Here is a 443,070-nt window from a genome sequence, read left to right on the forward strand (position 1 = left end):
GCGAGCGCGAGATCGAGGCGTTCAAGGCCGAGGAATACTGGTCGATCATCGCCAATTTCGAGCAGGACGGCACGCCGTTCACCGCGCGGCTGGTGACGCTCGACGGCAAGAAGCTCGACAAGATGACGCTGGGCGACGAAGGCTCCGCCATGGCCGCCAAGCAGGCGGTCGAAGACGGGCGCTTCACGGTCGAGGGGATCGAGACCAAGCCGGTCAAGCGCAACCCCGCGCCGCCGTTCACCACCTCGACCTTGCAGCAGGAGGCCGCGCGCAAGCTCGGCTTCTCGGCCAGCCACACGATGCGGTGTGCGCAGTCGCTCTATGAAGCGGGTGCGATTACCTACATGCGTACCGACGGCGTGCAGATGGACCAGAGCGCCATCGACGCTTGCCGCGATGCGATCACCGATCGCTACTCTGCCGAGTATCGCCCGGAAAAACCGCGCTATTACAAGACCAAGGCGAAGAATGCTCAGGAAGCGCACGAAGCCATCCGGCCGACCGACTTCCGCAAGGACAAGGCAGGATCGGGCGACGAGGCGCGGCTTTACGACCTGATCTTCAAGCGCGCGCTGGCGAGCCAGATGGCGACCGCGCAGCTCGAACGGACCACGGTCACGCTGACCGAGGGCAGCGGGCAGCACTCCTTGCGCGCGACCGGCCAGGTGGTGAAGTTCCCCGGCTTCCTCGCGGTCTACCAGGAAAGCTTCGACGACAAGGACGACGATGACGGCGGCCTGCTGCCGCACATGCGCGAAGGCGATGCCCCGGCGCGCAAGTCGGTCGAGGCGAACCAGCACTTCACCCAGCCGCCGCCGCGCTATTCCGAAGCCTCGCTGGTCAAGCAGCTGGAGGAGCTGGGCATCGGGCGCCCGTCGACCTACGCATCGACCATCCAGACGCTGCGCGACCGCGAATATGTGCGGATCGAGAAGAACCGCTTCTTCGCCGAGGAATCGGGCCGTCTGCTGACCGCCTTCCTCGAACGCTTCTTCCCCACCTACGTCGCCTACGACTTCACCGCGGGGATGGAGGAAGAGCTGGACGACGTCTCCGGCGGGCGCGCCGAGTGGAAGGCGATCCTCGAGGCGTTCTGGAAGGACTTCAAGCCGAAGTCGGACGAGGTGATGGAGCAGAAGCCGTCGGACATCACGGCGGTGCTCGACACCTTCCTGTCCGACTACCTCTTCCCCGAACGCGCCGACGGCAAGGACCCGCGCTTCTGCCCGCTGTGCGACCAGGAAGGGCGCGCCGGTGGCCGCCTGCACCTGCGCGGCGGGCGCTACGGCGCGTTCGTGGCGTGCGAGAACTACCCCGAGTGCAAGTTCACCCGCCGCTTCGCGCAGCCGGGTTCGGACGCCGACGAGGTGGCCGAGGATGCGGTGCTGGGCAACGACCCGGAAACCGGCCTGCCGGTCGAGCGCAAGACGGGCCGCTTCGGGCCGTATCTGCAGCTGGGCGAGGGCAAGGAAGCCAAGCGCGCGAGCATTCCCAAGGATGTGCCCGAGCTGGACCTCGAGATGGCGCTCAAGCTGCTCAGCCTGCCGCGCATCGTGGGTCAGCATCCGGAGACGGGCAATGATATCGAAGCAAGTATAGGACGTTACGGCCCGTACCTGCGGCACGATGGCAAGTACGCCAAGCTGACCAGCACGGCCGACGTGTTCGACACCGGCATGAACGCCGCGGTCACGCTCCTCGCCGAAGCGGCGCAGAAGGGCGGCCGCGGGCGCGCCAAGGCGGAGCCGATCAAGGTGCTCGGCAAGCACCCGACCTCCGAGGCCGAGATGAAGGTGATGCCCGGCCGCTACGGCCCCTACGTCACCGACGGCACGACCAATGCGACCATCCCCAAGGATGTGAAGCCTGAGGATGTGACCGAGGAGCAGGCGATCGAACTGATCAACGCCCGCGCCGCTAAGGGACCGGCCAAGAAGAAGAAAAAGGCGCCTGCCAAGAAGAAGGCCCCGGCCAAGAAGGCGGCTGCCAAAAAGCCTGCCGCGAAGAAGGCTCCCGCCAAGAAAGCCGCCGCCAAGAAGGCGGACGACTGATGGCGAAGGACAAGTTCGAGCGGCACAAGCAGCCCTGGACAGGTGACGAGGCGGGCCAGCTGAAGACGCTCGCCTCCAAGGGCCAGGGCCTCAAGCAGATCGCCAAGGCGCTGAACCGCAGCGAGGAATCGACCAAGGATTTCGCGAAGAAGAACAAGATCGCGATTGCGAAGAAGCGGTAGGACGGGCCCCTCCGACCCGATGCCTGGCGGCATCGGCCCACCTCCCCATTTGGCTTCGCAAAATGGGGAGGATCGTCCTAATCTGATCCTCCCCGCTTTGCCGCAGGCCAAGTGGGGAGGTGGCAGCCCGTCAGGGCTGACGGAGGGGAAACATGCCGCGTTCGAGAAACTCCGGAAATGTCGCAAGGGCGCGCCAACTCCGCCAGCACATGTCGCTACCCGAAGTGCTTCTGTGGCAGGAATTGCGCAAGCAGTCGGAGGTCAAGTTCCGCCGCCAGCACCCTCTCGGGCCTTACGTACTCGATTTCTACTGTGCCGCCGCAAAACTGTGCATCGAGATCGACGGGATCGCGCACGATATGGGAAACAGTGCGGAACGCGATGCGAGCCGGGACGAATGGTTGCGCGAGAAGGGTGTCACGGTGCTGCGGATCGCGGCCACCGAGGTCCTGCGATCTCCGCACGAAGTTGCGGAAGCCGTCATGCGCTCCTGCCTTCGCTAGCCCCTCCGAGCCGCTGCCTCACGGCACCGGCCCACCTCCCCATTTGCACTGCGTGAAAACGGGGAGGATCATGCAACAGCGCCTCCCCGTTTTGCGAAGCCATATGGGGAGGTGGCAGCCGCGCGAGCGGCTGACGGAGGGGTTCTTGTTCCCCCTACTGCACAACCGGCACATCCTCGATCGTCGCCAGTGCCTCACCGCCGCAGGTGATGATGATCTCGCGGATCTGCGGGTAGGGGGTCGGGCCGTCGAAGCGTACGGGGGTGGGGGTGATGACCTGCGTCACCATGCCGTCGGGCTTCTTGGCATCCAGCTGGAAGCGCCAGCCGGGCGGCTGCATGCGGTCTGCGGGGCCTGCCACCAGCTTCACCGAATAGCCGGGCGTAGGCATGTCGACTTCGCCGGTGATGTGCAGCGTCGGGCGCGCGCCGGGTCCGGGCATTGTGTCGATCCATGCCTTGAAGTCGCGCGCCTTGTAGGCGGGGCAGCCCGTAGCCGGGGGCGTATCGCCCGGCTCGGCGGGGTAGGGCGCACAGGCAGACAGCGAGAGGGTGGCGGCAGCAACGCCGGTGAGGCTGAGAAGAGTACGCAAGGTCAGATCTCCAACAACTGGATTGCAGCACAGGCGGTCTCTTCCGGTCCATCCGGTCGAGACGTCATGGCTTTCATACCGATGTGACGGAGACGAGAGCTGAATGCCTTTGTTCCACGCGGGCAAGGCGCGGGCGAAGCATCACTTGGTCCAGTCGAGCCCGATTTCCTCGAACATTTCCTTGTCTTCGGCCCAGTTTTCGGTCGCCTTGACGTGCAGGAAGAGGTGGACCTTGCGGCCCAGTAGCTCGCTCAGCTCCTCGCGCGCGGCCTGACCGATCGACTTGATCTTGCTGCCACCCTTGCCGAGCACGATCATCCGCTGGTTGTCGCGCGCGACGATGATCTGCTGGTGGATCTCGACGCTGCCATCCTTGCGTTCGACATATTTCTCGGGCCGCACCATGGAGTCGTAGGGCAGTTCCTCGTGCAGCTGGCGATAGAGCTGCTCGCGGGTGATTTCCGTGGCGAGCAGGCGTTCGGAGGCGTCGGAGACCTGGTCTTCCGGGTACATCCACTCGCCCTCGGGCATCTCTGCGGCGAGCGCGTCCTTCAGCTCGACCACACCGTCGCCGGTCAGCGCGGAGATGAAATAGATCTCCGCGAAGTCGACCTTGGTCGAAAGCTCCTGCGCCAGCGCCAGCAGGGGCTCCTTCTTGGCGATGTCGACCTTGTTGAGGACGAGGATCTTCTTCTCGGGCCGCTGGGCAAGCTGTTCGATCAGCGGCTCCAGCTCGTGCCGGCGCTGCTTGATCGGGTCGACCAGCAGCAGCACTGCATCGGCGCTTTCCGCGCCTTCCCACGCCGCGTTGACCATCGCGCGATCCAGCCGCCGCTTGGGCGCGAAGATGCCGGGCGTGTCGACCAGGATCATCTGCGTGTTGGCGTCGTCGTTCTCGTGCAATGCGATGCCGAGCATCCGCGCGCGGGTGGTCTGCGCCTTGGCGCTGACGATCGCGACCTTCTGGCCGACCAGCGCGTTGACCAGCGTGGACTTGCCGGCGTTCGGAGCGCCCAGCACCGCAACGACGCCGCATTTGGTAGATGTATCAGTCATAGAACCTTTTCTGCTCCCCCTTGAGGGGAGGTCGGGTGGAGGTGGGTCCATACTTCGCAGGGTGGTACATCCACCCTAGCCATTCTCCTGCATAGGCAGGGGAGTCGAAGCGGTCAGCCATACTGCTCCATAAACGCTTTTGCCGCCGCCGTCTCGGCTTCCTGCTTGCTGTTGGCGGTGGCTTGTGCATCGCCGACATTCTTCACCGAGACGCGCACGGTAAAGCGCGCCGCGTGATCGGGGCCGGAGCGGTCGATCAGCGCGTATTCGGGCGGCTTGCGGCGGTTGCCCGCGGCCCATTCCTGCAGCGCGGACTTGGGATGCTTGGCCCGGCCGGCATCGCCTTCGACCGCCTCGTTCCAAAGCTTGCGGACCAGCGCCCGCGCGCTTTCAAAGCCATCCTCGCGCAGTTGCGCGCCGAGCAGCGATTCCATCACATCGCCGAGGATATTGCTGCTTTGCGCTCCGCCATCCTCGCGCGCCTGCCGGCCCAGCCGCAGGTGGTCGGGCACGCCGATGCTGCGGGCGACCTTGGCGCAGGCACCCTTGCTGACGAGCGCGTTCAGCCGCTGCGCCAGCGTGCCTTCGCTGGCGCTGTTCTGGTTTTCGAACAGCCATTCGGCGATCGCGAGGCCGAGCACGCGGTCGCCGAGAAACTCCAGGCGCTGGTAATCGCGCCCTTCGCCCAGGCTGCCGTGGGTCAGCGCCTCGGTCCACAGGGCCTCGTCGCGCGCGGCAAAGCCGTTCGCGACCAGCCATGCCTTCGTCTCTTTCCAGTCAGTCATTCGGCCTCAACGCTCATAGGGCTTGCGCGGTCCTGTTGCTTCGCAGGCTGGAGAACCAGCTGCCCGGATCGGCCCACCGCGCGCTGCCATCGGTCGACCAGAGCACCGCGCCGGGCTGGCCGATCAGCAGATCCTGCCTCACGAAACCGACACCCCCGCCGGGCAGGGCGGGGAAGCGGCTGTCCATCGAATTGTCGCGGTTGTCGCCCAGCAGGAACAGCGATCCTTCGGGTACGGTGCGCGGGCCCCAGTTGTCCTGCGGGGTGGGGCCGAAATCGAGTACCTCGTAGCTGACGCCCGACGGCAGATATTCGCGGTTGCGGCGATAGCGGCAGTCTGCGCCGCCGGCAGGCCTCGCCTCCTCGCGTCCGCCCCAGCCACATGGCGCATCGGGGCTGACCGGGATGATCGCATCATCGGTCGCCGACTGGCTCAGGAGCTGGCCGTTGAGGACGACGTAGCCATTGCGCAGCTCCACCTCGTCGCCCGGCAGGCCGATCACCCGCTTCACGTAATCGCTGCCGTCGACCGGATGCTTGAAGATCACCACATCGCCGCGCTGCGGCTGATGCGCGAACCAGCGCCCGGGGATCAGCGGCAGGTCGAAGGGCAGCGAGTTGCTCGAATAGCCGTAGGGCCATTTCTTCGCCGCGATCGTGTCGCCCGGCAGCAGGCCGGGCATCATGCTTTCGCTGGGAATCGTGAACAGGGAAAAGGCGAAGGTGCGCAGGGCCAGGGCCAGGATGACCGCCAGCAGCACGAATTGCAGCAGGTTGACCATGCCGCCGCCCGCCGCCCGATTGCGCCCGCGCGCATCGTCCGCATCCCGGCGCGGCTCGCCTGCTTCGCCCTTTTCATCCATCGGCGCAGCACCTAGTCCCGGTTGACAGGCAGGCAACAGGATTTTGAGCACATGAGCGATAGCAGGACAGCAGCGTGGCAGCAGATCGAAGCTTTGCCGCAGGAAACTCTGGGCGATCTGTTCGCCGGTGACGATGCGCGGGTCGATCGCCTGTCCGGCCGGATCGGCTGGGGCGAGGGCGAGGACGCGGCGGGCATCCGTTTCGACTGGTCCAAGACGCACCTGACCGACGATCTGCTCGCCGGGTTCGAGGCGCTGGCCGAGGCGAGCGATTTCACCGCCAAGCGCGCCGCGCTGTTCGCGGGCGATACGATCAACGTCACCGAAGGCCGCGCCGCCGAACATACCGCACAGCGCGGCTTCGGCAGCGAGGCGAGCGTGGAGGAAGCGCAGGCGCTGCTCGCGCGCATGCAGATGCTGGTCGAGGCGATCCGCGAGGGCGCGCTGGGCCAGATCAAACACCTGATCCATATCGGCATCGGCGGCTCCGCGCTCGGCCCAGCGCTGGCGATCAATGCGCTGACCCGCGACCTGTCCTACGTCGATTGCCACGTGGTCTCGAATATCGACGGGGTCGCGCTGGAGGCGGCGTTCGAGGCGTGCGACCCGGCGACCACGCTGATCGCGGTCGCGTCCAAGACCTTCACCACGATCGAGACGATGACCAATGCCGACAGCGCGCTTACCTGGCTGCGCGAGAACGGCGTCGCCGATCCACACGGGCGGGTGGTCGCACTGACCGCCAATCCGGAGCGGGCGGTGGAGTGGGGCGTCGACGAAACGCGCGTCCTGCCGTTCATGGAATCTGTCGGCGGGCGCTACTCGCTATGGTCGAGCATCGGCTTCCCCGTCGCGCTGGCCGCGGGGCTGGACGAGTTTGCCGCGATGCTGGACGGCGCGGCGGCGGTCGATGAGCATTTCGCGAATACCGACGGGCGCGACAACCTGTGCCTGCGTGCGGCGTTCGCGGACCAGTACTATGCCCGCGTGCGCGGCTGCCAGACCCGCGCGGTGTTCGCCTATGACGAGCGGCTGGCGCTCTTCCCCAGCTATCTCCAGCAGCTGGAGATGGAGAGCAACGGCAAGCGCGTGACCTCGCAAGGCGAGCCCGTCGGCGGCCCGACTGCGCCGATCACATGGGGCGGGGTGGGGACCGACGCGCAGCACGCGGTGTTCCAGCTGCTGCATCAGGGCACGCACATGGTCCCGGTCGATTTTATCGCCAGCATCGCGCCGGGAGACGCGCTCAACCCCGCGCATCACCGCATCCTGCTGACCAACTGCTTCGCGCAGGGCGCGGCGCTGATGGCGGGCGGCAACATGAGCGCCGACGGCAAGGACCCCGCGCGCGAATTCCCCGGCAACCGCCCCAGCGCCACGATCCTGTGCGACGATCTCGACGCGGCGACGCTCGGCGCCCTCATCGCCTTCCACGAACACCGCACTTTTGCGAATGCCGTTCTGATGGGCATCAACCCCTTCGACCAGTTCGGCGTCGAGCTGGGCAAGAAGATGGCCAAGGATATCGACGGCGGCGCGGCGGAGTTCGATGCGAGCACCAAGGCGCTGCTGGAGGCGAGCGGGTTGGGGTGAGGCAAGTTGCCAGCTGAACAAATCAGCTTATGTAAGTTCCATGCCTAGTGCTCCGGACTTTCCGCTGGACCTCCGAGAGATGATGCACGACTGCATTCTCGAGATCTTCTGGCCGAAGAAAAAAATTGCCGAGTTTTTGGTAGGGGCAGGATGCCCTAAAGCGTATCTGCCTTCATTGCTAGAATCCAGTCGTCATGAAGTCGTTGTTCATGCATTCTCGCGGTTAGGTGCACGCGATGACCGGGGTTATTCGGTTTTTCAGACGCTCTTAGATCGGCTTGTAAATTGGTCCTACTTTGATCCTTATTGGTTCAAGACAATGGGAAAGCTCGATGAGACATCTGCGCGGCAGAAACTGCACGATCTCAAGGAAAGTGTAGCGAACAGAAATGCTGCAACGACGCAGCAGCGGTCTCGCGCGATGGCTTCGCGGAAGTCGGTGGACAAATCGGCAAGCCTCAAAAACCTCAAGAAGGCGTTCGTTGAGATCTATGGTGAAGGAATGACAGCGCAAGCACGCGGTCATTTGTTTGAGAAGTTTTTGAAGCTGATATTCGACGTAAATGAAATTCCGATGGGAGAGCCGTTCCGGATAGTAGGGGAGCAAATTGACGGATCATTCAAATTTGAGGGGGAGAACTACATCGTCGAAGCGAAGTGGCAGGACCCAGTTTCAAGTACCAGTCAGCTTTATACGTTTGCGCACAAGGTTGATGGAAAGATGCATGGTCGCGGTGTGTTCATATCGGTTAATGCATTCTCCAACGAAGCAATTGAGGCGATTGTTCGCGGAAAACACATTCAGACTATCTTGGTAGACGGCGAGGACCTCTCGTTCATTCTTGAGGGTCAGGTCTCGTTGACTGAGCTCATCGATTATAAGGTCAGAGCCGCGCAGACTCGCGGAGACGTTTACGTGTGCGCGGTGCGTCGCGAGAGCAAGATCTAAGGCGCTGCGTCGTCTCGTTCCTCATTCAGTTTGGGACTTTTCTGGCCCTGCAAACTTTCAATCACACGCGCTGCGCCAAAGATAGCGCGATTGCCACGCACCCCGCGCGGGCGTAGCGTCATGCCCATGACCTTCCCGATCATCTTCGCCGTCGTCTGGGCGCTGATCCTTGCTGGCGGCGGTGGGCTGCTGACCACGATCGGCGAGTGGTATCACAACCTCGAAAAGCCCAGCTGGCAGCCGCCCGACTGGCTGTTCGGCCCGGCGTGGACGATCATCCTCGCGCTGGCCGCATGGGCCTTTGTGCTCGGCTGGAACGGCGCACCCGAGGGGGATCGCCCGCTGCTGATCGGCCTCTACCTTGCCAACGGGCTGTTCCATTTCCTCTGGTCGCCGCTGTTCTTCACCGCCAAGCGGCCCGACTGGGCGCTGATCGAAGTGCCGTTCCTGTGGCTCTCCGTCCTCGCGCTGACCATTTTCCTGCGCGAATGGTCGGTCGCGGCGAGCTGGATGATCGTGCCCTATCTGGTGTGGGTCAGCTTCGCGGCGATCCTCAACTGGAAGATCGTGAAGCTGAACGGGCCGTTCGGGCGCAAGGCCGCCGCCTAGGCGCCTTCTTCCGCGTCCGCCGCCTCCACCAGCCGCAATGTGGCGAAATCCTGCGGCCGGTTGTCCGCCAGCCACTCCATCATGCCTTCGCGGATATCGCAGCGAAGGTCGAACAAAGTGGGCGAGTTCTTCGCGCTCATCAGCAGGCGCACTTCCTTGGAATCGCGCGTGGTGTCGGTGACCTGCACCACCTTCACGCGGCCGTCCCAGCGCTCGTTCGCTTCGACCTGCCGGAAGAACTCCTCGCGGATCGGGCCGATCTTGGCTTTGGGGTCGAGATGGAGGAACACCGTGCCCAGCAGGTTGGCGGTCTGCTTGGTCCAGTTCTGGAAGGGTTTTTCGAGGAAATAGCTGGTCGGCACCACCAGCCGCCGCTCGTCCCAGATCTTCACCACGACGTAGGTCGTGCGGATATCCTCGATCCAGCCCCATTCGCCTTCGAGCACCACGGCATCGTCAATATTGATCGGCTCGGTCAGCGCCATCTGTACGCCCGCGATCAGCGATTTGAGCGCAGGCTGCGCAGCGGCGCCCACGGCGAGGCCCGCGAGCCCGGCAGAGGCCACCAGCGTCACCCCGATATCGCGCACGCCGGGGATCGCCAGCAGCATCAGGCCCACGGTGACGAACACGATGATGAAGGTCGCGATACGGTTGAACATCGTCAGCTTGGTGCGCTTGCGGCGGGCCTTGAGGTTATCCGCGACCGAAATATCGGCCTTCAGCTTCGCCGCCTCGACCAGCGCGCGCACGATCGCCAGCACCATCCAGCCGACCACGGCGGGCAGCACGAAGGTGGCGATGTCGGCCCACACCTCGCGCAATTCCGGCACGTAGCGCGCCGCGCCCATCAGCGCGAGGACCACGATGGCGAGACGGGTGGGGCGGTAAAGGTGCCGCACCACGATATCGTCGCTCGACTGGTCGGTCCGGCGCGCGATCCGGCGCAGCACGAAAAACAGCAGGGCGTGCAGGCCCAGTGCTGCGGCCACCGCAATGCCCGCGGCGAGCGCCGCGTGGAGCGGATCGGCAAGCAGACCGGCGCTTTGCTCTACCGTGTTCTCGATGCTGTCGGTGATGGATCCGATGGCTCCCGCCTCCCTCGATGCGTCTCGACCCTTCAACGCGGTGCCAGCGCGAGCGTTTCGCGCGGGCAACGTCTTCGATTGACTTTTTTGCCGCGATGCACCATCTGCCGCAAGACCGAAGCGCAACTGCCAGCGTGAAGCGTCCGCCGCGCGATGCGAGCGGCCCCGGCAGCGCCTCGATTATTTCCAGACTTCCCTTTTCACGCGGGCGGTTACAACCCCTGCGATCGCGCGCGGACTCCGTTTGTATCGGGTGTGCGGCGCGAAACGCATTTAATGCGAGTCACATACCTCACATGACCAAGTTCACCGACCTCGGGCTGTCGCAGCCCGTTCTCCAGGCCCTCGACATGAAGGGCTATACCGAGCCCACGCCGATCCAGGCGCAGGCCATTCCCCCCGTTCTCGAAGGCCGCGACCTGCTCGGCATTGCGCAGACCGGCACCGGCAAGACCGCCGCGTTCATGCTGCCCAGCATCGATCGTCTGCGCGAGGCCGAGAATCAGACCCCGTTCAAGTCGTGCCGCATGCTGGTGCTCGCGCCGACGCGCGAACTGGCCGGGCAGATCGCCCAGAGCGCCAAGGATTACGGCGCGCTCGCGGGCCTCAAGGTGCAGTCGATCGTCGGCGGCACCTCGGTCAACAAGGACCGTAACAAGCTGCACCGCGGGACCGACATCCTCGTCGCGACGCCGGGCCGCCTGCTCGACCTGATCGACCAGCGCGCCTTCACGCTCGACAAGGTCGAGATCCTGGTGCTCGACGAAGCGGACCAGATGCTGGACCTCGGCTTCATCCACGCGCTGCGCAAGATCAACGAACTGACGCCGAAGGACCGCCAGACGCTGTTCTTCAGCGCGACCATGCCCAAGGCGATCAAGGATCTGGTCAGCCAGTATTGCCGCAACCCGGCGCAGGTTTCGGTCACGCCCGAAAGCACCACGGCGGAGCGGATCGAGCAGTTCCTGTTCATGGTCCAGCAGGACGAGAAGCAGAGTCTGCTCGAACTGATCCTGTCGGGTCGCCATGAAATCCCCGGCAAGCTGGAGCGTGTCCTCGTCTTCGCGCGGACCAAGCATGGCTGCGACCGTGTGGTGAAGAAGCTGGCGCAGGTCGGCATCCCCGCCAACGCGATCCACGGCAACAAGAGCCAGCCGCAGCGTGAACGTGCGCTCGACGAGTTCAAGCGGGCGAAGACCCCGGTGCTGGTGGCGACCGATGTCGCCGCGCGCGGGATCGACATCCCCGGCGTCAGCCACGTCATCAACTACGAACTGCCCAACGTGCCCGAGCAATATGTGCACCGCATCGGGCGGACCGCGCGTGCGGGAGCCGACGGCATCGCCATCGCCTTCTGCGCCGAGGATGAGCGGCAGTACCTGAAGGATATCCGCAAGACGACCGATGCCGAGTTCGAGCGTCTGCCGCTGCCGGACAATTTCCGCGCGGTTGTGGAAGGCGTCGGCCCGACCAAGCCTGCGCCCAAGCAGCAGCGCGGCCAGCGCGTGAAGCCCCGTCCGATCGGCGACGGTGCGCGCAAGCCCAAGGCCAAGCATCCCGCGCGCAAGGGCAAGCCACAGGGCGCCGGTCAGGGCCGTGGCGGCCCGGGTGGCGGCCAGCGTCGCCGCAACAACCGCTCAGGCGGTCAGCGTTCGGGCGGGCAGGGCTAAAAGCGCGACGCTTGCACGCGCCGCAAGGCAGGCTGATACACTGCTTGGATGACCTCAGTGAATTCGACCAATAAATCGCTTCCCCCCGACGCGCAGCCGATCGAGCGCGTGCAGCAGAACATGCTCGCACGCGGGGAGCGGTGGTTGCTCAACCGGCTGTGCGCGCGCATGCCCCGGTGGGTGACGCCCGACATGCTGACCTTCGCCGGGATGGCCGGCGCGCTGGCGATCTTTGCCGGCTATGCCGCCAGCAATCTTGGCGATGGGTGGCTGTGGCTGTCCATCGCCGGATACGTGGTCCACTGGTTCGGCGACTCGCTCGACGGGAGTCTGGCGCGCTTTCGCGGGATCGAGCGGCCACGTTACGGCTATTTCCTCGACCATAGCTGCGATGGGCTGGCGACCACGCTGGTCGTGCTGGGGCTGGGCGCCTCTGGCTATGTCCAGCTCGAGGTCGCGCTGGTGGCACTGGCGGGGTATTTGCTGATGTCGATCCACGCGTTTCTCTCGGTCAGGGTGATGGGCGAACTGCGCCTGTCCTATCTCAAGGCCGGGCCGACCGAGCTGCGGCTGATCCTGATCGGGCTGACGCTTGCCATGATCGTGCTGGGGCCGACCCCGCTGATCGGCGTGTTCACGGGGTTCGACATGTTCGTGGGGGCAGTCGGCGTGCTGCTGATCGGCCTGTTTGCGGCACAGACCGCCTCCACCGCGCGCAAGCTGGCGCTCGAAGAACCGCCGGTTCGATACCCCCGATAGGCAAACGCAGGACGCTGCCGGTTGGCAATCGCCATCCGCAGGGCCATATCCCGCGCTCTTGCAAGCAGGAGCGCACATGCCCGACACCCAATATGATTACGACCTCTTCACCATCGGCGCAGGCTCCGGCGGGGTCCGCGCATCGCGGGTCAGCGCGGCGCATGGCGCCAAGGTCGCGGTGGCCGAAGAGCACCGGGTCGGCGGCACCTGCGTGATCCGGGGCTGCGTGCCCAAGAAAATGCTCGTCTACGGCGCGCATTTTGCCGAGGATCTGGAAGACTGCCAGCGCTTTGGCTGGGACATCGGCGAGCGCAAGTTCGACTGGAAAACCTTGCGCGACAACGTGCTGGAGGACGTCACCCGGATCGAGGGGGCTTATACCAACACGCTTGAAAGCCATGACGTGGAGATCTTCAAGGAACGCGCCGAAATCACCGGCCCGCACGAGATTACTCTGGCGAGCGGGCGGAAGGTCACCGCAAAGCACATCCTGATCGCCACCGGCGCACGGCCCCGGATGCCCGAATGCGAGGGCGCGGAACACGCGATCTCGTCCAACGAGGCGTTCCATCTCGACGAGCTGCCCAAGAAGATCATCATCGCCGGCGGCGGCTATATCGCCAACGAGTTCGCGGGCATTTTCAACGAGTTCGGCTGCGATGTTCACATCGTCAACCGCGGCGACCGGCTGCTGCGCAGCTATGACGAAGCGGTGCGTGACCGTCTGTTGCAGATCAGCACGATGAAGGGGATCAAGTTCCGCTTCAACACGCACTTCGAATATATCAAGCCGTGCGATGAAGGCGGCTATTTCGTGAAGCTGTCCGATTGCGACGAGGAAAAGGCGGATCTGGTGATGTTCGCCGTTGGCCGCATTCCCAACACAGAAGGGCTTGGGCTGGAAAACGCCGGGGTCGAGCTGGGCGAGGGCGGCGAGATCAAGGTCGACCGGTTCAGCAAGACCAATGTCGACCACATCTACGCCGTAGGCGACGTGACCGACCGTGTGCAGCTGACCCCGGTCGCGATCCGCGAGGGGCAGGCCTTTGCCGATACCGTGTTCGGCGGCGGAGAGCCCGTCGCGGTCGACCATTCCTGCGTCCCCAGCGCGGTGTTCAGCCACCCGCCCATCGCCGCCGTCGGGATGACCGAGGGTGAGGCGAAGAACCAGCTGGGCAGCGTGAAGGTCTACCTGTCGGACTTCCGCCCGATGAAGAACGTGCTCGCGGGCCGGAACGAGCGCAGCCTGATGAAGATGGTCTGCGACGGCGATTCCGGCCGGATCGTCGGCATCCACATGATCGCGCCCGAAGCGCCCGAAATGATGCAGGCCGCCGCGATCGCGGTGAAGGCCGGCCTGACCAAGGCGGACTTCGATTCGACCGTCGCCATCCACCCGACCATGGCCGAAGAACTGGTCCTTATGCGCTGATCCGGCCCGCAAGTCCGCTTCCTTCATCGAACTGTCTGTTTCGACAGGGAAGCGGCCTTGCGGGGCCGCCCAGCTTGACGCTGCGTCACCTCCATGCCTAACCGCTTGGGCAAAGCGGATTACAGGGAGCGCACGCGCGTATGTCAGCCAATATTGCCGAAATGGAAAAGCGCCGTGAGGCCGCCCGCATGGGCGGGGGTCAGAAGCGGATCGATGCACAGCATGCCAAGGGCAAGCTGACCGCGCGCGAGCGCTTGGACGTGCTGCTGGACGAGGGGAGCTTCGAGGAGCTCGACACCTACGTGGTCCACGACTGCACCGATTTCGGCATGGAAGACCAGCAGATCATGGGCGACGGCGTCGTCACCGGGTCGGGCACGATCAATGGGCGGCTGGTCTACGTCTTCAGCCAGGATTTCACCGTCTTCGGTGGGTCGTTGTCGAAGCGCCATGCGGAGAAGATCTGCAAGGTGATGGACACCGCGATGAAGGTCGGCGCGCCGGTGATCGGCCTCAACGATTCGGGCGGCGCGCGTATTCAGGAAGGCGTGGCCAGCCTCGGCGGCTATGCCGAGGTGTTCCAGCGCAACGTGCTCGCCAGCGGCGTCATCCCGCAGATCAGCGTCATCATGGGGCCGTGCGCGGGCGGCGCGGTTTACAGCCCCGCGATGACCGACTTCATCTTCATGGTGAAGGACAGCTCCTACATGTTCGTCACCGGGCCCGAGGTGGTGAAGACCGTCACCAACGAAGTCGTCACGCAGGAAGAGCTGGGCGGGGCGGTGACGCACACCACCAAGACATCTGTGGCCGACGACGCGTTCGAGAACGACATCGAAACGCTGATGGCCACGCGCCGCTTCTTCGACTTCCTCCCGCTGTCGAACCGCGAGCCGGTGCCCGAAATGCCGAGCAACGACCCGTGGGACCGGCGCGAGGACAGCCTCGACACGCTGATCCCCGACAATGCCAACCAGCCCTACGACATGCACGAGGTGATTTCGAAGACGCTCGACGATGGCGACTTCTTCGAGATCCAGCCCAAGCATGCGGGCAACATCATCTGCGGCTTCGGACGCGTGGAGGGCCGCACCGTGGGCGTCGTCGCCAACCAGCCGATGGTGCTGGCGGGCGTGCTCGACATCAATTCCTCCAAGAAAGCCGCGCGCTTCGTGCGCTTCTGCGATGCGTTCGACATTCCGATCGTGACTTTCGTCGACGTGCCCGGCTTCCTCCCCGGCACCAGCCAGGAACTGGGCGGCATCATCAAGCACGGCGCCAAGCTGCTGTTCGCCTATGCCGAGGCGACCGTGCCCAAGATCACCGTCATCACCCGCAAGGCCTATGGCGGCGCGTACGACGTGATGGCGTCCAAACACCTGCGCGGCGACCTCAACTACGCGTGGCCGACTGCCGAGATCGCGGTGATGGGCGCCAAGGGCGCGGTGGAGATCATCTTCCGCCAGGACCGCGACGATCCCGAAAAGATCGCCGAGAAGACCAAGGAATACGAAGACCGCTTCGCCAACCCCTTCGTCGCCGCCTCACGCGGTTATATCGACGAGGTCATCTACCCGCACTCGACGCGGCGACGGATCGCGCTGGGACTGCGCAAGCTGCGCGGGAAGGAGCTGAGCAACCCGTGGAAGAAGCACGATAATATCCCGCTGTGATGGAGCGTTCAGAACTTCTTGCGCTGGCGAACAAACTTGACGCTGATGATTCTGAGGAAGCTGCTGATTTCCTCCTCAAGCACTTCGTCTCGGATCGTGGCGAAATCCATATCGAGGGCGACGATGACGGCCTCAAACATTTGGTTTCACAAATTTTGCGCCTGCTGGCTCGCGATCACTTTGACGGGATTCATCAGGATTTTGATATCGGCGCACCTTCGGACGAGGGGTCTTGTCGGATGACCATTCTGCGCAAGGAAGCAGGCGATTGAAAGTCGGCCGTCTCAAGCGTCATTACGAGGCGACGTGGTTTGAGATTTTGTGTCACCCTGAACTTGTTTCAGGGTCCAGCCGCGGGAACGCGCGGGCATTGCAGGAGGAAGACTGGATGCTGAAACAAGTTCAGCATGACGAATTGACAGGAGCAGACGCATGAAACTCGGCCGTCTCAATCATATCGGCGTCGCGACGCCTTCGATCGCGGACTCCATTGCCTATTACCGCGACACGATGGGCGCGGTGCGGATCAACGAGCCGTTCGACCTGCCCGAACAGGGCGTGAAGGTCTGCTTCGTCGATACGCCCGACGCCGCGGGGGAGGTCGGCAAGGGCACGCAGATCGAGCTGATCGAGCCGTTCGACGAGGCGAGCCCGATCAACGGCTTCCTCGCCAAGAACCCCGCCGGCGGCCAGCACCATGTCTGCTACGAGGTGGAAGACATCGAGGCTGCGCGCGAGTGGTTCGAGGGGAAGGGCAAGCGCATCCTCGGCCCCACGCGCATCGGCGCGCACGGCACGCCGATTTTCTTCCTCCACCCCAAGGACATGATGGGCCAGCTGACCGAGATCATGGAGACGCCCAAGGAGGGCGCGCACTGGTCGAACTGACCCGATAGCCCTCTCCCCATGTGGGGAGAGGGTTGGGAGAGGGGAGGTCGACGCGTCGAACGCTGTACGCCCCTCTCCAAGCGTCGCCAGGCCGCTTCGCGACCGGGCTTTGCTATCCTCTCCCCGCACGGGGAGAGGGATAAGGAGAGGATGCCGATGCTTTTCTACGACAGCGCCATGCCCGCACCCAATCCGCGCCGCGTGCGCATTTTTGCAGCGGAGAAGGGCATCGAGCTACCCTCCAGGCAGGTCTCGATCCCGCAGCGCGAGCAGAAAGCGCCCGATTTTCTCGCGAAGAACCCGCGCGGGCAGACGCCGATCCTCGAGCTCGACGATGGCACCGTGATCGCCGAAAGCGTCGCGATCATGCGCTATCTCGAAGGGCTGCATCCAGAACCGCCGCTGTTCGGCACGACCCCGCTGGGAAGCGCGCAGGTCGAGATGTGGAGCCGCCGGGTCGAGATGAACCTGATGACCGCAGTGGGCGCGGTGTGGGTCCACACGCATCGCTTCACCGCCGCGCTGCCCGGCCGGAACGAGGCGTGGGGCGAGGCCAACCGGCCCCGCGTCGCCGACGCGTTCCGTTTCTTCGACCAGTCGCTCGCAGGGCGGGACTTCCTCGCCACGGATGGTTACACCGTGGCCGACATACTGCTGCTGACCACCGCCGATTTCGCAGATTTCATAGGTTGTGGAATGCCGCAGGATTGCGAAAACCTGCGCGACTGGCACCAGCGTGTGTCCGCCCGACCAAGTGCACAAGCCTGAGTGGAATTATGACCGACAAGACCCCGACCCCCACGGCAACCTACGCTGACTGGCACGCCAAGGCCGACAAGGAAGTGAAGGGCCGCGACCTGACCTGGCACACGCTGGAAGGCTTCGATGTGAAGCCGCTCTACACGGCGGAAGATACGCAGGGCATCGATCCCGGCCTGCCCGGTTTCGAGCCCTTCACGCGCGGGCCCTATGCCAGCATGTACACCGGCCGTCCGTGGACCATCCGCCAGTATGCGGGCTTCTCCACCGCCGAGGAATCGAACGCCTTCTACCGCCGCAACCTCGCCGCCGGGCAGAAGGGACTGAGCGTTGCGTTCGATCTCGCCACGCACCGGGGCTATGACAGCGACCACCCGCGCGTGGTCGGCGATGTCGGCAAAGCGGGCGTCGCGATCGACACCGTGGCGGACATGCAGATCCTGTTCGACCAGATCCCGCTCGACACGATGAGCGTGTCGATGACGATGAACGGCGCGGTGATCCCCGTGCTGGCGTTTTACATCGTTGCGGCGGAGCGCTCGGGCGTGTCGCAGGACAAGCTTTCCGGGACCATCCAGAACGACATCCTCAAGGAGTTCATGGTCCGCAACACCTATATCTACCCGCCCGAGCCGAGCATGCGGATCGTGAGCGACATCATCGCCTACACCTCCGACCATATGCCGCGCTTCAACAGCATCTCGATTTCGGGCTATCACATGCACGAAGCTGGCGCGACGGCGGTGCAGGAGCTCGCTTTCACCATCGCCGACGGCAAGGAATACGCCCAGCGGGCGATGGATACCGGGCTCGATATCGACGCCTTCGCTCCGCGCCTTTCGTTCTTCTGGGGCATCGGGATGAACTTCTTCATGGAGATCGCCAAGATGCGCGCGGCGCGTGCATTGTGGCACGACGTGATGGAAGGGCTGGGCGCGAAGGACCCCAAGTCCAAGATGCTGCGCACGCACTGCCAGACCTCGGGCGTGTCTCTGCAGGAGCAGGACCCGTACAACAACGTCATCCGCACCACGATCGAGGCGATGGCGGCGGTGCTGGGCGGCACGCAGTCGCTCCACACCAACGCGCTCGATGAAGCCATCGCGCTGCCGACCGACTTCTCCGCCCGCATCGCGCGCAACACGCAGCTGGTGCTGGAGGAAGAGACCGGCATCACCAACGTCGCCGATCCGCTGGGCGGTTCGTATTATGTCGAGGCGCTGACCGCCAAGCTGGTCGAAGAAGCGAAGAAGATCATCGACGAGGTCGACGCGGCGGGCGGGATGACCAAGTTCGTCGCCACGGGTGAACCCAAGCGGCGGATCGAACAGGCGGCTGCGGAAAAGCAGACCAATGTCGACCGCGGCGAGACGGTGATCGTCGGCGTCAACAAGTACCGGCGCGACAAGGAAGACGAGATCGAGACGCTCGATATCGACAACCACAAGGTCCGCCAGTCGCAGATCGCGCGGCTGGAGAAGGTTCGCTCACAGCGCGACGAAATGGCCTGCCAGGCCGCGCTCGATGCGCTCGCACGCGGCGCGGGCCAGAAGGAAGGCAACCTGCTGGCACTCGCGGTGGAGGCCGCGCGTCACGACGCGACGCTGGGCGAGATTTCCAGCGCGATGGAAGACGTCTTCGGCCGCTACGACACCAAGCCGACCCCGGTGAAGGGCGTCTATTCCAAGGCCTATGCTGCGGATAACCGCTACCAGCAGGTCGTCCAGGGTGTCGACGCGGTCGAGCAGCGGCTGGGCCGCAAGCCCAAGATCATGATCGCCAAGATGGGCCAGGACGGCCACGATCGCGGCGCCAACGTGATCGCGAGTGCCTTCGCCGACATGGGTTTCGACGTGGTCAGCGGTCCGCTGTTCCAGACCCCGCAGGAAACGCTCGAAATGGCGCTGGCCGAGGGTGTCGACGCGATCGGCGCGTCTTCGCTCGCGGCGGGCCACAAGACGCTGATCCCTGAGCTGATCCGGCTGCTCAAGGACGCGGGCCGCGCCGATATCAAAGTGACCGCCGGTGGGGTGATCCCGCAGAGCGACTATCAGTTCCTGCGCGATGCAGGCGTGCAAGGCATCTACGGCCCCGGCTCCAACGTGGTCGAATGCGCGGCGGATATGCTGCGCCTCCTCGGCCACAACATGCCCCCGCCCGATGACGAGCTGGACGAGGCGGCGGAGTGATCTTCGCCTCCCTCGTCACCCCGGACTTGATCCGGGGTCCCGCTTCTCCTTCATTGCATTTGCAAGGGAAGCGGGACCCCCGCCTGCGCGGGGGTGACGAAGTAGAGGAGGTTGCTGAATGAACAGGCTCATCGCTCTCGGATTGGCGTTCTTCATCGCTGTAAATCTTCTGATCACGCTCGCGTACGGGCTGCTTTGGCCGTACCTCTACGACTTGAACATCATCTCTTGGGATAGCCATGCACGCTTCTGGTTCGAGCTCATTTTTCACGGTGCCGTTGCGGCCATAATCGGACTTCCATTCTGCATTTGGTTCGCTCGTCGGATTTCGAAATCTGCAAGTGCTGCGTGCGATCGTTGAGACCAACTCGCCCCCACTCGACCCGCCAAGCCTCACAATAGCGCTCCCCTCAGCACCTACCCACACCGACCAAACGGAACTCTCTCGATGACCGATCTCCACCCGGAAACCCTTGCCGTCCACGCCGGGTGCGAGCCCGATCCGACCACGAACGCACGGATCACGCCGATCTACCAGACGGCGAGCTATGTGTTCGACAGCCCGGATCACGCGGCCAACCTGTTCTCGCTCTCCGAATTCGGGAACATCTATTCGCGGATCATGAACCCCACCAACGACGCGCTGGAGAAGAAAGTCGCGGCGCTGGAAGGCGGCGTCGGCGCGCTGGGCGTCGCGTCTGGCCATGCCGCGCAGCTGATCGCGTTCCACACACTGATGGAGCCGGGGTGCAATATCGTCGCGGCGAGGAAGCTGTATGGCGGATCGCTCAACCAGATGGGCGAGGCGTTTCTCAAGTTCGGTTGGGAAACCCGCTTCGTCGATGCCGACGACCCCGAGAACATCCGCGCCGCGATGGACGACAAGACGCGCTGCGTCTTCATCGAAAGCCTCGCCAATCCGGGCGGCGTGGTCAGCGATATTTCCGCGATTGCGGACGTCGCCCACGCGGGCGGTGTGCCGCTGATCGTGGACAACACCATGGCGACGCCTGCGCTGTGCAGGCCGTTCGATTTCGGTGCGGACATCGTCACCCACTCGACCACCAAGTTCCTCAACGGGCATGGCAATGCGGTCGGCGGCGTGATCGTCGACAGCGGCAAGTTCGACTGGAAGGCGCAAGGCGACAAGTTCGCCGCGCTCACCCGGCCCAACGGATCGTACCACGGTGCGGTGCTGGTCGACGCGCTGGAGCCGGTCGGCCCGATCGCCTTCATCATCGCCTGCCGCGTGCTGGGCCTGCGCGATCTCGGCCCCGCGCTCGCGCCGATGAACGCCTTCCTCGCGCTGACCGGCATGGAAACGCTGCACCTGCGGATGGACCGGCATTGCGACAACGCGCTGGAGCTGGCCGAATGGCTCAAGGGGCACGAGAAGGTCGCGTGGGTTTCCTACGCCGGGCTGCGGGACAGCGACTATCACAGCCTCGCCAACAAGTATCTCGGCGGGCGCGGAGGCGCGGTGTTCACCTTCGGGCTGAAGGGCGGTTACGAGGCGGGCCGGGCGCTGGTTTCCAACGTGAAGCTGTTGAGCCACCTCGCCAATATCGGCGACACCCGCTCGCTGATCATCCACCCCGCCTCGACCACGCACAGCCAGCTGGGCGAAACCGAGCTTATCGCGGCGGGCGCGGGGCCGGACGTGGTCCGCGTGTCGGTCGGGATCGAGAATATCGAGGATATCAAGGCCGACCTCGACCAGGCGCTGGCCGCTGCGGGCTGAGGGCGGGATGTCAGCCGATTGCATCCATTGCGGCCACCCGCGGGGCACGCACCACGCCGGCGGCGACGGCGACCTCGCCTGCGCGGTGAAGGGCTGCGACTGCATCGGCTATGTGGCGAAGGGCAAGGGAAGGGAGTGATTTCTCTTTTTCCGTCACCCCGGACTTGATCCGGGGTCCCGCTTCTTCTTTTGTAAGACTCGGAAAAAAGCGGGACCCCCGCCTGCGCGGGGGTGACGAAACGAGTTCACTCCAGATTCGAGGTATCGAAGTGACCAGGACCCGCACCCACTCGACCTGCGAGGCCGCACAATGAGCGCCCCCCAAAGCGGTGCGAGCTTCCTGCCGATCGCCGCGATGATGTTCGCCGCAGGGCTGGGCATTCCCGTCTTCGCGTCTCTCAATGCCGGGCTGAACCAGCAGCTCGGCAGCCCTATTGCCGCAACCGCAGTCACCTTCGGCATCGGTCTGGTCATCTCGACGACCGTGCTCGCCTTCGTCGGCTTCCCGAGCGCGTCGGACTTCACGCTCGACAGGCCGTGGCTCTATGGCGCCTCGGTCTTCATGTTGTTCTATGCGACCGCGATTGCGTTCTCCGCGCCCAGGATCGGGCTGGGCAACGCGATCTTCTTCGTTCTAACCGGCCAGCTCATCGCGGCTGCGACCATCGACCATTTCGGCCTGCTCGGCGCGATCCAGAGCTCGTTGACGCCCAAGCGCATACTGGGCATCGCCGTGATGGCCGTGGGCCTCTACCTTGCCAGGAAACCCGTATGACCGACATCCGCACCGACTGGACCCGCGAGGAAATCGCAGGGCTGTTCGACCTTCCCTTCACCGAACTGCTGTTTCAGGCGGCGAGCGTTCACCGCGAGAACCATCCGCCCGAACAGGTCCAGCTGTGCACGCTGCTCAGCATCAAAACCGGCGGGTGTCCGGAGGATTGCGGTTATTGCTCGCAGTCGGTGAAGGCCGACAGCGGCGTCGAGGCGACCAAGCTGATGGATGTGCGCGCCGTGCTGCAAACCGCGGCGCAGGCGAAGGATGCTGGCAGCCAGCGGTTCTGCATGGGCGCCGCGTGGCGCAACCCCAAGGACCGCGACATGCCCGCGATTATCGAGATCGTGAAGGGCGTGCGCGAAATGGGGCTGGAGACCTGCATGACGCTGGGCATGCTGACGCCGAAACAGGCGGACATGCTGAAAGAGGCGGGGCTCGACTACTACAATCACAATGTCGACACCGGGCCCGAATATTACGAGCGCGTGATCTCTACCCGTAACTATCAGGACCGGCTCGACACGCTGCAGAACGTGCGCGATGCGGGGATCAACGTGTGCAGTGGCGGGATCGTCGGAATGGGCGAGACGCGCGAGGATCGCGTTGGCTTCGTCCACACGCTCGCCACGCTGGAGAAGCATCCCGAGAGCGTGCCGGTCAATGCGCTGGTGCCGGTCAAGGGCACGGTGTTGGGCGACATGCTGGCCGATACTCCTCTGGCCAAGATCGACGATATCGAATTCGTCCGCACCGTCGCGGTGGCGCGGATCACCATGCCGATGAGCATGGTGCGGCTCTCCGCGGGCCGCGAAAGCATGAGCGAGGCCACGCAGGCGCTGTGCTTCCTCGCGGGCGCGAACTCGATCTTCACCGGCGACAAGCTGCTGACCGCGCCCAATGCGGGCGACGACAGCGACGGCGCGCTGTTCGCCAAGCTGGGGCTGACCCCGCTGATGCAGGAGGAGCCCGCGCGCGCCTGCAAGGTGGCGGAGCCTGCGGAATGAAGATGCTGCTCGCCCTCGCTGCCCTGCTGCTCCCCGGGGGGCTGCTGGCGCAACAGCCGGTCCCCCAAGATGCGGTACCGATCACCATCGGAACGACCTATTACCTCGATTATGCCGAGGGCGATGAGCGGAGGATCAACATCTATGTGCCCAGCGGATATGCGGAGAGCGCGGATGCTTATCCGGTGCTCTACCTGATCGACGGCGGGCTGGATCAGGATTTCCTCCACGTCGTCGGCACGACCGCGCTCAATGCGCTGTGGGGCCGTTCGCAGCCGGTCATCGTGGTCGGTATCCAGACCGACGATCGCCGCGCCGAGCTGATCGGTGACAAGGGAAACGCCGAAGAGCGAAAGCTCTTTCCCACAGCAGGTGACGCGGCGACGTTTCGCGCCTTTATCCGGAACAAGGTGAAGCCGCTGGTCGAAGCCAACTATCGCACCAGCGGCGAAGATGCGGTGATGGGCGAATCGCTCGCGGGACTGTTCATTGCCGAGACCTGGCTGATCGAGCCGGGTCTGTTCGACAAATATGCCGCGATCGACCCGAGCCTGTGGTGGCATGACGTCGCGCTCGGCAAATCGGCGGCGGCTGTGGTGAAGGACGGGCGCCGGCGGGGGCCGATCCTGCTGAGCTTTTCCAATGAAGGCCCGATGACCGAGAAGGGCACGCGGCTGGTGGCAGAGGCCGCTGGCGACAAGGCATGTCTGCTGCCCCGCGACGATCTGACCCACGCGACCGCCTATCACGTGCTGACCCCGCAGGCGCTCCAGTTCCTCTTTCCCACCGGAGCGGAGTTCGATGCGGAGTGGGGCTTCACCGTGGACTGCGCGGGCTAGGCCTTGTCGCTCGGCTTCTCCGTCGACGAGCTGCTGCCCCGTGCGCGCGGCGGCGGGCAGCTCAAGATGGGGCTGGTGAAGCTGGGCGGGAACGATTGGCTCCAGCCCGATCCAGACCTGGCTGCGCGTGCGGAAGGTTTTGCGCAATTCCCCGAGGGCATCCAGCTGACGCCCGAGGGCGAAGCGGCGGGGCGCGAGCTTGCCACGGGGTTGGGCGTGTCGGGCGGGCTCGCCGAGGCGGCCCACGCGCATCACGAGGATATGTGCCTGCTCACCCGCCGCGAAGACGAGGAGCATTATCGCCTGGTCGGGGCGGCAGTCGCGTGGCCATCTGATTGGACGCCTGCCGACAAGATGGGGCTGCCGTTGCGTGCGCTCCACGCACCGATTCAGGGGTACGAGGAACAGCTCGCCAGCGGGGTCGACCGTTTCATGGAGAAGCTGCGGCCCGGCCCGATCTATGGCCGCGCCAACTGGTTTATCGCCGCAACGCCAGACATGCGCTGGGTTGCCGAGCCGCCGGAACGGGCCTTCGCGCATGTGACGCAGGACAACGCCGGCACCACGCTGTTCGTGCGCTCAGAACGCCAGACGCTGCGCCGCCTGCCGCGCACGGGCGCGATCCTGTTCACGATCGGAATCTACGTCTCGCCCTTGGGTGCGCTCTCGCCCGCGAACATCCACCGTCTGGCCAACGGGCTGACAACCTTGCTCAATGGTGAGGTGGAGCGCAGGGGAGTGGGGGCTTACGCTAGGGCACTTATCGGCTATGCGAAGGCACGAGAAGAGGAGAGGGACCCATGATCCTGACCGCATTGCTGCTGATCCAGGCGAGCGCGCAAGCCGCGCAGCCGCAGGTCGATTGCGAAAACGCGATGACGCAGATGGACATGAACATCTGCGCAGGGCGGGAGTATCAGGCCGCCGACCGCGAGCTCAACGCGGTGTGGAAGAAAGCGTCGCAGCGCGCCAAGTCGGTCGACAAGGATGTCGGCGGCGGCACCCAGCATCGCGAGCTGCTGGCTGCGCAACGCGCGTGGCTGACCTTTCGCGACGCACAATGTTCGTTCGAGGCGAACCAGTATCGCGGCGGTTCGATCATGCCGCTGATCCGGTCGACCTGCCTCACCGCGCTGACCGAGGCGCGCACCAAGCAACTACGTGAATATCTGGAGTTTCCGGGCTAGTGTTTTCCAAGATCCTGATTGCCAACCGCGGTGAGATTGCCTGCCGCGTCATCCAGACGTGCAAGCGGATGGGGATCGCCACCGTGGCGGTCTATTCCGATGCCGATGCGCGCGCGCCCTTCGTGAAGATGGCGGATGAGGCGGTGCATATCGGTGCCGCTCCCGCAGCCGAAAGCTACCTGCTGGCGGACAAGATCATCGAGGCGTGCAAGCAGACCGGGGCCGAAGCGGTCCATCCGGGCTATGGCTTCCTGTCCGAACGCGCGAGCTTCGTCGAAGCGCTCGACAAGGAAGGCATCGTCTTCATCGGCCCGCCGGCCAAGGCGATCGCCGCGATGGGCGACAAGATCGAATCGAAGAAGCTGGCCAAGGAAGCGGGCGTCAACACCGTGCCCGGCTCCAAGGACGCGATCGACACCACCGAGGAAGCGCTCAAGATCTCGAACGAGATCGGCTATCCGGTGATGATGAAGGCGTCGGCAGGCGGCGGCGGCAAGGGCATGCGGCTCGCGTGGAACGACAAGGATGTCGAGGAAGGCTTCGAGGCAACCAAGCGCGAAGGCCTCAACTCGTTTGGCGACGACCGCGTCTTCATCGAGAAGTTCATCGAAGACCCGCGCCATATCGAAATCCAGATCCTCGCCGACAGGCAGGGCAACACGCTCTACCTCAACGAGCGTGAGTGCAGCATCCAGCGCCGCCACCAAAAGGTGGTCGAGGAAGCGCCGTCGCCCTTCGTGACGCCCGAAATGCGTAAAGCAATGGGCGAGCAGGCGGTCGCGCTGTCGCAGGCGGTCGGGTACTTCTCCGCCGGGACTGTCGAGCTGATCGTCAGCGGCGCGGACAAGACGGGGGAGAGCTTCTACTTCCTCGAAATGAACACCCGCCTGCAGGTGGAACACCCGGTGACCGAGGCGATCACCGGCGTCGATCTGGTCGAATGGATGATCCGCGTCGCAGCGGGCGAAGAACTTCCCTTCAAGCAGGACGACATCGGGATCGACGGCTGGTCGATCGAAACGCGCGTCTATGCCGAAGACCCCTATCGCAACTTCCTGCCGAGCATCGGGCGGCTGGTCCGCTACGAACCGCCGGTCCCGGGCTGGACGGGTGCAAGCGGCCCCGCCGGGCGGCGCGGGCACGAGATGGGCGGCGGCGGCATCCGCGTGGATGACGGCGTGTTCGAAGGCGGCGAAGTCTCGATCTTCTACGACCCGATGATCGCCAAGCTGATCACCTGGGGCCCGACCCGCGATGCCGCGGCGGACCTGCAGGTCGAAGCTCTCGACGCCTTCCGCGTCGAAGGGCCGGGCCACAATATCGATTTCCTGAGCGCAATCATGCAGCACCCGCGCTTCCGCTCGGGCGAGCTGACCACCGGCTTCATCGCCGAGGAATATCCCGAAGGCTTCCAGGGCGCAGCGGTGGACGAGCCGAGGCTGAAGCTGGTCGCGGCGCTGATCGCCGGGGCGCAATGCTCGGTCATGGCGCACGAAGGGCAGATCTCTGGCCGCCTCGATGGTGCGCCCAAGGTGCCCTCAGACTGGGTCGTCAAGATCGACGGGCGCACATTCGAGGTCGTTCTGGGCGAAGGCGGAGCCACGGTCGATGGCGAGTGGATCACCGGCACGACCGACTGGCAGCCGGGCATGGTCCTCGCCGCCGCCAACGGCAATGGCGAGAACCTCGCGATCCAGCTGCGGCGGGAAACCAGCGCGATCTGGGCGCTGACGACGCGTGGGCGTACGCACAAGGGCCTTGCGGTCCCCGCACGGCTCGCCCCGCTGCTCGATCACATGATCGAGAAGGAGCCGCCTGATCTTTCCAAGATGCTCATCTGCCCGATGCCGGGCCTGCTGGTGAAACTGCACGTGGCAGAGGGTGACGAGGTCCAGCCGGGCCAGCCGCTCGCCACGGTCGAGGCGATGAAGATGGAAAACATCCTGCGCGCCGAAAAGGAAGGCACGATCTCCAGCATCAACGCCGCCGAGGGTGACAGCCTCGCGGTCGACGAGGTGATCCTGGAGCTGGAATAGTGCACCTCTCGCACGAACCCGATGCTCCTGCGGGTGAGCAGATTGCGTTCGACGACTTCCTCAAGGTCGACATTCGAGTCGGCACGGTGGTCGCGGCGCATGAGTTTCCCGAGGCGCGCAAGCCTGCCTACCGGCTGGAGATCGACTTCGGGCCGGCGATCGGCGTGAAGAAGACCAGCGCGCAGATCACCGCGAACTACGCGCGCGAGGAACTCGTCGGGCGGCAGGTCGCGGCGGTGGTCAACTTCCCGCCGCGCCAGATCGGGCCGGTCATGTCCGAAGTGCTGACGCTGGGCTTTGCGGACGAGGCGGGCGAGGTCGTGCTGTTCTCGCCCGACAAGGCAGTGCCCGACGGTTCGCGGCTGTTTTAGGCGGCTTCCATGCCGTGCGCCTCAATGCGCCTGTAGCTGCTCGTCCATGAACGCGGCCACGTCCGCCAGCTCTACATCGCGCGCGACATAGGCCTCGCCGAGGGCGCGCAGCAGGATGAAGGGGACGGTGCCGCCGCCAGCCTTCTTGTCGTGGCGCATGTGATCGGCCAGCACTGTGCCGTCGCAGTCGAGCCCCAGCGCGGAAATCTCGGTGGGCAGGCCTGCACGGGCCAGCGCTTCGGTCACACTTTCCGCGTCTGCCAGCGAGATCAGATCGCGGCGGGCGGAGAATCGCGCTGCCAGCACCATGCCGAGCGCCACCGCCTCGCCATGCAGAAGCCTGTCGCCGAAGCCCGTCTCCGCTTCCAGCGCGTGGCCGAAGGTGTGACCGAGGTTCAGGAGCGCGCGGGCGTCCTTCGTCTCGCGCTCGTCCTCCGCGACGATCCGGGCCTTCATGCCGACGCAATGCGCGATTACCGGCTCCAGCACGGCATTGTCGCAGGCGAGGATCGCTGCGCTGTCCTGATCGACCCGCGCGAAGAACTCGGCATCTCCCAACAGCCCGTATTTGAACACTTCCGCCAGCCCCGCGCGCATTTCTCGCTGGGGGAGGGTGGCGAGGCAGGCGGTGTCGGCGAGCACCAGCGAGGGCTGGTGGAACGCGCCGATCAGGTTCTTGCCTGCGCTCGCATTGATCGCGGTCTTGCCGCCGACGCTCGAATCGACCTGCGCCAGCAGCGTGGTCGGCAGCTGGACGAAGCCACAGCCGCGTTTCAGGATCGCGCAGGCGAAGCCGACCAGATCGCCGACCACTCCGCCGCCCAATGCGAAGACATGATCGGACCGGGTGACGCCGCGCGCCAGCAGCCAGTCGGTCAGCCGCTCTAGCTCAGCCCAGCTTTTCGAGCCTTCGCCGGGCGAGACCTCGTACCAGTCGATCGCGTGGCCATTCGTGGCGAGCGACTGTGTCAGCCTGTCGCCGTGCAACCGACGGGCATTGGCGTCGGCAACGACCGGCACCTTGCGGCCTGACCATGGCGCGATGAACTCGCGGGCCTGAACGATCGCGTCGTCGAGCAGTCCTGCGCCAACCCGTACCTCGTAGCTGCGCCCGGCGAGCGCGACGTTTACGACAGCCACTTCTCAAGCTCCTCGATAATCGTCCACGCGGTGCGGGTGTGGGGGCCTTGCTGGCCCTCGACGCGAATCTGCGCTTGCGCATAATGCGGCGCGCGTTCGGCCAGCAAGCGTTTGAGGATCGCCTCGGGATCGCCGTCGCGCAGCAGCGGGCGCGTGTTGCGGCGTCCGGTCCGCTCGACCAGCGTGGCGATGTCGCAATCGATCCACACCGCGACCGCCTTTTCCAGCACCAGCGCGCGCGTTTCCGCATTGACGAAAGCCCCGCCGCCGGTCGCGATCACGCCGTGCCCTTCCTCGATCAGACGGGCGATCACCCGGCGCTCTCCATCGCGGAAATATTCTTCGCCGAATTCGCTGAAGATCTCTGCGATGGAAAGCCGGGCGGCATCCTCGATCGCGTCGTCCGCGTCGACGAAATTGCATTCCAGCAGGGTGGCCAGCCGCCGGCCCACGGTCGATTTGCCCGCGCCCATCAAACCCACCAGGGTGATCGGCCGGTCGAGGCGTTCCTTGAGCGCGCGGATCCGCGCCCGGTCGGCATGGGAAGGCACTCGGTCCATTGCCCGGTGGCGTAGAGATGGGCTAGGGCGATGGCAACAAAGGGTATCGGACGCGTGCAGATAGACATTTCGCAGACCGCACGGCGGCGTATCGGCGTGGGTGCGCTGGCGATCATCGCAATTCTCGCCTGGGCGTGGTGGGATGGCGGGGAAGAGCCGATGCGGCCGATCACGCAAACCATAGAACTGCCGGGGACCGCCCAATGATGCTGCAACGCAAGGCTGCCTTGCTGGCTGGCGCGGGTCTGCTCGTGCTGGCGGCACCGATCGCACTGGTCGCGGCCAATCCGGCAGCGGTGGTTCCACCCGCCGCGCCCGCTTCGGCACCCAGCGCGGCACCCGCACCGGCCGAAACCGCTACGCCTGCGGGGGAGCCAGCGGGTGAGGTAGCGGCGCAGACCGAAGAGCAATCTTCGAGCAGCTCGAGCAGCAACCGTCTGCCCACGCTGGAAGAGCTCGAAGCGATGGACACGGACGAGCTGGACGAGCTGTTCGGCCTCAAGCCCACCTACGATATCCCGAATGCACAGCGCCGCGCGACCACCCGCGTTGGCATTCTGGCCGAGGACGAGGGCGGTCTGCCCGCGACCTCGCTTGCGCGGCAGCCGCAATCGATCGTCCGCGCCGCGCTGACCGGTACGCAGGGGCGGCTCGTCTCGCGCTGGGGCCATATTGCGCTGCGCCGTGCGCTCGCCAGCCGTCTGGCAGCGCCCGAGGGCATGAGCGGAGTCGAATTCGCAGGGCTTCGCGCCCAGCTGCTCAACCGGATGGGCGAGTTCGGTGCGGCCCGCGCGATCGCGCAGGATGTCGATGTCGATGTGTGGAACGCGCGCCTCTCCAACGCCGCGATCGACGCCTATATCGCGACCGGCGACATCGTGGGAGCATGCCCGCTGACCATGCTGCGCGCCGGGTATCGCGACGATGTCGAGTGGCAGATGCTGCGCTCGATCTGCAGCGCCTATGCCGGCGAAGCTGCGCGGTCGCGCAACAATCTGCTGCAGCTGCGCGACCGCCAGAGCGGCGAGGATGGCAACGTCATCGACGTGCTGCTGGCGCAGCGCTTCGCCGGTGCGGCAGGGTTGGGCAACAGCGCGGTCACGATCGAATGGGACGATGTCGATGAGCTGACCCCGTGGCGCTACGGCCTCGCCGCGGCGCTGGGGATCGAGATTCCCGATCGTCTGATCGACGATGCCGGACCCTATTACCAGCGCGTCTCCGCCTCGCTCCCCGCATTGCCGCTGTCGCAGCGGGTCGAGGGTGTCCGGCGCGCCGCGCGCGAGGGCATCTTCTCCTCCGCCGCGATGATCGATGTCTATGCGCAGGGCTATGCCGCCAGTCGCGAGGAGGGGCCGCTGGGCACCGATGCGGCGCTGCTGCGTGCGGCCTATGTCGACCCCGATCCGGCCGCGCGGGTGACCGCGATCCGCACCCTGTGGGGCGATGCGGAGACGATTCCCTACGACCGGCAGGTGCTGACCGCCTATGCCGCCGCACGCATCCCGGCGAACGATGGTTTCGCCGCCGACGCCGGGCCGCTGATCGCCTCGATGCTCACCGCCGGGCTCGATCGCGATGCCGCGCGCTGGCGCGAGATCGTCGATGAAGGCGATGCGGGCTGGGGGCTGCTCGCGGTCGGCCTGCCGGGCAATAGCGGGCAGGTTTCCAGCGGGGCGATCGATTCCTATCGCGACAATGATCAGACCACGGGCACGCGGCGCACGCGGATGCTGGTTGCCGGGCTCGCCGGGCTGGGCCGGATTTCGGACGGCACCCGCAATGCGTGGAACCGCGATCTGGACCTGGAGCTGGGCCGCGAAACCCGCTGGAGCGCGCTGATCGACCGCGCGGGCGAGGTGCGCAATGCTGCGCTGGTCACCATGCTGATGGGCGTGGGGATGCAGGGCGACGACTGGAGCCGGATGACCCCGCGCCACCTCTATCACATCGTCTCCGCATTGCGCCGCAGCGGGATGGAAGCCGAAGCGCGGATGATCGCGGCGGAGGCGCTTGCGCGCACCTGACATGGGCGCGCGGGCGATAGAGGATTTCCTTGCCGCACTGGCGGTCGATCGCGGCGCGGCGGCCAATACGCTGGCCGCCTATCGCCGCGATCTGGAAGGCGCGGCGGAGATCGTCGGCCCGCTGGAGGATGCCACCCGCACCGACCTTGCCAGACTGGGCGCGGCCTGGGCCGATCTCGCGCCCGCGACCGTAGCGCGCAAAGCCTCCGCGCTGCGCCAGTTCTTCGGCTTTCTGGAAGACGAGGGGCTGCGCAGCGACAACCCTTCCGCCGCACTGCCGAGCCCGACGAAACGCCGCTCGCTCCCCAAAATCCTCGACCATGCGCAGGTCGAGGCGCTGTTCGCGCAGGCCGAGCGTGAGGCGGAGGAGGGCGATCCCGCCCCGCTGCGCCTGCTGGCGATGATCGAACTGCTCTATGGATCGGGCCTGCGCGCGAGCGAGCTGGTCACCCTGCCGCTCTCCGCCGTGCCGCGCGATGCGCCTTTCCTGACGATCACCGGCAAGGGGGGCAAGGAACGGCTGGTGCCGCTGGGCACGCGGGCACGCGCGGTGCTGTCACGCTGGTTGGCGGTGCGCCCCGAAGGATCGCCATGGCTGTTCCCCTCGCGCGGCAAGCACCTCACCCGCATCCGCCTGTATCAATTGCTCAAGGCGCTTGCCGAGCGGTCGGGAATCGATCCCGCGAAGATCAGCCCGCACGTGCTGCGCCATGCCTTTGCCACCCACCTGCTCGAAGGCGGGGCGGATTTGCGCGCCTTGCAAACGCTATTGGGCCATGCGGACATCGCGACCACGCAGATTTATACCCATGTCGAATCCGCCCGGCTGGTCGCGCTGGTGAACGAAAGGCACCCGCTTGCCGATCAAGGGCGCTTGCGCGGCGGGCGACAGGGGGATAGCAGCCGCGAATGCTGACTTTTCTGGATTTCGAGAAGCCTGTGGCCCAGCTGCAGGCGCAGATCGCCGAACTTCGTGCCGCCAATCTGGGCGCCGACGGGGGCGATCAGATCGACATGGGTGACGAGCTTGCCAAGCTCGAGGCGAAGAGCGCGGACATGCTCAAGGGGCTCTACGCCTCGCTCAGCCCGTGGCAGAAGACGCAGGTCGCTCGCCACCCGCAGCGCCCGCATTTCCGCGACTATGTGGAGCATGCCTTCACCGATTTCATGCCGCTGGGCGGGGATCGCTATTTCGGTGAGGATCACGCGATCATCGGCGGCTTCGCGACTCTGCGCGGTCGGCAGGTGATGCTGATCGGGCACGAGAAGGGCCATGACACGCAGAGCCGGATCAAGCACAATTTCGGGATGGGCAAGCCGGAAGGCTATCGCAAGGCGATCCGCCTGATGGATCTGGCCGGACGATTCGGCCTGCCGGTGGTCACGCTGGTCGATACTTCGGGCGCGTTCCCGGGGATCGAGGCGGAAGAACGCGGCCAGGCCGAAGCGATCGCCCGTTCGACCGAGGCGTGCTTGGCTCTGCCGGTGCCGATGGTCGCGACGATCGTGGGCGAGGGCGGTTCGGGCGGTGCTGTGGCGCTGGCCAGTGCCGAACGGGTGCTGATGTTCGAACACGCTATCTATTCCGTGATCTCGCCCGAAGGCTGCGCCTCGATCCTTTGGCGCACCGCCGAAAAGGCGGCCGACGCTGCCGAGGCAATGAAGGTCACCGCGCAGGATCTGAAGGAACTGGGCGTGATCGACCGGATCGTGCCCGAACCGGTCGGCGGCGCGCATCGCGACCCCAAGGCCGCGATCCGCAATCTTGCCGACACGATCGACGACGAGCTGACGACGCTCGCACGGCAGGATGTGACCTATCTGCAGGAACGGCGCGCGGACCGCTTCCTCGCCATCGGTACCTGAAGCGGTGGCATCCGGTTGGCCTGCCAGCCGACCGGGAACCGTGCGGCAACCCTGAAAGTTGAGGCAGTTAACTCGCGTGAGCGCACCCAGCGCACGCGCGACATGCCACCGACAGGGGAGAGAATACCGCATGATCCGCCGCAAGACGCTCGCACTCGTTTCGCCCATTGCCATAGCGTTCGGCCTGTCCGGCTGCGCGGGCGTGGGCGGGGGTAACATTCCTGCCGCCAACACCCCGATCACGCAGAGCGAGGCGCAGCAGGGGCGTGAATATCATACGCAGATCCTGCAGGAATTCGGCGGAGCGATGCAGGGCAACACCGCCAATTACGTGCGCGGCGTGGGCCAGCGGATCGCGGTGGAATCAGGTCTGGCGCGCACGCCGGATGCCTTCACCGTCACCCTGCTCAACAGTTCGGTCAACAATGCCTTCGCGACCACCGGCGGCTATGTCTACACCACCCGCCAGCTGGTCACGCTGATGAACAACGAGGCGGAACTGGCGGGCGTGATGGGGCACGAGGTCGGCCACGTCGCCGCGCGTCACGCGCAGCGCCGCCAGCAGACGCAGCAGCAGAACACGCTGCTCGGCGCGGCGGGTGCGATCCTCTCGGGCATCCTGCTCGGCGACAGCCAGCTTGGCTCCACGCTGGGTCGTGCGGCCTTGCAGGGTTCGCAGCTGCTGACGCTCAGCTTCTCGCGCTCGCAGGAGGAGGAGGCGGACCAGCTCGGCGTGCGCTACCTCTCTCAGGCGGGCTATGATCCGCTGGCGATGAGCACCGTGCTCGAAAGCCTTGCCCGCCAGTCCGCGCTCGATGCGCAGTTGCAGGGGCGCGACAATGCCAACCTGCCCGAATGGGCCTCGACCCACCCGGACCCTGCGTCGCGCGTGCGCGATGCGGCGACGATGGCGGCGGGCCTGCCGGGCACCACGCTCAACCGCGATGTCTTTCTGCGCAATATCGACGGGCTGACCTATGGCGACGATCCGGCGCAGGGCGTGGTCGAAGGGCGCGAGTTCATCCATCCCGATCTGCGCTTCGCCTTCACCGCGCCGCAGGGCTTCTATCTGGTCAACGGGTCGGACTCGGTCTCGATCAACGGCCAGTCGGGCCAGGCGGAACTGCGGGTCGCGCAGTCGAGTGGCAGCCTGACGCAGTTCGTCAGCCGCGCATTCCAGTCGCTCGCCGGGCAGGGCCAGTCGATCAGTCCGCAGATTCAGACCACCACGGTCAACGGGCTGCCCGCAGCCTACGGGATCGCGCGCGCCAATTCGGGCGGCAACCAGCTGGATGTGATGGTGTTCGCCTACGATATGGGCGGCGGCCAGACCTACTACTACCAGGCGATCGCGCCGGCGGGCCGGTCGGGCGTGTTCACCCCGATGTTCGAATCCTTCCGCCGCATCAGCACGGCAGAGGCGAACCAGGTGGTCCCGCGGGTGATCGACGTGGTCACCGTGCAGCGGGGCGACACGGTTGCCTCGCTCTCGCGCCGGATGGCCTACAGCACCGGGCAGGAGGCGCGCTTCCGGGTGCTGAACGCGCTGGACAGCAATGAAGGCCTTCAGGCCGGGCAGCAGGTCAAGCTGGTGGTCCGCGGGCGCTGAACGCGTCCGTGCCCGACATCCGCAGCGCACGAAAGAAAACGGCGGGGATCGCTCCCCGCCGTTTCCTTTATCCGTTCGCTTTCGCGAGAGAGCTTAGTTGGCCTTCGGCGCCATGTCGGTCGACACGGTCGTGAAGGTGTTGCTCAGCTGGTTGCCGAGGCTGCCCATCGCGGTGATCGCGGCGACGGCGATAAGAGCTGCGATAAGGCCATACTCGATGGCGGTCGCGCCCTGGTCGTCATTCATCAGTTCACGGAAGAATTTCATGATCGGTCTCCTGTTATCGTCTTCGTTACCCGGCTCTGCCCACGTCCCCTTGGAAAGAGCAGGTGCCGGTCTAGGGATCATTCGTTGAAAAAGAGCTAAGAGCGCGCCGGCTAGCTGTCGCTGCGGGCGATCGCGTCGGCGGAGGTCGTGCGCACCGTGTCCCACGTGCCGATGACCCCGTCGGAAAAGGTGCCGATCGCGCCGACCATCGCGAGGAACACGAGGGCGAGGATCAGGCCGTATTCCACTGCGGTTGCGCCACGTTCGTCGCGGGTCAGCCGGTACCAGAAGCGGTTCATTGTGCAGCCCCCACGAATATGTGCCTTCGGGCACAGCCTCTGCTCGCATTGAGCCGAGAATAGGCGCATTCATGGCGCACCAGGGTTAAGGCACCGTAAAGCAGAGCACCAAGGTGGCAAATATTCCGACATACCTGCCCGTAGTGGCTGGCGCGATCGGGGCGCAGGACGGCCGGTGGCTGATGCACCGGCGGCCCGAGGACAAGGCGCATGGCGGCCTGTGGGAATTTCCCGGCGGCAAGATAGAGGCGGGCGAGGGCGCCCGTGCGGCGCTGGTGCGCGAGATTGCCGAGGAGTGCGGGCTGGAGGTCGATCCGGCGCAGATGGTCGAGGCGGGCTTTGCCGCGCAGGACCCTGCGCAGTGCGACGGTGGCCGCCCGATCCTCCTGCTGCTGTTCCGTTGTCCTGCGTGGACGGGGGAGGCCACCTCGCGTGAAGGAGGGCAGTGGCGCTGGTGTACGCGCGACGAGATCGAGGGGCTCGCGATGCCGCCTCTGGACCGGGTTCTTGCCGCGCAATTGTTCGTCTGACCCGCCCTGTGGGAAAACATTCCGGATTTTCGTCACAAAACCATTGCCAAGCCGGTCTGCCCTGCTATGTGCGGCGCCTCACGGGCGCCCGTAGCTCAGCTGGATAGAGCACCAGACTACGAATCTGGGGGTCAGAGGTTCGAATCCTTTCGGGCGCGCCATTAAAAAGGCCCAGTTCCTTCACCGGAACTGGGCCTTTTTTGATTGGTGCCGATTGAAGCTGCGCTGCGCGAGATGGCACCGTTAGCCACTGCGCAGGGTGCACCGGCAGCCGCGCTCCTGCGGCAAGCTTTCAGGAATGTTCTGCAAGAGCGTGCGGGCCCGCCCTCTAACGAGCCTCAGCTCCGTTTGGCGCCGTCCAGCGGCACGGAGGTCACGGGATAGCCGCAACCCTCTGGGATGCACAGGCTGCGACCTTCCGGCCGCTCTTCGACCCATGGGACGATCGTGGGGAGCGGCGTCGTCTGCGCGTGGTCCCTGGCCTGATCGAAATCGTCGAACTGCGCCAGCCGCTCAAGGTTGCGGCGGGTGGGAAAGATGAGGTCGATCTCGCCGCGATCGGCACCCGCCAGCGCATCGTGCGCGCTGGTCCAGAACAGGCGCGTGTTCTCCTGCGCATCGACCGCGATATCGACCGCGCCGGTGCCCAGATCGGCGATGTAGAAGCGCGTGTCGAAAATGCGGGGCAGGCGCTCGTTTTTCGGAAACCAGCGCGCGAAGGGGACGAGATCGTCGAGCGCGATGCTCCAGCCCATGCGCTCCAACACGGGAAGGAGGCTTTTCTCCTGCAGCAGGATCGCGCGCGCCTCGGCAGCGGATTGCGCGTCGATCGCGCCGCGCAGGCCCAGCGCAAGGCCGGTTTCCTCCAGTGTCTCGCGGATCGCGGCGATCTGGTGCGCGGCTTCATCAAGGTCGACGTAGCCGGCCTGACGCGCGAGGTTGTAATCGCTCGGGTCCACGCGGCCACCGGGAAACACCGCCATGCCGCCCGCAAAGGCGAGCGAGCGGGAGCGGACCTGCATCAGGATCTGCGGCGCGCCGCCATCGGGCGCATGGCGGAAGATCACCACGGTCGCGGCGGGGATGCCATCGCGGGGGGCATCTTGGTCTACGCTGCCAGCCATGATCCGTTGCCTAACCTGCTGTCGGGATTTCTTACAATGCCCCTGGTGGTCCCAAATGCGTTAACCACCGCATACCGCAGACAGGCTGCATCGGGGGGAACTGGCACGGGAGGTGCATAGCAATATGCGTCCCTGTACTTCGTACAAGAGGCGGGGCCGGTGGTCTCCCGGCCCCGCCTCCCCGAAGTTTTCCATATGGTGCGCCGACAGGCGCGGCCCGCCCAAAAGCAGGTCATGCCGGCTCAATCGGCCGTCTTCACGCCCTTGTCGGTGAACATCTGCTGGAGCTCGCCGGCCTCGAACATCTCGGTCATGATGTCGCTGCCGCCCACGAACTCGCCCTTTACGTAGAGCTGGGGGATGGTCGGCCAGTCGGAATACGCCTTGATCCCCTGGCGGATTTCCATGTCCTGCAGCACGTCGACGCTTTCGTAAGTCACGCCGCAATGGTCGAGGATGTGGACCGCACGGCTGGAAAAGCCGCATTGGGGGAAAAGGGGCGTGCCCTTCATGAAAAGGACGACCTCGTTTTCGCCGACGATGCCGGAGATGCGTTCCTTGGTGTCTGTCATTTCAAATGTACCGCTATTGCTTGACCTGTCGGTGGTCACTTGGGAGGCTCGGTGGTCAGTTGCAAGGCGTGGAGCACGCCGCCCATCTTCCCGTCGAGCGCCTCGTACACCAGCTTGTGCTGCTGAACGCGGCTTTTCCCCGCGAATTGGGGCGCGACGACCTTGGCTGCCCAATGGTCGTTATCCCCGGCAAGGTCGCGCATCTCGACCTCGGCACCGGGCAGCGCGTCCTTGATCATCGCTTCGATTTCGTCGGCTGACATCGGCATGATGCTTACGTCCCGCTGATCAGCTGGCGGCGTGCCTCGACTTCGCACTCGGCGAGCTTGGCGCGCACCGCGGCCTCGTCGACATCGCAGCTGGCTGCGGTGAGATCGCCGAGAACCTTGCGGATCACGTCTTCCTCCCCCGCTTCCTCGAAATCGGCCTGAACGACCGCCTTCTTGTAGCTGTCGGCCTCTTCTGCAGTCAGATTCATAAGGTCGGCGGCCCATTCGCCGAGCAGGCGGTTGCGCCGCGCGGCGACCTTGAATGCGGTCTCCTCGTCGAACGCGTACTTGGCTTCCTCGCCGCGTTCCCGATCCTTGAAGCTGGTCATGTGTGTCGTTGCCTGTTGATAAGCGCCCCGCATCGGGGCTGAAGGTATTGTGTGGCAGATAGTCGCGGGCGGCCGAAGCCGCAAGCGAGCTGCTATGTGTCCATTACCACCACCAGCTTGCCGATGGCCTGCCGGTTTTCGAGCTTTTCGATCGCACGGGCCGCATCGTCGAGGCTGAAGGTCTCGCTCACCTGCGGGGCGATCTTGCCGTCCTTCCACATCTCGAAGAGCTCGGCGATGTTCTGCGCGTTGCGCTGCGGTTCGCGCGCAGCGAAAGCACCCCAGAAGACGCCCCGAATGTCGCAGCTCTTGAGCAGGGTGAGGTTGAGCGGCATTTTCGCGATGCCCGCAGGGAAGCCGATCACCAGGAAGCGGCCTTCCCACGCGATGGAGCGCAGCGCGGGTTCGGAATAGTCGCCGCCGACGATATCGACCACGATGTCCGCGCCGCTGGCGCCGACCGCTTCCTTGAACGCTACAGCCAGCGCCTTGGACTGGTCCTTGTCGAACGGGGCGCGCGGATAGACCACGGTCTCGTCGGCGCCTGCATCCTTGGCGACCTTGGCTTTCTCGTCGCTTGAAACCGCCGCGACCACGCGCGCGCCATAGGCCTTGGCCAGCTCGATCGAAGCAAGGCCGACGCCGCCTGCCGCGCCGAGCACCAGCACGGTATCGCCCGGCTTGATGTCGCCGCGATCCTTGAGCGCGTGGATCATTGTGCCGTAGGTCATCAGCAGTGCGGAGGCTTCGACCAGGTCGACCCCTTCGGGCACCTTGAACAGCTTGGCGGCGTCGATCGCGACCTGTTCGCGCAGGCCGCCGCTGCCGATCCCCGCGAGCACGCGGTCGCCGACCTGCCAGCCGTCGACGCCTTCGCCAACCGCCGCGATCGTGCCGGAAATCTCGCCGCCGGGCGAATAGGGGCGCTCCGGCTTGAACTGGTACATGTCGCGGATCATCAGCGTGTCGGGGAAATTGATCGCGCACGCGGCAATATCGACCAGCACCTCGCCCTTGCCGGGCTGGACTGCATCGATCTGTTCCACGACGAGCGTTTCGGGCCCGCCCACTTCCTTGGTAAGCACGGCTTTCATCGGGTCTCTCCTCCCAGTTTCTGGCAAATTGCGTTGGATCAGTCTGTCTGCGGATCTTCGCCCGAGGGGATCGGCGGCAGCTGCTTGGGTTCTGCCTCTCCATCGCCCGATTTGCGGCGCTTGCCCGCGTAAAGCAGGGCGGCGGCGATGGCGGCGGATCCGATGGCGGCACCGGTCGCGATGGCGACGCCGGTCAGGCTCTTGTTGCTCTTGCTCATGCCTGTCCTAGTGCATGGGCCGCCAAATCGTTGCAAGCCGCACGGGGGCGGGGCGGAAAAAATCCTGCCGAAAGTGCGCGTCGGTCATGGTAATGTAAGACCTTAAGGGCTAACTTACAGTCATGTCAGCAAAGCCATATGCTCATCCTATCGATATCCAGCCCGCCGATATCGACTTCATGGGGCACGTGAACAACGCGCGCTACCTCGGCTGGGTGCAGGACGCCGTGCTGGCGCACTGGCGCAAATTCGCGCCTGCGGAGGCCGTGGCGGAACGTGCGTGGGTCGCGCTCAAGCACGAGATTACCTATCGCAAGCCCGCCTTCCTCGAAGACGACGTGATCGCGCGCACCGTGCTGGAAAGCACGCGCGGCGCCCGCGCATTCTACCACACCGTGATCGAACGCGGCGGCGAAGTGCTGGCCGAGGTCAAGTCCAGCTGGTGCTGCATCGACGCCAAGAGCCTGCGCCCCGCACGCATCGGCGAAGAGATCGCCCGCCACTTTTTCCCAGCTCAGGAATAGGTTGTAGCCGGGGGGAGCATGATGCGGTTCGTTTTCGCGGCTGTGCTTCTTTTCGCAGCGACACTCTCACCGCTTGCCGCTCAAGAGCCCGCGATGCCGGGCGTTTCGGATGCCGAACGCGCGGCGCTGCAAGGCGCTCTTACTCGCGGGCTCACGCTGTACCAGTATGATCAGGCGGCGTGGCACACGACCGACGCGATGCTGGAAGACGTGCCCGAAGATCGGCTCCGCACGATCGGCGGGTGGATCGTCGAGCCGGTCGGGGGCGATCTGCGCGTCATCTATTGGCGACAGGACGCGGATGCGTTCTTCCCGGTCTATTCGGCCGATTATTCCGCAGATGGCGTGTCTGCGCGCACGCTTCACCCCGACGATGCGCCTGCACTCGGCCCGGCGCAGTCCGCGCTTGTGAAGGCGCGCCAGATTGCATTGCCCACGGGCGTCGCCCGGTGCAGCGCCAAGCCTTTCAACTCGGTGGTGATGCCCACCGGGAAGGGTGACGGCAGCGTCTATGTCTACTGGCTGACCCCGCAGGAAACGCTCTCCGCCATGCCGCTGGGTGGCCATTACCGCTACGAGGTTCGCGGCGGTGAAGTGGTGGACCAGCGCGCATTCTCGAAAAGCTGCATCGATCTGCCGACGGCGCAGGGCGGCGCTGACGGGAAGACGCCCGCAGCTGTGGGGATCGTCCACATTCTCGACCCCGTGCCGACCGAGATTCACGTGTTTTCAGTGTTCGCTGGCGGTCTGCCGATCTTCGTGAGCACGATCGAACCCAAGCGCACCTGGGCGGTGGAAGTCAGCGGCGGACAGCCGCGCGCTCGGTTGATCGATCCGGAGGAGTGAGCCTCGCGCTCGCATTTCGATAAATGCTGGACTACATCGGTCCCATGCAGGTGCTGATCCCCATCGCAATCGTCATCGCGACCATCGCCTTCATGGAATGGGTCGCGTGGGCGAGCCACAAGTACATCATGCATGGCTGGGGCTGGGGCTGGCATCGCGACCATCACGAGCCGCATGATAACCGCTTCGAGAAGAACGATCTTTATGGCGTGGTCGGCGCTGCGATGAGCATTTCGATGTTCATGCTCGGCTCTCCGCTGGTTGCAGGCGATTATGCCTGGCCGCCCGCGACGTGGATCGGGCTCGGCATCCTTGGCTACGGGATCATCTACACGCTGGTCCACGACGGGCTCGTCCACCAGCGGTACTTCAAATACGTGCCCAAGCGCGGCTACGCCAAGCGGCTGGTGCAGGCGCACAAGCTGCACCACGCGACAATCGGCAAGGAGGGCGGGGTGAGCTTCGGCTTCGTCTGGCCGCAGGACCCGGCCAAGCTGAAGGCGGAACTCAAACGCCAGCGTGAAGCGGGCGAGGCCGTGGTGCGCGAGAGCGCTGGGGCTTAGGGATGCTGGCTTTTGTTCTTTCGCTCGCCCTCGCATTCGGAACTGCGGGGACTGACGGTCAGGAGGCTGAATCGCCCCCGTCCCTCGATTGTAGCTATGGTGGGTTCGAACGCGAGTTCGGTGGGACGCAGTGGACCGTTTTTGGGTGCAGCGACCGCAAAACCATCGTCATTTTCACGTCGAAGGGTAATCCGGCCGGACCGTTCTATTTTATCCGCTATCCCAAGGACGACACTTTTGGCCTGGCGGGCGAGGGTAATGGCGACAGGGCATATACCAGCGCGGCGTTCGAGCAGCTCAAAGCGATGAGCAATGCCGATTGGTCTGAGCTTCTGGCCGAACTCAACTCAGCCCCGAAGGTCGAAAGATAAAGCGTGCCGGTGGTGCGTGAGAGCGCCGGAGCCTAAGCCTTCACGCACAGCTGCGCGCTTGCCCCGCCCGCGCAGGAAACCTATTCAGCCGCCTTAGGCCTGCGACTTTCGCCCGACTCATTCCCCCGAGGCCCGTTGCCCCAAGCACAGTCCCTTCGCGATCACTCGCTGTTCGAGCCCTTGCGCAGCGAGCGCGGGCGGCGGGTGGTCGGGCTTATCGCCGCGCTGCTGATCGAGGCGATCCTGCTGATCGTCCTGCTTACCCTGAACATTCACGACGAGCCGGATGCGGCGCCGGGCAGCCTCACCGTGGTCGACCTGAAGGCGCAGGACGATTCCCCGGATGAGAGCGAGCAGGCCGAGCAGGAGCCGAGCGAGAGCGCCCCGCAGTTCGAGCAGCGCGCCGAGCCTTCGGATCCGCAAATCGAGCGCCCGGAGGCGGTGCAGCCCGATGTCGTGCCGACGACCCAGCCGGTGCCGCAGCCCGTCATTCCAACGCCGTTCCAATTGCCTTCCCGCCAGGCCCCCCCGCGCCCGGCGCAGCCCGCTGCGCCCAAGCAGGTGTATGGGCCGGTCGACTCCGGCTCGCGGTCGGGCGGCTCGGATTCCGAAGTGGTCGGCACCGCGCCCGATGGGCAACCGCTCTACGCAGCGCGCTGGTATCGCGAGCCGGACGATAGCGAGCTGGCGGGCTATCTCTCCACCGCATCCGGCCCGGGCTGGGGTCTGATCGCGTGCAAGACCGCACCCGAATTTCGCGTGATCGACTGCGTACCGCTCAGCGAATATCCGCAAGGATCGATGATCAACCGCGCCGTCCTGGCCGCCGCATGGCAGTTCCGGGTGCGCCCGCCACGGCGCGGCGGCAAGTCGCTGGTCGGCAGCTGGGTGCGTATCCGGATCGACTATACCGATCGGCGCTGAGCCGGCGCGCTAGCCTTCCGCCAGCGGGTCGAGCGGCTCTTCCGGCGGCGGCTCGGGGGCAACCGGCACATTCGATTCGATGAAGCTGAGCGCGGTCTGGTCCGCACCTTCACCGCTGCGGGTGATCCCTACGCCCAGCACCTTGCCCGGCCGCGTCGGGTCGCGGCCTTCCAGCATGATGGTCGCGCTTTCCTCGCCGCCCCTTTGCGAGACTTCGCTCCAGCCGAGCCGTTCTAGTTCGCTTTCGTAGAACTCGGCGATTTCCTGCTGGCTCGCGTCGGAGGCAATAGTGACGGTCAGCCCCTGCTGGAAACTGTTGAGGACGCGCGCGTCGGGGAACAGCCTTAAGCCGAAGGGCAATTGCTGCGCGGTTTCGGCGGCGGACCCCTCGCCCGAACCGCCGCCGGGGGAGGGGGAGTAGCCATCCTGCCCCGAGCCGCACGCGGTTAGCGCGAGGGCCCCGGCAATGGCGAACAGCATGCGGGTCATTGCGCGGCGATCCTTTGTGCGTGTTCCTGCACCAGCGCGATCATGTTGGGCACGCCTTGCGTCCGGTTGCTGGAGAGCTGGTTCTTGAGATCGAAGGGTTCGAGCGCGGCGGTCACGTCCATCTGCGCAACTTCGACGGCCGGGCGGTCCTGCACGGCGGCGATCACCAGCGCGACGATGCCCTTGGTGATCGCGGCGTTGCTGTCCGCCAGAAAATGCAGCTTGTCGCCTTCCCCGGTGGGATAGACCCATACCGCCGCCGAACAGCCCCGCACCAGCGTGGCGTCGGTCTTGAGCGCGTCGGGCATCTCTTCCAGATCGCGGCCCAGCTCGATCAGCAGACGATAGCGTTCGTCCCCTTCGAGAAATTCGTATTCTTCGCGGATGTCGTCGAGGCTGCGCATGGGGGCGATGTAGCAGCAAAGATTGGCCCCTCAAGGGGAGAGGGCGTTCTAGCCCGAAATCCCGCCTGGCCGGGTGAGCGCGTAGTAGATCACGTAGAACCAGCTGAGAAAGCCGTGGATGATCGCCCATACGATCGACTTGTGGAGCGACCACGAGATTGCGACCGCGATCGCGCTGCCGAGGCCGATGCCGGCCTGTGCGGCCTGGCTTTTCGCGCCGCTCACAGGTCCATACCGTTCGCGATGGCTTCCAGCTTGCGGATGCGTTCGCGCAGGTCGGCGAGCGCGATGCGGCCCGCGCCGCGCGTCTCCTCGCCCGCGCCGTGTCCGGCGGCGATCGCGTCCAGCTCGCGGCGCTTGAGCGCCAGCCAGCCTTCCCATGCCCGCAGCAGCGCGGCAGCGACCAGCCCGAGGCCGAGAAGCGAGGTGGCGGCAATGACGAGTGTCGGCTCCATAACTTCAATCCTCCTGTCGTGCTCTCGTTGGGGCGCCCGGTAAAATCAGGGGCGGCGTCAGTCCTGGTTGTCGCGCAGCGCGTCGATCTCGGCGGAAATCCGCTCCCGCTCGCGCGCGGTGCTGGTGTTCTTGTCGTAGGCAATGCGTTCGAGCACCGCGATCCGCTCCTTCAGCGCGGAAATCTCGCGCTGGGCCTCCTCGTCGGCCTGCGGCGACGGGTCGGGCCGGTGGGTGATCGACTGGTTGCCCATCATGTCCTCCGTAATGCCGTTCTGCGCATTGCTGCGCGATCGAAGGACACTGGCGACCGCACCGATCAGCACGATCAAAACGACGGCGCTCCAGAAACTCATCAGTTGGTCTCCTGCTTCTCGCGCAGCGTCTCGATCTCGTGGGTCAGGTGATAGCCGCTGTCGGTCACGATCCGCTCGACATTGCCGAGCCGGTCCTTGATCGATCCCAGTTCGGCGCGCAGCTGGGCGTTTTCCTGCGTCAGCAGCTTCACGCGCTCTTCGCTGTCCTTGGGATAGACCGCCTTGCCCCAGCTGTTTTCGAGCGGGTAGCCGTGCTTGATCCGCATCCAGGTGGTGAGAACCCAGCCCGCGACACCGGCGAGGCCGACGATCGCGATGACTTCCGAAGTCATTTCAAAAGGCATCACACGCGCTCCTTCTTGCCGGTGTTCAGCGGTACGCCGCTGCTGTCGTCGTGGCGCAGGGCCTCGATCTCGTCGGACAGCGAATAGCCGCGGTCGGTCACGATGCGTTCGAGCACCTTGAGGCGGTCCTCGTGCGCATTGAGCCGCTCGACCAGCTTGGCGTTTTCGTCGCGCAGTCCGTCCAGTTCGGCGGACCTGTCCGCGCGGGAGGTCTTGCCGCCCCATTCGTCTTCCAGATCGTAGCCGTGCTTGGCGCGGATCCAGTTGTTGATCAGCCAACCACCGGTGGTCAGCGCGATGATGGCGACGATCATGCCCGGGCCGCTGAGGAAATCACCCATCACGCACGCTCCCGCGAACCGGAGGTCAGCGGCACGCCGCTGTCGCGATCCTCGACCGAGCGGCTGTCACGCAGGGCTTCGATCTGGGTGGCGACGTCGTAGCCGCGATCGGTCACGATCCGTTCGAGCACCTGGACCCGGTCTTCGAGCCGCTGGATCTGGGTGGCGTATTGCGCGGCCTTTTCGGCGCTGGCGCTGGCAGTCGTCTCGATCTGCATCTCGGCCAGCTTCTGCTGGTGCTTGGTCCAGATCGCGACGATTGGGATCGAGAGGGCAATGATCGGGATCAAGAGGGCTAGCATGCCTTCCATCGGTATTTCTCCCCTAAGTCGTTTCGCGTCAGCGCAGGCGCTCGATCTCGGCGTCGAGGCGCGGGTTGGAGCTCACATAGTGCTCCTCCACATTCGCCAGGCGACGGTCGATCTCGCGCAGCTTGCCGCGGATTTCGCGGGCCGTGCGCTTCGGATTGGCGCGCACGCCCTGCCAGTATTTCTGCTCCTGCCGGTCGGCGGTGTAGAACTGCTCGGGCTTGTGGTTCAGCAGCAGGCCCATGATGAGGTAGGCGGGCAGGGTGACCGGGGCGGCACCGGCGATGGTCGAAACCGCCCAGGCGAGCCGCCACCACAGCGCATCGATCCCGGTATAGTCGGCGAGCCCTGCGCAGACGCCCATCAGCTTGGCGTTCTGCTTGTCCTTGTAGAGCGTGGTGCGGGACGTGTTCATGCGCGGGTCTCCCTGTGTTCGGCGCGCTTGCGGGCGAGCAGCGCTTCCAGTTCGTCGAGTTCCTCGTTGTCGGCCTGGTTGTCGGCGATCAGGCGGGCGGGCTTGAAGTCGGCGTGGTCGTGGGCGACCAGTCGCTCGACCGTGTCCATCCGGTCGTCGAGCCGCTTGGTGAGCGCGTAGAGCTCTTCCAGCAGGGCCTCGTCATCGGTGGTGATGCCGCCTCCGGCGGTCTTCCACTTGGTGATGTAGTGAAGGATCAGCCACGGCAGGCCGACCATGATCGCGACCACAGCGAATGGAATTAGAATTTCGTCCATGGCTCAATTCCCCTTCGTCGCGTCGTCGGTTCCCTTGCCGAGCGCGCGTTTCATTTCTTCCAGTTCCTCGTCGACCTTGTCCGATCCTGCGAGGGCGGCGATTTCGTCGGACAGCGACAGCTTGCCGCTCTCGCTTTCCATCTTGAGCTGGTCGGCGCGGCCTTCCGCGTAATCGACCCGGCGTTCGAGCGCGTCGAAGCGGGTCAGCGCCTCGTCGACCCGCTCGGTCGTCATCAGGCTGCGCAGCTTGACGCGGTTCTCCGCGCTTTCGAGCCGGGCGGCGATCTGCGTCTGGCGGCTGCGCGCTTCGCGCAGGCGGCTCTGCAGCTTGTGAATGTCTTCCTCGTAGGCGCGCAGCGAGTCGTCGAGGACGCTGATTTCCGCCTTGAGCTGCTCGCTCATGTCGGCGGCCTTCTTCTTCTCGACCAGCGCGGCGCGGGCCAGGTCTTCGCGATCCTTGCTCAGCGCCAGCTGCGCCTTCTCGCCCCAGTCGGCCTGCAGCTTGTCCAGCTTGACCGTGTGGCGGTGCATTTCCTTCTGGTCGGCGATCGTGCGCGCGGCACTGGCGCGCACTTCGACCAGGGTTTCCTCCATTTCGAGGATGATCATCCGGATCATCTTCGACGGATCGTCTGCCTTATCCAGCATTTCGTTGAAATTGGCCGCGATGATGTCGCGGGTGCGGCTGAAGATGCCCATGAAGGGTGCTCCGTATGAGATGAAGGTGTTGAGCTTCTCGTTGACCTTGTCCGGGTTTGTCCAGTCGGCAGCGCGTTCGGCGCTCGACCGGCCGCTCTGCGTGGGGGTCGGGCTGCGGCGCAGCTGCTCCACCTCGGTGTCGAGGCGCGAGAGGCGGCGGTCGCGGCCGGGGGGATCGGTATGGTCGGTCATGCGATTTCCACCACCTGTACCATATACCCGCTGCCTACGTGCGGCGCATCGTTGGACTGCGGATTCAGCAGGACGAGCGCCCCGATGCCGAGGATGGTGACCAGCACGGCCTTGCCGATGTGGCGCTGCGATTGGGTCTGGTCGGGCATGTCAGTGGCCTCCTGCCGGGCTGGTTTCGATCTGTTGCCCTATACTTTGCAACCGGCGTGCCAAGTTTGGAAAAGCGCGGTTTTCCGCCGATCTCGCAAAATTCGACGAACAGCATGTTGGGAATAATTGCCAAGGCTTGGGCTGTGGCACTATATTGCGGCGTATGGAGCGGGAGAACCAGTTCGTCGGGCAATCGCTCGCCTTCCTCGATGCGGTCGAGCGGACCAGCCGCGCGGCCGCGCTGCAGCGCCCGGTGCTGGTCATCGGCGAACGCGGCACGGGCAAGGAACTGATTGCCGAGCGTCTTCACCGCCTGTCCCCGCGCTGGGGCGAGCCGCTGATTACCATGAACTGCGCCGCGCTGCCTGAAACGCTGATCGAGGCCGAGCTGTTCGGCCACGAAGCGGGCGCCTTCACCGGCGCGACCCGCGCGCGCGAGGGCCGGTTCGAGGAGGCCGACGGCGGCACACTGTTCCTCGACGAACTCGCGACGCTTTCCATGGCCGCGCAGGAGCGGCTGCTGCGCGCGGTCGAATATGGTGAGGTCACCCGGATCGGCTCCAGCCGCCCGATCAGGGTCGACTGCCGGATCGTCGCCGCAACCAACGAGGATCTGCCCGCAAAAGCCGAGCGGGGCGAGTTTCGCGCCGACCTGCTCGATCGCCTCAGCTTCGAGGTCATCACCCTGCCACCGCTCCGCGCGCGCGAGGGCGATGTGCTGGTGCTGGCCGACTATTTCGGGCGGCGCATGGCGGCCGAGCTGGGATGGGACGCGTGGCCGGGCTATGCCGAACATGTCCAGACAGAGCTGGAGGAATATGCCTGGCCCGGCAATGTGCGCGAACTGCGCAACGTGGTCGAACGCGCGATCTATCGCTGGGACGATCCCGAACGGCCGGTCGCGCATATCGTGTACGATCCGTTCGAGAGCCCGTGGAAGCCTGCCGCCACGCCCGCACCCGCCCGCCGCGAGGATGGTGCCGCGGCCGCGCCGCAACCCGTGCAGCGCCTCGATTTCGACGACATTGCGGACCTGCGCGCCGCGGTCGACAGCCACGAACGCGCGATCGTGGAGCATGCGCTGGGCAAGCATCGCTGGAACCAGCGGCAGACCGCCAAGGCGCTGGGCCTCAGCTACGATCAGTTGCGCCATTGCATCAAGAAGCACGGGTTGATGGAAGAGGGCGGCTGATAGTTGCTCTGCGCCCACTGGCGGATTGCCGACAGGCTCGCTAAGGGCCGCCTGCAAGACAGTGGTTCGAACCTCCCGCGATTCTCCGAGTCGCCCGCCATAGGCCGGGGCTCGAAATCGCAGACCAGCTTGCGAAAGGTGCCCCCCCGTGGCCTTCAAGGAAATCCCCCTCGCCCTGACCTTCGACGACGTGCTGCTGCGCCCCGCCGCGAGCGAGGTGCTGCCCAGCATGGCCGACACCCGCACGCAGCTGACGCGCGAGATCGCGCTCAACATCCCGGTCATCTCCTCCGCGATGGACACCGTAACCGAGGCGGACATGGCGATCGCGATGGCGCAGCTGGGCGGGATGGGCGTGCTCCACCGCAATCTCGATATCGAGGAACAGGTCGCTGCGGTGCGCGCGGTCAAGCGGTTCGAAAGCGGGATGGTGGTCAACCCGATCACGATCCATCCCGACGCGACCCTGGGCGAAGCGCAGACGATCATGAGCGCCAACCGGATCAGCGGCATCCCGGTGACCGATCGCGGCGGCAAGCTGGTCGGCATCCTGACCAACCGCGACGTGCGCTTCGCGGAAAACCCCGCGCAGCCGATCCGCGAACTGATGACGACCGACAACCTCGCCACCGTGCCGCTGGGCACCGGACAGGAAGAGGCGCGGCGCACGCTGCACCAGCGGCGGATCGAGAAGCTGATCGTGGTCGACGACGAATATCGCTGCATCGGCCTGATCACGGTCAAGGACATCGAAAAGGCGGTAACCTATCCCAACGCGACCAAGGACGCGGCGGGCCGCCTGCGTGTCGCGGCGGCGACCACCACCGGCGACAAGGGTTTCGAGCGGTCGCAGGCGCTGGTCGATGCGGAAGTCGACGTCATCATCATCGACACCGCGCACGGCCATAACCGCGACGTGCTGAAGGCGGTGGAACGGGCCAAGACGCTGAGCAATTCGGTCCAGGTCATCGCCGGAAACGTTGCCACTGCCGAGGCGACGCGCGCGCTGATCGATGCGGGCGCGGATGCGGTGAAGGTCGGCATCGGGCCGGGTTCGATCTGCACCACGCGCGTCGTCGCGGGCGTGGGCGTGCCGCAGCTGACCGCGATCATGGATGCCGCCGAGGAAGCGGAGAAATCGGGCATTCCGGTGATCGGCGACGGCGGCCTGCGCACCAGCGGCGATGCGGCCAAGGCGCTTGCGGCGGGGGCGAGCTGCGTAATGGTCGGCTCGATGCTGGCGGGCACCGAAGAGGCGCCGGGCGAAACCTTCATCTACCAGGGTCGCAGCTTCAAGAGCTATCGCGGCATGGGCTCGGTCAGCGCGATGGCGCGCGGCAGTGCCGACCGCTATTTCCAGCAGGACGTCTCCGCGATGAAGCTGGTGCCCGAAGGGATCGAGGGGCAGGTGCCGTTCAAGGGCCCGGTCAGCGCGGTGATTCACCAGCTGGTCGGCGGGATCAAGGCGGCGATGGGCTATACCGGCAGCCGCACGATCGAGGAGCTGCGCAAGGGTGCCCAGTTCGTCCAGATCACCAATGCCGGCCTGACCGAAAGCCATGTCCACGACGTCGCGATCACCCGCGAGGCACCGAACTACCCGACGCGATAAGGGGCGATGGCCATCGAAAAGCATGTCGCCGACGCCTTTCGCCTCGACGAGGAAGGCTGGGCGCGTCATGCCAATCCCTGGAGCGCGTGGTCGCGCTTCGCGACCGGGATACCGATGCCCATCGTCGCGATCTGGAGCCGGGAGTGGATCGGTTGGTGGGCCGTGCTCGCCTTTGTAGCCGTAGCGCTTTGGCTGTGGCTCAATCCGCGCCTTTTCCCACCAGTCGATGACGATCGCGGCTGGATGTCGCGCGGCGTTTTCGGAGAGCGCGCCCTGGTCGAGCATCGTGACCTGGCGAATGATCTCATTTCGATCCGGCGCGCCAATGGCTTCAATATCGTCGCGGGCCTCGGTCTAATCCCGATGGCCTACGGTCTGTGGACGCTCGACCCGGTCGCCACCATCGCAGGTGCGAGCATCAGCGTGGCTGGGAAGATGTTCTTCATCGGAGAGATGGTGCGATTGTACGATCGGCTGAAGGTCGCGCACCCCGAACTGGCCTATCGGGGCTGGGAGCGATCCTAATCCCGTTTTTGGCGAGGCAAGTTGCGCTTTCCTAAAGACACTCAAGCGTGCCATGGACGGCGCATGAGCCTGGTCCATCCCTTCGCCCGCCACACCGTCTTTTCACCTTTCTCCGGGCAGCCAGATATTTCTCCTCTGGACACTGTGTCAGGTGTGTCAGGGCAACGGGAAACCGGGCGATGACGCCCGCTGCACGCGTAAAAGCGGCAATCGACATCCTCGACAAGGTGATCGACGCGGCGAAGGGGCAGGGCGCTCCGGCCGATCGCATCGTCGCCGACTGGGCCAAGGCCAACCGTTATGCCGGATCGAAGGACCGCCGCGCTGTGCGCGAGCTGGTCTATGACGCGATCCGCCATTGCGGCCCGGTGCCCGAAAGCGGGCGCGCAGCGATGCTCGCGCTGGCGAATCGGGACATGGCGATCTCCGCACTGTTCGACGGGTCGCAATATGGCCCCGCAGCGATCCAGCCCGAGGAGCCTGTGGCCAAGAGCGGGTTCGCACCTGCCTGGCTGGCCAAGCGCCTCTCCGCCTCGGATGTGAAAGGCGCGGAAGGGGCCGCGCTGATGGGCCGGGCCCCGCTGGACGTGCGGGTCAATACGCTCAAGGCGGATCGCGCGTCGATCGACCTGCCCGAGCCGGGCGAGCCGCTCGTCGCGCCGCACGCGCTCAGGTTCGAGGCTGGCACGCAGATCGAGCAGTGGCCCGCCTACCGCGAAGGGCGGATCGAGGTGCAGGACCATGGCAGCCAGATCGCCTGCCTCGCGGCAGAGCCGCGCGCGGGCGAGACGGTGATCGATCTGTGCGCAGGCGCGGGCGGCAAGACGCTGGCGCTCGCCGCGGCGATGGAGAACCGCGGGCGGCTGATCGCGTCGGACACGGACAAGCGCCGCCTCTCGCAGCTAGGCCCCCGGGCCGAACGTGCCGGGGCGACCAATGTGGAACAGCGCCTGCTCGATCCGGGCAGGGAGATGGAGGCGCTGGGCGATCTGGCGGGGCAGGCCGACTGCGTGCTGATCGACGCGCCATGCTCTGGAACCGGCACCTGGCGGCGCAAGCCCGAGGCCAAGTGGCGGCTGACGCCCGACCGGCTGGCGCGCTTCTCCGCGACGCAGGACGCGCTGCTGGCGCTGGGGGCAAAGCTGGTGAAGCCGGGCGGGCGGCTGGTGTTCATCACCTGCTCGCTGCTCGACGAAGAGGGTGCGGATCGATTCGCGCACTTTCTGGATAGCCACGATGGCTGGCGTGCGGACCTCCCGCCGCTGCCTCTGGGGAGGCCGCGCGGGGGCGAGAATGCGCAGGGAATCCGCCTGTCCCCGTTCCACGACGGCACGGACGGATTTTTCGTCGCAAGGGGCCGTTTGCCGTGATAGCGTGCGGTTCTATGGACGAACCGTCGCCCACTTTTCCGGCATCCCTGAAGGAGACCGCCATGCGTTTCGCACCCGCCGCCGCCGCCCTTTCGCTGCTGGTCGCGGTGACCGCGAGTGTCGGCTCGGCCAAAGAGGCTCAGGTCGATCCGCGTGCGGGCATGCTGATCGCTCAGGCGCAGACCGCGCTGGAAGACGGCCAGCCGCAGCGCGCGGTCGATCTGCTGGAGGCGGCCTTCGCGGTCGATCCGCAATACACCCCAATCCTGCTCTCGCTGGCCGAGGCCGCGCGCCGTGAAGGGCTGCAGGGCAAGGCCATCCGCTATTACCGCGAAGCGCTGACCCGCGATCCGGGCAACTACGCCGCGATCGCGGGCGAGGGTGCGGCGATGGTGGAAAAGGGCGCGATCGAGCGGGCGCAGCGCAATCTCGCGCAGCTCGAATCGCTGTGCGGCGGCAGCTGCCCCGAAACCCGCGCGCTCGCCACCGCGATTGCGCAGGGCCCGCGCAACAGCAAGGTGCTGACTGCCGAAGCGGTGATGCCCGATGCGGTGGTGACGCAGAACCTCGCCAAGCCGGACGGCGGCGCGCGGTAGGCTGTTGTAGGGCTCGGACTTCCCGACCCGCCAAGGCGGAGCGGGAAGAGCCTTCAGATCAGATCGGCGAACTCGGTCACGATGGCGCGGTAGACGCGTTTCTTGAAGGGCACGATCAGGTCGGGCAGCGTGGATGCAGGAACCCAGCGGAACTCGCAGAATTCCGGGGTTTCGTGCGCTTCCAGATCGACGTCGTCGTCGGTCCCTTCGAACCGGGCGAGGAACCAGTGCTGCTCCTGCCCGCGATAGAGGCCGCCCCACAGCTTGCCGATCAGCTCGTCCGGCAGGTCGTAACGCAGCGGTTCGCGGGTCTGGCCGATGATCGCGATCTTCTCCGCGATGACGCCAGTCTCTTCCCACAGCTCGCGCAATGCGGCTTCGCGCAGGTCTTCACCCTCGTCGACGCCGCCTTGCGGCATCTGCCAGAAGTCGCCTTCCTTGGTGTCGATCCGCCGGCCGACGAACGCCTCGCCCGCCGAATTGACCAGCATCACCCCCACGCAGGGGCGATAGCCGAGTTCGCTGGTGTCGCGGTCCTGGATCATGGTCATTTGCGTCGTTCCAATGCTGCACCTACCGCGTCGATAAAGGCCTCCACGTCGGCCTGGCCGCTGGGGATTGCCTTCCTCATGGTGAAGAATCCGTGGATGATACCGGGAAACTCCAGATAGGTAACTTCGGTCCCATCTTTCACTATAGACGCTGCATAGCGGCGACCGGAATCGCGCAGCGGATCGAGGCCGGCGGTGCACAGCACGGTTGCCGGGGCGCCGCTGCAGTCGCCCAGCATCGGCAGGTTGCGCGGGCTGCCGAGATCGGCGGCGTAGCACTTGGTGAACCAGGCCATGGTCGCGCCGGTGAGGAAGTAACCGTCGTTGAACTCGCGGAAGCTGTCGTGCTTGCCCGCCTCGTCCGCGACCGGATAGATCGGCGCCTGGACCAGCACGGGCACATCCGCAGGCTTGTCGCGCAGCGCGTTGGTGGTGACGATCGTCAGATTGCCGCCCGCACTGTCGCCGGTGATGACCAGCCCGGTGATCTCGCGGTCGAGCTCTTCGGGCGAAGCGGCCAGCCAGCGCGCCGCGGCCTCGCAGTCGTCGGGCGCGGCGGGGAAGGGGTGTTCGGGCGCCAGCCGATAATCCACCGAGAGCACCGGCAGGTCGAGCCGTGCGGCAAATTCGGTGCACAGCGCGTGGTAGACCTCCAGATCGCCGATCACAAAGCCGCCGCCGTGCAGGAACAGCACCGCCGGACCTGCCTCGCGCGACTCGCGAACATCGTAGAACCGGCAGGGGATATCGCCTGCCGGCCCAGGGACCTTGACGTCCTTCACCACCGCCATCTCGCGCGGCGGGGCTTCACCGATCTGCGCCATCATGCGCATCCCCTCGCGCCCGTCGACCGGGCCCGCTTCCTCTACCGGGGGGCGGTTCATCGCCTTTAGCATGTCGAGCAGGCCGCGCACATCGGCGCGTACGAAGGGTTCGGTCGCAGCGTTGGGGGCGGGGGCGTCTGCCATTGCGATGTCGTTCCTCAAATCTGACCCAGTAAACGGGCGTGGCTGGATAGGCCCTGTGTGCGCAGCCTGTCCACCGATCAGCATCAGGGCGACTAGAAAAACTTGATTGCTCGCGGACGGACGGCCACGTAGGCGGCGGTTCAAGGTGCGGGCCTAAACGCACCACGAAGACCGAAGGATTTTGTACCGATGGCGACTCAGGCGCCTGCTGCCTCCACCGACAGTTCACCCACCCCCGACGCGATCGTTGTGCGCTTCGCCGGCGATTCCGGCGACGGCATGCAGCTGACGGGGGGGCAATTCACGCTCAGCACCGCGCTGGCGGGGAACGACCTTGCGACCTTCCCGGACTTCCCGGCGGAGATCCGCGCGCCTCAGGGCACGCTGTTCGGGGTTTCGGCCTTCCAGATCAATTTCGGATCGAGGGCGATCAACACCGCGGGCGACGCGCCCGATGTGCTGGTGGCGATGAACCCGGCGGCGCTGAAGGTGAACTTGCCCGCGCTCAAGCCCGGCGGGCTGGTGATCGTCGACACGGGCGAGTTCACCAAGCGCAACCTCGACAAGGCGAAGTACGACGCGAGCCCGCTCGACGACGATACGCTCGCGCCGTTCGACGTGCTTGCTTTCGACATTTCCGCGCGCACGCTGGAAGCCGTGGAGCCCTTCGGTCTCGGCAAGAAGGACGGGCTGCGCTGCAAGAACATGTGGACGCTGGGCCTTGCGCTGTGGATGTTCGACCGTCCGCGCGAGCCGCTGCATGACTGGCTGAACAGGAAGTTCGCCAAGGCGCCCGACATTGCCGCGGCCAATATCGCCGCGCTCGACGCAGGCCATGCCTATGGCGAGACGGCGGAGCTTTCCGCGCCGCTCAAGCAGGTCCACCTGCCGCCCGCGCCTTCGGAGCCGGGGCTTTATCGCACGATTACCGGCGCGGAAGCGGTCTCGCTCGGCCTCGTGGCCGGCGCACAGCTGGCCGAGCTGCCGATGTTCTTCGGTGGTTACCCGATCACGCCCGCCTCGGCGATCCTGCACCACCTCGCGCGGCTCAAGGAATACGGCGTCACCACCTTCCAGGCGGAAGACGAGATCGCCGCCGTGTGCGCCGCCATCGGTGCAAGCTATGCGGGCCAGTTGGGCGTGACCTCGTCCTCCGGCCCGGGCATCGCGCTCAAGACCGAGGCTTTGGGCCTGGGCATCATGACCGAGCTGCCGCTTGTTGTGGTCAATTCGCAGCGCGGCGGCCCGTCCACCGGCCTGCCGACCAAGACCGAGCAGAGCGACCTCTATCAGGCGGTTTATGGCCGCAACGGCGATGCGCCGATGCCGGTGATCGCCGCGCGCAGCCCCGGCGATGCGTTCGAGGTCGCGATCGAAGCCTGCCGACTGGCGGTCAAATACATGACGCCGGTGATGCTGCTGACCGATGGCTACATCGCCAATGCAGCCGAGCCCTGGAAGGTGCCCGACCCGTCGAGCTTCGAGCCTTTCCCCGCCAAATTCCTGACCGAACCGCGTGGCGAGGTGCTGGAGCCGTACAAGCGCAACGAAAACGGATCGCGCCCGTGGATCAAGCCCGGCACCCCGCACATGATGCACCGCATCGGCGGGATCGAGAAAGACGCCACCACCGGCAACATCTCCTACGATCCGGCCAACCACCAGCTGATGACCGACACGCGGCGCGACAAGATCGCGAACATCCCCGTGCCCGATCAGGAAGTGGCTTTCGGTGAGACGACCGGCAAGCTGGCGGTGGTCGGCTGGGGATCGACCTACGGCCCGATCAAGCAGGCGGTCCGCCGCAGCATCGACAAGGGCTGCTCGGTCTCGCACATCCACATCCGCCACATCTGGCCGCTGCCCAAGAACCTCGGCGAACTGCTGAGCGGGTTCGACCGCGTGCTGGTGCCCGAGATGAACACCGGCCAGCTCAAGACGGTGCTGCGCGACCAGTTGCTCGTCGATGCCGAAAGCCTGACCAAGACCAGCGGCCAGCCGTTCCAGATCGCCGAGCTCGAAGAGGCGATCTGCGCCTACTTCGATGGCGTCAAAGGAAACGAGGGCGGCGAAGTGCAGGCCAACGAACAGCAGCTGCCGAGCCCCGTGGAGAGCGAATAATGAACGCACCCGTTAAAATCGAAACCACGCTCAAGGACTGGGAAACCGACCAGGAGGTCCGCTGGTGCCCCGGTTGCGGGGATTATGCGATCCTCAAGGCCGTGCAGCGCACGCTGCCGCAGCTTGGCAGCGATCCGGCGAACACCGTGTTCATCTCCGGCATCGGCTGTTCCAGCCGCTTCCCATATTACATCGAGAGCTACGGCTTCCACACGATCCACGGGCGCGCACCGGCGGTGGCGACGGGCGTGAAACTCGCCAATCCGGACCTCGATGTATGGCTGGTGACCGGCGACGGCGATGGCCTGAGCATCGGCGGCAACCACATGATGCATGTGCTCCGCCGCAACGTGAACATGCAGATCATGCTGTTCAACAACGAGATTTATGGCCTGACGAAGGGCCAGTACTCGCCCACCAGCCGCGAGGGCACGCGCACGCCGACCAGCCCGATCGGCTCGGTCGACCACCCCGCCAATCCATGCGCCTTCGCGCTTGGCAGCGGCGCGCGCTTCGTCGGGCGCGGGATCGACGTGTCGAAGAACCTACCCGATGTCCTCAATGCAGCGCACGCGCACCAAGGCGCGGCCTTCGTCGAGATCTTCCAGAATTGCATCGTCTACAACAAGGACGTCTTCGATGCCTTCGCCGCGCCCAAGGGTGCAGAAGGCCAGCAGCTCTGGCTGGCCGATGGTGAGCCGATGCTGTTCGACAAGGGCGAGAAGGGCCTCGCGTTCGATGCCGAGAACCTTCACTTCACCGTGGTCGATGTCGTCGATGGCGACTGGCAGGCCGCGGGCGTGCGGGTTCATAACGTGAAGAACCGCGTGATGGCGCACTTGCTTGCGGAGCTGCCCTTCGGTGAATTCCCCATGCCGCTGGGCGTGCTCTATGATGACCCCGCGCCGACCTACGAAAGTGCGGTGATTGCAGAGCGTGAAGCTTCGGTGAGCGGAAAGGAAGCCAACCTCGCCAAGCTGCTCAGCGGCGGCCAGACCTGGACGGTCGACGGGACCGCCGCCGACCCGGTCTAGCGGTGACCCAGCGGATCGAGCCCGTGCGCTGCCGCGCTGTCGGCGGCGCGCTTGGCGGGCTCGTATAGCAGCGCTGCGGCGGTGAAGGCCCACGCCGCGCCGCCGCTCCACCCGGCGACCACATCGCTCGGGAAGTGCACGCCCAGCATCACGCGGCTCCACGCGATCATCGCGGAGATCACTATCGCACTGCCGATCAGCGTGTAGCGCACCGAGTGCCTGCCGCTGAACGAGGCGAAGGCCAGCGCCATGCCGATATAGATCATCGCCGAGGTAAAGCTGTGCCCGCTCGGGAAGCTGTAGCCTGCCGCCTCGGTCAGATGCGGGACGAGGGTAGGGCGCTCCCGCCCGACGAGCGTCTTCATGAGTGCGTTGAGGCCCCAGCCAAGCACCACGGTCAGTGTGAACAGCATCGCCTCGCGCCGCATTCGCAGGAACAGCAGGGCGATCGCCGCTGCTCCCGCCGCGAGGGTTGAGAGGAGGAGCCCGCCCAGCGCGGTGATGTCACGCACCGCCTCTTGCAGCATGTTGCCGCCCAGCGGCTGGAGATCGACGCCCGCGCGGTAGAGCATCAGCCCCGAATGGTCGAAGCCGGCGGTACGGCCCTGTGTGACCAGCCAGATCATCAAGCCCCAGATCGCCCACAGCACGCCTGCGGCAATCAGTGCCTTGCTGCGGTTGATCGTGAAGCCACGCTCGGGAAGCGCAACGGTCTCGGCGGGGAGAGTCGCTTGGGGCTCGTGTCCGTGGCCGATGTGGCTGTGATCCATGCAAGCAGGAACAGCCTGTCTGGTGCGAGGTTCCTCTCGCATGGTGTCTCCTCAAATCGTCTGGCTGCGGCGCGACCTGCGGCTGGCAGACAATCCCGCGCTCTACGCAGCGGCCCAGGCCGGGCCGATCATCCCGGTCTTCGTGCTCGACGACGAGCGGACGGGGGATCGGAAATATGGCGGTGCCTCGCGCTGGTGGTTGCACCATTCGCTGGAGACTCTGGCGAAGAGTTTCGGACGGCACAATGCCGCGCTGATCCTGCGGCGCGGCGACCGCGTGAACATTCTCGCAGACCTGGCGGCGAAGACCGGGGCGAGTGCGATCCATGCCAACCGCCATTACGAACCGTGGTGGCGCAAGGCGCAGGGCGATCTGAAGAAGGCGTTGCCCGACGGGTGCGAGTTGGAGCTGCATGACGGTAATTACCTGATGCCGCCGGGCACTGCGACGACCGGCTCCGGCACGCCCTACAAGATCTACACTCCGTTCTCCCGCGCGCTGCGCGACCTTATGCCGCCGCGCGACGAACTGCCTGCGCCCGAGACGATCTCGCAGCCGGGCGAGCTGCCGCCGAGCGACGATCTGGCGGATTGGGGCCTGCTCCCAACCAATCCCGACTGGGCCACGCAGATGGCGCAATTCTGGTCGATCGGCGAAGACGCCGCGCACGAACGGCTCGATTGGTGGGCGGACCATGTCGGCGAGTATGACGAAGGCCGTAACCTGCCATCGGTCGATCAGACCAGCCAGATGTCGCCGCACCTGCACTGGGGCGAAATTTCTCCGGTTCAAATCTGGCATCGATTGAAGGACAAGCGCAGCGACGGCTGGCGGACCTACGAGAGCGAGCTGATCTGGCGCGATTACGCGCAGAACATCCTGTGCCAGTTCCCGCGTTACCCCGAAGAAAGCTATCGCGACGCGATCGACGACGCCAAACTCTGGCGTAATCCTAATCGCGGGCATGTGATTCAGGAAGAGCTGGAAGCCTGGCAACACGGCCGCACCGGCTACCCCATCGTCGATGCCGGGATGCGTCAGCTGTGGGCGATCGGCTGGATGCACAACCGCGTGCGGATGATCGCGGCCAGCTTCCTCATCAAGCATCTGCTGATCGACTGGCGGCACGGCGAGCGCTGGTTCTGGGACACGCTGGTCGATGCCGACTACGCCAGCAACGGCGTGAACTGGCAGTGGGTCGCAGGCACCGGTGTGGACAGCAACATGTTCCCCCGGATCATGGCCCCGCTGAGCCAGAGCGAGAAGTTCGATGCGGCTGGCTATATCCGCGAATGGGTGCCCGAACTGGCGGACCTGCCCGACAGCGAAATCCACGATCCCTCGGATAAATGCCGCCCCAGCGACTACCCGGCAAAGATCATCGGCCACAAGGAGGCGCGCGAACGGGCGCTGGAAGCCTATCGCGCGATGAAGGACGATTGATGGCGCGCGCATGACGGGTTGTCGCCCACGGGGCTGCGGGGCATAAGCGCCCCTGCATGGGGGTAAGCGAAAACCAGCGCGGAGGCGATTTGCTCGCCGCATCGCAACGCTTCGAACGGAAGCCGGGCATCTTCGCCCGCCTGCTCGCCCCCGGATTTCACAAGCTGCTCGACAAGATGGACGAAGGCATCGCGCGTGGCGCGGTGCTGGGGCGCTTGCCCGATGGCAGCACGCGGCTGCTCGGCGGTCGTGCTCCGGGTTTCGAGGCGGAGGTGACGATCCACAACTGGCGCGCGCTGGTCCGGGTCGCGACCGGCGGTTCGGTGGGCTGGTATCAGGCCTGGGAGGCGGGCGAATGGTCGAGCCCCGATCCGGTCCCGCTGTTCGCGCTGTTCATGCAGAACGCGGCTACGCTGGGCGATACGGCCCGCGCCAAGGGCGGGTGGAAGCGCGCGCTGCGGACCGCGCATGGCAAGCAGCGTAACACCCGCAAAGGGTCGGAGAAGAACATCTCCGCGCACTACGACCTCGGCAATGATTTCTACGCAGCGTGGCTGGGTGAGACGATGACCTATTCCGCCGCGCTGTTCGATGAAGGCGGCGCGCCGCAGACGCTTAATAGGGCGCAGCGGACGAAGATCGACGCGATCCTCGACCGCGTGGCGCTCAAGCCTGGCGACACCCTGCTTGAAATCGGCTGCGGCTGGGGCACGCTGGCGCGCGCGGCGGCGGATCGCGGGGCGAAGGTCGATGCGATCAGCCTGTCGGAAGAGCAGCTTGCCTGGGCACGGCGGCAAAGCGTCGGCGATGCGCGCTTCCTGTATCAGGATTACCGCGACACCAACGGCCAGTACGACGCCATCGCCAGCGTCGAGATGGTCGAGGCGCTGGGCCGCGAATACTGGCCGACCTTCATGGATTGCGTTGCGCGGAACCTGAAGCCGGGCGGGCGGGCCGCGATCCAGTTCATCGCGATCGACGATGCGCTGTTCGATTCCTACGCCGCCAGCGCGGACTTCATACAGGCCTATATCTTCCCCGGCGGCCTGCTGATCCGCGCGTCCGAATTCCGCGCCCTCGGCGAAGAACGCGGCCTGCGCTGGACGGACGAGAAGCGCTTCGGCATCGACTATGCCGAAACGCTGCGGCTCTGGCGCGAGGCGTTCGATCGGGCGGCGGCGGACTCGATCCTGCCCGAAGGCTTCGATGATCGCTTCCGCGCTCTGTGGCGCTATTACCTGATGTATTGCGAAGGCGGTTTCCGCGGTGGCGGGATCGATGTGTACCAGGTGACCCTGGTTAAGGAGAGATGAGATGACCAAGTACCTCGCGCTGATTGCGGCGCTCGCCCTCCCGCTCGCCGGATGTGCGACCGCTCCGGTGGATACCGCGCGCGGCGTCACTGCGAGCATGCCCACGGAACCGCTGCCGTTGGTGGGGTCGGAGGTGCTGTTCTGGGACGATGCAACGCGCTCGGCCCGCTTCCGCTCGATGGAGACCTTCTTCCCCGGTCAGGAGGTCGCTCCGCCCGAAACGCCGCGGGCGCTTCCGCAGGGTGAGGCACTGCCCGCGAAAACGCAGGCCGCGATCCGCGCCTATATGTCCAGCCAGAACGCAGCCGGGGTGATGGTGCTGCAGGACGGCAAGGTCCGCTTCGTCGACTACGGCCTCGGCTTCGGTCCCGACGATCGCTGGACCAGCTTCTCGGTTGCGAAGAGCTTTACCTCGACCCTGCTGGGCGCGGCGCTGAAGGACGGTTTCATCGCCAGCCTGAACGATCCCGTGTCGCAGTACATTCCCGGGCTGAAGGGCAGCGCCTACGACGATGTGACGGTCGAACAGCTCGCCACGATGACGTCCGGCGTGAAGTGGAACGAGGATTACACCGATCCCAATTCCGACGTGGCGAAGATGTACAACGTCACGCCCGAGCCGGGTCAGGACCAGGTGGTCGAATACATGAAGACCCTACCGAGAGAGGCGCCTGCGGGCGAGAAGTGGGTCTACAAGACGGGCGAGACCAACCTGATCGGCGTGCTGGTGGAAAACGCGGTGGGCGAGACGCTGGCCGAATATGCCAAGCGCAAGATCGTCGATCCGGCCGGCTTTGCACACCCGCTGTTCTGGCAGACCGATCTTTCGGGCCGCAGCGTGGGCGGGTGCTGCCTGTCGGCCGCGCTCAGCGATTATGCGCGGATGGGCCAGTTCGCGCTGGAAGGCGGGGATGGCGTGGTGCCCGATGGCTGGTTCGCGGCAGCGGGATCGCCCCAAGTCGATTTCGGCAACGGCTTTGGATATGGCTACCAGTGGTGGACCTATCCCGGCGGCAATTTCGGCGCGCAGGGCATTTTCGGCCAGTCGATCACGATCCTGCCCGCCAGCCGGGTGGTGATCGCAATCGTGTCCAACTGGCCTGCCGCGTCCCGCAAGGATCTCTCCGCCGAACGTCTTGAGCTGCTGGCGACGATCGGGTCTGGGCTCTAGCGCATCAGAACAGGCAGGATCGGGTCACTCCGCCCCCTTTCGGGGCCCGCCAGACGGACAGCAGATCGTCGAGTACTTCGGCGGCGAGCATGTTTTCGAAGGCGGCCCCCGCAATCGAATGGTTCCACCAGACGACCCGCGCTTCGATCGACTGGAGGCCGGGAAGCGTCAGCCAGCAGGCCTGCTCAGGATGCAGTCGTCCGATCGATGATGCGCTGAAGCCTGCGATCGACAGATCGTGGACTACCGTGCGGAAAGTGCCGCCCCCGCTGACCCGCAATTGTGCCGGTATGGCAAGTTTCGTGCGCGGCGCGCAGCGATCTTCCTGCACCGCGTCGGCATAGCCGTGCTTCAACGCAACCATCTCGATTCACCCGTCCTAGTATTTTTCCCTAGACGGGTTTCGCGCAGACCTGCTTGCGCGAATATGATGAGGGTTGGCTAAACCGTCTTAACCAATTCTTTCCCGGTGACCGGTCTCGAAATCACCTTCGAAAAGCTCCGCGATCCGGCTGGCCACTTCCTCGGGCGGCTTGACCGTTTGCGGGTCTTCGCCGGGATAGGCCTTTTCGCGCATGGCGGTGCGGGTGGCACCCGGATCGACCAGTGCGACGCGGATCGCGCCAGTATTGGCGACTTCCTGGCCGTAGCATTCCAGCAGGTTGTCGAACGCGGCCTTGGTCGATCCGTAGGCAGACCAGTAGGCGCGCGGGGTTGCGCCCACGCTGCTGGTCAGGCCGATCACGCGCCCGGCGTCGGCGCGCCTGAGCATCGGGTGCAGCCCGGCGAGCAGTGCTTGCGTGGCGAGCAGGTTCACCGTGATCGCATTGTTGAACTGCTTCGGCTCGATCTGCGTCACCGGAGTCAGCGTGGGCAGATAGGCCGCGCTGATCACCAGCATGTCGAGCGCATCCCAGCGGCTGGAGATCGCCTGGGCGAGTCGCGCAACGCCGTCGTTCTCGGTCAGATCGACGGGCGCGATCGTCGCGGTCCCGCCGTCATTGTGGATCGCATCCTCGACCCGTTCCAGCGCGGCATCATCGCGCGCGGTGAGGATGACGTGCGCGCCTTTAGCGGCGAGCGCTTGTGCGGTGGCCGCGCCGATTCCGCGCGATGCCCCGGTGACGAGCGCAACGCGCCCTTCGAACGGCTTGTTCTCTGCCATGTCAGGCGACCTTGTTGGCTGGCTTGTTTTCAGGGAAGGAAAGCTGCGCCGCGCCCTGCTGGTTGCGCGTAAAGTCGGTCAGCCGGGTGGGGTAATCGCCCGTGAAGCAGGCATCGCAGAACTGCGGGCACGCCTTGTCGCGCGATTCGCGCCCGACGGCGCGGTAAAGGCCGTCGATCGAGATAAACGCGAGGCTGTCCGCCTTGATGAACTCGCGCATCGGCTCAAGCTCCATCCGTGCGGCGAGCAGCTTGCTGCGCTCGGGCGTGTCGACCCCGTAATAGCAGCTGTGCGCGGTTGGCGGGCTGGCGACGCGGAAGTGCACTTCCGTCGCGCCGGCATCGCGCATCATCTCGACGATCTTCATACTGGTCGTGCCGCGGACGATCGAATCGTCGATCAGCACGATCCGCTTGCCTTCCACGAGGCCGCGGTTGGCATTGTGCTTGCGCCGCACGCCGGAATGACGCGCGCCATCGGACGGCTGGATGAAGGTTCGCCCGACATAGTGGCTACGGATGATCCCGAGTTCGAACGGCAGGCCCGATTGCTGGGCGTAACCGATCGCGGCGGGCACGCCCGAATCGGGCACCGGCACCACCAGGTCCGCTTCGCAGGGGGCTTCAATGGCCAGTTCCGAGCCGATCGCCTTGCGCGCTTCGTAGACCGAGCGCCCGGCGAAGATCGAATCGGGGCGGCTGAAATAGACGTGCTCGAAAATGCACGGGCGGGGCGGGTTGTCGCCGAAGGGCCGATGCGAGCGGATCGAACCGTCGAAATCGACCTCGATCAGTTCGCCGGGCTCGACCTCGCGCTCGAACTTCGCGCCGACCACGTCGAACGCCACGGTCTCACTGGCGAACACCACCGCATCGCCCATCCGGCCCATTTGCAGCGGGCGGATGCCCAGCGGGTCGCGGCACGCCGCCATTCCGCGCGGGGTCGCGACGATCAGCGCATAGGCGCCTTCCACCAGCCGCAGCGCGTCGGTCAGCTTGTCGAGCATGGTGGGGTAACGGCTGGTCGCGACGAGGTGGATGATCACCTCGGTATCGCTGGTCGACTGGAAGATCGCGCCCTTGCCGACCAGTTCCTCGCGCAGCGTCGCCGCGTTGGAGATGTTGCCATTATGCGCGATGGCGAAGCCGCCGCTCGCCAGATCGGCGTAGAGCGGCTGGACATTGCGCAGGCCTGCACCGCCGGTGGTCGAATAGCGCACGTGGCCTACGGCCATGAAACCGGGCAGTTCGGCAATCGATTCCGCGCTCGAGAAGTTCTCCGCCACATGGCCGAGCCCGCGCCGGGTGTAGAAGTGCGTGCCGTCGAAACTGCTGATCCCGGCGGCCTCCTGACCGCGGTGCTGCAGGGCGTGGAGGCCCAGTGCGGTGGTTGTCGCAGCCTCGCTGCCGGCATTGATCGCGCCGAACACCCCGCATTCTTCATGCAGGCTGTCGCCGTTTTCGTCGTGGAAGGGGTGTTGCAGGTCCATGGGTGGGGGCGCCCGATTGCCTCGATAGGTCGCCCGCTCCATTGGCGATGTGACGGATGAATTACAAGGCTTGTGGGGTCGGTTTGCCTCCGGAGCCGCAGTCCGAAGTCGTGCCCACGTTCATCCCCGTGCACAAAGCCGCGCCGTTTTCATTGCGCAGAAAGGCGCGGCCCCCTAACGCCCGGGGCCGGGATTACAAAAACGGACTGCTCCTTGTTTCTCAACCCATTCGAATGGACCATCGCCAAGCGTTACCTCTGGCCCGGCAAGGGCGAGGGGTTCATCAAGCTGGTCGCCGGGATTTCGATCGGCGTCGTCATGCTGTCGGTCGCGATGCTGGTCATCGTGATGAGCGTGATGAACGGTTTTCGGGCCGAACTGCTCGACAAGATCGTGGGCCTCAACGGCCATGCGATCGTGCAGGCCTATGGCGGGCGGCTGGACGACTGGAAGAGTGTGCTGGCCGATATTCGCGAGAGCGACGGCGTGGTCAGCGCCTCTCCGCTGATCGAACAGCCGCTGCTGGTGACCTTCGATGGCCGGGTCGAGGCGGTGCTGGTGCGTGGCAACACGCAGGAAGATATCGACGCGCTGCAGGACAAGACGCTGATGGGCAGCATGGCCGCGATCAAGCCGGGCGCGGACAAGGTCGCGATCGGATCGCGGCTGGCGGAGAATATCGGTGCCCGCGTGGGTGACGTGATCACGGTGATCAATCCGGCCGGGCGCTCCACCCCCTTCGGCACCGTGCCACGACAGGTCGGCTACGAGGTCGGCGCGATCTTCGAGGTGGGGCTGTACGATTACGACGGTGCCTTCGTCATCATGCCGATACCGCAGGCGCAGACCCTGCTGCTGACTGGCGACACGATCGGGATGATCGAGGTGACGACGAGGGATGCCGACAAGGTGGCCCAGATCATGGGCCCGATCGAACAGCGGCTGCAGGGTATCGCGATCGTGCGCACCTGGCAGCAGATCAACAGCTCGATCTTCGAAGCTTTGCAGGTGGAGCGGGTGGCGATGTTCTTCGCGCTCAGCTTCATGGTGCTGGTTGCGGCGTTCAACATCCTCTCCAGCCTCGTGATGCTGGTGCGGGCGAAAACCCGCGATATCGCGATCATGCGGACCATGGGGGCGAGCAGGCAGTCGATCCTGAAGATCTTCGTCACCACCGGCTTTACCGTGGGCGCGATCGGCACCGCGGCGGGCCTTGCACTCGGCGCGCTGGTGCTGATTTTCCGCCAGCCGATCGTCCACGGGATCGAACTCGCCACCGGGCAGCAATTGTGGGACCCCTCGATCCGCTTCCTGACCACGCTGCCTGCCCGGACCGACCCGTGGGAGGTGTTCGGCATCGTGTCGCTGGCACTGGTGCTCAGCTTCCTTGCGACGCTCTATCCCGCGTTCAAGGCGGCAAACACGGACCCCGTGCAGGTGCTGCGCTATGAGTAATGCCGATATGCAACCGGTGGTCGAACTGCGCCGCGTCACCCGCAGTTTCGAACAGGGCGGGGTGCGGATCGACGTGCTGCGCGGGGTCGACCTGAAGGTCATGCCGGGTGAAATCGTCGCGCTGCTGGGCCCCTCGGGCTCGGGCAAGTCGACCATGCTGCAGGCGGTCGGCCTGCTGGAAGGCGGCTTCGGCGGCACGATCGTGATCGCGGGCCAGGCGGCGGAGAAGTCGGACAGCCAGCAGCGCACCGCGCTGCGCCGCGAGCATCTGGGCTTCGTCTACCAGTTCCATCACCTGCTGCCCGATTTCAACGCGGTCGAGAACGTGGTGCTGCCCCAGCTCGTCGGCGGTGTCCCGCGCGCGGAGGCAGAGAAGCGGGCGAAGGATCTGCTCAGCGCGCTTGGTTTGGCCGAGCGGCTGGAGCACCGGCCCAGCCAGCTTTCGGGTGGCGAGCAGCAGCGCGTTGCAGTCGCCCGCGCTCTCGCCAACCAGCCCAAGCTGGTGCTGGCGGACGAGCCGACCGGCAATCTGGACGAGGCGACCTCGGAAAAGGTGCTCGCCCAGTTCCTCGAACTGGTTCGCGGGCAGGGCAGCGCCGCGCTGGTCGCCACGCATAACGAGCGGCTCGCAGCGAAGATGGACCGCGTGGTCCGTCTGCATGACGGCGTGCTCGAATAGGATCGATCCGGACCCGCGGGGCCACCTCTGCGTTGATCGGAACAACAAGGAGACAGGAATAATGAGCGATCACCCCACGACCTATAATGCAGAAGCCGCCGAGGGCGGCGTCGCATGGGACGACCGGGCGGAAATTCACCGGAAAGACGACGGGCAGGGCCTGCTCGATGCGGCGAAGGGGCTGCACGACGGCAGCTTTCTGGAAATGGTCAGGCTGATGATGGCGATGGAGCCGGAAAAGCGGCGCGCGCACGTGATCCAGAAGCTGGGCGACCGCATGTATGATGCGGGCGAAGTCGAAGCGATAGCCGCCCGGGGCGACTACCCCGGCTAACCGCCCATCCGACGCTCGCCATCGTGGCGGGCGTCGCAACCGGCGACAGGGGAGACGCACCGATGCTTGAATCGATCAACGACTGGATTCTCGCGCAGGGCGCGCAGTACAACGTCAATCCGTACATCTTCGTCGCGATCTATGTCGGCGCGATCCCCTTTTTCCTCGCTTCCATCGCGTGGCTCGTAAAGCGCGCGCGGGCTGGGCGCTCGACCGTGTTGCCGACGATGCTGGCGGGGTTCTTCTTCGTTTCCGCCTATCTCTATCTCGCCATTTTCGGGCAGGATATTCCGCTGTGGGTGTGGATCTTCCTTGCCGCGCTGATCGCCTACGGCACCTGGTCGCAGGTGCGCGAAACGCGCCGCAAGATCGCGGCGGCGAAGGCGGAAGCCGGCGCTCCCCCGGCGGTCTGAAACCGTCCACCGCTTTTCCCCGTCGGCATGCGCGTGCTCGCTTGAATGGGCGATGCGCGTCGTTAGCTTAGCCCGATGGCCTTCGCTCCCTTCGTCCCCCTTCGCGTGCTCTCCGCCTTCTCCATGCTCGAAGGCGCGATCGAGCCCAAGGCGATCGCCAAGCTGGCGACCGAGCGCGGCTTTCCCGCGATCGCGATGTGCGATCGCAATGGCCTCTATGGCAGCGTGCCCTTTGCGCAGGCATGTATCGAGAACGGTGTGCAGCCGATCGTCGGCGCGCTGCTGGGTGTGGCGCGTCCTGACAGCGACCAGATCGATCACCTGCCGCTTTACGTGCAGGACGATGCCGGGTGGCTCAACCTGTGCAGGCTGGTCAGCGCGGCGCATCTTGAACGTCCACTGGAACAGGTGCCGCACGTGCCGCTGGCGGCGCTGGAAGGGTACACCGACGGGCTGATCGCGCTGACCGGGGCGAGCGAGGGGGCGGTTACCCGGCTGCTGGCGCAAGGGCAGAGCGATCATGCCGCGCGCTATCTCGACCGGCTGGAGGCGCTGTTTCCGCAGCGGCTCTATATCGAGCTGGCACGGCGCGGCGAGCCGACCGAGGTGGCGGCGGAAGAGGCGCTGCTCGATCTTGCCTATGCGCGCGATTTGCCGCTGGTCGCGACCAATCCCGCCAATTTCGCGGAGCCCCATTTCTACAAGGCGCATGACGCGATGCTGTGCATCGCCAACAGTCGCAAATTGTGGGAGGAGGATCGCCCGCGCTCGGCCAAGGCGGCCTACGTCAAATCCGCGCCGATGATGCAGGAGCTTTTTCTGGACCTGCCCGAAGCGCTCGCCAATACGCTCACCATCGCGCAGCGGTGCGCCTTCGCCCCGCCGCAGCGGGCGCCGATCCTGCCCAGCCTAGCAGGCGATCTGGAAGGCGAGGCGAAGATGCTGGCCGAGGACGCGCGCCGCGGCCTCGATGCACGCCTGGCGATCTATGAAGACCTCTCCGACGAGGAGCGGCAGACCTATTACGAGCGGCTCGATTACGAAGTCGGGATCATCCACAACATGGGCTTCCCCGGCTACTTCCTGATCGTTGCCGACTTCATCAAGTGGGCGAAGGACCACAACATCCCCGTGGGTCCGGGGCGTGGGTCGGGTGCGGGCAGCCTGGTCGCATGGTCGCTGACCATCACCGATCTCGATCCGATCCGGCTGGGCTTGCTGTTCGAACGCTTCCTCAACCCGGAACGCGTGTCGATGCCCGACTTCGATATCGACTTCTGCGAAACGCGGCGCGGCGAGGTGATCCGCTACGTTCAGGAGAAATACGGGGCGGACAAGGTCGCCCAGATCATCACCTTCGGCAAGATGAAGGCGCGCGCGGTGCTGCGCGATTGCGGGCGCATCCTCGATATGAGCTACGGCCAGGTCGACCGGCTGTGTAAGATGGTGCCCAACCACCCGACCGACCCGTGGAGCCTGCCCCGCGCGCTTAACGGCGCGGCAGAGTTCAAGGGCGAGTACGACAACGACAACGAAGTGCGCACGCTGGTCGATCTGGCGATGCAGCTGGAAGGCCTGCCGCGCAATTCCTCCACCCACGCCGCCGGTGTCGTGATCGGGGACCGCCCACTGGCCGAACTGGTGCCACTGTACCGCGATCCCCGGTCGGACATGCCGGTGACCCAGTTCGACATGAAGGTGGTCGAGGGGGCGGGGCTGGTGAAGTTCGACTTCCTCGGCCTCAAGACCCTGTCGGTGCTGCAAAAGGCGGTCGATCTGCTGAAGCGGCGCGGGATCGAGTGCGATCTGGGCACTGTCTCGTGGGACGATCAGGCGGTTTACGACCTGATGCAGCGCGGCGACACGGTGGGCGTGTTCCAGCTGGAATCGGAAGGCATGCGCCGTACGCTGACCGCGGTGAAGCCGACCAAGTTCGAGGATATCATCGCGCTCGTCTCGCTCTATCGGCCCGGCCCGATGGACAACATCCCGCTGTTCGGCAAGCGCAAGGCGGGGGTCGAGCCGATCGAGTACCCGCACGCGAAGCTCGAAGGCATCCTGAAAGAGACCTACGGAATCTTCGTCTATCAGGAACAGGTGATGCAGGCCGCGCAGATCCTCGCGGGCTATTCGCTCGGCGATGCCGACCTTCTGCGCCGCGCGATGGGCAAGAAGAACCAGGCCGAGATGGACAAGCAGCGCCAGCGGTTCATCGACGGGTGCAAGAAGGTCTCCGACATCGAGGCGAACGAAGCCTCCGCCCTGTTCGACTTGATCGACAAGTTCGCAGGCTACGGCTTCAACAAGTCGCACGCCGCCGCCTACGCGCTGCTCGCTTACCAGACTGCTTGGCTCAAGGCGCATTACCCCGAGGAATTCTACGCTGCGGCGATGTGCTTCGACATGGATCAGTCGGAGAAGCTGGCGGTGTTCGTCGACGATGCGCGGCGCAACGGGATCGAGGTGGCTGCGCCCGACCTCAACCGCTCCGAAGCCGAATTCTCGGTCGAACGGACCGATGATGGCTACGCCGTGCGCTATGGGCTCGCGGGCTTGCGCAATGTCGGCGAGAAGGCGATGGACGCGATCGTGGCCGAGCGTGAGGCGCATGGCTGGTTCGAGAGCCTCGACGATTTCTTCTCCCGCCTGCCCAAGGGGGCGATGAACTCGCGCCAGCTGGAGGCGCTGATCGCGGCGGGGGCATTCGATCATCTGGAACCCAATCGCGGCCGGCTGACCGCCAATGTCGACCTGCTGCTGGCGGTTGCCGATGCCGCGATCCGCGAGCGGTCGAGCGGTCAGGAAGGGCTCTTCGGCAACGAGGACAGCGCCAACCAGGGCCTGCGCATGAAGGACGCGGAAGACTGGTCCCGTGCCGAGCGCATGACCAAGGAACGCGAGACTTTCGGCTTCTACTTCTCCGCCCACCCGATCGAGCAGTTCCGCGACGTTGCCAGCGCCAATGGCGCGCGCAGCTATTCCTCGCTGATGACCGGCGGGCCTGCGGGCGAAGCGCGTGGCCGAGCGATGATCGCAGCGATGGTCGAAGGCGCGAAGCGCGGGCAGACGCGGCGGGGCAAGGACTTCATCCGCGCCGATTTCTCCGATTCCACCGGCCAGTTCAGCGCGGCCTGCTTCGAGGAAGGTCTGGTGCCGCAGTTCACCAAGTGGGCCCAGGAAAGTACCTGCGTGCTGCTGACCGTCGAACTCGACAGCCCTTCGCCCGACGAGCCGCCGCGCATGACAATCCGCGGTGCCCGCCCGCTGGCCGAGGTCGCGGGCGGCCAGCGGATGCTGCTGACGCTGGAGGTGTCGAGTGAGGCGGCGCTGGGTGAACTGGCGCTCGCGCTCCAGCCCGGGCCGCCGGGGCATGGCGAGGTGCAGGTCGCGCTCGACCTCGGTCAGGGGGAGCGTCCGGTGATGCGGCTGGGGCACGATTACAAGGTCGACGGCAAGCTCGCCGATGCGCTGGAGCGGATCGAGGGTATCTCGAACATCGCACTCGTCCCCAAGACCGGCCCGAAACTGCACCGCGCAGCCTGATTTTTCCGCTCGCGCTCTTGCGGGCGGACGCTCCCTTGCGCATTCTGCGCGGCGAAGAAGCATTTAGGGAGAGACCATGCTCGGAGCGATGCAAGACTGGGACCTGCTGGTCACCAAGGTGATCGACCACGCCGCGCGCGAAGCGCCGAACCGCGAGATCGTGACCCACTGGGCGGACGGCAGCGAAACCCGCACCGACTGGGCCGGTATCCGCCGCGACGCGATGAAGATGGCGCAGGCGCTCGAAGCGCTCGGCATCAAGAAGGGTGACCGCGTCGCCAGCCTCGCGATGAACCATGCGCGCCACCTGGTCAGCTGGTATGGCGTTGCGGGGATGGGCGGCGTGCTGCACACCATCAATCCGCGCCTGTTCGAGGATCAGCTGGAATACATCGCAAACCACGCGGAAGATCGCGTGCTGATCTACGATGCGGCGTTCCAGCCGATCGTCGACAAGATGCGCTCCAAGTGGACCAGTATCGAGCATTATATCTGCTACGATCCGCCCGAAGGCTCCGACGCGCTCGGTTTCGAGGAGTGGATCGCTCCGCAGGACGGCGACTACCAGTGGGCGGCGATCGACGAACGCGATCCGTGCATGCTGTGCTACACCAGCGGGACCACCGGCAATCCCAAGGGCGTGCTGTACGAGCATCGTTCCACCGTGCTGCACGCGATCGCCGCGATCCAGCCGGCCGCGTTCTGCTTCGATGCCTCCTCGGTCATGCTGCCGGTGGTGCCGATGTTCCATGCGGCGAGCTGGGGCCTGCCGTTTGCGGGCGCGATGGCGGGGATCAAGTTCGTCTTCTCCGCAGTGAACGAGCCGGCGGTGCTGTGCGACCTGATGGAGCGCGAGAACGTGACCGACAGCGCGGGCGTGCCGACCGTGTGGCTCGCAACCTTCCAGTACTGCGATGCCAACGACAGGCCGCTGCCCAAGCTTCGCGCCGCGACCATCGGCGGATCGGCTGCGCCCAAGTTCATGATCCGGCGCCTGATGGAGGCGGGAATCCGCGTCCAGCACGCCTGGGGCATGACCGAGACCTCTCCGCTGGGCACGGTTGGCGGGCCGACCTTTGACTGGGATCAGCTCACCCTCGACCAGAAGGTCGACAAGGCGGCGATGCAGGGCCGCCCCGTCTTCGGCGTGGAACTGCGCACGGTCGATCTGGAGGACCGTACCAAGGTCCTGCCGCGCGATGGCGAAGCCTCGGGCGCGTTGCAAATCCGGGGCCCGTGGGTCATCCGCCGCTACTTCAAGGCGGACGAGGACGCGCTGACGCCGGACGGCTGGTTCGACACCGGCGACGTCGCAATCCTGCACCCCGATGGTACGATGCAGATCACCGACCGGACCAAGGACGTGATCAAGTCGGGTGGCGAGTGGATCAGCTCGGTCGAGCTGGAGAACGCCGCCGCCGGTCACCCGGCGATTGCCGAAGCCGCCGCGATCGGCATGTTCCATCCCAAGTGGGACGAGCGCCCGGTGCTGTTCTGCATTCGCAAGGAAGGCCAGCAGGTCACGGGTGAAGAGCTGATCGACTTCCTCAAGGATCACGTCGCCAAGTGGTGGCTGCCCGATGCGGTCGAGTTCGTCGACGACATCCCGCACACCGCCACGGGCAAGATCAGCAAGAAGGACCTGCGCGACCGCTTCGCCGACTACCAGCTGCCCGAAGCGAAGGCCGCGACCGCGCCGGAACCCGGAGCGGCTGAGCCCGCAATGGCCGATGCCAGCCCGAGCCCGGCAACCGAGGTGCAGAACGGCGATGTGCCAGACGGTGGCGATAGCCAGAAGCGCGGCATTTTCTCGCGCATGCTGGGCAAGGACTAGGCGCGCATGTCGATCAGGACCGGATTCGCGATCATGATCGGGCTCGGCCTCGCGATGGTCGCGTTTCTGGTGCTGGCGCTGGCGCTGCGAGCCGCGCGCGGGGAGGAGTTCCTCACCGCGCAGGCGATGACGCTGATCGGCGTCGGCTGCCTGCTGGTGGTCGCGCGGCCATCATGGGCGATCGCCAAGCGGATCGTTCCCGACAAGGAGTAGCGCGTGACCCCCTATATCGACCCGAGCCGAGAGACCTTCGAGGCGTTCAAGGCGCTTCCGCGCGACACGCCGATCCAGATGCTCAACCTGCTGCTCTATCGCGACCAGGCGCAATATCCCGAGGCGCACGAGCATGCGGGCAAGGGGTGGAGCGGGCGCCGCGCTTACGAGGAATACGGCCGCACCAGCGGGCCGATCTTCGCCCGCGTGGGCGGCTCCATCGTATGGCGCGGCACCTTCGAGACGATGGTCACCGGCCCCGCCGAGCGGCACTGGCACGACGGCTTCGTCGCGCACTACCCCAATGCGGGCGCCTTTTTCGAGATGATCAAGGATCCGGACTATCAGCAAGCCGTGGTCAACCGCACCGCCGCGCTGCTCGACAGCCGGTTGATGCGGTTCGCCCCCGGCGAAGGTGGCGATACCTTCGGTTGAGGGCCTGACACACCTGACACACAGTCCAGAGTTTGAAACTCACTCGATCAGCGAAACGTCACTGATCGAGTGATGCGATTTGTTGGCGCGGGCCGCGTGTCGACAATGGCATAGATCTGCCCGCCTTCTAGCCCCGCGCGCGCATGTAGGACAGCGCCTGTGCACCGCCGGGGGCGCCCGAAGTCCCCGCAGCGGCGTGATCTCACTCGCCGTAGACGTAGTCCGGAAGTTTCGCCGCGCTCAGCGAGAAGAGCGCGAGCTGCCGCTTGTAGTTCGCCATCGTGATCCCGCCGTCGGCGATGATGTACATGCGCAGGCTGATCTGACCGTCCGGGTCGAGATAGGCCCGGCCGAAGTTCTGGCGATAATTATATTCGTTGATCGCCTCGCGGACCTTCGCGGGCGTGGCGTCGTCCGGCGTTTCGTAGGTCACGAGGATTGAGGTGCCGAGGCAATTGCGCGAGGTTTCCTGATCCTCACACGCCATCAGCAGCGCATCCGCCATCAGGCCATTGTCGAAAGTGACCGAGATATTGGGCTTTCCGGATTGCTCTTCGGTCTCGGCATCGATGCCCGAGAGTGCCGAGAGCAGCGCGCTGCGCGTGAACTGCGTCATCGGCCGTTCTGCCTGTGCATTCGCGGCTGAAACCAGCCCGCACGCCAGAACCGCGCCCATTATCACCGTCTTCATCTCACCTGTCCCCCTCGCTAATCGCGCCAATCAGGAGCGAAAGACTAGCTGCGGTACGAACCGGCGCAAGACGGAATCTTGCGGTTGAGACGGCGGATGGCGCAACTGACGGGCCATCCTCTTCCCCTAGAGCAGCCGCAACTGCCCGCCGGTGGTGGGCGCGCGGAAGCGTGAGCAGTCGAGCGCGAACTTCGCCTTGCCGTCGCCTATCCCGGCCCGCTTGCAGGCGACGCGGAAGCGGGCGCGGAAGAGGTCGGCCCACACGCCTTGGGGCTTGAGCCTGCTGAAGAAATCCGGGTCGTTGTCGCGCCCGTTGCGGATCGATCGGACGATTCCCATCACCTTGTCCTTGCGGTCCGGAAAATGCGTTTCCAGCCATTCGCGGAACAGCGGTGCCACTTCATGCGGCAGGCGCAGCGGGATCCATCCGGCGGAGGTCACGCCCAATTCCGCCGCGCGCGCGACGATGCCTTCCATCGCGTCATCGGTGATCGCGGGGATGACCGGCGCGATCGAGCAATGGGTGGGCACCCCGGCCTGCGTCAATGTGCCCAGCGCCGCGAGCCGTTTGGTGGGGGAGGGCGCGCGCGGTTCGACCAGCCGCGACAGGCTCGGGTCGAGTGAGGTGACAGAAATCGCCACCGCGATCAGGTCTTTACGGGCCATCTCTTCGAGGATGTCGAGGTCGGCCAGCACCCGGTCGGACTTGGTGGTGATGGTCACCGGATGGCGCGCGTCGAGGCACACTTCCAGCATCGCCCGGGTGATGCGGTACCGGCCTTCGATCGGCTGGTAGGGATCGGTGTTGGTTCCCATCGCGATCGGGCGCGGCTGGTAGCCCGGCTTGGCCAGAGTTTCGGCAAGCAGCTTCGCCGCGTCGGGCTTGGCGAACAGCTTGCTCTCGAAATCGAGGCCGGGCGACAGGTCTAGATAGGCATGGGTCGGCCGCGCGAAGCAGTAGATGCAGCCATGCTCGCACCCCCGGTAGGCATTCACCGAACGGTCGAAGCCGATGTCGGGCGACTGGTTGAAGGAGAGGATCGAGCGCGGATGCTCGATCGTCACCTCGGTGCGCAGTTTCGGGGCAGGGCCGTCGATTGCCTCTGCCACATCGCGCCAGTCGCCATCCGCCTCGCGCGTGGCGAGGCCGAAGCGGGTGGATACGTCGCCGCTCTGTGCTCCTCTGCCTTTGACCTGTTCCATATGTTGGAACATACAGAGAACATAGGAGCGAGTCGATCCGGATTTTCAGCCGTGTCCGCAATCGCCGGGGCGATCCTCACCTCTCAGGCTTTCGCGCGAGTGGGTTCAATGTCCCGAAGTCTGGTGGAAATGAGACCTTAGAACCTAGGTACAGCTCGGCTCTGCAAAGGTGACGCTAGTAGTCCACCCTCTGGCGTTCGCATTGAAAGTGGCGTCCATCACAGCCTTATATGTCACGCTCATTCGGGCCCGAAAGATGAGCGTTCGCTTACCGTCGAGCACATTATCCGAAACCAACGTCCAAGCTTCATATCCGGTTTGAAGGTCACCTACGAAGGCCGAATATTCGTCCTCGTCGGCGCTTGCATTCACGGTCAGCAGAACGTCCTGCGCGGGTGCTTCACAATTGACGGGTGGCGGGGGTAGCGCATCCATTGGTAATCTCCCGAAGTCTGCAGTCTGTGACAGGAACTTCTATCATTTAACTTGCGACCGCAATGGGGTCGTTACCGGAATGACGTCTCTGGGGGTGGCGAACAAGGAATCCGACTTTCTAAATACTCGCAATATCTCATCTTCGCGGCCACGTCAGCCCAGCGCCACCTGCAGCACCGCCGCGCCCAGCCATAGCGCGAGCAGGATGACCGATTCCCAGCCGATCCCGCCGGGCCCCTGCTTCTCGCGCCGCAGCAGGCCGAGCAGCAGTACGCCGGTCATCAGGCAGACTAGCGCCATCCAGAACAGCGCGCGCTCTCCGATCGCGTGGTAGATCGAGCCGTCGCGGTAAGCGATGTCGCTGGCGGAGACGAACAGCGCGTCGAACATGTTGCCGCCGATGATCCCGCCGATCGCGAGCTGCAGCGCGCCGCGCCGCACGGCTGCGATAGTGGTCACCAGTTCGGGCAGCGAGGTGACGATCGCGGTGCCCAGCGCACCGACGACGCCTTGCGAAATGCCCAGCTCGCCGCTCAGCGCGAGGCCGCTTTCGCCGACCACCCAGCCGCATGCGCCAACGATCAGCACCAGTCCGGCGAACAGGCTCGCGAGCAGCGGGGTGGAGCGCGGGTCGTTCTCGATATCGTCGGCTTCGACGCGCAGGCCCGGCGTTTCCTTGGGCTGCCACATCGGCTCCTGCCGGATCGAATGCGCGTTGTGCAGGCCGATCAGATAGACCGCAATCATGATCGGGCTGACCGGGTGGACGCCGAAAAACGCGATCTGCGGCGCGGCATAGGCCATGATCGGCATGACCGAGAGGATGATGAGCACGGTCGCCTGGCCCAAGTTCACCGTGCTTGCGCCCGCGTGCTCCAGATTGACGTGGCGATAGAAGATGTCCGCCAGCGCTAGGAACATCGTCTGCGCGGCGATCCCGCCCATGGCGTTGGACACCGCAAGCTCGGGTGCGCCGCTGGCGGCGGTAGTGATCGAGGTGACGATGCCCGAAATGCTCGTGCCAGCGCCCAGCAGGACCGCGCCGATCAGCGCTTCGCCGAGGCCGGTGCGGTCGGCCAGCACGTCCGCGATGGCGGCCATCTTGCTGCCGAAATACGCGATCAGCAGCGCGCTCGCGACGAACAGCGCAGCTAGCCAGGGCAGGGGGAGGGACTGGATGTCGGGCATGGGGCTCGCTGGAAGAGCGGCCCCGCGCCCCTATCGTTCCAGCGTTATCGTTCGAGCAGGCGCGGCATCAGCTCGACGAAGTTGCAGGGCCGGTGGCGGCTGTCGAGCTGGTCCTTGAGGATCTTGTCCCACCCGTCCTTCACCGCGCCGTTCGAGCCGGGCAGCGCGAAGACGAAGGTATCGCCCGCCAGCACGGCGCAGGCTCGGCTCTGGATCGTGGAGGTGCCGATGCTCTGGTAGCTGATCCAGCGGAACAGCTCGCCGAAACCGGGGATGCCCTTGTCCTTCACCCTGTCGAGCGCTTCGGGGGTGACATCGCGCCCGGTCAGCCCGGTGCCGCCGGTGGTGATCACCGCGTCGACATCCTTGCTCGCGATGAAGCGGCGCAGCACGTCGTAGATTTCGGCGGCATCGTCGGGGCAGATGGTCCGTTCGACGAGGGTGTGCCCGGCCTCGCGTACCCGTGCCTCCAGCAGGTCGCCCGAGGTGTCGGTCGACGGATCGCGCGTGTCCGATACGGTGACCAGCGCGATCCCGATCGGCTGGAAGGTGCGGGTTTCTTCGATAGGCATTAGCGGCGGGTAAACCGCTGGGTCGGCGGGCCTGCCTCGGGGAAACCGGGCCAGCGGTTCATCGCCAGCGCCTGCCTGCTGGGCGAGGGCGCGGCGGCCTGCCGCTCGTACATCCAGTAGTTGCGGGTGACGATCGCGACATAGCCGCGCGTTTCCCAATAGGGGATCGACTCCATGTAGAGCAGCGGGTCGCCCTGGTCGTTCACCTCGGTATTCCAGCGGCCCACCGGCGTCAGCCCCGCGTTATAGGCAGCCATGATCTTTGGCAGCTTGCCCTGCGTCGCGGGATGATCGCGCAGCATCTGCAGGTGCCGCTGGCCGAAGGCGAGGTTGACGCTCGGCTGGTTGAGCGAGCGGGGATTGCCGCTGACGCCTAGCGCGCCGGCATGGTCCTGCGCGGCGGCGGGCATGATCTGCATCAGGCCGCGGGCACCTGCGGGGCTGACCACCGCCGCGCGGAAGTTCGATTCCTGTAGGGCGTGCGCATAGGCGAGTGCGGGGTCGACCTGCCATCCGGTCACCGGCTCCCACCGCGCGACGGGGAAACGCAGCGCCGGGTCGGGCGTGCCGCCACGCGGGGCGTTGTGCGCCATCCACAGCTGGGTCGAGGGCAGGCCAAGCTCGCGTGCGAGGCGCGAGAGTGCGGTAAACTCGGACGGATCGCCGATCCGCGCCTGGTGCCGCAGGACTTCGTCGGCCAGCTCGTCATGCCCCAGCTCGGCCAGAGCGACTGCGACGCGGACGTTCTCCTCGCGGCTCAGCTGCTGCCAGTCGGCGGGGCTGAGGTCGGGCGTTTCGCCTGCACGCGGCAGGTGCTGGCCCAGCTGCTCGCGCGCGAGCATGCCATACAGCGTCTCGTCCATCATCGCCGCGCCGCGCAGCTTTTCCGCCGCCTTTTCCGGCTGGCGGCAACGAATGTACGACCGGCTCGCCCAGTAATAGGCGGCCGCCGAGAGTTCGGGGTTGATCGCGCTCGCCGCCGCGCGGTCGAACCCGTCGGCGGCGGTCGTGCAGTCGCCCATCCGCCAGGCGGAGATGCCGACCACCCAGTCGCCTTCGGGCACCCACGGTCCGCTGCCATCGCGCACCGTGCGCGCCATCGCGAGCGCGGCGGCATCGTTGTTCTCGATGTAATAGCTCCACGCGACGCGGCGGCGCCATTCGGCCCGCGCTTCGCTGCTGAGCCCGGCATCCACCCCGTCGAGCAGCAGGCGCGCGCCATCGGGATCGTCGTTGCTGATCTTGTCGAGGATCGCCGCCTTGATGTCGCCCGGCATGGTGCCGTCATTGGTGTCGCGCGGCAGGATCCGCTTGCTGGCATAGCCTTGCGGGAGGAAGCTCTGTTCGGGCGGCAGGTAGGGCGCGCTCATCAATCCGCGCTTGGAGGCGAGATCGGTAATCTGCTGCGCCTGCGGCAGACGGCTGCCCTTGGCGAGCCATTCCTGCAGCGCGGGCAGTTCGATCCGCGGGCTGTTCGCGTCGAGATAGTACTCGGCCTGCGCAATCAGCTTGAGCGGTTCGTCGCCCCGCTGCGCGAGCAGGCTTTCGACCTCGCTCCAGTTGCCATTATCCAGCGCGGCGAACACGCGGGTGTAGAACTGCCGGTCGGCTTCGCTGAGCACCTGCGGGATGTTCGGATTGGCCGCGCGTTCGCGGAAATACTCCGCCGCGCTCTGCGACTGGGCCATCGCGGGCGTGGCCACGGGCAGCACGGCCAGCGTGGCGGCGAGGGGGAGGAGAATGCGTTTCATCGTCGGTTGTCTCATTGGGCGGGGTCGCTCCGGTTGAGCCATCGGGTCCATGTCTGTGCGCGCTTTGCCGGGCTGCGGAGCAGGCTCGCGAAATCCGGCATCGCGAAGACAGGCGCTTTACCACCGCCGTGCGAAATTGTGGTTAACGCTTTGTCTTCCTGCGCCATCTCGTGCGCAAGAAGCGACCAGACGCGTTCGCCCAGCACGATCACCTGCGCCGGGCGCACCAGCGCGACATGGTGCTGCGCCAGCTTGCCATAGCCTGCGCGCCCGACCGCATCCCATTCGGGCCGCAGGGTGTGGCGCGGCAGCACGCTGGCGAAATAGGCCGCATCGCTCGCAAACCCCATCGCGCGCAGCATGTTCGCGGCGAGGATGGCGGCAGGCTCGCCCAGCAGGTCCTCGCCCGCAGGCTGGTCGATCAGCAGCATGACCTGCGCCTGCGCCGGGCCGCGCGGGGCCACGCGGGGGTAGGAGCCGGGCGGGTCGAGCGCATCGCTCTCCATCCACCACGCGCGGAATGCGTCGAGATCGTCGGGCCACTGCGCCGGATCGCCGGGATGCGCAGCGCCGCCGCTGCCGCTGGCGATGAAGCGGCTCAGCGCCGTGCGGTTGGGCGGCGGCGGGGGAGGGGGCGGCGGCGCGGAGGGCGCATCCGTCGCCCGATCGCTCTGAGTAGTCTGCGCATCGCCCTTGCCGTCGGCCTCTTTCAACCATCCGGAGGGCGCATCCTCGACATGCTCCAACACCCCGGCATCGGCCCACCAGTCGAGGCTGGCGGCGAATGCTTCGCGCAAATTTTCGGGGTGGAAGGAATGGTCGGCCATTTCGCACAGGGTCTTGACCTGTGGCGCGCAGGCAATCAAGCCGGAAGCAACGCTAATTCGGCCCGAAAAGAGCTTCGAGGATATTATGATCGAACGTGAATCCATGCCGTGCGATGTGCTGGTGGTCGGCGGAGGCCCCGCCGGGCTCGCCGCAGCCATCCGCCTGAAGCAGATCAATGAAGAGCTTGAAGTCGTCGTCCTCGAAAAAGGGTCGGAGATCGGCGCGCATATTCTTTCGGGCGTGGTTCACGACCCGAAGGCGCTGAACGAGCTGTTCCCCGACTGGAAGGACATGGACTGTCCGATCGGCGAAGTCCCGGTGACCGACAACTGGCACTGGGTGCTGCGCAAGAACGGCAAGTTCCCCATGCCGCACCTCTTCATGCCCCCGCTGATGAGCAACAAGGGCAACTACACCGGCAGCCTCGCCAACCTGACCCGCTGGCTGGGCGAGCAGGCCGAAGGGCTCGGCGTGATGGTTTTCCCCGGATTCCCGGCCGCCGAAGTGATCTACGGCGACGACGGTGCGGTCGCGGGCGTCATCACGCAGGACATGGGCATCGCGGCGGATGGTTCGCAAAAGCCCGATTTCCAGCCGGGCATGGAAATCCACGCCAAGTACACCCTGTTCGCAGAGGGTGCGCGCGGCAGCCTGACCAAGCAGCTCAAGGCGAAATTCGACCTCGAGAAGGACTGCCAGCCGCAGACCTATGGCTTGGGCATCAAGGAATTGTGGGAAATCGACCCCAAGAAGCACGTGCCGGGCCGGGTGATCCACACGCAGGGCTGGCCGCTCGACAATGATAGCTGGGGCGGCGGCTTCCTCTACCACATCGGCGACAACCAGGTCGCGCTCGGCTTCGTGACCGCGCTCGATTACGCCAACCCGTATCTCTCGCCCTATCAGGAATTCCAGCGCTGGAAGCACCACCCCGACATCCTCGACATTATCGAGGGCGGGAAGCGCGTCGCCTATGGCGCGCGAGTAATCAACGAAGGCGGCTGGCAGAGCGTGCCGCAGCTGGCGTTCCCGGGCGGGGCGCTGATCGGGTGTTCGGCCGGCTTCGTCAACGTGCCCCGGATCAAGGGCAGCCACACCGCGATGAAGAGCGGGATGCTGGCCGCCGAAAGCGTCGCCGCGGCGATCGCTGCGGGCAAGGAACACACCCAGCTCGACGACTACGAAGAGAACCTGCGCGAAAGCTGGATCGCAACCGAGTTGAAGAAGGTGAAGAACGCGCAGCCCGCGATTGCCAAGCTGGGCGGCGATTTCGGCACCGTGCTGGCAGGCATCGACATGTGGATGCGCACGCTCAAGATCGGGCTGCCGTTCACGCTGAAGCACACGCCCGACTACACGCACACCAAGCGCGCCGACCTGTTCGACCCGATCATCTATCCCAAGCCCGATGGCGTGATCAGCTTCGACAAGCTGACCAGCGTTGCCTACAGCTTCACCAATCATGCCGAAGACCAGCCGACCCACCTCAAGGTGAAGGACATGGAGCTGCAGAAGGTGAGCGAGCTGGGCGAATATGCCGGTCTCTCGCAGCGGTACTGCCCCGCAGGCGTCTACGAATGGGTCGAGGACGAGGACACGGGTGAGATGACCTACGTCATCAACGGCCAGAACTGCGTCCACTGCAAGACCTGCGACATCAAGGACCCGAACCAGAACATCGTCTGGACCGTGCCCGAAGGCGGGGGCGGGCCGAATTATCCGAATATGTAGCGGAGCATTCCTCCCCATTCTGGGGAGGGGCTAGACTGCGAGACGTGAGGCTCGCCCGCTCCGACAGATTCTCCTCGTCACCCCGGGCTTGACCCGGGGTGGTGCTTGCTTTCTCGCACTTTGCCACAAGAAGCACTGGCCCGGATCAAGTCCGGGCCGACGATTGTTTGAGGGCCTGTGAAAGAAACCGCCTACGCCAAGCTCAACCTTGCGCTGCATGTCCGTGCACGGCGCGAGGATGGCTATCACGAGCTCGAAACGCTGTTCGCCTTCTGCGAACACGGCGATGTGCTGAGCGCTGAGCCTACGGAGCGCGACACTGTGCGCACCCTCGGCGAGTTCGGCGGCAATGTCGGCGATCCGGGCGACAACCTCGTCGCGCGCGCTTTGGCCGCGCTGCCGCATCCCGGTGGCCTTGCGATCACCCTCGAAAAGAACCTGCCCGTCGCGGCGGGGCTGGGCGGAGGCTCGGCGGATGCTGGCGCGGTGTTCCGGCTGGTCGAGAAGGCGCACGGCCTGCCGGGCGACTGGCAGACCCGCGCGCTGAAGCTCGGCGCGGATGTTCCCGCCTGCGTGCGCTCCGAAATGGCGGTCGGGCGCGGGGTGGGGGAGGAGCTTGCGCCGCTTGAGAACGATCTTGCGGGCACGCCCGTGCTGCTGGTCAATCCGCGCATCGCGCTCTCCACCGGGCCGGTGTTCGCGGCGTGGGACGGGTTCGATCGCGGTCCGCTGCCTCAGGGCAGTGCCCGCGACATCGCGCTGCAGGGGCGCAACGATCTGGAAGCGCCCGCGATATCGATCTGCCCCGCGATCGACCAGGTGCTGCGCGCGCTGGGCGCGACCTCGCCGCTGCTGGCGCGCATGTCCGGCTCGGGCGCGACCTGCTTTGCGCTGTACGAGGATACCGAGCTGCGCGATGCCGCAGAGCGCGTGATCGCCCTGCGCCAGCCGGGGTGGTGGAGAATGGCGAGCGTTCTTAGATAGGCGCGCATGAACGATACGCAGACCCCCTTCATCCGCATCGGTACTCCCCAGCGCGGCGGCATCATCGCCGTCGCCGACCATGCGGGCGATGCCGTGCCCGACGAGATCGAGCTGGGCATCCCGGCAGAGCTGATGGAGCAGCATATCGCGGTCGATATCGGCACTGCGGGTATTGCCGAGCGGCTGGCGCGCAAGCACGGCATCGCGGCGCAGATCGCGCAGGTCAGCCGGCTGGTGATCGACCTGCACCGTAACGAGGGCGACGATGCGCTGGTCGTCACCAGCAGCGACGGTCACACCATCCCCGGCAATATCGGCGCGGATATCGAGCGGCGCACCGCGCTCTATCACCGGCCCTATCACGAAGCCTTCGCGCAGATGGTCGCCGAGGCGCAGCCATCGCTGATCCTCGCGATTCACAGCTTCACCCCGGTGATGGGCTCGACCGGGGAGCAGCGCCCGTGGGATGTCGGCCTGCTGTACAATCAGGACGATTCCGCCGCGCGGATCGCGATCGACGCGTTTGCCGCGATGGGCTTCACCGTGGGCGATAACGAGCCCTATTCGGGCAAGCAGCTCAATGCGACGATGGACCGCCATGCCGAGGCAAACGGCATCCCCTACCTGACCATCGAGGTCCGGCAGGATCTTATCGGGCGCAAGAGCCACCAGGCGGTGTGGGCGGACCGGATCGCGCAGGTCGCGCAGGAAGTGCTCGCCGCGCTCGCCAGCCGGACGGCAGAGTAAACGCATTGCTTACCAATTGCGGGTAGGAATGGCGCTTCTCCGGGTCGCAGGAGACGATCGAAAGGTGAAGCGGATGCGGATCGCTGGTGCACTCGCCGTCGTCGGCCTGGCCTTCGCGGCAGTTGCCTGTGGTGGTGACGGGGCTGCGGTAGCCAACCCGGGTGACGATGGTACCGGCACGACCGATCCCACGCCTTCACCGAGCTCTTCCACCCGCACCACCATCGCCTGCGCCCCCAATGGCGCGCAGAGCTTCGATGCGACCTGTTCGGTCGAGCGGATCGAGGTGGAGGGTAAAATCCTGCTCACCGTGTTCCATCCCGACGGCGGATTTCGCCGGTTCGAGCAATTGCCCGACGGTTCCGGCCTCGCGGCGGTTGCAGGAGCGGACGCGGTGACGCAAACGCTGTCGGGTGACATCCTCGAAATATCCCTCGCCGGAAACCGATACCGTTTCCCCGCCACCACTAGGTGAGCATGACGCGCACCGACGCGCGCAAATCCTGACGACCGACCAGATGCGCGCTGCCGAGGCGGCGCTGTTCGATACGGGGGTGGAGGAATGGGCGCTGATGAGCCAGGCGGGCCACGGCGCAGCGCAATGGATCGCGCGGCTTGCGGCCGGCGGACCTGTCACCGTGCTGTGCGGGCCGGGCCATAATGGCGGGGACGGCTATGTTGCGGCGGCTGCGCTCAAGGCGCGCGGGCTGACGGTGAGGGTGGTCGCGCCGATTTCTCCCCAGACCGATCTTGCCCGCCATGCCGCGAGCACGTTCGAAGGCGAGGTTCTGTCCGACGGCGAGGGATTGAAGGGGACGGTGTTCGTCGATGCGATGTTCGGCATCGGCCTGTCGCGCCCGCTCTCTCACGAGCATCGCGCGCTGATCCGCGATCTGCACGCCTCGCATGAGCGCGCGGTCGCGCTCGATGTGCCCAGCGGGGTGGATTGCGACACTGGCGATGTGGTCGGCGGAGAGGGCGATGATGTGCCCCACTATGCGCTGACGCTGGCGTTCGGCGCGTGGAAGCCCGCGCATTTCAGCGGCCCCGCACTGGCGACAATCGGCGCGGCGCGACTGGTCGATATCGGCGTGCCCGATCGCGACGGGGAGATGCGCCTGTCTCTGCCCGAGCGAATCGCGCCGCCCGCGTTCGACGCGCACAAATACACCCGCGGCCTGGTCGCGGTGGTCGGCGGAGCGATGGCGGGCGCCAGCCTGATGGCGTCGCGTGCCGCCGCGCTGGCGGGCGCTGGCTACGTCAAATGGCTGAGCGAGCATGACCATCCCGGCCACCCGCCCGATCTGGTGAAGGACAATGCTCCGCTGGCCGACATGCTGGGGGACGAGAGGATCGGGGCCGTACTGATCGGGCCGGGGCTGGGGCGCGACGATACCGCGCGCGAGCGGCTTGAGGCGGCGGTGCGCAGCGGCCATCCGCTGGTGCTCGACGCCGATGCGCTGGTCCTGCTGACGCCCGAGATACTTGCCGCGGAGACCGATGCGCCGATCCTGCTGACCCCGCACGAGGGAGAACTGTCCCGCCTGTGCGATGCCTTCGACGTCGCGGGCGATACCAAGCGGGAGCGTGCGCTCGCGCTCTCGCAGGCGAGCGGCTGTGCCGTACTCGCCAAGGGCGCCGACACGTTGCTGGCATCGGGCGCAGACGTGCGCTTCTTCCCGCCCGCTTCGCGCTGGCTGTCGGTCGCGGGCAGCGGCGATGTGCTCGCCGGAATCTGCACCGCGCGCCTCGCCGCCACCGGAGATGCAATGCAGGCCGCGTGCGAGGCGGTCCACCTGCATGGCCGCGCGGCGCGCCATGCGGGCGCGGGCTTCACCGCCACGATGCTCGCCGAAGCCGTCCATCCCGCGCTGGAGGATATGCTGTGAGCGAAGCCGTGGAACAGATCATCCGCATCGCCGCCAAGGGCGACGGCGTGACCGCGAGCGGTCGCCACGTGAAGGGCGCAGTGCCCGGCGACATGGTGGGCGCCGACGGGATCGTCGAGCGTGGCCCCCACCATATCGACCCGCCATGCCGCCACTTCCCGCGTTGCGGCGGGTGCGAATTGCAGCAGGCGGACGAGGCGGCGCTCGCCGAGTTCGTCAGCCAGCGGGTCGCGTTTGCGGCCGAATCGCAGGAGCTGGTGCCGGACACTCTCATCGCGCCGCATCTCTCGCCGCCGCGCAGTCGCAGGCGCGCGACATTGCATGCGCGGCGTGCGGGCAAGAAAGTGGTGATCGGCTTTCGCGAGCGTGGATCGCACCAGATCGTCGACATGGTCGAATGCCACATCCTCGCGCCCGCATTGTTTGCGCTGGTCGATCCGCTGCGCGCTCTGCTCGCCCATTGGCCGGGCAAGCTGGCGGTCGATATTTCGCTGACGCTGGCGGATCAGGGCGTGACGGCGGAGATCCGGGGCATTTCGCCCGAAAATCTCGCCCAGACCGAAGCGCTGTCCGATTTCGCCCGCGAGCAGGGCCTCGCGCGCCTGTCGATCGACGACGGCTACGGTCCTGAGCCCATGTGGGAGCCCGAGCCGGTTACGGTCACGCTGGGCTGCGTGCCGGTCTCCCTGCCACACGGCGCGTTTCTCCAGCCGACCGCCGATGGCGAGGCCGCGCTGCTGACTGCCGCGAAGGAATGGTGCGGCGATGCCGCGACCATCGCAGACCTGTTTTCGGGGCTGGGCACCTTCGCCTTCGCGCTGGCCGGCCCGGCCAAGGTGCTGGCGGCGGAGGCAGACCGTGCGGCGCATCTCGCCTGTCAGGCGGCGGCACGCGCGTCGGGCAAACCGGTCCATTCGCTGCACCGCGACCTGTTCCGCGATCCGCTCACCGCTGACGAAATCTCCCGCTTCGACTGCGTGCTGCTCGACCCGCCGCGTGCCGGCGCGCGCAATCAGGCGGACATGATTGCTCAGAGCAGCGTGGGGCGCGTGGTCTATATCAGCTGCAATCCGCAAAGCTGGGCGCGCGATGCGCGGCGGCTGGCGGATGGCGGCTTTCGCCTCGCAGAGCTGCGCCCGGTGGGCCAGTTCCGCTGGTCGACACATGTCGAACTGGCGAGCCTGTTCGTGCGGGATTAGAGACAGCGCTGCCCGTCTTCTCCCCTCCCCGGCGGGGAGGGGTTGGGGGAGGGGGTGCCCAGCCATCGGCCGTGGTACAGCCCCACCAAGCCTCCCCCTCAGGGGGGAGGAGAAATCAGGGCTAGCCCCGCAGCATGTCCACGATCTTCGTGTCGAGCCATTCGCGCGCGCGCGGCTCCACGAAGGCATGGCTCGCGCCTTCGCAGCGCGCCACGCGGACATCGTCCTTGTCCCAGATCCCGTCGAACACCTGTGCGGTGCGGTCTGCACTGGCGAGCAGGATGCTCACCGGCCCGTCGAACGTCTCCAGTCCCTTGCGCATCCGGCCTGCCAGATCGCTCGCCGCAGGGGCGGGGCGCGCGGCGCGGATCAGCCCGCCCGCCAGCTTGCGCAGGTTCACGCCGCCGCGCAGCAGGCGCGCGACTTCGGACGGATCGCCCAGCTTTTGCAGATAGCGCGCGCGGATCGCCTGCGGGGGCGGGGTATCGTCGTCCTCGTCCTCGATCGTCCAGGGATTGCTCAGCACCAGCGCATCGCAGCCCGCGCCGCCCGCCAGCATCAGCGCGCTCGCCGCATCGCAATTGCCATAGGCCACGATCCGCTTCACCTGTGGAGCGATCGCGCGAAACGCCTCGATCGCGGCGCGAATATCGGGTTCGGACTGGGTGAAGCCCAGGTTCTCGCCCTCGCTGTCGCCCACCCCGCGCCGGTCGTACCGGAACACGGGGAAGCCGCGCTTGGCGATGGTCTGCGCCAGCCGCGCCTGCCCGCGAAACGCGCCGCTGCGCAGCTCGTTGCCGCCGCTCACCAGCAGCAGGCCGGTGGTCAGCGGCGCGGTGTCGAGCGTGCCGGCGAGGGTCGATCCCTCGCAATTGAAGGTCAGGTGCAGGCGGCGGCTCATCGCACGTCCCTCATGGCGACCGAGATCGTCGCGGCGAGCGCGTCGGCCTGTGCCGCATCGAAGTCGGGTTCGGCGCGCAGCCACAGGGGCCGTCCGCCGAGCGTTTCGTGGTCGATCATGGTGACGCCGTCGCCGCGCGCAGGCACTTCGGCGCTCTCCAGCGTAGCGAACAGCGCGGGGCCGATCGACCATCCGGCGAGTTGGACGCCTTCGCTGCGGCCCGTCGCCTCGATCTCCTCGCGCGTTTCGGGCGCGCCGGCCTCTTTGGTCGAGATGATCCGCGCGCGAACCATCGCGCGCAGGATCTTCGGGCCGTCCTGCGGGGCATAATCCCACCCGGGCAATCCGGCAGGCCGCAGCAATGCGCCGCCGCGCACGCTCAGCACATGAGTCGCGCCGAAATGCTCCGCCGCTGCGGCTGCGCCTGCGCGCCAGCCTTCCAGCGTCTGCTGCGCGAGCAGCGCGCGGCTTTCGTTGCAGCCGGGCAGGTCGGGCAGCACGCTGTCGATGCCCGCATCGTCGAGCCGGCGCATGATCTCCACGATCTGCCGGCGCAGCTTGTTCGCTTCCTCGAACAGCGGCGGGATGACCAGCAGCCGGGCCTCGCGCGCGCGATTGAACACGAGCGCGGCTTCACTGCGCGTCTCACCGTCAGCGGCAGGACACGGCCATTCGACGAACTGGAATGGGGTGGTCACGCCAGCAGCATGTCAGTTGCTGGCGGTCTTGGCCTCGGCAAGGGCGAGCAGCCCGCCATAGGTTTCCAGATGGTCGCCATCGACCTCGTCATCCTCGATGATGATGTCGAAGCGGTCTTCCATCTCGGTCAGCAGGTCGGCGACCGCCTGGCTGTCGAGTTCGGGCAGATGGCCGAACAGGCCGCTATCGGGCGTCAGTTCGGCGGCGCGTTCGTCCGACAGGCCGAGTACGTCGCGCAGGATTGCGCGCAGGGTCTCGTCGATCTTGCTGCGGGCGGGCCCGGTCGGGTCCGCAGGCGCTGAAGTCTGGGCGGTCATAGATACCGTTAAGCTGCCGTAAAAGTCGCGGTTGCCTAGCGGGGGGTGTTGCCTCTTGCAAGGATCGCGCGCGCTGCGCGTTTTGCGAGCGGGGCCCAAGCGGCGGGCTGCGCCGGGTCCAGCGCATCGAGCAGGAAGCGCGGACGCACCTGTTCCATCCAGTCCGCCTTGTAGGAATCGGAGCCTGTGCCGAAGTCCACCAGCGTGACATTATTACGGTCGATCACATGTTCGAACAGCGCGGCCGACAGCGTGGTGCCGGGCGAAATCGGCTTGGCGCTTTCGAGATGGGCGAGCTTGTGGATGTAGGCGATACCGTTCTCCACGGTCCAGAACTGCGCCGCCACGGCCACGCCATCGGCGCGCGCAACACCCAGCCTGATGCGCCCCGCCGCGCCTTCGTTCTGCGCGAAACGGCGCAGCAGATCGGGTTCGTCCTCGCTCGGCTTCCAGCTCTCGGCGTAGATTTTTTCGTAATCGGACCAGAGGTTTGCATCGAAATGCTCGACGATTTCGACCTCGACCTTCTTAGCCTTGCGCTTGAGCGTAGTGCGCAGGCGACCGGGGCGGCTCGCCCAGTATTCGGTGAAGCTGCGGCCCGCGACCGGGAGCACATGGTTCTCGTCACACTGGGTCAGCGAGACCAGCCAGCCGACCTTGCGGAATGCGGTGGCGAGGCGGGTGGCGGAGCCGTCTTCGTCGGGCAACGGCCAGAGCGTCACGCGCGGCGCCTCGCGCTTCAGATCGCGTGCCAGTGCCTCCAGCATCGCATCGCCTGCCTCCCCGGTGGGCACCACCGGTCGCCAGGTGAAGGCGTACCAGTTGCGCAGCGCTTCGATACGTCCGTCGGTGCGGTTGAGCGCGATGGTTGCGTGGCTGCCGCCCGTCTCGACCCGCTTGAAAAAGGCTTGCGGGCGCGAATCGGCGAGCAGGGCGTACCACTCGGGCCGCTCGAACGGAGAGGGGCAGGCGCACCCACAGGCTTGCTGCGGTGTCGCTTGCACAATGGTAACCTCCTTGTGATAGCCACCTGTTTCCGCGTTCACGAGGCGTTGTACTCCTATCTCCATGACCCAGCCCGATCCGACCCCTTTCCCGATCGACCATGTTATCGAACACGGCGGTGATGCGGACCCGGCGCTGGCTCTGCGCGACGGCACCCTTAGCTATGCGGACTTAAGAACCCGTGTCGGTCGGTTGGCGGGTTGGCTGAAATCGCAGATTCCGGAAACGGGCGCGCGGATCGCGAGCTGGTCCGCCAAGGGCGAGCTGACCTGCCTGCTGCCGCTGGCCGCGCCGCGTGCCGGGCTGGTCCACGTACCGATCAACCCGATGCTCAAGCGCGCGCAGGTGGCGCATATTCTGGCGGACAGCGGCGCTGCCATGCTGATCGGCACACCCGCGCGGCTTTCCACGCTGGAGCAGGGCGATCTGCCCGCGGGGTGCGCGCAGGTGGAGGAGAGCGCGGCGCTGGAGGCGGCGCAGGCCTGCGATCCGCTGCCCAAAACCGCCGCCGATCCGCAGACCATCGCCGCGATCCTCTATACCAGCGGGTCGACCGGCAAGCCCAAGGGCGTGGTGCTGAGCCATGCGAACCTGTGGCTGGGCGCGGTCAGCGTGGCGCATTACCTCAAGCTGCGCTGTGACGATGTGACGCTGGCGGTGCTGCCGCTGGCGTTCGACTACGGCCAGAACCAGCTGCTTTCGACGTGGCGCGCGGGTGGCTGTGTCGCTCCGCTCGACTACCTGATGCCGCGCGATGTGACCAAGGCGGTGGCGAAACATCGCGCCACAACGCTCGCCGCCGTGCCGCCGCTGTGGCGCCAGCTGGTCGAAGCGAAGTGGGAAGAGGGCGCTGGCAACAGCCTCAAACGCCTGACCAATTCCGGCGGCGCGCTGACGCCCGATCTGATCGAAGCGATGCGCGCGACCTGGCCCGCTGCCGATATCTACCCGATGTACGGCCTGACCGAGGCGTTCCGTTCCACCTTCCTCGATCCCGATCTGGTCGCGACGCACCCCACCTCGATGGGCAAGGCCGTACCCTTTGCCGAGGTGCTGGTGGTGAACGATGCGGGCGGCCCCGCCGCGCCGGGCGAAGAGGGCGAACTGGTCCATTGCGGGCCTTTGGTCGCACAAGGATATTGGCAGGACCCCGAGCGGACGGCGGAGCGATACAAGCCAGCCCCCGCGCATTCCGAATATGGCGGAATGGCCGTGTGGTCGGGCGACTATGTGAAGCGCGATGCGGATGGCCTGCTCTATTTCGTCGGGCGGCGCGACGCGATGATCAAGAGCGCGGGCAACCGGATCAGCCCGCAGGAGATAGAGGACGCAGCGCTCGCCACCGGGCTGGTCGCCGATGCGGTGGCGTTCGGCGTGGCCGATGCGAAGCTTGGCCAGGCGGTCCATCTGGTGGTGCGCGGTGCGGGCGAGGTCGATGCATTGAAAGCCGCGCTCAAACGCGATCTGCCCAGCTTCATGCAGCCCCACGCAATCGAATGGCGCGAGGACCTGCCGCTCAACCCCAATGGCAAGATCGACCGGCCCGCGCTGTTTCGTGAAGTCAGCGAAAGGCTCGCCGCATGAGCATCGAACGTCGCAGGCGCGATCCCAATGCGGCCAAGCCGCTCGGCCCGATTCCGCAGGGGTTCGAGCCGATCGACGGCGAACTGGCGATCAGCGGGCGCAAGGCGAGCGATCTCGTCGCCGAAGCGGGCGACACGCCGCTGTTCGTCTATTCGCGCGATATGCTCGACGCGCGCATGGCGGCCTTGCGCGCGGCCATGCCGGAAAGCCTCTCGATTCATTACGCGGTCAAAGCCAACCCGCACCCCGATGTGATCGCCCACATGGCCGGGCTGGTCGACGGGTTCGATCTCGCCTCGGGCGGAGAGCTGGCGATCCTGCAAGGCGTCGGGATCGACGGCGCGCACATCAGCTTTGCCGGGCCGGGCAAGCGCCCGCGCGAGATTCGCGCGGCGATCGCAGCGGGCGTGACGCTCAATTGCGAAAGCGAGACCGAGGCCGAGCGTGCGCTGGAGATAGGCCGGGAGCTGGGCATTGAGCCCAAGGTCGCGGTGCGGGTGAACCCCGATTTCGACATGCGCGGATCGGGCATGAAGATGGGCGGCGGGGCCAAGCAGTTCGGGCTGGATGCGCAGCGCGTTCCGGCGCTGATCCGCCATCTCATCGATGGCGGGGCGCAGTGGCGCGGCCTGCACATCTACACCGGCAGCCAGACGCTGGAGGCGGACGCGGTGATCGAGACGCAGGGCCATGTGCTCGACCTGGCAGCGCGGATCGCGCGCGAGGTGGGCCAACCGTGCCCCGCGCTCAATCTGGGCGGCGGTTTCGGCATCCCTTATTTTGCGGGCAACGAACCGCTCGATATTGCCGCGATCGGCGCGGCGCTGGGCGATCGTTTCGCCAACCTGCCCGACGAGCTGGCCGAGACCGAGATGGCGATCGAGCTGGGCCGCTATCTGGTTGGCGAGGCGGGGGTTTACCTCGCGCAGATCGTCGACCGGAAGGAAAGCCACGGCGAGATTTTCCTGATTACCGACGGCGGATTGCATCATCAGCTGGCCGCATCGGGCAATTTCGGGGCGGTGGTCCGGCGCAATTACCCGCTCGCCATCGCGACCAGGTTCGACGCGCCAACCGCAGAGATCGCGAATGTCGTCGGATGCCTGTGCACTCCGCTTGACCGGCTGGCCGACAAGGCAGAGCTGCCGCGTGCCGAGGTCGGCGATCTGATCGCGGTGTTCTGCGCCGGGGCCTATGGCGCGTCCGCGTCGCCGATGCATTTCCTCGGCCAAGGGCCCGCGCTGGAGATGCTGGTCTGAGGGCTGCGCCAGCGCGCGGCATTTACCTCTCGCCAACCCGCCGTCCCAGATCGGGATCGGGTGCGATCAGATCCCTTAGCTAACGGGATATTCACCCTTTTTCGCGAGGAACGATCCCAAATCGTCGGCCAATCGTGGTGGCGCGCTTCGCGGGTGCGCCGTCCGGCTGACACGAATGGAAGGATCGATCCCATGCGCACTCGCGCGATTGCCCGGCTAACAGCGCTCTTTCTGGGGCTTTTCGCCCTTTCCGCCTGCATGAGCGGCGGCGGCCTGCAGTTGCCCCCGGCAGCCTTCGTCGCCACGCAGGAAGGGCCGAGTCAGGAATATGTGATCGGCCCGCTGGACGAGCTTTCGATCAATGTCTGGCGCAATCCCGAACTCAGCGCGCAGAACATCCAGGTCCGCCCCGACGGGCGGATCTCGATCCCGCTGGTCACCGACATGCCCGCGGTGGGTAAGACCCCGGCGATGCTGCAGGAGGATATCCGCCTGCATCTGTCGCAGTTCATCGAACAGCCGATCGTCTCGGTCATCGTGAACAAGTTCGCAGGCACGTTCAGCCAGCAGGTGCGGATCATCGGGGCGACCGAAAAGCCCGCTTCGATCCCCTATCGCGCCAACATGACCGTGCTCGACGCGATGATCGCGGTCGGCGGCCTCAGCGAATTCGCGGCGGGCAACAAGGCCAAGCTGATCCGCTTCGATCCGCGCATCGGGCGCCAGCGCGAATATGCGCTGCGCCTGTCCGACCTGCTGCGGCGCGGCGACAGCAAGGCCAACGTCATGCTCGCGCCGGGTGACGTGATCATCATTCCCGAAAGCATGTTCTGAAGAGAGGCTGACGCGACGTGAACGATCTCTTCGACGAAGTGCGCGCGGCGCTTTATTCGGCCTGGAGCCGGAAATGGCTGGCGCTGGGCGTGGCCTGGGCGGTGTGCCTTGCAGGCTGGCTGTTCGTCGCCTCGATCCCGAACACGTATGAAAGCCACGCGAAGATCTTCGTCCAGCTGGACGATGTGCTGTCGAAACAGATCGGCATCGCTGGGAGCGACATGACCGATATTGCGCGGGTCAAGCAGCGTATCGCCAGTGCATCGACGCTGGGCGAAGTGATCAAATCGACGAAACTGGGCGAGACCGTCCGGACCCCGCGCGACATGGAGAATGCGATCGCCAGCCTCGCCCAGCGGGTGAAGGTGCGCAGCCAGGAAGACAACCTGTTCGAGATCACGGCGGACATGGGCCGCAGCGACTACACCGACGCGGAGAACGCCAAGCTGGCGCAGGATGTCGTGGTCAAGATGCTCGAGATCTTCCGCCAGGCCAATGTCGAGGGCACGCGCGGCGAGGTGAGCGACGCGGTCGCGCTGCTCGACCAGCAGCTGGACCAGCGCGCCAAGGAATTGGAAAAGGCCGAGGCGCGGCGGACCGAGTTCGAAGCGCAGCACCCCGAGCTGATCGGCGGATCGGCTGCGATCTCGACCAAGTTGCAGAGCGCGCGGGCGGAGATGCGCGGCGTGGAGGCCGATCTGGCAGCAGCGCAGAGCGCGCTCGCGGCGATCACCGGCCAGCTGGCGAGCACGCCGAAGACGATTTCGGGCGGCGGCGTGAATGGTGGCGGCAGCGCGCTGCAGCAGGCCGAAACGCAGGTCGCGCAGCTGCGCGCGCGCGGCCTCAAGAACGATCATCCCGACATGCAGACCGCGCTGCGCCAGTTGCAGTTGCTGCGCCAAATGGGCGGCGATGCGGCCACCGCGGGCGGGATGCCCAACCCGGCCTACAGCTCACTCGTCTCCATCCGGGCGGAGCGGCAAGCCAATGTGCAGGCGCTGCTGGCGCGCAAGGCCGCGTTGCAGGCCGACATCTCTATGACGATGGCCGACCAGGTCAGCGAGCCGGGCCTGGCTGCCGAAGCGCAGCGGATCGGGCGCGATTACGAAGTGCTGAAGAACAAGTACGACGAATTGCTGCAGGACCGCGAGGAGATGGAACTGCGCAGTCAGGTAGAGAGCGAGCGGAGCTCGTTCCGCTTCGACATCATTGATGCTCCCGGCATCTCGACCAAGCCCGCCGCACCCAACCGCCCGGTCCTGCTGGTCGCGGTGATGGTGCTGGGCGTGGGCGCGGGGCTGGGCAGTGCGATCCTGCTGACCCTGCTGCGCTCGACCTTCTCGACCGCCGACGGACTCAAGAAATCGCTCGGCCTGCCAGTGCTCGGGACGATCTCGAACATCGTGCCGCCCGAACGCAAGGCGGTCGAGGATCGCCGTATGCGGCTGTTCTACGCCGGATCGGGCGCGCTTGCGGGGCTGCTGGTGGTCCTGCTGGGGATCGAATTCATTCAAGTCGGTCAGGTGATCGCATGAGGACCCGCCGATGACCGAGCATAACCCCATCAAACCGCCCAAGCCCGACGGTGGTGAGGAAGAGAAGAGCTCGCTGCTGGAGCGCGCAAGTGGCGCGTTCGGCCTGAGCAATCTGGGCGCAGCCCCGATGCCGCGCAGCTTCGACGACGTGCCGATGAAGCGCGCGCGTCCGCTGCGCAAGACGGGTACGCCCGCACCCGCGCCTGCACCTAAGGCGACGCCCGCGCCCGCTCCCGCGCCGGTCGAGATGTCGGTCGAAGCGGCGCGTAAAGAGGCCAGCCTGCCGGTCCCGGCACAGCCCTCCGCACCGCCGCCTGCGGTGATTGATGGCACCGCCAACCCGATCGCGCTGGCGGGCGAGCGGGTCGAGGTCGACTTCGCATCGCTGCGCAAGGCCGGGTTTATCGATCCCGAGGGGCAGGCATCCGCGCTGGCGGAGGAATTCCGCATAGTGAAGCGCCAGATCCTCGACGCGGTCCGGCTGGCGGGCACCGCCGCCGCGCGCCGCATCTTGATCACCTCGCCGCACGAGAACGAGGGCAAGACCTTCTGCGCGGTCAATCTGGCGCTGTCGCTGGCGGCGGAGCGCGATCTCGAAGTGGTCCTGATCGATGCCGATCTGGCCAATCCTTCGGTCAAGCGGGTACTCGGCCTGCCTGAACGTGCCGGGCTGATGGACGTGCTCGCCAATGATCAGGCACGCGTCGAAAGCCACGTGCTGCAAACCGATATCGACGGATTGTGGGTGCTGCCCCCGGGCCGCCAGTCCAGCCACGCGAGCGAGGCGCTGTCTAGCCGCCGTACCGCCGAGGTGTTCGAACGGCTGACCGCGCAGGCGCCCAACCGGATCGTGCTGATCGACAGCCCGCCTGCGCTCGCCGCTTCGCCCGCCGCCGAAATCGCCAAGCATGTCGGCCAGACGATCCTGGTCGCGCGCGCGGACCGCACCGGCAAGACCGCGCTGGAAGATGCAGCGCAGCTGCTGTCGGCCTGCCCGGATATCAAGCTGGTGCTCAATGGCGCCAATTTCAGCCCAAGCGGTCGCCGTTTCGGGAGTTACTACGGATGAGGTATTCCCCCATGAACCGCATCTCCGCCGTGGCCGCACTGCTGTGCGCCGGCGCGATGCTGCCTGCCCCCGCGCTGGCGCAATATGGCTGGAGCGACGACGAAGTCACCAGCAGCGGCGGCGGAGAGTTGCAGCCCGCACCCGCCTATCCGGATGGCTATGCCGGCGATGTCGAGGCACAGGATGCCGATGGCGATCGCGGCAGTGCGCGCCCCAGCGGTGCGCCCGAACGTCAGCGTCTGCGGATCGACCCTTATATCGAAGCCAACCAGATCGTCACCCAGCGGATCAATCCGGACAGCGAGACGGCCGTTTATGGCGGGGTTGCCGCCGGGGTCGATGCGTCGGTGCAGGGACGCCGCGCGGGCGGCTCCGTCTCTCTGCGGTATGACCGGGTGATCAGCTATGGCGACGATCTGTCGGGCGATGTCTCGGACGGCGACAGCGTGACCGGCGTCGCACGCGGATACGTCGCGGCGGCACCGGGCATCACGCTGGAGGCGGGCGGGCTTGCCGCGCGCAGCCGCGTGGAAGGCGGCGGCGGCGCGGCGATCGCCAGCGGCCAGCCGATCGACCCGGACAGCGAATCGCGGGTCTATTCCGTCTATGCCGGGCCGAACGTGTCGACCAAGGTGGGCGTGGCCGACGTGTCGGCCAATTACCGCTTCGGTTACAACCGGGTGGAAGAGCCCGGAGTGGGCGTGGTCGATGCGACCGTCACCCCGATCGACGTTGCGCAGGAAAGCATCGTCCACTCCGCCAATGCCCGCGTCGGCGTCGCCCCGCGTACCGTGCTGCCGGTCGGCGTGGCGGTGGGCGGCGGCGCCTATCAGGAAGAGGTCTCCAATTCCGATCAGCGCGTGCGCGACTTCTATGGGCGTGGCGATGTCACCGTGCCGCTCGCGCCCGGTCTCGCCGCGGTTGGGGGGGTCGGCTACGAATATGTCCAGGTCGCCAACCGCGATGTCGTGCGCGATGCCAATGGCGATCCGGTGGTCGGCGAGGATGGCCGGTTCGAGACCGACACCAGCGGCCCGCGCAGGATCGCGTTCGAGACCGAAGGGCTGATCTGGGATGTCGGCGTGGTGTGGAAGCCTTCGCGCCGCACCCAGCTGGAGGCGCATTATGGCCGCCGCTACGACAGCGACACCTATTACGGTACGTTCAGCTGGCAGCCTTCGTCGCGCACTTCGGTGAGCGCGAATGTCTACAACACGATCAGCGGCTTCGGCGGTGCGATCACCAATTCGCTGGCCAATCTGCCGAGCGGCTTCGTTGCCACACGCAATCCGCTGACCGGCAATTTCACCGGCTGCGTCACCGGCAGCGGGGCGGACGGATCGGCCAACTGCCTTGGCGGGGCGCTGTCCTCCGTGCGCAGCGCGATCTTCCGCAACCGGGGCGTCAACCTGGGCTATTCGACCACGCAGGGCCGGATCACCACCGCGATGAGCATCGGCTACGACCGGCGGACCTATTTCGGCGCCGACGGCACGGTACTTGAGGCGGCGAACGATATCGTCGACCAGAGCTATTACGCCAATGTCAGCATCGGCGCGCCGCTCGGCCCGTTTGCCGCGTTCAGCGTGGCGGGCTACGCGAGTTACCTCGACGAGGGGACGAGCGAGCTGAACGATGCGCTTCTGCTGGGCGCATCGGCGGCCTACAGCCGCACGCTGTGGCGCAACCTGTCTGCGCGCGCTGCGGTCTCTGTCGATACGGTCGACAGCGATCTGCTCAACGAAACCAACGCGTCGGCCCTGCTGGGCCTGCGTTACGACTTCTAGTTACCCAGGGACCCGTACCGCATCATGTTCGACCAGTATTACGGTTTCTCCGGCCGACCATTTCAGCTCACGCCCGACCCGGCGTTCTATTTCGAGAGCATCACGCATCGGAAGGCGTTGAGCTATCTCGGCTACGGGATGGCGCAGGGCGAGGGATTCATCGTCATCACTGGGGAGATCGGGGCGGGCAAGTCGACGATGGTCGCCCACCTGATGAAGAAGGTCGATCCCGACCAGATGACCGTCGGTCAGGTCGTCACCAGCAATCTGGACGGGTCCGAGCTGGTTCATCTTGTCGCGCAAAGCTTCGGGCTGGATGTCGCCGGGCAGGACAAGGCCAGCGCGCTGGGTTCGATCGAGTCTTTCCTGCACGAGGAAGCGCGCGATGGCCGTCGCTGCCTGCTGATCGTCGACGAGGCGCAGAACCTCAGTTTTGAAGCGCTCGAAGAGCTGCGGATGATGTCCAACTTCCAGCTGGGCTCGCACCCGCTGCTGCAGCAGCTGCTGCTCGGCCAGCCGGAATTCAAGCAGACGCTGGCCCAGCACGACCGGCTGGAACAGCTGCGCCAGCGCGTGATCGCGGCACACCACCTGACCCCGATGGAGGTGCACGAGGTCGCGCCGTATATCGAGCACCGCCTGTCGCTGGTGAACTGGACGGGCTATCCTTCCTTCGACCCCAAGATTTTCGCGAAGATCCACGAGGCGAGCGGCGGGATTCCGCGCCGGGTCAACCAGATCGCTACGCGCCTGCTGCTGATGGGCGCGGTCGAGCAGCGCAGCCAGATCGACTGCGCGATGCTGGACCAGGTGGTCGAGGAGATGGCCCGCGACAACCGTCCGGACATTGGCGAAACCGGCCAGCGTCTTTTCGCCAATCCCGCGGCGGAGCTTTCCGCCCCGCCTCCTCCCCCGCCGCCGGCACAGCGGCCGCCCGAGCATTCGCCAGCGCCCGCTCCGACACCAGCACCGACACCGGCACCTTCGCCCACCGCTTCGACCGAGCGCCCCGAGCATGAAGACGAGAAGTCCGATCTGCGGGCGGCGATCGCCATGCTCTCGCGCGCGATCGAAGGATCGGCCAGCACCGAGGGCGATCTCGCCAAACGGGTCGAGGCACTGGAGGCCCGGCTCGAAGAGCAGGAGCAGAGCGTACACTACCTCCTCCAGCTGCTGATCGAATGGCTCGACAAGGACGGCAGAAAGGCCGCCTAGGATGGACCTCGCGCCTGCCCGGCATCCGCGGCCCGCGCCGGACCGGATCGTCAACGGCCTGTCGGTCGATGTCGAAGACTGGTTCCAGGTCGGCGCGTTCGAGAACACGATCGCGCGCGGCTACTGGGACGGCTGCGAGCTGCGCGTGGAGCGCAATGTCGAACGGGTCCTCGCGCTGTTCGATCGCGCGGGGGTCAAGGCGACGTTCTTCACGCTGGGGTGGGTTGCCGAGCGCGTGCCGCACGCGATCCGCGCGATTGCCGATGCCGGGCACGAGGTCGCCAGCCATGGTTACGACCACCAGCGGGTCTTCACCTTCTCCCGCGAGGAATTCGCGGAAGACCTGAAGAAGTCGCGCGCCATCCTTGAAGATACCAGCGGCACGAAAGTGACCGGCTATCGCGCGCCCAGTTTCTCGATCGATGCACGCAACCCTTGGGCGCATGAGGAACTGGCGGCACAGGGCTACATCTACTCCTCCAGCGTCGCGCCGATCGCGCACGACCACTACGGCTGGTGCGATGCGCCGCGCTTTGCCTTCCGCCCGGTTGCGGGGGCCGCGATGATCGAATTGCCGGTGACCACCGCGATGCTCGGCAAGCGGAGGCTGGCGGCAGGCGGGGGCGGGTTTTTCCGCACGCTGCCCTACGGCTTCTCCCGCTGGGCGATCGCGCAGGTCAACCGTGACGACGCGCGCCCGGCGGTGTTCTATTTCCACCCGTGGGAGGTCGATCCCGGCCAGCCGCGCGTGGCCGATGCCCCGCTGCGTTCGCGCTTGCGGCACTACACCAATCTTACCCGGATGGAGGCCAAGCTCGAACGGCTGCTGCGCGACTTCGCATGGGGCCGGGTGGACGAGGTCGTGCAACTGGAAAGCGCGCGGGAGGCTGCATGAACGCGCCCTTCGCCCCTGACGCTCGCGCAGCCGACACGGTCACCCGGGTCGATCTGCACAATGCCGAAGAAGTACGGCGGATTGCCGCTTTCGTGGAAGAGCAGCGCGGCAGTCCGTTCCATCTGCCTAGCTGGCTGAACGCAGTCGAGCGTGGCACGGGCCAGCAGGCCTGCGGTCTGCTGGCGGAGCGGGCGGGGCGGATCACCGGCTGGCTGCCGCTGACTATATTGCGTTCACCGCTGTTCGGCCGCGCGCTGATCTCTAGCGGCTTTGCGGTCGATGGCGGTATCCTCGCTATCGATCCGGGTAGCGAAGCCGCGCTTGCCCATGCGGTGGGCGAGCTGGCCGAACGGCTGTGCTGCGAAGAGGTCGAGCTGCGCGGCGGCACCGTGCCCAGCGGATGGGATGCGGTGACCGGCAAGCACTCGGGCTTCGTGTGCGATCTGGCGGAAGACGACGAAGCGCAATTGCTCGCGATCCCGCGCAAGCAGCGCGCCGAGGTCCGCAAGAGCCTTCAGGGCGAGCTGCACGTCACCGTGGGGTCGGACGAACCCGACCGCGCGGCGCATTACGCGTGCTACGCTGCCAGCGTTCACAATCTCGGCACCCCGGTTTTCCCGCGCAGGCTGTTCGACGCGGTGCTGGACGGGTTTGGCGAGAGCGCCGACATCCTGACCGTGTGGGACGGCGATGCGCCGCTCGCCAGCGTCCTGACGCTCTACCACCAGGGCATCGCCTATCCGTTCTGGGGCGGCGGCGTCTGGCGTGCACGCGCGACCCGCGCGAACGAGCGGATGTATTATGCGCTGATGTGTCACGCGCGCGGGGAGAAGGCCTGCACCCGGTTCGACTTTGGGCGTTCCAAGACCGGCAGCGGGCCGTGGAATTACAAGAAGAACTGGGGCTTTGCGCCCGAGCCGATCACCTATGCGCGGTGGAGCGCGCCGGGGGCAGCGCCGCGCGATGTCGACCCGACGAGCGAGGCCTATAGCCGCAAGATCGACCTGTGGAAGAAGCTGCCGCTGCCGGTCGCCAACGCGATCGGGCCGGTCATTGCAAGGGGGCTGGCATGACGGGCGAAACCCTGTTCCTGGCCCATCGCGTGCCGTTCCCGCCCGATCGGGGGGACAAGATCCGCTCCCACAACGTGCTGCGCGCGCTCGCCGCGCTCGGCCCCGTGCATGTCGGCACGTTCGACGATGGGTCGGGCTATGGCGACCAGTTCCTTTCCGGCATCGCGGGGAGCCATCATCTCGTCCCCCGGCGCAAGCACGACATGCTCGCCGCGGCAGAGGCGATGGCGAAGGGGCACCCGGTCAGCCTCTCCGCCTTTGCGAACGAGGGGCTGCGCCAGTGGGTGAAGCAGGTGCTGCATTACCGACCGATCGACGCGATCTACGTCTTTTCCGGGCAGATGGCGCAATATGTGCCGGTCCATTTCCCGGGCCGCACCGTGCTCGACCTGTGCGACGTCGATAGCGCCAAGTTCGAAGCCTATGGCGAGGCCGGACACGGCCCCAGGGCTTGGGTCCACGCGCGTGAAGCACGGCTGCTCGCGGCGGCGGAGGAGCGCTTCGCCCGCATGGCGGACACCACTCTGCTGATCAGCGAGAACGAGGCGAACCTGTTTCGCACCCGCGTCTCGAGCATGAACCACATCGATCTGAGGGTGATGCGCAACGGGATCGACGCGCAGTTCTTCGCGCCCGACGCGTGCCCGCCGCAACCCACGCTCTACGGACCGGGGCCGAACATCGTCTTTACCGGACAGATGGACTACGCGCCCAATGTCTCTGCGGTGGAGCGCATGGTGCAGCGCATTCTGCCGGGCATCCGCGACGTGCACCCCGGTGCAGAGTTCCACATCGTCGGCCGCGCGCCGACCCCGGCTGTGAAGGCGCTGGGCAAGCATACCGGGGTGACCGTGTGGGGTGAGGTCGCCGATGTGCGGCCATACCTTGCCGAAGCGGACATCGTCGCCGCGCCGCTGACCATCGCGCGCGGCATCCAGAACAAGGTGCTCGAAGCGATGGCGATGGCGAGGCCCGTGCTCGTCTCGCCCGAGGCGGCGACGGGGATCGAGGCCGAGGATGGCAGGCATTTCGCGGTCGCCGAGGGTGACCGAATGATGATCGGCCGCGCGCTCGCGCTGATCGATGATGCCGACAAGGCCCGCGGGATGGGCGCGGCGGCGCGCGAATTCGTGCTGAACGAGCAGAGCTGGCCAGCAATGCTCGCCGGGCTGCCACAGTTGCTGCGTCCGTCCGATGCGGACCCGGTGCGCGATGCCGCCTGAACTGATCCGCAACCCCAGACACTCGCCGATCGCCGCCACCCTGTCGCGCGTTCCCGCCGCTTGGGCGAAAGCGCTCGGCTGGCTGGCGCTGGTCTGGGCCGCGGCGTTGCTGCTGACCGGCGGCCAGTGGTTCGCAATGGCCCATCAGTGGCTGACCGTGTCCGCCTATCAGCACATCCTGTTCGTGCCGCCGATCATCGGCTGGCTGGTGTGGAACCGCCGCGCAGCGCTCGCGCAGATCGAACCGCGCGGCTGGTGGCCGGGCCTGTTCCTCATGCTGGTCGCGCTGGCGGTGTGGCTGGTCGGATCGCTGATCTCGCTCAATATCGTGGCGCAGGTGGGGGCGGTGATGCTGCTGCAGGCGGCGACGCTGACGCTGCTGGGCCCGCGTGCTGGCGCGGTGCTGCTGTTCCCGCTCGCCTTCGCGGTGTTCCTGGTACCGTTCGGGGAGGAAATCGTCCCGCCGTTGCAGATGCTCACCGCCGATATCGTCATCGCGCTGACCCACCTGAGCGGGATCGAGGCGCATATCGACGGTGTGTTCATCGATACGCCTGCGGGCCTGTTCGAGGTCGCGGCGGCCTGTGCGGGCGTGCAGTTCGTGGTCGCCATGATCACGCTGGGCGTGCTCGCCGCGAAGATCGGGATGGAGCGCTGGCCGCGCCGGATCGCGCTGATGGCGCTGTGCGTGGTGGTGCCGATCCTCGCCAATGGCGTGCGTGCCTGGGGCACCATCGCGATCGCGCAGGTGATCGGGGCAGAGCGCGCAGGCGGGGTCGATCACATCATCTACGGCTGGGTCTTCTTCGCCGTCGTCGTCGCGCTGGTGCTGGCGCTCGCGTGGCGCTGGTTCGACCGCGATCCCGATGCCGAGGCGCTCAGCGCCGCGCGGCTCGCGGAGCATCCGCTGGTTGCGAAGCTGGAGCGTCATTCGCTGTCCGCGACCACGCTCGCCCCGCTGCTGATCTCGGCCATCGTGCTGGTCGGCATGTGGAGTGCGCTCGCGACATCGAGTGCGGCGAACGTGCCCGCGCTGCGCGCGCCGCAAGTGCCGGGCTGGACGCAAGTGGCCGATCCCGCGACGCCCGAATGGCGTCCGGCGGGGAAGGCGGCGAGCGCGATCCTGCTGACCCGATATCGCGATCAGGAGGGGCGTTTCGTGGACCTCTACATCGCCGCCTATACCGGCGACGCCGATCCCACTGTGGGCGAAGAGGGCGCGGTGCCGCCTGAGACGCCGTGGCGCCATGTCGAGGCTGCGCCTGCGCTCGACGCCATGCGGGGCGATCGGCTGATGGCCTATGGCCGCGACCGGCGTGTGGCGTGGACCGGCTTCGTCACCAATGGAACCAGCCAGGCCAATCCGCTGCTGTTCCGCATCTCCACGCTGGGCGACCGGCTGCGCTTGCGGGCAGAGCCGCGCTGGATCGTGATCGTCTCCGCCCCCGAACCCGGCGCTGCTCCCGCGCTGCAGGCGTTCGTCAGCGCCGCCGGTGGCCCTGCCGCGCTGGTCCAGCGCAGCCAGACCCGCTAGGCCGCGTCGCATGTGCGGGATCGCCGGTCTGTTCGCGCGGGGAGCGCATGCCCAGATCGATCGCGATCTGCTGGTGCGGATGCGCGACCGGATGGTTCACCGCGGGCCGGACGGCGCGGGGCTGTGGTGCGATGACGGCATAGGGCTGGCGCACCGCCGCCTGTCGGTAATCGACGTCGCCGGATCGCCGCAGCCGATGCATTCGCCGGACGCACGCGCGACAATCGTGTTCAATGGCGAGATCTACAATTACCGCGCGCTGCGCAGCGAGCTGGCCGGGCTTGGCCATGCCTTCCGCACCGAAGGCGATACCGAGGTGATCCTCGCCGCGTGGCGGCAGTGGGGGCCGGATTGTCTCGCCCGTTTCGACGGCATGTTCGCCTTCGCGCTGTATGATCGCGAGCGCCGCCAGCTATTCCTTGCGCGCGACCGGTTCGGGGTGAAGCCGCTGTTCACTGCACTGCTGCCGGGCGGCACGTTTGCCTTTGCCTCGGAACTGAAGGGCCTGCTGGCGCATCCCGCGCTCGACCGGACGATCGATCCGCTGGCGATCGAGGATTACTTCGCGTGGGGCTACGTGCCCGATCATCGTTCAATGCTGGCAGGCGTCGATAAGCTGCCCGCCGGCCACTACCGCATCGTCGAACACGGCAAGCCACCGCATCCGCCGGTGTGCTGGTACGACATCAGTTTCGAACAGCGCGAGACGATGCCGGCGGTGGACGAGGCCGAGGCGCTGCGGGCGCAGCTCGGCACCGCGGTTGCATCGCGCATGGTCAGTGACGTGCCGATCGGCGCGTTCCTCTCCGGCGGGGTCGACAGTTCCGCCGTGGTCGCGTTGATGGCCGATCGCGCGAGCCATCCGGTCACCACCTGCTCGATCGGGTTCGACGTGGCGGATCTGGACGAGACGGCGCACGCACGGCTGATCGCCGAACAATTCGGCACCGCGCATCACGAACGGATCGTGGACCCGGCGATGTTCGACCGGATCGACGCGCTGGCGGCGATGTTCGACGAGCCCTTCGCCGATGCCTCCGCCTTGCCGACCGCCGCGGTCTGCGCGCTTGCACGCGAGCATGTGACCGTGGCGCTGTCGGGCGACGGCGCGGACGAGGCCTTTGCGGGCTATCGTCGCCACGTGTTCCATGCCGCCGAGGAGCGCGCGCGCGGTGCACTGCCGCTGCCGCTCAGACGCGCAGTGTTCGGCCCGCTCGCCGCGCTCTATCCCAAGGCGGACTGGGCTCCGCGCCCCTTGCGCGCCAAGACCACGCTGCAGTCGCTCGCCCTGTCGGGGGAGGAAGCGTACGCGCGTTCGCTCGGCGTGATGAGCCCCGAACTTCGCGGGCGGATCTTCTCGCCCGCGATGAAGCGCGATCTGGGCGGCTATCGTGCCGAACAACCGCTGATCGAGCTGATGCGCAATGCACCGGCGCGCAGCGGGCTCGACCGGGCGCAATATGCCGACCTCAAGTTCTGGCTGCCGGGCGACATCCTGACCAAGGTCGACCGGACCAGCATGGCGGTGAGCCTGGAAGCGCGTGAGCCGCTGCTGGACCATCATCTGGTCGAACTCGCCGCGCGCCTGCCCGAGACGCGGCGGGTTTCTGGAGGGCAGGGCAAGCTCGCGCTCAAGCAGGCGATGGAGGACACGCTGCCGCAGCAGATCCTGTACCGGCCCAAGCAGGGCTTCGTCCTGCCCATCGCGCAATGGTTCCGCAGCGAGCTGAAAGAGGCGGCGCGTGCGGCGGCGCGCAGCGAGCGGTTGCTCGACACCGGATGGTTCGACGCGGCTGCGCTTTCGCAGCTGGCGGAAGATCATATCGTGGGCCGACGCGATCATGCGCGCGAGCTTTGGCAATTGCTCATGCTCGAGAAAAGCGTGAGTCTTTTGAGCAACAATTAAACTCGGCCCATCACAAAAGTGATTCAAAATGGGCCAGTATGGTAAATAAAGCGTTGCCGGGGACTCCGGCCATCGGTTAGCACTTGCAGCACGGGTCGGATCGTCGCGTCCCGTACGGTGGCAAATCGGGGGTCTCTATGAATCGCGTGAGCACGAATTTCGAGAGACACATCATCCTCGATGAGGCGGGCGATCCGGTCCTCGCCGAAGATGCACCCCATATTCAGCCCGCGCTGTTTGCGCTGGAGGGGCTGCGGGTCGAATACGACGCCGATACCAAGGCCTTGTGGACCAATATGGTGCCTAAGGGCAGGGCCAGCTTCACCCCCGCCATGCTCGCCGATTTCGAACACTGGCAGGATCTGATCGAGGGCAGTTTCGGCCCCGACGACCTGCGTTTCCTGGTCCTTGGCAGCCACGCGCCGGGCGTATTCTGCTATGGCGGCGACCTCGAACTGTTTCGCCAGCTGATCATCGAGGGCGATCGCAAGTCGCTGGTCAGCTACGGGCACCGCTGCTGCCGCATCCTTGACCGCAATATCGCCGGGCTCGGCCTCCCGATCCTGACCATCGGCCTGGTCCAGGGTGCCGCACTGGGCGGCGGGCTGGAGGCCTTGCTGTCGTTCGATTTCATCATCGCGGAAGAAAGCGCGACCTTTGGCTTGCCGGAGATCATGTTCGGCCTGTTCCCCGGGATGGGCGCGCACGCGCTCCTCAGCCGGATGATTGGCACCGTCGCGGCGGAGCGGCTGATTACCTCTGGTCGGACGTACACCGCGACAGAGATGCACGCGATCGGGCTGGTGCACGAGGTGGTGCCGGACGGGGAGGGCGAGGCTGCGGTGCAACTCTTCATCACCAAGAACAGCCGCCGTCACGCAGGCCTGCTGGGCTCTCGCAAGGCGACCAAGCGGACCTGGAACCTGGCGCTGGCCGAACTCAACGAGATCACCGAACAGTGGGCCGACACCGCGCTCAAGCTCACCGAGCGCGACCTCAAGCTGATGGGCCGGCTCGTAGCACAACAGCGGCGCGCTGGGCGCACGCCCGTTCCCGCCTGATCTACAGCCGGGGCCGACCCGGCATCATTCGACCCCGTGGCCGCGCGCCATGTAGTCATCGCTCTGCATTTCGCGCAGGCGGCTGACGGTGCGTTCGAACTCGAAGCTGCCTTCGCCCGACGGATAGAGCGCTTCGGGATCGGCCGCAGCGGTCGCGAACAGCTTCACATTATGCTCGTACAGCGCGTCGATCAGCTTGGTGAAGCGGATCGCCTCGTTGCGGTTCTCCGGTGACAGAACCGGAATGCCGACCACGATCACCGTGTGGTAGGTTCGCGCGATGGTGAGGTAGTCCGCCGCGCCGCGGTTTTCGCCGCACAGCCGCTTGAAGCTGAACACCGCCACTCCCTTCAGGCTCTTGGGCACGTGCAGGCTGCGCCCGCCGCCAAGGTCCAGCTCGCCGCTGGGGACGTGCTCGGCATCGTCGGGGTCGAAATCGGTCAGCCGGAAGAACGCCTCGCGCACCTGCGCGGTCGCTGCATCGCCCAGCGGCGTGTGCCAGGTTTCGAGGCCAGCCAGCCGGTCGAGCCGGTAGTCGGTCGGCCCGTCGAGCGAGAGCGTATCCAGCTTGCGCTCGATCAGTTCGATGAAAGGAACGAACAGCGACCGGTTGAGCCCGTCCTTGTAGAGATCGTGCGGCGGGCGGTTGCTGGTGGTGACGATGGTGACGCCGTGATCCTCGATCAGCGGGGTGAACAGCCGCGCCATGATCGCCGCATCGGCGGTGTTGTTGACCACCATCTCGTCGAAGGCGAGGCAGCGGACATCCTCGGCAATCCGCGCGGCAACGCGGCGCACGGGGCCTTCCTGCTGCTTCTTGCGCTCCTCGCCGATCATCTTGTCGACTTCGAGCATAAAGGCGTGGAAATGGACCCGCCGCTTGCGCTCGATCGCGAGGCATTCGAAGAACAGGTCCATCAGCATCGACTTGCCGCGCCCGACGCCGCCCCACATGTAGAGCCCGCGAACCGGCTCGCTCCTGCGGCCGCGCAGCCGTGCGAGCAGGCCGGGGGCGGAGTGCTCCTCCAGCGCTTCCTGCACCTGCGCCAGCCGCTCCACCGCCGCGCGCTGATCCGCGTCTTCGCGCAGTTCGCCCGCCGCGAGCAGCTCTTCGTATCGCGCAACGACGTTGGTCATCTCAGAAGCTCACCGACGAGGGAGTTTGCGCAGGATTCCCGAGTAGGCGGCGACGGTATCGTCGTCCTGCACCACTTCGCCGCGCACGAAGGCGAGCTTGCCCGTCTCGCGGACCAGCTCGGTCACCGCATCCAGCGGGCGGGTCTTGTCGCCTGCGCCGACGAACTGCGTCGAAAGTTCCAGCGTCACCATTGGGCCATCGTGCCCGCGGCCCAGCGTCTGCGCACCGGAAAACAGCGCGACATCGATCAGGCCCAGCGTCACCGCGCCGTGGACCATGTCCTGGATATTGGTGTGCTTGTGCTCCGGAATCATCCGCAGCCGGGTATAGCGGCGATCGGCGACCTGCTCGTGGCGAACCTTCAGCGGCCCGAAGACCACGCCGTTATAGCGCGTCGCGTCCTTCAGGTTCCAGCTGAACCAGCCCTCTTCGCCGGGAATCGGGTGGTAATCGACCGGCGCGAATACCCGCTCCATTCAGATCGCGCGCTCGGCCATCATCTTCTTGGTTTCGGCGATCGCCTTGGCCGGGCTGAGGCCCTTGGGGCACACGTTCGCGCAGTTCATGATCGTGTGGCAGCGATACAGACGATACGGGTCTTCCAGCGCATCGAGCCGTTCGCCGGTCATCTCGTCGCGGCTGTCGGCGAGCCAGCGATAGGCCTGCAGCAGGATCGCCGGGCCGAGGAACTTGTCCGAATTCCACCAATAGGACGGGCATGCGGTCGAGCAGCACGCGCACAGGATGCACTCGTACAGCCCGTCGAGCTGCTCGCGCTGCTCGGGGCTCTGCAGCCGTTCCTCGCCGCTCGGCGTCGGGGTCACGGTCTGCAGCCAGGGACGGATCGAGGCGTATTGCGCGTAGAAGTGGGTGAAATCGGGCACCAGATCCTTCACCACTTCCATGTGCGGCAGCGGAGTGATGCGGATATCGCCCTTCAGATCCTCGATCGCGGTGGTGCAGGCGAGCGCGTTGGACCCGTTGATGTTCATCGCGCACGAACCGCAAATGCCTTCACGGCAGGAACGACGGAAGGTCAGCGTCGGGTCGATCTCGTTCTTGATCTTGAACAGCGCGTCGAGGACCATCGGACCGCACGCATCCAGATCGACCTCGAACCGGTCGTAATGCGGATTGCTGCCGCTGTCCGGGTTGTAGCGGTAGATCTTGAACTTCTTGACGCGGCCAGCCCCCTCGGCGGCGCGGTGCACCTCGCCCTTGTCACGGATCTTGGAATTCTTGGGGAGGGTGAAGGTGGCCATGGCAATGTCCTGAAATCTGCTTGCGTCTCACCTAGCGTTTGCAGCGCAAGGTGCAAGGGTCGTAAAGCGCACAAAAGTGTGCCCTGACACACCTGGCACACTGTCCAGGGAGTGAAAAAGCCGTTGGACCCGGGCGGGCGGGGAAAAATCGGGCGGGCATAGTGGAAAGGCTAGGGCACATGGAGCGAGTAGGACAGGCCATTGATCGCGCGATCATCTTCGGCGCAAGCGGGGGAATCGGCGCGGGTCTGGTTGCCGAACTGATCGCGCGCGGGGCCGACACCGTGTTCGCGGCATCGCGCACTAGGCCCGAAAACCTGCCCGACGGGGCGCAATGGGTGCGTTTCGATCTGGACGAGGAAGACACGATCGCGGCCGCCGCCGACACTGTCGGCGCGCCGGTTGATTGTGCGATCGTGGCGAGCGGGCTGCTGACCCTGCCCGACGGCACGGGGCCGGAGCGCAGTTACAAGCAGATTGATGCGGAGGCGATGGCGCGGGTGTTCCATCTCAACACGATCGGCCCCGCGCTGGTCGCGAAGCATTTCCTCCCGCTGCTGCCGCGCGATCGGCGCAGCATCTTTGCGGCACTTTCCGCGCGGGTCGGCTCGATTTCGGACAACCGTATCGGGGGTTGGCATTCCTACCGGGCGAGCAAGGCGGCGCTGAACATGCTGATCCGCAATTTCTCCATCGAGCTGGGGCGTACGCACAAACATGCGGTGTGCGTTGCGTTGCATCCCGGCACGGTGGACACGGTGCTGTCGGAGCCGTTTCAGGCCAATCTGCCCGAAGGCCAGCTGACCGCGTCCGGGCAGGCTGCGTGCAATCTGCTGGATGTGCTCGATGGGTTGGGGCCTGAGGACAGCGGCCAGCTTTTCGACTGGGCGGGCAAGCGGGTCGAGTTTTGAGGGACTGGGCTCCTCCCCCTTGAGGGGGAGGTTGGGGGGGGTGTACGGCGCTTGAGGTGAGGCCGCTCCAAGCCGCGAGGGCCGAACCCCCACCCCCAGCCCCTCCCCAGGGGGAGGGGAGTAAGGTGCGCTAAACCCCCGCGCGCATTGCGGTTTCGATGATCGCGGAGGCGAAGCCTTCCGGGTCGTCTTCCTGGATGAAGTGATGGCCCTTCAGCGTGCGGTGCAGCGGATTGCCCTTGGCACCGGGGACGCGCGAGCGGAATTTCGCATCGCCGCCGCGCGTGATCGGGTCCCTGTCGGCAAAGGCGCAGGTGAAGGGCTTGTCGAACCGGTCGAGCACCTCCCACGCGGCCCTCTGATCGGGCACCGCCTCGTTCTGACCCAGCGGGACGAGCGAGGGGAAGATGCGTGCGCCCGCCTTGCTGCCACGGGTGGGGAAGGGCGCATCATAGGCCGCGACCTCCGCCTTGCTGAGCGTGCGCGCTGTGGCTTTCTGAATGATTTTGCCGATCGGAAAGACCGGGCTGTAGCGGGAGAACCTGCGCCACTTGTCGAACGCAGGCTGTGCGGGTTCCCCTGCTGGCAGGCCGCCGTTCGAGAGCACGACGGCAGCGAACCTGTCGGGCATGTCCGCCACCAGCCGCAGCCCGACCAGCGAGCCCCAGTCCTGACAGGTGAGCACCATGTTCGAAAGCTCCAGCGCGTCGAGCCAGTCGCGCATCCACGCGACGTGCAGCGCGTAGGAATAGGCGCTCTTCTTTGTCAGCTTGTCCGATTTGCCGAAGCCGATCAGGTCGGGCGCGAGCACGCGATAGCCCGCCTCGACCACGGGGCCGATCATGTGGCGGTAGAGATAGCTCCAGCTCGGCTCGCCATGCATCATCAGGACGGGGGGCGCATCGCGCGGCCCCTCGTCCACATAATGCACGCGAAGGCCTTCGCTGAGCGTGTGGTAATTGGGCCGAAACGGGAAGTCCGGCAGGTTGGCGAAACGGCTGTCGGGCGTGCGGTAGGCAAGGCTCATCGATGTCGATCCCTGTGGTTATCCTACCGCACGCGTCCGATCATGCTGGACGCCGAAGGTGACTATCAGGCCCCGAAGGTCCGCTGCCACCAGCCACCGCGACGCGGCTTGTCGTCGTCGCCGTTGCCGTCATCTGAACCATCGGCGGACGCCGAGGGTGCCGGAGCGGGTGCGGGCGCAGGTGCAGGTGCCGGCGAGGGCGACTTTTCAGCCGCTTCCTGCGGGTCGGTCGGGGTGTCTTCCGGCCCGGCGACGACCGCGATATCCTCGGTCAGCTGCGCTTCGGTCTGCTTGCTAGCCGCGGGCTTGGCGGGCGTCTTGCGGGCGCGGGGCTTCCTTGCGGGAGCCTTCTTTTCGCCAGCATCGGCCTGTTCCTCGCCTTCGACTGGCTTCTTGGCGCGGCTGCGGCGCTTGGGTGCAGGCTTTTCTTCGGCCTGTTCCGCAGCCTTGCCGTCACCGGCAGCATCCTGCGAAGGCGTGTCCGCCTTCTTGGCACGGCTGCGACGCTTGGGTGCGGGCTTGTCTTCGGCACCATCCTTGGCGGCATCCGTGCCCGCTTCCTGACCATCGCTGGCCTCGGCCGTTTGCTCGGCATCGGCTTTCTTGGCGCGGCTGCGGCGCTTGGGCTTGGGCTTCTCGGCGGTCGCAGCATCGGCGGTGGCCGGTGCGTCGTCCGGTCCTGCGACGACCGCCATGTCTTCCACGACATGCTCGGGCACGTCCTGCTGAGCCTCGCCGGCGTCGTCCTGCTTCTTGCGCCGGCCACGACCACCGCGGCTGCGGCGCTTCTTCGGCTTGTCGTCACCGTCGTCGCTCGACGATTCGTCGGAGCCGTCGTCGCTCGCCCGTTCGTTGCCGGACCGGTCATCGTCGGACTGCCCGTCGCCGGAGCGGTCGTTCGAGCGGTCGTCGGCGTGCTCGCCATTCTCACCGTCGTTATCGCGACGCTTGTTGCGACCGCGACCGCCACGCCGACGCCGGCGCTTCTTCTTGGGACGGTCGTCGTCATTGTCGTTCTCATCGGAAGACCTGCCGTTCGAGCGACCCTGACCCTCGTCCTCTTCCTCGGTGTCGTCCGCCTCGTCCTCGAAGTCGTCCTCGGCTTCGTCGATCACGATCGGTTCGAACTTGGGCGCTTCGGTGGGACGGGGGCCGGAGCTGGCGACGCTCATCTTGGCGCCTTCGTCCTCGCCTTCAGGCACGATCTCGACCTTGACGCCATAGCGTTCTTCGATCTCGACCAAGTCGGCGCGCTTGGCGTTGAGCAGATAGACCGCGGCTTCTGTGCTGGCCGACAGCGTGATGACGGTGCCCTTGCCCTTGGCTGCCTCGTCCTCGATCAGGCGCAGCGCGGAGAGACCGGCGCTGGATGCGGTGCGGACCAGGCCGGTGCCGTCGCAGTGCGGGCATTCGCGGGTGGTCGCCTCGAGCACGCCGGTGCGCAGGCGCTGGCGGCTCATCTCCATAAGGCCGAAGCCGGAGATGCGGCCGACCTGAATCCGCGCGCGGTCGTTCTTGAGCGCGTCCTTCATCGCACGCTCGACCTTACGGATGTTGGAGTTGTGCTCCATGTCGATGAAGTCGATCACGACCAGACCGGCCATGTCGCGCAGACGCAGCTGGCGGGCGATTTCCTTCGCCGCTTCCAGGTTGGTTGCGGTCGCGGTCTGCTCGATCCCGTGCTCCTTGGTGGAGCGGCCCGAGTTGATGTCGATCGACACCAGCGCCTCGGTCGGGTTGATCACCAGATAGCCGCCCGATTTGAGCTGCACGACCGGTTCGTACATCGCGCGCAGCTGGTCTTCCGCGCCGTAGCGCTGGAACATCGGGACCGGGTCCGAATAGGCCTTCACCCGTCGGACGTGGCTGGGCATCAGCAATTTCATGAAGGCGCGGGCGGACTTGTAGCCTTCCTCACCCTCGACCACGACTTCCTCGATCTCGCGATTATAGATGTCGCGGATCGCGCGCTTGATCAGGTCGCTGTCCGAGTGGATCAGGCTGGGCGCGCTGGAGCCCAGCGTCCGCTCGCGAATCTCGTCCCACAACCGGGCGAGATAGTCGAAGTCGCGCTTGATCTCGGTCTTGGTACGGCTGAGGCCGGCGGTGCGCACGATCAGGCCCATCGTGCGCGGCAGGTTGAGATCGCCGACGACCTGCTTGAGACGCTTGCGGTCGGATGCGGAGGAAATCTTGCGGCTGATCCCGCCTCCGTGCGACGAGTTCGGCATCAGCACGGTGTAGCGGCCCGCGAGGCTGAGATAGGTGGTCAGCGCCGCACCCTTGTTGCCGCGCTCTTCCTTGACGACCTGGACCAGCAGCACCTGACGGCGCTGAATGACGTCCTGAATCTTGTAGCGGCGGCGCAGTGCCTGGCGGCGGGCGCGTGCCTCGTCGACTTCCTTGGCGCGGCTGCGCGGCTTGCCCTGGCCCTGACGGCGCGGACCGCCGCGACCGCGACGCCCGCGGCGGCGGTTGCCGCCCTCGGACGCATCGGCATCATCGCCGTTGCTGTCGTCGTCGTCCTCGTCCTCGTCATCATCGTCCGAGGAAAGCTGGCCTTCCTCGATCGTCGAGACCTTGTCCTTGTCCGAGGTGTCGATTTCCTCGAGCCCGTCTTCGGCGAGGTCTTCGGCCAGGGCTTCGGCGGATTCATCGTCTTCCGCGTCGTATTCGTCGCCCGGCATGTGCCCGGCTTCTTCTTCCTCGGCCCGCAGACGCTCTTCCTCTTCGGCGGCTTCCGCCTCTTCGGCGAGCAGGGCGTCGCGGTCTTCCTTGGGAATCTGGTAATAGTCGGGGTGAATCTCGCTGAAGGCGAGGAACCCGTGCCGGTTGCCGCCGAAATCGACGAACGCCGCCTGCAGCGAAGGTTCTACCCGCGTGACTTTCGCGAGGTAGATATTGCCCTTGATCTGCTTGTGTTCGGCCGACTCGAAGTCGAATTCTTCTATCCGGTTGCCTTTAAGTACGGCCACGCGGGTTTCTTCCGCGTGGCGCGCATCGATAAGCATGCGCTGTGCCATGGTGTTGTCTCCACGCGTCTCGCCTGCGTCAGCCTGGTGGGGCGGTCGCGGCAAGGCGCGCTATCTGTCGTGAAAAATCGCCGGCCTTCGCGGGCCAGGCGGGATGGGAATTCCGCCACCGCCCCGATCGGGGGCATGTGGGGAGCGTGTGTGTCTGCGACCAAGCGGACGGCTGCCATATGCTCGGCCCCGACCATGCGTCCGCCTGCCCGGCCTTGCGGCGTGGCGGGATCGAACGGGTGGGGAGTGCGCATTGGTCGCATCAACCTGTTAGTTTGCGGGGTCGACCACACGAGGTGTAATCCGTGTGGCCGGTCTGTCGTCCCGATCGCGAGTCCACCTGCGAGAGCGGACAAACCGCTGATCGAAAAGGGGCTCGCGCCTCGTGACTGGAAGTGGCTAGCATCGCGCGAGGGGCGCGGCAACTCTATTGCGCAAGCATGTGACGTCTATTGCGCAAGAGAGGCACCACATCTTACTAGGGACAGGGATGGGCCGCTTTTTTCAGATCCTCGCAATTTTCCTGCTGCCGGTGGTGATCGTCGGCGGGGTGTATGTGCTTGGGCTGACCATTCCGGTGCCGCATCTCGGGCGCGACTACGTGATCAGCTTGGTGCTGCCTGAGGCGGGCCAGCCGGTCGATCTTCCGACAATCTACGGCCCGCCCGACAATTCGCGCCCGCTGGTGGTGATCGACGCCGGTCACGGCGGAAAGGACCCGGGCACGGTTTCGGGCGACCGGTACGAGAAGGACGTCGTGCTGGAACTGGCGCTGGCGCTGAAGGATCGCCTGATCGAGGAAGGCGGCATCCGCGTGGCGCTGACGCGCGAGGACGATACCTTCCTCGTCCTGCAGGAACGGCCCGAGATTGCGCGGCGGCTCAATGCCGACCTGTTCATCTCGCTCCATGCAGACAGCGCGGGTGATTCCGAAAGTGCGTACGGTGCGAGCGTCTACACCCTGTCGCGCGAAGCATCGAGCGAGGCCGCGGCGCGGTTCGCCAATCGCGAGAACAATGCCGATCTGCTCAACGGCGTGGTGGTGAAGAACCAGAGCGATCCGGTGAACGACATCCTGGTCGAACTCTCGCAGCGCCGGGTGCAGGAAACCAGCCGCGAGTTCGGCGAGCTGATCGAGCGTGAGGGGAAGGGCAAACACCGCTTCCATTCGCAGACCCAGCGTTCCGCCGCACTCGCCGTGCTGCGCGCGCCCGATGTGCCCGCGGTGCTGTTCGAAGTCGGCTTCCTGACCAATCCGGACGATGCCGCACGGCTTTCGTCGGACGAGGGGCGCGAGGAATTCGCCGGTTTCCTCGCCCGCGCGATCCGCGTGTTCTTCGCCCGCCAGTCGGTCGGCTGAACGACCCCGTGCGAATGTTCACCATTGGTTATGGCGGTCTGCGCGAGGAGCGTGCTAAGGGCGCTGCCGCATCATGACCGAGCTATCAGTCGAACATATCCGTTACCGGATCCAGCGTGGATCGCAGGACGCCTTCGCCGAGTTCAAGCAGACCTGGCGGGATAACTGGGCGGTCCGCTGGATCGTCTATGGCACGATCGCCTTTCTGGCGCTGGTCGGCATTGCCTGGTTCCTGATCGGGCGCGACCTGCCCGATGCAAGCGCGCTGCAGGATTACGAGACGCCGCTACCCACCGTGGTGCGCGGTGCCGATGGCGAGATCGTGGGCAGCTATGCACGCGACCGGCGGGTGCAGCTCGATTACGTCGATTTCCCGCGTCCGCTGGTCAACGCGTTCCTCGCCGCCGAGGACGAGACCTTCTGGCGGCACAACGGGGTCGACATCACCGGCACGCTCAACGCGGTGCTCGACTATGCGCGCAAGGCCGGGACGGACGAGCGCGCGGTCGGCGGGTCGACCATCACCCAGCAGGTCGCCAAGAACGTGCTGCTGAGCGATGAGTATTCGATCACCCGCAAGCTGAAGGAGATGCTGGTCGCGCGGCGGATCGAACAGACGCTGACCAAGCAGGAAATCATCACCCTCTATCTCAACGAGATTCCGCTCGGCCGGCGCAGCTTCGGCGTGCAGGCGGCGGCGCGCGCCTATTTCGACAAGGATGTCGGCGATCTCGACCTGCACGAGATGGCGTTTCTCTCGATCCTGCCAAAAGCGCCCGAACGTTACGGTCGCTCGAAGTACGAAGAGCTTGCGATCACGCGCCGCAACTACGTGCTCGACAAGATGGCGGAGAACGGCTGGGCGAGCGAGGCCGATGTCGCCGCCGCCAAGGCCAAGCCGCTTGGGCTGACCTCCGGCGCGGCCTCGATCCGCAATGCCGATGCGGGCTATTTCATCGAAGAGGTCCGCCGCCAGCTGCTCGACCGGTTCGGCGAAACCGCGGATGATGGGCCCAACAGCGTTTACGCAGGCGGGCTGTGGGTGCGCACCTCGCTCGACATGGAATACCAGAAGGCCGCGCGCGACGCGCTGCGCAAGGGCATGCTGCGCTATCACGGCGGGCGCGGATGGAGCGGCCCGGTCGCCACGCTCGACCCCAGCAAGGGCGATCTGGGCAGCCAGCTCGCAAGCGCGAATATCGGGATCAATTACAAGGACTGGCGGGTCGCGGCCTTCACCGGATCTGGCCAGATCGTCTTCTCCAACGGCGAAACCGCCACGCTGGGCGGTGCGCCAGGCTCGCTCAAGGAAGGGGACGTGCTCGCGGTGCGCCCCTCGGGCAATGGCTGGCGGGTGGCGGTCATTCCCGATGCGTCGGGCGGAATCGTGGTCGAAGACCCGCAGACCGGCCGGATCATGGCGATGCAGGGCGGGTGGGACAGCCGCCTGGAAAGCTTCAACCGGGCAACCCAGGCCAATCGCCAGCCTGGCTCCACGGTCAAACCCTTCGTCTATGCCACCGGGCTGGACCACGGGATGACCCCGGCAACGCAGGTCGATAACAGCAGCTTCTGCGCCTACCAGGGTGCACAGCTTGGCCAGAAATGCGTTCGGGGCGGGCGCGCGGGGACCTATACCCTGCGCTACGGCCTCGAACAGTCGCAGAACGTGATGACCGCCAATATCGCCAACGAGGCGGGCATGCCCAATGTCATCAAAACCTACGAGCGGGTCGGCATCGGGTCTTACAAGCCCTACATCGCCTTCGCGCTGGGCGCGGGCGAGACGACGGTCGAGAAGATGACCAATGCCTTCTCCACGCTCGCCAACCACGGTCGCCTCAACGATCCGACCGTGATCGATTACGTGCAGGATCGCCGCGGCAAGGTGATCTGGCGCGCCGACAAGCGCGAGTGCGAAGGCTGCAACATGCCCGAATGGGATGGCTCGGCCATGCCCCGGCCCGGCCCGATGGGGCGGCAGGCGATGGATGCGCGCACCGCGTTCCAGATCACCCACATCCTCGAAGGGGTGATTACCCGCGGCACCGCCAAGGTGCTGCGCGGCACCGGCCTGCCGCTGTTCGGCAAGACCGGGACGACCACCGGCCCCAAGGACGTGTGGTTCATCGGCGGTACGCAGCAGCTGATGGTCGGCACCTATCTTGGCTTCGACCGGCCGCGCAACATGGGCGGTTATGCACAAGGCGGCACCATCGCCGCGCCGATCGTCAAGGATTTCATCGAGGAAACGCGCGAGCGGTGGAGCGCCAATCCGCCGGTTGCGCCTGCAGGCGTGCGGATGGTCCGGGTCGACCGGCGCACCGGCGGCCGGGTGTTCGATGCGCCCGCCAGCACCGAAGACAACGCTGCGGTGATCTGGGAGGCGTTCAAGCCCGATACCGAACCGCCGCGCTCGACCCGCGCGTCCGAAATCGCGGCCCAGCGGCAGGAGTTTCTCGATCTGATCCGCCGTGCCCGCCGGGCGAAGAACGAAGCCGCACTGGCGGCCGAGCGGGAGGAGCCGCCCGAAAGCTTCGTCGAGGAACAGGGCGGGATATACTAATCCCGCGCCTTGCCATGGGTGCGGCGCGTCCCTAGCGCTGCCTGCCCGTTTCTGTGGAGAAAATGCAATGCGTGCCGAAGGGCAGGCCCATATCGACCGGATCGAAGCTGCGCTGGCGCTGGTGCGTCAGTCGCTCGACTGGGAACGCGCGCTTCGCCGGCTCGACGAGCTGAACGCGCGCGTGCAGGACCCGAACCTGTGGAACGACCCGAAGGAAGCGCAGGCGATCAGCCGCGAGCAGAAGCTGCTCGAAAACGCGGTCAACACGGTGCGCGAAATCTCGCAGGAAATGTCCGACGCGATCGAATTCGTCGAGATGGGCGAGGCCGAGGGTGACGACGATGTCGTGACCGAAGGGCTCACCAGCCTCGAAAAGCTCGCTGCCCGTGCCGATGCCGACAAGGTCCAGGCACTGCTCTCGGGCGAGGCGGATGCGAACGACGCCTATCTCGAAGTGCACGCCGGGGCCGGCGGGACGGAGAGCCAGGACTGGGCCGAAATGCTGATGCGGATGTATGTCCGCTGGGCGGAAAAGCGCGGCTTCAAGGTCGAGACGGTCGAATATCAGTCGGGCGAGCAGGCCGGGATCAAGTCGGTCACGCTGCATATCAAGGGCGAGAACGCCTACGGCTACGCCAAGACAGAGAGCGGCGTGCACCGCCTCGTGCGGATCAGCCCTTACGATTCGAGCGCACGGCGGCACACCTCGTTCAGCTCGGTCTGGGTCTATCCGGTGATCGACGACGATATCGAGATCGAGATCAACGAGAGCGACCTCAAGATCGATACCTACCGCGCCTCGGGCGCGGGCGGGCAGCACGTCAACACGACCGACTCCGCCGTCCGCATCACCCACCAGCCGACTGGAATCGTCGTCGCCAGCCAGAACGACCGCAGCCAGCACAAGAACCGCGCAACCGCGATGAACATGCTCAAAGCGCGCCTGTTCGAACGCGAGATGGCGGAGCGTGAGGCAGCGGCATCGGGCGAATATGCCGAGAAGACCGAGATCGGCTGGGGCCACCAGATCCGCTCATACGTCCTCCAGCCGTACCAGCTGGTGAAGGACCTGCGCACGGGCGAAACCTCCACCGCGCCGGGCGACGTGCTCGACGGGGCGATCGACCCGTTCATCTCCGCCGCGCTGGCGCAGCGGGTGACGGGCGAAGCGGTCGATGTGGAAGACGTCGAATAGGGCAAAAGCCGCTTTGCCAAGCCCGGCATGCGCGGTTAAGTGCGGCCCGATGATGGCACGCACGGCATTTTCCCTGTTGGCTTGCACCGCGCTGGCGCTTGGCGCCTGCGGCTCTTCTACGGAAGATACGCAGCGGCCCGAGACCGCGCGCGCCTTCCCGCTGCCCGATCGCCCGGTTTCCAATCTGGGCGCGAATGCCTTTTCCGACGAGCAGACCCGCGACAGCCAGGGCGAGGCGCGCAAGGTCATGGACATGGCCTCGATCGAGCCAGGCATGACGGTGGCCGATATCGGCGCGGGCGAGGGCTATTACACGGTCCGCCTGGCAGAGCGCGTGGGCGAGCATGGCCGCGTGCTGGCGCAGGATATCGATCGCGGCGCGCTGGAGCGGCTGGGCCGCCGGGTCGAGCGCGAACGGCTCGACAATGTCTCGATCAAGGCCGGTGCACAGGACGACCCGCGCCTGCCCGAAGATAGCTTCAACCGCGTCTTCATGGTCCACATGTATCACGAGGTGGCAGAGCCCTACGCCTTCCTGTGGCGGCTGTGGCCCTCGCTGGAAGACGGCGGCAAGGTGATCGTGGTCGATATCGACCGCCCGACCGACCGCCACGGCATCCCTCCCGCCTTGCTCGCCTGCGAATTCGAACGGGTCGGCTACCGGCTCGACCGGATCGAGCAGGCACCCGAGCTTGCGGGATACTTTGCACAATTCTCCCGCGGCGCTACAAGGCCCGACCCAGACGAGATCGTGCCCTGTACCGGGCAGAAAAGCGCGTCCGATGCCGATAATGGCCAAGCCAACGGGTAAGGGCGCGCCCAGCTGATTAATTGGAAGTTTGATGGCATTTAAAGGACTGCGACCCATCCAGTACGGCGGTCGCGAGGTGTGGCCGCTGATCGAAGGCGGGAAGGGCGTTTCGGCGACCAATCACGCAAGCTCGGGCGCATGGGCGGCTGCGGGCGGCATCGGCACCGTGTCGGCTGTCAACGCGGATACCTATGACGAGGACGGCAACCCGATCCCGCAGGTCTACCCGCAGGCGACCCGCAAGGAACGGTTCGAACAGCTGGTCCGCTATGCCATCGATGGAGCGACCGAGCAGGTTAATCGTGCTTACGAGATCGCCGACGGCAAGGGTGCGATCAACATCAACGTGCTGTGGGAGCAGGGCGGCGCACAGCAGGTCTTGGAAGGCGTGCTGGACAATTGCGCCGACAAGATCACCGGCGTCACCTGCGGCGCAGGCATGCCCTACAAGCTGGCCGAGATCGCCGCGCGCTACAACGTGCACTACCTGCCGATCGTCAGCTCCGCACGCGCCTTCCGCGCGCTGTGGAAGCGCAGCTATTCCAAGGTGCCGGACCTGCTGGCGGCGGTGGTCTACGAAGACCCGTGGCTGGCGGGTGGGCACAACGGCCTGTCCAACGCCGAAGACCCGACCAAGCCGGAAGATCCCTATCCGCGCGTGAAGGCGCTGCGCGAGACGATGCGCAAAGAAGGCGTGTCGGAAGACACGGCCATCGTCATGGCGGGCGGCGTGTGGTTCCTGCGCGAGTGGGAAGAGTGGATCGACAACCCCGAGCTGGGCAAGATCGCCTTCCAGTTCGGCACGCGCCCGCTGCTGACCGAGGAAAGCCCGATCCCGCAGGTGTGGAAAGACATGCTGCGCACGATCGAGCCGGGCGATGTGCTGCTGCACAAGTTCAGCCCAACCGGCTTCTATTCCAGCGCGGTCAAGACGCCGTTCCTCTATGACCTCATGCACCGCTCCGAGCGGCAGATCCCGATCTTCAAGCGGGACGAGGAAGAGGGGACGATTCCGCTCTCCGATCACGGCAAGGCCAAGTATTTCTTCGTCCACCCCGGCGACCAGCGCAAGGCGCAGGCGTGGATGCACGAAGGCTTTACCGAGGCGTTGAAGACGCCGGACAACACGGTCGTGTTCGTGACCCCGCAAAGCGCCGAGCAGATCCGGGCCGACCAGCAGGGCTGCATGGGCTGCCTGTCGCACTGCCAGTTTTCGAGCTGGAAGGATCACGACGATCACACCACCGGCCGCCTCGCCGATCCGCGCAGCTTCTGCATCCAGAAGACGCTGCAGGATATCGCGCATGGCGGCGATCCGGACGAGAACCTCGCCTTCGCCGGCCACGCAGCGTACCGCTTCAAGCAGGACCCGTTCTATTCCAACAACTTCACCCCGACGGTGAAGCAGTTGGTGGAGCGTATTCTGACCGGAGACTGACGCCATGCCCCAGCCGAAAGATGCGATGCGAGAGGACCATCTGGCACCGCCTTTCGGCTATTGGCTGCGCGAACTGCCGAACCTGCCGAAAATCTGGTCGAGCCCGGTGCGCCGGGTGCGCCTGCCGGAGCATGTCCGGGCAGCGCCGCCTGAGGGTACGCGCCCTCCGGTCCTGGTCATCCCCGGGATCATGTCGAACGACGGCGCGACCTCGCTGATGCGGCGCACGCTCGATGCGGCGGGGTATGATGCCTATCCTGCGCGGATCAGCGCGATGATGACCGGTATCACCCAGGCCTTCTTCGACCGGGCCGAGGCGCGGCTTGACCAGATCTGGCGAGAGACCGGACAGAAGGTGGCGCTGATCGGTATCAGTCTGGGCGGCCTCTATGCCCGCGTGCTGGCGCAGCGCCATCCGCACAAGGTCGCGCTGGTGATGACGCTGGGCACGCCCTTCTCGGGCGACCGGCGGGCCAACAACGCGTGGCGGCTGTACGAGGCGCTCAACGACCACAAGGTCGACAATCCGCCGATTTCCGATGACCCCCGGCAGAAGCCGCCGGTGCGCACGATCGCAATCTGGTCGCCCCGCGACGGGATCATCGCGCCCGCCTGCTCGCGCGGGGCAGAGGGCGAGTGCGACCGCGCGATCGAAGTGCCCGAGCGGCATTTCGAGTTTTCCGCCAGCCGCGCCTCGATCGAACGCATTCTGGATGTGCTTGCCGAGGAAATGCCGGTGGGCGGCTAGTCGGCGAAGTACCAGCCGCGCTCGCCGTGGCTGGTGATGTCGAGCCCCTCGATCTCGCGCCTGCGCTTGACCCGCATGGGGATGAGGATGCCGATGCCCAGCGCGAGAATGCCGGTCATCACCGCGCTCCACACCGCGACCGCAGCTACCCCGATCGCCTGCGCGCCGAGCTGCGTGGCCGGGGTCATCCCCGCAGGATAGCCCGTGCCGCCCAGCGAATAGGAGACGAACAGGCCGAGCAGCAGCGTGCCGAGCATTCCGCCCATGCCGTGGACCGCAAACACGCTCAGCGTATCGTCGATGCCCCACTTTCGCACCTGCACCAGCGCGCCGTAGCACACGACCGGGGCGAGCGCGCCGAACAGGATCGCCGCGCCCGGTGCGATATAGCCAGCCGCGGGCGTGATCGTGGCGAGGCCCGCGACCGCGCCGGCCGCCCAGCCAATCGTGGTGCATTTGCCCAGCGCGATCCGCTCGATCAGCAGCCACACCAGCGCCGCGACACAGGCTGCGAGATGGGTGTTGATGATGGCGCTCGACGCATCGTCGGTCGCCGAGAGGGCGGAGCCGCCGGTGAAGCCGAACCAGCCGACCCACAGCAGGGCGGCACCGATCATGGTCAGCACGGGGGCGTGGGGCAGTATGGGCTTGTCCGCAAAACCTTCGCGCGGGCCGATCAGCACCGCCGCGACCAGTGCGGACACCCCCGCCGTGGTGTGGACCACCAGCCCACCGGCAAAATCCATCGTGCCGAAGGTGCTGGCGAGCCAGCCGCCGCCCCACACCCAGTGCGCGACCGGGGCGTAGACGACCAGGCTCCACGCGGCGCAGAACAGGACGACCCAGCCAAGGCGTGCACGCTCCGCCCACGCGCCGACCATCAGCGCGGCGGCGAAGACCGCGAACCCCATCTGGAACAGCACGAAGGCGCTTTCGGGCACGGTGGTGCCGTAGCGCACATTGGTCAGCTCGATCAGCATCCATGCGCGGCCATTGCCGAACCAGCCATTGCCGATATCGCCGAAGGCCAGCGTGTAGCCGGTGACCACCCACAGGACCGAAATCACCGCCGCGACAGCGCCGCATTGCAGCGCGACCGACAGTACGTTCTTTGCCCGCACCCGTCCGCCGTAGGACAGCGCGAGGCCGGGCAGCGTCATCAGCAGGACGAGCGCGGAGGAGGTGAGCATCCACGCGGTGTCGCCGGTATCGCTTTCCACCAGAGTGCCCGCGTCCTGTGCGAAGGCAGGGCTGGCGATCAGCATGGCCAGCAACATGGCGGAAACGAATCTGGTCATCGGGGTGGGGCCTCCAGCAAGTCCGCCCGCAATGCCGGCAAACGGCCACGGGCGCGAAAGCCTATAGCCCCGCTTTTGCGCATAACTGGTAAACCGGGGTTCACCTTATTTAGTGCGCGATCAGATCAGAGCGTCGAGTGCCTGATCGGGCGGACGGTGGCCATCGGCCCACATGCGGATATTGGCGATCACCTTGTGGCCCGAATCCTCGCGCCCCTCGCGGGTGGCGCTGCCGATATGGGGCAGGGTCATCACGTTGGGATGGCGGATCAGTCGCGCGTCGACCCGGGGTTCGTCCGGGTACACGTCAAGCCCGGCGCCCGCGAGCCGCCCGGCTTCCAGCGCCTCGATCAGCGCTTCCTGGTCGACCAGATCGCCGCGCGCGGTGTTGATCAGGCAGGCACCGTCCTTCATCCGCCCGATCGCCTGCCGGTCGATCATGTGGTGGCTCTGCGGGTTGGAAGGGCAGTGCAGGGTGAGGATGTCGGCCTGCGCGAGCAGTTCGTCCAGGCTCTCGACATAGGTTGCGCCGAACATCCGCTCGACCGCTTCGGGCTGCCGCTTGCGGTTGTGATAGACGATGTCGAGCCCGAAGGCCTTGGCGCGGTGGGCGACGGCCTGACCGATCCGGCCCATGCCGACGATGCCCAGCACCTTGCCCGCCAGCTTGCGACCCAGCATCGCGGTCGGTGCCCAGCCGCTCCACTCGCCGCTGCGGACCAGTGCAACGCCCTCGCGCATCCGGCGCGGCACGCCGATGATCAGCGCCATCGCAAGATCGGCGGTATCCTCGGTAAACACGCTCGGCGTGTTGGTGACGGTGATCTTGCGCTTGGCTGCGGCGGCCAGATCGAGATGATCCGTTCCTGCGCCGAAGCTGGCGATGAGCCGCATCCGGTCTCCGCCCGCCTCGAGCATTGCGGCATCGATCCGGTCGGTCACGGTGGGCACCAGCACGTCGCAATCGCGCATCGCCTCGATCAGCTGCTCGCGCGAAAGCGGCGTATCGCTCTCGTTGAAACGGCAGTCGAACAGCTGCGCCATGCGCTCCTGCACCGAAGGGACCAGTGCGCGGGTCACGATGACGCGGGGGGTGCCTTGAATGCGGCGGGCGGGATCTGCGGGTTTGCTGGCCATCGCCGCCGTGCTTGGCGTGTGGCGCAAACACGGTCAAGCGGTGGCACCATCCAGCTTGCCAGGATCACGGCGCTTGCGGTATCTCGTTCCCCCATGCCGAGACGCCCTTTCCTGCTCGCCACGGGGCTTGCCCTGACCATCGCCACGCTGACCGCGACGCCTGCCGGCGGGGCGAACCGCGACACGCCCTACTGGGCGACGATCGACGTGACCGAGGCGAATATGCGCGTCGGGCCGAGCGCGGAATACCGGATCGAGTGGGTCTACAAGCGCAAGGGCCTGCCGGTGAAGGTGGTGCGCGTGCGCGAGGGCTGGCGGCTGGTCGAGGACCCGGACGGCGACCAGGGCTGGATCGCGGCGCGGCTGCTCAGCCGTACGCGCGGCGCGATCGTTGTCGGCAAGGGCCTCGCCGAGATGCACGATTCGGATGCCGCCGGGTCCGCGATCAAGTGGAAGCTGGAGCCCGGCGTGGTTGGCCGGTTGGGCGACTGCGAGGAAAACTGGTGCGAATTCTCGGTCGGCGAACGCTCCGGCTTCGTCGAAGCGAATCGCCTGTGGGGCGCGGGCGAGCCCTAGGGCGCACCGGTCCCCTCATCCAACAAATCCCCTCATCCAAGCTGCGGTAGCGAGCAGTGCTCGCAACCTACGCTATCCTTCTCCCATGGGGAGAAGGATGCTGGAGCTTGTGAGCGAAGCGAACTAGCGAAGGCTGGATGAGGGGTAAGCCTCTCAAATCATCTCCACGGCAACCGCGGTGGCTTCGCCGCCGCCGATGCACAGCGAGGCGATGCCGCGCTTCTTGCCCTGCTGCTTGAGCGCGTTGAGCAGCGTCACGATGATCCGCGTGCCGCTCGCGCCGATCGGGTGACCCAGCGCGGTGCCGCCGCCGTTGACGTTGATCTTGTCGTGCGGGATGCCGATGTCGCGCATCGCGAACATCGCGACGCAGGCGAAGGCTTCGTTGACTTCCCACAAATCGACGTCTTCCGCGCTCCAGCCGGTCTGTTCGAGCAGCTTCTCGATCGCACCGATGGGCGCGACGGTGAACTTGCTCGGCTCCTGAGCGTGGGCCGCGAGGCCGACGATCTTCGCAACCGGCGTCTGGCCGTTTTCCTTGGCGACGCTCTCGCGCGACAGGACAACGGCGGCCGCACCGTCGGAGATGCTCGACGAGGTGGCAGCGGTGATCGTGCCGTCCTTGGCGAAGGCGGGACGCAGCTGCGGGATCTTGTCGGGCTTGCCCTTGCTGGGTGCCTCGTCATGCTCGACCGTGGTTTCCCCCTTGCGAGTCACGATCGTCACGGGGACGACTTCGCCATCAAAGGCACCGCTCTCGATCGCGGCATTGGCGCGGCGCAGCGATTCGATGGAATAATCGTCCATTTCCTCGCGGGTCAGCTGGTATTCGTTGGCGGTTTCCTGCGCGAAGGTGCCCATCGCGCGGCCTTCCTCGTAGGCATCTTCCAGCCCGTCGAGGAACATGTGGTCATAGGCGGTGTCATGGCCGAGCCGCGCACCGCTGCGATGCTTCTTGAGCAGGTAGGGCGCATTGGTCATGCTCTCCATGCCGCCCGCGACCACGTAGTTCACGGTGCCGCTGGCGAGCGCTTCGGAGCCCATGATGACGGTCTGCATGCCGGAGCCGCAGACCTTGTTCACGGTCGTCGCCTGCACCGATTTGGGCAGGCCCGCCTTGATCGACGCCTGGCGGGCAGGAGCCTGGCCGAGCCCGGCAGGAAGCACACAGCCCATGTAGGTCCGGTCGAACTTGTCCACCGGCACGCCCGAGCGGTCCACCGCCGCCTTCACCGCCGTCGCGCCGAGGTCGGTAGCAGTGGCATCGGCCAGTGCGCCCTGCATGCTGCCCATCGGAGTGCGCGCGTAGGAGAGGATGACGATCGGATCTGCTTCGGAAAACTGGGGCATTGGTAAGTACGTGCCTTTCTGTTGTCGCAACGCTTTGGCTCAATTCGCGTTCGATGTAATAGCACAGCCCAGAAACACAATCGGAGAGCCGAGACATGAGCGATACACCGCCCCAGACCCTTGAGCGCATTCTGGAATCCCAGCGCCGGGCCTTCACCGCGGCGCGGCCAGAGCCGCTCTCCATCCGGCGCGACCGGATCAAGCGGGCGATGTCGATTCTCTCGCAGCACGGCGAATCGCTGGCCGAGGCGATGAATGCGGACTTCGGCAGCCGCAGCTTCGAAGGCTCGATGATGACCGACATCGTCAGCACGATCGGCTTCGGCAAATACTGCCTCAAGAACATGGACCACTGGGCTGCGCCCGATAAGCGCTCGGTCCGCTTCCCGCTCGGCCTGATGGGCGCGAAGGCGGAGGTCCGCTACGAACCCAAGGGCGTGATCGGGATCATGAGCCCGTGGAACTTCCCCGTGAACCTGAGCTTCGGCCCGCTGATGCAGGTGCTCGCCGCGGGCAACCGCGCGATGATCAAGCCGAGCGAATTCACGCCCGCCACCAGCGACCGGATGCGCGAACTGGTCGCCGATGTTTTCGACGAGGATGAGGTAACCGTCATCACCGGCGGGCCGGACATGGCCCAGGCGTTCTCCTCGCTCCCCTTCGACCATCTGGTGTTCACCGGTTCGACCGCGACGGGCCGCAAGGTGATGGAAGCGGCGGCGAAGAACCTTGTCCCCGTCACGCTGGAGCTGGGGGGCAAGAGCCCGACGATCATCGGCAAGGGTGCCGACCTCACCCGCGCGGGCGAGCGGATCGCGCTGGGCAAGATGCTCAACGCCGGGCAAATCTGCCTCGCACCCGATTACCTGCTGGTGCCCGAGGATCAGGAGGAAGGCGTGGTCGCGGCGGTCCAGCTGGGCGTGCACCAGATGTATCCCACGCTGCTCGACAACGAGGATTACACCGCGATCATCTCCGACAAGCATTTCGAACGGCTCAAGGGCATCGTCGAGGATGCCAAGGCCAAGGGGGCCGAGGCGATCGAGGTGAACCCTGCGAACGAGAGCTTCTCCAGCGCCAACACCCGCAAGATGCCGCTGACGATCCTGCGCAATGTGACCGACGACATGAAGGCGATGCAGGAGGAGATCTTTGGCCCCGTCCTGCCGGTGAAGACCTACAAGGCGATCGACGAGGCGGTCGATTACATCAACGACCACGACCGTCCGCTGGGGCTCTATTACTTCGGCAGCAACGCGAAGGAGCAGGAGCACGTGCTCGACCGCACGATCTCGGGAGGAGTCACGGTCAACGACGTGATCTTCCACATTTCGGTCGAGGATATGCCGTTCGGCGGGGTCGGCCCGTCGGGCATCGGCAGCTATCACGGGCCCGAAGGCTTCCGCGAATTCAGCCACGCGCGCAGCACCTATCAGCAGCCCAAGATCGACATCGCCAAGCTTGCGGGGCTCAAGCCACCCTATGGCGATGCGGCGAAGAAGGCGATCGCGCGCGAGATGAAATAGGCGACGGACGGGCGTGCAGCCCGTCTGTTGCGGAAAAACCAACGTGAGTTGCGTCGCGGGCTCCCTTGCGCCCGCGCGGCGTGCGGCCTAGAGGCGGCAGCGACAAGCGGACTGATGGAAACTGCGCGTGATCGATCTCGGACAATATCTGCCTATCCTCCTGTTTCTCGGGGTGGCCTTGGCCATTTCCTGCGTCTTCGTGTTCCTGCCGATGGGCGTCTCGCGCCTGACCGGCACGCACAACCCGACCGCCGAGAAGCTGAGCGAGTACGAATGCGGGTTCCCCGCCTTCGAGGAGCCGCGCAGCCAGTTCGACGTGCGCTTCTACCTCGTCGCGATTTTGTTCATCATCTTCGATCTCGAGGCTGCGTTCCTGTTCCCCTGGGCGGTCAGCCTCGACTTCACCGGCTGGTCGGGCTGGACCACGATGATGATCTTCATCGGCGAACTGGCCATCGGCCTGATCTATGCATGGAAAGTGGGCGCGCTGGAGTGGGAGTGATCCTCCCCGGCGCCGCGCGCGATTGGAATTGAGATGAGCGAGAACCAGACCATCACCCCGGCGGGCCACAACCCGCAGATGCAGCCCGCGGCGCAGCCCGGCGAGGTGCGTCAGCCGGATTCGGACTATTTCAACGCGCTTCAGACCGAAGTGAACGACAAGGGCTTCCTCGTCACCTCGACCGAGGAACTGTTCCAGTGGGCGCGCACCGGCAGCCTGTGGTGGATGACCTTCGGCCTCGCGTGCTGCGCGGTCGAGATGATCCACGTCAACATGCCGCGCTATGACATGGAACGCTTCGGCGTCGCCCCGCGCGCTTCGCCGCGCCAGAGCGACGTGATGATCGTCGCGGGCACGCTGTGCAACAAGATGGCACCGGCGCTGCGCAAGGTTTACGACCAGATGTCGAACCCGAAATATGTCATCTCCATGGGCAGCTGTGCCAATGGCGGCGGCTACTATCATTATTCCTACAGCGTCGTGCGCGGCTGTGACCGGATCGTGCCCGTGGACATCTACGTGCCCGGGTGCCCCCCGACCGCCGAGGCGCTGCTCTATGGTGTGATGCAGTTGCAGCGTAAGATTCGCCGCAGCGGGACGGTGGAGCGCTAAGAATGGCGACGGTTCTGCATTCCGCACCCCGCTTCACCCTGATCGACGGGCTGAAGGATACGCTGTCCGGCGCGCTCGGCGAGATGCTCGTCGAAGCGAAGGAAGAGCATGGCGAGCTGCTGCTGAGCGTGCAGCGCGACCGGCTGGAAGACGCGCTGCGCCTGCTGCGCGACGATCATGGCTACCAGCAGCTGGTGGAGATTGCCGGGGTCGACTATCCCGGCCGGCCAGAGCGGTTCGAAGTGGTCTACATGCTGCTCAGCCTCACGAAGAACAGCCGCATCATGGTCAAGGTGACCGCCAGCGAAACGACTCCGGTGCCCACCGCGACGACGCTGTGGCCCAATGCCGGCTGGCTCGAGCGCGAGGTGTTCGACCTTTACGGCGTGGTGTTCGCGGGGAACATGGACCTGCGCCGCATCCTCACCGATTACGGCTTCGAAGGGCATCCCTTCCGCAAGGACTTCCCGCTGACCGGCTATGTCGAACTGCGCTATTCCGAAGAGGAACAGCGGGTGGTCTACGAACCGGTCGAGCTGGCGCAGGATCTTCGCCAGTTCGATTTCATGAGCCCGTGGGAAGGCGCTGATTACGTGCTGCCCGGCGACGAAAAGGCGCATACGCCGCCGGTCGACGAAGCGAAGACCACCGACAGCCCGAAGGACACGGGTGCGGGTGCGAAGACGGATGCAAAGGCCGACGAAAAGGTCAGCGCCGATGCACCGGCGGAAGAGAAAACCGGCGAGGACCGCACGCCTGCGCCCGAGCCGACCGAAGATCGCCCCGATCGCCCGGAACGCAAGGGCGATGCCAAGGATACCTCGGCGGCGACCGAGCCCAAGGACAAGGATTGAGCGAAGCGGGGCGGATCTCTCTGAGCGCCGCCCGCGTCGATGGAGCGATGGAGAACGCGACTATGAAGCGAGTGCTGATGGTTTCTGCCGCCGTTCTGCTGGCGGCCTGTTCGCAGGGCGATGGCGACGCCGAGAGCGGTGACGACTTCGCCGCGCGCGTCGGGGCAGGGCAGGGCGAAGCGACTCCTGCGCCCACCGGCACCGTCGCGCCGCCCGAAAGCACCATGGCGCGCGGCTCCGCCGTGCCCGAGGGCGCGGACCCGATGGGTCTCGAAAAGCTCGGCAATATCGCGCGCGTCGATCTCGGTCCGCGCGACGGCGGCTGCACCTTCTCGCTCAATGCGCAGGAACTGCTGCTCGCCGGGGCACCGGATGACGAGACGGTGAAGGGCAAGGGTGTGGTCCGGATCGGCGGCGAGCTGATCAACCTCACCGCCGAAAATGGCGGGCTGGGCGCGATCTACGCGGGGCCGACGATGACCGCCGATGGCGTGACCGTGAAGGTCGTGCCCGCAGCGGGGAATGATGCGATGCGGACCGCGGACCTCTACGTCGCGGCCGATGGCAAACAGCGCAAGTTCGCTGGCGGGCAATGGGCCTGCGGATAGGAATGGAATAATGGCACACGGGCTGACGATCGAAGAATCGCCGACCACCGGCGACGAGCAGATCACCAACTACACGATCAATTTCGGGCCTCAGCACCCTGCGGCGCACGGCGTGCTGCGCATGGTGATGGAGCTCGACGGCGAAATCGTGGAGCGGGTCGATCCGCATGTCGGCCTGCTGCATCGCGGCACCGAGAAGCTGATCGAGCACAAGACCTACCTGCAGGCGCTGCCCTATTTCGACCGGCTCGATTACTGTTCGCCGCTGTGCATGGAGCACAGCTACGTCCTCGCGATTGAGAAGCTGCTCAATCTCGACGTGCCGATCCGTGCGCAGTATCTGCGGGTGCTGTTCGCCGAGCTGACGCGCATGTCGAACCACTTCCTCAACATCGGCGCGCACGTGATGGACGTCGGCGCGATGACGCCGAACCTGTGGATTTTCGAACTGCGCGAAGATTGCATGAACTTCTTCGAGCGGGCTTCGGGCGCGCGCATGCACTCCGCATGGTTCCGCCCCGGCGGCGTCCACCAGGACGTGCCCGAGAAGCTGTTGGTCGATATCGGGGAATGGCTCGACAACCGGGTGCCCGAACTGTTCGGCGACGCGATGAGCCTCGTCATGGACAACCGCATCTTCAAGCAGCGCAACGTCGACATCGCCGTCGTCAGCCGCGAAGACGCGATCAAGTGGGGCTTCTCCGGGCCGATGCTGCGTGCGGCGGGCGTGCCGTGGGATCTGCGCAAGTCGCAGCCCTACGACGTCTATGACCGGATGGACTTCGAGGTGCCGGTGGGCACCAATTCGGACTGCTACGACCGTTTCATGGTCCGTGTGCAGGAAGTCTACCAGAGCATGAAGATCATCAAGCAGTGCCTGGCGGAAATGCCGAGCGGCCCGATCGCTTCGGACGACCGCAAGGTCTCCCCGCCCAAGCGCGGCGAGATGAAGCAGTCGATGGAAGCGCTGATCCACCACTTCAAGCTCTACACCGAAGGCTTCCATGTGCCGGCGGGCGAAGTCTACGTCGCGACCGAGAGCCCCAAGGGCGAATTCGGCGTGTACCTGGTCAGCGACGGGTCGAACAAACCCTACCGCTGCAAGATCCGTCCGACCGCGTTCTCGCACCTGCAGGCGATGGACATGATGACCAAGGGCCACATGCTGCCCGACGCAACCGCCATCCTCGGCGCGATCGACGTCGTGTTCGGGGAGTGCGACCGGTGAAGCCTTTGGCGGCCTCTGCTGCTATCCTGCTGACGGCCCTGAGCGCGACCCCGGCGCTGGCCGACGGGTTCGAGTTCGAGCTCGTTCCCGCAGATGCCACTCTGTATCTGGTCGAGAAGCGCTCGGGCTGCGTATGGCGCAAGGGTGCGAACGGCGACTGGCTGTTCGAAGGGCCTAATGCGGCAACCCGCCGTGCCCAGTGTGACATGATAATCGAGAAGGCGCCGCGAGTGGCGAACGAAAATGGCTAATCGGCAACCCGCACCCGACACCCCCGAACTGCGCGAGCGGTGGGGCAATTTCGCCTTCAACGCCGACTACGAGGCGAAGGCGCAGAAGGCGCTTGCCCGCTATCCCGAGGGGCGCAAGAAATCGGCGGTGATGCCGCTGCTCGACCTCGCCCAGCGGCAGGTCGGCGAGGAAACCGATACGCAAGGGTGGCTGCCGCTGCCGGTGATCGAGTATGTCGCGAACTATCTCGACATGCCGGTGATCCGCGTGCTCGAAGTCGCGACCTTCTACTTCATGTACAACATGACGCCCGTGGGTAAGTACCACGTGCAGGTGTGCGGTACGACGCCGTGCATGCTCCGTGGCTCGGACGACATCATCGCTGCGTGCAAGAAGCGCGGGATGAAGAAGGGCGAAGTGTCCGAGGATGGCCTGTGGACGCTCACCGAAGTCGAATGCATGGGCAATTGCGCAACCGCGCCGATGGTCCAGATCAACGACGACAATTACGAAGACCTGACGCCCGAGCGGCTCGACGCCGTGCTCGATGCGCTGGCCAAGGGCGAACAGCCCAAGACGGGTACGCAGGAGCCCGGTCGCCATACGTCCGAGCCCAGTGGTGGGCCGACCACGCTCAAGGAAATGGTCAGCGAAAACCACGATTATCGGGGTGAATGGTAGTGGGTATGACTGCCCGTAAAGGCTTCCCCGCCGTCGGGGTTCTGTTCCTCGTGCTCGCGCTGGTGATGTTCCTGAAGGGCGACGACTGGGTCGTGTGGCTGATTCTGGGTATCGTCTTCGGCGGGCTCGGCATTTTTAGCCGGGGCAAGAAGACCGACGGGGCGATCGATGGAAACTAATATCGTCACCATCATCGTCGCGCTGATCGCCATCGCCATCGCGTGGAAGGTATTGAGCGGCCTGTTCAAGACGCTCGCGCTGCTCGCGATCCTCGCCGTGGCAGCCTATGTTGTGTTTGGAGTTATGGCATGAGCCTGGCCGATAAGGACCGCATTTTCACCAACCTCTACGGGTTTCAGGACTGGGGCCTGAAGGCCGCGCAGGCGCGTGGAGACTGGGACGATACCAAGGCGCTGCTCGCCAAGGGGCAGGATTCGATCATCGATGATATGAAGGCCTCGGGCCTTCGCGGTCGTGGCGGCGCGGGCTTCCCCACCGGCATGAAGTGGTCCTTCATGCCCAAGGAAAGCAAGGACGGCCGGCCCAGCTTCCTCGTCATCAATGCCGACGAATCCGAACCCGGTTCGTGCAAGGACCGCGAGATCATGCGGCACGATCCGCACAAGCTGATCGAAGGCGCGCTGGTCGCGGGCTTCGCGATGCGCGCGCGCGCCGCCTACATCTACATTCGCGGCGAATATATCCGCGAGGCGGAAACGCTGCAAAAGGCGATCGACGAGGCGTACGACGCCGGTTTCATCGGCAAGAACGCCTGCGGCTCGGGTTACGACTACGACGTCTTCCTGCACCGCGGCGCGGGCGCATACATCTGCGGCGAAGAAACCGCGCTGATCGAAAGCCTCGAAGGCAAGAAGGGCCAGCCGCGCCTCAAGCCGCCGTTCCCGGCAGGTGCGGGCCTCTATGGCTGCCCGACCACGGTGAACAACGTCGAGAGCATCGCGGTCGTCCCCACGATCCTGCGGCGCGGCCCCTCGTGGTTCGCCAGCTTCGGGCGTGAGAAGAACGACGGCACCAAGCTGTTCCAGATCAGCGGGCATGTCGAAAAGCCCTGCGTGGTCGAGGAAGAGATGAGCATTCCCTTCCGCGAACTGATCGAGCGGCACTGCGGCGGCGTTCGCGGCGGGTGGGACAATCTGCTCGCGGTAATCCCGGGCGGCTCGTCCGTCCCGCTGGTCCCGGCCGAACAGATCATGGACGCCCCGATGGATTTCGACGGGCTGAAGGAACTGGGCTCCGGCCTCGGCACCGCCGCCGTCATCGTGATGGACAAGTCGACCGACATCGTCCGCGCGATCAGCCGGATCAGCTACTTCTACAAGCACGAGAGCTGCGGCCAGTGCACCCCCTGCCGCGAAGGCACCGGGTGGATGTGGCGCGTTATGAAGCGGCTCGAGACGGGTGACGCGGACATCGACGAGATCGATATGCTCCAGACCGTGACCAAGCAGGTCGAAGGCCACACCATCTGCGCGCTGGGCGATGCCGCCGCATGGCCGATCCAGGGCCTGATCCGTCACTTCCGCCCCGAGCTGGAGCGGCGCATCGCCGAACGCGGCGAGGCGATGGCGGAGGCGGCGGAGTGATCGCTCGCGCGCTCCTTCTTCTGGCTCTGGTTGCGGGGCTGGCAGCGCCGGCCCATGCGCGAGATAAAGAGCCCGAAGCTGACGCGCGCAAGGCGATGTCGGTCTATGTCGACTGTTTGCTGAACCGGTCGGGCTATAAGTTGCGCAAGGCGATAGATATCCCTGTGGGCGATCCTTCCCTCGCGGCGACCTTGGCAAAGCTCGCAACCTCGAGCTGTCTTGGCGACACTTCCGGCGATGTGGAATTGCGCATGCAGCCCCTGGTTCTTCGCGGCGCTGCGTTCGAGAGTTTGTATCGAAACAAGTTCGGCGATGCTCTCGAGATCGAAGACTTTTCGCAGCTTGCCCCACTCGAATATCCTGTTGCGACCCCAGAGACGCAGAATGTGGACGGCGATGCTGCGAGTTATTTGCTGATGATGGCGGTGGGCGACTGCCTGGTCAGAGCTGATGCGTCGGCCTCGCATAATCTGGTCATCTCGGAAATCGCCAGCGCAGGCGAAACCGATGCAATCCAATCACTGATGCCGATGCTGCCAGTGTGCATTCCGGCAGGCAGAACGCTCGAACTCAGCAGGTCGATGTTACGTGGGGCAATCGCGGAGCCACTCTATCGGCTCTCCGTCCAGCAATCGGAAACGGGCCTGTGATCGCTCGCATCGTCGCCCTGTTCACGCTCGCCGCCGCCATCGCGGTGTTCGCTACTGCGCCGCTCGAAGCGCAGCGGACGGGTACCCGGCTGGGCGGCAATGCGAAGAAATCCGACCCGGAGGCGGTCCTGCGGGTGGTTGCGCAGTGCGCTGCTGACCGCAAGCCCGCCTATGCCCTCGCGCTGCTCGACGCGTTGCCGGGCAGTGACGAGGAAAGCCGCCAGTTCAGGCGCGGTCTCGGCGATCTGAGCAATTGCATGGATTACGACCGTAATCTTGCGGTTGGTAGTGACATCATGACGGCGAGCGCGCTGGCGTTTCGCCTGATGCTGGTCGAACAGATGGTCGCCAACCGGCTCAAGTCGCCCGTCGATACGGCGGCGATCGGTGGCGGGGCTCCGTGGTTTCTCGCCCTGATACCCGAAGGCGAGAGCGAAGTTCAGGCCGACGCGCGCTACATGGTGCTGATGGAATTCGGCGATTGCGTTGTCTCGGCCGCGCCCTCGCAGAGCGTCGCGTTCATCTCCGCGACTCCGGGAACCGCGGGCGAGCAGACTGCGATCCAGGGCCTGGTCCCGTTCCTCGGTCCGTGCATCGCGAGTGGTGACGAAATCCAGCTCACGCCTGCAATGCTGCGCCGGGCGCTGAGCGAGCCGCTTTATCATCGCATGGCGCAGGCCGGGTAAGGGGGCAGGGATGTTCGCTATCAGACATTTTTCGTTATCGATGGCGGGGGCAGCCTGCGCGCTGGCTCTTGGTATCGCCGTGCCTGCGGCCGCGCAGCCGAGCGCGAAAGAGACCAGACAGGCGCATAATGTGCTGGTGGATTACAGCACCTGCGTGGCCGACGCCGAGCCAGAAATTACGCGGGCCTTCGTCCTCACCGATGGTGCCGATGCGGCGCGGGTGGACGGAGTAAAGCGGCTGTTCGATTCGCGCTGCATGGGCTTCAACCACGGCAAGCTGAAGATGGAGGATTTTCTCTTCCGCGGTGCGCTCGCCCAACGGCTTATCGAAAAGACGCTTGCTTCCGATGCGCTGGACAATGTCGCGGATCTCGAAGCGCTTAACGCGACTTACGCGGGTGAGGGCCCCGCCGCGCAGGGCCACACGCTGATGTATCGGATCGGTGAGTGCATTGCGCGGGCCGATGCTGCGGGTGCGCGCACGCTGTTTGCCACCCGGATGGGTAGCGACAAGGAGAAGGCCGCGATTCGTGCGCTTGCTCCTGTCATCAGCGGCTGCGTGCCTGCGGGGCAGGAGGTACAGATCGACCGGGCGCGGCTGCGGTTCGGCCTTGCCACAATGTATTACCGGCTTGCGGCTCGGCTGACCGGGCAGGGTGCCGAATGACCCTGCGCAGCGCCGCCATATCTGCCATTGCCCTGCTTGCTGTGAGCCTTTGCGGCAGCGCGCCTGCGCTTGCGCAGTTGAGCCCGAGTACCTCGGGTTTTTCGAGCGCGCCCACGTCGGCTAACGACGAGGAGTATTTCTACATGCTCCGCCAGCTCGGCCCGTGCCTGGCGAGCAACAAGCGGGATCGGTCGATCGCCTTCCTCGATGCGCCGATCGATTCGCCGCAAGAGGCCGCCGCGTTCGACGCGCTGTTCGGCGACACGACCAACCGCTGCATGCAGAACTTCGTCAGCGCGACGCTGGTGCGTGCATGGGTGCGCGGCGTGGTTGCCGAAGGGCTGTTCAAAGACGCGATGCGCGAGTGGCCGGTCGGCGCTGTGCCCGCCATGGAAGAACCGGAGAGCATCGCCTCTATACATGACTTCGCACGCTGCTATGTCGCGCAAGACTTCGCGGCGGCGCGCGGTCTGATCGAAGAGACCAGGCTTGGCGACAAGAGCGAACTGGCCCGCATGCGCGAGCTGGCACCGACCTTCGGCCCCTGCATGCCGCAAGGGTCGCAGATCGCGCTCAAGCCGATGAACATTCGCATGGCACTTGCCGAAGCGCTGTACCACGCAACCCGCAATCCGGGCGCGGCGCGCTTGCCGGGCCAATCGGACTAGGACTGAGACAGAATGCCTAAAGTCACCGTAGACGGACAGGAAATCGACGCACCGGAAGGTGCCACCGTGCTGCAGGCGTGCGAGCTTGCGGGCAAGGAAATCCCGCGCTTCTGCTATCACGAGCGGCTGAGCATCGCGGGCAATTGCCGCATGTGCCTGGTCGAAGTGAAGCCCGGGCCGCCCAAGCCGCAGGCAAGCTGTGCGCTGCCGGCCACCGAAGGGCAGGAAATCCGCACCGACACACCAATGGTGCGCGCGGCGCGCGAAGGGGTGATGGAGTTCCTCCTCATCAACCACCCGCTCGACTGCCCGATCTGCGATCAGGGCGGCGAGTGCGACCTGCAGGACCAGTCGGTCGCTTACGGTCGGGGCGGCTCGCGCTATCACGAGAACAAGCGTGCGGTGACCGAGAAGTACATGGGCCCGCTGATCAAGACGATCATGACCCGCTGCATCCACTGCACCCGCTGCGTGCGCTTCTCCGAAGAGATCGCGGGCGTGGACGAGATCGGCGCGCTCTATCGCGGCGAAGACATGCAGATCACGACCTATCTCGAACAGGCAGCCGCCCACGAGATGAGCGCCAACGTGATCGACCTGTGCCCGGTCGGCGCGCTTACCAGCCGCCCCTACGCGTACGAAGCGCGTCCGTGGGAGCTGAAGAAGACGCTCAGCATCGACGTGTCCGACGCGGTCGGCGCGAATATCCGGCTCGACAGCCGTGGGCGCGAGGTGATGCGCGCGCTCCCGCGGATCAACGACGACGTCAACGAAGAGTGGATTTCAGACAAGGCGCGCTATCAGGTCGACGGCCTGACGCGGCGCAGGCTCGACCAGGTGTGGGTGCGCGCGGTCGGCGGGCCGAACGCGGGCAAGCTGCAACGCGCGAGCTGGGAAGACGCTTTCGACGCGATCGTGAAGGCTGCGAAGCAGGGCGGGGATGGCTCCATCGCGGCGGTCGCGGGCGATCTGGTCGATTGCGAGACGATGTTTGCGGCCAAGCGCCTGCTGGCAGAGCTGGGCTCGGACAAGCTGGAAGGCCGCCAGACCGGTCTCGACTATGACTGCTCCAGCCTTGCCGGAATCGCGTTCAACTCGACGCTGGCGGGTATCGAGAGCGCCGATGCGATCCTGATCGTCGGCAGCCAGGTCCGCCACGAAGCGCCGCTGATCAATGTCCGCCTGCGCAAGGCGGCCAAGCGCGGCGCGAAGATCTTCCTGATCGGGCCCGAGTGGGACACGACCTTCGCCTGCGAATTCCTGGGCGAGGATGCGGGCCTGCTGCACGATCTGCCCGGCCACGTCGCTGATGCCTTCAAGGACGCGGCGCGGCCTGCGATCATCGTCGGCCCCGGCGGTCTCGCGGCCAATGCGCTGCACCCGGCACTGGTGCTTGCGGACGAGTGGAACCTGGTGCGTGACATCGACGGAGAGGCCTGGAACGGCTTCAACGTGATCCACACCGCGGCGGCCCGGATGGGCGCGGTGATGCTGGGCTACGCCCAGAAGGGCGGAATCAAGGATGTGGTCGACGCCGCGCCTGCGGTACTTCTCTCGCTCGGCGCGGACGCAGTCGACTACGGCGCATTCGAGAAGAGCCTGAAGGTCTATATCGGCCACCACGGCGATGCCGGCGCGCACGCGGCGGATATCATCCTGCCCGCGGCCAGCTATGCCGAGAAGGACGGGACCTACGTGAACACCGAAGGCCGCGTGCAGTTTGCCGAGAAGGCGGTGTTCGCCCCCGGCGATGCCCGTGAGGACTGGACGATCCTGCGCGCCCTTGCCGATGCCTTCGGCGTGAGCGTGGGCTTCGACAGCTTCGCGCAGCTGCAGTCGGCAATGATCGAAGCCGTGCCCGCGCTGGGCGAGGAAGGCATCGCGCCGCTGGGCAAGCTGCCCAAGGGCAAGAAGACGCCCAAGGCCAAGGGCGCGATCGCGTACCCGATCGCCGACTTCTACCTCACCAATCCCATCGCCCGCGCGAGCGAGACGATGCAGCGCTGCTCGGCCGAACTGGTCCACGGTGACGAGATTCTGGAGGCCGCGGAATGACCGAATTCTTCCAATCCCTCGGCATGAACTACGAATGGGCGTGGTTCGTCGCGACCATTGCAGGCATCCTGCTGATCGCGTTCCCGCTGATGCTGGCGGTCGCCTACGTCATTCTGATCGACCGCAAGGTCTGGGCAGCGATCAACCTGCGCAAGGGGCCCAACGTGGTCGGCCCGTTCGGCCTGCTGCAGAGCTTTGCCGACGGTCTGAAGGTGTTCCTGCAGGAAACCATCATCCCCAGCGCGGCGAACAAGGGCATCTTCATCATCGCGCCGATCATCACCTTCACGGTGGCGCTGGCGGCGTGGGCGGTGGTGCCGTTCGCCGATGGAGTGGTGCTGGCGGACATCAATGTCGGCCTGCTCTACATCCTCGCGATCAGTTCGCTGTCGGTTTACGGCGTGGTGATGGCCGGGTGGGCGAGTAACTCGAAATACCCGTTCTTCTCCGCGATGCGCGCCGCCGCGCAGATGATTTCGTACGAGGTCTCGATCGGCTTCATCCTCGTGTGCGTCGTGCTCTGGGCAGGTTCGTGGAACCTCACCGAGATCGTCGAGGCGCAGCGCGGCCACGGTTTCGGGATCGTCAACGGGTTCTATTTCAACCTGCTGCTGTTCCCGATGTGGGTGGTGTTCTTCATCAGCTCGCTCGCGGAAACGCAGCGCGTTCCGTTCGACCTGACCGAGGCGGAAAGCGAGCTGGTTGCCGGGTATCAGACCGAATATTCCAGCATGGCTTTCGCGCTCTACTGGCTGGGTGAATATGCCAACATCCTGCTGATGTGTGCGCTCAACACGCTGCTGTTCTTCGGCGGGTGGCTGCCGCCCGTCGACTGGGCGCCGCTATACTGGGTGCCCGGCATCATCTGGTTCCTGCTGAAGACGCTGTTCTTCTTCTTCATGTTCAGCTGGGTCATGGCGACCGTGCCGCGCTACCGCTACGACCAGCTGATGCGGCTTGGCTGGAAGATTTTCCTGCCGATGAGCCTGATCTTCGTTTTCGTCATCAGCGGCTACCTGATGGCCACCGGACATTTCGGAAACCCCGCATGAGTATCGCCCAGACCATCAAGGCCTTTACCCTCTACGAGTTCGTGAAGGCGCACGCGCTGACCCTGAAGTATCTCTTCAAGCCCAAGGTCACGATCAACTACCCGTACGAGAAGAACCCGATTTCTCCTCGTTTCCGGGGCGAGCATGCGCTGCGCCGCTATCCCAACGGGGAAGAGCGCTGCATCGCGTGCAAGCTGTGCGAGGCGGTGTGCCCGGCGCAGGCGATCACCATCGAGTCGGAGCCGCGCGCGGACGGTTCGCGCCGCACCACGCGCTACGACATCGACATGACCAAGTGCATCTATTGCGGTTTCTGCCAGGAAGCGTGCCCGGTGGATGCGATCGTCGAGGGTCCGAACTTCGAATATTCGACGGAAACCCGCGAAGAACTGCTTTACGACAAGGCCAAGCTGCTCGCCAATGGTGACAAATGGGAACGCGCCATCGCAGCCAACCTTGAAGCCGACGCGCCCTACCGCTAGGCGCGCCACAGACCACTCGCGGGGCACTTTTTCAAAGCCATGATCCAGGCCATAGCCTTCTACCTTTTCGCAACGATGGTGATCGCCAGTGGCGTGCTCACCATCATGAGCCGCAATCCGGTGCATTCCGTACTGTGGCTGATCCTGGCGTTCTTCAACGCGGCGGGCCTGATGGTCCTGCTGGGCGCGGAGTTCATCGCGATGCTGCTGGTCGTCGTTTACGTCGGTGCCGTGGCCGTGCTGTTCCTGTTCGTGGTGATGATGCTCGACGTCGACATGGCGGAGCTGCGCGCCGGGTTCATCAAGAATTTCCCGCTGGGAATCGCGATCGCGCTGGTCCTGCTGGCGGAGCTGGTGCTGGGCATCGGCGCGCTGGGGGCCGGGCCGCTGGAGCTGGGCACGGCGAGCGGCGCGAACGCGCCCAATCTGGCCAACAGCAATATCGAGAATATCGGCGCGCTGCTCTATTCGAAGTACATCTTCGTGTTCGAGGCCGCGGGCCTGATCCTGCTGGTGGCGATGATCGGCGCGATCGTGCTGACCCACCGCGACCTCAAGACCACGCGCGGCCACCAGAACATCACCAAGCAGGTTCGTCGCAACCCGAAGGAAGCAACCCAGATGAAGCAGCCGACCGTCGGCGAGGGGGTCGAGCTATGATCGGCATCCAGCATTACATCATCGTCAGCGCGATCCTGTTCGTGCTCGGCGTGCTTGGCATCTTCCTCAACCGCAAGAACGTGATCGTCATCCTGATGGCGATCGAGCTGATCCTGCTGGCGGTGAACATCAACCTCGTCGCGTTCAGCGCCTTCCTTGGCGACCTCACCGGTCAGATCTTCGCGATGTTCGTGCTGACCGTGGCCGCGGGCGAAGCGGCCATCGGGCTCGCGATCCTCGTCATCTTCTTCCGTGACCGTGGCACGATCGCGGTCGACGATGTGAACCGGATGAAGGGCTGAACCACCCGTGCAGTCTTCGATCCTCCTCATCGTTTTCCTGCCGCTGGCGGCTGCCATTGTTGCAGGACTATTCAGCGGCAGCATCGGCAAGGTTCCTGCCAAGCTGATCACCACCGGCGCGCTGTTCGCCTCGTGCGCGCTGAGCTGGCCAATTTTCCTGGCCTTCCTCGGCGGCAATGCCGAAGCGCAGGTCGTGCCGGTGCTCCAGTGGGTGCAGTCGGGCGATCTCTCGTTCGACTGGGCGCTGCGTGTCGACACGCTGACCGCGGTCATGCTGGTGGTCATCACCAGCGTCTCCGCGCTCGTCCACCTGTACTCGTGGGGGTACATGGACGAAGACCCCAGCCAGCAGCGCTTCTTCGCCTATCTCAGCCTGTTCACCTTCGCGATGCTGATGCTCGTGACGGCGGACAATCTGGTGCAGATGTTCTTCGGTTGGGAAGGCGTCGGCCTCGCATCCTACCTGCTGATCGGCTTCTGGTATAAGAAGCCCAGCGCCAACGCCGCCGCGATCAAGGCCTTCGTGGTAAACCGCGTGGGCGACCTTGGCTTCATGCTCGGCATTTTCGGCACCTTCCTGGTGTTCGGCACCGTCTCGATCCCCGCGATCCTCGAACAGGCTCCGGCGATGAGCGGCAGCTCGATCACCTTCATGGGCATGCGCCTGATGACGATGGACATCCTGTGCCTGCTGCTGTTCGTCGGCGCGATGGGCAAGTCCGCGCAGCTGGGCCTGCACACCTGGCTGCCCGACGCGATGGAAGGCCCGACCCCGGTTTCCGCGCTGATCCACGCCGCCACCATGGTGACCGCAGGCGTGTTCATGGTCTGTCGCCTGTCGCCGATGTTCGAGACCGCACCTGTGGCGCTGACCGTGGTGACCGTGATCGGCGGGGCGACCTGCCTGTTCGCGGCGACGATCGGCACCACGCAGTGGGACATCAAGCGGGTCATCGCCTATTCGACCTGTTCGCAGCTGGGCTACATGTTCTTCGCCGCGGGCGTGGGCGCGTATGGCGTGGCGATGTTCCACCTGTTCACGCACGCCTTCTTCAAGGCGCTGCTGTTCCTTGGCGCGGGCGCGGTGATCCACGCGATGCACCACGAGCAGGACATGCGTTACTACGGCGCGCTGCGTAAGCGCATCCCGATCACCTTCTGGGCGATGATGGCGGGCACGCTCGCGATCACCGGCGTCGGCATCATCGACGTGTTCGGCTTTGCAGGCTTTTACTCGAAGGACGCGATCCTCGAAGCGGCCTATGCGCGCGGCACGGGCGCAGCCAACTTCGCCTTCTGGGCGGGCGCGATCGCTGCGCTGCTGACCAGCTTCTATTCCTGGCGCCTGATGTTCCTGACCTTCTGGGGCAAGCCCCGCTGGGCCGATAGCGAGCATATCCAGCACGCGGTCCATCACGGGCATGACGAGCCGGAAGATCACAATCCTGCCGCGCAGGAAGATTCGGGCGAGGCCGTGGCGCACCACGTTCCCTCGACCGAGGAGAAGGACGGCACCGCCGGCTATCATCCGCACGAGGCACCGTGGGTCATGCTGATCCCGCTGGTGGTGCTGAGCCTTGGCGCAGTGTTCGCAGGCTTCGTGTTCTACGAACCCTTCGTGGATGCCGAAGGCTTCTGGCAGGGTTCCGTGTTCTTCAACGAGAACCTCGTCCACACGATGCACGGCGTGCCTCTGTGGGTGAAGCTGACCGCGACCATCGCGATGCTTCTGGGGCTCGCGATCGCCTGGCTGTCCTACATCCGCAATCCGAAGCTGCCGGAAGCGGCAGCCGAGCAGCTGGGCCCGATCTACCGCTTCTTCCTCAACAAGTGGTACTTCGACGAACTGTACAACTTCCTGTTCGTGAAGCCTGCCTTCTGGCTGGGCCGGGTGTTCTGGAAGGTGCTCGACATCGGAATCATCGACAGGTTCGGGCCTGATGGCGCGGCCTGGGTGGTCAGGCAGGGATCGGTTGGGGCCAAGCGCTTCCAGTCCGGCATGCTCAACACCTACGCCCTGATCATGCTGCTCGGCCTTGTCGCCGCTATTACCTGGGTGCTGCTGTAATGGAGGGCTTCCCAATCCTTTCGCTGATGCTGCTGGTGCCGCTGGTCGGTGCGGTGCTGTGCATGTTCGTCAATGCGTCGACCGCTCGCTGGGTCGCGCTGATCGCCACGCTGATCGATCTGGTGCTGGGCATTTCGCTCTGGCTCAATTTCGACATCGGCGGCGCGCAGTGGCAGTTTACCGAGCGCGCCAACCTGTTTGCAGGCTTTGAATATGCGCTCGGCATCGATGGCATCGCGCTGATGCTGATCATGCTCAGCGTGTTCCTGATGCCGATCTGCATCCTCGCCAGCTGGACCAGCGTGACCAAGCGCGTCGGCGAATACATGGCCGCGTTCCTGGTCATGGAACTGCTGATGATCGGCGTGTTCGCCGCGCAGGACATCCTGCTGTTCTACATCTTCTTCGAAGCCGGCCTGATCCCGATGTACCTGATCATCGGCATCTGGGGCGGCGACGACCGGATTTACGCCAGCTTCAAGTTCTTCCTCTACACGCTGCTCGGCTCGGTCGTGATGCTGATCGCGATGCTGTGGATGATCCAGGAAGCGGGCACCAGCTCGATCCCCGTGCTGCTGCAATACGACTTCCCGCCGGAAGCGCAGACCTGGCTCTGGCTCGCCTTCTTCGCCAGCTTCGCGGTGAAGATGCCGATGTGGCCGGTCCACACCTGGTTGCCCGCCGCGCACGTTCAGGCGCCGACCGCCGGTTCGGTCATCCTCGCGGGCGTGCTGCTGAAGCTGGGTGGCTACGGCTTCATCCGCTTCAGCCTGCCGATGTTCCCCGAGGCATCCGCACAGTTCGTGTGGCTGGTCTTCGGCCTCAGCATGATCGCGGTGGTGGTCACCAGCCTGATCGCGCTGGTCCAGCACGACATGAAGAAGCTGATCGCCTATTCGTCCGTCGCGCACATGGCGATTGTGACTGCGGGCCTGTTCGCGTTCAATTCGCAGGGCATCGAGGGCGCGATGGTGATGATGCTGTCGCACGGCCTCGTCTCAGGCGCGCTGTTCCTGTGCGTGGGCGTGATCTACGACCGCCTGCACACGCGTGAGATCGCCCGTTACGGCGGCCTTGCCACCAACATGCCGCGCTACGCGCTGTTCTTCCTCCTGTTCACGATGGCGAGCATCGGCCTGCCGGGGACCAGCGGCTTCGTCGCCGAATTCATCAGCCTTGCGGGTATCTACCAGATGTCCAGCACCACGACCTTCGTGCTGACCACGGGCATCATCCTTGGCGCGGGGTACATGCTGTATCTCTACCGCCGGGTGGTCTTCGGTGAGCAGAAGAATGCCGATGCCGCCGCGATGCCGGATATGAACGCACGCGAGTGGCTGATGCTGGCACCGGTTGCGGCGGCGGTTCTGTGGATGGGCGTCTATCCCGAAAGCTTCCTCGCCCCGATGCGCAGCGATATTGCCGCGATCGAGGCGCGTATCGCGCGTGCCACACCGGCAGGCGATGCGCAGCTGGAGGCAGGTGCGCCGCGCGATCATGCGGCCAATTACATGGCAGGCGAGCATGGCAGTGGCCACGGCGCCGAGGGTGAACACGGCGCTGCGGAAGAAGGCGGCTCTGAAGGGGCCGAACACTAATGGATTACGCGACTTCCTTTGGCCTGATCATTCCCGAACTGGTCCTGACCGGTTCCGGCCTGGTGCTCCTGATGATCGCCGCTTTCGGCGGTGAGAAGGCGAGCCGTCTGGTCTCGATTCTCGCTGCGGTGGCGCTGGGCGCTGCCGGCAGCCTGACCATCCCTGCGCTGGCAAACGGCGCTGGCGGCGATGCCTCGATGGCCTTCTATGGCCAGATCAGCGCCGACGCCTTCTCCGCCTTCGCCAAGCTGCTTGTCTATGCCGCCGCGATCGGTTGCCTGATGATTGCGCCCGGCTTCTTCGGCCAGCGGCGCGCGATGAAGCCCGAATATCCGGTGCTGGTGCTGTTCGCCACGCTGGGCATGAGCATCATGGTCTCCGCGACCGATCTGATGACGCTCTACATCGGGCTCGAGCTCAACAGCCTCGCGGCCTACGTGCTCGCCAGCTTCCTGCGCAACGATAGCCGTTCGGCAGAGGCAGGCCTCAAGTATTTCGTTCTCGGCGCGCTCGCCAGCGGGATCCTGCTCTACGGCATGAGCCTGACCTACGGCTTCACCGGCACGACCAGCTTTGCCGGCATTCGCGCCGCGCAGGAGGCCGGGCTTTCGACCGGTGCGCTGTTCGGGCTGATTTTCGTGCTTGCCGGTCTGGCGTTCAAGATTTCCGCCGTGCCGTTCCACATGTGGACGCCCGACGTTTATCAGGGCGCGCCGACCCCGGTGACGACCTTCTTTGCCACCGCGCCCAAGGTTGCCGCCGTTGCGCTGACCGCGCGGGTCGCGCTCGACGCGTTCGGTTCGCAGGCGGATGCCTGGCGGCAGATCGTGATCTTCGCCGCGCTCGCCTCGATCATCGTGGGCGCGCTCGGCGCGATTGGGCAGAACAATCTCAAGCGGCTGCTCGCCTATTCCTCGATCAACAATGTCGGCTTCATTCTGATCGGCCTCGCTGCGGCGACGGTCGAAGGGGCGAGCGCGATGCTGTTCTATCTGACGACGTACGTGGTGATGTCGCTCGGCAGCTTCGTCGCGGTGCTGATGCTGCGTAATGGCGAGGGTGAGAACCTGGAAACCTTCGAGGATATCGCCGGTCTTTCCAGCACGCGCCCGGGCGTTGCACTGTGTCTGCTGGCGCTGATGTTCAGCCTCGCAGGAATTCCCCCGCTGCTGGGCTTCTGGGCCAAGGTCGAGGTGTTCAACGCAGCGATCCAGGCCGGACTGGTCCCGCTGGCGGTGATCGGCATCGCGGCGAGCGTGATCGGTGCGTTCTATTACATCAAGTTCGTCAAGGTGATGTATTTCGAAGAGCCGGTGGGGCGCGCGACCAAGGGTGGCAGCGCGGCACACTGGGCGATCCTGATCATCTGCACCCTGCTGATCTCGCCGCTCGGCTTCCTGCTGACCCGCGGACTGCAGGCGATGACCGATACGGCGGCGGCGGGCCTGTTCCCGGGCGTCTGAGCCCGCGAGCACCCGGCGCGACGTTTTGATACGGACCGTACCCGAAACCGGCTCGACCAATGCCGACCTGCTCAGTGCGCTGCGTGCCGGCGAAGCCGTGCGCGAAGGGGACTGGCTGGTCGCCGACCGGCAGGTATCAGGGCGGGGCAGACAGGGCCGTGGCTGGCATGACGGCCACGGCAACTTCATGGGCTCCACGATCGTGCGCCTTTTACCCGGACAGCCGCCTGCACACACGCTGTCGCTGCTGGCCGGGGTTGCCCTGTTCGAAGCGGTTCAGGGCGTAGTCAACGCAGCCGACTGCACCTTGCGCCTCAAGTGGCCCAACGACGTGCTGATCGGAAATGCCAAGCTTTCGGGCATCCTGCTCGAAGCGCAGGGCGATGCGGTGGTCATCGGCATCGGCGTCAATCTGGTCGCCGCGCCCGATCTGCCCGACCGCGAGACGCGCGCCCTGACCGCGTTCGGCCCCGCACCTGATCGCGATGCCTTCGCCAGCAGCCTCGCTGCGCACTTCGCGACCGAGCTGGAGCGCTGGCGGACTTACGGCCTCGAACCGCTGTTACGCAGCTGGATCGCGGCAGGCACCCCGCGCGGTACGCAGGTGAGCGTGCATGAACCCGATGGCGGGCGCGTCCACGGCCTGTTTGACGGGCTTGAACCGGATGGTTCGATGCGACTGCGCTTGGAGGATGGGGCCTTGCGTGTCATTCACGCAGGCGATGTGATCTTGGCGGAAAGGTAGCCGATGCTTCTCGCGATCGATGTCGGAAACACCAACCTCGTCTTCGCGCTGTTCGACGGGGATGATTTACGCGCGCGTTGGCGCATCTCCACCGATGGGCGGCGCACGGGCGACGAATACGCAGTGTGGCTGTTCCAGCTGCTCGGCATCGAAGGTGTTGCCCGCGAAGAGATCACGCACATCATCTTCGGCTCGGTCGTCCCGCGTGCGGACCACAACCTGACCGTGCTGTGCGAGAAATATTTCGGCATCACCCCGATCATCGCCGGGCAGGGCGAGGCCGCATGGAACTTCGAGATCGACGTTGATCTGCCCAGTTCGCTGGGTGCAGACCGCGCGCTCAACTGCATCGCGGCCCATTCGCTGGTCGGCGGCGATCTGATCGTCGTCGATTTCGGCACCGCGACCAAGTTCGAAGCGGTCGATTTCAACGGCGCCTACAAGGGCGGGATCATCGCGCCGGGAATAAACCTGTCGCTCGACGCGCTGGTCGGCAAGACCGCCAAGCTGCCGCGGATCGCGATCCACGCTCCCGATACGGACAGTGTTATCGGCCGCAATACCGAGGATCAGATGCTGATCGGCGTGTTCTGGGGCTACGTCGCGATGATGGAAGGCCTGATCGCGCGGATGAAGAAAGAGATCGGCCGCCCGACCAAGGTGGTCGCCACCGGCGGCCTCTCGGTCTTGTTCGACGACCATACCGACATATTTGATGTCGTAGACACTGACCTGACGCTGCGCGGCCTGCACCTGCTGGCCCGGCGCACGGTCGATAAAGGATAGCATGAAAAAGAACTTCAAGCCGGAGAACGAACTCCTGTTTCTTGCGCTCGGTGGATCGGGCGAAATCGGGATGAACGTCAACCTCTATGGCTGCGACGGCAAGTGGCTGATGGTCGATCTGGGCATGACCTTCGGCGCCAATGAATACCCTGGCATCGAACTGGTTTTCGCGGATCTCGAATTTATCGAGGAGCGGACGAAAGACCTGCTCGGCATCGTCCTGACCCACGCGCACGAGGACCATATTGGCGCCGTCCCGTACTTCGCCGCCGACCTGGGCGTGCCGCTTTACGCGACGCCGTTCACCGCGGAACTGGTGCGGCGCAAGCTGAAGGAAGCCGATCTGGTCGACGAGGTGCGGCTGCACATCGTGCGCGAAGGCGACCAGGATATGCAGATCGGGCCTTTCGGCATCCGCTACCTCCCGCTCGCCCACTCGATCGCAGAGGGCAACGCGCTGCTGATCGACACCCCCTACGGCAAGGTCTTCCACACCGGTGACTGGAAGCTGGACGAAGACCCGATCATCGGCGAGCCGACCACCGAGGAAGAACTGCGCGCGATCGGCGAGGATGGCGTGCTGGCGCTGGTGTGCGACAGCACCAACGTGTTCAACCCGAACGAAAGCGGCTCCGAAGGCGCGGTCTACAAGGGCCTGCTGGAGGAAGTGCAGAACTGGCCCGACAGGCGCGTGGTGGTGACGACCTTTGCCTCCAACGTCGCGCGGCTGCACACGCTGGGCGAGATTGCGAAGGAAACCGGGCGCGAGCTCGTGATCGCCGGACGCTCGCTCGAACGCATTCTCGAGGTGTCGCAAGGCTGCGGCTACCTGACCGATTTCCCACAGCCGATCGACTGGGACACCGCGATGAACCTGCCGCGCGGCAAGGTCCTCATCGTGGCGACCGGCGGGCAGGGCGAGCCGCGCGCCGCCCTGGGCCGCATGGCCGACAAGAACCATCCGCTGGAGCTGGCTCGCGGCGATGTGGTGCTGTTTTCCAGCCGCCAGATCCCCGGCAACGAGATCGCAATCGGCAAGATCATGAACCAGCTGGCCGAACGCGGGATAGAGATGGTCACCGACCGGCAGAGCATGATCCACGTCTCCGGCCACCCCGGGCGGCCCGAACTGCAGGCGCTGTACGAATGGCTGCAGCCCGAAGTGCTGGTGCCGGTGCATGGTGAGATCCGTCACATGCAGGAACAGGCGCGGCTTGGCCTTGCCGAAGGCATTCCGCATGCGGTCTTCCAGAAGAATGGCGACATCGTGAGCCTCGCGCCGGGCGAGCCGGGCAAGATCGGCAGGGTGCCCACCGGGCGCCTGGTGCTCGATGGCGACCTGATCGTTCCCGCCGATGGCAGCGCGGTTACCGAACGGCGCAGGCTGTCGCGCGATGGCGTGCTGGTGGTGGTCGTGACGGGCCGCGACGATGTGACGATCCGCGCGCTGGGCCTGCCGCTGGACGAGGATTTCCCCGACTTCGTGGCCGAGGCGACCCGTGACGTGAAGGAGGCCTTGCGCCGCCTGCGCGGTCGCGACGCGAAGGATGCAGGTGCCCGTCAGGAGGCCGCGCGCCTTGCCGCGCGCCGCGCCGCCAACCGCTGGTCGGGCAAGCGCCCGCAGGTCCAGGTCGTCATTCCGGAGGCCTGAGGGAGGGCAACACGATGGGTTTCTGGTCGATCGTCGCGATCTATTTCCTGATGTGGATATTCGTCGCGTTCACGATGCTGCCCTTCGGGGTGCGCACGCACGAGGAGATGGGGCTGGACCTCGTTCCCGGACAGGCGGAAAGCGCGCCGGCCAATTTCCGTCCCGGTAGGCTTGCGCTACGCGCGTCGGTGATCGCCGCGGTGCTGACCGCCGTGTGGGTGCTCAACTGGGAGCATGGGTGGGTGACCCGCGACATGTTCGACTTCATGCTTCCGCCCAGCCAGCGGGGCGCATAACGCTATCGATGGGGGGCGGGGCGAACTGCCCCAGCAGCTTAGCTGGTCCGCAGCCGCTCCAGCGCCTGCGCCATCGCCACATAGAGCTTGCCCACTTCGGAGCCCAGCAGCGTCACCGCCAGCGCATTGCCGTCGCGGGTCGACAGCAGCGTGCGCAGCATGGCCTCGAAATCGTGGATGTAGCGGTTCACGTTGCTCCGGAAATCCGCATCCTCGTCATACAGCTCGGCGATTTCGCGCGCCTGCCGATTGTCGAGCAGGCGCACCGCGCGCCGGGTGAACACGCCGCGATCGCCGCGCAGATAGCTGGCCCAGGCGGTGTCGGAGACCTCGCCGGATAGCGACTTGGCGATGTCGATCGCGTTGGAATTGAGGCTTTCGGTAATCAGCGCCACGCGCCGCGCGAAGTCGTTGTCGACCTGCTCCTCGGCCCGCTCGCGCGCGACCGAGACGCGGGTTTCGAGATTGCCCGCCAGCTCGTTCACCAGCGCCAGCTGATCGCGCAGCTGGCGTGCGGCATCGCGTGCCGCATCGGCGGAGCGCCCTGTCGCTTCGCGCAGCTCGGCGAGCGCCTCGTCCGCCTGCGTGCGGACCGCATCGCCCACTGCACGGGCAGCCTCCTCGCCGATCCTGGTCCCGAGCTGCTCGCCTTCGCTCTCGGCATACTCCGCCAGCAGCGTGCGCGCCTTCTCGGCTGTCGTTTCGAGCTGGGAAACCGCCTCGGCGAGACGCTCGCTGGTGGCTTGTGCGACCACGCCGGTCTCTTCGTCGAGCGCCGCAAGCGTGGTGCGCAGCGCGGTAATGCCCTCGGCCATGTTTTCGCGCGTTTCGGCCAGCCGGTCGTCGATCCGGTCGGCGACGGAGAAGATCTCCTCCCCCTTCTCGCGGGTCTCGATCACGTAGGCTGACAGGCGCTCGCTCTTCTCGGCGCCTTCGTCGATTGTCCGGCGCAGCTTTTCGGAATTGTCGCGCAGCGCCTGCAAGCGCGCCTCGGCGGCTTCCATCGCGGTGGGCAGGACTTCGCGGCTGTGCTTGGCGCCCGCGTGGATCAGTTCGAGCAGGCGCACTCCGGCTTCGGTCACTTCGTCCAACGTGGTGCCGAGCGCGGCGAGCCCTTCGCGCCCGCTGCCGAGCCGCGTTTCGAGATCGTCCGTAGCCTCGAGCAGATTGTCTCGCGAGGATGCGGTGGTACTGGCGATCTCGGCCAGTCGCTCGCTCGCCTCGGCCAGCCGCTCGGCCGTGCTGTCGCCCGCTTCGGCAATTTCGCGGGCGATCTCGCCATGCTTTTCGCGGCGTTCCTCGACTGCAGTGTCGATCGCGGAGAGCCGATCTTCGAGCGAGGCAAGCGCCAGCCGCTCCATCTCTTCCAGCCGGGTGCGCCGGGCGTCGACCCAATCGACAAATTCGCGATCCCGCTCCTTCATCGACTCGTCGATCCGCACCGCCTCGTCATGCAGCGAGGCAAGCCGTGCCTGTGCCGATTCCATCGCATGCTCGTCGATCGACTGAACCTCGCCGATCGCGTCGGTCAGGCGTTCGCGAAGCTTGTCGATCCGGCCCTGAGCCGCCGCCAGCGCCTCCACTTCGCGACCGTCCAGATCCGCGCGGAAGCTCTCGCTGCGTTCGCGCAGCGCGGTGAAGCGCGCATCCGCCATTGCCTCGAGTTCGGCGACCCGGTCGCCCAGAGTGGTCAGCGTGCGATCGACTTGGGTGCGGAAATGTTCGACATGCCGCTCACCCGCCTCGCCGAATTCGTTGAGTTTGGTGAGGCCGGTTGTCAGGCCGTCGAGCGCGCCCTGCGCGCGCTCACCCGCCGAGCCGACGGCGTTGGCGGCATCGCGCGAGGCATTGGCGATCACCGGCAGATCGTCACGCAGGCGGGCCATGTTGGCCAGCGCGGTTTCGGAGACGCAGGCGATCCGCTCCACCTCTTCGCCGTTTTCGGCCACCAGCGCTTCGATCCGGTCGGCATTCTGCGACAGGCGCGAGGCGGCGACCCGGCCGTGCGATTCCAGTTCGCGGGTCTGCTGGGTCAGGAACTCGCGCGCCAGGCTCAGCTCGCGGTTGATCGCGGTCAGCCGGGTTTCGAGTTCCGCAATATCCACCGCAGCAGCACGGGCGGTCGCCCGGAAGCGCTTGCTCTGGCGGCCCATGCGCTGGCTCGCGGCGAACCATACGAAGGCGATCAGCAGGGCGGGGACGGACCAGGCGATGATCGCATCGGCCCACATGTTCGGGGCCATTCGGGTGAAACTGTCAGGCCCGCGCGCGATCACGAACAGCGCGGTCCACCCGGCCAGCGCGATCAGCGCAATGGCGGTGACCAGCGGGCTGGCGATACGTGGCATGCGCTCTGCGGGCGAATCCTCTTCGTCCACCAGCCAATCCTCGTCCGGAAAAGTGACCGGTTCGCGGAGAGGGCGCGCGGCATCCTCCGCCTTTGGCTCCGTCGTGTCCTTGCCGACTACTCTGATCGAAGAACCCCCACTCATGATCAGAGGCTTACCACGTTTCCGGGCCGGTTAAACCCCACGTTAACGCACCGCTCGCTACAATAATCCACATGGCTTTCGAGAATGCTGCCTTTACGGCCACGCTCACCGCTGCGGCGGGTGACGATCCTGCGCTGCTCAGCGAGCTGCGCGGCGCGTTTCGCGAAAGCCTGGCCCAGCAGATCGACCTGTTGCACCGTTCGCGGTGCGACGGGAACTGGCTGGTCGCGGCGCAGCGGATCAAGGGGCTGGCCGCCAGCTTCCACGCAGACGAGCTGATCGTGCTGGCTCAAAGCGCAATCGACGCCGCCCCGGGAGACCCGGTGGCGTTGCGCGGACTCGACGGTTTTCTCGCGGAATTCGATAGGGTTACGCCCGATTGATCCGGCGCCCTGCGGGGCGCGGGACGAATTGCGCAAAACCGCTGCATTTCCCCCCGAATCTTGCGCATTTCAGCCGTTCGGGGCCTGCATACGCGTGTCCGCTGTGCTAGACGCTGCGCATTGTGGCAAACGATCAGGGATAATCGCCCCTTAACGATAGGCGGCTAAGCAGGCAGCGTGACCGATAGCTCGATGAACAGCGTGCCGGATTCTATTCTGGACGACCACCCGGTCGACGCGGGCCTGCGTGCCGAGCTGGCGCGCGGCGACATGGCGCTGTCCACCCTCACGCCGGTCCTGACCCACTTCCTGAGCACCCACGACCGGTCCCTGTTCAGCGACTCGATCATCGCCCGTGTGCGCGGCATGATGCGCAGCGCCGCCTACCGCCTGCTGCGGGTCGAGGCGGAAGAGATCGGCGCGAACGACGTGTTCGGCTATGCCGAAAACCGGGCTGACGCGCTGGCTGAAGACCTCGCCACGCACGCCGCGTTTCTGAGCCATTGCCACGCGCTGTCGATCGAATGGCAGCTGGCCGACCGGCTGCGCGGGCGCAACGGGATCGATCCCGTACTCTCGCCGCTGCTGCAATCGCTGATCGCATCGGGCGATGGCGATCTGTCGGACGCGGCGATGGCCACGCTGGCCGCGCAGGCGCGCTTTATCGAGCAGCAGAAGCGCATGGAGATGCCGCTGGCCGAATTGCCGGAGGATCAGTTCGCCCACCTGATCGGCGTCTGGCGGCGCCAGCGCGAGGATGTGAGCGATGATCTGGCGAGCACGGTGGAAAGCCGCATCCGCCAGATGCGCAGCGAGAACGAGGCGCGACTTTCTTTGCTCGACCGCACTTTCCACGGGCTCGGCGCACGCAGCGACGTCGCGCTGTCACTGACCCATGCGGGTGCGGCGATGTTCCTGACCGCGCTGGGGCACAGGGCAGGGCAGGAGCGCGATATTGCGGTCGTCTCGACCAATGATCGCCAGCTTGTCCGCTTTGCGCTGTCTCTGCGCGCCGCGGGCCTCAGCCCGGCAGAAGCGCGGGCGCAATTGCGTTGCCTGCATCCCGACGCAACGCTGCCCGCCGCGGTCGATCAGTTGACGACCCAGGATGCGCGCGCGCTGCTATCCTCCTCGCCCTTCGGGCATGTCGAGTAAGCCCATGGATGAGAGTACAACCACCTATATCGCGCGTGCGCGCACGGATGCGACAGACCGCCTGATTGCGGCGGACGAGCCGCTTGCCTCGCTCCAGCGGCGGGCGGGGGGCGAGATCCCCGGCACGATCGCGATTCCGGAGCTGCGCGAACAGGTGCGCAAGGCGCGCCGCACGAACCTGCGGCTCGGGCGCACGATTCATGCGTTCGACGGGACCGACCGGATCAAGTCGTGGATGGAGATCGTGCCTGTCGAGGGAGACGATCAGTCGGAATCGGGCTGCTCGATCGGCATCGTCACCTGGCAGGCGAGCCCGCCGCCGGTTGAGCGTGACGACGAGGCTGCTGCGCGGCGCGATGCGATCGACGATGCGCTGGCGGAACTCCACGCGCGGCTCGACCCCGCGCAGAAGGTCCTGACCGTCCACACCGACGCCGAAGACCTGCAACCGCTGCTTCGGCGGATGAGCGAGAACCTCGGCCAGCCGTGGACCGATTTCGTCAATATCGCTGGCAGCCAGCACGCCCAGCCGCTGCACTGGCGGCTGCTCGATCAGTCACGCGTCTCGATCGATGGCAGCCCGCGCCAGTGGACTGCGCGGCTGATCCCGCTGGGTGAGCCGACCCCCGGATCGCAGGGCTTCGAGCTTTATCTGATCGCCAATCGCGCGTGGGTCACGCGGGCGCAGCGGCGCGACCGGCGGACCGAGGATGGCGCGTCGATCGGGCGCGATCTTACCCCGATCCTGCGCCAGCCGATCGCCCGCATCGTCGCCAACGCGGAGACGATCCGCGCGCGGCTCGCCGGGCCGCTAGGCGACGAATACAGCGAGTATGCGCGCGATATCGTCAACGCGGGGCAGCATCTGCTCTCGCTGGTTGACGATCTGACCGATCTCGAAGTGGTCGAGGCGGACGGTTTCCGCGCCGCGCCCGACCCGATCGATCTCGCCGATGTCGCGCGCCGCGCTGCCGGCATTCTGGCGGTTCGCGCGCAGGAGAAGCGAATCAAAATCAGCGCGCCACCTGCCGATGCGAGCCAGCCCGCCACTGCGGAGTTTCGCCGGGTACTACAGGTTCTGCTCAACCTTATCGGCAATGCGATCCGCTATTCGCCGGAAGGTTCGACCATCACGGTCACCCTCGGCTCCGATGAGAAGCGCGCGCGCGTATCGGTGATCGATCAGGGGCCGGGGCTCGACCAGCAGGCACAGCGCATAGTGTTCGACAAGTTCGAACGGCTCGGTCGCAGTGGCGGCGGCGGCTCGGGGCTTGGTCTCTACATTTCCAAGCGTCTGGCACAGGCGATGGGCGGCGATCTCACCATTACGAGCACTCCGGGCGAGGGTGCTACCTTCACGCTGTCGGTGCCCGGACGTAGCGAATAAAAAAAAGGCCGCGCAGATCGCGCGGCCTTTTCATTCAGGATACGCCTCAGCGCTTGTCGACGGGCACGTAATCACGCTGCGTCGGGCCGGTGTAGAGCTGGCGCGGACGGCCGATGACCTGCGCGGGGTCGGAGATCATCTCGTTCCACTGTGCGACCCAGCCGACCGTGCGAGCCAGCGCGAACAGCGCGGTGAACATGGTGGTCGGGAAGCCGATCGCCGAGAGGATGATGCCCGAGTAGAAATCGACGTTGGGGAACAGCTTCTTCTCGATGAAGTAGTCGTCGTTCAGCGCCATTTCTTCCAGCCGCAGCGCGGTTTCGAACACGGGATCGTCGACCTTGAGCGCTTCGAACACTTCGCGCACGGTCTTTTGCATCACGGTCGCACGCGGGTCGTAGTTCTTGTACACGCGGTGGCCGAAGCCCATCAGGCGGAACGGATCGTCCTTGTCCTTGGCCCGCTCGATATAGTGCGGGATGTTTTCCGGACGGCCGATCTCACGCAGCATGTTGAGCGCGGCTTCGTTGGCACCGCCATGCGCGGGGCCCCACAGGCACGCGATCCCGGCGGAGATGCACGCAAACGGGTTGGCGCCCGACGAACCGGCGAGCCGCACGGTGCTGGTCGAGGCATTCTGTTCGTGGTCGGCGTGGAGGATGAAGATCCGGTCCATCGCCTTTTCGACCTCGGGTATCACTTCGTAGGGCTCTGCCGGCACGCCGAAGGTCATGCGCAGGAAATTGCCCGTGTAGCTGAGCGAATTGTCCGGCTGCAGGAAGGGCTGGCCGATCGAATACTTGTACGCCATCGCCGCGATGGTCGGCATCTTGGCGATCAGGCGGTGGCTGGAAATCTTGCGATGTTCCGGGTCCGCGATGTCCGTGCTGTCGTGGTAGAAGGCCGACAGTGCGCCGACCACGCCGCACATGATCGCCATCGGGTGCGCGTCGCGGCGGAAGCCGCGATAAAACGTCATCAGCTGCTCGTGCAGCATGGTGTGACGGGTGATGGTGTAGGAGAACTCGTCCAGCTCGCTGGCCGAGGGCAGTTCGCCGTTCAGGAGCAGGTATGACACTTCCATGAAGCTGGAGTGCTCGGCCAGCTGGCCGATCGGATAGCCGCGGTGCAGCAGCACGCCTTCTTCGCCGTCGATGAAGGTCAGGGCGCTTTCACAGCTCGCGGTCGACTTGAAACCGGGATCGTAGGTGAAGCGGTTGGTCGATCCGTAGAACTTGCGGATGTCCACAACCTCGGGCCCGCACGTGCCTTGCAGCACGGGAAATTCCTGAGTGTCGCCGGCAATCTCCAGCTTGGCGGTAGTATCCGACATGTGGGTCTCCTTAGTCTTGAGTGGGGTTCGCCGAAACAGCCTGTGCGTCTATCCGCGCAAGCGACTCCTCCTTGCCGAGGAGGGCGAGAACATCGAAAATTCCAGGGCTCGTCGTGGTCCCGGTAAGGGCGGCACGAAGAGGTTGGGCGAGCTTTCCGAGGCCCACTTCCAGCCGCTCCGCAAGCGATTTGGTAGTGGCTTCCAGTGCCTCGATTGTCCAGTCGCTTTGCCCGGCGAGCTCGGCAGATACCTGCGCCAGCCGCGCCCGTGCCTCGTCGTCGAGCAGGCCCGCAGCCTTCTCGGTCATGGTGAGGGGACGCTTGGCGAACAGGAAGCGCGCATTCTCGGCTAGTTCGTGGGTGTCTTTCGCGCGGGTCTTGAGCACGGGCATGGCCCGGGTCAGCAGATCCTGGTCGATCTCTCCATCGACGCTGCCCGCCAGTTCGCCCGCGACGATCCCCGCCAGCCGCGCATCGGCGGCCTCGCGAATATAATGGCCGTTGAGGTTCTGCAGCTTCTTGATGTCGAAGCGTGCCGGGCTGCGGCCCACGCCGTCCAGATCGAACAGCTCGATCGCCTCGTCCTGCGTGACTTCCTCGCGGTCGCCATGGCCCCAGCCAAGCCGCAACAGGTAGTTGAACAGCGCTTCGGGCAGGATGCCCAGCTCGTCGCGATAGGCTTCCACGCCGACCGCACCGTGGCGCTTGGAAAGCTTGGCCCCGTCGCTGCCGTGGATCAGCGGGACATGGGCATAGGCCGGATCGTCCCACCCGCCTTCGATCGCGTTCATCGCGCGGTAGATGGGCAGCTGGCGGAAGGCGTTGTTGAGGTGATCGTCGCCGCGGATGACATGGGTCACGCCCATATCGTGGTCGTCCACCACCACCGCGAGCATGTAGGTCGGCGTACCGTCCGCGCGCAGCAGGATGTAGTCGTCGATCTCTTCGTTCCTGACGGTCACGCGGCCCTGAACCTGATCTTCGATCGCGGTCTCGCCGTCCTTGGCCACCTTGAGGCGGACCGTGAAGGGCTGGCCTTCCTGTTCGGGGCCAGGCTCGCGGTCGCGCCAGCGCCCATCATAACGCATCGGCTGCTTGTTCGCGCGCTGCTCGGCGCGCATCGCCTCGAGCTCCTCGGGCGTCGCGAAGCACTTGTAGGCGTGCCCGTTGGCGAGAAGGGTATTGGCGACTTCTGCGTGGCGCTGGGCCCGCTGCGACTGGAACACCGGCTCCTCGTCAAAGGAGAGGCCGAGCCAGTCGAGCCCTTCGATGATCTTGTCGATCGCGTCCTGCGTGGACCGCTTCGCGTCGGTATCTTCGATCCGCAACAGCGCCTTGCCGCCGTGGTGACGGGCGTAGAGCCAGTTGAACAACGCGGTGCGCGCGCCGCCGAGATGCAGGTAGCCGGTCGGAGATGGGGCGAAGCGTGTAATGATCGTACCGGTTTCGCTTGCCATCCTGGCGCGGTTCCTTTCCATTTCGGTTCATGACGACGCAGCCTTCGTCCACCGTTCCGTCTGACGACGCAACGAGCGGCAGCGACCTTCGATCCGATGGCGGAGCAGGTGCGGCCTATGGTGCAGCGCAGCGCAGGCTTTGGCAGGTGGTCGCGGTGATGTCCAGCCCGCTCGCAAGGGTCGCGCAGGGGCTCGATCGCAGCCTCGGCCATGCCGCGCTGGAGCGCGGCCCGTGGGTGATCGTCGCCGTGATCGCGGGGATCGCGGCGTGGTTCGTGTTGCCGGTGCCAGCGGCGTGGATTGCCGCGATCGGGGTGGCGCTGGGCATCGCGCTGGTCGGGGCGTGCTTGCTGCGGGTGGACCGCGTGCCCGATCTGGCGCTGGGGCGGGTGGCGTGGGGTCTGGCGGTCGCGTTCGGGATCGCTCTGATCTGGGCTCGCTCGACCAGCGTGGGTGAGCCAGCGATCGAGCATCCGCAGATTCTGACGATGCACGCCCGCATCCTCGAGCGGGAGGAGCAGCCCGCGCGAGAGCGTGTCCGTCTGGTGCTTGCAGCGCGCGACGAGCAGGGCGAGGCGGTCAAGCTGCGGATCAACGTGCCGCAGGAGCAGGCGAGCCCGGCGATGCAGCGCGGCGCGGTGATCGGTCTGACCGCGCGGCTGATGCCGCCCGCGCCTCCGCTGGTGCCGGGTGGATACGACTTCGCGCGCGCCGCGTGGTTCCAGGGGCTGGCGGCAACCGGATCGGCGGTCGGCCCGGTCGACGTGATCGCGCCACCATCGCCGGGCTGGGGCGGGATCGCGGCGGTCCAGCGTAACCTCTCCGCACACGTCCGCAGCCAGCTCGGCGGGTCGGCAGGTTCGATCGCGGCCGCCTTCGCCAGTGGCGACCGGGGCGCGATTGCCGAGGCGGACGAGGTGGCGATGCGCGATGCAGGGCTGACCCATCTGCTCTCGATCAGTGGGTTGCATGTGAGCGCGGTGGTCGCGGCGGCGTATTTCCTGGCGTTCAAGCTGCTGGCGCTGTGGCCGTGGCTGGCATTGCGCGTGCGCCTTCCGGTCGTCGCCGCAGCTCTCGGCGCGCTGGCGGGGATCGGGTACACGCTGCTGACCGGCGCGGAGGTGCCCACGGTGCGCAGCTGCGCGGCCGCGGTGCTGGTGCTGGTCGCGCTGGCGCTGGGGCGAGAGCCGCTGACCTTCCGTCTGCTCGCGGTCGCCGCTGGCTTTGTTCTGCTGCTGTGGCCCGAGAGTGTGGCGGGGCCCAGCTTCCAGATGAGCTTCGCCGCTGTGCTCGCGATCGTGGCGCTGCATAACAGCGCGCCGGTGCGCGCGTTCCTCGCCCCACAGGAGGAGGCGTGGTTCATGCGGCCGCTGCGCGGCGGGGCGATGCTGCTGGTGACGGGCTTGGTCATCGAGATCGCGCTGATGCCGATCGTGCTGTTCCACTTCCATCGGACGGGGATGTATGGCGCGCTGGCCAACATGGTCGGCATTCCGCTGGTCACCTTCGTGTCGATGCCGCTGATCGCGCTGGCGCTGTTGTTCGACCTTGTTGGCCTCGGCGCGCCGGTGTGGTGGCTGGCGGGGGCGTCGCTCGACATGCTGCTGGGCATTGCGCATCTCACCGCGAGCCAGCCGGGTGCGGTCAAGCTGGCACCGCATATGGGCGGTCTCGCGTTCGGCCTGTTCGTCGCCGGAGGTCTGTGGATCGCGCTGTGGAGCGGGGGAGGGCGTTTCTGGGGTTTCGTGCCGGTGCTGATCGCGACCATCCTGCTGCTCTCCACTTCGCGCCCCGACGTGCTGGTCTCGCGTGATGGCCGCGATGTCGCGATCATCGAGGACGGGCGGCTGATGAGCCTGCGTGAGAGCCAGTCCTCCTACGCCAGCGACACGCTGGCCGAGTTGGGCGCGCTCGACGGGCTGCCGCTGCCGCTCTCGCAATGGCCCGGTGCGCGGTGCAGCGCGGAGTTCTGCATCGCAACCATCGAGCGCGAGGGGCGGCGTTACCGCCTGCTGCTGGCGCGCGGGCGCGAGTATGTGACCGAGCGTGATCTGGCCGCGGCCTGCGCGCGGGTGGACATTGTGGTCGCCGACCGCTGGCTGCCCTACAGTTGCCGCCCGCGCTGGCTCAAGGCCGACCGGCGGATGCTCGAGCAGACTGGCGGGCTCGCGATCCGCCTGTCCTCACGCGAGGTCGAAACGGTCGCGCAGGGTCAGGGCGCGCATGGTTGGTGGCACGGGGCGGGCGGCGTCCCGCGCGAAGCGGAGCGCCGCACCGGCTCCGATCAGTGATAGCGGCGCAGCAGCCCCGCGAGCTTGCCCTGAACCTGCACGGCACGCGCGTCGTAGACCTGCGGTTCGTAGCTGGGATTGGCGGGATCGAGCCGGACCCGGCCGCCTTCACGCCACAGGTATTTGAGTGTCGCTTCCTCGTTCTCGACCAGCGCGACCACGATGTCGCCATCGCGCGCGGTGTCGGCGCGGCGGATCAGCGCATAGTCGCCGTCGAAGATGCCAGCTTCGATCATCGAGTCGCCGGAGACTTCCAGCGCGAAATGCTCGCCCGGGCCGAGCAGTGCGGCGGGCACCGGCAGGCTCTGGTGATCTTCCAGCGCTTCGATCGGGGCGCCGGCGGCGATCCGTCCGTGCAGCGGAATGTCGATCACGTCGTTTGCCGCCTCGGGCATCCGCGCAGGCACACTGGTCGTCCGCGCACCCAGATCGTTCGCCGCCTTGGGCGTCGATCCGGCGACTGCACTCTCGGGCATCTTGAGTACTTCGAGCGCGCGCGCACGGTTGGGCAGGCGGCGGATGAAGCCGCGTTCCTCGAGCGCGGAAATCAGCCGATGCACGCCCGACTTGCTCTTGAGGTCGAGCGCCTCCTTCATTTCCTCGAAAGAGGGCGAGATGCCGGTTTCTTCCAGACGTTCATGGATGAACCGGAGCAATTCATGCTGTTTCGCCGTCAACATCGGACTTCTTCTCCGCATTACTTGTTCGCGGCCTCATGCGAACGAATGCGGAACAACTAGGCAACCATCCGGAACAAGTCAAGCATATGTGCGGGTTTCCAACAGGAACGCCGGAACAAACGCCCCCGCTTCGGATGCTTCGGCACGCGCGGGCCGATCGATGAGTACTTGCGCCTGTGCGAGCGGGGTCAGCGCGGAGCTGTCCTGAAGCTCCGCCGCGACCAGCCCGTCTGGGGTCCACCGCGCACGCAGAAACTCGCGCCTGCCGCCGCCGGGGGGCAGATCGCGGGCGAGCAGCATGGGAATCGCGCGCGGCAGGCAGTCCTTCGCACCGGCCATGCGCAGCAGCGCAGGGACCATGAAGAGGAACCCGGTGACGAAGCTCGACACCGGATTGCCCGGCAGCCCCAGCACCACCGTACCGGCGCGTCGCGCGACCAGCAGCGGTTTGCCCGGCTTGATCGCGATCCGCCAGAAGTCGAGCGTGAAGCCCGCCGCTTCCAGCGCAGGCTTGACCAGGTCGTGCGGACCCACCGAAGCGCCGCCACTGATAACGACCAGCGCGGCGTCCTCGCTCGCTGCAAGGATTGCGCGCGTGATCTCCTCCGCATCGTCTGCGACCGGTCCGATCTGGCGGACCTGCGCTCCGGCCTCACGCGCCATCGCGGCCAGCATCGCGCCGTTGACCGCGGGCGTCTGGTGCGGCTCGCAGGCGGTCGGATCGCGGGCGAGTTCGTCGCCGCACTCGATCACCGCGACGCGGGGGGCATCATGCGTCACGACCTCGGCCAAACCGCCCGCCCGCGCCAGTGCGGTCTGCGCCGCGCCCATGCGTGTGCCCGCCTCTAGAAGCGTGTGGGACGCCTTGAAGTCGAGCCCGGCGCGACGGATGAAGCGAGCGGTCGGCGGCTCGGTCGCGGTGAGGCGCGTCCCGTCGACCTGCGCCTCCTCCTGCACCAGCACCGCATCCGCGCCGAGCGGCATCTGCGCGCCGGTCGAGATGCGGATCGCGTCTCCCTTGCCCAGCACCATGTCGTATGGCGCACCCGCGCGGCTCTCGCCCTTGAGCAGCCATGGGCCGTCGCCAGAGGTGGCATAGCCATCCATCGCCGAGAGGTCCGTCGGCGGCTGCGTGCGGCGCGCGATGACGGGCTCTGCCAGGAACAGGCGGGCGCTTTGGTCCACCGGGCAGGGGCTGGCAGGGGTTGGTGAGAGCAGGTCGAGCAGCCGGACCTGCGCCTCCTCCAGTTTCAGCGGTGCGCTCATGCCGCCGTTCCTCCAAGGGCCTCATCCGCGTGCCAGTCGCCAGACTTACCGCCGGTCTTGGCCAGCAGCCGGACCTGTTCGATCACCATGCCCTTATCCAGCGCCTTCGCCATGTCGTAGATCGTCAGCAGCGCGATGTTGCACGCGACCATCGCCTCCATCTCGACCCCGGTCTTGCCGGTGAGCGAGGCGGTGGCGGTGACGCGCACGGCGTCATCCTCGACCGCGCACTCCACGCTCACGCTGTCGAGCGCGAGCGGATGGCATAGCGGGATGAGGCTGGCGGTCTGCTTGGCGGCCATGATCCCGGCAATGCGCGCGGCGGCGAGCACATCGCCCTTGGGCACGGTGCCATCGCGGATCGCGGCCAGCGAGGCGGCATTCATCGCGATCCGGCCGGTGGCGGTGGCGGAACGGGCGGTTTCAGCCTTGGCGCCGACATCGACCATGCGGGCCGAGCCATGCTCGTCCAGATGCGTAAGGCCGCTCATCTCGTCGCTCCTGCAGAACGGCTGACACACCTGACACACTGTCTAAAGGCAAAAAAGCCGCCCGCCCGCATCACGCTGGACATCGATGGGAGAGCGTGCAGCAAGGGCAGGATGCGGGCCATGCGCCGATCATGCCACGCAAGACGCGTGTAGGACAGACTCAGCGTGTCAGCAGAGCGCGCGTTGCCGCCTCGACATCCGCCTGCCGCATCAGGCTTTCGCCAACCAGAAAGCCGTGCGCGCCCGCCGCCTCCAGCCGGGTGCAGTCGGCGGCGCTGCCGATGCCGCTTTCGGAGATCAGGAACGCGCCTTCGGGTGCGAGAGGGATCAGCGTCTCGGTGGTGGCGATGTCGGTCGTGAAGCTGCGCAGATCGCGGTTGTTGACCCCGATCAGGCGCGACTTCAGCTTGTGCGCGCGCTCCATTTCGGCAGCGTCGTGGACCTCGACCAGAACGTCCATGCCGAGTTCGTCCGCCGCAGCTTCGATCTCGGCCGCCTGCTGGTCGGTGAGCGCGGCGACGATGATCAGGATCGCGTCCGCTCCCATCGCGCGCGCTTCACCGCATTGCCACGGATCGACCATGAAATCCTTGCGCAGCGCGGGCAGGGCGACCGCTTCGCGGGCGGCGACGAGATAGTCGGCGTGGCCCTGGAAGTACTTGTCATCCGTGAGGACCGAGAGGCACGATGCGCCCGCAGCGGCATAGGCTTTGGCGTGTTCGGCGGGCTGAAAATCCTCCCGAATCAGGCCCTTGGACGGCGAAGCTTTCTTGATTTCTGCGATCAGCGCGCGGCCGCCATCCGCGTGGGTCTGGCGTAGTGCGGCTTCGAACCCGCGCGGCGGGGCCTGCGCCGCGATCCGGGCGATGAGTTCGCTGACTTCGGTTTGCGCCTGCCGCTCGGCAACTTCGTCGCGCTTGGTGGCGCAGATTTCTTCGAGTTTGTTCAACCGTCTAACCTCAATGTCCGTCCACCCTGAGCTTGTCGAAGGGTCGCACTTTTACTTTTCAGCCACACCAGAAGAAGGACGGTCCTTCGACAAGCTCAGGATGGGCGGTACTCGTCGAAACTCACTTCGCCATCGCAATCCAGCGCTCGAGCAGCCGCTGCGCCCCGCCGCTGTCGATCGCCTCTGCGGCGCGCGCGGCGCCTTCCTTCCAGTCCTCGGTCTCGCCCGCTGCGATCAGCGCGGCGGCGGAGTTGAACAGCACCGCGTCGCGATAGGGGCCGGGCGTGCCTTGCAGCAGTGCGCTCAGCGCCTTGGCGTTGTGCTTCGGATCGCCGCCCCGGATCGCTTCGACCGGCGCGTGTTCGAGGCCCGCGAGCCCCGCATCGACGCGGCGCATCGCGAATTCATTGCCGGTGACGTCCGCCATCTCGTTCCCGGCGGCGAGGCTCAGTTCGTCGAGCCCCTCGTCGCCCGAGACGATCAGCGTGCGCTCGGTGCCGAGGCGCGCGGCCGCCTCGCCATAGATCGAGACGTAGCCGGGGCGCGCGATACCGATCAGCTGGCGCTTGATGCCGACCGGGTTGGACAGCGGGCCCATCAGATTGAAGATCGTGCGGCGACCCAGTTCCTTGCGAATGGGCTGAATGCGCCGCATCGCGGGGTGGTGGTTCGGCGCGAAGAGGAAGCAGATGCCGATCTCGTTCAGCGTCTTCTCCGCCGTGCGCCCGGCGGCTTCCATATCTAGGCCGAGCACCTCCAGCGTGTCCGCCACGCCCGAGAGCGAGGAGATTGCCCGGTTGCCATGCCGCGCCACCGGCACCCCGCAGGCCGCGACCACGAGACCGACGGCGGTCGAGACGTTGAGCGTATGGTGCCCGTCACCGCCCGTGCCGCACACGTCGATCGCGTTGTCGGGCCCGTCGACCGGGATGTAGCGCGCGCGAAGAGCCCGCGCCGCGCCCGCGATTTCGTCGGCGGTTTCGCTGCGTTCGGTCATCGCGAGCAGGAAACGCGCGATCTCCTGATCGGTGGCTTCCCCGTCGAGGATCCAGCCGAAGACCTCCTCGGCCTCTGCCTCGTTCATGTGCGGGACGGCGAGCGGGAGCGACTTCATGCCGCCTGCCTTTCGCGCGCTTCGATACCGCAAAGCCGCAGGAAATTGGCGAGCAGGTCGTGCCCGTGCTGCGTGGCGATGCTCTCCGGGTGGAACTGTACGCCGTGGATCGGCAGCTCGGTGTGACGGAAACCCATCACACTGGTGCCGTCGAGCCCCGGCGTCTCGCTGGTCGCGTTGACTTGCAATGCCTCGGGAATGTCCTCGACCACCAGCGAGTGATAGCGGGTGGCGTTGAAGGGGCTGGGGAGGCCCGCGAACACGCCGCTGCCGTCATGCGTCACCGCGCTGGTCTTGCCGTGCATCAACCCGCCCTGAACCACGCGCCCGCCGAAATGCTGCCCGATCGCCTGATGGCCGAGGCACACGCCCAGCAGCGGCAGTTGTGCGTCGGCGCACGCGGCCACCGTATCCAGCGTGATCCCCGCCTCGTTGGGCGTGCGCGGGCCGGGCGAGAGCAAAATGCCCTTCGCCCCACCGGCCACCGCCTCGCGAGCGGTCAGCGCGTCGTTGCGCTCCACGCGCACTTCGGCACCCAGTTCCTGCAGGTAGTGGACCAGGTTGAAGGTGAAGCTGTCGTAATTGTCGATGACGAGGATCATGGCAGTCCCTTGCGCCGATAGAGCGCAGCAGATCAAGCCCTGCGCGTCGCGAGGCGGTCGATCGCCAGCACCGCGAGCGCTCCGGCAGCGTAGCAGGCGATGTCGACCGGATCGAACCCGCTCCCCAGCACGGTCGCGGCTACAGCATTGTCCTCCAGGCCGACCATGCCCAGAATTACGACCAGTTGGCCGAGTTCGATCACCAGCGCGATGCCGAAGGCGCTTGCCGCCGCGAGCAGCGGGCCGATGGGCAAAACCGCGCGTAGGGCGCAATGGACCAGCATCACTGCGAGGACATCGCCCAGATACGGGCGCACGAACCGATCCCTGACATAGAGCGCGATCAGCACTTCCACGACCAACAGGATCACCGCGGCCAATGCGTGGCCCGGCCGCCGGATGAGCATCAGCCCGCCAATTTGTCCGTCGCGCGCACCAAGCCGTCGATGATACCCGGCTCGCCTGCCGAATGGCCTGCATCGTGGACGATCCACAGCTCGGCTTCGGGCCAGGCCTTCTTCAGCTCCCATGCGGAGACGGGCGGGGTGCAGATGTCGTGGCGGCCCTGCACGATGATGCCGGGGATGTCCTTTATCTTGCCGACGTCGCGCAGCAGCTGGCCTTCTTCGAGGAAGAAGTTTTCGAGGAAGAAGCGCGCGCAGATACGGGCGAAGGGGACGGCCTTGGACGGATCGGCGAAGCTGCCCAGCAGCTCCTCGTTGGGCAGCAGCGTGGCGACATTGCCTTCCCACAGCGACCATTCCTTCGCGGCGGCGAGGCGCGTTTCCTCGTCGTCGCTGGTCAGGCGGGCGTGGTACGCTTTCACCAGATCGCCGCGCTCGTCCTCGGGGATCAGGCCGGTGAACTTGTCCCATTGTTCGGCCATGATCTCGCTCGCGCCGTAGGAGTAGAGCCAGTCTTTCTCCTTCTGGCGGCCGAGGAACACCCCGCGCAGCACGATCTCGCTGGTGCGTTCGGGATAGGTCTGCGCGTAGGCGAGCGAGAGCGTCGCGCCCCAGCTGCCGCCGAAGACCTGCCATTTCTCGTGCCCGCACATCTGGCGCAGCCGCTCGATATCCTCGACGATCCGCCAGGTGTCGTTGTTCTCGATCTCCGCAAACGGCAGCGACTTGCCGCAGCCGCGTTGGTCGAACAGCAGCACGTCGTACTTCTCCGGGTTCCACTGGCGGCGGTGCGCGGGCGACATGCCGCCGCCGGGGCCACCGTGGAGGAAGACTGCAGGCTTCGCGCCGGGCGTGCCGACCCGCTCGTAATAGAGCGAGTGCCCTTCGCCGACATCGAGCATGCCGGTCTCGTAAGGTTCGATTTCGGGATAGAGCGTGCGTTCGTATTCCATCATCATTCCTTGAATTCGACGACCACCAGCGGGCCCAGATCGGCGCGGGTATCCATCCGCCCGCGCGCAGGGTCCCACAGGCTCGATACCGTCCCGTCGAGATAGAGCGCGTTCGGCGTCTTCGCCACGTCGCGGAAGAAACGCGCGAACTGGCCGAAGCTCACCGGGCGGCTCGAAATCACGAAATGCGCCTTGCCGTCCTTGTCGATCCCAACGCCGTTGCGGATGCGCTTGGAGGGGCCGTCCGCCGAAATCTCGGGATGGACCTTGCCCTCGATCAGCAGCATCGGGCCGCTCTGCGTGCCGAAATCGGGGCGGTCGCCCACCGTGTGGTAGAAATCGTCCGTGGTGCGGATGCGCCAGGTGCTGCCGGTGCCGTAAAACACGCCGTTGGGCTTCAGGTGGAAATTGCCCGAACCCTCGTTGCGGTTGAGTTCCTGCAGCCGATCCTTGTTCTGGACGTAATAGCCGATCGGCTTGCCTTCACCGTCGTACATCCCCGCATTCATCGCGAAGGCGACGCGCGGTGCATCCTTGGGCCGCGAGACGGAATATTTGGCGAGGCTGCGGTAGGGCGGATTGCCGAGAACCATCGCCACGCGATGCTTTGCCGGATCGGCGACGCATTCGGTAAAGACGACATCCTCGAAGCGGACCGGCTGACACGCAGAATCCTCGGGCGCGGTGGTCTCGCTGGGTGTCGGCGTGGGCGTCGGGCTGGCCGAAGGCTTCGCCTCGGCCTGCTCGGCACGCGCGATTTCGACGCCCTTCTCGCCACTGATATCGGTGCGGATCACGGGATCGCCCGCAGCAGGCTGATCGCAGGCAGCCAGCGCAACCAGCGATAGGGCGATGAGGGGGACGCTGCGGCGCATCACTGGCCGAACCCCGCTTCGCCAGCCACCCGCACCGCTTCGCGCGCGGCGGCGAGCAGCGCGCCTGCCTTCGCCTCGCACTCGCGCTGTTCGGAGGCCGGATCGCTGTCCGCAACGATGCCCGCCCCGGCGGTGACGTGCAGCGTGCCGTCCTTTACCAGCCCGGTGCGCAGGACGATGCACGAATCGAAGCTGCCGTCGGGCGCGAAATAGCCGACGCCGCCCGCGTAGGGCCCGCGCTTCTCGTTCTCCAGCTCGGCGATGATCTCGCACGCGCGCAGCTTGGGCGCGCCGCTGACGGTGCCTGCGGGGAAGCCTGCGAACAGCGCATCTAGCGCGTCTTTCCCGGCGTCTAGGCGGCCCTGAACATTGCTGACGATATGCATGACGTGACTATAGCGCTCAACCATGAAGCTGTCCGTCACTTCGACACTACCCGGTGTGGAAACACGACCAGTGTCGTTGCGCCCGAGATCGAGCAGCATCAGATGCTCGGCGCGCTCCTTGGGATCGGCGAGCAGCTCGCGCTCCGCCGCGCGGTCCGCCTCGGGCGTCTTGCCGCGCGGGCGGGTGCCGGCGATCGGGCGGATGGTGATCTGCCCGTCTCTCAGCCTCACGAGAATTTCCGGGCTGGAGCCGACCATGCCGACCTCGGGCAGATCGAGCAGATAGAGGAAGGGCGAGGGGTTCACCCGCCGCAGCGCGCGATACAGCGCCATTGCGGAATGGGGGAAGGGGGTGGTGAAGCGCTGGGCGAGCACCACCTGGAAAATGTCTCCTGCAACGATGTAGTCCTGCGCGCGTGCGACCCGCGCGGCGTAATCATCCCCCGCGACGGTCGGGCGCAGGTCCATCGTCGCCGGATCGAGCGTGTCCGGCACGGCATCGCCGTGCGGAACAGGCTGCGACAGGCGCCGCAGCGCCTCCTCGATCCGTTCTTCCGCGGCGTCCAGCACATCAGCTGCCTCAGCATCCGAGGGCCAGACCGGCGCGATCACGAACACCTCGTCGGTCAGCGCGTCGAACACCAGCACCAGCCCGGGGCGGGTGAACACCATATCGGGCAGGCCCAGCGGATCGTCGCTGGCACGCGGCAGTTTCTCGACCAGTGCGAAGGTCTCGTACCCGAAATAGCCGACCAGCAGGGCGAGGGCGGGGGGCAGATCCTCCGGCGTGGGCATCGCGATCTCGCCCAGCAGGTGGCGCAGCGCGGCCAGCCCGTCGCCTTCGAACGGGACGAAGGCATCGCGGTTGCGCCGCCAGTCGCGATTGACCTCGGCGCTCTCGCCATCGGCGCGCAGCACCAGATCGGGATCGAGCCCGAGCATGGAGTAGCGCCCGCGAATCTCTCCCCCCTCGACCGATTCGAGCAGGAAGTCTCCGCGCCCGTCCTCCATCAGCGCGCATGCCGCGCCGACCGGGGTCAGCGTATCGGCGATGCGCCGCTGCCAGACGAGCGCGGGCAGGCCCTGTGTCAGCCGGTCATGTGCGGCATCACGATTACGCAGCATCTCGCGGCGACTAGTTGGCGGACTGGCCGGTGAGCTGGCGGCGTACGGTTTCGATCGCGTCCGCATTGCGCTCGATCCCCACTTCGGTGCGGATCGCCTTGCGCAGCTGATCGCCGTACTCGCGGCTCAGCAGCTGGCTGTAGCCGCGCCGTGCCTCACCCATCAGCGGATCGTCCTTGTCGATCTTGCCGGCGGTGATCTCTTCCAGCTGGACGAGGAAGAACCCGGCATTGCGCGGTGCCTCGAGCCGCTTGGCAGTGCCTGCGGACATCGCGAACATCAGCGAGATCGGCGGGTTGGGGCGCTGCATCTGCATCATTTGCTCGCGCGTCAGGCTGAGCGGCTGGGCCGGCGGCAGGCTGACCTTCTCGGCCCGCATGGCCTCGGCCAGCGAGTCTCCGCCGCGCACCCGCTTGAGGATCCGGTCGGACGCAGCCTTGGCCGCCTTGGCGCCTTCGGCCATCGCCCAGCGTGCGGAGACCGCATCGCGGATTTCCTTGAGCGGCGGGACCGCGGCAGGAGAGATGTCTGACGCTTCGTAGAGGACGAAAGTCTTGCCCGTCTCGACCTCGGCGATCTGCGGCTGGCCTTCGCGCATCTGGAACACGGTCTGGATCAGCGGCTGCACGATTTCGGGAGCGGCGTCGCCCGGCTGGCCCCCGAACACCTGACCATTGGCGAGCAGCGGGCGCGTGGTTTCGGTTTCGAGCTTGAGCGCATCGGCGATGTCGCTGAAGGATTCGCCGCTATTGACCCGCTCGTCGATCGTGCTCGCCAGTTCGGTCAGCGCGCGGCGCTGCTTTTCCGCGCGCAGCGCGTCGGCGATTTCGTCACGGGCCTGGGCGAGGGTGCGCGCCGCGATCGTCTCCACATCGTCGATCCGCACGACGTGATAGCCGAGCGGGCTGCGCGCGATCGCCGCGATCTTGCCCCGACCGGCGGAGAAGACCGCCTGCGCCACCGCGGAATTGGCCTGCTGGGCGTAATCCTCACGCGTGATCGGGCCAATCTGCTGCGTTTCCAGGCCGGCTTCCTCCGCAACCTGAGTCAGCGAAGCGCCTTCGGAGACGCGCTTGCGGAAGCTCTCGGCCGCCTGCTTGGTCGGCACGATCAGCTGGGTGAAGGTGCGGTTCTCGCTCGCGCGATAGAGGTCGGCATTGTCCTGGTAACGTTTCTTGATCTCGGCAGCGGTCGGCTCGATCGAGTCGGTCAGCTGCTCGGTCCCGAAGCGGGCATAGCGCACCTGCCGCCGCTCGGGCCGCATGAAGTCGGTGCGGTTTGCGTTGTAGAAAGCCTGCAGCTGCTTGGCGGTCGGGTCGTCCTTGGGGGCGAAGAGTTCGGCGGGGACCAGCGCGATCGAACCCTCGCGCTTCTCGCGCAGCTGGGTGGCGTAGCGCGCGACGATACTGTCGGGGAATTTCGCGCCGAACACGGCAGGCACCAGCACTTGCTGGGCGATCAGCCCGTCGGACAGGTCTTCGCGCACGATCTGGTCGGTCAGCCCCTGCTGCTGCAAAGCGGCGCGGTAGACATCGGCGCTGAAGCTGCCGTCGGGGCCGCGGAAGGCGGAGATCATGCGGATTTCGCTGTTGATCAGGTTTTCGCCCGCGCGCACGCCCAGCATCCTGCCGAATTCGGACACCGCGACCCGGTCCAGCAGGGTGTCCAGCACCTGCGTCAGCCCGCCATTCTCGACGAATTCTTCCATCGAGAGCGTCGGGTCGTCCTGCTGCACCTGGCGGAAGGCATTGTCGGTCGACTGGCGTAGTTCGGCGGTGGTCACGTCTTCATCGCCCACCACGGCGACATTATTTGTCCCCGAAAGACCGCCGAAAGAGCCCGAACTGCCGACATCGCCGGCGGCAAAGGCGATCGCGATCAGGACCAGAAAGCCGATCGTCAGACCGAGGCCGATCTTGGACTGGAAGAAGGACCGGAAGAAATTGATCATGGGTGCGGGGGCCTTACGGGTGGAAGCTGGCAGATTGCTGGTAAGCACCGGCGCTGTGTTGCGCTGGCGCATCGCGCGCAAGCCTTAATTCGGCGAAGAGCGTGCCGCAAGGCGAGCATGGTTTTGACCTTGGCGGCGTCCTTCGCTACCGAGCCGCGTCTGCGTAACGGGAGAAACCCGCTGCGCGACATTATTTCTTAGAAAAACAGCAGGAAACCTATCGGAATGGCGATCCGCCCTTTCATCGTTGGCAATTGGAAGATGCACGGCACGCGTGCGATGCTGTCCGAAGCGCGCGCGATCGACCGCGCAGCGCAGCGGCTGATGCAGGTCGAGATCGCTCTCGCACCGCCCTACACCCTGATTCATCCTGTCCGCCGCGAGGCCGAGCAGATCGGCGTCGGTGCGCAGGATTGTCACCCCGCCGATGGCGGCGCGCATACCGGCGATATTTCCGCCGCGATGGTCGCCGATGCGGGCGCGGGCTTCGTGATTCTGGGCCACAGCGAGCGGCGCCAGGGCCATGGCGAGAAAGATTCGCTGATCTGCGAGAAGGGCACCGCCGCGCTTGCCGCCGGGCTCAAGCTGATCCTGTGCTGCGGTGAGCCGATGGAGAAGCGCGAATCGGGCAAGGCGGTCGATTTCGTTCTCCGCCAGCTCAAGGCATCGCTCCCCGCCACGATCGAAGAAGCAGGGGAGCGGCTGACCATCGCCTACGAACCGATCTGGGCGATTGGCAGCGGCCGCGCCGCGAGCATCGACGAGATCGTCGAGATGCACACCGCGATCCGCGCCTTCCTGGTCAAGACCTTCGGCGAGGAAGAGGGCGCAGCGGTCCGCATCCTCTATGGAGGTTCGGTCAATGCCGAGAACGCGGCGGAGATCATCGCCGGGGACGAGGTTGGCGGTGCGCTGGTCGGCGGGGCGAGCCTGTCTGCCGAAAGCTTCATGAACATCGTGCTCGCGGTGCAGGAAGTTATCACCAACCGCGATTGAGCCGGGGCGGGGCGCAGGCATTGCTTGCCTAACGCGCGCCAAGATCCCATCTGGCACCAAGATATCAGCCGAAAGCAGCCATCATCATGTTTCTTTTCCTCACCGTTCTCCAGGCGATCATCGCAGCCGCGCTGGTCGGCGTGATCCTGATGCAGCGTTCCGAAGGCGGCGGCCTCGGGATCGGCGGCGGCGGTTCGCCTGGCGGCATGATGAGCGCACGTGGCGCAGCGGACTTCCTGACCCGCGCGACCCGCTGGCTGGCAGTCGTCTTCGTGGTCCTGTCGATCATCCTCGCTTCGCTCGCGGTGAACATGACCGGGACCGATTCGATCGAATCGACGCTCGACCGCAATGTTGCCCCTGCTGCGCCGGCCGATCCGCTGGCGCAGGGCGGTGCGACCGCACCGGCAACTGCACCCGCACAGCAGGGTGACGCGGCCGATCAGGGCGACGCGACCGACCCGCTCGCAGACGCAACCGAATAAATTTCCTCAAAAGGCGGTGATGGAGGCGGGCCGACGCGTTGCAACGGCTTGCCTTCGCACGCCCTTAACCCGTAAGGCCCACCTCCCATGGCGCGGTATATTTTCATCACCGGCGGCGTGGTTTCCTCGCTCGGCAAAGGTCTCATGGCGGCATCGCTCGGCGCGTTGCTGCAGGCGCGTGGCTACAAGGTCCGCATCCGCAAGTTCGACCCCTATCTGAACGTCGATCCGGGGACCATGAGCCCGTACCAGCACGGCGAGGTCTACGTCACCGACGACGGAGCGGAGACCGACCTCGATCTTGGTCACTACGAACGCTTCACCAATGTTTCCGCGCATCAGGCGGACAACATCACGAGCGGCCGGGTCTATCAGGACATCATCGCCAAGGAGCGCCGCGGCGACTTCCTGGGCGCGACGGTGCAGGTGATCCCGCACGTCACCGACGCGATCAAGGAATTCGCGCTGGCCGACCAGGGCGACCACGATTTCATCCTGTGCGAGATCGGCGGCACCGTGGGCGACATCGAATCGCTCCCTTTCATGGAGGCGATTCGCCAGCTGCGGAACGAGCTGGAGCCGATGCAGACGCTCAGCGTCCATGTGACGCTGGTGCCCTTCATCGCTGCGGCGGGCGAGCTGAAGACCAAGCCGACCCAGCATTCCGTGCGCGAACTCGCCGCACTGGGGATCAAGCCCGATATCCTGCTGTGCCGGTGCGAGCATTTCCTGCCTGAATCCGAGCGCCGCAAGATCGCCCAGTTCTGCAACGTGCGTGCCGAATCGGTGATCCCCGCGCTGGACGCGGCCTCGATTTACGCCGTGCCGCTGCAATATCACGAGGAAGGGCTGGACCGCGAAGTGCTGCGCGGGTTCGGCATTACCGACGCGCCGGAGCCCGATCTGGCCCCGTGGCGCGAAGTGACCGACCGCTATTTCCACCCCGAAGGCGAAGTGACGATCGGCGTGGTCGGCAAGTATGTCGGCCTCAAGGATGCGTACAAGTCGCTCAACGAAGCGCTGATCCATGGCGGCATGGCCAACAAGGTGCGGGTCAAGCTGCGCTGGATCGATGCGGAAATCTTCGAGCAGGACCCGTCCGACATCGCCGCCCAGCTGGAGCCGCTGCACGGCATTCTGGTGCCAGGCGGATTCGGCGAACGCGGCAGCGAGGGCAAGATCGCCAGCGTGCGCTTTGCGCGCGAACGCAAGGTGCCGTTCTTCGGCATCTGTCTCGGCATGCAGATGGCCTGCATCGAAAGCGCGCGCGCGGCCGGCGTGACCGCAGCCTCCTCCACCGAATTCGGCGAGACCACCGAACCGGTGGTCGGCATCATCACCGAATGGATGAGCAAGGAAGGCCTGCAGGAGCGCGAGGAGGGCGGCGATCTGGGCGGCACCATGCGGTTGGGTGCCTATGAGGCGAAGCTGCTTGAAGGCAGCCATGTGTCCAGGCTCTACGACGGTGCGACGACCATCTCCGAACGCCATCGCCACCGCTACGAGGTCAACGTCGCCTATCGCGATCGGCTGGAAGGTGACGGGCTGGTATTCTCGGGCATGTCGCCCGATGGACTGCTGCCCGAAATCGTCGAGCGGCCCGACCATCCGTGGTTCGTTGGCGTTCAGTTCCACCCGGAATTGAAGTCGCGACCCTTCGCGCCGCACCCGCTGTTCGCCGGTTTTGTGGCCGCTGCGCTGCGCCAGTCGCGTCTGGTTTAGCACTGCTGTAACTCAACTTGGATCGCCCCAAGTTAAAGTTAACATCTAACAGTCTTTATCTTTCAGAATTTATCCGTCATAGAAATCCAATGCGTTGTGGGGGCAACGTGAGGATTTTATGGGGGGGCCCATCTATCCAGCTTGTCCCGGGTTTGAACGTCTTCTGCGACCCGGACGGGCAGACTCGGTCAGGGCGGCCATGCCGCGGGGCGGTCCTTTAGGGGGCCGCCCCAAACCCCGCCTAAACTTATACAAATAAAGAAATAGCCCGCCGCTCCATTGGGTTGGAGCAGCGGGCGACTGGTTTGCGCGATAGCCTCTCAGGCTATCCGTGCCGCGTCAGGCGGCGTCCTTTTCCGACTTGTCGGAGCTGTCATCGACCAGGCTCAGCGACGACTTCTGGCCATTGATCGCGATCTTCTTCGGCTTCATCGCCTCGGGCACTTCGCGCAGCAGGTCGATCACCAGCAGGCCGTCGGCCAGATCGGCGCCGGAAACGCGCACGTGATCGGCCAGTTCGAAGCGCCGCTCGAACCCGCGGTTGGCGATGCCGACATGCAGCATCTCGCTATCCGCGCCGCGCGCCTCGTCCTGCTTGCGACCGGTGACGGTCAGCAGGTTCTGCTGCGCGGTGATGTCGATATCCTCGGGCTTGAACCCGGCGAGCGCCAGCGTGATGCGGAACTCGTCCTCGCCGCGCTTCTCGATGTTGAAGGGGGGGTAGTTGTCGCCAGAGTTGCGGACCGAGCTTTCGAGCAGGTCGAACAGATGGTCGAAGCCCACGGTGCTGCGGCGATAGGGGGTGAAATCGATACGTGCCATTGAAACAAATCCTCCATTGAGCGATTCTGTCAGTTACATGGTGTCCGGATCGACCCGTTGTGGCATCGCCGGACGCATCGAATGTAGGGAGCGCGCGAAGGCGTGCAAGAGCCCTCGAACACCGCACACGCAAGGAACACACCCGTGGCAGCAAACGTCGATATCTATACCAAGTTCGGATGCGGATACTGCTTCCGCGCCAAGTCCCTGCTCGAAAAGAAGGGCGTCGAGTTCAACGAATACGACATCACCATGGGTGGCCCCAAGCGCGACGAAATGCGCGAGCGCGCGCCCAATGCGACCACCGTGCCGCAGATCTTCATCGGCGATACGCATGTCGGCGGATCGGACGAGCTGCATGCGCTGGAGCGTGAAGGCAAGCTCGACGCGCTGCTCGAAGGCTGAGCGCACTCGTGAGCACAATCGCCGTCCTCCAGATGACCTCGGGCGTCGATCCCGCGGGCAATGTGGATACGCTGATCGCCGGGATGGCGCAGGCGCGCGAGGGCGGGGCGGACATGCTGTTCGCGCCCGAGATGGCGCTGCTGCTCGACCGGGATCGCAAGCGCGCGGGCGAGACGATGGCGGCGGATGGCTATTCTGCGCTGGTCGACCGGTTGCGCAATGCCGCGCGCGAGCATTCGATCTGGGCGACCTTTGGCCTGCCGGTCAGGCTGGAGGGTGGGATGCTCGCCAACCGCTCCCTGCTGATTGCGCCCACGGGCGAGATCGCGGGCCGGTACGACAAGTTGCACATGTTCGACGTCGATCTCGATAGCGGGGAGAGCTGGCGCGAATCCAACGCCTACCAGCCGGGCGAGGCGCTGTCGGTGACGGGCGAAACGCCTGCCGGGCGGCTCGGCCTGACGATCTGCTACGACATCCGCTTTCCCGCGCTGTTCGATGCGCTGGGCCGCGCAGGCTGCGATATGATCGCGATCCCCGCCGCCTTCACCGTGCCGACCGGCTCTGCCCACTGGCACACGCTGGTGCGCGCGCGGGCGATCGAAGCGAGTGCCTTCGTGGTTGCTGCGGCGCAGGTCGGCGAACACGCGGACGGGCGCCGGACGTATGGCCACAGCCTGGTGGTTGACCCGTGGGGCGAGGTGCTGCTCGATATGGGCGGCGAGGAAGCGGGTCTTGGCTTTGCCGAGATCGACCAGGGCCGCATCGCGAAGGCCCGCGCGCAGGTGCCCAGCCTTGCCAATCGCCGCGCTATTCCGGAATACCGCGCGTCATGATCGTGTTCGACCTTTCCTGCGACAATGGCCACCGCTTCGAAGGCTGGTTCCGCTCGTCCTCCGATTACGAGGATCAGGGCGCGCGGGGCCTGATTGCGTGCCCGCATTGCGGCAGCGGTGAGGTCGGCAAGGCGCCGATGGCCCCCGCCGTGCCCGCCAAGGGCAATGCCCGCAAGGTGGAGGTCGCGCGCACGTCCGAGGAGGCGACCGGGCAGGGCGGCGCACTGCCTCCCGCGCTGCAGGAAGCGATGCGCAAGCTGGCGAAGCTGCAGGCCGAGACGATCAAGGACAGCACCTATGTCGGCGATCGTTTCGTCGAGGAAACCCGCGCGATGCATTACGGCGAGAAGGACGCGGCGCTGATCCACGGTAAGGCCGATGCGCAAGAAGCGCGCGAGCTGCTGGAGGAGGGGATCTCCTTCGCCCCGCTGCTGATCCCTTTCACTCCCCCCGAGGACGCGAATTAGACGACCTTCCCAACCGCTTTGACAGCACCGGACCGTGCGCTAGGATTTCCGCCGGGTCGCTTTTTTGGGGGAATTGCATGAAAATCAGGATTTTGACGACGCTAGCTGCGGCGATCGGTACGGTCGCGACAAGCGCTCCGGTTCAGGCGGCAGAGTCGCCTTATCTCGGCGAAATCATCATGGTCGGATACACCTTCTACCCGTATGGCTGGGCCGAGGCTAACGGCCAGTTGCTGTCGATCAGCCAGAACACCGCGCTCTTCTCGCTCTACGGCACCACCTATGGCGGAGATGGGCGGACTACGTTCGCTCTGCCCGATCTGCGTGGCCGTGCGCCGATCCATGTCGGGGATCGCAACCGGCTGGGAGATCGCCGGGATGGCGGGCCGACAATGGCCGATCGCGCCGAAGGCCGGCTCGATGTTCCCGGCACGCAGACCCTGCGTTTCTGCGTGGCGTTGCAGGGCGTCTATCCTTCGCGGGGTTGACCGGGATTGCGGGCGCGCGAGGCGGCGGTTAAGGCTTCCCACCGGCGCGCCCGTAGCTCAGTCGGATAGAGCATCAGATTCCTAATCTGGGGGCCACAGGTTCGAATCCTGTCGGGCGCACCATTCCCGCTCGTTTCGAAGAAGCGGTAGGAAATGGTGCGTCGTGCCGGGAGGCGGGCTTCTGAGTCGAAGCGCCGCAGGCGCGAAGACGGGGCTCGCGAAGCGAGGCCCTATCCTGTCGGGCGTACCGACCGGCTCTGAAGTGTGCCGGGCACATCAAGGGTTAGTCGTGGAACCCATGCCGGGCCTTCTGGTTGAAGGGGCACGACAATCTGGAGAGCCCCTTTGAGCAGTGCCGACGCCATTTTCGACCGCCTGAAGCAGGATCACGACACGCATCGCTCGCTGCTCGACAAGCTGCTCGAAACGCACGGCGACAGCCCGGAGCGTGAGCGTCTGTTCCTGGAACTGACCAAAGAACTCAAGAGCCACGCCGCCGCCGAAGAGCAGGCGCTCTATTCGACCATGCTGCGCAAGCCTCCAACCACGGACGAGACGCGCCATTCGGTGGCAGAGCATCACGAGATCGACGAGATGCTCAACGATCTGGCCGCGACCGACATGTCCGAAGGAGCCTGGCTGCAGAAGTTCAAAGCGTTCGACCACGACTATCGCCACCATATCGACGAGGAAGAGGAAGATCACTTCCCCGACTTCAAGACCTACCTCGACAAGGCGGATGTAGAGCACATGGCGCAGGTCTTCGAACGCCGGAAGGCGGAAGAGAAGGACGAGGCCGAAGTCACGCCCGAAGCGCGCGAAGACGCCAAGGAATAGTGGGCCACGAGGGGGGCAGCGACGGGTCCAAAAGTGCCATCGCCGGTGGCACGGGCCCCGATGCGTCCGCAGAACCCGGCATCTGGCGCTATGCGATCGCCGAACGGCTGGCGGTGGTCATCGATGGCGAGGATTACTTCGCGCTGGTCCACACCGCGATGTACAACGCGCGCGACCAGATCGTGCTGATCGGATGGGATTTCGACACCCGAATCTCTCTCAGGCGCGGCGAGGAATGGGATAATGGCGAAGCCGCTCGTCCCGCGCGTCTGGGCGATTATCTCCCTTGGCTGGTCAGGGAGCACAAGGATCTCGACATCCGCATCCTCAAATGGGGGCTGTCGTGGGTCCAGTTCCTCAAACGCGGGCGGATGGCGTACGACATTGCGCGCATGTGGATGGTCGACGGGATCAGCTTCCGCTTCGACAGCCACCATCCGACCGGGTGCAGCCATCACCAGAAGATCGCCGTGTTCGACCGGCAGCTGGCGGTGTGCGGCGGGATCGACCTGACCTACGACCGGTGGGACACGCGTGAGCATCTGGAAGACGACCCCCGGCGGCTCAACTGGCCGGGCAGCACCCATGGTCCGTGGCACGACATCACGCTGATGATGGAAGGCCCGGTCGCCGGCGCCTTGCACGACCTGTGCAACACCCGCTGGCAGGTCGCGGGTGGCGATCCGCTGGCACGACCGGCCGATAATATCCGCTCTCCCTGGCCCAAGCCGCTCAAGGCCGGGTTCGAGGATGTCGAGGTCGGCCTCGCGCGCACGCGTGCCGAATGCGGCGACGTGACCGAAGTCAACGAGATCGAAACGCTGTTTCTCGCCCACATCGCGCGGGCCAAGCGGTTCATCTATATCGAGAACCAGTATTTCACCTCGCGCAAGATCGCCGAGGCGATCGCCTTGCGCCTGTCGGGCGAGAACCCGCCCGAAATCGTCATCATCCATCCCAAACACGCCGATGGCTGGGTCGAACAGCAGGCGATGGATCATGCGCGCGATCTGGTTGCCGAAGCGGTGGAGGCAGCGGATGGCGACGAGTTTTTCGAAATCTACGTGCCCTATACCGGCGAGACGCCGATCTACGTCCACGCCAAGCTGATGATCGTCGACGACGAGGTCGTGCGGATCGGGTCGGCCAATCTCAACAACCGGTCGATGGCGCTGGACAGCGAATGCGACGTGATTCTCGACGCCAACCGTCCGCACAACACCGGGCGCGGGCTGGAGGAGGAGATCCGCTCCATCCGCGTCTCGCTGCTGGCCGAACATTGCGGCGTGGCCGAGGATGTGATGGCGCAGGCGCTGGAGCGGCACGGCACGATGCAGGGCGCGATTCGCGAGCTGGGGCTGGAGGGATCGCGGCGGCTGGTGCCCTATCGCCCGCCGGAGAAGAACGGCGTGACCCGCTACCTCGCCGAATCGGCGATGCTGGACCCGGAACGTCCCGACGATCTGCTGCGACCATTTGCGCGCGGCGGACTTTTCCGCAAAGGCGGCCTGCTCGCGCGGTTGCGCGACAGGGTGAAGCGCAAGGTGAAGGGACGGTTGAAGAGATGAGCAGTCTGGTTGGGCCCGACGAGGACCGGGAAGACGGCAAGCCCGCAGTGCCCGAGGACGTTCAGGCGGCAATCCGCACGCTGATCGAATGGGCGGGCGACGATCCCTCGCGCGAGGGCCTGCTCGATACGCCCAAGCGCGTGGCGCGCGCGTGGAAGGAATATTGCGTCGGCTATACCGAAGATCCCGCAGTGCACCTGTCGCGCGTGTTCGAAGAGGTCGGCGGCTACAACGATATCGTGCTGCTGAAGGACATCCCGTTCCAGTCGCATTGCGAACACCACATGGCGCCGATCATCGGCGTCGCGCATATCGCCTATCTGCCGACGGATTTCGTGGTCGGCATCTCCAAGCTCGCGCGCGTACTTCACGGCTTCGCGCGGCGCTTGCAGGTGCAGGAGCGGCTGACCGCCGAAGTTGCCGAGTGCATCTGGAACAACCTCAAGCCCGAAGGCGTGGCGGTGGTGATCGAGGCGAGCCATGCCTGCATGACCGCGCGCGGCGTGCGCACCCCGGGGGTGACGATGGTGACCAGCCGGATGATGGGCGTGTTCCGCGACGATCACCGCAGCCGCGAGGAAGTGCTCAAGCTGATGGGGCACTAGGCCCCGGGGCCGCCGATCACGCGTCGCTAGGGCCGATGCCTTCGCTCAGGATCGTGGCGGCGGCCTGTGCCGCGTGTTCGGGCCTGTCCTCCTCGCCTTTGCTCCACACCGCGTAACGCAGGCCGAGGAACACGTTCATCCCCATGATCGCCCACGCGTGGGCTTCGTCCAGATCGCCGCGTAGCTGACCCGCCGCCGCGCCCGCGCGCAGACGGCCGAGAATGCGCTCTGCGGTCTTTTCGTAGTGCAGGCGGTAGCTTTCCGGATCGACGAATTCCGATTCGTCGATGATCCGGTAGATTTCCTTGTGCTCGCGCGCGAAGGCGAGGAACGCGGCCAGCGCGGCGCGCTCGGTCTCCAGTGCGTCCAGCTCCCGCTCGGCCAGGCTCTGCGCGGCGGCCTGGCGCACGCCTTCGCTCAGGTCGCGGACAAGATCGCGGAAGATCGCCTCCTTGCTGCCGAAATAGGTGTAGAAACTGCCCAGCGCGACACCCGCGCGCCGCGTGATCGAGGCGATCGACGCTTCGTGAAAGCCCCGCTCCCCAAACTCGATGGTCGCCGCATCCAGCAGCTTGCGCCGCGTGCGTCGGCCCCGCTCGGTGGCGGGCGGGGCAGGGGAAATGTCCGGATCGGTACGTGCCATGATGGCCAAAGCCTATGGAATGTCCACCGCCCTCACAAGACATAACTTGAAACATGGTTCAGGTTTCAATATGCATCCGGGAATAAGAAACAAAACGGAGAGGGAATTTGAGGATGCGTAGCGCCAAGAGTCATGCCTTGCGTGCCGGCCTGCTGGCCGGGACGGGTTTTGCAGCCTTCATCGCGGCGCCCGCCGTGGCGCAGGATGCGTCCGCCGAGGACGCGATGCCGTATTCGGAGGAGGCGCCCGCCGATCCCGATCTCAACGTCATCACCGTCACCGCCCGCCGCCGCGAAGAGCGGCTGATCGACGTGCCGATCTCGGTCACCTCGTTCAGCGGCGAGCAGCTGGAGGAGCGCGGGGCGGTCGATATTACCGATATCGCCAACTACACCCCCAACGTGACGCTTGAGGCGAGCCGGGCGACCAATTCGACGCTGTCGGCCTTCATCCGCGGGATCGGCCAGCAGGATCCGGTTTCCGGCTTCGAGCAGGGCGTGGGCATCTATCTCGACGACGTCTATCTCAACCGCCCGCAGGCCGCGGTGCTGGAAATCTACGATGTCGAGCGGATCGAAGTGCTTCGCGGGCCGCAGGGCACGCTTTATGGGCGGAACACGATCGGCGGCGCGGTCAAGTATGTCAGCCGTCGCCTGCCGCAGGACTTCTCGCTCAAGGCGAAGGCCAGCTACGGCAGCTATAATCTGGCGGAAGGCGTGGTCACCGCGTCCGCTCCGCTCAACGATCTGATCCGCGTCGGCGGTTCGGTCGCTCGGCTTTCGCGCGGGGGCTTCGGCGACAACCTGACGCTGGGCACCGAGAACTATAACAAGGACATCTGGGCCGGCCGCGCCAGCTTCGAAATGGGCGGCTATGGCGAACCGGTGTTCCTGCGCATTCAGGGCGACTACACCAAGGACAAGAGCAATCCGCGCGGCGGCCATCGCCTGATCCCGGGCCAGGTTTCCGGCGCGCCGGTGCTGGACGATGTGTTCGACACGCGCGGCGGGCTCGACGATCCCAAGCAGGAGGTCGAATCCTACGGCCTGTCGATGCAGGCGGAAATCGACATGGGGGCAGGGCTGACGCTGCGCTCCATCTCCGCATGGCGCAAGGACGACAGCAGCACGCCGATCGATTTCGACGCGCTGCCCGCGGTCGATCTGGACGTTCCCGGCCTCTATCTGAACGAACAGATCAGCCAGGAACTGCAGGTTCTGTACGATGATGGCGGCCCGCTGACCGGCCTGATCGGTGCCTATTATCTCGATGCGACGGCAGACACGCTGTTCGACGTGCGCATCTTCACCACGCTGGCCGGGCTGACCGCGTACACCCAGGCGGACGTCGATACCGAGACCTTCGCGATCTTCGGCGATTTCTCCTATGACCTGACCGACCAGCTCTCGCTGTCGGTCGGCGGTCGATACACCTGGGATAACCGGCAGGCGTCGATCCTGCGGCAGAACTATCTGGGCGGCGGATCGCCCGTGTTCGGCGGCGCAGGCGTGCCGTTCGGCGCACCGGGTACCGATTTCGACGGCGAGCGCGACTTCAAGAAGTTTACTCCGCGCGCCTCGATCAGCTTCAAGCCGACGCCTGACCACAATATCTACGCGAGCTACTCCAAGGGCTTCAAAGGCGGCGGTTTCGACCCGCGCGGGGTAGGGGCGAACGCCCCCGATCTAAACAATGACGGCGTCCGCTCCGACGACGAGATCACCGCGTTCCTCAGCTTCGCGCCGGAAGAAGTCGACAGCTACGAAGTCGGCTACAAAGGGAGTCTGCTGAACGGCATGATCAATGTCGCGATCGCCGGCTTCTATGCCGACTACAAGGACGTCCAGATCCCCGGATCGGTCGCGTGTACCGTGGCTGGCCTGCCCAGCTTCTGCGGGGTCGTGTCCAATGCGGGCAAGGCGACCTTCAAGGGGCTGGAATTCGAAGGATCGGCGCGGCTTGGCGCGGGCTTCGTGCTGTCCGGCTCGCTCGGCTATATCGACGCGCAGTATGATGAGTACATCACCAACATCAACAACACGCCGACCGACGTCGCCGATTTCCGCGAGGTGCAGAACACGCCTAAGTGGACCGGCAGCGCGACGCTGGCGTACAACGCCCCTGTGGGGACCGGCGATCTCTATGCCGGGGCAACCGTCAGCTACCGCAGCAAGACCTACCAGTTCGAGATTCCCAATCCCTATCTCGACCAGGATGGCTATGCGCTGCTGAGCGCGGACATCGTCTACACCCTGCCGGGCGACCGGATCACGATCGGGGTCCACGGGAAGAACCTGCTGGACAAGCGCTACAAGACCAGCGGCTACACCTTCGTCGCGACCAATGCGACGACCGGCGAGATCATCAATGGCGCGAACGGTTTCCCGATCCCCACGCTGGGGCCGGAAGGCACGCTGACCGCGTTCTACGGCAATCCGCGGGAGGTCTTTGCGACCATCGGCTTCAAGTTCTGATCCCACGCGCTGGGTGACACAAAAAAGGGGCGCGCCTTCACTGCGAAGGCGCGCCCCTCTCTGTTTCGGATATGCCGGAGCCTTAGAGCTGGCCGAGCATGTGCTCCGCGCTGGAGACGCTGAAGTCGCCCGGCTTTTCGACGTTGAGCTTGCGCACCTGGCCGTCGTCGACCAGCATCGAATAGCGCTGGCTGCGCTGGCCCATGCCGAAGCTCGACCCGTCCATCGTCAGGCCGACCGCTTCGGCGAAATCGCCATTGCCGTCCGCCAGCATGGTCACATCCTTGCTGCCATCGGCCTTCTGCCAGGCGCCCATCACGAACGCGTCATTGACCGAAATGCAGGCGATCTCGTCGACACCCTTTGCCTTCAGCTCGTCCGCCTTTTCGGCGAAGCCGGGCAGGTGCTTGGCCGAGCAGGTCGGGGTGAAGGCACCGGGCACAGCGAACAGCGCAACCTTGCGGCCGGCGAAGTAATCGCGGCTGTCGACCTTTTCGGGGCCGTTTTCGGTGACCTTGGTCAGGGTGACCTGCGGGATCGTGTCGCCTTCGGAAATCTTCATCATCTGTATCCTTCGCGGTGTGAGTCGTGGAGCGCTGTGTGGCGCGGTCGGAGGCTTCGGGCAATCCTGAAGGGATCGGCGCGCGCGCGACCGCGTTCATCAGACATACGACCTGGCAACGCATTCTTTCCCGTTTGCGCGCTTTTCGTCGCACGCAAAGAATTTTCGGGCGCATTCACCGGCGCACATCGCTTGCAGATATAAAGAAGTCTTTATATGGGCCGTATCAATCTGCGCGGCACCCCAACGCCCGCAACGGACCATTCCCCGGGTTCCCTGCGCCTTCAAGGGCGTATGCCCATCAAACCCAAAGGAGCTAGCATGGCTACCCCCGCAAATATCATCGCAGACATCGGTCTGGCAGACTATGGTCGCAAGGAAATCGCGATCGCCGAAACCGAAATGCCCGGCCTGATGGCGCTGCGCGAACAGTATGGCGACAGCAAGCCGCTGAAGGGCGCGAAGATCGCCGGTTCGCTGCACATGACGATCCAGACCGCGGTGCTGATCGAAACGCTCGTCGCGCTCGGCGCGGACGTGCGCTGGACCACCTGCAACATCTATTCGACGCAGGATCACGCCGCCGCCGCGATCGCCGACCAGGGCATCCCGGTGTTCGCCGTGAAGGGCGAAACGCTGGCCGAGTACTGGGACTATGTCGCCCACATCTTCGACTGGGGCGATGAACCCTGCAACATGATCCTCGACGATGGCGGCGATGCGACCATGTTCGCGCTGTGGGGCGCGCGGATCGAAGCGGGCGAGGAAATGCCCGCGCCGACCAACGAGGAAGAGCGCGAAATGCAGCGCGCGCTCAAGGCCTTCGTCGAGCGCAAGCCCGGCTACCTGACCAAGACGGTCGAGACCATTCGCGGCGTTTCGGAAGAAACCACCACCGGCGTCAACCGCCTCTACCAGCTGTCGAAGGCGGGCAAGCTGCCGTTCCCCGCGATCAACGTGAACGACTCCGTCACCAAGTCGAAGTTCGACAACAAGTACGGCTGCAAGGAATCGCTGGTCGACGGGATTCGTCGCGGCACCGACGTGATGATGGCCGGCAAGGTCGCCTGCGTCGCAGGCTACGGCGATGTCGGCAAGGGCTCGGCAGCCTCGCTTTCCGGCGCTGGCGCGCGCGTGATGGTCACCGAAATCGACCCGATCTGCGCACTGCAGGCGGCGATGGACGGCTATGAAGTCGTGACCATGGACGAGGCGACCAAGCGCGCCGACATCTTCGTCACCACCACCGGCAACAAGGACGTGATCACCGTCGATCACATGCGCGCCATGAAGGACATGGCGATCGTCGGGAACATCGGCCACTTCGATAACGAGATCCAGGTCGAAGGCCTGGCCAACATGAAGTGGACCGAGATCAAGCCGCAGGTCGACATGGTCGAATTCCCCGATGGCAAGCGCATCCTGCTGCTGTCGAAGGGCCGCCTCCTGAACCTCGGCAACGCGACCGGCCACCCCAGCTTCGTGATGAGCGCCAGCTTCACCAACCAGGTGCTCGCGCAGATCGAACTGTTCACCAAGGCGGGCGAATACGAGAACGCGGTCCACGTGCTGCCCAAGCACCTCGACGAAGAGGTCGCCGCGCTCCACCTCGCCAAGCTCAACGTGCAGCTTAGCGAACTGAGCAAGGAACAGGCCGACTACATCGGCGTGCCGCAGCAAGGGCCGTTCAAGCCCGAGCATTATCGCTACTAAGCCAGCGATTATCTCACGGGCGGGGAAACTCGCCCGTCTTGCAGGCCCGGCGTGGTTGCCAAGCGACCATTGCCGGGCCTAGCTGATTCTCATGGACCTAGGCTCAACCGCGCTGGCACTGCTCGGCCTGCTGCTCGCGGCGTGGACCGCTGCTGCGGCGTGGCTGATGATCGCCGCCGCCTCGCGTTCGCGCGGGGCCGAGGCCGCGCGCCGCAATGCCAAGCGGATGGCACGCCTGCTGGAAGAGGCACCCGCCGCGGCACTGGTCGTGCGCAGCGACGGGCGGCTGGAAGGCAGCGACCGGCTGGCCCACTGGCTCGGCTTCGATCAGCTGCCGCAGTTTATCAGCGAACTGGCCAAATATCCCGACCGCGGGCTCAGCCGCGAACAGCTCGACGAACTGACCCAGAAGGTCCGCCTCGCGCAGAAATCCGCCGCGCCGTTCCGGATGGCGGTGACGTTGCCCGGCTCCTCGCGCAGCCTCGCCCTGCGCGGCAGCCTCGCCGATCCGCAGGTCTCGCCCGCGGGCGCAGCGCTGATCTGGGTGTTCGATTTCAGCGAGAGCGAGCTGGAACTTGGGCGGATGCGCAAGGAAGCCGCGCGCGCGCGGTCCGATTTTGCCGCGCTGGTCGGCCTGATCGAGGCCGCGCCCACGCCGATGTGGTTCCGCAATGCCGATATGGAGCTGCAACTGGTCAACAAGGCCTATGTTGCGGCCGTGGGAGCCGATGACGCGCAAAGCGTGATCGACCAGCAGATCGAGCTGGTCGAGGCGGTCGACGGAGAGCCGCCTGCCGAGATCGCGCGGCAGGCGGCGCAAAGCGGCGCGCCGATCGAGCGGGTCGTCTCGGTCACCAATGTCGACGGGATGCGGCGGCGCTTTCGCGTGTCCGACCTGCCGCTGGCCGAGGAAGGGGTCGCGGGCTACGCGGTCGATATTCAGGAACAGGAAGATCTGGCCCGCGAACACCGCGCCTATCGCGAGGCGCAGCGCTCCATGCTCGATCGTCTTTCGGTCGGCGTGGCGCAGTTCGACGACCAGCGACGGCTCACCTTCGCCAACCAGCCGTTCCGCCGCCTGCTGGGCGTGCGCCCGGGTGCCAGCGGGCTGGGCACGCCGTTCGAACGCCTGCTCAGCGATGCGCGTGACGAAGGCCGCCTGCCCGAAGTGCGCGACTTTCCCAGCTGGCGCAAGGATCGCATGGCCTGGTTCGAGGCGGGCGATACGCAGGAGGAAGACTGGCCGCTGTCCGACGGTACGCACCTGCAGGTGGTCGGCCAGCCGATGCCCGACGGCGGGCTCGCCCTGATCCTCGAAGACCGGACCGAACAGCTGAGCCTGGCGGCCAACCGCGACACGCTGCTGCGCACGCGCACCGCCATGCTCGACAGCCTGTTCGAAGCGCTCGCGGTGTTCGCGCCCGACGGCCGCCTGCAATTGTGGAACCACAGCTTCCCCGAGACCTGGGGACTGGAACCCGATGCGCTGGACGAACACCCCTCGGTCGATGCGCTGCTCGGCCTGATCCAGCCCAATCTCGCCCGGCCCAAGCAGGCCAAGGGCGTGGGCGAGGTGATCCGCTCCGCCACGCTCGACCGCAAGGAGCGGGCCGGGCGGCTCCAGCTGGCCGACGGGCGGACGATCGAATTTGCCGGTATTCCGCTGCCCGATGGCAACGGCCTGCTGACCACGCTGGATGTGACCGCGAACGAACAGGCAGAGACCGCGCTGCGCGACCGCGCCGAAGCGCTGGAGCAGGCGGACAAGGTCAAGACCCGCTTCCTCGCCAACATGTCCTACGAATTCCGCACGCCGCTGACCTCGATCGGCGGCTTTGCCGAGCTGTTGCAGGCCGAGGTTGCCGGGCCGCTGAGCGATGGCGCGAAGGAATATGTCGCCGCGATCATCGAATCGGTCGCGCGGCTGACCGACCAGGTCGAAAACGTGCTCGACCTGTCGCAGAGCGAGGCGGGGCTGCTGCCCATCGCGCGGCGCGAATTGTCGCTGCTGGCCTTCGTCACCGGCGTGGCCCGGGCGCGCGAGGATGTGATCGAGGCGAAGTCGATCACGCTCGACCTGCGCGGCAGCCAGGCGCTCAAATTGCAGGCCGATCCGCGCCAGCTGGGCCGCGCGATCGGGCAATTGCTCGACAATGCGATCGAGGCGTCTGGCGAGAAGGGCCGCATTCTGGTCGATCTGGCGAAGCAGGATGGCGGGGTGCGGATCGTGATTTCGGATAATGGCCGCGGAATGGACGAGAACGAGCTGGCGCTGGCGCTCGACGGAATGCGCTCGGCGAGCGAGGGCGGGGCGGAGGCGACGCGCCGGCAGGGGCTCGGCCTTCCGCTCGCAAGGCAGCTGATCGAGGCGCATGGTGGACGCTTCGACATCCATTCCGAAAAGCGCATCGGCACCAGCGTTAGCCTGTGGTTGCCGCTGGCATGACGCGGACAATGATCGATTTGCCCGATCTCGCGGCGATGGAGGCGCTGGGCGCGCGGATTGCCGCCGCCATGCGCCCCGGCGACGTGATCGCGCTTTCCGGTCCGCTCGGCGCGGGCAAGACCACGCTCGCCCGTGCGATCCTGCGCGCGGCGGGGCACGCGGGCGAAGTCCCCTCGCCGACCTTCACCCTGATCGAGATGTACGAGGCGCTCCAGCCGCCGGTCGCGCATGCCGATTTCTACCGCCTCGAAGACCCTGCCGAAGTCGAGGAGCTGGGCCTCGACGATTATCGCGAGGGCGCGGTGCTGATCGCCGAATGGCCCAAACGCGCGGGCGGTTTCGCGCACGAGCCCGCCTGTCTGACCATCGACGTATCTTTCGCGGGGGCAAATGCGGGTGGCGGTCGCAAGGCGATTGTCGAAGGCGGGGCAGATTGGCTAGGACGCGCGCCATGACGACATTGCCTGACGGTATTCACGACTTCCTCGGCGCGGCAGGCTGGGCCGGGGCGCAGATCGCACCGCTGACCGGCGATGCCAGCTTCCGCCGCTATTTCCGGCTCCACCATGAAGGCAAGAGCGCGATGCTGATGCACGCGCCCCCGCCGGAGGAGCCGCGCGAGTTCCTGCATGTCGGGCGCTGGCTGCTCGACCAGCAGATCCGCGCGCCGCAGATATATGCCGAGGATCTCGATAATGGCTGGGTGCTGATCGAGGATTTCGGCGATGCGCGGATGCGCGACTGGCTGGACGAGAATCCGGCCGCCGAGGACGAGGCCTATTCCGCCGCGATCGACACGCTCGCCGATCTGCACCGCAAGCCCGCCGGGCCTTTCCCGCCCTATGACGAGGAAACCTACCTGCGCGAGGCGCAGCTGTTCACGCAGTGGTATTGCCCGGCGCTGGGGCTGGCTGTCGACAGCGACGGGTTCGACGCCGCCTGGCGCGAAGTGCTCGCCCCGCTGACCGCGAACCAGCAGCCCGGCGTGACCGTGCTGCGCGACTATCATGCGGAAAACATCATGCTGCTCGCACCCGATAGCGGGGCGGGCAGTCAGGGCGTGATCGATTTTCAGGACGCGCTGGTCGGCCACCCGGCCTATGACCTTGTCTCCCTGCTGCAGGATGCGCGGCGCGATGTGACGCCCGAACTGGAGTCGCGGATGCTCGCCCGCTATCGCGAATGTGCCGATTGCGGCGACGAGTTCGATGCCGATTACGCCCGGCTCGGCGCGCAGCGGAACACCAAGATCGTCGGCATCTTCGCGCGCCTCAACCAGCGTGACGGCAAGCCGCGCTACCTCGCCCTGATCCCGCGCGTGTGGGAGGCGCTGGAGCGCGATCTGGCGCACCCCGCGCTGGCTCCGGTGGCGCAGTGGTTCAAGGCCAATATCCCGGCCGATCTACGCGCGCGCAACGGAGCTCTTGAGGCATGAGCAGCCTTCTTGCGTCCGATACTGCGATGGTGATGGCGGCAGGGCTGGGCAAGCGGATGCGTCCGCTGACCGCGACCATGCCCAAGCCGATGGTCCGCGTCGCGGGCAAGCCGCTGATCGACCATACGCTGGACCGGCTGGCCGATGCGGGCGTCGCGCGGGCGGTGGTCAATGTCCATTACCTGGCCGACGCGCTGGAGGCCCACGTGGTCGAGCGCAAAAGCCCCAAGGTCACCATTTCTGACGAGCGGGACGCGCTGCTGGAAACCGGCGGCGGGATGATCAAGGCGCAGGGCTTGCTGCCCGATCCGTTCTTCTGCCTCAACTCGGACAACATCTGGCTCGACGGGCCGCGCAATGCCTTTGCCGACCTGTCGATGCTGTGGGATGCGGAGCGGATGGACGCGCTGGTGCTGGTGGTGCCGCACAAGCGCGCCGCCAATTTCGACGGCCCGGGCGATTTCCATCTCGATGCGGCGGGCAAGGTCTCGCGCCGCCAGCCGGGGCGCATCGCGCCCTTCATCTACACCGGTATCCAGCTGGTCTCCCACCGCCTGCTGCGCGATGCGCCCGAGGGCAAGTTCTCGACCAACATCCTGTGGAACCGGGCGATCGAGGAAGGGCGACTGTTCGGCCTGCCGTTCACCGGCGAGTGGTTCGAGGTCGGCACGCCGCAGGCGATCCGCCCGACCGAGGAGGCGCTGTCGCGTGGCTAACGCTGCGCGACCGCAAGTTTTTTCGATCGCAGCCCATCGCGGGTTTGCCGATGCGCTGGTGGCGGGTCTGGTCCCGCGATATTCAGAAGACGGCCTTGGCCTCGCCCGGCTGACCCTGCTGCTGCCCAGCGGGCGCGCGATCCGCACGGTCAGCGAAGCCTTCGTGCGCCATATGGGCGAGGAAGGCGGTGCCGGCCTGCTGCTGCCGCGGATGGTCACCATCGGCGACCTGTCGCTCGACGAAGCGCTTGGCCCGCTGCTCGATCCGCTGGGGGCCGACGAGATTCCGCCAGCCGTCGACCCGACCTTCCGCTGGCTGCGGCTCGCCGCGCTGCTGGCGGAGGACATTGGCAAGGGTGCTCCGAAAGGCCCGCCGCTGTTCCGGCAGGCGCGGATGATCGCCGAGACGATGGACCGTCTGCTGGTCGAAGAGATCGCGCCGGAAGATCTGCGGGGGGACCGGGTGCTCGATGTGGTCGGCTCGGTCGCCGGGCACTGGCAGGACAGTCTGCGGCGTTTTGCCAGGGTGCAGGCGCGCTGGCTCGTCGAATTGCAGGCGATGGGCCGCGTCGATTCTGCCACGCGGCGCAACCAGCTGTTCGCCCATGCCGCGAAAAGCTGGCGCGCCGAGCCGCCTGCCACGCCGATCGTCGCGGCAGGCGTAACCAGCGCCGCGCCCGCGCTCGCGCGGCTGCTGCGGGTGGTGAGCGAACTGCCGCAGGGCGCGGTGATCCTGCCCGATCTCGACCTCGCGCTGTCAGACGCGGCGTGGGACGAGCTGGGCCGTGTGGGCCAGTCCGACGATGCCGATGGCGAGCGGCTGGGCCGCCATGATGCGCCGACCCATCCGCAATATCACCTCAAGCTGCTGCTTGGCCGGATGGGCGTCAATCGCGGCGAGGTGCGGCAATGGCACCGGCGCGGGCTGACGGCCGCGAACCCCGACCGGACCCACGCGGTCAGCGCGCTGTTCCTGCCCCCGCAGGCAAGCAAGAGCTGGGTCGAGTTGCCTTCCGAAAAGCGCCGTCTGGCGGCGGTACAGCTGCTCGAAACGGGCAATCCGGAGGAGGAGGCGCAGGCCGTCGCGCTGGCGGTGCGCCGCAAGCTGGAGGAGCCGCAGAAGCGCGTGGCGGTGGTCACGCCCGACCGCTCGCTCGCCCGGCGGATCGTGCATCACCTGCGCCGGTGGGAAATTCAGGCCGACGATTCGGCGGGCGCACCGCTGTGCGATACCGCTGCTGGCCGCGCGTTGCTGCTGCTGGCGCAGGTGATTGCCGAAAGGGCTGCGCCGGTGCCGCTGGTCGCGTTTCTGGGCCATCCATTCGTCGGGGTCGCGGAGGCGGAGGATTCCGATCGTGCCCGCGCCGACTGGCTCGATGCGCTGCGTCGGTTCGAGGACCGGCTGCGCGGCCCGCGTCCCGCGCCCGGCTTGGCACCCCTGCGCGCCATCGCGGCGAAGGCCGATGCCGACGCGTGGTGGGGCACGGTCGCGGACAGGCTCGCCCCGCTGATGGAGCGGGAGGAAGACGCGCCGCTCGCCGAACTGCTCGGAACGTTGGCGCAGGTGCTGGAAGAATTCTGCGGCGAAGCGGTCTGGGGGCGCGAGGATGGCCGAGCGTTGGGCGGTTTCGTCGACGATCTGCGTCAGCAGGCGAGCGCGGCGGGCACCATGATCGACCCGCGCGACCTGCACGATGTGCTGACCGATGCGATGGAGCGGGTCGCGGTGCGCCCGGCCTATGGCGGGCATCCGCGCGTTGCGGTCTACGGCCTGCTCGAAAGCCGGATGGCGCGGGCCGACCTGATTATCTGCGCGGGCCTCAACGAGGGCACCTGGCCGGGCGGCGCCTCGCCCGATCCGCTGCTCGCCCCCCCGGTGCTGCGCGCGCTGGGCGTGCCCGGCGGTGAGTTCCGCATCGGGCTTGCCGCGCACGATCTGGCGGGTGCGCTGGGCGCGCCGCAGGTCTTGCTCACCCGCGCCGCGCGCGATGCCGACGGCCCAGCGATTCCATCGCGTTTCTTCCTGCGGATCAAGGCCTTGCTCGGCGATCTGGCGAAACGACATGAGGAAGACGAGCTGCCCGCGCTGGTCGATGCGTTGCGCGATGCCGATCCTGCGCCGCTCTATCCGGTGCCGCAGCCGCGTCCGCCTGCCGAAGTGCGTCGGGTGACGATCAGCGCGACCGCGCTCGATCGGCTGCGCTCGGACCCGTACCAGTTCTACGCCAATGCGATCCTGCGGCTGAAGGAGCGCGACCCGCTCGACGCGGAGCCCAGCCCCGCGTGGCAGGGCACGCTCGCCCACGCGATTCTGGAGGAATGGCACAAGGAGGGCGGGGCGCTGGTCGATCTGGCGACCAAGCATCTGGGCGCGATGGACGCGCACCCGCTGACCCGCGCTTTGTGGGAGCCGCGCCTGATGGCCGCGCTCGAATGGATCGAGAATGAGGTCGGCTCCGATCCCGATCGCCGGATCGTTGCGGTCGAGCAGAAGGGCCGCCACCTGTTCTCTGGCATCGAGATCACCGGCACCGCCGACCGGATCGACCGGCTGGCCGACGGCAGCTACGCCATCGTCGACTACAAGACCGGCGGCCCGCCATCGAAGAAAATGGTCGAGGAAGGTTTCGCACTCCAGCTCGGCACGCTGGGCCTGCTGGTGGAGGAGGGCGCCTATGCCGATCGGGGCATCGAAGGCGTGCCGACGCGGTTCGAATACTGGTCCCTTGGCCGCGATGCGAAGTCGGATACGGGATTTGGCTATGTCACCACGCCGCTGAAGATCGGCAATGCCCGCACAGGGATGGAGCCCGACGATTTCCTGCCCGAAACGCGGCGCTACCTTGCCGAGGCGCTCGACACCTGGATCCTCGGCGATGCGCCCTTCACCGCGCGGCCCAACCCCGATCTCAAGCTCTACGCCACCTACGACCAGCTGATGCGGCTGGAGGAATGGCTGGGCAGGGAGAGCGAGCCGGGGGCCACGCGATGAGCGACAAAATCCACACGCTCCTGCCGGAACAGGGCCACGCGGCGGATCCAAGCCATTCCGTGTGGCTTTCCGCCAGCGCGGGCACCGGCAAGACGCAGGTCCTTTCCGCGCGTGTGCTGCGCCTCCTGCTGCAGCCCGGCGTGGAGCCCGGATCGATCCTGTGCCTCACCTTCACCAAGGCGGGCGCGGCGGAGATGGCGACCCGCGTGAACGAGACGTTGGCCCGCTGGGTGCGGATGGAAGAAACCCTGCTGGCCAAGCATCTGCGCGCCATCGGGGCTAAGGTCGATCCGGCGACTTTGGCCCATGCCCGCACGCTTTTCACCCGCGTGCTCGATTGCCCCGGCGGCGGTCTGCGCATCGATACGATCCACGCTTTTGCGCAATACCTGCTCGCCGCGTTTCCCGAGGAGGCGGGGCTGGAGCCGGGCACGGTCGCGATGGACGATCGCACGCGCGGGTTGCTCGCGCGCGACGTGCTGACCGAGCTGGTCGCCAACGCGGACGAGGCGGATAACAGCGCACTCGCGATGCTCTCGCGCAGGCTCGGTCCCGACGGGGTCAAGCAATGGCTGATGGCCTGCGCCAAGGCGCGCGAGCTGTGGGAAGGTCCGCAAGGCTGGCAGAGCCCGATGCGGCCGCAGGTGCTCGCGATGCTCGGCCTGCCGAGCGATTTTTCCGAGGCCGATCTGGTGCGCGAATGCGCCGACGACCGCTTCGACTGCGGCTCTCTGCGCGCCTGCCTTGCGACCTTGCAGGACTGGAACACCAAGAGCGGGCGCGACGCGGCGGAGCCGATCTCCGCATGGCTTGCCGCCGATCCCGTTCAGCGCCTCGCCACGCTTGCCTGTTTCAATGGCAGCCTGCTGGTCGCAGACGGCTCCAAGCCAAAGAACCTGACCAATCTGGTGAAGCGCGACCCGACCTACGAGGGCAATGTCGCGGCAGTTCAGGCCAGCCTCGATGCGATCCGCGAGAAATTCGCGCTGCTCGCGCTGGCGGAATATCTCACCCCCGCGCTCGAACTGGGGCGGCGCTTCGCCTTGCGGTGGGACGAGGCGAAGCGGGTGCATGGCCTGGTCGATTTCGACGACCAGATCGCACGCGCGGCCACGCTGCTCGGCAATTCGGAGATGGCGCAGTGGATCGGCTACAAGCTCGACCGCAGTTTCGACCACATCCTGGTCGACGAGGCGCAGGATACCAATGACAGCCAGTGGGCGATCATCGACGCGCTGACGCAGGATTTCTTTGACGGGCTGGGCGCGGCAGGCGCGCGGTTGCGGACGATCTTCGTGGTTGGCGACTACAAGCAGGCGATCTTCGGCTTCCAGGGCACCGAACCGCGCCTGTTCGTGGACAAGCGCGAGCAATATGACGCGCGGATCAACAGCGCGATCGCCAATGCCGAAACGCTCGCCCATGAAACGCGCGAGGCTCCGCTGGTCCCGCTCGCGCCGCTCGCCCGGCTGGGGCTGGAACGCAATTTCCGATCGTCGCAGGTGATCCTCGATTTCGTCGATCGCGCGGTGGCGCATGTCGGCACGCACGCGATGGGGATGCCCGGTGAAGAGGTGCAGCATACCGGCGAAGATCGCCCCGGGCGGGTGACGCTGTGGGCACCGATCAGGGCCGAGGAAAGCGACGACCCCGAAGCGGTCGAGGAAGACGGCGCCGAAACCTGGCTGCCCGCGCCAGAGCGGCGGATGGCAGACCGGATCGCCGCGCAGGTGAAGCAGTGGCTCGAAGACGGACACCCGCTGACCAAGGGCGGGGCGCGCCGGGCGGGCCCGGGCGACATCATGATCCTGGTGCGCAAGCGCCGCGCGCTTGCCGGGCTGATCGTTGCGCGGCTCCACGCGGCGGGCGTGCCTGTGGCGGGCGTCGACCGGCTGCGGCTGGGCGCGCCGCTTGCGGTCAAGGATCTGCTCGCCGCGCTGCGCTTCGCCGCGCAGCCGAGGGACGACCTGATGCTCGCCAACCTGCTGGTCTCGCCGCTGGGTGGCTGGTCGCAGGACGACCTGCTGAAGCATGGCCTGCGCGACAAGAGCGTGGGGTTGTGGGACCATATCCGCCGCAGCGACGCGCCGCTGTGCATGGCGACCGCCGACCGGCTGCGCGCGCTACTGGCACGCGTCGATTACGAACATCCGCAAGCACTGCTCCACTGGCTGCTGACCGGCCCGTGGGACGGGCGGCGCAAGCTGGTCGCTCGGCTGGGGCGCGAGGCGAATGATCCGATCGACGAACTGGTCGGCGCGGCCTTCGCCTACTGTGCCGAACACACGCCCAGCCTGCAGGGCTTCCTCAACTGGTTCGATGCCTCGGACGAAGAGCTGAAACGCGAAGCGGCAGGCAGCGGCGATGCCGTGCGCGTGCTCACCGCACATGGCTCGAAGGGGTTGCAGGCGCCGATCGTGATCCTCGCCGATGCGACCGGCAATCCCGATCGCGGCCCTGCGCGCGCGGGCGAGCTGGCGACCGATGACGGGCGCTCCGTCCCGCTCCCCTCGCTGCCCAAGGAGGCGAAGGCGGGGCCGGTGGTCGCGGCCGAGGAAGCGAAGAAGGCGCGCGAGCGCGAGGAGCACTGGCGGCTGATGTACGTCGCGATGACCCGCGCCGAGGAAGCGCTCTATATCGGCGGCGCATTGCTGCCGAGCGACAAGGACGTGCCCGAGGCGAGCTGGTATGCGCAGGCCGCTGCGCTGTTCGACAGCGAAGGCGGGGCCGAGGGCGAGGGCGTCTCCGACCCGATCTGGGGCGAGCGGCACGATCTGGGCACGCTGGCCGATATTGCGCCGCCCGCCCGCGATGCGGCGAGCCGGGCCCAGCGCCCCGCGCTGCCCGACTGGGCCAGCCGCCCGCCCGCCGCCGAGCCGAGCCCGCCGCGCCCGCTCGCGCCATCCGCCGCCGGGGACGACCTCGCGCCCAACCCGCCGGGACTGGCGACGGGGGCCGAGGCGGCGCAGCGCGGTACGCTGATCCACCGCCTGCTCGAACGCCTGCCCGATATCGCGCCCGAGGACCGCGAAGCGCGGGGCTCCTCATGGCTCGCCGCACAGGCTGCCGATCTGCCGGAGGAGGCGCGCGCGGCGATGCTGGAGCAGGCGCTCGGCGTGCTCGACCATCCCGATTTTGCCGCGCTGTTCGCGCCGGGTGCGCTGGCCGAGATCTCGCTCGCCGCGACGGTCGAGGGGCAGGTGGTCACCGGCAAGCTCGACCGGCTGTGCGTGGGCGAGGAAGAGGTGCTGGTGGTCGATTACAAGACCACCCGCCGCCCGCCGGCTTCGCTGGAACAGGTGCCCGCCGCGACGCTGCGGCAGATGTCCGCCTACGCCCACGCGCTCTCCGCCATCTATCCCGGGCGGCGGATTTGCGCGGCGCTGCTGTACACCCAGACGCCGCAGCTGATCGTGATTCCGCACGCGGTTCTGGCCGCTCACAAGCCCGGCTTGGGGGACAAGCAGCTAAGTTTGCCCGGCTCCGCCTTTGCGTAATCGCTTCGCGTCCCTAGATATCGGGCCAAGAAACAGGAGACATCCCCCATGGCCACCAAAACCGTCACCGATGCCAGCTTCCAGTCCGACGTCCTGCAGAGCGACAAGCCCGTGCTGGTCGATTTCTGGGCCGAGTGGTGCGGCCCGTGCAAGATGATCGCGCCCGCGCTGGAAGAAATCAGCGACGAGCTGGCCGACCAAGTGACCATCGCCAAGATGGACATCATGGAAAACACCGACACGCCGGGCAAGCTGGGCGTGCAGGGCATCCCCTATCTGGTGTTGTACAAGAATGGCGAACGCGCCGCCGAACTGACCGGCGCGCGGCCCAAGAGCCAGCTCAAGGCGTGGCTCGAAGAACAGCTCTGATGTGTGCTCAGGCGGCGGGCGCGTAGCCTGCCGCCGACAGCCGGACGACCAGCTGGTCGAACAAGTCGCGGCTCGCCGCGCCGACCATCCCGCTGCGACCATCGTCGACCCGGTAGGGTGTTCCGTCGAGTCGTAGGCAGGTGCCGCCCGCTTCATTCAGGAACAGCGATCCTGCCGCGTGGTCCCACGGCAGCGTGCGCTCGTAGATCGCAACGTCGTGTTCGCCGAGCATGGTCAGCGGATATTGCTCGCACGCCGCGCCGGGCGCGTGGACCAGCGTGTAGTTGGGCACGATTTCCAGGTCGAAGCGCCGGCGCTGCTCGGGCGTCATGAATTTCTTCATCGCGGCAAGGCGCGGCGGATTTGCGCCGCTGGCTCGCGCTGTCACCGCCTCCCCGTCGATCATCGCGCCCTGGCCACGACGCGCCGCGCAGAACCGGTCGCGCTGCGGGTCGTAGATCCAGCCCCCTTGCGCAAAGCCTTCTTCGGCCAGCGCGACCATGATCCCGAAGTGGCCCGTGCCGCTGGCGAAATTGCTCGTCCCGTCGATCGGGTCGATGATCCAGCACGTGCCCGACAGGCGATCCATCACCGACGGGTCGGCGTGGACCGATTCCTCGCCGACGATGGCCGCTTCGGGGTGCAGTTTCGCCAGCCCCTCGGCAAGCGCGACCTCCGCCTCGCGATCGGCGATGGTGACGAGATCGTCGTCCGCCTTCTCGATGATTTCGGTCGCCTTGAGCGCCTGGTGGCGCGGCATGATGATCCGCTCCGCCACATCGCGCATCAGGGCCAGAATTTCGCGGTCGAGTACGCTCATGAGTTTCTCCTCAGGAGCGATAATCCGCGTTGATGTCGATGTATCCGTGGGTCAGGTCGCAGGTCCACACGCTCGCGCGGCCGTCGCCCATTCCCAGATCCACCGCGATGTCGATTTCCTGCCCTGCGAGATGCGCGGCGACGGGCGCTTCGTCGTAACCTTCCACCGGCTGCCCCTCGCGCGCGGCCCAGTGGCCGCCGAAGCCGATCGAGAGCGTGTCGCGATTGGCAGGCTCGCCCGCCTTGCCCACCGCCATGACCACGCGGCCCCAGTTGGCATCGCCGCCAGCGATCGCGGTCTTGACCAGCGGGGAGTTGGCGATGGCGAGGCCGATGGTCCGCGCGCTCTCGTCCGAGACTGCGCCGCTGACATGGACCGCGATGAACTTTTGCGCGCCTTCGCCGTCACGCACGACCAAATGTGCCAGCTCGCGGCAGACGTCGTGCAGCGCGGCCATGAAGGCATCCGCGCCGGGATCGTCAAAAGAGGTCAGCTGCGCATGGCCAGCCTTGCCGGTCGCGAAGGCGAGCACGGTGTCGCTGGTCGAGGTGTCGGAATCAACGGTGATGCAGGAGAATGTTTGCCGGTTCGCGGCGGAAAGGCACTCCTGCAGGAAGGCGGGCGAGACCGCCGCATCGGTGAAGATGTAGCCGAGCATGGTCGCCATGTCGGGCGCGATCATCCCGCTGCCCTTGACGATTCCCGCGATCTCGACCCGAGTATCCCCGATCATCGCGCTGGCGTGGGCGCCCTTGGCGAAGGTGTCGGTCGTGCCGATGGTGTTGGTCGCATCCTCCCAGCCGCACGGCTGGGCATCCAGCACCGCCTCCACGCCTGCACGTGCCTTGTCTTTGGGCAGCGGCACGCCGATCACGCCGGTCGAGGAGACGAACACCTCGTTGGTCGCACAGCCGAGGTGATCCGCCACCTGGCCCATGATCTGCTCCACCGCTTCGCGCCCACGATAGCCGGTGAAGGCGTTGGAATTGCCTGCGTTGACGATCAGTGCCCGCGCGCTGCCACCCTTGATCTGCTCGCGGCCCAGCTCGACTTCGCTCGAACAGCACACGTTCTTCGTGAAGACGCCGGCGACGCTGGTGCCCTCCGCCAGTTCGGCGAAGGTCAGGTCGCAACGGTCCCATTCCTTGTAGCGCGCCCGCGCGATGCGCAGCGTCACGCCGTCGATGGGCGGAATGGCAGGGAAGGGCAGGGCGAGCGGGGAGCGGGCGAGGTCCATAGTGGAACAGCGACTAGCGCGCGTCGATCTGCGCGACAATCGGTTGTGCGCTTGCGGCTGGACGTTGCGCACCACAGCGCTTATGTCTTGCGCCATGCTTCGGCTCCTCCTCACCTGTCTTGCCTTCCTGAGCGGCCTTGTTGCCGTCGGTACGCCGGCAAGCGCGATGTTCGCGGAAAGCTCCGTGGCCGGTTCGGCTGCCGAGGTCTGCAGCAGCGACAAGGAAGACGCACGGTGCGAATGCAGCACCGCGATTCGGGTGCGGCACTGGCGGATTGCGCTGGAGCGGGTCTGCCGTCCGCGCGATCCCGTGATCTTTGTCCCGACCGTACAGCTCGGCCCCGATCGCGCGCTGGAATAGCGCGCCAACCCCACATTTCGTTTCGCGTTCGCAGGACCGCCCGGCACTCGCAGTGTCAGGGCGCTGCACAGCATAATCCCATTATCGCAAGGCCCGTATTTCCATGTTCCAGTCCGTGATGAAGTCCGTCTTCGGCTCTTCCAACGATCGCTACGTCAAATCGCTTCACAAGATCGTCGCGCAGATCAACGCGCTCGAGCCCGATATGCAGGCGCTCTCCGATGACGAGCTGCGCGCGCAAACCGGCAAGCTGCGCGACCAGCTCGATGCGGGGGCCAAGCTCGACGACCTGCTGCCCGAAGCCTTTGCGACCGTGCGCGAAGCCTCGGTCCGCGTGTTCGGCATGCGCCACTTCGACGTGCAGATGATCGGCGGCATCGTGCTCCACCGCGGTGAGATCGCCGAGATGCGCACGGGTGAGGGCAAGACGCTGGTCGCCACGCTGGGGACCTATCTCAACGCGCTGGAAGGCAAGGGCGTCCACGTCGTCACCGTCAACGACTACCTCGCCCGCCGCGATGCCGAGTGGATGGGCCAGCTCTATCGCTGGCTTGGCCTGTCGGTTGGCGTGATCGTGCCCAATCTCAGCGAGATCGAGCGGCGCGAGGCCTACGAGGCCGACATTACCTACGGCACGAATAACGAATTCGGCTTCGACTACCTGCGCGACAACATGAAGCACGAGCGTAGCCAGATGGTGCAGCGCCCGTTCAACCACGCGATCATCGACGAGGTCGACTCGATCCTGATCGACGAAGCGCGCACCCCGCTGATCATCTCCGGCCCGACCGAGGACAAGACCGATCTCTACGTGACGATCGATCAGGTGATTAAGAACTTCGTCGCCGATCACAACGCGATCCCCGACAGCTCCAGCGAAGGCGTCGGCTTCTACGACACCGACGAGAAGAGCCGCACCGTTTCCCTGACCGAGGAAGGCGCGGAAGAGATCGAACAGCGCCTCGTCGCGTCGGGCCTGCTCGAAACCGACAATCTCTACGATGTCGAGAACACGCAGGTCGTCCACCACATGAACGAAGGCCTGCGCGCCAACCTTATGTTCAAGCTGGACGATCACTACATCGTGAAGGACGACAAGGTCGTCATCATCGACGAATTCACCGGCCGCATGATGGATGGCCGGCGCTGGTCTAACGGGTTGCACCAGGCGGTCGAGGCCAAGGAAGGCGTCAAGATCGAGCCCGAGAACCAGACAATGGCCTCGATCACTTTCCAGAACTTCTTCCGCATGTATCCCAAGCTTTCCGGCATGACCGGGACCGCGGCGACCGAAGCGGCCGAATTCTGGGACATCTACAAGATGAACGTGGTCGAGATCCCGACCAATGTCCCCGTCCAGCGGATCGACGAGGACGACGAGTTCTACAAGAACACGCTCGACAAGTTCCAGGCCATCGCCAAGGCGATCAAGGAGAAGTCGGATATCGGCCAGCCCGTGCTGGTCGGGACGGTCAGCATCGAGAAGTCCGAACTTCTCAGCCAGTTCCTCGACAAGGAAGGCGTCAAGCACGAGGTGCTCAACGCCCGCCAGCACGAGCGTGAGGCGCATATCGTCGCGCAGGCCGGCCGCCCGGGCGCGGTCACCATCGCGACCAACATGGCCGGCCGCGGGACCGACATCCAGCTGGGCGGCAACCTCGACTTCCTGATCGAAGACGAGGTCGGCGAGATGCCCGAAGGGCCGGAGCGCGACCGGGCGATCGAGAAGATCAAGGCGCAGGTGGCAGAGGACAAGGCCAAGGTGCTGGAGGCCGGTGGCCTCTTCGTGCTCGGCACCGAACGCCACGAAAGCCGCCGGATTGACAACCAGCTGCGCGGCCGCTCGGGCCGTCAGGGCGACCCGGGCCTGTCGCGCTTCTACCTGTGCCTTGAAGACGACCTCCTGCGCATCTTCGGGCCGGACACGCTGTTCTCCCGCATGATGAATTCCAACCTCAAGGATGGCGAGGCGATCGGGTCCAAGTGGCTCTCCAAGGCGATCGAGACCGCGCAGAAGAAGGTCGAGGCGCGCAACTACGACACCCGCAAGCAGGTCGTCGAATACGACGACGTGATGAACGACCAGCGCAAGGTCATCTACGAACAGCGCGCGGAAATCATGGATTCCGAAACCGTCGACGATGTCGTTCTCGACATGCGGCACGACACCATCTCCGCCATTGTGGCCGAAGCCTGCCCCCCGGGATCGTATCCCGAACAGTGGGACGTCGCGGGCCTGAAGGCGCGGGTCGAGGAAGTGCTCGGCCTGACGCCGCCGATCGACCAGTGGCTGGAAGAAGACGCGGTCGAGCCCGAACTGTTCGAGGAACGCCTGCGCGCCGAGACCGACGAGCTGATGGAGCGCAAGATCGCGCAGAACGATCCGCAGCTGTGGCGCCGGGTCGAAAAGAGCATCCTGCTCGAACGGCTCGACCACTTCTGGAAGGAACACCTCGCCACGCTCGACGCGCTGCGCCAGGTCGTGTTCCTGCGGGCATATGCGCAAAAGACGCCGATCAACGAATACAAGCAGGAAGCCTTCGGCCTGTTCGAGAAGATGCTCGACTCGCTGCGCGAAGACGTGACCAGCATCCTGCTCAAAAACGAGCTGCGGATCGCGCCGCCCCAGCGTGCGCTGCCCGACCTGCCCGATTTCCTGACCGGCCATATCGACCCGCTGACCGGGCTGGACGATTCCAACGATGGCGATGGTTCGGAAAGCCGCGCCGCGATGTTCGGCTCGCTCGCCGGTTCGACCCGCGCCAATGCCGGGCCGGGCGGTTCGGCGGAAAACCCGTGGGCGGGGCAGGATATCAGCCGCAACGCCCCGTGCCCGTGCGGTTCGGGTAACAAGTACAAGCATTGCCACGGCGCGGCCAAGGCTGTTGCGGGAGCCGCGGGATCGGCCTCGCCGCCCTCCTCGCCGCCTTCTGCGTAACCGCACTGCTCTATGCGTCGGTCGGCTTTGGCGGCGGATCGACGTATAGCGCTTTGCTGGCCCTGTCGGGGATGGATTACCGGCTGCTGCCGGTGGTCTCCCTGCTGTGCAACCTGGTGGTCGTCAGCGGCGGTACGCTGCGCTTTGCGCGTGCCGGGATCACCCCTTGGCGCGGCGCGCTGGGCCTCACCGCCATCGCCGCGCCCGCCGCATTGCTGGGCGGGCTGACCCCGATCAGGGAACAGGCCTTCATGGCGCTGCTGGGTGCCAGCCTGTGCCTTGCTGGAGCGCTGCTGCTCCTCCCCCAGACCAATGCACGGGCCGCACCGGAGGGGGAGCCTGCCCCGCGCCACGCCAAGCGCGCCATGCTGCTCGCCGCTGCACCGCTCGGCTATCTTGCCGGGCTGGTGGGGATCGGCGGCGGCATCTTCCTCGCCCCGCTGCTCCATCTGGTCCGCTGGAACGGCCCGCGCGCGATCGCGGCGACCGCCAGCCTGTTCATCCTCGTCAATTCGCTGTTCGGCCTCGTCGGCCAGCTGACCAAGAACGGCGCAGACATGCTGGGCGCGGCAGCGGGCACCGGCCTGCCGCTGATGATCGCGGTCGTGATCGGCGGCCAGATCGGCAGCCTGTTCGCGGTGCGCCTGTTCAAGCCGCAACTGATCCGCTGGCTGACCGCGGCGCTGACGATTGTGGTGGGGGTGCGGTTGCTCTTTTGAATGCAGTTTCGCACTTCGGCACCCGGCAATTTATTCGTCCATTATCAATCTATTGTTCACGTATTTGATCGACCGTCCCCTTGCACAGAGGGAGCTCCGGATGACGTTGATTGTGGGAAGTGGCGGAGAGTTTCCGCTCGAGGGTTGGAGAATCGAGTCGCGAAAAATCGGTCGCAGGCGCTATCAGGGCTCGACCACGGTGTGCCGGGTGGTCGATGTTACCTACCAGCAGAAAAGCCATACACACGGCTATATCTCGGGCGTCGCTGGTTTCTCTATCGACGGCTATGGCCTGACGGGTGGTGGCGGTGGCTTCGTTTCCACCGAGCACGAGAATGTCGCGACGGTCATCGTTCGCGATGGTGACGGGTTCGAACAGCAGATCGAACTTCCTGCGCGCGTGGCAGTCCGGCCTGAAACAATCGTTCGGCTGGATAGTATCAACGGTCGTCTGATTGGCGCTACGAACCTGAGCGGACGCGGCGGACTGGTGATGCTCGCCCAATGGGAAGACTTTTTCCCGCGATCGCGATTTCGGAAGACCTATCTGGCGCTCGCGCTTCTCGGTTGGTGGGTGTTGAACAACACCGGGTCCAGCCCCGCTTTGGTCGTGCTGGGAATTGGCCTGCTCATGCCAATCGCTCTCTGGGCTCTGCATGCGGTGCGAACGACGCAACACCGCAAGCAAATGGCCGACTATATGGGAGAGGTATGGAAACGCGGCTTGCGATAATCGCCGCTAACGCTCTCGGAGCAAAGAGCATGAATGCCTGTCAGCGGGCCGGTTCTGGCCTTCTGTCCAAGATGGCTCCCCGAGTTGGATTCGAACTCATGTTGCTGGATGAAGATGGGTGTTTTCGAGCCCCTTGATTCTCCGTCGTTTTGGCGGGGTGATGTGCTTGGGTGCGCATTGACGTTAACGGGCATCTAGCGCAAATTGTGGGAGCGATTGGCGAACAGGAGCCCCACCATGGCAATTCACAAGCTCAAGGCTTTCCAAGTCGAGAAGGCGAAGAAGGCAGGCCGCTACGGCGATGGTGGAGGGCTCTATCTGCTGGTGTCGCCTACTGGCGGCAAGTCGTGGGTTCTGCGGATCATGTGCCCGGACGATGCAAAGCCCGGCGCGAAGAAGCGCAGGGACATAGGGCTAGGGGGCTGGCCGGATTGCAGCCTGAGCGAAGCGCGGGAGAAAGCGCGGGAGCTGCGCAGGGCGGTGAAGGCGGGGCGCGATCCCCTTGCAGAGCGCGATCAGGACAAGATTGTTGTTCCCACCTTCAAGGCGGCGGCGATCCAGTGCCATGAGGCGAAGGCCCCCGGATGGTCGGAAAAGACGGGGGCCGCTTTCCTGTCGTCCCTTGCGCTCCATGTCTATCCGAAGATCGGCAGCCTGCGGGTCGACGCGATCAGTGAGCGGGACATTGCGGCGGCGCTGTCGCCTGTTTGGCATTCCAAGCCTGCAATCTCGCGGAAGCTGCGCCACCGGATCGGGCTTGTCCTTGACTACGCGAAGGCGAGCGGGTGGCGTTCCGAGGGTGCGCCGCGTCAAAGCTTGTCGGCCCTGCTGTCGCGCCAAGCGGAGGGCGGCAACTTCGCCTCTATGCCCTACGAGGAATTGCCCGCCTTCGTCGCCAAGATGGAAAGCCAGGGCGAAACCGTGGGTCGGTTGGCGCTGCTGTTCACAATCTACACGGCTGCACGCAATGGCGAAGTGAGGGAAGCCCTTTGGTCGCATATCGACCTAGAGGCCGGGGAGTGGCGGCGACCTGCCGAGCTGATGCGCAAGAATGGCGAGGCGCACACCATCACCCTGTCGCCGGAAGCGATGGCGGTCCTTGAACGGGCGAAGGCGTGGCGGACGGGCGAGGGGGATTGCCGAGTGTTCCCCGGCAAAGGTGGCAAGAAGTTGAGCGACATGACCCTAGCCAAGTATCTGGCTGGCGAGCCCTATGTGGTCCATGGGTTCCGCGCGACGTTCCGAACGTGGGCGGCGGAACGGATGCCCTCGATCCCGGATGCGGTCGCGGAGGCGGCGCTTGCCCACAAGATCCCTGACAAGGTCGTTCGCGCTTACCAGCGTGCCGCGTTCCTCGATATGCGGCGGACGCTGTTGGATGCGTGGGGCCGGTATGTGTCGGGGTCGTCCGGCGATGTGGTGCAGCTCCCGCTCAAGCTGAGGAATGCACTGCCGGGATGATTCGGCGGAACGGGGCGGGAACATAAAAAGCCCGGAACGCGAACCCTCACGCGCTAACCTGTGCAAAAACCACGCCGCGACGGGGGATCAGCCCGGTGCCGGACTTCCCCTCTCCCATTCGCAGCTGCTATGCAGTCATGCATAAGGAATATCATGGAGGACGATGGATGGCAACGGGTATTTTGGGGGCCGGTATGAAGACGCTCGAACAGGTGTGCGAAGACAACAATTGCAGCCGCGGATTTCTGTATCTCGAAAACAAGCGGGGCAGGCTGCGGTTCACGAAGCTTGGCCGTGCAACGCGGATCAAGGCCGAGGACGAACAGGCTTGGCGTGACAGCCTGCCGGTCGTCACCGGGGAAGCTGCTTAACGAGAAAGGCCGCCCCGTGGGAGGGAGCGGCCTTTGAATTTCGCTTGCGAGAGCGAGGCAGTCTTGGTCCGCCGAGGATAGCAACAACTAGAAAAATTGCAACCCGGCCCTGCCCGCTCTCCGTCACACGGAGACTGTAAGGCAATGTCCACAATTACCGAACGTCCGCGCCGCATTCTCACGGTGCGCGACCCTGCCGTTGAACTGCTGCTGTCGTCCTATCCGGGCGACCCGCCCGATGACACTGGCGAGCTACGAGCATTCAGCACCGGCTTAATCGCGTCGGTGCGGCGCTGGTCGAACGCGAAAGGCTATCGCCGCCGGTCCGGTAACGCCTTGGACCGCGCAAGCGCTGATGCCGCCTTGCGTGCCGCCCTGGCGCGGGAGTCCAGCCGATGAGCCGGGCCGACGATATGGAGCGTCTGCGGGCGCTGGCACTCGGCCTGCTGGTCAAAGGGGAGGGCATTAATCGGCGCTCAGGCTCCTTCTTGGGCCAGCTCGTGGGCGAGCCCTGCCCGCTCTCCGTCAAGCAATATGATTGGCTCGAAAAGATCGCGCAGCGCGCGGGGATGACCGACGAATTTGAAAGGGTGGGCGATGTCGCACAATAACGAGAACAAGCCGCATTATGGACAGGGAACGGCAGCGGGTCACAAAGGCAATAGCCCTGAGGCGCGCCAGAACAGCCGTGAGGCTGCGCAGGAAGTCACGGACACACTGCCGCGCCGCCACCAGCAGATGATGGACGCATGGACGCCCTACGGGGCTGCTGGTGCGATCCCGGAGGAAGTCGCCAAGGACTTGGGCTTGCCGGTCCATGTCGTCCGTCCTCGGGCTGGCGAGCTGGCTAAGCGCGGCCTGCTCCATCCGGTCGGTCGGCGGCTGGGCGGCATGGGCTGCAACGTCATGGCCTATAGCGTCGTGAAGCCTGCGCAGGCGACCGAACAGGTGGCCGCGTAAGGTGGCGGGCTCGGTTACTATCGAGCCGGACGGGGAGGGCTTCGCGGCGGCGCTGTCGCCGCCGATCCCCTCCCTACCTGAACGGCAATGGTTCGCCAATGCGCGGGAGGCTCGGGGCACGGCTGGCGGGCTTCGCCTCGTCCATGGGCTCACCAAGATCGACCGGACGGGGGGCTAGGGCATGGGCCTTTTTGCACAATGGCAACCCGCCTATGCCGAGGCGGGGATTGCTACCTTCCCGGTCGATGGGGAGGCCAAGAAACCCTCTGTCGGCAATCCCCTGAGGGGCGGTCGCCGCGCCTCCGCGCAATGGGCGCAAAAGTTTCCAGACGCGGACGCACTCGGCATTGCCTGCGGCAAACACAATCGCCTGACGGTCCTTGATGTGGACAGCACAAACGAAAATGTATTGGCCGATGCAATGGCGGTGGTGGGAAGATCCCCGGTGGTCGCGCGCACGGCTAGCGGCAAGTTTCACGCCTACTACCGACATAACGGCGAACGACGCTCGATCCGCAAGGATGCCTTGGCGCTTGGGATGTTAGGGCCGATTGATATTCTCGGCCAAGGTGGGTTCGCAATCGCGCCTCCATCCCGCAACGCGCTTGGCGATTACCAATTCCTAGAGGGCTCGCTGGCGGACTTGGGCAACCTGCCGGCCATGCGCGCCGCCAATAGCGATTGCGCCTCGGGCGAAGTCGCCCTGGCGGAAGCCAAGGTTAAGGGGGAGGGCGACCGCAATGTTCGCTTGTTCGATGCCTGTCGCCACGCAGCAGCGAATTGCGGTTCCCATGACTCGCTGTTGGGGTTCGCTCGCACGCTCAACGAGTCCGGGGAATGGTCGCCGCTCCCTGCCGCCGAAGTCGAACAGGTCGCGGCAAGCGTCTGGCGGATGCAGGTTGAAGGCCGCAACGGAGTGGCCGGGGGTAATTACATGATACTGCCACACTCGGCGTTGGCGATCCTCGAAACGAACGCGGATGCGCTCTATATTTACAACCAACTCAAGCGCCACCATTGGGGCCGGGATTTTTGCATCGCAAACTCGTGGGCCGATCAGCTCCCTTGCGGGCCATGGCCGGTTCGCCGCCTGCGAGCCGCGCGAAACTTTCTGCTACAAAGCGGCCTAGTCGAACAAATTCGCTACGCGAAGAAGGGACAGGCCGCGCTCTATCGGTTCGGGGGTTGCGCTTGATCGCCAAATTTCGCCGCCGGGAGAGCAGGGGGGGAGGGGTGTAAGTTTCTTATTGGTGAGCAAATATGCTCACCCAATGCCCTTTTGGAAATGAGACGTTATTAGAAAGGCTCAGCGACCTACGGTCTTTATCGTGCCGGTTAGCGCAGGTGCTTCTAGCCTCGCCGAACTAGGAAACCGCGTAGGCCGCCCGCAGAAAGCCGCTGAGCGTCCATCCGAGACCCAACTCCAAGGCGTAGGCTTTCACGTCCACGCCTGTTTCATCGGCCCGCACATGCAAATTTCCATTGGCCTTATCGAAGGACATCGCCAACGCGATATAGGCTTTCGGTGAATCCGGGTTCGCGCGAGCCATAGCCGCGAAATAGAGGCATTCTCCAACGAAATTATTGGCCATCCGCCGAACCATCTGGATAGTCGATAGCGCCTGTAGCGGTCGATCCCCCCCACCATTCAATTCCCCGTCCAGCCAGCTATCGTCGGCTGGAGAATTTGTTGGAAAAACGCTCTTAAGAGATCGGCAATATGCCTCGGAACTTTCGACCAACGCAAGGCGGCTGGTTCGGCTTTCGAAATTGTCGGAGCTTCTGCTTGCGCTGAGCATTGCTTGGGTTTCCGCGTTTGTGTCGATGGCTGCCGCCGCCGCTGTGCCACCGCCCAAGATTGGCGTGGTAAGAAGTGCAAGAAATAACAACCTGGCTTTCATGGTTTCCTCCTCGGTGTGGTGCGGTCTAGATTAGCATTGCTCGGAGATTCGAATGTTTGAAGCGCTAATTCTTGCCGTTGTGGTTTCTGCGGGCGAGACCTTCTCCTGCACACCCACTGCCGTTTGGGATGGCGACGGGCCTGTATGGTGCGAGGAAGGTCCGCGCCTTCGCCTTGCCGGAATCGCGGCGCGGGAAGCGGACGGCACCTGCAACAGCAACCAGCCCTGTCCCGACGCCAGCCATGAACAGGCGCGCGATACTCTGGCGGGGCTGATCGGCACGCCGGGCGGGTTCGGGCCGCATGGGCACAGGATCGTCACAGGTCCGACGATGCGTTGCAGATCCACGGGCGGCGCTGGCGGCAATCGCACGGGTGCTTGGTGCGTATCTCCGAAGTCGGGCGATGTGAGCTGCGCAATGGTGCGTTCGGGCACTGCGCTGCGCTGGGACCCCTACTGGGGCGAACACAAGTGCTAGGGGCGCTGCCTCGTGGTCAGGGGAGGGCTCCTGCGATGCGGAGCATCATCCGTGGCAAGAAAAATTCGAGCGCCGGAAAATGAGCGAAGACAAGAAGTGTGAGCAAGAAGAAACGGCGATATATCCGGATGGGCGAAACTTCTTCTACGATTCCCCAAGCACTTTTGACTCGCTTGGCGAATGGGAGGCGACCCTGCGGCGCTTGGAAGCTATGCCCCCAGGTCCAGTTAAAGACCGATTGATCGAAGAAGCCCGCCACCGGATCACTCGGGACGACGAAATCAAGGCGCTGTTCAAAAGGTCCGGCTCGGTCCTTGGATTGCGCCTGGAATTTGCGCTGCTGATAGCCCTTTCTCTTCTAGGCTTGGCCCTGTGGGCGTTTAGCTGGCTCTAGTCGCTGCGGTATCGGTGGGGCGGCTCATTCCTAATGTCCGCGAGAAGGGTGATTATGCGCTCGTTCTGAGCGTGAATGCGCTCGATGTGGCGGGCGATCATCCAAGGCATGATGAGGATGCTCCAAAGCGTCGCGCCAGCAAATAGCCTGTCATACCATGGCCAACTCATCATAATTTCTGTCACTGGATTTCTCCCACTATGCGTTGCCCTCAGAGGCCTTCTTTGCCGCCTCTTCCAGACTCGCTTCAATACGATCTGCGACGGCTCGAAGCATTGGGGCGAGCTGTTCAGCTGCAGCCAACTCCACCTCTTTGTAAGTTGCAGAGGCGTCGAAGCCTGTGACGACCACACCCCAGTTGAAATACTCGTGCGTTTGGATGCCATCGCGTTCAAACTGGCAAGCGATGTGATTTGAAACAGTGAAATGGGCAGGCTTTCCCGCTCTGCCCACTGTATTTATGGTAACATTGCCTTGGACCTCAGATTTGTCCGGCACATCATCTTCTTTTGAATGGAATGTGATTGAGCCGAGGCCAAAACCAATATCCTTGAGTTCCATGTCCGCCTCCTATTAGGTGCGGCCACGTTAAGCGCAAAGCGAACTTTCCTACAATGGCGCAGTTCACCTACCTTGCGCCATGCGTAAACCCACCCGATTCGAGCTTGAAGCGACGATGCTAGCGTTCATTGCACTGGCACCGCTCGGCTACTGGGTGGTGCGGACAGCCTTTAGCCTGGTTGGTTAGCCGAACCGCGCGTCTCCGCAATTCTCAGTCGTGGGTTCGTAAAAGACACAAAGGCCTTGCAAACCGTATGATCGCCGAAAAAGCCCCGTCGCGTCATTAGGACGGACGGGGCCAAGGTTGCGGGGGCTTTGGTTAGGCGGCGATGCGTTCGGCCTCCCGTTCTTCGATTAGGCGCAGCACCTGCTCGCGTCCCCCTCGGGTTTCCAGCTCCCAAAGCGATGCCTGAATCCCATCGCTGGCAGGGACGGGAGCGCATAGGGTCAACTCGCGCCCGGCTGGCCTGACCCATCCACCGCCGCAACGCTCGTAAAGGACAAGCCATTGCTCGGGGTCGAATGTGGGCGATGGCGCGTTGTCGTCCAGATCGCGAAGGCCGTTGAGAACCGACCCAATCAGATCCGCGCCGGGGATGCTGTCGGGATCGCGGAAAGCAATTTCTGCCAGCGCCCGAACGTCGGTGACGGTTCGGGGTTTGGTTGCGAATAGCTTGCGCTCTGCCTCGATCATCACGGAATAGCGGGCGTCCTCGGCCTGCTGGTCGTTGTCGAGCGGCGCGGAACACACTTCTGCGTAAGCTGCGTTGTAGGCTGCAAGAGCCTGCTCGAATGCGCTTTGCGGTGCGGTGGTCGTTGCGTTATCGTTCGTCATTAGTCGTGCCCTCTTGCTAGGGTTTCGATTAGGGCCGGGGCTGGTGTTGCTGCACCTCGCCTCGGTCCGTCAGGTAGTTAATCACCTAACGATTTCCGTTATGGCTATCTGTCATGGCTTTGTCAAACGATTTCCGTTATGGTAGCGGGAAAGCGTTAGGAGGCATTGCCATGTTGACCCCTGAATTGAACCGCGCCGCGCGTGGGCTTCTGGAAGTTTCGCAAGCTGAGCTGGCCGCATTGGCGGGCGTCGGTGAATCGACGGTGCGCAATTACGAGGCGGGCCGATCCGTGCCGGTCGACAACAACCTTGCGGCCATAGTGGCGGCGCTGGAAGCCAAGGGCGCAGTCTTTACGCCTGCGGGCGGGGTCGCCACGGTCGATAGCGTAGGGATTGGCCCTGCTCGATCTGCCTAGCGCGCCGGGTGTGTTGCCTGTATAGGTCAGGCCATGCCCGATCTTCTCCCCTCGTTCCTGATTGTTGCCGGGGTGCCGCCTAGCGCTGGCGTCCTGCTCGATCCTGCGAGCGTGCTTGTAGGTCTTGGTGCGCTGGTTGGCCTGTTCGCCGGGTTCGCATGGCACAAGGTCTGGCGCTCGATTGATACGAGCGGGGAGGCTGTGACCGGGCCGGACAAGCGCGGGCTGAAAGACGCGGCTTTCCTGTCGATGGGGGCCTTTACCCTCACTAGCGCGGGCTACCTGTTCGGGGTGTTCTTCGGGCGTATCTGAACCGCTGGCGCAATCGCCCTGGCTGAATTGATCTAGGGTTTTTGATAGCCTTTACGCGCGTAAGGGTTTTTTGACGCCTTTACGCGCGCGAGGGTTTTTCGATGCCTTTACGTGCGAGGGCGCGGGCTGGCCTAGTCCATAGGCCCTAGCGCCGGGCCGATGCGCTCGGGCCGCTTTCCACACCGCGAACAGCGCAACCGCTCTGCTAATCCGTTCAGCGTCCGGGGAAGGTCGAGCGCATGGGAGCGCAACAAGAGCGCTCGCGGCTCCAACATCACCACGCGACCGCAACCGCAATCAATGCGCAGCTTAGAGCCGTGCCGGGCAAGATCACTCAGGCTTGAAAGGCGCTTGCTGCTCATGATTCGGGGATCTCTAGCAGCGAACAAAGGGGGGTATAACCGAGAACAGAAGTTGACTTTAGCGTTATACTGTTGTATAACAGCGGCACACGTTGGAGGGACAGGTGCGCGGCATTCATTCGGACAATCTGGTTGCTTTCCGGGCTTCGGACACGCTGGTTTCGGCCCTGCGCTTGCAGGCGGAACAGTCGGGCGTCTCTGTCTCGGAATATCTGCGGTCCACGGTCCGCGAAAAGGTCGGCCTGTGATGGGCGGGCCTGCTTCCGAGCGAAGCTTGGGCGAGTTGCTGGGCGATGCGCTGGCTTCCGAGCGCCAGCCGTCCAATTCGCTCCATGATGCCGCGTTGGGCGATCCCGACGCCATGCTGGCGCTCTCGCTCGCGCAGGAACAGCGCGCCCGATCCGCCCCCGGCCTGCTGCAATTGATCCACATTGCGGAAGCGCTGATATTCGCTCGCCTCCATGCCTCCGCCGTGCCGACCGACGACGCGCTGGCGCGGGTGGTCGCCCTGTTCGGTGAATCGGCTGCGCTGTGTCGCACGTTTGGCGACATGGAAGCCGGGGACGAGCGCGAAGCGATGGGCCTTGCCCTGCTGTCTGCCTGTGCGGACGAGAGCGAGGCCATGGCGGATTTCCTGCAACTGGCGACCCCGCGCGTATCTGCGGGGGCCATCGTGAAGGCAAAGCACATTGCCCGCGACCACGCGGGGGGCCTGTCGTGATCCACCGGACCTTGGACGCTGCGCACCTGAACGCCGTAGCGAATGACCCGAACGTTCGCCCGACCCTTGGCGGTGAAGGCGAGATTGATCTAACCGGCCTGATTGCCGACCCCGCCAATCTGGCGCTGGTCGCGGATGGGGGCGGGTTCGTCCTGACGCCGTTGGCTCCGGGCCATCTTGAAGTGCATTCGATGTTCCGCCCGAAGGCCGACGCTATCGGGGCGATGCGCGAGGCAATGGATTGGGTGTTCACCCGGACCGATTGCGTCTCGATCTGGTCGAAGGTGCCGAAAGAGAACCGGGCGGCAAAGGGGTTTGCCCGCGCCGGGTCGCTCCGCGTGCTGTTCGAGCGCGAACACGAAACCTTGGGCGCTACCGAGTTCTGCGAGCTGCCGCTGATGCGCTGGGCGATGAACACGCCGGAGCTGGAAAGCCAGGGCGAGCGGTTCCACGCCTTGCTTGAGGCTGCGAAGCGTGAAGCAGGGTCGAGCCTGCCCGAACATCCTCACGATCCCGCGCACGAGCGGGCGGTGGGCGCGGCGCTTCTGATGTTTGAGCGAGGCCAGCCGGGCAAGGCTGCGTCCTTCTATTCGCTGTGGGCGCGGGCCGCTGGCTACCAGCCCATTCAACTGCTCTCGGTCGCCCCCGTCACGGTCGATGTAGGCGACGCGATCATTGGACTTGGACGGGACGGGATGGAGGTTTTGCAATGCCGGTAGGGGCTATTATTGGAACGGCGGTTGTCGGCGCTGGCACCTCGCTAGTTGCGTCGGGCAACAATTCGCGTGCGATCCGCGAGGGGACCGAACAGCAGACGCAATCGACGCGCGAGGCCATCGCGGCGCAGGAACGGGCAAGATCCGAAAACCTCGCATTGCAGACCCCGATTTATCAGGCGGGGATGCCGGCGATGTATGCGCGCAATGCCCTGCTCGGTCTTGGCGGCGCTCCCGCACAGGCGGCGCAGCCTGACGCTTACGCGCAGCCGACCGCCTACGGGCAACCCAATGCGCTAACGCGCATGTCATCGCACCAAATGTATGGTGTGGCCGATGGCGCGCCCGATCCTTACCGGGCACGCGCGGAATCGCGCCTGAGCTATTTCGGGACCGGCGGTGTCCTAGCGAACCCGCAAGCTACCGGTAGCTATACCTCGGGGGCTCCGTCCACCGCGACGGTCGCCACGCCTGCACAATCGCCCTCCGAGGCGCAGCGTTCGGCGTTCGATGCCTTCCGCAATTCGACCGGCTACCAGTTCCGCCTTGGGGAAGGGATGAACGCGCTTAACAGCGGTTACGCTGCGGCGGGCACGCTCCAGAGCGGCGCGGCGATGCGGGCGGCGCAGGAGTATGGCCAGAACCTCGCTAGCGCGGAGTTCGGCAATTACTGGAACATGCTGGGCGAACAGCAGAACCTAGCGCCGGGTGCCGCCAATGCCATGTCGGGCGTCAACACCACGTATGCCAACAACGCGGGCAATCTCGCCATGATGAACGGGAACGCGCAGGCCAATGCGGCGGTCGCCCGCGCGAACAACACCAATGCGATGATCGGCGGCGTTACCGGCTCGCTGGCCTACGGGGTCGGCGCGCTGGACCGCTTGGGTATGCTCTAGGGGGAAATGCGATGAACGCGCTTGCGGGACTTAACACCAACGCGCCTGCCGTCATGGGTCAGAACGTCGCTTCCAGCTTCGTGGCCGGGGGCGAGTTTGCCGACAATAGTCGGTTGCGCAAAGCCATGGCGACTATCGCGGTCAACCCGGACGATCCCGAGGCAATGCGGGTCGTCATGGAGTTGGACCCGGCGACGGGTGCCAAGCTTCAGGCTGCACAGCAGGAACGCCAGTTCGGACAGGCGGCGGTCGACTACGTGGAAGGGGGGCGCGCATCTGCCGCCCAGCCGCAACCGAACGTGCTAGCCGCCATGGCGATGCGGGATCCGCAACCGCGTGCGGTGCCTGCGCAGCGCAACGCCCTGATGCCTGTTGATCTGGCCCCGTCCTCCGGTGAAGGCTTCGCCCCCCTGTCCCCTCCCATGCCTGCCCGCCCTGCGGGGCCGACTGTCCGGGCCGATGCGGCGCGCGATACGAACGGCGACGGGGAAATTGACTTTGCCCCTCTAGGCGAAGTGCGGACCGCACAGGACGAGGCTTTCCTGCGGATGGTTCGGATTGATCCGAAACAGGCGTTCGCGATTGAGGGCGAGATGCGCGACCGGGCGGCGGATCGCCTCAAGTTCCAGCGGGACGCCTACGGCTATGCGGTCAGCCGGTTGGGTGGTGTGACGAACGACGCCGAATATGGCGAGGCGCTGGCGGACATTCAGGCGCGGATTGACCCGCTCGGGGTGTCTGTCTCGCAATTCCTGCCTGACCGCTTCCCCGGCCCGGATGCGCTGCGGCAAATCCGGCTGTCGGCTATCGAGGCGGAAGATCAAACCCGGCTGTTCATGCAGCAGGCGAATATAGACGCGGACAACGCGCGAGCCGACCGGAACACGGACAGTATGATTGATGTGCGCGAGGGTCGCCTTGCCGAATATCAGCGGGCCAACCGGGCGCGCGAGGGCAACCAGCGCCGGGGGCAAGACCTGTCGAGCCGGGATCGCAGGCGCGGGCAAGACATGCGCGGGAGCGGTCGCGGTGGCCGGTCGCGTGTGCCGGTCGTCAGCTCGCCGGACGAGGCGCGTTCGCTCCCTCCTGGCACTGAGTTCCGAGTGAAGGGCACCAACCGCATTCTGCGCACGCCGGGGGGCTAAGTCATGGCCGATCCGTGGGCGGAGTTCGAAGCCGTCAAGCCTGCCGATCCGTGGGCCGGTTTCGAGGAAGTGAAGCCGGACAGCAAGCCGCGCAAGAAGCGGCGGGACAAGCGCAGCGGTGGTGCGTTCGGTCCGCCGCCGATTGCCGAGGGCGACACGCTGCGCGCTCCGCAAGCGATTGATGGCGACACGGTGCGTGCTTCGCAGGGCGACGTTCGCCTTGTGGGGCTCGATGCGCCAGAGCTTGAACAGCCGGGTTGGGATAGGCAGATGCGCCCGGTGGCGCTTGGCGAGCAATCGCAGGCGTTCCTTGCCGATAGCCTTTCGGGTCAGGTGTCGGCGGGTCGGCAGTTCGCGCCTTCCTATGGTCGCGCGGTCTCGCCTGTGCTGGTCAATGGTGAGGACGTAGGCCCCTCGGTCCTGCGGGCGGGTCAGGCTTTCGCCGCGCCGGAATATCTTTCCGAAGATCCCGCGCGCCGGGGTGACTACGTGGATGCCGACCGGCTGGCGCGGATGAACCGGCAAGGCGTGCATGGGGTCTATACGCCTTCGCCTGCCGAGTTCCGGGCCAATCCCGATTACGTTCCGGATCGTCAGACGGTCGCGCAGTTCTTCGATACGCCTACGCCTCTGGCGGGCCTGCCTGCCGAGAAAGAAGCGCAGTATGTCGCGCTGCTCAAGGGCGCGCCTGCCGAGGATATTCTAGCCTTTGCCGAGGGCGAGGGCCTGACGATGGACGCGGACTATCTGCGCAAGTGGACCGCATGGCGTGACAAGGAAATTGCGGACGGGCGTGAGATTGACCCTTACGCGGTTTATGAGCGTGCGCCGCGCCCCCTGATTGATGGCGGTGGCGGCACGGCAGGCGCGGTCCTTCGCGGCTGGGGTTCGGGACTGTTCGCCAGTGGCTTGGACGAGGCGGTTGCGGTGGCGGACACGCTGGGCGGCACGCCGGGCCGGGAAAGCGTTTTCAACTCCGACAGGCGCTTTGCGGATATTTGGCTGAACAACCAGCAGCAGAATGCGGCAATGCTCGCCTATGACGAGCAAAACCACCCGATTGCAAACACAGGCGGGCAAGTCGCTGGCGGACTGACTGCCGGGTTCCTTCTGCCCTATTCGGGCGGTGCGCGAAGCGTGGGCCAGCTCGCCCTTGCTGGCGGCACTTACGGCGGCATTGACGGGTTCCTTGGAAGCGAGGGCACGGCAGCGCAACGGCTGCGCGGTGTGCCCTTGGGCGCGACCGTGGGGGCGATTGCCGACCCCGCCCTTGGCAAGCTGGTGGAAGCTGCAACGCCGGTCGTAAGCCGCACGGCGCGTTCGCTGCTCTCTCGGGGGCCGGGCGCTGGCGGGGAGCGTATGGGCGCGCCTGCCGCCTCTCAGGCTACCGCGCAGGCCGATGCAGCCACACAGGCGGGCACAGAGCCCGGTAGCATGGCGATGGCGGTCGAAGGGGGCGAAGCCCTGTCCGCGCCGCTCCCGCGTCCACAGGGCCTTTACACGCCCCGGACCCGAGCCGAGCTGCTGGCGTCTGCCGCCAATATCCAACCGCGCGATGTGCTGCCGATCCCGCGCAATTTCGTGGACGGGCCGGAGGAAGCCGCCGCGATTGACGCCGGGCGGTTCGTGGAAGCCAAGGCCCCGAACGAGCGAACCGCGCTCGATAGGCGGTCCGTCACCAACTGGCGGGGTGAGGCGGTCCCCAAGGTCGGGCCGCTCGATATGGTCGGCTTTCTCCGTGCGCAGGGCGGCTTGCGTGACGAGGGCGGCGACTTGGCCGCAATGGGCTTGGACAACAGCGCCCGGCGCGGTCTCGATTTCGTAGGCCAGGAATCCCGGTTCGGCCCGCTGGTCAGTGACGAGGGAATGACCCTCGACGACGCGGCGCTTTATGCGTGGGAGGCCGGTTATTTTCCTGAGCTTACCGAGCGCCCGGACATCAACACGTTTCTGGACGCCTTGGACGAAACGCACCGGGGCGGGGCCGGTCGCCGGTTCCTGCCGGAAGATCAGCCCGAGCTTGACGCCTTCAACGCATTGCAGGGCGAGCGTTACCAGCTCGAACAGCAGCGCTTTGACGAGGGCGGGCCGGTCTATCGCGACCGCGCGGCCTGGGCGGATGACACCGCCCCGTTTGCGCCGCCCGAAGCCTATGAGGAATGGCCTAGCGGCTCGACCGATCGCGTGGGGAATATCGACGTTTCCAAGCTCGACACGCCGCAGGACATTAGCCGTGCGCTGCGCCAAAGCCGGATGCGGGCGGGCGATTTCGACGCGGCAACGCGAGGCCGGATCACACAGGCGGAAACCGAACGCCTCGCCTCTGAATTGGGGATGACCCCGGACGCACTGCTTAAGCGGCGCAAGGGGCAAGCGTTCAATGCTGAGGAAGCGCTAGCGGCTCGCCAGATACTCGCGAAGTCGGGGAACGAGCTGGTCAACGCGGCGCGCAAGATCAGTCGCCTTGAAGATCCCGGCGACGAATTGCTGGCCGAGTTCCGCCAGAAGTGGGTGCGCCATGTGGCGATCCAAGAGCAAGTGGCCGGGATGACTGCCGAGGCCGGGCGTGCCCTGCAACAGTTCCGGCAATCCGCCAGTAGCGGCGCGGTGCGGGGCGATGTTCTCTCCGCGCTGGTGCGTGCCGGTGGCGGCAAGGGGGACTTGAAGGAAGCGGCGGACACGCTGCTTGATGCGGTCGACTTGGGCCAAGGCAAGTTCAACGCGCTTGCGGTGAAGGCGACCAAACCCAAATGGCGCGACAAGATCAGTGAGCTTTATATCAATATGCTCCTGAGCAATCCGCCGACGCACGCGGTCAACATGATTTCCAACACGCTGACCACGATTGCACAGGTGCCGGAATATGCGACCGCCTCTGCCATCGGCGGCGCGCGCCGGGCGCTCTTGGGCGAAAAAGCCGGGGAGCGCATTCTTGCCAGCGAAGTTGGAGCCCGCGCGTTCGGCCTGCTCCAAGGCACGCGGGAAGGCGCGAGCCTGTTTGCCAAGGCCCTGCGCTCTGGCGAGGCCGACGATTTCGTTACGAAGGTCGAGGGCGACGAATATAAGGCCATCTCGGGCATCAAGGGCGAGGTCGTCCGGGCGCCTACGCGGCTGCTCACTGCCGAGGATCAGCTATTCAAGGGCGTTGCCCGCCGGATGGAGATTAACGCGCAGGCCGTGCGGATCGCGCACCGGGAAGGCTTGAAGGGTGCCGAGCGGGAGGCGCGCATTGCGGAGCTGTCCGCCAATCCGACCGACGATATGCTCGACCGGGCCTTTGACTACGCGCGGTATCTCACTTTCCAGCAGAAGCTAGGCGAGTTCGGCCAGGGTGTGTCCAAGATCACCTCGAACAGCCTCGCGGCGAAGGTTATCGTTCCGTTTGTCCGCACGCCTATCAACCTGCTCAAGTTCGCAACCGAGCGTTCGCCAGCCGCTCCGCTCCTGCGCGAAGTGCGCAAGGACTTTGCCGCCGGGGGCGAGCGCCGGGACTTGGCCGTTGCCAAGATGATGCTGGGAACCGGGCTGGCAACCGCGATGTATGAGGCCGCGAAGGAGGGGCTTATCACTGGCGCGGCCCCGCCCGATGCGGGCAAGGCCCGGCTGCTCTACGCGGACGGCTGGCAACCCTACAGCGTCAAGGTTGGCGATACGTGGGTTAGCTACTCGCGGCTTGATCCGCTCTCGACCACGATAGGCGTTGCTGCGGATATGGCGACGCTGCCGGAGAATCTGAGCGATAGCCAGCAGGACGATAAGGCCACGATGCTGGTCGCCTCGATCATGGGGAACCTCGCCAGCAAAACGTGGCTGTCGGGCGTCTCGGCCTTCGTGGAGGGGCTGAGCGATCCGGGGCGCTATGCCGATAACTGGCTGCAACGCACGGCGGGCGCATTCGCCGTGCCTGCCGGTGTGGCGGGTGTGGCCCGGTCGATGGACCCGGTGTTGCGCAAGCGCGAAAGCGTGGGCGATGCGATCCAATCCCGCGTGCCCGGAATGAGTGACGGGCTGTTGCCTGCGCGCGATGTGTTCGGGGAGCCTATCGAGCTGGGGAATTGGGGGCCTGATTTCCTCTCGCCGTTCTGGTCCTCGCAGCAGAAGAATGACCCGGTAATTGCCGAGATGCTGCGCATTGGCAAAAGCGTGTCCGCGCCGGGCAAGCAATACACCGAGGACGGCGTGCGGGTTGATTACACGCCAGAGGAATATGACCGTTACCACGAGATTGCGGGGCGGCTGACCTATAACCGGCTGCTCGGGGTGATGGGTTCGGCGGGCTATGCGCGAATGAGTGACGACGAACGGCGCAAGGAAGCGAAGAAGGCAATCCGCAAGGCGCGCGAGGATGCCCGCGCCGTTCTCTCCGATCCTGACTATCCCTTGCCCGCGCGTGGCGACTTGTCGGGCGGTCCGGCTGGTCCTGCCGGAGCTGGCGATGAATGGTCAGGCTTTGAACAGGTCCGGGGGACGGCACGCCAGCGCCCGGACCCGCGCCAGCAAGCGGACGAATGGGCGGGCTTTGAGGAAGTGAAACAGCGCGACGTTATGGGGGGTCTGCAATCGGCCATCCCCGGCGTTCGGATCACCTCGGGTTTTCGGACGCCCGAATATCAAGCCGACATGCGCCGCCGTGGCTACAATCCCGCCGCGAACAGCCGCCACCTAGACGGGTCCGCGCTCGACCTGACGCCTCCGCCTGGGCGGTCGATGGGATGGCTTGCGCGTGAAGTTCGCCGGGTCGAGCCGGGGGCACGCATTCTGAACGAGGGCGACCACCTGCATGTGGTGTTCCCCGATTGGAACGGTGCGCCTGCGCTGGGAGGCATGGCGCAATGACGAAGCCGAAAGAAAACGGGCGAAAATCGGATGGCACCTTTGCCGAGGGTAACAGTCTTGGAGGCCGGACGCCGGGATCTCGCAACAAGACCACGCTTGCGGTCGAGGCGCTGCTACAGGGCGAGCATGAGGCGTTGACCCGCAAGGCGATTGATAGGGCGCTAGAGGGCGACACAACGGCCCTGCGCCTCTGCTTGGATCGTATCGCGCCAGTGCGGAAGGAAGCCCCGATTACGTTCGAGCTGCCGCCGATTGAAACGGCTGCGGACACGGTGGCCGCGTCGTCAGCGCTGCTCGCGTCGGTCGCGGCTGGTGATGTCGCCTTGGACGAAGCGGGCCGGGCCATGGCGCTGCTCACGGCGCATAAGCAGCTCGTGGAAACCTGCGATCTGGAAAGCCGGATTGCGGCATTGGAGGCGAAGGGATGACCGCACTTAGGCGAAGGCTCGACGCGCTGGAAAAGCCGACCCGGTTTGCAACGCTCGGGATGGTCCTCGATAGCTTGGACGGGGAACCCCTGCCCGATGGGCTGCCGGTTGACCCGGCATTGGTGGCGGCGCTCGATGTGCTGCCGTTCGATTAATTTGGAGGCGATATGACCGGGCGATTGGAGCGGCGGCTTGCCGATCTGGAAAACAAGGCCGGGGCCTTCGCGCCGTGGGTCTCGATCATCCAGCGGGCCGGTCAGACAGAAGATCAGGCGGTGGCCGCTTACGAGGCGGACCATGGGCCGGTCGGGGACAGCAACAAGATTCTGTGGGTCGTCGTCCGCAAGCCGGGGGCGGTTCATGCGTAGCCTGCAAGGGCGTCTCGCCAAGCTAGAGGAAGCTGGCGCGCCGGCCATGCTGCGCCCGTTGATCTTGGCAGGGCCGGGCACGGATATTGAAAGCGAGTTGTCCGCTTGGCACGCTCGCCATGGGCCATCTGATGCCGAGCCTATGATTATCGAGCTGGTGGGGGTGGAGCCCACCGCAAGGCGCGCGGCTTAGGTGTGCTAGGCTGATAATACAGCCGAGAGCAGCCGAGGCAGCAAGTCGACCAGTGCGATGATTGCGCCCGCAACGGCGAGTATCAGCAGGGCGACAAACTCGGCGCGGTATCGCATCGCCCCCATTTGCCAGAAAAGAGGGCGCATGTGGTAGGAAATGTGGGAGTGGCGGGCCGGATATGAGAGAAAGCCGCGCAATTCCAATTGCTTGGGCCTACTGAATGGCTCCCCGAGTTGGATTCGAACCAACGACCAAGTGATTAACAGTCACCTACTCTACCGCTGAGCTATCGGGGAGCAGCCTTGTCGGCAGGCCCGCGCCTATATGGGGGTGCTCAAATTAACGCAAGCCCCTGCTGCAAAATCATACGACGAATTGTTCGGCCACGATCCGGTCGTCCAGCGCGTGGCCCTTGTCGAACAGCAGGGTCAGCTCGGAATCGCGTGCGATTTCAACGTGAACCTCGGCCACGTCGCGCACTTCCTTCTGGTCCGCCACGGCCGCCACGGGGCGCTTGGACGGCTCGTTGATGCGGAAAGTCACCTTCGCACGGTCGGGCAGAATCGCACCGCGCCAGCGGCGGGGGCGGAATGCGCTGATCGGGGTGAGGGCGAGCAGCTGGGAATCGAGCGGCAGGATCGGCCCGTTGGCGGAGAGGTTGTAGGCGGTGGAGCCGGCGGGCGTCGCCACCAGCACGCCGTCGGCCACCAGTTCCTCGATCCGGGTCTTGCCGTCGACCAGAATCTCGATCTTCGCGGTCTGGCGCGTCTCGCGCAGCAGGGAGACTTCGTTGAGCGCGCATTCCACGCGGGTGTCGCCGTTCTGGTTGATCGCCTCCATCCGCAGGGGAGAAATGCCGACCGGGCGGCTGCGGTTGACCCGTTCGACCAGCGCGCCCTTGGGCCGGTGCTTGTTCATCAGGAAGCCCATCGTGCCGCGGTTCACGCCGTAAACCGGCAGGATGCGTCCGCTGTCGAGCATCTTGTGCAGGGTTTGCAGCATGAACCCGTCGCCGCCCAGCGCGACCACCGCCTCCGCCTCTTCCTGCGGCACCCAGTCGTGCGCATCGCGCAGCGCGGCGGCGGTGTCCTGCGCCAGCGCGGAGTTCGATATCGCGAGCGCGAGCCGCTCGTATGTCGGTTGGCCGGCCATCAAAACCCTCTCTCAAACCCGTTCGCCTGCCTATGGAGGCGATGCCTGCTTGGCAATGCAACCTGGCGATTGGTGGGACAAGCGCAGCTTGCAGGCTTCCCCAAAACGCGGGGCCTTGCGATAAGGCGCCGATGAGTCCGACGGAACATCCCGCGAGCGAGCGCCTCACAGGGCTTGTCGATACCGAAGAGGCGCGCGAGATCCTCGGCATGTGGCTCGCCGAGGGGGAGGCGCGGGTCCACGCGATGCTGCTGGTGCTGGGCCGGTTCGATAGCGTCAATCTGGCCCACGGGGCGCAGACGGGCGACTATGCCTTGGGCGAGGTCGGGCGGCGCATGGCGCATTTCGCGCAGGACGAGTTCGCGCGGGCATCATGGCTGGTCGCGCGGATCGACGGCGGCAAGTTCCTGCTCGCCACGCGCGACAAGTGTAGCCGGGAGCGGTGGCAGTTTTTGGCCGAGACGCTGGCCGACGGGGTTGCGCAGCCGATGGCGGGCAGCGCGCCGGGCATGCCGCAGCTATGGCCGCATATCGCGCTGATCCGCGCGCTGTCGGGCGATGATCCGACCACGGTTCTCTCCCGGCTCGGCGATGCGCAGATCACGCTGCGCGGGGAGTCCGGGCGCAGGATCGTGTGGATCGACCGCGATCTGGCCCCCGCCGGGTTCGATGTCGGCCAGATCGAGGCGGAGCTGAGGCGGTCGCTGGAGCGCGGGGCGATCTCGCTGCGCTTCCAGCCTCAATTCGCGCTCGCCGACGATGCGCTGATCGGGGCGGAGGCGCTGGTGCGGTGGGATCAGCCGCTGCTAGGCGATATCGGCGGCGAAGCGCTGCTGCGGATCGCCGCGCGCGCCGACCTGACCACGCAGCTGACCCGCAAGGTGATCGAGGCCGCGCTGGATGCGGTGCGGGACTGGCCCGAGGGGCTCAAATGCTCGATCAACATCACCGCCGCCGATCTGGCGGTGGTGCGCTTTCCCGATGACCTGTTGCGGATGGTGGAGGAGCGGGGCGTCGACCCCGCGCGGCTGACGCTGGAGATCACCGAGCAGGCGTTGCTGGGCGATCTGGACCTTGCGGCGCGCTCGCTTGGCCGTTTGCGCAAAGCGGGGATGCGGATCGCGCTCGACGATTTCGGCGCGGGGTTCTGCAATTTCGGATATCTCAAATACCTGCCGCTCGATTTCATCAAGCTCGACCGGATCATGCTCGATGGCGTGGCAGAAAGCGCGCGTGACCGCGCGGTGCTGCGCGCGGTGATCGCCATGGCGCGCGCGCTGGAGCTGGCGGTGATCGCTGAGGGGGTCGAGGACGAGACGCAGCGCGCAATTGCGCTGGAGGAAGGGTGCAGCGCGTACCAGGGCTTCCTGCGCGCGCGCCCGCTGCCGCACGAGGAGTTCCTCGCGCTGGCGAGCGGGCAAGCCTAGGCTGGCGCTTTCTCTTTCTTCCCGGCGCGTTTGGCGATCGCGCTGAGGCCCTTGGTCAGCTGGAACAGACCGTTGAGGCGGCTTTGCGGATCGCCCCAGGCGCGGTTGACGACCAGCTTCATGTCGGGCCGCAGCTTCACCGCCTCGGCCCGCTTGTCGACATAGGCGAGCAGGCCCACCGGATCGGGGAAATCGTCCTTGTGGAAGGTGACCAGCGTGCCGCGCGCGCCGACGTCGATCTTGGCGATATTCGCCTCGATCGCCTGATGCTTGATCTCGATCAGGCGGACGAGGTTCTGCGTCGCCGACGGAAGCTCGCCAAAGCGGTCGATCATCTCGGCCGCCAGCCCCTCGATCTCCGCCTTGTCGCTCGCCTGGTTGAGACGGCGATAGAGCGCCATGCGCACAGCCAGATCGGGTATGTATTCCTCGGGGATCATGATCGGCGCATCGACGGTGATCTGCGGGCTGAAATCCTCCGCGGGCTTCTCCAGCCCCATCTCACCCGCCTTGGCGGCGAGGATCGCGTCCTCCAGCATCGACTGGTAGAGTTCGAAGCCGACCTCGCGGATATGGCCCGACTGTTCGTCGCCCAGCAGGTTGCCCGCGCCGCGAATGTCGAGATCGTGGCTGGCGAGCTGGAAGCCCGCGCCCAACGAGTCGAGATCGCTCAGCACCTTGAGCCGCTTCTCCGCGACCTCCGACAGCGCCTCGTCCGCAGGAGTGGTGAGGTAGGCATAGGCGCGCAGCTTCGCGCGACCCACGCGCCCGCGCAGCTGGTAGAGCTGGGCAAGGCCGAAGCGGTCGGCGCGGTGGATGATGATCGTGTTGGCGCTCGAGATATCGAGCCCGCTTTCGACGATCGTGGTCGACAGCAGCACGTCGTATTTCTTCTCGTAGAACGCGCTCATCCGGTCCTCGACCTCGGACGCGCTCATCTGGCCGTGCGCGGGTACCACCTTCACCTCGGGCACATGCTCGTGCAGCCATTCAAGCAGCGGGTCCATGTCCGAAATGCGCGGCACCACGATGAAGCTCTGCCCTCCGCGATGATGTTCGCGCAGCAGCGCTTCGCGGATCACCATGTCGTCCCACTCGATCACGTAGGTCCGCACCGCGAGGCGGTCCACCGGCGGGGTCTGGATGGTGGAAAGCTCGCGCAGGCCGGTCATCGCCATCTGCAACGTGCGCGGGATCGGCGTGGCGGTGAGCGTGAGCATGTGCACGTCGGCGCGCAGTTGCTTCAGCTTCTCCTTGTGGGTCACGCCGAAACGCTGTTCCTCGTCGACGATCACGAGGCCCAGATCCTTGAACCTGGTCGACTTGGAAAGGATCGCGTGGGTCCCGACCACGATATCCATCGTGCCGTCGGCCAGCGCATCGCGCGTCTCGCTGCTTTCCTTGGCCGAGACGAGGCGGCTGAGCCGCCCGATCTTGAGCGGGAAGCCGGCGAACCGCTCGGAGAAATGCTGGAAATGCTGGCGCGCGAGCAGGGTGGTCGGTGCGACGACTGCGACCTGCTGGCCGCCCATCGCCGCGACGAAGGCCGCGCGCAGCGCAACCTCGGTCTTGCCGAAGCCGACATCGCCGCAGACGAGGCGGTCCATCGGCTTGCCGCTTTCCAGATCGCCCAGCACGTCGGCGATCGCGCGTTCCTGATCCTCGGTCTCTTCCCACGGGAAGCGGTCGACGAACTGGTTGTAGCTGGCGTGATCGGCCTCCAGCACGGGGGCCTTCTTCAGCGCGCGCTGCGCGGCGGTGCGCATCAGCTCGCTGGCGATCTCGCGGATGCGCTCGCGCAGCTGGGCGCGGCGTTTCTGCCATGCCTCGCCGCCCAATCGGTCGAGCATGACCGCATCCTCGCTGCTGCCGTAGCGGGAGAGGACTTCGAGGTTTTCGACCGGGATGTAGAGCTTGTCGCCACCCTTGTACTGCAGCATCACGCAGTCGTGCTTGGACTTGCCCACGGTAACCGGTTCGAGGCCGAGATATTTGCCGATGCCGTGCTCGGTGTGAACCACCAGATCGCCGCGCGACAGCGCCTGTAGCTCGCTGAGGAAGGCATCCGAATCGCGCCGTTTCTTGCGGCGGCGGACCAGCCGGTCGCCGAGCAGATCCTGCTCGGTCACCAGTTCGATATTCTCGCTCGCGAAGCCGCTGTCGAGCGGGAGGATCATCGCCGTGGGCGAACCCTTAGCGGATTTGCCCAGCGCATCCTGCCAGCTTTCGGCCAGCGCCAGCTCGGTGCCCGCTTCGCCCAGGATCGAGGCGATGCGCTGGCGGCTGCCCTTGGAATAGGCGGCCAGCAGCGGGCGCTTGCCTGCCTTGGCCAGCTTCTTGAAGTGTTCGGCCGCTGCCTCGTACACATTGTCGCCGCGCGCACGCTCGGGCGCGAAGTCGCGGGCAGAGCGGAAGCCGAAATCGATCACGCTGTCGCTCTCGGGCTCGTCGAACCCGGTCGCGCGGTGGACCGGGCGCTGATCAAGCACGGTGCCGATCTCGTCTTCGGTGAGATAAAGCGCCTGCGGGTCGAGCGGGCGATAGCTGCCCGCCTTCTGCCCCGCGGTTTCGGTGCGGGTGCGGCGGTATTCGGCGATGTCGCTCAGCCGCTCCTCGAACGCGGTCAGCGCGCCGACATCGATCACCACCGGATCGCTGGTGCCCAGATGATCGAACAGGGTCGCCAGCTTCTCCTCGAACAGAGGCAGCCAGTGCTCCATCCCGGCCTGCCGCCGCCCTTCGCTGACCGCTTCGTAGAGCGGGTCTTGCGTGGCATTCGCGCCAAACCGCTCGCGATAGCCTGCGCGAAAACGCTTGATCGTCGCGTCTTCGAGCAGGACTTCGGAGGCGGGCAGCAGGAGGAAGCTGTCGAGCGTGCCGGTGGTGCGCTGCGTGTTCGGGTCGAACAGGCGCAGGCTCTCCAGCTCGTCACCGAAGAAATCGAGCCGCAGGCCCTGTTCGAGTCCGGAGGGGAAGATGTCGAAGATCGACCCGCGCACAGCAAATTCGCCCGCGTCGATCACGGTGTCGGTGCGGCTGTAGCCCTGCTTCTGGAGCAGCTGGGTCAGGCTCTCGTGCCCGATATGCACGCCCGGCTTCAGCTCGCGCACGGCCTCGCGGATGCGGAACGGGGTGAGCATGCGCTGGACAACGGCGTTGGCGGTGGTCACCAGCAGCTGCGGCGCGCCTTTCTCCGCCTGCAGGCGATGCAGCGCGGAAAGCCGCTGGGTGCTGATCGACAGCGCTGGGCTGGCCCGGTCGTAGGGCAGGCAGTCCCACGCGCGGAACTCGATCACGCTGAGCTCGGGCGCGAAATAGCGCGCCGCATCCGCGACCGCGCGCATCGCGCTGTCGTCCGGCGCGACGAACACCGCGCGCTTGTCGGCCGCGCGGGCGAGATCGGCCATCACCAGCGGTTGGCTCCCCCGCGCAAGATTGGCGAAGGTGAGCGGTTGTCTGGCGGAGAGGATGCGGGAGAGGTCGGGCATTATGGCGTAATTCGATCCGTGCTGTGCGTGTTCCGCGCAAACGAAAATAGCCCCCTGCTCGCAAAGAGGAGGGGGGCCGGGGTTCGGGGTGGGACTAGCGGGCGGTGGCGCAATGCACCAGCCCGCATGGGCCAAATCCTAGCGGGGAATATCGACGTAATCGAGCTTCTGCATGACCGCGATCCGCTCCCCCTGCATTTCCGGCGGGATCGGCTGCGTCTTGAGCGCCCAGGCCATGATCTCGACGTCGTCGTAATCGAGCAGGGTTTCGAACCAGACGAGGTCTTCCTCGCTCCATTCGGCGTGATAGCGGTCGAAATAGCCGCCGATCATGTAGTCGGCTTCACGCGTGCCACGGTGCCAGGCGCGGAACTTGGCACGGGCGAGGCGGGATTCGAAGTTGGGGGAGGTCATGGGGCGGGAAGTAGATTTTCTGCGCATCGCTTTCAACTCGTCATTGCGAGGAGGGGCACCGCAGCTGAGCCAACGCGGCAATCCACAGCGGCACGCCCTAGATTGCTTCGCTCCGCTCGCAATGACGCGATAGCTGGGCCATATCGATGGTCCCATGCGGCCCGAAATCCTCAACCCCCTGTTTGCCGAGGTCGACACGCTGGACGGTGTCGGCCCCAAGCTGAAGAAGCCGCTGGAAAAGCTGCGCTGCACGCGCGTGCGCGACATCGCCTATCACTGGCCCGATCGCTTCGTGACCCGCCGCCCGGTCGAAACGCTCGACGAGGCGGGCGAGGGGGAGCAGATCATCATCGCGCTGACCGTGACTGAGCATCGCTCCGGTGCCTCGCGCCGCGCGCCCTATCGCGTGCTGGCGACCGACAGCGCGGGCAACGTCCTAGCGCTGACCTTCTTCGGACGCGCTTCCTACACGGCCAAGAAGCAGCTGCCCGTCGGCGAGAAGCGCCGCGTGGCGGGCAAGCTGGAGCGGTATGGCGACATGCTCCAGATGGTTCATCCCGACCATGTGATGAAGCTGGACGATGCAGGCCTCGGCCAGATGCGCGAGCCGGTCTACAGCCTAGCGGAAGGGCTGACCCAGCCGCGCATGGCGAGCCTCGCGGCGCAGGCGCTGGAGAAGCTGCCCGACCTGCCCGAATGGATCGAGCCCGGTATGCTCGCGCAGCAGAAATGGCCCGCCTGGGCCGACGCGCTGCGCAGCGTCCATGCGCGCGATGACGAGACCGCGAAGGACCGGCTCGCCTACGACGAGCTGCTCGCCAATGCGCTGGCCTTGCAGCTGGTGAAGGCTGACAACCGGCGCAAGCGTGGCCGTCCGCTGGCAGGCGACGGGAGCCTGCGCGACAAGCTCCAATTGCCGTTCCCGCTGACCGGCGCGCAGGAACGCTCGATCCGCGAGATCGAGGGCGACCTCGCGCAGGACGCGCCGATGCTGCGGCTGCTGCAAGGCGATGTCGGCGCGGGCAAGACCGTGGTGGCGCTGCACGCGATGCTGGTGGCGGTCGAGGCGGGCGCACAGGCGGCTCTGCTGGCGCCGACCGAAATCCTCGCGCGCCAGCATTTCGAGACGCTGCGCGAGATGGCGCGGCCCACCGGGGTCGAGGTCGCGCTGCTGACGGGGCGCGACAAGGGACGGGCGCGCGAGAGCATCCTGATGGGGCTGATGGATGGCAGCATCCAGATCGTGGTCGGCACGCACGCGATCTTCCAGGAGGCGGTGCAATATCGCGACCTCGGGCTGGTGGTGGTCGACGAGCAGCACCGCTTCGGCGTTTCGCAACGCCTCCAGATGACGGGCAAGGGCAAGCGCCCGCCGCACACGCTGTCGATGACCGCGACCCCGATCCCGCGCACGCTGACGCTGGCCAACTACGGCGAGATGGAGGTCAGCCGGCTCGACGAATTGCCGCCCGGCAGGCAGGCGATCGATACGCGCGTCGTCGGGATGGATCGTCTGCCCGAAGTGGTCGAAGCGGTCGGGCGGCATCTCGCGAGCGGCCAGCAGGCCTATTGGGTCTGCCCGATGGTCCGCGATGAAGAGGGCATGGAGAAGGCTGCCGCCGAGCAGCGCTACGCAGCGCTCAAGGCGCGCTTCGATGACGATGCCGTGGTGATGGTCCACGGCCAGCTCGACCCCGAGGTGAAGGACGCCGCGATGGCGCGCTTCGCCAGCGGGCAGGCGAAACTGCTGGTCGCGACCACGGTGATCGAGGTCGGCGTCGACGTGCCTGCCTCCACGCTGATCGTGATCGAGCAGGCGGAAAGCTTCGGCCTCGCCCAGCTGCACCAGCTGCGCGGGCGCGTAGGGCGGGGGAGCGAGAAGTCGACCTGCCTGCTGCTGCGCGGCAACCAGCTGTCCGAAACCGGCCAGCGCCGCCTCGCCCTGATGCGCGAGACGCAGGACGGCTTCCGCATTGCCGAGGAAGACCTGGAGCTGCGCGGCGGCGGCGAACTGCTCGGCACGCGGCAATCGGGCGACACGCCGTTCCGGATCGCCACGCTCGACCAGATGCAGCGCTTCCTCGACCCTGCCACCGCCGATGCGAAACTGCTGATGGACCGCGACGCCGGGCTGGAAGGCGAGCGGGGCGAGGCCGCGCGCATCCTGCTCTACCTGATGGAGCGCGACATGGGCGTGCGCACGCTGCGGGGTGGGTAAGGACAACTCCCCTCCCTTGGGGGAGGAGTTTAACTCGGCTCTGCCAACCGCTCCACCAGCGCCCGCGCCGCTGCGTCGACATCCTCCCACGTCGCCCCGAACTGCTCCTCGCCATCATGGTAAGGGTCCGCAATCGCCGCGCCCTCGCGCCCCGGCACGAGGTCCATCAGCAGAGAGACATGCGCGCGCGATCCCTCGGGCCGCAGCGCTTCGATATTGCGCAGGTTCTGGTGATCCATCGCGAAGATATGCGTGAAGCGGTGGAAGTCCTCGACCACCAGCTGGCGCCCCGCATAGCCCGAAATGTCGATCCCGTGCTTCGAGGCTTCCTCGACGCTGCGCGGATCGGGCGGGCTGCCGACGTGATAGTCCGCCGTGCCCGCGCTGTCGGCCTCGGCGTCCAGCCCGGCCTTGTCCGCAGCATCGCGAAACGCCGCTTCAGCCAACGGAGAGCGACAGATAGTGCCGAGGCAGACGAACAGAATGGCGGGTGTTCCCATGGTCCCGGCGTACTGGACGCAGCCGGGCCTGCGCAATAGAGATCACCCCTAACAAGGGGAGACACACATGAAGCATCTGTTCGCCGCAACCGCGCTCGCACTCACCATCGCCAGCCCGCTGACCGCCGGCCCGGTCGAGGATTACACCGTGCTGCGCGAAGAGGTGTGGCAGGACATGCTCGACGACAATCCCACGCTCGCCACCTCGGTGGGCGACCGGCGCGGGGACGGGCAGCTGGGCGACCTCAGCATGGCGGCCTATGATCGCAACGTCGCCGAAGACCGCGCCTTCCTCACCCGGCTCAACGCCATCGACGAAAGCGCTCTGCCCGAGGATCTGCGGGTCGACTACGCGATCCTCAAGAGCTCGCTCGAAGACGGGATCGAGGGCGCGCAGTTCGACCAGACCCGCTATGTCCTGTTCACCAATCGCGGCGGCTGGTTCAGCTGGATCGCCTCGCTGCCTTACAGCTCGCCGCTGTTCACCAAGGCCGATTACGAAAGCTACGTCGCGCGGCTCGAAGCCTATGGCGCGCAGAACGAAGCCGGGATCGCCCGCAGCCGCGAGGCGGTGGCGCGCGGGCTGACGCAGGCGTGCGGGCCTATGGAGGGCTTCGAGGACCAGATCACTGGGCAGATGGCGGACAGCCCCGAAGAATCGGGCTTTTGGCGCCCGTTCGAAAAACGCCCCTCGACCATTTCGGAAGCCGACTGGGCAGCCTTGCAGGCCCGCGCCCGCTCCGCGCTGACCGATGTGGTGTTCCCAGCCTACGAAGAGTTCCTGAGCTTCTACACCGAGGAATACGCGCCAAAATGCCGCACCGGCCTGCCCGGTGTCGCCGAAACCGCCAATGGCGATGACTACTACGCCTATCGCGTCCGCAGCTTCACCACGACCGACATGACGCCGGACCAGGTCCACCAGCTGGGCCTGTCCGAAGTCGCGCGCATCCGGGCCGAGATGGTTGAGGTTGCGAAGGAAGCAGGGTTCGACAGCCGCGAAGCCTTCATCGAGCACCTGCGCACCGACCCGCAATATTACATGACTGACGAGGACGAGTACCTGCGCTACGCCGCCGCGCTCGCCAAGCACATCGACGGCTGGCTGCCCAAGCTTTTCGGCACGCTGCCGCGCCTGCCCTATACCGTTCTTCCGATTCCCGCCGCGCAGGCACCGGGCAACACCACCGCCTATTACGAGCCAGGATCTGCGGAGACCGGGCAGGCGGGCATCTACCGCGTCAACCTGACCGAGCTCGACCAGCGCCCCTTGTGGGAACTGCCCGCGCTCGGCGTGCACGAGGCGGTGCCGGGGCACCATCTGCAGATCGCTTTACAGCAGGAGCTGGACCTCCACCCGCTGCGCCGCAACGGCACCTTCTTCACCGCCTTCGTCGAGGGGTGGGGCCTCTATTCCGAACGGCTCGGGATCGAGATGGGGCTGTACGATACCCCCGCCAAGCAGATGGGGCGGCTGAGCTACGAGATGTGGCGCGCCACCCGGCTGGTGGTCGACACGGGCATCCACTCGAAGGGCTGGACCAAGCAGCAGGCGGTCGATTTCATGACCGATAACACCGCGCTCTCGGCGGCGAATATCGACGCTGAGGTCAACCGCTACATCACCTGGCCCGGCCAGGCGCTGGCTTACAAGATCGGCGAACTGAAGATCCGCGAGTTGCGGACCCGTGCGGAAGAGGCACTGGGCGACCGGTTCGATCTGCGCGCGTTCCATGACGCAGTGCTGGAAAACGGCGCGGTCCCGCTGGATGTGCTGGAAGAGCATATCGACCGCTGGATCGCGGAGCAGGCTTCGTAGCGCACCCTAAAAGGTCCGCTTATCCTGAGCCTGTCGAAGGATCGTCTTTCTTTCTTCTGACAGCGCAGAAGAAGTACGGCCCTTCGACAAGCTCAGGGCGAGCGGGTTACGATGAAGGCGAAGCCTCGCCCGTCCGCCCAAGCACATCCCGCACGATCGCGTGGATGTTCACCACCGCGCCGATCCGCGCGCCGAGCAGTGCGGTCCCGCTGACCTTGCGCTGGACGAACAAAGTCTCGGCGGGCGGGATGTGCCAGATCGACTTGTCCTGCGCGATGGCGAAGCCTTCGTCACGCAGCGCGGGCACGAAGCCGCGGTCGCCGAAATCGAACGGCGCATCCTTCGCCATTTCGCCGAGGATGATGTCGATCATCCGGTCGATCGCCTCGCCGTGTTTCTCGACCACGGCGGGAGACATGAATTGCGCATCGATCGCCGCCTGCCGCACGCCCGCATGGTCGCGGTCGAGCCCGGCGCGCAGCAGGTTGCGATAGGATTGCTGCACTTGCGCGTCGACCTCGCGAGTCGCTCCGAAATCGAGCAGCACGATCTTCCGGTCGGCCTCGCGGTAGCGGTAGTTGGCGAAATTGGGGTCGGTCTGCATCAGGCCCCATTCGAACAGTTCGCGCGCGACCAGCTCGATCACTTCCGCGAACACGCTGTCGCGCACCTCCTGCGGCTGGTCGCCAAGCTGTTCGACCGGGCGGCCTTCCTCGTAACTCATCGCCAGAATGCGATCGCGGGTCAGCTCTTCGTCGAGCGTCGGCACCACGAAAGCCTCGTGCCCGGCGAGCAGTTCGCCATAGCGCTGCATCATCCGCCCTTCGCGGCGATAGTCCGCTTCCTCGTGCAGCTGTTCCTTCGCCGCAGCCAGCAGTGGGGCGATGTCGAGTTCCTTGGGTAGCAGGCCGGTCACGCGCAGCAGGGTCGCGACATTATCGACGTCCGAATCGATGCTCTGCGCAACGCCGGGATATTGCACCTTGATCGCCAATGTCCGCCCGTCGCGGGTCAGCGCGCGGTGCACCTGCCCGATGCTCGCGGCGGCCATCGGGCGCGGCTCGAAGCGGCGAAAGTTCTTGCGCCACTCGCTGCCCCATTCCTCCGCCAGCACCCGGTCGAGCTGGCGCGGGGGCATGAAGTCGGCATTGTCCCGCAGTTTGGCGAGGATTTCGGACAGCTCGGAGGGCAGGGCATCGCCCGCGTCCATCGAGAGCATCTGTCCCATCTTCATCGCCGCGCCGCGCAGGTGCGAAAGGCGTTCGGTCAGACGACCGATATTGCCGGGAGTGAGAACCAGATCGTTCATCCGCACCCGCTCGCCCGAGGCGACGCGGCGCGCACCTTCGGCCAGCATTCCGCCGGCGACACCGCCAGCGAGCCGGCCGAAGCCGCTCAGCCTTCCGATCCGGGACGAAGGGACCGCGCGATGGCGACCCTTCGCGTCATCCTCCCGCGCCATGGCCTTAGGCGTAGTTCACATAGAGCGAGTAGATCAGGCCGGGCACATAGAAGATCAGCGTCAGGATCAGGCTGATGAGGAATTGCGTGCCGAGACCATGCTTGAGCGCGACGCCCAGCGGCGGAAGCAGGATGGTGGCGATGAGGATGATGATGGGCATGTAAGAAACTCTCCTTTGCCTGATCAACCGCGCCTGAACCTGCCTGTTCCGCGCAAATGTGCAGAATGGCCGCCTTGCAAAAAGAGCGGGTTAGCTCACGACGCGGCGGCCGCGTCCGCCAGATCTTCCAGCCCGACCACGATGATCGTGCGGCCGCCGCCGAACTCTTCGCGCACCACGATCAGTCCCTGCCGCTCCATATGCTCCAGCAGGCGGCGGATGCGGCTGGGCGAGGATGTGCCGTAAACGCGCGCAAGCTCGTCCTCGTCGGGCGCGGATGCACCCCGCGCGACCGATACCGCCAGCGCAAGATAGGGGGCGAGCACGTCTTCGGGGACGGCTTGCGACAGCTCCTCGATCGTGTCGCGCAGCTTTTCCGGCAGCTCGTGCAGGCCTGCGGCGGCGAAGGCGAACAGGCGGCGGAATTCGAGCATGTCGACATGCGCGCTGGGCACGCCCTGCTGGCGGCAGCGCTGCGCGAAATTGCGGAACAGCGCGGCGGAAGACTGGAAGGTCGCGCCTTCCTCCGCCGCCAGTTCCACGATGACGCGGGTGAGGGCGGCTTCCTTGTCCTGCGGAGCGGCTGGTGCCTGATCTTCGGGCGAGGACTCATCACTCGCCGTGTGCTCGCCGGGGTCGCTGCGCTGCGCCTGCTCGGCGGCACGCGCGGTGATCGCCTGCTCCAGATCGGCGGCAGGTTTCGGCGGGGGAGGGGGCGGTGGCGCGGGCTTCGCGGCTTCCTCCGCCAGCTCGGAATGGAGCAGCGCCTCCAGATCCTCACCCGAGGCTTGGGGCAGCGGCATCAGACCCTCGGCGGCGTTCTTGCCGCCGGTGCGCACCTCGCCGATATGCACCGCGACCGGGCGGCGGCTGATCGCGGGGCCGAGGCCGAGGAAATGGCCGCGCTGAAGATCGCGGATCCGCTCCGCCTGCCGCCGGTCCATCCCCAGCAGATCGGCGGCGCGCTGCATATCGATGTCGAGGAAGGTGCGGCCCATCAGGAAGTTGGAGGCTTCCGCCGCGACGTTCTTGGCCAACTTGGCAAGGCGCTGGGTGGCGACGATTCCCGCCAGACCGCGCTTGCGCCCGCGGCACATCAGGTTGGTCATCGCCGACAGCGTCATCCGGCGCGTATCCTCGGCCAGCTCGCCCGCAGCGGCAGGGGCGAACATCTGCGCCTCGTCGACCACCACCAGCACGGGATACCAATGCTCGCGCGGGGCATCGAACAGCGCGGTGAGGAACAGCGCCGCGCAGCGGATCTGCTGTTCGACCTCCAGCTCGTCCAGCGCCAGCACGACCGAGACGCGATGCTGGCGCACGCGCCCGGCCAGCGCCTCGATCTCGCGCACCGAATGCGCCGCGCCATCGATCACGATATGGTCGAACGCATCGGCCAAGCTGGTAAAGTCGCCCTCAGGGTCGATTACCACCTGCTGGACGAGCCCGGCCGTCTGTTCGAGCAAGCGGCGCAGCAGGTGCGACTTGCCCGAACCCGAGTTGCCCTGGACGAGCAATCGCGTCGCAAGCAGCTCCTCCACGTCGACGCAAATGCCTTGCCCGGCCGAATCCGTGCCAATTTCGATCTGCGACTTCATGTGACCAGCGATAGGTCGGCGGAGGCGGCGCGCAAAGGCGCATCGGGCAGTTATCCCGTCCTGGCCTCTCTGGCCTGGCAGATTTCCCGGAACCCGGCTGCCATGAAGCGGGCCATGCGCTTTCTGACAGCATCGAAGTCGTCGGATTGGCACAGGCCGTCCGACAGCTTGTCTATCCGGCCGGTGCGGCCGAGGGTCAGCATCAGGCTGCCGGTGACGAAGTGGTAACCCCAGAACAGATCCTCATCCGAACAGTCCGGCAGCGCCTGCCGCAGAATTTCGATGAGCCGCATGATGACCTGGTCGAAATGAGCGTCCATCAGTTCCGCGCCCCAGACGGCCGTATTGCTCATCTGCGCACCCAGCATGCCGTAGTTCCGCCAGCCGTCGCCACCTGTCGCGAAGAGGTCCAGAACCGGGTCCAGAAACGCATGCAGGGCGCCTTCGACCGTCGGGTTGCCCCCGGCTTCCTTCTCGTAGGCATCGAGCGCGGCGAGCCGCCGTTCCACGGTGACCGGCGCGCGGCGCGCGATGACCGCATCGAACAGCTCTTTCTTGTCGCTGAAGTAATAGTGGAGGAGCGACTGGTGAACCCCCACTTTCTGCGCCACCTCCTTGAGGGTGACGCCATGCAGACCCGCCCGTGAAAACAGTTCCTCCGCGGCGTTGTATATCTGCTCCATCGTTTCGGCTCTTTGCTCGGCCTTCGCTTTGGGCCGGCTCTTGGAGCGCTTCTTCAAACCTTCGGTCATGCGTGTTCCTCGACCCTGGTCGCAGCCGGGGCGGTGCCCGGAAAAAAGGCAAGCTTAGCAGGGTCTTTCCAGCATTCCAGAGCACAGGCCGTCCGGTCCGGATGGTGCCCGGCGCACCGAAGCGGGCGGACTGGCCTGTCGCGAACGGCGCAGGTCCGTTCGCGACAGGAGCCTCGTGGCGTCAGAAGCTGCGGCTGACGCGAATGCCGTACTGGCGCGGCGCGCCCGCCAGGCGGCGTGCGCCATTGATCGCCGCGACATAGTGGTGATCGAGCAGGTTCGTCCCGAATGCGCTGATCGACCAGTCGCCTGCGACGAGGGTCAGCTGGGCGTTGAGAATGTCGCGCGCTTCGAGCCGGTCCCCCAGCGCCTCGTTCTGGAAGAGCGTGCCGAAGGTCGATGCGATGTGGGAGAAGTCCACACGCGGGGTCAGGCTGACGTCGGCCCCGATGGGGATCGCGTACTGCACGCCTGCGCTCAGCGTGAAGTCGGGTGCATAGGGTTGTTCGCGCCCGGTGAGATCGATGCAGCGTGCACTCGCGGGCCCGTCAACAGGATCGCAGGTGAGTGCCGCACCGGTCCCGAGCCGCGGGTCGATTGCGAAGAAGGTGCCGAGTTCGGAATTTGACAGGGCCGTCGCAAGATCGAACTCGAAGCCGGAGAAGTTGCCCTGTGCGGACAGTTCCACGCCATAAAGCTTCGACGTCCCGGCCACGTTGAAGATCGAGGAGATGCTGGGCGCATCGGGATCGACGATGCTGATCTGGAAGTTCTCGTATTCGGTGTAGTAACCGCCGATCTGGGTGCGCAGCCTCCCGCCGAAGAACGTGCCCTTGTAGCCGATTTCGTAATCGACGACGTCCTCCGCCTCGAATGCACGTGGCTGGAGACCCGCGAAGTTGGGGCCATTGAGGCCACCTTGCTTGGCACCCGTCGCGACAAACGCATAGACGAAGTTGTTGCGGTCGATCGTCCAGTTGAGCGCGAGCTTCCCGTTCAGCCGATCGTCCTCTGTCTTGTCGACCTGCGGCAAGGTGAGGATCGGATCGGGCAGCGGCGGGATGAACGCCATGGCAAGCGCATCATTGGCCGAAGTGGTGCGCGAAAGCCTTGCGCCCGCCTGGATTTCAAGACCATTGGCGAATTCGTAGGCGATCTGCCCGAAGCCGGCGAGGGCGGTCTTGGGGTTGGTGCCCTGGATGACCGTGTCGAACACCAGCGGCGCAAGCGAATTGGGGGTCGCGTCCTGAACGAAGCCGACATTCGCCGGAATGGTGATGCGGTCGTCCTGGTAATAGGCGCCGATCAGCCAGGTGAAGGCCTGGTTGTCGGGCGAGATCAGGTTGATTTCCTGCGACCAGATCTCCTCCGTGATATCGGCGCGGAAATTGATCGCCGGGGCGGCGGGAGTCCCTTCGGCCGCCGTGCCGTCGGCGTCGTTGGATATGGTGGTCGTACCGCGCTGGAACCCGGTGATGGAGCGCAGTTCCAGTCCGCTGTCGAACCGGTAATTCGCCCGCAGCACCACCCGGCCGAACTCGTCGCGTCCCGCGAGCGGCGCGTTGTTTGCCACGTCCAGCGGATCACCGGTTTCGGTTGCGCGGCCAGCCGGAAGGCCGCCATATTCGATGTTGTTGTAATCGGCCTTCAGCACCGCATTGAAGTTCGCCGAGGGCTCCCACAGGAAGCTGGCGCGGCCGCTGACATATTCCTGGTCGCCGGGGTTGCCGGTCCACGGGCCTGACACGTTGTAGAATGTGTCGCGGCTTTCGAAATTGCCCGCGAAGCGCATGGCGAAGGTGTCGCCCGCTGGGACGTTCAGGGCGCCCTGGAGCTTGACCTTGTCGTAGTTGCCATACTCGGCAAGGCCATAGCCGCCGAACGAGCCGATGATGGGATCCTGCTGCGTGACGAACACCGCACCGCCGGTCGCGTTGCTGCCCGCAAACGTGCCCTGCGGTCCGCGCAGAACCTCCACGCTGGCGATGTCGTAGAACGGTTCGCGCTGGAAATAGCCGGGGAAGGTCGCGACCCCGTCACGATAGGTGACGACGCCGACACCGATCGCGCTCGATTGCTCGGTCTTTCCGATGCCGCGGATGTTGAACGCGTTGCCCTGACCGGTGGTATTCACCGTCAGCGAAGGCGACGCGAACTGGAGTTGCTCCACGCTGTCGACCGACTTGCGGACCAGGTCTTCACCGGTAAGCACGGTGGCGGCGACCGGGACACGCTGAAGGCTCGTGTTACGCCGTTCGGCCGTGACCACGATCAGGTTGCCTTCCTGTGCCTCTGCGTCCGCAGCGTCGACCGGATCGGTCGTGCTGGCTTGCGCGGCGTCGGCGTCCGATTGCTGCGCGTGGGCAGTTCCGCCGGACATCGCGATCGCGACCGCCGAAGCCGACATCAAGAATAAGCGCATCAGAATTCCCCTCTCTCGTGATGGACACGCTCTCCGGCGTGCGCAGCGCCGGGGTTGGCACCAGATCGGGTCGCGAGTCAATATTCATTCACAATTGAATGAAGCTTGACTCGAAACGGGTCGGGCCGCACCATTCCGCACCATTGGATGGACCCGCAGGTCAAAAATTGCGGGCTATTTGGAAGGGGACTTGTCGATGGCAACCACGTTCAGCCGCCGGTCGATGCTTGCATCGTGTGCGGGCGCGGGATCGGTCTCGCTTGGGGCATGTTCGGGGATCGGCCGGATCGTGCCGGCGCGGGCAGCCACCGTTCCCTTGCCCGATGCTGCGGCGATCCGGCGCGACTATCAGGCGATGGTCGATTTCGGTCCGCGTTTGCCGGGCAATGCAAATCACAAACGGTATGTGGCTTCGATGGCGAGCGATTTCGCGAAAGCCGGACTGAACCTGCTCCAGAGCGAGGAATACCCATACACTTTCTGGAAGCCGGCGGACTTTGGCCTCAAGGTGGGGGGCGGCGACGCAATGCAGGCCGTGCCCGATATTGCCTATTATGTGCGGTCGGCCTCCACAGGGCCGGACGGTATCGAAGGTCAGCTCTATTACGCGGGCCACTTCGATTCCCCGACGATGGAGGCCGACCTCGCGGCGATCCCCGCGGGGGCGATCGTCGTGGTGGATGGTCGGCTTCCGCAGATGACGATCCGCAAGCTTGTAAACCTGCGCTACCTCCAGGAATCGAACGAGGATGCGGACGCCTATCTCGACCGGCCGTACAAGCGGCTGTGGTTGACTCCCGGCTTCAAGCTCGACCGGCTGCGAGAGGCCGGGGCGGCAGGCGTCATCATCATCATGGATGTCTCGTCCGACATGATCCGGAACAACTTCTCGCCCCACAGCCAGTCCTACAAACCGCCCTTGCCCGCCCTGTTTGTCGGCGCGGATACGGGTGAGCGCCTGCGCGCGCAGGCTCGGCAGGGTCAGCGCGCCAGGCTGACGCTCGATGCCGAATGGGTCGACGGTTACTGCCCTCAAATCACCGCCGTGCTTCCCGGTCGAAGCGATGAGGTCATCATCATCAACACCCACACCGATGGGCAGAACTTCATCGAAGAAAACGGCTGCGTCGCCATGCTGCAGCTTGCACGTCACTTCGCGAGCTTGCCGTGGGCCGAGCGGCTGACGCGTACAGTCGTTTTTGCGGCATGGCCGGGGCACATGACGGGCGAACTGCCGCAGTGCGAGGGATGGATGCGCGCGCACCCCGAACTTGTGAGACGGGCGGCCGCCGCATTCACGATCGAACACCTCGGGGCGCCAGAATGGGAAGATATTCCCGATGTCGGTTATGCGCCGACGGGGCGCAACGAATACATGAATTTCGCGACGACCGATGGTGTCCTGACGCAGGTCGTCCGCGAGGCACTGCAGAAATACGGCCTTGCGCAACATGGGATCGAAGTGGCTCCCGGCATCACGACGGGTGCCGCCTTACATGCCAGCGGTATTCCACACATGGGTTCGATCTGCGGCCCCAATTATCTGCTGGGCATCGCGCAGAACGGCCATATCGACAAGCTCGATGCGGAGCTGGCTGCCAGGCAGACGCGCATGATCGCGGAAATCATCAAGCGGGTCGATCGCATCCCGGCGCAAGACCTGCGGACGGGCGACAGCACTTTGGGAGCCGATCCGGTGGAAGGCCTGCCGACGGGCATGGCTTCTTCCAGGCCGGCATCTGCTGCCGATGCGTAATCTCATCTTACGGAGCGCACCAAATGAATGACGCCAGATCAAAGTCCCGGCCTAACGGGCACCGCATCCGGGCCATGTTGGTTGGCTTGCTGGCCACGATGGCGGCAGGCTGCAGTTCGACCGACAAGGCGGGGCCCCCACCACTCGATGTCTCGACCCGGGTGGAGACCGCAACCGGCCCGGTTGTCGGGTACGTTTCTGACCGGGGCGTGAAGACGTGGCTGGGGATACCCTATGCGCAGCCGCCGGTCGGCGATCTTCGTTGGCGGCCCACCCGTCCGGTTCACGCATGGAGCGAACCTCTCGCGTCCAACGAACATCCCGAATGGTGCACACAGGTCACGACCGCCCTCGACGAGCTGGAAGGCATCGACAAGGGCCAGATCCTCGGCAGCGAGGATTGTCTCTACCTGTCCATTTACGCCCCCGCCGATGCGACGCCGAACAGCGCGCTCCCGGTCATGTTCTGGATCCACGGTGGCAGCAACATGTGGGGCAGGGCGGAGCAATATGACCCGTCCGAACTTGCCCGGCGCGAGAATGTCGTGGTGGTCGTCGCGCAATATCGCGTGGGGCCGCTTGGATACTTCCAGCACCCTGCGCTCCGCGACAAGGCAGACGGTTTGGCTGCCGGTGCGGCCAACTTCGCGGTTCTGGACCTGATCGAGGCGCTGCGCTGGACCAGATCGAATGCGGGCGTCTTCGGCGGCGATTCCGACAATGTCACGATCTTCGGCGAGAGCGCCGGCGGGCAGAATGTCTACGCGCTGATCGTGTCACCGCTTTCGGAAGGGCTGTTCGACAAGGCCATCACGCAGAGCGGCATCCCGCAGAGCACGCCCATGCAATGGGCGATGGAAGGCCACGAGGGGGTCGAGAATCCGTATCCCGAAGCGGCGCAGAAGATCACCGGATCGCGCGAGCCGACGGCTCGCCAGCTGCGTTCGGTATCCGCCGAAGAGATCTGGCAGGCCTACCTTTCGGATGGCGAGCGTGAGGGGAGCCCGACCATGGTCGATGATGGCGTGACCATCCCTGCCGACGGCATTCGCGCGAGCCTCGCGCGGTCGCTGGTTGCGAGGGATATTCCCATCATCATGGGATCGAACCAGGAAGAGGCGAAATACCTGCTCGCCTTCGATCCGGAATACACCAAAAAGCGTCTCGGCTTCATCATCACGCCGCGCGACAGGGACCTTTACGATGCAGCGTCCGAATATCTGTCGGGCGCATGGCGCGCGACCACGATTAACGCGCCCGCGCGCGATGTCGTCCGGGCAGGCGCGGGCGAGGTCTATTCTTACCGGTTCGACTGGGATAGGCAGGGCAGCTACTGGTTTTCCGACGTGTCCTACCTGCTGGGCTCATCGCACATGGTCGAGATTCCCTTCGTCTTTGGGATGTTCGACAATTTCCTCGGCTCGCTGGGTGGCATGATGTTCCACTCCGATACCAGCGACGACCGGGCGGTGCTTTCGCGGGACATGATGCATTACTGGGGGAATTTCGCGCGTACCGGGGCCCCCGGTGACACGCCTGCTGCGTGGCCTGCGCTCACACCGGAAACCGCTCAGCGCACGATGATCTTCGATACGCCGGACGATGAAGGCACGCGGTTGGGTACGGACGCGACCTCGGTCGACCAGATCGTCGAGGCGGTGCGAACCGATCCGCGACTGGATGCGGATGGGCGCAGATGCAAGATCGCTGCCAGTCTCGGACATATCTTCGGGCCAGCGGAGCCGCGCTTCGCCGCGCTTGCCGATTCGGTCTGCGGAATGTCGCAGGATCGGTAAGCAGAGATATCGGGCGGGAGGGGCGCACCATGCGTCCTTCCCGGCCCGGCGCGCATAGTCAGGCCTACCTCGAGCTCGAGGCGCCATGACGTCTTGTCGATGATCGCTCGCGCTGACACCGGGATCGGTGTGCGTCCCACCCGCTATGCTGGGACGGCGTCGTCAAAGCGCGCTAGAATTGGTCGGGGAGAGAGGATTCGAACCTCCGGCCCCTGCCTCCCGAAGACAGTGCTCTACCAGGCTGAGCTACTCCCCGACCGATGCTTGCGGGGCGGACCCCGCGAGGCAGAGGCGGCCCTATAGGTGTGGATCGCCGGACACGCAAGCGGACATTGCAGACAAGTTTGTCCTATCGCTGATCGCCGAAAGGACTAGGCCGATCACCGTGACCGAATCGCACTACGAACAGCAGTATCTCGACCTGATGGCGCGCGTCTGGCGCGAGGGCGACGAGCGGGTGGACCGCACCGGTATCGGCACGCGCTCGGTATTCGGCGCACAGCTGCGGTGCAGCCTTGCGGATAATGCCGTGCCGCTGCTGACTACCAAGCGGGTCTACTGGAAAACCGCCGCGCGCGAGATGCTGTGGTTCCTGACGGGTGAGACCAATATCCGCCCGCTGGTGCTGCAGGGGGTGAAGATCTGGAACGAGTGGCCGCATGCGCGCTATGTGAAAGAGACGGGCGACGACCTGCCGCTCGACGAGTTCGTCCAGCGAATCGCGGATGACGAGAGCTTCGCCGCGCGCTGGGGCGATCTGGGCCCGGTCTATGGCAAGCAATGGGTCGACTGGCCGACCTACCGCTACCGCCCCGATGGCCTGTACGAGAAGGGCGAGGGGATCGATCAGGTCAGCCAGGTGATCGATTCGCTGCGCACCAATCCGGGCGGCCGCCGCCATATCATCGAAGGCTGGAACGTCGCCGAGCTGGACCGGATGGCGCTGCCGCCGTGCCACAAGACCTACCAGTTCCACGTCGGGGCGAATGGAACGCAGCTCAACTGCCTGCTCTATCAGCGCAGCTGCGATGTCGCGCTGGGCCTGCCGTTCAACCTGTTCGGCGCCGCGCTGCTGACGCGGATGATCGCTCAGCAGGCCGATCTGGAACCCGGCGAACTGGTGTGGATGGGCGGCGACACCCACCTCTACCTCAACCACGCGCACCTGATCGAGGAACAGCTCGAACGGGAACCGCGCGGGGCCCCGAGGCTTGAGATTACAAGGCGTCCGCCGGGCATCTTCGACTACGCAATCGAGGATTTCTCGGTCAGCGGCTACGATCCCCATCCGCCGATCAAGGCACCGGTGGCGGTCTGAGCGGTCGCGGGGGAAGGTCTGGGCGCTTGACCCTTCGGGCCTTGCGCAATATCCGGTCGCCGATGTGAAAGATTGCGTCTCGGCAAACGGAGGCGCGGGAGAGAGACGCATGGCCGATCGGCCCGAGCGAACCGACAACAAGCCGCAGCTTTCGCTGCATATTCCTGAGCCCAACTATCGTCCCGGGGCGGACGAGGTGGACTTTTCCGCCATCGAAATCCCCGAGGCTGGCGCCCAGCCACGCCCCGACGAGGCCTGCGACCCGACCGAAACCCATGGCCTGTGCACGGACCTGATCCGGGTGCTGGGCGAGGATAACCGGGCGCACGGTCCGTGGGACCCCAAGCTGGACCCCGATACTCTTCGCGAAATGCTGCACCACTTCTCGCTGGTGCGCGCATTCGACGAGCGCATGTTCCGCGGGCAGCGGCAGGGCAAGACCAGCTTCTACATGAAGTGCACCGGGGAGGAGGCGACCAGCATCTCCACCTCGATGGCGCTCCAGTCGGACGACATGGTGTTCCCCAGCTATCGCCAGCAGGGCGTGCTGATCGCACGCGGCTATCCGCTGCTCGAGATGATCAACCAGATCTATTCGAACAGCGGCGACAAGCTGAAGGGCCGCCAGCTGCCGATCATGTATTCGAGCCGCGAGCATAGCTTCTTCAGCATCTCCGGCAACCTCGCCACGCAGGTCCCACAGGCGGTGGGCTGGGCCATGGCGAGTGCGATCAAGCATGACACGCGCATCGCCGCGAGCTGGGTGGGCGAGGGGAGCACGGCGGAAGGCGACTTCCACGCCGCGTGCACCTTTGCCAGCGTGTACAACGCGCCGGTGATCCTCAACGTGATCAACAACCAGTGGGCGATTTCCAGCTTCTCCGGCTTTGCGGGCAGCGAGCGGGCGACCTTCGCCAGCCGCGCGATCGGCTACGGCCTCGCAGGGCTGAGGGTCGACGGCAATGATCCGCTCGCCTGCTATGCGGCGGAGCGCTGGGCGGCGAACCGCGCGCGCACCAATAGCGGGCCGACGCTGATCGAGTTCTTCACCTACCGCGCCGAAGGGCACTCCACCTCGGACGATCCCAGCGGCTACCGCAGCGCGCAGGAACGCGATGCCTGGCCGCTTGGCGATCCTGTGGTGCGGCTCAAGAACCACCTGATCGAACTGGGCGAGTGGGACGAGGACCGGCAGGCCGAGATGGACCTGAAGGCGGCCGAAAAGGTCAAGGCCGACACCAAGGAAGCCGAGAAGAACGGCATTCTGGGCCACGGCATGCACCAGCCCTTCCACACCATGTTCGAAGACGTGTTCGAGGAAGAGCCCTGGCACCTCAAGGAACAGAACGCGCAGTCGCAGGCAGAACGCGACAAGAAATATCCGGACGGGGTGCCGCACTGATGAGCGAGACGAAAGAAAAGCCCAAGCAGGGCCGCGACGCGACCGGAGACGATCGGCGTTTGAACATGATCGAGGCGATCAACGACGCGCTCGACGTGGCGATGGGCCGCGACGACAACGTGGTCGTGTTCGGCGAGGACGCCGGCTATTTCGGCGGGGTGTTCCGCTGCACCGCAGGGCTGCAGGAAAAATACGGCAAGACGCGCGCGTTCGACACGCCGATCTCCGAATGCGGGATCATCGCGACGGCGATCGGGATGGGGGCCTATGGCCTGCGTCCGGTCCCCGAGATCCAGTTCGCCGACTATATCTACCCCGGTTACGACCAGATCATCAGCGAGGCGGCGCGCTTGCGCTATCGCAGCGCGGGCGAATTCAGCGCGCCGATCACGATCCGCTCTCCCTTCGGTGGCGGCATCTTCGGCGGGCAGACGCACAGCCAGAGCCCCGAATCGCTGTTCACCCATGCATCGGGCATCAAGACGGTCATTCCGGCGACGCCCTATGACGCGAAGGGCCTGCTGATCGCCGCGATCGAGGACAACGACCCGGTCATCTTCTTCGAGCCCAAGCGGATCTACAACGGACCGTTCGACGGCTTCTTCGACCGTCCGGTGAAGAACTGGAAATCGCACCCCGATAGCGTGGTGCCCGAGGGGCATTATGCGATTCCGCTGGGCAAAGCGCGCCTCGTGACCGAGGGCGAGCAGCTGACCGTGCTGACCTATGGCACCATGGTCCACGTCGCCAAGGCGGTGATGGAGGAGAAGGGCGTCGAAGCCGACATCCTCGACCTGCGCACGCTGGTCCCCCTCGACATCGAGGCTGTGGAAAAGTCTGTGAAGAAGACGGGGAAATGCCTCATCATTCACGAGGCGACCCGCACCTCCGGCTTTGGTGCGGAGCTTTCCGCGCTGGTGCAGGAACGCTGCTTCTACCATCTCGAAGCCCCGATCGAACGCGTGACCGGCTTCGACACACCCTATCCCCACAGTCTCGAATGGGCCTACTTCCCCGGCCCGGTGCGCATCGGCGCGGCCCTCGACAAGCTTCTGAGCGAGTAACACCGACATGGCGAAATTCACCTTCAACCTGCCCGACATCGGCGAAGGCATCGCCGAGGCGGAGATCGTCGCCTGGCATGTGAGCATTGGCGACATGGTCGAGGAAGACCAGCAGATCGCCGACATGATGACCGACAAGGCGACCGTCGAAATGGAAAGCCCGGTCGCGGGCAAGATTATCGAAGTCGCGGGCGAGGTGGGCGACACCATCGCGATCGGATCGATGCTGGTCACCATCGAAGTCGAGGGCGAGATTCCGGACGATGTCGCGGAAGAAAACGCCGCTGCCGCCGATGCGGAGCCCGCTCCCGCGCCTGCTCCGGCCCCCGCGCCGAAGGACGACGAGGTCGAAGAGCGGATCGAGGTCGAGAACCCCGACGCCAGCGACGCGGACGACGCGCACGAAGCCGATCCCGAGTCTGCACCCAAGCAGCCGGTCGAAAAGAGCGCGCCCGCAGCAGCCGAAACCAAGGTCCTCGCCAGCCCGGCGGTGCGCAAGCGGGCCAAGGATCTTGGCATCGATCTCGCGCAGGTGAAACCGGCCGAGGATGGCCGCATCCGCCACGGCGATCTCGACCAGTTCCTCGCCTATTCGGGCGGCTATTCGCCCGCGACCGGCCCGCGTTCGGACGAGACCGTGAAGGTCATCGGGATGCGCCGCCGGATCGCCCAGAACATGAGCGCGTCGAAGCGCAACATCCCGCACTTCACCTATGTAGACGAGGTCGATGTGACCGACCTCGAAGCGATGCGCGCGCAGCTCAACGAAAATCGCGGAGATCGGCCCAAGCTGACCATCCTGCCGCTGCTGATCACCGCGATCTGTCAGTCGATTCCCGAATTCCCGATGATCAACGCCACCTATGATGACGAGGAAGGCGTGGTGACGCGCCACGGATCGGTCAACATGGGCATGGCCGCGCAGACCGATGCGGGGCTGATGGTGCCGGTGATCAAGGACGCGCAGAGCCAGAACCTGTGGCAGCTCGCGCGCGAGATCGGCCGTCTGGCCGAGGCTGCACGCACGGGCAAGGCCAAGTCGGACGAGATGCAGGGCGGCACGCTGACCGTCACCTCGCTCGGCCCCCTTGGCGGGATCGCGACGACGCCGGTTATCAACCGGCCCGAGGTTGCGATCATCGGCCCGAACAAGATCGTCGAGCGTCCGATGTTCGTGAAGGGCGCCGATGGTGTCGAGCGGGTCGAGAAGCGCCTGCTGATGAACATCTCCATCAGCTGCGATCACCGCGTGGTCGATGGCTGGGATGCGGCAAGCTTCATTCAGGCACTCAAGCGCCGGCTCGAAGCGCCCGCGACCATTCTCGCGAACTGATCAGCGGACCACCGCGCTGTAGGTAAACACGCCGCGTCCCCTCGCGGCGCGCGGGTTGGCGACATCCCAGCGCACATGGGTCACGTCCGCGGAGGTCGCCTTGCGTCCTTCGATACGCAAGGCCTCCAGCGTGCCCCAGGTGCGCCCTCCGTCGACCGATACCTGCGGCGCGTCGCCCCCGCTGGCGCGGAAGGCGAGGGTGCGGGGCACCCTGCTCGAAATGGTGAAGGGCCTGTCGTGCGGCGTGCTCCAAGCGAGCATCAGCACCACCGTGTCCCCACGCTCCAGCGTGTCGGCAGGGGCGAGAATGCGCTGCGTGCGTCCACCCTGCTGCTGAGAGCGCTCCACGAACACCTCGCGGTCGATCTCGACCAGCGATTGGGCAGAGGCGATGGTGGCGGCGCACAGAGACACGCACAGGGCCACACTTCCAGTCAGCAATCCGATACGCATGAAACGGCTCCCCATGCCGATTTTCAGGGCTTTGTGGGTGCTCGCAGGGAATGCTCAAAATGCGGTTAAAACGCTCCTAACCAAGTTTTCTCGACAGATGTGAAAAAGGGGTGCGCGAATCGATTGACACCCTGCGAATGCTGGCCTAATCGCGCCCCTCCCACGCAGCGGAGACACTCTCTCCCACGTGAATGCGCGGGTGTAGCTCAGTTGGTTAGAGCGCCGGCCTGTCACGCCGGAGGTCGCGGGTTCGAGTCCCGTCACTCGCGCCATTTCCTTTTCATGGAATGGTGCATCGCCCCCCGATTTCGGTCGGGGTCGGCTTGCGCCCATGCGCTCCATTGGGCACCTGACCGGCAATCGACCGTCAGGAGACCCGCCCATGATCACGCTGCACCACCTCGAATATTCGCAAAGCTTCCGCATCCTCTGGCTGCTGGAGGAAATCGGCGCGCCGTATGAACTGAAGGTCTACAAGCGCGACGCCGAAACGCGGCTTGCGCCGGCCGAGTACAAGGCGCTGTCCCCACTGGGCACCGCCCCGGTCATCACCGACGAGAACGGTCTGGTGCTGGCCGAGAGCAACGCGGTGATCGACTACATCCTCGATATGCATCCCGAGAGCCCACTGCGCCCTGCGCCGGGCGAGGCAGCCCGCGTGGATTACCTGTTCTGGTTCCACGCCGGGGTGGGCAGCCTGATGCCGATGCAGTTCTTCAACGGCCTGCTGACGATGATGAAGGCACGCAGCCCTGCGCTGGTCCGCTCGGTCATCGGCCTCGCGACCGACAAGGTCCGCGAAATGCTGGTCGCGCCGCGCCTGAAGGTGATCTTCGACAAGCTGGAGAGCGATCTGGGCCGCCACACCTGGCTGGCGGGCGACCGCCTGACCGCAGCGGATATCTCCATGTGCTACTCGATCGCCTCGGCCGACGCGCAGGGCAAGCTGGAAGGGCGGCCCAACTGCCAGCGCTGGATGAAGCAGATGCGCGAGACGCCATCCTTCCAGCGCGCGATGGAGAAGGACGGGCGCGAGACGTTCGTGTTCAGCTTCTAGGCGCTATTCCTGGTGGCGGGTGCAGTGAAAAGCGCTGCGCCCGCCCACCTTGGTCCTGACGATCTCGCCACCGCATCGCGGGCATTCGGCTCCTTCGTCGCGGGTGTGGATCAGCCAGTCGTCGGGCAACTTGCTATAGTCGGCCTGCGTGTCGACCACCGCGCGCAGGATGTCGCGCATCGCATCGTAGACGTCGCCTAGCTGGCTGTCGGAGAGATCGGTGCCCTTGCGCTCCGGATCGATTCCGGTGCGGTACAGGATCTCGTCCGACCACAGGTTGCCGACCCCCGCGAGCTTCTTCTGCTCGATCAGAGCGGATTTGATCGCGCCGCGCGAATCGCCGATCACCTGGGCAAAGGCGTCCCGCCCGATCTCAAGCGCATCCGGGCCGAAGCCGATCCGCTCGATCTCCGCCTCGGGGCTGTCGACCACGCGCACCCAGCCGAGCTTGCGCGGGCAGCGGAAGGCGAGGCGGCGCTCGCCTTCGAAGCGGATCAGGAACTTGGCGTAATCGGGCGGGCCATCCGCCTCGTCGAACGGGCGCAGCGATCCACTCATGCCGAGGTGGACGCAAATCCACGGGCCGCTTTCGCTGCCGGCGAAGATCAGCTTGCCGTGGCGATGGGTGCGGGTGAACTGATGGCCGACCAGCCGGGCGCGCTCGTTATCGCCGGGAAGTTCGATATAGCTGGTGTCATCGCCCGGCTCCGCCGCCTCGATCGTGCGATTGAGGCAGTCGCGCTCCACGCGCAGACGATTGGCTTCGGCTTCGGGCAGTTCCGGCATGAACGCAGAACGGCGTCCGCGCTCAGGCGGTTCCGGTCAGCTGCGCCGACCGCTTTCCATCCAGATCAGGAAGCGCTTGAGCGGGAGCAGCCAGATCAGCCCGAGCACGAGGTAGATCACGGTCTGGAAGACGACGTGCCAGCCGCCGATCAGGCCGGGCATGTAGCGCGCGATCAGCATCGCATAGACCGACAGGCCTGCAAGCAGGATCAGCATGCCCACCGGGATGCGCCAATTGGGTTCGTGGCTCATGCGGCCATCTCGTACACGCGTTGCGGGGTGACCACCATGTGCAGTTTCTCATCGTGCGGCTCCAGCGGCACGGAGTCGACCTTCTGCGCATCCCAGGCGAGCCCGATCCGCAGCGCATCGGGATGCTCGGCAATCCAGCGATCGTAATATCCGCCGCCCTGGCCGAGCCTGCCGCCATCCTCGTCGAAGGCGAGCAAGGGGACGAACACCACGTCGGGCACCAGCAGCGCGGCATCTTCGCCCGGTTGCATCAGATCGTGGGGGCCCGCCTCCAGATCGCTTTCACCCAGCGGGTCGGTATGCGCGGCGAACTGCATCGCCCCGTCTTCGCCCGAGAGGCGGGGGAGGGCGATCGCGTGGCCGTTCTCGATGAAATACTGCGCATAGCGCGCGGCAGGCGCTTCGGACCCTTGCGCGCGATACAGACCGATCGTCGCGCCTTCGGGAATGCGCGCCAGCACCGGCGCGGGCGGGCGCGAGAAGACCAGTGTGCGCACCGCCTCTGGCAGCTGGGCGGCGGACGCCTTGCGCGCGGCACGCATGTCCTTGCGAACCTGCGACTTGATCGTGGCGTGATCCATTAAATGCTTCGCTATTCTGACAATGACGAAAACGGGAATTGGTACTCGACCGATGGAGTGGCGGAACCACCATGGGTCGGTGCCTGGGAAATCCTCTGACGCAAAAGGTCAGGTGGGCGCCGTATACCCCGGTCCCACAGCCGAACTGGTGGACCAGGACAGGGACAGCTCCCTAGGATAAACTTATAGCCTCAGGGATGTTCTACGGCTCGTGCCGGGCAGTCCCGCCGACCCCTATCTAGGCGTTCGTGGGGCCACCCTCAAGCTTGTCTGCGCAGGATTCGAGCAGGCCTGCGAAACGCTCCAGCGCAGGCAGCAGTTCTTCCCCGGCCGAACGGAACGATCCTCCGGTCAGCGGCAGCTCCTGCATCTGCGCATCTTCCAGCCTGTGCTGCAGGTCGGTGCAGCGTTTCTCCAGCGTGGCGATCCGTTCCGCCTGAGCGCTGGCCTCCGCATTGCTGCGGCTCTCCGCCTCTTCGCGTGCCGCACGCAGATCGCGCTCGAGCCGCCCGCGCGCGTCGGTAGCCGATGACAGCGCGGTCTCCAGCAGGTCGCGTTCGCGCTCCACTTCGTCGAGCCGTTCGCGCAGCTGCGCCAGCTCCGGATCTTCGCCCGGCGACACGCCCGCCTTGTCGAACACTTCGTCCGCCGCCAGCAGGCAGGCGAACAGCAGGTTTTGCGAGAAGCGGGGGCTGCGCGGCTGATAATGCCCGTCGATCGCCTCCGCCAGCGCACGCACGCGCGCTTCGTCTCCCGGCCCGCAGGAGATCGGGAATTCGCGCCCGCCGATCGTGATTTCCACCGTACTCACGCGAATCGTCTCACTGTTCCAGTTCGCCGATTACCCGGTCCAGCCGGTCGAGCTCTGCGCGCACCTTGCTGCGCATCGCCTCGTGCCGGTCGGCCAGGTCCTGCGTGGGTTTGCTCCCACTCGCGGCGGCATCGGCTGCCGCGCCGATCCGCGCCAGCGCCCGCTCGATCCGCTGGATCGTCTGTTCGAGCCGTCGGTCCCTCATCCGCAAAGCTGTAATCGCCTGCGGCCATATCCCCAAGAGCGCGCTCGTATTTTTGGACAGTTTGCGCATCGCGGCAACGGCAGGCGCGCCCCAAGGCACAAGCGCAAGCGGGCAGGGGGCGGGCATCTCCGCCGCCGCCCGCCTTGACCTTCGCGCCCCGCGCGGCGAAGGCATCCCGGCAAACGAATCGCGGCCCGGACGCGCCGCGCAGGAGTAAACCCCGCATGAGTCTCGACCCCGCCCGCATGATCCCGATGGCCAACGCCATCCGGGCCCTTTCCATGGACGCGGTGCAGAAAGCCCAGAGCGGTCACCCCGGCATGCCGATGGGCATGGCCGACGTGGCGACCGTGTTGTGGTCCAACTACCTCAAATATGATTCGGCCGCGCCGCACTGGGCGGATCGCGACCGTTTTGTGCTGAGCGCGGGCCACGGATCGATGCTGATCTATTCGCTGCTCCACCTGTCGGGCTACGCGCATCCGACGATGGAGGAGATCGAGAATTTCCGCCAGCTGGGCAGCCCGACTGCGGGCCACCCCGAAAACTTCCTGCTGCCGGGCGTCGAATGCACCACCGGCCCGCTGGGCCAAGGCCTCGCGATGGCCGTCGGCATGGCGATGGCCGAGCGGCATCTGAATGCCGAATTCGGGGACGAACTGGTCGACCACCGCACCTGGGTGATCGCAGGCGATGGCTGCCTGATGGAAGGCATCAACCACGAGGCGATCGGCCTTGCCGGGCACCTCAACCTGAGCCGCCTGGTCGTGTTCTGGGACGACAACCAGATCACCATCGACGGCAGCACCGATCTTTCGACGAGCGAGAACGTGCGCGCCCGGTTCGAGGCGACCGGATGGTTCGTCAATTCGTGCGACGGGCACGACTATGCGGACATCGCCCGCGCGATCGACGAAGCGCTGGAAGCCAATCGGCCCGCACTGATCGCCTGCCGCACGATGATCGGTCGCGGCGCGCCCAACAAGCAGGGCACGGCGGCGACGCACGGCGCGCCGCTGGGCGCGGAAGAAGTTGCTGCGGCGCGCGAAGAGCTCAACTGGCAGTCCGAGCCGTTCCAGATCCCAGATCAGGTGCGCGAGGAATGGCGCTCCGCCGGATCGCGCGGCCACGAGATGCGCAGCGACTGGGGCACCCGGCTCGACAACAGCGAGCGCAAGGCGGAATTCGAACGCCGGATGGCGGGCGATCTGCCCGGCGGCTTCGACCTGAAGGAATTCATCAGCGGCCTGATCCGCGAACCGGCCAAGGTCGCGACGCGCAAGGCGAGCGAGAACGCGCTCGCGGTGATCAATTCCAAGCTGCCGGAGACCGTCGGCGGCTCCGCCGACTTGACCGGATCGAACAACACCAAGACCGCCGATCAGAACATCTTCTCGGCCGATGACCGCTCGGGTCGCTACGTCTATTACGGGATTCGCGAATTCGGCATGTCCGCCGCGATGAACGGCATGGCGCTGCACGGCGGCGTGATCCCCTATGGCGGCACCTTCCTGGTGTTCAGCGATTACTGCCGTCCCGCGATCCGCCTGTCTGCGCTGCAGCAGGCGCGGGTGATCTATGTGATGACGCATGATTCGATCGGGCTGGGCGAAGACGGACCGACCCACCAGCCGGTCGAGCATCTGCAATCGCTGCGGGTGATTCCCAACCTGCTGGTGATGCGCCCGGGCGACGCGGTCGAGACGGCGGAGTGCTGGGAGATCGCGCTCCAGCAGAAGAAGCGCCCGAGTGTGCTCGCGCTGTCGCGCCAGGGGCTGGCGCAGTTCCGGACCGAGGCAGCGGAAGAGAACCGCTCGGCGCGCGGTGCCTATCGCGTGAAGGATGCCGAGGCGGATCGCCGGGTGATCCTTATCGCGACGGGCTCGGAAGTCGGCCTCGCGCTTGAATGCGCGGCGGATCTCGAAAAGCGCGGCATCGGCGCGGACGTTGTTTCCATGCCCTGTTCCGAACTGTTCGACGAACAGAGCCCGGCCTATCGCGACAACATCCTGCCCAATGTCGGCCCCGAAGAGATCCTGCGGGTCAGCATCGAGGCGGGTACCACCTTTGGGTGGGAACGCTACACGATGGCGAACGGGTTGCGGATCGGCATCGACAGCTTCGGCACCTCGGCTCCGGCGGAGGATGCATTCGAGAAGTTCGGTTTCACCAGCGAGGCGATTATCCGCAAGGTCGTCGCCAAGCTCGAAGAGTAGATCAGGAGTACACGACATCATGGCGACCAAGGTTGCAATCAACGGTTTCGGGCGCATCGGGCGGCTTGTCGCGCGCGCGATTCTGGAGCGGACCGATCACGACCTCGAACTGGTGGCGATCAACGATCTGGCCGACGCGAGCGCGAACGCGCTGCTGTTCCAGTACGATTCGACCCATGGTCGCTTCCCCGGCTCGGTCGATGTCGACGGCAATGCGCTGGTCGTGAACGGCAAGAAGATCGCCGTCACCAGCGAGCGTGAGCCGGGCAAGCTGCCGCACGGCGAGATGGGCGTGGACATCGTGCTCGAATGCACCGGCTTCTTCCAGTCGGTCGACGCCGCCAAGCCGCACCTTGACGCCGGTGCCAAGCGCGTGCTGATCTCCGCCCCCGCCAAGGGCGACCTGAAGACCGTGGTCTTCGGCGTGAACCACGATGTGCTGACGAGCGACGACCATATCGTTTCCAACGCCAGCTGCACCACCAACTGCCTCGCGCCCGTCGCGAAGGTGCTGAACGACCTGGTGGGGATCGAACGTGGCTTCATGACCACGATCCACTCCTACACCAACGACCAGCGCATGCTCGACCAGATGCACTCCGACATGCGCCGTGCCCGCGGCGGTGCGCAGAACATGATCCCGACCACCACCGGCGCGGCGCGCGCGGTCGGCCTGGTGCTGCCCGAACTCAACGGCAAGCTCGACGGGTCGTCGGTCCGCGTGCCGACGCCCAACGTCTCGCTGATCGACCTGGTCTTTACGCCGGGCCGCGATACGAGTGCGGAAGAGCTGAACGACGCGCTCAAGGCGGCAGCCGAGGGCCCGATGAAGGGCGTGCTCGACTTCACCGCACAGCCGCTCGTCAGCAGCGACTTCAACCACCAGCCCGCCAGCTCGACGGTCGACAGCCTCGAGACCGCCGTGCTCGAAGGCAAGCTCGCCCGCGTGGTCAGCTGGTACGACAACGAGTGGGGCTTCTCCAACCGGATGATCGACACCGCCGGCGTGATGGCGAAGCTGATCTGACGACCTTTCCCCTCCCGCTCGCGGGAGGGGAGCAAGACTTGCGAGCATGCTCGCCAGTCGCAACGGGGTGGTCTCGCCCGAGCCCATTCCCACCACCAACCCCTCCCGCAGGCGGGAGGGGAGCAGGAGTGGCTGATGCCCGATTTCAAGACCCTCGACGATCTGCCCGAAGACCTGTCCGGCAAGGTCGCGCTGGTGCGCGTCGATCTCAACCTGCCGATGAAGGATGGCTCGGCGACCGATGTGACGCGGGTGGAGGCGGTCAAGCCGACCATCCTCGAGCTGTGCGATCGCGGCGCGAAGGTGCTGCTGCTCGCTCATTTCGGACGGCCCAAGGGGCAGCGCAATTCGACCATGAGCACCAGCTACGTCCAGGGCGATGTGGCCGATGTGCTGGGCAAGGAACTGATGTTCATTTCCGAGGTGGCAGGCCCGACGGTCGAACAATCGCTCGGCATCCTGCGCAACGGCGATATCGGCCTGCTCGAAAACACCCGCTTCTGGCCGGGTGAGGAAGCCAATGATCCCGAGTTTGCCAAGTCGATCGCCGCGCACGGCGATTTCTACGTAAGCGACGCGTTCTCCGCCGCGCACCGCGCGCATGCGAGCACCGAGGGCCTTGCCCACCTGCTGCCTGCTTTTGCTGGCCGTGCGATGGAGGCGGAACTCAAGGCGCTCGACGCGGCACTCGGCAACCCGGAAACGCCGGTCGCCGCGGTGGTGGGCGGAGCGAAGGTTTCGACCAAGCTCGACGTGCTCGAAAACCTCGTCGGCAAGGTCCAGCACCTGATCATCGGCGGGGGAATGGCCAACACCTTCCTCGCCGCGCGCGGAGCCGATGTCGGCAAGTCGCTGTGCGAGCACGATCTGGTCGACAAGGCCAACGCCATCATGGACGAGGCGGACCACGCGGGCTGCACCGTGCACCTGCCTTACGATGTGGTCGTCGCCACCGAATTCGCCGCCAACCCGCCGTCCGTGCGCACCAGCAACGTGCACGAGGTCGCGGCGGACGAGATGATCCTCGACATCGGCCCGCTGGCGACCGAGGCGCTCGCCGACGTGCTCAAGACCTGCAAGACGCTGGTGTGGAACGGCCCGCTGGGCGCGTTCGAGACCGAGCCGTTCGACCAGGCGACCGTTAGCCTGGCGCGCACCGCCGCCGCGCTGACCAAGGAAGGATCGCTGGTCTCCGTCGCGGGCGGGGGCGACACGGTCGCCGCGCTCAACGTCGCGGGCGTGGCCGACGATTTCTCCTATGTTTCGACCGCCGGGGGCGCGTTCCTCGAATGGATGGAAGGCAAGACGCTGCCGGGCGTCGCGGCACTGAAGGCTTCCCAATGAGCGAAAATCAGGGAGTGGGCGAGAGCGGCAACGGCCTCGTCGATGTGCACGAAGGTGAGTTCGCGGGCTGGCAGGTGTGGCAGTCCGACGCGTTCGAGCAGCGCGCCGGGCCGTTCTACGAGCGGCGGCAGGACGACGGCACCATGCTGACCGCGTTTCGCGCCGAGGCGCGTCACATGAATGGTGCGGGCTTCATGCATGGCGGCTGCCTGATGACCTTCGCCGACTCGGCGCTGTTCACGATCGCGCGCGACGCGATGGAAGGCAGCCACGGTGTGACGCTGACGCTGACCGGCGATTTCCTCGACCCGGCACGCGAAGGCCAGCTGATCGAGGCAACCGGCGAAGTCGTGCGCGCAGGCGGCAAGACGGTCTTCGTTGCGGGCATCGTGAAAGCGGACGGCAATCCCGTGCTGCGCTTCGACGGGATCATCCGCAAGGTGCGCGGAAGCCGCTGAGAGTCAGCCGCGATGTTCGGGGTTCGGGCTGTCGAACCTTAGCCCCTCGCTCCACAGCTCCTGGGAATTACCGTAAGCGGGCAGCCCGCCTGCGTCCTTCAGCATTCGCGCCATATGGAGCATGTTCCACGTCGCGAAGGTCGTGTTGCGGCGGGTGAAATCGTTGTCGAACCCGGCACGGCTGCCATCGTCCAGCTCATCGCCGTAGCTTGGGCCGGGCCCTGCCTCGCCGATCCATCCTGCGTCAGCCTGCGGCGGGATGGCGTAGCCGACATGGCTCATCGCATAGAGCACCCCTGAGGAGACGTGCTTGATCCCGTCCTCGTTGCCGGTGACGATGCATCCGCCGACCTTGCCGTAGAACACGTACTGGCCCTTGTCGTTGGTCTGCCCCGAATGGGCATAGAGCTTCTCGATCAGGCCTTGCGCGACGGAGCTTTTCTCGCCCAGCCAGATCGGGGTGCCGATCACCAGGATATCCGCCGCCTTCACCCGCGGCCATATCTGCGGCCACTCATCATGGTCCGCGCCGTGTTCGGTCATGTCGGGATAGACGCCCGGTGCAATAGCATGGTTGATCGCACGCATCCGGTCGACGGAGACGCCGACCTTGTCGAAGATTGTCGCAACCTGGTCGAGCAGTGTGTCCGTATGGCTCCGCTCGTCGCCGCGTTTCAGCGTGCAGTTGACGATCATCGCCTTCAGGTCGCTGAAGTCGGCGGTGTTTTCGGCGCAAAGCCGTTCCTGTGTCTGGTCGAGCATGGCAGTCCTTCCGAGTGCGGTTCTGTCGGGCGGGTATCGACACAGCGCACGGCTTGCGAGCTCGGTTCCGGCTGGCTAAGCGCCTTGCAACGCATACGAATGTGAGAAAGGCGAGCTCTCCCATGAATTTCGAACAGATGAAGGCGAAGATCGCGCAAGGCGATGGATTTATCGCGGCGCTGGATCAGTCGGGCGGCTCCACGCCCAAGGCGCTTGCCGGGTACGGCGTCGGCGAAGACGAATATTCGGGCGAAGACGAGATGTTCGCCAAGATCCACGAAATGCGCTGCCGCATCGTGGAAAGCCCCGCCTTCACAGGTGACAAGGTGGTCGGCGCGATTTTGTTCGAAAAGACCATGGAAGGCTGCAACCCGGACGGCATGCCGATCCCCGAACGGCTTGCGGGCAAGGGCATCGTGCCCTTCCTGAAGGTCGACAAGGGGATGCACGATACCGAAAACGGCGTGCAGCTGATGAAGGACATGCCCGAGCTGGCGCAGCAGTGCGCGCGGGCGAAGGAACTGGGTGTGTTCGGCACCAAGATGCGGTCCGTCGTGCACGAGGCGAACCAGCAGGGCATCGCCGATGCGGTGCGCCAGCAGATGGATTTCGGCCTTCAGATTCTGGACCACGGCCTGGTTCCTATCCTCGAACCCGAAGTCAGCCTGAAGTCGGAAACGCGCGGCACTGCCGAAGCGCACCTTCTCGCCGCGTTCCTCGATCAGCTGGAGCGGGTGCCCGAGGGGCATCAGGTCATGCTCAAGCTGACCATCCCGAGCGAGCCGAACCTGTACCTGCCGCTGGTCGAGCACCCCAAGGTGCTGCGCCTGGTCGCGCTATCGGGCGGTTACGAGCGGGACGAAGCCTGCCGCGAACTGGCCAAGAACCGCGGCCTGATTGCCAGCTTCAGCCGTGCGCTGCTGGAAGAGCTGCGCGCGCAGATGGACGACGAAAAGTTCAACGACGCGCTCGAAACCGCGATCGACGAGATCTACGCCGCGAGCGTGGCGGGCTGACAATCCTCCCCGAAACGGGGAGGGGGACCACGAAGTGGTGGAGGGGCACCGTCGAGGCTTCGTGCCGAAGACAGGTGCCCCTTAAGCTACCGCACTAGCCGCCCTCGAATGCGAAGCGGTACTCGGTCGATTTGACCTGCGAATCGGCCCGCTGCTCGGGCGTCACCGAAACCAGCGTTACGGTGACGCCGCGCACGGTGTGCGGCTCACCCAGCGTCAGCGGCTGCGTCTGACGCCAGCCGGGCCCGTCGATCCGCGTTTCCACCACCACCCGGCCGGCCTGAATGCACTGGACGCCGACGGGGCAGCGGCTGTCTTCGGTCACGCGCATCGGCGTCACCACAACCATGCGGCCCAGCTGAACCGGCTGCAACAGCGGCACCACGCTGCCCTGCTGCGCCACCTCGCGCGGCGAATCGACCACCGGTCCGGCGTTGGGGACCACCGCGCAGGCGGCGAGGGACAGGATCGCTCCGGGCAGGAGCGTGGCGAGCAGGAGGGGCTTTTTCATCATCTTCCCGGCTCTAGCGCGCAGCCCGCTTGCGAATAGCTGAATGGCTCTGCGGCAAGATCCGCTGCAAAAGATCGACTGGCGGCCTCGCGAGCGCTAGGTGCGGCGGTCATGAGCACCAGCAATCCCGCGATTCCGCACATTCCGACCCAGCTTTACCTGATCTCCCCGCTCGATGTCGGCGGCGATTTTCCCGAGCGGCTTGCCCGCGCGATCGACGCGGCGCCCGATCACGTCACCGCGTTCCAGTTCCGGGTGAAGGGCTTCGAAGGGTCGGCCGGCCAGCACGAGGCGGCGGCGCTGGCGGCACCCCTGCGCGAGATCTGTGCCGAGCGCGAGGTCGCCTTCATCGTCAACGACGACATTGCGCTAGCCAAGCGCCTCAAGGCCGATGGCGTCCACCTCGGGCAGGACGACGGCACGGTGGCAGAGGCGCGCGATGCGCTGGGGATGCAGGCGCAGATCGGCGTCACCTGCCACGCCAGTCGCCATCTGGCGATGGAAGCGGGCGAGGCGGGGGCGGATTACGTCGCCTTCGGTGCATTCTATCCCAGCACCACCAAGGACAAAGGCGATGCCGAGCGGCCCGAGCCCGAAATTCTCGAATGGTGGTCCCAGATATTCGAGCTTCCCAGCGTTGCGATCGGCGGGATCACGCCGGAGAACTGCGCGCCGCTGATCGCCGCGGGGGCGGATTTCCTGGCGGTATCGGGCGCGGTGTGGAACGGTGACGAGGTTGCCGCCGTTAAAGCCTTCGTAAAGGCGATAGAGGGGTAGCCGGATGATCGACGGGCTTAAATCTGCTAAACGCAAGGCCATGGGCACCGTCGATCGCATCGTCACCATCCTCGTCACCGCCACGATCACCTCGATGGTGTGGATCGTGGCGGGCGGCAGTCTGATCGAAATGTCCGGTGCGGACAGTCAAAGGGACAAGACGCGCCCGGGCGCTTCGGCGAGCGAGGCGGCCCGTGCGCTGACGCAGGAAACCGTGGCTGCCGACGGCGACAAGCAAACAGCATCCCAGGCCTCTACTGCCGAGCGCGCTCGCAACGTCGCTTCCAATGATCGCGCCACTGCAACCCGTCCGCAGATGCGACAATTGTCGCAGATGGTCATCCCCGTGCTCAACGTGAGGCCGGACGAGCTGTCCGACAGCTTCCTGGCAGAGCGTGATGGCGGAGAGCGGCTGCACGAGGCGATCGACATCATGGCGCCCAAGGGCACCACGGTGATCGCTGCTGCGCCGGGCACGATCGAGCGGATCTATCGCTCCGAAACCGGCGGCAATTCACTCTACGTGCGCTCGCCCGACCGCGAGACGATCTTTTACTACGCGCACCTCGATCAATATGCGCCGGGGCTGAAGGAGGGGCAGAAGGTTCGCCGGGGCCAGCGGCTCGGCACGGTGGGCACGACCGGCAATGCCGCGCCCGATGCGCCGCACCTGCACTTCGCGATCATGCGCACCACCGACGATTCGGAATGGTGGGAGCCGACCAACGCGATCAACCCGTATCCCTACCTCTCGCGCGTGGAGCGCTGAGCCGGGCCGCGATCAGCGGAGCGGGGAGGTCAGCACGCAGCGCATCGGGCCCAGTTCGCCCTTCTCGTCGCGTTCGCGCAAAATCCGCTGGCTCGAGCGTTCGAGCATCATTCCCTTGAGCGGACCGCGGGTGAAGGTGACCTGCGCGCCGCGCAGCAGGTAGACCCCGCGTTCCCCGCCCGCCTCGTAGCTGGAGGCGTTGAGAATCGTGAAATCGCGGCCCGGAATGCGGTGCCACGCAGCGCCGCCGGCATCGCCGGGAAGCGTGCATTCGTATTTGCCCAGTGGCAAGGTATCGATCGGCCCTGCCTGCGCCATCAGCGGCGTGGCAGCGAGCGCGAGCGCGGGAAGGGCGAGCGAGGAGGCGGCGCGAAGCGCGCGGGTGAAGCAAGAAGTCCTGTCCATGTGCGGCCATATAGCGTTGCTTGCCTTGCCTGACCATGAGCGCTCGGCTAAGGCGCGCGCTTTGCAGCTGCGGCGCTGGTTTCGGCCCCGATCGGCAGCCCCCGTTTCGCTAAACCCAAGGTATCCCCATGAAGATCAGCGGCGTCGACATTCGTCCCGGCAATATCATCGAATATGAAGGCGGCATCTGGAAGGTCGCCAAGATCCAGCACACCCAGCCCGGCAAGGGCGGTGCCTACATGCAGGTCGAGATGAAGAACCTGCAGGATGGCCGCAAGACCAACGTGCGCTTCCGCAGTGCCGACACGGTCGAGAAGGTCCGCCTCGACACCAAGGACTACCAGTTCCTGTACGAGGATGGCGACCAGCTGGTGTTCATGGACACCGATACCTACGAACAGATCAACCTGCCGAGCGACCTGCTCGGCGATGCGCGCCCGTTCCTTCAGGACGGGATGACGGTGACGCTTGAGCTGTGGGAAGAAAAGCCGATCTCGGTCGCGCTGCCCGAACAGGTCGAGGCCGAAATCGTCGAGGCCGACGCGGTGGTGAAGGGGCAGACCGCCTCGTCCAGCTACAAGCCCGCGATCCTCGACAATGGCGTGCGCATCATGGTTCCGCCGCATATCGAAAGCGGCACGCGGATCATCGTCGACGTGTATGAACAGACTTATGTCGGAAAGGCTGGCTGACCATGCCGTTCAGGAAGAGCATTCTCATCGCCGCGAGCCTTGGCCTCGTTGCCGCTCCCGTCGCGGCGCAGACCGCGCCCGAAGCGCCTGCTACGACCGCTGAGCAGGAACAGACCATGCAGCGTGCCGGGCTGATCTTCAGCCTGTTCGCAAACGCGGTGAAGGTGGACGAGATTCCGGAAGCGGAAAAGGACGCCCTGATCGGGTGCCTCTATTCCAACACGCTGGAAACCATCAGCCAGGCGACCGGCAAGGCGCTGGCCGAGAATCCGCAGGTCGATGCCAGCGATCCGACCAATGTCTATCTGGTCGCGGCAATCGTGTGCGGCGCGCGTGAAGCTGGCGCTCCGCCGGCCGACGCGTCGGCCGCAGATCCTGCCGAACCGGCAACGCGCTAGGACGGGCCGGACCAAGACATGGCAGCAATCACCGGCCTGATCCGCGTTATGGAACGCGCCGCGCGCCGCGCGGGCAACCGCCTGCGGCGCGACTTCGGCGAGATCGAGCACCTCCAGGTCAGCCGCAAGGGCCCGGCCGATTTCGTCAGCAAGGCGGACATGCGGGCCGAACGCTCGCTGTACGACGACCTGCTGCAGGCGCGCCCGGGCTGGGGCTTCCTGCTGGAGGAAGCGGGCGAGATCAAAGGCGAGGATGGCCAGCCGCGCTGGGTGATCGACCCGCTGGATGGCACCAGCAACTTCCTCCACGGCATTCCGCATTTCGCGATCTCGATCGCGGTGCAGGAGCGCAAGCTGGATGGATCGGGCTGGGGCGATGTGACCGCGGCAGTGATCTATCAGCCGATCACCGACGAGACATTCTGGGCGGAAAAGACGCGCGGCGCATGGCTGCACGACGGGCGCCTGCGGGTCTCCTCGCGCGCGCGCCTGAACGAGGCGCTGATCGCCACCGGCATGCCGTTCCAGGGCCACGGCAATATTGCCGAATGGACCCGGATCTACGGTGCGCTCGGCCCCGAAGTCGCCGGCATTCGCCGTTTCGGTGCCGCCTCGCTCGACCTCGCATGGGTTGCCGCAGGGCGCTTCGACGGGTTTTGGGAAAGCGACCTGCAACCGTGGGATACTGCCGCAGGCTGCCTGCTTGTGCGCGAGGCAGGCGGCTTCGTCACCGATTATCGCGGGCGCAGCCAGCCGGTCCATCACGAACAGGTGCTGGCGGGCAATGACGGGCTGCATTCCAAGATGCACAAGGTGGTCGCGAACGCCTTGCGTTAGGCTGCGGCCTCGCCTTATGGGTCAGCCAGACCCAGTGCCCCTGTGGTGGAATTGGTAGACGCGCTCGACTCAAAATCGAGTTCCTTACGGAGTGCCCGTTCGAGTCGGGCCAGGGGCACCACACCTTTGTCGCTCGCAATCATCGGTGCACGATCGCACCCGATATGCGCGTCACCGATTGCCTAGCAGGGCCTCGCCCCGCTATCGCTGGGTCCAGCAATGCTCGAAGCCCCTTCCTTTCACGCGATTGCCGCAATGGTGGTTACGATCGCGATGTTCATCGGCTTTGCGCGCAGCAGGCCGTCGACCGAGATCGTTTCGCTGATGACCATCGCGGTGATCGCGGTGTTCCTTTACTTCTTCCCGCTGCCCGACACGCGCCCGACCGACGGCCTCTCGCTCGCCTTCTCCGGCTTCGGCCATTACGCGCTGATCACGATCTGCGCGCTGATGATCATGGGCCGGGGGCTGGTGGTGACCGGCGCGCTGGAGCCTGCCGCGCATCTGCTTGAGCGGCTGTTCAAGTGGAACGTGCAGATCGGTCTGCTGGTCTCGCTGGTCGCGGCGATGGCCCTGTCGATGGCGGTCAATGATACGCCGGTGCTGGTCCTGCTGTTGCCGATCTTCGTCAGCCTCGCCGCGCGCGGCGCGATGCCGGCCTCCAAGACGCTGATCCCGCTCAACGCGGCGGTGCTGATCGGCGGGATGGCGACCACTATCGGCACCTCGACCAACATTCTGGTCGTATCGATCGCGAGCGATCTGGGTATGCCGGAGATGAGCGTGTTCCATTACACGCCGATCGTGCTGGTCGCCGCCGCGATTGCGCTCCCCTACCTCTGGCTGGTCATGCCCCGCCTGCTGAAGGACAACACGCAGGAAGACACGCGTCCGCGCCGCCATTTCCAGGCGCGACTGAGGGTGAGCGAAGACGGCCCGCTGACCGGAGAGCTGCTCTCGGACATCCTGCCGCGCCTGCCCGATACCGTGACCGTGCACGATCCGCCGATCGGAAGACTGCAACCGCAGCAGCGCCTGTTGATCTCCGGCCCGCAGGAAGCGGTGGAAGAGGCCATGCGCACGCTGCGCGGCGAGGCAGCGCCCGACTGGGTGCTGTCCAAGATCAAGCGCAAGGCCAGCGCGCAGAACGAGGATGTGATCGTCGTCGAACTGGCGGTGACCGCGGATTCGCGCCTGATCGGTCGCACGCTGCCCAGTTCGGGGGTCGCCGACCTGTATGGTGTCGCGGTGCTCGGCGTGCACCGTCCCGAACGCTGGACCGGTGTGACCGACGAGTTCAACGATTATTCCGCCGGCGACATGCGCTTTGCCGAGGGCGACGTGCTGATGGTGACCGGCCTGCGCGCCGATCTGGAAGAATTCGCCCGGGGCGACAGCCTTTTGATGCTGGAAGGGATGCGCGAACTGCCGCGCCGGTCCAAGGCGGTACTCTCGGCGGTGATCATGGGCGGGGCGGTGTTCACCGCCTCCATCGGACTGTTCCCGATCGCGATTTCCGCGCTGGCGGGTGCGATCCTGATGTTCCTGACCGGCTGCGTGAAGTTCGACCGGGTCGGGCGCGCGCTGTCGGCCAAGGTGATCGTGCTGGTCGCGGCGAGCATCGCGGTCGGCTCGATCGTCGAGGCGAGCGGGGCGGCCGCATGGCTGGGCATGGCGCTGTCGCTTGGCCTCTCCTCGCTGCCCCCGGCACTGGTGCTGGGCGCGATCATGCTGTTCGTGACCGTGCTGACCAATTTCGCCTCCAACGCGACGGCCGCCACGGTGGGCACCCCGATCGCCTTCAGCATCGCGACCGAGCTGGGCCTGCCGCCGGAACCGCTGGTGCTGGCGGTGCTGTTCGGCTGCAACCTGTGTTACGCGACCCCGATCGCCTATCAGACCAACATGCTGATCATGGGCGAGGGCTCCTACGAGTTCTCCGATTACATCCGCACCGGCGTACCGCTGGTGCTGCTGATGGTGACGACGCTCTCGGTCCTGCTGGTGCTGACCTATCGCCTCTAGCATTTCCTACCCCCTGCAAATCTGCGATGGATCGGTTATGACATTGCGTGCAGCCAGCCTTTCATCGACTGGATCGATCAAGGCGCGGCTAGATATCGAATGGAATTGAACGCCTGGACTGTGTGTCAGGTGTGTCAGGCAAATCGGGGCAAAGGGGAGTACAGGTATGCACAGGCAGGTTCGGATGACGCGCGCGGCACTGATGGCGGCGGGCGCGCTGCTGTGCTCCACCGCCGCCTTCGCGCAGGATGATGGCCTGCGTGCGGGCGTGCGGGAAGACATGCCCGAGTTGATGGAGCTGTACCGCCATCTCCACGCCAATCCCGAGCTCAGCTTCGAGGAAGACGAGACTGCGGCGAAGCTGGCCGCGCGGATGCGCGAGCTGGGCTTCGAGGTGACCGAGGGCGTCGGCAAGACCGGCGTGGTCGCGGTGATGGAGAACGGCGAGGGGCCGACCGTGCTGATCCGCGCGGACATGGACGGGCTGCCGGTGGTCGAACAGACCGGGCTGCCGTTTGCCTCCACCGTCAAGGCGACGCCCGCGACCGGCGTGGAAACCGGTGTGATGCACGCCTGCGGGCACGACACGCACATGACCGCGTGGATCGGCGCGGCGCAGCAGCTGGTCGATCATAAGGATGAATGGAGCGGCACGCTGGTGATGATCCTGCAACCCGCCGAAGAGGTGGGCGAGGGCGCGCTGGCAATGCTGGAAGACGGGCTGTTCACCCGCTTTCCCAAGCCCGACTACGCAATCGCTTTCCACGATGCCGCGCAGTTCCCCGCCGGGACGATCGGCTATTCGCCGGGCTATGCGCTGGCCAATGTCGATAGCGTCGACATCACGGTGAAGGGTGTCGGCGGGCACGGCGCCTATCCGCAATCGACCAGGGACCCGGTGGTGCTGGCGAGTTCCATCGTGATGAAGCTGCAAACGCTGGTCAGCCGCGAGCTGTCTCCGCTGGAGCCGGGCGTGGTTACGGTGGGCAGCTTCCGCGCCGGGTCGAAGCACAACATCATCTCGGACGAAGCGAAGCTGCAGCTGACCGTGCGCAGCTATACCGACGAGGCGCGCAAGTTGCTGCTCGACGGGATTGCGCGGATCGCGCGCGGTGAAGCGATTGCGGCGGGCATTGCGGAAGATCAGCTGCCGGTGGTGACCGTGGCCGATCCCTACACGCCCTCCACCTTTAACGATCCCGAATTCACCGAAACCGTGATGACGGGCTTCCGCACCCGCTTCGGCGAAGACCGGGTGATGCAGGTGCCCAGCGTGATGGGTGGCGAGGATTTCAGCCAGTACCGCCGGGCCGACCCCGATGGCGTCGAGTCGCTGATCTTCTGGATCGGCGGGGTGCCCGAGGACGAATGGCAGGCGGCGCAGAACGGGGAGGCGACGCTGCCGTCGCTCCACAGCCCGTTTTGGGCGCCCGATGCCGAGAAGGTGATCGAAACCGGGGCGGAGGCGCTGGCCGCCGCCGCGATCGACCTTATGCCCGCCAAGGGCGGCTGAGCGCTACAGGCTGTAGCGCTCGTCGATCGGGACGAAGCGGTTCTGCGCCTCGTCATAGACGTCGACCATGCCGGTCGCGATGTCGTAGACCCAGCCATGCAGCTCCAGCTCGCCCTGGGCGAGTCGCAGGGCGACGGTCGGGTGGGTGCGAAGGTGCTGCAGCTGCAGGACGACGTTCTGCTCCAGCAGCAGCCGCATCCGGTCCTTGTCGCTCTTCCCGTTGCCCAGCGCATCGGCAATGTCGACCGCGGCGCGGCTGTAGCCCAGCCATTCGCGGACATGGGGCAGGGTGTCGAGCGAGCTGGAATCGTCGTGCAGCTGCATCGCGCTCTTCATCGCGCCGCATTCGGTATGCCCGCACACGATGATGTGCGGCACTTCGAGCACCGCGCTGGCGAACTCGATGCTGGCGGTCATCCCGCCGGTCTGGTTGGTATGCGGGGGCACGATATTGCCCGCGTTGCGGCAGATGAACAGCTCACCCGGATCGGTTTGCGTCATCATCCCGGTCTCGATTCGCGAATCCGAGCAGGTGATGAACAGCGCCTCGGGCGACTGGCCCTGGCTCAGTTTCTCGAAGAAGTCCTTCCGCGCGGGGAAGACATCTCGCTGGAATTTCAGCACGCCGGGGGCGAAACGGGGAATGGCCACGCTATTCTCGATCTGCAGCTAGTAAAGTGCGCGGGGTCTAGCCGGTCATCGCTCGAATGCAAGCGGGCGCGCGAGGCCATGGTGACCTCGCGCGCCCGGATAGTGCCAGTGCGGCTGCCTATTCGGCGTCGGGAACGTAGGTCCCAAGCCGGTGGTGCAGCGCGTTGATCTTGGCCAGTTCCTCGCGGTCTTCCGTGGTCCGCGCATGGCTCGCCAGAGCGGCGCGCAGCAGGCGGAAGTCGGCGGTGGAAAGCAAAGCGCGAGCGCGGCCGGGTTCTTTGGGGGTTTCGTCGGTCATAAGTGCATCCGCTCCATCGGCAATTCGGGTGTCGCTGGGGCTGCAATGCCTCCCCAGCGACCCGGTGACAAGGCTTGGCAGCCTAGGCGGCGAACTGATTCATGGTGTTGTCCTTGCCGCCAGCCTTGAGGGCGGCTTCGCCGGCGAAGTATTCCTTGTGGTCGTCGCCGATGTCGGAGCCGGCCATGTTCTGGTGCTTCACGCAGGCGATCTGCTGGCGGATTTCCTCGCGTTGGACGTTCTTGACGTAGCCAAGCATCGCCTCTTCGCCGAAGTAGCGCTTGGCGAGGTTGTCCGTGCTCAGCGCGGCCGTGTGATAGGTCGGCAGCGTGATCAGGTGGTGGAAGATGCCGGCACGCTTCGCGCCATCGGCCTGGAAGCTCTGGATCTTCGCATCCGCCTCGATCGCCAGATCGGTGCCGTCGTAGTCCACGCTCATCAGCTTGGCGCGATCATAGGCGCTGACATCCTTGCCGTCCTTCTCCCACGCATCAAACACTTGCTGGCGGAAGTTGAGCGTCCAGTTGAAGCTGGGCGAGTTGTTGTAGACCAGCTTCGCATTGGGCACCGTCTCGCGAATCTTGTCGACCATTTCGGCGATCTGCTCGACATGCGGCTTCTCGGTTTCGATCCACAGCAGGTCGGCGCCGTGCTGAAGCGAGGTGATGCAGTCGAGCACGACCCGGTCCACTCCCGTGCCGGGGCGGAACTGGTACAGGTTGCTAGGCAGACGCTTGGGCGCCAGCAGCTTGCCGTCGCGGCTGATGAAGACCTGGCCGTTCTTGATGTCGGACGGGTCGACTTCGTCGCAATCGAGGAAGCTGTTGTACTGGTCGCCCAGATCGCCCGGCTCGGTCGAGTAGGCGATCTGCTTGGTCAGGCCCGCGCCCAGACTGTCGGTGCGCGCAACGATGATCCCGTCTTCGACGCCCAGTTCGAGGAAGGCGTATCGGATCGCGCGGATCTTCTGGAGGAAGTCCTCGTGCGGCACGGTGACCTTGCCGTCCTGGTGGCCGCACTGCTTTTCGTCCGACACCTGGTTTTCGATCTGCAAGGCGCAAGCACCGGCTTCGATCATCTGCTTGGCGAGCAAGTAGGTCGCCTCGGCGTTGCCGAAACCTGCGTCGATGTCGGCGATGATCGGAACAACGTGAGTTTCGTAGTTGTCGATCGCGTTCTCCAGCCGCTTGGCTTCGGTCTCGTTGCCGCTTTCACGCGCTGCGTCGAGGTCGCGGAACATGCCGCCCAGCTCGCGGGCGTCTGCCTGCTTGAGGAAGGTATAGATCTCCTCGATCAGCTCGGGAACGGCGGTCTTCTCGTGCATCGACTGGTCGGGCAGGGGGCCGAATTCGCTGCGCAGCGCGGCGACCATCCAGCCGGACAGGTAGAGGTAGCGGCGCTTGGTGCTGCCGAAGTGCTTCTTGATCGCGATCATCTGCTGCTGGCCGATGAAGCCGTGCCACGCGCCCAGCGACTGGGTGTAGTTCGCCGGATCGGCGTCGTAGGCATCCATGTCTTCGCGCATGATCTTCGCGGTGTATTTCGCGATGTCGAGCCCGGTGCGGAAGCGGTTCTGCAGGCGCATGCGCGCCGCGCTCTCGGCATCGATCGCGGCCCAAGCGTCTCCGCCCTGGCCGATGCGGGTCTTCAGGTGCTCGGTTTCGCTTGCGTAGTTCGACTTCGTCATGGGGGGCTCCGTAAAAAGCTGTGTTCGTGACGCAGCAGATACCCCTCAGTCGGCTTTCCAGACAGGGTTTGTTACAGACTATCTTGTCTCAACCGCCGTTTTTGCTAGTCATTAATTGTGTATCTGTAATTATCTTTACAAAGTTCGAGTAGGAGCGGCTCATGAGCGAACCATCCCTCTATGCCGGTGCCGCGCTGCGACGCCTGCGCCGTCGCGAAGGGCTGACGCAGGCGAGCATGGCGCAGCGCCTGTCGATCTCGCCCAGCTATCTCAACCTGATCGAGCGAAACCAGCGCCCGGTCACTGCACGCGTGGTTCTCGAACTGGTCGACCAGTTCGATTACGATCCGCGCTCCCTGCAGGAAAGCAGTGCGATCGGCGGGGTCGACGGGCTCGCGCGGCGTCTGGGCGACGATCGCTTCGCCGATCTGGGGATCGACCGCGCCGAAGTGACCGAATTCCTCGCCGCCGCGCCGCAGGCTGCCGCCGCCTTCGCCCGCCTGTTCGACGAGCGGGGCAAGGCCGCCGCGCAGACCCGCCCGTTCGAGGAAGAGGTGTGGCGCGCGATCGAGCGCTGGCGCAACCACTTCGCCGATCTGGACGAGGCGGCGGAGAATCTGGCCGACGAGCTGCGCCTTGCCCGCGCGGATATCGGTGCGGCGCTGACCGATCACCTGCGAGAGCGGCATGACCTTGCGATCCGGTACCTCCCGCGCGCCGTTTTGCCCGAGGCGAACCGGCGGCTCGACCTGCATGCGCGGCAGGTCCAGCTGTCCGAAATGCTCTCCCCCGCGGCGCGCAATATCGAGATGGCCAAGCAGGTTGCCGAACTCGAGCAGCGCGAGTTGATCGCGGACATCGCCGATGGCGCGTCGTTCGATCACCGCGAGGGGCGCGATGCCTTCGCCCGCTACCTGCGCGCCTATTACGCGCGTGCACTGGTGATGCCCTATGGCCGGTTCCTGCGCGCGTGCGAGGCGACCGCTTACGAGCCGCAGGTGCTTGCCCGCCGCTTCGCCACCGATGTGGGCGAAGTCGCCCGCCGGTTCACCACCCTCCAGCGGGTCGGCCAGCGCGGTCTACCCTTTTTCGTCGGGCGGATCGACGGATCGGTGCAATTGTTCGAACGGCTGCTGGGCGCAAGCGGGACCAGCCTGCTCGACCGCCGGCCCGGCTGCCCGCGTCTGGGGCTGGAGCGGCGTCCCGAATGGCACTCCCAGGCAATCATGATGGAAAGCGGTGCGTTAGGGCCGGAACACTGGCTGGTCGCGCATATCGCCGCGCCACCCTACGCGGACGAACCGCGCACCGACGTTCTGCTGCTGGGCCTGGAGGCGAAGTTTGCCGATGCCACGGCGATCGGTCGCGGTGTCTCTCTGAAGGAAGATGATGCGACGCCGATCGGCCCTGGCTGCCGCACCTGTCGCCGGATCGAATGCCCCGCGCGTTCGCTGCGCGGACCAATCCAGACGGCGGTCGCGTGACCTTGCACGGAACCGCAAGGCGTCTTGCGCTTTGTGCAAGTCAGAAAAACCGTAAGGGGCGCACTCGCCATGACTGAAGAACGTATTACCGAACACACTGATCAGGACGGCCACACCCATACCACGCACACCATCGTCAGCGATGGGGAGCGCAGAAAGAGCGGCGGGACGACCATCGTGCTCCTGATCGTGGCCCTCATTGCCGTCATCGCGGCAATCTATCTGTTCTCCAACATGACCAATGCCGAAGTTGCGAAGGACAACGCGGTCGAAAACGCGGCTAACCAGGTGGGCGACGCTGCCAACCAAGCCGGTGATGCGATCGAGAATGCGGCAGACCGGGTCGCCCCGTCCGAGTAATTGCGGCGCCCTGCCGAAGGTTTTCGGCAGGGTGTAAAATTTACCGACATTTCATCACTCGCTCCTAAGCCGAACCTCCGCAGAACGACGCGGAGAAGGGTTTCGACAGGGCGCGATGATCAGGCTGTTCAAGCACTACATCCCACAGGCCGTGTTGCTCTACGGCTTCTGCGATTTCATTCTTCTTCTGCTCGCAGGCGATCTGGCGTGGCACCTGCGTGCCATGCAGATCGGGATCGAGGTCGGCCCGTGGACCCAGCGGCTGCCGCCGATCATCGGCTTCACCATTATCTGCTCGATGTCGCTGGTCGCACTGGGCCTTTACAGCCCCGAAGCGCTGCGCAGCCCGCGCTATGCCTTCGCCCGTTCGCTGGTGGCGCTGTCGCTCGCCGGGGTGGCGCTGGCGGTGCTCGACTTCGTACTGCCGACCGTCGGATTCTGGCGTTCTACGCTGCTCTATGCCCTCGGCCTGGCCCTGATCATGATGGGCCTAACCCGCGTTGCCCTGAGCCATGCGGTCAACCGCGAGAACCTCAAACGGCGTGTCGTGGTGATGGGTGCCGGCACCCGCGCCTCCCGGCTCAAGGCGCTCGAAGAGTGTGGCGACAGCGGTTTCAAGATCGTGGCCTTCATCGCGATGAACGAACCCCATCGTGTCTTGGAACAGGCCATAGGGCGCGACGAACTGGGCGATCTGGGTGCCTTCGTTGAACGTGTCCGCGCGACCGAAGTGGTGCTGGCGCTCGAAGAGCGGCGTAATGCACTGCCGCTGGCGGATCTGGTTCGGGTGCGCACGAAAGGCGTCCCGGTGCACGAGGTCTCCAGCTTCCTCGAACGCGAGACGGGGCGGGTCGATCTCGACACGCTCAACCCCAGCTGGCTGATCTTTTCGGACGGGTTTTCCGCCGGGCGGCGCTGGTCGAGCATCACCAAGCGAACCGTGGACATCATCGCCAGCCTCATCGTGCTGACCATCACCCTGCCGGTGATCGCCCTGTTCGCCATCCTTGTGAAGCTGGACAGCAAGGGCCCGGCCTTCTTCCGGCAGCAGAGGGTCGGTCTCCACGGGCGGCCCTTCGTCCTGCTGAAGCTGCGCAGCATGCGCACCGATGCGGAGAAGGACGGCGCACAATGGGCGACTGTCGGCGATCCGCGAGTAACCCGTCTGGGCCGTTTCATCCGCAAGGTCCGGATCGACGAGCTGCCCCAGACCTGGAGCGTGCTGAAGGGTGAGATGAGCTTCGTCGGCCCGCGTCCCGAAGTGCCCTGTTTCGTCAACGACCTCGAAGACCAGCTGCCCTTCTATGCCGAACGCCATATGGTGAAGCCGGGGATCACCGGGTGGGCGCAGATCAACTACCCCTACGGCGCGAGTATCGAGGATGCACGGCACAAGCTGGAGTATGATCTCTACTATGCCAAGAACTACACCCCCTTTCTCGACCTGCTGATCCTGCTCCAGACGCTGCGGGTGATCCTCTATCCCGAAGGCGCGCGCTGATGGCCGACGCGGGATTGTGGCATGTGATCGCGCTGGCCAGCCATACCGTATGTGCCGCGGCCTGCGCGCTGGCCGCGATCTGGCTAGGCCGCAGGCCTCTGCCTTGGCGGCGTGAGCGGATTGCGGGGCTGGTCGCGCTGTGCCTGACCGGCGTGTGGGCGGGCGTGCTCGCCGCGCTCGGCCCGGCGGCGCTGGTCACTGCTGGGGCCGAGGTGCTGCGCAACCTCAGCTGGCTGGCGCTGGTCCATGCGCTGTTCGCCGGGGGGGTGGATCAGGAGAGTGCGCGCAAGGTGCGCTTCGTGATCGTCAGTCTGGTGTTCGTGGAGCTGTTGCAGGGTGCGGTGCTGGCAGCAAACGCACTGATCGATGCAGGGCCGGAGTTTGCCGCGTCGGCGCTGCGCGTATCCTCGCTGTTCCACATGCTCGTCGCGATCGGCGCGCTGGTGCTGCTGCACAATCTCTATGTCGGTGCCTCGCATCGCGACCGGGCGAGCACGCGGTGGGTCGCGATCTCGCTGTCTGCGCTGTGGCTGTTCGAACTGAACTACTACGCCGCGACCTGGCTGTCGGGCGAATTTCCTGACCAGATCGCGGCGCTGCGCGGGATCGTGGTCGCAATCGCATTCGTGCCGCTGGCGATGGCGCTGGGCGCCGATGTGAGTGCCCTGCGCTTTCGAGCATCGCGCAAGGTGGCGTTCCGTTCGCTCTCGCTGCTGCTGATCGGCGGCTATCTGCTGGCGATGGCGGGTCTCGCGCGGGTGCTGAACCTGATGGAAGCGGATGGCGCGCGGCTTGCGCAGGTCGGCTTCCTGGTCGCGCTGCTGACCGTGATGGCGCTGTGGCTGCCGTCCGAACGGTTTCGCGCGTGGCTGAAGGTCACCACACAGAAGCACCTGTTCAGCCACCGCTACGATTACCGGGCCGAGTGGTTGCGGCTTGCCGACACGATCGGGCGGGGCGGAGAGGCAGGCGATGCACTGCATTTGCGCGTGCCCAAGGCTATGGCGGACATTACCGAGAGCCCGTCTGCCGCGCTGTTCCTGCCCGATCCCGAAGGCACGCTTGTCCTGGCCGAGGCCTGGCGCTGGCCCACGCTAGCCGATGAGGTGGTGAGCCTGCCGGATCAGATGGCCGGCTTCCTTTCGCAAAACGACTACGTGATCGACCTCGAACAATGGCGCTCGGGAAAGTCTGAGGCAGGCGACGTCGATCCGCTGCCAGCCTGGCTGGACGTGGACAGCGCGAGCTGGGCGATCGTGCCCCTGCGCCATTTCGACCGGTTGCAGGGCGCGGTGCTGCTCGCCCGACCACTGATCGATCGCCAGCTCGACTGGGAGGATTTCGACCTGCTCAAGGTCGTCGGGCGACAGCTCGCCAGCTATCTTGCCGAACAGGCGGGGCAGCACGCGTTGATGGAAGCGGCGCGGTTCGACGAGTTCAATCGGCGGATGGCCTTCGTCCTCCACGATATCAAGAACCTCGCCAGCCAGCTGTCGCTGCTGTCGCACAATGCGCAGCGCCACGCGGATAATCCCGCGTTTCGGGAGGATATGCTCAAGACGCTGGGCACCAGCACCGCCAAGCTCAACGGTCTGATCCAGCGTCTTGGCCGGTATGGCAACCAGCGCGCGCCCGAGGTCGAGCAGGTCGAACTGGCCCGCCTGGTAGGCGACGTTGCGACCCGCTTCGAGGGTTCGTTGCAGGCCCGTATCTCGATCACCGGCGATGGTGCCGCAACGGCCGATCGCGAGGGGCTGGAGCAGGCGCTGGTCCACCTTATCCAGAACGCCTTCGACGCAAGCCCCGCGAACGCGCCGGTCTGCGTGGCGATCCACGGGGATCATATCGGCACCAGCATCGATATCGTCGATGTCGGCGAAGGGATGGACCCGGCTTTCCTGCGCGAAAAGCTGTATGCGCCCTTCGTCAGTTCCAAAGCCGATGGCTTCGGGATAGGCGCTCTGGAAGCGCGCGAACTGATCCGCGCGATGGGCGGGCGGCTGCTGGTCCAGTCACGGGTCGGCCTTGGCACGCGCTTCACCATCGAACTGGCCGGGGTCGCAAGCGCACCGGTCGACAAGAAACTCTCCCGCGAGGCAGCCTGATGAGCGATCCCAAACCCAAGCTGCTGATCGTCGAAGACGACGAAGGCCTGCAGACGCAGCTCAAATGGGCCTTCGAAGGCTATCAGGTGTTCGTGGCCGGTACGCGCGAGGATGCCCTGGCGATCCTGCGCGCCGAGGCACCGCCGGTGGTCACGCTCGACCTCGGCCTGCCGCCCGATCCGGACGGCACGAGCGAGGGCTTCGCCGTGCTCCACGCAATTATGGAACAGGCGCCCGCGACCAAGGTGATTATCGCCAGTGGGCACGGCGCGCATGAAAGCGTGCTCGATGCGATCGCGGCGGGAGCCTACGATTTCTACCACAAGCCGGTCGACATCGCGGCGCTCGAACTGATCATATCGCGTGCGCTCAACCTCCACCGGATCGAGGCGGAGAACCGCCGCCTGGCGGAGAAGGTGGGCAAGACCAAGACCGTCCTCGGCACGCTGATCACCGGTGCGCCCGAGATGGTGAAGGTCGCCCGCACGATCGAGCGGGTGGCGAACACCGACGCTTCGATGATGCTTTTGGGCGCAAGCGGGACGGGCAAGGAACTGCTGGCACGCGGCCTGCATGATGCAAGCCCGCGCCGAGACGGGGCCTTCGTTGCGATCAACTGCGCCGCAATCCCCGAAAACCTGCTCGAAAGCGAGCTGTTCGGGCACGAGAAGGGCGCGTTTACCGGGGCGGTCAAGACCACCGAGGGCAAGATCGAAGCCGCGCATGGTGGCACGCTGTTCCTCGACGAGGTGGGCGACATTCCGCTGGCCCTTCAGGTCAAACTGCTCCGATTTCTGCAGGAACGCACGATCGAGCGGATCGGCGGCCGCAAGGCGATTGCGGTCGACACGCGGATCGTGTGCGCCACCCACCGCGATCTCGACGCGATGATCGGCGAAGAGACGTTCCGCGAGGATCTCTACTACCGCATGGCGGAGATCGTCGTGCGCATCCCCTCGCTCAGCGAACGCGCAGGCGATGCCGCGCTGCTGGCCAAGGCCTTCCTCAACCGCTTCGCGCAGGAGATGAACCCGGTGGTGAAGGGGTTTGCGCCCGATGCGCTCGCCGCGCTCGATGCGCACAGGTGGCCGGGCAATGTCCGCGAGCTGGAGAACCGCGTGAAACGTGCGGTGATCATGGCCGACGGCAAGCTGGTCAGCGCCGAAGACCTCGACCTTACATCACCGGACATGAACGATGCTGCGCCCCTCAACCTCAAGGGCGCGCGCGAGCAGGTCGACCGGCAGGTGATCCGCAAGGCGCTGGCGCGGACCGAGGGCAATATCTCGGGCAGCGCGAAGCTGCTCGGCGTGTCGCGGCCGACGCTGTACGATCTGCTCAAGCAGTACGATCTGCAGAACTAGGCAGTCTCGCGCTCGGCCCCGTGCTTGCGGTTGTAGCGCATCGACCACAGCAGAGAGATGCCGATCAGCACCGCGCCGATCAGGCCGGTGATGCTTTCCGAAATATGGAATTTCGCCGACAGCAGCATGATCAGGCCCAGCGCGATGATCGCCCAGAACGCGCCATGCTCGAGGAAGCGGTACTTGGTCAGCGTGCCCGCGCGCACGAGGTGGACCGTCATCGACCGCACGAACAGCGCCCCGATGCTCAGCCCCAGCGCGATGATCAGCATGTTGTTGGACAGCGCGAAGGCCCCGATCACCCCGTCGAATGAAAAGCTCGCGTCGAGCACTTCCAGATAGAGGAAGCCGCCCAGACCCGATCGCACCGCGCCCTCGGCCATCTTGCGGCGTTCCACCTTGTCCAGCACCGTGCCGATTGCATCGACCGCGATATAGGTGACCAGGCCCAGAATGCCGGCGGTCAGGAACACCATCGCCTCACCTTCGGGCAGCATCGTGGAAATGCCGTAGAGCATCAGCAGCAGGATGCCGATCTCCGCCGCGCGGATTTCGGAGAAGCGGCGTAGCGCCAGCTCCAGCCCGCGGATCCAGTCGACATCCTTGTCGCCGTCGAAGAAGAAATTCAGCCCGACCATGGTCAGGAAGGCACCGCCGAAGCCTGCGATACCGACATGCGCCGACGATACGATCGCCTCGTAGCGCTCCGGATCGTTGAGCGAGAGGTCTATTGCCGACAGCGGATCGAGGTTGGCCGCTACGGCCACAATGGCGAGCGGGAAGACGATCCGCATCCCGAACACCGCGATCAGGATGCCCCATGTCAGGAAGCGGCGCTGCCACTTCTCGTCCATCTCGCGCAGCACGGTCGCGTTGACCACTGCGTTATCGAAGCTGAGCGAGATTTCGAGGATCGACAGAACCAGCACGATCCACAGCACGTGGGCCACGCTGCCGACACTGCCGCCCGCGTTCCAGGCGTAGAACCCGGCCGCGATGAAGCACACGAGAGTGAAGAGCAGCGAGCCCCAGTAATGTCGCAGAAGTGTGTTCACGAAATTGGTGTCCGTGCGATTCCCGGGGCGATCCGGTGGGTTGAGGGGGAGACTAGCTCTTGGGCTGGTAGGTCTGGTCTTCGGTCGGGAAGCTGCGCGCGCGCACTTCGCTCGCGTATTGCTGCACCTTGTCGGTGATCTCTTCCGCCAGATTGCCGTATTTCTTCACGAAGCGGGGCACGCGCTCGAACATGCCGAGCATGTCGTCCACCACCAGCACCTGCCCATCGCACTGGGCCGACGCCCCGATTCCGATCACCGGAATGTCGAGCGACTGGGTCAGCGAGACGGCGATCGGTTCGACCACGCCTTCGACGACGACTGCGAAGGCGCCAGCGGCCTGTACCGCCTTGCCGTCCGAAATGATCTTGGCGTGCTCTTCCTGGCTGCGCCCACGCGCGCCGTAGCCGCCAAGTGCATTCACCGCCTGCGGGGTAAGGCCGATATGCGCCATCACCGGGATGCCACGCTGCGAAAGGAAGCTTATCGTCTCCGCCATCGCCTCGCCGCCTTCGAGCTTCACCGCCGCGCAGCCGGTTTCGGCCATGATCCGGCTCGCGCTTTCGAAGGCCTGCTGCGGGCTGCCTTCATACGCGCCGAAGGGCATGTCGACCACGACCACCGAGTGATAGCTGCCGCGAACCACGGCAGCACCATGCGCACACATCATGTCGAGCGTGACCTGAAGCGTGGAAGGCAGGCCATAGATTACCTGGCCGAGCGAATCGCCCACCAGCAGCAGGTCGCAATGCTCGTCGAGCAGCTGCGCCTGCCGTGCGGTGTATGCGGTCAGCATCACCAGCGGCTCCTTGGTTTCGCCATCCGCCTTGCGGTTCTGGATCTTGGGGACCGTCAGCCGCTTCATCGGCTGCGGGGTGGGGGTCGCGCGGCTGGTCGCCGTATCGATCTGGAAGGTTGTCGACATGGTGGGCGTGCTAGCCCCTCGACGGAACAAACGCAAAGCGCAGCCCTCGACGAAGCGACAGAAACATTGCAGAAGCAGCATCAACACAAAGGATAAACCGCGCCAGGGCGCGCGGCAGGGAGAGAATTTTAATGGTCGCCACATCGACAACCACGGAGACAACCACGGGTGAGGGCTGGTCCTCGCGCTCGGCATTCGTCCTCGCCGCGATCGGCGCGGCAGTGGGGCTGGGCAATCTCTGGCGCTTCCCGACACTGGCTGGCGAGAGCGGGGGCGGGGCCTTCGTGATCTTCTATATCGGCTGCGTGTTCCTGCTGGGCCTGCCGCTGTTGCTGGCGGAGATCTTCATCGGCCGGGCAGGGCAGACCGACGCAATCGGCTCCATACGCCGCGTCGCGGAGGAATCGAACGTCTCCAAGGGCTGGGTCTCCTTCGGCGCAATCGGTGCGCTGGCCGCCTTCCTGATCGTCTCCTTCTATTCGGTCGTCGCGGGCTGGGTGCTCTATTACGCGGGTGTCTTCGCCGCCGATTTCGGGTCGGCCGTTGCTGCGGGCGATCCCTTCCGCGGCGCGCTGGAAGGGCAGAGCCAGGACGAGATCGCCAACCGCCTGACCAACCTGTTCGCCAGCCCCAGCCTGCTGCTGGGGATGCACTTTGCCTTCATGGGCGGCACCCTGTTCATTGTCGCGCGCGGCGTATCGGGCGGGATCGAGAAGGCGGCGACATGGCTGATGCCCGCCTTCTTTGTGCTGCTGATCGGGATCACCATCTACGGCGCTGTCGTCGGCGATGTCAGCGAGGCGGCAGCCTTCCTGTTTACGCCCGACTGGTCGCGGTTGACCCCCGAAGTGATGAACTCGGCGCTGGGTCAGGCGCTGTTCTCGCTCTCGCTCGGCGTGGCGGGGATCATCACCTATGGCTCCTATATCCGCGAGGGCACGCCGCTGGGATCGACCGCGGTCACCATCGCGATCGCCGACACTGCGGTGGCGCTGATCGCCGGGCTCATGATCTTCCCCATCGTGTTCGCCGTCGGCCTCGACCCCGCAGCAGGGCCGACGCTGGTGTTCCAGACCCTGCCCTTCGCGTTCGAGGCGATGCCGGCGGGCTCGCTGATCGGGCTGCTGTTCTTCATCCTGGTGCTGGTCGCGGCAATCACCAGCTCGATCTCGCTGCTCGAAGTGCCGACCGCCTACGGCATCGGCGAACTGGGCTGGAGCCGGACGACTTCCGCGCTGGTATTCGGCGGCGGCGCCTTCCTGATCGGGATCGCCTGCCTGCTGGGCTATAACGTGTGGTCGGACGTGCGCCCGCTGTCGTTCTGGCCGATCTTTGCAGATACCGACATCCTCGACACGGTCGACGGGTTCACCGGCAAGATCATGCTGCCGCTGGGCGCACTGCTGACCTCGATCTTTATCGGCTGGAAGGCGGACCGACGGCTGCTGGAGACGACCACCCAGCTCTCCGCTCCGGCGTTCGCATTGTGGCGCTTCCTGCTCGCGTGGCTGTGCCCGCTGGCGGTGGCGATCATCCTCGTCACCGGATTGTTCCCCAGCCTGCTGAGCTGAGGCAAGAATCCGGCTTCCCGAGGTCTTCGAGTTGTAATATTGGCGCAGACGCGGTCGGCAGGGCGGGGAGGGCTCGCTTCCGGACCGTGGATCTGCGCCCATGATTTTCGGCCGCGTAAAGCCGCTCGACGCCATTTTGGCGACGGCGGAGAAGAAGTCTCTCCATCGCACTCTCGGTTGGTTCCAGTTGATGCTTTTCGGCATCGGCTGCGTGATCGGCACGGGGATTTTCGTTCTGACGGCGGCAGGCGCGCAGAAGGCTGGACCGGGCCTGATGCTCGCCTTCGCCATTGCTGGCGCGGTCTGCATCATCGCGGCGCTCTGTTATGCAGAGATCGCCTCGATGATTCCCGTCGCGGGTTCTGCCTATACCTATAGCTACGCCAGCGTGGGCGAGCTGCTCGCGTGGACCGTGGGCTGGGCGCTGATCATGGAATACGCGATCGCCGCCGCTGCCGTGTCGGTCGGCTGGTCGGGCTATTTCAGCGGGACTTTCCTCAACGAGATTCTCGGCGTCCAGCTGCCGGCCTGGCTTGCCGCCGGGCCGCTGGTGCTGGGCGGCGCACCGGGCGGGCTGATCAACCTGCCCGCGCTGATCATCGCGCTGCTGGTGACCGGCCTGCTGATCGTTGGAACGAGCGAGAGCGCCAAGGTCAATGCGGTGCTGGTCCTCGTCAAGGTCACCGCGCTGACAGCGTTCATTGCGCTTACCTTCACCAGCCCGGATTTCGACGCGAGCCATTTCAACCCGTTCCTGCCTGCCGGCGTGTTCGGCGGCTTCGGTTCTGGGCTGGGTGCGGTCGGCGCGGCGGCGACGATCTTCTTTGCCTATGTGGGCTTCGATGCGGTCTCTACTGCGGCGGAGGAGACCAAGAACCCGCAGCGCAACGTGCCCATCGGGCTGGTCGGATCGCTGCTGTTCTGCACCCTGTTCTACATCCTCGTCGCGGCTGGCGCGATCGGCACCATCGGCGGGCAGCCGATCATGGGGCCAAACGGCGTGCCGTTCCCCACCGGGTCGGAGGAACTGGCCCGCCAGTGCGCGACCTATGCCGCCGACCAGTTGCCGCTGGTCTGCTCGAACGAGGCGCTGGCTCATGTGTTGCGCCAGATCGGCTGGTCGAGCATTGGCAACCTGCTGGGCATCGCTGCGTTCCTTGCGCTGCCATCGGTCATCCTGGTTCTGATCTACGGCCAGACGCGCATCTTCTTCGTGATGGCGCGCGATGGGTTGCTGCCCGAAAGCCTCAGCCGGGTGCACCCGAAGTTCAAGACGCCGCACATCGTGACCATGCTCACCGGCGGCGCGGTGGCCCTAGGTGCAGCGTTCTTCCCGGTCGGCAAGCTCGCCGATATCTCCAACGCTGGCACACTCTACGCCTTCACGATGGTGGCGGTTGCGCTGCTGGTACTGCGCCGGCGTGATCCTTCGCGTAGGCGGGCGTTCCGGGTGCCGGCGGCGTGGCTGATTGCACCGCTGACGATTGCGGGCTGCGTGTTCCTGTTCCTCAACCTGCCATACGAGGCGATGCTGTTCCTGCCCGGCTGGGGACTGCTCGGGATCGTGATCTACTTCGCCTACAGCCGCTCGCGGAGCCATCTGGGGCGCGGGATCGTGGAAGTGGTCGATGATGTGGCTGGTGAGCAAACGATGGTGCCGATCGAGCCGCCGGCTGGCTGATGCATGAAAAAGGGGCGCAATCCTCTCGGATGCGCCCCTTTTTTTTGGATGGCGATGCTCACTTAGAGCGACGTTTCCTTGACGTGCTTGTCCTTGGCGTCCTCGTGGACGTTCATGCCGAGTGCCATCTTGGCGACGTCGAGCAAGCCCATGTCGCCGTTCCAGATTTCCGCATCGCCCAGATCCATTCGCAGGAACAGGATGTCGGGATCGTCCTTGCCGCCATCGTACCAGGCTTCGACGAAATTATTCCAGAACTGGTCGAAGCGTTCCTGGCTCGTCTCCTTGGTCAGCGTGCCGTGGAAGCGCGCGAACATCTTGTGATCCTCGCCCTCGAACGTGGCGGTCGCCGCGCCCAGCTTGGCGAAGTCGCTCTTGGTATGGGTGAAGAACCAGATCGAGCTGTTGGCATCCTTGTCGAGCTGCGGCGACATCGGCACCGCGCTCTTCGGATCGGTGTCGAGCTGGAGGAACAGGTAAGGGCTGTCTGCCAGCGCCTTCCAGAATTTCTCGCGCAGTTCGTCGGCCTTGCCTTCATTGTATCTCATTGTGATCTCCTTTGTTTCTCCAACGGCGAGGAGGGGAGATGGTTTCTTGGTCCGGACGGGGAGGGCTTTCGTTGGATGCTTGCCGTCCGGAATAAAATGGAACATAAAAGGAACAAATGAGTCGTTCCGCCATGATCCAAGACAGCCTTCCCACCGCCGCCCAGCTTGCATCCGATGCCACCTCACAGCGCTGGCAGCCCGGGCTGGATGCCGTCGCGCAAAGCGAGATCTTCGCCTCCGGACGAGAGGGCAGCGGGGCGGGCGTGGCACTTGCTCTGGCGCTCGACGCGTGGCGGCACCGGGTGCGCGAAGAGGGGGATGAGGCGGAGGATCGCCGCGCAGTGGTGTGGGTGCAGACCCGCGCCGCGGTGAAGCGGGGTGGGCGCCCGTTCCGGGCAGGCCTGCCGCAGGAAATCCGCCACCGCCTGATCCACGTGCTCGCCGAGAAGGACGAGGATGCGCTGTTTGCGCTGGAAGAGGCGGTGCGTTGCCGCGACATTGCCTTCGTGATCGGCGAGATCGTGGGCAGCCCCCGCGCGCTCGACTTCACCGCCTCGCGCCGACTGACGCTGGCGGCGGAGCGGCATGGCGTCCCGCTGATGCTGGTGCGGCTCGACGGAACGCGCGACCTCTCCTCCGCGCGGCAGCGCTGGGCGGTGCAGGCCGCACCCTCGGCAAGGCCGCAATGGAACCGTCAGGCTCCGGGCGTGCCTGCGTGGCAGGCCGAACTGTTCCGCGCGCGCAAGCACCCGCCGGGCCTGTGGCGATTGAGCGAGGATGCGGGGGCGTTGGTGGCGGAGCGAACTGGAGAGGGGCAGACTGCGGTTTCGAATGTCGCAGCCCCCTCTCCAGGCGCTGCTAGCTCCTTCGGAGCAAGCGTCGCCATCCTCTCCCCCACAGGGGAGAGGGTTAGTGGCTGAACATGGCACCCCGCCGTATCCTCTCGATCTGGCTCGCGGCCTTCGCGATCGACCGCTGGCGTCTCGCCAAAGGCTGCGCGCGCGGTGAAGGCGCCGATGCGCAGCCGCTGGTCCTGATCACCGAGACCGCGCACGGCTCGCGCATCCAGGCGACGAACAGCGCGGCGCGAAACGCAGGCGCGCGGATCGGCACCATGCTCGCCGATGCGCGTACGCTGTGCCCCTCCATCGTCGCCGTGCCGGACAATCCGGCGGGCGATCTTGCCGAGCTGGAAAAGCTGGCCGCGTGGGCCATGCGCTGGGGCCCGTGGTCCGCGCTCGACCCGCCCGATGGCCTGCTGGTCGATGTGACCGCCGTGGCGCACCTGTTCGGCGGCGAGGCGAAGCTGCTGGCGGATGTCCATCATGCCTTCGCCGCGCGCGGCTTCGTCATGCGCGCTGCGATCGCGCCTACTGCCGGCGCGGCATGGGCGCTTGCGCATTACGGGCCGGATCGCGCGATCCTCGCCTCCGAAGACGATATGGAAGCGCGCCTGTCCGATCTGCCGGTTGCCGCGCTGCGGCTCGACGACGACGTGCTCACCGTGCTGCGGCGGCTCGGGCTCAAGCAGCTCGGCGAACTGGGCACGGTGGGCCGCGACGCACTCCATCGCCGTTTCCGCAACCGCAAGTCGCCTGCCGCCAACCCGCTGGTCCGAATGGACCAGCTGCTCGGTCGGATGCCCGAACCATTGCTGCCGGTGGTGCCGCAGCAGATGCCGCTGGTGCAGCGCCGGCTGATGGAGCCGATCCGCCACCGCGCGCTGCTCGACACCGTGCTGGGGGATCTGGCGGCGGACATGGTTCGCGAACTGGAAGGCACAGGGCAGGGCGCGCGTCGCCTCGACCTCGGGCTGTGGCGCGTCGACGGAGAGGTGGTCGTCAGAACGCTCGAACTCGCCGCCGCCACGCGCGATGCAGGCCATATCGTGCGGCTGTTCGGCGAGAAGCTGGGCGATGTCGACGCGGGCTTCGGGATCGAGCTGGTCCGCCTGCGTGCCAGCTGGGCGGAGGCGCTCCCCGCGAACCAGGTCGATATCGAAGCCGCCGCCGAACGGCATGGCACCTCGCTATCCGCCTTCGTCGACCGGCTGACTATGCGCCTCGGCCCCAAGGCGGTGCGCCGCCCGGTGCTGAAGGGAAGCCATGTGCCCGAACGCTCGCAAGCCTGGCAGCCGCCACTATCGCCCGAACCGCCCGAGCAGGGAGCTTTTCGCTTCCACGCGCGCCCGCTCAAACTGCTCGACAGGGCGGAGCCGATCGCGGTTCTCTACGCCACGCCCGACGGTTTTCCGCAGAGGTTTCGCTGGCGCGGGGAAGTGCATGAAATATCGCGGGTCGAGGGGCCGGAACGGATCGCACCCGAATGGTGGCGCGAACGCGGCAGCGCGCGGCTGCGCGACTATTACCGGATCGAGGATGATACCGGGCGACGCTATTGGATCTATCGCTATGGTATTGCAGGCGACGGGCGCGGCGGCGTGCCCGAATGGTTCCTGCAGGGCCTGTATGCCTGATGCGATCGCGGCCCTGTCGGCTACCCGGAAAGGTCAGCTGCCCGAGAAAGGCGTCCCGAACACGCCCACCGCCAGTTCGGCCCACACCAGCAGCAGCCCGGCGAGGATGCCGAGCACGGCGGCCACGCACCAGACGGGGCGCCCGATGACGCGGATTGCGAACTCGATCGCCAGCGCAGTCGCGCCCAGCAGCACCGCCGCCACAGCAAAATCGAATGGAGTCCAGTGCACCTCGCCGGTGAATTGCATCGCGACCAGCGGTGCAATCAGGATGGCGAGAAAGGAACCCCACAGGGCCACGCGCCAGATACGATTCGCGATACCAGACGTGATCGAAAGGTCGTCCATTCTGCCTCTCCTCCACACGAATCATGCGCATAAAGGCGAGCAAAGGCAAGAGGATAGCGGGCCGGTCCTCTCCGGGCCGGCCCGTCCTGTGTATAACGCGGTGGATTCGTCCGCTCAGCCGGGCAGGTCGAAGAAATCGACCGCGCCCGTTTCCAGGCTGTAATAGGCGCCCACGACCCAAAGCTTGCCCACCTGCTGGGGTTCGAGCAGCAGCGGATCGGTCTGTTCGCGCAGCTGCCTGACCACGCGGCGAACATTGGCGCGGATCGAGTTGTCGAGCAGGTTGCCCGCGTCGCCGCGCGCCTGCAGAACGGCAGGGATGATCGGTTCGACCATCGGCCCGATCGAGCCGGGGAAGGTCGCATTGTCGGTGACGACCTCGGTCGCCGCCTTCACCGCGCCGCAGCTTTCGTGGCCCATCACCACCACCAGCGGTGTCTTGAGCACGGCGACCGCATATTCGATCGAGCCGAGCGCGACCGTGTCGACCGTGTTGCCCGCGTTGCGGATGATGAACAATTCGCCGAGGCCGCGGCCGAACAGCAGTTCGGGCGGCACGCGGCTGTCCGAACAGGTCACGTAGGCCGCGAAGGGCTGCTGCCCGCGCGCGAGCTCCAGCCTGCGCTGGGCGCTGGTCAGCACGCTGGTCTGCTCACCGCGAAGGAAAGCGGCGTTGCCCTCGACCAGCAGGTCCAGCGCCTGGCGCGGCGTAAGGTCCTCGCCCGCCGGTGCCGCGCGCATTCCGGGCGTCTGCTGCGCGGCAAATGCCGCGCCGCCGCCCAGGAGGGCAGAGGCGCCGATCGCGCCGGTCGCCCCAAGCATGTTTCTGCGTGAAATCATGTCTCTCTCCATCCCTTTGCGCGTCGATGGAGAGGTAGAAACAGGGCCATCGAACGCGCATCGTTTCAACAGGGCTCTTGCCCTGGATTACTCGATGCGGTCCGACATCACGCGCCAGAAGGCGCGCCAGAGGGGCCCGGTCCGCGTGAATTTCGTATCACCAAGGAGAGAAAATTCAAGTGCCCCAAGGGCTAGGGCTGGTATGACGACGAAAAGAACATATAAGGAACGAATGAGTCGCGCACCGATCCTCGACAGGCTGAAGATTCTCGCCGATGCGGCGAAATACGATGCCTCCTGCGCCTCGTCCGGCACGGCCAAGCGCAACAGCACCAAGGGCGGGATCGGCAGCACCGAGGGGATGGGAATCTGCCACGCCTATGCGCCCGACGGTCGCTGCATATCGCTGCTGAAAATCCTGCTGACCAATCACTGCATCTTTGATTGCCACTACTGCATCAACCGCAAGAGCTCGAACGTGCAGCGCGCGCGCTTCACGCCGCAGGAGGTCGCGGATCTGACGCTCAGCTTCTACCGCCGCAATTATATCGAGGGGCTGTTCCTCTCCTCGGGCATCGTCAAGAGCTCCGACCACACGATGGAGCAGATCGTGGAGGCCGCGCGCATCCTGCGAGAAGAGTACGATTTTCGCGGCTATATCCACCTCAAGACGATTCCCGAGGCGGACCCGGAGATCATCCACCGCGCTGGGTTTTACGCCGATCGCGTCTCGATCAATGTCGAATTGCCGACCGATGCCGGGCTGACGCGCCTCGCGCCGGACAAGGACGCGCGCCAGATCGAGGGCGCGCTGGGCAAGACCAGCAGCGACATCGTCGAGGCGAAGGATGCGAAGAAGCGCTTCAAGCACGCGCCGCGCTTCGCGCCCGCAGGCCAGTCGACCCAGATGATCGTCGGCGCCGATGCGGCGAGCGATGCGGATATCGTGGGCCGCGCGAGCCGCCTCTACGACAGCTTCGACCTGCGCCGCGTCTATTACAGCGCCTTCTCGCCGATCCCCGATGCCTCGGCGGTACTGCCGCTCAAGCGCCCGCCGCTGATCCGCGAACATCGGCTCTACCAGTCGGACTGGCTGATGCGGTTCTACGATTACCGCCCGCAGGAGATCATGCAGGCGACCGAGGCCGACGGTAACCTGCCGCTCGATATCGATCCCAAGCTCGCCTGGGCACTGAAATTCCGCGAGCGCTTCCCGGTCGACGTCAACCGCGCGAGCCGGGAAGACCTGCTGCGCGTGCCGGGGCTGGGGGTGAAGGCGGTGCAGCGCATCCTCGCCTCGCGTCGCCACCGTACGCTCAGGCTCGACGACGTGGCCCGGCTGACCGTGTCGCTGACCAAGGTGCGGCCCTTCATCTGCACCATCGACTGGCGGCCGACGCTGCTGACCGACCGCGCCGACCTGCGCAGCCTGCTCGCGCCGAAGCAGGAACAGCTGGAGCTGTTTGCGGCATGAGGCCCTCTTCCCTCCATCGTCATCCCCGCGAAGGCGGGGATCCAGCTAAGGGCTGTGACACGAGTAACTTCTGTCATCTGGCCCCCTGCCTTCGCAGGGGCGACGATCTGGAGTACGCGTCATGACCGCACTCCAGCACGTCCGCCCGCACGCACATTACACCGTGCAACTGCCGCGCAGCGACGACTTCGCCTTCTGGCGCGAACGCGCGCGCGCGCTGATCCAGTGCGATATTCCGCCCGACAAGGTCGCCTGGATCGAGCCGAGCGGCAACGGCGATCTATTTTCGAATGGCGGCATGCGCCTGCCCGAGCCGCCCGCCGATGCGCCGCCCGTCCGCGCCAGCAAGCGCTACCTGAGCGTCGCGCAGAACGCCGCGCTGCATCGCGACCCGCAGCGGTTCGCGCTGCTCTACCGCCTGCTGTGGCGGCTGCAGCGAAACCTGAGGATCATGGAGGACAAGGCCGATCCCGACGTCCGCCGCGTGGAGGAGCTGGACAAGAACGTCCGCCGCGACAGCCACAAGATGCACGCCTTCGTCCGCTTCCGGCAGGTGGAGGAAGAAGGTGGGGCGGAACACTACATCGCGTGGTTCGAGCCCGAGCATCACATCCTTCGCGCCAATGCGGGCTTCTTCATGCGCCGCTTCGCGAGCATGCGCTGGTCGATCCTGACCCCGCAGGGCACGCTGCACTGGGACGGCGAGACCATGCACGAAGGCCCGCCCGCGCAGAAGGCCGACGCGCCGCAGGGCGACCCGGTCGAGGACCTGTGGCGCACCTATTATGCGTCGATCTTCAATCCCGCGCGTTTGAAGGTCGGGGCGATGCTCTCCGAAATGCCCCGCAAGTACTGGAAGAACCTGCCCGAGGCCGCGCTCATTCCCGAGCTGGTCGCGGGCGCGCAGAAGCGGGAAAGCGAGATGGTGGCGGCAGGCGAACTGAGTTTCGAGGAACGGCCCGGGAGCCTGGAGGCGATCGGCGAAGCGATCGAGCAGTGTCGCAAGTGCCCGATCGGCTGCCTCGACAACCGCGCGGTGATGGGCGAGGGGCCGGGCGATGCGGCCCTGATGATCGTCGGCGAGCAGCCGGGCGATCAGGAGGACCAGGAAGGCCGGCCCTTCGTCGGCCCCGCCGGGCAACTGCTCGACGTGCATCTGGAGCGCGCGGGGATCGATCGGAGCCGCGCCTACGTCACCAACGCGGTCAAGCACTTCAAGTTCGTCCAGCGCGGCAAGCGGCGGCTGCACCAGAGCCCGACCGCCAAGGAGATCGACACCTGCCGCTGGTGGATCGAGGGCGAGCGCGAGCTGGTGCAGCCCAAACTGGTGCTGGCGATGGGCGCCAGCGCGGCGCGCGGGATGCTGGGCAAGACGGTGAGCATTTCCAAGGTGCGCGGGCAGGCCATGTCGCTGGAAGACGGCAGCGAGCTGTGGGTCACCGCGCATCCGTCCTACCTGCTGCGCCTCGACGGCGACGCGCGCGAGAAGCAGGCGGCGCTGTTCGATGCCGACCTCGCCGCGGTGCGCGAGCGGTTGGCAGAGTTGGCTCAATGATGCGAATACTCCCTACCGCGAAGCGGTGGGGAGGGGGACCACCCGCAGGGTGGTGGAGGGGCCCTGGTGTCGCGCCGCGCCCCTCCACCGCGTTGTACGCGGTCCGCCTCCCCATGCAGGACACGGGGAGGATTTAGATGCCCGAAGCACCACTCACCCCCGACAAGCGCCGGATAGAGATCGACCCCGATGGCGTCGATCCGCCACCGCGCGCGCCTTTCGTCGAGCTAGGCCTCGTCTCGTGCTTCAGCTTCCTGCGCGGCAGTTCGGACGCGGTCGACCTCGTGACCACCGCGCGAATGCTGGGCTACGACGCGCTGGGGATCGCCGATGCCAACACCATGGCGGGCGTGGTGCGCGTGCATACCGAGGCGAAGACGCTCAAGCTCAGGCCTGTTGTCGGCACACGGATCGAGACGGTCGAAGGCCTCGCCTTTCTCGCCTACCCGAAGGATCGCGCAGCTTACGGGCGCCTGTGCCGCCTCATCAGCGCCGGGCGGATGAGTACGCCCGATGGCAGATGGCAGGAGAAGGGCGTGTGCGAGATTACCCTTGCGATGCTCGCCGACCATGCTGAGGATGTTCAGCTAATTCTGCTGCCACCTGACGATCTCGATGCGCGATTCACGATTGCGGTGCCGAGCAACGTTATCCCGTTCCGTCATCCCGGACTTGATCCGGGATCCCGCTTTTCTTCCCACACCGGTGCAGAAGAAGCGGGACCCCGGCTCGGGGGCCGGGGTGACGAGAACGTCATGATGATCCCCGCCGCTTTCCCCAGGCTCATCCCACACCTCACCGCGCAACTGCCCACCCTACGCCATATTGCGGCGGCGTATCTCTATCGCGGCGACGATATCGCGTGGATCGACCGGCTCGACGCCATGGCGCGCGAGCACGGCCTGTCGCTGCTCGCCACCAACGACGTGCATTACCACGTGCCCGAGCGGCGGCCGCTCAATGACGTCATGACGGCAATCCGCCACAAGACGACTGTGGAGGCCGCCGGCCACCTGCTCCACGCCAATGCCGAGCGGCACCTGAAATCGCCGGACGAGATGATCCGCCTGTTCGCACGCTGGCCCCATGCCATCATGGCGTCACGCGATATCGCGGATGCCTGCACCTTCAGTCTAGACGAGCTGCAATACGAGTATCCGAGGCGCGCCTATCCCGACGGCATGACCCCGCAGCAACATTTGGAACAGCAGACGTGGGAGGGTGCAAAATGGCGCTATTCCAATGTGATACCTTCCAAAGTTAAAACCACGCTTGAGTATGAGCTGGGGCTGATCGGCAAGCTCGATCTCGCCCCCTATTTCCTCACCATCAAGGAAATCGTCGATTTCGCGCGCAGCCAGACGCCCCCGATCCTGTGCCAGGGGCGCGGCAGCGCCGCCAATTCCGCCGTGTGCTTCTGCCTCGGTATCACCAGCGTCGATCCTGCCGAGCACCAGTTGCTGTTCGACCGGTTTCTCTCCGAAGAGCGCAGTGAGCCGCCCGACATCGATGTCGATTTCGAGCATGAGCGGCGAGAGGAAGTCATCCAGCATATTTACAGGGAGTATGGGCGGGATCGCGCCGGACTGTGCGCCACCGTCATTCACTATCGCCCGCGCATGGCGATCCGCGAGGTGGGCAAGGCCATGGGCCTGTCGGAAGACGTCACCGCCTCGCTCGCACGCACCGTATGGGGTGGCTGGGGGCGCGAGATCGGCGAGGATCACGTGGCCGAAACGGGCATGGATATCACCGATCCGCATTTGAGGCGCGTTCTCACACTCACCAGCCAAATGATTGGAATGCCGCGACATCTTTCCCAGCATGTCGGCGGGTTCATCCTCACCGACGGATTGCTGACCGAGACCGTGCCGATCGGCAATGGCGCGATGCCTGACCGCAGTTTCATCGAATGGGACAAGGACGACATCGACGATCTTGGCATCTTCAAGGTCGATGTACTCGCGCTCGGGATGCTGACCTGCATCCGCAAAGGCCTCGATCTGCTGGAGGACCATTACGACCGTCCGCTGACCCTCGCCACCATCCCGCAGGAGGATCCGGCGGTGTACGACATGCTGTGCAAGGGCGATTCGCTCGGCGTATTCCAGGTCGAGAGCAGGGCACAGATGAACATGCTGCCGCGCCTGCAACCGCGCCAATTCTACGATCTGGTGGTGCAGGTCGCGATCGTGCGCCCCGGCCCGATCCAGGGCGATATGGTCCACCCCTATCTCAAGCAGCGGCGATTGGCGCGCGCGGGAAAGACCGATTTCCAGCTTCCTGCGCCCGCGCCCGAGCATGGTCCGCCAGACGAGCTGTCCTCGATCCTTGGGCGCACTTTCGGGGTGCCGATCTTTCAGGAGCAGGCGATGAAGATCGCCATCGATGCGGCCAGGTTCTCTCCGGCAGAGGCCAACCGCCTGCGCCGGGCGATGGCCACCTTCCGCAGCCGGGGAATGGTGCATGCGCATGAGGAAATGATGGTCGGACGCATGATAGAGCGTGGCTACGACCCCGATTTCTCCCAGCGCTGCTTCGACCAGATCAAGGGTTTCGGGGAATATGGCTTCCCGGAGAGCCATGCGGCTAGCTTCGCGCACCTCGTCTACGTCTCCAGCTGGCTCAAGTGCCACTATCCGGCGGCCTTCGCCTGCGCGCTGCTCAATTCGCAGCCGATGGGCTTTTACGCGCCCGCACAGATCGTGCGAGACGCGGCCGAACATGGGGTCGCGGTGCTGCCGGCGGATGTGAATGGGTCGGACTGGGATTGTACGCTGGAGGAAATTTCTCCCCCCTCGGGCGAGGACATGAGGCCCATGGCCCTGCGCCTCGGCCTGCGCCAGATCGACGGTTTCCCTGAGCATGTCGCGGCCAAGCTGGTCGCGGAGCGGGTGGAGCGCGGCTCTTACCGCGATGTCGCCGAGCTGCGCGACCGTGCGGGACTTGCTCCCTCGCATGTCGAGCGGCTCGCCAGCGCCGATGCCTTCCAGTCGCTCGACCTGCCGCGCCGGCAGGCTCTGTGGGACGCGCGCAGCCTGATCGCCGCGCCAGACCTGCCGCTGTTCCGTGCAGCGGCAGAGCGTGAGGAGGGGGCGGAGAAAGCCCGCACCGCGCTGCCCGTCATGCCGCTCTCCGAAGAAGTGGTCGCGGATTACCAGACCACCCGGCTCAGCCTGAAGGCGCATCCGATGACGTTTCTGCGCGCAGACCTGGCCGCGCGTGGCTTCGTGCGCGCGTGCGACCTGCGCGAGCGCAAGTTCCGCAGCATGGTGCAGGTCGCGGGCGTCGTGCTGATCCGGCAGCGGCCGGGCAGTGCCAAGGGCGTGTGCTTCATCACGCTGGAGGACGAGACGGGGGTGGTGAACCTGGTCGTGTGGCCCGATCTCAAGGAAAAGCAGCGCAAGGTGGTGATGGGCGCGCGGCTGATGGAGGTGCGCGGGCGGGTGGAGTACGATGACGAGGTGATCCACGTCATCGCCCACCACATGACCGATGCGACACACATGCTTGCACGCCTGTCCGACGATGCGCTGCGCTATGAGCTGGCGCGCGCGGACCATGTCAATTCACCGCTGCCGTCAGGTAAGATCAATCCGCGCGATGACCTGCGCGACGGGGCGGAGGATCCCGCTGGCGGCCAAGCGACCCGCCCCCGCGATCTGATCGACGAGCTGCCGAACACCGGGGGTCATCCACGCAATGTCCGGATCATTCCCAAGTCACGCGACTTTCATTGATGATGAGCGAGGGCAAGCGACATTCCCGATGGCTGCGTGGCGTCATTCGCGTGCTGAGGCCGCTCGCCAGCCTCGGCACCGACCGGCGCGTGCTCGCGATCCTGATCCTGCTGGCGCTGTTCGTCGGCGGGCGGGTATGGCTTGCGGAGAACCCGGGAAGCAATCCGTGGGCCCCGCTCGACCTGCGCGACGAGCCGGGTTGGGCCACCCGCTCGAAGATCGCGGCGCTGCGGGACGACCCGGCGCAATGTCGCGCGGTGCTGGAGCGCAGCGAAGTTGCCTTTACCGCGCTGGAGTCGCTGGGCGAGGCGCCATGCCTTCGCGCCAACCGCACACGGCTCGATGACTTTCCCTACGCGGGTGACCGGCCCGACACGACCTGCGCGACCGCCGCCGCGCTGGAAATCTGGCGGCATGACGCCGTGCAGCCCGCCGCACGAGACGTCTTCGGCCAAGAGGTTGCGCGGATCGAGCATTTCGGCAGCTTCAGCTGTCGGCGGATGTACGGGCGCGAAGAAGGCCCGTGGAGCGAACATGCCACCGCCAACGCGATCGACATCGCGGGCTTCGTGCTGGCGGATGGGACGCGGATCGAGGTGGTCAATGACTGGCAGGGGGAGGGCGACAAGGCCCGCTTTCTGCGCGAGGTCCGCGATGGTGCGTGCCGAGCCTTCGGCACCGTCCTCTCACCCGATTACAACGAGGCGCACCGCGACCACTTTCACCTCGATCAGGCGGCGCGTGGGTTAGGCGGGGTGTGTCGCTGAATCGCTACCCGATCCCGCCGTCGTGCTAGCACTCATTACCTATCGGGTGGATATCTAACGCTTCTCAATCTCTTGTGCGATCTCGTCCAGCGCGATCAAATGTGCGAGTGGGATTTCGATTACGATCTGCCTGCCGTCGCGCGAGTAAAAACTGAACCATTTCTTATCCCTGGCGCCCCCGTACACCTGATCGCGGGTGAGCTTGACGCCCACCAATTCGTTCCGGTCGCACATCGCCCCGCTGCAATTCGTACTGGATCGGTCCAGCGTTGTCAGTCGCTGGCGCGGGATGTAGCCGTAGTCCATCTCGTTGAAATCGGCCCAGGAAGAAGCCCGGTATGTCGCTTCCACGACCAGAAAATAGGCCGTAGGTTCCTCCGCATATCGACGGACGGTCAAACGGCCGGTGACCTTATGGGTCACCATCTTGACCTTGATCTCCGGGGCCACGAATTCGTGGTTCCCATCGCTAAAATCCGGCGTGAAACGGATTTCCGTACCGTTAGCGGCTTCCATCGGGAGGGAGGCCTGGCTCGCGGCCGGAGAGGACAAGCCGATACTCGCCAAAATCAACATGCCAAGAAGAAGCTTCTTCATCTGTCACCCCCGCGCAGAGCGTATCGTTCGGCTCTGCATTACGTGCAGCCACGATCACCGTCGAAGCAATTCGACGCGTTCTCTTGGGCTCGGCAAGATAGCTGCCAGCTTAACCGTCGGTCAAACCGCCTCAAGCGCGTATCCGGCGGAGCGGACCGTGCGGATCGGGTCGCTCGCGCCTTCGAGCTCCAGCGCCTTGCGGAGCCGCCGGATATGCACATCGACCGTGCGCAACTCGATATCGCTGCCCGTGCCCCATACGCCGTCGAGGAGCTGCCCTCGGCTGAACACACGACCCGGGCTCTCCATGAAGAACTTGAGCAGGCGATACTCGGTCGGCCCCAATTGCAGGTTGCGCCCGCGCCGCTCGACCTTGTGCGCAACGGGATCGAGCTTGATATCTCCGACCTCGATCGTTTCACCTGCGAGGGCAGGGCGGATGCGACGCATCACCGCAGCAACCCGGGCGAGCAGTTCGCGGGGGCTGAACGGCTTGGTCAGGTAGTCGTCCGCGCCGGTTTCCAGCCCTCGGACCCGGTCATCCTCCGCCTCGCGCGCGGTCAGCATGATGATCGGGACGTGTGCGGTCCCTTTGTCGCGGCGCAGGCGGCGACAGACCTCGATCCCGCTGGTCCCCTCGATCATCCAGTCGAGGATGATCAGGTCGGGCACGTCCTCGCTCGCCATCAGCAGGGCTTCGTCGCCATCGGCGGTTACGCGGACCTGATAGCCCTCGTTGGCGAACCGGAATTCGAGCAGCTCGGCCAGGGCCGGGTCGTCTTCGACAAGGATCAGCTTGGCAGAAGGCACTGGGTGTCTCGCTAATATGCGGCTGATTTGCCTGTTACGGCGGACCAGCCGTGGGTCAATTCTCTTCTTCGTCGAGCGGATAATCGCCGGTCGCGGCGAAATAGACCATCTCGGCCACGTTGGTCGCGTGGTCGCCGATACGCTCTATATTGCGGGCCACGAACAGCAGCTGCGCCGCGCTCGAAATGGTCGCAGGATTTTCAACCATGTGGCTGACAAGATTGCGGAAAATGGAATTGTAGAAGGCGTCCACCTTCTTGTCCTGCGCGATCACTTCGCGGGCCAGCGCGGCATCGCGCGCGGCATAGGCGGTCAGCACATCGTGCACCATCTCCGCCGCGACGTCGGCCATCGCGGGCAGCAGGGTGAGCGGTTCGAACCGCGTGCGCCCTTCGATCCGCCCGACGCGCTTGGCGATGTTCTTGGCATAATCGCCGATCCGTTCGACCACGCCGGCGATCTTCAGGGCGGCGATCACTTCGCGCAAATCGTCCGCCATCGGAGCGCGCAGGGCGATGATCTTCACCGCGAGCCGGTCGACCTCGCTTTCCAGCGCATCCAGCTTGCGGTCGTCCGCGACGATCCTCTCGGCCAAGACCTCGTCCCCGCGGATCAGCGCGTCGAGCGCGCCTTCCAGAGCGGTTTCAGCCAGGCCGCCCATCTCCGTGATGAGCCCGCGCAGCCGGGTGATGTCCTCATCGAAGGCTTTGACTGTGTGTTCCGAGATCATCCGTAGCGTCCGGTGATATAGTCTTTGGTTCGTTCTTCGAGCGGATTGGTAAAGATCTGGTCCGTCGGACCATATTCTACCATCTTGCCGAGGTGGAAAAAGGCGGTCCGCTGCGAAACGCGCGCCGCCTGCTGCATCGAGTGGGTCACGATGACGATCGCGTAGCGGCCGGCCAGATCGTCGATCAGCTCCTCGATCTTGGCGGTCGCGATCGGGTCCAGCGCAGAAGCCGGTTCGTCCATCAGGATGACTTCGGGGTCGACCGCGATCGCCCGCGCGATGCATAGGCGCTGCTGCTGGCCACCGGAGAGCGCGGTACCCGACTCGCCCAGGCGATCCTTGACCTCGTTCCACAGACCGGCGCGCTGCAGCGAGCGTTCGACGATCTCGTCCAGCTCGCCCTTGCTTTCCGCCAGACCGTGAATCTTGGGGCCGTAGGCGATGTTTTCGTAAATCGACTTGGGGAAGGGGTTGGGCTTCTGGAACACCATCCCGACCCGGGCACGCAGCTGAACAACATCCATGCCGCTGGAATAGATGTCTTCGCCGTCGAGCTCGATCTGACCCTCGACGCGGGCCGAAGGGATCGTGTCGTTCATGCGGTTAAGTGTGCGCAGGAAGGTCGACTTTCCGCAACCCGACGGCCCGATAAAGGCGGTGACGAACTTCGTCGGGATGTCGATCGACACATCGTCGATCGCCTTCTTGTCACCATAGAAGACCGAGACGTCGCTTGCGCGCATCTTGGGCTCGGCCTTGTCGTCCATGTCGTGGATTACGGTCACCAGGTTTTCTCGAACTTGTTGCGCAGATAGATGGCGAGGGCATTCATCACCAGCAGGAACAGCAGTAGCACGATAATCGCCGCGCTGGTCCTTTCGATGAAGCCGCGGTCGATTTCATCCGACCACAGGAAGATTTGCACCGGCAGCACCGTGGCGGGCGAGGTGAAGCCATCGGGCGGGGTGGCGACGAAGGCGCGCATCCCGATCAGCAGCAGCGGGGCGGTCTCGCCCAGCGCACGCGCCATGCCGATGATGGTGCCGGTGAGAATGCCGGGCAGGGCGAGCGGCAGCACGTGATGGAACACCACCTGCACAGGGCTTGCGCCGACCGCCAGCGCACCGTCGCGGATCGAGGGCGGCACCGCCTTGATCGCGTTGCGTCCCGAAATGACGATCACCGGCATCGTCATCAGCGCCAGCGTCATCCCCCCGACCAGCGGGGCGGATCGCATATTGGGGAAGATCCACAGGAACACCGCAAGACCGAGCAGCCCGAAGATGATCGACGGGACCGCCGCGAGGTTGTTGATCGACACCTCGATAATGTCGGTCCAGCGGTTCTTGGGCGCGTATTCTTCCAGATAGAGCGCAGAGAGCACGCCGATCGGGAAAGCGAGCGCGAGGGTCACGATCATGGTCAGGATCGATCCCTTGAGCGCGCCCCACACGCCGACCTGTTGCGGGTCGGTCGCGTCGGAGCGGGTCAGGAAGCCCCAGTCGAAACGCTTTTCCAGATAGCCCTCGCGTTCAAGCTGGGCGGCCAGCGCCTGCATTTCGGGCGAGCCTTCGCCGTCCATTCCGCTTGCCAGATCGCCGCTCGCCGGCAGCCAGAAGGTCTCCTGCCCGCGCAGCATGGCAGGGTCGGCGCGCAGATCCTCGGCAACCTCGCGCCAGGCGTCCTGGCTGAGCTGTTCGGCACCCGCTGCGCCCATGCGCTGTTCGGCGGCAAAGGAGACGATCTCGGGCAGGCCCTGCATTTCGAGCGTCTGCACCGCACCGGGCTGGCTGAGTGAGGCGGCGTCTCCGGCGAGGCCCGATTTAGCAAAGTCGATCTGCACCTGCAGCTCGGCACGCTGGAAGCCGCCGACACCGTTGATGGTCATGTTGCCGAGCAGCACGAACAGGATCGCGATCGACACGATGATCGCAAACAGGCCGAACAGCTTGAACCGCCGTTCCTGCGCGTAGCGCTGCTTCAGGCGCTTTTCGAACGCCGCGCTGCGGGTCGGCCGGCGCGCTTCGGTATCTGCGGGACTGGTCATTATTCGTACGCCTCCCGGAAGCGCTTCACGACGCGCAGGGCGATGAAGTTGAGCAGCAGGGTGACCATGAACAGCACGAAGCCGAGCGCAAAGGCGCTGAGCGTTGCCGGATGGTCGAAACTGCCTTCGCCGGTCAGCAGGGCGACGATCTGCACCGTCACGGTGGTCATCGCTTCCAGCGGATTGGCGGTAAGATTGGCGGCGGTGGAAGCGGCCATCACCACGATCATGGTTTCACCGATCGCGCGGCTGACGGCCAGCATGACGCCGCCGACAATGCCCGGCAGCGCGGCGGGGATGAGGACCTTCTTGATCGTTTCGGATTTGGTCGCGCCCATGGCCAAGCTGCCATCGCGCATCGATCCGGGTACGGCCGCGATACTGTCATCTGCCATCGAGGATACGAAGGGGATGATCATCACCCCCATCACCAGCCCTGCGGCGAGCGCGCTTTCGGAGGACGCGTTTTGAATACCCACCGCCTGCGCAGCATCGCGGATCGCCGGGGCGACCGTGAGCGCGGCGAAATAGCCGTAGACGACGGTCGGCACGCCCGCGAGAATTTCGAGAGCGGGCTTGATGATCTTGCGCCAGCGAGAGCTGGCATATTGGGTCAGGTAGATCGCGCTCATCATGCCCAGCGGGATGGCCACGATCATGGCGATAATCGCGCCGATGAAGATCGTGCCCCAGAACAGGGGGATCGCCCCATAGCGGTCGCCCTGCGGTGCCGCCGGATTGGACATGGGATCCGGGTTCCAGCTCAGCCCGAACAGGAAATCGACGGGGGAGACCATGCCGAAGAAACGGATCGTCTCGAACACCAGGCTGGCGAGGATGCCGAAGGTGGTCAGGATCGCGACCAGCGAGGCAAGCAGCAGCACGCCCATCACGGCGCGTTCCACCTTCACCCGGGCGGTGAAGGCGGGCCGCACCCGGGTGAACGCCCACAGTCCCAAAATGACCGCCAGCGCCAGTGCGAAGCCGAAGCCGACCAGCGTGTAGAAGCGCGAAGCCTCGCGAAACGGTTCGACCAGGGCGGCAGCGTCGGGATTGAACACGCCCGCCGCTTGACCGTAGGCGACCGCGCGCGCTTCGGCGAGCATCGACTGACGCTGGAAACCGAAGGTGGGCAGGCTCTGGCCCGCAGGCGTTGCGGGCACCCACTGGTCGACCAGAATGGGCGAGAGGATGCTCCAGAACACGGCGAACAGGGCGAGCGGCACCGCTACCCAGATCGCCACGTACCACGCGTGATAGCCGGGTCGCGATACGATCCGCGGCGCATCCTTGTCGCGGCTGAAGGCACGGGCCTTCGCGCGCCCCGCGAGCCAGCCGGCCAGCCCGAGGCCGATCGCAAGCAGGAAGAGAAAGACGGGTGACATGCGGTTGGCGGCCCCTTGAGTGGTGTTCGGAGATGCCGCCGCCAGCGCGATCATCCCCTTGTTTGAGAATCAGAAGCGAGTGAAATGCCGCGTGTCTAGCGGGCCCCGGCTCGCGTTGTTGAAACTATGTGGCAGGGTTATGACAGTCTGTCCGGTTCGTCTGAAATTGAGTCCGGCTGTGCCGTTCGGGCAAACCGTTCCAGCACCGCATCGGGTGCCGGACGGCTCTTGCCCAGCCGCGGCAGGCGCACGGTGACGATGGTGCCGCGACCCACTTCGCTATCGATGTCGAGCCGCCCGTGATGGCGCTCGACGATATGCTTGACGATTGCGAGGCCCAGTCCAGTGCCGCCGGACTGGCGGCTGCGGCCTGGATCGGTGCGATAGAAGCGCCGCGTCAGATGCGGCAGGTGCTCCGCTTCGATTCCGTCGCCGCGATCTTCCACCTCAAGCTTGGCTTCGCCCAGCGCCGATTCGCTCAACCGGACGGTGACCGGAGTGCCCTCGCGCCCGTATTTGAGCGCGTTGTCTACCAGATTGCGGACCAACTGCTCCAGCTGCTGCGGATCGCCAAGAACTTCGAACTCCTCGCTCGCCTCGAAAGCCAGTCGCTCGATTCGGTTGGGCCCGGCACCCTCGCGTGCGGCACGTTCGACCAGCGCGTTGAGCGGCACGGGCTGCTCTGGGCGATCGTGCTTTTCCGCTTCCACCCGCGAGAGAGACATGAGGTCGCTGACGAGATTCTGCAGCCGCTGCGCCTCGCGGTGGATGGTGTCGAGGAACTTGCGCGCGGTCGCTTGGTCGATGTCCTCCGGGTTTTCGCTCAGGGTTTCGACATAGCCGATGATCGAGGACAGCGGGGTGCGCAGTTCGTGGCTGGCATTGGCGACGAAATCGGTATGCGCGCGACTGATATCGGATTCGGCAGTCTTGGATACCAGCTCGACCACGCTCGAGCGGTCGTCGATTGCATAACGGCTGACCCGCCACACGTCCTTGCGGCGGACCAGCCCGGTGACGATCGCTTCGCCGTGATCTTCGGAATCGAGCAGCGCGATCGCGCGCGGGTGACGCAGCGCGACCCGGATATCCTGCCCGACGACATGATGGCCGAGCAGCTTGCGGGCGGAGCCATTGGCAATCACCACGCGCTTGCGGTCGACCAGCAGCAGCGGGGAATAGGCGTTCTCGATCATCTCCGCGAGCCGGGCGCGCGAAATCCCCTCCGGTCGCGGATCGGGCTCTGCTCGCTGTTCGTCGGGCTGGGTGATCCACAGGGTCAGCGTCCAGACAAGCCAGACCGCCAGTGCATAGCCAACGCCGATCCCGGCCAGCATCAGCAGGAAGACGCTGCAGGTGGCGATGATTACACCGGCCCAGGGGAATGTGAGCGGCTTGTGCATGGCGGCCTGCCTAGGGTGATTTGTCGGCCTGCGCCAGAGCGCGGGCACGGACGCGGAGTTGGCTTGGGGAAAATTCGGTTCGCGCCATGCAAGAGCACGGCCGCAGATGCCCAGCACGCAGCCTCGCCTGGCCCCAGAAGGGGAGTTGAAGTCTGTCTGTCATCGGGAGCAAAATCGCCGGCGATCATGCCAGCATCCGGATGGTGACCCCTACGGGAATCGAACCCGTGTTTCAGCCGTGAAAGGGCCGCGTCCTAACCGCTAGACGAAGGGGCCACATCCGGAACTGCTTCTGGCGGAGCGGCGAAAAAGCCGGGGACCGCCGAAGCGAGCCGCGCATCTAGGGGCGTCGTTTGAAGCGGTCAAGCCCCGTCATTCGCAATTGTGCAGGTATTTTACGGTTCGATGAAAGCTGCGTCCTCGAGGTGCAATTCCGCACGCGGCGTATTGGCCCAGGTATCGACCTTTGCGCGACCGGCGAGCCACATCCGCGTGCCCGGATGCGCGGCAAGCAAAGCCTGGCCCCAGTCGCTGTCTGCTGCGCGAAAAGCGATCGCCTTGATCGAGCCGCCATCGCGCGATCCCGCAACCAGCCGCACATGATCGCTGCCGACCCGGTCGACCTTCACCAGATGCACAGGGCCGATTGCGATTCGCGGGCCGGGCCAGCCCATGCCGTAGGGACCGCCGCGCTCCAGCGTCTCGACCAGTTCGACCGTCAGCCCACGCGGGCCGAGCGAGAGGTCGAACCCGAGCGATGCCTCCGCGCTCGCGGCAGCGACCTGTCGTTCGAGCCGCGATTCGAGCCAGTCTGCAAACGCCTCGATCTTGTCCTCATGCACGGTCAGCCCGGCGGCCATCGCGTGTCCGCCGCCTGCCTCCAGCAGGCCTTCCTCGCGCGCGGCCATGATCGCCGCGCCAAGATCGACGCCGGGAATCGAGCGCCCCGATCCCTTGCCGACCCCGGTCTGACTGTCGCGCGCGATTACCAGTGAGGGGCGCCCGGTCTTTTCCTTGATTCGCCCTGCGACGATCCCGATCACGCCCGGGTGCCAGCCATCGCCATGGACGATTCGCACCGCCCGGTTGCCTTGCCCGGCCAGCTGCGCCTCACCCGCTTCCTGCACTTCCGCCTCGATCGCGCGCCGTTCCTCGTTCAGCTGCGATAGCTGGGCGGCGATCTGGGCGGCTTCTTCCGGGTCTTCGGTCGTCAGCAGGCGTACGCCGAGCGTCGATTCGCCCACGCGCCCGCCAGCATTGATTCGCGGGCCGAGCGCGAAGCCAAGATCGGACGAGATGGGTGCCCTGGTAAGGCGACTTGCATCGATCAGCGCGCTCATTCCAATATTGGCGCGCTTGGCCATCACCTTGAGACCCTGCGACACGAACGCGCGGTTGAGGCCGTGGAGCGCGGCGACATCGGCAACCGTGCCCAGCGCCACCAGATCGAGCAGACCGCGCAGATCCGGCTCCTTGCGGTCCTTGAAATAGCCGTGCGTCCGCAGCTTCCTCACCAGCGCGATCGCGACCAGGAAGGCAACGCCGACCGCGGCAAGGTGGCCGTGGGCCGCCGCCTCATCCGCCTCGTCGAGCCGATTGGGATTGACGAGGGCGAGGGCAGGCGGGCGCTCGGGCGAGCATTTGTGGTGGTCGATCACGATCACCTCCACGCCCGCATTGCGCGCGGCGGCCAGCGCCTCGTGCGCCATCGCGCCGCAATCGACCGTGACCACCAGGCTCGATCCCTGTTCGCCCAGCTTGACCAGCGCCTCTCCGCTGGGGCCGTAGCCTTCCAGCAGCCGGTCGGGGATGTAGTAGTCCGCTTCGTGCCCAAGCATGCCGAACAGGCGGATCAGCAGCGCAGCCGAAGTTGCGCCATCGACGTCGTAATCGCCGTAGATGGTTACTTTCTCGCGCGTCAGGATTGCCTGCGCGAGACGCTCTGCCGCCACCTCCATGTCCTGAAAGATCGAGGGGTCGGGGAGGAAGGCGGCAAGCTTCGGCTCGCGCTGGCGTTCCAGATCGTCGCGCGCGACGCCGCGTGCGAGCAGCAGCTGGGTCAGGATGTCGTCGCCAAGGCCGGCGGCCGGGCCGTCATACTGGTTCGGTCCTCCGCGCCAGCGCCAGCTGCGCCCGCCGAGCGAGCGCTCGACACCGCAGACGAGGGTGGCGTTGGAATTTGGAGCAGTGGTGGCCATGGGGCTTCCTAGCGCGCCTTGCGGGTAGAACAAAGCGCGGCCCCGTTGACTTTCGACAGGGCGGGCGGAGGGTAGACACGATGGCCGATCCCACTCTTCTGATCACATGGCACAGCCGTACCGGCGCGAGCGAGGCGATGGCGCGTGCCGCCGCCAACGGGGCAGGCAATGCGGCGCGCTTGCTCGCCGCGCACGAGGTGATGCCCGAAGACCTGCTGGCGGCGGGCGGGTACATGTTCGTCTGCCCGGAGAACCTCGCGACGATGAGCGGGGTGATGAAGGAGATGTTTGATCGCTGCTATTACCCGGTGCTTGGCCGAATCGAAGGCCGCGCCTTCGCGACGATCATCTCCGCCGGGTCCGACGGGGAGGGCGCGCAGGCGCAGATCGACCGGATTGCGCAGGGCTGGCGGCTGAAGCGGGTGGCGGATCGCATCATCGTGAACATGCAGGCGCAGACGCCCGAGGAGATTCTGGCGCAGAAGACCGTGCCCGACGATCGCCTGGCAGAATGCGAGGCGCTGGGCGAGGCGATGGCCGAAGGGTTGCGGATGGGCGTGTTCTGACCTTTCTCAACCTGTTCGACTCCGGAGCAATCCTGCGCCGCGGCACTCGACGTAACGCGCTGTTATCCGCAAGGGATGTACCCGGGCGTTTCCGGCGGTGAGACGCCGGGCTAGGGGATCTGCATGTCCGCTCACTCTGACGATCCGGCGCGACCCGACCCGGCCGACGATCTGCTGATCCTGGTCCCGCGTGAGGCGCGGCCGACTGCCGACGCGATCGCGCAGATCGCCCGGGACGCGCCATGGCTCGACCTTGCCGGGCCTGAGCTTGGCGGCACCGCCGGCGGGGCCATCGCGTTGCAGCGCGCCGGGCTTGGCTTCGACCTTGCCGGTCTCGCTCCCGGCGTGCCGCTGCCCGTGCCGCACCCGCTGTCCGCGCGCGAGCTACCGGAGGACTTCGCGCCCGCCAGCATCGCCGCCGTGTCGCTGCGGCTCGGTCCGCATATCGAGGCGGGGCGGGGCAATCTTGCGATCCTGCGCGAGTGGTTCGCGCTTGCCGCCGCGCTGGCCGATGCGCTGGGCGCAGCTGGCATCGTGTGGACGCCGGCAGGCCTCGCGCTCGGCCCCGCGCTGCTGGCCCGCAACCTGCAGGCATGGACTGCGCGCGGTGAGCTGCCCGTGACGCTGCTCGCCAGCTTCCACCCCACGCTCGACGGGGCGGTGCAGAGCAGTGGGCTCGCCTTCTTCACCGGGCAGGAGTTCCGCATCGAACCCCAGCTCGTCGGCGGAACCCAGCAAGTCGATACGCTCGCCCGGCTGCTGTTTCGCCACCTGGTCTATGCCGGGCCGCAGTCCGAAACCGGGCATCTGTCCACGCCCGATGGGCACCCGCTGCGGATCGAGGCCGCGGCAGACGGACGCACGATCCGCGTGTGGCCCGGCTGAGCCGCTAGTAGGGGGCGGAAGCCTCGTCGAGCGCGGCCTTGGCTTCCTTGTACTCACGCTCCAGCCGGTCGACCATGTCGGCCACACTCCCGACGGACTTGACCGCGCCGATACCCTGGCCCGAGCCCCAGATATCCTTCCACGCCTTGGCCTTGGAGTTGCCACCGCTGCCGAAGTTCATCTTCGACGGATCGCTTTCGGGCAGGTCGTCCGGGTCGAGCCCGGCCGCCTCGATCGAGCTGCGCAGGTAGTTGCCGTGCACGCCGGTGAACAGGTTCGTGTAGACGATGCCTTCAGCGCTGCTGTCCACGATCCCCTGCTTGTAGCCCTGATCGGCGTTGGCTTCTTCGGTCGCGATGAACGCGCTGCCGATGTAGCCGAAATCGGCCCCCATCGCCTGCGCGGCGAGGACCGAGCGGCCCGTCGCGATCGAGCCCGACAGCGCGATCAGCCCGTCGAACCACTCGCGAATCTCGTGCATCAAGGCGAAGGGCGACTGCGTGCCCGCATGGCCGCCCGCACCGGCTGCGACCGGGATCAGCCCGGTCGCACCCTTTTCGATCGCCTTGTGGGCAAAGCGGTTGTTGATGACATCGTGCAGCGTGATCCCGCCCCAGTTGTCCACTGCCTGGAACACCTCTTCACGCGCGCCGAGCGAGGTGATGACCAGCGGCACCTGCCACTTCTCGCACACCTGCATATCCTCTTCGAGGCGGGCATTGGAGCGGTGGACGATCTGGTTGACCGCGAAGGGAGCGGCGGGGCGATCCGGATTGTCGCGGTTGTGCGCGGCCAGCTCTTCGGTGATCTGGTGGAGCCATTCATCGAGCACGCCCGAAGGCCGCGCGTTCAGCGCCGGGAAGCTGCCGACGACCCCCGCCTTGCACTGGGCGATGACCAGTTCCGGCCCGGATACGATGAACATCGGCGAACCGATGATGGGCAGGCGAAGGCGATCGAACGGGGCGGGAAGGGGCATTGAAGGTCTCTCCGGACTGGGTGTTTGCGTGTGGGTCTATGCGCCGATTCCGGCGGTGTCGAGATTGCCGTTACGTCAACTCGAGCAGATGCTCGATGTCATAGACCCGCGCCGCGTTGCCCGCGAACAGCGCGCGCTTCTCCTCATCCGAGGCACCTGAAGCGAGCCGTTTCAACGCGTTCCACACGGTGGCGTAGCTGCCCGCCCACTTGTCCACCGGGTAGTTGCTTTCGAACATCGCGCGACCCGGGCCGAACGCCTCGATGCAGGTATCGACATAGGGCCGCCACATCTGCGCCAGTTCTTCGGATGACACGCTGTCGGTCGGCCCCTCGGCGGGCATCCCGCAGAACTGCATTGCGAGACCGCCAAGCTTCACGACCACGTTCTGGCACTTGGCAAGCTCGCGGATCGAGCTACGCCAGCGCTCGAAGTTCTCGTCCAGCTTGCCCGCGTAGCACGCGCTGCCCAGCGGTGTGCCGCAATGATCGAGCACGATGGTCTGGTCGGGGAAGGCCTTTGCCAGATCGATCACGTCGCCCAGCTGGGGCTCGAGCACCCAGGCATCGAAGGTCATCCCGCGCTTGCCCAGTTCGGCAAAGCCTTCGCGGAAGGCGGCATCGCGGTAGAGCCCTTCGGGATGGTGGAATGCAGGGCCGAGCACGCTGGGGTCGGCATCCCATGCGCCTGCGTGACGGATGCCCTTGAAGCGGGGGCCGCCAGCCTGAGCCAGCGCATCGAGTACGTCGCCCGCCTCCGCACCAAGGCGCAAGTCCGCATGGCCGACGATCCCGGCGCATGGCCGGGTGTCCCCGTATAGCCCGCTAGCGCCCTGTGCGGCGACTCCTCGGACGAACTCGACCTCGCCCACGACCTTCATCGCCTCGCTGCGCGACACATCGTAGAACGCGCCGCATTCCATGAACACCGTGCCGATGATCCGGTGGCCGCTGGCGGTGTCGGCCATGAACTGGTCGAATGTGTAGTGCGCGGAGAGGCCAACCGTTTCGAGAAACGGATGAAGCGGTTCGGGGAACGCGCCGAGCAACGCGCGCAGATCCCACAAGTGGTGGTGCGGGTCGATGATCGCCAGGTCGGGTTCGATGATCGCTTCGGGCGGGGTCATGCGCTCTCCTTGGTCCGGGTGGCACAGAGAGCGGGGGTGGCTGCAAAACCGGCTTCGAGGGGATTTCGCCTTGCGATCAATCGCATGGGTGGCACGGCGGCGCGCGCAGTGTCACCTTTCGCATTTTGTGGGCGAAGCCTCGTCTGCATCCTCTCTCCGGTCTCTTCTGTGTGAAGTAGATCCATGGGGCGCAGCCTGCCGCAACCGGGCCGTGTAGGGAAGGGCCGTTATCCCAGCGCGGCGAGCGCATCCTCGGCGCTCTCCTCGCGCGGCCAGTCTTGCGGAGGCTGGTGCCGCAGCCAGGTATATTGCCGCTTGGCATAGTTGCGGGTGGACCGCTGGCCTGTCTCGATCATCTCGTCGCGCGAGCATTCTCTGCGCAGCCAGCCCGCAATCTCGCGCACGCCGATGGCGCGCATCACCGGCAGATCGGGGTCCAGATCGCGCGCCATCAGCGCCTCCACCTCCGCCACCGCGCCCTGTTCCAGCATCGCCGAAAACCGCGCATCGCAGCGGGCGTAGAGCCACTCGCGCTCCGGCAGCAGGATGACCGGCGACAGCGCGACCCGGTCCGCGATCCCGCCTTCCTTGCGCTGTTGCCACTCGCCCAGCGTCAGCCCGGTCGCGCGGACCACCTCCAGCGCGCGGGCGATGCGCTGTGTGTCGCCCGGGTCGAGCCGCGCGTGGCTCGCCGGGTCTGCCGTCGCGAGCTCAGCAAAGGCATCGCGCGTAGGCAGGGCGCGCACTGCGTCGCGGACATCGGCAGGGATGGCGGGGACGGGCGCGATCCCCTCCATCAGCGTGCGGATATAGAGGCCTGTGCCGCCGACCAGGATCGGCACATCGCCGTGGGCGTGGATATCGGCAATCTCGCGCTTCGCAGCCTCGGCCCATTGCGCGGCGGAGCAGGCCTGCGCCCCGTCCCACGCACCATAAAGGCGATGCTCTGCCTGCGCGATCTCGTCTGCCGAGGGTCGCGCGCTCAGCACCTGCAGGTCGGCATAGACCTGCGCGCTGTCCGCATTGACGATCACGCCCTTGCGGCCTTCGTTCTTCAGCCGCTCCGCCAGGTCGAGCGCCAGCGCGCTCTTGCCGCTGGCGGTCGGCCCTGCGATGAGCATCAGAGGCCCTTGCACCGCTTTTCCGGAGATCTCGTTCGTGCTCATCGCCCGTGTCCTAGCAGAGCCCGTGCCCTCCGAGGCAAGCCTGCAATCGCTGGAGGCCGCATTATCCGCCGCCGGACAGCCCTTTGCCGAAGCGATGATGCTGGAACATTGCGGCGAGGTGCTGGAAATCTCCATTCCCGAGGGCACCCGCGATGTCGTCGCCGCGCTCGTGGAGGAGCATCTCGCCCCCATCGCCGCGCTGTTCGCCGACGATACGATCGCGATTCCCCGCCTGCTGGTGAGCGACATGGATTCGACCATGATCGGGCAGGAATGCATCGACGAGCTGGCCGATTTTCTGGGCGTGAAGGATCAGGTCGCCGCGATAACCGAGCGCGCGATGCGCGGCGAACTCGATTTCGCAGGCGCGCTGGATGAACGCGTCGCCCTGCTCGAAGGGCTGGAGGAAACCGCGATCGAGCAGTGCCTGGCTCAGCGGATTTCGCCCACGCGCGGCGCGGGCACGGTGATCGCCACGCTCTCCGCCCACGGCGCGCGCTGCGTGCTGGTGACCGGCGGGTTCCACCGCTTTGCCGACCCGATTGCGGAGCGGCTCGGGTTTGATCGGGTGGTCGGCAATCGCCTGCTGATCGAGGGTGGCAAGCTGTCGGGCAAGGTCCAGAAGCCGATCTGCGACAGCGCCACGAAGGAGCGGACCTTGCGCGAGGAAGCCGCCGAACTGGGCGACGGGGCACGCACGCTCGCGCTCGGCGACGGGGCGAACGACACGCCGATGCTGCGCGCGGCGGATTACGGCGTCGCCTACCGTGCCAAGCCCGCGACCCGCGCTGCGGCGAACGGGTGGATCGATTGCCAGGATATGACCGCGCTGCTGCTGCTGCTGGGGATCGACCGAAAGAGCTGGGTCCGCCGCTGAGGCGCTTGTACAAAAAGCCTTGAACAGATCGCGGAGAGCGTTTATTTACACTGGTGTCAGTAAGGAACATCGCATGACTGAAGCCAGCTCTGTTGATCCCGCAGCCTCCGCAGTCGAATGTGCGCGCGACGGTACGCCGCTGCGCGATCCGGCGCGTCCGGTCCCCAAATACCGCCCGCTGACAGCGATCCATCACTTCCGCGAACTGCTGAAGGACAAGGAAGACACCAGCCACGTCTTCCGCATTTTCGAGGCATTGCCGCACAAGAGCTTCATGCCGCGCGTGCGTGAACTCACGCTCAGCGAGCAGGGCGAGCGGCTGCGCGCCGAAGAGCCGTATCTGCCGCCGATCCTCGACGATCACGAAACCTTGCGCAAACTACCGCAGGGCACCGTCGCGCACGCCTATTGCGACTTCATGGAGCGCGAAGGGCTGTCCGCTGCCGGGCTGGTGGCCGAGGCGGACAAGCTCGGCCGGCCGAAATATGACGATCTGGTCCAGTGGTTCGGCTTCCGCAGCCGCGACACGCACGACCTGATGCATGTGCTGACCGACTATGGCCGGGATGCGCTTGGCGAACAATGCGTGCTGCTGTTTACCTATGGCCAGCAGCCGAGCCATGGCCACCTGCTGATCGGCTATGCCGGGGCGTGGAACATCAAGAAGATGACCGGGCGTAGCAAGGCGCCGGTGTACAAGGCGGTGCGTCAGGCACAGCGCACCGGCACGGCGTGCCCCGCGCTGGTGGGCATGTCGATCCGCGAATTGCTGGCCATGCCGCTGGACGAGGCGCGGGCGAAGCTCAACATCCCCGAACCGCACTGGTATCGCGAATGCCACCGGATGTGGAAGGAAGAGGGGATCGACCCTTACGACCTGCTCGGCAGCGAGCCGAAGGGCGCGCCCGCCGCGGCGTGACCCGCTAGAGCCAGCTGGCGATCCGGCTGAGCGGCTTCTTGTCGAGCGCGTGTTCGGGCACGGTGGCATCCGCTGCCGCATGCCCCGCGACTACGATCATCATCGGTTTCTCCCACTCGGGCCGCCCGCATATCTCGCGCAGGAAACCCATCGGCGAAGGCGTGTGGGTCAGCGTTGCCAGCCCCGCCTCGTGCAGCGTCGCCAGCAACAGGCCGCACGCGATCCCGACGCTTTCGGTGACATAGTAGTTCTGCGTCTGCCCATCCTCCGCGATCCCGCCCTTGCGCTGCGCGAAGCACACGATCAGCCACGGCGCGGTTTCGAGGAAGGGCTTGTCCGCATCCGTGCCCAGCGGGGCGAGAGCATCGAGCCATTGCTCGCCCGCCTTGCCGGCATAGAACGCGCGCTCCTCCGCCTCCGCCGCCTCACGAATCGCGCGCTTTTTCTCGGGCGAGCCGACGACGGTGAAATGCCATGGCTGGTGGTTAGCGCCATTGGGCGCGGTGCCCGCCGCGAGGATCGCCGCCTCGATCACTTCGCGCGGTACGGGCGTGTCGGCAAAGCTGCGGCAGGAGTGGCGGGTCTTCAGGCGATCGTACGCGGCGCGGGCGCGCGCGATCCGCTCTTCGTCGGTGAGGTGGGGCAGTGCGGGGAAGGGGTGGTGACGCTCGCTCATCGCCCCTCCTTATCCGCGCCGCTCCTGCGTGTCGAAAGGCTCAACGCATCCGCGCCGTGGTCTCTCCGGTGGAGCCGTTATGATACAGCGCGACCTGGCCCTCCATCTCGCAGAAGTTGATTTCCGGCCAGGCGACCTGCTCGCCATCGACCTCGTAGACGACCAGAATGTCCCACCAGCAGGTGTCGGCGGAGCGGGAGAAGTCGATGTTGAGGACATCGTCGTCCTCCAGCACATCGAAGCCGAGCAGGTCTTCTTCCCAGTCGTCGGTGCCGGTGGGCGAGATGTAGATTTCGGAAATGGTGTAGCCGGTGCGGTTGGTGACCGACAGCACCTCGTCCTGCGCCAGCGCGGGCGCGCAAAGCGCCATGCTGCCCGCCAGCCCGGCGAGCATTGCCCAGTGTTTCATAGATCGAATCCCCTCCAAATCGAGGCGACCCGGGCCTGTATCTAGCAGCGGGCAGATCGAGCGGGAAGCCGATCCGGCCTGCGCATCACCGCAAATCCTTGCGGATCACCAGTTTGAGCCCCGACCATGTCTCGTCCACCGCGCACACTTTCGTATCGACCAGCCCGATCGGCAGCGCGACCTCGCGGATCGTGTCTTCGGAGACATCGGTTGGCACCTTGGATGCCTGCTTCGGCCAGCTCACCCAGATATGGCCGTCGGCTGCGATCTGCTTGCGCAACGTGGCGAGCAGGCTGCTCAGCTCTTCGCGCGTGGTCACGAAGATGTGCGCCGCGTCGATTCCCTCCGCAGGATCGGCGACGAAGATCAGGTCCAGCGCATATTCGCCGATCTCGTCCTGCACATTCTCGGGCATGGCGTGAAACCACACCCGCTGATCGTCGCGCAGGTTGAGCTTCTTGGCCAGAGGCGTTTCGGAGTAGCCTGCGGGCACGATCAGCCCTCCATCCACTCCTGGAAGAACGCCTCGTTCGCGGCGCGCAGCTCGTCCACCTCCACGCCCAGCAGGCTGTCGCCGCCGACCGTGCCCAGACGCCGGAAGCCGACCAGCGCGGCGGCTTCGCTCTCGGGGCCCTCGGCGACGATCGCGTTGAACGCTTCGACCTTGTCCGGGCTGACGGTGACGACGTAGCGGCTCTGGTCCTCGCCGAACCACCACTGCGCAGGCGTATAGGCATCGTTTGCGGTGACCTCCGCGCCGATATTGCCCGCCAGAGCCATTTCGGCCAGCGTCACGGCGAGCCCGCCGTCCGAGCAGTCGTGCACCGCGCTCAGCAGGCCTTCCTCGATCAGCCGCAGCACGATCTCACCCGCACCGCGCTCTGCGAGCAGGTCGACCGGCGGCGCGCGGCCTTCGTCGCGGCCGTGAATCTCCTTGAGCCACAGCGACTTGCCAAGGTGCGAGCGGACCGGATCGGGCTTGGCCCAGAACTCGGGCGCGATCAGGTAGATCGCATCGCCTTCGCCCTTGAAACCGATGCTGGTGAGGGTGTCGTAATCCGCGACCAGCCCGACCCCGCCGATGGCCGGGGTGGGGAGGATCGCCGAGCCGCCGCCGGTCGCCTTGCTTTCATTGTAGAGCGACACGTTGCCGCTCACGACCGGGAAGTCGAGCGTGCGGCACGCCTCGCCCATGCCATCGAGCGCATGGACGATCTGGGCCATGATCTCGGGCCGCTGGGGGTTGGCGAAGTTGAGGCAGTTGGTGATCGCGAGCGGCTTCGCGCCCACCGCGCACAGGTTGCGGTAAGCCTCAGCCACCGCCTGTTTGCCGCCTTCGTAGGGGTCGGCATGGACATAGCGCGGGGTGCAATCGGTGCTGATCGCGAGCGCCTTCTTCGTCCCGTGCACGCGCACCACGCCCGCATCGCCGCCGGTCTGCAGCGTGTCGGCACCCACCTGACGGTCGTATTGTTCGAAGATCCACCGGCGCGAGGCGAGGGCGGGGCTGCCCATCAGTTTGAGCAGGTCGGCCCCGACATCAGCGCTGTCTGGCACGTTCTTCATGGGCGTGATCTTCGCCCACTGCGTGTATTCCTCGCGGCTGAGGTAGGGCCGGTCGTAGAGCGGCGCATCGTCGGCTAACGGGCCGAGCGGAATGTCGCACACGGTCTCGCCTTCGAAATCGAGGACCATGCGGCCCGTATCGGTCACTTCGCCGATGACCGCGAAGTCCAGTTCCCACTTCTCGAAGATGGCGCGGGCTTGTGGCTCGCGGCCGGGCTTGAGGACCATAAGCATCCGCTCCTGGCTCTCGCTCAGCATCATTTCGTAAGGGGTCATCCCCTCTTCGCGCTGGGGCACGTCGTCCATCTTGAGGCGGATGCCGACGCCTCCATTGGACGCCATCTCGACGCTGGAGGAGGTCAGCCCCGCCGCGCCCATATCCTGAATCGCGACGATTGCGTCGGTCGCCATCAGTTCGAGGCACGCCTCGATCAGCAGCTTTTCCGTGAAGGGGTCGCCGACCTGCACGGTGGGGCGCTTGGCCTCGGCGTCTTCCTCGAAATCCGCGCTCGCCATAGTCGCGCCGTGAATCCCGTCGCGCCCGGTCTTGGAGCCAACATAGACGATCGGATTGCCCACGCCGGTGGCGGCGGAATAGAAGATCTTGTCCGCGTCCGCGACGCCGACGGTCATCGCGTTGACGAGGATATTGCCGTCATAGGCCGGGTCGAAATTGGTCTCGCCGGCGACGGTCGGCACGCCCACGCAATTGCCGTAGCCGCCGATCCCCGCGACCACGCCTTGCACCAAATGCTTCATCTTCGGATGGTCGGGCCGCCCGAAGCGCAGCGCGTTGGCGTTTGCCACTGGCCGCGCACCCATGGTGAAGACATCGCGAAGGATGCCCCCAACGCCGGTCGCCGCGCCCTGATAGGGTTCGATATACGACGGGTGGTTGTGCGACTCCATCTTGAAGATCGCGGCCTGACCGTCGCCGATGTCGATCACGCCCGCATTCTCACCCGGGCCGCAGATCACCCACTCGGCCTCGGTCGGCAGCTTCTTGAGGTGCAGGCGCGAGGACTTGTACGAGCAATGCTCGCTCCACATCACCGAGAAGATGCCGAGTTCGAGGAGGTTGGGCTCCCGGCCCAGCGCGTTAAGGACGCGCTCGTATTCCTCGGGGCTCAGCCCGTGCTGTTCGACGACTTCGGGGGTGATCTGGGATGCGTTGGTAGCCATGCGGGCGCGCTTAAACCGCTCCGCGTGCCAGCGCCAGTCCTACGCTATCGTTTCGCACGCCGCGTGTGGCCCAGCCACCATGCGCCAAGCGTGGCGAGCGCGTAGGCGACAAACGCGGTGATCGAGATCGCGGGCGTCACCGCCTCCGGCTCCGGCCCGAACCAGTTGACCGCCTGCAATCCCAGCAGCAGCACGCCGAGCACGATCGCAGGCCCCGCGGGGCCGCGCGTGCGGGAGAGGAAAAATGCCAGCGCGCCGAAGGTCAGCGCCAGTTCCAGCGGCATTTCCACCGACGGATAGTTCCACAGGCCGAGGCCCAGCTTGGGCGGATGGCCTGCCAGTGTCAGGTCTGGGCGATGGACGAGCAGATCGAGCAGCCAGTGGGATAGTACCACACAGCCCGCCAGCACGCTCGCCAACCGGTCGCGCGTGACCAGCCATGCAAGCACTGCAAAGCCTACCGCGAACCCCGCGCTGCCCAGCAGGCTGTGCGTATAGGGCATGTGGTAGAGGTCCATCGGGTTCATCGCGGTGATCCCGGGGGAGACCCGCATGTCCTCGATCCCCAGCAGCAGGAAAGCGAAGAACGCCCAGTCGACCGCCTGCGCCGCGATGAAATACAGCGCCAGCCGGGGGCGCTTCGGCGTCAGCGCCGCGGCCACGAATGCGGGCGCGAAATGACCGATGAACATGTGCTTTCTTCCCCAAACCCCGCGTGCGCTTGCTTGACCCGGCTTCGGCGGGGCGTCAATGCTCGCCCGCGATGGCAGAGGATCCACAGAACATTTCCGACATGAGCTTCGAGGAAGCTCTCAGGGCGCTCCAGCAGGTCGTGCGCCAGCTGGAAGACGGGGAGGTGCCGCTCGACCAGTCGATCGCGCTGTACGAACGCGGCGAGAAGCTGCGCGCGGCGTGTCAGGCGCGGCTCGACGCGGCGCAGGCCCGGATCGAGGCGATCGTGCTCGATGCGAAGGGCCAGCCGAGCGGGACGAAGCCGTTCGACGGCTCCGAATGACGCAGGCTTCCGAAATGGATTTCGAGGATACCCACGGCGCCCGGCTCAAGATGGCACTCGCCACGATCCGCACGGATGTGGACGATGCATTCGACGCCTTGCTCCCGGTGCCCGGCGATACCCGTGCCCCGCTGGTGGAGGCGATGCGTCACGCAGCGATCGGCGGGGGCAAGCGGGTGCGCCCGCTGCTGCTGGTGGCGACCTCGACGATGCTCGGCGTGTCGCGCGAAGCGGCGGTGCTGGCGGGTACGGCGGTCGAAGCGATCCACGTCTATTCGCTGATCCACGACGATCTGCCGTGCATGGATGATGACGACATGCGCCGCGGCAAACCGACCGTGCACAAGGCATTCGACGAAGCGACGGCGGTGCTGGCAGGCGATGCGCTGCATGCGCTCGCGTTCGATATTCTGACCGACAGTTCGGTGAGCAGCGATCCCTTCATCCAGGCCGAACTGGTCCGCTGCCTAGCGCAGGCGAGCGGGATGAGCGGTATGGCCGGCGGGCAGGCGATGGACATGGCCGCCGACAGCGCGACCTACGATCTGCCCACGATCACCCGCCTGCAACAGCTGAAGACCGGCGCGCTGCTGACCGCGAGCGTGGAGATGGGCGCGATCCTTGCGCGTGTGCCGCACGATGCGCGCGGGCACCTGATCGCCTATGCGCGCGACATCGGCCTCGCCTTCCAGATCGCCGACGATCTGCTCGATCACGAGGGTGACGAGGACAAGGCGGGCAAGGCGCTGCGCAAAGACGACGAACAGGGCAAGCAGACCTTCGTCACCCTGATGGGTGCCGAGGGCGCGCGCGCGCAGGCGAAGGCTCTGGTCGAACAGGCCTGCGGACATTTGGCCCATTACGGTGAGGATGCAGGCGTGCTCTGCGACCTTGCGCGATATATTGTGGAGCGGGATCGTTGAGTGAGCGTATAGGCATCTACCCCGGCACCTTCGACCCGATTACGCGGGGGCACGCGGACATCATCCGCCGCGCCGCGCGGCTGGTCGACCGGCTGATCATCGGGGTCACCACCAACCCCTCGAAAAACCCGATGTTCGACACCGAGGAGCGCCTGGCGATGGTCAAGCGCGAGGTCGCGAACATGAACCTCGATAATGTCGAGGTGATTGGGTTCAACGCGCTGCTGATGAAGTTTGCCGAAGCGCAGGGGGCCAGCATGATCGTGCGCGGCCTGCGCGCAGTCGCGGACTTCGAATACGAATATCAGATGGCAGGCATGAACCAGCAGCTCGACGACGAGATCGAGACCGTGTTCCTGATGGCCGACGTCTCTCTGCAGCCGATCGCGTCCAAGCTGGTCAAGGAAATCGCGCTGTATGGCGGTGACATTTCCAACTTCGTCAGCCCGACCGTGCGTGACGATGTGGTCGCTCGGGTCGAGAAGATCGGCCTGAAGGGTGACTACTGAGAGCCGCCGGGCCGCAGCATTCGTTCATTGCACCGACAGCGCGCGCTTAGTATCGCCGCGCCATTCCTCCACAATTCGTTTGTGAGACACATGTTCAAGATCCTTCTCTCAGCCGTTGCCCTCTCCGCGATGGCCGCCACTCCGCTCGCCGCGCAGGATATCGACGCCGATGCGCCGCCGGCCCAGCGGCAGATGTCCGACTATGCGACGATCGACTACAATCTGCAGGAAGACCGGGAGAATATCCTGCTGCTCGACCTGTCGAACGGCCAGCGGGTCGCGATCCGCCTGATGCCCGACTGGGCGCCGCACCATGTCGAGCGGGTCAAGACACTGGCGCGTGAAGGCTTTTACGACGGGGTGATCTTCCACCGCGTGATCGACGGGTTCATGGCGCAGACCGGCGATCCGACGGGCACGGGGCAGGGCGGGTCCGAGCTTCCCGACCTCAAGGCAGAATTCAACCCGATGCCGCACGTGCGCGGCACGGTGTCGATGGCCCGCGCGCAAGACGAGAACAGCGCCAACAGCCAGTTCTTCATCGTCTTCTATCCGCGTTTCAGCCTCGACAAGAAATACACCAATTTCGGCCGGGTCATCGCCGGGATGGGTGCGGTCGACGCGATCGTGCGCGGCGAGCCGCCCAGCAATCCGACCCGGATCGTGCAGGCTTCGATCGCAGCGGACAACCGCCCCGCGCCGAGCCCTGCGCAACTGGCCGCGCCCGCGAACACCGACGCGCGCACGATGAGCGTCGACGAGCTGAACGCCCCGATCGGGGAGTGACCCGATCGCTTCGACGCGCTAGCGGCAGCCCCCATGCGCGCCCTTCGACAAGCTCAGGATGATCGGGGTCGACTTTCATGAAAGTCGATCTGTTCGATTTCGACCTCCCGCCGGAGAGGATTGCTCTTCGCCCCGTCGCCCCGCGCGACGCGGCGAAGATGCTGGTGGTGGACGGCGCTGCGCCGTTTGCCGACCGGCAGGTGCGCGACCTGCCGGACCTGCTGCGCGCAGGCGACGTGCTGGTGTTCAACGATACCCGCGTGATTCCCGCCCAGCTTGAAGGCGAGCGCATCCGCGAGGGCGCATCTGGCGCGGCGATCGGCGCAACGCTGCACAAGCGGATCGACGCGCGCCGCTGGCAGGCCTTCGTGCGCAACGCCAAGCGGCTGCGTGAGGGCGACACGATCCGGTTTCCCGATGGCGTCTCGGTGACCGCGGAAGCGCGGGCCGAGGATGGCAGCTGGACGCTGGCCTTCGCGGGTGATGAGCCGGTCGAGGAACTGCTCGCCCGGGCAGGCGCGATGCCCCTGCCGCCCTACATCGCGCAGCGCCGCGCGGCGGACGAGCGTGACGCGCAGGACTATCAGACCCTGTTCGCGGACAAGGCCGGAGCGGTGGCCGCACCGACCGCGGCGCTCCATTTCACGCCCGAACTGGTCGAGCGGCTCGATGCGGCGGGGATCGTGCGCGAAACGCTGACGCTGCATGTGGGCGCGGGCACCTTCCTGCCGGTGAAGGCGGATGACACCGCGCACCATAAGATGCACGCGGAGTGGGGCGAGATCACCGCAGAGGCAGCCGCACGCCTCAACGCCGCGCGCGCCGAGGGCCGCCGGGTGATTGCGGTCGGGACAACCAGCCTGCGCCTGCTCGAAAGCGCGGCAGACCAGAACCACACGATCCAGCCATTCGCCGGCGACACCGACATCTTCATCACGCCGGGCTACAAGTTTCGCGCGGTGGACGGGCTGATGACCAATTTCCACCTGCCCAAGTCGACGCTGATGATGCTGGTCAGCGCGCTGATGGGGCGCGAGCGGATGATGGAGGCCTACGCGTACGCGATCGCGCACGAATACCGCTTCTATTCCTACGGGGATTCCTCGCTGCTATTGCCGTGACCATGGCGGAAAGAGAGCTCCCCATCCATCACCGCGCCACCGATCCGGGTGGAAGGGTCTGGAGCTTCGGTAGCGTGACCTGGGTCCATTGCCCCGAATGCGACCATGCGGCGAAAAGCACGGGCAGCAGCGTGTCCTGCGCCCACTGTGGATATGCCACTATTCCGAGCTTGAAGCCCTACAGCGACAAGTGGGCCTATCCGACCTCTTCCAACCCTCGCTGCAGCCATTGCGGCAACCCCCTCGACAGGCGCGACCGCCCGACCGCGCGTCACAAAGAAGGCAAGCTGTTCGTGAGCATCCGCTGCGACCATTGCGACGAGACGGAGGATTATCCTGCATCGCCCGGCTCCGACCCGGCAGCCAGTCGACCCTACCGCCTGCTCCGCCGGTACCTCGAGACACAGGTCGGCGGCGAAACGCTGTGGGTGAACAATCTCGTCCATCTCGATGCGCTGGAGGACTGGCTTGGCGCAAAGGTGCGCGAGCGTGGCCCGCAGCCCGGCCTCACCATGATGGCCAAGCTGCCGCGCTGGATGAAGGCATCTACCAATCGCGCCAAGGTGTTACGCGGACTGGCGCAATTGCGCGAGCGTGCCGAACAGGCAGGGATCGACGAATAGGCGACCAATTCGTCGCCGGGCTCTCTTGTAATACCTGCGCCTTGCGCCAAATAGTCGCGCATGCCTGAACCGATCCTAGAGCTTGCCGGCCTCACAAAAGTGTTTCCCGGAGGGTTCAAGGCGCTCGACAATGTCGATCTCACCATCAACCGCGGCGAGATTTTCGCGCTGCTCGGGCCCAACGGCGCGGGCAAGACCACGCTGATCGGCGCGGTGTGCGGATTGGTGCGACCGACATCGGGTACGATCCGCGCGTTCGGTCAGGATACCAAAAGCGACTGGCGGCAGGCCCGCGCGCGCATCGGGCTGGTGCCGCAGGAACTGTCGACCGACATGTTCGAGCCGGTCCTGCATGCGGTCGAATATTCGCGCGGCCTGTTCGGCCTCGCGCCCGATCCCGCGCGGATCGAGGAAATCCTGCGCTCACTGAGCCTGTGGGACAAGCGCAACAACCGGATCATGGAGCTGTCCGGCGGGATGAAGCGGCGCGTGCTGATCGCCAAGGCAATGGCGCACGAGCCAGACCTGCTGTTCCTCGACGAGCCGACCGCGGGCGTCGATGTCGAACTGCGCAAGGACATGTGGCACCAGATCGACGCGATGCGCGCGCGCGGTGTCACCGTGATCCTGACCACGCATTATATCGAGGAAGCCGAGGAAATGGCCGACCGGGTCGGCATCATCCGCGGCGGCAAGATCCTGATGGTGGACCAGAAGGACGCGATGATGGCCCGGCTCGGGCGGACCGAGGCGCATGTAATGCTGGCACAGCCGCTCGACACACTTCCGCCCGCAATCGCCGCCTTCCCGGTCGAGCTGAAGGAGGGCGGACGTTCCCTTTGCTATCGCGGCGGCGACGGCACGGGCAAGGGCCGCGAGGAAGTTGCCGAGCTGACCAAGGCGCTGATCGCGAGCGGGATCGACTATGTCGGCATCGATGTGCGCGAAAGCAGCCTGGAGGACATCTTCGTCTCCCTGCTGGGCGATGAAGAGGAGCAGGCGGCATGAGCTTCAACGCGCGTTCCGCCTGGTCGATCTACCGGCGCGAGCTGTGGCGCTTCCTGCGCACGGCGTTTCAGTCGGTGCTTGCACCCGTGCTCACCACCTCGCTCTATATCCTCGTCTTCGGCAGCGCGATCGGCAACCGGATGCCTGACGTGGGCTCCGTCGATTACGGCGCGTTCATCATTCCCGGCCTGCTGATGCTGACGCTGCTGGGCGAGACGACCAGCAATTCCAGCTTCGGCATCTACATGCCGCGCTTCACCGGTACGATCTACGAACTGCTGAGCGCGCCCGTGGGCGTGGCGGAAACGCTGGCCGGCTTCGTCGGCGCTGCGGCCACCAAGAGCCTGATACTGGCGGCGATCATCCTCCTGACCGCGCGGATATTCGTGCCTTACGACATCGCGCATCCGGTATTCGCCTTCGTGTTCATCCTGCTGGTCGCGGCCAGTTTCAGCCTGTTCGGCTTCATCCTGGGCATCTGGGCGGACAGTTTCGAAAAGCTGGGCATCATCCCGATGCTGATCCTGACCCCGCTGACCTTCCTGGGTGGCACCTTCTATTCGATCGCGGACCTGCCCGCGCCGTGGAACACGGTCGCGCTGGCCAATCCGATCGTCTACCTCGTCAGCGGGCTACGCTGGACATTCTACGGCTCTGCCGATGTCAGTATCTGGGTATCGCTGGCGCTGACCCTGGCCTTCCTCGTGGCCTGTACAGCGATCATCGCATACATCTTCCGTACCGGGTGGCGGTTGCGCAACTGACGCGTTAAGCGGCTTGCCATGCCGACCAGAACGATCGCTGCCGCAGCGCTATGCGGCCTGTTTGCAACGCCCGCTCTCGCCGAAGTCCCGCCCGATGTGCAGGCGATGATCGACGCCGCCATCGCCACCGGCGACAAGGCGAAGGTGGAAACCGTGTTCGACCTGGCCAAGCAGACCCAGCCCGACCATGCCGAGGAGATCGAGGCACTGGCGGTCGCTTGGCGCGCCGATCAGGAAGAGGCCAAGCGGCTTGCCGAACAGCACAAGCAGGAAGAGATCCGCCAGGCCGGAATGCTCGACCTATGGTCCGGCGAAGGACAGGTCGGTGCCTTTTTGTCGACCGGCAACAGCGAGGATGCAGGCCTCTCGGTCGCGCTCAACCTCAAGCGCGAGGGGATCGACTGGACCCACGCGCTGCGTGCAAGCGCAGACTACCAGCGCTCCAACGGGGTGACGAGCCGGGAGCGCTATCTGGTCGCCTACGAACCGCGCTTCCAGATGGGGGAGAACCTGTTCGCCTATGGTCTTGCTCAGTACGAGCATGACAAGTTCCAGGGCTTCGACCATCGCTACGCGGTTTCAGGAGGGATCGGTTACACGTTGCTCGATAGCGATTCCGCGACCCTCTCGATCAAGGCTGGCCCGGCCTATCGCGTGACGCAACGCACCGACGGCACCAGCGTCGACCGGATTGCCGGGCTGTTCGGGATGGACTTCGACTGGAAGCTTTCCGACCGTATCACCTTCACGCAGGACGCCAATGCCGTGGCCGAAACCGGGGCCGAGGCGCTGCTGATCGTGGACAGCGCGAACACGACGTTCAATCTGCTCAGCGGGATCGATTTCAAGGTCAGCGACCGGCTGCGCTCGCGCCTTTCCTATCAGCTGGAATACAACAGCAATGTCCGTGCCGACCAGAGCAGCACCGATACGCTTACCCGCTTCACACTGGTCTATGGTTTCTGAACACGCCTAGTTCGCCGGGCACACGCGGAACGGCACCTCGTCGCGCTCGGCGCTGCCCACCTCGAGGAACAGCGCCATTACGCGGGCGAGGTTTTCGGGCGGCAGCGGGGCGAGTTCTGCCAGCAGGCGGTCGGCAATCCGGCATCGTTCCCCATCGAAGCCGCGCGCGATGATGGTCGCGGCGGCGGGCGCCAGCGCCGCCTTGGCGACGCCTTCGAACGGACCATCGACCGGCAGGCGCGAACCTGCCAGCCGCTGCGCGACCTTGCGCGCGCGCGGCCACGCCCGCTCCGCCTGCGGACCGAGCCTGGTCTTGAGCGCGCCCGAGCGTGTACCGAGGAAGGGCTGGGCGGGCAGGGCGCCCGCGCACCGCTGTTCGAGCGCGCCGACAAGCTCGGGCATGACATAGGCGACCAGCGCCTCGTTCTCCGAAGGCGAGATGCACGGCCTCGCAGGGGTTTGTGCCGCGGCAGTGGTGCTCGCGGCGAGCAGGCAGGTGAGGGGGGCAAGCTGGCGGATCATAGGGGGCGAGGGTTCCATGCTGGTCGGTCGGCCTGCGTTGCAGTGCAAGCACTGAGCGAAAGGTGAATGCGAGCATAAAGGCAATGCGCTGGCGGATCGACAGCGTCGCCGCGCTGCATTAGCGGATGATCGCGATGAGCACCCGTTTCCAGTTCGATATTTCCGCCCGCAGCGGTGCGGCCCGCACCGGCACGATCCAGATGATGCGCGGAGAGATCCGCACGCCCGCCTTCATGCCCGTGGGCACGGCCGCCACGGTCAAGGGGATGAAGCCCGAAAGCGTGCGCGCAGCGGGCGCGGACATCATCCTCGGCAACACCTACCACCTGATGCTGCGCCCCGGGGCGGAGCGGGTCGCGAGGCTCGGCGGGCTGCACAAATTCATGAACTGGGACCGCCCGATCCTGACCGATAGCGGCGGCTATCAGGTGATGAGCCTGTCCGACCTCAACAAGCTGACCGAGGAAGGCGTCGAGTTCCGCAGCCATCTCGACGGCTCGAAACACATGCTCACGCCCGAACGCAGCATGGAGATCCAGCGCCTGCTGGGCAGCGACATCGTGATGGCGTTCGACGAATGCCCGCGCGCCGACCGCCCGCTGGCCGAGATCGAAGCGAGCATGGAGATGTCGATGCGCTGGGCGAAGCGCAGCCGCGATGCCTTCGATGCAGGCGGTGAGCACGCCGCCCGCGCGGCGCTGTTCGGCATCCAGCAGGGTGCGCTGGACGAGACCCTGCGCCGCCGCTCTGCCGAGGCGCTGAGCGAAATCGGGTTCGATGGCTACGCGATCGGCGGGCTTGCCGTGGGCGAAGGGCAAGAGGCGATGTTCGCCACGCTCGACTTCGCGCCCGGCCAGTTGCCCGACAACGCCCCGCGCTACCTGATGGGGGTCGGCAAGCCGGACGATCTGGTCGGCGCGGTGGAGCGCGGGGTCGATATGTTCGACTGCGTGCTGCCGACCCGCTCCGGTCGCAACGGGCAGGCCTTCACCTGGGATGGCCCGATGAACCTTCGCAATGCGCGCTTCGCGGAGGATACCGATCCGCTCGACAGCAGATGCGCCTGCCCGACCTGTGCCACATACAGCCGCGCCTATCTGCATCACCTGATCAAGTCGGGCGAGATGCTGGGCGCCATGCTGCTGACCGAGCATAATATCGGCTTCTACCAGCAGCTGATGCAGGCGATGCGCGATGCCATCGCGCAGGATCGCTTCGCCGCCTTTGCGCGCGGCTTTCGCGATACCTATCTGCGGACAGGATGAGTTACCTCGCAGAACAGGACCGGCAGCAGCGGATCACGCTGCTCGTTATTCTCGGTCTGGGATCGCTGATGATCTGGCATGCGCCCTTCGGCGCGCTGCTGCTGTATCCCTTCACCATCCTGTCCACCTGGTTCCACGAGATGGGCCATGGCCTGTCCGCGATCCTGATGGGTGAGCGATTCGATTCGCTGGTGATCTATCCGGACGGATCGGGCGTCGCGATGTCGCTGGTCTCGCCCGATCGCACCGCGCTGCAGGATGCGATCATCGCGGCGGGTGGACCGATCGGACCGGCGCTGGCGGGCGCGGCGCTGATCGCTTCGTCTCGCACGATGAAGGGCACGCGCATCGCGCTTGCGGTGCTGGGAGCGGCGCTGTTGCTGACGACCGCGATCTGGGTCCGCAGCGTGACGGGCTGGCTGGTCCTGCCGATCGCCGGGGTTGCGATCCTCGCCATCGCCCGCAACGCCAATGCGGACCAGCAGCGCTTCGCAATCCAGCTGCTGGGTGTGCAGGCAGTCATCAGCGTGTGGGCGCAGTCGGGCTATCTGTTCACCCAGGGCGGAATGCTGGGCGGTATGCCGCAGATATCGGACACGGGGGCGATCTCCGCCGCGCTCGGCCTGTCTTACTGGTTCTGGGCGATCGTGCTCAGCGCGATCAACATCGCTATCCTGTGGTGGAGCTTACGCTACGCATTTCGCCGCTGAACCCGCGGGCTCTTCGCGGCGGCGCGAGGGGCAGGGGGACGGCGTGCGCATTCTTGGCGACGAACTGCGCGATCTCTTCCAGCGGCATCGGCCTGCTGAAGAAATAGCCCTGCAGATGGGTACAGCCCAGCTCGCTCAGCACGGCGTTCTGTTCTTGGCACTCGACGCCCTCGGCGACGATCCCCATCGATAGCTGCCGCCCGAGGCCGATCACCGCTTCGACGATCGCCCGTGCGGTCTTCGAGGTTTCGATGTCGGCGATGAACGACTTGTCGATCTTGACCTTGTCGAACGGGAACATCTGGAAATAGCTGAGCGAGGAATGGCCGACGCCGAAGTCGTCCATCAGGATCTGGATGCCGAGGCTGCGCAACTCCTCCAGCTGGGCGAAGGTTTCCTGCGTGTTCTCGATCACCAGCCGTTCGGTGACTTCAAGCTGGAGCCGATTGGGCGCCAGACCCGTGCGCTTCAGGGCCTCTCGCACGGTGGAGACCAATTCGCCCGATTTGAACTGCTGGGGTGAAAGATTGACGGCCACCCGCATTGTTTCGGGCATTGCGAGCATATCGCTACATGCCCGGAAGATGAGTTTGCGGCCCAATTCGTCGATGAGACCGCTGTCTTCCGCCAGCGCGATGAACACTTCGGGACTGATCGGGCCGCGGGTTTCGTGTTCCCACCGGGCCAGTGCTTCCACGCTGCTGACCATTCCGGTCCGCGCGGACATCACCGGCTGATAGTGCAGCACGATATCGCCCCGATTGATCGCCGTGCGCAGATCGCTTTCCAGCATCCGGCGTTCGCGGACCTGTGCGTCGAGCGTCGCGTCGAACAGGCACACGCGTCCGCCGCCTTCCTTCTTGGCACGGTGCAGAGCCAGTTCGACCCTGTCGCGCAAGGCTTGTGGGAAGCCGGCATCGTCGGGGAAGAATGCCGCGCCGACCGATGCGCCGATATGGCAGAAGGTCCCGCTGGCCACGATAGGGGCGGCCGCGATGCTGACGATCTTCTGGGCCAGCTGCACGGTCCGCATCTCCAGCCGGTCGCCCTTCAGGAGGACGACGAACTCGTCCCCACCAACCCGCGCGATCGTCCCCTGCGCGCCGCAAAGGATCTGCAGCCGCGTGCCGATCTCCTGCAGCACCGCATCGCCTGCCGACTGACCGAACTGTTCGTTCACTGCCTTGAAACGGTCGAGGTTGACGCACAGCATCGCGAAGGGCGTGCCTTCGCCGACATAATCCGCAAGCAGCTCCGAGAGGCTTGTGCGATTGAGCAGCCCGGTCAGATCGTCGTACCGCGCGAGGCGCTTCTTTTCGGCTTCGGTGCGGCGAAAATCCGTCATGTCTTCGCCAACGCCGAGAACGTATTGCCCGGGACGATCGGGGCCGTCCATCACGATGCGCGTCGTCCGGATGTCGAACGATCGGCCATCCTTGCCGATAAAGGTACTCTCGTAGCGGAACGGCCGGTTGATCTGCGCCGCCTTCAGGTCGCGCTGCTCGAATTGTTCGCCGGTGGAGCCGAACAGTTCACGATCGGATCGACCGATGATTTCACTTTCCGGCAAGCCCATAAGGTCGCAGGCCTTTTCATTGACCAGGACGTATTTCCTGGTCGAAAGATCCTTCACGAAGAGTAACGAGGGCAGATTCGCGACGATCGCATCGAGCTGGTTGCGTGCGTGGTTGCGGTCGGTCTCCAAGGCCTTCCTGTCGCGGATGTCCCTGAAAATGGCTGCGAATCCGCCGACACCGCCGAGATCTCCCCAGCGGGCGAGCGACACGTCGGTAAGCAATTCCCCACCATCCGCCGTCTGGACGGGCAATTCCGCAAATTTTCTCAGTTCGCCCGTCGGGCCCAGGGCTTTGACCTGTTCAAGTCTGCTCTGATGTCCGTCACGATAGCGCTCGGGCATCAGGACTTCGATGCTTTTGCCCAGCATCTCGGACGCCGGGCGGCCGAAGAGATCCTCCGCCCCGCCGTTCAGGAGGACGATCTTGCCCTCCCGATCTGCGGCCACGACCGCATCGCTCGTCGCATTGATGACCTTGGTCGCGATGTCCCCCCGCAGCCGATTCCGACGTGCGATCAGCATGCATGAAACGAGGCGTGCGAGCCCCTTCAGCAGGTCGGCACTCTTTTGGTCGAACTCGGCGCGCGGTGTGGAATCGATGATGCACAGGCTGCCGACGCACGACGCGTCCTCCAGGATCAGCGGGGCCCCTGCATAAAAGCGGATACCGCCATCGGCAGTGACCAGCGGGTTGTTGCAAAAGCGCGGATCGCGTGTCGCATCCTGAACCACCAGCAGGTCGCGCTGCTCGACCGTGTAATGGCAGAACGCGATGTCGCGCGGCGTCTCGACAAACGGAAGATTGACCCGCGATTTGAACCATTGCCGGTCGTGATCGATCAGGCTGATCGCGGCACTCTCCACGCCCAGCGAAGACGCGGCCAGCGCGGTCAGATCGTCGAATTCCGTCTCGACCGGGGTGTCGAGCACCGCAAGCTCAGCCAACGCGTGGAGGCGTTGGCCCTCGTCGCGCGGCTGATCGGGATCGGGCGGAACCATACGCCCGCGATAATCGCAAACCCTTATGAAATCGTTCGCGCCCGAAACGCCGCGATCCATCGCCCGTTATCGGCAGAGCCAACGCACAAAAAAGGCGGCCCCGAAAGGCCGCCTCTTGTTGTCCGATTGGCGAACCGATCAGCGCGAATAGAATTCGACGATCAGGTTCGGTTCCATCGTGACGGGGTAGGGCACCTCGTCCAGCTTCGGCACGCGGGTGAAGGTCACCTTGTCGGTGCCTTCCGGCGAGACGTAGTCGGGGATGTCACGCTCGGGCAGGCTCTGCGCTTCGATGACCAGCGCCATGTCCTTTGCCTTGGCACCCAGGCCGATCACGTCACCGACGACGACGCGGCGGCTCGGGATGTTGCACTTGCCGCCATTGACGGTGATGTGGCCGTGGTTGACCAGCTGGCGCGCGGCGAAGATCGTCGGCGCGAACTTGGCGCGGTACACGACCATGTCGAGACGCTGTTCGAGCAGGCCGATCAGGTTCTGACCGGTATCGCCCTTCAGACGGGCCGCTTCCTGGTAGGTGCGCTTGAACTGCTTTTCGGTGACGTCGCCGTAATAGCCCTTCAGCTTCTGCTTCGCGCGCAGCTGCAGGCCGAAGTCGGACATCTTGCCCTTGCGACGCTGGCCGTGCTGGCCGGGGCCGTAGGAACGCTTGTTGACCGGCGAATTCGGGCGACCCCAGATGTTCTCGCCCATCCGGCGATCGAGCTTGTACTTAGCGCTCTTGCGCTTCGACATAATCCATTCCTTCAATTTGCTGGACTGCGCCATTCGCAGCCGTTCAACCCGGCATCGCACCGACGGGAGGAAATCCACGTCGCGGCCACCGCTTCACCGGGGTGCGGGGCCAATCTCGTGAGGCTTTTAAGGAAAGCTCGCGAAGCGAAGCGCGCACATAGCAATATTCGTGCGCGGGTCAAGGTCTCGACAGGATGGCCGGGTCAGGGCAGAGGCAATCGCGATGAGCGAAACCGTAAAGCCCCCCGAAGATTGCGAAACCATGGCCGAAGTGCGCCTCGGCGTAGATACGCTCGACCGCGAGCTGATGCGGCTGATCGCGGTGAGATTTGGCTACATGAGAGCGGCCGCACGGATCAAGCCGGAGCGTGGCCATGTGCGCGACGAGGCGCGCAAGGCTCAGGTGATCGACAACGTGCGCGAAGATGCGCGTAGAGAAGGCATCCCCGAGGCCGCACTGGGCGACATCTGGGATGCCCTGGTCGAAGCGTCGATCGCTTACGAAATGGTCGAATGGGAGCGGTTGCGGAGCAGCTAGCTGCGCGTTCGCGTCAGTTGCCGCCGGGGCCGCCGGTCATCGCACCGCCGGATTTGATTTGGATCTCGGCACCGACTTCGCCGGATTCGAGTGCAGCCCACTGCGCCTCGGTCATGCAGACGCGTCGGCCCATGCGCGAACCGGTCTTCGCGACCTTGCGGCAAACCTTCTTTTCCTTGGCCGGCTTGGCCTGCGCTTCCGACTGGGTCGTGCTGCTATCGCTCTGATCGCGTTCGGATTGTGCCATCAGCGACACAGGAGCGATCAAGACCGCCAGAGCGACGGACCGTGCAATCAAGGACATAAAATAGAACTCTCTGATAACGGAGGTTTTCGGTTGTTAGCCGCTGCATGTGCTATGTCACAGGCAAGCGTTTGTCTAACGAAAAGCCGAACCTCCGCTCGCCGAGAGGTGCCGTCCGGCAACGGACGATTGCAACAGTTCGAGGCTGTGGCGTCCGCCCGCGAAAAAGCCAGATTGGCGATGCCTTTCTAGTCGGGGCGTTTGCTGCCCATTCCCATCACGCTCGAGGTCCTTCCGGACAACGGGCTCCATGCGCCCATATCCGTATTATCGCCCTTGGTCATGGTTTCGGCGTCCACGTTCCGCGTCGCCGCAGCGTCCCATTGCGATTGCAGCATGCAGACACGTTGGGGCATGCGCGTGCCCGTCACCTTGATCCTGCGGCAGACCTTCTTGTCTTTCTTGGCTTCGACTTCGGAGCCATTGGACGCATCGTCGGGCGCGTCCTGAGCGGATAGGGCTATACGGGTGCGACAAGCATTGCGAGTGCCACTGCTTTAGCGATGGGAGTCATGATATTCTCCTGATCTAGCCTTTTGCGTAAGATCAGGAAGTTCCTACCAGTATTTTTCGCAATTGTCTAAATCGCGTTTGGCAATGATACCTTCGGGCCTTAAAGGTACTTAGCTTCTCTTCGCAGACCCGGGGGCACCGCGCCCAGGCTCCCTTTCCAGCGAAGACAGTACACCGCGCAGGGTACGCACCTCGAGGTAATTCCAGCCTGGCTTGGTCAGCACGCCGCGCAGCGTGCGCCGGGTCGCATCTGCCCGCGACTCGGGCAGGAAATAGCCCTTGGGCTCAAGCATGCGCTCGAGATGCGCGATCAGCCCTTCGAGTTCGTCCTGCGGGGCAGGTGGCAGCAGATCTTCCTTGGGCGGCTGCGCCAGTCCTTTCCGCTTGGACCACTCATAGGCGCAAAGGATCACCGCCTGCGCGAGGTTGAGCGATCCGAATTCCGGGTCGATCGGCACGGTCAGGATCGTGCGGGCGAGCGCGACGTCCTCGGTCTCCAGCCCCGAGCGTTCGGGCCCGAACAGGAACGCGCTGCGGCCCGGTTCGGCGTGGATCGCGTCGGCGGCCTGCTCGGGCGTGACCACGGGCTTGGTCACGCCGCGCTTGCGGACTGTGGTGGCGAAGACATGCGCGCAGTCGGCCACCGCATCGGCGGTGCTTTCAAACACCTGCGCTTTGTCGAGGATGAAGTCCGCACCCGCCGCAGCAGGCCCCGCCGAAGGGTTGGGCCAGCCATCGCGCGGGGTGACGAGCCGCATCTCGCCAAGGCCGAAATTGGCCATCGCGCGCGCCGCCTTGCCTATATTCTCGCCCAGTTGCGGGCGGACGAGAACGATGACGGGTTTCTCGCTCAGCGCTTGATCCGGCGATAGAGCATGTAGCCGGCCCCTGCCACGAGGCCGACCGGCCAGGTGATGACGGGCAGAAGCGCCGCGCCGACCACGCCGACCGCCGCGCCGGTCAGGACGGGCTTGGTGGAGGGATGATCCATCCCCTGTTTCATCATGCCGCTGAGTTCAGCCTTGGCGTCCTCGACCCAGTCCTGGCCGTTGCCGGGCTCTTTTTCGTCCATTGCTTATCTCCCGGGATAGACGGGGAAGGCGGCGCACAATTCGCCGACTTCGGCGCGCACGGCCTGTTCGATCTGGGCATCGCCCTCCGGCCCGTTCTTCGCGAGGCCTTCGACCACCCGCGCGATCAGTTCGCCGATCTTGGTGAACTCGTCGGTGCCGAAGCCGCGGGTCGTGCCCGCCGGGCTTCCAAGCCGCAGACCGCTGGTGATGAAGGGGCTGCGCTTGTCGAACGGAATGCCGTTCTTGTTGCAGGTGAGAAAAGCCCGATCGAGCCCCTTCTCGGCGTCCTTGCCGGTTACGTCCTTGGCAGTCAGGTCGACCAGCATCGAGTGATTGTCCGTCCCGCCGGAGACGATCCGCAACCCGTGCGCTTCGAGGCTGGCGGCGAGCGCGCGTGCGTTGTCGACCACGCGGCTTGCGTATTCCTTGAACTCGGGCCGCAGCGCTTCGCGGAAGGCGACCGCCTTGGCGGCGACGATGTGCATCAGCGGGCCACCCTGCATCCCGGGGAAGACCGCCATGTTGAGCGGCTTCGAATACTTCTCGTCATTCCACAGGATCACGCCCGAGCGCGGACCGCGCAGGCTTTTGTGCGTCGTGGTGGTGACGATGTCGCAATGCGGGAAGGGGGAGGGGTGGGCGCCGCCTGCGACGAGACCCGAGATGTGGCTCATGTCGCACAGCAGGATCGCGCCCACTTCATCGGCGATCTTTCGGAAGGCCTCGAAATCCCACACGCGCGAATAGGCGGTGCCGCCGCAGATGATCAGCTTGGGCATGTGCTCGCGCGCGGTCGCCGCAACCGCGTCCATGTCGATCAGCTCGTCGGCCTCGCGCACGCCGTAGGGCACCGGGTTGAACCACTTGCCGCTCATGTTCACCGGCGATCCGTGGGTCAGGTGCCCGCCCGAATTGAGGTCGAGCCCCATGAAGGTGTCGCCCGGTTGCAGCATCGCGAGGAACACCGCTTGGTTCATCTGGCTGCCGGAGTTGGGCTGCACGTTGGCGAATTCGCAGCCGAACAGCTGCTTCGCGCGGTCGATCGCCAGCGTTTCGACGACGTCGGCATATTCGCATCCGCCATAATAGCGCTTGCCAGGATAGCCCTCGGCATACTTGTTGGTGAACACGCTGCCCGCCGCCTCCAGCACCGCAGTGCTGGCGATGTTCTCGCTCGCGATCAGTTCGATCTTGTCGCGCTGACGGTTCAGCTCGCTGCGAATCGCCGCGTGGATCTCGGGATCCGCATCGGCGAGCGTGTCGTGCCAGAAGCGATCTTCGGGGGTGCGCGAATCGCTGGTGGGGGCGGTCTGTGTGGCCATGGTGTCAGGCGCCTTCGGTAGCGGTGGGGTTGGAGAGCTTGTCGACACGGCGCTGGTGCCGGTCGCCCGCGAACGCGGTTTCGAGGAAGGTCTGGACGCAGGCCTTGGCCTGTTCGATCCCGATCAGCCGCGCGCCCATCGCGATCACGTTCGCGTCGTTATGCTCGCGCGCGAGCCTGGCGGAAAGCTGCTCGGATACGAGCGCGCAGCGCACCTGCGGATTGCGGTTCACCGCCATCGAGATGCCGAGACCGCTGCCGCACAGCGCAATACCGCGCATCGCGGTGCCATCTGCAACCACGCTGGCGAGCTTATAGCCGTAGTCTGGATAATCGACGCTGTCGGGAGTGTGCGGGCCAAGGTCGGCGACCTCGTGCCCCTTCTCGACGAGCCATTCGTGAAGCGCCGCCTTCATATCGAGCGCGGCATGGTCTGAAGCTATCGCGATACGCATGGGGGGCACATAAGACGAGGCGCGGGCGAGCGCCACACCTAATGGGCAGGGATTTCCCCAGCGTGTCGACGCCGCGCGCCGTACTCCGTAAGGCTAAAGGTCGGAGTGCCGGGGCGCGCCGCCACGCGTTAAAGCGCGTTCGCCTCGAGTTCGGTATAGGGCAGGCTCCGAATTGCATAGCATTCCTGTTTGCGCTCGGTCGGAACGCTGTTGGTGCACTGATTGACGAAATTGGCGCGCCTGGTGGCCAGTCGCTCACACTGGCTGAAGCCAAATTGCGCAACGCAGCCGCCCGCCGCGCTGCCGTTGTTGCTCATCGCCTCCTCGAATGCGTCGCCGTCCTTATGGCCAGGCATCTTCCACCTTTCGTCGATGATCCAGGCATAGCGATCCAGCACGGCCTCGGGGGCATTCTCCGCAGTCCAAGGGTTGGCAAGATTGGCGCGGACCATGGGGTTTTGCGCATAGAGGCGTAGCGGTCGGGTCGATGGCTTCTGGTCCGACCGGATTGTGTCGATCGTCTGTCCGTCGCTCGACTTAACCGTGACTTGGTAAGCCTTGCCGACCACGGTGCGACGCTGATCACTGCGGACCTTCTCCCAGCCTGCCATGATCGGGGTAAAAGCGATTTCCAGATCGACCGAGCGATCCCCCGAGCCAAGCGCTTCGGCAGCCTCCGGGGACATCGGCAGGAAGTCCAGCTGCCCGGTGCCTTCGAGCGCAAGCGCGAAATTAAGCCCCTCAGAACCGCTGTCACTGGCGCTGAAGCTGACCATCGTGCGATCATACAATCCATCGATGGGGAAGCCCTTGCGATCGAAATCGTAGTCTTCGAGCCTGCCGCGAAGTTCGACCGTGTAGGTCTGCGCAGACACGCTTTCATCAACCAGTTTCTTGAACTCGTCGAAATGCTCTTCGAGGAATCGCCTGCGCTCGAATTCGTTCTCGAACGTCAGATTCAGCGGCTTGGTCATCATCCGGTCGAGAGATGCAGGTTCGCCCGACATTCGGTGGTAGAGATAGGCGAGATTGATCGCGTTTATCTCCAGATCGCCGGCCCTCTTCGGACCTTCGACATAGAGATCGCTCTGACCACCGCTTTCGTCGGCGCTGCCCGCTGCCGCCTCGTCGGCCGCCGAAGCATCTCCATCGGCTTTTTCGGCATCGGCTCCCGAGCACCCCGCGAGAGCAAGAGCTGCAAGTCCTGAAAACGCCAAGGCCGTGATATTCGCAAAACGCATAAAGAATCCCCCTTTCTTCAATTGAAAAAAGGGGGATTGTGTCCGCTATGTCAACATTGGCGGGTCTCTTGACCCGCCAGAAACCTACTGATCCAAGAAGCTGCGCATCTTGCGCGAGCGGCTCGGGTGCTTGAGCTTGCGCAGCGCCTTGGCCTCGATCTGGCGGATACGTTCGCGGGTGACCGAGAACTGCTGGCCGACTTCTTCGAGCGTGTGATCGGTGTTCATCCCGATGCCGAAGCGCATGCGCAGCACGCGTTCTTCGCGCGGGGTCAGGCTGGCGAGCACGCGGGTGACGGTTTCCTTGAGGTTGCTCTGGATTGCGGCATCGACGGGGATGATCGCGTTCTTGTCCTCAATGAAATCGCCCAGATGCGAATCTTCCTCGTCGCCGATCGGCGTTTCGAGGCTGATCGGCTCCTTGGCGATCTTCATCACCTTGCGCACCTTTTCGAGCGGCATCGAAAGACGCTCGGCCATTTCTTCCGGCGTCGGCTCGCGACCCTGCTCGTGGAGGAACTGGCGGCTCGTGCGGACCAGCTTGTTGATCGTCTCGATCATGTGCACCGGAATACGGATGGTGCGCGCCTGATCGGCGATCGAGCGGGTGATCGCCTGCCGGATCCACCACGTCGCGTAGGTGCTGAACTTGTAACCGCGGCGATACTCGAACTTGTCGACCGCCTTCATCAGGCCGATGTTCCCTTCCTGGATCAGGTCGAGGAACTGCAGCCCGCGGTTGGTGTATTTCTTGGCGATGGAAATCACGAGGCGCAGGTTCGCCTCGACCATTTCCTTCTTGGCGATGCGTGCCTCACGCTCGCCCTTCTGGACCATGTTCACGATCCGGCGGAATTCTTCCAGCGCCATGCCGGTCTGGCTGGCGATGTCGGAGATCTCGGTGCGGATGCGTTCGATCGACTCGGCTTCCTTCTCCGCGAAGGCGGCCCACTTCTTGTCCTTGGTGCGGCTGGTCAGCCATTCGTCGTCCAACTCGTTGCCGAGATAGGCGTCGAGGAAGTCGATCCGCTTGATCTTGTGGCGTTCGGCAAGCCGCAGCATCTGGCCGCCCAGCGCGGTCAGGCGGCGGTTGAAGGCGTAGAGGTTGTCGACCAGGAATTCGATCTTGGTCGCGTGGAACTGCACGCTTTCCACTTCCGCGGTCAGCTGTTCGCGCAGGTCCTCGTACTTCTTTTCCTTGGCGGCCGGGAAGGCATCCCCGCGGCCGAGCACGTCGACGCGTTCCGCCTGAAGTTTCTCGAACTTCTTGAACAGGTCGGTGATGCGCGCGAAGCGCTCCAGCGCGTCGGGCTTGAGCGCGGCCTCCATCTGGGCCAGCGACATCGTGTTGTCTTCTTCGTCGTCGTCGTCGCGGCGCTTGCTCTCGCCGTCGCCGTCTTCGTCGCCTTCGGCGGTCTCGTCATCGTCGTCGTCGTCATCCTCGCGGATGGTCGGGCCGGCGGTTTCCTCGGAGATTTCGCCGCTGTCGTCCTCGTTTTCCTCCTCCATCTTGTCGACGGGAGGTTCCTTGGACAGCATCGCGTCGAGATCGAGGATCTCGCGCAGCTGCATCTCGCCTTCGTTGAGCGCGTCGGACCACTGGATGATCGCGTGGAAGGTGATCGGGCTCTCGCACAGCCCGATAATCATCGTGTCGCGCCCGGCCTCGATCCGCTTGGCGATGGCGATTTCGCCCTCGCGGCTGAGCAGTTCGACCGCGCCCATTTCGCGCAGGTACATGCGCACCGGGTCATCGGTGCGTGCATCGACGGTCTTCTTGGCGGCGGCGGCAGCGGGCTTGTCGGCCTTCTTGGTGTCCGAATCGGCCGCGATCTCCTCGACCTCGTCCTTCTCCGCCTCGACCTCGTCGTCCGACTCGACGATCTGGACGCCCATTTCCGAAATCGCGGCCTGGATGTCCTCGATCTGGTCGGAGCTCATTTCGCCTTGCGGCAGCGCTTCGTTAAGCTCGTCATAGGTGACGTAGCCGCGCTTTTTCGCCTTTGCGATGAGCTTCTTGATCGACGCCTCGTTAAGGTCGATCAGAGGAGCATCTTCGGTGTCTTTGGTCTTCGCTTCGGATGCCATGGGCTATTGAAAATCCGTTTCCGTGCCGCTGTGTTCCCCATTATCGCCAGGAACAGCAGCGGCTTTTGAATCTCGTATCGGTGTCGCTCGCGCGATCCGTCTCGTCGCCATCTGGCCCAAGCGAGCGTCGAACGCCAGCTTCCGCTTGAGCAGACGCTGCTGTTCGGCGAACGCGCCTTCGGGATCGTGTTCGAAACGCTCCGTCGCGGCAGCCAGCGCCTTTTCAAGCGCCGGCCCTTCGACCAGCAACTCGATGGCTTCGGCCAGGTCCTCGCGCGCGGTCGCTGCATCGTGGGCTTCTCTAGGCAAGCCAGATACGGATTGTTCAGCGGACCGGGAGCCCCAGCGCTCGTGGAATATGGCCTTTTTACCGTCGGCTTCAAGCGTTTCTGCGCGTTCGAGCACAGGATCGAACAAAGAAAATGTCGCAGGGTCGATCTCGCCCAGCTCGGCAAGCGCCTCGCGGTGGCTCTCGACCAGGTCGGGAAACCGGGCGAGCTGGCCCACCACATCGGCCAGCAGGCGCTGCCGCTGGCCGCCTTGCGAGAGGTTGGCGAGCCGCTTGGCAAGCTCGGGCGAAAGCGGCTCCGGCTCATCGCGGCGCCATTGCTTGCGCGGCTGAAACGGCGCTTTTTCGCGGCGCGGGAAGGCGAAGGCGGAGAATTTGTCGAGCAGGTCGCGGCGGTAGAGCGAGCGGACATCGGGCTCTTCGATGGCCTCGATATGGGTCATCAGACGGGCCTTCAGCCCCGCCTTCGCCTCCGGCGTATCGAGCGGCGCAGCCTGCATTTCGAGCGTCCACAATGCCTCCAGCAGCGACTGCGCGCTGCCCAGCACCTGTTCGAAAGCTGCAACACCTTTTTTCTTTATGAGGTCGTCCGGGTCGAGCCCGGCGGGCAGCCATGCGATCTTGAGCGAGTGCCCCGGCTTCAAAAGCGGTAGTGCCCGCTCGATCGCGCGGCGCACCGCGCGCTGGCCTGCGGCATCGCCATCGAAGCACAGGATCGGGCATGACACGTGGCGCCATAGCTCCTCGATGTGATTCTCGGTTAGCGCCGTGCCGAGCGGGGCGACGCCTTCCGCGATCCCTGCATTGGCGAGCGCGATGACATCCATATAGCCTTCGACGACCACGATCCGGTCGCTCTTGCGCGCGGCCGGGCTGGCGCGATGGATGTTGTAGAGCGTGCGCCCCTTGTCGAACAAAGGCGTCTCGGGCGAGTTGAGATATTTGGGCGCGCCGTCCTTCGCCGTCAGGATGCGCCCGCCGAACGCGATCACCCGCCCGCGCACATCGTGGATCGGCAGCATCAGCCGGTCGCGGAAACGGTCGTACGGGTCCTTGCCGTCGATCGCGATCCGAAGCCCGCCTTCGACCAGAAGTTGCGGCGGTAGCGTGCCGAGCGCGGTGGGCAGAGCCTGCCGCTCGTCCGGCGCATAGCCGAAGCCAAACTCGCGCATCGTCGCCTGGGAGAAGCCGCGCTTGCCCAGATAATCGCGCGCTGCGCTGCCCCGTGGTCCCGCCAGTTCGCGCACGAAGAATTCCTGCGCAGCGCCCATCGCGTCGTGCAGCCCGGCACGGCGTTTGGCCTTTTGGGCTTCGCGCGGGTCGGGCGCGGGCATCTCCATCCCCGCGGTCACCGCCAGTTCCTTGACCGCATCCATGAAGGTGAGGCCGCGCTGGTCGGTCATCCAGCGGATCACATCGCCATGCGCGCCGCAGCCGAAGCAGTGGTAGAAGCCCTTCTGGTCGTTGACCGTGAAGCTGGGCGTCTTCTCGTCATGAAACGGGCAGCACGCCTTCCACTCGCGCCCTGCGCGCTGCAGCTTGGTCGTCCGCATGATGACGCTGGAAAGCGTCACCCGCGTGCGCAGCTGATCGAGCCATTGTGGAGAGAGCGCCATTGGATGCGTTCTAGCCGTTCGCACCCGCCGAAGTCGAGATACGAACGGCCTGCCGGATCAGGGGGCGGTGTCGTCCTGCTTTTCAATCTTGGGCGGGAAGGGGCCGGTTGCCAGCGCGATCTTTTCATCCGCGCGCAGCGTGTAGGCTTCCGCCGGGCCTTCGGGCGGCAGGGTGCTCTGCCAGAAAAACGTGATCGGCTCGCCCGTGCCCCAGTTGTTGCCGCCCACCGCGCGCCACACCAGCGTGCCGTTATCATCCTCGACCCGGATCACCCCATCGGGTCCGAGCGCCTTGGCCGCCTGCTTGCGGTCGTAGCCGATCGCGCCGGTGAAGCCGTAAGCCTCGCGCACGGTGCCGAACACGGTGGCCGCCGCGACCTCGTCCAGCCCCACGGGCCGGGTGAAGGGCGGATCATTGGGCGCGTCCGTGCCAGGGGTCACGATATGGACATAGGTATAGACCGTCCCCTCGGGCATATCCTCGGGGTCGCAGGTGTCGTATTCTTCGGGGCACGCAACGTAGCTGACGATATCGCCGATCGAGCGCCCGCCCGCGATGATCGAAGCCTCGATCTCGGGGCCGAGCGGGCCTTCGATCTTCGCCCCGACCTTAAGCTCGCCAAAATCGGACGCGACCAGATTGCGCGGTTCGGACGGAGCATCGCTGGTCGCCGTGGGCGAGGGGGCAGGGGCGGGCTCCGCCTCTTCCGATCCGCCCGAACAGGCGGCCAGTGCCAGCAGTGCGGCACAACAGGCGAAGCGTGAAATCACTGCAACGCCTCTTTCACCCAGCCCGAGGTGCGCGTCATGTCCAGCGTCGCGCCGTGGCGCGCCTTCAGCTCGGCCATGACCTTGCCCATCGACTTGATATCGGCTGCACCCAGATCGGTCTTCACCTGGTCGATCGCGGCGCGAGTCTCGGCCTCGTCCATCTGCTTGGGGAGGAATTCCTCGATCACGGCCAGTTCGGCCTCTTCCTGCGCGGCAAGCTCGTCGCGCCCGCCATCGCGGTACATTGCGATCGACTCCTTGCGCTGCTTGGCCATCTTCATCAGCACGTCGGTCACCAGCTCGTCGTCGCCCACCTCGCCCTTGGCGGTGCGCTGCTCGATATCGCGATCCTTGATCTTGGCCTGGATGAGGCGGAGCGCGGCCGTCCGCTCCTTGTTGCCGCCCTTCATTGCGGCGATCGTTTCCTGCTTGATGGTATCGCGAATCATGGTTTCCGGTTTGCCTTTATCTCTTATCTCTTCAGACGAGCGCCTATAACAAATGTTCCTGTGGGTGGGAGACGCTTCGCGCGCTTGACGGGCGCGGAGTGCACGCCTAGCCGGATGGCTTAGCACACATCGCCGGACACACTTAAAGGAACGGACAAGCCCATGGCTTCAGCCGAGATCACTCCTGCGCAGCCTGAAGGCGCGACGGGCCTGTTGCTTCTTGCCGATGGTACGGCCCTGTGGGGTATCGGCTGCGGAGCCGAGGGAAGCGCCGTTGGGGAGGTGTGTTTCAACACCTCGATGACCGGCTATCAGGAAGTGATGACCGACCCGAGCTATGCCGGGCAGATCGTCACCTTCACCTTCCCGCACATCGGCAATGTCGGCGCGAATCCGGAAGACATCGAGAGCAAGGTGGAGAGCGCGCTTGGCTGCATCATGCGCGAAATTCCCACGGGGCCGAGCAATTTCCGCTCCACGCTGGATCTCGACACCTGGCTGAAGGACGAGGGCAAGATCGGCCTCGCTGGCGTCGACACCCGCGCGCTGACCCGGCTCATCCGCCTGAACGGCGCACCCAATGCGGTGATCGCGCACAGCGCCGACGGCGTGTTCGACCTCGACGCGCTCTTGCAGAAAGCGCGCGAGTGGCCGGGGCTGGAAGGCATGGATCTCGCCCGGCGTGTGTCGCGCAAGGCGCACGAAGGCTGGCGCGGAGGCGCGTGGGAGCTGGGCAAGGGCTATGGCGAGAGCGCCGCGGAGAAGCCGCACGTGGTCGCGATCGACTACGGCGCGAAGGACAATATCTTCCGTCAGCTGGTCCGCGCGGGCGCGCGGGTAACGGTGGTGCCCGCCGAAACCTCGCTGGAAGATGTGCTGGCGCACGAGCCCGACGGCGTGTTCCTCTCCAACGGCCCGGGCGACCCTGCCGCGACCGGCGCCTATGCGGTGCCGGTGATCGCCGGCCTGCTGGAGCGTGATGTGCCGATCTTCGGCATTTGTCTCGGCCACCAGCTGCTCGGCCTCGCGGCGGGGGCAAAGACTGCCAAGATGTTCCAGGGCCACCGCGGTGCCAACCACCCCGTCCAGCGCGTGGGCGAGGGCTGGGGCGAGGCGACCGGTCTGGTCGAGATCACCAGCATGAACCACGGCTTCGCAGTCGACGGCGACACGCTGCCCGCGAATGTCGAGCAGACGCACGTCTCGCTGTTCGACGGCACCAATTGCGGCATCGCGATCAAGGGTAAGCGCGCGTTCGGGGTGCAATATCACCCCGAGGCGAGCCCCGGCCCGCAGGACAGTTTCTACCTGTTCGAAAAGTTCGTGGGGATGCTGGGGGAATAGAAATGGCAGTAGTCAAGAACTTCAAAACTGAGCCCCAGAATTCTCGTGTGGGTCACACGGAGTGCTCCGGCATCATTCGAGCTGTCGAGGTAGGTGGAGAGAAATACGTGCAAATCGACACGTATGGTTCGAGTGAGCGGGAGTTTCAGAACAAGTTGTCTCAGTCGCTTCGCCTCACAGAATCTGCCTTCAACCAACTGAAGAAGCTTGGCGAAGCACACTTCTGATGCCGAACAAGGCCGACATTTTCTTTGACTTTCACTTCTCCCCTCCCCGTGGGGAGGGGTTGGGGGTGGGGGTTCGGCGTTGATGGCCGGGTGCTTCGCCTCGAACGTGGTACACCCATCCCCCGGCCCCTTCCCTCAAGGGATGGGGAGGTCAGGCGTTGCGTGCGATTTCGATCTCGCGCGCGATAGTCGCGAGAACGCCGTCGGTGTTCTCGAGGACGTCGTGGTTCCAGAAGCGGATGATGCGGTAACCGTGCGCCTCGATATGCGCGGTACGCGCGGCGTCGGTATGTGCGGAGTGCTGGCCGCCGTCGCATTCGATTGCGATGCGAAGCGATCGGCAGGCGAAGTCCACGACGAAATCTCCGATCTGGTGCTGGCGGACGAACTTCGCGCCGCGGAGCTGGCTGCTGCGAAGGTGCGTCCACAGGCGCTGTTCGGCATCGGTAGGACGGTTGCGCAATTCGCGCGCCACGCCGGTCAATCGCTTCTCCACCATCGCCGTACACCCATCCCCAACCCCTTCCCTCAAGGGAAGGGGCTTTTGTGGGCGATACCTGCGGCGCTCGCAAGCCTCGCCGGCCCCGCGCTCGCCCAAGCCCCCGCGCCCGCGCAGGAATGGCCCGCGGTCGAACTCGCGCCCGGCGTGGTCTTCGCCGCCGATGGCTCGGTTGAGATCGAGGCAGGGCCGGGCGGGGTGCCGGTGGTCACCTTCTGGCGGCCGGTGCTCTTTCGCGAAGAGAGCAAATACCCCGTCGGCGGGCGGATGGATTGCCGCGTGGTCGCCGCCACTCAAGGCTACAGCGACGCCGCCTTCGACCTCGAAGCGACCTACGAAGCGGAAAAAAGCCAGCGCAAGCGCGAGGGGCATATCGAGGAAGACCGCGCGCGCGCCTATGACGGTGATGTGCGCGAGCTCGACATCATCACCCGCCGCCGCAAGCCGCATGATCACCACGTTCTGAGCTACATCGCGATCAAGCGCGATACGCAGCTGGTCCAGATTCGTCGCAATTGTTCCTTCGTTCATGGCTATGAGGTCGGCACGGTCGACTATCTCGCCTACGTCAATCGCTATACCGGCCTGCGCATCGCCGCGCCTCAAACCCCCTCGGAGTCCTGATGCCCAAACGTACCGACATTTCCTCCATCCTCGTCATCGGCGCAGGCCCCATCATCATCGGGCAGGCGTGCGAGTTCGATTATTCGGGCACGCAGGCGATCAAGGCGCTGAAGGAGGAGGGCTATCGCGTCATCCTCGTCAATTCGAACCCGGCGACGATCATGACCGATCCCGAGTTCGCCGACGCGACCTATATCGAGCCGATCACGCCCGAGGTGGTCGAGAAGATCATCGCCAAGGAAAAGCCCGACGCGCTGCTGCCGACGATGGGCGGGCAGACCGCGCTGAACTGTGCGCTCAAACTGTTCGAAAGCGGCGCGCTGGAGCGGCACGGGGTGCAGATGATCGGCGCGGATGCCGACGCGATCGACAAGGCGGAGAACCGCCAGCGCTTCCGCGAGGCGATGGACAAGATCGGCCTGGAAAGCGCGGTCAGCGGCGTCGCCAACACGGTCGAGCAGGCGTTCGAGGTGCTCGAGCGGACCGGCTTGCCGTCGATCATCCGTCCGAGCTTCACCCTGGGCGGGACCGGTGGCGGGATTGCCTACAACAAGACGGAATTCGAGCGGATCGTGCGCGAGGGGCTCGACGCGAGCCCGACCACCGAGGTGCTGATCGAGGAATCGCTGCTCGGGTGGAAAGAATACGAGATGGAGGTTGTCCGCGATCGCAAGGACAACTGCATCATCATCTGCTCGATCGAGAACGTCGATCCGATGGGCGTCCATACGGGCGATTCGATCACCGTCGCGCCCGCGCTGACGCTGACCGACAAGGAATACCAGATCATGCGCTCCGCCAGCATCGCGGTGCTGCGCGAGATCGGGGTGGAGACGGGCGGCTCGAACGTGCAGTTCGCGGTCAATCCCGAGAACGGCCGCCTCATCGTGATCGAAATGAACCCGCGCGTCTCGCGCTCGTCCGCGCTGGCATCGAAGGCGACCGGCTTCCCCATCGCGCGCGTCGCGGCGAAGCTGGCAGTCGGCTACACGCTGGACGAGATCACCAACGAGATCACCGGCGCGACACCCGCGAGCTTCGAGCCGACGATCGACTATGTCGTCACCAAGATCCCCCGCTTTGCGTTCGAGAAGTTCAAGGGCGCCGAACCGGTGCTCTCCACCGCGATGAAGTCGGTCGGCGAGGTCATGGCGATCGGCCGTTCCTTCCCCGAAAGCCTGCAGAAGGCGTTGCGCGGTCTGGAAACCGGGCTCGACGGGCTCGACCCGGTCGAGGAGCTGGAAGACGCCTCGCACGACCAGATCCTCGCCGCGATCAGCCGCCGCACGCCCTCGCGCCTGCTCGGCATCGGGCAGGCGTTCCGCGCCGGTCTGCCGTTCGAAACGATCCGCGAGACGACCACCTATGATCCGTGGTTCCTGCGCCAGATCGAAGCCATCGTTGAGGCGGAGAAGCAGGTCGCCGAAAACGGCCTGCCGCGCGATGCGGCTGAGCTGCGCAAGCTGAAGGCGATGGGCTTTTCCGATGCCCAGCTCGCACGGCTTGCGGTCCAGTCGGTCGGCGCGGCACCGGGTGCTCAGGCTGCCCGTTCGGGTCTGCTGCACGATGCGATGCAGGCGATGGCAGGTGCGACCAGCGCCGAGGAAGTGCGCAAGCTTCGCCACAAGCTGGGCGTGCTGCCGGTCTACAAGCGGATCGACAGCTGCGCCGCCGAGTTCGAAGCCGTCACGCCCTACATGTATTCGACCTACGAGGCCCCGGCCTTCGGCGCCCCGGCGGATGAATCCGATCCGTCGGATCGCAGGAAGATCGTCATTCTGGGCGGTGGTCCGAACCGGATCGGGCAGGGCATCGAGTTCGACTACTGCTGCGTCCACGCCTGTTTCGCGCTGAGCGAAGCCGGGTTCGAGACGATCATGGTCAACTGCAACCCGGAAACCGTCTCGACCGACTACGACACCTCCGACCGTCTCTATTTCGAACCGCTGACTGCGGAAGACGTGCTCGAGATCCTCGCGCGCGAGATGGTGAAGGGGGAACTGGTCGGGGTGATCGTCCAGTTCGGCGGGCAGACCCCGCTCAAGCTGGCGCAGGCGCTGGAGGACGAGGGGATTCCGATCCTCGGCACCAGCCCCGACGCGATCGACCTGGCCGAGGACCGCGAGCGTTTCGCGAAGCTGGTCAACAAGCTGAAGCTGATGCAGCCCGACAACGGCATCGCCAAGAGCCGCGATGAAGCCGCCGCCGCTGCGCGCAAGATCGGCTATCCCGTGCTGCTGCGCCCGTCCTACGTGCTCGGCGGCAGCGCGATGCAGGTGGTCGATTCCGAGGCCCAGCTGGACGACTACATCGCCAGCGCGGTGAAGGTGTCGGGCGAAAGCCCGGTGCTGGTCGACCAGTATCTGCGCGATGCGATCGAATGCGATGTCGACGTGTTGTGCGACGGGACCGACATCGTCGTCGCGGGCGTGATGCAGCATGTCGAGGAAGCGGGCGTGCACTCGGGCGACAGTGCCTGCACCCTGCCGCCCTATTCGCTGAGCGCGGAGGTGGTCGAGGAGATCGAGCGCCAGTCCGAAGCGCTGGCGCGCGAGCTCAAGGTGGTGGGCCTGATGAACGCGCAGTTCGCGGTCAAGGAAGGCGAAATCTATCTCATCGAGGTCAACCCGCGCGCAAGCCGCACGGTGCCCTTCGTCGCCAAGACCATCGGGCAGCCGATCGCCAAATATGCCGCGCGGATCATGGCGGGTGAAAAGCTGGCCGACCTGCCGCCGATCAACCGCGAGCTGGACTATGTCGCGGTCAAGGAAGCGGTGTTCCCCTGGGGCCGCTTCCCCGGCGTGGACCCGGTTCTCTCACCCGAAATGAAGTCCACCGGCGAGGTGATGGGGCTGGACCGCGATTTCGCACTCGCCTTCGCCAAGGCGCAGCTGGGCGCAGGGATGATGCTGCCTCGCAGCGGCAGGGCGTTCGTGTCGGTGAAGGATGGCGACAAGCCGGGCATCGTCGATGCGGTGCGCGGCCTGGTGGAAGACGGGTTCGAAATCGTCGCGACCGGTGGCACCCACGCGTACCTCGCCGATCAGGGCCTCCCGGTCACGCTGGTCAACAAGGTCGCGCAAGGCCGCCCGCATATCGTCGACCGGATCATCGACCACGAAATCGACCTGATCCTGAACACCACCGAAGGCTGGCAGAGCCTGCGCGACAGCCAGTCGATCCGCGCGAGCGCGCTGGAACACAAGGTGCCGTATTTCACCACTGCATCTGCCGGTCGCGCAGCTGTGGAGGCGATTACCGCGCTTACGTCTCAACCGCTTGAAGTTCGCTCTCTGCAATCCTATTATTCCGGGACCTGACGTCCGCTCTTCTCCCCGAAAACCGCTCCCTGCCTCTACCGCCCCGATCCGGGCGCGGCGCGGGCGGGACTTTCGGAAAAGACGTGGCGGGCGTGCAGACCATTTAGGATAGATCGGGGGTACCCATGGAAAAAGTTCCGATGCTGGCAGAAGGCTACGAGCGGCTTACGGCCGATCTGAAAGCCCTGCGCGCGGAACGTCCGAAGATCGTCGACGCGATTGAAGAAGCGCGTGCACATGGCGATCTTTCGGAAAACGCCGAATATCACGCTGCGAAGGAGCGGCAGGGCCAGGTCGAGGCGCAAATCGCCGAGATCGAAGACCGGGTGACCCGCGCGCAGATCATCGATCCCTCGACCCTGTCGGGCGACAAGGTGGTGTTCGGCGCAACCGTGACCCTGCTGGACGAGGACGACAAGCCGATCAAATACCAGATCGTCGGCCAGACCGAGGCGGACGCAAAGTCAGCCCGCATCTCCTACAACTCGCCCTTGGCGCGCGCGCTGATCGGCAAGAAGGTGGGTGAAGAGGTCGAGGTGACGGTGCCCTCGGGCGACAAGTTCTACCTCGTCGACAAGATCGAATTCATCTGAGCCTGCCGGCCTGACCCGCTGGAACTGCGGCGTCAGGCCAGGGGCTTCTCCATCGCATAATTGTGGATCGGCACGCTGCGGCCCGCGTGTTCCATCCTGAAGTCGCGTCTGTGCTCGACGCGATAGCCTGCCCGTTCGAATGCGGGGCGGGCCAGTTCGCTTGCCTCGGTATAGAGCCGCGGTGTGCGCGCATCCCGGGCGAACCGTTCGGCGCGGGCCAGCAATTGTTCGGCCAGCCCGCGCCGGGTGTGGTCGGGATCGCAGTAGAGATGGTCGACGTGACAGCCATCCGCCTCCGGCACTTCAAGAAGCGTGTAGGCGCAGGGGTGGTCGCCTTCGTCCGCCGCGATAAAGATCGTCTGCCCATCGCGCACCCGCTCGATAAAATAGCGGTCGTCGCCATGGCGCGCGGCCCACGCCGCAACCTGATCGCGCGAATAGGCGCGCGGACCGATCAGCTCGATCGCGCGCACCGCGATGGCAGCCAGCGCATCCGCGTCATCCTCGCGGAAAAGGCGGATGCGATAGCTCATGCGAGGGCGATAGCGCTCAGGCTGCGGGTTCGAGCAGCTTGTGGATGTGGACGATCACGTATTTCATTTCCGCATCGTCGACCGTGCGCTGCGCATTGGCACGCCAGGCTTCCTCGGCCTGTTCGTAGGTGCTGAATACGCCCACAACGTGGATGCTTTCCGGATCCTGAAATTCGACCGAGCGCGGGTCTTTCACCCGGCCGCCCATCACGAGGTGGAGGAGCTGGGGGGAGGTGGTTTCCTGAACGTTGTTGTCCGAATTTTGCGACATCGGGGGGCCTTCCGCTGAGTTTGAAATGGATATGAAAAGGGCCCGCACGCCTTAACGCGCGCGGGCCCAAAAACAACAAGCGGGGCGGGGTTAGCGCCTCCAAACTTGCATGAAGTGATTAGAAGGGAAGCGCGGACCTGAGATCGCGATAGCCGCGACCGGCCTTGCGTGCTGCACGACGACCGGCGTGACGCGCGGCGTCCTTCTGGCGATCGGCATAATAGGCCGCGTTACGACGGGCTGCACGGCTGCCGAAGGCGACATCGTCGCCAAGGTCGACCAAGCGGTCACCACCGTGGCGGGTCGCATCGCCGAGCTTGCTGGCCATGCCGCTGGCATAGGCCATGCCCAGATCGGCCAGGTGATCGGCAAAGCCGACCGCGCGACCGGTCAATTCGCGACCCTTCGAGGTGCGCGAGCCGAGTGCGAGGCCGATCAGAGCGACCGCGCTGACGGTCAGGATCGGGTGTTCCTTGACGAATTCGGTCGCGGTGTCCGTCGCATCGCGCGCCATGTCGGCAAGGCTGCGCTCTTCGTTGCGGCGTTCGCTCTGTTCGATCTTGCGGCGCAGTTCGTCGCGCTGTTCCTGGGTGCTCATGCTTGGTCTCCAGCCTTGAAAGTGTGCTTTGATTGTAAAGCGCTGGGATGGCGCGAGAGTTCCGGGTCGGGCCCGGCTGTCAGTCGATTTCGTCCCACGCATAGTCCTCATCGTCCGATTTGTCGGACCGGCCACCGCCGAGCGCCCACCAGCCCACCACCGCCGCGATCACCGCGCCGATGCCGTAGGACGCCGGTTTGTGCTTCTCGGCCAGCTCCTTGCCCTCTTCGAAGATGTCGGTCGCGCCGAGCAGGGCGGAGCTGGCGATCCGGGCGACAATGCCCTTTTCCTCCACATCGCCCTTCAGATGGTCGATATCGTCCATCACCAGCGCGCGCGCCGCATCGCGCAGCGCGCGGTCTTCTTCCATCCGGGCCTTGTGCGGCTTCATGCGCGGTCCCCCTTGAAGGCCTGGCTGACCCGCTTGAAGCGCGAGCGTGCGACCAGCCCGACGATGATCATCAGCACCAGAAGGGTGCCGACCACCGCAGCGACCGCGACGAATGGCCCGATAATCGGCGCAAGCGCGATGATCAGCCCCACGACCAGCCCGATGAGGGCAAGGTGCAGGAAGGCCAGCGCACCCAGCGCGAAGACGATGCCCGAACCGGTCTCGCGCGAGGCATAGCTCGCCCGCGACTTCTGGAAGGCGACTTCGGCCTCCAGATAGGTCTTGCCGTCCTCGTACAAGGCATAGGCATCGTCGAACAGCGAACCCAGCGGCTCTTCGTGAGCGCGGGTCGTCTCGGGATGCGGGCTTTCGGGGTTCAGGTTCGGGTTAAGGGAGCCTGCCGCATCGCGAGACGCGGCAGGCTGGTGGTGGTGATCGTTTCGATCCGGCACAGCCCCTCCTCGCCGGCTCCGCTCAGCGGCGGAACATGCGGGCGAGGACGTAGCCGCCGAAGGCCGCGAGGCCGACGGACAGGCCAGGGTTCTTGCGCACGAACTGGCGCGCTTCGTCACCCAGTTCGTCGTAGGACTTGGTGTCGATATGGCTCGCCGCATCCTGCAGGCCGCGGGCGGCGTTGCGGGCGTGGTCGCCGTATTTGGGGCCGAAATTGTCGTCGATCTTGGCCGCGTTCTCGGCGACCAGCCTGCTCAGCGAGGTGAGCGCTTCGCTCGCCTTGTGCTTGCCTTCGACGGCCAGTTCGCCGCCCTTGGCCAGCGCCTGATCCTTGTATTCGCTGCCCTTGGCGGCGGCCTGTTCCTTGTAGACCTGCGCGCGCTGGCTCGCTTCGCCGCGCAGCGCCTGGGCACCGGCCTTGGCTTCGTCGAGCGCGGAGTTGAAGCGCGACTTGGCTTCTTCCTTGCCGCCGAGCGTTCCTTCGGCAGCGGCCGAACCGGCGGGGGCACCCGCGGCATCGGTGGTCAGCGGAACCGCACTGGTATCGTTGATCTTGTCGTCAGTAGCCATGGGTGTTTCCCTCTTATTGCAATTCGTATTCGACAGGCCGAACGCGGCTCCGTCCTCGTATGTTGCAACGCAGCTTGCATGGGTTCGTTCCACCGCATAAGCCGCGCCGAAACCAAGGTCGGCCCGTATTCTCCGGCCTGGATAGCATGACTGAGACCGGAGGCCCAATGACTGCCATTATCGACCTGCACGCGCGCGAAATTCTCGACAGCCGGGGGAATCCGACCGTCGAAGTGGATTGCCTGCTGGAAGACGGCAGCTTCGGCCGCGCCGCGGTGCCCTCTGGCGCATCGACCGGTGCGCACGAAGCGGTGGAACTGCGCGATGGCGACAAGGATCGCTATCTGGGCAAGGGCGTCACCAAGGCGATCGACGCGGTCAACAACGACATCGCCGATGCGCTGCTGGGCGTGGACGCGGAGGACCAGCGCGACATCGACACGATGCTGATCGCGCTCGACGGGACCGAGAACAAGAGCCGCCTTGGCGCCAACGCGCTGCTGGGCACCAGCCTGGCGGTGGCGAAGGCCGGTGCCAATGCGCGCGGCCTGCTGCTCTACAGCTATGTCGGCGGTGTGTCCGCGCATGTCCTGCCGGTGCCGATGATGAACATCATCAATGGCGGCGAACACGCCGACAACCCGATCGACATCCAGGAATTCATGATCATGCCGGTCGGCGCGCCCACGCTCGCCGAAGCGGTGCGGTGGGGCGCGGAAGTGTTCCACACGCTCAAGAAGGAACTGAGCGCCAAGGGCCTGTCCACCTCGGTGGGCGACGAGGGCGGCTTCGCCCCCAATATCGGCAGCACGCGCGATGCGCTCGACCTGATCATGCAGTCGATCGAGAAGGCCGGGTTCGCACCGGGCAGCGACATCGTGCTGGCACTCGACTGCGCATCGACCGAGTTCTTCAAGGACGGCAAGTATGTGCTGGCAGGCGAAGACGCGACGCTCTCGGGCGTCGAGATGGCGGACTACCTCGCCGCGCTTTGCAACGACTACCCGATCCGCTCGATCGAAGACGGCATGGCCGAAGACGATTTCGAAGGCTGGAAGGCGCTGACCGATAAGATCGGCGACACGGTCCAGCTGGTCGGCGACGATCTGTTCGTGACCAACCCGGCGCGCCTTCGCGACGGGATTTCGCGCGGCCTCGCCAACTCGCTGCTGGTCAAGGTCAACCAGATCGGCACGCTGTCCGAGACGCTCGATGCGGTCGATATCGCGCACCGCGCAGGCTACACCGCCGTGATGAGCCACCGTTCGGGCGAGACCGAGGATTCGACCATCGCCGACCTCGCCGTCGCGACGAACTGCGGGCAGATCAAGACCGGCAGCCTCGCCCGGTCGGACCGGCTCGCCAAGTACAACCAGCTGATCCGGATCGAGGAAGAACTGGGCGACAGCGCGCATTACGCGGGCCACGCCTGTTTCGGTCGCCTCGCGCGCTGATAAGGGAAGGGCGGGGGCGGTTTTTCGACCAAACCCGCCATTCTTTCGACGAGCCGCGATTGCGGCAGCCGAATCAGGGGCCTAGATCGGCCCTCGCAGAAGACCCGACGCTCTGCCGGGCCGCGAGGATTCCCCTATGAAAACACGTCTCATCGCCGCACTCATGCTCGGCACCGCTGTCGCCACGCTTGGCCCTGTCGCCTGCAACAGCCCCGACGCGAGCGAGCAAGTCGCCTCCACCCCCGGCACCGAGCTGGGCATCCGGCCCGACTGGATGGATACCTCGGCCAATCCGGGCGACGACTTCTTCCGCTATGCCGATGGCAAGTGGTACGATGAGACGGAAATCCCGGCAGACCGGTCGAGCGTGGGCGGGTTCTTCATCGCCGACCAGCAGACCGAGAAGAACATCGCCGCGCTGATCAAGGAGATCGTGAGTTCCGATCCCGAACCCGGCACCGACGCGGCCAAGGTCAAGAAATTCTACCAGGCCTTCCTCGACACCAAGGCGATCGACGCTGCGGGCATGAAGCCGATCCAGGCCGACCTGAACCGCTTCGAGGGCATTTCGGACAAGCAGCAGCTGGCCAAGGTGCTCGGCAGCCAGGTCCGCGCCGATGTCGACCCGCTCAACGCGACCGATTTCGAGACCGAGAACCTGTTCGGCATTTTCGTGACGCAGGCGCTCAAGGGCGGCGAAGTCGTCCCCTACATCCTGCAGGGCGGCCTCGGCCTGCCCGAGCGTGAATATTACCTCTCCTCCGACGCCAAGATGGCGGGCCTGCGCGGCGACTATCAGACCTACATCGCCAACCTGCTGAAAGCGGCGGATATCGACGATGCCGACGCCAAGGCGAAGCGCATCTACGATCTGGAAATGAAGATCGCCAAGGCGCATGTCAGCCGCGAGGATAGCGACGACTGGGCCACCGCGAGCTCGCTGTGGTCGAAGAAGGACTTCGAGGCAAAGGCCCCGGGGATGGACTGGGACGCCTTCTTCAAGGCGGCGCAGCTCGATGGCTTCAAGACCTTCGACGCCTATCACCCCAGTGCAATCACCGGCCTTTCCAAGCTGGTCGAGAGCGAGCCGCTGGAGGCGTGGAAGGACTGGCTGGTGTTCCACCAGATCAACGCCAACACCGCCGTGTTGCCGACCAAGCTCGACCAGATGAGCTTCGATTTCTACGGCAAGACCCTGTCGGGCACCGAACAGCAGCGCCCGCGCGACAAGCGCGCGCTGGCCGCGGTCAACACCTACATGGGCGATGCGCTGGGCAAGCTCTACGTCGAGAAATACTTCCCCGCCTCGGCCAAGGCCGAGATCAAGGGCATGGTCGACAATATCAAGGATGCCTTCGCCAACCGCATCGAAGCGGTCGACTGGATGGCGCCCGAGACCAAGGCCGAGGCCAAGAAGAAGGTCGAGACCATGGAAGTCGGCGTCGGCTATCCCGACGAGTGGACCGACTACGACAGCCTGACCATCAAGGAAGGCGATGCCTATGCGGACGTGCAGGCGGCGGAAAAGCTGCGTTATCGTCAGCAGCTGGCCAAGGTGGGCAAGCCGCTCGACAAGGGTGAGTGGTGGATGAACGCGCAGCTGGTCAACGCGGTGAACCTGCCGGTGCAGAACGCGCTGAACTTCCCCGCCGCGATCCTGCAGCCGCCGTTCTTCGATCCCAAGGCGGACCCGGCCTATAACTACGGCGCGATCGGTGCGGTCATCGGCCACGAGATCAGCCACAGCTTCGACAATAACGGCGCGGAATTCGATTCCACCGGCGCGATGCGCGACTGGTGGACCGATGCCGACCGCAAGAAGTTCGAGGAGGCGGGCAAGGCTCTGGCCGACCAGTACGATACATACGAACCGTTCCCCGGCCTCAATGTGAAGGGCGAGCTGACACTCGGCGAGAACATCGCCGACATCGCAGGACTTCAGGCGGCCTATGATGCCTATCACGCCTCGCTCGGAGGCAAGGAAGCGCCCGTGATCGACGGGTTCACCGGCGACCAGCGCTTCTTCATCGCCTATGCGCAGACCTGGGCGACCAAGATGCGCGAAGCCGCGCTGCGCCAGCGGATCGCGACCGACGGGCACGCGCCGGGCCAATACCGCGCGCTGACCGTGCGCAACATGGATGCCTGGTACAAGGCGTTCGACGTGAAGGAAGGCGACAAGCTGTACCTGCCGCCCGAAAAGCGCGTGAAGGTCTGGTAACAGCGATCAGGCGGAGGAGGGTGCGTGGCTCTCCTCCGCCTCCACTTCCTTTTCAGCCTCTTGCTCAAGCCGTTCGAGTTTCTCGATCTTCTTTCGGCTCTTCGGGCTGAGCAGGTACTGCCACACGCCCCATGCGTTGATCAGCAGCAGAATCGCGTTCATCGCCGCGATGGGGATGGCATTCTCGATCAGGCCTGAGGCAACCCACGTCACCGCGACCGCGCAGAACAGGACGAAGCCCCAGCCGGTCGCCTTGCGACCGAGGTCGGCGGCAATCAGTCCTGCGGCGATCATCGTGCCGATGGCGGCGATCCATTCGAGTGGTCCGTTCATGGCCACCCCAATTCGCGAGGGGCGGCCTACGGCACTCGAATACGCAAAGGTTAGCTTCAGTGCGCGAACCTTTGCGCGATGTCGAGCAGCGCGATGGCGGCCTTGGCCGCTTCGCCGCCCTTGTTCTTCTGCGCCGGATCCGCGCGAACCTGCGCCTGGATCTCGTTCTCGACCGTGATGATCCCGTTGCCGATGGCGATACCGTCCATCGTCAGCGCCATGATCGCGCGCGCGCTCTCGCCCGCGACGATTTCGAAGTGATAGGTCTCACCCCGGATGACCACGCCGATGGCGACGAAGCCATCGTACTGGCCGCTCTCCGCCGCGAGCGCGATGGCGCCGGGGATTTCGAGCGCACCGGGCACGGTCAGCACGTCGGCCTGGTGTCCGGCATCTTCCAGCGCGGCGCGCGCGCCTTCGATCAGCTTGTCGTTCAGCTCGGCATAGAAACGCGCTTCGACGATCAGGAAACGGGCCATGAGATTACTCCGGAATAGGGCGTTCGCCCACCACGGTGATGCCATAGCCTTCGAGGCCGATCACATTGCGGTGGGAATTGGTCAGCAGGGTCATTTCGGATACGCCGAGATCGGCAAGGATTTGCGCACCGATGCCGTATTCGCGCAGATCCCCGCTCGCAGGCTGACCGGCGACTTCCGCCTGCAGCTTGTCGGGCTGGCCCGGCATCAGGCAAACGATCAGGCCGCTGCCTTCGTCGCCGATCGTGCGCATTGCGCGCTGCAACGTGTCGCGTTTGTCTCCCGACCGGCCGAGCACATCGTCGAACAGAGAGATGCGATGCATGCGGACAAGAGTGGAGCGGTCGGAATGGACCTGCCCCTTCTGGAGCACCACGGAAACGCTGCCATCGACAGTGCTGCGATAGTTGATCGCCCGCCATTCGCCACCATGCGCGCTGGTGAAGGTGCTTTCGCCAGCACGTTCGACCAGATGATCGTGCTTCATGCGGTATTCGATCAGATCGCGGATGGTCCCGATCTTGAGCCGGTGACGACGCGCGAACTCGATCAGGTTGTCGAGCCGGGCCATCGTCCCGTCTTCGTTCATGATCTCGCAGATCACGCCCGAGGGGTTGAGCCCGGCGAGGCGCGAGATGTCGACCGCGGCTTCGGTATGGCCGGCGCGGACAAGCACGCCGCCATCGCGCGCGATCAGCGGGAAGACATGGCCGGGCGTGACGATGTCCTGCGCGCCGCGGGTCGGGTCGATCGCCACCGCAATGGTCCGCGCGCGGTCGGCGGCGCTGATCCCGGTGGTGACGCCTTCGCGTGCCTCGATGCTGACGGTGAACGCGGTTTCGTGGCGGCTGCCGTTGCTGCGGCTCATCAGTTCGAGGCCGAGCGCCTCGACCCGCTGGCGTTGCAAGGTCAGGCAGATCAGGCCGCGCCCGTGCGTGGCCATGAAATTGACCGCATCGGGCGTCGCCATCTGCGCAGGGATGACGAGATCGCCCTCGTTCTCGCGATCCTCGTCGTCGACCAGCACGAACATGCGCCCGTTGCGCGCTTCCTCGATGATCTCTTCGATCCCGACGAGCACGGGCGTCTCATCCTGCGCGTCGAGAAACGCGTCGAGCTTGCGCAACGTCTCGGCGGTGGGGTTCCAATCGTCGTCCCCGCAATCGCGCAGGGTGTTGGCATGGAGCCCTGCCGCACGGGCGAGGGCGGCGCGGGTCATGCTGCCGGAGGCGATGGCTTCGCGGACTCGGGTAATGGTCGATTCGCTCATGACGCGAAGCGCTATCACATCTCAATGTGATAAGAAAAGTCCCGCCGCACATTTTACTGCGCTACGGGCTGTGTCGCACTAGCCGCCAGGCGGGGTGCGAAGACGCGCGAAACGCGTTTGCATCACCCAGGACTGCGAGGAAAAATGGTGGACGCACTAGGGTTCGAACCTAGGACCCGCTGATTAAGAGTCAGCTGCTCTACCAACTGAGCTATGCGTCCACACCGGCCTGCTTGGTGAAGGCCGCGCCGTCGATCACGCTTGCGATTCGTCGGCGGGAGGCGGTCACATAGGGCCTGTGGCGAAACGTGCAAGCCCCCAATTGCAGATCGGCCCAAACAATCGGTCCGATCAGCTCGAAAGCAGGCCGCCACCATGCCGCTGCGTGTTCCAGCGATAGACCATCATCAGCACGCCAAGGCACATCATGTTGGTCAGCATCGACGATCCGCCATGGCTCATGAAGGGGAGGGGAATGCCCACCACCGGTGCCATGCCCATCACCATCATCAGGTTGATCGCGATGTAGAAGAACATCGTGGCGACCATCCCAGCGGCCAGCAGACGGTCGAACCGGTTCTGCGCATTGCGCGCGACGGACAGCCCCCAGGCGAGGATCAGGCCGAAGCACACGATCACGAACAACCCGCCGAGAAAGCCCCATTCCTCCGCCATCGTCGCGAAGACGAAGTCGGTGTGCGGCTCTGGCAGATATTGCAGGTGGCTTTGCGAACCTTCGTTGAAGCCCTTGCCGGAAAAGCCGCCCGAACCGATCGCGATCTTCGACTGGGTGATGTGGTAGCCACTGCCCAGCGGATCGCTTTCGGGATCGAGGAAGGTGGTCACGCGGCGCTGCTGATAGGGCTTGAGCGCGAAGCTGTAAGCCAGCGGCACCGCCACTGCGCCGAGCGCGCCAGCGCTCAGGAACCAGCTCATCGGCAGGCCTGCCAAGAACATCACCACCGCGCCCGAGAACAGGATCGCGAGCGCCGTGCCGAGGTCCGGCTGCATCAACACCAGCAGTACGGGCAGCGCGATGATCACGCCCGCGGGCAGCAGCGCCCGCCACGAGCCGATCATCCCGGTCGGCAGCGTGTCGTAGAAGCGCGCAAGGGCGAGGGCGACTGCGGGTTTCATCAGCTCCGATGGCTGGATCCGGATCGGTCCGACCTCGAGCCAGCGCTGACTGCCCCCGCCCAGCGATCCGGCTGCCTCCACCGCAACCAGCAGCAACAGCACTATGATATAGCCCGGATAGGCCATCAGCTTGACGAAATCGCGCGGCATGCTGGCGATGATCAGGGCCATCACCATCGTGATCGCGAAGCGCAGCAGATGCGTGTCGGCAAAGGGCGAGAATTTCCCCCCGGCCGCCGAGTAGAGCACTGCCGCGCCAAAGAAGGTGAGCAGGATCAGCGGGGTCAGCATCGCCCATGGCTGACGCGCGATGGGGGAAGGGATGATCGAGCTCATTGTGCGTTCCCCTCTGGCTGCGCGCCAGCATTGGCAGGGCTATCGGCCGCAACGTCGGCATCGGGCCGGCGGGGGCGACGCGGATTGTCGCGCGCGAAGGCTTCGCTGCGCTGCGCGTCGAGCCGGGCCTCGGCTTCGACCTTCGCCTGGATCTCGCGATCGAGCGGGGGGCTGGCGGGTACGGTCTCGCCTGCGGCGCGGGCATATTCGGCGTAGCGTCGCTGGAGCCGCTGCTGCGCGGTGCCGCCCCACTGCTCTTCAAAGCCGCGCAGCGCGTCCATGCCCTTTTGCGGGTCGAACAGGAAGGTCATCACGTCGCGCGCGATCGGATAGGCTGCGCCCGAACCGCCGCCATGTTCGATCACCACCGCGCCTGCGTAGCGCGGATTGTCGAACGGGGCGAAGAAGATGAACAGGCCGTGGTCCCGGTACTTCCAAGGGCCGGTCTTGCCGTTCGACACGCTCAGCGAGACGACCTGCGCGGTGCCGGTCTTGCCCGCGATCAGCACGTCGTCGATCGGCAGTCGCGCGCGCCCGGCGGTGCCGGGGCCGTTGACCACGTCGCTCATCGCCTTGCGGATATAGGCGATCTGGTCCGCCTTGAAGTCGAGCGAGGCAAAGGGCTTGGTCCGGTTGCTCTTGAGCAGCGACGGCTCGACATGCCGTCCGGTCGCGATGCGGGTCGCCATCACCGCCAGCTGCAGCGGGTTGGCGAGGTAATAGCCCTGACCGATCGAAGCGTTGACCGTGTCGTAGGGTTGCCATTGCTGGTCGTACTTCTTCAGCTTCCACGCCGGGTCGGGCACGGTGCCGTAGAACTGGCTCGCCACCGGAAGGTCGAATTCCTGCCCGAGGCCGAACTGGCGTGCATAGGCGGCGACCTTGTCGAACCCGACCTTCTGGGCGAAGTGATAGAAATAGCTGTCGCAGGACTGGTAGATGCCCTTGGCCATGTCGACCCGGCCGTGGTTGCTCCAGCAGTTGAAGAAGCGGTTGCCGATCCGCCGCCCGCCGCCGCAGATGATCGATTCGTTCGGGTCGATTCCTTCGTGCATGAAGGCCATCGCGTGCATCGGCTTGACCGTGGAGCCGGGCGGGTAGAGGCCCTTGAGCACCTTGTTGCGCAGCGGCACCCGGTCGTTCTCGCTCAGCATCGCATATTCGACGCTGCCGATACCGTCGGAAAAGCTGTTGGGGTCGAAACTGGGCATGGAGGCCATGCACAGCAGGTCGCCGGACTCGCAGTCCATCACCACCACGGACCCGCTTTCAAGGCCCAGACGGCGGGCGGCGTAGTCCTGCAAGGGACCATCGATGCTCAGCTGGATCGGATCGCCCTGCACGTCGGGCCGGGTGCTCAGATCGCGCACGATCCGGCCCGATGCAGTCACTTCCACCCGGCGCGCGCCAGGCTTGCCGCGCAGGGTCTTCTCGAACTGCTTTTCGAGCCCGTCCTTGCCGATCTTGTAACCCGGCGTGATCAGCAGCGGATTGCGATCTTCCTCGAACTCCTCGCGGCTCGCCGCACCGACATAGCCGATCAGGTGGCCGACCGAGGTTCCGGTAGGGTAATAGCGGGAGAATCCGCGCTGAGGCACGACGCCTGGCAGCTCCGGCAGGCGGATGCTGACCGCGGCGAAGGCATCATAGTCGAGCCCGCTGGCGACCTCGATCGGGGCGTAGCCGGCGGATTCGTCCAGCTTGGCGCGCAGATCGCGCATCTTCGCATCGTCCAGCTTCAGCAGCCGGCCCAGCGTCGCCAGCTCACGCTCGGGCTCCTGCAGCCGCTCGGGGATGATATCGACGCGGAAGTCCGCCTCGTTGGAGGCGAGCGGCGCGCCGTTGCGGTCGAGGATCCAACCCCGCCGCGGCGGGATCAGCGTCAGATTGACACGGTTGCTCTCGCTCTCGACCCGGTACTTGTCGTTCTCTGCGATCGCCAGATAGCCCATCCGCGCGGCGAGCAGGATGCCGACCGACAGGCCGCCCACGCCAAGCACGAAGCTGCGGCGGTCGAAACTGTTGGTCAGCGTGCTCTCGTTGAGCACTTGCTTGGTAAGGCCGAAGGGCATCAGGCGGCGGTCCGAAAACGCATGAGGCGAAGCTTGTCTAGGCGTGAAACGATAAACGCGATGAACGGGTAGGCGATGAGCGACAGCAGCAGCTGCGGGGCCACGACCGCCAACAGCGGAAGCCCGAGGGTGCTGCCGGAGATCAACATCGTCCCGACGATATAGATGATGGTGATGATCGCCGCGATCAGCCAGTCCTGCGCAAAGCCACGCCACGGAAAGCGGATATCGATGATCTCGATCGCCATCATGGTCGCCGAGAAGAACAGGATACCCGATCCGAATGGCTGGCCACTGAACAGATCGTCCCACATGCCGAAAATGATCCCCGCCCAGATCGGCAGAACACCCGGTCGCAGCAGCCGCCAGGCGAGCAGGAACAGGAAGCCGATCGGCGGCAGCAGCGGCCCACCGACAGCGATCGGTACGCTTTGCAGATAGGACGCGAGCATGATCGTCGCCCAGGGGACGAAGACCAGCAGGAAGGGGGAGTGGTCCCGGTTGATCTGGCGCCCGTTCCGTTCGCTGCGCTGGCTGTAGGCGCGGCGTTCGATCATGGCGTGACCACGCCACCGCTCTCCGTAGCGGGCGCATCGGGATTATCGCCGCTACCCGCGTCCACGGTCCGGTTCGATCCGATCGCTTCCTCGATCGGAGTGCGTGCACCGCGCAGCGCCTCGGGCTGCCAAGTCGGCTCCACCGCGACGAAATCGGTTGCGGCAGGGTTACTGATAATCCGTGCGACCGCGCCATCGTCGGTCAGCCTGGTGACAATCGCAACCGCGATGCCCGGGCGGTAGAGCCCGCCCGCGCCGCTGGTGACGAACACGTCGCCGCGCTTGAGCGGATTGATCCCCAGATTGATGAGCCGGATGTTGATCAGTCCGTCGCCACGCCCTTCGGCAAAGGCGACCGTGTTGTCGCCTGCGCGCCGCACGGGCAGCACGCTTTCTGTATCGGTGATCAGCATGACACGCGAGCTGTTGCCTGCCGCCTCCAGCACACGGCCCACGATGCCGCGTTCGCTGCGCACAGGCATTCCGGGCCGCACGCCGTCGTTGCGGCCCGCGCCGAGATACGCAAAGCGGCGCGTGCTGGAGCTGCTGGAGCCGACCAGGCGCGCGACTGCCACTGGCTTCACGTCGGTTTCGTTGAGGCCGAGCAGCGCCTTGAGCCGCGCGTTCTCCTCTTCGATCGCGCGCGCTTCGGCGAGGCGAATGCGCGCGATCTCGACCTCTTTCTTCAGCTCGGCATTTTGCTGTCCGGCCTCGAGATAGCCCTGCACGGACTCGATAAACCCGCGCCCGCCACTGCGGGCGCCGGCATTTACCGTCGAGACAGGCTGGGTCGCATCGCCAAACAATCCGCGCAGACCGCTGAAAGAGGCCGGCTGGATGATCGAGATGACGATCAGGACAATGCCGAGGACAATGCCCAACAAGGCAACCACGTAACCGGTGAAGACACCGTACTGCGCCTTCTTGGAATGCCCCGAAACCCGCTGCTTCGAGCCCGACAGGGCCATAATTCCTCCGTCCGGTAACGTCCCGGTTGCTTTACGCAGTCATCAACACGCCGCGGTACACAGGGTCTTCCATCGCGCGGCCGGTGCCGATCGCGACGCAGGACAGCGGATCTTCCGCGATGCTCACGGGCAGGCCCGTCTCTTCGCGCAGATGCTCGTCCAGCCCGGTGATCAGCGCGCCGCCCCCGGTCAGCACGATACCCTGGTCCACGATGTCGGCGGCAAGCTCGGGCGCGGTGTTTTCCAGCGCGATTCGCACACCTTCGACGATCGCACCGATAGGCTCGCTCAAGGCTTCGGCGATATGCGACTGGTTGATGGTGATCTCTTTCGGAACACCATTGACCAAATCCCTACCCTTGATCGTGATCTGCTCGCCAATGCCGTCCGCCGGGGCCACGGCCACGCCGTAGTCCTTCTTGATGCGCTCCGCGGTCGATTCGCCGATCAGCAGGTTGTGGTGTCGGCGCACGTAGGAGACGATCGCTTCGTCCATCTTGTCGCCGCCGGTGCGGACCGAGGTGGTGTAGGCGAGGCCGCGCAGCGAGAGGACCGCGACTTCGGTCGTGCCGCCGCCGATGTCGACCACCATCGAGCCGACGGGCTCGGTCACCGGCATGTCCGCGCCGATCGCGGCCGCCATCGGCTCGAGAATCAGGTATACCGCACTCGCGCCGGCATTGCTGGCCGCGTCGCGGATTGCGCGCCGTTCGACCGAGGTCGAGCCCGAGGGGACGCAGATGGTGATTTCGGGGTAGCGGAACAGGCTCTTCTTGCCGTGCACCTTGCGGATGAAGTGCTTGATCATTTCTTCCGCGATTTCGATGTCGGCGATGACGCCGTCGCGCAGCGGGCGGATCGCTTCGATCGAGTCGGGCGTCTTGCCCATCATCATCTTCGCATCGTCACCAACGGCCTTGACGCGCTTAATCCCGTTGAGGGTCTCGATCGCGACCACGGAAGGTTCGTTGAGGATGATCCCCTGATCGGGCACGTAAACCAGCGTGTTCGCGGTGCCGAGGTCGATCGCCATGTTCTGAGTGCCGAACTTCAGAAGATTCGAGAAGAAACCCATAGGTAGTATGCTTCCGTGCCGATTGTGCGATCGGCCTTGTCTGATGTTGAAGGGACGATCCCGTAGAGCGGGCCCGTAGAGCCGGGCTGCCGAAGCACGGCCACTAGCGTCCCCTAGCGAAAAACGCGATGCCTTTAACCAGAAATTGGGCGTAATTACCCGCAGGCCGTCGAATTTTTCCACCGTCCCGGCTACTCTGCGTCAAATGCCCACAATCAGACGCCTTCCCGAAGCCCTTATAAACCGCATCGCTGCGGGCGAAGTGATCGAACGCCCGGCGGCTGCACTCAAGGAACTGGTTGAGAACGCCATCGATTCGGGCGCGACTCGGATCACGGTGAACCTCGAGGACGGCGGTATCGGCGCGATCGAAGTCGTCGATGATGGCTGCGGCATGTCGCCCGAGGAGATGGCGCTGGCGCTGGAACGGCACGCGACATCGAAGCTGCCCGAGGATCTGGTCGGGGAGGGGCACGCGCTCGAACAGGTCGCAACGCTCGGCTTCCGCGGCGAGGCGCTGCCCAGCATCGCCAGCGTGGCGCGCTTCACGCTCGAAAGCCGCCCGCACGACGCCGACAGCGGATGGCGCCGGGTGGTGGATCATGGCCGGGTGGTGGAGGACAAGCCGTCCGCCGTACCGCCCGGCACCCGTGCCCGGATCGAGGATTTTTTCCGCGAGGTGCCCGCGCGGCGCAAGTTCCTGCGCACCCCGCGCAGCGAATTTGCGGCCTGTCAGGATATCGTCCGGCGGCTCGCGATGGCGCGGCCCGATATCGGCTTCACCTTTTCCAATAATGGCCGTCGCAGCCTGCAGCTGCAACGCGGTGAGGCCTTGCCGGAACGTGTGGTCCGCCTGGTCTCGCGCGATCTGAAAGACAATTGCGTCCCGATCGACCTGGCGCGGGGCGAAATGACGCTGACGGGAATTGCGGGCCTGCCGACCTACAACCGCGGCGTGGCGGACCATCAGTACCTGTTCGTTAACGGGCGTCCGGTGAAAGACCGCCTGCTGGTCGGCGCAGTGCGCGGCGCCTACGCCGAAATGCTCGCGCGCGATCGCCACGCGGTGCTGGCGCTGTTCCTCGATCTGCCGCCCGAGGATGTCGACGTGAACGTGCACCCGGCCAAGAGCGAGGTGCGCTTCCGCGATCCGCAGGGCGTACGCGGGATGATCGTGGGCGGATTGCGCGCCGCGCTTTCCACCGGTGACAAGCGCAGCGCGCAGGCACCCGATGCCTCGGCGATGGCGAAGTGGCAGGCCGAGCCGGTTGCGCCCGCGCCACCCGCCGCATCCATCTTCGACCGCTTCGCCGGGGGCAGCGCTTCGGCGACCGCGCTTCAGGAACCGCGAATGGACTGGGGCGCGCAGCAAGCTGCCGACGCGCTTCCGTCCGGTCGGGCCGAGGAAGCCGCGCCGCTGCCGCAGGAGGCCCGCGACTACCCACTCGGGATCGCGCGCGGGCAGATCGCCAACACTTACATTGTTGCCGAGGCTGCCGACGGGCTGGTGCTGGTCGACCAGCATGCCGCGCACGAGCGCCTCACGCTCGAACGGCTGCGCAGCGCCGACGCGGGCAGCGCGACCGCGCGCAGCCAGGCGCTGCTGATGCCCGAAGTGGTCGAATTGTCGGAGGCCGAATGCGACCGCCTTGAAGCAATCGCTGCAGATCTCGACCGGATGGGCCTCGCGATCGAACGCTTCGGGCCCGCCGCGATGCTGGTCCGCAGCCTGCCCCATGCACTGCCCAAGGCGGACCCGCACGCGCTGCTGCGCGATATTGCCGACGATCTGGCGACCAATGGCGTGGACGGGGAGGGCGGATCCCTGTTGCTCAACGAGAAGATCGAATACGTTTTGGCAACAATGGCTTGTCATGGGTCGGTCAGGGCGGGGCGCACGCTCCGCGTTGAAGAGATGAACGCTCTTTTGCGCGAGATGGAAAGAACCCCCCGCTCAGGTCAGTGCAATCACGGCCGCCCGACATGGGTGAAGCTGTCGATGGAAGAAGTAGAAAAATTGTTCGGGAGACATTGATGCGAGTTGGGTTGCACGCGGTCGGGTTGCTGGCGCTGGCTATTGCAGGAGCGGGGCTGACAGGCTGCGGTCAAGAGCCCGTCAGCAGCGAAGCGCAGGATCGCGCGGACGCGGAGGCTGTCGCAGCAGTGCTGGCCAAGCAGACCCCGCCGCCGGTCGAACTCGCTCTGCAGCCGATAACCTATGACGATATCGTCGAGAACAGCGCGATGGAGGGGGCAGGGTGCTCTTTCTATCCCGGTGGCGAGGAAGACCCCTTTGCGATCCTGGCCAATGGTGTGGGCTTCGTGAAATACGAAGGCAGCATCCAGCGGCTCGCCGCCGATGCGGGCACCGGGGAAGGCCCGTTCGGCACGCGCGAGCAATACGACGGGCGCGAATATTCGCTGAACATCACCATCGATCAGGCGAAGAAGGAAGGCGAGAGCGAGGCCTCGTGGGCCGCTCCTGCGACTCTTGCGATGGCCGATGGATACGACCGCGAAGTGGCGATGAGCGAGGGCCGCATCGCCTGCGGCGGGTGATCTAACCCGCCGAGGCTTCGGGATCGCGCACGCGGATGATCCCGTTGCCGATCATCGTCATCACCGGTTCGTCGTGCTGGTTAAAGGTCGTCTGACGGGTCTTGGTAAAGCCCATGTCCGGCTTCGACTTCGACTGCCGCTTCTCAATCAGCTCCGATTCCACCCGCAGCGTGTCTCCGGGATAGACCGGCTTGATCCAGCGCAGTTCGTCGATCCCCGGTGACCCGAGCGAAGCCGCTTCCTGCGACGAGAAGTGTTCGACCATCATCCGCATGGTCATCGCGCAGGTATGCCATCCGCTGGCCGATAGCCGCCCGAAATAGGTCTGCGCGGCTGCCTCGTCATCAAGATGGAAGGGCTGGGGATCGTACTTGGAGGCGAATTCGATCACCTCTTCTCGGGTGACTTGGTAATGGCCGAAAGACGCCTTGGTGCCGACTTCCAGATCCTCGAAATACTGCATGGATAACGCCCTTCGCTGGTCAGACGAGCGCGCCTAGCAGCATCCAGATTCCCATGGCAATCATCGCGAGGTTCTCGGTCAGCGAAACGAAGCCCAGGGGCACGTTGCTGCCGCCGCCGACGCAGGCACACTTGATCTCGCGCTTTTGCACATAGACCGCGTAGAACACGCTGACCGCGCCGACCGTGCCGATGAACAGGGCAATGGGAATGGAGAGCCAGGGCAGCAGGTGCGCGGCCATCAGCACCGCAGCCGTCGCCTCCAGATAGGGATAGGCGTAGGCGTAGGGCACCCATCGGCGGCCCAGCAGGTCGTAGCCGACGAACATGGTCGAGAATTGCTCGACATCCTGCAGCTTGAGCATGGCGAGCATGCCCATCGACAGCGCGACGAACCATTCGACCGTGCGCATGCTGAAGCCATCGAGCAAGCCGAGGCTGAGCGTAATCGCAAAGGCCGCGGCGACCGCAAACACCGCGAGCACGGGGCGATAGCTGGTCTCGTCCGCGTTCTTGACCTTCTTGCCGAGGAACTTGCGCAGCGCCTCGTACCCGCCGACCCGCTCGCCATCGATAAAGGTCTGCGGGGTCGTCTTGACCCCGTGCTTGTCCTTGAAGGCGTCGGTCTCCTCTCGCGTGGTGAGGTGATGATCCTCGACCCGGTAGCCCTCTTTCTCGAGCAGCCATTTGGACTTGGTGCCGTAAGGGCACACGTGCTTGTCCATCACCATGCGATAGAGTTTTGCGGTCTTTGTCATGCCCCCTGAGGTATACCCCAGGGGGGTATTATTCAAGCGGTCTATCAGTTCCCGGTTCCGGCGCGGCGATCAGGATGAGCGCATCCTCGTCGCCGTCATTGGGCTGGGGAGCCACGCCGACCAGCGCGGCGAGCAGCGCGTAGACGTCCACATTGTCGAGATTGCGGACCGGCGTGGTCGTGGAGATACGCGGGCCGGCGGCGATGAACAGCGCCTGCATCTGCGGATCCTCGTTGTCCCAACCATGTGTGCCGCCGTACATTTCTTCGGGCGGCGCACCGCGCCTGATGGTCCAGCCCGGCTCGGCAAGGCATAGGATCTCGGCCACACGCGGATTGGTCCCATACTCAAGACGCGCGGGGATATCGTCCTTCTGCCAGCACTGCATGTGATCGTGCGGGGTGAGCAGCGCGTCATAGACCGTGCGGTCGGTTGCCGCTGCAGGCTCGATTGCGGCGAAGGGTCCGCTGTCGACCAGCAGGTAGCTTTCCGGAGCGAGCAGCGCGTCGAGGTCGATCGTCCGTGCCGCGTCCACCGCGCGCATTCCGTGATCGGAGACGACGATGATGTCCGCCTGCTGGCCCAGCGCTGCCAGACCGTCGATCAGATAGCCGATCTGGCTGTCGACCTCCGCGACGGCGGCGTTGAGTTCGGCGCTGTCGGGGCCGAAATGGTGCCCGTCCGTATCGATCCTGTCGAAATACATCGCCACGAAACGCGGGCGTATCTCCGCCGGCCGGCGCATCCAGTCGAGTACCGTCTCGACCCGCTGACGCTCGTCTATGTTCTCGTCGAACCGGTTCCAGTCGGAGGGGCGGATCGTGCGGATCGCGGCCTCGCTGCCGGGCCAGAACATGGTCGCGGTGCGGATACCGGCCCGTTCGGCGGTGACCCACAGCGGCTCGGCCTCGTCCCACCAGAACGGGTCGAGCGCCTGCCTGGCATCCCCCAGGCTGAAGCGCACGGCGGGGCGGCGCGGGTCGATCATGTTGTTTGAGACGATCCCGTGGTGGTCGGGCCTGAGGCCGGTCACCAGCGTATAGTGGTTGGGGAAGGTCTTGGTCGGGAAGGACGGCTTCATCGGCGCGCTCGCCCCGCGTGCCGCCAGCGCGGAGAGGTTGGGAGTGATCCCGCGATCCAGATAGTCCGTCCGGAAACCGTCGATCGATATCAGGATCGTGACCGGCTGGCGGTCCGGCTCGGCAGGCTGGGCCGCAGCGGGCGCGGCGACGGCGAGGAGGGCGAGCGCCGCATACAGCGCTGCCCCGGCGAATCTGGCGATGAAGGTCATGCCGGGTTCGCTAGGGCACGCGTATTACAATGCTAAGGGGGGATTTGGGGCCAGGGGCCGATTTATCCCGCGCGGAATTCGGGCACCTTGCCATCCGAACCCAGATCCGGAATGATCCGGTAACGCGCGAGGATAAAGCTGAAGAGACCGAAGAGCAGCAGCCCGATCGCGGTGATGGTGAACCAGATGCCGTCATCGGCAAGGCTGGCCATCGCATCGCCGATGGTCTTCACCTGATCGCTGCCCTTGGACATGAACCCGGCACCCACCAGCGACCAGCCGATCACCACGAACACCACCGCCCGCGCGAGGTAGCCCGCGCCGCCGATCATCCGGGTGAAATCGGGCGCCTGCGGGCTGATCCGGTTCATGAAGCTGCCGGTGATCCCCTTCTTCGCCTGATTGAAGGCCGCGATGAAGAAGGTGAGGCCCAGCAGGCCGATCACGATGCCGCCGAATTCCACGCCGAGCACGCCCGCAGCAGCCTCTTGCGCGCCGCCGCCGCCGGAATTCCTGTTGGTCGCGAACTTGAAGGCGGACCATGCCAGCGCGAGGTGGCCGATCGCACTACCCGCATGGCCGATCCGCTTGCCCCAGCCCTTCGCGTCCGACCCTTCGTTCTCGATATCGAACAGCGGCGAGCAGAAGCGGAACAGCGCATAGCCGAACAGGCCGAAGACCATGATCCACAGGATCGCGATGCCCGCCGGGAAATCCTCGATCGCCTTGAAGATGCCCGCCGTCCCTTCGGCAATGCGTCCCGCGCTGGTGAGCGCGATCAGCCCGACCACGGTATAAAGCACCGCGCGGCTGAAATAGCCCACCCGCACGAGCCAGCTGAACTTCTCGGATTTATCGACCATCTTGCGTGAGCCCCTGTTTTTGCCGTTGTTTTCGACCCAACGGCGGGGACGCACTATCGTGCCGAAAAGCGTCAGACGTTAAATTTGAACATCATGATGTCGCCGTCCTGCACGAGGTATTCCTTGCCCTCCTGCCGCAGCTTGCCCGCTTCCTTGGCCCCGGATTCGCCGCCCAGCGTCACGTAATCCTCGTAGGCGATCGTTTCGGCGCGGATGAAGCCGCGTTCGAAATCGGTGTGGATTTCGCCTGCCGCCTGCGGTGCCTTGGCGCCTGCGGGGAAGGTCCACGCGCGCGCTTCCTTCGGGCCCACGGTGAAGAAGGTCTGCAGGCCGAGCAGCTTGTATCCGGCGCGGATGATTTTTGCCAAACCGCTTTCTTGAAGGCCCAGCTCGCCAAGATATTCGGCGCGGTCTTCGGGTTCCATCTCGACCAGCTCGGATTCGATGGCGGCAGAGACGACGACGCTCTGCGCGCCCTCCGCCTCGGCCTTCTCGGCCACCAGCTTCGACAGCGCATTGCCCTGCGCTGCATCTTCCTCGGCCACGTTGCATACGTAGAGCACCGGCTTGGCAGTGAGCAGCTGCGCCTGTTCGAACAGGCGCGCTTCCTCGTCGTCACCCGGTTCGACCAAACGGGCAGGCTTCCCGTCCTTGAGGAAATCGAGCGCCTGGCCGAGCACGCTGGCGAGCGCCTTGGCTTCCTTGTCGCCGCTGGTCGCACGGCGCTTCGCGTTCTCGACCCGCTTCTCGACGCTTTCGAGATCGGCCAGCATCAGCTCGGTCTCGACCACTTCGGCGTCGGCGATCGGATCGACCTTGTTGTTCACGTGCTGGATATCGTCATCCTCGAAGCAGCGCAGCACGTGGACGATCGCGTCGACCTCGCGAATATTGGCGAGGAACTGGTTGCCAAGGCCTTCGCCCTTGCTCGCGCCCTTCACGAGGCCGGCGATGTCGACAAAGGCCAGCTGCGTGTGGATGATCTTGGCGCTGCCGCCGATCGCGGCGATCTTGTCCAACCGGTCGTCGGGCACCGCGACCTGGCCCACATTGGGCTCGATCGTGCAGAACGGATAGTTCGCGGCCTGCGCGGCCTGCGTCTGCGTCAGAGCGTTGAACAGCGTCGACTTGCCGACATTGGGCAGGCCGACGATACCGCATTTGAAACCCATGATATTCCCTGGTCCGGACAGGCGGGCGGCAGGCCCGCGATTGTGTGATTGAGATGGGCCCGCCCGTAACGCTCACGCCCGCCCGTGCCTAGTGCGATGTTCGGCAATCTGGCGAGGGGGAGCAGCTGGCGGACCCGGTCAGTCGACGTTGTGCACCGCCTTGATGAGCGGACCGTAGCCCGATCCGCCCAGCCAGTTGAGCTGCGTCTCGGCGGAAACCGCATTGATCCGGGTTTGCGGCTTCGCACCGGGATGCACTGCGGTGCGCAAGGGGCGCGTGCCTGCCGGCATTGCAATGATGCGCGCGATCGCTGCGGGTATGTCGAGCGGATTGGCGCTGCGGCCAGATCCGTCCTCGGTCCCCATGCTGGCGACCACCTGGGGGTAGCCATCGGTATGGCGGTCCTCTGCGCGCCTCTTGAGTGCGGCAGTATAGATATTGCGGTTGACCCAGACTTCGGTGGGATAGCCACCGGGCTCGATGATCGAGACCTCGATATTATGCGGCACCAGTTCGTAGGCGAGCTGTTCGCTCATCGCCTCGAGCGCAAACTTGGTTGCCGAATAATGCCCTGCGAAAGGCACGATCACGCGGCCCAGCTGACTGGAGATGGGCACGATCAGCCCGCCGCCCTTCTTGCGCATCCCGGGCAGCACGGCCCGCGCCATCCGGTGCGCGCCCAGCACATTGGTGCCGAAGATCAGCTCGGTCGCCTCCATGTCCTGCACCTCTACGGGTCCGGAAATGCCGATCCCGGCATTGTTGACCAGCACGTCGATCCCGCCGCCATTGAGCCGCTCCGCCTCGGCAACGCCGGCGGCAACCTGCTCGTCGGACAGGACGTCGATTTCGATCACGGTGATGTCGAGGTTCTTCTCGGCGGCCAGCGCGCGCAGTTCGTCCGCCTCGGGCCGGGGGAGGTTGCGCATCGTCGCGAACACCTTCGCGCCCAGCTTCGCATAGTGCTCCGCCCCGAGGCGGCCGAAGCCCGAAGAACAGCCGGTGATCAGCACGCTCTTGCCCGCAAGATCGGGCTTCGAGACGACCATTTCGCCCTGCGCGTTGGTGGCGGTGGCGGCGAGCACGCCGGTCGCGGCGGCTCCGGCAAGCAGGGTGCGGCGGGTGAGGGCGGTCATGGGCTTACTCCGTCGATGATATGGGCTTCTCATCCTGCCCGAACACGCCGAGCCGGTGCATCTCCTTCTGCACATACCACAAGGCGAACACATCGTAGAGCGCGTGGCCGATCATCACCGCCAGCAAGGAACCGGTGATCCAGTACACGCAGCCGAAGAGCACCCCGATGACGAGGATGATTGCCGCCACCGCCGGCTTGGCGAAATGCACGACCGCGAACAGCGCAGCGCCCAGCGCGATGGCCAGCGGGGCGCCGACATAGTCGGCCGCCAGCGTCTGCACGCCTGCGCGAAACAGCGCTTCCTCTCCAATCCCTGCGCCCAGCGAAATCCAAACGATGGCGGGGAAGGGCATGGGCTTTTCGAGGAAGGCGAAGTTTTCCGCCTGCGCGCGGATCAGGTATTCGGCGACTTTCGGCAGGCCGTAGAATGTAGCTGCCGCCAGCAGGATGAGGACACCCGCAAGCAGCGCTCCAATAAGGAATTCGTCCTGTCCGAAGGTGACGAAGGACCGGGCGGGGCGGCCAGAGAGCATCCACAGGCCCAGCCCGATCGCGGTGAAGGTCAGCGTTTGCCCGGTCAGCAGCGCCAGCAGGGTGGCCCGGCCCGGCATCGCGCGGCTCAGTCCTGCATCCGGAGCGCGACGTCGTTCATGAAGCGCGCATCGTCGCCCTCGGCGAGCCAATGCGCCTCGCTCGCCATCGCGCCGAGCATGGTGGCAAGATCGTCCATTTCCGCCTTGGCGTAGTTGCCCAGCACATGGCCGGTCACCCGGTCCTTGTGCCCGGGGTGGCCGATGCCGATCCGCACCCGGCGGAAGTCGGGGCCGAGGTGCTGGTTGATGCTGCGCAACCCGTTGTGCCCGGCCAGCCCGCCGCCCATGCGCACCTTGACCTTGAAGGGTGCGAGGTCGAGCTCGTCGTGAAACACGGTCAGCGCCTCGGGCTCCAGCTTGTAGAACCGCAGCGCCTCGGCGATCGCGCGGCCGCTTTCGTTCATGAAGGTCGCAGGCTTGAGCAGCAGGACCTTCTGGCTGCCGATCCGGCCTTCCTGAACCCAGCCCTGAAACTTCTTCTGCACGGGGCCGAAATCGTGCGTTTCGGCGATGACGTCGCACGCCATGAAGCCGATATTGTGCCGGTGGAGCGCATAGCGCGGTCCAGGATTGCCGAGGCCGGTCCAGATCTGCATCGCGCCCGCCTAGCGGGAGAGGGCGGGGATGCGCAAACTTAACTTGCGCCCGGCACACGATACGCGTCAGGACGCGGGGGTGGAGACATTACCGATGGGTTGGCGCGACGAGCGCGGGAGGTCGATATCCCGCTATCAGGATCAGGAGTGGGCGATCGCCCGAATGGGCGGGTTCGTCAGCGGGATGGCCTGCCTGGCGGCGATCTTCGTGTTCGAACGCCTCACCGGCCTGGGCATTTTTCGGCTACCCTTTTGGGCGCTCATGCTGTTCGTCATGCTGCCGATGGCGGTGCTGGCGTTCATCGGCGGGGTCCGGTTGGAGCGACTTTTCGGCGTTCACGATATCCGCAAGGCCAGCCGCCTGGCCAAGGTCGGCTTCATGCTGTTCGGCTCTGTGGTGGCCGCTCTCTCGCTCCTGGTGATCTTCGTTTCGAAAGACTGATCGATCATGCGATGCTGGCGATCTAGCCCAGCGTCGCCAGTTCGCGGCAGTCGCTGGCCAGCGGGTTCATCGCCGCGCTGAATTTCACCGCTTCGGTCTCGTTCGGGAAGATCAGGACACTCGAATAGCTGCGGAACGTGGTGGGTGATGCCAGTTTCACCTGTGTGCCGTCTTGTTCAAACCGGATGCCACCACCCAGGTCATATTCAGAATTCGGGTCGGTCCTGCCCTGCGTCCCGGGCAACAACGACTTCCCCGTGCGGATCAGCAGCGTGCAGCGGCGAACAAAGCCGATCTGCCGCACGTTGTGGAGATAATGATCGCGGCCGAAGCGGTAATCGTGATGAATTTCCGCCTTGGCAGCGTAGATCGCTTTCAGCTGGTCTGTGATCACCAGTTGCGCCCTGTCTATGCTCGTCTCCAGCATCGCCGCCCGCAGGTCGTCTGGCCCAAATTGCGTGTTTCCGAGAGACATCGCAGAGATTGCCGCTAGACAGATTGCCTTCCCGAAAACGCGCATCGCACCACTCCCCCGATGTTTCGTCGGCATCATTGCAGGCGCAAAATGAACGCCGGATTTCGCCTTTCGGACGTCACACAGCAAAACGCCGGACATCCCCTGAAGGATGCCCGGCGTTCGCATTGTTCGTGAAGCTCGGCTTATTCGCCGTCGACGACCTGGTCGTCTTCGCCTTCAACGGTCTCGGCGTGCTGTTCGATGACTTCGGTCTCGGTGACCTCATCGGTGCCTTCGCCTTCGGCCTTCTTGAGCGCCGACGGAGCGACGAAGGTGGCGATGGTGAAGTCGCGATCGGTGATCGCGGATTCGCTGCCCTTGGGCAGGTCGACTTCGCTGATGTGGATCGAGTCGCCGACTTCCTTGCCCTTGACGCTGATCGTGATCTCGCCGGGGATCTTGTCCGCTTCGCAAACCAGTTCCAGCTCGTGACGGACGACGTTGAGCACGCCACCCTTCTTGAGGCCGGGCGAAAGCTCTTCGTCGACGAACACGACGGGGACGCTCACATCCACCTTCGCGCCCTTGGTCAGGCGCAGGAAATCCACGTGCTCGGGACGGTCGGTGACGGGGTGCAGCGCAACATCCTTGGGCAGGGTGCGCACTTTCTTGCCGCCGACTTCAAGCTCGATGATCGAGTTCATGAAGTGACCGGTGTCGAGCTGGCGAACCAGTTCGCGCTCTTCGACGTGGATCGGGGTGGGTTCTTCCTTGCCGCCATAGATCACGGCGGGGACACGGCCTTCGCGACGCAGTGCCCGGGAGGCTCCCTTGCCAGCCCGGTCGCGCGTCTCGGCCGGCAGGGTGATGGCGTCGCTCATCGTATACTACCTTTCGAAATGCTGATATTTGCTCGGTCTCGCCACGCCTCCAGGGATGCACATGGCGCCGAAGCGCGCGCTGTTACGGGCAAAGTCGCGGGAAAGCAACCCGCCTTAGCGTACCCGGCGCACGGTGTAGCCCTTGGCCTCGATCAGCGCGACCAGCCCGCCCTTGCCGACCATGTGCGCCGCCCCCACCGCGATCAGCGGGTGGCTGTCGCTCTCCAGCAAGCGGATAATGCGCGGCATCCACGCGGCATTGCGCCGCTCCAGCAGCGCTTCGCGAATTTCGTCGTCCGCCAGCAGGCCTTCGCGGGTGAGCGCGGCCAGCCCGGCCTCATCGCCCTGAAGGTAGAGTCGGATCGGGCGCTGGCGCTGGTCGCTGTCGGCTTCGGCCTCTTCCACGATCGCGCCCAGCATCGCGCGCTGGGCCCGTTCTGAGAGCCCGTCGAACACCGCGAACTGGCGCGCCGCGCCTTCGAGCTCGACCACCCGGCGACCGTTGAAATCGCGGATCAGCGCGCGGTCGATCCCGTTCGCGGCGTCCGCTCCGCTGTCGATCGACTGGGCGAGGATCAGGGCCGCGCCCCAGCTTTCGATCCCGCGGAAATCGTCGAGGCCATAGGGCGTGTCGGCGACCAGAGCGGTCAGGCTTTCGCGCTGGTCAGGCGGCACGCGGGAGAGCAGCGGCGGTTGGCCGGGCGAATAGGCGAGCGGCTTGAACGCGCTCGCCACCGCCCGCCCATCGTCCAGTTCGGCGATTTCCACCGCGAGCACGCCCGCCTGCGCAACCGCATTGTCGAGGGCAGGCGTGCGCCATTCGACGCCATCGGGGAGGGCATGGATGGTGCCGATCAGCCAGCCCGCACTGGTTCCGTCGGCCCGGGCGATCTCCCACAGCAGCGGGTTCGGTTCGTCCGGGGCAACCGGGGGCTGTTTGTCAGGCTGGCCGCAAGCCGCGACCAGCAGCGCCAGCAGCGCGAGGATCGCGGCGCGCATGGTCACTGCACCCGCACCGCCTGGATGCCGCGCTCTGCCAGCAGATCCTGCAGCTTGTTGGTCCCGGCAAGATGCCCGGCGCCGACCGCAATGAAGATCGTGCCCGGCGTATCGAGCCGGTCGTCGATCCACACCGCCCAGTTGGCGTTACGGGCATAGAGCAGCCGCTCGGCAAGAACGGGGTCGGATTCGAGCGCGTCGTTGAGCAGGTGGCCAAGCGCCTCGACATCGCCTTCGGCCCATTCGGCGATCATCTCGTCGAGCATCGGGCCGAGCGTGTCGATCTCTGCCGCAGTTTCGACCAGATAATCGAGCTGCGCGTCCATCGGCAGTTCGTCGAAGATCGAGAACTGGTAGCGCGGTGTTTCCAGCGCATCGCGGCCCTTGGTATCGCCCACCGTCGCTTCGAGCACGGTTTCGGTGCCGTTCTGCGGTTGGAAGCCCGCCTTGGCGAAGGCCACATTGCTCAGTTGCAGGGCCGCGAACCAGGGCTCGAGATTGTCGAACGCTTCCGGCGGCACTCCGATGGAGGCCATTGCTGTCTCATAAGTCTCGCGCTGCTCCTCGCTCATCATGCCGCGCAAGGTCGTTCCCTGCGGCAGGATGGCGATCTGTTGAATCATCGGGCCGATCTCGGCCAGCGCTTCGGGGCTCATGTCGATTTCGGTGACCAGCGTGCTGCTCTCGTCCAGCGCGGTCTTCACCGGACCGCTGTACCAGTCGACGTCGGAAGGCAGGGCATGGACCGTGCCGAACAGGTAGATCGTCGTATCCTCGTCCGCCACGCGCCACAGGGCGGGTGCATCTTGCGCCATCGCGCCGGTGGTGAGGGAGAACGCGGCGGCAAGGCCGATCAGGGTGTTGCGGGTCATTCTGGCAAGCATGTTGTGTGCTCCTGAAAGAAAAAGGCGGAAGTCCGAGGGAAGCTGCGATGCATCCGCCTAGCCGCGCAATTTGACGGCAAGGAATGTCAGCATCGTAGCGGCAAAGGCAATGACGAAAATTCCAAATGCGGTGGGGTGGGGCACCAGCCCGCCCATCGCGAGCACCGCCCAGATCGGATAGCCCGCGACGGCAGCGATGCAGCCGCCGGCATAGCCGATCAGGTTCTGGCGCATCTGGTAATCGTCGATCTGGGTGAACCCCCAGACCGGCAGCACCGCGAAGGCGAAGAAGAACGCCGCCGCCATCGCGATGGCCGCCCATGCGGGCATGGTCAGCGTTTCGATCTGGCCGACGAGGAAGTTGCCTTCCCCGTTCTCCAACCCGGAAAGGAGCGCGCCGATCACCGCACCGACCAGCCCAGCGAAGAGCAGGAAGGCCCACTTGCGCCGCTGGCGGGCGCGGTTGCGCGCTTCACCCGGATTGCGGATATCGTCCGGTTCGTGGTCCATTGTCAGTCCTCCTCTTCGAGGAAAATGGTTTCGATCGGCATGTCGAACACGCGCGAGATCTTGAAGGCGAGGCCCAGCGAGGGGTCGTGCTTTCCCGTCTCGATCGCGTTGACCGCCTGACGCGACACATCCAGCCTCCCGGCCAGCTCCGCCTGGCTCCAGTCGCGTTCTGCGCGCAGGACTTTCAGGCGGTTTTTCATGCGCTGCCTGTCCCGCGAATGCGCCTAACTGCGAAGCCTAGGTGGTATGCGAGGCCGGACAGGATGGCGAGCAGGTAGCCATCGGCCATGAAGCCCGGGTTTCCACGCGCCAGATCCGGCAGATCGCCCGCTGCGGCCCAGTAACCGAGGATGTTGCCACCGTTGAGGAAGCCCATCACCGCGCCCGCAAACAGATAGAGCGCGATAACCGCCATCCCCCATCGCAGCGCGACGTTGCGCAGTCCGTTGAAGTAGTCGTCGTAGCGATGGGCAAACACAGTCACGAAAATCATCGCGCCGGTGATCGCCAGCGATGCGGTGTCGACACCTTGGCCAAAGCCAATCGTGTAATCGGCTAACAGTACGCCATTAGCGGCCAGACCGATCCACGGCAGAACATAGGCGTGAGACTGCTCTTCTTGGCTCGGTGCGGTGGGGTCATAAGCCATGCGGCAATCTCCCAAATGAAAATGCAGGGATCACAAACTGCTCCTCAGCCACTTGAGGTGGAAGCCTACGAAGAACGCGGTGAGGGCGATCGGGCCGACGAATTCGGGGCTGATCATCTGGTCACGGGCCGATCTGGTCACCCCGTCGAGAAACCCTTCGAGGAAGGGGGCGAAGGCGAAGGTGGCAACCACCGCCACGACGGCGAAGCCGGTGCCGCTGTTCCACAGCTGCTCGATATATTCGTCGCGAAACCGCCGCCGCAAAAGCATCACCAGGCTGACCAGCAATACGCCGACACTCAGCCCTGCCACGAAGTCGGGCCAGTCGAGAATCTGCGAAACCACCATCAGGATGGTCGCGACAAAACCCATCGACGCGGCGGTGAGATACAGGCGTGTGCGCTTGTCGCGGGTCATGCGGCGCTCCCGGCGAACATGACGATCTTCGCCGCGATATTGCCTGCACCATAGCCGGCGAGAACGATGAAGGCGCCCGCGGCGATGCGCTTCCACAGCGGCTGTCGGGTTGGGCTCAGCGTGTTGGTCATCTCGGTATCTTTCGTTGATGCGTCTGGGATGCGAAGGGCTGAAGGCTATGCGCCGAAAGGGGCGGAGCAGACCTTGGGGCGTCGGCTCCGCCCGGTGGGGCTCACGCTTCCGGATCGACGGTCAGCCCGGCAAGGTGTGCGCCGCGTGCCTCGATCATGGCGAGATCGACCTGCGACTGCACCGCGCTGCGGACATCCGCCGCGCAGGCCTGCATTTCGAGGCGTGCGGCAACACCGCGCTGGCCGCTGCGGCAGACATTGCGCACCGCGCTGTCGATCCGCGCGTCGAGCATGTCGCGCCCGGCCTCGGTCGAAAGATCGAACTTGCCGGTGTCGATTTCGATCGAGCGGGTGTGCGCCGATGCGTTCACGGGGACGAGGGCAGCGGCGAACAGGACGGCGGTCAGGATACGGGTTTTCATCAGTTCATTCCTTTTTGGATATTGGGTCCAATGGTCATGCCAACCTTCCGGTATGTCAGGTTGTGCTGACTATATGGATCGATTCGCTGACGCTGTCAACATGACCTGACATTAAGACCGATATTCCTGACACGTTGGACAGGGAAATGGGCCTATATCTCTGTATTTACTGGGAAATTTTTTCCTGCAAACTCTAGGCTAACCATGGCGCTAGCGATGCGCGTGCCGCGCACGCTCTTGCGAATCTTTCACCGTTCACGCCGTTGACGCTGTCGCGCGGCTTCGCCATGGCCGCTCGCACCATGAGCCGGTCCCCGCAGTCCAGTTTCCAAGACATGATCCTTGCGCTCCACGATTTCTGGAGCGCGCAAGGCTGTGTCATCCTGCAACCCTACGACATGCGTATGGGGGCAGGCACGTTCCACACCGCGACGACGCTGCGTGCGCTGGGGCCGGAGCCCTGGAATGCCGCCTTCGTGCAGCCGTGCCGCAGGCCGACCGACGGCCGCTATGGCGAGAACCCGAACCGGCTGCAGCATTATTACCAGTATCAGGTGATCCTGAAGCCGAGCCCGAGCGACATCCAGGACCTCTATCTTGAATCGCTTCGGGTGATCGGGATCGATCCGCTCAAGCACGATATCCGCTTCGTCGAGGATGACTGGGAATCGCCCACGCTAGGTGCCTGGGGGCTGGGCTGGGAAGTCTGGTGCGACGGGATGGAGGTGACGCAGTTCACCTATTTCCAGCAGATGGGCGGGTTCGACTGCAAGCCGGTCGCGGGCGAGCTGACCTACGGGCTCGAACGGCTCGCGATGTACATCCAGGGCGTCGACAACGTGTACGACCTCCAGTTCAACGATCGCGGCGTATCCTACGGCGACGTGTTTCTCGAAAACGAGAAGCAGATGTCGAAGTGGAACTTCGAGGTCGCGGAGACCGATGCGCTGTTCGATCTCTTCGCCAAGGCGGAGAAGGAGTGCGAGAACGCGCTCGCCAACAACGTCCCCATCGCTGCCTATGAACAAGCGATCGAAGCGAGCCACATCTTCAATCTGCTGCAGGCACGTGGCGTGATCTCCGTACAGGAACGCGCGAGCTACATGGGCCGGGTGCGCGATCTGGCGCGTGGCTCCTGTGAGAAATACGCCGAGCTGATGGCCCCCAGGTGGGCCGAGAAATATCCGGAGTGGTCCCTGTGAAAGACTTCCTCCTCGAACTGCGCTCCGAAGAAATCCCCGCGCGGATGCAGGCGGGCGCGCGCGCCGAACTCGAAAAGCTGTTCCGGCGCGAGATGGACGCAGCGGGCGTCGCGATGGGCGCGGTCACCGTGTGGTCGACCCCGCGCCGCCTCGCGCTGATCGCGCGCGGCCTGCCGACCGAGACGCAGGCCGTCAGCGAGGAAGCCAAGGGTCCGCCGGTGGGCGCGCCCGATCAGGCGGTCGACGGATTCTGCCGCAAGAACAAAGTGACGCGCGACAAGCTCGAGGTGCGGGAGGTGAAGGGCCGCGAGACCTATTTCGCGGTGATCGATACCCCGGGCAGGGCGGTGCGCGATGTGCTGGCCGAGGCGATCCCGGCGATCATCCGCGATTTCGCCTGGCCCAAGTCGATGCGCTGGGGCGCGGCGTCGATCTCGACCGAAAGCATGCGCTGGGTGCGCCCGCTCTCCGGCATCGTCGCGCTGCTGGGCGACGAGGTGGTCGAGTGCGAGGTGCATGGCGTCACGAGCGGCGCGGTCACGCTGGGCCACCGCTTCCACCACTCGGGCGACATCACCATCGGCGATGCGGACGATTATGCAGTGAAGCTGCGCGCCGCACACGTGATCGTCGACCATCAGGAACGCGCCGCGCTGATCCGCGAAGGTGCGGCCAGGGTCGCGTCGGAGGCCGGGCTTAGCCTGGTCGAGGACGAGGGGCTGGTGGTCGAGAATGCCGGGCTCACCGAATGGCCGATCCCGCTGCTCGGCCGGTTCGAGGAAGATTTCCTCGAAGTCCCGCCCGAGACGATCCAGCTCACCGCGCGGGTCAACCAGAAGTATTTCGTGTGCGAGGATGCGCAAGGCACGCTCGCCAACGCCTTCATCTGCACCGCCAATATCGAGGCGGCGGACGGCGGCGAGGCCATTGTCGACGGTAACCGCAAGGTGCTCGCCGCGCGGCTGTCCGACGCGCGCTTCTTCTGGGAGGTCGACCAGAAGAAAACCCTCGCGCAGCATGCCGAGGGTTTGAAGCGGATCACCTTCCACGAGAAGCTGGGCACCGTGGCCGACAAGGTCGAACGGGTCGCCAAGCTGGCCCGCTGGCTGGTGGAAGAGGGGATCGTCACAGATTCTCCCCTCCCCGGTGGGGAGGGGCCGGGGGTGGGGGTTCCCACCTCGCAGGCGTCGAACACCCATCCCCAACCCCTTCCCTCAAGGGAAGGGGCTTCGCTCGCCGATATGGCGGAACAGGCCGCGCGGCTGTGCAAGGCCGATCTCGTGACCGAGATGGTCGGCGAATTTCCCGAGCTGCAGGGCCTGATGGGCGGCTACTACGCCCGCGCCGAGGGCCTGCCCGACGCCGTCGCCGACGCGATCCGCGATCACTACAAGCCGGTCGGGCAGGGCGACGAGGTGCCGACTGCACCGGTGACGGTGGCGGTGAGTCTGGCGGACAAGCTGGATACGCTGGCATCATTCTTCGCGATTGATGAGAAGCCGACCGGTTCGAAAGATCCCTTTGCCCTTCGCAGGGCCGCTTTGGCGGTCATTCGCTTGCTGGACTCCAATGGCATCCGTCTGAACCTCTCCACCGCTCATGCTGAGCTTGTCGAAGCACTGTACTTTTCTTCTGAAGATAAGGACGGCCCTTCGACAGGCTCAGGGCAAGCGGGTCAGGGGGATTTACTCGACTTCTTCGCCGACCGCCTCAAGGTCCAGCAGCGCGAAGCCGGCGTCCGTCACGACCTGATCGATGCGGTGTTCGCGCTTGGTGGCGAAGACGATCTCGTCCGCCTGCTCGCCCGCGTCCACGCGCTCCAGAGCTTTATGGAGACCGAGGACGGTCGGAACCTTCTCGCGGGGTACAAGCGCGCGGCGAATATCCTCAAGAAAGAGGGCTTCGACACCCCCTTAAATCGTCGCCCCGGACTTGATCCGGGGCAAGGCTCGTCTTCCGGTGCGCAAGAAGAAGCCCGATCCCGGCTTGGGGGCCGGGATGACGATGATGGGAATGGTGACGCCATGCCCCATACCGGCGAGGAAGACCCGCTGGCGCTGGTCGACGATCCCGACATGAAGGATATCGTCGCGGCGCAGATGGACGAGCGCAAACACCACCTCGATGGTAAATCGCTGTCCTACACGCCCGAACCGGCCGAGAAGGCGCTGATCGACGCGCTCGACGCGGCAGGGCCGCAGGCGGAACGGGCAGTCGAGGAGGAGCGTTTTGCCGATGCCATGTCTGCGCTCGCCAGCCTGAGGAAGCCGATCGATGATTTCTTCGAAAACGTCACCGTCAATGATGACGACGAAGCGAAGCGCACCGCACGCCTCGGCCTGCTGGCGCGGTTCCGCAATGCCGTCCACCAGGTGGCGGACTTCGGGAAAATCGAGGGATAGAAATTTGCGCCTGGACAGTGTGTCAGGTGTGTCAGGGAATACCGGGGTACGATCGAAATGACGCAGACAGTCTACCACTTCGGCGGCAACGCAGACCACTCGGACGCGCGCCAGAAGGACAAGACCATCACCGGCGGCAAGGGCGCGAACCTTGCCGAAATGGCCAGCATCGGTCTGCCCGTGCCTCCGGGCTTTACGATCACAACCGAGGAATGCCTGCGCTACCTCGATCGTGGCGGCGACTTCGCGCCGGAACTGCGCGACGCGGTTGCCAAGGGCGTTGGCCATGTCGAGCAGACGGTCGGCAAGACGCTGGGCGACGCGGCGGACCCGCTGCTCGTCTCGGTCCGCTCGGGCGCGGCGATCTCGATGCCCGGGATGATGGACACGGTTCTCAACCTCGGCCTCAATGACGAGACGGTGAAGGGCCTCGCCAAGACCAGCGGCGACGCGCGCTTCGCGTGGGACAGCTACCGCCGGTTCATCCAGATGTACTCGGACGTCGTGCTCGGCATCGATCACGGCCTGTTCGAGGAAGCGCTGGAGATCATGCGCGAGGACAATGGCTTCTACTCGGATACCGACATGGAAGCGCAGCATTGGGAAGCGCTGGTCGGCGAATATCTCAAGATCGTCGAGCGGGAGCAGGACGAGCCGTTCCCGCAGGATGTCGACACGCAGCTGTGGGGCGCAATCCGCGCGGTGTTCGAAAGCTGGGACAGCGAGCGGGCGAAGATCTACCGCCGCCTCAACGACATCCCGCACGATCTGGGCACGGCGGTGAACGTGCAGGCGATGGTGTTCGGCAACATGGGTGACGACAGCGCCACCGGCGTCGCCTTCACCCGCGATCCCTCGACCGGCGAGAAGTACTATTACGGCGAATGGCTGGTGAACGCGCAGGGTGAGGATGTGGTGGCGGGCATCCGCACCCCGCAATACCTCACCAAGGCGCGGCGCGAGGAAGCCGGCGCCGACAAGCCGAGCATGGAAGAAGCCATGCCCGATGCCTACGCAGAGCTCGCCCGCGTGTTCGACCTGCTCGAAAAACACTACAAGGACATGCAGGACATCGAGTTCACGGTGCAGCAGGGCCAGCTGTTCCTCCTCCAGACCCGCAACGGCAAGCGCACCGCCAAGGCCGCGCTGAAGATGGCGGTGGAGATGGAAGGCGAAGGCCTGATCGACCGCAAGACGGCGGTGCTGCGGATCGACCCGATGGCGCTCGACCAGCTGCTCCACCCCACGCTCGACCCCGATGCCCCGCGCGACATTCTCGCGACCGGCCTCCCGGCCTCGCCCGGCGCGGCGAGCGGCAAGATCGCGCTGGATGCGGATACGGCAGAGCAATGGGCCAATCGCGGCGATGCGGTGATCCTGGTGCGGGTTGAGACTTCGCCGGAGGACATCCACGGCATGCACGCGGCCAAGGGCATCCTGACCGCGCGCGGCGGGATGACGAGCCATGCGGCCGTGGTTGCCCGCGGCATGGGCCGCCCCTGCGTCTCGGGCGCGAGCGGCGTCTCGATCGACCGCAAGGCGCGCACCGTGCGGATCGGCCAGGCGGAACTGGCGGAAGGCGATGTGATCACGCTCGATGGCGGCAATGGGCAGGTGATGCGCGGGCAGGTACCCACGATCGAGCCCGAGCTGGCGGGCGACTTCGCCAAGGTCATGGAATGGGCCGACGAAGCACGCAGGATGGGCGTGCGGACCAACGCCGAAACGCCCGAGGATTGCAAGACCGCACGCAGCTTCGGCGCGGAAGGTATCGGCCTGTGCCGGACCGAGCACATGTTCTTTGATGCCGACCGGATCATGGCGGTGCGCGAGATGATCCTCGCCGAGCATGAAGAGGGCCGCCGCAAGGCGCTCGCCCGCCTGCTCCCCGAACAGCGCAGCGATTTCGAGGCGATCTTCGAGGTGATGGCAGGCCTGCCCTGCACGATCCGCCTGCTCGATCCGCCGCTGCACGAGTTCCTGCCCGCCGATGATGGCGACTTCGCCGATCTGGTCGAAGCGACCGGCATGGACGAAGAACGCCTGAAGCGCCGGGTTGCGGAACTGCACGAGTTCAACCCGATGCTCGGCCATCGCGGCTGCCGCCTCGGGATCACCTATCCCGAAATCTACGAGATGCAGGCGCGCGCGATCTTCGAAGCGGTGTGCGCGGTGAAGGAAAAGAGCGGCGAGGCGCCGCTGCCCGAGGTGATGATCCCGCTGGTCGCCACCAAGCGCGAGCTGGAGATCCTGCGCGCGCTGGTCGACCGGGTGGCCGAAGAGGTCTTCACGGAGAAGGGCACGCGGGTCGAGTATCTGGTCGGCACGATGATCGAACTGCCGCGCGCCGCGCTGATGGCGGGCGAGATCGCGGAAGAGGCTCGCTTCTTCAGCTTCGGCACCAACGATCTGACGCAGACGACGCTCGGCCTCAGTCGCGACGATGCTGGCCGGTTCCTGGGCTCTTACGTCGATCGCGGCATCTTCGCGCGTGATCCCTTCGTCAGCCTCGATGTGGATGGCGTGGGCCAGCTGGTCGAACTGGCGGCGGAGCGCGGGCGCAAGACCGATCCCAAGCTCAAGCTCGGCATTTGCGGCGAGCATGGCGGCGATCCCGCCAGCATCGGCTTCTGCGAACAGGTCGGGCTGGACTATGTCAGCGCCTCACCCTTCCGCGTGCCGATCGCGCGGTTGGCGGCGGCGCAGGCGGCGTTGCGGAAAGCCTAGCTCCAGCCTGTCAGGGAGAGGATTTCGAAGGTCTCGGTGACCTTCCCGTCCTCTTCCCTCAGCGGCTCGAACCCCGCCTGCGCGCGCGCCCACGCGGGGCGAGTGAAGGCCGGGGGCGCATCGGCGAGGATGCCGGCCAGGCCCTGATCGCGCAGGTCCGCGATCAGACGGCCCAACTCGCCGTATCGGGCGCGGAGCACCCGGCTGTCGACCACCTGCTTGGCAAACCCGGCGCGGCTCATCAGCCCGCTGGCGGCGGGGCGATCGATCTGCGGGTGAATGCGCGCATAGGTCCGCGCACCATCCGCGACCTGCACCACCTGCCGCAGCGCCGGGAGGGTGCCCGCGCCAAGGCACTGGGCGATCATCATCCCGCCCGGCTCCAGCGCATGGCGAGCATGGACCAGCGCGCCGGGCAGGTCATTGAGCGTGTCGAGCAGGCCCAGATTGAGAACGTAACGATAGGTGCGGGGGAAGGGCTGCTCTTCATCGAGCCCGTCCGGCCCCGCGCTCTCGACCTCGAAGCCCCGCGAGCGCAGTTCCGGGACGAGTTGCCCGGTAACGTCGCCGATCACGAGCGTCGAACCGGGTTCGGCGCGGGTGAAGTCGAACCGCTCGAGCACATCCTCGATCATGTCGTCGAATACGAACCGCGCGGCATCCTGATCGCCCTGCCGGGCGAGAGCGCGGTGGTAGCGGGCCCGTCTTCGGGCGGGCGAGAAGATGCGGGGGACGCTGTGTTCGATGGGGCCTTCGGTCATCGCGCTTGCCTACATGGGGGCAGGGGAGCAGCATAGCCCGCGATGGCCAGCAATATTCTGCCCTCCGCCTTCAGGCCGCTGGTCGATTTCGTCTATCCGCCACGCTGCCCGCTCTGCGGTGAGGGAATCGCGGCGGGGCCGGGCTTATGTGCCGCCTGCTGGGAGGGCTTCGACTTTCCGGGAGAGCCCGCGTGCAGTCTGTGCCAGACGCCACTCTCGCAAGGTGCGTCGGATAGCGTCTGCCGCCACTGCCTCGCGCATCCACCCCGACACGCGGGGATCGCCGCGGCGGCACTCTATAACGAGCCTGCCCGGCAGCTGGTGTTGAGATTCAAGCACGGCGGCAGGATCGGGCTTGCTGCGCTGATGGGCCGGCTGATGGCGAGCCGGCTTGCCGATATCCCGGGCGATTCGCTGCTGATACCCGTGCCGCTGCATCGCACCAGGCTGTGGCAGCGCGGCTACAACCAGTCCGCGCTGCTCGCCCGTACGATCGCGAAGCACAGTGGCCACGCGGTGCGGGTCGACGCGTTGCAGCGGATTCGCGCGACGCCCAAGCTGGGCGGGCTGGGCAGGGTAAGTCGTGCCGAGGCTCTGCGCGGGGCGATCTGCGTGAGGGCGGGCCGCCGCGAAGACATTGAGGGTCGTCATGTTATCCTGATCGACGACGTGCTCACCAGCGGTGCGACCAGCACTGCGTGCACCGCGGCCTTGCTGGAGGCGGGCGCAAAAAGTGTGAGAATTGCGTGCTTTGCCAGGGTGGTGGAAGACGAAACGCCCGGGACCGAAGCGATCCCGGGCGCCGCGTGACGAATTTCCAAGTCTGCCCGGCCATTCCCCCGAAAGGCCGATCGGCAGACCAAAACCATCGTCTTCGCACCTCCGGAAAAACCCCCATCCGGAAAATGCATCCCCCTGAACCCGGCGCATCTGCGCGGCGCCTCGGCCTGAAGGGCGACCGTTCCCGGCCACAGAACGCATTCTTCCCAAAGCGACGGGCTCTTGCCAACGGTGCCGTTGCAAAAATGAAAGGATTCGCGCCCCGGTGTGGTGGATTGGCAACAATCGGTCTAACGGGCGTGGCGACGGGAAACGAAAGGATAGCATGGCTCACTCACATGATGCGGAGCGCGAATCGGGCACGCAGTTCCTGCCCAAATTCGGTGCCGACGGGCTGCTGACCGGCGTGGTGGTGGACGCCGCGAGCCGGGAAGTCCTGATGGTCGCGCATCTCGATCGCGAGGCGCTCGACGCGACACTGGAGACTGGGCTCGCACACTTCCATTCGCGTTCGCGGGGCACTCTGTGGTGCAAGGGAGAGACCAGCGGGAATGTGTTGCGGGTGCGCGAGATTCTGGTCGATTGCGATCAGGATGCACTGATCATCCATGCCGAGCCCGCGGGCCCTGCCTGCCACACCGGCGCGCGCAGCTGCTTTTACCGCAGGCTGACCGATGGCCGACTCGAGCGGGTCGCGGATTGACCTTTACGTAAAGGGCATATATACCGTTCCGCATGACCCAAGCTGCTGCCAAGAGGCCCTATACCGGGGCCGGAGCCCATCTCGACCGGCCCGATGCGCAGGAGCGTGAGAGCTATTCGATCTCCGACCTTACCGCCGAGTTCGACTGCACCGCGCGCGCGCTGCGCTTCTACGAAGACGAAGGCCTTATAGCGCCGACCCGAAACGGGCTGACGCGGATCTATTCCAAGCGCGACCGCGCCCGGCTCGCCTGGATCATGCGGGCCAAGAACGTCGGTTTCAGCCTTGGCGAGATCAAGGAAATGATCGATCTCTACGATCTGGGCGACGGCCGGGTGGAGCAGCGAAGGGTCACCATCGAACGTTGCCGCGCCCACGTCGCCAAGCTGAAACAGCAGCGTGACGATATCGACTCATCGATCAGCGAGCTTTCCGAGTTTATCGCCCATATCGAGCAAATCGATCAGGACTGACCCCCAAATCCCCGCTTCAGAGGACCTTTGAATGCCCAGCTATACTGCCCCCACTCGCGATTTTCGCTTCATCATCAACGAGATGCTCGACCTCGAAAGCTACGGCAACCTGCCCGGCTTCGAGAACGCCACCACCGACATGGTCACCTCGATCATCGACGAGGCGGGCAAGTTCACCGCCGAGGTGCTGCAGCCGCTCAACCAGGTCGGCGATCAGGAAGGCTGCACCCGCCACGATGATGGTTCGGTGACCACGCCGACCGGCTTCAAGGAAGCGTTCGACCAGTTCCGCGAAGCGGGATGGGGCACGCTTTCCATGCCCGAGGAATTCGGCGGGCAGGGCCTGCCGCATGTCGTCGCCTTCGCGATGGAAGAGATGATCAGCTCGTCCAACCAGGCTTTCGGCATGTATCCCGGCCTCACCAACGGCGCGATCTCGGCGCTGATCGCCAAGGGCAGCCAGGAACAGAAGGAAAAGTACCTGCCCAAGATGGTCAGCTGCGAATGGACCGGCACGATGAACCTGACCGAGCCGCATTGCGGCACCGATCTGGGCCTCATCCGCACCAAGGCCGAGCCGCAGGCCGATGGCAGCTATTCGATCACCGGCACCAAGATTTTCATCTCCGCAGGCGAGCATGACATGTCGGAGAACATCATCCACCTCGTGCTGGCCAAGACCCCGGGCGCGCCCGATTCCTCCAAGGGCATCTCGCTGTTCGTGGTGCCCAAGTTCCTCGTCAACGACGATGGCTCGATCGGCGATCGCAACGGTGTGATGTGCGGCTCGATCGAGCACAAGATGGGCATCCACGGCAACTCGACCTGCGTCATGAACTATGACGAGGCAAAGGGCTGGATGGTCGGCGAGGAGAACAAGGGCCTCGCCGCGATGTTCATCATGATGAATGCCGCGCGCCTCGGCGTGGGCATTCAGGGCCTAAGCCAGGCCGAAGTCTCCTACCAGAACGCGGTCACCTACGCGCTCGACCGCCGTCAGGGCCGCGCGCTGACCGGCCCTGCCGAGCCGGAGGAGAAGGCCGATCCGATTTTCGTCCACCCCGACGTGCGCCGGATGCTGATGGACGCCAAGGCGTTCAATGAAGGCATGCGCGCCTTCGCGCTGTGGACCGCGCTGCAGCAGGATCTGAGCCACGCGCTGCAGGATGAGGACGAGCGCCAGCTGGCGGACGATCTCGTCGGCCTGATGACCCCGGTCATCAAGGGCTACGGCACCGACAAGGGCTATGACGTCGCCAACAACATGCAGCAGGTCTATGGCGGCCACGGCTACATCGCGGAGTGGGGCATGGAGCAGTTCGTGCGCGATGCCCGCATTGCGATGATCTACGAAGGCACCAACGGCATTCAGGCAATGGACCTCGCCGGGCGCAAGCTGGCGATGCACGGCGGCCGCGCGGTGCAGGCGTTCTTCAAGCTGGTCGACGACGAAGTCGCGGCGGCCAAGGACGAAGAAGGCATGGCCGAACTGGCCGAGGCGCTTGAGAAGGCCGTCGGCGAACAGAAGGCTGCGACCATGTGGTTCATGCAGAACGCGATGCAGAACCCCAACAATCTGGGCGCTGGCGCGCACCACTACATGCACATCATGGGCATCGCCTGCCTGATGCTGATGTGGGTCAAGATGGCGCGCGTCGCAAAGGCTGCGCTGGCCGACGGCAGCGACGACAAGGCGTTCTACGAAGCCAAGATCGCCACCGCCCGCTACTTCGCGGACCGCTTCGTGCCCGATGCCGGTGCGCTGCGTCGCAAGATCGAAAGCGGCAGCGAATCAATGATGGCGCTGGGCGAAGAGGCCTTCGCCACCGCCTCCTGATCGCCCGAGTCGCAGCGTCACGCTGGGACCTAGTTGATGAAGTACAGACGCGGGGTACCCTCACCATAGGACATCCCGCGTCTTCTGTTATATTCAAAGGTTCAAGGAGCCGGTGCGAAGCTAGCAGCGGCGGGGCGAGTAGGAAAATCTCGGGTGGAGGATCGGCAATGAACCCGGAGCGGCGAAGCGATGGCAGCGCGGGCGATGTCGATTACGGCGCGATCGGCGGCACCTACAGCCGTTACCGTCGGCCCGATCCAGTCATCGAGGCGCAAATCCACCGCGCGCTGGGCGATGCGAAAACCGTGCTGAACGTGGGCGCGGGTGCCGGTTCCTACGAGCCGACGCACTGCGAGGTGACGGCGGTCGAACCTTCGGCATCGATGCGGGCACAGCGGCCTGCGCATCTCACGCAGGCGATCGATGCGGTCGCCGAAGACCTGCCGTTCGAGGACAAAAGCTTCGATGCATCGATGGCCTCGGTGACGGTCCACCAGTGGTTGGACCTAGAGGCGGGGCTTGCCGAAATGCGGCGGGTGACGCGCGGCCCCTTGGTGCTGCTGGTGTGCGATCCGGCCGCGATGATGGATTACTGGCTGGCCCACTATATCCCCGAGGTCAGGGAGATCGAAGCGAGCCGTTTTCCGTCTCTGGAGCGCATTGCTGCCGCGCTGGGCGGCAAGGTGACGGTAGAGCAGGTACCCGTCCCGCTCGAGTGCCGGGACGGGTTCAACGAAGCATATCACGGGCGGCCCGAGGCATTTCTGGACGGAAACGCGCGGCTAGCCTGTTCCAGCTGGAGCCTTGTGCCCGGCGAAGCTGTGCAACGCTTCGAAGCGGCTCTGTCTGCCGATCTGGAAAGTGGGAAGGGGGACCAAAAGTACGGGCATCTGCGTAGGCAGCCGTTCTTCGACGGGCCATTGCGGCTCGTGATCGGGAGGGCTGCCTGAACGCTATTTCCTTCCCCTTGAGGGGGAGGGTCGGGGTGGGGGCCTCTGCGCGCTCCGCATAGGCCGAACACCCACCCCAGCCCCTCCCTCAAGGGAGGGGAGTAAAAGGGTCACGCCTCCGGCAGGAAGTCCGGCACCGACAGATAGCGCTCGCCGGTATCGTAGTTGAAGCCGAGGACGCGCGAGCCTTCCGCAAGGTCGGGCAGCTTCTTCGCTATCGCGGCGAGCGTTGCGCCGCTGGAGATGCCGACCAGCATGCCTTCCTCGCGCGCGGCGCGGCGGGCCATTTCCTTGGCATCTTCGGGATCGACCTGAATCGCGCCGTCGATCGACTGCGTGTGCAGGTTTTCAGGCACGAAGCCCGCGCCGATGCCCTGGATCGGGTGCGGACCGGGCTCGCCGCCGTTGATCACGGGGGAGCCTGCGGGCTCGACCGCCCAGGCCTTCATCTCGGGCCAGTGGCGCTTCAGTTCCTCGGCGCAGCCGGTCAGGTGGCCGCCGGTGCCGACCCCTGTGATCAGCGCATCGACCGGACGGTCGGTGAAGTCGCAGAGGATTTCCTTGGCGGTGGTGCGCACGTGGACCTGCCAGTTGCTCTCGTTATCGAACTGGCTCGGCATCCACGCGCCTTCGGTCTGCTCGACCAGCTCCTGCGCGCGGGCAATGGCGCCCTTCATGCCGCCTTCCTTGGGCGTCAGGTCGAAACTCGCGCCGTAGGCGAGCATCAGGCGGCGGCGTTCGAGACTCATGCTCTCGGGCATGACCAGCACCAGCTTGTAGCCCTTGACCGCGGCAACCATCGCGAGGCCGATGCCGGTGTTGCCGCTGGTCGGCTCGATGATCGTGCCGCCGGGCTTGAGCTTGTCGGCCTTCTCCGCATCCTCGACCATGGCGAGCGCGATGCGGTCCTTGATCGAGCCGCCGGGGTTCGCGCGTTCGCTCTTCACCCACACGTCATGCTCGGGGAACAGGCGCGAGAGGCGGATATGCGGCGTGTTGCCGATGGTTTCGAGGATCGAGTCGGCTTTCATGGGATCTTCTCCTGCAAGGTCTGTTCAGGGGTTTCCTCTTCCAACGACGCAGGCGGGTCGAAGGTCCGGGTGTGCCGCAGAACGGGGAAAATTCGGCTCCACATCGCCACGGTGACGATCGCGCCGACCCCGCCGAAGATCACCGCGCCCGCCGGGCCGATGACGCTGGCGAGGAAGCCGGAGAACGCGTCGCCGCCTTCATTGGATGCGCTGATCGTCAGCAGGCTGGCGGAGGAAACGCGTCCGCGCTTCTCGTCAGGCGTGTGCAGCTGGATCAGCGACTGGCGGATATAGACGCTGAACATGTCCGCCGCGCCCACGATCACCAGCATCGCAAGGCTGAGCGGCATATAGCGCGAGAAGCCGAAGACGATGGTCGCAACGCCGAAGGCAGCCACCGCCCACAGCATCTTGGGCCCGACATTGTTCTTCAGCGGGCGGAAGCTGAACCACAGCGCGGTCACCGCCGCGCCGATCGCGGGGGCGGCGGCGAGCTGGGCGAGGCCGGTTTCGCCCACTTTCAGGATGTCGTAGGCAAAGGGCGGGAACAGCGCGGTCGCGCCGGCGAGGAACACCGCCATCAGATCGAGCGTGATCGCGCCGAGCACCATTTTGTTCTGGATCACGTAGCGCCAGCCATCGACGATCTGCCCGATCGGATGCTGCGCGCCATTGATCGGCGAGCGCGGCACCTTGCCGATGGTGCTGATGGAGATGATCGCGATCAGGAACAGGCCGCTGGCGATGGCATAGGGCAGGGCAGGCGCCGCGTCATAGGCATAGCCGCCCACCGCCGGGCCGACGATCATCCCGGTCTGCCATGCGATCGAAGACAGCGCGATTGCATTGGGCAGGATCGCCTTGGGCACGAGATTGGGCGCCAGCGCGGACAGGGCAGGGCCGTTGAACGCGCGGACCACGCCCAGCAGCACCGCGACAGAGAACAGCGCGGTCAGGTCGATATGGCCGGTATAGGTCGTCCACGCGAGAAAAGCCGCGCCCAGGAATTGCAGGCCGATCGTGAGGCGCGAGACGGTCTTGCGGTTGAAGCGATCGGCTGCAAGCCCGGAGAAGGGCGATAGCACGAACAGCGGCAGGAACTGCAGCAGCCCGATCAGCGCTAGCTGGCCCGATGCCTCGAACGCGTTGAGCCCGTTGCCGCGCGCAATGGTGTAGGTCTGCCACCCGATGATCAGCATCATCGCGTACTGGCCCACGATCATCGAGAATCGGGCGAGCAGGTAGGCGCGGAAATTATGGATCCGCAGCGGGGTGGAGTCTGGTTTTTCGGTAGCCGTCACCCGATCGCCATGGCAGGCGCGCGGGTGCTACAAAAGCAAATTCTGGGATGGGGTGGCCAAGTCTGGCTTGACCGCGGGCGAGGCTAGCGGGGGCGGCGCAGGCGCGGGTTGGGCTGCAGCTCGTCGATCATCAGCAGGAAATCGTCCACCCGGATCAGCCGTTCGAACTGGAACCCGGCGCGATTTTCCTTGGTCCAGATCAGATAGGCCTCGATCCGGCCAATCACCGGGAAGCTCACGATCACGCGGTCGCCGCGCGCGCCGTCGCTGGCATTGTCGATCATGAAGCCGGTGGCGGACACGTTGCTGATGTGGAACGGCACGTCGCCGCGACCGAAATAGTCCGCGATCACATCGTAATCGACCGGATGGCGGATCGCCGCCCGCTGGTCAGGTACACTCAGATGCGATGCCACTTGCCTGTTCCTCTCTCGGCTCTGACGGGGATGTCCAAGGCCCCGACTTATCCGACCCAAAGGCTGATTTTGGGTTAAGCCCCCTTGTCCTAATTCGGGACAAAAGGATGCGTTCCGAAAGACTTACGCAGAGCCTAGCGCAGCAGGATCGCGTGCTTCTTGCGCCCCAGCGACAGACGGCGCTGTTCGCCTTCCGCGACGTTCAGAACCATGGCAGGGTCGCTCAACACCTCGTCGTCGAGCCGCACCGCGCCTTCCGCGATCTTGCGCTTGGCTTCCTTGTTGGAGGCGGTGAAGCCCAGCGCGCTGAGTGCTGCGGGCAGGGCCATGCCATCGCCCACCGAAAGCGTGGGCAGGTCGCCGCCCGCGCCCCCGGCGAAGGTTTCGCGCGCAGTCGCCTCCGCCGCGGCCGCCGCATCCTCGCCACGCACCAGCGCGGTCACCGCATTGGCGAGCGCGACCTTGGCGTCGTTGATCTCCGCCCCCTCGAGCCGTTCGAGCCGCTCGATCTCGTCGAGCGGAATATCGGTGAACAGGCGCAGGAAGCGACCCACGTCGCGGTCGTCGGTATTGCGCCAGAACTGCCAGAAATCGTAGGCGGGCAGCATGTCTTCATTGAGCCAGACCGCGCCGCTGGCGGTCTTGCCCATCTTCTTGCCATCCGCGGTCGTCAGCAGGGGGGTGGTGAAGCCGAAGAGTTCGCCACCGCCGGTACGCCGGGTCAGCTCGATCCCGTTGACGATATTGCCCCACTGATCGCTGCCGCCCATCTGCAAACGACAGCCATAGCGCTGCGCCAGTTCGCGGAAATCGTAGGCCTGCAGGATCATGTAATTGAATTCGAGGAAGGTCAGCGGCTGCTCGCGGTCGAGCCGCATCTTGACCGAATCGAAGGTCAGCATGCGGTTGACCGTGAAGTGCGGGCCGACATCGCGCAGCAGATCGAGATAGCCCAGGCCGCTGAGCCATTCGTCGTTGTTGACCATCACCGCGTCGGTGGGCCCGTCACCGAAGGTCAGGATGCGTTCGAAGACCTTGCGAATGCTCGCAATATTGGCCGCGATAACCTCTTCGGTCATCAGCTGGCGGCTCTCGTCGCGGCCCGAGGGGTCACCGATCTTGCCGGTGCCGCCACCCATCACGACGATCGGCTTGTGCCCGGTCTGCTGCAACCGGCGCAGCAGCATGATCTGGACCAGCGATCCGACATGCAGGCTCGATGCGGTCGGATCGAAACCGACATATCCTGGGACAATCTGCTCGGAAGCAAGCAAATCAAGTCTTTCCGCATCGGTGATTTGATGCGTATAGTGCCGCTGGTCGAGCACGTTCAGAAGTTCGGATCGATAGCTGGGCACTGGTTCCTCCGGGGGGAATGACCGGGCCCGCTAGCATGGGGGGTCGAAAATGCAAACGTACAGGTTGAAACCGCATCCAACCACGCCGCCGCTCGACGTGAGCGCAATCTCGGTCACCATGATGCGCCTGATGGGCGGCGAGCTGCTTCTGCGCTATCGCATCAACCAGGCGGCCAAGGTCGTGGTGCCGCGCGGCTTCGCACATCGCAGCGAGGAAGATCTGTGGCGGCGGACCTGCCTGGAATTCTTCGTCTACGACCAGAACGGGCGCTACCGCGAATTCAACTTCGCACCCGCTGGCGACTGGGCCGCGTTCCAGTTCGCCTCCTATCGCAAGCGCGTTGGCGATTATGTGCCCGAGGTGCCGCCGCAGATCGATTTCCAGCGTGGCCCTCAGGTCATCACGGTAACCGTGCGGCTGCCCGCACGCGTGCTGGACGGGGTCAGCTCCGCTTCGCTATGCGCGGTGATCGAGGAAGAAGGCGGGCACCATTCGCTATGGTCGATGGCCCACCGCCGGGACGAGCCGGACTTCCATGATCCGATGAGCTTTGCCATCCGTTTCGGCAGCAGCGCACCGGCCAAACCCAAAGAGGCACTTCAGCACGCATGAAATTCGGGATCGACCGGCTTCTTTCAGAGCCGGACTTGCGCAAACCACTCGAAGGCAAGCGGGTCGCGCTTGTTGCCCACCCGGCATCGGTCACGAGGGATCTGGAGCACAGTCTCGACGCGCTGGTCGCCGCGGGGGTGAACGTCACCTCCGCGTTCGGCCCGCAGCACGGGCTGAAGGGCGACAAGCAGGACAATATGGTGGAGACGGCGGACGAGACCGATCCCACCTACGGTATCCCCGTGTTCAGCCTCTATGGCGAGGTGCGCCGCCCCACCGGCCAGATGATGTCGAGCGCGGATGTCTTCCTGTTCGACCTGCAGGACCTGGGCTGCCGCATCTACACCTTCGTCACCACGCTGCTCTACCTGCTGGAAGAGGCTGCGAAGACGGGCAAGAGCGTGTGGGTGCTCGATCGCCCCAATCCCGCCGGTCGCCCGGTGGAAGGCACGATGCTGATGCCGGGGCAGGAAAGCTTCGTCGGGGCAGGGCCGATGCCGATGCGCCACGGCCTGACGATGGGCGAGATGGGCCACTGGTTCATCAAGCATTTCGGGCTCGACGTCGAATATCGGGTGATCGCGATGGAGGGTTGGGAGCCTGACGGAACCGGCCATGGCTGGCCCGAAAACCGCGTCTGGATCAACCCTTCGCCCAACGCCGCCAACGTCAACATGGCCCGCGCCTATGCGGGCACGGTGATGATCGAGGGCGCCACGCTGAGCGAGGGCCGGGGCACGACCCGCCCGCTCGAGGTGCTGTTCGGCGCGCCGGATATCGACGCCAAGGCGGTCCACGCCGAAATGCGCCGGATCGCGCCAAGCTGGCTGAAAGGCTGCGCGCTTCGCGAATGCTGGTTCGAACCGACCTTCCACAAGCACGCGGGCCAGCTGTGCAACGGGCTGATGATCCACGCAGAAGGGCCATTCTACGACCACACGCATTTCCGCCCGTGGCGGTTGCAGGCGCTCGCCTTCAAGGCGATCCGCGCGCTCTATCCGGATTACGAGATCTGGCGCGATTTTCCCTACGAATACGAGCTGGACCGGCTGGCGATCGACGTGATCAACGGTGGCCCGGCCCTGCGCGAATGGGTCGATGACACCTCCGCCTCTCCGGTAGACCTCGACCGGATGGCAGCGAACGACGAGACCGAATGGCGCGACCAGATCGAACGGGTCCTACTTTACTGATGAACAGCACACCCAACCCGCAACCCGCCATGTCCGTGGATGAGGCAAGGCGGCGGCTTATCGCCAATGGCAGCGATGTCGACGCGATGATCGCGATGGCCGACAATTTTCTTCTCGAGGGCGACCATCGGGCCGCGGCGAGTTATTACAATATCGGCCTGCAGCATCTGCACCGGCTCGGCCGAACGATGGGGCCGCAGGCGGAACACGTGAGCAGCACGATTGGCTGGCTCGATCAGCGCTTCGCGGAATATCTCGACAGGGGACTTGCAGAGCGGGGCTTCCCGAGAAAGGACTGGCACCCTCGATTCGCGAGTTCGATCGCGATCATGCAGGGCAAGGCAAGTCGTGCTCCCGTGCCTGTGCGCTATCCGCAAAATCCGCAGACCTTCTTCTACGATGGTCTACCGCTGAAGCATTTTGCGGAGCGCGAGACCTTCGCATGGACCGAAGCGGTCGAGGCGCAGGCCGATGAAATCCGCAGGGAGGGCGAGAGCCTGCTGATGGGCGCCGGCGGATTTGATCCGAAGGTCGAGACGAACGCCGACCATGCTGAGGGCGATGTGCGCGCCACGCGCGCAAATGGTGACTGGACCAATTTCGAACTGACCAGCAACGGCACATTCGTCGACGAACGTGCTGCGCTGTGTCCGGTGACGACAGCCAGTCTTACCGACAATGCGCCGCTTTGCCGGATTGTGTCACGCGCACCGACGTTGACGTTCTCGCTGCTTGCCGCAGGTCAGCGCACCCCGCCGAAACACGGGATGATGAACATACGTTTCACCTGTCATCTGCCGCTGGTCGTGCCGGGTGAGAGTGCGCTGCGTGTCGGCCCGCTCCAGAAAAGCTGGGAAGTGGGCAAGCTGATCATGTTCGACGATACGGTCGAACATCAAGCATGGAACAACGCGACCAAGGATGGACTGGCGCTGGTCTTCGATGTCTGGCGCCCGGAACTGGAAGAGGTGGAACGTGAACAGATCCAAGCGCTGTTCGCAACCGTCGACGCCTATTGATCGGTCGCGTCGTCCCCGGGTCAGAACGCCCCGGCGATCCACGCCACTGCCAGCGCGCCGGGGATGAACACCGCCTGCGCCAGCAGTGTGCCCGCCAGCCTGCTGAAGCTGATCCACACGATCGTGCGGCGGAATTCGGCTTCGCTGGTCTTCCCGTCGACCACATCGTCGGTCATCACCGAAATCTGCGGGTCGATCAGCGCGAACAGCAGGATCGTCGCGACCCCGTTGATCACGGCGGAGAGCTGCGAGGCGGTGACCCGGAATTCCGGGTTGAGATAGCCGGCGTAGATCGAGGCGAGCACCCCCACCACCAGCAGCGCCTGCGCCAGCGCATTGGCCACGAGCACGGTCCAGCTGACCCCGCGTGGCTTGCCGAGTCCGGTGAAGGTCGCTCGCGAGGGCGCGGCAATCGATTCGCGAATGATCCGCAGGCCGGTGGGCGAGGCGCTGCGCAGCAGCATCCGCCCGGTCGAACGATGGCGCTGGAAATGCCCGATCGCGACCGCGAACAGCCGCTGCGCGGTCGGCACCAGCACGATGCCTACCAGCACGGCCAGACTTGCAGAGAGCAGCACGAGCCGGAAATCCCATGCGAGATCGTCGCCCCCGCCGAATTGCAACCGGTTCTCCACCCGCTTGGCAAGGAACGGCCCGAGGAAGCCGTTGGCGGTGCGCGAGACCAGCACCAGCACGTTGAACAGCGCAAAGCTCATCGCGATGCGCCGCGTGCGCACCCCCGCGATGCGGGCTGCGTAGGCCAGCGTGCCAATCAGATGAATGACGAAGGTCAGCAGGCAGATGACCAGCAATTGGGCGTCCATTGCGCGCTGCTTTAGGCGCGTGCCGGCTGCTCCGCTATCGATTTTGCATTTCGCCTCACGGATTTATCCGGACGGCGGACCGGCTGTACCAGCGCGACCAGCACGAAGCTGATCAGCATAAGCAGAAACCAGCTGCCCAGCTTCTCCGGCCCGACCGGCTGCCACCCGGCCTCCTGCCCGGGATAGTTCCACGCATTGGCGAAGGTCGCGATGTTCTCCGCCAGCCAGATGAACAGCGCGACCAGCCCGAAGCCCAGCAGCAACGGCATCCAGCGGTGTTCGCGGAAATTGCGGAAATAGATGCGCGTGCGCCAGAAGATCAGCGCGGTCGCCGCGAACAGCAGCCAGCGCAGGTCGATCCAGAAATGGTGGAGGAAGAAATTGGCGTAGATCGCGCCCGCCAGCAGCCATGTGGTCCAGACGGGCGGGTAGTGCGTATAGCGGAAATCGAAGATCCGCCATACGCGCGCGATATAGCTCCCGACGCTCGCATACATGAAGCCGGAGAACAGCGGCACGCCCGCGATTCTGAGCAGTGACGCCTCGGGATAGACCCATGATCCGGCGTAGGTCTTGAACACCTCCATCACCGTGCCGACCACGTGGAAGATCAGGATCACCTTCGCCTCATCCCAGGTCTCCAGCCGGAAGGCAAGCATGCCGATTTGGATGCCTAGCGCCGCGAGGGTCAGGAAGTCATAGCGGGCCAGCGGCGCGTCGTCGGGATAGAACAGGTGCGTCGCCAGCAGCAGCGCCAGCAGCAACCCGCCAAACAGGCAGGCCCACCCCTGCTTGAAGCCGAACAGCAGGAATTCGTACAGCCACAGCCGCCAGCCCCGCAGACCCTTGGCGCCGGGATCGAAGGCTTCCAGCCGCTGCCGGATCTGCTGGAAGCGGCTCGCGCCGCCCGCCTCAACCACCTGTCAGCACTGGCGTCATCAGAGCGATGTAGCCGACGAATCCGAGCAGGACGACGGGCACGAGTACCCGGTGGAGGATTGGTCGGTCGGCCCAGCCAAGCACTGCGAAAACGATCAGGAATAGGGCATGAAAGCCAAGGTCGATCGGTGGCAGGATGGTTCCGTCGACGATCAGCGCACGCACCGGACTGGAGACGACATAGGCGACCGCCAGGCCGTAGATCGCACGCTTCTCCCGAAAATAGTGTTCGCGAAGGTCGATCGATTCTGCGGCCTCGCTGCGCGGGAAAGTGACCGCTGCGATCATATAGATTATCGTCGCCTGAAGCAGGATCATGCCGAAGCTGAGGAAATTCCAGTCGTTGCGTCCGGCAAGACCGAAGCTTTCCCACCAGTTCTGCGCGACGATCAGCAGCACAATCACCGACCAGACCAGCACCGGGCCATACAGCTGCGTCCTGGTGCGGGTCAGGATCAGGTCGCGATAGCCCAGCAGCACCTGCTGGATCGCCAGCCCGAGGATGATCGAAGTGAGGACGGCCAGGTAAAGAAACGCCTCGCTCGCCTGCACCATCGCATCAGGCCCCGTGCTTGCGGCTGAGCTCGCGCATCGCGTCGTCCAGCCCGTCGAGCGTCAGCGGGTACATGCGGTCGTTGACCAGCTTCTTCATCATGCTGGTCGACTGCGAATAGCTCCACTGCCGCTCGGGGATCGGGTTGAGCCACACGGTCGCGGGATAGGTGTTGGTCATCCGCTGCATCCATGTGGCGCCCGCTTCCTCGTTCATGTGCTCGACCGAGCCGCCGGGATGCGAAATCTCGTAGGGGCTCATCGCGGCATCGCCGACGAACACGATCTTGTAGTCGTGGCCGAACTTGTGGAGGATGTCCCAGGTCTTGGTCCGCTCCTGCCAGCGGCGGCGGTTGTCCTTCCACACGCCTTCGTAGAGGCAGTTGTGGAAGTAGAAGAATTCGAGGTTCTTGAACTCGGATGTGGCCGCGCTGAACAGCTCTTCGGTCACCTTGATGAACGGGTCCATCGACCCGCCGACATCGAGAAACAGCAGCAGCTTCACCGCATTCCTGCGCTCGGGCCGCATGTGGATGTCGAGCCAGCCCTGCTTGGCGGTGCCGCGGATCGTCTGGTCGATATCCAGCTCGTCCGCCGCGCCTTCGCGCGCGAAACGGCGCAGACGGCGCAGCGCCATCTTGATGTTGCGGGTGCCCAGTTCCTTGGTGTTGTCGAGGTTCTTGAACTCGCGCTTTTCCCAGACTTTGACGGCGCGCTTGTTCTTCGATTCACCGCCGATGCGGACGCCTTCGGGGTGATAGCCGGAGTGGCCGAAGGGCGAGGTGCCGCCCGTGCCGATCCACTTGTTGCCGCCCTCGTGCCGCTCCTTCTGTTCTTCGAGCCGCTTCTTGAGCGTATCCATGAGCTCGTCCCACGAACCCATCTTCTCGATCTGCGCCATTTCCTCCTCGGTGAGGAATTTCTCGGCCACCGCCTTCAGCCAGTCCTCGGGAATCTCGACCGGGTTCTGCCCATAGTCGGACATGATGCCCTTGAAGACCTTGGCGAACACCTGGTCGAACCGGTCGAGCAGGCCTTCATCCTTCACGAAGGTCGCGCGCGCGAGGTAGTAGAACGCCTCGGGCGTCTGCTCGATCACATCCTTGTCGAGCGCCTCGAGCAGCGTGAGATGCTCCTTGAGGCTGGCGGAAATGCCCGCTGCGCGCAGCTCGTCGACGAAATTCAAAAACACTGGCAACCGCTCCTTCAGCAGCCTGCATGCCTAGGATGATGGAGGGAATGGGGCAACAGTTCCGCGCTCAATCGCGCTCGGCTGCGCAAATCGCATTGAACCGAATCGGCCGCCGCCCCATCAATGAAAATATGGTTAAAGCGGGCTTTACCATAATCAGCGTGGCGACCGCATTATGTGCGGCGCTGCTGCTCGTCACGTCGGCAGGGCGTGTGCTGGAGATTCAGACTTCGGCCAATGCGGCGGAGAATATCGAATATGTCTCCAACCCGGTGGTCCAGAAAGTGCCGCCGCGGCCGCCCAAGCCGGTGCCCGCTGCCACTGCAACGAAGGTCGATGGAGCGACATTGCCTCCGGCGGTGAGTGCGGTGCTCAAGTCGGGCGTGCTGATCGTCATCAGCAAGCCATCGCAGACGATGTACGTGTTCAAGGATGGTGCGCTGTGGAACAGCTCGCCCGTCTCGACCGGCAAGCGCGGGCACACCACGCCATCGGGCATGTTCCCGATCCTGCAGAAGCGGACCTTCCATCGCTCCAACATCTATTCCAACGCGCCGATGCCGCACATGCAGCGGCTGACCTGGGGCGGGATCGCGATCCACGCGGGCAAGCTTCCCGGCTATCCGGCATCGCATGGCTGCATCCGCCTGCCCGCCGATTTCGCGCGCGCGCTTTTTGCGCTGACCCGGCCGGAGACCACCACCGTGGTCGTGACCGATCAGCGCGTCGGCTCGGACGAGACGGCAAGGCGGGTCGCGCTCAACATGCCCAATCCGCTGCCGGGTGCGCGGGGCCATCTGGTCCAGCGGCCAGAGCCGCCGCTCAAGGACATGACGCCGCTACGGGAGAGCGAACCGCGCTTGGCGCGAGCTGAACAGACCCAGTCAGAACCGCGTCGCCCCGCGCTGGCCGAGGCCGCACGCCCGGCTTCGCAGCCGGTCGATCTGCTCGACCAGACCCGCCCGCGCGCTCGCGGACAGACGATCCAGCTGGCAGCCAAGAGCAGCCCCGGCGAGGCGGAAGCCTACTGGTCGCGCATCAGCGCGCGCTATCCCGAACTCGGCGAGTACGAGAAGGCGATCATCCCCGCGGTGGTCGACCGGCGGCAATATTACCGCCTGCGCGTGACCGGCCCCGGCGCCTTTGCCGCATGCAGCTCGCTCAAGCGTTCGGGCACGGACTGCTTCCCGGTGCAGTAAGGAGGGGGGCGAGGCCCGCCTGCCAAACACCTAATCAGGCGGGGGAAGCGTGATGGCGGACCCTTCCGCGGTACGCTCGACGCTCGCCATGACGCGGCTCTCCTCGAGCACCTGCATCATCTGATCGAACCCGGGAATGCTCTCGAAACCTTGGAAAAATTCGGTTTTCATGCCGTTGCCGATCGCGAGGATCACCGGAGGCGGCGTCTTCTTGTCCAGCGAGATATCGGCGGTTCCGACACTGGCTACCGTCCCGGAATCGCCGAACACGATCGCCGCAGGTTCGCCGCTCTCCGCCTCGCGGTAGAACATGCGCCCCGGCTTCGAACGAGCGTCGCGGCACAGGCGCGGGGTGTCGCGCTGACCCGTTTTCTCCGCGATCTGGTCCTGAACACTCTCGTCGTAGGAAATCGAAATTACCGTGGTCGCAGTAATCCAGTCGGTCGTCGACAGCTCTCGCCGGCCGACCTGCCCGCGCGCGGGCACGTTTCCGCAATCTGCAAGACGGTATGCGGGCGGTGCGGAGTAGGGCGGGGGCGTCAGCGGCAGTCCGGATGCGAGCAGCGCCAGTCGCTTGTCGAGCGTCTGTGCATCGACCTGTTTCGACGACAGCCGCAGCTTGATCAGCCAGTTACCGGAGCGGAACAGGGCCAGTGCGGTCGATCGATAAGGGCCATCCACCGGAAAGCTCGCCAGGACGCCGCTATCCTTGCCAATCGCCTCATCACCAAAAGTCGAAAAAAGCGCGCCTCCGGTATCGATGGTGCCCAACCGGTCATTGGTCGAAATCGCGCTGATGGCTGCATCTGCCATCATGGAGACATCGTAGCTGCCGGCCCGATAAGCGAAAACCGAGAGGATCTCGCTGTCGTCGGCGGTAAAATAGGTCGCGCCGATATTGTTCTCGTCCGCCAGATAGCTGACGATCCGATCGCGACCGAGGTCCCTGATCCGCGCGGGAAAATTCAGCCCGGTCGGTTCGTGAACCCAGTCCGCTTGCGGATCGACATCGAGCGGCTGCGGCTCGGCTGCGACCGGCGTCGCGCAACCGAGCGTGATCAAAATCAGAAGTGACAGGCGTGACATATGCTCCCCCTAGCGGGGAAGCATATGGGACAATTCACGCTCGACCTAGCTGGAATATGCTGCCCGAAGCAGCCTTAGCTCTGCCGCCGGCTCATGAAGGCGAGCCGTTCGAACAGCATGACGTCCTGTTCGTTCTTCAGCAGCGCGCCGTGCAGCGGCGGGATCGCCTTGTTGGGGTTCGCATCCTGCAGCACCTCGACCGGCATGTCCTCGTTCAGCAGCAGCTTGAGCCAGTCGAGCAGTTCGCTGGTGCTGGGCTTCTTCTTCAGGCCGGGCACTTCGCGGATGTCGTAGAAGATTTCCATCGCCTTGGTGACGAGGTTCTTCTGGATGCCGGGGAAGTGCACCTCGATGATCTCGCGCATCGTGTCGCGGTCGGGGAACGAGATGTAGTGAAAGAAGCAGCGGCGCAGGAAGGCGTCGGGCAGTTCCTTCTCGTTGTTCGAGGTGATGACCACGATCGGGCGTTCCTTCGCCTCGATCCGCTGCTGCGTTTCGTAAACGTCGAAGCTCATCCGGTCGAGTTCCTGCAACAGGTCGTTGGGGAACTCGATGTCGGCCTTGTCGATCTCGTCGATCAGCAGAACGGGCAGCTCGGGCGCCTCGAACGCCTCCCACAGCTTGCCCTTCTTGATGTAGTTCGAGATGTCGTGAACGCGCTCGTCGCCCAGCTGGCCGTCGCGCAGGCGGGCGACCGCGTCGTATTCGTACAGGCCCTGATGCGCCTTGGTGGTCGACTTCACGTTCCACTCGATCAGCGGAGCATCCACCGCCTTGGCGATCTCGTGCGCCAGCACGGTCTTGCCGGTGCCCGGCTCGCCCTTGACCAGAAGAGGGCGGCGCAGCGTCACCGCCGCGTTGACTGCCACCTTCAGATCGTCGGTCGCAATATAGTCTTTCGTGCCTTCGAAACGTTCCATCTACCGAGCCCTAGCAAGTCCTGTTTCGAAACTTGCTAGGGGCCTGCGCGGCGCGCTGCAAGGGGCCGCGCCTATTCCTTGAGCGTGAGGATGCGCTTGGCGATCATCAGCAGCGCGGTGGTGTCGATCTCGCTCGCGGGGTCCATCTGGCTGATTGCCAGCATGTACCAGCGCCCGTCGCCATCGCGCAGCAGCCACGAGAGGTTGCGCACCCCGGCCTCGGACCCGCCCTTGTAGCCGACATAACTCCACCCCTCGCGCTCCGCCTCGCTCAGCGCGGTGTTGACGCTCATGATCCGGCGCGCGGTATCTTCGGGCAGATCGGCGATCAGGCGCATCAGGCCCACCTCGTCACGCATGCTGGCGAACCATTCGATATCCTCGATCAGCACCGGCGTGCCCGAGGTGAACACCTCCATTACTCGCTTGCGGGTCAGTTCGTCGCTGTCGAGCGTTTCGAGCATCGCGCGCCGCTGCGCCTCGTTCGCAGCAGCATAGGCTTCGCCCATGTCGCCCGCCTTGATCGAGAACATCTCGCGCGTGGTGAGGAAGGGTAGCGTCTTGCCGCCGCCCGCGTGGCCGCTGGCGCGCATCTCCGCCTCGACCGCATCGCGCCCGACCGTGCGCATCACCAGATCGGTCGCGGTGTTGTCGCTGATCGAGATCATCAGGATCGCCGCGGTCTGGAGCGTCACCGGAGTGCCGCTGGGCCAGGTCTGCATGATGCCGCTTGGAAAGCTCTTGGCGTCGAGTGGCACGACATCGTCCCACGCGAGCCGTCCCTCGCCCACCGCTCGCGAGAGCGCGGCGAGGACGTATAGCTTGAACGCGGAGCCCAGCGCGTAGGGCCTTGCCGGATCGCCGTAGCTGTAGATCGCCTCACCATCGAGCGGCCCGAACCACGCCGCCGTACTGCCCGAAAGCGCGGCGATGTCCGCGTCGATCTTGTCCGGCCCGTCATCCAGCTGCTGGAAGTCCTGCAGCAGCAGCGTCTCGATCAGGAAGGGCGCCTGCGCCTGCAGGCCCAGCGGCCCGCTCGCCAGCGCCTTTTCGAAACGCAGCGTGATTTTGGCCGTGCTGGCATTGACCGGCTCGACCGTTTCGACGCCCATCGCCGCACCGAACTGCGAGGTCATCTGCTGGCTGATCTGCGCGAACTGTTCGGGCGAAACCTGCGCGAGGAACGCCGGGGCGAACACCTCGTCGGCCGGCTTCTCGCCTTTGATGACCGCGATCACATCGTCCGCGCGCGCTTCGAGGCGGGCCTGCAGCGCGGCCTCCTCGCCCGCCTCGGTGCCTGCCTGGGCATAGGCCGGGCTGGCAGTCGCGGCGAGGCTGGCGGCGGCCAGCGCGGTGCCGATCATCATTGCGCGAAGTGTCTGGATTTGCATGCTGGTTCTCCCCTTGCGGTTGCCTAACGATTTGCGTGACTTGACGAAATGGCTACACGCCGTCGCTCAGATTTCTCAGGATTCCCGATATGCCCACCGAACAGATCACCATCGCGACCACGCGCGGCTACGACCTCGCCGGGGCGCTCGAAATGCCGACCGGGCTGGTGCGCGGGGCGGCGGTGTTTGCGCATTGCTTTACCTGCACCAAGCAGAGCAAGGCGGCGGTCGAGGTGACGCGCGCGCTCGCCCGGCAGGGAATCGCGACGTTGCGGTTCGACTTTACCGGGCTGGGCGGCAGCGGCGGCGATTTCGGCCGCGCGGGCTTTGCCAGCGATATCGAGGATCTGGTCGCCTCCGCCGATCATTTGTGCACCCGGTTCGGCGGGCCGATCCTGATGATCGGGCACAGCCTGGGCGGGGCGGCGGTGCTCGCCGCGGCGGACATGATCGGGCACGATCGGATCGCGGGCGTCGCCACGATCGGCGCGCCGTCCGACGTTCCCCACGTGCTCGGCAATATCAACGGCGATCTCGCCGCGATCGAGCGGGACGGGCAGGGTAAGGTGACCATCGGCGGGCGCGCCTTCCACCTCAGCCGCGAATTCCTCGACAAGACGCGCGCGATCGACCTGCCCGAGGTGGTCGGTCGCCTGCGCCTGCCGATCCTGATCGCCCATTCGCCGACCGACCAGATCGTGGGGATCGAGAACGCCTCTGCGCTCTACGAAGCGGCGCGTCACCCGAAGAGCTTCATCAGCCTTGGCGAGGCGGATCACCTGCTGACCAGAGCGGACGATGCGCATTTCATTGCGGATATCATCGCCGCATGGGGTGCGCGCTACCTGCCGATGAAGGCGGACTGGCCGCATCCGGAGAACGGCGTGGTCGTGTGCACCGGCCACGGCAAGTTCGGCACCGAGGTGCACACCCCCTCGCACCGCTTCGTCGCGGACGAGCCGCGCGGCCACGGCGGCGACGATACCGGACCCACGCCCTACGACCTGCTGAACGCAGCGCTGGGCACCTGCACCGCTATGACGATGAAGATGTACGCGGATCGCAAGGGCCTGCCCTTCGAAGGCGCGCGGGTGGCGGTGACGCACGAGCGTGACCACGGGCGGGACTGCGACCATTGCGAGGAAGACGACGCGAAGGTCCAGGCGCTCCACCGCGAGATCACGCTGCTGGGCGACGGTCTGACCGCCGAGCAGCGCGACCGGCTGATCGAGATCGCGGACAAGTGCCCGGTCCACCGCACGCTCGAAGGCAGCCTGCACATCCATACCACGCGGAGCGAATAGGCCTGGGGATAGGGCGGCATGGCGGGTCACGCCGCCTCCAGCTCCTCGGCCTGCCGCTGCAGCGCCTTCGCGGTACGCAGGTTGAGCCAGATGACGAAGCCGAAGAAGGCGAGGGTAGCGCCGAAAGGCAGGCCGATCCGCTCGACGATCTCGGCTGCCGGGCGTACGCCCATCGCCTTGATCGCGACCGTGCCGTAGACACCCAGAACACTGGGCACGAACGGCGCGACGTACCACAGCGGAACCTTGCGCAGCGCGTCGGCCTGCCGCCGGTACTGCGCGCTCAGATGGCTCCGGCAGTCCTCTTCCGGACGACGCGCGAGATTCGATGCGCGGCGGTGCAGGTTCCACAGGACGAACAGCGTCGCCGGGACCATCAGCCCCATCGATCCGGCCAGCAACCATTCGCCCATCCCTGCGAACATCAGGCATGTCGGCACGCTGGCGAGCAGGACGAGCACGCCCGCCGCATATTCCAGGATATTGCGCCGACGGATCTTGCGTTCGAATGTACTGCTGCGGTCCATGAGATTCTCCGGCTTGGTGAAGGTTTCGGCAGCGCCCTCGGCCTGCCAGATCTGCTTGAGATCATCGGTCATGGTCGATCTCCGGAAGTTCGAATTGCGCGGCGAGCTTTTCCCTCAACCGCGAGAGGCGGGTGGCGACCGCGCCGCTGGACAGTCCCGTCACCTCCGCGATCTCCGCGCCCGAATGGCCTTCGAGCCACAGCAGGATCACCTGCGCGTCGAGCAGGGGGAGGGTGCGGATGATAGCGTGGAGGCGCTGGAGCGCGTGGGTCTCGGCCCGCGCCACCTCGCCTTCACCGGTCGCGGTCAGGCTGTCGAGTTCATCGATATCGACGGTGGCAGGCTTGCGCGCATCGCGCCCGACATGGTCCGCCGCAACATTGTGGGCGACGCGAAACACCCAGGTCTTGAGCGCGCACTTGCCATCGAAGCGTTCGAAACTGCGCCACAGCTCCAGATGGATATCCTGCTCCAGATCGCGCGCCTTGTCCGCATCGCGCTCCATCGCCCGGGCGAGCCGCGCAATAGCTGGCGCGAACTGCTCGCCCGCCTGGTGGTAGAGTGTGGCCTGTTGCCCGGTCATGACCCTTTAGTCGGCCACGGAGCGGATTTCTTACAGGGGGCAAGGGATTTTTTTGTCGGCAAGCCCCCCTCATCCAAGCATCGCTAGTCGCTGTCGCGACAAGCTCAGCTATCCTTCTCCCGAGGGAGAAGGATATGAAGACTTGGCGGCTTTGCTGCCTAGTCGCAGTTGGATGAGGGGTGGGAGTCGATGAAACCAGTCAAGCGCGCCCGCGCGCTACGCAAGGCATCGACCGATGCCGAAGCGCTGCTTTGGTCGCGCCTCCGCAATCGTCAGTTCCGCAATCTCAAATTCCGCAGGCAAGTCCCGCTCGGCCATTACATCGTCGACTTCTATTGCCACGAGTTTCAGCTCGTCATCGAACTCGACGGCGGCCAGCATTCCGAAGAGGTCGACCGGTCGCGCACCCAATGGCTGGAAGGCGAAGGTTATCGTGTTGTGCGGTTCTGGAACAACGAGGTGCTGGAAAATACTGATGGCGTACTTGCGAAACTGGAGCGGCAGGTAGGCCCCTCATCCAACTCCGGCTAGGCGCTTCGCGCCAAGCCTGCGTATCCTTCTCCCGTTGGGAGAAGGATGGCAGAGCTTGTCACGCAAGTGACTAGCGGCGCCTGGATGAGGGGTAATCCCCCTCACGCATCGATCAGCTCGCGATCCAGATCGCCCGCCTTGTTCTGGATGAACTGGAAGCGGTGCTCCGGATTGCGGCCCATCAGCTGGCCGACCAGTTCCTTCACCGCCGCGCGGTCCTCGAACTCGGGGGGCAGGGTGATGCGGATCAGGCTGCGGCTGTCCGGGTGCATGGTGGTCTCGCGCAGCTGCGCGGGGTTCATTTCGCCGAGGCCCTTGAACCGGCTGATCTCGATCTTCTTGCCCTTGAAGACGGTCTCTTCCAGCTCGCGCCGGTGTTCCTCGTCACGGGCATAGCGGCTCTCCTTGCCCGCGGTCAGGCGGTAGAGCGGCGGCTGGGCAAGAAACAGGTGCCCCTTGCGGACGATGTCCGGCATTTCCTGGAAGAAGAACGTCATCAGCAGCGTCGCGATATGCGCGCCGTCGACATCGGCATCGGTCATGATGACCACGCGGTCGTAGCGCAGCTGATCCGCGTCGCAATCCTTGCGCACCCCGCAGCCGAGCGCGAGGATGAGGTCCGCGATTTCGCTGTTGGCGCGGATCTTGTCGGCGGACGCGCTCGCGACGTTGAGGATCTTGCCGCGTATCGGCAGGATCGCCTGCGTCTTGCGGTCGCGCGCCTGCTTGGCACTGCCGCCCGCGGAATCGCCCTCGACGATGAACAGCTCGGTTTCCTTGTCGCCTTCGCCCGAACAGTCGGTCAGCTTGCCCGGCAGGCGCAGCTTCTTCGCATTGGTGGCGGTCTTGCGTTTGACCTCGCGCTCCGCCCGGCGGCGCAGGCGTTCGTCCATCCGCTCCATCACCTCGCCCAGCAGCGCCTTCCCGCGCTCCATATTGTCGGCGAGGAAGTGGTCGAAATGGTCGCGCACCGCGTTCTCGACCAGCTTGGTCGCTTCCGGGCTGGTCAGCCGGTCCTTGGTCTGACTCTGGAACTGGGGATCGCGGATGAAGACGCTCAGCAGCACCTCGGCGCCCGCCATCACGTCGTCGGCGGAAATGTCCTTCGCCTTCTTCTGGCCGACCAGTTCGCCGAATGCGCGCAGCCCCTTGGTGAGCGCATTGCGCAGCCCCTGCTCGTGCGTCCCGCCGTCGGGCGTGGGAACGGTGTTGCAGTACCAGCTGGTCGCCGCGTCCGAGAACAGCGGCCAGGCGATCGCCCATTCGACGCGCCCGTTGGACACGCCATCGACGCTCGGGAAATCCTGGCTGCCGGCGAAGGGCTGCGCAGTGACGCATTCGCGCCCGGCGACGCGCTGCGTCAGATGATCGGCAAGCCCGCCGGGGAACTTGAAGGTTTCCTCCTCGGGCACATCGTCGGTCGCGAGGCTGGGGGCGCATTTCCACCGGATCTCGACCCCGGCGAAGAGGTAGGCCTTGGAGCGCGCGAGCTTGAACAGCCGCTTGGCACTGAACTGGCGCGGGCCGAAAATCTCCGGGTCGGGCGTGAAGCTGACCGTGGTGCCGCGCCGGTTGGGCGCCGCGCCGACCGTCTCGATCGGGCCCAGCGTCTGCCCCTTGGAGAATTCCTGCGCATAGAGCGTCTTGTCGCGCGCAACCTCGACCCGGGTGTGTTCGGACAGCGCGTTGACCACGCTGACGCCGACGCCGTGCAGGCCGCCCGAGGTCGCATAGGCTTTCCCTGAGAACTTGCCGCCCGAGTGGAGGGTGGAAAGGATCACCTCCAGCGTGGACTTGCCGGGGAACTTGGGATGCTCGTCGATCGGCATGCCGCGCCCGTTATCGGCGATGGTCAGCCGGTTGCCTTCTTCCAGCTTGACCTCGATCCGGGTCGCGTGGCCCGCCACCGCCTCGTCCATCGAGTTGTCGAGAACCTCGGCGGCGAGGTGGTGCAACGCGCGATCATCCGTCCCGCCGATATACATGCCGGGCCGGCGGCGCACGGGCTCCAGCCCTTCGAGCACCTCGATCGAGGAGGAATCGTAATCGCCGCTGGAGGTCGGCGTACCTTCGAACAGATCATCGGACATGGTCGTGAATGTGCGCGCCCCACCCGACTATAACAAGCCGGGTGGAACGCGATGTCCGCAATTTCCGCGTGCTAGAAGCTCTCGGGAGCGGGGGAGACCACCACGACCTGCCCGTCACGCACCTCGCGCACTTCGAGCGCGCGCTGGGCGGTCCCGTCGGTGCTGAAGCGGAACGCACCGTCGAGGCCGAGGAAGCCGCCCGCATCGGTCAGCTGACCGGTGGGGAAGGGGCGACCCGGCTGCCAGCCATTGCCCGCCACCCGCAGCGCGAGCAGCACGCCGTCATAGCCCAGCGTCGCGATCCGATAGGGGGAGTCGCCGAAGCGGCTGCGGTAGCTTTCCGAAAAGCGGCGATAGCGCGCATCGGACAGGGCGGAGAACAGCGCGCCCTGCATCACGCCTGCGGCGGGAATGGCGCTCTCACCGCTCCACAACTCGGTGCCGAGCAGCCGGGGGCCGGCCCCGGTCTCGTCGCGCAGCTCGGCCGCAGCGATGATCGCGAGCCGGGGGCTGTCGGCGATCATCACCGTGTCGAACCCGCCGCGTGCGCGCAGGCGCCGCGCGGCACTCGCGGCGGAGCCGTCGTTGCGCGAATAGCGTTCGGTCGCGACCAGGCTGCCGCCGACGCCGCGCAGCGCTTCGAGCAGGGCGAGCTCGGCCTGGCGGCCATATTCGCCCTCGGGCACCAGCGCGCCATAGGTTCGCGCGCCCTGTCCCTGCGCGAAGCGGACCGTCCGCGCCACCGACTGCGAGGGAGACAGGCCCATCAGGTAGACATCGGGCGAGGCCACGCTGACATCGTTGGAGAAGGCGATCAGCGGAATATTGCGCGGCCGCGCCTCGGCCAGAACGTCGGCGACGTTGCTGCCCAGCAGCGGGCCAAGGATCAGCTGGTTGCCGTCCGCCACCGCGCGGCGCGCTGCCTCACGGGCATTGTCGGCGGTGTCGTAGGTGGTGATACGCAGGCTGTCGGCATTGGTGTCGAGCAGGGCCATCGTGGTTGCATTGGCGATCGACTGGCCGACGCGCCCGTTGTCCCCCGTGGTCGGAACCAGCAGCGCGACCCGGTGGCGTGTGCTGTCGCCCGGTTCCTGCGGCAGAGGGGTGGGGCTGCTGCGATCGATCGGCGGCGGGGTCCGCCGGTCGTCGTTCGAGCCGGTCTGCCCGCTCGGCTGCGAGGGCGGCGGTGGGGAATAGGGCGGATCGACCTGCGGAATGATCTGGCACCCGGCGAGCAGCAGGCCCATGCCGAGGGTAAGGATCAGGCGGCGGCAGTGGATCAAGCCGGTCTTGGTGGAGCCCATCATGCTTGCGAATATCCCCTGCGTTGGTCCATGGCTGGATTCGTGAACGATACCAGCGACGCCCATCCGAACGCCGCGCTTGCGCCGGGCCTGTATATCGTCGCGACCCCGATTGGCAATCTGAGCGACATAACCTTGCGGGCAGTCGACGTGCTTTCGCGGTGCGACGGTGTTGCGTGCGAGGATACGCGCGTCACCGGCAAGCTGATGAAGCACCTCGGCCTGTCCAAACCGCTGTGGCGATATAACGACCATGCCGAGGAGCGCGACCGGGCGCGCCTGATCGAGAGCATGCAGACCCGCGCCGTGGCGCTGGTCAGTGACGCGGGCACGCCGCTGATCTCCGACCCCGGATACCGCCTGGTCAACGCCGCGCGCGAGGCGGGGGTGGAGGTGCAGACCATCCCCGGCCCGTGCGCCGCGATCGCCGCGATCACTCTGGCGGGCCTGCCCAGCGACCGCTTCCTGTTCGCAGGCTTCCTGCCGGTGAAGGACAAGGCGCGCGGCGACATACTGGCCGAACTCGGCGGGATCGATGCGACGCTGCTGTTCTACGAAAGCGCGGGACGGCTGGCGAAATCGCTTGCCGCAATCGACACCGCGCTGCCCGGCCGCCGGGTGGGCGTGGCGCGCGAGCTGACCAAGCTGCACGAAGAATGCCGTGTGGATACGCCCGCGGCCCTGATCGCGCATTACGAAGCCAAGCCGCCCAGGGGTGAGATCGTGCTGCTGGTCGAACCGCCGCACGAGATCGAGGCGAGCCCGGAGGATGTCGATGCATTGTTGCGCGAGGCTCTGAAGACCGAGAAGGCGTCGCAGGCCGCAGCCAAAGTGGCCAAGGCGACCGGTGCGGACCGCAAGGCGCTCTATGCCCGGGCGATGGAACTGCGCGGATGACCGCCAAGCGCGAACGCGCCGAAAAGGCCGGTCGCGGCGGAGAGGAAGAGGCTGCCCGCTGGCTCGAAAGCGAGGGGTGGGAGATACTCGCCCGCCGCCGCAAGACGAAGCTCGGTGAAATCGACCTTGTTGCGCGCCGCGAAAACCTGATCGCCTTCGTCGAGGTCAAGTGGCGGCGCAGCGTGCCCGACCTCGACCTTGCGATCGACGAGCGGCGTCTGGCGCGGGTCGCGGCAGCGGTGGGCGCGGTGGCGCACGAGTATGCCACCAGTGGCGAGGATATCCGGATCGACGTGATCCTGCTTGCACCGGGCGCTCACCCTCGCCACATCGCCAACGCCTGGATGCCGTGAGATCCATCCAACACCGCTCATCCTGAGCCTGTCGAAGGATCGCATGTATTTCCAGCGCGGCACGGAAAAGAAGAACGGCCCTTCGACAAGCTCAGGGCGAGCGGGACAATGAATATGACTTTGAAAACCGCCTTCCAGATGGACCCGATCGAAAGCGTCAAGATCGCGGGCGATTCCAGCTTCGCGCTGATGCTCTCGGCGCAGGAGCGCGGGCATGAGGTGTGGCACTACGACGTGAAGAGCCTCGCGTGGGAAAGCGACGGCTCGCCCGCCGGGAAGATCACCGCCTTCGCGCGCCCGGTGCGTGTGCAGCGCGTGGAAGGCGATCACTTCGAATGGCTGGGCGAGCGGCGCGTGATCGACCTCGCGAAGGACATCGACGTCGTCTGGCTGCGGCAGGATCCGCCGTTCGACCTCGGCTACATCACCGCCGCCTTCCTGCTCGACCGGTTGAAGGGCACCACGCTGGTGGTCAACGACCCGCGCGAGGTGGTGAACGCGCCGGAAAAGATGTTCGTGCTCGATTACGCGCGCTTCATGCCACCGACGCTGATCGCGCGCAGGCTGGCGGATATTCAGGCGTTCCAGAAGAAGCACGGCGCGGTTGTGGTGAAACCGCTGCACGGCAATGGCGGCAAGGCGATCTTCAAGATCGACGAGCACGGCACCAACCTCTCGGCACTGTCCGAAGTCTTCGACAAGCAATGGCCCGAGGCGCACATGGTGCAGGCGTTCCTCCCCACGGTGAGCGAGGGCGACAAGCGGATCGTGCTGGTCGACGGCGAGGTCGCGGGCGCGATCAACCGCAAGCCGGGCGAGGGCGAGTTCCGCTCCAACCTCGCGCAGGGTGGCTCGGCCGAGGCGGCAACGCTGACCGCGCGCGAGGAAGAGATCTGCGCGGCGATGGGGCCGGAGCTGAAGCGGCGTGGGCTGGTGTTCGTCGGGATCGACGTGATCGGCGGCGAGTGGCTGACCGAGATCAACGTCACTTCGCCCACCGGCATCGTCGCGATCGACCGCTTCAACGGGACGGATACCGCAGGCGCGCTGTGGGACGCGACTGAACGGCGACACGCGGATATGACAAAGGGCTAATCCCGCTCGCCGCCTTTTAATCGTCGCCCCGGACTTGATCCGGGGCAGGGCTTTCTTTTGGGGGCTGTGGCAAGAAGAAGCACTATCCCAGGCCAAGCCCGGGATGACGATCAGGGGGAGGGGGCTAACCAACAGCCCCCGCAACGCCATCCTCAGTTCAACTCATACGCCACCGTCGTCACCACCCGCACCTTCTGGAACGGCGTGTTGGCCCCGCTCGAGTCGCAATATTCGCAGTCGACCCCGTCGCGCGCGCTGATCGAGAAATAGCCCTGGCTGGCGGTCTTGATCTTGCCCACGGACGCGCCGCTGTCGTTGGCGAATTGCTGCGCACTTTCGCGCGCGCTGCGGTTCGCCTCGGCAATCATGTCGGGCTTCAACTCGTTCAGGCCGGTGAAGGTGTAATTGACCGAACCGCCGCCCATCTCGACCCCCGCACGCAGCAGGTCGGCCTGCTTCGCATAGGCCGCCCGCGCCTTCATGACGTCATTGGTGCGCAGCTGGATCGTGCGTGAGACCGTGAGGCTTTCGGGGAGCGGATTGCCATAGGCATCGCGCTGCTGATCGCGCATCAGGGAGATGTCGCTGTCGGTGAAATCGCTCTGCTTGAAGCCCGCTTCGGTGAAGAATGTGCGCACCGCCTGCGCCTGCCGGTCGACCGATCCCTGGACGCTCGCCAGATCATTGCCGGTGTCAGAGAAGCGGATCGACCAAGTGGCGATATCGGCGGTTACGTCGCGTTCGGACACGCCCTTCACGGTCACTTCGCGGTCGGCCTCCTTCGCGCGGCGCAAGCCATCGCCGAGCAGGAATCCGCTGCCCATCAGCCCGACCATCACGATCGCGACCGAACCCAGCACCACGAAACGATTGTCTTCGATAAACCCGGCCATCCCTCATTCTCCTCGACAGGTTCACAGCGGCGGAGCCCCGATTGGCTGGTTCGCCCTGCGATAAACCGTGCAATCCTATCGATGAAACGAGATGAATGGACGATGAAACGTGCTAATTCATCGGTGAACCGTTTGAGTGCGCTCGGAAAAAATCTCCCAAGCCGCACCGTAACTTTCCGCCGTCCCGTGCATTGGTGCCCCATGGACGAGATCATAGTCTCCATCGTCGAGCGGCTCGGCTATTTCGGCATCGCCGTTCTCATGGCCCTCGAAAACATCTTCCCGCCGCTGCCGTCGGAAGCGATCATGGGCGCAGGCGCGCTCGCGATCGAGAATGGCAGGATGAGCTTCTGGCCGCTGCTGATCTTCGCGACCATCGGGACCGTGGCAGGCAATTACGGCTGGTTCTGGTTCGGCGACCGGGTCGGCTACGAAAAGCTGGGGCCATTTATCGAGCGCTGGGGCCGGTGGCTGACGCTGGAGTGGGAAGACATCGAGCGCACATCGCGCTTCTTCCAGCAGCGCGGCGAATGGGCGGTGTTCTTCTTGCGGTTCTTCCCGGTAATGCGCACGATGATCTCGCTCCCGGCGGGTCTCGCTCACATGAAGCTCTGGAAATTCCTGGTCTTCACCACGGCGGGCGCGGCGATCTGGAACGCGATCCTGATCTACGGCACGCGCTGGCTGGTCGGAACCTTCTCGCAGATACAGGATCTGGTCGGGTGGATCGTGATCGGCTCGCTGCTGCTCGCGGTCGTAGGTTACGGATGGCGGCTCTACACGTGGAAGCCGCGCGCTGAGCGCTAGTCGCCTCGTTCGGGCGCCGTCTTCTCTCTGGGGTGCGCGTTGCGATAGGTGTCGAGCAGGCTTGCCGCATCCACCTCGGTATATATCTGCGTCGAGCCCAGGCTCGCATGGCCAAGCAGTTCCTGCAGGCTCCTGAGGTCCGCGCCTGCGCCGAGCAGATGCGTGGCGAAGGAATGGCGCAGCGCGTGCGGCGTGGCGTTCGCGGGCAGGCCGATTTCGCCGCGCACCTGCGCCATCGCCTTCTGCACAAGGCCGGGAGAGAGCGGGCCACCGCGCTGGCCCCGGAACAGCGGTTTATCGGGTGCGAGATCATGCGGGCACGCGGCAACATAGGCGGCGATCGCGCTGCGGATCGCGGGCAGGATCGGGACCACGCGCGTCTTGCCGCCCTTGCCGATGACGCGGATCGTCTCGCCGATCTTCGCGTGTTCGCCAGTCAGCGAGAGAGCTTCGCCCAACCGCATCCCCGCGCCGTAGAGCAGCAGCAGCACCGCGCGATCGCGCAGGCCCGTCCATTCCTCGCGCCGCTCCTCGCCGATCCTCTCGGCGAGATGGACCGCTTCGTCGGGTGTCACCGGGCGGGGCAGGGTGCGCTTGATCCTAGGCCCGCGAAGACGCGGTGCCTGCGCGTCGTCGAAGCCTGCCTCGGCGCGGGCGAAGGCAAGGAAGGCACGAAGGGCAGAGAGCTCGCGCGCGGCGGAACGGTTGGACAGGCCATCGGCGCGGCGGCGGGCGAGCTGGGCGCGCAGGGCTGGGGCCTCAAGCTTCGCAACACCCTGCCAGTCGGTCGCATCCGTCTCCTCCAGCAACCGCTCTGCGGCGCGCACGTAGGCGCGCACGGTGTGCGGCGACAGGCGGCGCTCGCTCGCAAGATGGCTCTCCCAGCGGGCGAGCAGACCGCTCATGCCGCGACGAGGTGCGCGGGGACCAGCTCGGCCAGCAGCGCATCGAGCAGCGGCATGCCCTGCGGCGTAATCGTCAGCCGGTCGCCCTCGCGCTCGACGAACCCGAGATCGGCGTAGAACGCAGCGCGCCCGGCATCGACAAGCGCATCCGCCGTCGTGTCGAACCGCGCGGCGAGCGCCGCCAGATCCAGTCCTTCCGCGAGCCGCAGGCCCATCAGCAGCGCCTCGCTCAACTGCTCCTCGCGACCCAGCGCACGCTCTTCGGCCATGCCGTGCCCGATCTCGCCAACGCGGCGCAGGAACGCCTCGGGCTTCTTGTGCCGGATCGTCGCCATCCCACCACGCCGTCCATGCGCGCCCGGGCCGACGCCGGCATAGTCGCGGTAGCGCCAGTAGGTGAGGTTGTGATGGCTCTCAGCACCGGGCCGCGCGTGGTTGCTGATCTCGTAAGCCGGGAGGCCCGCCGCGCGCGTCTGCTCCTGCGTCTGGACGAACAGGTCGGCGGCCTCGTCCGGGTCCATCGGGTGCAGACGCCCGCGCGCCACGGCACCGGCAAAGCCCGTGCCCGGCTCGATGGTTAGCTGGTAGAGCGACAGGTGCTCGGTCCCGAAGGCGAGGGCGCGCGCCAGTTCCGCTTCCCACGCCCCGGCATTTTGGCCGGGGCGGGCGTAGATCAGGTCGAAGGTGACGCGCCCGAACAGGCCCTGCGCGCTCTCCACCGCCGCCATCGCCTCGGTCGCGCTGTGCTCGCGCCCGAGAAACGCCAGCGCCTCGTCATGCAGCGACTGCACGCCCAGCGACACGCGGTTGACACCCGCTGAGCGGAAAGCCGCAAACTTGCCCGCTTCGTAAGATGTCGGATTGGCTTCGAGCGTGATCTCGGCATTGGGCGCGAGACCCCAGAGGCGCTGTGCCTGCTCGATCAGCGCGCCCGCCAGCGCGGGTGGCATCAGCGAGGGCGTTCCGCCGCCGAAGAAGATCGAGCCGACGCGGCGGCCTCCCGTCAGGGCGTGCTCGTGTCGCATGTCCGCCAGCAGCGCCGCCTGCCACGCGTCGGCATCCACATCATCGCGAACATGGCTGTTGAAGTCGCAATAGGGGCACTTCTTCAGGCAGAAGGGCCAGTGGATATAAAGCGCAAGATCGTCTGCGGCAGGCATGGAGCGAATCTAGGAGGCGCGGGCCGCGATGGCCAGCGAGTTAGCCGAACTGCTCGGCGACCAGCTTGGCGAAGGCGTCTGCGCGGTGGCTGATCGTGTGCTTTTCGGCAGAGTCGATCTCGGCAAAGGTCTGCTCGCGGCCTTTCGGGACAAACACCGGATCGTAGCCGAAGCCCAGTTGCCCGCGCGGCGGCCACGTGAGCGATCCGGGCGCGATCCCTTCGTAGACCGCGTATTCGCCATCTGGCCACGCGAGCGCCAGCGTGCAGTGAAAAGCCGCGCTGCGATCCACGTCCGGCCCCTGCTGCGCGAGCAGGCCCTCGACCTTGCCCATCGCCATGTACCAGTCGCGCCCCGGTTCACCCTCGAACCACTGCCGCTCCGCCCAGTCGGCGGTGTAGACGCCCGGCCTGCCATCGAGCGCGGCGACCGACAACCCGCTGTCGTCGGCCAGCGACACGATGCCCGACCCCTGCGCCGCAGCGCGCGCCTTGATCAGCGCGTTCTCGACGAAGGTGGTGCCCGTCTCCTCGGGCTCGGGCAGGCCGAGCGCACCGGCGGAGATGCACTCGACCCCATAAGGAGCGAGCAAGGCTGAAATCTCTTTCAGCTTGCCCGCATTATGCGTCGCGATGACGAGCTTGCCCGAGCCGATACGGCGAGTCATTTCACCGCCGCGTCCTGTGCCTTGAAGATCTCGCCGCAGCCCATCTGCGCGAGGCGCAGCAGGCGCAGCAGCGCTTCCTCGTCATAGGCCGCGCCTTCGGCAGTGGCCTGCACTTCGGCGATCTTGCCGCCTTCGATCAGCACGAAGTTGGCATCGGCATCGGCCGAGCTGTCTTCGTCGTAATCGAGGTCGAGCACCGGGGTGCCCTTGTGGATGCCGCAGGAAACGGCAGCGATCTTGCCCATGATCGGGTCTTCCACGATCGCACCCGACTTCTTGAGCCCGTCGACCGCGAGCCGCAGCGCGACCCAAGCGCCGGAAATCGCCGCCGTGCGCGTGCCGCCATCGGCCTGGATGACATCGCAATCGAGCGTGATCTGGCGCTCACCGAGCTTCTTCATGTCGACCACCGCGCGCAGGGAGCGGCCGATCAGGCGCTGGATTTCCTGTGTCCGGCCCGACTGCTTGCCGCGCGCCGCCTCACGGCTGCCACGGGTGTGCGTCGCCCGCGGGAGCATCGAGTATTCGCCGGTGACCCAGCCTGCACCCTTGCCGCGCATCCACGGCGGCACGGAATTCTCGACGCTGGCGGTGCACAGCACGCGGGTATCGCCGAAGCTGATCAGGCAGCTGCCCTCTGCGTGCTTGGTGAAACCGGTTTCGATGGAGATGGCGCGCATTTGGTCGGGCGCGCGGCCTGAAGGTCGCATGGGGGAAATCCTCTGGTCTGTATGGTCGCGAGCGCCCTAGCGGCCTATTCATCGGGTGGCCAGTGGACATGCTGCATCACCAGCGCCCCCCGTTACGAAAGGCATCCCGGATGATCCGCACTTTATCGATTTGCGCGCTGCCCCTCGCCATCGCAGGCTGCGTCACGCCCGCAACAGGCCCCGGCAGCACGGCTCCGGTCGAGAAAATCGACTACGCCGTGACCCCGTGCTTCGGCTTCTGCCCGTCCTTCACGCTTTCCGTGTCGCAGGATGGCACCGGGACCTATCACGGCGAGCGTTTCGTGCAGCAGAAGGGCGCAGCATCCTTCACCGCCAGCCCGGAGGAGGTCGAGGCCTTCGCCCGGCGGCTCGCGCCGTTCCGCCCGGAAAGTTCTGTCGAGTACGGGTACGAGAATTGCGACGGCCCCGTGGCGACCGACTCCCCGTCGGTAAAAATCACCTGGCACGAAGCGGGCAAACAGCCGGTTACGCTGAACTGGTACATGGGCTGCCGCCAGCCCGGCCTCGTCGAAAACCGCGACGCGCTCTACCAGGCCTGGCAGGAACTGCCCGTGGACGACCTTGTCGGCACCGCCGAGAACCGCCAGATTTACGACCAGAACAGATGATCTGCGAGCAAGGCTGAACCACCGAGCATGAGCACCCCGCCGCTGACAGAACTGACCGCCCGCACGCGCGACATCTTTCGCGTGGTGGTGGAGCAGTATCTGGCGACGGGGCAGCCGGTCGGATCGAAGACGCTGGCCGAGGGTGGGGCGGTCGACCTCTCGCCCGCTTCCATCCGCTCGGTGCTGGCGGATCTCGAAAAGCTGGGCCTGCTGGCCGCGCCGCATGTCTCCGCCGGGCGCAAGCCAACCGAGAGTGGACTGCGGCTGTTCGTCGACGGGATGATGCAGATCACCCAGCCGAGCGAGGACGAGCGGCGCGTGATCGAGGCCAAGCTGGGCGATCCCGGCCCGCTCGAGCAACGGCTGGAGGCGGCCAGTGCGATGCTGTCCGACCTGTCGGGCGCAGCGGGCATGGTGTTCGTGCCCACAACGGAGCGGCGGCTGGCGCAGATGAGCTTCGTGCCGCTGGACGCCGCGCGCGCGCTCGCGGTGCTGGTCGATGCGAACGGGCAGATCGAGAACCGGCTGATCGAACTCGACGGGGTCGACAGCGCCACGCTCGACCGGGCGTCCAACTATCTCTCCGCCCGCCTCGCCAATCGCAGCCTCGGCGAAGCGCTCAAGGAAATCGAGCACGAGATCGACGGCGGGCGCAGCGCGCTGGATGCGGCGAGCAGTAATCTGGTGCGGCGCGGGATCGCGATGTGGAGCGAGGCGCCGGACCGCAACCCGGTGCTGATCGTGCGCGGGCAGGCCAAGCTGCTCGACGACGAAGCGGTCGGCGATGTCGAGCGAGTGCGCCAACTGCTCGACGAACTGGAGAACAAGCAGGCGGTGGCCGAGGTGCTGGAGCGCGCGCGCGCGGCGCAGGCTACGCGGATCTACATAGGCAGCGAAAATCGCCTCTTCGCGCTCAGCGGGTCGTCTGTTATCGCCTCCCCCTTCCGCGATCGGGAGGGGAACATCGTGGGGGTGCTGGGGGTTATCGGCCCCACGCGCTTGAACTACGCGCGCATCGTTCCCATGGTGGATTTCACCGCACAATCACTGGGCCGATTGACCGGCTAGCAGGGCAGAATTCGCGTAAAGACTATGCAAGACGAACATGATCCCAAGGACGAGCCTGTCCGCGACGACAGCACGCTAGACGCAGAAGCCGAACGTGAACTGGCAGGCGTTCCCGAACACCTGCGCGACCAGGGCGACGATGGCGACGACGAGAGCGAGCAGGGCGTAGCCAAGCTTGCCGAGACGGTCGCGAAGCTCAACGAAGAGCTGGAGACCGCGCGGCAGGAAGTGCTCTATGCACGCGCCGAGACGCAGAACGTGCGCCGCCGGATGGAAAAGGACATCGCCGACACACGCGCCTATTCGGCGACCGGCTTTGCCCGCGACATCCTGTCGGTTTCGGACAACCTGTCGCGCGCGATCGATTCCATCCCCGAAGAGCTGCGCGAAGACGGCAAGTTCAAGGGGCTGGTCGCCGGGATCGAGGCGACCCAGCGCGAGCTCGACCGCGTGTTCGGCCAGCATGGCGTGACGCGGGTTGCCGCGATGGGCCTGCCGCTCGACCCCAACGTGCATCAGGCGATGATGGAGATTCCCAGCGACGAGGCCGAGCCGGGCACCGTCGTTCAGGAGATGCAGGCGGGCTATCTGATCCGCGATCGTCTGCTGCGCCCTGCGCTGGTCGGTGTCGCGAAGAAGCCGGACTGAGCGTAAAGCTGCGGAACAAAACGGCGTTATCGGGGCTTTCTCCCAGCACAAGGTGCAAGGAGAGACCCCCGATGATTGCCAACAAAAGCAAGACCCGTTTCGCCCTCATCCCCGTGGCGATGATTTCCGCCCTCTCGCTCAGCGCGTGTGCGGAAAACTACTCGGCCGAAGGCGGCCTGGGTGGCGCAGCTCTGGGCGCAGGCATTGCCGCAGTGACCGGCGGCGACATCACCCGTTACGCGCTGGCCGGTGCCGCTGCGGGCGCGCTGGCGGGCTATTTCGTCGACAAGAACGACAACTGCGACGGTTACGACCGCGACGGATATCTGGACGAGGATTGCTTCGGCACGCGCGGCTATCCGGCCGATCCGCGTCGCTAAATCGCGCAATCCAATGAATGAAGGGCCGCCCCGCAAAGGGCGGCCCTTTTCGTATCAGTCGACCACCTGCGCGCGGTTCTCGTCGCGGTGCTTCTTCAGATACTTCATGAACGGCGTGCCACCGGTGCCGACATCGGGGTCATTGCCCGCGATGCTGCCCGCCTGCTTGTTGATGTAGCTCGCCGCATATTCGAGATGCCGCGTGCGGAACCGCGCCGCCTGTTCGAGGCAGGCGTTGAACGCGTCCTTCAGCGCCGTATTGCCGCTGTCGGCCACAAAGCTGCGCAGCGTCGATTGTGCGGCGAGGTCTTCGATGAAGCGGCGATGTTCGACCGGGCGATAGGCGTGCAGCTCGTCGAGGAAACTCTTGAGCGGGTCGTCGCTGTGGCCGACCTGGAACAGCGCATCCATCGCCGGGACGATGGAGGACTGCGATCCGGTCTGCCCGCGAAAGGCCTGCGGCTCGCCGCCGAACTTCTCGATCCCTTCGTACACCAGCCCGCCGTCCAGCGCCGGGTTGTTCGCCCAGCCGTGGATGTAGGGGCGCACGCGGTGGAAATAGATGTAGGGATCGCACCGCTCGGGCATCCGCGCGAAGTGGGCGTAGATCCGCTCCCACGCTTCATCCATCTCGCGCAGCAGGGTGAGCGCGGTCTCTTCATCGCCATCGCGGCACACGGTGACCAGCTTCGCCGCATTGTCGAGCAGCACGCCCGCCTCTGCCTCGATCGCGACATGGACCAGCACGAACCAGTTCTCGTCCGCACCGCCAAGGAAGTTCTGGTGCATCGCGATATTGTCGAGCGTGATCGGGCCCGACTTGTCGAGCCGGTACCAGTTGTCGAGCACGTAGCCAGAATAGGGCAGCAGCGGTGCCTGGCCGAGCCGGTCGGCCAGCGCGACCATGGGGCGGGAGAGATTGGCGGGCAGGTGCGCGGGCGGCTCATCCTCGCCCCACACATAGGCCTGCACCAGGAAGGAATAGTGCACCATCGCGGTGCGGACTTCTTCCTCGGGCGCGTCTTTGGCCCATTCGCCGATCTGCGGATCGGGCAGCGCGTCCAGCCAGTGGCGCACGCGGCCGGTGGTCAGCAGGGCGGAAAGATTGCCTGCGGCCTGCACGATCGGATCGAACTGTGAGGGGAGGGTGATCGTGTCGATTTCGTAATGCGAAAGGTAGCCGCGTTCCCGCGACATGCCGTAATTGCTCAGCTCCATTGTTGGGACCATTCGCCGGGCGCGGGTTGGGCCGCCCGGACGGCACATCGACTAACAAGCGGCGCGGGGCCGCTCAAGCCGTGACGCTACGTCATCGCAGATAGATCACCAGATAGCGGACGATCAGCGCGACCAGCAGCACCGCGTGAATCCGGCGGTTCCGAACGAACAGCAGGGCACCCATCAATCCGACGAACAACACGGTAATCCCGATGCTCGTCGCGGTCAGCAGATGCTCTCGCAGCTGTGGCAGGCTGAGCAGAAAGGCCCACTGCACGAAAACCAGCGAGATCAGCATCGCGATCACCGTGCGGCATACGCGGAAATAATGCGTGTCGAGATCGCGGAAACGCTCCGGGTCGCCGGGAAACACAAGCCTTGCCGCGAGGTAATAGGCGCTCGCGAAGCCGACCACGGCGAGCAGCGTGGCGGGATTGACCGCCATCACATCGCGCACCGTCCAGGAGAACATCCAGAACGACAGCAGGTCGAGGATGACGAACACGGCGAGCAGCGGCGTCAGCCAGCCGATCGAAAACCGCTCGCCACCCGCATCACTGGCGAAACGCAGTTCCAGCGTGCGCCCGAGGCCGGAGAGAATCTCGACCAGCGAGAGGCCGAGGAGCAGCGCATAGAGCGCGAAGATGAACTCGTAATCGGTCATGGCTTTGCCCCCGGAAAGCGCACCAGCAGATCATAGGTCTCGCGGCTGGCGATGCCTGCCACGCGCACGCCGTTCCTCAGCCAGAAGGCGTGCTTCACGATCTCCGCCTGCTGCTCGATCCCGTATTTTTCGAGGCCCCAGCCCGGTTTGATGCTGTAGTCGTAGCGGCACCATGGATGGCGATGGAGCGGCAGGTACCACTCGCCCTTGGTCTGGGTCTGCCACACATGCGTCATCTCGTGGATGAAATGGCCCTGCGAATGGTGATTCCCGGCGGAGAAATCGTCGCAATATCCTGCCGCATCCGGGTGGAAATGCAGGTGGCCGCGCGGGGCCATGGTGGTGTTCTTCGGCTGGAAGAACGCCCATTTGCGCCGCCGGATGGTGACCTTGCGATAATCGATCGCGGTGCCGAACACCGATTGCGCCAGCGCCACCTCGCCCGGCGTCAGCCGCCGCTCCCCACCCGCAGGGCAGGGAGCGACGCGGGTTTCATGCGTCTCGGCATCTATCGGGTGATCCATGACGCTCGTCGATTGATCGCGCTTCAGCGTTCCGCGTCGGCGGGCAGCACGTCGACATCGAACGACATCGTCTTGCCCCCGGCCATGGTCAGGGTAACCGAGGTGACGCTTTCGGGCTTGAGATCGGGCGAGAGGTCGAACGCCATCACGTGCTTGCCGCCCGGTTCGAAGGAGACGGTTTCGCCCGGCTGCACGGTGACCACGCCGATCGATCCCATCTCGGTATCGTCATATTCCATATAGTCGTGCAATTCCGCGCTTCCCGCGCCTTCCACGTCGGCCTTGCGGACCGAAATCGCCCGGTCGCCCGGGTTCTCCAGCTTGAAATAGACCGCCCCCGGATTGCCTGAGACCGCCGGCAGGAACAGCTTGCCTTCGCTCGCGGTCAGCGGTGCCGCTGCAACCTCTTCCTCGGCGGGTTTCTGATCGCATCCGGCCAGTGTCACGGCACCAAGGCCAAGTGCGCAGGCGAGGTAAATCGATTTCATGTCAGGCTCCTCCCAGGTTTGTGTCCCGCCTGACGACTAGGCGCTGGCATCTCTTGTGCCAAGAACAAGCGCACCTATATCCGCGGCTCAACCAGAGCTGCCGAGCGGCATCGCCCACTGACGGGGGTGTCGCGAAGGGCAGTGTCCAACATAGCCAAACGGATGCGGGGTATCATGGCAAAAGTAATTGGTATCGACCTCGGTACGACGAACTCGTGTGTCGCGGTCATGGATGGGGGCAAGCCCAAGGTCATCGAGAACGCGGAAGGTGCACGCACCACGCCCTCGATCGTGGCCTTCACCAAGGATGGCGAGCGCCTGATCGGCCAGCCGGCCAAGCGCCAGGCCGTCACCAACCCGGACAACACCGTCTTCGCGGTGAAGCGCCTGATCGGCCGCCGGTTCGAAGACCCCATGACCAAGAAGGACATGGAACTGGTCCCCTACAACATCGTCAAGGGCAACAATGGCGATGCATGGGTCGAAGCGGGCGGCGACAAGTATTCGCCCAGTCAGATTTCCGCCTTCATCCTGCAGAAGATGAAGGAAACCGCCGAGAGCTATCTCGGCGAGAACGTGACGCAGGCGGTCATCACCGTGCCTGCCTACTTCAACGACGCGCAGCGTCAGGCGACCAAGGACGCTGGCCAGATCGCAGGTCTCGAAGTCCTGCGCATCATCAACGAGCCGACCGCGGCCGCGCTCGCCTACGGCCTCGACAAGGACGAGAACAAGACCATCGCGGTCTACGACCTTGGCGGCGGTACGTTCGACATCTCGATCCTCGAAGTCGGCGACGGCGTGTTCGAGGTGAAGTCGACCAACGGCGACACCTTCCTCGGCGGTGAAGACTTCGACAGCGCGATCGTCGAATATCTGGCCGAGCAGTTCAAATCCAAGGAAAACATGGATTTGAAGCAGGACAAGCTGGCCCTGCAGCGCCTCAAGGAAGCCGCCGAAAAGGCGAAGATCGAGCTTTCGAGCGCGCAGCAGACCGAAGTAAACCTGCCGTTCATCACCGCACGCATGGAAGGCGGCAGTTCCACGCCGCTGCACCTCGTCGAAACGCTGACCCGCTCCAAGCTGGAACAGCTCGTCGGCGACCTCGTCAAGCGCACGCTCGACCCGTGCAAGAAGGCGCTCGAAGATGCCGGCCTTAAGACCGGTGAAGTCGACGAAGTGATCCTGGTCGGCGGGATGACCCGCATGCCCAAGGTCCGCGAAGTCGTGGAAGAGTTCTTCGGCAAGAAGCCGCACACCGGCGTGAACCCCGACGAAGTCGTCGCCATGGGCGCGGCGATCCAGGCCGGCGTCCTTCAGGGCGACGTCAAGGACGTGCTGCTGCTCGACGTCACCCCGCTGTCGCTGGGTATCGAGACGCTGGGCGGGATCATGACCAAGATGATCGACCGCAACACGACGATCCCGACCAAGAAGACGCAGGTCTATTCGACCGCCGAGGACAACCAGCAGGCGGTGACGATCCGCGTGTTCCAGGGCGAGCGCGAGATGGCGGCGGACAACAAGCTGCTCGGCCAGTTCGATCTGGTCGGCATCCCGCCGGCCCCCCGCGGCGTGCCGCAGGTGGAAGTCACCTTCGACATCGACGCCAACGGCATCGTGAACGTGTCCGCCAAGGACAAGGGCACGGGCAAGGAACAGCAGATCCGCATCCAGGCCTCGGGCGGTCTGTCGGACAACGACATCGAATCGATGGTCAAGGACGCCGAACGCTTCGCCGAAGAGGACAAGAAGCGGCGCGAAGCTGCCGAGGCGCGCAACCAGGCCGATAACTTGGTCCACGCGACCGAGAAGCAGGTTCAGGAAAACGGCGACAAGATCGACGCTTCGCTCAAGTCCGATGTCGAGGCAGCGATTGCCGAGACCAAGACCGCGCTCGAAGGCGATGATGTCGACGCGATCAATGCCAAGGCTCAGGCGCTGACCGAAGTGGCCATGAAGATGGGCCAGCAGATCTACGAGAAGGAACAGGCCAGCGGCGGCGCAGATGCCGGGCAGGCCGGCGATGCGGGCGCATCGTCCTCGCAGGACGAAGACGTCGTCGACGCCGAGTTCTCCGAAGTAGACGACAGCGCTGGCGACAGCGACAACGCCGACCGGTCCTGAGCCGGACGGTCATGAGAAACGGGCTCCGCGCAGACCACCCGGCCTGCGCGGGCCCGCCTATGTTTGTTGCACCGGTGCTCTGAATAATGGCTTCCGAACCCGATCTTTACGAATTGCTTGGCGTCTCGCGCGATGCGGATGCGGCGGCGATCAAGGCTGCCTATCGCAAGATGGCGATGCAGTATCACCCCGATCGCAACCCCGGCGATGCCGAGGCTGAGGCGCGCTTCAAGGCGATCGGCGCTGCTTACGAGGTGTTGAAAGACCCTCAGAAACGCGCCGCCTACGACCAGTATGGCCACGCCGCCTTCCAGCAGGGCGGGGGTGGCGGCCGTGGCGGCCATCAGGCCGACTTCGGCGATATCGGCGATATCTTCGAAACCATCTTCGGCAGCGCCTTTGGCGGAATGCGCCAGGGCGCACGGCGCGGGGCGGACCTGCGCTACGACCTCGAAATCACGCTGGAAGAAGCCTTCCACGGCAAGTCGACCACCATCGAAATCGAAGTCTCGCAGCAATGCGAGGTGTGCACCGGCACCGGCGCGGAGCCGGGCACCGGCACGCGGGCGTGCAACATGTGCGCGGGCTACGGCAAGGTGCGTGCGCAGCAGGGCCTGTTCGTGGTCGAGCGGCCATGCCCCAATTGCCACGGTCGCGGCGAGGTGATCGAGACCCCGTGTCGCAATTGTCGCGGGGACGGGCGCGTCGATGCGCCGCAGTCGCTCTCGGTCGATATTCCGCCGGGCGTCGATACCGGCACCCGCATCCGCCTGTCCGGCAAGGGAGAGGCAGGCCCGCGCGGCGCGCCTCCGGGCGATCTCTACATCTTCATCCACATCCGCGCGCACAGCGTGTTCGCGCGCGACGGATCGAACCTGATCGCGCGCGTGCCGATCAGCTTCACCACCGCCGCGCTGGGCGGCAAGGTCGAGATTCCCGACCTCGACGGGTCGACCAACACGATCGAGATTCCCGCCGGCATCCAGTCGGGCAAGCAGCTGCGCCGTCGCGGTGCGGGCATGCCCGTGCTGCAGGGGCGCGGTCGGGGCGATCTGGTCGCGGAAATCACGGTGGAAACGCCGACCAAGCTGACCAAGCGCCAGCGCGAAATCCTCGAAGAATTCAGCGAGACCGAGACGGGCGAGGAATGCCCCGAAAGCCGCGGCTTCTTCGACCGGATCAAGGATGCGTTCGGGGCCTGACGCACCGCATTATCCCAACCGCGCCTCGATCTCGTCGCGCAATGTCTTGAGCGTTCCGTCCGCGCAGCGTTTCGCCTCGCGCTCTTCCTCGATGATCGCGAGGAAGGCGCTGCGCAGGATCGCGTGGCGTTCCTCGAAGGGAATCGTCTCGTCACTGGTCGACAGCACGATGTCGATCATTCGCTCGCAGCCGTGCAGGCGGCCCCACAGATAGTCGTTTTCGCGATAGGCGCGGCTGAAGAAGGCGCCGAAATCGTAGAATTCGATGCCCCGCAGCGTCTCCGCTGCACCGCCTTCGCGGATCGCCTGCGCGTCTTCGGGGCTGATCCGGTCGACCTTGACCGGCTCGAATTCGTTCATCCCCTGCGTGCCGAGGATCGGCAGCGTGGCGACATCGTAGAACGGGAAGCCGAGATAGGCATACATCATCCGCCGCCGCAGGCTGCGGGGCATGTCGCTCAGCGCGAGCGACAGCGCCTCTTCGGCCTGCGTATCCAGATCCTTCAGCCCGCGCCGCTGCGCAATATGATCGAGCAGCGCGCCCGGGTCCGATACCGCATTGCGCGCCAGATCGCGGAACTCCGGCCCCATGGGGTTGAGGCCGTCCCGCTCAAAATAGGCGGACAGGATCGTGTAGATCGCCTCGCGCGCGCTATCGAGCGCCTCGTTGGGGATCTCAGGGTCCGCCTCCCAGTCGCGCGCGGTGCGGCGGGCGAGCAGGCGCAGGCGGCGGATGCGGAACGCCAGATCGTATGTCCGGAAGAAGTCGATCGCCCCCGGGCTCGCCCCGCCGGTCGCCCCGCCAAGCGTTTCCAGCCCCCGCTCACGCAGACAGGCGCGCAGCACCACGGCGAGCACCTGCGGATCGGGCTCGGCATCCCTGGGCGCGGCCTTGCGAGCAAGCTCCGCAATCCGCTCGACGATCCCGACATATTTCAGCTCGGCATAGCCTGCGAAGGTATAACCGGCCTGTTCCGCCGCCGCCTGCTGCGCTTTCCTGCGCCAGTTGGACAGCCGCTTGGGCGTGGGCCGGTCGAAGAACACCGTGCGGTCGAACAGCTTTTCGACCGCGCCCTCCACCTGCGGGCGCAGTTCGGCGATCATCGCCTGCAGCCGCGCGGCATGGCGCGACTGCTCGCCGATCACCTCCAGGTTGTCGCGGATCGGCTGTTCGCGGGGGAGGGTGGAGAGCGAGCCGAAGATATTCTCGAAGAAGCCGACCGGCGCGCGCATCTTCTCCCTGTCGCGCATGTATCGCTCGGGCCGCGGATCGACATAGGCGAAGCGCCGCTCCACCTCGCGCACCGCAGGTCGCCCGCGCAGCGCGTCGATCGCGCCTTCGAACGGGCGATTGACCAGCACCGACCCGTCGATCAGCGAGACGCCTTCCGCCGTCCCGTCGTCGCAATGCACCGGCATCACCTGCCGCAGGAACCGGTCGCGAGAATGCCACGACAGGTTCTTCTCCGCCGCGATCGTATCGATCTCGCCCACCTGCAGCGGCGGGAACGCGCCCGGAAAACTTGCGGTCGCGCGCGCGGCGAAGGTCAGTTCGAGCGGGTCGGCAAGCCAGCCCCCGGCAAGCTCCGGCGTGCGCCCGGTGAAGGAGATCGGCATGCGATGCTCGCTCTCCAGCACCACCGGCGGACTGTTGAGCCGCAGCCGGGCGAGGTAGCCGTGGAAGTCCGTGGTCGGCACATAGAGGTCGACCGGGTGGCCCGGCGGCAGCAGCGGCCCGTCGGCGGGCGAGCCATCCATCGCCTCCAGCGCTTCGAGCAGCATGCGCGACATCGTCTCGCCGGAGAACGGCGGCTGGAACCAGCGCCCGCGCACCAGCTTGGAGACTTTCTCGCGCACTTCGGAGCGTGTCTCCGGCGCGACGCTTTCGGACACCAGATTGCCCGGCCGCCTGAGCACGAAGGTGGCGAGCGGCTGCGCCCACACCTTGGCAAAGCGCCAGCCCGGCCGCGCGTCCTCGGCGGTCAGCCGGTCGATATCCGCATTGTCGAGCCACAGGTTGGTCAGCGGCTCCAGCGACCGGCCGGAGAAGATCGCCTGCGCCAGAAACACCGCATTGATCCCGCCCGCGCTCGCGCCGCTGAAAATGTCGGGCAGCACGCGCAGGCGCAGATCGTGGCGGTCGGCCAGCAGGTCGAGCAGGCGGCGATATTCGCCCGCGACCCCGTGGCTGGAATGGCCGGGTGTATGGAAGTCGCGGCTGGCGCGCGCCAGGTTCCACACCTCCTTGGTCACGCCATGCATGTAAACGGCGAGGCTGACCCCGCCGTAGCAGACAAGACCGATCCTCAATTCCTTTTGCCGCATGGTCGATATTCTAGAGGGGGAGGGGGCTGAATAGCAACTTGCGTTCCATTAATGTTCCACCTAACTCCCCGCCTTAAGGAGGTGGCATGGCCAAGCCGAAGAAACGCTATGTCTGTCAGGCATGTGGCGGTGTCTCGCCGCGCTGGCAGGGACAATGCCCGGACTGCGCGGAATGGAACACGCTGGTGGAGGATGCCCCCGCGACCGTTTTCAGTCTGAAGCACGACCTATCTGGCGGGGGGCGCAGGCTCGAATTCGTCTCGCTGAGCGATGCGGTGAAGCCGCCCGAGCGGGCGACCACCGGCCTCAAGGAATTCGACCGCGCGCTGGGTGGCGGGCTGGTGCCCGGGGCCGCGATCCTGATCGGCGGCGATCCGGGGATCGGCAAGTCGACCCTGCTGCTGCAAACCGCGGGCGCGATCGCGCGCAAGGGCGGCGATGTCGTCTATGTCAGCGGGGAAGAGGCGTCGGCGCAGGTGCGCCTGCGGGCGGAGCGATTGGGGCTGGCCGACGCGCCGGTCCGGCTCGCCTCGAGCACCAATGTGCGCGATATTCTGACAACGCTGGGCGGACATGACGAGGCGCCCGACCTGCTGGTCGTAGATTCTATTCAGACCATGTATTCGGACACGATCGAGGGTGCGCCGGGCACGGTCAGCCAGGTGCGCGGCTGCGCGTTCGAACTGATCCGCTACGCCAAGGAACGCGGCACCGCGCTGGTGCTGGTCGGCCACGTGACCAAGGACGGCAATATCGCTGGCCCCCGCGTGCTCGAACACATGGTCGACGTGGTGATGAGCTTCGAGGGCGAACGCAGCCACCAGTACCGCATCCTGCGCGCACTCAAGAACCGCTTCGGCGCGGTCGACGAGATCGGCGTGTTCGCGATGGCGACCGAGGGGCTGGAGGAGGTCGAGAATCCCTCCATGCTGTTCCTCTCCGGCCGCGACGCGCCGCTCGCGGGCAGCGCGGTGTTCCCCGCGATGGAGGGCACGCGGCCCGTGCTGGTCGAGATTCAGGCGCTGATCGTGCGGCTGCAATCGGGCGCGACCCCGCGCCGCGCGGTGGTGGGGTGGGACAATGGCCGCCTTGCGATGCTGCTGGCGGTGCTCGAATCGCGCTGCGGCCTCAACTTTAGCGCGGCGGAGGTCTATCTCAACGTCGCGGGCGGATACCGGCTGGCGGACCCTGCGGCGGATCTGGCGGTGGCCGCAGCACTGGTCTCCGCGCTTGCCGACCGGCCCCTGAAGGATCGCTCGGTCTGGTTCGGTGAAGTCTCGCTCGCCGGCGAAATCCGCCCCGTCGCCCATGGCGGGTTGCGGCTGCGCGAGGCGGCCAAGCTCGGTTTTTCGAGCGCGCAGGGCCCTTTCATGGAAGAAAAGGCTTCACGCGGCATTCAATTCGACGGAATAAGGCAGCTATCGCAACTGGTGGATCGCGTGATGCGATAGCAATGGCGTGCTAGGCTGAAATTCTATGACCGGGTTCGACATCATCGTGCTGCTGATCGTCGCGGTGGCCGCTGCGGGCGGCTTCATGCGCGGCTTCGTTCAGGAAATGCTCTCGCTCGCCGCGTGGATTCTCGCGCTGCTTGCGATCCGGCAGTTCCACACGCAGGTGCAGGCGCTGCTCGAACCGCAGGTCGGCTCGGCGACCACCGCCGCGATCGTCGCCTTCGCGCTGCTGCTGCTGATCCCCTTCGGCGCGGTCAAGCTGATCGCATCGATGGTCGGCACCAGAGCGCGCGATTCGCTGCTCGGCCCGCTCGACCGGGTGCTCGGCTTCGGTTTCGGCGCGGTGAAGGGCGCGATCATTGTGGTGATCGGCTTTGCGCTGCTGGTGCTCGGCTACGATACGGTCTGGGGCGAAGAGGGCCGCCCGAACTGGATCGTTACCGCGCGCACCTACCCCTCGATCAACGCGGGCAGCGAAGCGCTGGTCGGCTATATCCACGATCGCCGCGCCGAAGTGCGCCGGGCTCGGTCGGAGGATAGCGGCCCCGTGACCGCCGATACCGCCAGCCAGTGACCAAGCTCTACACGCCCGAAATCCTCTCGCTCGCGGTCTCGCTGGCCGGTTATCCGCGCCTGTCCGCGCCCGATGCCAGCGCAGAAGTACGCTCGCGCACCTGCGGCGGCACGCTGACGCTCGACCTGGCGCTCGACGCCGAAGATCGGGTGGAGGCGCTGGGCTTGGCCGTATCGGCCTGCGCGATCGGGCAGGCGGCGGCGGCGGTGTTCGCGCAAGCGGCGCAGGGCCGCACGGCGGAAGACATGCTCGCCAGCCTCAAGGAAATCGAGGCATGGCTGGCGGATGAGAACGCACAGCTCCCAGACTGGCCGGGCTTCGCCGTGCTGGAACCCGCACGCGCCTTCCCCGGACGGCACGGCGCGATCCTGCTCCCCTGGCGAGCGGCGACAGACGCGCTTTGCAAGGCCGCGCAGCCGCGTTAGACCAACTCCATAAAACGGAGGGGAAAATCGGAATATGAGCGCGTCCGCCGCAGCATCGGCCAACCGTGAGCCGACCGACAAGGAAATCCGGCTCGTCATCGCCGCCAGTTCGGCTGGGACGATCTTCGAATGGTACGATTTCTTCATCTACGGCACGCTCGCCGGGCTGATCGGCGCGGCATTCTTCCCCAGCGGTAACGAGACCCTGCAGATCCTGCTGGTGTGGGCGGGCTTCGCGGTCGGCTTCGGCTTTCGTCCGCTGGGCGCGATCCTGTTCGGCTTTCTGGGCGACAAGCTGGGGCGCAAATATACCTTCCTCGTCACCGTGACCCTTATGGGCATCGCCACCGCCGGGGTCGGCCTGATCCCCGACGCGGCGACCATCGGGATTGCCGCACCGATCATCGTGATCGGCTTCCGCATCCTGCAGGGCCTCGCGCTGGGCGGCGAATATGGCGGTGCAGCGATCTATGTCGCGGAACACGCTCCGCCCGAAAAGCGCGGATTCTACACCAGCTTCATTCAGGCGAGCGTGGTCGGCGGCTTCGTGCTGTCGATCATCGTGGTGCTGACCTGTCGCTGGCTGATCCCGGCAGAGGACTTCGCCGCCTGGGGCTGGCGCGTGCCCTTCCTGCTGTCGATCATCCTGCTCGCCATCTCGCTTTGGATGCGCCTCAAACTGTCCGAAAGCCCGGTGTTCAAGGCGATGAAGGAGGCAGGCGAGACCAGCGGCAATCCCTTCATCGAGAGCTTTACCTATCCGGGTAACAAGAAGCGCATCTTCGTCGCGCTCTTCGGCATCACCGGGGTGCTGACCACGATCTGGTACACCGCCTTCTTCAGCAGCCTGTCCTTCCTGCGCGGGCCGATGCGGGTGGACGAGAGCGTGGTCGAATGGATGCTGCTCGCAGGCGGGCTGATTTCGATGAGCTTCTATCTCGTCATCGGCCGCTGGTCTGACAAAATCGGGCGCAAGCTGCCGATCATTCTGGGTGCCGGGCTGTCGCTCGCCCTGCTGTTCCCGGTCTTCTGGGGGATGGGCCATCTCGCCAATCCGGGCCTCTCCGCCGCAGCCGAGCGGACGCCGGTGGTGGTGACCGGCCAGAACTGCACACCCGACCCCTTCGCCGAACTGTTCGGTCGCGAACAGACCGATTGCGGCAAGCTGCTCGACGCGCTGACTTCCAGCGGCGTGCGCTACGAGTTGCGTGAGGGCGGGGCGCTGGGGCTGTCCGTGGGCGGAGAGGCGCAGCCGCTCGACCCGGCCCTGTTCGCGCAAGGGCCAGCGCTGCGCGACGGCGTGCGCGAAGCCTTGACCGCCAAGGGCTTCGATTTCAGCACGCAGGTGCCGCCGATAGCGAATATCCTCGGCATTGTCGGCCTGCTGCTGGTGATGGGGATGCTCTCCGCGCTGACCTACGGATCGGTGGCGGCACTGCTGACCGAGATGTTTCCGCCGCAGATCCGCTATTCCTCGATGTCGATCCCCTATCACATCGGCGCGGGCTACCTCGGCGGGTTCCTGCCGCTGATCGCGGGGATCATCGTCGCGCGCAGCGGGGATATCTACGCAGGCCTATGGTATACGTGGATCGTGGTCGCTTTCGGCCTGCTTGTCGCATGGTGGGGCTTGCCGAGCGGGCCGCCACGTGATTTCGGGGATGCGTGAACACGCACCCGCAAACTCCGCCGCCCCGGACGCTCCGCCTCGCGATCGACACCACCGCACTGGCGCATAACTGGCGCGCGCTCGACAAGCTGTCGGGCACTGCGCGGGCGGGCGCGGCGGTCAAGGCGGATTGCTACGGTCTGGGTACGCACAATTGCGTGCCTGCGCTGGTCGAGGCAGGCGCGCGCGATTTCTTCGTCGCGCACTGGAGCGAGGTCGCCCCCGTGCTGGACCATGTCGCACCGCAGCAGGTCGCGGTGCTGCACGGCGTGATGACCGGCGAGGAAGCACGCTATGCAATCGCGACCGGGGTGCGCCCGGTGATCAACTCGCTCCATCAGGCGAAGGTGTGGCTCGATGCCGGAGGGGCCACGTGCAACCTGATGGTCGATACCGGGATCAACCGGCTGGGCCTCGCCCCCACCGAGCTGAGCGACCCGCTGCTCGCCCGGCTCGATGTCGAGGTGCTGATGTCGCACCTGTCCTCGGCGGAAGAGCACTCGGCGGCCAATGGCCACCAGCTGGCCGCGTTCCGCGCCGCGCAGGCGCTGTTGCCGCACCGCGAAACGAGCCTTGCCAACAGCGCGGGGATTGCGCTGGGGCGCGATTATTCCTGCGACCTCACCCGTCCGGGCCTTGCGCTCTATGGCGGGGTGCCGACGCCCGATCTTGCCGGTCACATCCGCCAGGTCGCCTTCCCGCAGGCCGCGATCATCCATGTCCGCCGTCTCGAAGCGGGTGATGCGGTCGGCTACAACCGGGAATTCACCGCCAGCGGGCCGATGCGCGTCGGCACCGTCTCGCTCGGCTATGCCGACGGTTTCCTGCGCAGCTGGGGCGCGAAGGGTTTCCTGCGCCACCAGGGCCGCACGCTGCGCCTGCTGGGCAAGGTCTCTATGGACATGGTGGTGGTGGACCTTGCGGAGGCGCCCGATCTGGGCGTGGGTGACTGGCTCGACGTGCCGTACCACCTGCCCGATGCTGCGCAGCATTCCGGCCTGTCGCAGTATGAATTGCTGACCACGCTCGGCCACCGGTTCGAACGTAGCGTCAAGGCGCATTGCCCAAGCGATGCTGCAAATGCTAAGGCCTGATGCTGCGCAGCATTCAGTACTGGAGCCCGGCACTCTTCATGCCTAACAAGAAATACACCGAGGGCGACACGATCGTCATCAAGAAATACGCCAACCGGCGACTCTACAACACCCATTCCTCAAGCTACATCACGCTCGAAGACCTGGCGAAGATGACCCGCGAGGGCCTGGAATTCACGGTCGTCGACGCGAAGAGCGGGGATGACATCACCCATTCCATCCTGACCCAGATCATCGTCGAGGAAGAGGCCAATGGCGAACACATCCTGCCGGTCAGCTTCCTGCGCGATCTGATCTCGATGTACGGCAATTCGATGCAGTCGATGATGCCCAGCTATCTCGAAGCGAGCATGGCCAATTTCCGCGCCAACCAGGCGAAGATCGCCGAGGCTTGGCAGAGCGGCATGGCGGGCAATCCCTTCGCCAAGATGGCCGAGACCAACCTGGCGATGATGCGCGCCGCGACCGACGCCTTCACCGGGCAGGCCGGCGCAGGCAAGAAAGCACCGCGCGCCGAAAGCCCGTCGGACGAGACCGCGCAGGAACTCGCCTCGATGCGCGACCAGATGGCCGCGATGCAGAAAAAGCTCGACGAGCTGGGCAAGTAGCGCGACACCTGCCCGCTCAGCACGGGAAGGGATCGTTGATGCGAGGAATATCGATGGCGATGGGCGCGCTGCTCATCGTGGCAATGCCTGCCGGGCCAGTCGGCGCGCAGAACGACGGGCCGGTGATCCGCAACTACCAGATGGAGGGCGACCTCGAGAGCCCGAACGATATCGGCTGCATCCCGATCGATCAGGCAAGGCCCGCCTATAATCCGGTCGACCTCTACCGCGGCGCGGCCGCCTGTATCGCGCGCGAGGAGTGGGACGATGCGGCCAGGCTGTTTGCGCTGGGCGGGGTCTATGGCCGCTACGACATGCGCCGCGTGTCCGACCGGACAGCGCATCAGGCGGTGATGGTCGCGCAGATGAGCGCGTTCGGCGATCTCGAAGAGGCGCAACAGGCGAAGCTGTCCGAAACGGTCGGCCACATTGCCGACGATGCGGAGGAACTGGGCGCGCTGTGCAGTGCGATCGCCGCACTCGGCCCGCCGACCTATCAGCCGCGCTACATGTCGCGCCACGGGCTCGGCGCATTCATGGGCAACGAGGGGAGCGCCCCGGAGGGTTTCGACCCGCAGGCCACCTTCAAGGAAGTCATGACCGGCTTCCTCCACTGCCCGGCTGCCGAATAACGCCGGTCGAAGGCTTGGCGCGGACCGATGCCTCGCCTATCGAGCCTGCCCTACCGATCACGCAGTCAACAGGACGCCATCACCGTGCCCGCAATCCGTCACGCCCTTTCCGTCAAACGCGAAGACGATTTCGCCGCCTGGTATCAGGCCGCCATTGCCGAAGGGCAGATGGCCGAGGAATCGGGCGTGCGCGGGTGCATGGTCATCAAGCCGTGGGGCTATGGCATCTGGGAACGCATCCAGCGCCTGCTCGACGACCGGATCAAGGCGACCGGGCACGACAACGCCTATTTCCCGCTGTTCATCCCGCTCTCCAATTTCGAGCGTGAGGCGGACCATGTCGAAGGTTTCGCCAAGGAAATGGCGGTCGTCACCCACCACCGCCTGATCGCGGACGGGAAGGGCGGGCTGATCCCCGATCCCGAGGCCAAGCTGGAAGAGCCGCTGGTGGTGCGGCCCACGTCGGAAACGATCATCGGCGACGCGATGGCGCGCTGGGTGCAGAGCTGGCGCGATCTGCCATTGAAGCTCAACCAGTGGGCCAACGTCGTCCGCTGGGAAATGCGCACACGCATGTTCCTGCGCACCAGCGAATTCCTCTGGCAGGAAGGGCACACCGCGCATGCCACGCCCGAAGAGGCGAAGGACCACACGCTGACCATGCTCGAAGTCTACCGCGCGATGGCCGAGGAAGACCTCGCGCTGCCGGTGATCGCGGGCGAAAAGCCCGAGCACGAGCGTTTTCCCGGCGCGGTCGAGACCTGGTCGATCGAGGCGATGATGCAGGACGGCAAGGCGCTGCAGGCGGGCACCAGCCACTACCTCGGCACAAATTTCGCCAAGGCATCGGGCATCAAGTATCAGGCGCAGGAAGGCGGCGAGCAGTTCGCACACACCACCAGCTGGGGCGTCTCCACCCGGCTGATCGGCGGCATCATCATGACCCACGGCGACGATGACGGGCTGCGCGTGCCGCCCAAGCTCGCCCCGTGGCAGGTCGTGATCCTGCCGATGCTGCGCGGCAACGACGACGATGCCGCGCTGATCGAATATTGCGAAGGCCTGCGCGCCACGCTCGCCGGGCAGCAGGCGCTGGGCGAACCCGTCCGCGTGCTGCTCGACACCAAGCCCGGCAAGCCCGCGCAGAAGCGGTGGGACTGGGTGCGCAAGGGCGCGCCGGTGATCGTCGAGGTCGGCGGGCGCGACATGGAGAACGGCGTCGTCACGCTGATCCGCCGCGACAATCTGTGGGATATGGAAACGGGCAAGCTCAACTCGCAGGCCCCGACCCGTGAGAGTGCGGGTGAGACGATTCCGGGCCTGCTCGGCGACATCCAGCAGTCGCTGTTTACCGAGGCTGCCGAACGCCGCGACGCGAATATCGCGACCGGGATCGACAGCTGGGACGGCGTTGTCGAGTTCTTCGCCAATAACGGCAAGTATCCCGGCTGGGTCGAAGTACAGTGGGCCAAGCCGACCGGCGATGCGCTGGAGCAGGTGGTCGAGAAGCTGAAGGATCAGAAGCTGACCGTGCGCAACGTGCCGCGCGACGCGACGCCCGCAGACGGCACCTGCATCTTCACCGGCGAGCCTGCGGTCGAGCGGGTCTACGTCGCGCGGGCATACTGATCAGAGCGAGGGGGATTTCATGGGCGAGGCACTCAGGCACGGGTTTGCGAACCTGACCAACTTTGCAGGCCGCGACAGCCGCTCGCTGTTCTGGTGGTGGGTGCTGCTGATTGCCGTCGTGGTCTTCGGCCTCAGCATGATCTCCGGCATCGTCTTTCTCGTCGGATCGATGGGCAGCGCGATGCAGGCCGGTGCAGTTGGCATCGAGCAGGAGCAGATTCAGGCAGACATGATGCGCTACATGGCTGGCAGCGCGGAAACGCAGGCGTGGATCGGGGTGGCAATCTCTCTGATCGGCCTGTTCCTGCTGATCGCCTCCTTCGTGCGCCGCCTGCGCGATGCGGGCCTGCCCGTGCTGATCGCGATCATCCCGGTGTTGACGACGGTTGTCGCCTCTTATGCGAATTTGGCTGGGGTGGACGCCTTGCGCGCCGCGATGACGACCGGAGATGCGCAATTGGTGAGAGAAAGCAGTTCCGGCCTCGGTCTGGTGGCCTATGCTGGCTATCTGGTGGTGATCGTGTGCGGGCTTATTCCGAGCAAGAACGCCAACTGACCTCTATCGCATCGGCGATTGATCCGGGGGCAGGGTGCGTGTGCGGGATAGTACCGCCCCTCCCATGCGTTTAGAGCCATGATATGGCCAAACGCGCAAAGAACCTCCCCAAAGGACTGCCCACCCAGAAGCAGGTCCTCGAATTCATCGAAACGTCTGACAGCACGGTCGGCAAGCGAGAAATCGCGCGCGCCTTCGGCCTCAAGGGGCAGGAGAAGATCGCGCTCAAGAAGTTGCTGAAGGATATGGCCGAGGAAGGCCTGATCGACGGCAAGAAGACCGCCTTCCACCGGATGGGCGGCCTGCCAAAGGTTACCGTGCTGCGCGTGGTCGAGCTGGACGATGGCGACCCGATCGCGGTGCCCGAGAAGTGGGAGCCCGACGACGGCGCCAAGCCGCCACGCCTGACCATCATCGAGAAATCGCGCGGAAGAGGCTCGAAGGGCATGCCCGCGCTTAAGGTCGGCGACCGGGTGCTTGCGCGGACGGAAGAGACGCCGCGCGGCTGGCGCGCGCATCCGATGAAGAAGCTCGCCCAGCAGACCGAGGGCCTGATCGGCGTGGTCGAGAAGGACGGACGCGGCAAGTTCTGGCTCGCGCCGGTGGACAAGAAGGTGCGCAATTCCTCGCCCATCTCCGATGTCGGCACGGCCGAGGAAGGCCAGCTCGTCGCCGCCGAGCCGACCGGGCGCGGCCCGCGGGCGGGCGTGCGGGTGACCGAAGTTCTGGGCGATCCGCTCGCCCCCAACAGCTTTTCCATGATCGCGATCGCCAAGCAGGGTATCCCGCATGTCTTCCCGCAGGAAGTGCTCGACGAGGCGCAGCTGGCGGCGAAGCTGCCGGTGTCCGCCGATACGCGCGAAGACCTGCGCCACGTGCCGATCATCGCGATCGACCCGGCGGATGCGCGCGACCACGACGATGCGATCTGGGCCGAACCCGACACAGCGCAGGATAACGAAGGCGGCTTTCGCGCGATCATCGCGATCGCCGATGTCTCGCACTATGTCCGCCCCGGCAGCGCGCTCGACAAGGAAGCGCGCAAGCGCGGCAACTCGGTCTATTTCCCCGACCGCGTCGTGCCGATGCTGCCCGAAGTGCTCTCCGCCGACGTCTGCTCGCTGCGCGCGGACGAGGACCGCGCGGCGATGGTCTGTCACCTGCGGATTTCGGCCAAGGGCAAGCTGCTCGACTGGCGTTTCACCCGTGCGATCGTGCGCATTGCGGAGGTGATCGCCTATGAGGAAGCGCAGCGGCGGATCGACGAGTCGGCCGGGGACGAAAAGCTGGACAACCTGTGGAAAGCCTGGGGAGCGCTGTGGAAGGCACGCGAGGCACGCGACCCGCTCGACCTCGACCTGCCCGAACGGCGTGTGATCCTCGACGAAGAAGGCGGGATCAAGGAAATCGCGATCCGCGAACGGCTCGATGCGCACCGCGTGGTCGAGGAGTTCATGATCGCGGCCAATGTCGCGGCGGCGAAGGCGCTCGAGAACAAGAACTCGCCCGTGGTCTACCGCGTCCACGAACAGCCGAGCCGCGAGAAGCTGCTCGCGCTGAAGGAATATCTCGGCACGCTGGATATGAAGCTGGCCATGGGTCAGGTCATCACGCCCACGCTGTTCAACCGCTTCCTGAAGGATGTCAGCGACGAGCAGGAGAAGGCGCTGCTGATGGAGGCGGTGCTGCGCACGCAGACGCAGGCCTATTACGGGCCGGACAATCAGGGGCACTTCGGCCTCTCGCTGGGCAGCTACGCGCACTTCACCTCGCCGATCCGCCGCTATGCCGACCTGCTGGTGCACCGCGCGCTGGTCGATGCGTTCAAGCTGGAACAGCCCAAACCTAAGAGCAAACTGCCCGAGAGCAGCGGGCTGAGCGATGTCGACCGCAGAGATATGGGCAAGATCAGCGAGGCGATCAGCCGGACCGAGCGCCGGGCGATGGAGGCGGAGCGCGATACGATCGACCGCTATGTCGCCGCGTGGCTTGCAGGCCGCGTGGGCGAGACCTTCGAGACACGGATCACCGGCGTGCAGAACTTCGGCTTCTTCGCCACCATCGTGGGGCTGGGCGGCGATGGGCTGGTCCCGATCTCCACCATCGGCGACGAGTATTTCCACTTCGACGAAGCGGCCAAGGCGCTGATCGGCGCGGACAGCGGCACGCGGTACGAGACCGGACAGCGGCTCAAGATGAAGCTGGTCGAGGCCAATGCGCTGACCGGCGCGCTGCGCTTCGAAGTGCCGGGCGGCGATGCGTCCAAAGCGCGCGAAGGGCGTCCGCTGCGCAGCGGGCCAAAGGGGCCGCGCAAGGATGGCCCGAAGAAGGGCGGCCCGCACAAGGACACCGCCCGGAAGGACAAGGCGGGCAAGCACCAGGTCGGCAAGCGCGGCAGGCCGGGCAATATTCGCCACCAGGGGCGCGGCAAGAAGTAGCGGCAGGCGGAACGCGCCACCGCTCGCACCGTTCGCATGGGCAAAGGAGTACCTTGCCCATGCTTACCCCCGGCCAGAGCGTGCCCGATCTCGATCTTGAACTGACCATCGGCGCGCGCTTCCAGCTCTCCAAGCAGAGCCCCAAAAACTTCACCATGCTTGTGTTCTATCGCGGCAAGCACTGCCCGATCTGCAAGCGCTATCTGGAAGAGCTGGGCGGCAAGCTCGACAAATTCACCGCGCTGGGCGTCACGCCCTTCGCAATCTCGATGGACAGCCGCGAGCGGGCTATGGTCACCCACGAGGAATGGGATACCCACGACCTGCCTCTGGCGCTGGGCCTGCCGGAAGACCAGGCGCGCGAGTGGGGCCTGTTCATCTCCGAAAAGCGCGAAGATAGCGACGAGCCGGAGCGGTTTTCCGAACCCGGCCTGTTCCTGATCAAGCCCGACGGCACGCTCTATTTCGAGGAAGTGCAGAGCGCGCCCTTCGCGCGCCCGCCGCTCGACGAAATGCTCAGCGCGATCCAGTTCGTGCTGGAGAACGATTATCCGGTGCGCGGCACCGCGAGCTAGGCAGCGATGGCGTTGACCGCTCCCTTACGCGCTCGCGATCCGCTCGATATCCTCCATCGGCATCGCGCCGGGCAGGATCACCAGCGGGCAGGGCAGGGAACCCGAATGGGCGGAGAAGTGCGTCACCAGCGGCCCCGGCGCGCCATCGGTGCCTGCGCCCAGCACCAGCGCGAGCACGTCGGGGTGGTCGGCCAGATAGTCGCGCACGATCCGGCTCGCTTCGCCCACCTTCACCGCGATCGCGGGCATCTTGCCGCTTTCGGAAAAGACATTGCCCGCCGCGCTGGTCGCGATCGCTTCGGCGCGGTCGCGCGCTTCTTCCTCGATGGTCGCCTGCACGCCGCCGAAGGCGTTGAAATTCTGCGGCTGGACGATCGCGAGGATCTGCACCGATCCCCCGCTCGACTGCGCCCAGTGCATCGCGAAACGCAGCGCTTTTCGCGCCTCTTCGGTTTCGTCGATAATGACCAGATATTTGCCCATTCGGATATCTCCCTGAGGCCAGCATTGGGCACAGATCGTGTGGTAGGGCAAGGTGCTTGCCCCCGCCAATCAAATTGGCCAAAGCGGCGCAAGACGCACACCGTGCCGCTACGGCGGGGGCCAATCTCCCGCCAGACGCAAAGCTGACGCAACCGCAGGACACGCCATTTATGCCCACTCCGATCAAGATGCCCGCGCTTTCGCCGACCATGGAGGAGGGCACGCTTGCCCGCTGGCTGGTCAAGGTGGGTGACAGCGTGGCCGCCGGCGACCTGCTCGCCGAGATCGAGACCGACAAGGCGACGATGGAGTTCGAAGCGGTCGACGAAGGCACCATCGCCTCGATCGAAATCGACGAGGGGACCGAGGGCGTGGCCGTCGGCACCGTGATCGCCATGCTCGCCGCCGATGGCGAAAGCGTGGAAGACGCGGCGAAGGCTGCGCCGGGCGACAAGCCCGAAGCGAAGAAGGCCGAAGAAACCGAGGCCGACGACTCTGACAAGAAGAAGAGCGAGGCCCCGGCCGAACCGGCCAAGGCACAGCCGCGCGAGAGCGCCGAGCCGCAGAAGGCCCCGCCTGCGCCAAAGAATGACGGGGAGCGTATCTTCGCTTCGCCGCTTGCGCGCCGCATCGCCGATCAGAAGGGTCTCGACCTCAGCGACGTCAAGGGCAGCGGCCCGCACGGCCGGATCGTGAAGGCGGACGTCGAAGGTGCCGAGGGCGGTCGTCCGGCGAACGAAGCGAAGCCCGGCGCGGTTGCAGGGTCTGCCAATGTCTCGATGGATGGCGATGCGCCGTTCGAGGAGGAGAAGGTCTCCGGCGTGCGCAAGGTCGTCGCCAAGCGGCTTACCGCTGCCAAGCAGGAAGTGCCGCACTACTACCTCAGCGTGGACATCAACCTCGACGCGCTGCTCGCCGCGCGTGCCGATCTCAACAAGATGCTCGAGGCCGAGGGCGTGAAGCTCTCCGTCAACGATCTGCTGATCAAGGCGCTGGCCAAGGCGCTGATGCGCACCCCGCAGGCGCATGTCAGCTTCCAGGGCGACACGCTCCACCGCTACCAGCGAGCGGACATCAGCGTCGCGGTTGCTTCGCCCAAGGGGCTGATCACGCCGATCATTCGCGGCGCGGATCGCAAGAGCCTCGCCGAAATTGCGACCGAGATGAAGGAACTCGCGGGCAAGGCGCGCGAGGGCAAGCTGCAGCCGCACGAATATCAGGGCGGCACCGCCAGCATTTCCAACCTCGGCATGTTCGGGATCAAGCAGTTCGACGCGGTCATCAACCCGCCGCAGGGCATGATCATGGCGGTCGGCGCGGGCGAGCAGCGCCCGTGGGTGATCGACGGCCAGATTGCGCCCGCCACCATCATGACCGCCAGCGGCAGCTTCGATCACCGCGCGATCGACGGCGCGGAAGGCGCGCAGCTGATGGAAGCGTTCAAGCAGATGTGCGAACAACCGATGGGAATGATGCTGTGAGGATTGCACTCGCCACGATTGCCACGCTGGGTCTCTCGCTCGCCGCGTGCGAGCGGGCGCCTGCCGACGGAACCGCGGAAGAGCCCGCGCCGCAGGTCACCACGCAGGCCCCTGCCGATGTCGCGGTGCCTGCCCAGAGCGAGCCTGCGCCCTATGACGGCCCGATTCCCAAGCCGATCCGCGTGGGGTTGAAGGGCCCGAACATGGATTCCTGCGCCAGCTATGGCGAGGTCTACGATCTGGAGTCCGGCGGCGAGACCTACCTCTCCGTCCGCGACGCCCCCAGCACGCAGGTCAAGGAACGCGACCGGCTCGATCCCGGGCAGGGCGTGCACATCTGCTCGGAAGATGGCGACTGGTTCGGCGTGGTCTACGACAAGGGCGACGAGGGCAAGGATTGCCAGGTCGACGAAACGCTCGACACACCGCGCAACTACACCGGCCCCTGCGCGCAGGGCTGGGTCGAAGCGAAATATGTGAACGTCACCGCGGGGTGATGGTGGAAGCGCCTAAACTCTCCTTCCCCCTCGCGGGAGAGGAAGAGGCCCGCGCGCGTCAGCGCGTGGGAAGGGGAGGGGGCATGACGCATACGCTCTCTCACGCGAAGGAAATGCGGCACGCCCCCACCGATGCGGAACGTCAACTCTGGAGCCGCCTTCGGGCCACGCGACTGAGTGGCTGGAAGTTCAGACGCCAACAGCCCATCGGGCCCTACATTGCCGATTTTGCGTGTCTCGAAGCGCGCCTGATCGTCGAGGTCGATGGGTCGCAACATGCAGACAGCGCGCGCGATGCAGCCCGCGACGAGTGGCTTGGTGCACAGGGATTCCGTATCATGCGCTTTTGGAACAACGAGGTTTTGGAGAATGAGGACGGTGTTCTGGTAACGATTCTTGCGGCGCTGGAACCCCCTCTCCCCAACCCCTCTCCCGCAAGGGGAGAGGGGCTATGATCGATCGCCCCAATATCTCCTCTCCCCTTGCGGGAGAGGAAGGGGCCCGCGCGCGTCAGCGCGTGGGAAGGAGAGGGGGGGGAAGCCCTTTGACCAACCCCCAACCCCAGATCCGCGTCACCGCGATGCCGACCGACATGAACCCCTATGGGGGCGTGTTCGGCGGGTGGCTGATGAGCCAGATGGCGCTCGGCGCAGGCTCGCTCGCCAGTCGCGAAGGGCAGGGCAAGGCCGTGGTGGTCTCGGCCACCGACTTCGCCTTTCCCGGCGCGATGGCGCTGGGCGACGAGCTCAATGTCTATTGCGAGATTTTGAAAGAGGGAAACACCTCGATCACCATCGCCGCAGAGGGCATCGCCCGCGCGCGCCATGGCGAGGAGACCAAGCTGGTGTGCAAGGGCACCTTCGTGTTCGTGCTGGCGGACGACGACGGCAAACCGCGCCCGGTGCGGATGCAGGGCGCAGCCGCGCAGCCTGCCGCAGGCCATGCGTCGAACAATGATGGGTGAAGGCCTGTCCTACACCTGTGCAACTGGCCATGGTGGGAGCGTGACCGCCATGACCTTCTCCCTTAAGCGCCCGATCGTGGCCGCCCGTGCGGCCCCTGATTTTTCGGTCCCTGGACTGTGTGTCAGGTGTGTCAGGGCAGTGAACTGAAAAGAGGATTCGATGGCTGAGAAATACGACCTTATCGTGCTGGGCAGCGGGCCGGGCGGCTATGTCGCGGCGATCCGGGGCGCGCAGCTGGGGCTGAAGGTCGCCATCGTGGAGCGCGAGCTGCTGGGCGGTATCTGCCTCAACTGGGGCTGCATCCCGACCAAGGCGCTGCTGCGCTCGGCGGAAATCCTGCACTACGCGCAGAACGCCAAGGATTACGGGCTGAAGATCGCAGGCGAGATCGAGGCCGATCTGGACGCGGTGGTGAAGCGCAGCCGCGGCGTCGCAGCCCAGCTCAACAAGGGCGTCACCGGGCTGATGAAGAAGAACAAGATCGCGGTGCATATGGGCGAGGGCAAGCTGACCGGCCCCACCAGCCTGACCGTGAAGGGCGAGAAGGGTGAGGAAAAGCTGGAGGCGAAGCACGTCATCGTCGCCACCGGTGCCCGCGCGCGCGACCTGCCCTTCGCCAAGGCGGATGGAGAGCGGATCTGGACCTATCGCCACGCGATGACGCCCAAGGAAATGCCGAAGAAACTGCTGGTCATCGGATCGGGCGCGATCGGCATCGAATTCGCCAGCTTCTACAACGACATGGGCGTGGATGTGACCGTGGTCGAAATGCTCGACCGGATCGTGCCGGTGGAGGACAAGGACGTCTCCGCCTTCCTCCACAAGAGCCTGACCAAGCAGGGCATCACGATCATGACCGGCGCGGGTGTCGAAGACATCAAGGCGGACGGCAAGGGCGTGAAGGCCAAGATCAAGGACAAGGACGGCAAGGTTTCGGAGAGCGAATTCTCGCACTGCATCACCGCCATCGGGATCGTGCCCAATACCGAGAATATCGGCCTGGAAAAGCTGGCCGAGATGGAGAAGGGCTTCATCCAGATCGACCCCTATGGCCGCACCAAGAGCAAGGGCCTGTGGGCGATCGGCGACTGCACGCCCGGCCCGTGGCTGGCGCACAAGGCGAGCCATGAGGGCGTGACCGCGGCCGAGGCGATCGCGCAGGAGCTGGGCAACAAGGATGTCCATCCGCACCCGCTCGACCGTCGCAACATCCCGGGCTGCACCTACTGCCACCCGCAGATCGCATCGGTCGGCCTGACCGAGGAAAAGGCGAAGGAAGCCGGCTACGACGTGAAGGCGGGCACCTTCCCCTTCATCGGCAACGGCAAGGCGATCGCGCTGGGCGAGGCGGAAGGCTTCACCAAGACCGTGTTCGACGCCAAGACCGGCGAACTGCTGGGTGCGCACATGGTCGGCGCCGAAGTGACCGAGATGATCCAGGGCTTCGTCGTCGGCAAGACGCTGGAGACCACGGAGGCCGAACTGATGCAGACGGTATTCCCGCACCCGACGATCTCTGAGTCGATGCACGAGAGCGTGCTGGCCAGCTACGGACGCGCGCTGCACATCTGAAACCTGCGGGCCTCTCGCCCGTTGGTAGGGCATGAGCGAACAGGAAAAGAGCAGCACGCCGCCGCGCGGCGACAAGCCCGATGGCAAGAACGACAGCGAAATCACGCGCGAACATCGCGCGCTGATGAACCAAGGCTCCGCGAAGCCCGAAGACTACCCGGAGAGCGAGCGCGATGCGCAATCGCTGGTCCGGAAAGACAAACGGCACGATCAGCCTGACTGATCGCGCCGCCGGTCTTGCATTAAAGCAGGGTCAGACGTTCCGACGCAGGAACGCGATCACCGCCAGCACCAGGAAAATGACGAACAGGATCCAGGCGATGTTGGACGATACGCCCGCGATTCCCCCGAAGCCGAGTACGGCGGCGACCAGTGCGATAATCAGGAAGATGATAGCCCAGCGAAGCATTTGGTTTCCCCTTGGTAGAACCTTGCATTGAACCTAGCCCATATGCCGGACGGGCGCGTGCGGTGCCGCTCTAAACATTTGTTATGCAAGAAAACGCCACAGCGGATCGGCGAGGCGGAGGGGGAAATGGCGGACAGGGTGGGATTCGAACCCACGGTGAGCGTAAACCCACGGCGGTTTTCAAGACCGCTGCCTTAAACCACTCGGCCACCTGTCCGCACTGGGAATGTCGGCTAACGCTTCATCGCGCGTTTGTCACTCTCCGGCACGCCGGGTAATTCCACACCATCTAAGTCATTGGCGAGTCATGCACGGTGTGACACAGATACCGGCATGAGTTTGCGCCGCTCCCTCCTCCCTCTCGCCGCGTGTTTCGCCGCGCTTGCCGCAACCCCTGCCGCCGCGCAGGACATGCCGTTCGATGCCTACATGCAGTTGGTCATCGCCAAGGCGCGTGCCCAGGGGGTGAGCGAGGATACAATCCGGCGGATGACCTCGGACCTCACGCCCAACCCGCGCGTGATCGAGCTCGACCAATCGCAGCCCGGCTCGTCCTCGTCGCCCGGTTATCCGCCGCTGCGGCCCTATCTGGACCGTCACGTCGACAATGCGCGGATCGGCGGCGGGCGCTCGGTCTACAACGAGACAACCTATCTCCACGATCGCATCCGCCAGCAATACGGCGTGCCGCCCGAGATCATCATCGCGATCTGGGGGCACGAGACCAATTACGGCGGCTATCGCGGCAATTTCGACCTCGCCCGCTCGCTCGCCACGCTGGCGTGGGAAGGGCGGCGGCGCGAGCTGTTCGAGAGC

At 65.5% G+C, this 443,070-nt stretch carries 443 protein-coding genes, 9 tRNA genes, 1 other RNA gene and 1 pseudogene (2 of these 454 cut by a window edge); 259 read left to right on the forward strand and 195 right to left on the reverse strand.

The genetic code is table 11. The features are described from left to right. The 3 genes from topA to KYN89_RS01345 all read left to right on the forward strand — a co-directional run. Positions 1–2,051, forward strand: partial view of a type I DNA topoisomerase gene (gene topA, locus KYN89_RS01335; protein ID WP_222823459.1) — the 3' portion only. The gene continues 541 nt to the left of window position 1, outside the view; 2,051 of the gene's 2,592 nt are visible here — the last part of the coding sequence; its start codon lies beyond the left edge, outside the window; it ends in the stop codon at positions 2,049–2,051. Next, positions 2,051–2,233 carry a hypothetical protein gene (locus tag KYN89_RS01340; RefSeq protein WP_222823460.1) on the forward strand — a complete coding sequence of 61 codons (183 nt, stop codon included), beginning with the start codon at positions 2,051–2,053 and terminating at the stop codon, positions 2,231–2,233. The genes topA and KYN89_RS01340 overlap by 1 nt, the downstream gene beginning before the upstream one ends. Before the next feature lie 209 nt (positions 2,234–2,442). Next, entirely contained in the window at positions 2,443–2,736 is a 294-nt protein-coding gene (locus tag KYN89_RS01345; RefSeq protein ID WP_248284936.1) for an endonuclease domain-containing protein, read from the forward strand. A 154-nt stretch (positions 2,737–2,890) separates the two neighbouring features. Here the strand turns inward: KYN89_RS01345 and KYN89_RS01350 are convergent, their stop codons facing one another. The 4 genes from KYN89_RS01350 to lepB form a co-directional block, all read right to left on the reverse strand. Continuing rightward, the gene (locus KYN89_RS01350; RefSeq protein WP_222823462.1) at positions 2,891–3,328 is read right to left on the reverse strand and encodes a hypothetical protein; all 438 of its coding nucleotides are present in this window, start codon (positions 3,326–3,328) and stop codon (positions 2,891–2,893) included. A gap of 141 nt (positions 3,329–3,469) precedes the next feature. After that, entirely contained in the window at positions 3,470–4,384 is a 915-nt protein-coding gene (era, locus tag KYN89_RS01355; RefSeq protein WP_222823463.1) for a GTPase Era, read from the reverse strand. A 113-nt stretch (positions 4,385–4,497) separates the two neighbouring features. Then, positions 4,498–5,169 carry a ribonuclease III gene (rnc, locus tag KYN89_RS01360; protein ID WP_222823464.1) on the reverse strand — a complete coding sequence of 224 codons (672 nt, stop codon included), beginning with the start codon at positions 5,167–5,169 and terminating at the stop codon, positions 4,498–4,500. A 13-nt stretch (positions 5,170–5,182) separates the two neighbouring features. Next, positions 5,183–6,031 (reverse strand): signal peptidase I, encoded by an 849-nt coding sequence (gene lepB, locus KYN89_RS01365; protein ID WP_222823465.1) that lies wholly within the window; start codon positions 6,029–6,031, stop codon positions 5,183–5,185. 51 nt (positions 6,032–6,082) lie between these two features. Between lepB and pgi the strand changes: the two genes are divergently transcribed. The 3 genes from pgi (at position 6,083) to KYN89_RS01380 (ending at position 9,182) form a co-directional block, all read left to right on the forward strand. Further along, on the forward strand, positions 6,083–7,624 hold the full coding sequence (pgi, locus tag KYN89_RS01370) for a glucose-6-phosphate isomerase (protein ID WP_222823466.1): 1,542 nt from the start codon (positions 6,083–6,085) through the stop codon (positions 7,622–7,624). Positions 7,625–7,703: 79 nt separating this feature from the next. Beyond that, positions 7,704–8,573: a restriction endonuclease gene (locus KYN89_RS01375; RefSeq protein ID WP_222823467.1), complete on the forward strand. Its 870-nt coding sequence runs from the start codon at positions 7,704–7,706 to the stop codon at positions 8,571–8,573. A 126-nt stretch (positions 8,574–8,699) separates the two neighbouring features. Then, on the forward strand, positions 8,700–9,182 hold the full coding sequence (locus tag KYN89_RS01380; RefSeq protein WP_222823468.1) for a TspO/MBR family protein: 483 nt from the start codon (positions 8,700–8,702) through the stop codon (positions 9,180–9,182). Here the strand turns inward: KYN89_RS01380 and KYN89_RS01385 are convergent. After that, the gene (locus tag KYN89_RS01385) at positions 9,179–10,306 is read right to left on the reverse strand and encodes a mechanosensitive ion channel family protein (protein ID WP_222823469.1); all 1,128 of its coding nucleotides are present in this window, start codon (positions 10,304–10,306) and stop codon (positions 9,179–9,181) included. The genes KYN89_RS01380 and KYN89_RS01385 overlap by 4 nt on opposite strands. A 260-nt stretch (positions 10,307–10,566) precedes the next feature. On the opposite strand from KYN89_RS01385, the gene KYN89_RS01390 reads away from it, so the two are divergent. The 18 genes from KYN89_RS01390 (at position 10,567) to KYN89_RS01470 (ending at position 27,596) form a co-directional block, all read left to right on the forward strand. Further along, the gene (locus tag KYN89_RS01390; RefSeq protein WP_222823470.1) at positions 10,567–11,940 is read left to right on the forward strand and encodes a DEAD/DEAH box helicase; all 1,374 of its coding nucleotides are present in this window, start codon (positions 10,567–10,569) and stop codon (positions 11,938–11,940) included. 48 nt (positions 11,941–11,988) lie between these two features. Beyond that, positions 11,989–12,699, forward strand: a complete 711-nt coding sequence (locus KYN89_RS01395; RefSeq protein ID WP_222823471.1) for a CDP-alcohol phosphatidyltransferase family protein — start codon at positions 11,989–11,991, stop codon at positions 12,697–12,699. Positions 12,700–12,775: 76 nt separating this feature from the next. Beyond that, the gene (gene gorA, locus KYN89_RS01400) at positions 12,776–14,131 is read left to right on the forward strand and encodes a glutathione-disulfide reductase (protein ID WP_222823472.1); all 1,356 of its coding nucleotides are present in this window, start codon (positions 12,776–12,778) and stop codon (positions 14,129–14,131) included. A gap of 140 nt (positions 14,132–14,271) precedes the next feature. Further along, positions 14,272–15,804: an acyl-CoA carboxylase subunit beta gene (locus tag KYN89_RS01405; RefSeq protein WP_222823473.1), complete on the forward strand. Its 1,533-nt coding sequence runs from the start codon at positions 14,272–14,274 to the stop codon at positions 15,802–15,804. Further along, positions 15,804–16,076 (forward strand): hypothetical protein, encoded by a 273-nt coding sequence (locus KYN89_RS01410; RefSeq protein WP_222823474.1) that lies wholly within the window; start codon positions 15,804–15,806, stop codon positions 16,074–16,076. The genes KYN89_RS01405 and KYN89_RS01410 overlap by 1 nt, the downstream gene beginning before the upstream one ends. 160 nt (positions 16,077–16,236) lie before the next feature. Further along, on the forward strand, positions 16,237–16,692 hold the full coding sequence (gene mce, locus KYN89_RS01415; RefSeq protein WP_222823475.1) for a methylmalonyl-CoA epimerase: 456 nt from the start codon (positions 16,237–16,239) through the stop codon (positions 16,690–16,692). A 156-nt stretch (positions 16,693–16,848) separates the two neighbouring features. Beyond that, on the forward strand, positions 16,849–17,460 hold the full coding sequence (locus tag KYN89_RS01420; protein WP_222823476.1) for a glutathione S-transferase family protein: 612 nt from the start codon (positions 16,849–16,851) through the stop codon (positions 17,458–17,460). Positions 17,461–17,468: 8 nt separating this feature from the next. Beyond that, the gene (scpA, locus tag KYN89_RS01425) at positions 17,469–19,640 is read left to right on the forward strand and encodes a methylmalonyl-CoA mutase (RefSeq protein WP_222823477.1); all 2,172 of its coding nucleotides are present in this window, start codon (positions 17,469–17,471) and stop codon (positions 19,638–19,640) included. A 118-nt stretch (positions 19,641–19,758) separates the two neighbouring features. Further along, complete coding sequence (locus KYN89_RS01430) at positions 19,759–20,001, forward strand: hypothetical protein (protein WP_054524076.1); 243 nt, start codon at positions 19,759–19,761, stop codon at positions 19,999–20,001. Positions 20,002–20,088: 87 nt separating this feature from the next. Further along, complete coding sequence (locus KYN89_RS01435; protein ID WP_222823478.1) at positions 20,089–21,381, forward strand: O-acetylhomoserine aminocarboxypropyltransferase; 1,293 nt, start codon at positions 20,089–20,091, stop codon at positions 21,379–21,381. A gap of 7 nt (positions 21,382–21,388) precedes the next feature. Continuing rightward, positions 21,389–21,520, forward strand: coding sequence for a hypothetical protein (locus KYN89_RS15420; RefSeq protein WP_283248497.1), 132 nt, complete (start codon positions 21,389–21,391; stop codon positions 21,518–21,520). Positions 21,521–21,691: 171 nt separating this feature from the next. Continuing rightward, positions 21,692–22,156, forward strand: a complete 465-nt coding sequence (locus KYN89_RS01440; protein ID WP_222823479.1) for a DMT family transporter — start codon at positions 21,692–21,694, stop codon at positions 22,154–22,156. Further along, positions 22,153–23,163 (forward strand): biotin synthase BioB, encoded by a 1,011-nt coding sequence (gene bioB, locus KYN89_RS01445; protein WP_222823480.1) that lies wholly within the window; start codon positions 22,153–22,155, stop codon positions 23,161–23,163. The genes KYN89_RS01440 and bioB overlap by 4 nt, the downstream gene beginning before the upstream one ends. Next, the gene (locus KYN89_RS01450; protein ID WP_248284937.1) at positions 23,160–24,002 is read left to right on the forward strand and encodes an alpha/beta hydrolase; all 843 of its coding nucleotides are present in this window, start codon (positions 23,160–23,162) and stop codon (positions 24,000–24,002) included. The genes bioB and KYN89_RS01450 overlap by 4 nt, the downstream gene beginning before the upstream one ends. Positions 24,003–24,005: 3 nt before the next feature. After that, positions 24,006–24,806, forward strand: a complete 801-nt coding sequence (locus KYN89_RS01455; RefSeq protein ID WP_222823481.1) for a heme-dependent oxidative N-demethylase family protein — start codon at positions 24,006–24,008, stop codon at positions 24,804–24,806. Then, positions 24,803–25,189 (forward strand): lysozyme inhibitor LprI family protein, encoded by a 387-nt coding sequence (locus KYN89_RS01460; protein WP_222823482.1) that lies wholly within the window; start codon positions 24,803–24,805, stop codon positions 25,187–25,189. The genes KYN89_RS01455 and KYN89_RS01460 overlap by 4 nt, the downstream gene beginning before the upstream one ends. Next, complete coding sequence (locus tag KYN89_RS01465) at positions 25,189–27,225, forward strand: acetyl-CoA carboxylase biotin carboxylase subunit (protein WP_222823483.1); 2,037 nt, start codon at positions 25,189–25,191, stop codon at positions 27,223–27,225. The genes KYN89_RS01460 and KYN89_RS01465 overlap by 1 nt, the downstream gene beginning before the upstream one ends. Further along, a complete protein-coding gene (locus KYN89_RS01470; RefSeq protein WP_010237290.1) occupies positions 27,225–27,596 on the forward strand; it encodes a tRNA-binding protein in 372 nt (123 codons plus the stop codon). Before KYN89_RS01465 ends, KYN89_RS01470 begins: the two co-directional genes overlap by 1 nt. A 21-nt stretch (positions 27,597–27,617) precedes the next feature. Here the strand turns inward: KYN89_RS01470 and aroB are convergent, their stop codons facing one another. After that, positions 27,618–28,736, reverse strand: a complete 1,119-nt coding sequence (gene aroB, locus KYN89_RS01475; RefSeq protein WP_222823484.1) for a 3-dehydroquinate synthase — start codon at positions 28,734–28,736, stop codon at positions 27,618–27,620. After that, entirely contained in the window at positions 28,724–29,296 is a 573-nt protein-coding gene (locus KYN89_RS01480) for a shikimate kinase (protein WP_222823485.1), read from the reverse strand. The genes aroB and KYN89_RS01480 overlap by 13 nt, the downstream gene beginning before the upstream one ends. Before the next feature lie 30 nt (positions 29,297–29,326). Here KYN89_RS01480 and KYN89_RS01485 point away from each other — a divergent pair, with 30 nt between their 5' ends. From KYN89_RS01485 to KYN89_RS01505, 5 genes are all read left to right on the forward strand, one after another. After that, a complete protein-coding gene (locus KYN89_RS01485) occupies positions 29,327–29,503 on the forward strand; it encodes a hypothetical protein (protein WP_222823486.1) in 177 nt (58 codons plus the stop codon). Beyond that, positions 29,500–31,323, forward strand: coding sequence for a hypothetical protein (locus KYN89_RS01490; RefSeq protein WP_222823487.1), 1,824 nt, complete (start codon positions 29,500–29,502; stop codon positions 31,321–31,323). Before KYN89_RS01485 ends, KYN89_RS01490 begins: the two co-directional genes overlap by 4 nt. Position 31,324: 1 nt before the next feature. Further along, positions 31,325–32,239 (forward strand): tyrosine recombinase, encoded by a 915-nt coding sequence (locus KYN89_RS01495; protein WP_222824077.1) that lies wholly within the window; start codon positions 31,325–31,327, stop codon positions 32,237–32,239. Next, positions 32,233–33,189, forward strand: coding sequence for an acetyl-CoA carboxylase carboxyltransferase subunit alpha (locus tag KYN89_RS01500; RefSeq protein WP_222823488.1), 957 nt, complete (start codon positions 32,233–32,235; stop codon positions 33,187–33,189). Before KYN89_RS01495 ends, KYN89_RS01500 begins: the two co-directional genes overlap by 7 nt. A gap of 130 nt (positions 33,190–33,319) precedes the next feature. Further along, positions 33,320–34,798 carry a M48 family metalloprotease gene (locus KYN89_RS01505; protein ID WP_222823489.1) on the forward strand — a complete coding sequence of 493 codons (1,479 nt, stop codon included), beginning with the start codon at positions 33,320–33,322 and terminating at the stop codon, positions 34,796–34,798. A 93-nt stretch (positions 34,799–34,891) separates the two neighbouring features. Here the strand turns inward: KYN89_RS01505 and KYN89_RS01510 are convergent, their stop codons facing one another. Both KYN89_RS01510 and KYN89_RS01515 read right to left on the reverse strand, forming a co-directional pair. Continuing rightward, positions 34,892–35,065 (reverse strand): Flp family type IVb pilin, encoded by a 174-nt coding sequence (locus KYN89_RS01510; protein ID WP_197636053.1) that lies wholly within the window; start codon positions 35,063–35,065, stop codon positions 34,892–34,894. Positions 35,066–35,175: 110 nt separating this feature from the next. Then, positions 35,176–35,364, reverse strand: coding sequence for a Flp family type IVb pilin (locus KYN89_RS01515; RefSeq protein ID WP_197636054.1), 189 nt, complete (start codon positions 35,362–35,364; stop codon positions 35,176–35,178). A 113-nt stretch (positions 35,365–35,477) separates the two neighbouring features. On the opposite strand from KYN89_RS01515, the gene KYN89_RS01520 reads away from it, so the two are divergent. After that, positions 35,478–35,894, forward strand: a complete 417-nt coding sequence (locus KYN89_RS01520; protein WP_346727174.1) for a (deoxy)nucleoside triphosphate pyrophosphohydrolase — start codon at positions 35,478–35,480, stop codon at positions 35,892–35,894. Positions 35,895–35,978: 84 nt separating this feature from the next. Then, positions 35,979–36,055, forward strand: a tRNA-Arg gene (locus KYN89_RS01525). Positions 36,056–36,232: 177 nt separating this feature from the next. On the opposite strand, the gene KYN89_RS01530 is transcribed toward KYN89_RS01525, so the two are convergent. The 6 genes from KYN89_RS01530 to KYN89_RS01555 all read right to left on the reverse strand — a co-directional run bounded on the left by KYN89_RS01530 (position 36,233) and on the right by KYN89_RS01555 (position 39,500). After that, positions 36,233–37,018: an NUDIX hydrolase gene (locus KYN89_RS01530; protein WP_222823490.1), complete on the reverse strand. Its 786-nt coding sequence runs from the start codon at positions 37,016–37,018 to the stop codon at positions 36,233–36,235. A 242-nt stretch (positions 37,019–37,260) separates the two neighbouring features. Then, positions 37,261–37,590: a Grx4 family monothiol glutaredoxin gene (grxD, locus tag KYN89_RS01535; protein ID WP_222823491.1), complete on the reverse strand. Its 330-nt coding sequence runs from the start codon at positions 37,588–37,590 to the stop codon at positions 37,261–37,263. Positions 37,591–37,625: 35 nt separating this feature from the next. Further along, positions 37,626–37,859 carry a BolA/IbaG family iron-sulfur metabolism protein gene (locus tag KYN89_RS01540; RefSeq protein WP_222823492.1) on the reverse strand — a complete coding sequence of 78 codons (234 nt, stop codon included), beginning with the start codon at positions 37,857–37,859 and terminating at the stop codon, positions 37,626–37,628. Positions 37,860–37,864: 5 nt separating this feature from the next. Continuing rightward, positions 37,865–38,188 (reverse strand): DUF1476 domain-containing protein, encoded by a 324-nt coding sequence (locus KYN89_RS01545; RefSeq protein ID WP_222823493.1) that lies wholly within the window; start codon positions 38,186–38,188, stop codon positions 37,865–37,867. 92 nt (positions 38,189–38,280) lie between these two features. Further along, a complete protein-coding gene (locus tag KYN89_RS01550; protein WP_222823494.1) occupies positions 38,281–39,282 on the reverse strand; it encodes an NADPH:quinone oxidoreductase family protein in 1,002 nt (333 codons plus the stop codon). A gap of 38 nt (positions 39,283–39,320) precedes the next feature. Continuing rightward, positions 39,321–39,500, reverse strand: a complete 180-nt coding sequence (locus tag KYN89_RS01555; RefSeq protein ID WP_010237325.1) for a hypothetical protein — start codon at positions 39,498–39,500, stop codon at positions 39,321–39,323. 122 nt (positions 39,501–39,622) lie between these two features. Here KYN89_RS01555 and KYN89_RS01560 point away from each other — a divergent pair, with 122 nt between their 5' ends. The 5 genes from KYN89_RS01560 to KYN89_RS01580 all read left to right on the forward strand — a co-directional run bounded on the left by KYN89_RS01560 (position 39,623) and on the right by KYN89_RS01580 (position 42,728). Next, complete coding sequence (locus KYN89_RS01560; RefSeq protein WP_222823495.1) at positions 39,623–40,024, forward strand: acyl-CoA thioesterase; 402 nt, start codon at positions 39,623–39,625, stop codon at positions 40,022–40,024. 93 nt (positions 40,025–40,117) lie between these two features. Then, positions 40,118–40,870 (forward strand): hypothetical protein, encoded by a 753-nt coding sequence (locus tag KYN89_RS01565; protein WP_222823496.1) that lies wholly within the window; start codon positions 40,118–40,120, stop codon positions 40,868–40,870. A 23-nt stretch (positions 40,871–40,893) separates the two neighbouring features. Then, complete coding sequence (locus KYN89_RS01570) at positions 40,894–41,433, forward strand: sterol desaturase family protein (RefSeq protein WP_248284938.1); 540 nt, start codon at positions 40,894–40,896, stop codon at positions 41,431–41,433. Positions 41,434–41,435: 2 nt separating this feature from the next. After that, positions 41,436–41,804: a hypothetical protein gene (locus tag KYN89_RS01575; protein ID WP_222823497.1), complete on the forward strand. Its 369-nt coding sequence runs from the start codon at positions 41,436–41,438 to the stop codon at positions 41,802–41,804. A 135-nt stretch (positions 41,805–41,939) separates the two neighbouring features. Then, on the forward strand, positions 41,940–42,728 hold the full coding sequence (locus KYN89_RS01580) for a hypothetical protein (protein ID WP_222823498.1): 789 nt from the start codon (positions 41,940–41,942) through the stop codon (positions 42,726–42,728). Between the two features lie 9 nt (positions 42,729–42,737). Here the strand turns inward: KYN89_RS01580 and KYN89_RS01585 are convergent, their stop codons facing one another. Genes KYN89_RS01585 through KYN89_RS01640 form a run of 12 tightly spaced genes read right to left on the reverse strand, consistent with a single transcriptional unit; the run spans position 42,738 to position 47,156 of the window. Continuing rightward, a complete protein-coding gene (locus KYN89_RS01585) occupies positions 42,738–43,217 on the reverse strand; it encodes a hypothetical protein (protein WP_222823499.1) in 480 nt (159 codons plus the stop codon). Further along, positions 43,214–43,621: a SufE family protein gene (locus KYN89_RS01590; RefSeq protein ID WP_222823500.1), complete on the reverse strand. Its 408-nt coding sequence runs from the start codon at positions 43,619–43,621 to the stop codon at positions 43,214–43,216. The genes KYN89_RS01585 and KYN89_RS01590 overlap by 4 nt, the downstream gene beginning before the upstream one ends. A gap of 48 nt (positions 43,622–43,669) precedes the next feature. Continuing rightward, positions 43,670–43,846: a hypothetical protein gene (locus KYN89_RS01595; RefSeq protein ID WP_172807041.1), complete on the reverse strand. Its 177-nt coding sequence runs from the start codon at positions 43,844–43,846 to the stop codon at positions 43,670–43,672. Then, positions 43,843–44,076, reverse strand: coding sequence for a hypothetical protein (locus KYN89_RS01600; RefSeq protein ID WP_054524096.1), 234 nt, complete (start codon positions 44,074–44,076; stop codon positions 43,843–43,845). The genes KYN89_RS01595 and KYN89_RS01600 overlap by 4 nt, the downstream gene beginning before the upstream one ends. A 57-nt stretch (positions 44,077–44,133) precedes the next feature. Next, entirely contained in the window at positions 44,134–44,430 is a 297-nt protein-coding gene (locus KYN89_RS01605; RefSeq protein ID WP_222823501.1) for a hypothetical protein, read from the reverse strand. Further along, complete coding sequence (locus tag KYN89_RS01610; protein ID WP_222823502.1) at positions 44,430–44,735, reverse strand: hypothetical protein; 306 nt, start codon at positions 44,733–44,735, stop codon at positions 44,430–44,432. Before KYN89_RS01610 ends, KYN89_RS01605 begins: the two co-directional genes overlap by 1 nt. After that, a complete protein-coding gene (locus KYN89_RS01615) occupies positions 44,735–45,076 on the reverse strand; it encodes a hypothetical protein (RefSeq protein ID WP_222823503.1) in 342 nt (113 codons plus the stop codon). The genes KYN89_RS01610 and KYN89_RS01615 overlap by 1 nt, the downstream gene beginning before the upstream one ends. Then, positions 45,076–45,387 (reverse strand): hypothetical protein, encoded by a 312-nt coding sequence (locus tag KYN89_RS01620; protein WP_222823504.1) that lies wholly within the window; start codon positions 45,385–45,387, stop codon positions 45,076–45,078. Before KYN89_RS01620 ends, KYN89_RS01615 begins: the two co-directional genes overlap by 1 nt. A gap of 28 nt (positions 45,388–45,415) precedes the next feature. Further along, positions 45,416–45,799, reverse strand: coding sequence for an envelope stress response membrane protein PspC (gene pspC / locus KYN89_RS01625; protein WP_222823505.1), 384 nt, complete (start codon positions 45,797–45,799; stop codon positions 45,416–45,418). After that, positions 45,796–46,116, reverse strand: coding sequence for an envelope stress response membrane protein PspB (pspB, locus tag KYN89_RS01630; protein ID WP_222823506.1), 321 nt, complete (start codon positions 46,114–46,116; stop codon positions 45,796–45,798). The genes pspC and pspB overlap by 4 nt, the downstream gene beginning before the upstream one ends. 3 nt (positions 46,117–46,119) lie before the next feature. Continuing rightward, positions 46,120–47,007, reverse strand: a complete 888-nt coding sequence (gene pspA, locus KYN89_RS01635; protein WP_222823507.1) for a phage shock protein PspA — start codon at positions 47,005–47,007, stop codon at positions 46,120–46,122. Then, positions 47,004–47,156 (reverse strand): hypothetical protein, encoded by a 153-nt coding sequence (locus KYN89_RS01640; protein WP_222823508.1) that lies wholly within the window; start codon positions 47,154–47,156, stop codon positions 47,004–47,006. The genes pspA and KYN89_RS01640 overlap by 4 nt, the downstream gene beginning before the upstream one ends. Positions 47,157–47,320: 164 nt before the next feature. Here KYN89_RS01640 and pspF point away from each other — a divergent pair, with 164 nt between their 5' ends. The 5 genes from pspF (at position 47,321) to KYN89_RS01665 (ending at position 52,452) form a co-directional block, all read left to right on the forward strand. Then, a complete protein-coding gene (gene pspF / locus KYN89_RS01645) occupies positions 47,321–48,349 on the forward strand; it encodes a phage shock protein operon transcriptional activator (protein WP_222823509.1) in 1,029 nt (342 codons plus the stop codon). A gap of 148 nt (positions 48,350–48,497) precedes the next feature. Continuing rightward, the gene (gene guaB, locus KYN89_RS01650; protein ID WP_222823510.1) at positions 48,498–49,961 is read left to right on the forward strand and encodes an IMP dehydrogenase; all 1,464 of its coding nucleotides are present in this window, start codon (positions 48,498–48,500) and stop codon (positions 49,959–49,961) included. Positions 49,962–49,967: 6 nt separating this feature from the next. Continuing rightward, on the forward strand, positions 49,968–50,486 hold the full coding sequence (locus tag KYN89_RS01655) for a DUF6653 family protein (RefSeq protein ID WP_222823511.1): 519 nt from the start codon (positions 49,968–49,970) through the stop codon (positions 50,484–50,486). 179 nt (positions 50,487–50,665) lie between these two features. After that, entirely contained in the window at positions 50,666–51,856 is a 1,191-nt protein-coding gene (locus KYN89_RS01660) for an RsmB/NOP family class I SAM-dependent RNA methyltransferase (RefSeq protein ID WP_222823512.1), read from the forward strand. A gap of 62 nt (positions 51,857–51,918) precedes the next feature. After that, positions 51,919–52,452 carry a tetratricopeptide repeat protein gene (locus tag KYN89_RS01665; protein WP_248284939.1) on the forward strand — a complete coding sequence of 178 codons (534 nt, stop codon included), beginning with the start codon at positions 51,919–51,921 and terminating at the stop codon, positions 52,450–52,452. 53 nt (positions 52,453–52,505) lie between these two features. On the opposite strand, the gene KYN89_RS01670 is transcribed toward KYN89_RS01665, so the two are convergent. After that, positions 52,506–53,003 carry an RNA pyrophosphohydrolase gene (locus tag KYN89_RS01670; RefSeq protein WP_197636079.1) on the reverse strand — a complete coding sequence of 166 codons (498 nt, stop codon included), beginning with the start codon at positions 53,001–53,003 and terminating at the stop codon, positions 52,506–52,508. After that, the gene (locus KYN89_RS01675) at positions 53,000–53,971 is read right to left on the reverse strand and encodes an alpha/beta hydrolase (protein ID WP_222823514.1); all 972 of its coding nucleotides are present in this window, start codon (positions 53,969–53,971) and stop codon (positions 53,000–53,002) included. Before KYN89_RS01675 ends, KYN89_RS01670 begins: the two co-directional genes overlap by 4 nt. Positions 53,972–54,160: 189 nt before the next feature. On the opposite strand from KYN89_RS01675, the gene KYN89_RS01680 reads away from it, so the two are divergent. Continuing rightward, positions 54,161–56,092 carry a 2-oxoacid:acceptor oxidoreductase subunit alpha gene (locus KYN89_RS01680; RefSeq protein ID WP_222823515.1) on the forward strand — a complete coding sequence of 644 codons (1,932 nt, stop codon included), beginning with the start codon at positions 54,161–54,163 and terminating at the stop codon, positions 56,090–56,092. After that, positions 56,092–57,126 carry a 2-oxoacid:ferredoxin oxidoreductase subunit beta gene (locus KYN89_RS01685; protein WP_222823516.1) on the forward strand — a complete coding sequence of 345 codons (1,035 nt, stop codon included), beginning with the start codon at positions 56,092–56,094 and terminating at the stop codon, positions 57,124–57,126. Before KYN89_RS01680 ends, KYN89_RS01685 begins: the two co-directional genes overlap by 1 nt. Here KYN89_RS01685 and KYN89_RS01690 read toward each other — a convergent pair. Continuing rightward, positions 57,123–57,896 carry a phosphatase PAP2 family protein gene (locus tag KYN89_RS01690; protein ID WP_222823517.1) on the reverse strand — a complete coding sequence of 258 codons (774 nt, stop codon included), beginning with the start codon at positions 57,894–57,896 and terminating at the stop codon, positions 57,123–57,125. The two genes, KYN89_RS01685 and KYN89_RS01690, sit on opposite strands and share 4 nt — an antisense overlap. Positions 57,897–57,936: 40 nt before the next feature. On the opposite strand from KYN89_RS01690, the gene KYN89_RS01695 reads away from it, so the two are divergent. From KYN89_RS01695 to KYN89_RS01705, 3 genes are read left to right on the forward strand one after another with little or no spacing between them, the layout of a single operon-like run. Further along, positions 57,937–59,340, forward strand: a complete 1,404-nt coding sequence (locus KYN89_RS01695) for a cryptochrome/photolyase family protein (RefSeq protein ID WP_222823518.1) — start codon at positions 57,937–57,939, stop codon at positions 59,338–59,340. A 56-nt stretch (positions 59,341–59,396) separates the two neighbouring features. After that, on the forward strand, positions 59,397–60,653 hold the full coding sequence (locus tag KYN89_RS01700) for an SAM-dependent methyltransferase (protein WP_222823519.1): 1,257 nt from the start codon (positions 59,397–59,399) through the stop codon (positions 60,651–60,653). 1 nt (position 60,654) lies between these two features. Beyond that, positions 60,655–61,824, forward strand: a complete 1,170-nt coding sequence (locus tag KYN89_RS01705) for a serine hydrolase domain-containing protein (RefSeq protein ID WP_222823520.1) — start codon at positions 60,655–60,657, stop codon at positions 61,822–61,824. 4 nt (positions 61,825–61,828) lie between these two features. Here the strand turns inward: KYN89_RS01705 and KYN89_RS01710 are convergent, their stop codons facing one another. From KYN89_RS01710 to purF, 3 genes are all read right to left on the reverse strand, one after another. Then, positions 61,829–62,188 carry a PilZ domain-containing protein gene (locus KYN89_RS01710; protein ID WP_222823521.1) on the reverse strand — a complete coding sequence of 120 codons (360 nt, stop codon included), beginning with the start codon at positions 62,186–62,188 and terminating at the stop codon, positions 61,829–61,831. Positions 62,189–62,275: 87 nt separating this feature from the next. Next, positions 62,276–62,989: an SDR family NAD(P)-dependent oxidoreductase gene (locus KYN89_RS01715; RefSeq protein WP_222823522.1), complete on the reverse strand. Its 714-nt coding sequence runs from the start codon at positions 62,987–62,989 to the stop codon at positions 62,276–62,278. Between the two features lies 1 nt (position 62,990). Continuing rightward, positions 62,991–64,478, reverse strand: coding sequence for an amidophosphoribosyltransferase (purF, locus tag KYN89_RS01720; RefSeq protein ID WP_222823523.1), 1,488 nt, complete (start codon positions 64,476–64,478; stop codon positions 62,991–62,993). Between the two features lie 213 nt (positions 64,479–64,691). Here purF and KYN89_RS01725 point away from each other — a divergent pair, with 213 nt between their 5' ends. The 8 genes from KYN89_RS01725 to KYN89_RS01760 all read left to right on the forward strand — a co-directional run bounded on the left by KYN89_RS01725 (position 64,692) and on the right by KYN89_RS01760 (position 73,384). Further along, positions 64,692–65,933 carry a lipoprotein-releasing ABC transporter permease subunit gene (locus KYN89_RS01725; protein ID WP_222823524.1) on the forward strand — a complete coding sequence of 414 codons (1,242 nt, stop codon included), beginning with the start codon at positions 64,692–64,694 and terminating at the stop codon, positions 65,931–65,933. Beyond that, positions 65,926–66,612: an ABC transporter ATP-binding protein gene (locus KYN89_RS01730; protein WP_248284940.1), complete on the forward strand. Its 687-nt coding sequence runs from the start codon at positions 65,926–65,928 to the stop codon at positions 66,610–66,612. Before KYN89_RS01725 ends, KYN89_RS01730 begins: the two co-directional genes overlap by 8 nt. Positions 66,613–66,673: 61 nt before the next feature. Continuing rightward, positions 66,674–66,946 (forward strand): hypothetical protein, encoded by a 273-nt coding sequence (locus KYN89_RS01735; RefSeq protein WP_222823525.1) that lies wholly within the window; start codon positions 66,674–66,676, stop codon positions 66,944–66,946. Positions 66,947–67,008: 62 nt separating this feature from the next. After that, positions 67,009–67,359, forward strand: a complete 351-nt coding sequence (locus KYN89_RS01740) for a hypothetical protein (RefSeq protein ID WP_222823526.1) — start codon at positions 67,009–67,011, stop codon at positions 67,357–67,359. Positions 67,360–67,434: 75 nt separating this feature from the next. Next, the gene (gene dnaE, locus KYN89_RS01745) at positions 67,435–70,902 is read left to right on the forward strand and encodes a DNA polymerase III subunit alpha (RefSeq protein ID WP_222823527.1); all 3,468 of its coding nucleotides are present in this window, start codon (positions 67,435–67,437) and stop codon (positions 70,900–70,902) included. 76 nt (positions 70,903–70,978) lie between these two features. Further along, a complete protein-coding gene (locus tag KYN89_RS01750; RefSeq protein WP_222823528.1) occupies positions 70,979–72,736 on the forward strand; it encodes a long-chain fatty acid--CoA ligase in 1,758 nt (585 codons plus the stop codon). A gap of 6 nt (positions 72,737–72,742) precedes the next feature. Beyond that, positions 72,743–72,949, forward strand: a complete 207-nt coding sequence (locus KYN89_RS01755; RefSeq protein WP_222823529.1) for a hypothetical protein — start codon at positions 72,743–72,745, stop codon at positions 72,947–72,949. A 3-nt stretch (positions 72,950–72,952) separates the two neighbouring features. Then, complete coding sequence (locus tag KYN89_RS01760) at positions 72,953–73,384, forward strand: DUF1330 domain-containing protein (RefSeq protein ID WP_222823530.1); 432 nt, start codon at positions 72,953–72,955, stop codon at positions 73,382–73,384. 202 nt (positions 73,385–73,586) lie between these two features. Here KYN89_RS01760 and KYN89_RS01765 read toward each other — a convergent pair whose 3' ends face one another. The 6 genes from KYN89_RS01765 to KYN89_RS01790 all read right to left on the reverse strand — a co-directional run bounded on the left by KYN89_RS01765 (position 73,587) and on the right by KYN89_RS01790 (position 80,051). Next, positions 73,587–74,075, reverse strand: a complete 489-nt coding sequence (locus KYN89_RS01765; RefSeq protein ID WP_222823531.1) for a YbjN domain-containing protein — start codon at positions 74,073–74,075, stop codon at positions 73,587–73,589. Positions 74,076–74,201: 126 nt separating this feature from the next. Then, positions 74,202–75,278 carry a PA0069 family radical SAM protein gene (locus KYN89_RS01770; RefSeq protein ID WP_222823532.1) on the reverse strand — a complete coding sequence of 359 codons (1,077 nt, stop codon included), beginning with the start codon at positions 75,276–75,278 and terminating at the stop codon, positions 74,202–74,204. A gap of 588 nt (positions 75,279–75,866) precedes the next feature. Beyond that, positions 75,867–76,901, reverse strand: a complete 1,035-nt coding sequence (locus KYN89_RS01775; RefSeq protein ID WP_222823533.1) for a sodium:calcium antiporter — start codon at positions 76,899–76,901, stop codon at positions 75,867–75,869. A 44-nt stretch (positions 76,902–76,945) separates the two neighbouring features. Next, positions 76,946–77,473, reverse strand: coding sequence for a molybdenum cofactor biosynthesis protein B (gene moaB, locus KYN89_RS01780; protein ID WP_222823534.1), 528 nt, complete (start codon positions 77,471–77,473; stop codon positions 76,946–76,948). After that, complete coding sequence (locus KYN89_RS01785) at positions 77,473–79,224, reverse strand: lytic transglycosylase domain-containing protein (RefSeq protein WP_222823535.1); 1,752 nt, start codon at positions 79,222–79,224, stop codon at positions 77,473–77,475. The genes moaB and KYN89_RS01785 overlap by 1 nt, the downstream gene beginning before the upstream one ends. Before the next feature lie 11 nt (positions 79,225–79,235). Next, positions 79,236–80,051, reverse strand: a complete 816-nt coding sequence (locus KYN89_RS01790; RefSeq protein ID WP_222823536.1) for a uracil-DNA glycosylase family protein — start codon at positions 80,049–80,051, stop codon at positions 79,236–79,238. An 85-nt stretch (positions 80,052–80,136) separates the two neighbouring features. Here KYN89_RS01790 and KYN89_RS01795 point away from each other — a divergent pair, with 85 nt between their 5' ends. The 6 genes from KYN89_RS01795 (at position 80,137) to KYN89_RS01820 (ending at position 86,602) form a co-directional block, all read left to right on the forward strand. Continuing rightward, positions 80,137–81,783 carry an electron transfer flavoprotein-ubiquinone oxidoreductase gene (locus KYN89_RS01795; RefSeq protein ID WP_222823537.1) on the forward strand — a complete coding sequence of 549 codons (1,647 nt, stop codon included), beginning with the start codon at positions 80,137–80,139 and terminating at the stop codon, positions 81,781–81,783. Between the two features lie 177 nt (positions 81,784–81,960). Next, positions 81,961–82,767: a 4-(cytidine 5'-diphospho)-2-C-methyl-D-erythritol kinase gene (locus KYN89_RS01800; protein WP_222823538.1), complete on the forward strand. Its 807-nt coding sequence runs from the start codon at positions 81,961–81,963 to the stop codon at positions 82,765–82,767. Positions 82,768–82,773: 6 nt separating this feature from the next. Then, the gene (locus tag KYN89_RS01805; protein ID WP_222823539.1) at positions 82,774–83,514 is read left to right on the forward strand and encodes an N-formylglutamate amidohydrolase; all 741 of its coding nucleotides are present in this window, start codon (positions 82,774–82,776) and stop codon (positions 83,512–83,514) included. Between the two features lie 28 nt (positions 83,515–83,542). Then, positions 83,543–83,989 carry a hypothetical protein gene (locus KYN89_RS01810; RefSeq protein ID WP_222823540.1) on the forward strand — a complete coding sequence of 149 codons (447 nt, stop codon included), beginning with the start codon at positions 83,543–83,545 and terminating at the stop codon, positions 83,987–83,989. 28 nt (positions 83,990–84,017) lie between these two features. Beyond that, on the forward strand, positions 84,018–85,403 hold the full coding sequence (locus KYN89_RS01815; RefSeq protein ID WP_283248509.1) for an NAD(P)H-hydrate dehydratase: 1,386 nt from the start codon (positions 84,018–84,020) through the stop codon (positions 85,401–85,403). After that, positions 85,400–86,602, forward strand: a complete 1,203-nt coding sequence (locus KYN89_RS01820) for a class I SAM-dependent RNA methyltransferase (RefSeq protein ID WP_222823541.1) — start codon at positions 85,400–85,402, stop codon at positions 86,600–86,602. Before KYN89_RS01815 ends, KYN89_RS01820 begins: the two co-directional genes overlap by 4 nt. Positions 86,603–86,723: 121 nt before the next feature. Here the strand turns inward: KYN89_RS01820 and KYN89_RS01825 are convergent, their stop codons facing one another. From KYN89_RS01825 to KYN89_RS01840, 4 genes are read right to left on the reverse strand one after another with little or no spacing between them, the layout of a single operon-like run. Further along, positions 86,724–87,503: a hydrolase 1, exosortase A system-associated gene (locus tag KYN89_RS01825; RefSeq protein ID WP_222823542.1), complete on the reverse strand. Its 780-nt coding sequence runs from the start codon at positions 87,501–87,503 to the stop codon at positions 86,724–86,726. After that, positions 87,500–88,201, reverse strand: a complete 702-nt coding sequence (locus KYN89_RS01830) for an alpha/beta hydrolase family protein (RefSeq protein WP_222823543.1) — start codon at positions 88,199–88,201, stop codon at positions 87,500–87,502. The genes KYN89_RS01825 and KYN89_RS01830 overlap by 4 nt, the downstream gene beginning before the upstream one ends. 12 nt (positions 88,202–88,213) lie before the next feature. Beyond that, a complete protein-coding gene (locus tag KYN89_RS01835; protein WP_010237459.1) occupies positions 88,214–88,519 on the reverse strand; it encodes an acyl carrier protein in 306 nt (101 codons plus the stop codon). A 35-nt stretch (positions 88,520–88,554) separates the two neighbouring features. After that, on the reverse strand, positions 88,555–89,565 hold the full coding sequence (locus KYN89_RS01840) for a GNAT family N-acetyltransferase (protein WP_222823544.1): 1,011 nt from the start codon (positions 89,563–89,565) through the stop codon (positions 88,555–88,557). Between the two features lie 22 nt (positions 89,566–89,587). On the opposite strand from KYN89_RS01840, the gene KYN89_RS01845 reads away from it, so the two are divergent. The 13 genes from KYN89_RS01845 (at position 89,588) to KYN89_RS01905 (ending at position 106,499) form a co-directional block, all read left to right on the forward strand. Continuing rightward, a complete protein-coding gene (locus KYN89_RS01845) occupies positions 89,588–91,108 on the forward strand; it encodes an acyl-CoA ligase (AMP-forming), exosortase A system-associated (protein ID WP_222823545.1) in 1,521 nt (506 codons plus the stop codon). Next, positions 91,105–92,367 (forward strand): pyridoxal-dependent decarboxylase, exosortase A system-associated, encoded by a 1,263-nt coding sequence (locus KYN89_RS01850; protein ID WP_222823546.1) that lies wholly within the window; start codon positions 91,105–91,107, stop codon positions 92,365–92,367. The genes KYN89_RS01845 and KYN89_RS01850 overlap by 4 nt, the downstream gene beginning before the upstream one ends. Before the next feature lie 258 nt (positions 92,368–92,625). After that, positions 92,626–93,201 (forward strand): XrtA/PEP-CTERM system exopolysaccharide export protein, encoded by a 576-nt coding sequence (locus KYN89_RS01855; protein WP_429699534.1) that lies wholly within the window; start codon positions 92,626–92,628, stop codon positions 93,199–93,201. A 17-nt stretch (positions 93,202–93,218) separates the two neighbouring features. Beyond that, entirely contained in the window at positions 93,219–94,736 is a 1,518-nt protein-coding gene (locus tag KYN89_RS01860; RefSeq protein WP_222823548.1) for an XrtA system polysaccharide chain length determinant, read from the forward strand. 10 nt (positions 94,737–94,746) lie between these two features. Next, positions 94,747–95,805: a P-loop NTPase family protein gene (locus tag KYN89_RS01865; RefSeq protein WP_222823549.1), complete on the forward strand. Its 1,059-nt coding sequence runs from the start codon at positions 94,747–94,749 to the stop codon at positions 95,803–95,805. 11 nt (positions 95,806–95,816) lie between these two features. Then, a complete protein-coding gene (locus tag KYN89_RS01870) occupies positions 95,817–97,592 on the forward strand; it encodes a preprotein translocase subunit YajC (RefSeq protein ID WP_222823550.1) in 1,776 nt (591 codons plus the stop codon). A gap of 24 nt (positions 97,593–97,616) precedes the next feature. After that, a complete protein-coding gene (locus KYN89_RS01875; protein ID WP_222823551.1) occupies positions 97,617–98,807 on the forward strand; it encodes an XrtA/PEP-CTERM system-associated ATPase in 1,191 nt (396 codons plus the stop codon). Position 98,808: 1 nt separating this feature from the next. Continuing rightward, entirely contained in the window at positions 98,809–99,702 is an 894-nt protein-coding gene (locus KYN89_RS01880; protein ID WP_222823552.1) for an XrtA system polysaccharide deacetylase, read from the forward strand. Continuing rightward, the gene (locus KYN89_RS01885; RefSeq protein WP_222823553.1) at positions 99,699–100,775 is read left to right on the forward strand and encodes a FemAB family XrtA/PEP-CTERM system-associated protein; all 1,077 of its coding nucleotides are present in this window, start codon (positions 99,699–99,701) and stop codon (positions 100,773–100,775) included. Before KYN89_RS01880 ends, KYN89_RS01885 begins: the two co-directional genes overlap by 4 nt. Next, positions 100,772–101,998, forward strand: a complete 1,227-nt coding sequence (locus tag KYN89_RS01890; protein ID WP_222823554.1) for a TIGR03087 family PEP-CTERM/XrtA system glycosyltransferase — start codon at positions 100,772–100,774, stop codon at positions 101,996–101,998. Before KYN89_RS01885 ends, KYN89_RS01890 begins: the two co-directional genes overlap by 4 nt. Next, entirely contained in the window at positions 101,970–103,532 is a 1,563-nt protein-coding gene (gene xrtA / locus KYN89_RS01895) for an exosortase A (protein WP_248284942.1), read from the forward strand. Before KYN89_RS01890 ends, xrtA begins: the two co-directional genes overlap by 29 nt. 10 nt (positions 103,533–103,542) lie before the next feature. Beyond that, a complete protein-coding gene (locus KYN89_RS01900; protein ID WP_222823555.1) occupies positions 103,543–105,438 on the forward strand; it encodes an XrtA/PEP-CTERM system amidotransferase in 1,896 nt (631 codons plus the stop codon). A gap of 137 nt (positions 105,439–105,575) precedes the next feature. Continuing rightward, entirely contained in the window at positions 105,576–106,499 is a 924-nt protein-coding gene (locus KYN89_RS01905; RefSeq protein ID WP_222823556.1) for a crotonase/enoyl-CoA hydratase family protein, read from the forward strand. A 24-nt stretch (positions 106,500–106,523) separates the two neighbouring features. Here KYN89_RS01905 and zapE read toward each other — a convergent pair whose 3' ends face one another. From zapE to KYN89_RS01920, 3 genes are read right to left on the reverse strand one after another with little or no spacing between them, the layout of a single operon-like run. Continuing rightward, positions 106,524–107,636 (reverse strand): cell division protein ZapE, encoded by a 1,113-nt coding sequence (zapE, locus tag KYN89_RS01910; protein WP_222823557.1) that lies wholly within the window; start codon positions 107,634–107,636, stop codon positions 106,524–106,526. A 9-nt stretch (positions 107,637–107,645) separates the two neighbouring features. Continuing rightward, positions 107,646–108,113 carry a PaaI family thioesterase gene (locus KYN89_RS01915; protein WP_222823558.1) on the reverse strand — a complete coding sequence of 156 codons (468 nt, stop codon included), beginning with the start codon at positions 108,111–108,113 and terminating at the stop codon, positions 107,646–107,648. Continuing rightward, the gene (locus KYN89_RS01920; protein WP_010237493.1) at positions 108,114–108,899 is read right to left on the reverse strand and encodes a succinate dehydrogenase iron-sulfur subunit; all 786 of its coding nucleotides are present in this window, start codon (positions 108,897–108,899) and stop codon (positions 108,114–108,116) included. 179 nt (positions 108,900–109,078) lie between these two features. Here KYN89_RS01920 and KYN89_RS01925 point away from each other — a divergent pair, with 179 nt between their 5' ends. Continuing rightward, entirely contained in the window at positions 109,079–109,810 is a 732-nt protein-coding gene (locus tag KYN89_RS01925; RefSeq protein WP_222823559.1) for an SDR family NAD(P)-dependent oxidoreductase, read from the forward strand. A gap of 130 nt (positions 109,811–109,940) precedes the next feature. On the opposite strand, the gene KYN89_RS01930 is transcribed toward KYN89_RS01925, so the two are convergent. Continuing rightward, positions 109,941–110,837: a haloalkane dehalogenase gene (locus KYN89_RS01930; RefSeq protein WP_222823560.1), complete on the reverse strand. Its 897-nt coding sequence runs from the start codon at positions 110,835–110,837 to the stop codon at positions 109,941–109,943. Positions 110,838–110,902: 65 nt separating this feature from the next. Then, positions 110,903–113,860 carry an Rne/Rng family ribonuclease gene (locus KYN89_RS01935; RefSeq protein ID WP_222823561.1) on the reverse strand — a complete coding sequence of 986 codons (2,958 nt, stop codon included), beginning with the start codon at positions 113,858–113,860 and terminating at the stop codon, positions 110,903–110,905. 490 nt (positions 113,861–114,350) lie between these two features. Here KYN89_RS01935 and KYN89_RS01940 point away from each other — a divergent pair, with 490 nt between their 5' ends. From KYN89_RS01940 to KYN89_RS01965, 6 genes are all read left to right on the forward strand, one after another. Further along, entirely contained in the window at positions 114,351–115,220 is an 870-nt protein-coding gene (locus KYN89_RS01940) for an N-acetylmuramoyl-L-alanine amidase family protein (protein WP_222823562.1), read from the forward strand. A gap of 73 nt (positions 115,221–115,293) precedes the next feature. Beyond that, positions 115,294–117,786 (forward strand): penicillin-binding protein 1A, encoded by a 2,493-nt coding sequence (locus KYN89_RS01945; RefSeq protein ID WP_222823563.1) that lies wholly within the window; start codon positions 115,294–115,296, stop codon positions 117,784–117,786. Positions 117,787–117,853: 67 nt separating this feature from the next. Then, positions 117,854–118,981: a peptide chain release factor 2 gene (prfB, locus tag KYN89_RS01950; protein ID WP_222823564.1), complete on the forward strand. Its 1,128-nt coding sequence runs from the start codon at positions 117,854–117,856 to the stop codon at positions 118,979–118,981. A 49-nt stretch (positions 118,982–119,030) separates the two neighbouring features. After that, the gene (locus KYN89_RS01955) at positions 119,031–119,792 is read left to right on the forward strand and encodes a class I SAM-dependent methyltransferase (RefSeq protein WP_222823565.1); all 762 of its coding nucleotides are present in this window, start codon (positions 119,031–119,033) and stop codon (positions 119,790–119,792) included. Between the two features lie 31 nt (positions 119,793–119,823). After that, positions 119,824–121,230, forward strand: a complete 1,407-nt coding sequence (locus KYN89_RS01960; RefSeq protein ID WP_222823566.1) for an NAD(P)H-dependent flavin oxidoreductase — start codon at positions 119,824–119,826, stop codon at positions 121,228–121,230. Between the two features lie 4 nt (positions 121,231–121,234). Continuing rightward, positions 121,235–121,978 (forward strand): esterase/lipase family protein, encoded by a 744-nt coding sequence (locus KYN89_RS01965; protein ID WP_222823567.1) that lies wholly within the window; start codon positions 121,235–121,237, stop codon positions 121,976–121,978. On the opposite strand, the gene KYN89_RS01970 is transcribed toward KYN89_RS01965, so the two are convergent. Together KYN89_RS01970 and KYN89_RS01975 are read right to left on the reverse strand one after the other, a co-directional pair. Then, entirely contained in the window at positions 121,975–123,276 is a 1,302-nt protein-coding gene (locus KYN89_RS01970; protein ID WP_248284943.1) for an ammonium transporter, read from the reverse strand. The genes KYN89_RS01965 and KYN89_RS01970 overlap by 4 nt on opposite strands. Before the next feature lie 120 nt (positions 123,277–123,396). After that, positions 123,397–124,413 carry a 2-hydroxyacid dehydrogenase gene (locus KYN89_RS01975; protein WP_222823568.1) on the reverse strand — a complete coding sequence of 339 codons (1,017 nt, stop codon included), beginning with the start codon at positions 124,411–124,413 and terminating at the stop codon, positions 123,397–123,399. A gap of 93 nt (positions 124,414–124,506) precedes the next feature. On the opposite strand from KYN89_RS01975, the gene KYN89_RS01980 reads away from it, so the two are divergent. Next, the gene (locus KYN89_RS01980; RefSeq protein WP_054524156.1) at positions 124,507–124,989 is read left to right on the forward strand and encodes an SH3 domain-containing protein; all 483 of its coding nucleotides are present in this window, start codon (positions 124,507–124,509) and stop codon (positions 124,987–124,989) included. Between the two features lie 153 nt (positions 124,990–125,142). On the opposite strand, the gene KYN89_RS01985 is transcribed toward KYN89_RS01980, so the two are convergent. After that, entirely contained in the window at positions 125,143–126,339 is a 1,197-nt protein-coding gene (locus KYN89_RS01985; protein WP_222823569.1) for a thiolase family protein, read from the reverse strand. Between the two features lie 77 nt (positions 126,340–126,416). On the opposite strand from KYN89_RS01985, the pseudogene KYN89_RS01990 reads away from it, so the two are divergent. From KYN89_RS01990 to KYN89_RS02120, 27 genes and pseudogenes are all read left to right on the forward strand, one after another. After that, positions 126,417–127,865, forward strand: a pseudogene (locus KYN89_RS01990) (coniferyl aldehyde dehydrogenase); the annotation flags it as partial. 127 nt (positions 127,866–127,992) lie between these two features. Next, a complete protein-coding gene (gene ndhC, locus KYN89_RS01995) occupies positions 127,993–128,367 on the forward strand; it encodes an NADH-quinone oxidoreductase subunit A (protein WP_010237527.1) in 375 nt (124 codons plus the stop codon). A gap of 78 nt (positions 128,368–128,445) precedes the next feature. Next, the gene (locus KYN89_RS02000; protein ID WP_029140453.1) at positions 128,446–128,979 is read left to right on the forward strand and encodes a NuoB/complex I 20 kDa subunit family protein; all 534 of its coding nucleotides are present in this window, start codon (positions 128,446–128,448) and stop codon (positions 128,977–128,979) included. Positions 128,980–128,981: 2 nt separating this feature from the next. Continuing rightward, positions 128,982–129,833, forward strand: a complete 852-nt coding sequence (locus tag KYN89_RS02005) for an NADH-quinone oxidoreductase subunit C (RefSeq protein ID WP_222823571.1) — start codon at positions 128,982–128,984, stop codon at positions 129,831–129,833. 62 nt (positions 129,834–129,895) lie between these two features. Continuing rightward, entirely contained in the window at positions 129,896–130,441 is a 546-nt protein-coding gene (locus KYN89_RS02010) for a hypothetical protein (protein ID WP_248284944.1), read from the forward strand. A gap of 10 nt (positions 130,442–130,451) precedes the next feature. Beyond that, positions 130,452–131,669, forward strand: a complete 1,218-nt coding sequence (locus KYN89_RS02015) for an NADH-quinone oxidoreductase subunit D (RefSeq protein ID WP_222823572.1) — start codon at positions 130,452–130,454, stop codon at positions 131,667–131,669. After that, positions 131,666–131,920 carry a hypothetical protein gene (locus KYN89_RS02020; RefSeq protein WP_222823573.1) on the forward strand — a complete coding sequence of 85 codons (255 nt, stop codon included), beginning with the start codon at positions 131,666–131,668 and terminating at the stop codon, positions 131,918–131,920. The genes KYN89_RS02015 and KYN89_RS02020 overlap by 4 nt, the downstream gene beginning before the upstream one ends. Then, entirely contained in the window at positions 131,913–132,581 is a 669-nt protein-coding gene (locus KYN89_RS02025) for a complex I 24 kDa subunit family protein (RefSeq protein ID WP_222823574.1), read from the forward strand. The genes KYN89_RS02020 and KYN89_RS02025 overlap by 8 nt, the downstream gene beginning before the upstream one ends. 5 nt (positions 132,582–132,586) lie before the next feature. Continuing rightward, a complete protein-coding gene (locus KYN89_RS02030) occupies positions 132,587–132,760 on the forward strand; it encodes a hypothetical protein (RefSeq protein WP_248284945.1) in 174 nt (57 codons plus the stop codon). Further along, complete coding sequence (locus KYN89_RS02035; RefSeq protein WP_197636143.1) at positions 132,750–132,893, forward strand: hypothetical protein; 144 nt, start codon at positions 132,750–132,752, stop codon at positions 132,891–132,893. The genes KYN89_RS02030 and KYN89_RS02035 overlap by 11 nt, the downstream gene beginning before the upstream one ends. Beyond that, on the forward strand, positions 132,890–134,185 hold the full coding sequence (nuoF, locus tag KYN89_RS02040) for an NADH-quinone oxidoreductase subunit NuoF (protein ID WP_222823576.1): 1,296 nt from the start codon (positions 132,890–132,892) through the stop codon (positions 134,183–134,185). Before KYN89_RS02035 ends, nuoF begins: the two co-directional genes overlap by 4 nt. Next, complete coding sequence (locus KYN89_RS02045; RefSeq protein ID WP_222823577.1) at positions 134,182–134,835, forward strand: hypothetical protein; 654 nt, start codon at positions 134,182–134,184, stop codon at positions 134,833–134,835. Before nuoF ends, KYN89_RS02045 begins: the two co-directional genes overlap by 4 nt. Next, positions 134,832–135,521, forward strand: coding sequence for a hypothetical protein (locus KYN89_RS02050; RefSeq protein ID WP_222823578.1), 690 nt, complete (start codon positions 134,832–134,834; stop codon positions 135,519–135,521). The genes KYN89_RS02045 and KYN89_RS02050 overlap by 4 nt, the downstream gene beginning before the upstream one ends. A 10-nt stretch (positions 135,522–135,531) precedes the next feature. Then, positions 135,532–136,188 carry a hypothetical protein gene (locus KYN89_RS02055; protein ID WP_222823579.1) on the forward strand — a complete coding sequence of 219 codons (657 nt, stop codon included), beginning with the start codon at positions 135,532–135,534 and terminating at the stop codon, positions 136,186–136,188. Between the two features lie 143 nt (positions 136,189–136,331). Further along, positions 136,332–136,856, forward strand: a complete 525-nt coding sequence (locus KYN89_RS02060; protein WP_222823580.1) for a hypothetical protein — start codon at positions 136,332–136,334, stop codon at positions 136,854–136,856. Between the two features lie 12 nt (positions 136,857–136,868). After that, entirely contained in the window at positions 136,869–138,911 is a 2,043-nt protein-coding gene (gene nuoG / locus KYN89_RS02065) for an NADH-quinone oxidoreductase subunit NuoG (RefSeq protein WP_222823581.1), read from the forward strand. Continuing rightward, complete coding sequence (gene nuoH, locus KYN89_RS02070; RefSeq protein WP_222823582.1) at positions 138,908–139,963, forward strand: NADH-quinone oxidoreductase subunit NuoH; 1,056 nt, start codon at positions 138,908–138,910, stop codon at positions 139,961–139,963. Before nuoG ends, nuoH begins: the two co-directional genes overlap by 4 nt. Continuing rightward, entirely contained in the window at positions 139,960–140,445 is a 486-nt protein-coding gene (gene nuoI, locus KYN89_RS02075; protein ID WP_010237569.1) for an NADH-quinone oxidoreductase subunit NuoI, read from the forward strand. Before nuoH ends, nuoI begins: the two co-directional genes overlap by 4 nt. A 39-nt stretch (positions 140,446–140,484) precedes the next feature. After that, positions 140,485–141,105, forward strand: a complete 621-nt coding sequence (locus tag KYN89_RS02080) for an NADH-quinone oxidoreductase subunit J (protein ID WP_010237571.1) — start codon at positions 140,485–140,487, stop codon at positions 141,103–141,105. Continuing rightward, positions 141,102–141,407: an NADH-quinone oxidoreductase subunit NuoK gene (gene nuoK / locus KYN89_RS02085; RefSeq protein WP_010237573.1), complete on the forward strand. Its 306-nt coding sequence runs from the start codon at positions 141,102–141,104 to the stop codon at positions 141,405–141,407. The genes KYN89_RS02080 and nuoK overlap by 4 nt, the downstream gene beginning before the upstream one ends. A gap of 7 nt (positions 141,408–141,414) precedes the next feature. Further along, positions 141,415–143,475 (forward strand): NADH-quinone oxidoreductase subunit L, encoded by a 2,061-nt coding sequence (nuoL, locus tag KYN89_RS02090; protein ID WP_222823583.1) that lies wholly within the window; start codon positions 141,415–141,417, stop codon positions 143,473–143,475. Further along, positions 143,475–145,073: an NADH-quinone oxidoreductase subunit M gene (locus KYN89_RS02095; protein WP_222823584.1), complete on the forward strand. Its 1,599-nt coding sequence runs from the start codon at positions 143,475–143,477 to the stop codon at positions 145,071–145,073. Before nuoL ends, KYN89_RS02095 begins: the two co-directional genes overlap by 1 nt. Further along, on the forward strand, positions 145,073–146,536 hold the full coding sequence (gene nuoN / locus KYN89_RS02100; protein ID WP_222823585.1) for an NADH-quinone oxidoreductase subunit NuoN: 1,464 nt from the start codon (positions 145,073–145,075) through the stop codon (positions 146,534–146,536). Before KYN89_RS02095 ends, nuoN begins: the two co-directional genes overlap by 1 nt. Before the next feature lie 25 nt (positions 146,537–146,561). Next, the gene (locus KYN89_RS02105) at positions 146,562–147,281 is read left to right on the forward strand and encodes a biotin--[acetyl-CoA-carboxylase] ligase (protein WP_222823586.1); all 720 of its coding nucleotides are present in this window, start codon (positions 146,562–146,564) and stop codon (positions 147,279–147,281) included. Between the two features lie 3 nt (positions 147,282–147,284). Continuing rightward, the gene (locus KYN89_RS02110; RefSeq protein WP_010237585.1) at positions 147,285–148,067 is read left to right on the forward strand and encodes a type III pantothenate kinase; all 783 of its coding nucleotides are present in this window, start codon (positions 147,285–147,287) and stop codon (positions 148,065–148,067) included. A gap of 1 nt (position 148,068) precedes the next feature. Then, the gene (locus KYN89_RS02115; protein WP_222823587.1) at positions 148,069–149,718 is read left to right on the forward strand and encodes a ribonuclease J; all 1,650 of its coding nucleotides are present in this window, start codon (positions 148,069–148,071) and stop codon (positions 149,716–149,718) included. Between the two features lie 14 nt (positions 149,719–149,732). Then, positions 149,733–150,014 carry a DUF1467 family protein gene (locus tag KYN89_RS02120; RefSeq protein WP_010237589.1) on the forward strand — a complete coding sequence of 94 codons (282 nt, stop codon included), beginning with the start codon at positions 149,733–149,735 and terminating at the stop codon, positions 150,012–150,014. A 38-nt stretch (positions 150,015–150,052) separates the two neighbouring features. Here KYN89_RS02120 and KYN89_RS02125 read toward each other — a convergent pair whose 3' ends face one another. Beyond that, positions 150,053–152,506 (reverse strand): coiled-coil domain-containing protein, encoded by a 2,454-nt coding sequence (locus KYN89_RS02125; RefSeq protein WP_222823588.1) that lies wholly within the window; start codon positions 152,504–152,506, stop codon positions 150,053–150,055. Positions 152,507–152,577: 71 nt separating this feature from the next. Between KYN89_RS02125 and KYN89_RS02130 the strand changes: the two genes are divergently transcribed. From KYN89_RS02130 to KYN89_RS02140, 3 genes are all read left to right on the forward strand, one after another. Further along, on the forward strand, positions 152,578–152,889 hold the full coding sequence (locus KYN89_RS02130) for a hypothetical protein (RefSeq protein WP_054525709.1): 312 nt from the start codon (positions 152,578–152,580) through the stop codon (positions 152,887–152,889). Positions 152,890–153,066: 177 nt separating this feature from the next. Then, the gene (locus KYN89_RS02135) at positions 153,067–154,044 is read left to right on the forward strand and encodes a hypothetical protein (protein ID WP_346727181.1); all 978 of its coding nucleotides are present in this window, start codon (positions 153,067–153,069) and stop codon (positions 154,042–154,044) included. A 4-nt stretch (positions 154,045–154,048) separates the two neighbouring features. Next, the gene (locus tag KYN89_RS02140) at positions 154,049–155,431 is read left to right on the forward strand and encodes a sensor histidine kinase (RefSeq protein ID WP_222823589.1); all 1,383 of its coding nucleotides are present in this window, start codon (positions 154,049–154,051) and stop codon (positions 155,429–155,431) included. A 46-nt stretch (positions 155,432–155,477) separates the two neighbouring features. Here the strand turns inward: KYN89_RS02140 and KYN89_RS02145 are convergent, their stop codons facing one another. Both KYN89_RS02145 and gltX read right to left on the reverse strand, forming a co-directional pair. Next, complete coding sequence (locus KYN89_RS02145; protein ID WP_222823590.1) at positions 155,478–156,764, reverse strand: citrate synthase; 1,287 nt, start codon at positions 156,762–156,764, stop codon at positions 155,478–155,480. A gap of 10 nt (positions 156,765–156,774) precedes the next feature. After that, a complete protein-coding gene (gene gltX / locus KYN89_RS02150; RefSeq protein WP_222823591.1) occupies positions 156,775–158,220 on the reverse strand; it encodes a glutamate--tRNA ligase in 1,446 nt (481 codons plus the stop codon). Positions 158,221–158,249: 29 nt separating this feature from the next. Between gltX and KYN89_RS02155 the strand changes: the two genes are divergently transcribed. Continuing rightward, positions 158,250–160,511: a ComEC/Rec2 family competence protein gene (locus tag KYN89_RS02155; protein ID WP_222823592.1), complete on the forward strand. Its 2,262-nt coding sequence runs from the start codon at positions 158,250–158,252 to the stop codon at positions 160,509–160,511. Here KYN89_RS02155 and lexA read toward each other — a convergent pair. The 11 genes from lexA to KYN89_RS02210 form a co-directional block, all read right to left on the reverse strand. Next, a complete protein-coding gene (lexA, locus tag KYN89_RS02160) occupies positions 160,505–161,191 on the reverse strand; it encodes a transcriptional repressor LexA (protein WP_222823593.1) in 687 nt (228 codons plus the stop codon). The two genes, KYN89_RS02155 and lexA, sit on opposite strands and share 7 nt — an antisense overlap. A gap of 78 nt (positions 161,192–161,269) precedes the next feature. Further along, complete coding sequence (locus KYN89_RS02165; RefSeq protein ID WP_222823594.1) at positions 161,270–162,457, reverse strand: molybdopterin molybdotransferase MoeA; 1,188 nt, start codon at positions 162,455–162,457, stop codon at positions 161,270–161,272. Continuing rightward, positions 162,454–162,948 carry a cyclic pyranopterin monophosphate synthase MoaC gene (moaC, locus tag KYN89_RS02170; protein WP_222823595.1) on the reverse strand — a complete coding sequence of 165 codons (495 nt, stop codon included), beginning with the start codon at positions 162,946–162,948 and terminating at the stop codon, positions 162,454–162,456. The genes KYN89_RS02165 and moaC overlap by 4 nt, the downstream gene beginning before the upstream one ends. 160 nt (positions 162,949–163,108) lie before the next feature. Next, positions 163,109–163,897 (reverse strand): indole-3-glycerol phosphate synthase TrpC, encoded by a 789-nt coding sequence (gene trpC, locus KYN89_RS02175; protein ID WP_222823596.1) that lies wholly within the window; start codon positions 163,895–163,897, stop codon positions 163,109–163,111. Between the two features lie 121 nt (positions 163,898–164,018). Continuing rightward, positions 164,019–165,011 carry an anthranilate phosphoribosyltransferase gene (gene trpD, locus KYN89_RS02180; protein ID WP_222823597.1) on the reverse strand — a complete coding sequence of 331 codons (993 nt, stop codon included), beginning with the start codon at positions 165,009–165,011 and terminating at the stop codon, positions 164,019–164,021. Next, entirely contained in the window at positions 165,008–165,613 is a 606-nt protein-coding gene (locus KYN89_RS02185) for an anthranilate synthase component II (protein ID WP_222823598.1), read from the reverse strand. Before KYN89_RS02185 ends, trpD begins: the two co-directional genes overlap by 4 nt. Before the next feature lie 32 nt (positions 165,614–165,645). After that, the gene (locus KYN89_RS02190; protein WP_222823599.1) at positions 165,646–166,020 is read right to left on the reverse strand and encodes a ribosomal maturation YjgA family protein; all 375 of its coding nucleotides are present in this window, start codon (positions 166,018–166,020) and stop codon (positions 165,646–165,648) included. Continuing rightward, positions 166,020–166,973: a prolyl aminopeptidase gene (gene pip / locus KYN89_RS02195; protein WP_429699535.1), complete on the reverse strand. Its 954-nt coding sequence runs from the start codon at positions 166,971–166,973 to the stop codon at positions 166,020–166,022. Before pip ends, KYN89_RS02190 begins: the two co-directional genes overlap by 1 nt. Further along, complete coding sequence (locus KYN89_RS02200; protein WP_222823601.1) at positions 166,973–167,845, reverse strand: phosphodiester glycosidase family protein; 873 nt, start codon at positions 167,843–167,845, stop codon at positions 166,973–166,975. The genes pip and KYN89_RS02200 overlap by 1 nt, the downstream gene beginning before the upstream one ends. Continuing rightward, the gene (locus KYN89_RS02205; RefSeq protein ID WP_222823602.1) at positions 167,845–169,356 is read right to left on the reverse strand and encodes an anthranilate synthase component I family protein; all 1,512 of its coding nucleotides are present in this window, start codon (positions 169,354–169,356) and stop codon (positions 167,845–167,847) included. The genes KYN89_RS02200 and KYN89_RS02205 overlap by 1 nt, the downstream gene beginning before the upstream one ends. Before the next feature lie 10 nt (positions 169,357–169,366). Next, positions 169,367–171,307 (reverse strand): SurA N-terminal domain-containing protein, encoded by a 1,941-nt coding sequence (locus KYN89_RS02210; RefSeq protein WP_222823603.1) that lies wholly within the window; start codon positions 171,305–171,307, stop codon positions 169,367–169,369. 225 nt (positions 171,308–171,532) lie between these two features. Between KYN89_RS02210 and tpiA the strand changes: the two genes are divergently transcribed. The 3 genes from tpiA (at position 171,533) to pyrG (ending at position 174,510) form a co-directional block, all read left to right on the forward strand. Further along, on the forward strand, positions 171,533–172,303 hold the full coding sequence (tpiA, locus tag KYN89_RS02215) for a triose-phosphate isomerase (protein WP_222823604.1): 771 nt from the start codon (positions 171,533–171,535) through the stop codon (positions 172,301–172,303). Between the two features lie 86 nt (positions 172,304–172,389). Further along, positions 172,390–172,788: a preprotein translocase subunit SecG gene (gene secG / locus KYN89_RS02220; protein ID WP_222823605.1), complete on the forward strand. Its 399-nt coding sequence runs from the start codon at positions 172,390–172,392 to the stop codon at positions 172,786–172,788. Between the two features lie 87 nt (positions 172,789–172,875). Continuing rightward, entirely contained in the window at positions 172,876–174,510 is a 1,635-nt protein-coding gene (gene pyrG, locus KYN89_RS02225; RefSeq protein ID WP_222823606.1) for a CTP synthase, read from the forward strand. Between the two features lie 339 nt (positions 174,511–174,849). Here pyrG and KYN89_RS02230 read toward each other — a convergent pair whose 3' ends face one another. Further along, positions 174,850–175,332, reverse strand: a complete 483-nt coding sequence (locus KYN89_RS02230; protein WP_010237631.1) for an Hsp20 family protein — start codon at positions 175,330–175,332, stop codon at positions 174,850–174,852. A 144-nt stretch (positions 175,333–175,476) separates the two neighbouring features. Between KYN89_RS02230 and grxC the strand changes: the two genes are divergently transcribed. The 8 genes from grxC to folE all read left to right on the forward strand — a co-directional run bounded on the left by grxC (position 175,477) and on the right by folE (position 180,538). Then, positions 175,477–175,737 carry a glutaredoxin 3 gene (gene grxC, locus KYN89_RS02235; protein WP_222823607.1) on the forward strand — a complete coding sequence of 87 codons (261 nt, stop codon included), beginning with the start codon at positions 175,477–175,479 and terminating at the stop codon, positions 175,735–175,737. Positions 175,738–175,745: 8 nt separating this feature from the next. Further along, complete coding sequence (locus KYN89_RS02240) at positions 175,746–176,573, forward strand: carbon-nitrogen hydrolase family protein (RefSeq protein ID WP_222823608.1); 828 nt, start codon at positions 175,746–175,748, stop codon at positions 176,571–176,573. Continuing rightward, on the forward strand, positions 176,570–177,040 hold the full coding sequence (locus tag KYN89_RS02245) for a DUF1178 family protein (RefSeq protein WP_222823609.1): 471 nt from the start codon (positions 176,570–176,572) through the stop codon (positions 177,038–177,040). Before KYN89_RS02240 ends, KYN89_RS02245 begins: the two co-directional genes overlap by 4 nt. Positions 177,041–177,117: 77 nt before the next feature. Beyond that, a complete protein-coding gene (locus KYN89_RS02250; RefSeq protein ID WP_222823610.1) occupies positions 177,118–177,528 on the forward strand; it encodes a phage tail protein in 411 nt (136 codons plus the stop codon). Between the two features lie 46 nt (positions 177,529–177,574). Next, positions 177,575–177,651: transfer RNA gene (locus tag KYN89_RS02255), tRNA-Arg, on the forward strand. Between the two features lie 222 nt (positions 177,652–177,873). Continuing rightward, positions 177,874–178,365 (forward strand): hemerythrin domain-containing protein, encoded by a 492-nt coding sequence (locus KYN89_RS02260; RefSeq protein WP_222823611.1) that lies wholly within the window; start codon positions 177,874–177,876, stop codon positions 178,363–178,365. Continuing rightward, positions 178,365–179,933: a phospholipase D-like domain-containing protein gene (locus tag KYN89_RS02265; RefSeq protein WP_222823612.1), complete on the forward strand. Its 1,569-nt coding sequence runs from the start codon at positions 178,365–178,367 to the stop codon at positions 179,931–179,933. The genes KYN89_RS02260 and KYN89_RS02265 overlap by 1 nt, the downstream gene beginning before the upstream one ends. After that, a complete protein-coding gene (gene folE, locus KYN89_RS02270) occupies positions 179,930–180,538 on the forward strand; it encodes a GTP cyclohydrolase I FolE (RefSeq protein ID WP_222823613.1) in 609 nt (202 codons plus the stop codon). The genes KYN89_RS02265 and folE overlap by 4 nt, the downstream gene beginning before the upstream one ends. 16 nt (positions 180,539–180,554) lie before the next feature. Here the strand turns inward: folE and KYN89_RS02275 are convergent, their stop codons facing one another. Then, positions 180,555–181,181, reverse strand: a complete 627-nt coding sequence (locus KYN89_RS02275; RefSeq protein ID WP_222823614.1) for a TetR/AcrR family transcriptional regulator — start codon at positions 181,179–181,181, stop codon at positions 180,555–180,557. 113 nt (positions 181,182–181,294) lie between these two features. On the opposite strand from KYN89_RS02275, the gene KYN89_RS02280 reads away from it, so the two are divergent. Next, the gene (locus KYN89_RS02280; RefSeq protein WP_222823615.1) at positions 181,295–183,655 is read left to right on the forward strand and encodes a TonB-dependent receptor; all 2,361 of its coding nucleotides are present in this window, start codon (positions 181,295–181,297) and stop codon (positions 183,653–183,655) included. 82 nt (positions 183,656–183,737) lie between these two features. Here KYN89_RS02280 and KYN89_RS02285 read toward each other — a convergent pair whose 3' ends face one another. After that, a complete protein-coding gene (locus KYN89_RS02285; protein ID WP_222823616.1) occupies positions 183,738–184,217 on the reverse strand; it encodes a peroxiredoxin in 480 nt (159 codons plus the stop codon). A gap of 321 nt (positions 184,218–184,538) precedes the next feature. Between KYN89_RS02285 and ahcY the strand changes: the two genes are divergently transcribed. From ahcY to trxA, 8 genes are all read left to right on the forward strand, one after another. After that, positions 184,539–185,930, forward strand: a complete 1,392-nt coding sequence (gene ahcY, locus KYN89_RS02290) for an adenosylhomocysteinase (RefSeq protein WP_222823617.1) — start codon at positions 184,539–184,541, stop codon at positions 185,928–185,930. 91 nt (positions 185,931–186,021) lie between these two features. Next, on the forward strand, positions 186,022–188,376 hold the full coding sequence (locus KYN89_RS02295; protein ID WP_222823618.1) for a PAS domain-containing sensor histidine kinase: 2,355 nt from the start codon (positions 186,022–186,024) through the stop codon (positions 188,374–188,376). A gap of 8 nt (positions 188,377–188,384) precedes the next feature. Beyond that, positions 188,385–188,831 carry a tRNA (adenosine(37)-N6)-threonylcarbamoyltransferase complex ATPase subunit type 1 TsaE gene (gene tsaE / locus KYN89_RS02300; protein WP_248284946.1) on the forward strand — a complete coding sequence of 149 codons (447 nt, stop codon included), beginning with the start codon at positions 188,385–188,387 and terminating at the stop codon, positions 188,829–188,831. After that, complete coding sequence (locus KYN89_RS02305) at positions 188,828–189,811, forward strand: aminoglycoside phosphotransferase family protein (RefSeq protein ID WP_222823620.1); 984 nt, start codon at positions 188,828–188,830, stop codon at positions 189,809–189,811. The genes tsaE and KYN89_RS02305 overlap by 4 nt, the downstream gene beginning before the upstream one ends. Then, on the forward strand, positions 189,808–190,527 hold the full coding sequence (locus KYN89_RS02310; RefSeq protein WP_222823621.1) for a nucleotidyltransferase family protein: 720 nt from the start codon (positions 189,808–189,810) through the stop codon (positions 190,525–190,527). Before KYN89_RS02305 ends, KYN89_RS02310 begins: the two co-directional genes overlap by 4 nt. Next, positions 190,520–193,519: a double-strand break repair protein AddB gene (gene addB, locus KYN89_RS02315; protein WP_222823622.1), complete on the forward strand. Its 3,000-nt coding sequence runs from the start codon at positions 190,520–190,522 to the stop codon at positions 193,517–193,519. Before KYN89_RS02310 ends, addB begins: the two co-directional genes overlap by 8 nt. Beyond that, the gene (addA, locus tag KYN89_RS02320; protein WP_222823623.1) at positions 193,516–197,016 is read left to right on the forward strand and encodes a double-strand break repair helicase AddA; all 3,501 of its coding nucleotides are present in this window, start codon (positions 193,516–193,518) and stop codon (positions 197,014–197,016) included. The genes addB and addA overlap by 4 nt, the downstream gene beginning before the upstream one ends. 48 nt (positions 197,017–197,064) lie before the next feature. Next, a complete protein-coding gene (trxA, locus tag KYN89_RS02325) occupies positions 197,065–197,385 on the forward strand; it encodes a thioredoxin (RefSeq protein ID WP_010237681.1) in 321 nt (106 codons plus the stop codon). Positions 197,386–197,392: 7 nt separating this feature from the next. On the opposite strand, the gene KYN89_RS02330 is transcribed toward trxA, so the two are convergent. Together KYN89_RS02330 and argJ are read right to left on the reverse strand one after the other, a co-directional pair. Continuing rightward, on the reverse strand, positions 197,393–198,205 hold the full coding sequence (locus KYN89_RS02330; RefSeq protein ID WP_222823624.1) for an inositol monophosphatase family protein: 813 nt from the start codon (positions 198,203–198,205) through the stop codon (positions 197,393–197,395). A gap of 10 nt (positions 198,206–198,215) precedes the next feature. Continuing rightward, a complete protein-coding gene (gene argJ, locus KYN89_RS02335) occupies positions 198,216–199,442 on the reverse strand; it encodes a bifunctional glutamate N-acetyltransferase/amino-acid acetyltransferase ArgJ (RefSeq protein WP_222823625.1) in 1,227 nt (408 codons plus the stop codon). Positions 199,443–199,536: 94 nt separating this feature from the next. On the opposite strand from argJ, the gene KYN89_RS02340 reads away from it, so the two are divergent. The 10 genes from KYN89_RS02340 (at position 199,537) to KYN89_RS02385 (ending at position 208,180) form a co-directional block, all read left to right on the forward strand. Beyond that, the gene (locus tag KYN89_RS02340; RefSeq protein ID WP_222823626.1) at positions 199,537–199,803 is read left to right on the forward strand and encodes a hypothetical protein; all 267 of its coding nucleotides are present in this window, start codon (positions 199,537–199,539) and stop codon (positions 199,801–199,803) included. Positions 199,804–199,906: 103 nt separating this feature from the next. Continuing rightward, positions 199,907–202,741: a preprotein translocase subunit SecA gene (gene secA / locus KYN89_RS02345; protein ID WP_222823627.1), complete on the forward strand. Its 2,835-nt coding sequence runs from the start codon at positions 199,907–199,909 to the stop codon at positions 202,739–202,741. Then, positions 202,705–203,460: a sulfite exporter TauE/SafE family protein gene (locus tag KYN89_RS02350; protein WP_222824086.1), complete on the forward strand. Its 756-nt coding sequence runs from the start codon at positions 202,705–202,707 to the stop codon at positions 203,458–203,460. Before secA ends, KYN89_RS02350 begins: the two co-directional genes overlap by 37 nt. Positions 203,461–203,560: 100 nt before the next feature. Then, positions 203,561–204,193 carry a hypothetical protein gene (locus KYN89_RS02355; RefSeq protein WP_222823628.1) on the forward strand — a complete coding sequence of 211 codons (633 nt, stop codon included), beginning with the start codon at positions 203,561–203,563 and terminating at the stop codon, positions 204,191–204,193. A 237-nt stretch (positions 204,194–204,430) separates the two neighbouring features. Next, positions 204,431–205,654 carry a tyrosine-type recombinase/integrase gene (locus tag KYN89_RS02360; RefSeq protein WP_222823629.1) on the forward strand — a complete coding sequence of 408 codons (1,224 nt, stop codon included), beginning with the start codon at positions 204,431–204,433 and terminating at the stop codon, positions 205,652–205,654. Positions 205,655–205,821: 167 nt separating this feature from the next. Further along, positions 205,822–206,025: a MerR family transcriptional regulator gene (locus KYN89_RS02365; RefSeq protein WP_222823630.1), complete on the forward strand. Its 204-nt coding sequence runs from the start codon at positions 205,822–205,824 to the stop codon at positions 206,023–206,025. A gap of 144 nt (positions 206,026–206,169) precedes the next feature. Then, positions 206,170–206,424, forward strand: coding sequence for a hypothetical protein (locus KYN89_RS02370; RefSeq protein ID WP_222823631.1), 255 nt, complete (start codon positions 206,170–206,172; stop codon positions 206,422–206,424). Beyond that, the gene (locus tag KYN89_RS02375) at positions 206,421–206,636 is read left to right on the forward strand and encodes a hypothetical protein (protein WP_222823632.1); all 216 of its coding nucleotides are present in this window, start codon (positions 206,421–206,423) and stop codon (positions 206,634–206,636) included. The genes KYN89_RS02370 and KYN89_RS02375 overlap by 4 nt, the downstream gene beginning before the upstream one ends. Next, positions 206,623–206,985 carry a MerR family transcriptional regulator gene (locus tag KYN89_RS02380; RefSeq protein ID WP_222823633.1) on the forward strand — a complete coding sequence of 121 codons (363 nt, stop codon included), beginning with the start codon at positions 206,623–206,625 and terminating at the stop codon, positions 206,983–206,985. Before KYN89_RS02375 ends, KYN89_RS02380 begins: the two co-directional genes overlap by 14 nt. Positions 206,986–207,166: 181 nt before the next feature. Beyond that, the gene (locus tag KYN89_RS02385) at positions 207,167–208,180 is read left to right on the forward strand and encodes a bifunctional DNA primase/polymerase (RefSeq protein WP_222823634.1); all 1,014 of its coding nucleotides are present in this window, start codon (positions 207,167–207,169) and stop codon (positions 208,178–208,180) included. Positions 208,181–208,349: 169 nt separating this feature from the next. Here the strand turns inward: KYN89_RS02385 and KYN89_RS02390 are convergent, their stop codons facing one another. Beyond that, positions 208,350–208,886 carry a hypothetical protein gene (locus KYN89_RS02390; protein WP_222823635.1) on the reverse strand — a complete coding sequence of 179 codons (537 nt, stop codon included), beginning with the start codon at positions 208,884–208,886 and terminating at the stop codon, positions 208,350–208,352. A 52-nt stretch (positions 208,887–208,938) separates the two neighbouring features. Here KYN89_RS02390 and KYN89_RS02395 point away from each other — a divergent pair, with 52 nt between their 5' ends. Then, entirely contained in the window at positions 208,939–209,364 is a 426-nt protein-coding gene (locus KYN89_RS02395) for a thermonuclease family protein (protein WP_222823636.1), read from the forward strand. A 79-nt stretch (positions 209,365–209,443) separates the two neighbouring features. Further along, positions 209,444–209,758: a hypothetical protein gene (locus tag KYN89_RS02400; RefSeq protein WP_222823637.1), complete on the forward strand. Its 315-nt coding sequence runs from the start codon at positions 209,444–209,446 to the stop codon at positions 209,756–209,758. A 198-nt stretch (positions 209,759–209,956) separates the two neighbouring features. Here KYN89_RS02400 and KYN89_RS02405 read toward each other — a convergent pair whose 3' ends face one another. Both KYN89_RS02405 and KYN89_RS02410 read right to left on the reverse strand, forming a co-directional pair. Next, positions 209,957–210,319 (reverse strand): hypothetical protein, encoded by a 363-nt coding sequence (locus KYN89_RS02405; RefSeq protein WP_222823638.1) that lies wholly within the window; start codon positions 210,317–210,319, stop codon positions 209,957–209,959. A 319-nt stretch (positions 210,320–210,638) separates the two neighbouring features. Further along, on the reverse strand, positions 210,639–211,070 hold the full coding sequence (locus KYN89_RS02410; protein WP_222823639.1) for a hypothetical protein: 432 nt from the start codon (positions 211,068–211,070) through the stop codon (positions 210,639–210,641). A gap of 254 nt (positions 211,071–211,324) precedes the next feature. Here KYN89_RS02410 and KYN89_RS02415 point away from each other — a divergent pair, with 254 nt between their 5' ends. The 11 genes from KYN89_RS02415 to KYN89_RS02465 all read left to right on the forward strand — a co-directional run bounded on the left by KYN89_RS02415 (position 211,325) and on the right by KYN89_RS02465 (position 221,357). Next, positions 211,325–211,570, forward strand: coding sequence for a helix-turn-helix domain-containing protein (locus KYN89_RS02415; protein WP_222823640.1), 246 nt, complete (start codon positions 211,325–211,327; stop codon positions 211,568–211,570). 33 nt (positions 211,571–211,603) lie between these two features. Next, positions 211,604–211,882, forward strand: a complete 279-nt coding sequence (locus tag KYN89_RS02420) for a hypothetical protein (RefSeq protein ID WP_222823641.1) — start codon at positions 211,604–211,606, stop codon at positions 211,880–211,882. A gap of 466 nt (positions 211,883–212,348) precedes the next feature. Beyond that, entirely contained in the window at positions 212,349–212,492 is a 144-nt protein-coding gene (locus tag KYN89_RS02425; RefSeq protein ID WP_222823642.1) for a hypothetical protein, read from the forward strand. After that, a complete protein-coding gene (locus tag KYN89_RS02430; protein ID WP_222823643.1) occupies positions 212,492–212,965 on the forward strand; it encodes a hypothetical protein in 474 nt (157 codons plus the stop codon). The genes KYN89_RS02425 and KYN89_RS02430 overlap by 1 nt, the downstream gene beginning before the upstream one ends. Further along, on the forward strand, positions 212,962–213,684 hold the full coding sequence (locus KYN89_RS02435) for a hypothetical protein (RefSeq protein ID WP_222823644.1): 723 nt from the start codon (positions 212,962–212,964) through the stop codon (positions 213,682–213,684). The genes KYN89_RS02430 and KYN89_RS02435 overlap by 4 nt, the downstream gene beginning before the upstream one ends. Next, positions 213,675–214,580, forward strand: coding sequence for a hypothetical protein (locus KYN89_RS02440; RefSeq protein ID WP_222823645.1), 906 nt, complete (start codon positions 213,675–213,677; stop codon positions 214,578–214,580). The genes KYN89_RS02435 and KYN89_RS02440 overlap by 10 nt, the downstream gene beginning before the upstream one ends. Before the next feature lie 11 nt (positions 214,581–214,591). Beyond that, positions 214,592–215,725, forward strand: a complete 1,134-nt coding sequence (locus tag KYN89_RS02445) for a hypothetical protein (RefSeq protein WP_222823646.1) — start codon at positions 214,592–214,594, stop codon at positions 215,723–215,725. A gap of 3 nt (positions 215,726–215,728) precedes the next feature. Next, positions 215,729–220,561, forward strand: a complete 4,833-nt coding sequence (locus KYN89_RS02450; protein WP_222823647.1) for a thermonuclease family protein — start codon at positions 215,729–215,731, stop codon at positions 220,559–220,561. Beyond that, a complete protein-coding gene (locus KYN89_RS02455; protein WP_248284947.1) occupies positions 220,558–220,989 on the forward strand; it encodes a hypothetical protein in 432 nt (143 codons plus the stop codon). The genes KYN89_RS02450 and KYN89_RS02455 overlap by 4 nt, the downstream gene beginning before the upstream one ends. Beyond that, positions 220,986–221,144: a hypothetical protein gene (locus KYN89_RS02460; RefSeq protein ID WP_222823648.1), complete on the forward strand. Its 159-nt coding sequence runs from the start codon at positions 220,986–220,988 to the stop codon at positions 221,142–221,144. The genes KYN89_RS02455 and KYN89_RS02460 overlap by 4 nt, the downstream gene beginning before the upstream one ends. Positions 221,145–221,156: 12 nt before the next feature. Continuing rightward, positions 221,157–221,357: a hypothetical protein gene (locus KYN89_RS02465; protein ID WP_222823649.1), complete on the forward strand. Its 201-nt coding sequence runs from the start codon at positions 221,157–221,159 to the stop codon at positions 221,355–221,357. Positions 221,358–221,771: 414 nt separating this feature from the next. Here the strand turns inward: KYN89_RS02465 and KYN89_RS02470 are convergent. Then, a tRNA-Asn gene (locus tag KYN89_RS02470) sits at positions 221,772–221,846 on the reverse strand. Positions 221,847–221,913: 67 nt separating this feature from the next. Continuing rightward, complete coding sequence (locus KYN89_RS02475; RefSeq protein ID WP_010237699.1) at positions 221,914–222,702, reverse strand: NAD kinase; 789 nt, start codon at positions 222,700–222,702, stop codon at positions 221,914–221,916. A gap of 131 nt (positions 222,703–222,833) precedes the next feature. Between KYN89_RS02475 and KYN89_RS02480 the strand changes: the two genes are divergently transcribed. Further along, positions 222,834–224,129 (forward strand): bifunctional diguanylate cyclase/phosphodiesterase, encoded by a 1,296-nt coding sequence (locus tag KYN89_RS02480; protein ID WP_222823650.1) that lies wholly within the window; start codon positions 222,834–222,836, stop codon positions 224,127–224,129. Here the strand turns inward: KYN89_RS02480 and mfd are convergent. Together mfd and KYN89_RS02490 are read right to left on the reverse strand one after the other, a co-directional pair. Beyond that, entirely contained in the window at positions 224,126–227,617 is a 3,492-nt protein-coding gene (mfd, locus tag KYN89_RS02485) for a transcription-repair coupling factor (RefSeq protein ID WP_222823651.1), read from the reverse strand. The two genes, KYN89_RS02480 and mfd, sit on opposite strands and share 4 nt — an antisense overlap. A 138-nt stretch (positions 227,618–227,755) precedes the next feature. Further along, entirely contained in the window at positions 227,756–228,031 is a 276-nt protein-coding gene (locus tag KYN89_RS02490; protein ID WP_222823652.1) for an FAD assembly factor SdhE, read from the reverse strand. Between the two features lie 154 nt (positions 228,032–228,185). Here KYN89_RS02490 and recG point away from each other — a divergent pair, with 154 nt between their 5' ends. Beyond that, positions 228,186–230,249, forward strand: a complete 2,064-nt coding sequence (recG, locus tag KYN89_RS02495; RefSeq protein ID WP_222823653.1) for an ATP-dependent DNA helicase RecG — start codon at positions 228,186–228,188, stop codon at positions 230,247–230,249. Positions 230,250–230,278: 29 nt separating this feature from the next. Here recG and KYN89_RS02500 read toward each other — a convergent pair whose 3' ends face one another. Further along, entirely contained in the window at positions 230,279–230,749 is a 471-nt protein-coding gene (locus KYN89_RS02500; RefSeq protein ID WP_222823654.1) for a low molecular weight protein-tyrosine-phosphatase, read from the reverse strand. 67 nt (positions 230,750–230,816) lie between these two features. On the opposite strand from KYN89_RS02500, the gene KYN89_RS02505 reads away from it, so the two are divergent. Then, positions 230,817–232,568, forward strand: coding sequence for a DUF885 domain-containing protein (locus KYN89_RS02505; protein ID WP_222823655.1), 1,752 nt, complete (start codon positions 230,817–230,819; stop codon positions 232,566–232,568). Between the two features lie 106 nt (positions 232,569–232,674). Here the strand turns inward: KYN89_RS02505 and KYN89_RS02510 are convergent, their stop codons facing one another. From KYN89_RS02510 to KYN89_RS02530, 5 genes are all read right to left on the reverse strand, one after another. Then, entirely contained in the window at positions 232,675–234,030 is a 1,356-nt protein-coding gene (locus KYN89_RS02510; protein ID WP_222823656.1) for an ABC1 kinase family protein, read from the reverse strand. Positions 234,031–234,034: 4 nt separating this feature from the next. Beyond that, entirely contained in the window at positions 234,035–234,190 is a 156-nt protein-coding gene (locus KYN89_RS02515; protein ID WP_010237714.1) for a YqaE/Pmp3 family membrane protein, read from the reverse strand. Positions 234,191–234,285: 95 nt separating this feature from the next. Continuing rightward, complete coding sequence (locus tag KYN89_RS02520) at positions 234,286–235,788, reverse strand: helicase HerA domain-containing protein (protein WP_222823657.1); 1,503 nt, start codon at positions 235,786–235,788, stop codon at positions 234,286–234,288. A 50-nt stretch (positions 235,789–235,838) separates the two neighbouring features. Next, positions 235,839–236,540: a TetR/AcrR family transcriptional regulator gene (locus tag KYN89_RS02525; RefSeq protein WP_248284948.1), complete on the reverse strand. Its 702-nt coding sequence runs from the start codon at positions 236,538–236,540 to the stop codon at positions 235,839–235,841. Positions 236,541–236,721: 181 nt separating this feature from the next. Further along, positions 236,722–238,962, reverse strand: a complete 2,241-nt coding sequence (locus tag KYN89_RS02530; RefSeq protein ID WP_222823658.1) for a TonB-dependent receptor — start codon at positions 238,960–238,962, stop codon at positions 236,722–236,724. 415 nt (positions 238,963–239,377) lie between these two features. Between KYN89_RS02530 and KYN89_RS02535 the strand changes: the two genes are divergently transcribed. Beyond that, positions 239,378–240,718, forward strand: coding sequence for a M28 family metallopeptidase (locus KYN89_RS02535; protein WP_248284949.1), 1,341 nt, complete (start codon positions 239,378–239,380; stop codon positions 240,716–240,718). Positions 240,719–240,816: 98 nt separating this feature from the next. Next, positions 240,817–242,514, forward strand: coding sequence for a carboxylesterase/lipase family protein (locus KYN89_RS02540; protein ID WP_222823660.1), 1,698 nt, complete (start codon positions 240,817–240,819; stop codon positions 242,512–242,514). Positions 242,515–242,693: 179 nt separating this feature from the next. Here KYN89_RS02540 and KYN89_RS02545 read toward each other — a convergent pair. Continuing rightward, positions 242,694–242,770 (reverse strand) — tRNA-Pro (locus tag KYN89_RS02545). A 129-nt stretch (positions 242,771–242,899) separates the two neighbouring features. Here KYN89_RS02545 and thyA point away from each other — a divergent pair. The 4 genes from thyA (at position 242,900) to KYN89_RS02565 (ending at position 247,631) form a co-directional block, all read left to right on the forward strand. Continuing rightward, the gene (gene thyA, locus KYN89_RS02550) at positions 242,900–243,832 is read left to right on the forward strand and encodes a thymidylate synthase (RefSeq protein WP_222823661.1); all 933 of its coding nucleotides are present in this window, start codon (positions 242,900–242,902) and stop codon (positions 243,830–243,832) included. Positions 243,833–243,941: 109 nt separating this feature from the next. Beyond that, the gene (locus KYN89_RS02555; protein ID WP_222823662.1) at positions 243,942–245,234 is read left to right on the forward strand and encodes a 3-methyl-2-oxobutanoate dehydrogenase (2-methylpropanoyl-transferring) subunit alpha; all 1,293 of its coding nucleotides are present in this window, start codon (positions 243,942–243,944) and stop codon (positions 245,232–245,234) included. Further along, positions 245,234–246,298 (forward strand): alpha-ketoacid dehydrogenase subunit beta, encoded by a 1,065-nt coding sequence (locus tag KYN89_RS02560; protein WP_010237723.1) that lies wholly within the window; start codon positions 245,234–245,236, stop codon positions 246,296–246,298. Before KYN89_RS02555 ends, KYN89_RS02560 begins: the two co-directional genes overlap by 1 nt. 7 nt (positions 246,299–246,305) lie before the next feature. Continuing rightward, positions 246,306–247,631 (forward strand): dihydrolipoamide acetyltransferase family protein, encoded by a 1,326-nt coding sequence (locus KYN89_RS02565; RefSeq protein ID WP_222823663.1) that lies wholly within the window; start codon positions 246,306–246,308, stop codon positions 247,629–247,631. On the opposite strand, the gene KYN89_RS02570 is transcribed toward KYN89_RS02565, so the two are convergent. Then, complete coding sequence (locus KYN89_RS02570) at positions 247,632–248,084, reverse strand: hypothetical protein (protein ID WP_248284950.1); 453 nt, start codon at positions 248,082–248,084, stop codon at positions 247,632–247,634. A 195-nt stretch (positions 248,085–248,279) separates the two neighbouring features. On the opposite strand from KYN89_RS02570, the gene KYN89_RS02575 reads away from it, so the two are divergent. Beyond that, positions 248,280–248,356, forward strand: a tRNA-Asp gene (locus KYN89_RS02575). A gap of 110 nt (positions 248,357–248,466) precedes the next feature. Next, entirely contained in the window at positions 248,467–249,141 is a 675-nt protein-coding gene (locus tag KYN89_RS02580; protein WP_222823664.1) for a glutathione S-transferase family protein, read from the forward strand. A 3-nt stretch (positions 249,142–249,144) separates the two neighbouring features. Here the strand turns inward: KYN89_RS02580 and KYN89_RS02585 are convergent, their stop codons facing one another. The 6 genes from KYN89_RS02585 to KYN89_RS02610 all read right to left on the reverse strand — a co-directional run bounded on the left by KYN89_RS02585 (position 249,145) and on the right by KYN89_RS02610 (position 251,776). Then, positions 249,145–249,927 carry a DNA-formamidopyrimidine glycosylase family protein gene (locus KYN89_RS02585; RefSeq protein ID WP_222823665.1) on the reverse strand — a complete coding sequence of 261 codons (783 nt, stop codon included), beginning with the start codon at positions 249,925–249,927 and terminating at the stop codon, positions 249,145–249,147. Between the two features lie 36 nt (positions 249,928–249,963). Beyond that, positions 249,964–250,179: a DUF2842 domain-containing protein gene (locus KYN89_RS02590; RefSeq protein ID WP_222823666.1), complete on the reverse strand. Its 216-nt coding sequence runs from the start codon at positions 250,177–250,179 to the stop codon at positions 249,964–249,966. Beyond that, positions 250,176–250,760: a 5-formyltetrahydrofolate cyclo-ligase gene (locus KYN89_RS02595; RefSeq protein ID WP_222823667.1), complete on the reverse strand. Its 585-nt coding sequence runs from the start codon at positions 250,758–250,760 to the stop codon at positions 250,176–250,178. Before KYN89_RS02595 ends, KYN89_RS02590 begins: the two co-directional genes overlap by 4 nt. Positions 250,761–250,819: 59 nt before the next feature. Further along, positions 250,820–250,988, reverse strand: a non-coding RNA gene (gene ssrS / locus KYN89_RS02600) — 6S RNA. 10 nt (positions 250,989–250,998) lie between these two features. After that, a complete protein-coding gene (locus KYN89_RS02605; RefSeq protein ID WP_346727182.1) occupies positions 250,999–251,571 on the reverse strand; it encodes a cell division protein ZapA in 573 nt (190 codons plus the stop codon). A 10-nt stretch (positions 251,572–251,581) separates the two neighbouring features. Beyond that, on the reverse strand, positions 251,582–251,776 hold the full coding sequence (locus tag KYN89_RS02610; RefSeq protein WP_222823668.1) for a hypothetical protein: 195 nt from the start codon (positions 251,774–251,776) through the stop codon (positions 251,582–251,584). 224 nt (positions 251,777–252,000) lie between these two features. Here KYN89_RS02610 and tkt point away from each other — a divergent pair, with 224 nt between their 5' ends. The 4 genes from tkt to KYN89_RS02630 all read left to right on the forward strand — a co-directional run bounded on the left by tkt (position 252,001) and on the right by KYN89_RS02630 (position 256,821). After that, entirely contained in the window at positions 252,001–253,992 is a 1,992-nt protein-coding gene (gene tkt, locus KYN89_RS02615; protein WP_222823669.1) for a transketolase, read from the forward strand. A 19-nt stretch (positions 253,993–254,011) separates the two neighbouring features. Continuing rightward, positions 254,012–255,019: a type I glyceraldehyde-3-phosphate dehydrogenase gene (gene gap / locus KYN89_RS02620; RefSeq protein ID WP_222823670.1), complete on the forward strand. Its 1,008-nt coding sequence runs from the start codon at positions 254,012–254,014 to the stop codon at positions 255,017–255,019. A 135-nt stretch (positions 255,020–255,154) separates the two neighbouring features. After that, on the forward strand, positions 255,155–256,363 hold the full coding sequence (locus KYN89_RS02625) for a phosphoglycerate kinase (RefSeq protein WP_222823671.1): 1,209 nt from the start codon (positions 255,155–255,157) through the stop codon (positions 256,361–256,363). Beyond that, on the forward strand, positions 256,360–256,821 hold the full coding sequence (locus tag KYN89_RS02630; protein WP_222823672.1) for a PaaI family thioesterase: 462 nt from the start codon (positions 256,360–256,362) through the stop codon (positions 256,819–256,821). Before KYN89_RS02625 ends, KYN89_RS02630 begins: the two co-directional genes overlap by 4 nt. A gap of 3 nt (positions 256,822–256,824) precedes the next feature. Here the strand turns inward: KYN89_RS02630 and KYN89_RS02635 are convergent, their stop codons facing one another. Continuing rightward, positions 256,825–257,583 (reverse strand): flavodoxin family protein, encoded by a 759-nt coding sequence (locus KYN89_RS02635; RefSeq protein WP_222823673.1) that lies wholly within the window; start codon positions 257,581–257,583, stop codon positions 256,825–256,827. 122 nt (positions 257,584–257,705) lie between these two features. Between KYN89_RS02635 and KYN89_RS02640 the strand changes: the two genes are divergently transcribed. After that, positions 257,706–258,599 carry a fructose bisphosphate aldolase gene (locus KYN89_RS02640; protein WP_222823674.1) on the forward strand — a complete coding sequence of 298 codons (894 nt, stop codon included), beginning with the start codon at positions 257,706–257,708 and terminating at the stop codon, positions 258,597–258,599. A 94-nt stretch (positions 258,600–258,693) separates the two neighbouring features. Here the strand turns inward: KYN89_RS02640 and KYN89_RS02645 are convergent, their stop codons facing one another. Further along, positions 258,694–259,110 carry a hypothetical protein gene (locus KYN89_RS02645; RefSeq protein WP_248284951.1) on the reverse strand — a complete coding sequence of 139 codons (417 nt, stop codon included), beginning with the start codon at positions 259,108–259,110 and terminating at the stop codon, positions 258,694–258,696. Positions 259,111–259,221: 111 nt separating this feature from the next. On the opposite strand from KYN89_RS02645, the gene thiE reads away from it, so the two are divergent. Both thiE and KYN89_RS02655 read left to right on the forward strand, forming a co-directional pair. After that, positions 259,222–259,887: a thiamine phosphate synthase gene (gene thiE / locus KYN89_RS02650; RefSeq protein WP_222823676.1), complete on the forward strand. Its 666-nt coding sequence runs from the start codon at positions 259,222–259,224 to the stop codon at positions 259,885–259,887. A 40-nt stretch (positions 259,888–259,927) separates the two neighbouring features. Beyond that, positions 259,928–260,656 carry a M23 family metallopeptidase gene (locus tag KYN89_RS02655; protein ID WP_222823677.1) on the forward strand — a complete coding sequence of 243 codons (729 nt, stop codon included), beginning with the start codon at positions 259,928–259,930 and terminating at the stop codon, positions 260,654–260,656. 12 nt (positions 260,657–260,668) lie between these two features. On the opposite strand, the gene KYN89_RS02660 is transcribed toward KYN89_RS02655, so the two are convergent. Next, complete coding sequence (locus tag KYN89_RS02660; protein ID WP_248284952.1) at positions 260,669–261,061, reverse strand: hypothetical protein; 393 nt, start codon at positions 261,059–261,061, stop codon at positions 260,669–260,671. A gap of 128 nt (positions 261,062–261,189) precedes the next feature. Here KYN89_RS02660 and efp point away from each other — a divergent pair, with 128 nt between their 5' ends. The 6 genes from efp to KYN89_RS02690 all read left to right on the forward strand — a co-directional run bounded on the left by efp (position 261,190) and on the right by KYN89_RS02690 (position 266,526). Then, positions 261,190–261,753 carry an elongation factor P gene (gene efp / locus KYN89_RS02665; RefSeq protein WP_222823678.1) on the forward strand — a complete coding sequence of 188 codons (564 nt, stop codon included), beginning with the start codon at positions 261,190–261,192 and terminating at the stop codon, positions 261,751–261,753. A 2-nt stretch (positions 261,754–261,755) separates the two neighbouring features. Next, on the forward strand, positions 261,756–262,151 hold the full coding sequence (locus KYN89_RS02670; protein WP_222823679.1) for a hypothetical protein: 396 nt from the start codon (positions 261,756–261,758) through the stop codon (positions 262,149–262,151). 18 nt (positions 262,152–262,169) lie between these two features. Then, a complete protein-coding gene (locus KYN89_RS02675) occupies positions 262,170–262,988 on the forward strand; it encodes an inositol monophosphatase family protein (RefSeq protein WP_222823680.1) in 819 nt (272 codons plus the stop codon). Between the two features lie 36 nt (positions 262,989–263,024). Next, positions 263,025–263,109 (forward strand) — tRNA-Leu (locus tag KYN89_RS02680). A gap of 98 nt (positions 263,110–263,207) precedes the next feature. Then, complete coding sequence (locus tag KYN89_RS02685; protein ID WP_222823681.1) at positions 263,208–265,013, forward strand: SLC13 family permease; 1,806 nt, start codon at positions 263,208–263,210, stop codon at positions 265,011–265,013. A gap of 184 nt (positions 265,014–265,197) precedes the next feature. Continuing rightward, the gene (locus tag KYN89_RS02690) at positions 265,198–266,526 is read left to right on the forward strand and encodes an amidohydrolase (protein WP_429699536.1); all 1,329 of its coding nucleotides are present in this window, start codon (positions 265,198–265,200) and stop codon (positions 266,524–266,526) included. Positions 266,527–266,529: 3 nt separating this feature from the next. Here the strand turns inward: KYN89_RS02690 and KYN89_RS02695 are convergent, their stop codons facing one another. From KYN89_RS02695 to KYN89_RS02705, 3 genes are all read right to left on the reverse strand, one after another. Then, on the reverse strand, positions 266,530–267,177 hold the full coding sequence (locus KYN89_RS02695) for a carbonic anhydrase (protein ID WP_346727183.1): 648 nt from the start codon (positions 267,175–267,177) through the stop codon (positions 266,530–266,532). Positions 267,178–267,295: 118 nt separating this feature from the next. Further along, positions 267,296–267,475 (reverse strand): hypothetical protein, encoded by a 180-nt coding sequence (locus KYN89_RS02700; RefSeq protein ID WP_010237780.1) that lies wholly within the window; start codon positions 267,473–267,475, stop codon positions 267,296–267,298. 82 nt (positions 267,476–267,557) lie between these two features. Next, positions 267,558–269,162, reverse strand: coding sequence for an isocitrate lyase (locus tag KYN89_RS02705; protein WP_222823683.1), 1,605 nt, complete (start codon positions 269,160–269,162; stop codon positions 267,558–267,560). Between the two features lie 161 nt (positions 269,163–269,323). Between KYN89_RS02705 and KYN89_RS02710 the strand changes: the two genes are divergently transcribed. From KYN89_RS02710 to prsR, 5 genes are all read left to right on the forward strand, one after another. Next, on the forward strand, positions 269,324–270,646 hold the full coding sequence (locus KYN89_RS02710) for a helix-turn-helix domain-containing protein (RefSeq protein WP_222823684.1): 1,323 nt from the start codon (positions 269,324–269,326) through the stop codon (positions 270,644–270,646). A gap of 69 nt (positions 270,647–270,715) precedes the next feature. Beyond that, positions 270,716–271,006 carry a hypothetical protein gene (locus KYN89_RS02715; protein WP_222823685.1) on the forward strand — a complete coding sequence of 97 codons (291 nt, stop codon included), beginning with the start codon at positions 270,716–270,718 and terminating at the stop codon, positions 271,004–271,006. Positions 271,007–271,121: 115 nt separating this feature from the next. After that, on the forward strand, positions 271,122–272,507 hold the full coding sequence (locus tag KYN89_RS02720; protein ID WP_222823686.1) for a TIGR03013 family XrtA/PEP-CTERM system glycosyltransferase: 1,386 nt from the start codon (positions 271,122–271,124) through the stop codon (positions 272,505–272,507). Continuing rightward, a complete protein-coding gene (prsK, locus tag KYN89_RS02725) occupies positions 272,507–274,612 on the forward strand; it encodes an XrtA/PEP-CTERM system histidine kinase PrsK (protein WP_222823687.1) in 2,106 nt (701 codons plus the stop codon). Before KYN89_RS02720 ends, prsK begins: the two co-directional genes overlap by 1 nt. Then, positions 274,612–275,976 (forward strand): PEP-CTERM-box response regulator transcription factor, encoded by a 1,365-nt coding sequence (gene prsR, locus KYN89_RS02730; protein WP_222823688.1) that lies wholly within the window; start codon positions 274,612–274,614, stop codon positions 275,974–275,976. Before prsK ends, prsR begins: the two co-directional genes overlap by 1 nt. Here the strand turns inward: prsR and KYN89_RS02735 are convergent. After that, positions 275,973–277,031 (reverse strand): DUF475 domain-containing protein, encoded by a 1,059-nt coding sequence (locus KYN89_RS02735; RefSeq protein WP_222823689.1) that lies wholly within the window; start codon positions 277,029–277,031, stop codon positions 275,973–275,975. The two genes, prsR and KYN89_RS02735, sit on opposite strands and share 4 nt — an antisense overlap. Positions 277,032–277,083: 52 nt before the next feature. Further along, a complete protein-coding gene (panB, locus tag KYN89_RS02740) occupies positions 277,084–277,956 on the reverse strand; it encodes a 3-methyl-2-oxobutanoate hydroxymethyltransferase (RefSeq protein ID WP_222823690.1) in 873 nt (290 codons plus the stop codon). A 131-nt stretch (positions 277,957–278,087) separates the two neighbouring features. Between panB and KYN89_RS02745 the strand changes: the two genes are divergently transcribed. Both KYN89_RS02745 and KYN89_RS02750 read left to right on the forward strand, forming a co-directional pair. Continuing rightward, positions 278,088–279,527: a sodium-dependent transporter gene (locus KYN89_RS02745; protein ID WP_222823691.1), complete on the forward strand. Its 1,440-nt coding sequence runs from the start codon at positions 278,088–278,090 to the stop codon at positions 279,525–279,527. Positions 279,528–279,627: 100 nt separating this feature from the next. After that, positions 279,628–281,208, forward strand: a complete 1,581-nt coding sequence (locus KYN89_RS02750) for an amino acid permease (RefSeq protein WP_222823692.1) — start codon at positions 279,628–279,630, stop codon at positions 281,206–281,208. Positions 281,209–281,270: 62 nt separating this feature from the next. Here KYN89_RS02750 and KYN89_RS02755 read toward each other — a convergent pair whose 3' ends face one another. Next, a complete protein-coding gene (locus KYN89_RS02755) occupies positions 281,271–281,756 on the reverse strand; it encodes a pyridoxamine 5'-phosphate oxidase family protein (protein WP_010237801.1) in 486 nt (161 codons plus the stop codon). Between the two features lie 116 nt (positions 281,757–281,872). On the opposite strand from KYN89_RS02755, the gene KYN89_RS02760 reads away from it, so the two are divergent. Beyond that, the gene (locus KYN89_RS02760) at positions 281,873–282,676 is read left to right on the forward strand and encodes a hypothetical protein (protein ID WP_222823693.1); all 804 of its coding nucleotides are present in this window, start codon (positions 281,873–281,875) and stop codon (positions 282,674–282,676) included. A 2-nt stretch (positions 282,677–282,678) separates the two neighbouring features. Continuing rightward, positions 282,679–284,232: a DUF6504 family protein gene (locus tag KYN89_RS02765; RefSeq protein WP_222823694.1), complete on the forward strand. Its 1,554-nt coding sequence runs from the start codon at positions 282,679–282,681 to the stop codon at positions 284,230–284,232. A gap of 33 nt (positions 284,233–284,265) precedes the next feature. Here the strand turns inward: KYN89_RS02765 and KYN89_RS02770 are convergent, their stop codons facing one another. Further along, on the reverse strand, positions 284,266–284,580 hold the full coding sequence (locus KYN89_RS02770) for a hypothetical protein (protein WP_222823695.1): 315 nt from the start codon (positions 284,578–284,580) through the stop codon (positions 284,266–284,268). Between the two features lie 114 nt (positions 284,581–284,694). Then, positions 284,695–285,420 (reverse strand): carbonic anhydrase, encoded by a 726-nt coding sequence (locus KYN89_RS02775; protein WP_248284953.1) that lies wholly within the window; start codon positions 285,418–285,420, stop codon positions 284,695–284,697. 232 nt (positions 285,421–285,652) lie between these two features. On the opposite strand from KYN89_RS02775, the gene KYN89_RS02780 reads away from it, so the two are divergent. The 4 genes from KYN89_RS02780 to KYN89_RS02795 all read left to right on the forward strand — a co-directional run bounded on the left by KYN89_RS02780 (position 285,653) and on the right by KYN89_RS02795 (position 292,956). After that, the gene (locus tag KYN89_RS02780; protein WP_222823696.1) at positions 285,653–286,894 is read left to right on the forward strand and encodes a putative DNA modification/repair radical SAM protein; all 1,242 of its coding nucleotides are present in this window, start codon (positions 285,653–285,655) and stop codon (positions 286,892–286,894) included. A gap of 121 nt (positions 286,895–287,015) precedes the next feature. Then, positions 287,016–288,449 (forward strand): UdgX family uracil-DNA binding protein, encoded by a 1,434-nt coding sequence (locus tag KYN89_RS02785; RefSeq protein WP_222823697.1) that lies wholly within the window; start codon positions 287,016–287,018, stop codon positions 288,447–288,449. A 137-nt stretch (positions 288,450–288,586) separates the two neighbouring features. Next, entirely contained in the window at positions 288,587–292,189 is a 3,603-nt protein-coding gene (locus KYN89_RS02790) for an error-prone DNA polymerase (RefSeq protein WP_222823698.1), read from the forward strand. A gap of 2 nt (positions 292,190–292,191) precedes the next feature. Continuing rightward, the gene (locus tag KYN89_RS02795; protein WP_222824093.1) at positions 292,192–292,956 is read left to right on the forward strand and encodes an extensin-like domain-containing protein; all 765 of its coding nucleotides are present in this window, start codon (positions 292,192–292,194) and stop codon (positions 292,954–292,956) included. 54 nt (positions 292,957–293,010) lie between these two features. Here the strand turns inward: KYN89_RS02795 and KYN89_RS02800 are convergent, their stop codons facing one another. The 9 genes from KYN89_RS02800 to recJ all read right to left on the reverse strand — a co-directional run bounded on the left by KYN89_RS02800 (position 293,011) and on the right by recJ (position 302,126). Beyond that, on the reverse strand, positions 293,011–293,553 hold the full coding sequence (locus tag KYN89_RS02800; RefSeq protein ID WP_222823699.1) for a hypothetical protein: 543 nt from the start codon (positions 293,551–293,553) through the stop codon (positions 293,011–293,013). A gap of 120 nt (positions 293,554–293,673) precedes the next feature. Next, complete coding sequence (phoB, locus tag KYN89_RS02805; protein ID WP_222823700.1) at positions 293,674–294,363, reverse strand: phosphate regulon transcriptional regulator PhoB; 690 nt, start codon at positions 294,361–294,363, stop codon at positions 293,674–293,676. Between the two features lie 55 nt (positions 294,364–294,418). Beyond that, the gene (phoU, locus tag KYN89_RS02810) at positions 294,419–295,093 is read right to left on the reverse strand and encodes a phosphate signaling complex protein PhoU (RefSeq protein WP_222823701.1); all 675 of its coding nucleotides are present in this window, start codon (positions 295,091–295,093) and stop codon (positions 294,419–294,421) included. Beyond that, positions 295,090–295,860, reverse strand: coding sequence for a phosphate ABC transporter ATP-binding protein PstB (gene pstB, locus KYN89_RS02815; RefSeq protein ID WP_010237825.1), 771 nt, complete (start codon positions 295,858–295,860; stop codon positions 295,090–295,092). The genes phoU and pstB overlap by 4 nt, the downstream gene beginning before the upstream one ends. 14 nt (positions 295,861–295,874) lie before the next feature. Then, positions 295,875–297,140: a phosphate ABC transporter permease PstA gene (gene pstA / locus KYN89_RS02820; RefSeq protein WP_222823702.1), complete on the reverse strand. Its 1,266-nt coding sequence runs from the start codon at positions 297,138–297,140 to the stop codon at positions 295,875–295,877. Then, positions 297,140–298,525 (reverse strand): phosphate ABC transporter permease subunit PstC, encoded by a 1,386-nt coding sequence (pstC, locus tag KYN89_RS02825; RefSeq protein WP_222823703.1) that lies wholly within the window; start codon positions 298,523–298,525, stop codon positions 297,140–297,142. Before pstC ends, pstA begins: the two co-directional genes overlap by 1 nt. A 137-nt stretch (positions 298,526–298,662) precedes the next feature. Then, positions 298,663–299,928: an ATP-binding protein gene (locus KYN89_RS02830; RefSeq protein WP_222823704.1), complete on the reverse strand. Its 1,266-nt coding sequence runs from the start codon at positions 299,926–299,928 to the stop codon at positions 298,663–298,665. Positions 299,929–300,129: 201 nt separating this feature from the next. After that, a tRNA-Glu gene (locus tag KYN89_RS02835) sits at positions 300,130–300,204 on the reverse strand. 119 nt (positions 300,205–300,323) lie between these two features. Further along, positions 300,324–302,126 (reverse strand): single-stranded-DNA-specific exonuclease RecJ, encoded by a 1,803-nt coding sequence (gene recJ, locus KYN89_RS02840; RefSeq protein ID WP_222823705.1) that lies wholly within the window; start codon positions 302,124–302,126, stop codon positions 300,324–300,326. Between the two features lie 80 nt (positions 302,127–302,206). On the opposite strand from recJ, the gene KYN89_RS02845 reads away from it, so the two are divergent. Together KYN89_RS02845 and KYN89_RS02850 are read left to right on the forward strand one after the other, a co-directional pair. Beyond that, a complete protein-coding gene (locus KYN89_RS02845) occupies positions 302,207–302,692 on the forward strand; it encodes a flavodoxin family protein (protein ID WP_222823706.1) in 486 nt (161 codons plus the stop codon). 123 nt (positions 302,693–302,815) lie between these two features. After that, positions 302,816–303,577, forward strand: coding sequence for a hypothetical protein (locus tag KYN89_RS02850; RefSeq protein WP_222823707.1), 762 nt, complete (start codon positions 302,816–302,818; stop codon positions 303,575–303,577). 4 nt (positions 303,578–303,581) lie between these two features. Here KYN89_RS02850 and KYN89_RS02855 read toward each other — a convergent pair whose 3' ends face one another. The 3 genes from KYN89_RS02855 to miaA form a co-directional block, all read right to left on the reverse strand. Further along, positions 303,582–304,556, reverse strand: coding sequence for an NAD(P)H-dependent flavin oxidoreductase (locus KYN89_RS02855; protein WP_010237838.1), 975 nt, complete (start codon positions 304,554–304,556; stop codon positions 303,582–303,584). A 70-nt stretch (positions 304,557–304,626) separates the two neighbouring features. Further along, the gene (locus KYN89_RS02860; protein ID WP_222823708.1) at positions 304,627–305,682 is read right to left on the reverse strand and encodes an amidohydrolase family protein; all 1,056 of its coding nucleotides are present in this window, start codon (positions 305,680–305,682) and stop codon (positions 304,627–304,629) included. A gap of 227 nt (positions 305,683–305,909) precedes the next feature. Further along, positions 305,910–306,848 (reverse strand): tRNA (adenosine(37)-N6)-dimethylallyltransferase MiaA, encoded by a 939-nt coding sequence (gene miaA / locus KYN89_RS02865; protein WP_222823709.1) that lies wholly within the window; start codon positions 306,846–306,848, stop codon positions 305,910–305,912. Positions 306,849–306,942: 94 nt separating this feature from the next. Between miaA and serB the strand changes: the two genes are divergently transcribed. Beyond that, the gene (gene serB / locus KYN89_RS02870) at positions 306,943–307,725 is read left to right on the forward strand and encodes a phosphoserine phosphatase SerB (RefSeq protein ID WP_222824094.1); all 783 of its coding nucleotides are present in this window, start codon (positions 306,943–306,945) and stop codon (positions 307,723–307,725) included. A gap of 73 nt (positions 307,726–307,798) precedes the next feature. Further along, the gene (locus tag KYN89_RS02875) at positions 307,799–308,644 is read left to right on the forward strand and encodes a Coq4 family protein (RefSeq protein WP_222823710.1); all 846 of its coding nucleotides are present in this window, start codon (positions 307,799–307,801) and stop codon (positions 308,642–308,644) included. A 4-nt stretch (positions 308,645–308,648) separates the two neighbouring features. Here the strand turns inward: KYN89_RS02875 and KYN89_RS02880 are convergent, their stop codons facing one another. The 5 genes from KYN89_RS02880 to KYN89_RS02900 all read right to left on the reverse strand — a co-directional run bounded on the left by KYN89_RS02880 (position 308,649) and on the right by KYN89_RS02900 (position 313,169). Further along, positions 308,649–309,320: a nitroreductase family protein gene (locus tag KYN89_RS02880; protein WP_222823711.1), complete on the reverse strand. Its 672-nt coding sequence runs from the start codon at positions 309,318–309,320 to the stop codon at positions 308,649–308,651. A gap of 40 nt (positions 309,321–309,360) precedes the next feature. Beyond that, a complete protein-coding gene (locus KYN89_RS02885) occupies positions 309,361–309,729 on the reverse strand; it encodes a hypothetical protein (RefSeq protein WP_222823712.1) in 369 nt (122 codons plus the stop codon). Between the two features lie 85 nt (positions 309,730–309,814). Next, positions 309,815–310,222 (reverse strand): DUF3052 family protein, encoded by a 408-nt coding sequence (locus tag KYN89_RS02890; RefSeq protein WP_222823713.1) that lies wholly within the window; start codon positions 310,220–310,222, stop codon positions 309,815–309,817. Positions 310,223–310,224: 2 nt separating this feature from the next. Next, the gene (purL, locus tag KYN89_RS02895) at positions 310,225–312,477 is read right to left on the reverse strand and encodes a phosphoribosylformylglycinamidine synthase subunit PurL (RefSeq protein ID WP_222823714.1); all 2,253 of its coding nucleotides are present in this window, start codon (positions 312,475–312,477) and stop codon (positions 310,225–310,227) included. Positions 312,478–312,521: 44 nt separating this feature from the next. Then, positions 312,522–313,169, reverse strand: a complete 648-nt coding sequence (locus tag KYN89_RS02900; protein WP_222823715.1) for a metal-dependent hydrolase — start codon at positions 313,167–313,169, stop codon at positions 312,522–312,524. A gap of 71 nt (positions 313,170–313,240) precedes the next feature. Here KYN89_RS02900 and KYN89_RS02905 point away from each other — a divergent pair, with 71 nt between their 5' ends. The 9 genes from KYN89_RS02905 to KYN89_RS02945 all read left to right on the forward strand — a co-directional run bounded on the left by KYN89_RS02905 (position 313,241) and on the right by KYN89_RS02945 (position 320,192). Then, positions 313,241–313,492 (forward strand): exodeoxyribonuclease VII small subunit, encoded by a 252-nt coding sequence (locus KYN89_RS02905; protein WP_197636270.1) that lies wholly within the window; start codon positions 313,241–313,243, stop codon positions 313,490–313,492. After that, the gene (locus KYN89_RS02910) at positions 313,489–314,415 is read left to right on the forward strand and encodes a polyprenyl synthetase family protein (RefSeq protein ID WP_248284954.1); all 927 of its coding nucleotides are present in this window, start codon (positions 313,489–313,491) and stop codon (positions 314,413–314,415) included. The genes KYN89_RS02905 and KYN89_RS02910 overlap by 4 nt, the downstream gene beginning before the upstream one ends. Next, positions 314,412–314,924, forward strand: coding sequence for a pantetheine-phosphate adenylyltransferase (coaD, locus tag KYN89_RS02915; protein WP_054524270.1), 513 nt, complete (start codon positions 314,412–314,414; stop codon positions 314,922–314,924). Before KYN89_RS02910 ends, coaD begins: the two co-directional genes overlap by 4 nt. Positions 314,925–315,014: 90 nt before the next feature. Beyond that, positions 315,015–315,710 (forward strand): peptidylprolyl isomerase, encoded by a 696-nt coding sequence (locus tag KYN89_RS02920; RefSeq protein WP_222823716.1) that lies wholly within the window; start codon positions 315,015–315,017, stop codon positions 315,708–315,710. Between the two features lie 77 nt (positions 315,711–315,787). Then, positions 315,788–316,831 (forward strand): tRNA preQ1(34) S-adenosylmethionine ribosyltransferase-isomerase QueA, encoded by a 1,044-nt coding sequence (gene queA, locus KYN89_RS02925; protein WP_222823717.1) that lies wholly within the window; start codon positions 315,788–315,790, stop codon positions 316,829–316,831. Positions 316,832–317,124: 293 nt separating this feature from the next. Continuing rightward, on the forward strand, positions 317,125–317,454 hold the full coding sequence (locus KYN89_RS02930) for a hypothetical protein (RefSeq protein ID WP_222823718.1): 330 nt from the start codon (positions 317,125–317,127) through the stop codon (positions 317,452–317,454). 60 nt (positions 317,455–317,514) lie between these two features. Beyond that, positions 317,515–318,462: an ABC transporter ATP-binding protein gene (locus KYN89_RS02935; protein ID WP_222823719.1), complete on the forward strand. Its 948-nt coding sequence runs from the start codon at positions 317,515–317,517 to the stop codon at positions 318,460–318,462. Next, positions 318,459–319,226, forward strand: coding sequence for an ABC transporter permease (locus KYN89_RS02940; RefSeq protein WP_222823720.1), 768 nt, complete (start codon positions 318,459–318,461; stop codon positions 319,224–319,226). The genes KYN89_RS02935 and KYN89_RS02940 overlap by 4 nt, the downstream gene beginning before the upstream one ends. Positions 319,227–319,244: 18 nt before the next feature. Continuing rightward, positions 319,245–320,192, forward strand: coding sequence for a DUF481 domain-containing protein (locus tag KYN89_RS02945; RefSeq protein WP_222823721.1), 948 nt, complete (start codon positions 319,245–319,247; stop codon positions 320,190–320,192). A 6-nt stretch (positions 320,193–320,198) separates the two neighbouring features. Here the strand turns inward: KYN89_RS02945 and KYN89_RS02950 are convergent, their stop codons facing one another. Continuing rightward, positions 320,199–320,714 carry a hypothetical protein gene (locus KYN89_RS02950; protein WP_248284955.1) on the reverse strand — a complete coding sequence of 172 codons (516 nt, stop codon included), beginning with the start codon at positions 320,712–320,714 and terminating at the stop codon, positions 320,199–320,201. 134 nt (positions 320,715–320,848) lie between these two features. Between KYN89_RS02950 and tgt the strand changes: the two genes are divergently transcribed. After that, positions 320,849–321,979, forward strand: coding sequence for a tRNA guanosine(34) transglycosylase Tgt (gene tgt, locus KYN89_RS02955; protein ID WP_222823723.1), 1,131 nt, complete (start codon positions 320,849–320,851; stop codon positions 321,977–321,979). Next, positions 321,976–322,689 (forward strand): M50 family metallopeptidase, encoded by a 714-nt coding sequence (locus tag KYN89_RS02960; protein ID WP_222823724.1) that lies wholly within the window; start codon positions 321,976–321,978, stop codon positions 322,687–322,689. The genes tgt and KYN89_RS02960 overlap by 4 nt, the downstream gene beginning before the upstream one ends. Here KYN89_RS02960 and KYN89_RS02965 read toward each other — a convergent pair. Both KYN89_RS02965 and rpsD read right to left on the reverse strand, forming a co-directional pair. Continuing rightward, positions 322,649–325,324, reverse strand: coding sequence for a sensor domain-containing phosphodiesterase (locus KYN89_RS02965; RefSeq protein ID WP_248284956.1), 2,676 nt, complete (start codon positions 325,322–325,324; stop codon positions 322,649–322,651). The two genes, KYN89_RS02960 and KYN89_RS02965, sit on opposite strands and share 41 nt — an antisense overlap. Before the next feature lie 78 nt (positions 325,325–325,402). Next, positions 325,403–326,017: a 30S ribosomal protein S4 gene (gene rpsD / locus KYN89_RS02970; RefSeq protein ID WP_222823725.1), complete on the reverse strand. Its 615-nt coding sequence runs from the start codon at positions 326,015–326,017 to the stop codon at positions 325,403–325,405. A gap of 223 nt (positions 326,018–326,240) precedes the next feature. Here rpsD and KYN89_RS02975 point away from each other — a divergent pair, with 223 nt between their 5' ends. Continuing rightward, on the forward strand, positions 326,241–326,555 hold the full coding sequence (locus KYN89_RS02975; RefSeq protein ID WP_010237878.1) for a chorismate mutase: 315 nt from the start codon (positions 326,241–326,243) through the stop codon (positions 326,553–326,555). Positions 326,556–326,568: 13 nt separating this feature from the next. Here KYN89_RS02975 and KYN89_RS02980 read toward each other — a convergent pair whose 3' ends face one another. The 10 genes from KYN89_RS02980 to KYN89_RS03025 all read right to left on the reverse strand — a co-directional run bounded on the left by KYN89_RS02980 (position 326,569) and on the right by KYN89_RS03025 (position 336,675). Next, positions 326,569–326,802, reverse strand: a complete 234-nt coding sequence (locus tag KYN89_RS02980) for a hypothetical protein (RefSeq protein WP_222823726.1) — start codon at positions 326,800–326,802, stop codon at positions 326,569–326,571. Between the two features lie 680 nt (positions 326,803–327,482). Next, complete coding sequence (locus KYN89_RS02985) at positions 327,483–328,208, reverse strand: RNA methyltransferase (RefSeq protein WP_222824097.1); 726 nt, start codon at positions 328,206–328,208, stop codon at positions 327,483–327,485. Positions 328,209–328,222: 14 nt separating this feature from the next. Next, entirely contained in the window at positions 328,223–328,444 is a 222-nt protein-coding gene (locus KYN89_RS02990) for a hypothetical protein (RefSeq protein ID WP_222823727.1), read from the reverse strand. A 3-nt stretch (positions 328,445–328,447) separates the two neighbouring features. After that, a complete protein-coding gene (glyA, locus tag KYN89_RS02995; protein WP_222823728.1) occupies positions 328,448–329,767 on the reverse strand; it encodes a serine hydroxymethyltransferase in 1,320 nt (439 codons plus the stop codon). A gap of 4 nt (positions 329,768–329,771) precedes the next feature. Next, a complete protein-coding gene (rpiB, locus tag KYN89_RS03000) occupies positions 329,772–330,221 on the reverse strand; it encodes a ribose 5-phosphate isomerase B (RefSeq protein WP_222823729.1) in 450 nt (149 codons plus the stop codon). A gap of 128 nt (positions 330,222–330,349) precedes the next feature. Further along, complete coding sequence (locus KYN89_RS03005; protein WP_222823730.1) at positions 330,350–331,483, reverse strand: DUF4852 domain-containing protein; 1,134 nt, start codon at positions 331,481–331,483, stop codon at positions 330,350–330,352. Positions 331,484–331,546: 63 nt separating this feature from the next. Beyond that, positions 331,547–333,550, reverse strand: coding sequence for an RNA polymerase sigma factor RpoD (gene rpoD, locus KYN89_RS03010; RefSeq protein WP_222823731.1), 2,004 nt, complete (start codon positions 333,548–333,550; stop codon positions 331,547–331,549). A gap of 3 nt (positions 333,551–333,553) precedes the next feature. Continuing rightward, positions 333,554–335,455 carry a DNA primase gene (gene dnaG / locus KYN89_RS03015; protein WP_222823732.1) on the reverse strand — a complete coding sequence of 634 codons (1,902 nt, stop codon included), beginning with the start codon at positions 335,453–335,455 and terminating at the stop codon, positions 333,554–333,556. 57 nt (positions 335,456–335,512) lie between these two features. After that, positions 335,513–336,226 (reverse strand): hypothetical protein, encoded by a 714-nt coding sequence (locus KYN89_RS03020; protein WP_222823733.1) that lies wholly within the window; start codon positions 336,224–336,226, stop codon positions 335,513–335,515. Next, on the reverse strand, positions 336,223–336,675 hold the full coding sequence (locus KYN89_RS03025) for a GatB/YqeY domain-containing protein (protein WP_222823734.1): 453 nt from the start codon (positions 336,673–336,675) through the stop codon (positions 336,223–336,225). The genes KYN89_RS03020 and KYN89_RS03025 overlap by 4 nt, the downstream gene beginning before the upstream one ends. Before the next feature lie 162 nt (positions 336,676–336,837). Here KYN89_RS03025 and carA point away from each other — a divergent pair, with 162 nt between their 5' ends. Further along, positions 336,838–338,019 (forward strand): glutamine-hydrolyzing carbamoyl-phosphate synthase small subunit, encoded by a 1,182-nt coding sequence (gene carA / locus KYN89_RS03030; protein WP_222823735.1) that lies wholly within the window; start codon positions 336,838–336,840, stop codon positions 338,017–338,019. Positions 338,020–338,397: 378 nt separating this feature from the next. On the opposite strand, the gene KYN89_RS03035 is transcribed toward carA, so the two are convergent. After that, entirely contained in the window at positions 338,398–338,721 is a 324-nt protein-coding gene (locus tag KYN89_RS03035) for an endonuclease domain-containing protein (protein WP_346727195.1), read from the reverse strand. A 69-nt stretch (positions 338,722–338,790) separates the two neighbouring features. Here KYN89_RS03035 and KYN89_RS03040 point away from each other — a divergent pair, with 69 nt between their 5' ends. The 3 genes from KYN89_RS03040 to greA all read left to right on the forward strand — a co-directional run bounded on the left by KYN89_RS03040 (position 338,791) and on the right by greA (position 343,282). Continuing rightward, positions 338,791–339,369 (forward strand): carbamoyl-phosphate synthase large subunit, encoded by a 579-nt coding sequence (locus tag KYN89_RS03040; protein ID WP_222823737.1) that lies wholly within the window; start codon positions 338,791–338,793, stop codon positions 339,367–339,369. After that, positions 339,369–342,689: a carbamoyl-phosphate synthase large subunit gene (gene carB / locus KYN89_RS03045; RefSeq protein WP_222823738.1), complete on the forward strand. Its 3,321-nt coding sequence runs from the start codon at positions 339,369–339,371 to the stop codon at positions 342,687–342,689. Before KYN89_RS03040 ends, carB begins: the two co-directional genes overlap by 1 nt. 125 nt (positions 342,690–342,814) lie before the next feature. Further along, positions 342,815–343,282 carry a transcription elongation factor GreA gene (gene greA, locus KYN89_RS03050; RefSeq protein WP_222823739.1) on the forward strand — a complete coding sequence of 156 codons (468 nt, stop codon included), beginning with the start codon at positions 342,815–342,817 and terminating at the stop codon, positions 343,280–343,282. Positions 343,283–343,314: 32 nt separating this feature from the next. Here the strand turns inward: greA and KYN89_RS03055 are convergent, their stop codons facing one another. The 6 genes from KYN89_RS03055 to KYN89_RS03080 all read right to left on the reverse strand — a co-directional run bounded on the left by KYN89_RS03055 (position 343,315) and on the right by KYN89_RS03080 (position 346,098). Further along, entirely contained in the window at positions 343,315–343,815 is a 501-nt protein-coding gene (locus KYN89_RS03055; protein WP_222823740.1) for a GNAT family N-acetyltransferase, read from the reverse strand. Positions 343,816–343,831: 16 nt separating this feature from the next. After that, positions 343,832–344,086, reverse strand: coding sequence for a DUF4170 domain-containing protein (locus tag KYN89_RS03060; protein WP_010237920.1), 255 nt, complete (start codon positions 344,084–344,086; stop codon positions 343,832–343,834). A 118-nt stretch (positions 344,087–344,204) separates the two neighbouring features. Continuing rightward, on the reverse strand, positions 344,205–344,684 hold the full coding sequence (locus KYN89_RS03065; RefSeq protein WP_222823741.1) for a hypothetical protein: 480 nt from the start codon (positions 344,682–344,684) through the stop codon (positions 344,205–344,207). A 79-nt stretch (positions 344,685–344,763) separates the two neighbouring features. Next, positions 344,764–345,075 (reverse strand): hypothetical protein, encoded by a 312-nt coding sequence (locus tag KYN89_RS03070; RefSeq protein WP_222823742.1) that lies wholly within the window; start codon positions 345,073–345,075, stop codon positions 344,764–344,766. Beyond that, on the reverse strand, positions 345,072–345,527 hold the full coding sequence (locus KYN89_RS03075) for a phage holin family protein (RefSeq protein WP_222823743.1): 456 nt from the start codon (positions 345,525–345,527) through the stop codon (positions 345,072–345,074). The genes KYN89_RS03070 and KYN89_RS03075 overlap by 4 nt, the downstream gene beginning before the upstream one ends. 22 nt (positions 345,528–345,549) lie before the next feature. After that, positions 345,550–346,098: a hypothetical protein gene (locus KYN89_RS03080; protein ID WP_222823744.1), complete on the reverse strand. Its 549-nt coding sequence runs from the start codon at positions 346,096–346,098 to the stop codon at positions 345,550–345,552. Between the two features lie 167 nt (positions 346,099–346,265). On the opposite strand from KYN89_RS03080, the gene eno reads away from it, so the two are divergent. Both eno and KYN89_RS03090 read left to right on the forward strand, forming a co-directional pair. Continuing rightward, a complete protein-coding gene (eno, locus tag KYN89_RS03085; RefSeq protein ID WP_222823745.1) occupies positions 346,266–347,552 on the forward strand; it encodes a phosphopyruvate hydratase in 1,287 nt (428 codons plus the stop codon). Between the two features lie 136 nt (positions 347,553–347,688). After that, a complete protein-coding gene (locus KYN89_RS03090) occupies positions 347,689–349,773 on the forward strand; it encodes a M13 family metallopeptidase (RefSeq protein ID WP_222823746.1) in 2,085 nt (694 codons plus the stop codon). Between the two features lie 6 nt (positions 349,774–349,779). Here the strand turns inward: KYN89_RS03090 and KYN89_RS03095 are convergent, their stop codons facing one another. The 9 genes from KYN89_RS03095 to KYN89_RS03135 form a co-directional block, all read right to left on the reverse strand. Beyond that, on the reverse strand, positions 349,780–350,106 hold the full coding sequence (locus KYN89_RS03095) for a hypothetical protein (RefSeq protein ID WP_054524293.1): 327 nt from the start codon (positions 350,104–350,106) through the stop codon (positions 349,780–349,782). 56 nt (positions 350,107–350,162) lie between these two features. After that, a complete protein-coding gene (ribH, locus tag KYN89_RS03100; protein WP_222823747.1) occupies positions 350,163–350,585 on the reverse strand; it encodes a 6,7-dimethyl-8-ribityllumazine synthase in 423 nt (140 codons plus the stop codon). A gap of 4 nt (positions 350,586–350,589) precedes the next feature. Continuing rightward, entirely contained in the window at positions 350,590–351,855 is a 1,266-nt protein-coding gene (gene ribB / locus KYN89_RS03105) for a 3,4-dihydroxy-2-butanone-4-phosphate synthase (RefSeq protein WP_222823748.1), read from the reverse strand. 145 nt (positions 351,856–352,000) lie between these two features. Then, positions 352,001–352,076: transfer RNA gene (locus KYN89_RS03110), tRNA-Lys, on the reverse strand. Between the two features lie 130 nt (positions 352,077–352,206). After that, a complete protein-coding gene (gene rodA, locus KYN89_RS03115; RefSeq protein WP_222823749.1) occupies positions 352,207–353,328 on the reverse strand; it encodes a rod shape-determining protein RodA in 1,122 nt (373 codons plus the stop codon). Further along, complete coding sequence (gene mrdA / locus KYN89_RS03120) at positions 353,325–355,400, reverse strand: penicillin-binding protein 2 (RefSeq protein ID WP_222823750.1); 2,076 nt, start codon at positions 355,398–355,400, stop codon at positions 353,325–353,327. Before mrdA ends, rodA begins: the two co-directional genes overlap by 4 nt. Beyond that, the gene (locus tag KYN89_RS03125) at positions 355,400–355,957 is read right to left on the reverse strand and encodes a rod shape-determining protein MreD (RefSeq protein WP_222823751.1); all 558 of its coding nucleotides are present in this window, start codon (positions 355,955–355,957) and stop codon (positions 355,400–355,402) included. Before KYN89_RS03125 ends, mrdA begins: the two co-directional genes overlap by 1 nt. Then, entirely contained in the window at positions 355,954–356,925 is a 972-nt protein-coding gene (mreC, locus tag KYN89_RS03130) for a rod shape-determining protein MreC (protein WP_222823752.1), read from the reverse strand. Before mreC ends, KYN89_RS03125 begins: the two co-directional genes overlap by 4 nt. A gap of 31 nt (positions 356,926–356,956) precedes the next feature. After that, positions 356,957–358,000 carry a rod shape-determining protein gene (locus tag KYN89_RS03135; RefSeq protein ID WP_010237948.1) on the reverse strand — a complete coding sequence of 348 codons (1,044 nt, stop codon included), beginning with the start codon at positions 357,998–358,000 and terminating at the stop codon, positions 356,957–356,959. 205 nt (positions 358,001–358,205) lie between these two features. Here KYN89_RS03135 and mutL point away from each other — a divergent pair, with 205 nt between their 5' ends. Next, positions 358,206–360,035, forward strand: a complete 1,830-nt coding sequence (mutL, locus tag KYN89_RS03140; RefSeq protein ID WP_222823753.1) for a DNA mismatch repair endonuclease MutL — start codon at positions 358,206–358,208, stop codon at positions 360,033–360,035. Further along, positions 360,035–360,559, forward strand: coding sequence for a hypothetical protein (locus tag KYN89_RS03145; protein ID WP_222823754.1), 525 nt, complete (start codon positions 360,035–360,037; stop codon positions 360,557–360,559). The genes mutL and KYN89_RS03145 overlap by 1 nt, the downstream gene beginning before the upstream one ends. A gap of 1 nt (position 360,560) precedes the next feature. On the opposite strand, the gene KYN89_RS03150 is transcribed toward KYN89_RS03145, so the two are convergent. From KYN89_RS03150 to pth, 8 genes are all read right to left on the reverse strand, one after another. Beyond that, positions 360,561–361,022: a MaoC family dehydratase gene (locus tag KYN89_RS03150; protein WP_222823755.1), complete on the reverse strand. Its 462-nt coding sequence runs from the start codon at positions 361,020–361,022 to the stop codon at positions 360,561–360,563. A 19-nt stretch (positions 361,023–361,041) separates the two neighbouring features. Beyond that, a complete protein-coding gene (locus KYN89_RS03155) occupies positions 361,042–361,779 on the reverse strand; it encodes a MauE/DoxX family redox-associated membrane protein (RefSeq protein ID WP_222823756.1) in 738 nt (245 codons plus the stop codon). 28 nt (positions 361,780–361,807) lie between these two features. Beyond that, positions 361,808–363,070 (reverse strand): alkaline phosphatase family protein, encoded by a 1,263-nt coding sequence (locus KYN89_RS03160; RefSeq protein ID WP_222823757.1) that lies wholly within the window; start codon positions 363,068–363,070, stop codon positions 361,808–361,810. 62 nt (positions 363,071–363,132) lie between these two features. Beyond that, on the reverse strand, positions 363,133–363,933 hold the full coding sequence (locus tag KYN89_RS03165; RefSeq protein WP_222823758.1) for a DUF1206 domain-containing protein: 801 nt from the start codon (positions 363,931–363,933) through the stop codon (positions 363,133–363,135). 71 nt (positions 363,934–364,004) lie between these two features. Further along, on the reverse strand, positions 364,005–365,105 hold the full coding sequence (ychF, locus tag KYN89_RS03170; RefSeq protein ID WP_222823759.1) for a redox-regulated ATPase YchF: 1,101 nt from the start codon (positions 365,103–365,105) through the stop codon (positions 364,005–364,007). Positions 365,106–365,243: 138 nt separating this feature from the next. Further along, on the reverse strand, positions 365,244–366,242 hold the full coding sequence (locus tag KYN89_RS03175; RefSeq protein WP_222823760.1) for an SDR family oxidoreductase: 999 nt from the start codon (positions 366,240–366,242) through the stop codon (positions 365,244–365,246). 4 nt (positions 366,243–366,246) lie between these two features. Beyond that, positions 366,247–366,855 (reverse strand): CPBP family intramembrane glutamic endopeptidase, encoded by a 609-nt coding sequence (locus tag KYN89_RS03180; RefSeq protein ID WP_222823761.1) that lies wholly within the window; start codon positions 366,853–366,855, stop codon positions 366,247–366,249. A gap of 8 nt (positions 366,856–366,863) precedes the next feature. Then, positions 366,864–367,433, reverse strand: a complete 570-nt coding sequence (pth, locus tag KYN89_RS03185; RefSeq protein WP_222823762.1) for an aminoacyl-tRNA hydrolase — start codon at positions 367,431–367,433, stop codon at positions 366,864–366,866. Positions 367,434–367,461: 28 nt separating this feature from the next. On the opposite strand from pth, the gene KYN89_RS03190 reads away from it, so the two are divergent. Further along, positions 367,462–367,875 (forward strand): hypothetical protein, encoded by a 414-nt coding sequence (locus KYN89_RS03190; protein ID WP_222823763.1) that lies wholly within the window; start codon positions 367,462–367,464, stop codon positions 367,873–367,875. 22 nt (positions 367,876–367,897) lie between these two features. Here the strand turns inward: KYN89_RS03190 and KYN89_RS03195 are convergent, their stop codons facing one another. From KYN89_RS03195 to KYN89_RS03235, 10 genes are all read right to left on the reverse strand, one after another. Further along, positions 367,898–368,350 (reverse strand): hypothetical protein, encoded by a 453-nt coding sequence (locus KYN89_RS03195; RefSeq protein ID WP_222823764.1) that lies wholly within the window; start codon positions 368,348–368,350, stop codon positions 367,898–367,900. Between the two features lie 185 nt (positions 368,351–368,535). Beyond that, positions 368,536–369,213, reverse strand: a complete 678-nt coding sequence (locus KYN89_RS03200; RefSeq protein ID WP_222823765.1) for a 50S ribosomal protein L25/general stress protein Ctc — start codon at positions 369,211–369,213, stop codon at positions 368,536–368,538. A gap of 114 nt (positions 369,214–369,327) precedes the next feature. Next, positions 369,328–370,212, reverse strand: coding sequence for a TraB/GumN family protein (locus KYN89_RS03205; RefSeq protein WP_248285006.1), 885 nt, complete (start codon positions 370,210–370,212; stop codon positions 369,328–369,330). Positions 370,213–370,214: 2 nt separating this feature from the next. Beyond that, positions 370,215–371,084, reverse strand: a complete 870-nt coding sequence (locus tag KYN89_RS03210; protein ID WP_222823767.1) for a TraB/GumN family protein — start codon at positions 371,082–371,084, stop codon at positions 370,215–370,217. A 69-nt stretch (positions 371,085–371,153) separates the two neighbouring features. Next, positions 371,154–371,606, reverse strand: a complete 453-nt coding sequence (locus KYN89_RS03215; protein ID WP_222823768.1) for a hypothetical protein — start codon at positions 371,604–371,606, stop codon at positions 371,154–371,156. 2 nt (positions 371,607–371,608) lie between these two features. Further along, positions 371,609–371,806 (reverse strand): helix-turn-helix transcriptional regulator, encoded by a 198-nt coding sequence (locus tag KYN89_RS03220; protein ID WP_010237982.1) that lies wholly within the window; start codon positions 371,804–371,806, stop codon positions 371,609–371,611. Continuing rightward, positions 371,803–372,255 carry a hypothetical protein gene (locus KYN89_RS03225; RefSeq protein WP_222823769.1) on the reverse strand — a complete coding sequence of 151 codons (453 nt, stop codon included), beginning with the start codon at positions 372,253–372,255 and terminating at the stop codon, positions 371,803–371,805. Before KYN89_RS03225 ends, KYN89_RS03220 begins: the two co-directional genes overlap by 4 nt. Before the next feature lie 30 nt (positions 372,256–372,285). Next, a complete protein-coding gene (locus tag KYN89_RS03230) occupies positions 372,286–372,672 on the reverse strand; it encodes a hypothetical protein (RefSeq protein WP_222823770.1) in 387 nt (128 codons plus the stop codon). Then, positions 372,669–372,803: a hypothetical protein gene (locus tag KYN89_RS15425; RefSeq protein WP_283248500.1), complete on the reverse strand. Its 135-nt coding sequence runs from the start codon at positions 372,801–372,803 to the stop codon at positions 372,669–372,671. Before KYN89_RS15425 ends, KYN89_RS03230 begins: the two co-directional genes overlap by 4 nt. Before the next feature lie 101 nt (positions 372,804–372,904). Then, on the reverse strand, positions 372,905–373,225 hold the full coding sequence (locus KYN89_RS03235) for a UrcA family protein (protein WP_222823771.1): 321 nt from the start codon (positions 373,223–373,225) through the stop codon (positions 372,905–372,907). A gap of 302 nt (positions 373,226–373,527) precedes the next feature. On the opposite strand from KYN89_RS03235, the gene KYN89_RS03240 reads away from it, so the two are divergent. The 3 genes from KYN89_RS03240 to ppdK are packed head-to-tail and all read left to right on the forward strand — an operon-like array spanning position 373,528 to position 379,556. Then, positions 373,528–374,427 carry a glycine--tRNA ligase subunit alpha gene (locus KYN89_RS03240; RefSeq protein WP_222823772.1) on the forward strand — a complete coding sequence of 300 codons (900 nt, stop codon included), beginning with the start codon at positions 373,528–373,530 and terminating at the stop codon, positions 374,425–374,427. After that, a complete protein-coding gene (gene glyS / locus KYN89_RS03245) occupies positions 374,424–376,829 on the forward strand; it encodes a glycine--tRNA ligase subunit beta (RefSeq protein ID WP_222823773.1) in 2,406 nt (801 codons plus the stop codon). The genes KYN89_RS03240 and glyS overlap by 4 nt, the downstream gene beginning before the upstream one ends. A 57-nt stretch (positions 376,830–376,886) precedes the next feature. Next, positions 376,887–379,556, forward strand: coding sequence for a pyruvate, phosphate dikinase (gene ppdK, locus KYN89_RS03250; protein WP_222823774.1), 2,670 nt, complete (start codon positions 376,887–376,889; stop codon positions 379,554–379,556). Here the strand turns inward: ppdK and KYN89_RS03255 are convergent. Next, positions 379,553–380,317 (reverse strand): class I SAM-dependent methyltransferase, encoded by a 765-nt coding sequence (locus KYN89_RS03255; protein ID WP_222823775.1) that lies wholly within the window; start codon positions 380,315–380,317, stop codon positions 379,553–379,555. The genes ppdK and KYN89_RS03255 overlap by 4 nt on opposite strands. A 42-nt stretch (positions 380,318–380,359) precedes the next feature. On the opposite strand from KYN89_RS03255, the gene KYN89_RS03260 reads away from it, so the two are divergent. From KYN89_RS03260 to KYN89_RS03280, 5 genes are all read left to right on the forward strand, one after another. Next, a complete protein-coding gene (locus KYN89_RS03260) occupies positions 380,360–381,127 on the forward strand; it encodes a ComF family protein (RefSeq protein WP_222823776.1) in 768 nt (255 codons plus the stop codon). A 295-nt stretch (positions 381,128–381,422) separates the two neighbouring features. Continuing rightward, positions 381,423–381,800 (forward strand): phosphoribosyl-AMP cyclohydrolase, encoded by a 378-nt coding sequence (gene hisI, locus KYN89_RS03265; RefSeq protein ID WP_222823777.1) that lies wholly within the window; start codon positions 381,423–381,425, stop codon positions 381,798–381,800. Between the two features lie 32 nt (positions 381,801–381,832). After that, positions 381,833–382,273 (forward strand): MerR family transcriptional regulator, encoded by a 441-nt coding sequence (locus tag KYN89_RS03270; protein WP_010237997.1) that lies wholly within the window; start codon positions 381,833–381,835, stop codon positions 382,271–382,273. Between the two features lie 31 nt (positions 382,274–382,304). Beyond that, positions 382,305–384,110: an acyl-CoA dehydrogenase C-terminal domain-containing protein gene (locus KYN89_RS03275; protein ID WP_222823778.1), complete on the forward strand. Its 1,806-nt coding sequence runs from the start codon at positions 382,305–382,307 to the stop codon at positions 384,108–384,110. A 167-nt stretch (positions 384,111–384,277) separates the two neighbouring features. Next, positions 384,278–385,060: a class I SAM-dependent methyltransferase gene (locus KYN89_RS03280; protein WP_222823779.1), complete on the forward strand. Its 783-nt coding sequence runs from the start codon at positions 384,278–384,280 to the stop codon at positions 385,058–385,060. Between the two features lie 110 nt (positions 385,061–385,170). Here the strand turns inward: KYN89_RS03280 and cysK are convergent, their stop codons facing one another. The 4 genes from cysK to tyrS form a co-directional block, all read right to left on the reverse strand. Continuing rightward, the gene (cysK, locus tag KYN89_RS03285; RefSeq protein WP_222823780.1) at positions 385,171–386,091 is read right to left on the reverse strand and encodes a cysteine synthase A; all 921 of its coding nucleotides are present in this window, start codon (positions 386,089–386,091) and stop codon (positions 385,171–385,173) included. After that, complete coding sequence (locus KYN89_RS03290) at positions 386,088–387,392, reverse strand: MFS transporter (protein ID WP_346727184.1); 1,305 nt, start codon at positions 387,390–387,392, stop codon at positions 386,088–386,090. Before KYN89_RS03290 ends, cysK begins: the two co-directional genes overlap by 4 nt. Before the next feature lie 83 nt (positions 387,393–387,475). After that, a complete protein-coding gene (locus KYN89_RS03295; protein WP_197636340.1) occupies positions 387,476–387,808 on the reverse strand; it encodes a PilZ domain-containing protein in 333 nt (110 codons plus the stop codon). A gap of 134 nt (positions 387,809–387,942) precedes the next feature. After that, entirely contained in the window at positions 387,943–389,166 is a 1,224-nt protein-coding gene (tyrS, locus tag KYN89_RS03300; RefSeq protein ID WP_222823781.1) for a tyrosine--tRNA ligase, read from the reverse strand. Between the two features lie 64 nt (positions 389,167–389,230). Between tyrS and KYN89_RS03305 the strand changes: the two genes are divergently transcribed. The 3 genes from KYN89_RS03305 to KYN89_RS03315 all read left to right on the forward strand — a co-directional run bounded on the left by KYN89_RS03305 (position 389,231) and on the right by KYN89_RS03315 (position 391,991). Next, positions 389,231–389,779, forward strand: coding sequence for a DOMON-like domain-containing protein (locus KYN89_RS03305; protein ID WP_222823782.1), 549 nt, complete (start codon positions 389,231–389,233; stop codon positions 389,777–389,779). Next, positions 389,776–390,972 (forward strand): exo-beta-N-acetylmuramidase NamZ family protein, encoded by a 1,197-nt coding sequence (locus KYN89_RS03310; RefSeq protein ID WP_222823783.1) that lies wholly within the window; start codon positions 389,776–389,778, stop codon positions 390,970–390,972. The genes KYN89_RS03305 and KYN89_RS03310 overlap by 4 nt, the downstream gene beginning before the upstream one ends. 95 nt (positions 390,973–391,067) lie before the next feature. Beyond that, entirely contained in the window at positions 391,068–391,991 is a 924-nt protein-coding gene (locus tag KYN89_RS03315) for an aspartyl/asparaginyl beta-hydroxylase domain-containing protein (protein WP_222823784.1), read from the forward strand. Between the two features lie 20 nt (positions 391,992–392,011). Here the strand turns inward: KYN89_RS03315 and KYN89_RS03320 are convergent, their stop codons facing one another. Genes KYN89_RS03320 through KYN89_RS03335 form a run of 4 tightly spaced genes read right to left on the reverse strand, consistent with a single transcriptional unit; the run spans position 392,012 to position 395,498 of the window. Continuing rightward, complete coding sequence (locus KYN89_RS03320; protein ID WP_222823785.1) at positions 392,012–392,815, reverse strand: lipid II flippase Amj family protein; 804 nt, start codon at positions 392,813–392,815, stop codon at positions 392,012–392,014. An 11-nt stretch (positions 392,816–392,826) separates the two neighbouring features. Then, positions 392,827–393,735 carry a DUF817 domain-containing protein gene (locus KYN89_RS03325; protein WP_222823786.1) on the reverse strand — a complete coding sequence of 303 codons (909 nt, stop codon included), beginning with the start codon at positions 393,733–393,735 and terminating at the stop codon, positions 392,827–392,829. Then, complete coding sequence (locus KYN89_RS03330) at positions 393,728–394,309, reverse strand: hypothetical protein (RefSeq protein WP_222823787.1); 582 nt, start codon at positions 394,307–394,309, stop codon at positions 393,728–393,730. The genes KYN89_RS03325 and KYN89_RS03330 overlap by 8 nt, the downstream gene beginning before the upstream one ends. 4 nt (positions 394,310–394,313) lie before the next feature. Continuing rightward, the gene (locus KYN89_RS03335) at positions 394,314–395,498 is read right to left on the reverse strand and encodes a vWA domain-containing protein (RefSeq protein ID WP_222823788.1); all 1,185 of its coding nucleotides are present in this window, start codon (positions 395,496–395,498) and stop codon (positions 394,314–394,316) included. 131 nt (positions 395,499–395,629) lie between these two features. Here KYN89_RS03335 and KYN89_RS03340 point away from each other — a divergent pair, with 131 nt between their 5' ends. Then, positions 395,630–396,697 (forward strand): L,D-transpeptidase family protein, encoded by a 1,068-nt coding sequence (locus KYN89_RS03340; protein WP_248284960.1) that lies wholly within the window; start codon positions 395,630–395,632, stop codon positions 396,695–396,697. 30 nt (positions 396,698–396,727) lie between these two features. Here the strand turns inward: KYN89_RS03340 and KYN89_RS03345 are convergent, their stop codons facing one another. The 3 genes from KYN89_RS03345 to KYN89_RS03355 form a co-directional block, all read right to left on the reverse strand. After that, positions 396,728–397,783 carry a hypothetical protein gene (locus KYN89_RS03345; protein WP_222823790.1) on the reverse strand — a complete coding sequence of 352 codons (1,056 nt, stop codon included), beginning with the start codon at positions 397,781–397,783 and terminating at the stop codon, positions 396,728–396,730. Between the two features lie 74 nt (positions 397,784–397,857). Then, positions 397,858–398,703, reverse strand: a complete 846-nt coding sequence (locus tag KYN89_RS03350) for an AAA family ATPase (protein ID WP_222823791.1) — start codon at positions 398,701–398,703, stop codon at positions 397,858–397,860. Between the two features lie 71 nt (positions 398,704–398,774). Continuing rightward, on the reverse strand, positions 398,775–400,094 hold the full coding sequence (locus KYN89_RS03355; RefSeq protein WP_248284961.1) for a serine hydrolase: 1,320 nt from the start codon (positions 400,092–400,094) through the stop codon (positions 398,775–398,777). An 89-nt stretch (positions 400,095–400,183) separates the two neighbouring features. Between KYN89_RS03355 and KYN89_RS03360 the strand changes: the two genes are divergently transcribed. After that, positions 400,184–401,398 carry a bifunctional alpha/beta hydrolase/OsmC family protein gene (locus tag KYN89_RS03360; RefSeq protein WP_222823792.1) on the forward strand — a complete coding sequence of 405 codons (1,215 nt, stop codon included), beginning with the start codon at positions 400,184–400,186 and terminating at the stop codon, positions 401,396–401,398. A 26-nt stretch (positions 401,399–401,424) separates the two neighbouring features. Here KYN89_RS03360 and KYN89_RS03365 read toward each other — a convergent pair whose 3' ends face one another. Continuing rightward, on the reverse strand, positions 401,425–401,997 hold the full coding sequence (locus KYN89_RS03365) for a hypothetical protein (RefSeq protein ID WP_222823793.1): 573 nt from the start codon (positions 401,995–401,997) through the stop codon (positions 401,425–401,427). Continuing rightward, positions 401,987–402,508, reverse strand: a complete 522-nt coding sequence (locus tag KYN89_RS03370) for an RNA polymerase sigma factor (protein WP_222823794.1) — start codon at positions 402,506–402,508, stop codon at positions 401,987–401,989. The genes KYN89_RS03365 and KYN89_RS03370 overlap by 11 nt, the downstream gene beginning before the upstream one ends. A 189-nt stretch (positions 402,509–402,697) precedes the next feature. On the opposite strand from KYN89_RS03370, the gene KYN89_RS03375 reads away from it, so the two are divergent. Beyond that, positions 402,698–403,039 (forward strand): endonuclease domain-containing protein, encoded by a 342-nt coding sequence (locus KYN89_RS03375; protein WP_222823795.1) that lies wholly within the window; start codon positions 402,698–402,700, stop codon positions 403,037–403,039. A gap of 101 nt (positions 403,040–403,140) precedes the next feature. On the opposite strand, the gene parE is transcribed toward KYN89_RS03375, so the two are convergent. After that, positions 403,141–405,129, reverse strand: coding sequence for a DNA topoisomerase IV subunit B (gene parE / locus KYN89_RS03380; protein ID WP_010238047.1), 1,989 nt, complete (start codon positions 405,127–405,129; stop codon positions 403,141–403,143). Between the two features lie 71 nt (positions 405,130–405,200). Then, a complete protein-coding gene (locus KYN89_RS03385; RefSeq protein ID WP_222823796.1) occupies positions 405,201–406,436 on the reverse strand; it encodes a penicillin-binding protein activator in 1,236 nt (411 codons plus the stop codon). A gap of 27 nt (positions 406,437–406,463) precedes the next feature. Between KYN89_RS03385 and rsmI the strand changes: the two genes are divergently transcribed. From rsmI to gshB, 3 genes are all read left to right on the forward strand, one after another. After that, complete coding sequence (rsmI, locus tag KYN89_RS03390) at positions 406,464–407,330, forward strand: 16S rRNA (cytidine(1402)-2'-O)-methyltransferase (RefSeq protein ID WP_222823797.1); 867 nt, start codon at positions 406,464–406,466, stop codon at positions 407,328–407,330. Further along, positions 407,327–407,683, forward strand: a complete 357-nt coding sequence (locus KYN89_RS03395) for a YraN family protein (protein WP_222823798.1) — start codon at positions 407,327–407,329, stop codon at positions 407,681–407,683. Before rsmI ends, KYN89_RS03395 begins: the two co-directional genes overlap by 4 nt. Positions 407,684–407,797: 114 nt before the next feature. Then, entirely contained in the window at positions 407,798–408,778 is a 981-nt protein-coding gene (gshB, locus tag KYN89_RS03400; RefSeq protein WP_222823799.1) for a glutathione synthase, read from the forward strand. 152 nt (positions 408,779–408,930) lie between these two features. Here the strand turns inward: gshB and KYN89_RS03405 are convergent, their stop codons facing one another. Beyond that, the gene (locus KYN89_RS03405; RefSeq protein ID WP_222823800.1) at positions 408,931–409,671 is read right to left on the reverse strand and encodes an SIMPL domain-containing protein; all 741 of its coding nucleotides are present in this window, start codon (positions 409,669–409,671) and stop codon (positions 408,931–408,933) included. Between the two features lie 201 nt (positions 409,672–409,872). Between KYN89_RS03405 and KYN89_RS03410 the strand changes: the two genes are divergently transcribed. Further along, complete coding sequence (locus KYN89_RS03410) at positions 409,873–410,478, forward strand: DedA family protein (protein ID WP_222823801.1); 606 nt, start codon at positions 409,873–409,875, stop codon at positions 410,476–410,478. Here KYN89_RS03410 and KYN89_RS03415 read toward each other — a convergent pair. From KYN89_RS03415 to rph, 4 genes are read right to left on the reverse strand one after another with little or no spacing between them, the layout of a single operon-like run. Further along, a complete protein-coding gene (locus KYN89_RS03415) occupies positions 410,475–411,383 on the reverse strand; it encodes a tyrosine recombinase XerC (protein WP_222823802.1) in 909 nt (302 codons plus the stop codon). The genes KYN89_RS03410 and KYN89_RS03415 overlap by 4 nt on opposite strands. Further along, a complete protein-coding gene (hemW, locus tag KYN89_RS03420) occupies positions 411,380–412,543 on the reverse strand; it encodes a radical SAM family heme chaperone HemW (protein WP_222823803.1) in 1,164 nt (387 codons plus the stop codon). The genes KYN89_RS03415 and hemW overlap by 4 nt, the downstream gene beginning before the upstream one ends. Before the next feature lie 40 nt (positions 412,544–412,583). Next, positions 412,584–413,210 carry an RdgB/HAM1 family non-canonical purine NTP pyrophosphatase gene (gene rdgB / locus KYN89_RS03425; protein WP_222823804.1) on the reverse strand — a complete coding sequence of 209 codons (627 nt, stop codon included), beginning with the start codon at positions 413,208–413,210 and terminating at the stop codon, positions 412,584–412,586. Then, complete coding sequence (rph, locus tag KYN89_RS03430) at positions 413,207–413,920, reverse strand: ribonuclease PH (protein WP_222823805.1); 714 nt, start codon at positions 413,918–413,920, stop codon at positions 413,207–413,209. The genes rdgB and rph overlap by 4 nt, the downstream gene beginning before the upstream one ends. Positions 413,921–414,030: 110 nt before the next feature. Here rph and KYN89_RS03435 point away from each other — a divergent pair, with 110 nt between their 5' ends. The 4 genes from KYN89_RS03435 (at position 414,031) to KYN89_RS03450 (ending at position 416,645) form a co-directional block, all read left to right on the forward strand. Continuing rightward, on the forward strand, positions 414,031–414,549 hold the full coding sequence (locus KYN89_RS03435; protein ID WP_222823806.1) for a DUF6438 domain-containing protein: 519 nt from the start codon (positions 414,031–414,033) through the stop codon (positions 414,547–414,549). A 27-nt stretch (positions 414,550–414,576) separates the two neighbouring features. After that, positions 414,577–415,617, forward strand: coding sequence for a heat-inducible transcriptional repressor HrcA (hrcA, locus tag KYN89_RS03440; RefSeq protein WP_222823807.1), 1,041 nt, complete (start codon positions 414,577–414,579; stop codon positions 415,615–415,617). 24 nt (positions 415,618–415,641) lie between these two features. Continuing rightward, the gene (locus KYN89_RS03445) at positions 415,642–416,265 is read left to right on the forward strand and encodes a nucleotide exchange factor GrpE (protein ID WP_222823808.1); all 624 of its coding nucleotides are present in this window, start codon (positions 415,642–415,644) and stop codon (positions 416,263–416,265) included. Between the two features lie 71 nt (positions 416,266–416,336). Further along, positions 416,337–416,645, forward strand: coding sequence for a YMGG-like glycine zipper-containing protein (locus KYN89_RS03450; protein WP_197636366.1), 309 nt, complete (start codon positions 416,337–416,339; stop codon positions 416,643–416,645). A gap of 54 nt (positions 416,646–416,699) precedes the next feature. Here KYN89_RS03450 and KYN89_RS03455 read toward each other — a convergent pair whose 3' ends face one another. The 4 genes from KYN89_RS03455 to KYN89_RS03470 all read right to left on the reverse strand — a co-directional run bounded on the left by KYN89_RS03455 (position 416,700) and on the right by KYN89_RS03470 (position 419,539). Further along, entirely contained in the window at positions 416,700–417,863 is a 1,164-nt protein-coding gene (locus KYN89_RS03455) for a PrnB family protein (protein WP_222823809.1), read from the reverse strand. A gap of 91 nt (positions 417,864–417,954) precedes the next feature. Continuing rightward, a complete protein-coding gene (locus KYN89_RS03460) occupies positions 417,955–418,527 on the reverse strand; it encodes a hypothetical protein (protein WP_222823810.1) in 573 nt (190 codons plus the stop codon). Then, positions 418,524–419,051 carry a vgr related protein gene (locus tag KYN89_RS03465; RefSeq protein WP_222823811.1) on the reverse strand — a complete coding sequence of 176 codons (528 nt, stop codon included), beginning with the start codon at positions 419,049–419,051 and terminating at the stop codon, positions 418,524–418,526. Before KYN89_RS03465 ends, KYN89_RS03460 begins: the two co-directional genes overlap by 4 nt. Before the next feature lie 23 nt (positions 419,052–419,074). Next, positions 419,075–419,539 carry a copper chaperone PCu(A)C gene (locus KYN89_RS03470; protein ID WP_222823812.1) on the reverse strand — a complete coding sequence of 155 codons (465 nt, stop codon included), beginning with the start codon at positions 419,537–419,539 and terminating at the stop codon, positions 419,075–419,077. Positions 419,540–419,713: 174 nt separating this feature from the next. On the opposite strand from KYN89_RS03470, the gene dnaK reads away from it, so the two are divergent. Next, the gene (dnaK, locus tag KYN89_RS03475) at positions 419,714–421,666 is read left to right on the forward strand and encodes a molecular chaperone DnaK (protein WP_222823813.1); all 1,953 of its coding nucleotides are present in this window, start codon (positions 419,714–419,716) and stop codon (positions 421,664–421,666) included. 86 nt (positions 421,667–421,752) lie between these two features. Next, positions 421,753–422,868, forward strand: a complete 1,116-nt coding sequence (gene dnaJ, locus KYN89_RS03480) for a molecular chaperone DnaJ (RefSeq protein ID WP_172807037.1) — start codon at positions 421,753–421,755, stop codon at positions 422,866–422,868. Between the two features lie 9 nt (positions 422,869–422,877). On the opposite strand, the gene KYN89_RS03485 is transcribed toward dnaJ, so the two are convergent. Further along, complete coding sequence (locus KYN89_RS03485) at positions 422,878–425,193, reverse strand: patatin-like protein (protein ID WP_222823814.1); 2,316 nt, start codon at positions 425,191–425,193, stop codon at positions 422,878–422,880. An 86-nt stretch (positions 425,194–425,279) separates the two neighbouring features. Here KYN89_RS03485 and radA point away from each other — a divergent pair, with 86 nt between their 5' ends. The 11 genes from radA to KYN89_RS03540 all read left to right on the forward strand — a co-directional run bounded on the left by radA (position 425,280) and on the right by KYN89_RS03540 (position 436,847). Continuing rightward, positions 425,280–426,644: a DNA repair protein RadA gene (radA, locus tag KYN89_RS03490; RefSeq protein ID WP_222823815.1), complete on the forward strand. Its 1,365-nt coding sequence runs from the start codon at positions 425,280–425,282 to the stop codon at positions 426,642–426,644. A gap of 25 nt (positions 426,645–426,669) precedes the next feature. Then, positions 426,670–427,221: a CvpA family protein gene (locus KYN89_RS03495; protein WP_054524363.1), complete on the forward strand. Its 552-nt coding sequence runs from the start codon at positions 426,670–426,672 to the stop codon at positions 427,219–427,221. After that, the gene (locus KYN89_RS03500; RefSeq protein ID WP_054527370.1) at positions 427,218–427,646 is read left to right on the forward strand and encodes an iron-sulfur cluster assembly scaffold protein; all 429 of its coding nucleotides are present in this window, start codon (positions 427,218–427,220) and stop codon (positions 427,644–427,646) included. The genes KYN89_RS03495 and KYN89_RS03500 overlap by 4 nt, the downstream gene beginning before the upstream one ends. 34 nt (positions 427,647–427,680) lie before the next feature. Next, positions 427,681–429,315 carry an MFS transporter gene (locus KYN89_RS03505; RefSeq protein ID WP_222823816.1) on the forward strand — a complete coding sequence of 545 codons (1,635 nt, stop codon included), beginning with the start codon at positions 427,681–427,683 and terminating at the stop codon, positions 429,313–429,315. After that, positions 429,312–430,409 (forward strand): alanine racemase, encoded by a 1,098-nt coding sequence (alr, locus tag KYN89_RS03510; RefSeq protein WP_222823817.1) that lies wholly within the window; start codon positions 429,312–429,314, stop codon positions 430,407–430,409. The genes KYN89_RS03505 and alr overlap by 4 nt, the downstream gene beginning before the upstream one ends. Continuing rightward, positions 430,409–431,017 (forward strand): polyhydroxyalkanoate synthesis repressor PhaR, encoded by a 609-nt coding sequence (gene phaR / locus KYN89_RS03515; protein ID WP_082400385.1) that lies wholly within the window; start codon positions 430,409–430,411, stop codon positions 431,015–431,017. Before alr ends, phaR begins: the two co-directional genes overlap by 1 nt. 38 nt (positions 431,018–431,055) lie before the next feature. Beyond that, positions 431,056–431,649 (forward strand): hypothetical protein, encoded by a 594-nt coding sequence (locus KYN89_RS03520; protein ID WP_222823818.1) that lies wholly within the window; start codon positions 431,056–431,058, stop codon positions 431,647–431,649. 84 nt (positions 431,650–431,733) lie between these two features. Beyond that, on the forward strand, positions 431,734–433,278 hold the full coding sequence (gene proS / locus KYN89_RS03525) for a proline--tRNA ligase (protein ID WP_222823819.1): 1,545 nt from the start codon (positions 431,734–431,736) through the stop codon (positions 433,276–433,278). A 19-nt stretch (positions 433,279–433,297) separates the two neighbouring features. Further along, a complete protein-coding gene (locus tag KYN89_RS03530) occupies positions 433,298–433,834 on the forward strand; it encodes a DUF805 domain-containing protein (RefSeq protein WP_222823820.1) in 537 nt (178 codons plus the stop codon). An 83-nt stretch (positions 433,835–433,917) separates the two neighbouring features. Continuing rightward, positions 433,918–436,272, forward strand: coding sequence for a ribonuclease R (gene rnr, locus KYN89_RS03535; protein WP_222823821.1), 2,355 nt, complete (start codon positions 433,918–433,920; stop codon positions 436,270–436,272). Positions 436,273–436,331: 59 nt separating this feature from the next. Next, entirely contained in the window at positions 436,332–436,847 is a 516-nt protein-coding gene (locus KYN89_RS03540) for a peroxiredoxin-like family protein (protein ID WP_222823822.1), read from the forward strand. A gap of 24 nt (positions 436,848–436,871) precedes the next feature. Here KYN89_RS03540 and KYN89_RS03545 read toward each other — a convergent pair whose 3' ends face one another. Further along, positions 436,872–437,330, reverse strand: a complete 459-nt coding sequence (locus tag KYN89_RS03545; RefSeq protein WP_222823823.1) for a universal stress protein — start codon at positions 437,328–437,330, stop codon at positions 436,872–436,874. A 170-nt stretch (positions 437,331–437,500) separates the two neighbouring features. On the opposite strand from KYN89_RS03545, the gene KYN89_RS03550 reads away from it, so the two are divergent. The 6 genes from KYN89_RS03550 to KYN89_RS03575 all read left to right on the forward strand — a co-directional run bounded on the left by KYN89_RS03550 (position 437,501) and on the right by KYN89_RS03575 (position 442,068). Beyond that, positions 437,501–438,811 carry a pyruvate dehydrogenase complex dihydrolipoamide acetyltransferase gene (locus KYN89_RS03550; protein ID WP_222823824.1) on the forward strand — a complete coding sequence of 437 codons (1,311 nt, stop codon included), beginning with the start codon at positions 437,501–437,503 and terminating at the stop codon, positions 438,809–438,811. Next, a complete protein-coding gene (locus tag KYN89_RS03555; protein ID WP_222823825.1) occupies positions 438,808–439,308 on the forward strand; it encodes an SH3 domain-containing protein in 501 nt (166 codons plus the stop codon). Before KYN89_RS03550 ends, KYN89_RS03555 begins: the two co-directional genes overlap by 4 nt. Before the next feature lie 83 nt (positions 439,309–439,391). Further along, on the forward strand, positions 439,392–439,763 hold the full coding sequence (locus tag KYN89_RS03560; RefSeq protein ID WP_222823826.1) for an endonuclease domain-containing protein: 372 nt from the start codon (positions 439,392–439,394) through the stop codon (positions 439,761–439,763). A gap of 89 nt (positions 439,764–439,852) precedes the next feature. After that, positions 439,853–440,272: an acyl-CoA thioesterase gene (locus KYN89_RS03565; RefSeq protein WP_429699537.1), complete on the forward strand. Its 420-nt coding sequence runs from the start codon at positions 439,853–439,855 to the stop codon at positions 440,270–440,272. A gap of 160 nt (positions 440,273–440,432) precedes the next feature. Then, positions 440,433–441,845 (forward strand): dihydrolipoyl dehydrogenase, encoded by a 1,413-nt coding sequence (gene lpdA, locus KYN89_RS03570; RefSeq protein WP_054524375.1) that lies wholly within the window; start codon positions 440,433–440,435, stop codon positions 441,843–441,845. Positions 441,846–441,876: 31 nt separating this feature from the next. Then, positions 441,877–442,068 carry a hypothetical protein gene (locus KYN89_RS03575; RefSeq protein ID WP_222823827.1) on the forward strand — a complete coding sequence of 64 codons (192 nt, stop codon included), beginning with the start codon at positions 441,877–441,879 and terminating at the stop codon, positions 442,066–442,068. Between the two features lie 30 nt (positions 442,069–442,098). Here KYN89_RS03575 and KYN89_RS03580 read toward each other — a convergent pair whose 3' ends face one another. Further along, complete coding sequence (locus KYN89_RS03580; protein ID WP_222823828.1) at positions 442,099–442,254, reverse strand: DUF1328 domain-containing protein; 156 nt, start codon at positions 442,252–442,254, stop codon at positions 442,099–442,101. A 127-nt stretch (positions 442,255–442,381) separates the two neighbouring features. After that, positions 442,382–442,471, reverse strand: a tRNA-Ser gene (locus tag KYN89_RS03585). Between the two features lie 116 nt (positions 442,472–442,587). On the opposite strand from KYN89_RS03585, the gene KYN89_RS03590 reads away from it, so the two are divergent. Then, a protein-coding gene (locus KYN89_RS03590; protein ID WP_222823829.1) for a lytic murein transglycosylase crosses the window boundary here: on the forward strand, positions 442,588–443,070 show its start. The gene runs 537 nt beyond the window's last position; only the first 483 of its 1,020 coding nucleotides appear in the window; the start codon lies at positions 442,588–442,590; its stop codon lies off the right edge, out of view.

Source organism: Alteriqipengyuania abyssalis (genome assembly GCF_019857185.1).
Taxonomy (GTDB): domain Bacteria; phylum Pseudomonadota; class Alphaproteobacteria; order Sphingomonadales; family Sphingomonadaceae; genus Alteriqipengyuania; species Alteriqipengyuania abyssalis.

What these genes read in the sequence shown, in the direction of transcription:
- KYN89_RS02505 (WP_222823655.1), top strand. Translation starts at nt 230,817, where the DNA reads ATGAAGCATCTGTTCGCCGCAACCGCGCTCGCACTCACCATCGCCAGC.
- purL (WP_222823714.1), bottom strand. Translation starts at nt 312,477, where the DNA reads ATGGCTACCAACGCATCCCAGATCACCCCCGAAGTCGTCGAACAGCAC.
- KYN89_RS02480 (WP_222823650.1), top strand. Translation starts at nt 222,834, where the DNA reads ATGAGTCCGACGGAACATCCCGCGAGCGAGCGCCTCACAGGGCTTGTC.
- KYN89_RS02060 (WP_222823580.1), top strand. Translation starts at nt 136,332, where the DNA reads ATGCTCCGCCAGCTCGGCCCGTGCCTGGCGAGCAACAAGCGGGATCGG.
- zapE (WP_222823557.1), bottom strand. Translation starts at nt 107,636, where the DNA reads ATGACCAACGTCGTTGCGCGATACGAAGAGCTGCTCGCGGCGGGCGAA.
- nuoN (WP_222823585.1), top strand. Translation starts at nt 145,073, where the DNA reads ATGGATTACGCGACTTCCTTTGGCCTGATCATTCCCGAACTGGTCCTG.
- KYN89_RS03055 (WP_222823740.1), bottom strand. Translation starts at nt 343,815, where the DNA reads ATGAGCTATCGCATCCGCCTTTTCCGCGAGGATGACGCGGATGCGCTG.
- KYN89_RS02115 (WP_222823587.1), top strand. Translation starts at nt 148,069, where the DNA reads ATGAAAAAGAACTTCAAGCCGGAGAACGAACTCCTGTTTCTTGCGCTC.
- rpoD (WP_222823731.1), bottom strand. Translation starts at nt 333,550, where the DNA reads ATGGCATCCGAAGCGAAGACCAAAGACACCGAAGATGCTCCTCTGATC.
- KYN89_RS03460 (WP_222823810.1), bottom strand. Translation starts at nt 418,527, where the DNA reads ATGACCGATTACGAGTTCATCTTCGCGCTCTATGCGCTGCTCCTCGGC.
- ribB (WP_222823748.1), bottom strand. Translation starts at nt 351,855, where the DNA reads ATGAGCGAATCGACCATTACCCGAGTCCGCGAAGCCATCGCCTCCGGC.
- KYN89_RS03315 (WP_222823784.1), top strand. Translation starts at nt 391,068, where the DNA reads ATGGCCGACAATTTTCTTCTCGAGGGCGACCATCGGGCCGCGGCGAGT.
- rpsD (WP_222823725.1), bottom strand. Translation starts at nt 326,017, where the DNA reads ATGTCGAAGCGCAAGAGCGCTAAGTACAAGCTCGATCGCCGGATGGGC.
- KYN89_RS02565 (WP_222823663.1), top strand. Translation starts at nt 246,306, where the DNA reads ATGGCGAAATTCACCTTCAACCTGCCCGACATCGGCGAAGGCATCGCC.
- pspA (WP_222823507.1), bottom strand. Translation starts at nt 47,007, where the DNA reads ATGACCGACCATACCGATCCCCCCGGCCGCGACCGCCGCCTCTCGCGC.
- KYN89_RS03405 (WP_222823800.1), bottom strand. Translation starts at nt 409,671, where the DNA reads ATGGCCGGGTTTATCGAAGACAATCGTTTCGTGGTGCTGGGTTCGGTC.
- KYN89_RS03025 (WP_222823734.1), bottom strand. Translation starts at nt 336,675, where the DNA reads ATGATTCGCGATACCATCAAGCAGGAAACGATCGCCGCAATGAAGGGC.
- nuoH (WP_222823582.1), top strand. Translation starts at nt 138,908, where the DNA reads ATGACCGAATTCTTCCAATCCCTCGGCATGAACTACGAATGGGCGTGG.
- KYN89_RS01480 (WP_222823485.1), bottom strand. Translation starts at nt 29,296, where the DNA reads ATGGACCGAGTGCCTTCCCATGCCGACCGGGCGCGGATCCGCGCGCTC.
- KYN89_RS03160 (WP_222823757.1), bottom strand. Translation starts at nt 363,070, where the DNA reads ATGACCTTCATCGCCAGATTCGCCGGGGCAGCGCTGTATGCGGCGCTC.
- KYN89_RS01790 (WP_222823536.1), bottom strand. Translation starts at nt 80,051, where the DNA reads ATGGCCGACCATTCCTTCCACCCCGAAAATTTGCGCGAAGCATTCGCC.
- KYN89_RS02515 (WP_010237714.1), bottom strand. Translation starts at nt 234,190, where the DNA reads ATGCCCATCATCATCCTCATCGCCACCATCCTGCTTCCGCCGCTGGGC.
- phaR (WP_082400385.1), top strand. Translation starts at nt 430,409, where the DNA reads ATGCTGCGCAGCATTCAGTACTGGAGCCCGGCACTCTTCATGCCTAAC.
- greA (WP_222823739.1), top strand. Translation starts at nt 342,815, where the DNA reads ATGGAAAAAGTTCCGATGCTGGCAGAAGGCTACGAGCGGCTTACGGCC.
- KYN89_RS01875 (WP_222823551.1), top strand. Translation starts at nt 97,617, where the DNA reads ATGTTCGACCAGTATTACGGTTTCTCCGGCCGACCATTTCAGCTCACG.
- KYN89_RS02420 (WP_222823641.1), top strand. Translation starts at nt 211,604, where the DNA reads ATGCCCGATCTTCTCCCCTCGTTCCTGATTGTTGCCGGGGTGCCGCCT.
- KYN89_RS01680 (WP_222823515.1), top strand. Translation starts at nt 54,161, where the DNA reads ATGGCGACTCAGGCGCCTGCTGCCTCCACCGACAGTTCACCCACCCCC.
- KYN89_RS03255 (WP_222823775.1), bottom strand. Translation starts at nt 380,317, where the DNA reads ATGACCGAAGGCCCCATCGAACACAGCGTCCCCCGCATCTTCTCGCCC.
- KYN89_RS02120 (WP_010237589.1), top strand. Translation starts at nt 149,733, where the DNA reads ATGGGTTTCTGGTCGATCGTCGCGATCTATTTCCTGATGTGGATATTC.
- KYN89_RS02015 (WP_222823572.1), top strand. Translation starts at nt 130,452, where the DNA reads ATGGCACACGGGCTGACGATCGAAGAATCGCCGACCACCGGCGACGAG.
- KYN89_RS02030 (WP_248284945.1), top strand. Translation starts at nt 132,587, where the DNA reads ATGACTGCCCGTAAAGGCTTCCCCGCCGTCGGGGTTCTGTTCCTCGTG.
- KYN89_RS01410 (WP_222823474.1), top strand. Translation starts at nt 15,804, where the DNA reads ATGGAGCGTTCAGAACTTCTTGCGCTGGCGAACAAACTTGACGCTGAT.
- KYN89_RS01600 (WP_054524096.1), bottom strand. Translation starts at nt 44,076, where the DNA reads ATGGAGCCGACACTCGTCATTGCCGCCACCTCGCTTCTCGGCCTCGGG.
- KYN89_RS01880 (WP_222823552.1), top strand. Translation starts at nt 98,809, where the DNA reads ATGGACCTCGCGCCTGCCCGGCATCCGCGGCCCGCGCCGGACCGGATC.
- KYN89_RS01750 (WP_222823528.1), top strand. Translation starts at nt 70,979, where the DNA reads ATGCTCGGAGCGATGCAAGACTGGGACCTGCTGGTCACCAAGGTGATC.
- KYN89_RS01985 (WP_222823569.1), bottom strand. Translation starts at nt 126,339, where the DNA reads ATGCCCCAGTTTTCCGAAGCAGATCCGATCGTCATCCTCTCCTACGCG.
- KYN89_RS01610 (WP_222823502.1), bottom strand. Translation starts at nt 44,735, where the DNA reads ATGCCTTTTGAAATGACTTCGGAAGTCATCGCGATCGTCGGCCTCGCC.
- KYN89_RS03455 (WP_222823809.1), bottom strand. Translation starts at nt 417,863, where the DNA reads ATGGAGCTGAGCAATTACGGCATGTCGCGGGAACGCGGCTACCTTTCG.
- KYN89_RS02355 (WP_222823628.1), top strand. Translation starts at nt 203,561, where the DNA reads ATGACGTTGATTGTGGGAAGTGGCGGAGAGTTTCCGCTCGAGGGTTGG.
- KYN89_RS01930 (WP_222823560.1), bottom strand. Translation starts at nt 110,837, where the DNA reads ATGAGCCTTGCCTACCGCACGCCCGACAGCCGTTTCGCCAACCTGCCG.
- pgi (WP_222823466.1), top strand. Translation starts at nt 6,083, where the DNA reads ATGAGCGATAGCAGGACAGCAGCGTGGCAGCAGATCGAAGCTTTGCCG.
- rsmI (WP_222823797.1), top strand. Translation starts at nt 406,464, where the DNA reads ATGGCTGGATTCGTGAACGATACCAGCGACGCCCATCCGAACGCCGCG.
- KYN89_RS02275 (WP_222823614.1), bottom strand. Translation starts at nt 181,181, where the DNA reads ATGGCACGTACCGATCCGGACATTTCCCCTGCCCCGCCCGCCACCGAG.
- KYN89_RS01920 (WP_010237493.1), bottom strand. Translation starts at nt 108,899, where the DNA reads ATGGCCACCTTCACCCTCCCCAAGAATTCCAAGATCCGTGACAAGGGC.
- pip (WP_429699535.1), bottom strand. Translation starts at nt 166,973, where the DNA reads ATGATGGAATACGAACGCACGCTCTATCCCGAAATCGAACCTTACGAG.
- KYN89_RS03485 (WP_222823814.1), bottom strand. Translation starts at nt 425,193, where the DNA reads ATGCGGCAAAAGGAATTGAGGATCGGTCTTGTCTGCTACGGCGGGGTC.
- gltX (WP_222823591.1), bottom strand. Translation starts at nt 158,220, where the DNA reads ATGGCAAGCGAAACCGGTACGATCATTACACGCTTCGCCCCATCTCCG.
- KYN89_RS03095 (WP_054524293.1), bottom strand. Translation starts at nt 350,106, where the DNA reads ATGAACGGACCACTCGAATGGATCGCCGCCATCGGCACGATGATCGCC.
- addA (WP_222823623.1), top strand. Translation starts at nt 193,516, where the DNA reads ATGAGCGACAAAATCCACACGCTCCTGCCGGAACAGGGCCACGCGGCG.
- KYN89_RS01395 (WP_222823471.1), top strand. Translation starts at nt 11,989, where the DNA reads ATGACCTCAGTGAATTCGACCAATAAATCGCTTCCCCCCGACGCGCAG.
- KYN89_RS02585 (WP_222823665.1), bottom strand. Translation starts at nt 249,927, where the DNA reads ATGCCGGAACTGCCCGAAGCCGAAGCCAATCGTCTGCGCGTGGAGCGC.
- KYN89_RS03200 (WP_222823765.1), bottom strand. Translation starts at nt 369,213, where the DNA reads ATGAGCGACGCCATCACCCTGCCGGCCGAGACGCGCGACCGGGCTGGC.
- KYN89_RS01570 (WP_248284938.1), top strand. Translation starts at nt 40,894, where the DNA reads ATGCTGGACTACATCGGTCCCATGCAGGTGCTGATCCCCATCGCAATC.
- KYN89_RS02110 (WP_010237585.1), top strand. Translation starts at nt 147,285, where the DNA reads ATGCTTCTCGCGATCGATGTCGGAAACACCAACCTCGTCTTCGCGCTG.
- KYN89_RS02765 (WP_222823694.1), top strand. Translation starts at nt 282,679, where the DNA reads ATGGCACCCCGCCGTATCCTCTCGATCTGGCTCGCGGCCTTCGCGATC.
- rdgB (WP_222823804.1), bottom strand. Translation starts at nt 413,210, where the DNA reads ATGACTCGCCGTATCGGCTCGGGCAAGCTCGTCATCGCGACGCATAAT.
- KYN89_RS01545 (WP_222823493.1), bottom strand. Translation starts at nt 38,188, where the DNA reads ATGACCAGCTTCAAGGATCGGGAACGCGGCGAGGAAGCCAAGTACGCG.
- KYN89_RS02900 (WP_222823715.1), bottom strand. Translation starts at nt 313,169, where the DNA reads ATGTTCATCGGTCATTTCGCGCCCGCATTCGTGGCCGCGGCGCTGACG.
- pth (WP_222823762.1), bottom strand. Translation starts at nt 367,433, where the DNA reads ATGCAGATCTGGACCGGCCTCGGCAATCCTGGACCGCGCTATGCGCTC.
- purF (WP_222823523.1), bottom strand. Translation starts at nt 64,478, where the DNA reads ATGGACCTGCAACACCCCTTCCACGACGAAAACGGCGACAGCCTGCAT.
- KYN89_RS03260 (WP_222823776.1), top strand. Translation starts at nt 380,360, where the DNA reads ATGGCCAGCAATATTCTGCCCTCCGCCTTCAGGCCGCTGGTCGATTTC.
- KYN89_RS01740 (WP_222823526.1), top strand. Translation starts at nt 67,009, where the DNA reads ATGCTTGAATCGATCAACGACTGGATTCTCGCGCAGGGCGCGCAGTAC.
- rnc (WP_222823464.1), bottom strand. Translation starts at nt 5,169, where the DNA reads ATGACTGACTGGAAAGAGACGAAGGCATGGCTGGTCGCGAACGGCTTT.
- trpD (WP_222823597.1), bottom strand. Translation starts at nt 165,011, where the DNA reads ATGAAGTCGCTCCCGCTCGCCGTCCCGCACATGAACGAGGCAGAGGCC.
- KYN89_RS03365 (WP_222823793.1), bottom strand. Translation starts at nt 401,997, where the DNA reads ATGACCGATGATCTCAAGCAGATCTGGCAGGCCGAGGGCGCTGCCGAA.
- KYN89_RS03070 (WP_222823742.1), bottom strand. Translation starts at nt 345,075, where the DNA reads ATGAAGCCGCACAAGGCCCGGATGGAAGAAGACCGCGCGCTGCGCGAT.
- KYN89_RS01925 (WP_222823559.1), top strand. Translation starts at nt 109,079, where the DNA reads ATGGAGCGAGTAGGACAGGCCATTGATCGCGCGATCATCTTCGGCGCA.
- KYN89_RS02715 (WP_222823685.1), top strand. Translation starts at nt 270,716, where the DNA reads ATGACTGAAGAACGTATTACCGAACACACTGATCAGGACGGCCACACC.
- KYN89_RS01660 (WP_222823512.1), top strand. Translation starts at nt 50,666, where the DNA reads ATGACGCCCGCTGCACGCGTAAAAGCGGCAATCGACATCCTCGACAAG.
- era (WP_222823463.1), bottom strand. Translation starts at nt 4,384, where the DNA reads ATGACTGATACATCTACCAAATGCGGCGTCGTTGCGGTGCTGGGCGCT.
- parE (WP_010238047.1), bottom strand. Translation starts at nt 405,129, where the DNA reads ATGTCCGATGATCTGTTCGAAGGTACGCCGACCTCCAGCGGCGATTAC.
- KYN89_RS01835 (WP_010237459.1), bottom strand. Translation starts at nt 88,519, where the DNA reads ATGACCGCCCAGACTTCAGCGCCTGCGGACCCGACCGGGCCCGCCCGC.
- grxD (WP_222823491.1), bottom strand. Translation starts at nt 37,590, where the DNA reads ATGACAGACACCAAGGAACGCATCTCCGGCATCGTCGGCGAAAACGAG.
- KYN89_RS03355 (WP_248284961.1), bottom strand. Translation starts at nt 400,094, where the DNA reads ATGCAAATCCAGACACTTCGCGCAATGATGATCGGCACCGCGCTGGCC.
- KYN89_RS01970 (WP_248284943.1), bottom strand. Translation starts at nt 123,276, where the DNA reads ATGACCAGATTCGTTTCCGCCATGTTGCTGGCCATGCTGATCGCCAGC.
- KYN89_RS02755 (WP_010237801.1), bottom strand. Translation starts at nt 281,756, where the DNA reads ATGAGATACAATGAAGGCAAGGCCGACGAACTGCGCGAGAAATTCTGG.
- KYN89_RS01670 (WP_197636079.1), bottom strand. Translation starts at nt 53,003, where the DNA reads ATGACCATGATCCAGGACCGCGACACCAGCGAACTCGGCTATCGCCCC.
- KYN89_RS01960 (WP_222823566.1), top strand. Translation starts at nt 119,824, where the DNA reads ATGGCATTTAAAGGACTGCGACCCATCCAGTACGGCGGTCGCGAGGTG.
- KYN89_RS01540 (WP_222823492.1), bottom strand. Translation starts at nt 37,859, where the DNA reads ATGCCGATGTCAGCCGACGAAATCGAAGCGATGATCAAGGACGCGCTG.
- thiE (WP_222823676.1), top strand. Translation starts at nt 259,222, where the DNA reads ATGAGCACCAGCAATCCCGCGATTCCGCACATTCCGACCCAGCTTTAC.
- pstB (WP_010237825.1), bottom strand. Translation starts at nt 295,860, where the DNA reads ATGGACGACAAGGCCGAGCCCAAGATGCGCGCAAGCGACGTCTCGGTC.
- rodA (WP_222823749.1), bottom strand. Translation starts at nt 353,328, where the DNA reads ATGAGCTCGATCATCCCTTCCCCCATCGCGCGTCAGCCATGGGCGATG.
- serB (WP_222824094.1), top strand. Translation starts at nt 306,943, where the DNA reads ATGATGCTGGAACATTGCGGCGAGGTGCTGGAAATCTCCATTCCCGAG.
- KYN89_RS02245 (WP_222823609.1), top strand. Translation starts at nt 176,570, where the DNA reads ATGATCGTGTTCGACCTTTCCTGCGACAATGGCCACCGCTTCGAAGGC.
- KYN89_RS02785 (WP_222823697.1), top strand. Translation starts at nt 287,016, where the DNA reads ATGACCGCACTCCAGCACGTCCGCCCGCACGCACATTACACCGTGCAA.
- KYN89_RS02465 (WP_222823649.1), top strand. Translation starts at nt 221,157, where the DNA reads ATGACCGGGCGATTGGAGCGGCGGCTTGCCGATCTGGAAAACAAGGCC.
- KYN89_RS01505 (WP_222823489.1), top strand. Translation starts at nt 33,320, where the DNA reads ATGATCCGCCGCAAGACGCTCGCACTCGTTTCGCCCATTGCCATAGCG.
- mfd (WP_222823651.1), bottom strand. Translation starts at nt 227,617, where the DNA reads ATGCCCGACCTCTCCCGCATCCTCTCCGCCAGACAACCGCTCACCTTC.
- KYN89_RS01965 (WP_222823567.1), top strand. Translation starts at nt 121,235, where the DNA reads ATGCCCCAGCCGAAAGATGCGATGCGAGAGGACCATCTGGCACCGCCT.
- panB (WP_222823690.1), bottom strand. Translation starts at nt 277,956, where the DNA reads ATGTCGACAACCTTCCAGATCGATACGGCGACCAGCCGCGCGACCCCC.
- KYN89_RS01460 (WP_222823482.1), top strand. Translation starts at nt 24,803, where the DNA reads ATGATCCTGACCGCATTGCTGCTGATCCAGGCGAGCGCGCAAGCCGCG.
- eno (WP_222823745.1), top strand. Translation starts at nt 346,266, where the DNA reads ATGACTGCCATTATCGACCTGCACGCGCGCGAAATTCTCGACAGCCGG.
- KYN89_RS02445 (WP_222823646.1), top strand. Translation starts at nt 214,592, where the DNA reads ATGAACGCGCTTGCGGGACTTAACACCAACGCGCCTGCCGTCATGGGT.
- KYN89_RS02690 (WP_429699536.1), top strand. Translation starts at nt 265,198, where the DNA reads ATGACGCGCGCGGCACTGATGGCGGCGGGCGCGCTGCTGTGCTCCACC.
- KYN89_RS02250 (WP_222823610.1), top strand. Translation starts at nt 177,118, where the DNA reads ATGAAAATCAGGATTTTGACGACGCTAGCTGCGGCGATCGGTACGGTC.
- KYN89_RS02710 (WP_222823684.1), top strand. Translation starts at nt 269,324, where the DNA reads ATGAGCGAACCATCCCTCTATGCCGGTGCCGCGCTGCGACGCCTGCGC.
- KYN89_RS02395 (WP_222823636.1), top strand. Translation starts at nt 208,939, where the DNA reads ATGTTTGAAGCGCTAATTCTTGCCGTTGTGGTTTCTGCGGGCGAGACC.
- ribH (WP_222823747.1), bottom strand. Translation starts at nt 350,585, where the DNA reads ATGGCCCGTTTCCTGATCGTCGAAGCGCGTTTCTATGCCGAGCTGAAC.
- KYN89_RS02935 (WP_222823719.1), top strand. Translation starts at nt 317,515, where the DNA reads ATGCCTGAACCGATCCTAGAGCTTGCCGGCCTCACAAAAGTGTTTCCC.
- KYN89_RS03505 (WP_222823816.1), top strand. Translation starts at nt 427,681, where the DNA reads ATGAGCGCGTCCGCCGCAGCATCGGCCAACCGTGAGCCGACCGACAAG.
- KYN89_RS03540 (WP_222823822.1), top strand. Translation starts at nt 436,332, where the DNA reads ATGCTTACCCCCGGCCAGAGCGTGCCCGATCTCGATCTTGAACTGACC.
- moaC (WP_222823595.1), bottom strand. Translation starts at nt 162,948, where the DNA reads ATGAGCGGCCTTACGCATCTGGACGAGCATGGCTCGGCCCGCATGGTC.
- KYN89_RS01555 (WP_010237325.1), bottom strand. Translation starts at nt 39,500, where the DNA reads ATGAGCAAGAGCAACAAGAGCCTGACCGGCGTCGCCATCGCGACCGGT.
- KYN89_RS03065 (WP_222823741.1), bottom strand. Translation starts at nt 344,684, where the DNA reads ATGAGCACCCAGGAACAGCGCGACGAACTGCGCCGCAAGATCGAACAG.
- KYN89_RS03310 (WP_222823783.1), top strand. Translation starts at nt 389,776, where the DNA reads ATGAAATTCGGGATCGACCGGCTTCTTTCAGAGCCGGACTTGCGCAAA.
- ppdK (WP_222823774.1), top strand. Translation starts at nt 376,887, where the DNA reads ATGACGCAGACAGTCTACCACTTCGGCGGCAACGCAGACCACTCGGAC.
- KYN89_RS01405 (WP_222823473.1), top strand. Translation starts at nt 14,272, where the DNA reads ATGTCAGCCAATATTGCCGAAATGGAAAAGCGCCGTGAGGCCGCCCGC.
- KYN89_RS03275 (WP_222823778.1), top strand. Translation starts at nt 382,305, where the DNA reads ATGCCCAGCTATACTGCCCCCACTCGCGATTTTCGCTTCATCATCAAC.
- secG (WP_222823605.1), top strand. Translation starts at nt 172,390, where the DNA reads ATGTTTCTTTTCCTCACCGTTCTCCAGGCGATCATCGCAGCCGCGCTG.
- KYN89_RS01665 (WP_248284939.1), top strand. Translation starts at nt 51,919, where the DNA reads ATGCGTTTCGCACCCGCCGCCGCCGCCCTTTCGCTGCTGGTCGCGGTG.
- rpiB (WP_222823729.1), bottom strand. Translation starts at nt 330,221, where the DNA reads ATGCGTATCGCGATAGCTTCAGACCATGCCGCGCTCGATATGAAGGCG.
- pspB (WP_222823506.1), bottom strand. Translation starts at nt 46,116, where the DNA reads ATGGACGAAATTCTAATTCCATTCGCTGTGGTCGCGATCATGGTCGGC.
- KYN89_RS02655 (WP_222823677.1), top strand. Translation starts at nt 259,928, where the DNA reads ATGGGCACCGTCGATCGCATCGTCACCATCCTCGTCACCGCCACGATC.
- KYN89_RS02770 (WP_222823695.1), bottom strand. Translation starts at nt 284,580, where the DNA reads ATGGACGACCTTTCGATCACGTCTGGTATCGCGAATCGTATCTGGCGC.
- KYN89_RS02330 (WP_222823624.1), bottom strand. Translation starts at nt 198,205, where the DNA reads ATGAGCGTACTCGACCGCGAAATTCTGGCCCTGATGCGCGATGTGGCG.
- KYN89_RS03395 (WP_222823798.1), top strand. Translation starts at nt 407,327, where the DNA reads ATGACCGCCAAGCGCGAACGCGCCGAAAAGGCCGGTCGCGGCGGAGAG.
- KYN89_RS01775 (WP_222823533.1), bottom strand. Translation starts at nt 76,901, where the DNA reads ATGCCCGACATCCAGTCCCTCCCCCTGCCCTGGCTAGCTGCGCTGTTC.
- KYN89_RS02510 (WP_222823656.1), bottom strand. Translation starts at nt 234,030, where the DNA reads ATGGCGCGGGAGGATGACGCGAAGGGTCGCCATCGCGCGGTCCCTTCG.
- KYN89_RS01730 (WP_248284940.1), top strand. Translation starts at nt 65,926, where the DNA reads ATGAGTAATGCCGATATGCAACCGGTGGTCGAACTGCGCCGCGTCACC.
- KYN89_RS02570 (WP_248284950.1), bottom strand. Translation starts at nt 248,084, where the DNA reads ATGCGTATCGGATTGCTGACTGGAAGTGTGGCCCTGTGCGTGTCTCTG.
- efp (WP_222823678.1), top strand. Translation starts at nt 261,190, where the DNA reads ATGAAGATCAGCGGCGTCGACATTCGTCCCGGCAATATCATCGAATAT.
- KYN89_RS01550 (WP_222823494.1), bottom strand. Translation starts at nt 39,282, where the DNA reads ATGAAAGCCGTGCTTACCAAGGAAGTGGGCGGGCCCGAAACGCTCGTC.
- KYN89_RS02365 (WP_222823630.1), top strand. Translation starts at nt 205,822, where the DNA reads ATGGCAACGGGTATTTTGGGGGCCGGTATGAAGACGCTCGAACAGGTG.
- KYN89_RS01765 (WP_222823531.1), bottom strand. Translation starts at nt 74,075, where the DNA reads ATGAAGACGGTGATAATGGGCGCGGTTCTGGCGTGCGGGCTGGTTTCA.
- scpA (WP_222823477.1), top strand. Translation starts at nt 17,469, where the DNA reads ATGACCGACAAGACCCCGACCCCCACGGCAACCTACGCTGACTGGCAC.
- KYN89_RS03320 (WP_222823785.1), bottom strand. Translation starts at nt 392,815, where the DNA reads ATGGACGCCCAATTGCTGGTCATCTGCCTGCTGACCTTCGTCATTCAT.
- KYN89_RS02005 (WP_222823571.1), top strand. Translation starts at nt 128,982, where the DNA reads ATGGCGACGGTTCTGCATTCCGCACCCCGCTTCACCCTGATCGACGGG.
- KYN89_RS02885 (WP_222823712.1), bottom strand. Translation starts at nt 309,729, where the DNA reads ATGAAACACTGGGCAATGCTCGCCGGGCTGGCGGGCAGCATGGCGCTT.
- KYN89_RS01565 (WP_222823496.1), top strand. Translation starts at nt 40,118, where the DNA reads ATGCCGGGCGTTTCGGATGCCGAACGCGCGGCGCTGCAAGGCGCTCTT.
- KYN89_RS01870 (WP_222823550.1), top strand. Translation starts at nt 95,817, where the DNA reads ATGAACCGCATCTCCGCCGTGGCCGCACTGCTGTGCGCCGGCGCGATG.
- prfB (WP_222823564.1), top strand. Translation starts at nt 117,854, where the DNA reads ATGCGTGCCGAAGGGCAGGCCCATATCGACCGGATCGAAGCTGCGCTG.
- KYN89_RS02025 (WP_222823574.1), top strand. Translation starts at nt 131,913, where the DNA reads ATGGCTAATCGGCAACCCGCACCCGACACCCCCGAACTGCGCGAGCGG.
- KYN89_RS03550 (WP_222823824.1), top strand. Translation starts at nt 437,501, where the DNA reads ATGCCCACTCCGATCAAGATGCCCGCGCTTTCGCCGACCATGGAGGAG.
- KYN89_RS01945 (WP_222823563.1), top strand. Translation starts at nt 115,294, where the DNA reads ATGACCGAGCTATCAGTCGAACATATCCGTTACCGGATCCAGCGTGGA.
- KYN89_RS01510 (WP_197636053.1), bottom strand. Translation starts at nt 35,065, where the DNA reads ATGAAATTCTTCCGTGAACTGATGAATGACGACCAGGGCGCGACCGCC.
- KYN89_RS03450 (WP_197636366.1), top strand. Translation starts at nt 416,337, where the DNA reads ATGATTGCCAACAAAAGCAAGACCCGTTTCGCCCTCATCCCCGTGGCG.
- KYN89_RS02205 (WP_222823602.1), bottom strand. Translation starts at nt 169,356, where the DNA reads ATGCTGCGTAATCGTGATGCCGCACATGACCGGCTGACACAGGGCCTG.
- KYN89_RS03415 (WP_222823802.1), bottom strand. Translation starts at nt 411,383, where the DNA reads ATGAGCGGTCTGCTCGCCCGCTGGGAGAGCCATCTTGCGAGCGAGCGC.
- KYN89_RS03280 (WP_222823779.1), top strand. Translation starts at nt 384,278, where the DNA reads ATGAACCCGGAGCGGCGAAGCGATGGCAGCGCGGGCGATGTCGATTAC.
- KYN89_RS02440 (WP_222823645.1), top strand. Translation starts at nt 213,675, where the DNA reads ATGCCGGTAGGGGCTATTATTGGAACGGCGGTTGTCGGCGCTGGCACC.
- KYN89_RS03385 (WP_222823796.1), bottom strand. Translation starts at nt 406,436, where the DNA reads ATGATGGGCTCCACCAAGACCGGCTTGATCCACTGCCGCCGCCTGATC.
- KYN89_RS02210 (WP_222823603.1), bottom strand. Translation starts at nt 171,307, where the DNA reads ATGATCAATTTCTTCCGGTCCTTCTTCCAGTCCAAGATCGGCCTCGGT.
- KYN89_RS02775 (WP_248284953.1), bottom strand. Translation starts at nt 285,420, where the DNA reads ATGATTTCACGCAGAAACATGCTTGGGGCGACCGGCGCGATCGGCGCC.
- KYN89_RS02500 (WP_222823654.1), bottom strand. Translation starts at nt 230,749, where the DNA reads ATGGGAACACCCGCCATTCTGTTCGTCTGCCTCGGCACTATCTGTCGC.
- KYN89_RS03155 (WP_222823756.1), bottom strand. Translation starts at nt 361,779, where the DNA reads ATGACAAAGACCGCAAAACTCTATCGCATGGTGATGGACAAGCACGTG.
- dnaG (WP_222823732.1), bottom strand. Translation starts at nt 335,455, where the DNA reads ATGGCGCTCTCTCCACAATGGCTCGATCAGCTGCGCACGCGGGTGACG.
- KYN89_RS02675 (WP_222823680.1), top strand. Translation starts at nt 262,170, where the DNA reads ATGGCAGCAATCACCGGCCTGATCCGCGTTATGGAACGCGCCGCGCGC.
- queA (WP_222823717.1), top strand. Translation starts at nt 315,788, where the DNA reads ATGAAAGTCGATCTGTTCGATTTCGACCTCCCGCCGGAGAGGATTGCT.
- KYN89_RS01825 (WP_222823542.1), bottom strand. Translation starts at nt 87,503, where the DNA reads ATGAGCCGCCGCCTGCACCTGACCTTCAATTGCGAGGGATCGACCCTC.
- KYN89_RS02475 (WP_010237699.1), bottom strand. Translation starts at nt 222,702, where the DNA reads ATGGCCGGCCAACCGACATACGAGCGGCTCGCGCTCGCGATATCGAAC.
- hemW (WP_222823803.1), bottom strand. Translation starts at nt 412,543, where the DNA reads ATGCCTGCCGCAGACGATCTTGCGCTTTATATCCACTGGCCCTTCTGC.
- KYN89_RS01560 (WP_222823495.1), top strand. Translation starts at nt 39,623, where the DNA reads ATGTCAGCAAAGCCATATGCTCATCCTATCGATATCCAGCCCGCCGAT.
- KYN89_RS03080 (WP_222823744.1), bottom strand. Translation starts at nt 346,098, where the DNA reads ATGGCTACTGACGACAAGATCAACGATACCAGTGCGGTTCCGCTGACC.
- KYN89_RS02370 (WP_222823631.1), top strand. Translation starts at nt 206,170, where the DNA reads ATGTCCACAATTACCGAACGTCCGCGCCGCATTCTCACGGTGCGCGAC.
- KYN89_RS01530 (WP_222823490.1), bottom strand. Translation starts at nt 37,018, where the DNA reads ATGGCTGGCAGCGTAGACCAAGATGCCCCCCGCGATGGCATCCCCGCC.
- phoU (WP_222823701.1), bottom strand. Translation starts at nt 295,093, where the DNA reads ATGATCTCGGAACACACAGTCAAAGCCTTCGATGAGGACATCACCCGG.
- pspC (WP_222823505.1), bottom strand. Translation starts at nt 45,799, where the DNA reads ATGAACACGTCCCGCACCACGCTCTACAAGGACAAGCAGAACGCCAAG.
- KYN89_RS02405 (WP_222823638.1), bottom strand. Translation starts at nt 210,319, where the DNA reads ATGGAACTCAAGGATATTGGTTTTGGCCTCGGCTCAATCACATTCCAT.
- nuoF (WP_222823576.1), top strand. Translation starts at nt 132,890, where the DNA reads ATGAGCCTGGCCGATAAGGACCGCATTTTCACCAACCTCTACGGGTTT.
- KYN89_RS01955 (WP_222823565.1), top strand. Translation starts at nt 119,031, where the DNA reads ATGATGGCACGCACGGCATTTTCCCTGTTGGCTTGCACCGCGCTGGCG.
- KYN89_RS02455 (WP_248284947.1), top strand. Translation starts at nt 220,558, where the DNA reads ATGACGAAGCCGAAAGAAAACGGGCGAAAATCGGATGGCACCTTTGCC.
- KYN89_RS02920 (WP_222823716.1), top strand. Translation starts at nt 315,015, where the DNA reads ATGTTCAAGATCCTTCTCTCAGCCGTTGCCCTCTCCGCGATGGCCGCC.
- KYN89_RS02945 (WP_222823721.1), top strand. Translation starts at nt 319,245, where the DNA reads ATGCCGACCAGAACGATCGCTGCCGCAGCGCTATGCGGCCTGTTTGCA.
- KYN89_RS02700 (WP_010237780.1), bottom strand. Translation starts at nt 267,475, where the DNA reads ATGACCGACGAAACCCCCAAAGAACCCGGCCGCGCTCGCGCTTTGCTT.
- KYN89_RS02165 (WP_222823594.1), bottom strand. Translation starts at nt 162,457, where the DNA reads ATGAGCGCACCGCTGAAACTGGAGGAGGCGCAGGTCCGGCTGCTCGAC.
- KYN89_RS01980 (WP_054524156.1), top strand. Translation starts at nt 124,507, where the DNA reads ATGCCGAGACGCCCTTTCCTGCTCGCCACGGGGCTTGCCCTGACCATC.
- KYN89_RS03410 (WP_222823801.1), top strand. Translation starts at nt 409,873, where the DNA reads ATGGACGAGATCATAGTCTCCATCGTCGAGCGGCTCGGCTATTTCGGC.
- KYN89_RS03180 (WP_222823761.1), bottom strand. Translation starts at nt 366,855, where the DNA reads ATGCCGGGCCGGGCCACCCTGCTGGCGCTGCTGACCGGGCAAACGCTG.
- KYN89_RS03235 (WP_222823771.1), bottom strand. Translation starts at nt 373,225, where the DNA reads ATGAAAACCCGTATCCTGACCGCCGTCCTGTTCGCCGCTGCCCTCGTC.
- KYN89_RS03375 (WP_222823795.1), top strand. Translation starts at nt 402,698, where the DNA reads ATGAAACCAGTCAAGCGCGCCCGCGCGCTACGCAAGGCATCGACCGAT.
- tpiA (WP_222823604.1), top strand. Translation starts at nt 171,533, where the DNA reads ATGGCGATCCGCCCTTTCATCGTTGGCAATTGGAAGATGCACGGCACG.
- bioB (WP_222823480.1), top strand. Translation starts at nt 22,153, where the DNA reads ATGACCGACATCCGCACCGACTGGACCCGCGAGGAAATCGCAGGGCTG.
- KYN89_RS03520 (WP_222823818.1), top strand. Translation starts at nt 431,056, where the DNA reads ATGCGAGGAATATCGATGGCGATGGGCGCGCTGCTCATCGTGGCAATG.
- prsK (WP_222823687.1), top strand. Translation starts at nt 272,507, where the DNA reads ATGGCCGACGCGGGATTGTGGCATGTGATCGCGCTGGCCAGCCATACC.
- KYN89_RS02305 (WP_222823620.1), top strand. Translation starts at nt 188,828, where the DNA reads ATGACGACATTGCCTGACGGTATTCACGACTTCCTCGGCGCGGCAGGC.
- KYN89_RS01905 (WP_222823556.1), top strand. Translation starts at nt 105,576, where the DNA reads ATGAATCGCGTGAGCACGAATTTCGAGAGACACATCATCCTCGATGAG.
- lepB (WP_222823465.1), bottom strand. Translation starts at nt 6,031, where the DNA reads ATGGATGAAAAGGGCGAAGCAGGCGAGCCGCGCCGGGATGCGGACGAT.
- KYN89_RS03195 (WP_222823764.1), bottom strand. Translation starts at nt 368,350, where the DNA reads ATGTCTCTCGGAAACACGCAATTTGGGCCAGACGACCTGCGGGCGGCG.
- KYN89_RS02385 (WP_222823634.1), top strand. Translation starts at nt 207,167, where the DNA reads ATGGGCCTTTTTGCACAATGGCAACCCGCCTATGCCGAGGCGGGGATT.
- KYN89_RS02140 (WP_222823589.1), top strand. Translation starts at nt 154,049, where the DNA reads ATGGATGAGAGTACAACCACCTATATCGCGCGTGCGCGCACGGATGCG.
- KYN89_RS01495 (WP_222824077.1), top strand. Translation starts at nt 31,325, where the DNA reads ATGGGCGCGCGGGCGATAGAGGATTTCCTTGCCGCACTGGCGGTCGAT.
- KYN89_RS01770 (WP_222823532.1), bottom strand. Translation starts at nt 75,278, where the DNA reads ATGGAACAGGTCAAAGGCAGAGGAGCACAGAGCGGCGACGTATCCACC.
- KYN89_RS01515 (WP_197636054.1), bottom strand. Translation starts at nt 35,364, where the DNA reads ATGAACCGCTTCTGGTACCGGCTGACCCGCGACGAACGTGGCGCAACC.
- KYN89_RS03215 (WP_222823768.1), bottom strand. Translation starts at nt 371,606, where the DNA reads ATGGACCACGAACCGGACGATATCCGCAATCCGGGTGAAGCGCGCAAC.
- KYN89_RS01755 (WP_222823529.1), top strand. Translation starts at nt 72,743, where the DNA reads ATGTCGATCAGGACCGGATTCGCGATCATGATCGGGCTCGGCCTCGCG.
- radA (WP_222823815.1), top strand. Translation starts at nt 425,280, where the DNA reads ATGGCCAAGCCGAAGAAACGCTATGTCTGTCAGGCATGTGGCGGTGTC.
- KYN89_RS02670 (WP_222823679.1), top strand. Translation starts at nt 261,756, where the DNA reads ATGCCGTTCAGGAAGAGCATTCTCATCGCCGCGAGCCTTGGCCTCGTT.
- xrtA (WP_248284942.1), top strand. Translation starts at nt 101,970, where the DNA reads ATGCGGACCCGGTGCGCGATGCCGCCTGAACTGATCCGCAACCCCAGA.
- dnaE (WP_222823527.1), top strand. Translation starts at nt 67,435, where the DNA reads ATGGCCTTCGCTCCCTTCGTCCCCCTTCGCGTGCTCTCCGCCTTCTCC.
- KYN89_RS03090 (WP_222823746.1), top strand. Translation starts at nt 347,689, where the DNA reads ATGAAAACACGTCTCATCGCCGCACTCATGCTCGGCACCGCTGTCGCC.
- KYN89_RS01380 (WP_222823468.1), top strand. Translation starts at nt 8,700, where the DNA reads ATGACCTTCCCGATCATCTTCGCCGTCGTCTGGGCGCTGATCCTTGCT.
- KYN89_RS01585 (WP_222823499.1), bottom strand. Translation starts at nt 43,217, where the DNA reads ATGACCCGCATGCTGTTCGCCATTGCCGGGGCCCTCGCGCTAACCGCG.
- tsaE (WP_248284946.1), top strand. Translation starts at nt 188,385, where the DNA reads ATGATCGATTTGCCCGATCTCGCGGCGATGGAGGCGCTGGGCGCGCGG.
- KYN89_RS02560 (WP_010237723.1), top strand. Translation starts at nt 245,234, where the DNA reads ATGAGCGAGACGAAAGAAAAGCCCAAGCAGGGCCGCGACGCGACCGGA.
- KYN89_RS15425 (WP_283248500.1), bottom strand. Translation starts at nt 372,803, where the DNA reads ATGACCAACACGCTGAGCCCAACCCGACAGCCGCTGTGGAAGCGCATC.
- KYN89_RS15420 (WP_283248497.1), top strand. Translation starts at nt 21,389, where the DNA reads ATGTCAGCCGATTGCATCCATTGCGGCCACCCGCGGGGCACGCACCAC.
- lexA (WP_222823593.1), bottom strand. Translation starts at nt 161,191, where the DNA reads ATGTTGACGGCGAAACAGCATGAATTGCTCCGGTTCATCCATGAACGT.
- KYN89_RS01615 (WP_222823503.1), bottom strand. Translation starts at nt 45,076, where the DNA reads ATGGGTGATTTCCTCAGCGGCCCGGGCATGATCGTCGCCATCATCGCG.
- KYN89_RS02640 (WP_222823674.1), top strand. Translation starts at nt 257,706, where the DNA reads ATGAATTTCGAACAGATGAAGGCGAAGATCGCGCAAGGCGATGGATTT.
- KYN89_RS03190 (WP_222823763.1), top strand. Translation starts at nt 367,462, where the DNA reads ATGCGCAAACTTAACTTGCGCCCGGCACACGATACGCGTCAGGACGCG.
- KYN89_RS02610 (WP_222823668.1), bottom strand. Translation starts at nt 251,776, where the DNA reads ATGAGGGACCGACGGCTCGAACAGACGATCCAGCGGATCGAGCGGGCG.
- KYN89_RS02450 (WP_222823647.1), top strand. Translation starts at nt 215,729, where the DNA reads ATGGCCGATCCGTGGGCGGAGTTCGAAGCCGTCAAGCCTGCCGATCCG.
- ahcY (WP_222823617.1), top strand. Translation starts at nt 184,539, where the DNA reads ATGGCTACCCCCGCAAATATCATCGCAGACATCGGTCTGGCAGACTAT.
- KYN89_RS02280 (WP_222823615.1), top strand. Translation starts at nt 181,295, where the DNA reads ATGCGTAGCGCCAAGAGTCATGCCTTGCGTGCCGGCCTGCTGGCCGGG.
- KYN89_RS01620 (WP_222823504.1), bottom strand. Translation starts at nt 45,387, where the DNA reads ATGGAAGGCATGCTAGCCCTCTTGATCCCGATCATTGCCCTCTCGATC.
- KYN89_RS02125 (WP_222823588.1), bottom strand. Translation starts at nt 152,506, where the DNA reads ATGAGTGGGGGTTCTTCGATCAGAGTAGTCGGCAAGGACACGACGGAG.
- KYN89_RS02080 (WP_010237571.1), top strand. Translation starts at nt 140,485, where the DNA reads ATGATCCAGGCCATAGCCTTCTACCTTTTCGCAACGATGGTGATCGCC.
- KYN89_RS01855 (WP_429699534.1), top strand. Translation starts at nt 92,626, where the DNA reads ATGAGCGGCGGCGGCCTGCAGTTGCCCCCGGCAGCCTTCGTCGCCACG.
- KYN89_RS02000 (WP_029140453.1), top strand. Translation starts at nt 128,446, where the DNA reads ATGCAGCCCGCGGCGCAGCCCGGCGAGGTGCGTCAGCCGGATTCGGAC.
- KYN89_RS03330 (WP_222823787.1), bottom strand. Translation starts at nt 394,309, where the DNA reads ATGGTGCAGGCGAGCGAGGCGTTTCTTTACCTGGCCGTCCTCACTTCG.
- KYN89_RS02635 (WP_222823673.1), bottom strand. Translation starts at nt 257,583, where the DNA reads ATGCTCGACCAGACACAGGAACGGCTTTGCGCCGAAAACACCGCCGAC.
- KYN89_RS02685 (WP_222823681.1), top strand. Translation starts at nt 263,208, where the DNA reads ATGCTCGAAGCCCCTTCCTTTCACGCGATTGCCGCAATGGTGGTTACG.
- KYN89_RS02960 (WP_222823724.1), top strand. Translation starts at nt 321,976, where the DNA reads ATGAGTTACCTCGCAGAACAGGACCGGCAGCAGCGGATCACGCTGCTC.
- KYN89_RS03150 (WP_222823755.1), bottom strand. Translation starts at nt 361,022, where the DNA reads ATGCAGTATTTCGAGGATCTGGAAGTCGGCACCAAGGCGTCTTTCGGC.
- KYN89_RS02660 (WP_248284952.1), bottom strand. Translation starts at nt 261,061, where the DNA reads ATGGACAGGACTTCTTGCTTCACCCGCGCGCTTCGCGCCGCCTCCTCG.
- cysK (WP_222823780.1), bottom strand. Translation starts at nt 386,091, where the DNA reads ATGAAAGCCGACTCGATCCTCGAAACCATCGGCAACACGCCGCATATC.
- KYN89_RS02850 (WP_222823707.1), top strand. Translation starts at nt 302,816, where the DNA reads ATGTCCGCTCACTCTGACGATCCGGCGCGACCCGACCCGGCCGACGAT.
- KYN89_RS02845 (WP_222823706.1), top strand. Translation starts at nt 302,207, where the DNA reads ATGGCCGATCCCACTCTTCTGATCACATGGCACAGCCGTACCGGCGCG.
- lpdA (WP_054524375.1), top strand. Translation starts at nt 440,433, where the DNA reads ATGGCTGAGAAATACGACCTTATCGTGCTGGGCAGCGGGCCGGGCGGC.
- KYN89_RS03360 (WP_222823792.1), top strand. Translation starts at nt 400,184, where the DNA reads ATGCCCACCGAACAGATCACCATCGCGACCACGCGCGGCTACGACCTC.
- KYN89_RS02380 (WP_222823633.1), top strand. Translation starts at nt 206,623, where the DNA reads ATGTCGCACAATAACGAGAACAAGCCGCATTATGGACAGGGAACGGCA.
- KYN89_RS02950 (WP_248284955.1), bottom strand. Translation starts at nt 320,714, where the DNA reads ATGATCCGCCAGCTTGCCCCCCTCACCTGCCTGCTCGCCGCGAGCACC.
- KYN89_RS02055 (WP_222823579.1), top strand. Translation starts at nt 135,532, where the DNA reads ATGTTCGCTATCAGACATTTTTCGTTATCGATGGCGGGGGCAGCCTGC.
- KYN89_RS02415 (WP_222823640.1), top strand. Translation starts at nt 211,325, where the DNA reads ATGTTGACCCCTGAATTGAACCGCGCCGCGCGTGGGCTTCTGGAAGTT.
- KYN89_RS01390 (WP_222823470.1), top strand. Translation starts at nt 10,567, where the DNA reads ATGACCAAGTTCACCGACCTCGGGCTGTCGCAGCCCGTTCTCCAGGCC.
- miaA (WP_222823709.1), bottom strand. Translation starts at nt 306,848, where the DNA reads ATGAGCACGAACGAGATCTCCGGAAAAGCGGTGCAAGGGCCTCTGATG.
- KYN89_RS01575 (WP_222823497.1), top strand. Translation starts at nt 41,436, where the DNA reads ATGCTGGCTTTTGTTCTTTCGCTCGCCCTCGCATTCGGAACTGCGGGG.
- KYN89_RS01805 (WP_222823539.1), top strand. Translation starts at nt 82,774, where the DNA reads ATGAACGATACGCAGACCCCCTTCATCCGCATCGGTACTCCCCAGCGC.
- KYN89_RS02910 (WP_248284954.1), top strand. Translation starts at nt 313,489, where the DNA reads ATGACGCAGGCTTCCGAAATGGATTTCGAGGATACCCACGGCGCCCGG.
- carB (WP_222823738.1), top strand. Translation starts at nt 339,369, where the DNA reads ATGCCCAAACGTACCGACATTTCCTCCATCCTCGTCATCGGCGCAGGC.
- KYN89_RS03470 (WP_222823812.1), bottom strand. Translation starts at nt 419,539, where the DNA reads ATGAAATCGATTTACCTCGCCTGCGCACTTGGCCTTGGTGCCGTGACA.
- KYN89_RS02375 (WP_222823632.1), top strand. Translation starts at nt 206,421, where the DNA reads ATGAGCCGGGCCGACGATATGGAGCGTCTGCGGGCGCTGGCACTCGGC.
- KYN89_RS02525 (WP_248284948.1), bottom strand. Translation starts at nt 236,540, where the DNA reads ATGACCGAAGGTTTGAAGAAGCGCTCCAAGAGCCGGCCCAAAGCGAAG.
- KYN89_RS03175 (WP_222823760.1), bottom strand. Translation starts at nt 366,242, where the DNA reads ATGACCGCCCTCACCCGCCGCACCCTGCTTGCCGGAGCCGCCGCGACC.
- hisI (WP_222823777.1), top strand. Translation starts at nt 381,423, where the DNA reads ATGGCTCACTCACATGATGCGGAGCGCGAATCGGGCACGCAGTTCCTG.
- KYN89_RS03220 (WP_010237982.1), bottom strand. Translation starts at nt 371,806, where the DNA reads ATGAAAAACCGCCTGAAAGTCCTGCGCGCAGAACGCGACTGGAGCCAG.
- KYN89_RS01345 (WP_248284936.1), top strand. Translation starts at nt 2,443, where the DNA reads ATGTCGCTACCCGAAGTGCTTCTGTGGCAGGAATTGCGCAAGCAGTCG.
- recG (WP_222823653.1), top strand. Translation starts at nt 228,186, where the DNA reads ATGCGGCCCGAAATCCTCAACCCCCTGTTTGCCGAGGTCGACACGCTG.
- KYN89_RS01485 (WP_222823486.1), top strand. Translation starts at nt 29,327, where the DNA reads ATGGCAACAAAGGGTATCGGACGCGTGCAGATAGACATTTCGCAGACC.
- hrcA (WP_222823807.1), top strand. Translation starts at nt 414,577, where the DNA reads ATGAGCACCCCGCCGCTGACAGAACTGACCGCCCGCACGCGCGACATC.
- KYN89_RS02145 (WP_222823590.1), bottom strand. Translation starts at nt 156,764, where the DNA reads ATGTCGGATACTACCGCCAAGCTGGAGATTGCCGGCGACACTCAGGAA.
- KYN89_RS01850 (WP_222823546.1), top strand. Translation starts at nt 91,105, where the DNA reads ATGAGCATCGAACGTCGCAGGCGCGATCCCAATGCGGCCAAGCCGCTC.
- KYN89_RS02745 (WP_222823691.1), top strand. Translation starts at nt 278,088, where the DNA reads ATGGTCGCCACATCGACAACCACGGAGACAACCACGGGTGAGGGCTGG.
- mce (WP_222823475.1), top strand. Translation starts at nt 16,237, where the DNA reads ATGAAACTCGGCCGTCTCAATCATATCGGCGTCGCGACGCCTTCGATC.
- KYN89_RS02530 (WP_222823658.1), bottom strand. Translation starts at nt 238,962, where the DNA reads ATGCGCTTATTCTTGATGTCGGCTTCGGCGGTCGCGATCGCGATGTCC.
- KYN89_RS03560 (WP_222823826.1), top strand. Translation starts at nt 439,392, where the DNA reads ATGACGCATACGCTCTCTCACGCGAAGGAAATGCGGCACGCCCCCACC.
- KYN89_RS01915 (WP_222823558.1), bottom strand. Translation starts at nt 108,113, where the DNA reads ATGGAGCGGGTATTCGCGCCGGTCGATTACCACCCGATTCCCGGCGAA.
- KYN89_RS02285 (WP_222823616.1), bottom strand. Translation starts at nt 184,217, where the DNA reads ATGAAGATTTCCGAAGGCGACACGATCCCGCAGGTCACCCTGACCAAG.
- tgt (WP_222823723.1), top strand. Translation starts at nt 320,849, where the DNA reads ATGAGCACCCGTTTCCAGTTCGATATTTCCGCCCGCAGCGGTGCGGCC.
- KYN89_RS02010 (WP_248284944.1), top strand. Translation starts at nt 129,896, where the DNA reads ATGAAGCGAGTGCTGATGGTTTCTGCCGCCGTTCTGCTGGCGGCCTGT.
- KYN89_RS03230 (WP_222823770.1), bottom strand. Translation starts at nt 372,672, where the DNA reads ATGACCCGCGACAAGCGCACACGCCTGTATCTCACCGCCGCGTCGATG.
- KYN89_RS02830 (WP_222823704.1), bottom strand. Translation starts at nt 299,928, where the DNA reads ATGCACAAGCCGCTCACATTCCCCTGGGCCGGTGTAATCATCGCCACC.
- KYN89_RS01810 (WP_222823540.1), top strand. Translation starts at nt 83,543, where the DNA reads ATGGCGCTTCTCCGGGTCGCAGGAGACGATCGAAAGGTGAAGCGGATG.
- ychF (WP_222823759.1), bottom strand. Translation starts at nt 365,105, where the DNA reads ATGGGTTTCAAATGCGGTATCGTCGGCCTGCCCAATGTCGGCAAGTCG.
- pstC (WP_222823703.1), bottom strand. Translation starts at nt 298,525, where the DNA reads ATGTCACCCGTCTTTCTCTTCCTGCTTGCGATCGGCCTCGGGCTGGCC.
- KYN89_RS03495 (WP_054524363.1), top strand. Translation starts at nt 426,670, where the DNA reads ATGACCGGGTTCGACATCATCGTGCTGCTGATCGTCGCGGTGGCCGCT.
- KYN89_RS01420 (WP_222823476.1), top strand. Translation starts at nt 16,849, where the DNA reads ATGCTTTTCTACGACAGCGCCATGCCCGCACCCAATCCGCGCCGCGTG.
- nuoG (WP_222823581.1), top strand. Translation starts at nt 136,869, where the DNA reads ATGCCTAAAGTCACCGTAGACGGACAGGAAATCGACGCACCGGAAGGT.
- pspF (WP_222823509.1), top strand. Translation starts at nt 47,321, where the DNA reads ATGGAGCGGGAGAACCAGTTCGTCGGGCAATCGCTCGCCTTCCTCGAT.
- KYN89_RS03225 (WP_222823769.1), bottom strand. Translation starts at nt 372,255, where the DNA reads ATGGCTTATGACCCCACCGCACCGAGCCAAGAAGAGCAGTCTCACGCC.
- KYN89_RS01605 (WP_222823501.1), bottom strand. Translation starts at nt 44,430, where the DNA reads ATGAGTTTCTGGAGCGCCGTCGTTTTGATCGTGCTGATCGGTGCGGTC.
- rph (WP_222823805.1), bottom strand. Translation starts at nt 413,920, where the DNA reads ATGCGACCTTCAGGCCGCGCGCCCGACCAAATGCGCGCCATCTCCATC.
- KYN89_RS03465 (WP_222823811.1), bottom strand. Translation starts at nt 419,051, where the DNA reads ATGGATCACCCGATAGATGCCGAGACGCATGAAACCCGCGTCGCTCCC.
- KYN89_RS02790 (WP_222823698.1), top strand. Translation starts at nt 288,587, where the DNA reads ATGCCCGAAGCACCACTCACCCCCGACAAGCGCCGGATAGAGATCGAC.
- KYN89_RS03210 (WP_222823767.1), bottom strand. Translation starts at nt 371,084, where the DNA reads ATGACCCGCAACACCCTGATCGGCCTTGCCGCCGCGTTCTCCCTCACC.
- KYN89_RS02630 (WP_222823672.1), top strand. Translation starts at nt 256,360, where the DNA reads ATGAGCGAAAATCAGGGAGTGGGCGAGAGCGGCAACGGCCTCGTCGAT.
- KYN89_RS03435 (WP_222823806.1), top strand. Translation starts at nt 414,031, where the DNA reads ATGATCCGCACTTTATCGATTTGCGCGCTGCCCCTCGCCATCGCAGGC.
- KYN89_RS02590 (WP_222823666.1), bottom strand. Translation starts at nt 250,179, where the DNA reads ATGAGCCACGAACCCAATTGGCGCATCCCGGTGGGCATGCTGATCCTG.
- KYN89_RS02130 (WP_054525709.1), top strand. Translation starts at nt 152,578, where the DNA reads ATGGCTTTCGAGAATGCTGCCTTTACGGCCACGCTCACCGCTGCGGCG.
- KYN89_RS03345 (WP_222823790.1), bottom strand. Translation starts at nt 397,783, where the DNA reads ATGTCACGCCTGTCACTTCTGATTTTGATCACGCTCGGTTGCGCGACG.
- KYN89_RS02230 (WP_010237631.1), bottom strand. Translation starts at nt 175,332, where the DNA reads ATGGCACGTATCGATTTCACCCCCTATCGCCGCAGCACCGTGGGCTTC.
- pstA (WP_222823702.1), bottom strand. Translation starts at nt 297,140, where the DNA reads ATGACCAGTCCCGCAGATACCGAAGCGCGCCGGCCGACCCGCAGCGCG.
- KYN89_RS02555 (WP_222823662.1), top strand. Translation starts at nt 243,942, where the DNA reads ATGGCCGATCGGCCCGAGCGAACCGACAACAAGCCGCAGCTTTCGCTG.
- KYN89_RS03145 (WP_222823754.1), top strand. Translation starts at nt 360,035, where the DNA reads ATGCGAGTTGGGTTGCACGCGGTCGGGTTGCTGGCGCTGGCTATTGCA.
- KYN89_RS01690 (WP_222823517.1), bottom strand. Translation starts at nt 57,896, where the DNA reads ATGGATCACAGCCACATCGGCCACGGACACGAGCCCCAAGCGACTCTC.
- KYN89_RS01900 (WP_222823555.1), top strand. Translation starts at nt 103,543, where the DNA reads ATGTGCGGGATCGCCGGTCTGTTCGCGCGGGGAGCGCATGCCCAGATC.
- glyA (WP_222823728.1), bottom strand. Translation starts at nt 329,767, where the DNA reads ATGGCCACACAGACCGCCCCCACCAGCGATTCGCGCACCCCCGAAGAT.
- KYN89_RS01490 (WP_222823487.1), top strand. Translation starts at nt 29,500, where the DNA reads ATGATGCTGCAACGCAAGGCTGCCTTGCTGGCTGGCGCGGGTCTGCTC.
- KYN89_RS02855 (WP_010237838.1), bottom strand. Translation starts at nt 304,556, where the DNA reads ATGCCCCTTCCCGCCCCGTTCGATCGCCTTCGCCTGCCCATCATCGGT.
- KYN89_RS03165 (WP_222823758.1), bottom strand. Translation starts at nt 363,933, where the DNA reads ATGGTCGATAAATCCGAGAAGTTCAGCTGGCTCGTGCGGGTGGGCTAT.
- KYN89_RS01340 (WP_222823460.1), top strand. Translation starts at nt 2,051, where the DNA reads ATGGCGAAGGACAAGTTCGAGCGGCACAAGCAGCCCTGGACAGGTGAC.
- KYN89_RS01695 (WP_222823518.1), top strand. Translation starts at nt 57,937, where the DNA reads ATGGTGTCTCCTCAAATCGTCTGGCTGCGGCGCGACCTGCGGCTGGCA.
- KYN89_RS02035 (WP_197636143.1), top strand. Translation starts at nt 132,750, where the DNA reads ATGGAAACTAATATCGTCACCATCATCGTCGCGCTGATCGCCATCGCC.
- KYN89_RS03580 (WP_222823828.1), bottom strand. Translation starts at nt 442,254, where the DNA reads ATGCTTCGCTGGGCTATCATCTTCCTGATTATCGCACTGGTCGCCGCC.
- KYN89_RS02980 (WP_222823726.1), bottom strand. Translation starts at nt 326,802, where the DNA reads ATGGCACAATCCGAACGCGATCAGAGCGATAGCAGCACGACCCAGTCG.
- KYN89_RS03370 (WP_222823794.1), bottom strand. Translation starts at nt 402,508, where the DNA reads ATGACCGGGCAACAGGCCACACTCTACCACCAGGCGGGCGAGCAGTTC.
- KYN89_RS02400 (WP_222823637.1), top strand. Translation starts at nt 209,444, where the DNA reads ATGAGCGAAGACAAGAAGTGTGAGCAAGAAGAAACGGCGATATATCCG.
- KYN89_RS01715 (WP_222823522.1), bottom strand. Translation starts at nt 62,989, where the DNA reads ATGGCAGAGAACAAGCCGTTCGAAGGGCGCGTTGCGCTCGTCACCGGG.
- KYN89_RS01890 (WP_222823554.1), top strand. Translation starts at nt 100,772, where the DNA reads ATGACGGGCGAAACCCTGTTCCTGGCCCATCGCGTGCCGTTCCCGCCC.
- KYN89_RS02720 (WP_222823686.1), top strand. Translation starts at nt 271,122, where the DNA reads ATGATCAGGCTGTTCAAGCACTACATCCCACAGGCCGTGTTGCTCTAC.
- KYN89_RS01675 (WP_222823514.1), bottom strand. Translation starts at nt 53,971, where the DNA reads ATGGCAGACGCCCCCGCCCCCAACGCTGCGACCGAACCCTTCGTACGC.
- KYN89_RS02625 (WP_222823671.1), top strand. Translation starts at nt 255,155, where the DNA reads ATGCCCGATTTCAAGACCCTCGACGATCTGCCCGAAGACCTGTCCGGC.
- KYN89_RS02580 (WP_222823664.1), top strand. Translation starts at nt 248,467, where the DNA reads ATGATCACGCTGCACCACCTCGAATATTCGCAAAGCTTCCGCATCCTC.
- KYN89_RS02875 (WP_222823710.1), top strand. Translation starts at nt 307,799, where the DNA reads ATGACTGAAGCCAGCTCTGTTGATCCCGCAGCCTCCGCAGTCGAATGT.
- KYN89_RS02095 (WP_222823584.1), top strand. Translation starts at nt 143,475, where the DNA reads ATGGAGGGCTTCCCAATCCTTTCGCTGATGCTGCTGGTGCCGCTGGTC.
- KYN89_RS02520 (WP_222823657.1), bottom strand. Translation starts at nt 235,788, where the DNA reads ATGAAGTCGCAGATCGAAATTGGCACGGATTCGGCCGGGCAAGGCATT.
- KYN89_RS01640 (WP_222823508.1), bottom strand. Translation starts at nt 47,156, where the DNA reads ATGCCCGACCAGACCCAATCGCAGCGCCACATCGGCAAGGCCGTGCTG.
- KYN89_RS03530 (WP_222823820.1), top strand. Translation starts at nt 433,298, where the DNA reads ATGGGCGAGGCACTCAGGCACGGGTTTGCGAACCTGACCAACTTTGCA.
- KYN89_RS01935 (WP_222823561.1), bottom strand. Translation starts at nt 113,860, where the DNA reads ATGGCACAGCGCATGCTTATCGATGCGCGCCACGCGGAAGAAACCCGC.
- KYN89_RS02155 (WP_222823592.1), top strand. Translation starts at nt 158,250, where the DNA reads ATGACGACGCAGCCTTCGTCCACCGTTCCGTCTGACGACGCAACGAGC.
- KYN89_RS01710 (WP_222823521.1), bottom strand. Translation starts at nt 62,188, where the DNA reads ATGGTTGCGTTGAAGCACGGCTATGCCGACGCGGTGCAGGAAGATCGC.
- KYN89_RS02800 (WP_222823699.1), bottom strand. Translation starts at nt 293,553, where the DNA reads ATGAAGAAGCTTCTTCTTGGCATGTTGATTTTGGCGAGTATCGGCTTG.
- KYN89_RS03340 (WP_248284960.1), top strand. Translation starts at nt 395,630, where the DNA reads ATGGTTAAAGCGGGCTTTACCATAATCAGCGTGGCGACCGCATTATGT.
- KYN89_RS01885 (WP_222823553.1), top strand. Translation starts at nt 99,699, where the DNA reads ATGAACGCGCCCTTCGCCCCTGACGCTCGCGCAGCCGACACGGTCACC.
- folE (WP_222823613.1), top strand. Translation starts at nt 179,930, where the DNA reads ATGAGCAGTCTGGTTGGGCCCGACGAGGACCGGGAAGACGGCAAGCCC.
- argJ (WP_222823625.1), bottom strand. Translation starts at nt 199,442, where the DNA reads ATGGACCTCGCCCGCTCCCCGCTCGCCCTGCCCTTCCCTGCCATTCCG.
- rnr (WP_222823821.1), top strand. Translation starts at nt 433,918, where the DNA reads ATGGCCAAACGCGCAAAGAACCTCCCCAAAGGACTGCCCACCCAGAAG.
- KYN89_RS01795 (WP_222823537.1), top strand. Translation starts at nt 80,137, where the DNA reads ATGATCGAACGTGAATCCATGCCGTGCGATGTGCTGGTGGTCGGCGGA.
- KYN89_RS01705 (WP_222823520.1), top strand. Translation starts at nt 60,655, where the DNA reads ATGACCAAGTACCTCGCGCTGATTGCGGCGCTCGCCCTCCCGCTCGCC.
- moaB (WP_222823534.1), bottom strand. Translation starts at nt 77,473, where the DNA reads ATGCCTATCGAAGAAACCCGCACCTTCCAGCCGATCGGGATCGCGCTG.
- KYN89_RS02310 (WP_222823621.1), top strand. Translation starts at nt 189,808, where the DNA reads ATGAGCAGCCTTCTTGCGTCCGATACTGCGATGGTGATGGCGGCAGGG.
- KYN89_RS01975 (WP_222823568.1), bottom strand. Translation starts at nt 124,413, where the DNA reads ATGGCCAGCAAACCCGCAGATCCCGCCCGCCGCATTCAAGGCACCCCC.
- KYN89_RS01845 (WP_222823545.1), top strand. Translation starts at nt 89,588, where the DNA reads ATGACCCAGCCCGATCCGACCCCTTTCCCGATCGACCATGTTATCGAA.
- KYN89_RS01500 (WP_222823488.1), top strand. Translation starts at nt 32,233, where the DNA reads ATGCTGACTTTTCTGGATTTCGAGAAGCCTGTGGCCCAGCTGCAGGCG.
- KYN89_RS01655 (WP_222823511.1), top strand. Translation starts at nt 49,968, where the DNA reads ATGGCCATCGAAAAGCATGTCGCCGACGCCTTTCGCCTCGACGAGGAA.
- KYN89_RS01375 (WP_222823467.1), top strand. Translation starts at nt 7,704, where the DNA reads ATGATGCACGACTGCATTCTCGAGATCTTCTGGCCGAAGAAAAAAATT.
- KYN89_RS02760 (WP_222823693.1), top strand. Translation starts at nt 281,873, where the DNA reads ATGAGTCGTTCCGCCATGATCCAAGACAGCCTTCCCACCGCCGCCCAG.
- KYN89_RS02940 (WP_222823720.1), top strand. Translation starts at nt 318,459, where the DNA reads ATGAGCTTCAACGCGCGTTCCGCCTGGTCGATCTACCGGCGCGAGCTG.
- KYN89_RS01590 (WP_222823500.1), bottom strand. Translation starts at nt 43,621, where the DNA reads ATGCGCAGCCTCGACGACATCCGCGAAGAATACGAATTTCTCGAAGGG.
- KYN89_RS01440 (WP_222823479.1), top strand. Translation starts at nt 21,692, where the DNA reads ATGAGCGCCCCCCAAAGCGGTGCGAGCTTCCTGCCGATCGCCGCGATG.
- mrdA (WP_222823750.1), bottom strand. Translation starts at nt 355,400, where the DNA reads ATGCCCTTCGGCCTTACCAAGCAAGTGCTCAACGAGAGCACGCTGACC.
- secA (WP_222823627.1), top strand. Translation starts at nt 199,907, where the DNA reads ATGTTCCAGTCCGTGATGAAGTCCGTCTTCGGCTCTTCCAACGATCGC.
- KYN89_RS03135 (WP_010237948.1), bottom strand. Translation starts at nt 358,000, where the DNA reads ATGGGTTTCTTCTCGAATCTTCTGAAGTTCGGCACTCAGAACATGGCG.
- KYN89_RS02795 (WP_222824093.1), top strand. Translation starts at nt 292,192, where the DNA reads ATGAGCGAGGGCAAGCGACATTCCCGATGGCTGCGTGGCGTCATTCGC.
- KYN89_RS03350 (WP_222823791.1), bottom strand. Translation starts at nt 398,703, where the DNA reads ATGGAACGTTTCGAAGGCACGAAAGACTATATTGCGACCGACGATCTG.
- KYN89_RS02190 (WP_222823599.1), bottom strand. Translation starts at nt 166,020, where the DNA reads ATGCTCATCCGGCGGCCGGGCCACGCATTGGCCGCGGTGATCCTGTTG.
- nuoI (WP_010237569.1), top strand. Translation starts at nt 139,960, where the DNA reads ATGAGTATCGCCCAGACCATCAAGGCCTTTACCCTCTACGAGTTCGTG.
- KYN89_RS03125 (WP_222823751.1), bottom strand. Translation starts at nt 355,957, where the DNA reads ATGATCGAACGCCGCGCCTACAGCCAGCGCAGCGAACGGAACGGGCGC.
- KYN89_RS02595 (WP_222823667.1), bottom strand. Translation starts at nt 250,760, where the DNA reads ATGGATCACGCCACGATCAAGTCGCAGGTTCGCAAGGACATGCGTGCC.
- KYN89_RS03205 (WP_248285006.1), bottom strand. Translation starts at nt 370,212, where the DNA reads ATGCGCGCCGCGATCCTCGCGCTGCTGGCGCTGCTGGTCGCGGCTTGC.
- KYN89_RS02905 (WP_197636270.1), top strand. Translation starts at nt 313,241, where the DNA reads ATGGCAGAGGATCCACAGAACATTTCCGACATGAGCTTCGAGGAAGCT.
- KYN89_RS03060 (WP_010237920.1), bottom strand. Translation starts at nt 344,086, where the DNA reads ATGTCGCAAAATTCGGACAACAACGTTCAGGAAACCACCTCCCCCCAG.
- pyrG (WP_222823606.1), top strand. Translation starts at nt 172,876, where the DNA reads ATGGCGCGGTATATTTTCATCACCGGCGGCGTGGTTTCCTCGCTCGGC.
- dnaK (WP_222823813.1), top strand. Translation starts at nt 419,714, where the DNA reads ATGGCAAAAGTAATTGGTATCGACCTCGGTACGACGAACTCGTGTGTC.
- KYN89_RS01685 (WP_222823516.1), top strand. Translation starts at nt 56,092, where the DNA reads ATGAACGCACCCGTTAAAATCGAAACCACGCTCAAGGACTGGGAAACC.
- KYN89_RS02965 (WP_248284956.1), bottom strand. Translation starts at nt 325,324, where the DNA reads ATGGATCGCGGCGTTTCGGGCGCGAACGATTTCATAAGGGTTTGCGAT.
- KYN89_RS02430 (WP_222823643.1), top strand. Translation starts at nt 212,492, where the DNA reads ATGGGCGGGCCTGCTTCCGAGCGAAGCTTGGGCGAGTTGCTGGGCGAT.
- KYN89_RS01700 (WP_222823519.1), top strand. Translation starts at nt 59,397, where the DNA reads ATGGGGGTAAGCGAAAACCAGCGCGGAGGCGATTTGCTCGCCGCATCG.
- mreC (WP_222823752.1), bottom strand. Translation starts at nt 356,925, where the DNA reads ATGGCCCTGTCGGGCTCGAAGCAGCGGGTTTCGGGGCATTCCAAGAAG.
- KYN89_RS02340 (WP_222823626.1), top strand. Translation starts at nt 199,537, where the DNA reads ATGCTTCGGCTCCTCCTCACCTGTCTTGCCTTCCTGAGCGGCCTTGTT.
- KYN89_RS03575 (WP_222823827.1), top strand. Translation starts at nt 441,877, where the DNA reads ATGAGCGAACAGGAAAAGAGCAGCACGCCGCCGCGCGGCGACAAGCCC.
- trxA (WP_010237681.1), top strand. Translation starts at nt 197,065, where the DNA reads ATGGCCACCAAAACCGTCACCGATGCCAGCTTCCAGTCCGACGTCCTG.
- KYN89_RS02780 (WP_222823696.1), top strand. Translation starts at nt 285,653, where the DNA reads ATGAGTCGCGCACCGATCCTCGACAGGCTGAAGATTCTCGCCGATGCG.
- KYN89_RS01785 (WP_222823535.1), bottom strand. Translation starts at nt 79,224, where the DNA reads ATGAAACGCATTCTCCTCCCCCTCGCCGCCACGCTGGCCGTGCTGCCC.
- recJ (WP_222823705.1), bottom strand. Translation starts at nt 302,126, where the DNA reads ATGGCCACCACTGCTCCAAATTCCAACGCCACCCTCGTCTGCGGTGTC.
- KYN89_RS01735 (WP_222823525.1), top strand. Translation starts at nt 66,674, where the DNA reads ATGAGCGATCACCCCACGACCTATAATGCAGAAGCCGCCGAGGGCGGC.
- KYN89_RS02460 (WP_222823648.1), top strand. Translation starts at nt 220,986, where the DNA reads ATGACCGCACTTAGGCGAAGGCTCGACGCGCTGGAAAAGCCGACCCGG.
- KYN89_RS01865 (WP_222823549.1), top strand. Translation starts at nt 94,747, where the DNA reads ATGACCGAGCATAACCCCATCAAACCGCCCAAGCCCGACGGTGGTGAG.
- KYN89_RS03545 (WP_222823823.1), bottom strand. Translation starts at nt 437,330, where the DNA reads ATGGGCAAATATCTGGTCATTATCGACGAAACCGAAGAGGCGCGAAAA.
- carA (WP_222823735.1), top strand. Translation starts at nt 336,838, where the DNA reads ATGGCTTCAGCCGAGATCACTCCTGCGCAGCCTGAAGGCGCGACGGGC.
- KYN89_RS02880 (WP_222823711.1), bottom strand. Translation starts at nt 309,320, where the DNA reads ATGAGCGAGCGTCACCACCCCTTCCCCGCACTGCCCCACCTCACCGAC.
- KYN89_RS02645 (WP_248284951.1), bottom strand. Translation starts at nt 259,110, where the DNA reads ATGAAAAAGCCCCTCCTGCTCGCCACGCTCCTGCCCGGAGCGATCCTG.
- KYN89_RS02750 (WP_222823692.1), top strand. Translation starts at nt 279,628, where the DNA reads ATGATTTTCGGCCGCGTAAAGCCGCTCGACGCCATTTTGGCGACGGCG.
- mutL (WP_222823753.1), top strand. Translation starts at nt 358,206, where the DNA reads ATGCCCACAATCAGACGCCTTCCCGAAGCCCTTATAAACCGCATCGCT.
- KYN89_RS02540 (WP_222823660.1), top strand. Translation starts at nt 240,817, where the DNA reads ATGGCGGCAGGCTGCAGTTCGACCGACAAGGCGGGGCCCCCACCACTC.
- KYN89_RS02295 (WP_222823618.1), top strand. Translation starts at nt 186,022, where the DNA reads ATGGACCTAGGCTCAACCGCGCTGGCACTGCTCGGCCTGCTGCTCGCG.
- KYN89_RS03445 (WP_222823808.1), top strand. Translation starts at nt 415,642, where the DNA reads ATGCAAGACGAACATGATCCCAAGGACGAGCCTGTCCGCGACGACAGC.
- nuoK (WP_010237573.1), top strand. Translation starts at nt 141,102, where the DNA reads ATGATCGGCATCCAGCATTACATCATCGTCAGCGCGATCCTGTTCGTG.
- prsR (WP_222823688.1), top strand. Translation starts at nt 274,612, where the DNA reads ATGAGCGATCCCAAACCCAAGCTGCTGATCGTCGAAGACGACGAAGGC.
- KYN89_RS03270 (WP_010237997.1), top strand. Translation starts at nt 381,833, where the DNA reads ATGACCCAAGCTGCTGCCAAGAGGCCCTATACCGGGGCCGGAGCCCAT.
- KYN89_RS02490 (WP_222823652.1), bottom strand. Translation starts at nt 228,031, where the DNA reads ATGACCTCCCCCAACTTCGAATCCCGCCTCGCCCGTGCCAAGTTCCGC.
- KYN89_RS03240 (WP_222823772.1), top strand. Translation starts at nt 373,528, where the DNA reads ATGAGCCGGTCCCCGCAGTCCAGTTTCCAAGACATGATCCTTGCGCTC.
- KYN89_RS02360 (WP_222823629.1), top strand. Translation starts at nt 204,431, where the DNA reads ATGGCAATTCACAAGCTCAAGGCTTTCCAAGTCGAGAAGGCGAAGAAG.
- KYN89_RS02705 (WP_222823683.1), bottom strand. Translation starts at nt 269,162, where the DNA reads ATGACGAAGTCGAACTACGCAAGCGAAACCGAGCACCTGAAGACCCGC.
- KYN89_RS01430 (WP_054524076.1), top strand. Translation starts at nt 19,759, where the DNA reads ATGAACAGGCTCATCGCTCTCGGATTGGCGTTCTTCATCGCTGTAAAT.
- tkt (WP_222823669.1), top strand. Translation starts at nt 252,001, where the DNA reads ATGAGTCTCGACCCCGCCCGCATGATCCCGATGGCCAACGCCATCCGG.
- KYN89_RS01435 (WP_222823478.1), top strand. Translation starts at nt 20,089, where the DNA reads ATGACCGATCTCCACCCGGAAACCCTTGCCGTCCACGCCGGGTGCGAG.
- KYN89_RS02990 (WP_222823727.1), bottom strand. Translation starts at nt 328,444, where the DNA reads ATGGACGAAAAAGAGCCCGGCAACGGCCAGGACTGGGTCGAGGACGCC.
- dnaJ (WP_172807037.1), top strand. Translation starts at nt 421,753, where the DNA reads ATGGCTTCCGAACCCGATCTTTACGAATTGCTTGGCGTCTCGCGCGAT.
- KYN89_RS02975 (WP_010237878.1), top strand. Translation starts at nt 326,241, where the DNA reads ATGAGCGAAACCGTAAAGCCCCCCGAAGATTGCGAAACCATGGCCGAA.
- gshB (WP_222823799.1), top strand. Translation starts at nt 407,798, where the DNA reads ATGACTTTGAAAACCGCCTTCCAGATGGACCCGATCGAAAGCGTCAAG.
- gorA (WP_222823472.1), top strand. Translation starts at nt 12,776, where the DNA reads ATGCCCGACACCCAATATGATTACGACCTCTTCACCATCGGCGCAGGC.
- KYN89_RS02535 (WP_248284949.1), top strand. Translation starts at nt 239,378, where the DNA reads ATGGCGAGCGATTTCGCGAAAGCCGGACTGAACCTGCTCCAGAGCGAG.
- KYN89_RS02390 (WP_222823635.1), bottom strand. Translation starts at nt 208,886, where the DNA reads ATGAAAGCCAGGTTGTTATTTCTTGCACTTCTTACCACGCCAATCTTG.
- KYN89_RS02200 (WP_222823601.1), bottom strand. Translation starts at nt 167,845, where the DNA reads ATGCGCCGCAGCGTCCCCCTCATCGCCCTATCGCTGGTTGCGCTGGCT.
- KYN89_RS02185 (WP_222823598.1), bottom strand. Translation starts at nt 165,613, where the DNA reads ATGATCCTCGTCATCGACAATTACGACAGCTTCACCTTCAACCTGGTC.
- KYN89_RS01450 (WP_248284937.1), top strand. Translation starts at nt 23,160, where the DNA reads ATGAAGATGCTGCTCGCCCTCGCTGCCCTGCTGCTCCCCGGGGGGCTG.
- gap (WP_222823670.1), top strand. Translation starts at nt 254,012, where the DNA reads ATGGCGACCAAGGTTGCAATCAACGGTTTCGGGCGCATCGGGCGGCTT.
- KYN89_RS02860 (WP_222823708.1), bottom strand. Translation starts at nt 305,682, where the DNA reads ATGACCCCGCCCGAAGCGATCATCGAACCCGACCTGGCGATCATCGAC.
- KYN89_RS01940 (WP_222823562.1), top strand. Translation starts at nt 114,351, where the DNA reads ATGGGCCGCTTTTTTCAGATCCTCGCAATTTTCCTGCTGCCGGTGGTG.